This is a genomic window from Roseococcus sp. YIM B11640, assembly GCF_049727625.1.
GTDB lineage: Bacteria > Pseudomonadota > Alphaproteobacteria > Acetobacterales > Acetobacteraceae > Roseococcus.
Genome location: NZ_JBBJOZ010000001.1, coordinates 767,870 through 1,212,903, shown reverse-complemented (window position 1 = coordinate 1,212,903; position 445,034 = coordinate 767,870). Strand labels below are relative to the sequence as shown.

Genomic DNA, 445,034 nt, shown 5'->3' with positions numbered 1-445,034 from the left:
CGGCACGCCTCGCGCGCTGGGCTTCGGCTGGCAGAAGTCGCGCGGCGTGAAGGCCGGCTCCATCGTCGACATGGAGGAGGCCGAGCGCAGTATCCGCGCCGCCGTCGCCTCGGCGGAGGAAATGGCGGATACGCTGCTCAAGGGCGTGATCGTCAACCTCTCCTGCGGGCAGCCGGAGAGCCGGATCCACAATATTCTCTGGCAGGTGGGCGGCCGCGCCGTCACCGAGGCCGATCTGCGCGGCGTCATGGGCGAGGGCGTTCGCCGCACCGAGGCCGAGGGCCGGGAGTCCGTGCACAGCTTCCCGCTCGGCTTCCAGGTCGACGCGACGGGCGGCGTGGACGATCCGCGCGGCATGGTTTGCGACACGCTGAGCGCGCGCCTGCATGTGCTCGACGCCTCCAGCCACGCGCTGTTCAACCTCGGCCAATGCCTGCACCGCTGCGAGCTGGAGCCGGAGGAGGTCGTCTCCTCGCCCTTCGCCGCCGGCCTCGCGACGCTGGTGGAGGACGAGCGCGAACTGGGCGCCGTGGTGGTGGACATGGGCGGCGGCACAACCAGCCTCGCCGCCTTCGCCGAAGGGCGGCTGATGCACACCGCGCAGCTTCCCGTGGGCGGCTGGCAGGTGACGAACGACCTCGCGCGGGTGCTCTCCACCCCCATCACGCATGCCGAGCGCCTCAAGACCATGCATGGCAGCGTCCTGGAGGCGGCGGAGGACCGTTCGGAGATGCTGCCCGTGCCGCTGGTGGGCGAGGATGACGACCAGATCGCGCGCATCCCGCGCGAGATGATCGTCCGCATCATCCGTCCGCGCCTCGAGGAAAGCTTCGAGTTGCTGCGGGACCGGCTGGAGGGCAGCGGCCTGCCTTCCGAGATGCGGCGGCGCATCGTGCTGACGGGTGGTGCTTCGCAGCTCATCGGCGTGCGGGAACTGGCGCAGCGGGTGCTGGGGCGGGAGACGACGATCCGCCTCGGCCGGCCGCGCCTGGTGCGTGGCCTGCCCGAGACCGCGTCCGGCCCCGGCTTCTCGGGAGCCATCGGCCTGTTGGCCTGGGCGGCCGGCGAGGGCCAGCCGCCGCTTCACTTCACACCCGGTGCCGCCCCTCCGCAGGGTTGGTTCCGGCGGGCCATGGCCTGGGTGCGGGAGAAACTGTGACGAGAAGGTTGCGTCACGCATGAAAAATATTAGTCGAGCAACCTGTGGATAACGGGGGTTATTCCATCCCACGGGGCAGACGCGACTCGCTTTGAATGCTCTAAGTTAATGTGAGGAGACCTCGCGCAATGACCCTGAACCTCACGCTGCCGGTGACCCAGCATACGGACTTCTCCCCGCGAATCGCCGTGATCGGCGTTGGCGGCGGTGGCACCAATGCCGTCAACAACATGATCAACCTCGGCCTGGACGGCGTCGAATTCATCGTCGCCAACACGGATGCCCAGGCGCTGGTCAACAGCCGCGCGGAACGCCGCGTGCAGCTGGGCCCGCACCTGACGCAGGGCCTCGGTGCCGGCGCCAAGCCCGAGATCGGCCGCGCGGCCGCCGAGGAGGCGACCGACGAGCTCGCCCGCCACCTCGAGGGCTGCCACATGGTCTTCGTCACCGCCGGCATGGGCGGCGGCACGGGCACGGGCGCAGCCCCTGTGATCGCCCGCATGGCGCGCGAGCGCGGCATCCTCACCGTGGGCGTCGTCACCAAGCCGTTCGATTTCGAGGGCCCGAAGCGCCGCCGCAGCGCGGATCTCGGCCTTGAGGACCTGCAGCAGTTCGTGGACACGCTGATCGTGATCCCGAACCAGAACCTCTTCCGCATGGCGAATGAGCGCACGACCTTCGCCGAGGCTTTCAAGATGGCCGACAACGTCCTCTACATGGGCGTACGCGGCGTGACGGACCTGATGGTCAACCCCGGCCTCGTGAACCTCGACTTCGCGGATATCCGCACGGTCATGGCCGAGATGGGCAAGGCCATGATGGGCACGGGCGAGGCCGAGGGCGACGACCGCGCCGTGAAGGCCGCCGAATCCGCCATCAGCAACCCGCTGCTGGAGGACACCTCCATGCGCGGCGCCAAGGGCGTGCTGATCAACATCACCGGCGGCCTCGACATGACGCTGTTCGAGGTGGACGAGGCCGCGATGCGCATCCGCCGCGAGGTGGACGAGGATGCGAACATCATCTTCGGCTCCTCGGTCGACGAGAGCATGAACGGCCGCGTGCGCGTCTCCGTCGTCGCGACCGGCATCGACCTCGCCGCCATGGCCGCGGCGCAGCCCGTTGCGGGCGTGGCCGCGGCAGGGCCCCGCCTCGCGGTGGTGAACCAGCCCGCGGTCGGCGCGCCGGCCCCGGCGCCCGCCGCCGCGGCCCCGATGCGCCCGGCCGCCGGTCCGCTTGGCGCCCCCGTGGCGCCGCCGGCCCGCCGCCCTGTTCAGGTCGGCGCCGCCGGCCTGCTGCGCCAGCCGGCCGCGACGGCCCTGGCCCAGGCACCCCAGCAGGCCCCGATCCAGCCTGCTCCCGTCTATGCGGAGGAAATGCCGCAGCCCCAGCCGGTGATGATGCAGCCCGCGCCGCAGCAGCCAGCCATGGCGCCCGCCGCGCCTCCGCCCCAGCAGCCCGCGCTGCCCGAGGCGGGCGGCCAGGGCGCCGGTTGGCGCGGCCTCTTCCGCAACGCGACCGGCCTGATGCGCCGGAACGTGGAGCCCGAGGGCCCGGTGGCAGCGCCGCGCGCCGAGCCCTCCATGGGTCATCCGGCGCAGCCCCGGCCGCCGCGGCCGGCGCAGCCTCAGCCGGACGAAATGGGCCTCGATATCCCGACCTTCCTCCGTCGCCAGAGCAACTGAAGGGTTCGACGCTAGGGGGCGGTCTTTCGGCCGCCTCGCCGATTGCGGTATTTTCTGGGCAATGATTCGGCAAAAATCGTCCGCTGAATCAATGCCTTAACCCGAAACATCAGGAAACATCGCTTGAGTGGCAGCACGGTCTCCGTGCTGCCATTTTGCATTGCACCGGAGGGAGGGGAGCCCCCCGGTGGCAACTGCCTGGGGGCTTTCTTTTAATGGATGGTTTTGTTCCTCTGACGCTTGGCCGCCGTCGCCGCTTGGCTTCGAGCATCGGCTGCAAGGGTGTCGGACTCCACACTGGTCAGATGATTTCCTTGACGATGCACCCGGCCGAATCGGGCTCGGGAATCGTTTTTCATCGAACCGATCTGGGTATCTCGATCCCCGCCCGCTTCGACAACGTCTTCGAGACGCGCCTCTGCACGGGCCTTTCCCTGCCGGAAGACCGCTCGGTCCGCGTCGGCACCATCGAGCATCTGATGGCCGCCCTGGCCGCCACGGGCATCGATGACGCGTTCATCGAGCTCGACGGCCCCGAGGTACCGATTCTCGATGGCTCGGCCGACCCCTTCCTGTTCCTGATCGACTGCGCCGGCATCTCCGAGAACATCGGTTCGCGTCGCACGATCGAGGTCCTGAAGACCGTCCGCGCCGAGGACGGCCACGGCGGCTGGGTCGAGCTTTCGCCCTCCGACGACATGGCCTTCGAGGCCGAGCTCACCATCGATTTCGCGGATACGGCGATCGGCGAGCAGAGCCTGTCGCTGCGCGTCACCTCCGACAGCTTCCGCACGGAACTGGCGAATGCGCGCACCTTCACGCTCGCCGAGGAAATCTCCCGCCTCCGGGCCGCCGGCCTGGCGCGTGGCGGCAGCCTTTCCAACGCCATCGTCGTGGACGGCATGATGATCGTGAATCCCGGCGGCCTGCGCCGCCCGGACGAGTTCGTGCGCCACAAGATGCTCGATGTGGTGGGCGATCTCGCGCTGGCCGGCAGCCCGATCGCGGGTCAGTTCCGCGGCTATCGCTCGGGCCACGCGCTGAACAACGCCCTGCTCCGCCAGCTCTTCGCGGACCGTAGCGCCTGGCGCTTCGCGGGCGGCCATGCCCTCGTCGATGCGGGGCCGGTGCGTCAGGCTGTCGCGGCCTGACCCCCACCCCTTGCCGTTGGTCCGGGCGAGCATGGTATAGATCGGCCCGATCGGAGCCGCAGTTTCCCATGCAGAGAATGTCTCGCCTTCCCCTGGTCCTTGCGCTTGCCCTGCCGGTAGCCGGCTGCGGCCTGTCCTCCTGGGACGGTTCGATGGGTTCGCTCTTCCGCGCGCCCTCCGCGACCAGCGGCCTCATCGACCGCTCGCCCGAGAGCCTCTACGCCGCCGGCATCGAGGCGCTGCAGGAGCGCCGCTATGCCCAGGCGGTGGAGCTGTTCGACACGCTGGAGCGTGAGCATCCCTATTCGACCTTCGCGGTGAACGCGAAGATCATGGCCGCCTACGGCGACTACATGCGCAACCGGTACACCGAAGCCATCGGCTCGCTCGATCGCTTCATCCAGCTGCACCCCGCGCATCGCGACATCGCCTACGCCTATTATCTTCGCGCCCTCAGCTACTACGAGCAGATTTCCGACAGCCAGCGTGACCAGCGCGGCACGGAGCTCGCCATGGCGGCGCTGCAGGATGTGGCGAATCGGTTCCCCGACACGGCCTATGCCCGGGACGCCCGGCTCAAGATGGACCTCGCGCGCGATCACCTCGCGGGCAAGGAGATGAACATCGGACGGTTCTACCAGCGCCAGGGCCTCTATGTCGCGGCCATCGGGCGTTTCCGGCGCGTGGTCGAGGACTACCAGACCACCAACCACGTGCCCGAGGCGCTCCATCGCCTGACCGAGATCTACCTGGCGCTCGGCCTGCGGGACGAGGCCGCGCGCTCGGCCTCCGTGCTCGGCCACAACTTCCCGGGCAGCCCCTGGTACCAGGACAGCTATGCCATGCTGACGCCCGGCGCCGAGCGCGCGCCCGGCGACCGTCCCGGCATCTTCCGCCGGGCCTGGGGCACCATCTTCTAAGAGGGCAGGCGCATGCTCGCCTCCCTCTCCATCCGCGACGTGGTGCTGATCGAGCGCCTGGACCTGAACTTCGGCCCGGGCCTCTCGGTGCTGACGGGCGAGACGGGCGCGGGCAAGTCGATCCTGCTCGATTCGCTGGGGCTCGCGCTCGGCATGCGGGCCGAAGCGGGGCTGGTGCGGGCCGGGCAGGCCCAGGCGAGCGTCGCCGCGATGTTCCAGCCGCCCGAAGGCCATCCCGCCTATGCGGTCCTGACGGAGCAGGGGCTGGACGCCGAGGAGGCGCTGGTACTGCGACGTGTGGTGCAGGCTGATGGGCGCTCCCGCGCCTTCGTGAACGACCAGCCGGTCGGCGTGGCCCTGCTTCGGCGCCTCGCCGCCACGCTCGTCGAGGTGCAGGGCCAGCACGACCAGGTCGGCCTGGCCGACCCGGCCACCCATGCCTCCCTGGTGGATGCCTTCGGGGCGCTGGAGCCTGCGCGCAGCAAGGTCGCGGCGCGGTTCAGGTCGTGGCGGGATGCCGAGGCCGCGCTGGAGGCCGCCGAGCAGGCCGTGGCAGCCGCGCTGCGCGACGAGGAATGGCTGCGCCACTCGGTACAGGAGCTGGACGAGCTGGCCCCGGAGGATGGGGAGGAAGAGCGCCTGGCCCAGGAGCGCCAGACCCTCCAGCAATCCGAGCGGCGCAACGAGGCCATCGCGGCGGCGCTCTCGGAACTACAGCCCCGGGATCGGCGCAGCGCCAACCCCGCCGCGGCCCTGCGCGCCGCCTCCCGCGCGCTGGAGCGGCTGCCCGCGCCCAACGAATCGGCTCAGCCGGCGCTGGCCGCGCTCGGCGCCGCTCAGGATGCGCTGGCGGAGGCCGAGCAGCTCCTCGAACGCCTCGCCGTCGACGCGATGCCCGATCCGCGCCGGCTGGAGGTGCTGGAGGACCGGCTCTTCGGCCTGCGCTCGGCCGCGCGCAAGCACGGCATTGCGGTAGTGGAGCTGCCGCAGCACCTCGCCGATCTGCGCGAGAGGCTCGCCGCGCTGGATGCCGGCACCGGCCGCGTCATGGCCCTCCAGGCCGCAAGGCAGGAGGCGCGCGAGGCCTATCTCGCCGCCGCCATGGCGCTCACCGAGGCGCGTCGCGTCTCCGCGTCGAAACTGGAAAAGGCGCTCGCCAAGGAATTGCCGCCGCTGAAGCTGGACCGCGCGCGCGTCACCGTGGAGATCGTGCCGCGCGACGAGAATGGCTGGAACGCGGATGGCATGGACCGCGTGACGCTGCTGGTCGCCACCAATCCCGGTCAGGCGCCGGGGCAGCTCGTGAAGATTGCCTCGGGCGGCGAGCTCTCGCGCCTCATGCTGGCGCTGAAGGTGGTGCTCGCGCGCGGCTCGCCGGTGCCCACGCTGGTCTTCGACGAGGTCGATGCCGGCATCGGCGGCGCCACGGCGGCGGCTGTGGGCGAGCGCCTGGCCCGCGTCGCCGAGCGGCTGCAGGTGCTGGTGGTGACGCATTCGCCCCAGGTGGCGGCGCGCGGGGCGCAGCACCTCCAGGTGTCGAAATCCGTGAAGGGCGCCAGTGCCGAAACGCGCGTGATGCCGCTCGGCGCCGCGGAGCGCCGCGAGGAGATCGCGCGCATGCTGGCCGGCGAGACCGTCACCGAAGCGGCGCGCGCGGCCGCCGCGAGCCTGCTGGAAGGCACCTCATGACTGCGAGCCTGCGCCCCCTCGCCCCGGAGGCGCTGACGGAGGCGCAAGCCGCCGAGGAACTCGCGGCGCTGGCCGCCGAAATCGCGCATCACGACCGCCTCTATCACGAGAAGGACGCGCCCGAGGTCAGCGACGCGGAGTACGACCTGCTGGTCCGCCGCAACCGGGCGATCGAGGTGCTGTTCCCGGACCTGATTCGCCCTGACAGCCCTTCCACGCGTGTGGGATCGGCGGTGGCGGAGGGCTTCGCGAAGTCGCGCCACCTGGCACCGATGCTGAGCCTCGACAATGCCTTCGACGAGGCCGATTTCGCGGAGTTCGCCGCCCGCATCCGCCGCTTCCTCTCCCTGGCCGAGGACGCGCCGCTCGACTTCATCGCGGAACCGAAGATCGACGGGCTCAGCGTCAACCTGCTCTACGAGCGCGGCCGCTTCGTGAAAGGCGCCACGCGCGGCGACGGCATCGAGGGCGAAGACATCACGCCCAATCTGCTCACGCTGAAGGACCTGCCACGGGAGCTCGAGGCCCCCTTCCCCGATCTGATCGAGATCAGGGGCGAGGTCTTCATGGACCGCGCCGATTTCCTGGCCTTCCGCGCGGAGCAGGAGCACGCGCTGGCCGAGCGCGAAGCCCGCAAGGAACGGGGGGAGAAGCTCGGCCCCGCCGTCACCGTGCCGGTGAACCCGCGCAATGCGGCCGCCGGATCGCTGCGGCAGCTGGATTCCTCCATCACGGCCTCACGCCCGCTGAAGCTCTTCGCCTATGCGATGGGTCAGGCGAGCGAGGTGCCCGCCGATACGCATGAGCATTGGCTGGATCTGCTGCGGCGCTGGAAGTTCACCGTGAACCCGCTTTCCACGCCCATCACAGACGCCGCGGAATTCCAGCGGAAGATGGCGAGCGAGCGAGCGGCGCTGGCCTATGACATCGACGGCGTCGTCTACAAGCTGAACAGGCTCGACTGGCAGGCGCGGCTGGGCTTCGTCGGCCGGGCACCGCGCTGGGCCATCGCGTGGAAGTTCCCCGCCGAGCAGGCGCGCACCCGGCTGCTGGACATCGAGGTCCAGGTCGGCCGCACCGGCGCGCTCACGCCGCGCGCGGTGATGGCGCCGGTCTTCGTGGGCGGCGTCACCGTCACCCACGCCACACTGCACAACGAGGACGAGATCGCGCGGAAGGATATCCGCATCGGGGACACCATTACCCTCCAGCGCGCGGGCGACGTGATCCCGCAGGTGGTGGGCGTCGTGGATGCGGACCGGCCGGATCGCGGCCCGCCGTACGTTTTCCCAACCGTCTGCCCCGCCTGCGGCAGCCATGCCGTGCGTGAGAACGACGATGTGGTGCGCCGCTGCACCGGCGGCCTCATCTGCCCGGCGCAGACAGTCGAACGGCTGAAGCATTTCTGCAGCCGCGGCGCGATGGATATCGAAGGGATGGGCGAGGAGAACGTCATCCTCTTCCACGAGCAGGGGCTGGTGAAGAGCCCGGCCGATATCTTCCGGCTTCAGGAGCACGCCGAGCGGATCCGGCAATGGGAAGGCTGGGGCAAGGGCGCGAAGACGGAGTCCAAGCGCGTCACGAACCTGCTCGCCGCCATCGAGGCGCGGCGCCGGGTGCCGCTGGAGCGTTTCCTCTTCGCGCTCGGCATACGGCGCATCGGCGCGCAGAACGCGAAGCTGCTGGCCCGGCACTACCATTCCATCGCCCAGCTGCGCGCGCGCATGATCGACGCGCGCGTTATCGGCAGCGACGCGCGCGAGGAGCTGGGCAGCATCCAGGGCATCGGCCCCGCCATCGCGACCGAGCTCGTGGAGTTCTTCGCCGAGCAGCACAATCTCGACGCGCTGGATGACCTGCTGCGCTACGTGACGCCGGAGGACGTGCCCGAGGCCGGGGAGACGGACAGCCCCTTCTCCGGCCGCACGCTGGTCTTCACCGGCACGCTGGAAACGCTCTCGCGCGCCGAGGCCGAGGCGAAGGCGGAAGCCCTCCGCGCCAAGGTCACCAAGAGCGTGTCCAAGAAGACGGATTTCGTGGTGGTGGGCGCCGATGCGGGTTCCAAAGCCGCGAAGGCCGCCGAGCTCGGCGTGCGCGTGCTGAGCGAGGCGGAGTTCCGCGAGATGGCCGGCTTCCCTCCCGCCTGATTCGCTTGCCCGCGCGCGGCGCGCCAGCCTAGCGTCCTCCCAACGACAAGCAGGGAGGATCACGCATGTTGCAGCGGCGGCTGTTGCTGGCGGCTGGGGGCACGCTTCTCGCGGCGCCGGCCATCGCCCAGGCACCCTTTCCCAACAAGCCGATCCGCATGGTGGTCCCGTTGCCTCCGGGAGGCGCCACCGACATTTGGGCGCGTCTGATGGCCGAGCCCATGTCGCAGTTCCTCGGCCAGCCCGTGGTGATCGAGAACCGGCCCGGCGCGGGCGGCATGGTGGGCTCCGAGCAGGTCGCGCGCGGCGCGGCGGATGGCTATTCGATCCTCTTCCATATCGCGAGCTTCATCCAGACGCCCGTCGTGCTGAAGCGCTTCCCCTACCAGCCGCTCGAGGATTTCGTGCCGGTCGGTAAGATGGGCACCACGCCCCTCCCCTTCTGCGTGCGCGAGGACATTCCGGCCCGCACCTTGGCCGAGTTCATCGCCTATGCGCGCGGCAAGAACCTCGTCTACGGCACCTATTCGCCGGGCTCGAGCGGACATGCCTTCGCGCAGCTTCTCTCGAACATCGAGGGGCTGGACATGACGCCGCTGCATTATCGCGGCGAGGCCCCGATGCTGCTCGACGTACTGGGCGGCAGAGTGCCCTGCGCCTTCCACAGCATGACGGGCTCGGGCGATCCCATCCGCAGCGGCAGGGTGCGCCCGCTGGCCACGCTGGGGCGCGACGGCATTCCTTCGCAGCGGCAAGTGCCGACTTTCGTCTCGCTCGGCTACCCGGGCGACTTCGCCAATAGCGGCTCGGTCGGCGTCTTCGCGCCCGTCCGCACACCGCAGGAGGTGCATGCCCGGCTCGTGGAGGCATTCCACCACGCGATGACGCGCCCCGCGGTGCTGGCGCGCCTGGCCGAGCTCGACACCATCGCGGCTTATTTGCCGCCGGCGGCTTATCGAGCCGAACTTGCCGAATATATGCAGTTCTGGTCAGGCCTGGTCGAGCGCATCGGCCTGACCGTCGAAGGTTAAAACCGACCGAAAGGGACTCCCGCCGAATGGACAAGATCAACCCACTCTACACGGCGCATGCCTCGGCCAAGGGCGGCCGCAACGGCCACACCGAGTCCGATGACGGCATCGTCTCCATCGACCTCTCGGTGCCCAAGGCGATGGGCGGGCCCGGCAAGGAGGGTACCGGCACGCCGGAGCACCTCTTCGCAGCCGGCTATGCGGCCTGCTTCGGCGGCGCGCTCGACTTCATCGGCAAGCAGCACAAGAAGAACGCGGCGGGCGCCAAGGTCTCAGCCGCCGTTTCCATCGGCCCGCGCGAGGGCGGCGGCTTCGGCCTCGCGGTCGAACTGACCGTCGAGGATCCGTCGATTCCGCAGGCGGAGCTCGCGGCCCTTGCCCAGGAAGCGCATGAGAAGATCTGCCCCTACAGCCACGCCACGCGCGGCAACGTGGATGTGAAGCTCACCGTCAAGGGTGGATGACGATCGCCTTCCCGGCCCGGGCATCCGCCGCGGGCCGGGAATTCGAACTCAGCCCGGCGTGATGTTCGCCGTGCGCACGACCTCGGCGTAGGTGGCGGTATCGCGCTGAATGCGGGCGGCGAGTTCGGCCGGCCCCTGGGCGATCACGTCGAGGCCCATATCGGCCATGCGCGCCCGCGTCACCGGGCGGCCGATGGCTTCGATCAGCGCGGCGGTCAGGGCCGCCTTCACTTCCGGCCGCCCGCCCGTCGGCATCACCACGCCATACCAAGTGTCGGAGACGAGCTGCGGGAAGCCGAGCTCCGCCAGCGTCGGGACGTTCGGCAGCAGACGGTGCCGCGAGGACGACACGATGCCCAGCGCCACCAGATTGCCGTCACGCACGCCCGGCAGCACATCCGATAGATTCCCCAGCGTGTAGTCCACGCGTCCTGCCAGGAGGTCCGTCAGCATGGGCGGTACGCCGCGATAGGGCACGTGCTCGGCGTTCAGGCGCGCCAGGATCTTCAGCTGCTCCATGCCCATGTGCTGGCTGGTGCCGTTGCCGTTGCTGCCGAAGGAAAGGCCGCGCCCGGCCTGCCGCGCCTTGGCCAGGAAGCCGGCGAAGTCGGAGGCGACGGAAGGGTGGCAGACCAGCACGTGCGGCGTCTCCACCAGCAGAGCCAGCGGATCGAAATCGGTCTGCGCGTCATAGGGCTTGGGCTGGTGCAGCGAGGGGTTCACGGTGAAGCTGTTCGCCACCATCAGGATCGACTGGCCATCCGGCGGCAGCACCTTCACGGCCTGCACCGCGACGAGCGTGCCGGCACCGGGCCGGTTCTCCACCACCACCGTCTGCCCGAGGATCGGCGAAGCGCCCTCGGCCACCACGCGGCCTACCAGATCGAAGCTGGAGCCCGGGGGGAAGGGCACGACGTAGCGAAGCGGCGCATTGGGCTTCCAGGACTGGGCCAGGGCGGGCGTGGCGAGCAGCCCAGGCAAGGTCAAAACGGTACGGCGAAGCATCAGCGGCAACCTCCAGTCGATGTCCAGCGGGACAGAGCCCTTCCGAGCAAGCCCCGCGCCGTCCGTAAAGCCTTGACCTTGCCGGAAAATGCACAGATCCGCCGAAATTGTCCGGCGGGCAGGCAAAGCGCCTCATTCTTGGCCAATGGCCCGCCCTGCCCACATGATCGAGATCAACACAGCAAGGACACCCCATGGACATCCAGCGCCCGGGCTCAGTGCCGTCGGCACGCGGACCCGCCGAATGGTTCACCGGTACGGTAAGGCTCGACCCGCTCTTCAGCCCGCCGGAGCCCGCACGGGTGGCCGGCGCGCTGGTGACCTTCGAGCCTGGCGCCCGTACCGCCTGGCACACCCATCCGCTGGGCCAGACGATCATCGTGACGGCGGGCTGCGGCTGGGCCCAGCGCGATGGCGGGCCGGTCGAGGAAATCCGCCCCGGCGACGTCGTCTGGTTCCCGCCCGGCGAGAAGCACTGGCACGGCGCCAGCGCCTCCACAGCCATGAGCCACATCGCCATCCAGGAGAAGCTGGACGGCAGCAATGTCACCTGGCTGGAACATGTGACGGACGCCCAGTACCGCCGGTGACGCGCCGGAGGGGAGCTTGGGCCAGGTCGCGATCTCCCCGCCCCGGCAACGCGTCCGATGCGGGGACGTTCATTCCGCGAGGAGGATCCGATGAGCTCGACGAACGACCTGAAGGACGAACTCGTGGTGCTTCGCAGCCGCATCGAGGCGGTGGAGCAGCAGGTTCCGAATGTCTTGTGGCAGATGGCCGATTGCGCGTCGGAAGCGGTGCGCGACACGGCGGATGCGGTGCATGCGAAGAGCCGCGAGTTCTACGACTATGTAGACCGCCACCCGTTGAAGTCGCTCGGCTTCGCCGCAGCCGCCGGCTTCGTGCTGGCACAATGCATGCGGCGCTGACCGCCTTCATGTAGATCCAAGGCGCACGGAGACCACCGGCAGCAGAATCCGGCTGCCGCGGGGCGGCCGGTCATGGCAAGGTCGGGCCGTCCCAGGCGAGCGAGGATCGTCCCATGGCCCATCCCGACACGGCACCGGCGGCTCCTACCGAGATCCTGCAGCTTGGCATGGCGTTCTGGGGTTCGAAGGCGCTGCTCAGCGCCGTCGAGCTCGGCGTCTTCACCCTTCTCGGCGCCGAGGGCCCGGCCCGTCTTCCCATGCTGGCCGCACGGCTCGGCCTGCACGAGCGGGGCGCGCGGGATTTCCTGGATGCGTTGGTCGCGCTCGGCATGCTGACGCGCGACGAGGAGGGCCGCTATGCCAACACGCCGCAGACCGCGACCTTCCTCGATCGAGCCCGACCCGAATACATCGGCGGCCTGTTGGAAATGGCGAACCGTCGGCTCTACCCTTTTTGGGGTCGCCTCACCGACGCGCTGCGCAGCGGCGAACCACAGAACGAGGCGCGCGACGGCGAGGAGGACCTCTTCGGCGCGATCTACCGGGATCCCGCGACACTGGAGATCTTCCTCCAGGCCATGACGGGCGTCAGCCTGCCCACGGCGCATTCCGTCGCGCAGGCCTTTCCCTGGACCGGCCGCCGCAGCTTCGCCGATATCGGCTGCGCGCAGGGCGGGCTGGCCGTCACGGTGGCACGCGCGCATCCGCATCTGCGGGGCATCGGCTTCGACCTGCCGGCGGTGGGCCCCGTCTTCGAGGCCTACGTGGCGAAGGCCGGCCTCTCCGGCCGCATCCGCTTCGAGCCCGGTGACTTCTTCTCCGGCGCGCTGCCCAATGCGGAGGTGCTGGTGATGGGCCACATCCTCCATGACTGGCCGCTCGACGACAAACGCATGCTGCTGCGCAAGGCGCACGCCGCGCTGCCGCCGGGCGGGGCGCTGATCGTCTACGACGCCATGATCGACGACGAACGCCGGACCAATGCCTTCGGCCTGCTCATGAGCCTGAACATGCTGATCGAGACGCGCGGCGGCTTCGATTACACCGGCGCCGATTGCATCGGCTGGGCGCGCGAGGCCGGCTTTGCCGAGGCCGCCATCCAGCCCTTGCAGGGACCATATTCGATGATGGTGGCCCAGAAAGCCGGCTAGACTCTATGTCTTGTCGGAGCCGAGCATTCCGCCGGTCGCCCAATCCGACTTCTCGACGTCGCGCAGCACCACCTGCACGCTTTGCGGCGAGCCACCGGCCGTGGTGACGAAGGCGTCGGTCAGGGCCTTCACCAGCGCGCGCTTCTGATCGGCCGTGCGGCCCGCATACATCTCGACATGAATGATCGGCATCGCCGAAGCTCCTAACCCCTGAGCCGCGCACCCGCGGCGCTGACGATGGCACCATAGCTCGCGGCCTCGCGCGCGAGATAGCCCGCCGCATCCGCCGGGGAGGAAGGCTCGGCGGGGTCGAGGCCGGATTGCGTCAGGCGTTCCGCCGTCGGCCCGTCCTTCAGCGTCGCGGCCATGGCGGCGGACCAGGCGGCCTGCACGTCGGGAGACATGCCGGGCGGGCCCAGGAGCATGTACCAGGTGATGAGGTTGAAGTCGGGGAAGCCCGCCTCGGCCATGGTCGGCACGTCCGGCAGCGCGGGCGAGCGGCGCGGGCCGCTCACCGCCAACGCGCGCATCGTGCCGCCACGCAGATGGCCCGCCGCGCTGCTCAGCACCGAGAAGCCGAAGCCGCATTCATTCTTCATCACGGCCTCCAGCATCTGGCCGCCGCTGCGATAGGGAACATGGGTCACCGCAAGGTCGCCGCCTGCGGCCTGCGCGCGCTGCAGCAGAAGTTCCGCCGCGAGCTGCGGCGTCGACCCGATGCCGGAGGAGGCATAGGAGGCCCGCCCCTGCTGGGCGCGCAGCCAGGCCATCAGCTCCGCGACCGTCCGCGCCGGATGCTCGGGCGCCACCACCAGCACCATGGGTGTCGTGCCCCAGATGGAGAGCGGCGTGAAATCCTGTGTCGAGCGGTAGGTGACGGTATCGGGGGAGACCAGCGGCGCGATCACCAGCGAGGATGGGTCGGCGATGATCACCGTATGTCCGTCGGGCGCCTGGCGCCGGATCCAGGCCAGCGCCAGCGCGCCGCCCGCCCCCGGCCGGTTCTCCACCACCACGGTCTGGCCGAGCGCCGCCGAAATGCGCGGCGCCGCGATGCGCGCCGCGATGTCCGAGGAACCGCCGGCCGAGAAGCCGTTCACCAGCGTGATCACGCGATCCGGAAAGGCGGCGCGCGCCACGCCGGGCAGCAGCAGGGCGGGTGCGGCCAGAAGGGCCCGGCGGGGGAGAGCTGTCATCGGCAAACCTCCTTCAGAGGCCCATCTCGGGCAGGGTCTTGAGCTCGACGCCGGCGGCGAGCAGCGCCTCGCGCGTCGCGCGGCCCACCGCCTCGGCTGTCGGCTCGTCGGCGTGCAGACAGAGGGAGTGGACCTCCACGGGGATGCGCTTGCCCTCGCGGGTCAGGATCACCTTGTCCACGACCATCGCCACCGCCTGCGCGGCGGCACGGGCTGGATCCTTGTGGACGGCATCCGCGTTGAAGCGCGAGGTGATGTTGCCGTCCTCGTCGTACATGCGGTCGATATAGCCCTCGACCGCGAAGCGCAGCCCGTGGTGGTGTGCCGCCTTCTCGATCTCCGAATGCGCGAGGCCGACATAGATGAGGTCGCGGTCCACGCCCTTCACGCCGCGCGCCATGGCCTCCGCGACGTCCGGGTCCACAATGCCGACATTGTGCAGCGCGCCGTGCGGCTTCACATGCGTCACCTTCGCGCCATGCATCGCCGCGATGCCCATGAGCGCGCCGATCTGGTAGGCGACCATGTATTCGATGTCCCGCGGGTTCATCTTCATGGCGCGGCGGCCGAAGCCCCAGATGTCGTTGTAGCCGGGATGCGCGCCGATCGAGACGCCGTTCTTCAGCGCCAGCGCCACCGTCTCATGCATCACCGTCGGGTCGCCTGCGCTCATGCCGCAGGCGATGTTGGCGCTGTTGATGAGCGGCATCACGGCCGGGTCGTTACCCTTGTGCCAGGTGCCGAAGCTTTCGCCGATATCGGCGTTGATGTTGACAACAGGCATATGCGCCATTTCCCCCTTGAGGATGCGCGCGACGCCGGAGAGCGCCGGCACACCCGGGGATGATCATCGCCTCACGGTGGTCTGGAAAGCCTTCCGGAGAAGACTATCGAAGCCAGGCGAACCGGCCGGCGGCGCCCAGGCGGCCAGTTTGCCCAAATCCTGGGCTGGCGGTTCAGGGCTGCCGCGCGGGCGCGGGTGCGGGCGCGGCCGGCGGGCTCGTGACCCGTTCGACGCCCATCGTGACCGCGCTCGCGCGGCCATTCAGGTCGCGCAGCCGGACGACATACTCGCCAGGAACGACGGCGCGCTCGATGAGCGAGTCGCGGCCGCCGCCGGAATCATCGTCGGAGGCCTCCTCCGTTCCCTCATTGCCCTCGAGGCGCCAGAGCTCCAGGATCGGGTCGGCCTCGGTTCCGGTGCTGATGGTCCGGAATCTGAGCGTCATCGGCTCCCGGACCTGGACCCTGCGCGACACCATCCCGTCGGCCGGAATCGTCAGCTGCGCCGAAAAAGGAAGCGCCGCGAGGTCGATATTCTCCGCGCCCGAGAGCAGCGTATCCCTCGGCGTGAGCCAGGAGCGCGTCTCGCGGTCACGCTGGCTCGGCTCCCGGATCGCGGCGCGCGCGCCGCCCGAGGTCGAGCCGAACCCCACGAATTGCACGAGATAGGTCCCCGCCGGAAAGGGGCGCAGCATCCGGGCGTCGACGGAATTCCCCCAATCATCCACCTCGGCCACCAACGTTCGGGGCTGGCCATCGACCAGGTCCCACAAGCGGATCATCGGGTCGAACCGGCCATCGGTGGCGCGCGCCTCGATGACGAGTTCGGTGTCGCGCTCCACCGTCAGGCGCACGCCATGGCCGAGCCCCTGGGTGATCTCCAGGCGTTGCGACCAGGGAAGACCGCTCGGGATCCGGAGCTCCACGGCGCTGCGCGTCAGGCCGGTCGGCGGTGTCACGGGTGCGGCCGCGCGCACGACGGCGGCCTGCTGCGCCACGCCCTCGGCCGGGGAGAAGAGCTGGGTACGCCGCGCCTCCGCGAGGCTTCGGACGCCGGGATTTTCTGGGTAGAGCCGATGCAGCACGCGCAAGCCGAGCTCGCTGATCTCCAGCTGCGCCATGCTGCCATAGAGATGGCTGACGACCCCGAGGTCCCGCAGCAGCGCGATATCCTCCCGCGCCTGCCGGCTCGTGCTGGGCGAGAGAAGCAGGTTGGTGCGGGATTCCGGCACCGTCAGCTCCAGCAGCAGCCGGTCGAGGTTCCGCTGGCGGATGGTGTTGGCGATGTTGCCGATCTCCACACGGTAAAGCGCGACCCCCAGCGAGTCGCGAAAACGGCGCGCATCGGGCGCGACGAGGCGGTCGGGCTGCCCTTCGCGGCTATCCGTCACGATCAGCTGTTCGAACTGCAGGTCCTGGATGACGCGCTGGGCGATGAGCACGCTGGCATCCGGGCTCGCGATAGTGACGGCGGAGGAGCGCGGCATGTCGCGCCCCTGGTCGTTGCCGCCCCGGGCGCTTTCGGTCAGGCGGATCAACTCGTTCGTCGGCACGATCAGGGCGGCGATGACGATCAGGCCCAGCAACGTCATCAGCGCGTCGCCCTGCCGGGCCCGGATGATGAGAAAGACCATGAGGGCCGCCGTGATGGTGGACAGCACTTCCGCGCCGCGCACCAGATTGGTGATGTACCAGCCGACCGACGCCGTATCCCGCGCGATCAGCGCCAGCAGGTAGCGCTGAAGGCCGGTGTTGATCGCGGATGAGGCCAGCGGCCCGGCCTGGTTCAACTGCTGCCCCGGCGCCGCGAGGTTCGCCGCGACCGCCGCCAGCAGCAGGAAGGCGCAGGCGCAGCCGACAACCGCGAGCAAGGCCCAGGCGACAAGGCGATCCACGCCGGTCTCGACGAGGATGGTCGGCTGGACCGCCGCGGCCGTCGAACCGGGAGGAACGGCCACTACACTGCCGGGGGGACCGGATATGAGGGGCGTGTTGGATCCGCTCATGACGACCTCGCCTTGCCCATCGTGCCGGGCGCATGCCTGTGCGGGCACACTCAGCGCCCTGGGCCGTTTCTCGCCCGTTACCATCGCCGCCGTGGCCGGCCTGGACGCCCCCTGGGAGCCAGCCCAGTATCGGCCGCCGGAGGAACACGCATGCCCATGCTCACGCGGCCGGACGGCCGGATTCACTACAAGGTCTCGGGCTCCGGCTTTCCCGTGCTGCTCTTCGCGCCCGGCGGCCTGCGCTCTCGCATGGAGATGTGGGAATCACCTGAGGGCGGCCCCGCCCGCCCCTGGGCCGACTGGACCCGCGTGCTGCCCGAAGCCGGCTTCACCGCGATCGCCATGGACCAGCGCAACGCCGGGCTATCGGTCGCGAATATCGAGGCGGATCATGGCTGGCACACCTACGCGGCCGACCACCTGGCGCTGATAGACCACCTGGGATTCGACCGCTTCCTGGTGCTGGGCGGCTGCATCGGCGGCAGCTTCTGCCTCAAGGCCATCGAGACCGCACCGGACCGCGTCGCTGGGGCCGTGCTGCAGAACCCCATCGGCCTGAACCCCGAGCACCCGGAATACTTCCCCGATAGCCACGCGGAGTGGAGCCGGGAGCAGCAAGCCGCGCGGCCGGAACTGTCGGCGGAGGCGCTGGCCGGCTTCGGCCGCCAGATGTGGAGCCGCGACTTCGCCTTCTGCGTGGACCGCGAGTTCGCGCGCAATTGCCCCGTGCCGACCTTCCTGCTGCCCGGCACCGACATCCCCCACCCCGCCGCGACCAGCGCCGAGCTCGCCGAGCTCCTTCCCGGGGTGGAAGTGCTCGTCGACTGGCGCGCCCCCGACCATCTGGAAGCGCAGAAAGCAGGGGTGATCGGCTTCCTGAAGCGTCAGGCCGCGCGCTGAAGCAGCCGGCCCGCGGGCGTGTCGCTCGCGCCAGCGGCATGGGTGTAGACGGACTGGCCGTTCACCCAGGTCTCGACGATGCCGTCCGCGGGCTGCTTGGGCTCCGTGAAGGTCGCCCGGTCGCGCACCGTGCCGGCGTCAAAGAGCACAAGGTCCGCGAAGGCGCCTTCCTTGAGCACGCCGCGATCCTCGATGCCGAAGACCTGGGCCGTGCGGCCCGTCATCTTATGGACCGCCGTCTCCAGGTCGAAGAGGCCGAGTTCGCGCGAATAGAGACCGAGCACGCGCGGGAAGGTGCCCCAGAGGCGCGGATGCGGGTGCTTGGCGAGCGGCCCGCCATCGCTGCCGATCATGGAGAGGCGGTGCGACATGATGCGCCGCACATCCTCCTCCGACATGTTGTGGAAGACGGCGCCGGCGGGCAGCAGGCGCTGCGCCGCCTCCTCCAGCCCCACGCCCCATTCGGCCGCGATGTCCTTCAGCTCGCGCCCCGCCATCTCGGGGTGCGGCACCGAGGTCGCGACGGTCACCGGCACATCGGGCCGCGGCTTGCGCGCGGCGAGCGAGGTGGAGGAAGCCGTATAGGGATACATGTCGAAGGCCACCGGGTACTTCGCGGCGTATTCCTCGATCAGCGGCAGCGTCTGGACCGAGCGGCCATGGTTCTCCGGCTGCGCGCATTTGTGGTGGCTGATGATGACGGGCGCGCCCACGGCCTCGCCGATCTTCAGCGTCTCCTCGATGCTGTCGAGGACGTGGTCCGCCTCGTCGCGCATATGCGTGACGTAGAGGCCCTTGTGCTCGCGCAGCGCCTCGGCCACCGCGATCACCTCGTCGGTCGGCGCGTGCTTGCTAGGCGGGTAGAAGAGGCCCGTGGAAAGACCGGCGGCGCCTTCGGCAAGGGATTGGGCGAGCTGCTTGCGCATGCGCTCCGCCTCCTTGTCCGTCGCGGGGCGGTCCAGCTCACGGCCCATCGCGCCGACGCGCAGCGACATGTGGCCGATGAGCGCGAGGGTGTTGACGGCCGAAGGCTCGGTGCGCAAGCGCTCGGCATAGGCCGCGAAGCTGTCGAAGTTCCAGAAGGAGAGCTCGGCAACGCTGTCGAGCGGCGCGGGCGGGCGCTCGGCCATCGGCACGGGAGAGAGGCTGATGCCGCAATTGCCCACGACCACCGTGGTCACGCCCTGCGAGGTCTTGCACAGCATGCAGGCGGGACCGCAGAGCACGGCCTGGTCGTCATGCGTATGCGCGTCGATGAAGCCGGGCGCCACGACATGGCCCTCGGCCATCACCTCGCGATCCGCGCTCATGCCCGAGAGGTCGCCGATGGCGGCGATGCGGTCGCCCTTCACGCCGATATCGCCTCGGCGGCGCGGCGCGCCCGTTCCGTCGATGAGGGTGGCGTCGCGGATGATGAGGTCGCAGCGAAGGGCCATGCACGTGTCTCCAGCAGGGCGCGGATACTGCGCCCGGCCCGGAAGAGCCGCCAGCCCCCGCCGCTGCGTGACGACCGCCGTGGCGCCCGTTCCGCCACACAGGCCGGTTGACAGGCTCCGGTTCGCACGAAACCTTTCTGCCATCATCAAAAGGAACTGAGGATGCACGACCGCCGAAGGTTCATGGCAGGCGCCGGTGCCGCGCTGGGCACCGCCCTGGCCCCGCATGTGGTGGGGGCGCAGGGCGCGGCCTCGCGCACGCTGCGCTTCGTGCCGCAGGCGGACCTCACCGTGCTGGACCCGGTCTTCAACACGGCGACCGTGACGCTCGCCCATGGGTTCATGGTGTTCGACACGCTCTATGGCCTCGACGCCGAGTACCGCGTTCACCCACAGATGGCCGCCGGCCATGTCGTGGAAGACAATGCCCGGCGCTGGACCATCACGCTCCGCGAAGGCTTGCGCTTCCATGACGGCGAGCCGGTCCGCGCGCGTGACTGCGTGGCGAGCATCCGCCGCTGGGGCGCGCGCGACATGTTCGGCCTGGAGCTGCTCGCCGGTCTCGACGAGCTCAGCGCGCCGGACGACCGCACTCTCCTCTTTCGCTTCAAGCGCCCCTTCCCGTTGCTGCCGCAGGCGCTGGGCAAGGTGACGGCGGCGATGCCCGCCATCATGCCGGAGCGACTGGCGCTGACCGATCCCTCCCGCGCCGTGACGGAGATGATCGGCAGCGGCCCCTTCCGCTTCGTGGCCGAGGAGCGCGTCTCGGGCTCGCGCGTCGTCTACCGGAAGAACGAGGCCTATGTGCCACGCCCGGATGGCGTGGCGAGCCGTTCGGCCGGGCCCAAGATCGCGCATATGGAGCGCATCGAGTGGCACATCCTCCCTGACCCCGCGACGCAGGCCGCCGCCCTGCAGCAGGGCGAGGTGGACTGGCTGGAATACGCGCCCAACGACCTGCTTCCGCTGCTGCGCCGCGCGCGCAACGTGAAGGTCCAGGTGACGGACGACAGCAGCATCAGCGTGCTGCGCTTCAATCACCTGACGCCGCCGTTCAACAACCCCGCCATCCGCCGCGCGGTGCTGGGCGCGCTCGACCAGTCGGAGTTCCTGACGGCGGCCTTCACCGCGGACCGCAACCTCTGGCGCACGGATGTCGGCGTCTTCCTGCCGAACACGCCCATGGCGAACGATGCAGGCCTCGACGTGCTCCGCGGCCCGCGCGACCTGGACCGCGTGAAGCGCGATCTCGCCGCCGCCGGCTACAATGGCGAGAAGGTCGTGGTCCTGCAGCCCATGGACCTCGCCTACCTCAAGACCATGGCCGACGTGGCGGTGGACATGTTCCGCCGTGCCGGCATGAACGCCGAGGCCTTCTCGGCCGACTGGGGCACCATCGTGCAGCGCCGCGCCTCGCGCGAGCCGGTGGAACGCGGCGGGTGGAGCGCCTTCGTCACGGGCTTCAGCGCCGCCGGGCTGCTGGACCCTGTGGCCAATCTGGGCCTCCGCGCCACCGGCAACGCCGCCTGGTTCGGCTGGCCGACCAGCGAGCCGCTGGAGCGCCTGCGTCGCGAATGGATGGAGGCGCCCGACGTGCCGGCGCAGCAGGCCATCGCGCGCCAGATCCAGACGCAGTTCTTCCACGACGTGCCCTACATGCCGCTGGGCGAATACTTCCGGATCATCGCCCACCAGCGAAACCTGGTGGACATCCCCGTGGGCCTCTCGACCTTCACGGGCGTGCGCCGGGCCTGAGAACGACGAAGCCGCCCTGGCCCACAAGGGCCGGGCGGCTTCCAGGGTGCAGCCGGTATGCCGGCTGCGTCTTATCCGTTGCGGTTTCCGCACTGCACCGCGGCGATGCGGCAGGTCGCCTGCGGGTCCTTCGAGCGGCACTCCGCCAGCGCGTCGCCCTCAGCGAGCGCCCGCGTCTCGGCCGAGCCGCCGCTGATCGAGGTCACGACGAAGGTGTTGGGGTCGGAGGTCATGACGATGGCGCCCTGGCTGCGCCGGACGCCGTGGGCCACGGCAGCGCAACTGCGGCTGAATTCGGCGATGATCCGGCAGCCGGGCCCGCCGCGCGAGCACTGGCTCTCGGCGATGCGATGCGCGGCCAGTCGATCCACTTCGCCCACCACCATGCCATAGCTGGCCGAGGGCGTGCGGGCGGCGAAGATCACGCCATAGCCCTGCGGCGGCACCTGCAGCGCGAGCTGGCGCGGCGCCTGGACGCCCCGGCCCTGCTGGGCCGCAGCGGAGACGGGCTGGATCGGGGAGAAGGCCGGAACGCCACAGCGGATGAAGCAGGCCTGAACGCCGGTCCGGCTGGCGCCGGGCTGCGCCGCTTGGCCCTGGCAAGTGGCGCGGCAGGCGTTGATGTCCTGTGGCGCCCGGGCGCGCACCGGCTGGGAGGCCAGCGCGGGTGCGGCAGCGAGGATCAGGGTCGCGGCGAGGATGAGGCGTCGCACTGGTTCGTCTCCGGCAAGAATGTCGCGGCGCCTTGTGCCCGCTGGGCAGTCACCCCTTCATCTCGCCGGAAGCGAAACTCTGTCGCGCGTGTCGCGTTGCTTCACCCACTGGAAATGTTGTTGGTCCGCGCCACGGCGCCGAAGCGGCGATGATCCTCGCGAACGCGCGCGTCGAAAGCCGCGGCCGTGCCGCCGCCGACGACGGCGCCCTGCGCCATGATCCGCTCTCGGACATTCTCGTCGCGCAGTGCCTCGTTCATCGCGGCGTTCAGTCGCGCCAGGATCTCCGGCGGCGTGCCGGCCGGTGCGGACAGGCCCGTCCAGGCGCCCACCACGAAATCCTCGATGCCCTGCTCGCCCGCCGTCGGAACATCGACGAAGGCCGGGACGCGCGCCGCACTCGACATCATCACGCCGCGCGCCTGCCCGCCGGAGAGCGCCGGCGCCATCACGGAGAGCGAGTCGGCCATGATCGGGAAGCGCCCGGCCACGAAGTCCTGCAGCGCAGGGCCGCTGCCGCGATAGGGAATGCGCTGCATCTCCGGCAGGCTCAGGCGGGCGCGGAACATCTCCATCGCCAAATGCGGCAGGCTGCCGGCGGCGGGGATGCCATAATCCACCATGCCGGGCCGCGAACGGATCCATTCCGCTACCTCGCGGACATTGCGGGCGGGGATGGCGGGATGGACGCAGAAGGCCAGCGGCGCGTCCAGGATCATGCAGACGTTCAGCAGATCCATCGGGTCGAAGCCCGCTGCCGGAAAGGTGTGCGGATTGATGACCATGGGGCTCGAGTTGGAGGCGAGCAGCGTGTAGCCATCCGGCCGTGCCCGGACGACGTGCTCGGTACCGAGGTTGCCGCCGGCGCCGCCCCGGTTCTCGATGACGATGGTCTGGCCCAGCGCGCGGGCAAGCCCTGGCTGCACGATGCGCGCCGCGAAATCGGTCTGCCCGCCCGGCGGATAGCCGACCACCAGCGTGACGGGGCGGGCGGGCCAGGCCTGCGCTAAGGCGGGCGTCGCCAGCACGGCGGTGCCGAGTCCCATGACGGTGCGGCGCTGAATGGCGATCATGTCCGGGCTCCCAGGAAGGCGGTTACGACGGCGTCCGCCGAATTCCACTCGAACTCCGGTGCCTGGGCGCCTGCCTCCCTCGCGAGGCGGCGCCGGTCGGCGTCGAGGCTCAACAGGATCGTCCGAGCCGGCGCCACGCCGAAAAGCTCTGCCAGGCGTTCGACGAGATCAGCTTCGGTCGTGATGCGCTCGGCCGGCAGCTTGCGGCCGCCGGCGCCGGTGGCGGGCAGGTAGATGCAGAGCGCATCGGCCTGGTCGCCACTGCCCAGCGCCGCGAAGAACTCGTCGTGCCGGTACTGCACGCCGCGCCAGGTGGCATCGCTCGTCTCCGCCGCATGCCAGGGCGAGGCGATGGCGACATGCGCCTGCCGCGACAACCGCGCCAGCAGCGCCGCCGCCTCCGCGCGCGGCACGAGGCCCTCCTCCGTCAGCAGGCCCGGCCGGTCCAGGATGACGAGCGGCCGGTCCGGCGCGAAGGAACGGCCGAGGGATTCCTCCCGCATCGTGATGGGCGCGCCGGGCTCCATCTCAAAGACGCGATAGGGGTGCGGCGGCTCGCAGAAGCCCGGGCAGGCCCCCATGGTTGCATGACCTTGCCGCACCATCTCGGTGCCGCCGTGCCAATGGCCGGAAATCAGCAGGCGCCGGCCGGGTGCTTCGGCCGCACGCTGCGCGATGTCGTCGGCGTCGCCGTAGAGCAGCGGGTAGTTATAGTCGACCCAGGGCTGCACGACGAAGTGCTGCAAATGCAGTTCCTCGCTTGCCTCTGTCGCGGCGGCCAGGACCGCCTCGAAGCGCCGGCGCTCCTCGCCGACGCGCAGCGCCTGATTGCCCGCGAGCTCCCAGTCGTGGAAGGCGTGGACCTCCAGACCGCCCAGCCTCATCCAGCGTGGCGCGCCGCCGAAGATCACATCGAAAGCGGGGGCGTAATCGTGGTTACCTGGAAGCACCATCCAGGGCCGGCCGAGCGATTGCAGCCAGTCGCGCACCAGCCGGTAGTCGGCCAGCGACTGCCTCACCAGCGTCTTGAGGTCGTAGGCCTTGTCGAGGTCGAGCAGCGCGTGCGGAACGTCCAGCAGGTCTCCGGTCACGGCGACGAGGTCAGGCGCCTCCTCGTCGATACGGAGGGCCAGGGCCTCCAGCAGCTGCGGCAGATGCCGGGACAAGCGATGGACATGGCCATTATGCCCGGGCAGCGCCCGGCGCAGATGGAAGTCCGTGACCTGAAGGATGCGTGCCATCGTTCTCTTGTCGTCTCCCCAGCACGGCGCGCGCCAAGGCAGCGGCCGCATATCGCCCTTTCCGGGCCAAAGCTATTTCAGGCGCATGACATTCCCCGCCGCCCCGATCACCGCCGTGGCGGCCAGAGCGCGGTGACGGCCAGCAGCACCGCGACCACCGCATAGGGCAGCACGGTCGCGATCGAGATCAGGGCTCCGCCCAGTACCGGCCCGACCATCATGCCGAGCCCCTGCACCGCGCCGATCACGCCCGCCGCGGCACCCTGCTCCCGCGGCGTCACCGCATTGGCGGCCATCGCCGCGAAGGCGGGGAAGATCCAGCCCATCCCCGCGGCGGCGGTGAAGTAGCAGAGGCAGAGCAGCGGGATGTTCACCGCCAGCGTCGCGAAGGCGAAGCCCAGTGCCGCCACCAGCCCGCCGACGCGCACCAGCCGCCCCAGCGGCCAGCGCAGTCGCGCCACGAGCAGCTGCGACAGGATCAGCGCCACGCCCACCGTCGCCAGCGCGAAGCCCGCGGCGCGGGCGGCCTCGGCCGGCGCGAGGCCGAGCCGGTCGAGCGCGAGGAAGCCCACGCCGATCTGCGCGACCGAGACGCTCAGCATCGCCACAAAGGCCAGGGCGATCGGCCGCCGCAGCCGTGCATCCGTCATCCGCAGCGGCTCCTGTTGTTCGCGTCCAAGGGCCGCGTCGCGCGGCAGGCCGATCCAGAGCGCGGCGAGGCCGACGAAGGGCAGCAGCGCGCTGCCATAGAGCGGCAGATAGAGCCCCATCGGCACCAGCAGCGCGGCCAGCGCCGGCCCCATCGTCATGCCCACCGCCCCCGCCGCCCCCAGCAGGGCCATGGCTCCGGCGCGCTGCACCGGCGGGGTGCGGTCGGCGATCAGGGCTTGCCCCGTCGCGGGGATGGCGGCGTAGAAGGATCCGATCACGCCCCGCCCGAGCAGCATGCCCGCGAAGGCGGCCCAGGCCGGCATGGCGCCCGACAGCGCGCGATCCAGAAAGGCCATGAGGGCCAGGAAGGCCAGCGCAAAGCCCGCCGCGCCCAGCAGCAGTACGGGCCGCCGTCCATGGCGGTCGCTGGCGCCGCCCCAAGGGCGCGCGAAGAGCATCCAAGCCAGGCCAGCCGCCGTCACCGCCGCGCCCGCGTGCCAGGGCTGCAGGCCCAGGATCCGCACTATGGGCCCGACCAACGCGACGAAGGACATCATCGCCATGGTGCAGGCGAGATTGACCGCCAGCAGGGGCCAGAGCCCGGGCACGTTCATGCGCGGCTCCCTCTCCCCGCGTGGCTATTGCGGACATGCCAGCATGGATCCCTTGCCCTGCCTATGGGCGATCCATCCGGCGTGTCTGGGCGGCGCCGAAGTTTTTCCGGCATCGCTTGTCGGATCGGGCGGCGCTGCTTCGTTCCTTGGGATGGAGCCCCACAAGGAGACGTCCATGAGCCAGATGATTTTCCTGAACCTGCCGGTCAACGACCTCGCGCGCAGCATCGCCTTCTACGAGGCCATCGGCGCGACCAGGGACGCACGCTTCTGCGACGAGTCCACCACGGCCTGCATGGTCTTTTCAGACAACATCTTCGTGATGCTGCTGACCCACGAGCGCTTCGCGGGGTTTACGCCGAGGAAGATCGCCGACGCGCATGCGACGACGGAAGTGCTGATCTTCCTCTCGCGCGAAAGCCGCGAGGCGGTGGACGCCATGGTCGATGCGGCCGTGCGCGCGGGCGGCGTCGCCGATCCCGGCCCGAGACAGGAGCATGGCTTCATGTACGGCCGAAGCTTCGAAGACCCGGACGGCCATATCTGGGAGGCCGGATGGATGGATGTCGCGGCCTGCGCGCAGGCGCAGGCGGCCGCGTGAGGGGATGACCCACATGGACAAGATCGCCCCCTGCCTCTGGTTCGACGGCCAGGCGGAAGAAGCCGCGCAACTCTACACCTCGGTCATTCCCGGCTCCTCCATCACCAAGGTGCAGAAGAACCTCGCCGACGGCCCCGCAGGTCCGGCAGGCATGGTGCTCCTCGTCGAGTTCCGGCTGGCCGGGCAGCGCTTCCTGGCGCTCAACGGCGGGATGAAGATGGAATACACGCATGCCCTCTCGCTGACCGTGAACGTGGACGACCAGGCCGAACTGGACCGCGTCTGGGATGGCCTGATGGCCGGCGGCGGCCATCCGGAGCAATGCGGGTGGCTGAAGGACCGCTATGGCGTTTCCTGGCAGGTCGTTCCGACCGCCATAGGCCGCTGGATGGAGGACCCGGCTCGCGGCGCCCGCGTCATGCAGGCGCTGCTGGGGATGGTGAAGCTCGATATTGCGACCCTGGAAGCGGCATGGCAGGGATGAGAGAAGGCATGCGTCATCCGCATCGAGACCGGGGCGCCCCCGCCGTATGCACATGAGTCGATCACGCCGCGGGTCGGTTCCGAGGCAGAACCGGGATTGCGGGGACACTCGGTCAAGCTCAGACGGCTTGCACCCTTCGCGCAGCGGGGCATTCTTCGTCGAAGTTAACTTTCGGACGAAGGAGTATCCGGCCCATGTATCGACGCAGCCTCCTGGCCGGCGCCGGAGCCGCCATCGCGGCCCCGGCCGCCGTGCGCGCGCAATCCGCCACCACCCTCCGCTTCACGCCGCAGCAGGATCTGGTGACGCTCGATCCCGTCACGACCACGGCCTATATCAGCCGCAACCACGGCTACATGGTCTTCGACACTCTCTATGGCATGGACGCCAACTTCCAGGCGGTGCCGCAGATGGTAGACGGGCACACCGTCGAGAATGACGGCAAGCTCTGGAACCTGACGCTTCGCGACGGGCTGATGTGGCACAATGGCGAGAAGGTGACGGCGCGCGATTGCGTCGCCAGCATCAAGCGCTGGGCCAAGCGCGATCCGTTCGGCGAGACGCTGATGGCCACGACGGACGAGCTCTCCGCGCCCGACGACAAGACTATCCGCTTCCGCCTGAAGCGCCCCTTCCCGATGCTGCCCATCGCGCTCGGCAAGGCCTCGGTGCCCGTCTGCGCCATGATGCCCGAGCACCTGGCCAATACCGATCCCTTCCGCCAGGTGCCGGAGCTGATCGGCAGCGGCCCGTTCCGCTTCAAGGCGGATGAGCGGGTGCCCGGTTCGCGGATCGTCTACACCAAGTTCGAGGGCTACGTGCCCCGCAAGGATGGCCCGCGCGAATGGACCGCCGGTCCCAAGGTGGTGCATTTCGACCGCGTCGAATGGACCGTGATGCCGGACAGCGCGACAGCGACCAACGCGCTGATCGCCGGCGAGGCCGACTGGCAGGAATACGCCTACCACAACCTGCTGCCGCTCATGCGCCGCAACCGTAACGTCCGCGTGCGCGTGCTCGACAACACGGGCTTCGTCGGCATGGTCCGCGTGAACCATATTCAACCGCCCTTCAACAACCCCGCGATCCGCCGCGCGCTCTGGAGCGCGATCGACCAAGTCTCATGCATGCAGGCGCTTGTGGGCCCGTCGGAAACCAGCCTCTACAACACGCCCCTCGGCTTCTTCGGCCACGGGACGCCGATGGCCTCCGATGTCGGGCTCGAGCCGCTGCGTGGCCCGCGTAACTACGCCAAAGCCCGCGCCGATCTCCGCGCCGCCGGGTACAATGGCGAGCCGGTGCTGCTCATGATTCCGTCCACCTCCGAGCCCAATTCGCTGATGGGCGCGGTGGTGACGGACATGTTCAAGCAGGCCGGGCTGAACGTCGAAGTCTACTCCGTCGAATTCAACGCCATGCTCCAACGCCGCAACCGGCGCGGCACCATCGCCGAAGGCGGCTGGAGCGCCTTCGTCACCAACTGGGTCGGCACGGATTGGCTGAACCCGGCGGGCCACATCGCCCTGCGCGGCAACGGCGATGCGGGCTATGGCGGCTGGGCCACCATGCCCCGCATTGAGGAGCTGCGGGACGCGTGGTTCGATGCGCCCGACCTTGCGGCCCAGCAGGCCATCTGCCGCGAGATCCAGCTCGAGGCGATGAAGGAGGTGCCGTATTACCCGCTTGGCCAGTACCTCCAGCCGACGGCCCATCGGTCCAACATCCAGGACATGAACCCCGGCTTCGCCACCTTCTGGAACGTGCGGCGCGGCTAAGAAGAAACGCCAGTCAGGAAAACGGAAACATGAACAACGAAGCGGCGCGCGCCAGCGCGCTCGACTACATCGCCGCGAACGAAAAGCGGCTGTCCGCCTTCAATGAGAAGATCTGGTCCTACGCCGAGCCAGCCTGGCGCGAATACAAGTCCGCCGCCGAATACGTCGCGCTGCTGCGGGCCGAGGGCTTCGAGGTGGAGGCGGGCTCGGGCGGCATGCCCACCGCCTTCGCCGCGACGTGGCGCCAGGGCAATGGCGGGCCCGTGCTCGCGAGCTTCTCTGAATACGACGCCGTTCCGGGCAACTCGCAGCAGGTCGTGCCCTATGAAGCACCGCGCGAGGGCCTTCACCCCTACGCGGCCGGCCATACCGACCCGCACTCGATGCTGGGCACCGCGGCGCTGACCGCGATCCTCGGCGCCAAGGCGGCGATGCAAGCCCAGGGTATTCCGGGCACGCTGAAGCTCTTCGGCGAGCCGGCGGAGAAGGTCTGCGGCTCCAAGCCTATCCACGCGGCGAAGGGGTATTACGACGGGCTCGACGCCGCCGTCGTCTGGCACCCCTGGCCCTACAACACGGTGACGAGCGAGACGCATTTCGGCGCCTATTGGAGCGCCGTCATCAGCTTCGAATCGCCCGAGCCAGAGAAGTGGATCGACCCCACGCTGGTGCCGATCGAGGGCGCGCATGCGCAGGCCCGCTGCCCCGGCGCGCTCGACGCCATGTGCCTGATGTACACGACGACGAAGTACACCAAGGAGGCGATGTTCCCGCACGCCGGCTCCTGGACGCTGAATGAGTTCGTCCTGGGCGATGGCGGCGCCACCTCCGACAACCTGCCGCCGCGTTTCTCCCAGATCCAGTATTCCTGGCGCTCCTCGTCGCTCGGCATCCAGGAGCAGATCTGGCGTGTGCTGGCGAACAACGCGAAGCACGTGGCATCCATGACGGGCTGCAAGGCCTATGTGCGCTGGGTGACCAAGACGCGCGTGGGCGTGCCGAACCAGGCCATGACGGACCTCACCTGGAAGAACCTCCAGGCCGTGGGCGCGCCGGTCTACGGCGAGGACGCTAAGGAATTCGGGCGCGAGATGCAGCGCAACCTCGGCGTCGAGCCGATGCCCGATCCGTTCATCGCGACGGTCAGCGAGCTCATGCCGCCGGAGGTCTTCGAATCCCGCCTGCGCGCGGGCCTGCCCTCCTGGCAGAAGCATCTCAGCGCGGACGACTACGTGGAGTTCTGCTGGCACGCGCCGACGGTGCGCCTGCTGGCGGGCCGCCCTCGCCTGCGCCCGCCGAGCTCGGGCCACACTTATCCGAACTGGGCCTATACGGCGCTGAGCGGCCTGCCCTCGGCGATCGACCCGGGCATGTTCGTAGCCGCAAAGACCATGGCGCTGACGCTGGTGGACCTGGCGACGCAGCCCGAGACGCTGGCGAAGGCACAGGCGGAGTTCCGCGAGCGCACGGGCGGCGGCGTGGGCGGGCCCGGCTGGGTCGGCCCGCTGCTGCCGGCGGATTTCGACGCGCCGGTGGACCTGCGCTGGCCGGAATACGTGACGACCGCGCGCGGCGAGGAATGGTGCATCCCGACGCCGCACTGCGGCACGGGCGCCGGGGAAGCGCTCTGAAACTGAGAGGGGCGGCTTGCGCAGCCGCCCCGCTACTCCAGCTTCACGCTGGCGATTCGCGTCACCTCGCGCCAGCGCGCCACTTCCGCGGCGACGAAGGCCGCGTACTCGGCCGGCGGCATCTGCCCCTCGGCGCGCAGGCCCAGCGTCTCGAACTGGCGCTGCGCCTCAGGCTGCGCGGCCATGCCGCGCAGCGCGGCGTTGAGCTTGTCCACGATCGGCGCTGGCATCCCGGCAGGGGCGCAAAGGCCGAACCAGGCCGCGGCGATCAGGTCCGGATAGCCCTGCTCGGCAAAGGTCGGCACATCCGGGAAATTCGCAGAGCGCTGCGGCGCCGCGATGGCCAGGGCCCGCAGGTTACCCGCGCGGATCAGCGCGGCATGCGCGGCGAGGTTGTCCGACACGGCCTCGATATTGCGGGCCATGAGGTCCGCCTGCGCGGGCGCGCTGCCGCGATAGGGCACGTGCGTCATCTCGATGCCCAGGCGCCGATAGACGAGCTCGCCCGTCAGGTGACCGAGGCTGCCCGTGCCGCCGGAGCCGAAAGGCATCGGCGTGCCCCGCGCCTTCGCCGCCGCCACGAAATCGGCCAGCGTGCGATACGGCGACTGCGCACTGACCAGGAAAGCGATGGGCCCGCCCGCGATCAGGCCGATATGCGTGAAGTCGCGCACCGCGTCATAGGGTTGGCTGGGATAGAGGCCCGGCCCCACGCCATGCGCCGCCGAGGACGTGACCAGCAGTGTGTAGCCATCCGGCGCCGCCTTTGCGACGTAATCCGTGCCGATCTGCCCGCCCGCGCCCGCGCGGTTGTCCACCGGGAAGGGCTGGCCGAACTCGCGCTCCAGGTTCGAGGCGACGATGCGGGCCACGATATCGGCCGGGCCGCCGGCGGCGAAGGCGACCACGGTGCGCACCGGGCGCGCCGGCCAGGCGGCCTGGGCATGCGCCGCGGCCGGGAGCGCGGCGGCAAGTGCGAGGCCCGCGCGGCGGGTGAATTTCGGCGACGACATCAACTCTTTCCAACTCCCCAGAAGCAAGGAAACGGCGCCTTCACGATCCCGGATACGTTACGCCGCCACGCTGTGTAGTTGAGGAAGAAGCCCGTGGGAACGAACATCACATGCTCCATGGCCGCACGGTTCGCGGCTTCCACCGCCGCGCGCTCGGCGGCCGGGTCGGTGGCATCGAACCAGGCGTCGATCTGCGCCTGCACGGCATCGGACTTCGCCCAGCCATTGGTGGCGCTGTCGCCCGTCCCGTCCAGCGACTTATGGCCGGCCGGGCTCGCGCATTCCGCGCCCGCAACCCAGGTGTGAGTGATGTGCCAACCGCCGCTCTGGGGCGGCTGCTTGCTGGCACTGCGCGTCGAATGCGCGCCCCAGTCCATGGCGAGGAAATCGACCTTCATGCCCATCTGCTGCATCAGGTCGGCGGTGATCTCCGCCTGCGCCTTCACCACGGGCACGTCGCTGGCGGCGGGCAGCACCATGGCCTCCCCGGAGTAGCCGGCCTCGGCGAGCAGCCGCTTGGCGGCATCCATGCTGCGCGGGCGCAGCATCGGCTCGCTGCCGGCTTCGGTGTAGAGCGGCGTACCGGGCGTGATGAAGCTGGGCATCGGCTTCCAAAGGGCCGGGTCGCCACCGACGACGGCGCCCATGTAGTCCGCCTGGTTGGCCGCGGCCTGGAAGGCCCGGCGCATCCGCACATCCGTGAAGGGCGCGAAGAGGTTGTTGAAGCGCAGCAGCGCCACATTGCCCAGGGGATCGGCGATGTCGATCCGCACATCGCGCGCGGAGCGCAGCGAATTCGCGAGATCGGGGATCGGTTGTTCCCACCAGTCGATCTCACCCCGGCGCAGCGCGGCAGCGGCGGTGCTGGGATCCGGCATGGTGATCCATTCGACGCGGTCCACCAGCATGCGCTTGCCGCCCGCGAGCCAGTCGGCGGCCTCCTCCCGCGGAGCGTAGCCCGCGAAGCGCTCGAAGGCCGCGCTTGCGCCCGGCACCCACTCGTCGCGGCGGAAGCGCATGGGGCCCGAGCCGATATACTCCGTGATGTTGCGTGAGGGATCGGTGCGCGCGATCCGCTCCGGCATGATGAGCAGCGTGTTGGTCGTGACCTTGCCGAAGGCCTGCAGCATCTTCGGGAACGGCCGGTTCAGACGCAGGCGGAACCTGCGGTCGTCCACGGTCTCGATCGCGGCGAGCACGGCGGCGATCTTCCGGCCCATGACGTCCTGCCGCGTCCAGCGCTGAATGCTCGCCACCGCATCCTTGGCGAGCACCGCCTCGTTGTCGTGGAAGCGCAGGCCCTCCCGCAGGGTGAAGGTCCAGGTCTTGTTGTCCTGGCTGAGCTCGTGGCCCTCGCACATCTGAGGGCGCGGCGCGAAGTCGGCGCCGACGCCGTAGAGCATGTCCCAGACCAGCAGCGCGCCGTTGCGCACCACCTGCCTCGTGGTGATGACGGGGTCCATGCCCGAGAGATCGGCCTGCGGCACGAAGCGCAGCACGCGCGCGGATTGCGCCTGCGTCACGGAGGGCGCGGACAGCAGTGCGGCGGTGCCGCCCAGCATCTGACGACGATTCATGGTGACGGTCCTTCTTCCGGAACCGCATGCCGGCGTTATGAAAAGCTTATGAGCATAGCTTGTTGACCACAACCCACACGATTTTTAGGCGACCGATTTGCCGCGGCGGCTATTCGCCCTCGCCGATCGGACGCTAGTCTCATTCCACATGAGCACGAACATCCGCCCCGACATCGCCCTCGCATCCCGCCTCTTCGACGCGCTGCGGGAGAAGACCTTCGACGGCCTCGGCGTGACGCGCGAGGCCTATGGGCCGGGGGAGGAAGTCGCCCATGCGCTGGTCCGCGCTGAGGCCGAAAAGCTCGGCCTCGAGGTCACCGTGGATTTCGCCGGCAATATGTACATGACGCTGCCGGGTACGGACCGCTCGCTGCCGCAGATCATCCTCGGCAGCCATCTGGATTCCGTCCCGCAGGGCGGCAATTTCGACGGAGCGGCTGGCGTGCTCTGCGGCATGGCGGTGATAGCCGGCATGAAGCAGGCCGGTTTCCAGCCGAAGCGCGACGTGACCGCCATGGCCATCCGCGCCGAGGAGGGCGGCGCCTGGTTCAACGGCTTCCCCGGGAGCCGCGGCGCGCTCGGCAGCTTCAAGCCCGAGAACCTCGCCCTCCTGCGCCGCGACACCGGCAAGTCGCTGGAGCATCACATGCGGGAGCTCGGCTTCGACCCGGATGCGCTGCGCGAAGGCCGCAAGGTGCTGAGCAAGGAGAATGTCCACGCTTATGTGGAGCTGCATATCGAGCAGGGCCCGGTGCTGGACGCCGAGCAGATTCCGGTCGGCCTCGTCACCGCCCTGCCCGGCAACCGGCGCGTGCGGGCGGGCCGCATCGTCGGCGAGTGGAACCATTCCGGCGCAACGCCCCGCGCCTATCGCCATGACGCCGCCATGGCCCTGGCCGAGTTCACCCACCGCCTCGATCTCTTCTGGGGCGAGCTGGACGCAGACGGCACCCCGATGGTCTGCACCTTCTGCACGGTGGAGACGCCCGAGCAGGCCGGTTTCGGCAAGGTGCCCGGCGAGATTTCGTTCAGCCTCGACATCCGCGCGCCCGAGCCCGAAACGCTCGACCGCACCTATGCCGAGATCGACCGGCTGGTCGCGGAGATCTCCCAGTCGCGCGGCGTGAGCTTCCAGCTGGAGTCGCGCCAGGAATCGGCGCCCACGCCGATGGATGCCGGCATCCGCGAGGCACTGCGCCAATCCGCCGAGGCCCTGGGCATTTCCTACAAGGTCATGCCCTCTGGCGGCGGCCACGATGCGGCGGCCTTCGCCCAGGCGGGCATTCCCTCCTGCATGGTGTTCGTGCGGAACCAGAACGGGAGCCACACGCCGCTCGAGCAGATGCGGATCGAGGATTTCGCCGAGGCCAGCGCGGTTATCGCCGGCTGGGCGATGAAGGCCGCTTCCTAGCTTCTTTCCTTCGTCGCCAGGAAGCGCGCAAAAGCCTCGAGCGTCGCCTCGCTGACATGGTGCTCGACGCCCTCGGCATCCTGTTCCGCCGTGACGCGGTCGAGTCCGAGGGCGAGAAGGAAGCGCACCACCAGCTCGTGCCTCTCGCGTGCCGCCTCGGCCATGGCCTGGCCGGCCTCGGTCAGGAAGATGCCCCGATAGGGCTTGGTCGCGACCAGCCCGTCCCGCTGCAGCCGCGTCACCGTCGCGTTCACGGTGGCCTGGGCCACGCCCATGCGGCGGGCGATGTCCACCGAGCGCGCCTCACCCTCCTCGCGCAGCAGATCCGCCACCAGTTCCACGTAATCCTCCGCGACAGCCATGCGGTCACCCTCGCGCTGGCGGGCGAAGCGGGCCGCCTGGTCCTCGGCGGAGGGAAGCGAGCGGGAGGGGATCGGGCGCTTGGCCATGGGGTGCAAGATACCGGGTTGATAGTGTCAGTTCCAGATATTAGCTTAGGCTAAGTTTTGGAGCTACCATGGACGTCAAGCCCACCGTCGCCCATAGCCTGCCTGAGGTGCATCGCAGCGTGAGCGTGCCCAATGCGGGCGGCTTTATGCGCAAGCTCTTCGCCTTCCTCGGCCCCGGCTACCTGGTCGCGGTCGGCTACATGGACCCGGGCAACTGGGCCACCTCCCTCGCGGGCGGCTCGGCCTTCGGCTACACGCTGCTGTCCGTCGCGCTCGTCTCCTCCCTCATGGCGATCCTGCTGCAGGCGCTCTGCGTGCGCATCGGCGTCGCGTCGGGCCGGGACCTCGCGCAGCTCTGCCGCGAACGCTTTCCGAAGGCAGTCGCCTATCCGCTCTGGCTGCTGGCTGAGATCGCGATCTGCGCGACCGACCTCGCGGAGCTCATCGGCACCGCCATCGCGCTGGAGCTGCTCTTCGGCATCCCCCTGCTCTACGGCGTGCTGCTCACGGCGCTGGACGCGTTCCTGATCCTATGGCTGCAGAACAAGGGCGTGCGCTGGCTGGAAGCGCTGGTCTTCGGCCTGATCGCGCTCATCGTCGCCTGCTTCGGCGTGCAGATCGCGCTCTCCCAGCCCAATTGGGCCGAGGTGCTGAACGGCTACATCCCCGCCGTCTCCATCGTGACGAACGAGACGCAGCTCTACATCGCCATGGGCATCATCGGCGCGACCGTGATGCCGCATAACCTCTACCTCCACACCGCCGTCGTGCAGTCCCGCGCCTGGCAGGCGGACGAGGCGAGCAAGCGCGAGGCCATCCGCTACGCCACCATCGACAGCAGCGTGGCGCTGACCCTGGCGCTCTTCATCAACTCCGCGATCCTCATCCTGGCAGCCTCCACCTTCCACACTTCCGGCAACACGGAGGTCGCGGAGATCGGCGAGGCCTATCACCTCATGGCGCCGCTGCTAGGCAGCGGGCTGGCGGCGACGCTCTTTGCCGTCGCCCTGCTCTTCTGCGGCATCAACGCGACCGTGACGGCGACACTCGCCGGACAGGTGGTGATGGAGGGCTTCCTGCGCTTCCGCCTGCCGCCTGTGGCGCGGCGCATGCTGACGCGCCTCGTCGCGATCGTGCCCGCGGTACTCGTCACCTGGCACTATGGATCGAGCGGCACGGCGCAGCTGCTGGTGTTGTCGCAGGTTATATTGTCACTCCAGCTGCCCTTCGCCGTGATCCCGCTGATGCTCTTCGCGCAGGACAAGGGACGGCTGGGCGCGCTGGTTGCCCCGCGCTGGCAGATCATCATCGGCTGGGCCTGCGCGGCGCTGATCGTGGCGCTCAATATCAAGCTCCTGGCGGATGTCCTCCTGGGTGACTAAGTGAAGGGAGGCCGCGGCCTCCTGGAGTTGATGTTGCCGATGTCGGAGAAGCTGATCTGGCGTGTCGAGGGCATGGACTGCGCGAGCTGCGTGGCCAGCCTGACCGGCGCCCTTCAGAAACTGCCCGGCGTTTCCGATATCGAGGTCAACCTCATGGCGGAGCGCCTGACGGCGTCGCTCTCCACCGCGACGCCGGCCGAGGTGGAGCGACGGGTCGCCTCGCTGGGGTTCAAGGCGACGCCTCTTGGCGTCGCGGCGGTCGACGCCCCGGTCCACGACCACTCCCACCACGATCACGATGACCCCGCCGATGCGGCAAAGCCCTGGTGGGCGACCGGGAAGGCGAAGCTCACTTGGCTGCTCGGCGGGCTCGTGGGCTCGGCTTACCTGCTCTCGCTGGTCCTGCCTGAGCGGCTGACCTATCCGCTCTTCCTCCTCGCCACGGCGGTCGCTCTCGTGCCCTTCGGCCGGCGCGCGATCGCGCTGGCGCGCTCCGGAAATCCTTTCTCCATCGAGACGCTGATGTGCACAGCGGCCATTGGCGCCGCCATCATCGGCGCGGCCGAAGAGGCCGCGGTCGTGGTGCTGCTCTTCGCGCTCGGCGAAATGCTGGAGAATGTCGCCGCCGGACGCGCCCGGGCGGGCATCCGCGCGCTCGCCGATCTCATGCCGCGCACGGCACTGCGCATGACGGCGGCGGGCGCGATCGAGGAAATCCCCGCCGCACGCCTGCAGATCGGCGATCTCGTGCTTGTTCGCCCAGGCGACCGCCTCCCCTGCGACGGGACCATCGAGGAAGGCCGCTCCGCGCTCGACGAAAGTCCCGTCACCGGCGAGAGCGTGCCGGTCGCGCGCGGTCCGGGCGACACGGTGCGCGCAGGCAGCATCAATGCCGAGGCCGCGCTGAAGATCCGCGTGACGCACGCGGCCTCCGACAACACCGTGGCGCGCATCATCCGCATGGTGGAGGAAGCCACCGCCTCCCGCGCGCCGACCCAGCGGTTCATCGAGCGCTTTTCCTCCTGGTGGACGCCAGGCGCGATGATCGTGGCGCTCCTGGTCATCCTGGGCGCGCCGGTCCTGCTCGGCTGGGATTGGTCCACGAGCCTCTATCGCGGCCTCGCCGTGCTGCTGATCGCCTGTCCCTGCGCCCTGGTGATCTCGGTGCCGGCCGCCATGGCCTCAGGCCTCTCGGCGGGCGCGCGCAGGGGCCTGCTGGTGAAGGGCGGCGCCGCGCTGGAGACCATCGGCTCAGCCCACGCCATCGCCTTCGACAAGACCGGCACGCTGACCGAGGGCCGGCCGAGCGTGACCGACCTCATACCCGCCGAGGGCCGCTCCGAGCACGAGCTGCTGGCGCTCGCCGGCGCTGTCGAGCAGGGGAGCGGCCACCCGCTGGCCAAGGCCATCCTGGCCGAGGCCAGCCAGCGCGGCCTGAGCCTGCCCTTGGCACGCGGCTTCTCCGCCGTGCCGGGCAAGGAGGTGCGGGCTGTAGTCGCGGGCAAGGTCGTCGCCATCGGCAGCCCGCGGCACGCCCCCGTCGCCGGCACCCTCGCCGAAGCACTGGACCGGCTGGAAAGCGCGGGCAAGACGGTCTCCGTCGTGCTGAGCGGCCCCGCGCCCCTCGGCCTCATCGCCTTCCGCGACGAGCCACGGGCGGATGCGCGCACGGGGCTCGCCACGCTCTCCGCGCTCGGTGTGCGACCCTTGATGCTGACCGGCGACAATGCCCGCACGGGCGCCGCCATCGGTGCCAGCCTGGGGCTGGACGTGAAGGCGGAGCTGCTGCCCGAGGACAAGCTGCGCGAGATCGCGGCGCTCAAGGCACAAGGCGCGGTCGCCATGGTCGGCGACGGCATCAACGACGCGCCCGCGCTGGCCGCGGCATCCGTCGGCATCGCCATGGGCGGCGGTACCGATGTAGCGCTGGAGACGGCCGATGCCGCCGTGCTGAAGGACCGCGTGACGGGGGTGGCCGAGCTGGTCGCGCTCTCGCGCGCGACCATGGCCAATGTGAAGCAGAACGTGGCCGTGGCCGTCGGGCTGAAGGGCGTCTTCCTGGTGACGACGCTCGCCGGCATCACGGGCCTCTGGCCCGCGATCATGGCGGACACCGGCGCCACCGTGCTGGTGACGCTGAACGCCCTTCGCCTGCTGCGCTGGAAGCCTAGCTGACGGCGAGATTCGCGCTGCGAACCACCTCGCGCCACCGCGTCAGGTCCGTCTCCACGAGCGACTGAAGGGCGGCCCCATCCGTCGCCTCCACGGCGAAGCCCGTGGCCGCGAGGCGCGGCGCGATCTCCGGATGGCGCAGCGCGGTCCGCAGCGCCTCCTGCACGCGGGTCTGCAGCGCAGGCGCCATGCCGCGCGGGCCGACGATCCCGTGCCAGCTTCCGGTGGTGTAGTTGGCGAGCCCGGCCTCGGCGAAGGTCGGCACCTCGGGCAGCAGGGGATGGCGTTGCGTCCCGCCGACCGCAATGGCGCGCAGCCGCCCGCCCGTGACATGGGGCGCGACCGTCGCGATGTTGAGCAGCGAGAGTTGCAAGGTGCCCGAGACAAGATCCGTCACCGCCGCGCCACCGCCAGGATAGGGCACGTGCGTCGCCTGCGTCGCCGTCAGCAGCTTGAACAGCTCCATGCCCAACTGCTCGGAGGAACCGATGCCGGACGATCCAAAGGAGGCCGTGTTGGGATGGGCCTTCAGCCAGGCGATGAGCTCCGCGAGGTTCGTGGCCGGCACGCCGGGATTCACCACCATCAGGTTCGGCGCGCTGATCGCGACCGTCAGCGGCGTGAAGTCCTGCACGGGGTCATAGGGCAGGCGCGTGTTGATCGCGGGTGTGACGGTCATGATGCCGCTTGCCGCGATGAAGAGCGTGTGGCCGTCGGCCGGCTGGCGCATCACATGCTGCACGGCCACGACGCCATTGCCGCCGGTGCGGTTCTCCACCACGACGGGCTGACCGATGGCCGCCTGCAGCGGCACCGCCACCGCGCGAGCGAGCAGGTCGGACGGCCCGCCCGGGACGTAAGGCACCACGATGGAAACGGGACGCGAGGGCCAGGCCGTTTGCGCCAGTGCGGGTTTCGCCAGAAGGGCACCGAGGGAAGCCGCGAGAAGTGGACGCCGAGCCGTCATGCGTGGAAGTCCTTCGATTGCGATCTCGAAGGCGCATGCAAGGCACGTGCCGGGCTACTTCCCGGCGGCGTCGATCCCTTCCTCGAGCAGCGCCATGGCCGCTGCGGCGAAATCCAGCATGTTGCGCCAGCGATCCGAGGCGCCGGTCTCGAGCGTGCGAACCATCGCGACGGGTCCGGAGATAGCGAGGCAGGTATGGCCGGCCGCATCGCCGTAGCGGTTGCCTGTGGGCCCCGCCGCGCCGGTTTCCGCGAGGCCCCAGGTCGCGCCCAGCCGCTCGCGCATCTTCTGCGAGAGAAGCGCGGCATAGGGCTCGCTGGAGGAGCGCATCCCCACCATCTCGGACGACTTGATGCCCGCGAGCACGAGGCGCGCCGGCTGCGTGTAGGTTACGGCACCGCCCAGGAAATAGGCCGATGCCCCAGATTGCGCGAGCAGCGCGGCCGCGACGAGCCCGCCCGCCGAGGATTCCGAGACGGCGACCGTCTCCTTCCTCTCGCGCAGCTTGGCGCCGAGCCGCGCGGCCTGGGCCAGCAATTCATCCATGCCTCTTACTCCGCCGCCAGGGCGGGCGGCGCGACTTCCGCCTCCGCCGCGATCGCCCGCATCCAGACCGCCGTGTCGTGGAAGACCGCGCCACCGGAAGGCGGTGCCGGGTCGTCGCTGGTCAGCGCGTTGATGCCGATGCCGCCCTCGAAATCCTTATTGGGCCAGACGCTCTCCACGATGATCACGCCCGGCTGCAGCCCGTCGAAGAGCTTGGCGTGCACGATCACCTGGCCGCGCGAATTGCCCAGCCGCACGCGCCCGCCCTCCTCGATGCCGAGGCGGCCGGCATCCTGCGGATGCACTAAGGCGGTGGGCCGCCCCTCGCGCTTACGTGCCGTCGGCGTCTCGGTGAAGCTCGTGTTGAGGAACTGCCGCGCGGGCGCGGTGACGAGGCGGAAGGGATGCGCGTCGGTCGCCGCGTCGATCGTCGCCATGTGATCGGGCAGCTTGGGCATCACGGCGTGATCGGGACCGATCGCCGCCCAGTCGGGGCGGAAATGAAACCGGCCGTCCTTGTGGCCGAATCCCTCCAGGAAATGGCTCGCCGCGAAATCGGGCTGGGCATCCACCCAGCGTCCTTCCATCACCTCGGCCGCACTGGGCCAGCCTGAAGCGCGCAGCGTGGCGTCCACCACTTCCATTGCCGTCATGCCGAAGCCTGGATGCTCGGCGCCCAGGCGCTTCGCCAACTCGGCCAGCACGTCGTGGTTGGACATGCACTCGCCCGGCGCCTCGATCAACTTGGGGCCGATCTGGATGTGGCTGTGGCCGCCGGATTGGTAGAGGTCGTCATGCTCCATGAACATCGTCGCCGGCAGCACGATGTCGGCGACCTGCGCCGTCTCGGTCATGAACTGCTCGTGCACGCAGGTAAAGAGATCATCCCGCAGGAAGCCCCGGCGGACGAGGTTGCTGTCGGGCGCCACGGTCACCGGATTCACGTTCTGAATGAAGAGTGCATGGACCTGCGGCCCGTCGCCGAGCTCCTTGCGGTCACCCGTCAGCACTGCGCCGATGCGCGACATGTCCATCTCGCGTACGCTCATGTCCTTGGCGTCGAGCCCTTCGATGAGCGTCTTGTTCCAATGGTAGATGCCGCGATTGTTCCAGAAGGCGCCCGCGCCCTCGTGCCGCCACTTGCCGGTGACAGTAGGGAGACAGGTCACCGCATGCAGTCCCGCTGCACCGTTGCGGGAGCGTGAGAAGCCGTAGCCGCAGCGGATATAGGCGCGATCCGTCGTGCAGTATTCCCGCGCGAAGGCCTCGATCATCTCGACGGAAAGACCCGTGATGGCGGAAGCCCATTCCGGCCCGCGCTCGGCCAGATGCCCCTCGAGCCCCGCATCGGCATCCGAGAACCTCGCCATGTACTCGCGGTCCGCGAAGCCGTCGCGGAAGGCGACATGCATCACGGCGCAAGCCAGCGCGCCATCCGTGCCCGGCCGCACGGGCAGGTGCAGGTCGGCCGCCTGGGCCGTGCCGGTGCGGTAGGGATCGACGACGATGAGGCGCGCGCCACGATCCTTCCGCGCGCGGGTGATGTGCGTCATCACATTCACCTGGGTCGCCACAGGGTTGCCGCCCCACATGATGATGAGATCGGACTTCGCCATCTCGCGCGGGTCGGGGCCAGTGAACTTGCCGACGCCGGCCATCCAACCGGCCTCGCAGATGGTGCTGCAGATGGTGCTGCGCTGGCGCGAATAGCCCATGACGTGGCGCAGGCGGTTGATGCCGTCCCGCTGCACCAGGCCCATGGTGCCTGCGAAGTAGTAGGGCCAGATCGCCTCGGGCCCGTGCTTCGCCGCGATGTCGACGAAGCGCTCGGCCACGCGGTCCAGCGCCTCCTGCATGGCGATCTCGCGATACTGGCCGGAGCCCCTGGGACCTGTGCGCAGCAAGGGCCGCATCAGGCGGTCGGGATGATGCACGCGTTCGGCGTAGCGTGCGACCTTCGCGCAGATGACGCCAGCGGTGTAGCTGTTGGCCGCCGCGCCACGCACCGCGCCGATGCGCTTGGCGCCTGGCATCACCTCGATCTCTAGCGCGCAGGTCGAGGGGCAATCGTGCGGGCAGGTGGAGCTTTGGAAGCTCCCCCGCCCTTCCGCGGAAAGGCTCATGCGCCGAGTTTGCCGCCTCAGCCGGTCTTGATCCAGACCGCTTTCACGTTGAGATACTCGTTCACGTGGTCCTTGCCGCCTTCGCGGCCATATCCGCTGAGCTTATAGCCGCCGAACGGCATGGCGGGATCCATCGCCTGGTAGCAGTTGATCCAGACCGATCCCGCCCGGATCGCCCGCGCTAGCTTATGGGCCTTGGTCACGTCGCGCGTCCAGACGCCACTGCCGAGGCCGAAGCTCGTGGCATTGGCGCGCCTGGCGACTTCCTCGATGTCGTCGAAGGGAATGGCCGAGATGACGGGGCCGAAGATCTCCTCCTGCGCGATCCGCATCTCGTCATTCACATTGGCGAAGACCGTGGGCGGCACAAAGAAGCCCTTGGAAAGCGCGCCCTCCGTCAGCCGCTCGCCGCCCGCCAGCGGCTTGGCGCCCTCCTGTCGGCCGATCGCGAGATAACCCGTCACGCGCTCGAGCTGCTCGGAAGACACCAGCGGCCCCACCTGCGTCATGTCGTCGCGGCCATCACCCACTCGCAGCGACTTGCCATAGGCGGCGACGCGGGCGGTGAACTCCTCATAGACCTTGCGCTCGACGAAGAGCCGCGTGCCGGCCGAGCAGATCTGGCCGGAATTGGCGAAGACCGCCATGGCCGCGCCGGGCACGGCCGCTTCCAGATCCGCATCGGCGAAGACGATGTCCGGGCTCTTGCCGCCGAGCTCCAGCGAGACGCGCTTCAGGTTGCCCGAGGAAGCCTGGACGATCTTCTGCCCCGTGAAGTGCGATCCGGTGAAGGCCACCTTGTCCACGCCGTGATGCGCCGCCAGCGCCGCCCCCGCCGTCTCGCCGAACCCTGGCACCACGTTCACCACGCCGGGCGGCACGCCGGCCTCCAGGCAGAGCTCGCCCAGGCGCAGCGGCGTCAGCGGCGCTTCCTCGGCCGGCTTCAGCACCACGGTGCAGCCCGTCGCCAGCGCCGGCCCGATCTTCCAGATGGAGGAGGAGAGCGGCGCGTTCCACGGTATGATGGCGCCGATCACGCCCACCGGCTCCTTCAGCGTGTAGGAGACGAATTCGCCGGGCAGCGAATTGTCCACCGTCTCGCCATGGATGGAGACCGCCTGGCCCGCATAATAGCGCAGCATGCCCACCGCGCGCTGCTGGTTGCCGCGCGTGCGGGTGATCGGCGCGCCCATGTCGATGGTGTCGAGGGCTGCGAACTCCTCGAAGTTCTTCTCCAGCAGGTCGGCCAGGCGCAGCAGGATCTTCTGGCGCTCATAAGGCTTGGTGCGGCCCCAGGCGCCCTCGAAGGCACGGCGCGCGGCGGCGACGGCGAGGTCGATATCCTCCGCTCCGCCCTCCGCGACCTGGGCCAGAAGCTCGCCCGTGGCGGGGTTGATCGTCTCGAAGGTCTTTCCGGAAGCGGCTTCCAGCCACTTCCCGTCGATCAGCAGGCGCTTGGGCTTGCCGTCCAGATAGGGGTGGCGGGTCTTTGCGACGTCGACGGTCATGCCTCGTCCTCCATCGTTATATCCATTTGTTTATAACGTATCCGCTTGTTTTCGTCCATCGGATGGCTGACAGCGGACGCGTGCCGCGCTTCAATGTGCCCGTGGTACACCCCTCAGACCAGCCCGCCCGGGTCAGCATCCGTCTCGATTTCGCCTCCGGTGCCCGCGTCGGCCCCGGCAAGATCGAGCTACTCGAGGCCATCGCCAGGAAAGGCTCCATAGCCGCCGCCGCGCGCGATCTCGGCATGTCCTACCCCCGTGCCTGGGGATTGGTCGAAGCCTTGGATACGGCGATGGGCGAGCCCGTCGTCACGCGCGCACCTGGCGGGCAGAAGGGCGGCGGCGCGGCGCTGACGCCGCTCGGCAGGGCCCTCATCGAGCGCTACCGGCAGGTGGAAGCGGCGGCGCAGCGCAAGGCAGGCGCGCCGCCGAAGGCTTGATCGTTATTCGCCATTAGATATAACGAAGCGATCCCTGCGGGAGCGCATGCGCATGACTCGAGAGATCCATCGCGATAACGGCGTGTGCCTTCGCCTGGACGTGGATCGCGCACGCTCGCGGATCCGTCTTGTCTCCGGGCCGCCCATGCGTCGCCGCGTGCTCGCACCGCTCCTGGCCCTCGGGTTGCTCCTCCCGCCAGCCGCTTCACGCGCGCAGGAAGCGCCGCTCACTATCTTCGCGGCCGCGAGCCTCACGGATGCGATGCGCGCCATGGCCCGGGAATGGCAGGCCCGTGGCCATCCGGCGCCGCGCATGTCCTTCGCCGCCTCCTCCGCGCTGGCGCGGCAGATTGAACAGGGCGCCCCGGCCGATCTCTTCATCAGCGCCGACGAGCCCTGGATGGACTACCTGCAGGAGCGCAACCTGATCGTGAACGCGACACGCGTGAGCCCGATCGGCAACTCGCTGGTCCTGGTCGCTCCCGCCCAGGCCGCCCAGCCCGTGACGCTGGGGCGCGACACCAACCTGCTCGCCCTGCTCGGCCCCCATGGCCGCATCGCGACCGGCGACCCGGCGCATGTGCCAGTCGGCCGCTATGCCCAGGCCGCGCTGACCTGGATGGGCCAGTGGGACACGATCAACCCGCGCCTGGCGCGCGCCGACAACGTCCGTTCCGCCCTGTTGCTGGTGGAGCGCGGCGAGGCGCCCTTCGGCATCGTCTACGCCACGGATGCGGCGGCCAGCGGCGCCGTCCGCGTGGTCGGCACCTTCCCGGCCGAAAGCCATACGCCCGTGACCTATCCCTTCGCGCTGATGCGGCGGGCCGAGGGCGATGCCCAGGCCCGCGCGATGCTGACGCTGCTGACGGGCCCCGAGGCAGCGCCGATCTGGCAGCGATTCGGCTTTCGCCTGGCGCGGTAGCCGGTCTCAGATCACGGCGGCGATGATCAAGCCGATGACGAGCTGGACGATGATCGCGACGATGAAGACGGCGATGGTGAAAGGCACCATCCGCTCCGGCGGCACGCGGGCGACGATGGGGCCCCCGACGTAGAAGAGGTAGATGCTGTAAAGCGCGCCAGCCAGCGCAATGAGCCAGCCGATAAAGGGAATCAGCAACCCGATGCCTGCGACCCAGGACGCGGTCGGCGCATATGCCGCAAGCTTGAAGGCCGCCCCACCATCCTGCGGCGCGCCGAACTTGGGCGCCAGGAACTCCACGATCTTCGCCAGCACGAAGACCCCGACCAGCCCAAGGATATAGCTGAGGATCGAGCTGACCAGCAGCGAGCCCATGGTGACCACGCCGGCGCCGATGATCGCGACGGCAATGAAGCCGGTGACCGCGGGAATGGCGGAAAGGGGAATGATGTAGCTCGTATAGAGACTCGCCGTATCGGCGGGTTCAGCCGCCACCGCGCGCCATTCATCCTTGGGCTGGACCAGCAGCCCCTTGGCGCGCGCCACAAGATTCATTTTTCGAGTCCCTTTTCACCTGCCCCCCGTGGGCGCCGCGATACTGGGCGGCGGCCCGGAGCCGGGGCAAGGAAATCTGTGTCACATGGGTGTCGCAGAAGGATCCCACCGGCTCCAGAAACCGTCGGTGGCCGGGCGCTTGGCCTCGGCGCGCTCGGCGGGTGGCGTTCCCACATGGATCCAGCCGAGCAGCGCATCGCCTTCGGCGAAGCCCAGCGCCTTCTTGACCTTGGGATCCTGCAGCGCGCCGGAGGACGCCCAGAACACGCCGAAACCCTGAGCCTCCAGCGCGGTCAGGAAGTTCATGATGCCGGCGGCCGCAGATGCCCGCTGCTCCCAGGGCGGCACGCCCGGGCGGTCATGGTTGATCGCTGCCCCAGCGGCGACGACCAGGGGCGCACGCTGTGGCTTCGCACGCTCCGTCTCTAGACGTTCCGCCGGCGTATCCGGTGCGCGGGCGAGCAGGGATTCGGCGAAAAGCGCGCCCAACGCCGCCCGGGCCTCGCCCTCGATGAAAACAAAGCGCCAAGGCCGCAGGCCCCCATGGTCGGGTGCGCGAAGCGCGGCCTGCACCGCCAGATCCAGCGCGGCCGCATTCGGCGCGGGTGCCGCGAGCTGGCGCGGATGAACGGAGGCACGCCCGAGCAGCCGCGTCAGGGTTGATGGCAAGGGCGGAACGGTATCGGGCATCACATACTCCTTCGGGGCACACCCTAGCTGATCGGGAGAGCGCAGCTGAAACGGGATAGTAATTGCGAATCATTCTCACTCGCAATATCATACTGGCAGCCAGGAGACATCCCATGCGCTGCGCCCCGCTTTCTCCATTCCTGCTTTCTGCACCCGAAGCACGGCTGCCACCTCCCCCACGGCCCGCCGAGCCGCCGTGCGAAGCTCCCCTGCCCGATTCCGGACGACCGGATGAGCGGAACTGACGTATGGAACCCTGCAATCCGCACCATCTCCCCGCCCCCGGCGAAAGGGCCACGGGTGACCTCTCGGCCGAGGAGCTTTTCGTGGTCGGCAGCCTCCGCGCCTGGGTGTCGCCGCTGATGCGCCCCGGCACGCCCTGTCCGGATTGGAAGGAAATCTTCAGACTGGCGGCCGTCGGTGGCGAAGCCTCCGCCGGCTTCGACCGGCTCATGTCCATCATCGGCACCTCGGCGCAGCGGATCATCGAGGTTCGCTGCTGCAGCTGTCCTTCCCTCGGCGCGGACGAGGTGAACATGCTCCACCTGGTAGCCGCGCTGCAGATGGCCGACCGCACGGGCGCCATCGACATCATCGCCGATTGGGTGGCGCCGGCCTTCGTCGCCGCCGCCCTGCGCGGCGCGGAGCAATTCGCGGCCGGGACGATGGAAGCGGCCCTATGGCTCCCGCCGCAAACGGCGCTACCGGCTCCGGCGCGGCGCCCGGAGGGCGCGCTGCTGCACTGACCTAGGCATAGTTCGCCACGCGCCTGCCGTCCTCCGCCTGTGGAGAACCGCCGCGGACGGCACCGGCCGCCGTGTCCCCCCAGAGCACGCCGAACTTCTCCGGCAGCTTCCGGCTGTCGGGCGTCGCGAGCCAGACGCGCATCATGAAGCGGCTCTGGCCCGTTCCTGCCTCGTTCACGAAGGCGGTGCGGCCATGGCTCACGATATGGTTGTTGAGGAATTGCGCGTCCCCCGGCTCGAAGGGCGAGAGGATGCTGTGGCGCTCCTTCACGCGCAGCAGCATGTCCAGCGCCTCCTTCTGCTTCTCGGTCAGTGGCGCCGTTCCCGGAAATTCCTGGGCCTTGCGCAGATTGGCGGGCGAGAAGGTGCTGGTCAGCTTGCCCTCCTCGATGCCGAAGAGCGGCAGGGCGAAGGTGGTGGGCACCTGTTCCGGGCGCAGGTGCCACCAATCCTCGAAGAGCACCTCCAGCAGGTCCGGCCGTTCGGCCAGCATCTCGTTATACGCCCTGGTCGTGCTGGCGACCTTGGTCAGCCCGCCCGAGGCCGCGTTGCGCACGCAGAGCAGCCCGATCACGTCCGAGGTATCGGTGTGGAAGTTCAGCGCATCCTGGGAGAGCGCCTTGGCCGTCGCGGATTTCGCGCCCGTCTCGTCGGCGAAATGCCGGTTGGGGTCGGAGCTGCGGTCCTGGATCACGCTGAGTAGCTCGCCGCGGAGGTTCTGGTAGACCGGCGTGCCCAGGTGCTGCGAGATGCCCCAGAACATGCGCTGGATGTCCTCGGACTCGTAGCGGTCCACTGGCAGGCCGCGCAGGCGGGCGATGCCTCTGCCCTCCTCCAGCTCCTCGTTGATGTCGGCCAGCAGCGGCGCCATGAGCGGGAGTCTGAAATCCGCACGCGTGATGGCTTCCGGGGCCTTGTGGCGATTGGCAGCGATCGCGGCGTCCAGTTCGGCGAGGTAGGGCGCCTCCATGCGCCAGATCCAGTCGCTCTCGGCCAGCAGTTCGGCACCGGACCATACGGAGCGTCCGGTCAGGGGAAGGCGTTCGGTCATCGGCAACTCCTTCGCTCGGTTCAAGATCCTATTCGGCGGCGTGCCCCCTTGCCGCGAGGCTCGCGGGGTGGGGCGGGCGCGCGAAGCCCAGCGCGTCGCGCAGCGTCACGCCATCCTGCTCCGTCCGCATCAGGCCACGGCGCTGAAGCTCCGGCACGACCTTCTCGACGAAGAGGCCGAGCCCGTCCGCCATCAGGGGGAACATCATCATGAAGCCGTCGCAAGCGCCGGCGGCCTGCCACTCCTGCAGCGCATCCGCGATCTGGATCGGGTTGCCGCGGATGGTGCGGCGGCCGCGCTCGTAGCGCAGGTACATCTGGCGCAGCGTCAGCTTCTCGACGCGGATCATGTTGACGATGTTGTCGTAGAACTTCTTGTGGAAGTTGGCCGAGGCAGGGATCAACTCCTCCGGCACCGGTTCGTCCAGCGGCAGGCCGGAGAGATCCGCCTCCAGATCCATGCTGAGGCGCGCGCGGCCGACATCGGGGTGAATCAGCTCCTGGAGGGTCTGGTACTTGTCCTCGGCTTCCTGCTCGCTCTCCCCAATGATGACCGGCATGCCGGCGAGCAGTCGGACATCCTCCGCCGAGCGGCCGAACTTGGGCAGGCGGGATTTGAGCTGGTCGTAGAAGGCGCGGGATTCAGCAGGCGTCTCGTTGGCGCCGAAGATCAGCTCCGCGACGCTGGCCGCGAAATCCATCCCGGCATCGGACGCGCCGGCCTGGATGATCACCGGCCGCCCCTGCGGCGAGCGCTGCACGTTCAACGCACCGTGGATCCTGAAATACGGTCCCTCATGATGGACCGCATGCTGCTTCGTGACATCGAAGGAGTAGCCGGACGCCTTGTCTCGGATGAAGGCGTCGTCCTCCCAGCTGTCCCAGAGCTTGAGGACGATGTCGGTGAACTCGGCCGCGCGCTTGTAGCGGTCGCCATGGGGCGGAAGCTTGTCGAGACCGAAATTTTGCGCGGCGAAGTCGTTGGCCGAGGTCACGATGTTCCAGGCCGAGCGCCCGCCGCTGATCTGGTCCAGCGAGGCGAATTGCCGGGCGAGGTTGTAGGGCTCGTAGAAGCTCGCGCTCACCGTGCCGCCGAGGCCGATATGCTTCGTCGTCATCGCCAGCGCGGAGAGCAGGGTCAGCGGCTCCAGCTGGTTCATGAAGATGGGCATGCGGCTGTACATGTCGAGCTTGCTCGTGCGCGCGGCAGGCGTATCGGCCACGAAATACATGTGGAACAGCCCGCGCTCGGCCAGCTGGGCCATGGCGCAGTGGTTCGCGGCGCTAACGCCTGCGCCGGCATCCGTTTCCGGATGGCGCCACGCCGCGATGTGCGAGCCCGCGCCGCTCGCCATCACCGCCAGCAGCATCTTTCGGCGGTCAGTCATCCTCATCCTCCTATTCGGCGGCCAGCGCGCCGCGGCCCGGTCCCGGCGGACGCGCCAAGCCCAGGTGATCGCGCAGCGTGCGCCCGGTGTATTCCTTGCGGAACAGCCCCCGGCGCTGCAGCTCGGGCACGACGTGGCGCACCACATCCTCGAGCCCCGCCGGCTGCAGCGGCAGGGTGAACATGAAGCCGTCCGCCGCGCCGCCGTGGAACCATTCCTCCAGCTGGTCGCAGACCTGCTTCGGCGTGCCCCGGACGCCTGCCGAGCCCCGAGCGTAGCGCTGGGCGATCTGCCGGAGGGTCAGCTTCTCCTCGCGGATCATGCGGACGATCTCGGCGAAGTAGGCCGTGTGCAGGTTGGCTGATTTCGGGATGCGATCCTCGGGGATCGGCTCGTCATAGGGCAGGTCGCCGAGGTTGGCCTCCAAATCCATGCCCAGGCGCTGCACGGCGACCGCCGGGTGCAGCAGGGCCTTCAGCGTCTCGACCTTGTCGACCGCCTCCTGCTCGCTCTCGCCCACCGTGACGGAGACACCGGCCAGGACCTTGAGCGCATCCGCCGGACGGCCGTACTTCGCCATGCGCGACTTGAGATCCGCGTAGTAGCCCCGCGCCTTCTCGAGGTTGGTGCCGGAGCCGAAGACGAGGTCTGCCGTTTCGGCCGCCAGCTCCTTGCCGGCGTCGGAGGCACCCGCCTGGATGATGACCGGCCTTCCCTGCGGCGTGCGCTCGATATTCAGCCCGCCGTCCAGCTTGAAGTGCGGACCCTCGTGCTTGATGGGATGGAGCTTGTCGGGGTCGTAGAAGCGCACGGCCTCGCGGTCGTAGACGAAAGCATCGTCCTCCCAGGTGTCCCAGAGCTTGAGGACGAGCTGCACGAATTCCTGCGCGCGGGCATAGCGCTCGGCATGCGGCGGCAGCGCGGCGTGGCCGAAGTTGCGCGCTGCGTAGTTGTTCGCGCTCGTCACCACGTTCCAGGCGGCACGGCCGTCGCTGATATGGTCGAGCGAGGCGAATTGCCGAGCGACGTTGTAGGGCTCGTTGAAGCTGGTCGAGGCCGTGCCGCCGAGGCCGATGAATTCCGTCGAGCCCGCGAGGGCCGAGAGGCAGGTCAGCGGCTCCAGCACATTGGTGAAGAGCGGGTAGCGCGACCAGACGTCGAGATTCTCGACACGCAGCGCCGGCGTGTCGGCGATGAAGAAGAGATCGAAGAGCCCGTGCTCCGCCAGCTTCGCCAGCCGGCGGTAGGAGCGGATGTTCACGTCCGATCCGTCCTCGGTGCTGGGATGCAGCCAGCCCGCCGGATGCGATCCTGTCAGGTGGACCGAGAAGGACAGATGGATCTGGCGGGCGGGGACGGTCATCGCCTTGCGCTCCTGCTCGTGGCCAGTCTGCCGGGAAGGGCGTGGATCATCAATCCTCCTCGCGGAAGGCCTTCTCGCGCTTGCGCCGCAGGGCGGGCGAGGCGAGCACGATCAGCAGCAGCACGGCGAGGCCGAGGAAGACGCAGGCCAGTGGAGTCGAGACGAAGATCCCGAAATCGCCACGCGAGAGGACCAGGGCGCGGCGAAAGTTCTCCTCCATCATGGGCCCCAGGATCAAGCCGAGCAGCATGGGCGCGGGCTCCAGCCGCAGCTTCAGGAAGGCGAAGCCGACGACGCCCCAGAACGCCGCCTGGTAGATGTCGAACACCATGTTGTTCACGGAGAACACGCCGATGCAGCAGAAGACGATGATCGCCGGGTAGAGGAACCGGTACGGGATGGTGAGGAACTTCACCCAGATCCCCACCAACGGCAGGTTCAGCACCAGCAGCATCACGTTGCCGATCCACATGGAGGCGATGAGCCCCCAGAAGAGATCGGGGTTGCGGGTCATCACCTGCGGCCCGGGTTGGATACTGTGCATCATCATCGCACCCGCCATCATCGCCATGACGATGTTCGACGGAATGCCCAGCGTCAGCATCGGGATGAAGCTGATCTGCGCCGCCGCGTTGTTGGCCGATTCCGGACCGGCCACGCCTTCGATGGCGCCCTTGCCGAACTCCTCCGGGTTCTTCGAGATGCGCCGTTCCACGAGGTAGGAAGTCAGCGAGGAGATCACCGGCCCGCCGCCTGGAAAGATGCCGAGCGAGCTGCCGATCCCCGTGCCGCGCAGGATCGCCGGGCACATGCGCCGCCAATCCTCCCGGGACGGGAAGAGGGTGGAGACGCGCGTCACCTCGCTCGCCGCCGGGCCGCGCTTCTCCAGATTGGCGATGATCTCCGCCAGGCCGAAGACACCCATGGTGATGGCCACGAAGTTCAGCCCGTCCACCAGCTCATCGGTTTCGAAGGTGAAGCGCTCCACGCCGCTCTGCGTATCCGTGCCCACCAGGCCGAGGCAGAGGCCCAGCACCACCATGGCGATGGCCTTGAGGACCGAGCCCGAAGCCAGGACAATGGAGCCGATCAGCCCCAGCACCATCAGCGAGAAATACTCCGGCGGCCCGAACTTCAGCGCGACGGAAGATAGCGGTACCGCGAAAGCCGCGATCACCAGCGTGCCCACGGTGCCGGCGAAGAAGGAGCCGACGGCCGCCGTGGTGAGCGCGATTCCCGCCCGCCCCCGCCGCGCCATCTCATGCCCGTCCAGTACCGTGACGACCGAGGAGGACTCGCCCGGCAGCTTCACCAGGATCGCGGTGGTCGAGCCGCCATACTGCGCCCCGTAGTAGATGCCCGCGAGCATGATGAGCGCCGAGGTCGGCTGCAGCGTGAAGGTCGCCGGCAGCAGCATGGACATGGTGGCGACCGGCCCCAGGCCGGGCAGCACGCCGATCAGCGTGCCCAGCAGGCAGCCCACGAAGGCATAGCCCAGGTTCTGCAGTGACAGCGCGGTGGAGAAGCCCAGCGCCAGGTGATCCAGGAGGTCCATGCGTCAGCCCGGCCGGAGGAACCAGGGCCAGACCGGGATCTGGATCTTCAAGACGACCGCGAAGCCCAGGAACACGATCACCGCCAGGATGGCGGAGTTCATCAGGGCTCCGCGCCAGGTCACCTCCCGGCTCGCGAAGCTCGACAGCAGCACGGTGACGAAGGCGGCCAGAACGAAGCCCAGCGGCATGAGCATCAGCCCGAAGAGCACAACCGGCAGCAGCACCCCGAAGAAGGTGCGAGGCTGGAACTGGAAGCGCTCCTCCGCCGGGTCGTGCCGGAAGCAGGCAACGGCCGTGATCACCACGCCAAGCCCTGCCAGCAGCAACCCCAGGTAGAAAGGGAAGAAGCCCGGCCCCGAATTGGAAGGCACGCCCACGTTATAGGACTGCGCCTTCCACGCGATCGCCGAGCCCACGGCGACGAAGGCGAGGCCCGCGATCTGGTCCCGGCGGCTTCCGCCGCGCCTGTCCTGGCCGGAGGACATCACTGGACACGGATGTTCTGTTCCTCGATGACCACGCGCCAGCGCTCCCGCCACTCGCGGATGTATTGCGCGAGCTCGGGCGGGGAGAGGTGCACGTTGGTCAGCGCCATCTCGCGCAGCCAGCTCTCGACCTCCGGCGCGCGCGCGGCCTGGGCGTAGGCGGCGACGAGGCGCGCCGTGATGGGCGCGGGCACGGCGGCCGGGGCGGCCGCGGCGTAGAAGGTCTCGAGGTTGATCTCGGGGTGGCCCAGCTCGGCGAATGTGGGCACGTCGGGCATCTGGGGCATGCGCTCGCGGGATGTCACGGCCAGCACGCGGTAGCGGCCGTCCTGCTGGTAGATGTTCTGCTGGTAGACGGTGTCGAAATTGGCATCGAGCGCGCCGTTGAGCATCGCGGCCATGATCTCGCCGCCGCCCCCCCGGTAGTGCACGGGCACGCCCGTGACGCCCGTCTTGCGCAGGAGCTCGACGGCCAGGTGGTGCGGCCCGGCGATGCCCGCCGTGCCGAAGTTCAGCGAGCGCCGCTGGGACAGCGCCCGGAGGTCCTCCACCGAGCGGACGGGCGAATTCACGGGCACGGCCAGCGCCATGGGCGACATGCCCATCATGCCCAGGATGACGAAGCTCTTGTCCGGATCGTAGGGCAGGCGCGGATAGAGGTTGGGATGGATGGTGAGCTGGCCGGCATTCACCATGCCGATGGTGTAGCCGTCCGGCGCCGCGCGGCCGAGCTCGCCCGTGCCGATCCGGCCCGCGGCGCCGGGGCGGTACTCGTGGACGATCGGCTGGCCGAGGATGGCGGCCACGCGCTCATTGTACAGCCGGGAGATCGTGTCGGTGATGCCGCCCGCGGCCCAGGGCACCAGGAAGCGGATCGGGCGGTTGGGCCAGTCCTGGGCCCGGGCCGGCGCGGTCAGGAAGAGCAGGCAGAAAAGCCCGGCGAGGAATTTCGTCACGTCAACAGCTCCCGACGGTGATCCGTCATGGCCGCGATGCCGTTCTTCCCCTGGGCCGAGACTATGGCTGCCGCCCGGAAGGGGTCAATGCGGAGACCGGGCCTTCCGGCGGAACGCCGTGGCCCCGGGTGGCTGACCTGCAAATTTCTTCCTCCCCCATTTCCGCTTCGGTAACTATATGCGCGCCATGCACGCTGCTCGCGATTTGGAGAACACCGGTTCGCCCGACGGCCTGGAGGCGCTGGCCGCCGTAGCCTCGCAATCGGGGGCGCATTCGTTCGATTCGCGTACACCTCGCCGCGTTGCCCGAGCCTGGGGCGATCTGGTCGAGGGCTTCTCGTCCCGCCGGCTCGCCACCGCCCTGGCCATGCTGGACCTCAAGAACCGCTATCGCGGCTCAGTGCTCGGGCCCTTCTGGGTCACGCTGTCGACGGCGGCCATGCTGCTGGGCGTCGGTCTGCTCTATGGCCATCTGCTGGCCATGCCGCTCGCGGAATACCTACCGCACCTCGCCGTGAGCCTTGTGGTCTGGAACGTCATGGCGGGCGCCGTGAACGACAGCTGCACCACCATGATCGGCTCCGAGGGAATCATCCGGCAGCTCCGTGTTCCCTATACGGTCCATGCGTTGAGATGCATGTCGCGCAACGCCATCCTCGCGCTGCACAACCTGCCGCTGGTCATCCTTATCTTCCTCTTTTTCGGCCATATCCCGGGATGGGAGGCGCTGATGGCCCTGCCCGGCCTGGCGCTGCTGGCCATCAATATCCTCTCGGCCTGCTTCCTCCTCGGCATGATCTGCGCGCGTTTCCGCGATATCGGCCCCATCGTCTCGAGCGTCATGCAGCTTGCGTTCTTCATGACGCCGGTGATCTGGAAGCCAGACCAGCTCAGCCACCAGTGGCTGCTGCTGATCAACCCGTTCTATGCCATGCTTGAGGTGATCCGGGGCCCGCTGGTGGCGGGCGGCGCTTCGGCCATCGTCTGGACGATCGCCATCGCCCTGACGGCGGTGCACGCGGCGGTCGCTTTCGCGTTCTTCGCCCGCTTCCGCGGTCGCATCGCCTTCTGGGTCTAACCGACATGTCGAGCATCAAGGCCGAAGGTCTGGCCATCGAGTTCCCCCTGTATCACCACGGGGCCCGCAGCCTGAAGAAGCGCCTGCTGAGCGGCGTCAATTCCCGGGTGAAGACAGATGCGGCCAACCGCGTGGTGGTTTCCGCCCTTCGCGGCCTGAATTTCGAGATCCGCAGCGGGGAGCGCGTGGCCCTGGTCGGCCACAATGGCGCGGGCAAGTCCACACTGCTGCGGACCATTGCCGGCATCTACGAGCCTGCCGCCGGACGTCTTGAGGTGGAGGGTACCCTCGGCACCCTGATAGACCCCTCCGCCGGGATGGATGGGGAGAGCACGGGCCGGGAGAATATTCGCCTCCGCGCGCTGTATCGCGGCATGAGCGACGCGCAGATCGACCGGCTGGAGGAGAGCGTCACGGCCTTCTCCGGCCTCGCCGAGTTCATCGATGTGCCGATCAAGAGCTACTCCGCTGGCATGCAGATCCGCCTCGCCTTCGCGCTCGCGACGGCGATGCAGCCCGAGATCCTGCTGATGGACGAGTGGTTCTCCGCCGGCGATGCCGAGTTCATGCAGCGTGCCGAGAACCGGCTCGCCGAACTGGTGCGCGGCGCGGAAATCCTGGTGATCGCGACGCATGACATGCCCACGGCTCGCCAATGGTGCACCCGGGCCATCCGATTGGAGGCCGGGCGCATCGTCGCTGATGGCCCGGTGGAAGAGGTGCTGGGCCCCGCGGCGGCCTAAGGCGCGGCGATCGAAGGCGCTTCCGCCGGGGGAACCGTCCCGGGCCGCGGATCGATGGGCACCTTACGGTCCAGCCCGCTCGCCCGCTCGAAGAGCGCCGCCGCCTGGAGCGCGCGCTCGTCCCGGCGCGGAGGCGCCACCACCTGCAGCCCGACCGGCCGGCCGTACCGATCGAAGCCGCAAGGCACCGCGACCGCCGGGCAGCCCGCCAAGGTGATGGCGGCGTTGATCATCGACCCCGCCATATAATTCTCGAGCTTCACGCCCGCGATCGTCTCGGGGTTGCGAAGCATCACGTCGAAGGCAGGCGTGGCCGCGCCCGGCGTGACGAAAACGTCGTAGCGCGCAAAGAGCGCCGCCATGCGCCGGAAGAAGGCCGCGCGTTCGCGATCCGCCCAGGCGAGCCGGCTTGGCGTGGCCTTCAGTCCGCGCTCCGTGTTCCAGATGATATCGGGCTTGATGAGGTCGCGATGCGTCTGCAGCTGGAGCTCGCGGTCCACCACGAAGGCCTGGCTCCGCAGGATGAGGAACGCCTCGCCGAGCTCCGCGAGATCGGGCGCGAATTCCTCGACCACGCAGCCCGCCGCCTCGAAGGCGCGGACGGCCTTGGTGCATATCTCGCGGGTCTCACGATCCACGGGCAGCTGGCCGTTGAAGTCGGCTGTGAAGGCGATGCGCTTCGGCCGCTCGGCCTCCGCGGCCGCCACGGCGTCGGCATAGCTGCGCGCGGGCGCATCGTAGGTCAGCGGATCAAGGGCGCACCAGCCGGCCATGGCATCGAGGAACAGCGCCAGGTCGGGTACGTTGCGCGCCATGGGCCCCTGCACGGAGAGCGGCGAGAAGAGGTTGTTCACCGTCCCCCGCGTCACGCGCCCCGGCGAGGGACGCAGTCCCACCACGCTGCAATAGGTGCCGGGCCGACGCAGGCTGCCGCCATGGTCCGTGCCCTGGGCCAGCCAAACTTCGCCGGTGGCCAGAGAAACCGCGCCGCCGCCCGTGCTGCCACCGCAGGTCAGCGAGGTGTTCCACGGGTTGCGCGTGCGGCCGAAGACCTCGTTGAAGGTGGAGCCGCCCGCGCCAAATTCCGGCGTGTTCGACTTGCCGACGACGATGCCCCCATGCGCCTCGATCCGCTTCACGACCGGATGCGAATCCTGCGGCACGTGTTCCTTGAAGATGGGCGAGCCATAGGTCGTCCGCACGCCCGCGACGTCCGTCAGATCCTTGATGCTGACCGGCAGCCCGCCGAGCCAGCCGGCCTGGCCTTCCAGCTCCCTCCCCTCGCCCGCCATCAGACGCTTCGCATGGTCGCGCGCGCGGTCGAGGCACAGGGTGGGCAGCGCGTTCACCTCGGGCTCCACCGCCGCGATGCGCGCGGCGGCCGCGTCGATGAGCTCCAGCGGCGAGACCTCGCGGCGCTGGAGGCGGGCCACGGCTTCGGTGGCGGTGAGACGGATAAGCTCGTTCATGCGCGAAGTCTGGCACCCGCTGGCGACGGTGCCCAGCCGGGCTCGAATCTCATGTCACGATGTTCATGGCGCGCACGATGGGCACCCAGCGGTCGTTCTCCTCGCTGAAGAAGCGCGCCGCCTGCTCCGGCGATCCACCCATGGGCGTGAGGTCGATGGCGGCGAAGCGCTCCCGTGTCTCCGGCCGCGCCAGGACGCTGTTGATCGCGGCATTGAGGCGGGCCACCACATCCGCCGGCGTGCTGCGCGGTGCGAGCACCGCCTGCCAGGGCTCGAGATTCTTTACGCCTGGGAGGCCGGCCTCGCTCATGGTCGGCACATCGGGCAGCGTCGGGATCCGGCTGTCGGAGAGCACGCCCATGGCGACAACGGCGCCCGAGCGAATGTGCTCGCCCACGACCGAAGGCGTATCGACGAGGAAGGAGACACGCCCTGCCAGCAGATCCGCGAGGCCTGCCGCGCTACCGCGATAGGGAATATGTGTCGCCTCGATCTGCGCGACGTCCACGAAGTGTTGCGCAGCGATGTGACCCGAGGTGCCGTTGCCGGCCGAGCTGAAATTGTGACGGCCCGGCTCCGCCTTCAGCTTGCGCACCAGCTCCTGCGCATTGCTCACGCCGAGGCGCTTTGCCGCCACGAGGATCAGCGGCACCTTTGCCACGAGAGCCACGGGGATGAAATCCTCCATCGGCTTGAACGGCAGGCTGGCATTCACGCCCTGCACGAGGATTTGTGCCGTCAGCCCGCCCAGCACCAGCGTGTAGCCATCCCCCTGCGACCGGGCGACGCTGAGCGAGCCCACGACGCCGCCCGCGCCAGGCCGGTTCTCCAGCACCACGGGCTGGCCGAGCTGCGGCGAGATGCCTTCCGATATCAGCCGCCCCGTCGTGTCGTAGCTGCCCCCCGGCGCGAAGGGCACGACCAGGCGGATGGGCCGGTCCGGATAAGCCGCGAGGGCCGGTCGCGCGGCGAGGAGGGCGGCACCGGCCAGGAGGAGGCTGCGTCGGTTGGCTTGGAGCATCGGTCTCTCTCTTCGGAACATCACCAACGCGGCGGCGCCGGCAGGCCCAGCGCCGCGCGGATCGCGGCGCACATGGTCTGGAACTCATCCTCGGCGACGGCGCTCAGGCGCCGGGCGCGGACGTAGCTATGCGCCAACCCGGGGCCGACACGCGCTTCCGTGGGCACACCCGCCTCGCGCAACCGCGCCGCATAGCGCAACCCGTCGTCGCGCAGCGGATCGACGCCCGCGATGCTGAGATAGGCCGGCGGCAGATCCGCCAGGCTCGCCGCGCGCAAGGGCAGCGCGTAATCGTCGCCGTTGGGAGCGCCGTTCGGCAGGAAGGCCTCCAGCGCCTCGCGCATCGCCGCGCGGGTGAGGATGGGGTCGGTGCCTGCGAGGTAGCTCGGCGTGTCGAGATCGGCGTCGAGCGTCGGATAGATCAGCGTCTGGTGGCAGATGGCCGGCCCGCCGCGATCGCGCGCCATCAGCGTGCAGGCCGCCGCGAGATTGCCGCCCGCGCTGTCACCCGCCACCGCGAGGCGCGTGGCGTCGATGCCCAGCGTCTCGGCCCGGGACGCGGCCCACCGCAGCGCCTCGAAGCAATCCTCGGTCGGCGCCGGATAGGGGTTCTCGGGCGCGCGACGGTAATGGACGCTGAGCAGCAGCGCGCCCGTATTGGCCGCGAGGCTCGCGGTGACGAAATCATGCGATTCCGGACTGCCCGCGATCCAGCTGCCGCCATGGAAGTACAGGATGGCAGGGCGCGGACCCGGCGGCCCGGCCGGGCGATAGATGCGGATGGGAATCTCGCGTCCAGGCAGCGTGACATAGGTCGTTTCGACCTCCAGCCCCGGCGGATGCGGCTCGGCCGTCATGCGGGCGAAGAGCTCAGCGCGGATGCGGCGCTGCTCCGGCGAGAGGTCGACCAAGCCGGCTAGGCGGCCATTCTGTTCCCTCGCCTTCTGCACATAGGCGGCCATGCCGGGATCGAGCGTGTCTGACATGCGGGGAGTGAGCCACCAACCGGATGCCTCCGCAAGATAGCTTCCTTTTGAGCGGTTGCGATGCTGGACCGGGCGTGCTGCACTGCAACAGATCCGCCGGAGACGCCTCATGCCGAAGCCCGCCATCCTCTTCGCCATGCCCATCTCTCCCAGGCTGCGGGACCGCCTGGCGGACCGCTACGAGCTTTTCGGCCCGCTCGACCGCCAGAACCCGCTGCCCCTCCCTCCAGGCGCCGAGAAGGCGCAGGCGCTGGTCACGCTGGGCAGCCTCAGAACCGACGCGGCGCTGATGGATGCGCTGCCGCAGCTCGGCTTCATCGCCTGCTACGGCACCGGCTTCGAGGGCGTGGACCGCGCCGAGGCGATCCGGCGCGGCATCAGGCTGACGCATGCGGGCGAGGCCAATGCGACCGCGGTCGCCGAGTTCGCAATGGGCCTCGTCATCGCCGCCGGGCGCAACCTTGCGCGGGGAGACAGGCTGGTGCGCGCGGGTAAATGGGCGAACCTCGCCATCGACCGCGTGCCGCTGACGCCGGGCCTTGCGGGCCAGCGCATGGGAATCTACGGCATGGGCTCCATCGGGATGAAGATCGCGCAGCGCGCCGCCGCCTTCGAGATGGAAATCGGCTACCACAACCGCTCCCGCCGCGGCGACGTGGATCACGCCTATTTCGGCAGCCTGAAGGAACTGGCTACCTGGGCGGACGTGCTGGTCGTGGCGGTACGCGCGAGCGCGGAGAACCGGCACGCGGTGAATGCCGAAATCCTGGAAGCGCTCGGGCCGGAGGGCGTGCTCGTCAACATCTCGCGAGGGATTGCCGTCGACGAGACCGCGTTGTGCGAAGCCTTGGAGACGGGCCGGATCCTGGGCGCCGGCCTCGATGTCTATCAGAATGAGCCGCACGTGCCCGAGCGCCTGATGGCGCTCGAGAACGCGGTGCTCACGCCGCACATGGCGGCGTTGTCGCTTGGCGCACAGCGTGCCCAGCAGAAGGTTCTCGTGGACAATCTGGACGCCTTCTTTAGCGGCCGGCCGCTCAGCTCGCTGATGCCGGCCGCCTGAAGCGCGTCAGGCGGTCAGCTTGATCGCCGTCTTGGCCACCAACTCGCCCTGGTGGCGCGCGCCGGCGAGCTCGATCTCGCTCGGCTGGCGCGAGCCGTCGCCGGCGGCGATGGTCGTGGCGCCATAGGGCGCGCCGCCCACGATCTCGTTCATCGTCATCTGGCCCTGGTGGCTGTAGGGCAGGCCCACGATCACCATGCCGAAATGCAGCAGGTTGGTGATGATGGAGAAGAGCGTCGTCTCCTGCCCGCCATGCTGCGAAGCGGTCGAGGTGAAGGCCGCGCCGACCTTGCCGTTCAGCGCGCCGCGCGCCCAGAGGCCGCCGGCCTGGTCGAGGAAGGCAGCCATTTGCGAGCTCATGCGGCCGAAGCGCGTGCCGGTGCCCACGATGATCGCGTCGTAATCGGCCAGCTCCGCCACCGTCGCGATAGGGGCCGCCTGGTCGAGCTTGAAGTGCGCGGCCTTCGCGACTTCCAGCGGCGCCGTCTCGGGCACGCGCTTGATATCGACCTGCGCGCCGGCAGCGCGGGCGCCTTCGGCGACGGCCTGCGCCATCGTCTCGATGTGGCCGTAGCTGGAATAGTAGAGGACGAGAACCTTGGCCATCGCGGGCTCCTATGCTGATCGACCGGGCGGGGACGCCCTCGGTGCGGCGGGTGTAGCCCTGGATGCATACACGGAAAACAGGTATAATACTGTCAAATCTGTTCTAATATTTCGGCATGTCCGAGATCGGCACCCCCAGCTTCGAGCAGCTTCGTGTCTTCCGCACCGTAGCGGAAGCCGGGAGCTTCGCCGCCGCCGCCCGGACCTTGGGCCGCGCCACTTCCGCTGTTGCCTATGCCGTCGGCAACCTGGAACAGCAGCTCGGCGTCGCGCTCTTCGCGCGGGAGGGCACGCGCCGGCCCGTGCTGACCGAGGCAGGCAGGATGGTGCTGGCGGAAGCCCGGATCCTCACCCAGGACATGGACACGCTGCGCGCGCGCGTCCTTGGCCTGCGGCGCGGATTGGAGCGAGAGGTCCAGGTCGCACTCGATGTCATGTTGCCGACGGAACGCGTGGCGGACGCGCTCACGGCCTTCGCCGCAGAGTTCCCCTCGGTCACGCTGCGGCTGCATGTGGAAGCGCTGGGTGCCGTGCCCGAAATGGTGCTGGCAGGGCGCGCGGATCTCGGCGTCATGGGTCCGCAGGAGATTGGCGGCGACGCGCTCGCCCGCATCGGGGTGGGTCAGGTGGAACTCGTGCCCGTCGCCGCGCCAGGGCATCCGCTCGCGCTCGCCAGGCGCAACCCGCCCGGCGCGGGTCGTGCTCATGTGCAGCTTGTCCTCACGGACCGCTCGCGCCTCACCGAGGGCTGGGACTTCGCCGTGATGGCGACGCGCACATGGCGCCTGGCCGATCTCGGCGCCAAGCACCTTCTGCTCCGCGAAGGCATCGGCTGGGGAAACATGCCGCTGCCCATGGTGCGCGAGGACCTAGAGGCCGGGCGGCTGGTGCGGCTGGACATGCCCGAGCTTCGCGGCGGGACCTATCACCTCAATGCCATCCACCGCATGGACCGCCCGCCGGGCCCTGCCGCCGCCTGGCTCGTCGCGCGGTTCGAGCAGCAGGCCGCGGCCCTTGCCGCGCCACCGCCAGGCCCTACGCTCCCTAGACCGAAGAAGAACCGTGGAGGAAGCAATGGACGAAGCCGCCGCACATGAAACGCTCCGCGCCAAAGGCCGCGCCGAGATGCGCGAGATCCTGGGCGCCGCCTATACCGAGGCCCGCGACCGCACCACCAATCCGTTCAACTCTGCCATCCGGGCGCTGTCGGAGGAAATGGCCTATGCCACGCTCTGGACCCGGCCGGGCCTCGACCGCAGGCAGCGCAGCCTGATCACGCTCGGGATGCTCTGCGCGCTCAACCACCCGCACGAGCTTCGCATTCACCTCGTCGCCGCGCTGAACAACGGCTGCACGGCGGCCGAAATCAGCGAGGTCTTCACGCACGCGGTGGCCTATTGCGGCTTCCCCGCGGCTATCGACGCGCTTCGCATGGCGGAACAGGTGCTGAAGGAGGAAGGCGCGCTCTGAGCGCGCCGAGCCTCTATTCCGCTAAGCGTTCGCCTCGATCAGCGCGATCAGCCCTTCCAGGATCTGCGCAGGCCCGGGCGGGCAGCCGGGGATGACCAGGTCCACTGGCAGCGCCGCATCCACGCCACCCAGCACGGCGTAGCTGCCCTTGAAGACGCCGCCATCCACCGCGCAATCGCCCAATGCCACGACCCAGACGGGGTCGGGGGTCGCGGCGCGAGCACGCAGCAGGGCCTCCGCCATGTTGTGGGTGAGGGGCCCGGTCACGAGCAGCACGTCGGCGTGGCGCGGGCTGGCCACGAAGCGCAGCCCGAAACGCTCGAGATCGTGCAGCACGTTCTGCAGGGCGTTGATCTCCAGCTCGCAGGCGTTGCAGCTGCCCGCATCCACCTGCCGGATGGCAAGCGAGCGGCCGAGCCGCTTCTGCGCGGCTTCGTCGATCCTCGCGCGCAGCTCGGCGACGATCTCGGGCGCGACGGCGGGCGCCGGGTCCGTGACCGGCCGGGAGAAGAGGCAGCGGGCGAGCTTCGGCAGCAGCATCACGCGCCCCCCTCGTCCGGGGTGAAGAAGATCAGCCGGTTATGGAACGGGTCCTGGATGCGGACCTGCCGTTCGCCCCAGGGAACGGTCTCCAGGCCAGGGCGGGCGTATCGATAATTCTTGGCGGAGATCTCCGCATGCAGCGCGGCCACATCCGCAAGCTGGATGCGGACCGCCGCGCCCGGACAGCAATCGCCATGATGCTCGGACAGATGCAGCACCACGCCTTCGCGCGAGACCTGGGCGTAGAGCGGCGCATGGTCGTCGAAGCGATGCTCCCAGTCCCAGGCAAAGCCCAGGTAGTGAAGATAGAACTCGCGGGTCTTCGCCACGTCGAAGATGCGCAGGATGGGTGTGACGTTCTGCATCACAGGTCCACCCCGCTGTAGCTGCCGTTGATGCTTTTGTTGATGAGGGGGAAGTCGGCCACGATGTCGCCGATCACCGCGCCCTCCAGCACGGGCCAGTGCAGCCAGGACGGGTCCCGCAGGAAACAGGCCTCGATGAGCCCACCATCGTCGAACCGCATCCAGGCGAGACATTCGCCGCGGAAGCCCTCGACCAGCGCCATCCCCTCGCCTGCCGCATGCGGCAGCGACACGTGCAGGGCGCCTTCCGGCAGGCCAGCAAGCTGCGCCCGCAGCATGGCAATGGATTGATGCGCCTCGGCATAGCGCTGCCGCCAGCGAGCATCGACGTCGCCCGCCGCCTGGCGGATCAGCGTCTCCGGCGAAAGCTCGCCCGTCAGGAGGCGCGCGTCGAAGCCGCGCCCGGCCGCGCGGCCCACGACGCCGCCGGGCGCGAAGGCGCGCAGCAGCTCGGCGCCCGTGGTGCCGGTGCCGAGCACACGGTCCTGCAGGCTGGCATGATTCTCGTAGTGGCTGAGCAGGACCGGCAGCTCGGCCGCGATCGTCTCCAGCGCGTCGAGCAGCGCCGCGATCCCCTCCGCCTCCAGATCCTGCGCCACGCCGCCCGGCTGTACGCGGTCCATCATCAGCCGGCTGCCGAAGGCCAGGAGCTGCGCGCGCAGAAGCCCCTCGCGCAGCACGCCCATGCGCGCGTGGATCACGACGAAGGCGGCGTCATTGGCGATGAAGCCCATGTCGTTGAGATGGTTGTGCAGCCGCTCCAGCTCCAGCATCGCGGCGCGGATGGCGAGAGCGCGGGAAGGCACCTCCACGCCCAGCGCGGCCTCGGCGGCACGGGCGAAGGCGGTGGCGTGCGCGACGGTGCTGTCGCCCGAAAGCCGGGCGGCGAAGCGCGCCGCGGCGCGCGGGGATTTTCCGTGGATGAGGCTCAGCACGCCCTTGTGCAGGTAGCCCAGCCTGGCCTCCAGCCGCACGATGATCTCGCCCTGGACGTGGAAACGGAAATGACCGGGCTCGATGATGCCGGCATGGATGGGGCCGACCGGGATGGCATGGATGCCCTCCCCCTCCACCGGCAGGAACTCCATCGCCGGCGGCTCCACGGCAGCGCGGACGGGGCGGGCGGAAAGCGGCCGCTGCAGCGGCCAGCGCCCGTGATCCAGCCAGGGGCGTGCGTCCAGCCCGCCCTCGGCCTCCAGCCCCGTCAGGTCGCGGGCCGCGCGCTCGAACCAGGCAGCAGCGGGACGCAGGGGCGACAGCGCGGGGTAGCGGCCCTCGGGGGCCGGCACCGACACGAGCACGACATCCAGCGCCCCCTCGTCCAGGAAGGCGGCATGCACCATCTCCGCCTCTGCCCAGAGGCCGAGCAGCGCCACGCCCGGCTCCAGCGCCTGGAGCATGCGCGACCAGCGGATCGGGTCCAGCACGAAGCGCGGCCAGGGACGCGCCTCCACATGCCGCCCGCCGCCCAGGATTTCGCGCCAGGGGCTCATGCCGGGGCCGCTCATGCCAGCACCCTCGCGGCTTCGCGCAGCATGGCGGCAAGCGGGGCGGGCATGGCGACGGCCAGCATCGCCGCGAGGGCGAGGTTGATCCAGAGCGGCAGCAGCGTGGGCAGGCCGGCGGCGGCGGGCATCTCGTCGGGCGTGGGGTTGCCGAAGCACAGGCGCTGCATGTTCCGCAGCAGCGCCGTCCCGGCCACCAGCCAGCCCAGCAACAGGATGGGCAGCAGCAGCGGGAAGCCCTGCCCCATCTCGAAGGCCAGCAGCAGCTCCGCCGCGAAAATCGCGAAGGGCGGCAGCCCCGCCAGCCCTGCCATGGCCAGCACCAGCCCCCAGCCCAGCGCCGGATGCGTCGCGACAAGGCCCCCGATGGCCTCGATGCTCTGCGCCCCCTTGATGCGGGCCGCACGGCCCACGGCGAAGAAGGCCGCCGACTTCACCAGGGAATGGCCCCAGAGGTGCAGCAGCCCCGCCATGTGCCCCGCCGTGCCGCCGACGCCGAAGGCGATGGCGACGATGCCCATATGCTCGATGCTGCTCCAGCCGAAGAGTCGCTTCGCATCCCGCCGCCGCCAGAGCGAGAAGGCCGCGACCAGCAGCGTCGCGAAGCCCAGCGCGAGCAGGAAGCCGCCCGGGGGCAGGATCTGCGCGTGCATGGAGACGATGGTCTTGCCGCGCAGGATGCCGAGCATGGCCGCGTTCAGCAGCAGGCCCGAGAGCACGGCGGCGATCGAGGTCGGCCCCTCCGCATGCGCATCCGGCAGCCAGGAATGCAGCGGCACCAACCCGGCCTTGGTCCCGAAGCCCACCAGCATCAGCACGAAGGCGAGGTTGAGCAGCCCCGCATCCGCCCGCGCCGCGACGGAGCGAAGCGCGATGTAGGAAAGCTGCTCGCCATGCCCCAGCAGCGCCTGGGCCGAGAAGGCCAGCACGATGATGCCGAAGAGCGCGAGCGCGATGCCCACGCCACAGAGGATAAAGAACTTCCAGGCGGCTTCCAGCGCGGCGGGTGTGCGGTGCAGCGCCACCATCAGCACGCAGGCGAGCGTCCCGGCCTCGATGGCCACCCACATCACGCCGAGATTGTCGGAAAGCAGCGCCAGGAAATGCGCCGCCATGAAGCCCTGGAAGGCCGCGTGAAAATAGCGCGTGCGGCGGATGTCGAAGCCCTCGTGCTCGACGTCCTGCAACGAGAAGACGGCGGTGCCGAGGCCCACCACCGCGCCGATCAGCACGAAGGGGAAGCTCAACGCATCTACGCGCAGCAGTGCGGCCGCCTCCGCCTCGCCCACCGGCAGGTTCAGCGCCAGCAGCAGCGTGGCGGCCGAGGCCAGGATGTTCAGCCGGGGTGCCCAGCGCGGCATCGCGGCCAGCACCAGCGCCGAGAGGCAGGGCAGGACGATCAGAAGCCCGGCGGCGCTCACGGCGCCTCGCCCCGGTGCGGGTGCAGGACGTCGGTGTCCTGGCTTTCGAAGCTCTCATGCAGCAGGCGCCCGAAGAGCCCCGCGATCATGCCCACGACCAGGACGAGCCCGGCGGTCGAAAGCTCGATCACCAGCGGCATGCCGGCCACGCCGACGGCGCCGAGGATCAGCCCGTTCTCCATGATCATGAGCCCCGCCGCCTGCGCCAGCACGCCGCGCCGCAGCAGCATCATGAGGAGCCCCAGAAGCAGGATGGAGAGCGCGATGGCCAGATCCTCGCGCGCCAGGGCCTGCACGCCGGCCGTCACCGGCAGCACGACCAGGATGGCCAGCGCCACCAGCAGCCCGCCGGCGAGCATGGCGCGGGTGCTGTCCAGGCCGCCCTCCGGCTCGCGATGCAGGAGGGCGCCCCCCAGCATCCGCCGCAGCACGAGAGGAATGGCGATGCCCTTGGCCAGCAGGGCGATCAGGCCGGTGACGTAGAGCTGCGGCGCCCCCTGGACATAGCCCTGCCAGATCGCGGCCGCCGCCAGCAGCACGCCCTGCAGCGCCAGCGCATTGATCAGCGAGGCGGCGCTGCGGCGCTGCAGCAGCATAAAGGAGACGAGCAGCATGATCCCGCCCAGGACATGCGCCACATCATAAGGGAGCTGCCCGAAGCTCATCGCATCACGCCAGCCCCGTGGAGACGAAGATGAGCGCCGCGGCCAGCATGGCCAGCAGCAGCGCGCCGCCGAGGAATTCGGGCACACGGAAGACACGCATCTTCGCAATCGCGCTTTCGAACACCGCGAGCGCCACGGCCAGCAGTCCCATCTTGAGCACCCAGGCCACCAGGCCCATCGCCCAGAGCAACGGGCCGCTGCGCGCGGGCGCCGTGCCGTAGGGCAGGAAGATGGCCGAAAGCAGCGCGAACCACAGCGCCAGCTTCAGTGCCGCCTGCATCTCCCATAGCGCGAGATGGCGGCCCGATGCCTCCAGCAGCATCGCCTCATGCACCATGGTGAGCTCGAGATGCGTGGCGGGGTTGTCCACCGGCACGCGCGCATTCTCGGCCAGCGCCACGGCCAGCAGCGCCAGCGCGGCGAAGAGCAGCGAGATCCGCAGGCCCAGCGCGCCCTCACGGAAGACGGAGGCAATGGCGTCGAGGTTGGAGCCGCCGGCGAGCACGGCGAAGACCATGACGCAGACGAGCAGCACCGGCTCGGCAAAGACGGCGAAGGTCATCTCGCGCGCCGCGCCCAGCCCTCCGAAGGCCGTGCCCGCATCATGCCCGTTGAGGGCCAGCGCCACGCGCGCCAGCGCCAGCAGCCCGCCGATGAGCAGCAGGTCCGCATAGGGGGCGAGCGTCATGCCCTGGGCGAAGCTCGGCACCAGGGCGGCGGCCAGGAAGGTGGCGCCGAGCGCGGCATAGGGCGCGACCTCCGAGACCGGGCTCGCGCCTTCCGCCAGGACCGGCCGCTTGCGGAGCAGCTTCAGCGTGTCCCGCCAGGGCTGCAGCGGGTGCGGCCCGCGCCGCCCCACGAGCCGCGCCTTGAGCCACCGCACGACACCCACCAGCACCGGCGCGGTCGCCAGCATCAGCAGCAGATGAAGGATCTGCGAAATGAGCCCGCCAAAGGAGGCCATCACCCGCGCTCCAGCCAGGCGACGAAGACCAGCAGAACGACCAGCGTGCCGAGCGCGAGCCCCAGATGGGGGCGGAGCGGGAGGTCGCGCAGCCGCTCCACCCGCGCCGCCAGCGCGCCGCGCCACCGCGCCAGGGGCGCCAGCAATTGGGCCTCGGCGCGATCCTCCATCGCGACCGAGAGGCGCGCGGGGCTAGGCGAGCCGGGCAAGGCGGCCTCGTGCCGCTCCTCCAGAATCAGCAAGCGGGAGCCGAGCGCACGGCGGACAGGCTGGCCGAGCCCGTCGGCCGAGGCCTGGGTCAGCGGGTCGCCGAAAGGCAGATGCGCGGGCGGCGGCATGAAGCCGCAATCCCAGGCCGGGCCACGGATCGACGCGTAGCCCGAGCGTCGCCGCACTGCCGCGACGGCCAGCGCCACGGCGGCGGCCAGCAGCAGCGCCACCATGATGGGCGCATAGCGGGCGCCCACCTCGCCCAAAGCGAGGTCCAGCCCCAGCACCGGCGCACGCGCATTGGCGCCGAGCAGGGCGCGGATGGCCCCGTCGCCGAGCGCCAGCATGGGGGCCGCGAGCACCGCCAGCAGCAGGCTCGCCCCCGCCGGCAGCAGCAGCGCGGCGCGCGTCGCGCCCGTGGCATCCGAAGCCCCCGCCGCGCGCGGCGTACGCGGCCGGCCGAGGAAGACCAGGCCGTAGAGCCGCACCATGGCGGCGGCGCCGAGCCCGATCGACATGCCCACCACCGCCAGCGCCACGGCGGCGATGAGCTGCATGGAGATGTCCGCCACCCGCCATCCCTGCACGAGGGATTGCAGCAGCAGCCATTCGCTCGCAAAGCCCGAGAGCGGCGGCAGCGCGGCCGCCGACAGCGCGCCCACCGCCCCACAGGCGGCCACCAGCGGCATGCTGTGGATCAGTCCGCCGAGCCGGTCGGCGTCGCGGCTGCCGCCGAGCTCGGCCACCGCGCCGGCGGTCAGGAAGAGCTGCGTCTTGTACAATGCGTGCGCGAGGGCATGCAGCAGCGCCGCGCCTAGTGCCAGCGCGGCCAGCGGCAGCGTGTCCGAGCCCCGGAAGACCAGCGCGAAGCCGGTCGCCACCGCGATCAGCCCCATGTTCTCGAGCGTCGAGCAGGCCAGGATGGCCTTGATGTCGCGCTCCAGATTGGCGCGCAGGCCGCCGATCAGCGCTGTCGCGGCCCCCGCCGCGATCAGCGGCACGCCCCACCAAGCGGGCTGCGCAGGGCCTGCCAGATCTAAGACGCCGCGCAGCAGCACGTAGAGCGCCACCTTGACCATCGCCCCCGACATGAGCGCCGAGACGGGCGTGGCCGCCGCCGGATGCGCGAGCGGCAGCCAGAGATGGAAGGGCACCAGCCCGAACTTGGAGCCCGCCCCGAGCAGCAGCAGGACCAGCACTGCCGTGGCGCGCCAGCCCTCGGGCGGCAGCGCGCGGATGCGGTCGAAGCCCGGCCCGCCGGTGGCCAGCAGCGCCAGCCCGCCGATCAGGCAGAGGCCGGAGAAGACGGCGAAGGCCAAGTAGAGGCCTGCGGCGCGCTGGTTCGGCCCGGCCGCGTGCCGTGCCGCGATCAGCGCCCAGGAGGCGAGCGACATCGCCTCGAAGGCCAGGGCCAGCGTGAAGACGTCGCCGGCCAGGAGCACGGCCGACATCCCGGCCAGGAACAGCGGCAGGCAGGCGGCCTCGGTCCGCGACATCGCGGTCTGCGTGGCCATCAGGCAGGCGGGCACCCCCGCCAACCCGATCAAGAGCAGGAACCACGCCGAAAGCCCGTCCACGGCCAGGATCGAAGGCCCCCAGGGCGGACCGAAGGGCAGCGGCATGGGCGGCAGGACCACCCCCATGAGACCCATGGCGCCCACAGCGCCGAGCCCCAGGGCCGCCAGGGCCGAGCCCCAGGCCAGGATGCGGGGCGCCACCCCGGCGGCGCCCAACGCCGCTAGGCCGAGCAGGCCCAGCCATGAGGCGGAGAGCAGCATCAGCACAAGGCCATCCTGCCCCCGCCCCACCCGATTCGTCCCCCCCATGACTGGGCCCTCATCCGGGCGGCTCGAACTAGGTCCGGGCTGGACAATTGGGAAATCATCTGTAGGGAACGCGCACGGGCGCGGGGACAAAGCGCAAGAAACTGGGGAGTCCCGCGCAATTTTCGGAGGTTGGGATGGGGTTGCTGCTGGCGTTCAGCCGGGGCGTGGACTGGGTCAATGAGAAGTTCGGCCGCGTGGCCGACTGGTGCGTGTTCCTGGCCTGCGCCATCAGCGCCGGCAACGCTCTCAGCCGCTACGGCCTCAACATCTCATCCAACGCCTGGCTCGAGGTGCAGTGGTACTTCTTCGCGGCCGTCGTGATGCTGGGCGCGAGCTACACCCTCTTCCGCAACGAGCACGTCCGGGTGGACCTGGTCTATGGCGCGCTCGGCGATAGGGGCCGCCTCTACGTCGATATCTTCGGCCTCATCGTCTTCCTGCTACCCTCCATGGCCCTGCTGGGCTGGATGACCTGGCCCTATTTCCTCGACGCGCTGCAGCGGCAGGAGATGTCGCCGGCGCCCGGGGGGCTCATCCGCTGGCCGGCCAAGCTGCTGATGCCGCTCGGCTTCTTCTTGCTGATCCTCCAGGGCCTGTCCGAGCTCATCAAGCGCATCGCCCTGCTGCGCGGCAGCATGGACGGAGCCGAAGTCGTCACCGAATACCACCGGCCCGAGCAATAGAATGAGCATCGATATCATGCCGCCGCTGATGTTCGGCGGCCTCGTGGTCTTCCTTCTGCTGGGCTTCCCGGTCGCCTTCAGCCTCTCGGCCGTGGGGCTGTTCTTTGGCTTCCTGTCGATCGAACTCGGCTTCTTCACCGCGGGCTACCTCGGCAACCTGCCGCTGCGCGTCTTCGGCATCCTTTCCAACGACCTGCTTCTGGCCATCCCCTTCTTCACGCTGATGGGCGCGATCCTGGAGCGCTGCGGCCTCGCTGAGGATCTGTTGGAAGGCACCGGTCAGCTCTTCGGCAAGATCCCGGGCGGACTGGCCTATGCCGTCATCCTGGTCGGCGCCGTGCTGGGTGCCATCACGGGCACCGTCGCGGCCTCCGTCATCGCCATGGGCATGATCTCGCTGCCCATCATGATCAAGTACGGTTATGACACGCGCATCGCGACGGGCGTCATCGCGGCCTCGGGCACCATCACTCAGGTCATTCCCCCCTCGCTGGTGCTGATCGTGCTGGGCGATCAGCTCGGCCGTTCCGTGGGCGACATGTATGCGGGCGCCATCGGCGTCTCGGTGCTGCAGATCCTGATCTTCATGGGGTTCATCGCGATCGTCAGCGTCGTGGCGCCCCATAAGGTGCCGCCGCTGCCGCCCGAGGCGCTGGTGGCGCGCGGATGGCCCCTCTATTGGCGCGTGCTGAAGGGCATGGTGCCCTCCATCGCGCTCATCCTCATCGTGCTGGGCACCATCTTCATGGGCCTTGCCACGCCGACGGAAGCGGGCGCGATGGGCACGGTGGGCGCCGTCGTGCTCGCGATGATCAACGGCCGCTTCACCTGGCGTCTGATGCGCGAGGCGATGGGCAACACGATGCGGATCACCTCCATGGTGATCTTCATCCTGATCGGCGCCACGGTATTCAGCCTGGTCTTCCAGGGCGTGGATGGCTCGCACTGGGTGGAATACCTGCTGAGCCACCTGCCGGGCGGGCAGGTCGGCTTCCTGGTCTTCGTTAATATCTTCGTCTTCTTCCTGGCCTTCTTCCTCGATTTCTTCGAGATCGCCTTCATCATCATCCCGCTGCTGGCGCCGGTGGCGGCGAAGCTGGACATCGACCTCGTCTGGTTCGGCGTGCTGCTCTGCATCAACCTGCAGACCAGCTTCATGCACCCGCCCTTCGGCTTCGCGCTCTTCTACCTGCGCAGCATCGCGCCGAAATCGGTGCCGACGCGGGACATCTACCTGGGCGCGATTCCCTGGCTGATCATGCAGCTGCTGCTGGTGGCCATCGTGATCTTCTGGCCTGCCTCGGTGACCTACTTCGTGCATTCCGGCCCGACGGTAGACCCCGCCAGCGTGCACATTGAACTGCCGCCCGCGCCCCAGAATGACGACGACGCGGTGCCGGTATTTAGATAGCCGTCTTTCCCTCAGCCGCCGGAGGCGCGCTCCGCACCCTTGGCTTCCCCGCCCCGGCGACCCTGCGGCCGGACCGTCACAGCATGGCGAGCGAGCGCTTGCGCTTCGGCGGCGGGAAGGCAGCGTCCAATGCCGCGTGCTCCTCGGCGGTCAGCACGATCCCGCCGGCCGCCGCGTTCTCCCGGACATGCTCTGGCCGGACAGCCTTGGGAATGCTGATGACGCCAGGTCGGGATAGCGTCCAGGCGATCGCGACCTGGGCCGGCGTCGCGCCGCGCGCCTGCGCCAGTTCCGCCAACACGGGGTTTCGCAGCAAGGCGCCTCCCTGCCCCACCGGCGAATAGGCCATCACGGGCATGCGGTGGTCCGCGCAGAAGGGCAACAGGTCGTATTCCGGGCCGCGATGCTCCAGGTTCAGCAGCACCTGGTCCGTCGCGCAGTCCGCCAGGGCGGCGCCGAGCTCCTCGAGATCGTCCACATCGAGGTTGGAGACGCCCCAATGGCGGATTTTTCCCTCGGCCCGCATCCGCTCCATCGCCTCCACCGTATCGGCGAGAGGAACGGAGCCACGCCAATGCAGCAGGTACAGATCGATCGTCTCGACGCCGAGACGCTTCAGGCTGCGCTCGCAGGCCTGCGGCAGCCCGCGGCGCGAGGCATTGTGCGGATAGACCTTGGAGACGAGGAACACCTCTCCGCGCCGTCCCGCGATGGCCTCGCCCACCACCTCCTCGGACCCGCCATCGCCGTACATTTCCGCCGTGTCGATCAGCGTCATGCCGAGATCAAGGCCAAGCCGCAGGGCTGCGACTTCCGCTTTCCGCTGGCCGCCGCGCTCGCCCATGTGCCAGGTGCCCTGCCCGAGCGCCGGAACCTTCGTACCGTCCGGAAGTGTCACGCTCAGCATTTGCATTCCTCCTGGCCGTGCTAGGCTCCGCCCATGCGTCGTGGCATTGCCATCCTGATCCTGCTGCCGCTCGCCGCTTATGGCCAGCCCGCGCCCGAGGAGATCGGGAGCTGGCGCCTGAACTGCGTCACCGACCGCATGACCGACCGCACCGAATGCATCCTGCGCCACCAGGACTGGGTGGAGCGGCCGAGCGTGGGAGCGGGCATCGGGCTGGAGATCCAGGATCGCGGCGGCAAGCTCGTCCCCGTCGTGACGGCGCGCGACCTCTCCTTCGACAGCCCGTCCCGCGCCGTCCTTGCCTTCACCGGCACGGCGCAGCTTCGTTTCGACCGCAACAACATGCTGGAGCTGCCCTGCGGGCTGGAAGGCCGCAGCCTGGTCTGCGCGCCCCGCCGCGGCGATGCGGACCGCGCCTCGCAGGAGCTGTCGGCCGCGGCGCGCGCCCTGGTCCGCATGTCGGGCCTGGGCAGCAACACCACCGCGACGACCGAGCCGACGGAGCTCCGCCTCGCCGGGACCCCGGCCGCCATGGAGCGCTACCGCCGCGCCGTGCCGCTAGGTACGGCGCCGCCGCCGCCGGAGCCCGGGCTGGATCTCCAGGGCGTGCTGGGCCGGCTGAGGCAGCTCGTCCCATGAGCGATGCCTCGGTTCTGCTCGCACGTGTCGCGGGGGGCGACCGCGCCGCGCTGCAATCCCTCTACAAGCTGCAATCCGTGCGGCTCTTCGGCATCGCCATGGCGGTGCTGCGCGACCGCGACGCGGCGGCCGACGCGGTGCATGACGGCTTCATCAACATCAGCCGCCGCGCCGGGCTCTATGATCCCGAACGCGGGCCCGCCGAGGCCTGGATCGGCGCCGTCATCCGCCACGCCGCGCTGGACATCGCCCGCCGCCGCGGCCGCGAGATCCCGACCGACGACGCCACGCTCGGCGACACGCCCGTCGAGCCCGCGCAGCTCGACAGCATCTCGGCCGGCGAGGACGGGACGCGGCTGCGGGCCTGCCTCGAGGCACTGCCGGAAAAGAACCGCCAGGGCATCCTGCTGGCCTTCGTCCATGGCCTCTCGCATCCGCAAATCGCGGCGCGGCTGGAACTGCCCATCGGCACCGTGAAGTCCTGGATCCGCCGCGGCCTGCTGAGCCTGCGCGAGTGCCTCACATGACCCCCGAGGAACGCGACGCCCTGGCCGCGGAATACGTGCTCGGCACGCTCGAGGCGCGCGAAGCCGCGCGCGTGCGCGCCCTGATCGAGACGGATGCCGAGTTGGCCGAGGCCGTGGCCGCCTGGGAGAACCGGCTCGCGCCCCTGCATGCGCTGGCCCCGCCTGAGGCGCCTCCGCCCGGGCTCTGGGCCCGGATCGAAGGCAGCCTGGGCCTCGCGGCCGCCCCGGCGCAGCGCGGCTGGCGCTTCCCCTGGCCGGCCTTCGGCCTTGGTGCCAGCGCGGTGGCGGCCGGCCTCGCCGCCGTGCTCCTGCTGCGCCCCACGCCCGAGCCCGCGCTGATGACCGTGCTCCTGACCAGCCGCGACCAGCCCGCCTGGCTCGTGGAGGCGCAGGGCGGCACGATCAACCTCGCCGCGCTGAACCGGCGCGAGATCGAGCCGGGCCGCGTCGCGCAGCTCTGGGCGTTGCCGCAGGGCGCGACGGCGCCGACCTCGCTCGGACTTGTGCCGGAGACCGGCCGCTTCAGCGTGACGCCGCAGACCATCCGCCCGGAGCCCGGCATGCTCATCGAGATCACGCTCGAACCGCCCGGCGGCTCGCCCACCGGGCGGCCGACAGGGCCCATTCTGTTCATCGGCCGCCTCGCTCCCGCACGCGGAATTTAGCGGCGGCTGCATCTGCCGCGCATCGCGCTCCGTAACGTCAGCAGCGAGGCGATCCAGCCGAGCGAAGACGGAGCCAGAAACGCCATGAAGCACGCTCTTGCCCTGATGGGCGGCATCGCCCTTCTCGCCACCGCGCAGGCCGAGGCCGCGACGCTCGTCGGCCTCACCGGCGACAATCAGCTCATCCGCATCGACAGCGAGACGCGGCGCGCGATGCCGGCCACGCGCATCACCGGCGCGGACGGCACGGTCGTCGGCATCGACCAGCGCCCGCAGGATGGCCGCCTCTATGGCATCACCAGCACGGGACAGATCGTCACCATCGATCCCGCCAATGGACGTGCGACGCAGGTCAGCCGGCTCAACGTTCCCTTCCAGGCCGCAGGCCATGCGATCTTCGACTTCAATCCCGTCGCCAACCGCGTGCGCGTGATGGGCATGGACGGGCAGAACCTGCGCGTGAACGTCGAGACCGGCGAGGCCGCGACCGATGGCCGGCTGAAGAACGGCGACGGCCCGCTGGCCAGCACCATGCCGCGCGTGGTCGCCGGCGCCTACACGAATAGCATGCAGGGCGCGACCGCGACCCAGCTGCTGACCATCGACACCTCGCAGAACGCGCTGAACGTGCAGAACCCGCCCAATGACGGCGTGCAGGCGCCGCGCGCGCGGCTCTCGGCGCAGGTGCCGGCCTCGGTCGCCTTCGACATCCTGAGCGACGGCACGAACAACTGGGGCTTCGTGATGGCGGGCAGCACGCTCCACTCGCTCGATCTCACGACCGGCGCGCTGACCCCGCGCGGCACGGTGACGCTGCCGCGCGGCGCGAATGTGATCGACCTCGCCGCCATGCGGTGAAGCCAGCGCGCCCCCGCGCGCGACTTCCGTGCCGTGCCCTTCCCCAGCCCTCCGGGGCACGGCCGCCGCGCGGGGGAAAGCGCCGCCGCCTTCCGGGACCTCCGGGGGGCGGCGTGCGCCGTCAGGGGGCCGGCATGTCGCGCAGCACGGCGGCCGAGCCCGCGATCTGCGCGGACATCACCCGGTCCTCCCGCATCGCCGGCACCGCCTCGCGCAGCGCCGCATAGGCCGGGCGCAGCGCCGGGGCCGGAGCATGGCCGCGGATGTCCAACGCCTGGGCCGCCAGCAGCAGCTCGATCGCCAGGATGTGCCGCAGCGTCTCGGCCGCGAAGGCGCAGCGCCGCGCGGCCAAGGGTGCCATGGGGACGTGGTCCTCCGTATTGGCGCAGGTCGGCACGGACTGGATCGCGGCCGGAATGCTCCGCATGCGGAGTTCCGCCACCAGCGAGGCGGCGGTGTACTGCGCGATCATGAAGCCGCTGTTGCGGCCGGGCGTGGCATCGGGATGAATCAGGAAGGCCGGAAGCCCGTTGTTCGTCGCCGGATCGACCAGGCGCGCGCAGCGCCGCTCGCTGATGACGGCGAGGCTTGTCAGCGCATTCGCGAAGAAGTCCAGCGCCTCGGCCGCTGCCTGGCCATGGAAGTTGCCGCTGTTGGAGGTGACGAAGCCATCTGCCAGGCCGAAGAGCGGGTTGTCGTTGGCCGCGTTGATCTCGATTTCCAGCACGCGCCGGCAGAAGGCGCCCGCATCGCGCGCCGCGCCGACGACCTGCGGGATGTTGCGCAGCGTGAGCGCATCGCGCAGCCGTGAGGCGCGAGGCGCCAGCACGGACACGCTGCCCTGAGTGAGCTCGCGCAGCCGGCGGCTCGCCTCGATCTGGCCGGGATGCGGCTTGGCCAGCGCCACACGTTCGTCGAAGGCATCGTTGAGGCCGCCCAGCGCCTCCAGGCTCAGCGCGGCGATGGCCTCCGCCCAGCGGATCAGCCCATCCCCCTCCAGCCAGGCGAGGCAGCCGATGGCGGTGGTCTGCTCCGTGCCGTTGATGAGCGCGATGCCGTCGCGGCCGGTCATGGGAATCTGCGCGAGGCCCGCGCGCGCCATCGCCTCCGCGCCCGTCATCCGCTCGCCGCCAAGCATGGCATGCCCCTCGCCGATGAGCGGCAGCACGAGATGCGCGAGGGGCGCGAGGTCGCCGCAGGCACCGACGCTGCCCTGCACGGGAATTTCCGGCACGATCCCCGCGTTGAGCATGGCCAGCAGCGCCTCCGCCGCTTCGAGCGAAGCGCCCGTGATGCCCGTCGCCAACACATTCGCGCGCAGCGCCAGCATGGCCCGCACCTCGCCTTCCGGCATGGGGGCGCCGACGCCCGCGGCATGGGAACGCAGCAGGTTGCGCTGCAAGGCCTGGTTCGCTTCGGGCGGCACCTTTGCGCCGTCCAGCGCGCCGAAGCCCGTGGTGACGCCGTAGATGGGCGTGCCGTCCGCGATCAGCGCCGCGAGCCGAGCCTCGCCTTCCGCGATGCGCGCGCGGGCGGCGGGCGTGAAGGCCGCAGATGCCCCGCCGGCGATGCGGCCCAGCGTTGCACAATCCAGACCTTCGCCGGCAATCGGCTCCATCGCGCATCTCCTCGAGGTAAGGCAGGATGCTGCGGCGATTTGCCGGGGTCGTGAAGCGGTGCGGCCCCTGAATGGAGGAATGCCATGCGGGTTCTGGTGCTGGGCGCGGGTGCGCTGGGCGGCTACTATGGCGGGCGCCTGGCGGAAGCGGGCGGCGACGTGACCTTCCTGGTCCGCCCCGGCCGCGCGGCGGCCCTGGCCCGCGACGGGCTCGTCATCGAAAGCCCCTTCGGCCACGCGAAGCTGGCCGCGAAGACCGTGCTGGCGGCGGATCTCCAACCCGGCTGGGACGTGATCCTCCTCACCTGCAAGGCCTTCGACCTGGAGGACGCGATCGCCACGATCCGCCCCGGCGTGGACGGCCGCACCGCGATCCTGCCTGTGCTGAACGGGCTTTCGCATATCGCGACGTTGCAGAACGCCTTCGGCAAGGATCGCGTGCTCGGGGGCCTCTGCAAGATCCAGGCGACGTTGGCGGATGGCGTGGTGCGGCAGCTCAACGACTGGCGCTGGCTCACCTTCGGCGAGGTGGACGGGACCATGAGTCCGCGTGTGCAGGCGCTGGAAGCGGCCTATTCGAAGGCCATCGGTGTCGAGGCCAAGGCCGTGCCGAATGTGGCCCAGCGGCTTTGGGAGAAGCTCGTGCATCTGGGCACCAGCGCCGTCGGCACCGTGCTGATGCGCGCGCGCGTGGGCGAGATCGTGCGCGCCGGCGGCTCCCCCATGCTCATCGAGGTGCTGGAGCGCAACGCCGCCATCGCGGCGCACCACGGCCACCCGATGCCCGACGCCTTCATGGCGGAATACCGGGCGCTGTTCAGCGACGCGACGAGCGCCTACGCCACCTCCATGCTGCGCGACATCGAGGCCGGCAACCGTATCGAGGGCGAGCATATCCTGGGCTTCCTGCACCAGGCCGCGCTTCGAGCGGGCGTGGAACCGGCGATCCATGAGATGGCGGCGCTGCACGCGCGCGCCTATGAGGAACGCCGCGCGGCTAACCGCCCGAAGTAAGCTCGCGCAGCTTCTCGATCTGCACCTTGCCGAGCGCCGTGCGCGGCAGGCTCGGCATATGGATCACGGCGCGCGGGTGCTTGAAGCGGGCGAGGCCACGCTCCAGCCGCGCCGCTGTCTCGGCTTCATCGAAGCCGGGACCCGCCACGATCACGGCCACCGGCACCTCCCCCCAGCGCGGGTCGGGGCGGCCGATCACCGCGCATTCGGTCACGCCTGGCACGGATTGCAACACGCGCTCCACCTCGGCCGGGTATATGTTCTCACCGCCGGAGATGATCACCCGCGTCAGCCGGTCAGTGAACCAGAAGCGCCCCGCGGCATCGCGATGTCCCACGTCGCCGGTGCGGAACCAGCCCCCGCGCAACGCCTCGGCGGTCGCGTCCGGGCGGCGCCAGTAGCCGGTCATGACATTGGCACCGCGGATCTCGATCTCGCCTGCCTCGCCGACCGGCGCTTCCTGGCCGTCGCGCATGACCCGCGCCCCGCAGAGAGGCGCGGCAAGGCCGATGGAGCCCGGGGCCGCCATAGCCTCGGCGGCAGTCTGCGCGATGGCGATGGGCCCGGTCTCCGTCATGCCGTAGACCTGCTGCACGGGAATGCCGCGCGCGTGGAACGCCTCGATCAGCGGCATGGGCACCTCGGAGGAGCCTGCGCCTATCGCCCGCAGCGAAGCCAGATCAGCCGTCGCCCAGCGCGGGTGCCGGACGAGCGCCGTCATCACGGCCGGCACCAGCAGCGACAGGGTCGGACGCAGCGCCTCCACCGCGTCGAAGAAGCCATCAGGCTCGAATTTCGGCATGAGGGTGACACGGGCGCCCGCCAGCAGCGCGGGAACCGTCTGGATGTTCAGCCCGCCCACATGGAAGAGCGGCAGCACCGTCAACACGTGATCCGCCGCCGTCAGGCCGAAGAGCCGTCTCGCATTCTCTGCATTGGCGTGCAGCGCCGCGCGGCTCAGCATGGCGCCCTTCGGCCGCCCCGTCGTGCCGGAGGTATAGCCGATGAGCAGGGCCTCGCAGCCCGGCTCCCCACGCGCGGGGAGCGGCGTCACGGCACCACTCGCGGGCCCCTCGCGCAGCAGCGCGAGCCCCGCATCTTCGGCGATCCATTGCAGCTCCTCGGCCGCGAGGCGCCAGTTGAGCGGCACCAGCACCGCGCCCATCCGCTCGCAGGCGAAGAGCGTCGCGAGCATCGCGGGATCGTTGAGCCCGATCCATCCCACGCGGTCGCCTGCCACAATGCCGGCCGCGCGCAAAGCGGCCTCCTCCGCCGCGATCAGCGGCTCCAGCGCGGCGAGATCGAAGGGCGTCACGAGTCGGTTTCGCCCTTCTCGTAAAGCGTGTCGCGGCCCAGCCGGTCGATGCAGAGCTCTGCCGTCCAGGGCAGCATCAACGAGCCGCAGCGGCTATCGCGATAGATGCGCTCCAGCGGCAGCGATTTCAGCATGGCCTGGCCCCCGCAGGTCCGCACCGCCTTGGCGGCCAGCGCGTTGGCGTTCTCCATGACGGTGTTCTGCGCGGCCAGCGCGCGCATCACCTGTTCCTTGGAGGGATCGGGCCCCGCCTCGGTGATGGCCTGGAACCAGAGCGCCTTGGTCTGCTCCAGCATCACGCGCATCTCGGCCACCGCGATCTGCTTCGTGGGGTACATGCGCCGCTTCACCGGCGGCGTGCCCGGCTGCTCGCCGCGCAGGTAGCGCACGGTGAAGTCGTAGGCCGCCTGGGCGAGGCCCATATAGGTCGGCGTCAAGGTCATGAACATGTGCGGCCAGCGGCTTGCGGCCTGGAAGTAGAGGCCCGGCGGCATGAGCTCCGCGCTCTCCGGCACGAAGACGTCGCGGAAGATCAAGTTGCGGCTCACGGTGCCGCGCATGCCGAGCGGGTCCCAGCCGCCCTCCACGGTCACGCCATCCGCATCCTTCGGGATAGCGAGGTAGAGCGTGTCGCGGCGCGAGAGCTTCTCGCCTTCATGCGCCTCGGTGCAGAGGATGCCGTAGTAATCCGCATGGCCGGAGAGCGAGGCGAAGATCTTCTTGCCGTTGATGCGGAAGCCGCCCTCGACCGGCGTCGCCGTGGTGCCGAAGGCGATGGTCCCCGCCGCCGCGGCACCGCCCTCCGAGAAGGGCTGCGAGAAGACGGCGCCGCGCTCCAGGATATTCGCGTAGTGCTCGCCGCGCCGCGCCAGATGCTGCGCGCGCAGCGCCGGATCCATCTCGAGGTCGTCGATCAACAACCCGGTCCAGAGCGTGCTGCAGACATGCATGTTCCAGGTCAGCGCCGTCGCGCCGCAATAGCGGCCGAACTCGGCGGCGGCGAGGCAATAGGCGCGGAAATCGGCGCCCATCCCGCCTTCCCCGATGGGGATGCAGATGCCGAGCCAGCCTTCCTTGCGCATGTCGTCGTAATTGTCGGTCGGGAAGCTTGCCTCGCGGTCCCATCTGGCGGCGCGGGGCGCCAGCACGCGGGCGCCGAACTCGCGCGCGCGCGCCGTCAGCTCCGCCTCGAAGGGCGAGAGGCGGAAGCCGCGCGGGTCGAAGATGGGCGCGTCCTGCAGGGCGTTCTGCGGCAGGTCCATGGCTCAGGCCTCGTCCAGGAAGTCTTGCAGGGCGGCGTGGAAGGCGGCGGGCGCCTCCACCGGAAGCAGGTGGCCCACGCCCGGAATGACCAGGAGACGCGCGTCCGGCATGGCGTCGGCCATGCGCTGCATGCCGCGCGGCGGCGCCGTCGCATCCGCCTCGCCCGCGATGAGCAGGCTCTCTTGCGTGACATTCGGCAGGTCGGCCCGGCGGTCGAAGCCCGTCAGCACGGCCAGCGTCGCGCGATAGGCCGCCTCGTTCACGCTTGCCATGGCCGCCTTGGCGGCAGGCCTCGCGGCGGGGTCGGCGGCGGGGCCGAGCATGCTGGGCACCAACGCCTCGGCGACGCCGGCCATGCCGATCCCCTCATCCAGCGGCTTCTGCCGCGCGGCGAGAAACGCCTCGCGGAAGGCCGGATCGCGGCTTCCGAAAGCGGGAGAGCTCGCGACGATCACCAGCCGGCGCACGCGCGACGGATGCCGCAGCGCCATCTCCAGCGCGATCATGCCGCCCAGCGAATGACCCACCACATCGGCCTGCGCAATGCCCCGCGCATCAAGCAGCGCGACAGCCGCATCGGCGAGCTCGGCGAAGCTTCCGAGAATGCGGGAGCTTCCGTCATAGCCTGGCATGTCCATGGCGATGACCCGGCGCCGGGCGCTCATCGCCTCCAGCGTGGACCGCCACAAATTCGCGCGTCCGCCGATGCCGTGCAGCAGCAGCAGCGCCGGGCCTTCGCCCATCTCCATCGTCACAGCAGCATCCCCTCGCGCACCACTTCCTCGCCGTCGAGCGTGATGGTGGTGTTGAAGACCGGAATGTCGAAATGACCTTCGGTGAAGCGGTTCGCGAATTCGTTGGCGCCCGTGGAGAAAAGGAAGTTTCCGGCCACCGCGCGCAGCTCCGTGCCGTTCGTGTCCTCGCGGTCGTAGAAGGCTAGCGCTTCGTAACGAGCGCGGCGATTCAGGCCCCATCCGACATGGCTCACCGCATAGGCGCCGCGATCGCCCCAGGCCTCAAGATAGCGGCGCATCATCTCCGCATCCGCGCCGCTGCCCTCGACGCGCGTGATGTGATCGTCCTCGATGGTCAGCGCGATGGGGCGCTCGATGTAGCGCTTGAAGGTGAGGTTGACGTCGCCCGCGTCGAGCACGAGCCGCCCCTGCACGCTTCCCGCGCGAGGAAAGCTCACGACGATGCCGCCAGGCCAATGCGCCATGGTGCCCGGGCGGTCCGTCCACCCCCAGACGCCGACGGTGGGCGCGCCTTCCATCACAACGTGCAGATCCGTGCCGGCGGCGGAAGCGACATGCATGCGCTTGGCCGCGCGCGCACGCTTCACGGCGGCCTTCGCGATCGGCTCGTCCTCGTCGCGCGGGACGAGGCGTTCCAGCGCGTCGGGATGCTCGTTGCTCACCATCAGGACGCGGCTGCCGGCACCGAGGATCTGCTTCGTTTCGGGTGCGTGCAGAAGCCCTTCGACCGTCAGATCCACGATGAAGGGCGAGGCCGCCAGCGCCGCCAGCGCGGCGGGATGCTGCCCGATGGCGCGCGATGCGCCCGTGGAGCGCACCGGCACGGGCGCCGATTGGGGCGGGGTTGGAAGCGTGAGCCGGAAATGCCGCGCGCCGATGCGCGAGAGCGCAGCCTCGGCCAGGGCGATGTTCAAATTCCGCGACCGGCTCTCCGTCAGAAGGCAGACGGCTTCCCCTGGCAAAGCCTTGCAACGGCGGAAAACAGCCTCGAACGCGCCGATCCAGGACGGCTCCAGATTAGGTAAGGACACGCTACATTCCTCAAATCCCAGAATGTTATCGAATGAAAATTCATATGAAGGCGATCCGTAATTCCCCTTAATTGCATGCCGATGAACGTGAAGCCCAAAATTCCGTCACATTCAATTTTGGGTTGAGGATTGAAAAATGGACGGTTCGGTCATCCGGCAGGAGCGCTTCGTCGACGACTACCTTCTCTATCTGATGGCACGAGCCTCCCATGCGGTGTCGTCCGAGTTCCATTCCACCCTGCGCAAGGCCGGCATCTCCGTGCCGGTGTGGCGCGTGCTCGCCACCCTCTCCGGCAGCCCCGGCGAGACGGTGACCGGCCTGGCCGAGGCTTGCCTGCTGCAGCAGCCCACCATGACCAAGCTCCTCGACCGCATGGTGCGTGACGGCATGGTCAAGCGCCTGCCCGACCAGCGCGACCGCCGCGTGGTCCGCATCCAGATGATGCCGCGCGGCGAGCAGCTGGTCCGCGACCTGCTGGTCCACGCCAAGGCGCATGAGGCCGAGGTGCTGGCCCGGTTCCCCGGCATCGACCGCGCCCAGTTCAAGCAGCAGCTCCGCGCCATGCTGGCCCGCCCAGCCCGCAGCCGCCGCAACGCCTCGCTGGTGGCGGCCTGAAACTTCCGACCCCCGATCGCCTAGGCAGGATCGCGCTGATCCTGCTGGCGATTGCCGCCGTGGTGCAGATTCTCGCCTTGGTTCTGCGGTGAGGCAGGCTTTCCTGGCCTGTCTTTCCCGTGATGGCAGCCATGCCTCGCATCCGGGGCGCGGCTGCCCTATCTCTGGGCCGTGAACGCCTCGACCCCTCCCTTCCTCGACCATGACCGCCCGCCGGTGCCCGACATCGTGGTGCCGCGCGGCGTCAGCCCCTTCCACCTGGACGGCCGCCCCGTGCGCGGGCGGCTGATACGCCTCGGCGCCCTGGCCGACGCGCTCGTCACCCGCCACGACATGCCCGAGCCGGTGACCCGCCTGCTGGGCGAGGCACTGGCCCTGACGGCCGGACTCGCCTCGGCGCTCAAGTTCCAGGGCAGCTTCTCGCTCCAGGCCAAGGGCGACGGGCCGGTCTCCATGCTGTTGGCCGATTGCACCAACCAGGGCGAGGTCCGCGGCTATGCCCGGGTGGATTCGGACAAGCTCGCCATGTACGGCCGCAACCCCTCGCCTCGCGCGCTGCTCGGCCGCGGCTACCTGGCCTTCACCTGCGACCAGGGTCCGGAGATGGAGCGCTACCAGGGCATCGTCGCCATCGAGGGCCAGGACCTCACGGAGATGACGGGCACCTATTTCGCCACCTCCGAGCAGCTTCGCACCTTCGTCCGCCTCGCCTGCGCGAAGACGGAGAATGGCTGGCGCGCGGCCGCCTTCATCATGGAGCGCGTCGCGGGCGCCGGCGGCATCGCGGGCCTCGACGAGGAGGAGCAGGAGGATGCCTGGAACACCGCCCTCGCACTCGCCGGCACGTTGAAGGACGAGGAGCTGCTGGACGACGATCTCTCCTCCGAACAGCTGCTGTACCGCCTGTTCCACCAGGAGGGGCTGATGCTCGACCAGCCGCGCGCCCTGGCTTATGGATGCCGTTGCTCGCGCTCGCGACTCGCCAATGTGCTGGAGGGATTTGCCGTGGAGGATCTGGACCACATGGCCGAGGCCGGAACCATCACGATGACCTGCGAATTTTGCAACTGCGACTTCCGCTTCGAGCGCGACGCCGTCCGCGGCACCGCGGCAGGCCACGCCTGAGCATGCTTCGCCGCGCGCTGCTCCCCGCCTTGGCCATCTGCGGCCCACTCCTCCTCGGCGCCTGCGGCGGGGCGCCGCCGCCCCGGCTCGAAGGCCCGGCCATCAGCTACCGGCACCTGACGCAGATCCGGCTCAACGTCGCCTCGATCGACTTCGAGGAGCGTGAGCCCAATCCCGGCCCTTCCGATATCGGCCGCACGCTCCAACCCACCGCCGCCCAGGCCGTGATGATCATGGGGCGCGACCGGCTGGCCAGCTTCGGCACCGAGAACAAGGCCCGGTTCTCCGTCACCCGCGCGCAGATCCTGCGCACGCGCAACCAGGGAAGCGGCGGCACCTTCGCCTCCGACCCCGGCGAGCGGCTGGAGGTCCAGCTCTCCGCGCGGCTCGACATCCAGGATCCGAACGGGCGGCGGCTCGGCTTCGCCGAAGCCTCCGCCCAGCGGACGCAGAGCACCGACAGCAACCCGCGCGACCGGAATGTGGTGGCTGAATCCCTGCTGCGGCAGGCCATGTTCGACCTGAACACGGAGTTCGAATACCAGATCCGCCGCGCGCTCCGCCCCTACATCGTCGAGGGCATTGCGGCGGAGCCGGCCGGCTCCGTCAGCCGCGAGGAGCTTCCCCGCTCATGATCACCTTCTCCAACCCGCCCGGCGCGCCGCAGCCGGCCTCGCGATACTCGCAGGCCGCCCTGGTGGAGGGGCCGGGCAAGCGGTTGGTGATATCGGGCCAGGTGGGCGTGGCGCTCGATGGGACCGTGCCGCCCGGCGGCAAGGCGCAGATCGCCCAGGCGCTGGCCAACCTCAAGGCCGTGCTCGCCGCTCATGGCGCGACGACGGCCGACATCGTGAAAATCACGGTCTTCCTGACCGAGACCGCCCTCGTCGGCGCCTGGCGCGCGGCGCGGGACGCGGCGATGGAGGGCGCGGCGCCCACCAGCACCCTGCTCATCGTAGCGGGGCTGGCCGATCCGCGCTTCGTGGTCGAGGTCGAGGCGGAGGCCTTCCTGCCCGCCTGAAGCTTCCAAGAAACAACACCGGAAACGTCCCCCACAATGAACATCGATCGACGCGGCCTCCTGGCCGCTGCTGGCCTCGCGGCGCCCTCGCTGGCGCTCGCGCAGGGTGCGTGGCAGCCCACGCGCCCCATCCGCATGATCGTGCCCTTCGCGCCCGGCGGCAGCACCGATGTCGGCGGCCGTCTCATCGCCGAGCGCATGGGCGAGACGCTGGGCCAGTCCGTCGTCGTCGAGAACCGCACCGGCGCGGGCGGCGCGGTGGGCGTCGAGGCTGCGGCCCGCAGCGCGCCGGACGGCTATACCATCCTCGTCGCCACCAACGGCGCCTTCACGCTGGCGCCGCATCTGGGGCTCATGCGCAGCGTGGACGTGCGGCGAGAGCTCTCAATGGTCTCGCTCATCTTCACCTCGGACGTGATCGTCGTGGTGAATCCGCGCCTCGGCGTGAACAGCATCGGCGAGTTCCTGACGCTGGCCCGCGCGCAACCCGGCAGGCTCTCCTTCGCGACCTCCGGCGTCGGCTCGGGCACGCATATCTTCACCGAGCTCTTCATGGCGGTCGCGGGCATCCAGATGGTGCACGTGCCCTATCGCGGCTCGGGCCAGGCCATGGCGGACCTCGTGAACGGCACCGTGCAGGTGATGCTGGACCAGCCCGCGAGCTCCATCGCGCAGGTCCGCCAGGGCGCCATCAAGGCGCTGGCCACCAGCGGGATGCAGCGGCTGCCGCTGCTGCCAGAGCTGCCGACCTTCACCGAGGCCGGGCTGGGCGAGGCGACCTCGCAGAGCTGGGGCTCCATCGCCGTGCCCGCCGGCACGCCGCCGGCGGCAATCGAGCGCCTGGGCGTGGCGGTGCGCGAAGCTGTGTCCCATCCGCCGGTCGTGGCGCGCATGGCCGCGGCCGGCCTGGACGCCGCCGGCAACACCCCGGCCGAGATGGAGCAGGTGATCGCGCGCGACTACGAACGCTGGGGCAAGCTCATCCGCGAGCGCAACATCCGGGTGGATTGAGGGCATGCCCTCCTCCCCGCAGGCGGTGATCGAGAGCTTCGCCGCGAATTTCCTGAGCCGGGACGCGGCGAAACAGGCGGCCCTGTTCCACGAGGATGCGAGCTTCTTCGGCTCCAGTGTCCCCGGCCTGCTGCGGGGGCCGGAGGGCGCGCTGGGCTATTTCCGCAAGGCCTGGGCCGAGGCGGCCCCGGGCGTCATGACCTGCGAGGAGCTGGTGTTGCAGCCCATCGCGCCGGACCTGTCTCTCTTCGCCGCCACCTGCCGCCTTGCCCGGCCCGGGCGCATCTCCGTGCTCCGCGCCAGCGGCGCCATCCGGCGCGCCGACCATGGCTGGCGCTTCGCGAGCCTGCATGTCTCGGCGGCACCGCCCGAAAGCTGAATGGAACCTGAACGAAAGCTCAGATCCAAGAAAGCTGAATGCAAGCCGAACGAACTTAGATGCTGAACGGAAGCTGAACGGCCTCCCGGCCACCGACAGGCATCACGACATGCGTCACGTCATCGCCTTCTCCTTGCAGAAGCGCGCGCTCATCCTGCTGCTTTTCATGGGGTTCGTGGGTGCCGGCTTCTACGGGTTCCTGCATCTCAACATCGAGGCCTATCCCGACCCGGTGCCGCCGACCGTGGTCGTCATCACTCAGAATGCCGGGCAGAGCGCCGAGGAGATGGAGCGCTACGTGACCAGCCCGCTCGAGATCGGGCTGGCGGGCATGCCGAGTCTTCAGCGGATCCGCTCCACCTCGCTGGTCGGGCTTTCCGTGGTCCAGGCGCAGTTCACCTACGCCATCAGCTACGACCAGGCGCAGCAGCAGGTGCTGAACCGGCTCGCAGCGGTGAACCTGCCGGCGGGCGTCCAGCCACAGCTTAGCCCATGGTCCCCGATTGGCGAGATCCTGCGCTACCGCGTGGATGGCCCGCCCGGCTTCTCCCCCACCGACCTCCGCGTCCTGCAGGACTGGGTGCTGCAGCGCCGCTTCAAGCGCGTCCCGGGCGTGATCGACGTCACCGCCTATGGCGGGCCGAGCAAGTCCTACAACGTGGTGATCGACCTGCCGCGCCTGACGGCCTTCGGCCTCGGCATCCGCCAGGTGATGGATGCGCTCGGCCAGGGCGATGCGACGGTCGGCGCCGGTATCATCGACATCGGCCCGCAATCGGCCGTGGTGCAGGGCGTAGGCCTCATCCGCTCGGTCGAGGATATCGAGGACGTGGTGCTCGGCGCGCAGAACGGCGTGCCGGTGCTGCTGCGCGACGTGGCGCGGGTGGAAACCGGCAACCTTCCCCGCCTGGGCATCGCCGGGCAGGATGACGCGGACGACGTGGTCATGGGCGTTGTGCTGATGCGGCGCGGCGAGCAGACCCTGCCCACCATCCACGCCGTCGAGCGGCAGGTGCAGGAGATCAACGCGGGCGGCGTGCTGCCCCCCGGAGTCCGCATCGTGCCGATCTACGACCGGCGGGAGCTGGTGGACCAGACCACGCATCATGTGGTGCACAACATCATCATCGGCATCTGCCTTGTCGTCTTCATCCAGTGGATCTTCCTGGGCGACCTGCGCGGCGCCTTCGTCGTCGGCGCCACCATCCCCTTCGCCTTCTTCTTCGCCGTCATCGTCATGCTCCTCAGGGGCGAGAGCGCGAACCTGCTCAGCCTCGGCAGCCTCGATTTCGGGCTGCTGGTGGATGCGACCGTCATCATGGTCGAGAACATCTACCGCCACCTCCACCTCGCCCGGCACAGTCCCGAGCAGGCGCGGCTGCGCCGCGGCAGGCCGCCGCACGGCATGAGCTGGCTGCAGGTGACGATCCTGGGCGCGGGCGCAGAGGTCGCGACGCCGATCTTCTTCTCGGCGCTCATCATCGTGGCCGCCTTCCTGCCCCTCTTCACCATGGGCGGGATCGAGGGGCGCATCTTCGGGCCCATGGCCAAGACCTACGCCTATGCCATCGGCGGCGCGATGATCGCGACCTTCACCGTGGCTCCGGCGCTCGCCGCGCTGCTCTTCTCCGACGACACGGAGGAGAAGACGATGCCGATCGTCCGCTGGCTCTCCGTGGCCCACCAGGCGCTCTACCGCCGCGCCACGGCCCATCGCGCCGAGACCCTGGCCATCGCGGCGATCCTGATGCTGGGCGCGGGCGCGCAGTTCACGCGCCTGGGCGGCGAGTTCCTGCCGACACTGGAGGAGGGCAGCATCTGGATGCGCGCCACCATGCCGCCCACCATCTCGCTCGAGGAAGGCGCCGCGAGCGTCAACCGCCTGCGCCGCGTGGTGATGGAGTTCCCCGAGGTCATCACCGTCACGTCCCAGCAGGGCCGCCCCGATGACGGCACCGATTCCGCCGGCTTCTTCAACGCGGAGTTCTTCATCCCGCTCCGCCCCATGGACACATGGCGCACCGCGCGCACCAAGAACGGGCTCGTCGCCGCCATCGAGCGGCGGCTGGCGCAGGAATTCGTGGGCGTGGAGTTCAACTTCAGCCAGTACATCAGCGACAACGTCCAGGAGGCCGCCTCCGGCGTGAAGGGCGCCAATGCGCTCAAGGTCATCGGCCCCGAGCTCGACGTGCTGACGCGCCTCGCCGAGCAGATCCGGCGCGAGATGGCGGAGGTCTCGGGCATCGCGGATCTCGCGGCCTTCCGCACGCTCGGCCAGCCCACCGTCGCCATCCGCGTGAGCCGCCAGCGGGCGGCACGCTTCGGCCTTTCCGTGAACGACGTGAACGCGGCCATCCAGGCCGCCATCGGCGGGCAGGAGGCAGCGCGGCTCTACGAGGAAGGCGGCGACCGCAACTTCCCCATCATGGTCCGGCTCGACACCCCCTATCGCCGCGACATCGAGACCATCGCACGCATCCCGGTCAACGCGTCCTCCGGGGCGACGCTGGGCGATGTCGCGGATATCCGCCTCGTCTCCGGTGCCAGCTACATCTATCGGGAGGACGCGACGCGCTATGTGCCCGTCCGCTTCTCCGTCCGCGGCCGCGACCCGCAGAGCGCGGTGACCGAGGCAGCGGAGCGCGTGACGCGCAACGTGCAGCTGCCGCCGGGCTACCGCCTCGAATGGGTGGGCGAGTTCCGCAACCTGCAGGAGGCCATCGCGCGGCTTCAGGTGGTGGTGCCGATCGCCCTGCTGCTCATCGCGGTGCTGCTCTACATTCAGTTCGGCACCGTTCGGGACATGCTGCTGGTCATGGCCATCCTGCCGCTCTCCTGCATCGGGGGCGTGACGGCGCTCTCCCTGACAGGGCTTCCCTTCAGCGTGCCGGCCGCCATCGGCTTCCTGGCGCTCTTCGGGATCACGGTGATGGAGGGCATCATCCTGCTCTCCCATTTCCGCCTGCTGCGCGACCAGGGGCTGGAATGGACCCTCGCGCTGCACCAGTGCGGCGTGGACCGGATGCGCCCCGTGATGATGACCTGCATGGCCGCGATGGTGGGCCTCCTGCCCATGGCGCTGGCCAGCGGCATCGGCAGCGACCTGCAGCGCCCCCTCGCCGTGGTGGTGGTGGGGGGCACGATCCTGCTGCCCTTCTTCATCCTGATCGTGCAGCCGTTGGTCATCGGCCTCCTGGGCCGCAGCCGGAAGGAAGCGCGGATGCCGGCCCATGCGCGGCCCATCGCCGCGGGTGATGACTAGGCGAGGGAAGCTCGTTACACCTCCCGGCATAACCGGGAGAGAAACTCATGAATCGCCTGTCCCGCCGCGCCGTGCTCGCGGCCCCGTTGCTGGCCGCGCCCGCCATCGTCCAGGCCCAGGCCCCCGTCGTCAGCCGCACCGCGCGCATCCTGGCGGGCTTCCCGGCGGGCGGCACGGTGGACGTGGCCTGCCGCCTCTTCGCCGAGCGCCTGCGCGGCGTCTGGGCGCCGCAGGTGGTGGTGGAGAACAAGGTCGGCGCCGCCGGGCGCCTCGCCATCGAGGAGCTGCTGCGCAGCGATCCGGACGGCACCAGCATCCTCATCACGCCCGCCAGCATGGTGACGATCTACCCGCACCTCTACGGCAACCGCCTGCGCTACAGCCCGATGACGGACATGCAGGCGGTGACGCCGGTGGTGATCTATCCCTTCGCGCTGGCCGTCGGGCCGGGCGCGCCCAACGTCAACAACCTCGCGCAGTTCGTGGACTTCGTGAAAAGCCGCAACGGCATCTCCTACGCCTCGCCGGCCGCGGGCTCGGTGCCGCATTTCACGGGCGTGATGCTGGCCCGCGCGGCGGGGATCGAGCTGACCCACCTGCCCTATCGCGGGGCGGCGCCGGCCATCACGGACGCCATCGCGGGCCAGATCCCGGCCACCATCAACGTGATCGGCGACCAGGTGGAGCACCACCGTGCCGGGCGCCTCAAGATGATCGCGGTGACGAGCGCCCAGCGCGTGCCCCGCTTCCCCGAGGTCGCGACCTTCGCCGAGCAGGGGTATCCGGACCTGACCGCCGACGAGTGGTTCGGCGCCTTCCTGCCCGCCCGCGCGCCGACCGCGCTGGTGCAGCAGCTCAACACCGCGCTGGTCGCGGCCGCCAACAATGCCGAGCTGCGCCAGAACCTCGCGGGCCGCGAGTTCGAGGCCTATACGAGCACGCCCGCCGACTTCGCGGCGCGCATCGGGCGCGAGACGACCAAGTGGGGCCCGATCGTCCAGGAATCCGGCTTCCGTCCGGAAGACTAAGGGGCGGCGCCTCCGAAGGCGGCGCCGACGCGCCGCCTTACTATCTTAGTATCTTACCAACGCACCGTGCGCAGCGCGGCGATGGGGGAGACCTTCTCCTCCGCCGCTACCTCGGCCAGGTATTCCTGCGAGGGGTCGCTGCCATGGGCATGGGCCGCGAGGCCCGTCAGCGCCCAGAGGCAGTCCATCCCCGCCGCCTGCGCGCCCGCGAGGTCCGTGTGCGGCGTGTCGCCGACGGCCACCACGCGCGAGCGGTCCTCGAGGCCCAGCATCTCCATCACGGGGCCGTAGACGGCCGGGTCCGGCTTGCCGACCTCGAAGATGTCGCCGCCCCATTCCGAATAGATGTCGGCAAAGGCGCCGGCGCAGAGCAGCCGGTCGCCGCCCACCATCACCGCGCGGTCCGGATTGACGCAGACCATGGGCAGCCCGGCCTGGAAGCACTCCTCCAGCACGGGGCGATAGGGCTCGACGGATTTGGGCCCGCGCTCGGGGTCGGGGCCGGTGTTCAGCAGGAAGTCGGCCTCCTGGGGCGTCGCCACCAGCTCGGCCGCGCCGTCCTCCACGACCGAGAGGTCGCGCTCGGGGCCGAGGTGGAAGGCCTTGCGGCCCAGCTTCGCGAACCAGGGAAGCTCGCGGTCCTTGAGCCAGCGCCAGGTCACCTCGCCCGAGGACATGATGCCGTCGTAGTGGCTGCGGGGGATCTCCATGCGGTCCAGCATGCCCTGGATGAACCAGGAACGGCGGGGCGCATTGGTCAGGAAGACGATGCGCTTGCCGCGGGCCTTCAGCTCGCCCAGGGCGTCCACCACGCCCGGATAGGGCTCCTTCCCGTCGTGGATGACCCCCCAGAGATCGAAGACGAAACCGTCATAGCGGTCGGCGATGGGCGCGAGGCCCTCAAGGATCGGCAGGCTCATGCATCAGCCCCTACCGCGTCCGCGACCCGGGCGAAACCGTCCCGGGCGAGAAGCGCGGCGAGCTCCTTCTTGATGCGGGGGATCAGGGCGGGCCCGGCCAGGGCGAATCCGGAATAGATCTGCACCAGCGAAGCGCCCGCGCGGATCTTGCGATAGGCCTGCTCGCCGCTCGCCACCCCGCCCGCGCCGATGAGCCAGAGCCGGCCGTCGGCGATGCGGAAGGCCCGCGCCAGCATCTCGGTCGACGGCCCGAAGAGCGGCTGCCCGGAAAGCCCCCCCACCTGATCCTTCAGCGGCGAGCGCAGGCTGGCCGGCCGGGCCACGGTGGTGTTGCTGATGATGAGCCCCGCGATGCCGTGCTTCACGCAGACCTCGATGATCGGCGCCAGCGCATCCTCGGCGAGGTCGGGCGCCAGCTTCACCAGGATGGGCTTGCCGATGGTGCGGGGGGCCACGGCCTCCAGGATGGAGTCCAGCCGCGCCTCGCCCTGCAGGTCGCGCAGGCCGGGGGTGTTGGGGGAGGAGACGTTGATCGTGACGTAGTCCGCCAGGCGCGCGGCGCTCTGGCAGAGCGAGGGGTAGTCGCGCTCGGGGTCCGCGCCCTCCTTGTTCACGCCGACATTGGCGCCGAGGACGCCGGGCAGCGGGCGGGGCAGCGCCTCCAGCCGCAGCAGGTAGTCGTGCAGCCCGCCATTGTTGAAGCCCATGCGGTTGATGACCGCCTGGTCCTCCATGAGCCGGAACAGCCGGGGCTTCGGATTGCCGGCCTGGGGCTGGGGCGTGACGGTGCCCGCCTCCACGAAGCCGAAGCCGAGATGCATCAGCGGCAGCACCGCCTCGGCATCCTTGTCGAAGCCGGCCGCCAGGCCGATCGGGTTGGTGAAGTTCAGCCCCAGCGCATGGGTGCCTAGGGCCACCGGGTCTCGCGACTCGTCCCTTCCGGCAAGGCCCGCGCGAAGGGCACGGAGCGCGAGCCGATGCGCCTTTTCGGCATCGAGTCCACGGACCAGGGGCATGAGGGCGGAGGCGAGGCGGGCGAGCATGGCCGCGCCTGGATAGGCCATAACCGCCCGCGTTGACAGGCCGTCATTCTCCGGCAAGACGGGGTTTGCTTCGGAGGGAATGAATCAGTTGCGCGGCCCCCTGCTGCTCATGGCGGGCATAGGCCTGTTCGGCCTCTTGGATGCCAACAGCAAATTGCTTGCCGGCGGGTTCTCCGCCTCGCAGACGATCTTCCTCCGCTATGCGGTGCTGCTGGTCCTGCTCTTCGGGACGCGCACCCTCATCCCGGGCGCGGGCGGGCCCTACGCGACCTCGCATCCGGCGCTGCACCTGCTGCGCGCGGTCTCGATGCTGGGCGCGGGGACGCTGTTCTTCCTGGCCTTCCGGCATCTTCCGCTGGCCGATGGCTACCTGATCTTCTTCACCGCGCCCTTCCTGACACTGATCTTCGCCGCGGTTTTCCTGCGCGAGCCGATTCCGGCGGCAGCCTGGCTCTGGTCGGCGGTCGGCTTCGGGGGCGTGCTGATGGCCTTGGCGCCGCATCTCTCGCGCGGCGGCAGCGGCTTCGGCTTCCTCTGCGCGGCGCTGGGCACGCTTTGCTACGCCACCAACATCACGGTGAACCGGCGGCTGAAGGCGGAATCGGGCGTGGCGCGGCTGGTGCTGTGGCCGGCGCTCCTGGGCGGGGCAGCCACCCTGCCGCTGGCCATCTGGCACTGGGTTCCGCCCAGCACGGTCGAATGGGTACAGCTGGTCCTGAACGGCATCATCGCGGGCGGGGCCACCATCGTGCTGGCGCTGGCCTTCCGCTTCTCCTCGCCCGCGCGGCTCGCGCCCTTCGAGTTCATCGCCCTGCCGTGGTCGGTGGTGCTCGACTTCGCGATCTTCGGGAACACGCCAAGCGTGGAGGTGATCGCCGGCGGCGCGGTCGTGGTGCTGGCTTGCCTGATGAGCGAGCGCGCCGTCTCCCGCGCGCATGCCGCCGATCAGGGGATATCGCCGGGAAAGTCGTGAAGCCCGTCGGGGCCCAGCGGCACATGAACGGCACGGCGCACGGCTGGGATCGGCAGCGCCGCATAGAGGTGGGGAAACAGCCCGGGGCGCGAGCCGCCGGAAGCAGGCTCCCATTTCAGCGCCTCGCCGAGCGCGGCGGCCTCGGCCTCCACCATCCAGAGATCGGGCTCGCCCTTGCGGTGCTTGGCCGCGCTGGCGCGGAGCTGGGCGGCGGTGGAGAAATGCAGGAAGCCGTCGCGGCGGTCGTCCGCGCTGCCGCGATAGGCGCCTTCCGCCTGCGCGCGGCGCCAGTCGTCGCCGCGCACGAGGGTGTAGATCATGGGTTCCATGGGGGAAGGCTTAGCCTTCACATCCGATAGAAGGCGAGGCCCCCGCATTCCGCCACGGGGATGAGGCCCGTCGCCCAGGGCGGCGCCCGCCCGTCATCATGCCAATGCGTGGCGCCTCCCAGCGTATCGCGCATCGCGCCCGAAAGGGCGCGGTGCGCGACCCGGCGGCAGATCGCCAGCGCCGCATCGTCCTCGGCGGGGGCAACGAAGCGCCCGTGGCGGGGGTGGCGCGGGTGCAGCACCGGAAACTGGAAGGGCGCGCGCAGCACGGCGATGACGGCGCGCGGCAGGCTGGGAGACGCCTTCCCGGCCGAGAAGCGCAGCCGCGCCTCCTCCGAGGCCATGGTCTCGCGCGCCCGGTTCATGGCGAGCGCGGCCAGGGCCTCGATGGCGCGGACGGGCCGCGTGCCGGCCTCGGCATAGAGGATGCGGGCCAGGAGCTCCCGCGCGGCGTCGCCCACGGGCATGGGGGCGGCGCTCATTCCCCGTCCTCCTGGCGCTGGCGCAGCTCGATCTTGTTCTCGATCCGGCGCAGTTGCTCGGAAAGGCGGCGGTCCACGTCGCGGATGAGGGAGAGCGGCACGTAAGTCCGTGCCACCTCCAGCTTGAAGGCCGCGAGCTCGTCGCGGGTGCGGTCCAGGCCCTGGATCTGCCGCTGCTCGCCGCGGTCGATGCGCTCCAGGTCGCGCTTGATGCCGTGAACCAGCCAGAACAGGGCGGCCACGACGGGCGCCTGCGCGGCGTGGAGCCACGCGGTGGGGTCGGTGGGATCCATGGGGAGCCTCCTTGGGCGGGGCCACGCATCCCCAAGCCGGGGCATGCGTGTTAGAAGGGGGGAATGTGGAACGAGCCCTATCTCGAGACCTGCTGCCGCTCGGCCCTGCACCGGCTGACGCTGGTGCGCGGGCACGGCCGGCCGACGGGCCTGGCGGACGAGCCTTGCCTGAGGCGGCTCGCCAGCATGGGCTTCGCGCGGCAGCGGCCGGACGGAAGGTTCGAGATCACGGCGGAAGGCCGGGGCCGGCACTCGATCGAAATCCTGCGGCGGCCGGCGGCCTAGCCTCCGATCCGCACAGGCGGAACGCCAGGGCAGTGAATCAGCCGCCCGGCCAAATTCAGCCGTAGCCGCGCCAGGAGGGCGCGGCCCGTGGCGGCAGGGCCGGCATGCGCACCGGCTCGGCCAGGATGCAGCCGGAGGCCGCGTCCAGCGCATCGTCCCGGGCGCCGCGCGCATCCGGCCGCCATTCGGCCATTTCCCGCGGGAAGGCGCCGGCCAGCACGCTCTCATGCGCGTAGAGGCGCCGCGCGGCGAGCAACGGGTCGAAGGCGGCCAGGATGCGCTCGGCCTTGGGGCGCCGGCTGACATGCTCCACCACCGCGCAGGCCGCGCCCGCCCGTGCCATCTCGCGCTTCAGCAGCGCGGGAAGGAAGCGGCCGAGCCCGTTGGTCTCGACGCGCAGCACCGGCAGGTTCAGCACCTGCGCGATCAGCGCGACGGCGCGGCATTGCTGCGTCGCCGGATCCTCCGGGCGGTCAGGGCGCTGCGTGATCCAGGAGAGGTGGTGCAGGTAGTGCGCCCCCTCCCCGTCCGTGTAGGTGGCGGCGAGCACCGAGCCGTCGCCGCCCTGCTCCCGGCCGAAGGACGGATCCCAGAAGCCGCCGCCCGAGACCATGCGCCGGCCCAGCAGCCAGAGCTGCGCGCGGCCATTGGCCTCGCGATACTCCGTCTCCTCGCCGTAGCGCAGCAGCAGCGCGGGATCGAGCCGCGCGGCGCCGGCCGCGACGGGCTGCAGCAGCATCTGCCGCGCGAAGTGCAGCGGGCCGACACGGCGTTGCAGGGCCTCGATCTCCGCCTCGCCGAAGCGATCGGGCCAGGCGCTGGCGCCCGTCGCATCGCGCACCGGGACCTCGAGGCGCCGGTAGCCCGCGAGGAAGGCGTCGCCCGCGCGGTAGAGGCTCTCCTCCGTGTGGGGCGTGCCTACATAGAGGATGGTGCCGCCCGGCGTCAGGACGAACTCCGTCTCGGCCAGGCGCTCGCGCAGTTCCTCGCGCTTGCCGGGCGTGTCGCAATTGCCCGCGACCTCGACGTCGTCGCAGATGATGAGCTCCGCCCGCGCGCCGGTGATGTTGCCCTGCAGCCCCTGCGAGATCATCGAGGGGTCGCGCAGCGCGCCGCGCCGCCGGACGGTGAAGCGGTCCGAAGCCCAGGCCTCGTCGCCCTCCGGCCGCAAGGGCGCGCAGAGCGGATGGCGCTCGATGATCCGGCGCACATGCCCGACCATGCGCCCCGCCAGCGACTGCTCGGCCGCGAGGACAAGGATGCGCAGGGCCGGGTTCCGGTAGAGCGACCAGGCGCAGAACAGCCCGACCAGGGTGGACTTGCCGCAGCCGCGGAAGGCCATGAGCAGCATGCGCCTCGTCTCCGCCGCGCCGAGGAAGCGCAGGATGCGGCGATGGACGCGGGGAGTCTCCTGGCCCTGGAGCCGGTTCCAGATCCAGACGAACTCCAGCAGGTCAGCCGATGCCGTCATCGTCGCTCTCATCCGGCGGCATGCCTTGGCGCAGCTGCTCCAGCAGCGATGTCTCCGGCTCGGATGCGGAATCGGTGTCCCCGCGGGACAGGCGCATCAGCTCGCCGAGATGCGTGAGAGCGGCCTTCGCGGCCGCGTGGCGCGCGCCGAAGGCCTTGGGGTCCGCGCCATCCTCCGGGCGGGAGTCGCGCAGGAAGGCGACGTATTCGTCGATCACGGCGGGCACGTTCTCGGCCAGCTTCGGTTCCGGCGCCGGGCCCTTGGGCCTGCGCCGCTTCACGACTTCACCGCCCGCACGCGCACCGTCCCCGCGCCCAGCGACAGGTCGCCATTGCTGCGGTTCCAGACAGTCACGCTCACCGTGTCTTGCGCGCCGACCTGGGCCAGGAAGACGGCGCCCGAGGTCGAGAGGCTGTAGGCCGCCTGCACGAAGTCGCCGGGCCGCGCGCCGGGCAGGTTCACCTGCAGCTGCACGGTGGCGTTGGCGGAGATCACGGGCGGCGTCCAGCTCACCTCCGTCTTGAGCTCACGCGCGCCGTGGTGCAGATCGGGCAGGCCGTAGAGCAGCGACGGAGACACGGATGGATCGCAGGACAGGCGCATGGCGCGCACCTCGTAATCCTGGCCGATGCGGGCCACGCCGATGATGGCATAGGCCACCCCCGCCTCGACGCGGACGACCTGCAGCCGCGTCAGATCGGCGTCGGTCATGTCGGCCGAGCCCTGCCACCAGCGGGCCGCGCCGTTGTATTGCATGGACATGCCCGAGGCGCGCACCAGCGTCCCGTAGGCATCCGTCATCAGGTTCATGGCCGCATCGAAGCACTGCACGATGAGGCGTGGGCTATCGGCATCCACGGCGAGCGAGAATTCGCGCGCCTGGCGCGTATCCACCACGAAGCCAAGTCCGCGGCCGCCCGGCAACACGGTCCCGCGCGAGGTGAGGGTGTAGTTCTCGAGCCCCGGGAAGGCGAAATCCGCCAGAGTCGCTGTACCGCCCGCGACGTTGGTGGAAAGGCAGGCCAGCTTGTCGAAGCCGGTCTGCGTGGCGGACCAGCGGAAGGCCGCGGCGCGGAGATTGGGCACGCTCGCGACCTCACGCGAGAACTCGCGATGCGCCGCCGCCTGGTGCAAGGCCCGCACCACGCCGCCAACGCGGGTGGAGGTGCCGCCATAGCTGATGCCGACCAGATAGCCCTGGCTCGCCCAGGCGACCTCGTAGACATGGTCCTGCGCATTGCCCTCATGCCGCGCCGCATAGGGCGAGCAGCCTTCCATCCGCATGGCATAGACGACGACCGCGCGGCTGCTCACCTCCGACAGGAAAGGGACGCCGAGGATGGCCGGGCGGTCGCGCGCCTGCAGCTCGAAGGCAGGGCCGAAGAAGACATGCCGGTTGTGGGCGATATAGGCGCCCGGCGCGGCGGAAAAGCGGACGCCGAAACGGCTCTGCCCTGGGAAGAGCGCGCTCGCCACCGCGAAATGCCCGCCGTGATAACGAATGGAGGTGTTCCAGGCCGCGGCCGTCATGCAGTGGATGTCGAGGCCGATCCGGTTGTTGAGGATCCGCCCGAGATAGAGGTTGCTGTCCTCGAAGCCGCGCTCCACACCCTGGGTGCGGACGCCGATGGTGAAGCCTTCGACGTGGTGGATCTCGGCTAAGCTCGAATCGAAGTTCCGCAGCAGCAGGCCGATATCGTCGTCACGGCTCCAGTCGCTCTGGATGGCGCGGACCACGCGCAGGCCGCGATAGGCCTTGGTCGCGGTCCGCACGGCACCGCCGTCGCCGATGGTCAACGCCGCCTGGCCCGAGGGGCCGGCGTACAGCAGGCTGCCATGCATGGTCAGCCCTGCGGCATTACTGGAGAGCAGCAGCGGCATGGTGGTGCGGAAGGTGCCCTCGCCGATCACGAGATGCCGGCCTGACGCGCCTGCCGCATTCATCGCGGCCTGAAGCGCCGGACCGTCATCGGTGATGCCGTCGCCCCGCGCGCCGAAATCGCGCGCCGTCAACGCCTCGCCGAGCTTGTCCTCCACGCTGCGCGGGATCGCGCCCGGATAGACGGCGGCCAGCACGCCCGTGCGGTCATGCACCGTGACATTGCCGATGGCGTCGAAGCCCAGCAGCTTCTCGGCCCGCGCCTCGCGCAGCGGCAGCACCATGCCCGACGGCGCCTCGGAGAGGTCGAGCCGGAGCGCGCCCGAGACGTCGTCGCGGATTTCCTGCAGGGCCGCGACCTGCTGGTCCAGCTCATCGTTCAGCGTGGCCGCACGCAGGACGCCGTTCGCCTGGAAATCCGTGACGCGCTCATAGGTGAGGCGGCGGAGGATGGTGACGCGCGTGCCGGCCACGGGGGGCGTGGCGAAATGCAGCTCGCCGCCATCGGACTGGCCGACGCCTTCGACGGTGTAGCCGTAGGAGGCGGGGACGCCGTCGCGCAACACCGCGATGTCGCCCGCGGCGAAGACGGGAAAGGGAAAAGTGAAACCCGACTGTGCGCCGTCGGCCACGTAGTGAACGCGCGGCGCGATGTCGCCGATGCGGATGTGCTCTGACATCAGAAGCTCCGGAGATCGAGGTGAGGAAGCGCAGCGCGCGATGCTTCGCCGCGCGCCGTCATTCCAGAAGGTTCCGCAGCGCATTGCCGAAGCTCGGCACCGCGCGGAGCACGTTGGTGAGGGAGCCGTCAGAGTTGAGCAGGGATGACCGGCCCGAACTGATGCGCGCGTTGAACACGGAATCGCTGTCCGCCTCGCCCGCCGCGGCATCGGCTCGCAACCCGCTGGTCACGGCCGCCGCCGAGCCATCGTCGGCCGCGGCGCCCGAAGCCCCCATGCGCGCCCGCGCCGAAGCGACCGTGCGCTGCACCTGTTCCGATCGGGCGCGGCTTTCGGCCTGGCGCTGGAGGGCCAGCTGTTCCTGCCGCACCTCCTCCTGCTCGTTCGAGATTGCGACCTGGGCGCGCTGCGCCTTGGCCTGCTGTTGCGCCTGGGCGTTCTGCGCGTAGAGGCTCACGCCCGTCGAGGCGATCGTCGCCAGGGAACCCAATGCGGCCATCAGTCGGTCGTCCTCATGTCGGTGGTGACGGAGAGAAGGGTGAGCGGCAGCGGGCTCGCGCCAGTCACCCGCCAGAGCGGCAGCATGGCGTTGCGCCGCCAGCCGAGCGCGGAGAGCCGCACATCGCCGCTGTAGATCGGCGGCGGCGCATCCAGCAGCGGCGTGTCGAAGCGCCGGAAGGGAACGGGCCCGGCGCCGCGGCCGAGATCGACCTCCAGCGCCTGGGTATCGAGCACCCGGAAGCTGACGGAGACGAGGCGCAGCGGTGCCGCGCGCGCCCCGGCAGCCGAGACCATCTCGGGCGGCAACGGCTCGATCTCGTGCGCGAAGGGCAGGCCGAGCTGCACCGCGCGCGCTGGCGGATCGATGGTGATGGCGCCGGAAGCCACCACCGCCTCCTCGCGCGGGGCACCGTCGGCCAGCACGCCGACGACCCAGCCCTCGAGATGCGTCTGGCCGCTCCAGCGGTCCTGCGGGGCGGGGTTCATGCCGTCCATGGCGGCGTCGAAGCCGAAGCCGGGCTCGAAGCGCTCCAGCCGGAAGGTCGCGCCGCGTTCCACCACCGCGAAGACCTGGCCCTCGGTTTCGGCGATGCTGCGGAAGGCGCCCGGCGTCTCCTGCAGCGTCCAGGCAGTCACCTGCTCCTCGCGGAAGAGGGTCAGCGTGGCCAGCGTGCCGTCCTCCATCACCACATGCAGCAGGCGCCGGGTCTGGTCATAGGCCATGGAGACCGGCCCGCGCATGAGATGCGAGGCGATCATGCCGAGGTCGTTCGACTGATACGCCTGCTGCACGTCGGTGTAGGAGAACTCGTGCACCGCACGGCCGCTGCGGGCCGCGTAGATGGTGCTGCCGTCCACGTCCACCGGCTGGATCATGCGCGCGGGGCTGCTGCCGATGCGCGTCTGCCGCGTGAGCTGGATGGAGGAGGGCGTCAGCGGATCACCCGAGACCATCCATTCGCCGCCCGTGGTGAAGACCTGCAGGTGCCGCCCGGAGAAGACGGCGCGGATGGCGTTCACCTGGTCGGAGAAGAGGCCGAACTCGATCGCCTCGTCATCCAGGCCCTTACCCTTGTCGAAGTCGAAGAGCGAGCCGGATCGCGACAGCCAAAGCCGGTTCGGCAGGTCGCGCGAGCCGCCGATGACGAGGCGGTCCTGGTGGAAGCAGACCGACACCGGCCAGCCGCGCATGTCGCTGATGGCCGATTCCTCCCAATCCGCGCTCGCGGCGGTATCGGGCAGGCTTTCCTGCAGCGCGAGCGTCGCCTGGGTGGCGGAGGCCACGGCCGTCACCGTCGCGCGCACGCCGCGGAAGACGAAGCTCGTCTGGACATGGCCGGCGCTGAACACGCCGGCCGAGGCCGTGACATTGATGCTGCCGGAGGTCCCGCTCGGCGTCAGGGTCACGCCCGGGGGCGCGAAGCGGTAGGTCGGCGGCCGCCCCCAGGCCCAGATGTCGAGCTGCCAGGCCGTGTGGCTGGTGCGCGTCAGGCGGCGCGGATGAAAGTCGGGGTGGCAGATGAGCAGCGTATCTGCGCTCTGCGTGAAGGCGATCTGCGCCAGCTGAGCGCTGGTCCAGGGCCCGGCGCCCTGGGCCACCAGCGTGTCGCCCAGATAGACCTGGAAAACGCCGTGGCAGAAGGCCAGCAGATAAGTCTGCTCGGTATTGAACTCGAACGGCACGAGGCGCGCCGGGCCGGGCAGCATCGCCACGTGCCGCAGTCCCGGGCGCCGGGTGACGCCGCCGGTGGGCTGGATGAACACGTTCCGCAGCCGGCGCGCGCCATTGGCATAGGCGCGCAGATCGCCGCGGCCCAGCAGCTCGGGCGCGAGCTCACCCGCGGCGAAGCTCGTCTTGATCTGGCGGGAGGCGGCCATGCTCAGCCCCTCGCCTGGATCAGGGGGAAGTTGTCGATGGCACGCACGGTCGCCTGCTGGCTGTCGGTTCGGCGCGCGGCGCGGAATTCGCTCTCGGCCTGGCCGATGAGGAGCTGCGCGCGAGAGGTGCTCTCGGTCAGCGGGATGCAGAATTCCGCGGAAAGCCGCGCGACGAGCGCCGCGGCGAAGAAGGCGGGAAAGCTGCTTTCGTCGGGGCGGAAGATGTAGGTGAGCGTCACCTGATCCGCGTCGCAATGCAGCCGGTCCTCGAGGATCCGGTAGGCCAGGCCCCGGCCCAGGCTGGGACCGCCGGCGGAGAGCGCGCGCAGGAAGCCCGCCGGCAGCTGGAAGGCATTCTGGAAATCGGCCGTAGGGCGCGCGGCGAGGCGCGGCAGCGTGGCCTGGCCCGTGGCGAAGCTCCAGGGATGGGCGGAGAGCAGCGCGTCACGCGTGCCGGCGTAGAGACCGGAGGCGATCTCGGCCTCGGCCGTGCCTTCGTCCATCGAGGCGATGGCCTGCGCGCCGATGCGCAGCAGGGCCCGCGTGCAGAGCTCGAGCGCGGTGAGCGCCATGGAAAACCTCCGAGGGGGAAATGAAAAGGGCGGCACGGAAAGCCGTGCCGCCCGCCAGAAGCAATGAGGACGAGTGCGCGCTGGGAGAATGCGGCCGCACAGCCGCAGCGCCGCGCTACCTCACTCCTTGCAGCGCATCCGCACCACGCCGGCGTCGTCGATCAGACAAGCTCCCTGGCTCATCATGCTGTTCACGAAATGCGCCGCACGGTCGCCGTGCCAGCTCACATCCGTGCTGATCTCGGCGCCCGCCGCATGGCCGATCGCGGTCTTGTGGTAGAAGTAGCAGGAGCGGATCGTGCCGGTGAGCGTGAGGCCGGTATGCGGGATCCAGGTCGCGCCCAGCCAGCGCTTGGCCTGCGTGCCCTTCCAGGGAAGATCCTCCGGTCCGACATATTCGGCGTTGGAGAATTCCTGCAGGGTCAGCAGGTCGCTCCACTGCTTCCAGCCGACGACGGCGAAGCGGTTGCCATCGTCCGGCACGTCCATGGCGCCCAGCATCTCGAAGGCCAGCAGCACCTTGGCGCGGGTCAGCCCGTCATTGTCGGTCTGGCCGGACTGCGTGCCCACCGCCTCGCGCGTGGCGAGGTCGAGGCCCGCGATGATGAGCTCGTCCGTCTTGCGGCCCAGCGCATGCGCGCCCGAGGCCGCGAGCACCGCGATCTCGTCGATATTGGTCTTCAGCTCGTCGAGCTTGTCGATCCAATCGCCCGCGTAGTGGTCCTGCAGGAAGCACTCCACGGCGGAGTAGTTGAGGTTCATGACGGGCACGACGCCGTTGCGCGACTTCTGCGTCGCGGTGCCCTTGCCGACGCGCTGGAACACGGTGCTCGCGCCCTTCACGTCGGACTTGCTGCGCACCGTCGGGCGCAGCTTGCTGCCCTGGCGCTGGTAGGCGAGGTGAACCTCGGCCTCGAACTGCTTGATGAAGGCGTGGTCGATCGAACCGGACATGCGGTGACTCCAGGGTGGATTGTCGGGGATGGGCGTGGCGCGGTTGGCCATGGACGGGNTGAAGGCGTGGTCGATCGAACCGGACATGCGGTGACTCCAGGGTGGATTGTCGGGGATGGGCGTGGCGCGGTTGGCCATGGACGGGCCGCGCCGCGGCCCGGCATCCGGGCGCCCGGAAGGACCGGGTTCTGCCTGGATGAAGAGGGGCGCCCGCCGCGGGCATGGAGCCTCGGCGGCGGGCGCGGCCGCCGGATCGGGCCGGGGGAGGCCTCGCGATCCGGCGGCGATGGGGCGGGCGCGGCGAAACCGCGCGCTCGCCCCGGTGCGTCAGCCGCCGACGAGCTTGCGGAAGCCGTCGGTGACCCGGCGGACGAATTCCGGCTCGCGCTGACGCCAGTAGCGCGGGTCGCGCATCATGCGGCGCAGCTCGGCCTCGCCGGTGACCTCGGGCTGCGCGGCCTCGCGCTCCATGCGCGGCTCCTCGCCGCGCATCATGCGCTCCAGCGCCAGCACGCCCTCATGCGTGGTGACCAGCGCCTCGAAGACCGGCGGCGGCAGGTTCGCGCGGCCCCAGGCGGTGATCTGCGCGGCGATGCGGCGGAAGCGCTCCTCGCCGCCGAAATGCTCGCGCAGCTTCTCGGCCTGGCGGTCGGCCTCGAACTGCTGCGCGGCCTCGGCGATCAGCGGCATCAACCGCTCGGCCGCGAGATCGTAGACAAGCTGCACCTGCCGGCAGGTGAACCCCGCCTCGTGCAACCGCGCGTTGATCTCGGCATCGGGGCCGCAGAGCTCGTGCCTGGCCTCGATCTCGTAGCCGTCCGGCGTCTCGGGAATGTCCATCATCTCGCGCCAGCGGCGGCGGTCCTCCTCGCCGGCATCGGCGGCGGGCGGCGCCGCGCGCTGCGACAGGCGGCGTTCCAGCTCGCGATAGCTCTTGAGCAGTGCGTCCAGGCGGAGCTCGCCGGTGCCGGGGTCGCGGAACTTCTCCGGCACCTCCTCGGCGGGGGTGGGGGATTCGGTCTGCAGCAGGTTTTCGGGCATGCGGGGGATCACTCCGGGTTGGCGACGGGAACGAGGATCTCGGCAGGCGCGCCGAGGGTGCGGGCGAGCCAGCGCGCGGAGGCCGGCACATCGACCACCTCCTGCGCCGCAGCGCCCATGCGCGCGACGGCATCGAGGAAGAGCAGCGTGTTCGCCGCATCGGCGCGGCCCTGCACGCGCGCCAGTGGACTCTCGTAGCGCAGCGCGACGGCGCCATGGTCGAGCAGCACGGGCGGGATCTCGCCGCGCCGGGCGAGGATTCCGAGGCAGCGCGAGACAAGCGGCGTCAGCAGCTCCGACTGCAGCCGGCCATAGGTGGCGCCGAGCAGCCGCGCGGTTTCGGCGCTGCGCTCCAGCACCTCGGTCGCCGTCATGCGGGCATCGCGCGGCGTGGCCAGGCGGTCCGCCAGCAGGGCGCCGCGGATGCGCGCCCGCAGGTCGTTCAGCACGAGCTGCGAGACGTCGAAGCTGCCCGGCGCCGCGAGCGGCGTGAGGCCCGCGCTGCCCGGCGCCTTGGGGATGATCGCCCCGGGCGTGAGCTGCACGGTGGCAGGGTTGAGCACCCCGTCATCCTCGGCCTGCCAGATGCCGGTCGCGGCGATGGAGGCGTTCTTCAGCACCAGCTCAACCACGCGGTTGGCGGTACGGATATCGGGCAGCGCCTTGATGACGGGGCCGCGGCCGTAGATCTCGCCGGGCGCCTTCAGCCAGCGGAACGCGATGAAGGGTGCGTCGGCGAAGCGGCCCTGGGCCAGCAACGCCGGCTCCGGCAGATCCAGCACGGCGGCGTAGCGGTGGCCGCCAGCGTCGGGCCATACCGCCTCGATCACGCGGTGGCGTGGCGGATTGCCCTCGGTCTGCGCCGCCTCCCGCTCGATCTCGCGGGGCAGCTCGGCGAAGGGGAAGCGGCGCAGCAGCTCGGCGACGGTGAGGCGCATCTCACGGAACACGGTGTCGAGCCGCCCGGAAGCGCCCTCCTCCAGGATGGCCGTGCGGACCGGCACGCCGCTGAACCGCAGGGCAGAGGTCTCACCAGGGGGTGCTTCCTCCACCAGCATCACGCCCGTGCCGGTGATGACCAGGTCGAGGAAGGCCTGGTGCATCTCGACGGCGAAGTTCGAGCGGTCGAGATGGGACTGCAGGATGCCCGCCACATCCTCGAGCGCGGCTGCCTGCTCGGGCGAGGCATCGGCGGCGGCACGCGCGGGCGCCAGGCCGAACCAGCGCGACCAGGGCGGCGTCAGCTCGGCCAGCAGCGAGGCGGCGAGCTGTTCCGCCGCATCGGCCGCCGTCGCGTCGAAGAGGCTCGCGGCCTCGCCCGGCGAAGGCAGCACATGGGAATAGGCATCGGCCCAGCCGGCCTCATGCGGGCGGCGCCGGGCCAGCGCGCCGTCGTGGCGCGCGAGGATCTGCTTCGGGGTCATGGGCCTCACTCGCCGAGGAGCGACTTGCGGGTGGTCAGGATGGCCGGGTCGCTCAGCACGCCGCGCGCGGAGGTCGCGATGGTGCCCACGATGCCGGAGCGGGCACGGTTGCGGGACTCGACCCGGGCCTCTTCGGCGGCCGACTTCTCGGCGGCGTCGGTATTGGCCGCGGCCACCTGCTGCGTGACGGCCGTCTGGGCCTTCGGGGGCGCGACGACCACGGGCTTGGGGGCGCGGAAGAGGGATGCCATGCGCGGGCGACTCCTTGGGCGGGCCGGAAGAAAAAACGGCCCGCCGGAGGGGTTCCGGCAGGCCGATCGAGTTGGGGAGGGGAGGAGAAGCTCAAGGCGCAAATCGCCCCTTGATGAAGGTGTTTGTAGCGGAACCTCCGGCGCACGTCAAGAATAAATTCCTAGTTTCTCGATTTTCCGGAGACCCCGGAAAAGCCCGTGCGGAGTCCATGCCATCGGCGCGGAACGGCCGAGTACCGCCCGGCATACGGATACGCAGTTGAGCGGCAGGACGCCGAACCCCCAGCCGCCCACGCTCTCGGGAACCACGAACGGCCCCACCGGGAGAAGCCCGGCGCGGCGATAGAAGCCCGGCAGGTCATAGCCCGCCGGAACATCGAGCCGGGCCAGCAGCAGTCGGCCCGTCATCGGGTCCAGCACCGACCAGCCCCGCGAGTCCTCCAGGGCCGCGAAGCAGTGCCGGAATCCAGGCCGCAACAGCCGCTGCCAAAGGTGGTCGGCGCGGCCCACGAAGACGATCCAGGCCCGCTGCCCGCTCGCGGGCCGGCGGTGACCCGGCCGGGCCACCGGCGTCGCGGATGTCATGCGAGGGAGCCGGGGAACGGCACGATTTCGGCGCCTTCCTCCGGCACGGCCGGGACGCCGGCGACGATTCCCTTCACCCGCAAAGGCCATTCCAGCCGGTTCATCGCTTCCCGCCAGAGGCGGTAATCCCCCCGCTCGCGCGGGTAGCGCGGCGAGGGCGCGGAGCCCCGCTCGCCCCAGATCCGCATGACCCGCGCATGCGCGAGTTCGATGCGACGCTGGCGGTACAGGCGGTCGAGGCATTTCACCACATCGTCTGGCTCGCAGGGGCGGACGACGCTGCCCTTGCCGGCCGCGAAACGCGCGCCGTCGCGCCGCGCGACCAACGCGGACATGGTCCAGAACCAGGCCTCGTCGGCCGAGGCGAAAGGCTCCGCCTTGGTCATGGCGGCGAGGATGGGGGCGGCGGAGGAACGGGGAGAGGCATGCATTCCGGTTAGGCTCCTGGGGGGAACAGAAATGAGAACATAACGAGAACATAACCGGAGGTTGCAGGAGCGACAAGCAGATAAAGCAACTTTTTCCTATTGCACTCGGACGGAACACCTATGATCTTGTATGCATGCGTCACGATGACATCTGGCGGGCGATCGACTCGCTCGCGGCCGAGAACGGGCTTTCGGCCAGTGGCCTCGCCAGGCGCGCGGGGCTAGACCCCACGGCCTTCAACCCCTCGAAACGCATCGGTCCGGATGGGCGCGCGCGCTGGCCTTCCACGGAAAGTGTGGCGAAGGTGCTGCAGGCAACGGGTGCGGGTATCGAGGGCTTCGCGGCCCTGGTTTCGGGCCAGGCAGCACTGCCGAGCGGCCGCGGCACGCGGCCCTCGCGGCGCATTCCCCTCATCGGCCTCGCACAGGCCGGGGGTGAGGGCTTCTTCGACGATGGCGGCTTCCCGGTGGGCGGCAGCTGGGACGAGATCAGCCTGCCCGACATCAGCGACCCGAACGCCTATGCGCTCGAGATCTCGGGCGAATCCATGGAACCGGTGTTCCGCGACGGCGATCTCGTGATCGTCTCGCCGGCCGCGCCCGTGCGCCGCGGCGACCGCGTGGTAGTCCGCACGCGCCTGGGCGAGGTGATGGCCAAGGAGCTCAAGCGGCAGAGCGCCAAGCGGATCGAACTCTCAAGCCTGAATCCGGCCCATCCGGACTACAGCTTCGAGCTCCCGGACGTCGCCTGGGTGCATCGGATCTTGTGGGCAAGCCAATAATTCTGGCGCCCTCAGGCACCGGGCGCGCGTTCGGCACGCTCGCCTTCGCGCGGAGGCGGCGCCAACCCGAAGGTCGGCCGCGTCCGCGCCGTCCGGTATTCGCCGTCAGCTTCGGCGCCGTTATGACCTAGGAATCTTGCGTTTAGGCCGGGTCGCCGTGGTCCGCGACGAGGCCCGCCGCTTCGATGCCCGCGATGCAAGCTTCTTCATCCTTCACCGAGGCGTCGCCCGAGATGCCCACCGCGCCCAGCAGCACGTTGTTCGCATCGCGCACCAGCACGCCGCCCGGAACCGGCACGGCGCGGCCGCCCGTCAGGTCCGACAACGCATTCGTGAAACCCGGCATGGCCTGGGCGCGGCGCGCCAGCTCGCGCGTGCCGAAGCCCATGGCCAGCGCGCCGTAGGCCTTGCCCATCGCGACCTCGGGCCGGCCGAGGCTCGCCCCGTCCTCGCGCTTGGTCACCTTCACATGCCCACCCGCGTCCAGCACCTGCACGCAAAGCGGCAGCAGCCCGAGTTCGCGCCCCTTGGCCAGCGCCGCATCGGCGATCTTCTCGGCCTGCGCGAGGGTGAGGCCGTTCACGGCGGCGGGGTGTGCGGGCTGCGGCATGGACTGTTCCTTGTACTGAGCCACCCGCGATGGCCCGCCCCTGCCCTCACGTCAAGCGCCCGCCCGCAACCAGGGGCGCGGATCCACCGCCTCGCCGCGCCGCCGGAGCTCGACATAGAGCGTGGGGCGGTTCGTGCCGGGCAGCACGCCCACCGGTTCGCCCGCGCGCACGCGCTGGCCGCCACTGACGTCCAGCCGGTCCATCCCGGCGAGGACGAGGTGCTGCCCGCCGCCGCAATCCAGGATCACCATGCGACCATAGCTGCGGAAGGGCGCGGCGAAGGCCACGCTGCCGCCGCAGGGCGCCGTCACGCGCGCGCCCGGCTGCGCCGCGAAGGTGAGCCCGCGCGCCGGCCCGCCCTCGCCCGGCGCGTTGAATTCGCGGATGAGCTGGCCGGCAACCGGCATTCCGCTCGCGGGCTCCGCGGTGGCTCGCGGCGCGGGCTGGGGAACCGGGCGCGACGTTGCGGCGGCGGTTGCCGTGGCGGCGGCGCGCTGGCGAGCCCGCTCGGCCTCGCGCTTCGCTTCCTCGGCCTCGCGGCGGGCCTCTTCCGCCTGTTCGCGCTCCAGCCGGGCCAGTGCCTCCTCGAGGCTGCGCGCGCGGCGCACGGCGGCCTCCGCACGGCTGGCCGCCTGGCGTTCGGCGGCGTTGCGCTCGGCCAGCACCTGCCGCGCGGCGATGAGCTGGGCATCCAGCGCCACGGAAGCCTGCTCGGCCTGCGCGCGGGCCTGGGCCAACCGCCGCTGCTCGCGCATGAGCACGACCGCCTCCCGCGTCGCGCGCGCCTCGCTCTCGCGCAGCAGCGCCGCCTTTTCGCGCGCCTCGCGCAGAGTCATGCGGATCGCGCCGAGGCTGAGCATCACCTCCTCGGGCGAGAGTGGCGCGGCCAGCAGCAGCGGCGCCGGCTGCGTCGCGATACGCATAAGCATGGGAATGAGCGGCGCGATCTCGGCGGCGAGGCGCTGCTGTTCCGCCCGCGCTTCCTCGGCGCCGCGGCGGGCCGCTTCCACGCGCTCGGTCGCGTCCTCGGCCTCGCGCTCGGCCTGCTGCACGCGGGCGGCGCCGGCCACGCGCTCGGCGGCCAGGCGTGCTTCCTGCGTGGCCGCTTCCTGCGCCTGCTCTGCAGCGCGGATCGCGGCCGCGCGCTCGGCCTCCGCCGCACGGCGGGCCGCGGCGGGATCCTGCGCCGAGGCCGGCCCCATGACGGGCACCGCCACGGCGACGAGCAGGGCGAGAGCGCGAATCACAGCACGAGGTAATCCGAGCCCCGGGGGTGCCGCCACCCTTTCCGGTGATTTCGCGATCCGCCGCGCCATGGCAAATTGCGCGAGTCGCTTCAGGGATACGCCCACATGGCCGAAGGCCGCCTCGTCATCGGCAATCGCCGCTATTCGTCCTGGTCGCTGCGCGGCTGGCTGCCCGTCACGCTCGCGAAGCTCGATGTCGAGGTCACGGTCATTCCGCTCGCGGGCGGAAGCACGCCCGCGATCAAGGCGGCGACGCCCGCCGGCTTCGTGCCCTATCTCGAGCATCGCGGCGCCCGCGTGTGGGAGAGCCTGTCCATTTGCGAATACTGCGCCGAGATCGCGCCGAAGCTGTGGCCATCCGATACCGCCGCACGCGCCCATGCGCGCAGCGTGGCGTCGGAGATGCATGCGGGCTTTCGCGAGCTGCGCATGGCCATGCCCATGAATGTGGGCCGCGAGTTCCCCGGCCGGGGCCGCACCGAGGGGGCGCTGGCCGATATCTCGCGCATCGAAAGCCTGTGGGCCGAATGCCTCGGCCAATATGGCGGCCCCTTCCTCTTCGGCGCCGAATTCACCAATGCCGATGTGATGTTCGCGCCGGTCTGCGCACGCTTCCTCACCTGGCAACCCGAGCTCTCCGCGGCGAGCCGACGCTATATCGACGCCGTACGCGCGCATCCGCTCGTCACGCAATGGTACGACGAGGCGCGCGGCGAGCCCGCCGAATGGCTGCTGCCCAAATACGAGGATATCGCCTGAGCATGGCCAGCACCGCTCTCGCCCTGGACCATGTCGGCATCTGCGCGCGCGCGCTGACGCCGATGACGGACGCCTTCGAGGCGCTGGGCTTCGCGCTCTCGCCCATCGCGCAGCAATCGGGCCGCCGCACGCCCGGGGGCCCCGTGGAGCTCTACGGCAGCGGCAATCGCTGCGCCTTCCTGCGCCACGGCTATATCGAACTGCTGGGCATCCTGGAGCCGGGACTGTTCGACAATGATGTCGGCAAGTTCTCGGACCGCTACGAGGGGCTGCACATCCTCGCGCTCGGCATGGACGATGCGGAGGCGAACCTCGCGCGCATGCGGCGCGGCGGCATCGAGATCGCCGGCGTCGCGCATCTTCAGCGCCCAGTGGAGGCTGGCGGACCCATCGCGAAATTCTCCCGCCTGCCCTACCCGGACGCACCCGAGGGACGCCTGCAGCTCATCCAGCACGTGACGCCCGAGCTGGTCTGGCAGCCGCGCTGGATGGGGCATGCGAACAAGGCCGATGCGCTGACGGAAATGGTGCTGGTGAGCGCCGATGCCGCCTCCAGCGCCGCGCGCCTCTCCAAGCTGACGGGACTGGTGCTGGAGCCGCGCCAGGAAGGCGGCTTCCTGCTGCGCTTCCCAGGCGGCGCACGCGTCGCGGGGCCGGAGGCGCCGGCGATGGAGACGCGCGTCGCCATCCTCTCGCCCGGGGACCTGCCCGGCACCTTCCCCGGCGTCGCCATCCCCGCCCTGCCCTTCATGGCGGGCATCTACGTGCAGACCTCGGACGGGAATGCCGCCGTGCGCGCTCTGCTCGGCAAGCTGCCGCTCCAGGAGCTCGCGGACGGCGCGCTGATGGTCCCGCCCTCGCATGCGGCGGGGGCCGCGCTGGTCTTCCACCCTTGAGCTCGGCGATCGGGCGCAGCCTCCGGCTCTACCACGCGCCGGAGCGGCGCCCGGCGCTCGATGAATTCCACCGCCGCTTCCTCGCGGGCGGCGAGCTGGGCTTCGATATCGGCAGCCACGTCGGCGACCGCGCGGCAAGCTTCCTGCGCCTGGGCGCACGCGTCGTCGCGGTCGAGCCGCAGCCCCGCCTGGCCCGCGCGCTGCGCCTGCTGTTCCGGGGCGCGCCGGGCTTCACGCTGGAGTCCACGCTCATCGGCGCCAGCGAGGGCAAGGCGACGCTGCGCCTCAACAGCGCCAATCCCACGGTAGCTACCGCGAGCGATGCCTTCATCGCCGCCGCCGAGGGCGCGGTCGGCTGGGAGGGCCAGCGCTGGGACCGCGAGATCACTCTGCCTCGCACCACGCTGGATGCGCTGATCGCGCGGCACGGCATGCCGCATTTCGTGAAAATCGACGTGGAGGGATGGGAGGCGGAAGTGCTGGCCGGGCTCTCCACCGCACCGCGCGCGCTCTCCTTCGAGTTCACCACCATCCAGCGCGACGTCGCCTGCGCGGCGCTCGACCGCATGACAGCACTCGGCCACCCCGGCTTCAACGCCTGCCTGGGCGAGAGCATGCGCTGGATCTTCCCCGCCGCTGTCCCGGCTCGAGAGATGCGGGACTGGCTGCTCGCGCTGCCGGCCGAGGCGAATAGCGGCGATGTTTACGGCAGCACCGAACCCTCGCGGCTCGCCGCCTGAACCTCTTCTGGCGTCGCGGCGATTCCGCGCGCCGCCAGCCATTGCCCGAAGCGTGGTGAGGCGGTGAGGACGCAGAAGGGGATCGCGACCACCAGCCCGCCCGCCCAGGGGATCGCGAAGCCGATGGCCCAGGGCGCCGTCACGCCCAGAAACAGGAACGCCGCGACCCCCGCCAGCGTATGCGGCCAGAGCAGCCGCGCCGCATCGCGCCAGGAGACGCCATGCCCATCGCGATTCTGCGGCTGCCAGCCGCGGCTCGCGCCGAAGGGAAGCGCCAGCAGGAACCGCGCCTTGTTGAAGTTGCTGATGGGTGAGAACAAGGTGGTGAAGGTGATCTCCGCTGCGGCCCCGGCCAGCACCGCACGGCGCCCGCCATATCGCGCGGCCTCTCGCCCCTGGACGAGCAGCTGTGCATAGCCCCCCAGCTTCGGCGCGTGCTGCGCCAACCACAGCGCCAGCATCGCCGCCGCCAGCATGGCGCCGGGGATCATCGCGAACCCGCCGGTGGCCGCGATCGCAGCCGCCAACACGAAGGCCAGCACCCAGACCGGCGCGCAGGTGAAGAGCAACATGGCCTGCAGCAGCTGTGCGCGCGCCATCGCACTCAGCCCCGGCAGGCCGATGAGCGCCGCGTATTGCATGTTGCCCTCGGCCCAGCGGAGGTCGCGCGCCATGAATTCCGGCAGGGCGGGCGGATTGCCCTCGAGGCTCCCCTGCTCCTCCGGCACGCACCAGACTTCCCAGCCCGCGCTGTGCAGCCGTGCAGCCTCGACCTGGTCATGACTCAGGATGGTCGAGCCATCAGGCAACGCTTCCAACCGCCCGTGCTCGCGGAACGGTGCGATGCGGATCAGGGCGTTGTGGCCCCAGAAGGGTCCCTGCGGCCCCTGCCACCAGCCCTGCCCCGTGGCCCAGGCCCGCATCCCGGCCCGCATGCCGAACTGGAACAGGCGCGGGAAAGCCGCGACGACCGGCCGTCCGGCGATAAGCTGCTGCATGATCGCGACGCGGGGCGAGCCCTCCATGGCGCGGAGCAGGCGCCAAACCGCGTCCGCGCTCATCTCCGAATCCGCATCCAGGCAGAGGAGATAGGTGTAGTCCTTCCCCTCGCCGTCCAGGAAATCCATGACATTGCCGGCCTTGAAGCCGGCACGGCTGGTCCGGCGGCGCAGGCGGATACGCTGCGTGGGGTGCTCGGCGGACAGACCCTCTGCCGCCGCTGCTTCCTCGGCCTGGAAAGCGGCGTCCTGCGAGTCGGACAGGAGCCAGAAGTCGAAGAGGCCAGGCGGCAAGCCGGCCAGCAAGGGCGCGAGATTGCGGCGGACGGAGCCCATAGGCTCGTGCCGCAGGCAGACCGCCACCGCGGTGCGCCCCCGGGGAATGCCGCGCGCCGGGCTTCGCAGAGGCGGCGCTACATGGGCCGCCGGATCCGGCACGCAGAACAGGATGGCGAGGCCCAGCCACGCATTGACGGAGGCCAGCGCCATCCAGGGCGCCAACAAGGCGATCGCCGCGAGAAAGGCCAGGTCCAGCGCGGTCACGCCATCCGCCGCCAGCAAATGCCAGAGGCCGGAAAGCAGGGTCGCGCAACCCAGGATGCCAAGGAGGAGGGCCGCTGTTCGTCGGGCGAGCATGCCACCCTGCATAGGGGGAAACGCCTTGCCGCACACGGCCGGTCCACGAGCGTGGGCGGGAAATTCCCGCCCGCGCCGGAAATCAGCCGGAAATCACTTTCCAGGCCACATGGGCAAGCACGCCGACCAAGCCCGCCGACACGGCGAGCAGGACAAAACGGAGGGCCGCGAGAGCGAAGTCACCACCACGCATCGGCTCATAACGCTGAGACATTCTCAATTTCCTTACGCCAGCAGGTTGTGCTGGGGCGCATCTAGCCGCACCTCGGCCAGAAATGAAACCTATAATTGTGAAGATTCGACGTTTTGTATATTTTTAAGAATAAGTATCCAAAATAAGACGAAGTCCCGGTTTCTTACGTGGCGCTCATCTCGGCCCGGAAACTATCCAGCAACCTGAGCGTGCCGTCCGCTTGGACCAGATGCCAGAAGGTCCAGCCGTTGCAGGAAGGGGCTTCCTGTACCGCAGCCCCCACGGCGTGAATGGATCCGCGGGCGGACCCGCAAGTCAGGGAGCCATCCGCCATAACGGTCGCGGCCCAGCGCCGATGCCGGTCCGACAAGGTGGCGCCCGCAGCGACCATTCCGCGCTCCACCAGGCTGCCGAACGGAACGCGTGGCTGCTCGCGCTTGATGGGCGTCGCGGAAGCGACCTCGTCCGAGACGGGCTCGATGGTCTCGAGGCGCCGGCGCGCGGCCGCGGCATAGGTCGGGTCACGCTCGATACCGATGAAGCGCCGGCCCAGGCGCTTGGCCACCGCTGCCGTGGTGCCCGAACCGAGGAAGGGGTCCAGCACGACATCGCCCCGCTGCGTGCACGACAGCAGCACGCGATGCAGAAGCGCCTCGGGCTTCTGGGTCGGGTGAACCTTGTTGCCGGCCTCGTCGCGCAGGCGCTCGTTGCCGGTGCAAAGCGGGATGAACCAGTCGCTGCGCATCTGCAGGTCGTCGTTCAGCGCCTTCATCTGCGCGTAGTTGAAACGGTACTTCGCCTCCTGCCCGCGCGCCGCCCAGATCAGCGTCTCATGAGCGTTGGTGAAGCGGCGGCCACGGAAATTCGGCATCGGATTGGCCTTGCGCCAGATCACGTCGTTCAGGATCCAGAAGCCCAGATCCTGCAGGGCGGTGCCGAGCCGGAAAATATTGTGATAGCTGCCGATGAGCCAGAGCGTTCCGTCCTTGCGGAGCACGCGGCGGCATTCCGTCAGCCATTCGCGCGTGAAGGCGTCATAGGTCGCGAAATCCGCGAAACGGTCCCACTCGTCGTCCACGGCATCCACGAGGCTATGGTCCGGCCGGTGAAGATTGCCGCGGAGTTGCAGGTTGTAGGGCGGGTCAGCAAAGACCGCATGCACGGATGCCGGCGGCAGGGCGCGCAGCGTCTCGATGCAGTCCCCCACCAGAATCTTGTCGAGAGGAACGTCGAGGCCAGCGCCCAAGGGTCGGTTTTCCTTCGCGAATCGGAGGGCGACAATGCGTGGCGGCGAGTCGAGCCGTCAACCACATCAGCCACGGACGGGCGGCTTTCCCCGCCGGCGTGGCACCGGCGACTCAGGAGGCGAGAAGCACTCCCTGGAGCAGATCGTCCACCGGCCGGAAGCCACGCCTGTGATGCGGGCAGGGCCCGTGACGCAGCAAGGCGGCCCGATGGGCCGGCGTGGCGTAGCCCGCATGCTGGCCGAAGCCGTATTGAGGCCAGCGGAGGCAGAGCTTCCCCATGCCCGCGTCCCGGACCGTCTTGGCCATGATCGAGGCCGCGGCGATGGAGAGGCTCAACCCATCGCCTCCGACCACGCATTCCACCCGGCAGGGCAACTTCGGAGCGCGATTGCCGTCCACCAGCGCGACCCGCGGCGCGACGCCCAGCCGCAGGACGGCGCGCCGCATAGCGAGCATGGTGGCGTGCAGAATATTGAGCTCACCGATCTCCCGGGCGGAAGCGGCGCCGAGCGCGATGGCGACCGCCCCTTCGGCGGCGGCAGCGCGCAGTGCGGCCGCCGCGCGCAGACGCGCCGCCTCCACCAGGCGCTTGGAATCGTCCAGTAGCTCCGCCAGTTCCGGCGGGCAGGGCCGAAGGAAGACCACGGCCGCGGCCATGACCGGCCCAGCGAGCGGACCGCGCCCAGCCTCGTCCACCCCGGCCACAAGGCCGCCCATTGAGGCTTCGAGGGTGAAATCGGGCATTCCCGGCTTATGCCGCAGCGCCGGGACGGAGGCGAGAGATTCGCCCGCCCGGATCCGTCAACGAAATACAGCCATAAGTTGCTGGAAGGTTAACGGCCCCGTGCCAGATGCTTTCGGCCATGCTGATGAACCAGATCCTGGCGCAGGCCTTTCCGTCGTCTCGCCGCTTCGGGCGGCCGGCCTTTACGCCTTCTTCACGCCTTGGCTGGAAGGTGCTGCGCATGATCAGCACCGCATCCGTCTCACAGCTTGAGATCGCCCGCTCGCGGCCGCCCGGTGACGTCGCGGCCGCTCGCGCCACGTCGTCCGGCACTATGCAAGCGGAACAGGTGGCGCTGCGCCGGCTGGAGGCCGTTCCGGCCGCCCCCACTAAGCCGCTCCCGCGCGGCTCGCTCCTCGATCTTCGGGTCTAATCGCCTATTTTTTGACCAGTTTGAATTGATCCGGCCAATCATGTGGCGATTTCGTCACATTATGCCTTCTTTATAGTCGATGGGGCTGGATGCCGCGCGACGGCCGTCGTTAAATTGTTTCAGCGACGTCCATCCTCAGCAAAAGGTCCGAACGTTCCATGCGCAAACTTCTCCTTGCCCTCACGGCGGCCGCCGGCCTCTCGCTCGGCGCCCCGGCCCAGGCCCAGGTCGCCATCGGGGAGACGGGATTAACCGCGACCATCACCGGCACGGTGGCGTCGGACTACCTGTTCCGCGGCATCAGCCAGACCCGTTCGCGCATTGCCTACCAGAGTTCGGTTGAGCTGGCGCACGCCAGTGGCTTCTACGTCGGCGGCTTCATCTCGAACGTCCGCTTCGCCTACACCGACGCGCGGCAGGAGGTGGACGTCTTCGGCGGCTTCCGTTTCAGCCTCGCCGACTTCAACTTCGACGTCGGCGTCCAGGGCTACCTGTATCCCGGCTACAGCCGCGCCCCTGGCACCTACAATCTCGATTTCTTCGAGGGCTACCTCAAGGCGACGCGTGAGATCGGCCCGGTCAACCTGCTCGGCGCCATCAACGTCTCGCCCAACTACTTCGGCCAGTCCGGCACCGGCGTGTATCTGGAAGGCGGCGCGGACTGGAAGACGGGCATCTGGGACGTGACCCTCGGCGGCCGCATCGGTTACCAGTGGATCGAGCGCAACGTGCGCTTCGGCACGCCCGACTACGCCTGGTGGTCGATCGCCGTGTCCCGCGACTTCGCGATCCCCAACATCGGCACCATCACCGCGAGCGTCGGCTACTACGACACCTCGATCAGCCGCAGCGACTGCATCTATGGCACCGCGCAGGACATCTGCAACGCGCGCGCCATGGGCTACCTGACCTTCAAGTTCTGATCACGGGGTCCGGCCGCCTTCGGGCGGTCGCCTCAAACGGCGCGCTCCCTCCCCGGGGGCGCGCCGTTTCATTTCGGAGCATGAGCATTGACCGTGCCCCGGCATCCGTCCGAGGTTGGCACCCGCGCCAAATAAGGATGCCAAGTCATGCGTCATACGATCTACGCCGCCCTGCTTGCCGGGCTCACCGCGACACCCGCGCTGGCGCAGGATCGCCCCGCCATCACCCCCACGCGCGATGTCGCCGTCACCTACCGCATGGCCGGCGGGCCCGCCGGCACGCAGGGGCATGAGATGCGCATGTCCTGGCAGGCCTCCAGCGGCCTCATGCGCATGGACATGCCGGGCGGCCAGGGCTGGGCCGTCGTGAACCCGCGGGACGGCGGCGGCTCCGGCTTCATGGTGATGGAGGCCCAGCGCATGGTGATGGACCTGCCGCGTGGGCAGCTTCCCACGGGCAACATGATGCCGGGCGCCTCCGCGCGCTTCACCCGTGAGGGCACGGCACGCATCGCCAATACGGACTGCACCCTCTGGCGGGTGGAGGACCAGGGCCGCAGCTCGCGCGCCTGCATCACCTCGGACGGCGTGATGCTGCGTGCCGAATCGCTCTCGGGTGACGCCCAGGGCGCGCAGATCGAGGCCACCGCCGTGACCTTCGGCCCGCAGGACGCCGCGCGCTTCCAGCGCCCGGCCGGCTACCAGGCCTTCCAGATGCCAGCCGGCGTGCCCGGCATGCCGGGTGCGCCCGCCGGCGCCTTGCCGCGCGGCACGGCTATCCCGCCGCCGGGCGTGGCGAAGCCCTGATGCGCCAGCCCGGTCCGGGGCACCACCCCGGGCCGGGCGGCACAAAAAACGTCCATGCCCTTTCCTTGGCCATGTCGCGGGACCACAACAAGGGAATGGATCGCCGAAGCCTTCTTGCCGCCCCTGCCCTGCTCCTGCCGGGCAGCCTCTCCGCCCAAAGTCAGTCCGAGGTGATCGGCCGGGTCGAGGCCTATTTCAACCAGCTCACCACCCTGCGCGCCCGCTTCCTGCAGATCGCACAGGGCGGCGGCTCGGCTGAGGGAACGGCCTGGATCTGGCGCCCTTCGCGCATGCGGTTCGAATACGATTCGCCCGAACCGACCCTGCTCATCGCCGCCGACGGCCAGTTTTTCCATTTCGACCGCGAGTTGCGGCAGCCCTCCATCGTGCCGCTGAACTCCACGCCCCTCGGCGTGCTGCTGCGAAGCCCGCTGCGCCTTTCGGGTGATGTGACTGTCGCCAATGTCCAGCGCCAGGGCGGGCTTGTCAGCGTGACCGTCCACCGCACCGGCCGCGCCGCCGAGGGTCAGATCCAGCTCATCCTGGACGACCAGCCGATGGCGCTGCGCCAGTGGGTGGTGGTGGACGCGCAGGGCCGCTCGACCCGCGTCACGCTCACCCAGGTCGAGGTCGGCGGCCGCTTCGATCCGATGCTGTTTGCCTTCAACGATCCGCGCTTTCTGGAGCAGCTCGAGCAGGGCCGCCGATAATTTGTCGTAACTCGATGTTTCTCGCCTTGAATCCGCCGCAACGGCTTGGTTTGTTGCCTTTATGAGACCGCTGATCGGTATCTCCTGCTGCGTGAAGCCATTCGGCATCTTCAACACGCCCAACCATGCTGCTTCCGACAGCTATGTGCGCGTCGTGCTGGGACCGGTGGGAGGTGTTCCCGTCCTGCTTCCCGCCGCCGGGGAAGCGCTTGTTCCCGAAATCCTGCCGCGACTCGACGGGCTGATCCTCACGGGCAGCCGCAGCAATGTCTGGCCCGGCCATTATGCCGGACCGGCCCATGCCGACGGCACGCCCGAGGACCAGCAGCGCGACGCGACGACGCTGCCGCTGATCCGCGCGGCCATCCAGCTGGGCGTCCCGCTGCTCGCGATCTGCCGTGGCATGCAGGAGTTGAACGTCGCTCTCGGCGGGAGCCTGGACCAGCGCATCCAGGACCTGCCGAGCCGCATGGATCATTCCACGCCCTCCGACCAGCCGATCCCGGCCGTCCGCACGGGCAAGGCCCATGGCGTGCGCCTCGCCGAGGAAGGCATGCTGCATGAACTGGCCGGCGCGAGCCTCGTGCCCGTGAACTCGCTGCACAACCAGGGCGTCCAGCGCTTGGCGCCGCGGCTCCAGGCGATGGGCTGGGCGCCGGACGGGACAGTGGAGGCAGTACGCGTCAAGGACGCCCGCGGCTTCGCCTGGGGCGTGCAATGGCACCCGGAATACGATTGGGAGCGCGACCGCTTCAGCCGCAGCATCTTCGAGCGATTCGGGGAGGCCTGCATCGCGTGGTCGCAGGAGAGGTATGCGCCACGCGCGGCTGAATAGGCCCACGAATACGCTTTGCGTCGAGATTAAGGCCGCGCTATAATAATCGTGCCGGAGGAGGCTTCTCCCCCGGTGGACGCGTCGGTTCCCCCTAATCGGCTCGCCCGACCATTTCCGATCGGAAATATGAATGGGCGCCCGACCACCCCCCTGGTCGGGCGCTTTTCATTTTGGCCCGCTGCGGACGGAAAGCTGTCACCCGTCGCGAAGCCGGGTCAAGCCGGAAAAGCGCCCCGATTTCCCTTTCGCCGCTTCTGGATTAGACGGGATCGCGACCAATCAGGAGCGTCCCGTGCCCGATTACGTGATCACCCCGCCTGCCACCTCCTCCGTGCCGGTCCAAGGCAGCGGCCAGTTGTTCCCCGTGCGCCGCATCTTCTGCGTCGGCCGCAACTACGCCGAGCACGCGATCGAGATGGGCAGCGACCCGACGCGCGAGCCGCCCTTCTACTTCACCAAGCCCTTCGACGCGCTGGTGATCAACGGCGCCGACATGCCGTACCCGAGCATGACCAAATCCCTCCACCACGAAATGGAGCTGGTGGTCGCCATCGGCAAAGGCGGCAAGAACATCGCCATCGCCGATGCGCTGAGCCATGTCTGGGGCTATTGCGCCGGCCTCGACATGACCCGCCGCGACCTCCAGAACGAGGCGAAGAAGACCGGCCGCCCCTGGGACATGGGCAAGGGCTTCGACCTCTCCGCCCCTATGGGCGCCATCAAGCCCGCCGCCGGCGTCGACCCCTCCAAGGGCAAGATCGAGCTGAAGGTGAACGGCAAGGTCGTGCAGACCTCCGACCTCTCCAAGCTGATCTGGTCGGTTCCCGAGGTGATCGCGAACCTCTCCGAGCTGGTCGAGCTCGCCCCGGGCGACCTCATCATGACCGGCACGCCCGAGGGCGTGGCCGCCGTGGTGAAGGGTGACGTGCTCGAAGGCTTCGTCGAGGGCGTCGGCGAGGTGAAGACCAAGATCGTATGAGTCGTTCGCTCCGGGTCGCGACCTGGAACATCAACTCCGTCCGCCTCCGGCTTCCGCTGCTGCGGGAGCTGGATGCAGTGTTGCGGCCGGACGTGCTCTGCCTGCAGGAGACGAAGTGCCCGGACGAGCTCTTTCCGCATGAGGGCATCCGGGAGCTCGGCTTCGAGCACGTCGCCGCGCGTGGGATGAAGGGCTACAACGGGGTCGCGATCCTCTCGCGCATCCCGTTCACCCACCGCGCGAACGATCCCGACTGGTGCATGAAGGGCGACTGCCGGCATGTCGGCGTGACGCTCGACGCGCCGGGCGGGCCCATCGACCTGCACGATTTCTACGTCCCCGCCGGCGGCGACATTCCCGACCGCGAGCTGAACGTGAAGTTCGGCCACAAGCTCGATTTCGTGGCCGAAGCCACGGCCTGGTTCCAGGCGCAGGGGACGGCGAAGCGTTCCATCCTGGTGGGCGACCTCAATATCGCGCCGCTGGAGCACGACGTCTGGTCGCACAAGCAGCTGCTCACCGTCGTCTCGCACACGCCCATCGAGGTCGAGGCGCTGACGAAATGGCAGAACGCGGCCGAATGGGTCGATGCGCTGCGCCATTTCGTGCCGGCGGACCAGAAGCTCTACACGTGGTGGTCCTACCGCGCGAAGGACTGGGAGGCCGCGGATCGCGGCCGCCGGCTGGACCACATCTGGGTGAGCCCGGACCTCAAGGACAAGCTGGTGCGTCACCAGATCCTCAAGCCCGCGCGCGGCTGGGAGCGGGCGAGCGACCACGTGCCGGTGCTGGTCGAGCTCGCGCTATGACGCCGCGGCGGCCGAGCCATGCGAAGGCGGTCGGCGCGCGGCGCTGATCGTCTGGCTAGGCTGGCCGCCATGAGCCGAACCTTCCGCTACGTCACCCTCGACGTCTTCACCAACCAGCGCTTCGGCGGCAACCAGCTCGCCGTCTTCCCCGACGCGCGCGGCATGCGCGACGACGAGATGCAGTCGCTCGCTGCCGAGATGAACTATAGCGAGACGACCTTCGTCCTGCCCGCCGCCGATGCGGCGAACACGGCGCGTGTCCGCATCTTCCATCGCACGGCCGAGATGCCCTTCGCCGGCCACCCCAATGTCGGCACCGCCTTCGTGCTGGCCGACCGCGCGAAGGACAACATCCTGCGCTTCGAGGAGATCGCGGGCCTCGTGGAGATCCGCCTGGAGCGCGATGCCGCGGGTGCGGTGACCCGCGCCACCGTCGCGGCGCCGCAGGCGCTGAAGCTCGGCTCCACCATGCCCGTCGAGGTCGCGGCCGCCTGCGCAGGAATTTCGCCCTCAGGCGTGGTGACGGCGCGCCACATGCCGCAGCTCGCCAGCGACGGCGGCAACCCGCGCCTGATCTTCGAGGTGACGCCCGAGGCGATGGCCGCCGCCACGCCGGACCTTCCGGCCTTCCGCCGCGCGGTGGAGACCACGCCGGAGCTCGGCGGCAAGCTCTCGCTCTATCTCTACCGGACCGACGGCGCGGGGCTGCGCACGCGCATGTTCTCGCCGCTCGCAGGCACCTGGGAGGACCCGGCGACGGGCAGCGCCGCCACGCCGCTTGCGGGATTCCTGCTGCATCTGAGCGGCGCGGAAAGCGGCGCCTGGGAGATCACGCAGGGCGTCGAGATGGGCCGGCCGAGCTTCCTCCATGCGACGGCGCGCCGCACGGCAGCGGGCATCCGCGCCACCGTAGGCGGCGGCTGCGTGCCGATGTTCGAGGGTTCCGTCACCCTTCCTTGAGGGCAAGCGGGGGCGCGTGCTTCCCTTCCCGGAACGAAACCGGAGGAACGACATGCGCCGCCGCACCCTGACCGCGCTCGGGCTATGCGCCAGCTTGCCCGCACCGGCATTGGCCACCCCGCAGGATCGTCAATTCGACAGCGCGGGCGTGCCGATTCGCTTCCTGGAGGAAGGCAGCGGCGAGCCTGTCATCCTCATCCACGGCTACACGGTGAACACCGAGCGCCAATGGGTGCAGACGGGCGTGTTCCCCGCCTTGGCCGCCAAGTACCGCACCATGGCCCTCGATGCCCGGGGCCATGGGCAGAGCGGCAAGCCGCATGACCGCGCGCAATACGGCCCCGAGATGGGGCGCGACATCTCTCGCCTCATGGAGCATCTCGGCATCGCGAAGGCGCATATCGTCGGCTACTCGATGGGCGCGCATATCGTGGCGCAGCTCGCCACCACCGAGCCTCAGCGCTTCCTGACGCTGACCCTGGGCGGCGCCGCCGGACGGCTGGGATGGACGCCCGAGGACCAGCAGCGCGTCGATGTCGAATCCGCCGAGATGGATCAGGGCCTGCTGCGCTCGCAGTTCATGCGCCTGTGGCCGCGCGACCGGCCGCCACCGAGCGAGGCCGAGATCCGCGCCGATTCCGAACGACGCCTCGCCGGGCAGGATCCGCGCGCTTTGGCGGCCGTGCGGCGTTCCAACCCCGACCAGGTGGTGCCGCTCGAACGCCTGGCCGCGGTACCGGTGCCCGTGCTCGGCATCGTCGGCACGGCCGACCCTTACCTGCGTGATTTCGAGCGGCTGAAGGCGGCCATGCCGTCCCTGCGGCTGGTCACCATCCCCGGCGCCAGCCATGGCAGCGCGCCCGGCACGCCCGAGTTCCGCGAGGCCCTGCTCGCCTTCCTGCAGGCGAATCCGGCGCGCGCCTGATCAGGCGCCCTTCTTTTCCTCGATGGCGTCCCAGATCGCCTTTTCGAGATGAACGCCGTCGAAGCGCGCCAGCTCCTGCAGGCCGGTCGGCGATGTCACGTTGATCTCGGTCAGGTGGCCGCCGATCACGTCGATGCCCACGAAGATCAGGCCGCGCGCCTTCAGCTCCGGCCCGATCCGCTCGCAGATCTCGCGCTCGCGGTCGGTCAGGACGGTCTTCTCCGGCCGGCCGCCGACATGCATATTGCTGCGCGCCTCGCCCTCGGCCGGGACCCGGTTGATGCCGCCCATGGCCACGCCGTCCACCAGGATCACGCGCTTGTCGCCCTGGCGCACGCTGGGCAGGTACTTCTGCACCATTAGCGGCTCACGCGAGCGTTCGGTGAACATCTCCAGCAGCGAGTTCAGGTTGCTGTCGTCCGGACGCAGGTGGAACACGCCCGCGCCGCCATTGCCGAAGAGCGGCTTCACGATGATGTCGCCGTGCTTCTGCCGGAACTTCGAGATCTCCCGCAGGTCGGAGGAGACGAGCGTCTCGGGCATCAGGTCCTGGAACTTCAGGACGAAGAGCTTCTCGGGCGCGTTGCGCACGCTGGCCGGGTCATTCACCACCAGCGTCTTCGGGTGGATGTGCTCGAGGATGTGCGTGGCCGTGATATAGGCCATGTCGAAGGGCGGGTCCTGGCGCATCAGCACCACGTCCACATCCTTCGAGAGGTCGAGCTCGACGGGCGGCCCGAAGGTGAAGTGGTTGCCCCGCTCCCGCCGCACCTCGACCGGATGGGCGTGCGCCAGCACGCGCCCGGCATTCATGGAGAGATGCTTCACGTGATAGTGCCAGAGCGCGTGCCCGCGGGCCTGCGCCTCCAGCATCAGGGCGAAGGTGCTGTCGCCATCGATGCCGATGCTCTCCATCGGGTCCATCTGGACCGCCACGCGCAACGCCATGCTCTTCCTCCGAAACGGTCCCGGAGATGTGGCATGGCCTCCCGCGAACGCCAACTGTCGCTCAGTCGATCAGGGATTTCCCCGTCATCGCCGCCGGCTGCGCGAGCCCCATGAGCTGCAGCAGGGTCGGCGCCAGGTCCGCGAGCCGCCCGTCATGCAGCGTGGCACCCGCCGGCCCGCCCATCAGCACCACCGGCACCGGGTTGGTCGTGTGGGCGGTGTGCGGCCCGCCCGTGACCGGGTCCTTCATCAGCTCGGCATTGCCGTGGTCGGCCGTGAAGAGCAGCGCGCCGCCGGCCGCCTGGATGGCATCGGCGATCGCGCCGAGGCCCTGGTCCACCGCCTCGCACGCCTTGATGGCGGCGGCCAGGATGCCCGAATGCCCCACCATGTCGGCATTGGCGAAGTTCAGCACGATCAGGTCCTGCTCGCCGGACCTGATGGCCGCGACGGCGTTCTCGGTCAGTTCCGGCGCGCTCATCTCGGGCTGGAGGTCGTAGGTCGCGACCTTGGGCGAGGCGACCATGATGCGCGACTCGCCTGGGAAGGGAGTCTCCTCGCCGCCGTTCAGGAAGTAGGTGACGTGGGGGTACTTCTCGGTCTCCGCCATGCGCAGCTGCTTCTTTCCGGCTTGGCTGACGACCGAGCCCAGAATGTCCGCCATGGATTGCGGCGGGAAGATCGTGCCCAGCAGCAGGTCGAGCTCGCGCGAGTACTGCGTCATGCCGAGCGCGGCGGCGAGCTTCACGACCTTCGGCCGGGTGAAGCCCTGGAAGCCGGGGTCTAGCAGCGCGTCCAGGATCTCGCGCACGCGGTCGGCGCGGAAATTGAAGCAGAGCAGGCCGTCGCCGTCGTTCATGCCGGCATAGCCGCCAATGACAGTGGCGGGGATGAACTCGTCGGTCACATCCTTCGCATGGGCAGCGGCGATGGCGGCCTGTGCGTCCGGCGCCGTCGCCTCCCCCTGGCCCAGTGCGATGGCGGCCCAGGCCTTGGAGACGCGCTCCCAGCGGTTGTCGCGGTCCATCGCGAAGTAGCGGCCGATGACGGTGGCGATGCGCGCGCCGGCGGGCAGCTCCGCCTCCAGCTTCGCCACGAAATCCGGCGCCGAGCGGGGCGGCGTGTCGCGCCCGTCGGTCAGCGCGTGCACGGCCACGGGAATGCCGGCGCCAGCCAGGATCTTCGCCAGGGCCGCCGCGTGGCGCTGGTGGCTGTGCACCCCGCCGCCGGAGACGAGGCCCAGCAGATGCGCCGTGCCGCCGCTGGCCTTCATCTTCGCGATGAAGTCCCGGAGCGGAGCGGCCTGGGCCATCGAGCCGTCCTCGATCGCGGTGTCGATGCGCGGCAGGTCCTGCATCACCACGCGGCCGGCGCCGATGTTCAGGTGGCCGACCTCGCTATTGCCCATCTGGCCGTCCGGCAGGCCCACATCATGGCCCGAGGGCTTCAGGAAGGCATGCGGGCACGAAGCCCAGAGCCGGTCGAAATTTGGGGTTCTCGCCTGCAGGACCGCGTTGTCCGCCCTTTCCTCCCGCCAGCCCCAGCCATCGAGAATCACGAGCATGACGGGGCGCGGTGCGGGCATGATGGTCCTGTAATTCCAGTGAGCCGGACCGGTTTAATCCCGCAATTGCGGATTGTCGAAAACCGGCTCGCGGTAGCGGCGCAGCACTTGTTCGAGGCAGCTGGCGAAATCCTGCCGCTCCTCGGCCGAGAGGAAGCGGCCGATCTCCACCAGATCCCGCCGCTGGCCGATGAAAAGCTTCTCCCCCTGCCAGTGGAGCCGGGCCCAGAAGGGATCGAAGGACTTCTCCACCCGCTCCTTCCCGTCGCGCCGGCGAATGGTGAGGCGGCCTTCCATGAGCGTCACCGTCTCGCGGCTGCCCTGGGCCCGCCAGCGGTAGAAGGCGAGCAGCGCGATGACCAACCCCGTCTCGACGGCGCCGAAGGCCATCACGGGCCAGGCGCCCATCAGCGTCACCACCGTCCCGCTGAAGGTGAAGGCCAGCAGCATGAGCCCAGCCAGCAATCGGAAGCCCCGCGCGTCCAGGCTGGCGAGCGGCGCCGAGCGGGCCTCGAAGAGCGTGGGGGTTTCGGCCATGCCCCCATCAGATAGGATGTCGGGCAGCGTGAAAACACCCAAGTCCCCGACCCCTCGGCCCCTCCACGGTTCCGCCACCGAGCCGCGGCGCGCGCGCCTCATGTCCCGCGAGCAGGCGGGCAACTTCATCCGCGCCATCGCCGCCGAGAATCCGGAGCCGGAGACGGAGCTCCTCTACACCGACGCCTTCACCCTTCTCGTCGCCGTCGTGATGTCGGCCCAGGCGACGGATGCCATGGTGAACAAGGTGACGCCCGCCCTCTTCGCCGCGGCGCCCAACCCGGCCGCCATGGCGGCGCTGGGCGCCGAGGGGATCGGCCAGCTCATCCGCCGCATCGGGCTCTGGCAGGGCAAGGCGCGGAACGTCGCGGCGCTCTCGGCGATGCTGGTGGAGAAGCATGGCGGCGAAGTCCCGCGCGACCGTGCCTCGCTGGAGGCCCTGCCGGGCGTCGGCCGCAAGACGGCCAATGTCGTGCTCAACGTGATGTTCGGCGAGGCCACCATGGCGGTGGACACGCATATCTTCCGCCTGGGCAACCGAACCGGGCTCGCGCCCGGCAAGAATGTGCGCGAGGTCGAGGACGGGCTGGTGAAGCGCATCCCGCCCGAGTTGCTTCGCGACGCGCATCACTGGCTGATCCTGCACGGGCGCTACATCTGCAAGGCGCGGATGCCCGAATGCTGGCGCTGCAACGCGCGCGCCTTCTGCAACTACCGCGACAAGGTAATGCATCCCCCGGTCCGGTAGCCGCGAGGCGGTTTCGGCGTTATTTTCATGAATTGGAATGAATGAGACGGAGACCTCCGTGACACCGATCCATGCCGCCGCGCTTCTGGCCCTGGGCCTTTCGCTTCCCTTCGGAACCGCGCTCGCGCAGGACAAGTCCGGCCCCGTGACGCGGACGGAGGTAGCGGATGCCAGGGCGCTGCAGCGGCTCCGCCACAATAGCGGCCTCTCGCTGCAATGGATCTCCTGGGACTATCGCGGCCAGCTCCGCATGGAGGAGACGGGAGAACTGCTCCGCCTCCGCGGCTCGCAGCAGGAGCGCGGCGGGCCTGGGCGGCTCGAGATTGACGGTGCCGTCACGCATATCGACCAGACCGGCTTCACCTTCCAGGGCCGCGTCGTCATCCGCCAGGCGCCGCCGGACCGCGCCGAATGCGTGCGCGACGGCACGCTGCATTTCCGCATCACCGGCAACCGCCGCTACTGGCGCATGCAGGAGATGGAAGCCTGCGCGGGGCTGACGGACTACGTGGACATCTACTTCTAGAATTCCCGCAGCCTGACGAGCGTCACCGAGCATGGCGCGTCGCGCGCCACCTCGGCCGGCACGCTGCCGAGCACGCGCTGCGTCAGGCCGCCCGCCTTGGCGCCCAGGATGATGTGGTCCACGAGGTTCTGCCGAGCGTAGTCCAGGATGGCGCCGCCCGCGCTCACCGCCTCCAGCACGTGATGCGTCAGCCGGTGCTCGGGCAGGCCGAGCGGCGCGGACCAGTGGCGCAGTTCCATCAGGCGCTGCACGTGCTTGTTGCGGCCCTCGGCATCCAGCGTGGTGTCCGGGCGCAGCACGTTCGTCCGCAGCACGTTCACGCAGGCCACGCGCGCGTCGGGCCGCATGGACAGAAGGCGCGCCAGCGTGTCGCGCAGTGCGCCCGCCATGCGCGGATTGCCGTCCTCCAGGTCGATGGCGATCACCACGATGGGCGCGTCGCGCTGCGGCAGCGCCGCCGCCTTGCGCCGCAGTTGCGGCTGGAAGTCGGGGTTGAAGCGGCGCTGGAGGCGCGCGGTCCACTTGTCCCGCTTCAGCTTCTCGGCGCGCCTTGTCAGCTGGATGGTGCCGGGGTTCCGAAGCTCGAAGGCCAGCTGCGCGGCACTTGGCGGGCGCTTGCCGGGATCGGGCTCCAGGCATCGCAGGATCACCTCTTGCAGCCAGGGCGGGCAGTCGGGCTCGATTGCGCGGGGCGGCGGCGGGTCCCACCAGAGGCGGCGCTTGAGCTCCACCAGGCGCTGGGGGTCGCCGAAGGGCCGGCGGCCCGTGACGAAGAAGTACATCAGCACGCCCAGCGCGAAGAGGTCCGAGGCCGGGTCGCCGCGCACGCCCATCACCTGCTCCGGCGCCATGTAGGGCGCCGTGCCATAGGGGAGGCGGAACTCCTCCTCCATGAGGTCCGGCAGAAGCGCGGCGCGCGAGAGGCCGAAATCGATCATCACGACCGCCCCCTCGCCGCCCCGGCGCAGGATGTTCGAGGGCTTAACGTCGAGATGCACCACACCCTGCCGGTGCAGGCTGTCCAATGCGTCGGCGGCCGAGGCGGCGATGGCCGCCACCTCCTCGGGCGCGCGCGGCAGGCGCTTGAGCAGCGGCAGGAGGGAGCCGCCGTCGATCCGCTCCATCACCAGCCAGGGCGTCGGCTCGTGGCCGAAGCCGTGGCACCTGGGTACATGCGGGCCGGAGAGGCGGGGCAGGATCATCTGCTCCATCTCGAAGCTCACGATGGCCGCCGGGTCCTCACCCTCCGCCAGCAGGGGCGATTTCATCAGCAGCGGGCCGGGGATGTCGGGGTGCGTGACCTCGCGCAGCACGGCCATGCCGCCCCGGTGCACCACCGGGCCCAAGGTGAAGCCGCCGATGACCTCGCCCTGCTTCATTCGCCGGTGAAGAGCCGTTCGGCCAGCATCTCGGGCAGGCCGGCCGCGCGGATCTTGGCCGCGGCGGCGCCGATGTCGTAGGGCACGCGCATCCAGGCCAGCTCGCTGGAGGCGGTGTCGAGCATCCCGTAGCAGGCCGCCGGATTGCCATCGCGCGGCTGTCCGACCGCGCCCATGACGGCGAGCCAGCGGCGCGGCTGCAGCAGCGGCAGCATCACGCCCGGCGTTGGCCGGTGCGCCACCAGCTTCTCGGTCGCGGTCAGGCCGAAGAGCGCGGGACGGTGGGTATGCCCGCAGAAGGTGAGGCGCGCCTCCGTCGCCTCCAGGCTCACCCGGGCGTCCCCAGCATCCAGCACGTATTTCCAGGCCTGGGGGTCCGAGCCCTCGGAATGGGTGTAGAGCCGGTCCTCCTCCTCATGCGTGAAGGGAAGCTGGCCGAGCCAGCCGAGTTCGTCCTCGTCGAGCCGCGTGGAGGTCCACCGGATGGCGATGGCGGCGAGGCGCGAGAAGTTGTGCGGCCCGATGACGGCCGCCTCGTCGTGATTGCCGCGCAGGACCACGGCGCCTTCTATGGCCAGCCGCTGCACCCGCGTCACCACCGCGCTGGGGTCCGCGCCATAGCCCACCAGGTCCCCGAGGATGACGTAGCGCTCCGCCCCCTGGGCGGCTGCATGCGCGAGGCAGGCGTCCAGCGCCTCCAGATTCCCATGGATGTCCGACAGCAGCGCGATCCGCATTCCTACCTCCAGAAGCCCCGATCATGCGCCAGGACGGCGCGGGACGGCAGCCCCGGGTCGACAGCCGGGGGGTGCGAGGCCAGAATCGTTCCACTCCCACGCCCTGGATCCCCGATGCCGATTCCGCTGCTCGTCCTCATGCCCATCGATCCCGAGCGCCTGGAGCGCATCGCCGCGGCCGGATACGCGCCTCACCTGGCCGTGGGGCCGGAGGCCCGGGCCGAGGCCATCGCCCGGATGAAGGACGAGGTCCGCGCCGTGCTGACCAATGGCGCGACCGGGCTGACCGCCGCCGAGATGGACGCGCTGCCCAATCTCTCCATCATCACCTGCATGGCGGCGGGGCACGAGAACGTGGACCTGCGGGCCGCCCGCGCGCGCGGCATTCCGGTGACGCACGGGCCCAGCACCAACGATATCTCGGTGGCCGACCACACCTTGGCGCTGCTGCTCTCGACGGTCCGGCGCATCCCGCAGGCGGATGGCGCCGTGCGGCGGGGCGCCTGGATGGCCTCGCGCGAGCCGCGTCCCATCGTCTTCGGCAAGAAGCTCGGCATCCTCGGCCTTGGCAATATAGGGCGGCAGATCGCCGAGCGCGCGAACCGCGGCTTCGACATGGAGATCGCCTATCACAACCGCGCGCCGCGGCCGGAAATCCCCTATGCCTACATGCCCTCCGTCACGGAGCTGGCCGAATGGGCCGATTTCCTGGTGATCGCGGCCCCCGGCGGCGCGGGCACGCGCCACCTGGTGGATGCCTCCGTGCTGCACGCCCTGGGGCGCGGCGGCTACCTCGTGAACATCGGCCGCGGCAGCATCGTGGACAGCGAGGCTCTGGCGGCTGCGCTGAAGGGCGGCACCATCGCCGGCGCGGCATTGGACGTGGTGGATGGCGAGCCCGAGGTCCCGGCCTCCCTGCTGGAAGCCCCCAACCTCGTCATCACGCCGCATATCGCCGGGCGCTCGCCGGAGGCGATGATGGCGACGGCCAACCTGCTCATCGCCAATCTCGACGCCCATTTCGCTGGCGAGCCGCTCAAGACGCCGGTCGCCATGCCGGCCTAGCGGAGGCGGCGACGCGTCCCCAAGTGAACGGAAAATTCCAGGAGACCTCGTCCATGATCCCGCTGACCCGACGCGCCACGCTTCCCCTCGGCCTGCTGGCCTTCGCCGCCACCGGTGCCATGGCGCAGCCCGCCAATATCCGCGTTCGCGGCACCATCACGGCGCTGGAGGGCGACATGCTCGCCGTCACGACGCGCGAGGGCGACCGCGTGCTCATCCGGCTGGTGGAGAACGCCACCATCGTCTCCCTGCGGCGCGTGGCGCTGACGGAGATCGCGCAGGGCACCTCGCTCGGCGTCGTGGCGGAGCCGGGGCCGAATGGTGGGCTGCAGGCCGTGGCCATCACCGTGCTGCCGCCGGGCGTCCGCATCACCGAACGGCAGTTCGACTGGGACCTGCGGCCCGGCACCTCGATGAATGACGGGCCCGTCGCCGCCATTATGGAGCAGGGCACGGGCCGCGACGTCACGCTCAGCATCATGGGGCGGAGCGTGCCGGTCCACGTGCCGGCCGAGACGCCGCTGCTGATGCCCGTGCCCGCCTCGCGCGCCGATCTCGTGCCGAATGCGACCGTCTTCCTCAATGCGCTGCGCGCCGAGGACGGGCGGCTTTCGGCCAACCGCATCACCGTCAGCAAGGACGGCGTCGCACCGGTGATCTGACGGCCACTGCCGCCTTTTCAGATACCGGCACCGCCAGGACGCGTCCCGGCGGTGCCGGTATCATCCCCGGTTCGTGAAGCGCGCGTTCCCGAGCCCGGTGCCAATCGTCAGCACGCCCCAGCGCTTCACATCCTGCATGTTGGGAATCTCGCTCAGCCCTTGCAGCACGGCATCATTGTGCATGAGGATCGCGGTTGCATGGCCGCCGATCTCGGGCATGCGCTCCATCAGCTCGCGCGGGAGATTGAAGCGGCTGCTTTCCCAATTGCCCGGGAGGTTCTGCCCGCCGCGCGCGATGGAGCCGTCCTCCTCGATGATGCCCGGACAGCCGATGCCGATGAAGGGGGCCAGCGCACGCTTTTCCATCTTCGCCTGCTTCACCATGGCTTCCAGCATTCGCGCCATGCGCTCCACAGCCTCCTCGCGGCTCGGCTTGTCCTCGGCGTGGCACCACACCTCGAGCCCGGCTACCTTGGCCTGCGAGAGGTCCTTCTTCTTCTTCAGATTGAGCTCAACCAGCCCCACGCGGATGTTGGTGCCGCCGATATCCACCGCCAGCAGGCTGTCATGCCCCGCGAAGATCCAGCTCGGCGCCAGATGGGCCGCGCCGATCAGCGCGGCCTCGTCCGGCTCATGGGTGATGGGCAGGATCTCGACGCCCAGCCCCTCGGCCTTCAGCAGCAGCGAGGCGCGGCCGATGGCGAGATGGCCGATGCGGCTGCCGCTCATGCCGCCCCCGGCGACGATGCGCTGCGTGTCCTTCCAGCCCTTCAGCCGCAGGAAGCGCCGCACCACGCCCGCGAGCTCCTGCGCGAATTCCTCGATGACGCCGTGCACCAGCGCAGCAGCCTCCGGCCGCTCGTCCTGCATCATCTTCTCGAGCCGGCGTTTGGTGATCTCGTCGGTCGGCGCCTCGCCCAGCGGGTCTTCCTCGCCCAGCTCGCGCAGGCGCTCGCGCCATTCGTCGAGGATGTTCCAGAAGGCGCGCTTGCTGGCCCGGTCGCCCAGGAACCCATCCTTGTCGCGTGCCTCGGCGTTGTAGGCGTCGATCGTGACGCTGGTGAGGGTGGCGGCGCCGTGCCCGGCGACGGGTGGGGCGACGGACTGGTCGGACATGCAGGTGAGCTTTCCCCTTTAGGTGAGGGAAGAACGCCGCGCGCGCCTGCCGGTTGGCCCCGCGCGGGGCCGCTACCCGAACTGCGCGGGCCGCGGGGCGTAGACGTATCCCTCGCCGTCCTTCACCACCCGGCCGAAGCCCGGCCAGGGCACGTGAACGCCGCCGATCAGGATCTTCTCCTGCGAAACCATGTCGAGCGTGCGCAGCCGGCTCTGCACGCCCATGGCGCTGTCCACGTCCACGCCCACCCGCCAGCGCGGCCGCGCGAGCTGGATGAGCATCTGGTGGGCGATGTCGCCCCAGATCAGGATGGTCTGGTTCTGGCTGGTCAGGCGGAAGCTGACATGGCCGGGCGTGTGGCCGGGCGCGGGGTCCATGAAGACACCGGGGATGACCTCCAGCCCCTCGCGCATCTCGGTCGTGCGGATGCGCCCGCCATAGGGGCGGATGGCGCGGCGCGCGGCCTCGATGAAGCGCTGGCCCTGCGGCACGCGGCTTTCCATCGCCGGGTCCGTCCAGAACTGGTGGTCGATCTGCGTTACCACGATCTCGGCGTTGGGGAAGTTGCGCGTGGTGCCGTCGTAGCTGAGGCCCAGCGCGTGCTCGGGATGGATATGGGTCAGCAGCACGGTGTCCACCTGCTCGGGCGAGTAGCCGCTGGCGCGCAGCGCTTCGAGCGTGCCGCCCGTGGTGGGAATGAAGCTCGAATGTCCGCCGCAATCGATCATGGCCAGGTTGCGGCCCGTGTTGATCACATAGGCGCCGACCGGCTGATGCAGCCCCTGGGGGATGGCGAAGGCCTGGTCGCGCAGCGGCGCGATCTCTTCCGGGCGGGCGTCGGGGAAAAAGTTGCGGATACCTTCATTGGTACCGCCCATCCCGCCGTCCAGCAGCGTCGTGACCTCGACATCGCCGACCTTGATCCGGTGGAAGCGCGGCGGGTTGGGACCCCGCTGGGCCGGTACGCCGGCCGTCTGCGCCACCGCGCCGGCCAGAGGAACGGTCGCCGCGGCAGCCCACAGCGCCGCACGCCGCGCAAAAGCGAGCGATTTCCCGGACATGATCTTCTCCCATGACAAGGTGTTCACATTTAAGGCTTGTGCCCGGAACTGTCAGCCATTCCATTCTGTCCGGGTTTCCCATGGGAGCCAGTCATGAAAGCCGTCGCCTACAACCATTGCCACCCGGTGACGCATGAGGACGCGCTGCTGGACGTTGTCCTGCGCGAGCCCTCCGAGCCGCGGGGGCACGATCTGCTCGTCCAGGTGAAGGCCGTCTCCGTGAACCCGGTGGATGCCAAGCAGCGCGCCGGGGCGGACCCGGCTGGCGAGCCGCGCGTGCTGGGCTTCGACGCGGCCGGCATCATCGTCGCGCGCGGGCCGGACGCGCATATCTTCGGCAATGGCGAGGAGGTCTACTACGCCGGCACCATCACGCGCCCCGGCAGCAATGCCGAGTTCCAGCTGGTGGACGAGCGCATCGTCGGCCGCAAGCCGAAGAACCTCGGCTGGGGCGAGGCGGCGTCCCTGCCGCTGACCACCATCACGGCCTATGAGGCGATGTTCGACCGCCTCCGCATCTCCAAGAGCCCGAGCGGCGTGAGCGGCGTGGGCAACACCGCCGCGCCGATCCTCGTCATCGGCGGCGCGGGCGGCGTGGGCTCCATGGCCATCCAGCTGGCGCGTCAACTCACGGGGCATACCGTCGTGGCTACGGCCTCGCGTCCGGAAACGCGGGCATGGTGCGAGAAGCTCGGCGCACACCACGTGCTGGACCATTCGGGGGACCTCGTGGCCCAGGCCAAGGAGCTCCGCCTGTCCTTCCCCTACATCTTCTCCACGACGCAGACCGTCCGCCACTGGCGCGCGATCTGCGAGCTGGTCGCCCCCCAGGGCGCGGTGGTGGCGATCGACGACTTCATGGAGATCGAGATCGGCCGGCTGAAGTCGAAGTCGGCGAGCTTCCATTGGGAGGGCATGTTCGCGCGCTCCATCTACAAGACGCCTGACATGGCCGCCCAGCACATGCTGCTGAACGAGGTGGCAAGCCTGGTGGAGGCTGGGAAGATCCACCACACCGCGACGAGGAAGCTCGGGAAAATCGACGCGGCCAACCTGCTGGAGGGCCATGCGCTGGTCGAGAAGGGCGCCATGATCGGCAAGGCGGTGGCCGAGGGCTGGGACTGACGGCGCGGACAGGCTATCCGCCGGGGCGTGACCGAGCCCCTGCCCTCCCTTCCCGTCGAGGAAGCGCTGCCCGCGCTGCGCGAAACCCTCAGCGCCGGCAGCAATGCTGTCCTCGTCGCCCCGCCGGGCGCGGGCAAGACCACGCTCGTGCCGCTCGCCCTGCGGGACGAGGCCTGGGCACGGGGCGGCAAGCTGCTGGTGCTGGAGCCGCGCCGCGTCGCCGCCCGCGCCGCCGCGCGCCGCATGGCCTCGCTGCTGGGCGAGCAGCCAGGCGGCACCATCGGCCTCGCCACGCGGCTGGACCGCGCGGTGTCGAAGGACACGCGCGTCGAGGTGATCACCGAAGGCCTGTTGGTGCGGCGCCTGCAATCCGATCCGGGCCTGGACGGCGTCGCCGGCGTGCTCTTCGACGAGGCGCATGAGCGGCACCTGGATACCGATCTCGGCCTCGCCCTCTGCCTCAATCTGCAGCGCGGTCTGCGGCCGGAACTGCGGCTGCTGGCCATGTCCGCGACGCTGGATGGCGGCCTCTTCACGAAGCTTCTCGATGCGCCGCTGATCGAGAGCCTGGGCCGCGCGCATCCCGTCCGCATCGAGCATGTGAAGCGCGACGTGACCGAGCTGCGCGACCTGCCGGACGCCATGGCGACGGCGATCCGCGGCGTCATCTCGCGCGAGGCGGGCGACGTGCTGGCCTTCCTGCCCGGCTGGGGCGAGATACGCCGCACGGCGGAGCGCCTGGCGGGCGTCGACGCCGACGTGCTGCCGCTCCATGGCGAGCTCTCGCCCACCGAGCAGGACAAGGCGCTGAGCCTCGGCGCGCGCCGCCGCATCGTGCTGGCCACCAGCATCGCCGAGACCTCGCTCACCGTGCCCGGCGTGCGCATCGTCGTGGATGGCGGCTTCCGCCGCACGCCGCGGCTGGACGGCGCCACGGGCCTCACGCGCCTCGTCACCGTGCGCATCAGCCGCGCAGCCGCCGAGCAGCGCGCCGGCCGCGCCGGCCGCACCGAGCCGGGCGTCGCCATCCGCCTCTGGAGCGAGGCCATCCATCGCGGCCTGCCCCTGCAGGATCGCCCGGAGATGCTGGAGGCCGAGCTGTCCGGCCTGGTGCTCGACTGCGCCTCCTGGGGCGCGGACCCGGCCAGCCTCCCCTTCCTCGACCCGCCGCCCGAGGGGCAGCTCGCGGCCGCGCGCGCCGTGCTGACGAACCTCGACGCGCTGGACGAGCAGGGGCGCATCACCGTGATGGGCAAGCGCATGGCGCGCATGGGCACGCATCCGCGCCTCGCCCGCATGATGTGCGCCGTGGAGAACGAGGGCGAGGCCGCGCTGGCTGCCGACCTCGCCGCCCTGCTGGAGGAGCGCGACCCGCTGCGCGGCCGCGAGCCGCCCGCCGACATCACGCTGCGGCTCGACGTGCTGCACGGCCACGCGCATGCGGAGAGCGACGGCATCGCGATCCGTGCCATCCGCCGGGCCGCCGCCATGCACCGGCGGCGCCTGGGCGTGCACGGCAACGAACTGCCGGAGGGCGATGCGGGCGCGCTGCTGGCCGCTGGCTTCCCCGACCGCATCGCGCTGAAGCGCGGCACCATGGACGGCGCCTTCCGCATGGCCTCGGGCCAGGGCGCCCGCATCTCGGTCGCCGATCCGCTGGCGAAGCAGACGCTGCTGGCGGTCGCGGACCTTGAGCTGAAGGGCACGGAGGCGCGCATCCGCATGGCCGCTCCGCTCTCCCGCGCCACGCTGGAGGCCCGCTTTCCGGAGCGCTTCCACACCGTCGAGGGCGCCTCCTTCGACGCGCGCGCCGGCGCCGTGCAGGCGCGCCGCCGCGTCATGTTCGGCCCGCTGGTGCTGGAGGAGGCGCCGCTTGCCGGCGTCGATCCGTCCCTCATGGCCGAGGCTCTCGCCGAGGCCGCCGCCGGCCGCGCCTTCCGCGACCTGGACTGGAGCGAGCACGCGAAGCAGCTCCGCGCCCGCGCCGCACGCATGCACGCGCTGGAAGGCGTGCCCTGGCCGGATCTGTCCGACGCCGCGCTGGCCGCGACGGCGAAGCAGTGGCTGGCGCCCTATGCTTCCGGCCTCACCAAGCTCTCGGAGCTGAAGTCGCTCGACGTTGCGCAGATGCTGCTGCCTCACGATCTGCGCCGGCGGCTGGATGCCGCGCTGCCCACGCGCGTCGCGCTGCCGCAGGGCCGCAGCGCCGCGATCGACTACAGTGCCGAGATCCCGACGCTGGAGGCCCGCGCGCAGCACCTCTACGGCATGGGCGCGATGCCGCCCCTCGCCGAGGGGCGCATCCCGCTGCAGGTCGCGCTGCTCTCGCCCGCCGGGCGGCCGATCGCCATCACGGCCGACCTCGCCTCCTTCTGGAAGACCGGCTGGGCGGATGCGCGCAAGGACATGCGCGGCCGCTACCCCAAGCACGACTGGCCGGAGAACCCCGCCGAGGTGGGATGAGTTCACGACCCGAGGCGCGCCTGCCAAGCCAAGGCCTGGCGGGAGGTCAGCTCTCCACGCGCAGGTCGAGCTCCTGCGTGATCTCTGTCCATTCGCGCAACTTGGTCGCGATGAAGCTGCCGAAATCCTCCGGCCCCAGATAGGCGGGCACGGTATCGATGCGCAGCAGGCGCTCATGCGTCGCGGGCGACTGGGACGCCTGGCGAAAGGAGGCAGCCAGCCGCTCGATGATGGGGCGCGGCGTGCGTGCCGGCGCCATGAGCCCCGAGAAGCCGTCGAAGATGAAGCGCCGCGAGTAGCCGAGCTCCACGAGCGTCGGGACATCCGGGAGCGAGGGCGACCGCTGCGCGCCGCTCGCCGCCAGCGGCCTCACGCGGCGCGCCCGCACCATCTCGCCGGCCGCGGCCATGCTGTGGAAGCCGCCATCCACCGTGCCGGCCAGGATGTCCTGCAACATGGGCGCCTCGCCGCGATAGGCGACCTGCGTGGCATTCAGCTGGAGCTCCCGCGCCAGGATCAGGCCGAAGGCGTGGCCGGTGGAGCCGGGCGCATAGTTGGCGATCGAGACCTCGCGCCCCCGCGACCAGGCCGCGAACTCCGCAAGCGTCGTGACCGAAGCCGGCACCTTCGGCCCCACCACGAAGTTCACCGCCGTGGTGCCGAGCCTCCCGATCGGTGCGAAATCGGCCACGGGGTCATAGGGGAAGCGGCCCATCACCACCGGGCTCTGGATATGCGTCGTGATGGTGAAGAGGAGCTGGTAGCCGTCCGGCGGCACCTTGGCCGCGTATTCCGTGCCCACCATGCCTCCTGCGCCGCCGCGATTGTCGATGATGATGGGCTGGCCGAGATCGGTCTGCATGGGCTCGGCCGCCATGCGCGCCCAGGTGTCGGTGCCGCCGCCCGCTGGGAAGGGCACGATGAAGCGGACAGGGCGGTCGGGATAGGCCGCGCCCTGTGCGTGCAACAGGCCCGGCGCGGCGAGAATCGTAGACGCGCCCCAGGCGAGCGCATGGCGTCGTTGCATGTCGTTTCCCCAGTTCTTTCACGCATCCTCCCACCCGGGGGAGGCACGCGTCCAGGGTCACATCAGGGCGGCGGCGTCGCCGCCAGCCATTCCCGCCCTGCCTCTTCCGCCGGCAGGCGTTGGGCAGGGTTCGCCATGAAGGCCAGGACGTCACGCGCCACTTGCTCGCGGTTTCGGTCGCGCAGCAGCAGGTGCCAGCCCTCAGGGTAGAAGGCGACGCGCGGCACGGCGGCGTCATGCAGCGCCCGGCGGGCATAGCGGATGGGCACTACCTGGTCCCTGCCGCCGATCATGACCAGCGTGGGAACCTCGCGGCAGCAGGCCGGGAGCGCGGCGACCGCCTGGTCCATCAGATCCACGATGCCCTTCACCATGTCGAAGCGGACCTCGTGCAGGGTCAGCGGGTCGCGCGCGAAGCGGCGCAGCGCCTCGGGATTGTCGCTCGCGGTGATGCCGGCGGCTCCGGCGGGCATGGCCAGCGGCCCCAGCGCGCGCGAGGCGCCCCAGAGCAGCCCGCGCAGGAAGTCCGACAAATAGGGGCCGCCCCAGATGGCGGGGGATGAGAGGATGACGCCCGAGACGTCGCGCGGGTCCAGCACCAGCGCCACGGCAGCGCCCATGCTTTCGCCCAGCACATAGACCGGCAGGCCGGGGTGACGACGGCGCAGCAGGCGGATGGCCTCACGCGCGTCGCCCACCAGCGTGTCCGTGCCCGCCCAGTAGCCGCGCGCGGGATTCCAGCCGAAGCCCCGCTGGTCGTAAGCGTAGACGATGGCCCCGCCGGCGGTGAGCAGCGGGCCGCCATCGGCCATGAAATTCCCGCCATGGTCCGTCAGCCCGTGAAGCGCCACCACGAGGAAGCGCGGCTCGCCCTCGGGCCGCCAGATGCGCAGCGGTAACCGGGCGCCGTCCGGCATCACCAGCATCTCCTCCGGCCGGGGGCCCGAGGGCTGTGCCTCGGGCGGCGAGGGCGCGAAGGCATAGGCGGGGCGGTAGGTCCAGGGCAGCGGCGGCGGCACGAAGGGCACAATGGAGGCTTCGCCGATCACCGGCCCGGCAGGGATCATGACGGGCGCACAGGCGCCGAGCGAGAGCGCGGCCAGGAAGAGGGCGGCGAGGAGCTTCATGCGCCCCGGATATGGGCACGGCTGCGGCTGGTCCATCAACCCATGAGGGTTTATGTTGGCGGCCAACCAGCAGTCACCACGAAGGCCCCCCTGATGCGCGACCCGGAGCTGACCGGCTACACCCCCAACCTCACCCCCGGCGTCACGCCCGATGACGTGGTGATGGTGGACACCCGCAAGGTCGGCTGCGATGGCGGCCATGAAGGCCCGCTGGGCCATCCGCTCGTCTATCTCCGTATCGAGGGCGAGCAGGTGACCTGCCCCTATTGCTCCAAGACCTACCGCCTCAGGGAAGGCGCGGGAGACGATGGACATCACTGACGGCTCGGTGATCCCCTCGGCCGAGCCGAGGGATCCTCCGCCGGGCGACCCGCATCTGATCCTGATCGACGGCAGCGGGTACATCTTCCGCGCCTTCCACGCGCTGCCGCCCATGACGCGGCCTGACGGCACGCCGGTCAACGCCGTCTTCGGCTTCTCGCAGATGCTGGAGAAATTCCTCAATCAGAACAGCTCCAGCCACATCGCGGTCGTTCACGACAGCGCGCGCCAGACCTTCCGCAGCGACATCTACCCCGACTACAAGGCCCACCGCCCGGAGCCGCCTGAAGACCTGATCCCGCAATTCGCGCTGATCCGCGAGGCGACAGAGGCCTTCGGCGTCGCGCAGGTGGAGCTCCCCGGCTACGAGGCGGACGACCTGATCGCCTGCTACGCCAAGGCCTTCGAGGCCGAGGGCGGGCGCGTCACCATCGTCTCCTCCGACAAGGACCTCATGCAGCTCGTGCGCGAGAAGGTCTGCATGCTGGACCCGATCAAGCAGAAGCCCATCCGCGAGCCCGAGGTCTTCGAGAAGTTCGGCGTGGCGCCGAACAAGGTGGCCGAGGTCCAGGCGCTGGCCGGCGACGCGACGGACAACGTGCCCGGCGTCCCCGGCATCGGCATCAAGACGGCCGCCCAGCTGCTCAACGAATACGGTGACCTGGAGACGCTGCTCGCCCGCGCGGGCGAGATCAAGCAGCCCAAGCGGCGCGAACTGCTGCAGACCCATGCCGAGATGGCGCGCATCTCGCTGAAGCTCGTCACGCTGGATTGCGATGCGCCGCTACCGCTCCCCGTGGAGGCACTGGTCGCCCGCTCGCCCGAGCCGGTGCGGCTCGGCGCCTTCCTGGCGGAGAACAATTTCCGTTCGCTGATGGCGCGGCTCGGCCTCGGCCTCGCCGATGGCGGCGCGCCCAATCGCCCGCGCCCGGCCCTGCCGCAGCCAGCGCGCGAGGAACCGGCTAACCCGCTGGAGATTCCCTTCGCCGGCTACACCTGCGTCACCACGCTGCCCGAGCTGGAAAACTGGGTGGCGCGCGGCCGCGCCGCGGGCGTGATCGCGCTCGACACCGAAACCGACAGCCTGGATGCACTGGCGGCGAACCTCGTCGGCGTCTGCCTCGCGGTCGCGCCCGGCCAGGCCTGCTACATCCCGCTGCGCCACGCAACGCCGGACCTGCTGGCCGAGACGCCGGTGCAGGTCACGCATGACGAGGCGTTGGCCGTGTTGCGCCCGCTGCTGGAGGACGCCTCCGTCCTCAAGGTGCTGCACAACGCGAAGTACGACATCGAGGTGCTGGCCAATCCGAAGAATGGCGGCATCGCGGTCTCACCCATCGACGACACCATGCTCATCTCCTACGCGCTGGAGGCCGGCGCGCATGGGCATGGCATGGACGAGCTTTCGCAGCTGCACCTCCAGCACAAGCCGATCAGCTTCGACGAGGTGACGGGTACGGGGCGCAACCGCATCCTGTTCCAGCACGTCCCGCTGGACCGCGCGACCTGCTACGCGGCCGAAGACGCGGATGTGACGCTGCGCCTCTGGCACACGCTGAGGCCCCGTCTGCGCGAGGTGCGCGCCCTCAGCCTCTACGAGCAGGTGGAGCGCCGCATGGTCTCCGTGCTCGCCACGATGGAGCAGGCGGGCGTCAAGGTAGATGGCGAGGAGCTGAAGCGCATCGGCACCGATTTCGCCGAGCGCCTGGTGGTGCTGGAGGCCGAGTGCCACCGCCTCGCCGGCCGTGCCTTCAACGTCGGCAGCCCGAAGCAGCTCGGCGAGATCCTCTTCGACGAGATGGGGCTGAAGGGCGGCAAGAAGGGCAAGACCGGCGCCTATTCCACCGATGCCTCAGTGCTCGAGGATCTCGCCGCGCAGGGCAACGAGCTGCCCCGCGTGGTGCTGCAGCACCGCCAGCTGGCCAAGCTGAAATCCACCTATGTCGAAGGGCTCACGGCGCAGATCGCGGCCGATGGGCGCGTGCATACGGACTACTCGCTGGCTTCCACCAGCACGGGCCGCCTCGCCTCCACCGAGCCGAACCTTCAGAACATCCCCATCCGCAACGAGGAGGGGATGAAGATCCGCCGCGCCTTCGTGGCGGAGCCGGGCCATGTGCTGATGAGCGCGGACTACTCGCAGATCGAGCTCCGCCTGCTCGCGCACCTCGCCGAGGTGCCCACCCTTCGCGAGGCCTTCGAGAAGGGCGAGGACATCCACAGCCGGACAGCGGCGGAAATCTTCCACCTCGACCCGAAGAACGTCGACAAGGAAGCGCGGCGCCGCGCCAAGACAATCAATTTCGGCATCATCTACGGCATGAGCGCCTTCGGCCTTGGCGCGCGGCTCGGCATCCCGGCCGGCGAGGCCCGTGGCATCATCGACGCCTATTTCGCGCAGTACCCCGGCATCCGCGCCGAGATGGAGCGGCTAAAGGAGGAGGCGCGCATGAAGGGCTACGTCCTCTCGCCCTTCGGCCGGCGTCTCTGGATCCAGGATATCGCGTCGAAGGACCCCGTCCGCCGCGGCGGGGCCGAGCGCCAGGCGATCAACGCCCCCTTCCAGGGAGGCGGCGCCGAGATCATCAAGCGCGCCATGGTGCGCGTTCCCCGCGCGCTGCGCGAGGCAGGGCTCAGGACCCGCATGCTCCTGCAGGTGCATGACGAGCTGGTCTTCGAGGTGCCGGAAGCGGAAATCGAACCCGCCGGCCAAATCATCAGAAGAATCATGGAGGGCGTGGCCGAGCTGCGGGTTCCGCTGCTGGTCGAAGTGGGACACGGCGCCTCCTGGGCGGAGGCACATTGATCGCATGTCTTCCACATTCTCGCGGGAGGAGAGGAAGATCCTCGTCTCCGTCTCCGGCGCGCATTTCGTCAGCCATGTCCACATCCTGGCGCTGCCGCCCCTCTTCCCCCTGATGCGCGACGCCATGGGCGTCGGCTTCCTGGAACTCGGCCTGGCGCTCACGGTACTGAACGTCGTGACCTTCTTCACCCAGGCCCCGATGGGCCTCCTGGTGGACCGCCTGGGCGCTCGGCGCATGCTGGTGGCGGGGCTGCTGCTCGGTGGGCTCGGCTATGTGCTGGCAGGATTGGGGGGCGGGTATTCCTGGCTGCTGGTCGGCGCCTTCCTCGCGGGGCTGGCCAATAGCGTCTATCACCCGGCGGACTATGCCATTCTCGGCAGCTCCATCGAGGATGCGCATGTGGGCCGCGCCTTCTCGCTGCACACCTTTGCGGGATATCTCGGCAGCGCCGCGGCGCCCTTCCTGATGCTGGGCGTGTCCTATGTCGCCGGGCTGGGCACGGCGCTCGTGGTCGCCGGCCTGCTCGGGCCGCTCGCCGCCATTCCGCTGCTGCGCGGCGCGCGGCAGGAAAAGCCCGCGCCGCGCCGCGCGAAGGCCGAGGCCGGCGGGCCGCGCCTGCTGAACGCGGCGGTGCTCTCGCTGACCGTCTTCTTCACGCTCATCGCGCTGGGCAATGGCGGCATCCAGAGCTTCGCGGTCTCGGCCTGGAACGCGGCCTCCGGCATCTCGCTGGCGGCGGCGAATGTCGCGCTTACCGCCTGGCTCGCGGCCAGCGCCATGGGCGTGCTGGCGGGCGGCTATGTCGCCGACCGCACCAAGCGCCACGGGCTGGTGGCGGCCTTCGGCCTGGGGGCGGCGGCGGTGCTGCTGCTGGTGGCCGGGCTCGGCGACCTTCCGGCGCTGCCGCTGACGCTGGTCATGACCCTTTCGGGCTTCCTCTCGGGCATGATCATGCCCTCACGCGACATGATGGTGCGGGCCGCAGCCCCGCCGGGCCAAGCAGGCGCGGCCTTCGGGCTGGTGAGCACGGGCTTCAGCATCGGCGGTATCGCGGGGCCTGTGCTGTTCGGCTGGCTGCTGGACCATGGGCAGCCGCATGCGATGTTCGCCATCGCCTCGGCCCTGCTGATCGGCGCGGTGCTGATGTCGCTGGTGCAGGAGCTGCGGCGCGGCCGGCGCCTGGTGATGGCACCGGCCGAGTAGCGGCCGGCGCCTGGGTTGCTGAAGCGGAACGCTTCAGCCGGCCTTTTCCAGCTTGTCCTGCGTCTTCGTCTCGAAGTCGCTGGCGTCGTGGCGCTCGCGCAGCTGGGTCGCGGGCTCCCCGGCAAGGCGGTTGACCATCCGGCCGCGCTTCACCGCCGGCCGCGCCCAGAGCTGTTCCGTCCAACGCAGCACGTTCTTGTATTCATGCGCGGCGAGGAACTCGGAGCCGCCATAGCTGTCGAACTTCACCAGCCCGCCATACCAGGGCCAGATGGCCATGTCGGCGATGGTGTAGTCCGGACCCGCCACATATTCGCTCTCGCCCAGACGCCGGTCGAGCACGTCGAGCAGGCGCTTGGTCTCCATGGTGAAGCGATCGATCGGGTATTCCCACTTCTCCGGAGCATAGGCGTAGAAGTGGCCGAATCCGCCGCCGACATAGGGCGTGCTGCCCATCTGCCAGAACAGCCAGGAGAAGGCCTCCGCCCGCGCCGCGGGCGCCGTCGGCAGGAAGGCGCCGAACTTCTCGGCAAGGTGCACGAGGATGGCGCCGGATTCGAAGACGCGGATCGGCTCGGGGCCGCTGCGGTCCACCAGCGTGGGGATCTTGGAGTTCGGATTGGCCGCGACGAAGCCGCTGCCGAACTGATCCCCCTCGCCGATGCGGATGAGCCAGGCGTCGTATTCCGCGCCCTGGTGACCGAGGGCCAGCAGCTCCTCCAGCATGATGGTGACCTTCACCCCGTTCGGCGTGCCCTGAGAGTAGAGCTGCAGCGGGTGCTTGCCGACCGGCAGCTCCTTCTCATGCGTGGCGCCGGCGATGGGGCGGTTGATATTGGCGAAGCGGCCGCCGCTCGCCTTGGTCCAGGTCCAGACCTTGGGGGGGACGTATTCGGTGCTCATTGTCTCGGAGGCTCCGGTGGTGGTCGAGAAAGCATGTGGACGCATTCCGGCGGTTGCCAACGGGCCGCCTCCGGCCCTCGGTACGTTAACCATTTAGAAAGGATTTCACCGCATAGGATAAACGATCGCGATCAATCGGGAGGAAGCGAGAGTGCCGCTGGCCGCCGGAGACACCGCTGGCTTCGCGCCGGCCCGCTATCTCGGGAACGAGATCCCGGAGAAAGGACTGGCCTCAAAGCCCCTGAGCGGTATCGACTGCCATTTCGGCCTCAATGGCGACGTGGCTTCGATCGTCACCGACACCAAGGTCAGCGGCTACGGCCCGCGCGCCATCGACATGGCCGCCCGGGGCGGCATCGTCGCGGAGACGCTGTGGGAGGAATACCAGCATAGCTCCACGGCGTCTTCCGCGCTGAAGGGCTTCCTCTTGACCTTCGACGATATCGGGTCAGCGAAAGCGCTGAAGAAGTGGGCCTATCCGACCGGCGCCAAGATCAGCAAGGAAGATGTCGGCGGCCAGGAAAAGTACATACCCACCGCCACCAACAAGACCATGGCCACCATCACCGAGGAATATGGCGAAGGCTCCCTGCACCAGCTTGGCGCGCGCTGGTCCAAGGTCGCGATCGAGCAGACGGTTCGGAACAAGGGCACCGTCCATTTCCATCTGGATGGCATGGGCGAAATCGCGGACATCGTGGGCGGCCATGGCGACTTCAGCCACAACGTGACCTCCCGCGAGCTGCGCTACGTCTACCGCAACCGCGGGCGGAAGGAGCTGATGGGCTCCGTGATCTTCTATAACGGGTTCCAGAAGACCGGCCTCGGCTACCAGGCCGTCATCGTTGACTGCCCCTGGAACTGAAGCCCCGCTACCCCCGCCGCAGCAGCGGGCACTCGCTCTCCGCCGCCGGGCGATAGGCCTGATCGCCCGGGATGGTTTGCACCACGTCCAGCAGGTCCCACTCGCCGCGGGATTCCGATGGCCGCTTGGCGCGCATCAGATACATGTCGCGGATGATGCGCCCATCTTCGCGGATGCGGCCGTTCTTCGTCATGAAGTCGTTGATCGGGGTTGCGCGCATCTTCTCCATGACGGGCCCCGTGGCATCCGTGCCCGCCGCCTTGATGGCGTTGAGGTAGTGCGTGACGGCCCCCCACATGCTGGCCTGGAACATGGTGGGCGGGCGGCCGTGAATGCGCGCGAAGCGGGTGGAGAAGGCGCGCGTCTCGTCGTTCTGATCCCAGTAATAGGCTTCCGTGAAGACCAGGCCCTGCGCCGTCTCCAGCCCGATGGCGCGGACATTCGTCAGCAGGCAGAGCAACGCGGCTGGCTGCAGCCCGCGCCGTAGCAGGCCGAACTCGCCCATCTGCTTCACCGCGTTGATGAGGTCGTTGCCCGCGACCGCGAGCGCAACGACCTGCGCGCCCGAGCCCGCAGCACGCAGCAGGTGCGCCGAGAAGTCGCTCTCGTTCAGTGGCGCGCGGGTGCTGCCCACCACCTCGCCCCCCAGCGCGCGCACCACCGCCATGCCGTTGGCCTCCAGCGAATGGCCAAAGGCGTAGTCGGAGGTGAGGAAGAACCACTTTCGCTTGCCCTCGCCCAGCATGGCCGTGACCGTGCCGCGCGCGAGCGCGTAGTTGTCGTAGGTCCAGTGCAGCCCCGTGGGCGTACAGCCCGCGCCCGTAAGCTCCGTCGTGCCGGCCGCGATGGAGACGTTGATCTTGTTCTTCTCGCGCGTCAGCTGCTGCACCGCGAGCGCGACCGCCGAATTGCCGAGGCCGAAGATGGCGTCCACGCGCTCCTGGTCGTACCAGCGGCGCGCGATGCTCATGCCCACATCGGGGCGGTTCTGCATGTCGGCGTAGACGAGCTCGATGGGCATGTTGTTCACCCGCCCGCCGAAATCCTCGATGGCCATGCGGGCAGAGACCACGTCGCCCATGCCCTGCTGGTCGGCGAAGACGCCGGACATGTCGTCCATCACGCCGATCTTCACGATATTGTCCGACGTCTGTGCCGTCGCCCGGCCCGCGGGCCAGATCGCTGCGCTCGCCAGCATCAGACTGCGGCGCGGCGTCAGGAGATGCGTCTTCGGCGCGGTGTCGCGTTCCATGCGTTCATTCCTCCCCGGCTGGCCCTCATCGATGGGGCCCGGCTCATCCGGGGATCATGAACATCATGCGTACGGCCGCAAGGGCCTTGTTCAGAGGCCCATGGCCTTGCGCGCCATGGCCACCGCGCCCTCGCGCGAGCGCGCGGCGCCCACGAAGCGCCGCAGATGCACGAAGACCGCGTCCGGGACGCCGCTTGTCGCCGCCAGCGCCGCCGTCTCCAGCCCGGCCCAGGCCTCTGGCAGCGGCAGGCGCTGCGCGAAGGAGCCGGGCTCCGGCGGCACGGCATCCAGCATCCAGTTGCCGTTGGAGGCGGGGGAGACGGTGAAAAGCACCGGCAGGTCGTGGGTGAAGACCACATTCTTCCACGGCATGCCGCGCTCCAGCACCAGGACGCGCGGGTCCTCGCCGGCCGCATGGGCGGCGAGGACCGTCGCCTCGGCCGCGTGCCGCGCGCGCAGACCATCCACGCGGCGGATGAGCATGCCGAGCACGAAATCGGCGGCCTCCAGGAAGGCCTCGTCGCCGGCCGTGGGGCCATTGGCCTCGGGCTCGTCCCAGCTCGGGTTGAAATCGCCCACCAGGGTCGCGAGGCCGAGGGAATCGGGGCGGTCGGTGGTGGTGCCGTTGTCGATCTCGTCGATGCGGCGGACCACGGCCTCGTCGAGCTCGGCGGCGATGGCGGCGGCGAAGCGCTCGCTGCCACTCGGCCTCAGCAGCGCGGCCATCGCGGCCTCTCCATAGACGCGCCAGACCAGCCCCGCGGAGGAGAAGGGGGTGCCGTCCGCGCGCAGCGGCGCGCCGCGCTGGTGGTGGTCGAAGCGTTTCGCCGCCTCGTCGAAGACGAAGCCGACATCCCAGACGATCCCGGCGCTCTCGATCAGCTCCGGCTTGCGGGTGCGGCGCAGGATGTGGTCCCGGCCGGCCTCGCGCAGGCCGAGCGCGAGCCGCAGCACCGCATAGGCGAAGACCTCGTCGCAGTGGAACTTTCCGCTATGGGTCGCGAGGACGGGAAGCGACGGGTCGTGAGGCAAGGGCATGGTCCGGAAACTGGGGCGAAGGCGCGTGCCTAGCCGCGCCGGCGCCTCCCGTCCATGCCGGGCGGCGCGGGCTAGACCGTCGGCTCCAGCAGATCCTGCAGATTCTCGACCACCGCGCGCACCACGTCGGCGCGGCTCACGATGCCGACCAGGACGCCATCGCGGACGATCAGCACGTGCTTGATCTTCTCCCGGATCATTAGGTCGCTGAGCTCGGCGAGCGACGCCTCCTCCGAGGCGACGATGGCCGGGCTGTGCATCAGCCCGCTGGCCTTGCCGTGCTCCAGCCCGATCTCGGCGAGGAATGCCGACGACATGGCCTCGCCCTCGGCCAGCTTGTGCAGCCATTGCGCGCGCTTCGACTGGAAGCCGGCGCTGAAATGCCGCAGCACGTCGCCCTCGCTGACCACGCCGAGCGGCCGGTTCTGCGCATCCACCACGGGCAGCGCCGAAACGCCGCGCTTCAGCATCCGCCGGGCCAGCTCGGCGATCGTCGTCTCGGGCGAGGCGGTGACGACATCTTTCGTCATGACGGATTTGGCCGGGATGGTCATGGCTGCGCTCCTGCCGGTACTGGGATGGCACGGGTGCCCCGTTCGTGGCGCGGGGCGGCCCGTCCGGCCTGGATATTCGCATGCCGGATCATGCGCGGGAAAGGTCCGCGTTCCGCTTCGTCACGGGCCCGCAACAGGGCTGAAAGGCGCCCCCTAGGCCGGTGGTAGGATGCCCGCAGCGCGGTAGGCGGCGATCTGTCCGGCGAACATTCCCCAGGAATTCACGAAGCCCGTGAAGCCCGCCTCGCGCGCCGCCGTCATGGAGCAGAGCACGTCGTAGTCCATGCCCATGAAGAAATCGAAGAAGGGCCAGCTCGCGACCTGATCCAGCGGCAGCGCGAGGGTGTGGCGCGCGCGGATGCGCTCCCACACATCCTCCTTGCCCGCCATCCAATGCGCCATGGACATGCTCCGCACCACGCCCGGCCTGCAGCCGAACTGCTCGGCGAGGAAGGACCACAGGTCGCACCAGCGGAAGGCGTCGCCATTGGTCATGTTGAAGGCACGGTTGGCGCAGCGGGGCTCGCCCAACATCCAGAGCACGCCCTCGGCCAGCAGCCTCGCGTCGGTTACCTCGTGCAGCGCCTTCCAGGTGCCGGGCTTGCCCGGAAAGTCGAAGGGCACGTCCAGCTCGCGGCAGATCGCGGCATAGGCGCCGAGCGTGGAGACCATGTTGCGCGCGCGGCCGGGCGCGACATCCAGCACGAAGTTCGGGCGGCTCGTGGACCAGCTCCAAGCCTTGCCGCGCTGGCGTTCCGCGATGAAATCCTGCTGGTCGTAGTAGAAGTTGGGCGGCATGTGACGCGGATCGTCCTCGCGCGCCGGGGTGCGGTAGCGCCCGATATGCATGCCGTACCACTTCGCGCCATGGATCAGGTGGATATGCGCGAGGCGCGGCAGGCTCGCCTCCGCCGCGTCCACCAAGTTGCGCAGCATGCGCAGGTTCCAGGGCACGTCCTCCACGCCCGTCTCGCCATGCGGCGCGCGCGAGGCATAGACGATGCGTGAGATATCGGGGCGCAAGGCCAGCGCGCCGGTCAGGCCGGCCACATCGTCCAGATCCGCCGAGAGCCACAGCTCGTCGCCGGCCGGCCGGTTGCGCGAGAGGCCCAGCAGCGTCTCGCCGGGCCGCGCCCTGCCCTGCTCCAGGATGCGGCTCGCCGCCGCACCCGTCGCCCCCACGATCAGCGTGACCTGCGTATTGTCCATCCGGGGATCATGCCCCGGCGAGCGTCATCCCGTCGATGCGCAGCGTCGGCGCGTCGTTGCCGCGCTTGTAGACGAGGTCGTCCGCCGCGGTCATGGCCAGGAACATCTCCGGCAGCTTACCCGCGATGGTGATTTCGCTCACCGCCTCGGCAAGCTTTCCGTCGCGGATCATGAACCCGGCGGCGCCCCGCGAGTAGTCGCCCGTGATGCCGTTCACACCCATGCCGATGAGCTCGGTGACGTAGAGACCTTCCTTGATGTCGGCCATCAGCGCCTCGGGCGAGACGCTGCCCGGCTCCAGCCAGAGGTTGGTCGGTGCCGGGCCCGGCGGGCCGCCGGTGCCGCGCGCCGCATGGCCCGTGCTGGCGAGGCCGAGCTGCTTGGCACTCCGGCCATCCAGCAGCCAGGTGGTCAGCACGCCGTTCTCTACCAGCGCGCGGCGCTGGCCGCGCTGGCCCTCGCCGTCGAAGGGGCGCGAGCGCATGCCGCGCGGGCGCAGCGGGTCATCCATCACGGACATGCTGGCAGGCAGGATCTGCTTGCCCAGCGCATCCTTCAGGAAGGAGGTGCCGCGCGCGATGGCAGCGCCGTTGATCGCGCCCACCAGATGGCCCAGCAGCGAGTTGGACACGCGCGGGTGATAGATCACCGGGATGCGCCCGCTCTTCGGCCGTACGGGGTTGAGCCGCGCCACCGCCTGCTCGCCCGCGCGGCGGCCGATGGCGGCCGCGTCCTCGAGGTCCGTGAGGAAGGTCGCGCTGGAATAATCGTAGTCGCGCTGCATGCCGGTGCCCTCGCCCGCCAGCGCGGTGGCTGAGACGGAATGGGAGGAGCGCGTGTAGCTGCCGAAGAAGCCGCGCGAGGTGGCCAGCGAACGTGTGCCGCGCGACCAGCCGGCCGAGGCGCCCTCGCTATTCGTGATGCCCTTCACGCCCATGGCCGCGTCCTCGGCGATGGCGGCGCGGGCCAGCAGAGCCTCGGCATCGGGCTCGGCCGCGTCGCAGAGGTCGAGCGGGCCCCCATCGGCCGGCTCCGGCGCGTCGAGCAGCACGGCATAGGCGTCTTCCGGCACCACCCGCGCCATGGCCACCGCGCGCTCGGCCAGCGCCGCGAAGCCGGCGGGCGAAGTGTCGGTGCCGCTCACCACCGCGTTGCGGTTGCCGATGAAGACGCGCAGCCCGATGTCGCTGCTCTCGGAGCGCTCGAGCTGCTCGATCTCGCCGAGGCGCCGCTGCACGGCCAGCGAGGCGGAATGGACGAGCAGCGCATCCGCCTGCTCGGCGCCCGCCGCGCGCGCCGCGTCCAGCAGCGCGTTCAGAACCTCTTGATCGTTCACGCTACGAGCTTCTCGGCGATATCGGCGATCCCCGGCACGCGCGAGACGGGGCCCAGCGTCGCCAGCGTCGGCTTGCCGTGGAAGAGCCGCGCGGCGGCGCGTTGCACATCCTCCACCGTCACGGCGGCGATGCGCGCCTTGGTCTCCTCGACGGGGATGATGCGGCCATGCACCTGGAGCTGCCGCGCGATCTGCTCGCAGCGGCTGCCCGTGGATTCCATGGACATGAGCAGCGAGGCGCGAAGCTGCGCCTTGGCACGGTTCAGCTCTTCCAGCGTCACGTCATGCTGCACGCGGCGCAGCTCCTCCACCGCGACGGGCACCAGCTCGGCCGCCTGCTCCTCGCCCGTGCCGGCGTAGAGGGTGAAGATGCCGCTGTCGTGATAGGGGCTTGCGAAGGAGTAGATGGAATAGACCAGCCCGCGCTTCTCGCGGATCTCCTGGAAGAGGCGCGAGGACATGCCGCCCCCCAGCAGCGTGGAGAGCAGCTGCACCGGGTAGTGGTCTGCATCGGTATAGGTGGCCGAGGGGAAGCCCATCACAATGTGCACCTGGTCGAGGTCGCGCTCCTCTCGGTACTCGCCGCCGGTGTAGCGCGCGGGCTCGGCCTCGTGCGGGGTCACTGTCGGCAGGTCGGCGAAGTGCTCGTTGACGAGGGAGAGAAGCTGCTCGTGCTCCAGCGCGCCGGCGGCGGCGACCACCATGCGCGAGGGGCCGTAGTGCCGCGCCATGTAGTTGGACAGCACCTCCCGCGGCATCTTCTCGATGATCTCCTCGGTGCCGAGGGTGGGCCGGCCCATCGCCTGGTCCGGGAAGCAGGCGAGCTGGAAATGGTCGAAGACGATGTCGTCCGGCGTGTCGTTGGCCTGCCCGATTTCCTGCAGGATCACGCCGCGCTCCCGCTCCAGCTCCTCGGGGATGAGGGTGGAGTGGCAGAGGATGTCGCCGATGATGTCGGCGGCCAGCGCCGTGTCCTCCTTCAGCACCTTGCAATAGTAGGCGGTCTGCTCGCGCGCCGTGTAGGCGTTGATGTGCCCGCCCACATTCTCGATCTCGCGCGCGATGGAGGCCGCGTCACGGCGCGTGGTGCCCTTGAAGGCCATGTGCTCGAGGAAATGGGAGGCCCCGTTCTCCGCCGCCGTCTCGTTGCGGGTGCCGGCATGGACATAGGCGCCGATGGACACGGTCTCCACGCGCGACATGGTGTCGCTGGCGACGAGGAGGCCGCTGGGCAGGCGCGTGACGCGGACGGAATCGGTCATTTTCGGCAGGGGGGCTTTCTGAGAGGGGATTTCCAGGCTGGTGGGGGCATTCCTAGCCCGCTTCGGCCGGGCCGTCACATATCGGGTCCCCATCCCCATTGTTTCAACCTCTTGCGCGCAACCCACCCCCTCCTTCGCGGTTGCAGCAAGGCGCCCTTCCGGGCCGCGCCCCATTGAGGCCGCAAAGCCATCACCCTCCCGCCTTGGGCCGGACCGATCAGGGAGCCCCATGACGACGACATCTCCACGCCGGCTGGTCGAGCTCGATTCCCTGCGCGGCATCGCCGCGCTGATCGTGGTGCTGCATCATGCCTATCTCTCCATCCCCGACCTTCCCGCCTGGGTGGATTGGCTGCTGGACGCGACGCCCCTCCGCCTTGTCGGCGCCGGGCGGCCGGCGGTGATCTTCTTCTTCGTCCTCAGCGGCTATGTGCTGACCCGCGCGCTCGCGGCGCAGGAGGCGCGCCAGCCCGGCAGCGTCATGAACGGCCCTGCCTGGGCCAGCTATGCGGCGCAGCGATCCGTTCGGCTCGGCCTGCCGGTCCTGGCATCATTGGTGCTGTCCGCGGTGCTGCAGCTCCTGATCTGGGAGGCGCCGCTGCCGGCGGAGACGCCCGGCCTCGTCGGCGTCGCAACCTGGGCGAAGATGTGGAGCTGGAAGGGCTTCACCGAGCAGGCACTGCTTTTGAGCTCAGGCAATGGCTTTCAGCTCAACCCCGTGCTCTGGAGCCTGGTCCACGAATGGCGCATCGCGCTGCTGCTGCCCTTCGTGCTGCTGTTCCGGGGCCGGCTCGCGCCGCTCATGGCGGTGGCGCTGGTGGGGGCGGCCGTCGCGCGGCTCGCGGGCATGCCGGAAGGTGACGTGGCGCTGGGCAGCAGCCTGCTCAAGACTTTCGCCGCCACCGCCGGCTTCCTGCCCGCCTTCGCGGTGGGCGCGGCGCTTGCGCTCGGCCGCGTGCGGCGGCTGGACGACAGTCAGGCGCTGGCGGCGGGGATCGCGGTGCTGGTCATGGCCATGGCAGCGCATGATTACGGCGTGATCCTGGCCTCGGCGCTACTGATCCTGCTGGCGCAGCGGGACGGACGCTTCGCCTATGCCATGCGGCGCCCGGCCCTGCTCTGGCTGGGGCGGATCTCCTTCAGCCTCTATCTGGTCCACATGCCGCTGCTGGCGGCCGCCAACCACCTGCTGCGCGACCAGCGCGTGCCGGAGGTGGCGGCACTGATCGCGGTCGCGCTCTCCTTCCCCGTGGCGGCGCTCATGTGCCGCTGGGTGGAGATGCCGGCGCACCGGCTGGCCCGGCGTATCAAGCCCTCCGCGGCGAGGGTGCCGGCGGGCGCGGAAGCCTAGGCCGGCACGGCGTTGCGCCGTGCATGCGCGCGCACCATGGCCTCGACCTCGCCGAGGTCGTTGGGCAGCACGGTGAAGCGCTCCGGCCGCTCGTAGAGGTCGGCCAGGGCGGGGGGCAGCGCGGGGCGGATGCCGGTGGCGCGCTGGACGGCATCGGGGAACTTCGCCGGATGCGCGGTCGCCGCGATGATCAGCGGCATCTTCCTGTCGGACCAGAGCGCATGCGCCGCCGCCGTGCCGACGGCGGTGTGCGGGTCCGCCAGGTAGCCCGCGTCGCGGTGCAGGCGCTGGATCTCGGCCAGCGTGCCTGCATCGTCCAGCGTGAACCCGGTGAACAGCTCCCGCGCTTTCTTCCAGGCCGCATCGGGCACCGGCATGCGGCCCTCGGCGCGGAAATCGCGCATCAGCCCGGCCGTCGCCGCGCCGTCGCGGCCCATCAGCTCGAACAGCAGCCGCTCGAAATTGCTGCTGACCTGGATGTCCATGGAGGGCGAGAGCGAGGGCTCGACATCGCGGGCCGTCATGTCGTTGGCGGCCAGGAAGCGCGCCAGGATGTCGTTGCGGTTGGAGCCGATGATGAAATGCGCGATGGGCAGCCCCATCTGCCGCGCCGCCCAGGCCGCCAGCACATTGCCGAAATTGCCGGTGGGCACCGCGACCGCCACCTCGCGCTCCGGCGCACCGAGGTTCAGCGCGGCATAGGCGTAGTAGACGATCTGCGCCGCGATGCGCGCCCAGTTGATGGAATTCACGGCCGCGAGCCGCATTTCCTTCCGGAAGGGCGCGTCCAGGAACATGGTCTTCACCAGATCCTGGCAATCGTCGAAGCTGCCCTTGAGCGCGATGTTCGCGACGTTCGGGGAGAGCACCGTCGTCATCTGCCGCCGCTGCACCTCGCTGGTGCGGTTCTCCGGGTGGAGGATGACGATGTCCACCGCTTCGCGGTCGCGGCAAGCCTCGATGGCCGCGCTGCCGGTGTCGCCGCTGGTGGCGCCCACGATGGTGATTCGCTCGCCGCGCTTCGTCAGCACATGGTCGAAGAGGCGGCCGAGCAGCTGCAAGGCCACGTCCTTGAAGGCGAGCGTCGGGCCGTGGAACAGCTCCAGCACGAACTGATTGGGCGCGATCTGCACCAGCGGCGTCACGGCCGGGTGGCGGAAGCCGGCATAGGCATCCGTCGTGAGCGCGCGCATCTCGTCGAGCGTCATCGCCTCTCCGGCGAAACGGTGCAGCAGGCGGGCCGCGAGCTCAGCATAGGGCAGGCCGCGCAGAGCGCGCCATTCGGCCACCGTCAGGACGGGCCAGGATTCGGGCAGGAACAGGCCGCCATCCTCGGCGAGGCCGGCGAGCAGGACATCATCGAAGCCGCGCGGGGCGGCCTCTCCACGGGTGGAAACGTAGCGCATGGGGGCTGTTTAGGCCGTTGCGGGCCCATCGGGTAGGCCCGGTGATTCCGCTTCCCCAACCTTCCCATCGGGGCGTAGGATTTTCATGCGATTTGAACCAATAAGGGAGAGAGCAGTCACATGGGCAGCGACCTCGGGCGCCGGCTGACGGCGGAGTTCATCGGTACCTTCTGGCTCGTCTTCGGCGGCGTGGGCAGCGCCGTCTTCGCGGCGACCTTTCCGCAGCTGGGCATCGGCTTTGCCGGCGTGGCCCTGGCCTTCGGCCTCACCGTGCTCACCATGGCCTACGCGGTCGGCCATATCTCGGGCGGGCATTTCAACCCGGCGGTGACGCTGGGCCTTTGGGCAGCCGGGCGCTGCGCCAACCACCATGTCATCCCCTACATCATTATCCAGCTGGCAGGCGGCATCATCGCGGCGGGCGCGATCTACGTCATCGCCTCCGGCCGGCCGGACTGGGTCATTCAGAGCTTTGCCTCCAACGGCTACGGTCCGCACAGCCCGGGCGGCTACTCCATGGCCGCCTGCTTCCTGGCTGAGGCGATCCTGACCTTCATTTTCCTGGTCGTGATCATCGGTACCACGTCCAAGGGCGCGGCGACGGGGTTCGCGGGCATCCCGATCGGCTTCGCGCTGACGCTGATCCACCTGATCTCCATCCCCATCACCAACACCTCGGTGAACCCAGCACGCAGCACGGCGCCCGCGCTCTTCGCCGGTGGCGAGTACATCGGGCAGCTCTGGCTCTTCTGGGCGGCGCCGATCCTGGGCGCGCTGATCGCGGGCTTCTTCGCGCGCAGCCTCTTCGCCCCCTCCTCGATCGCGGACACGGTGGTCGTGGAGGAACGACGCGTCTCGTGATGGACGGCGGCGTCAGCGCCGCCTAGCTTCGTTCCTGGCCGGGAACCTTCCGGCCAGGGAGGAACCAGATGAAGATCAACCGTCGCCACATGGCGGTGGCCGCCGCCGTCACGGTCGCCGCCGCCGCCTTGCCCGCCGCTGCGCAATCCGCCGACGAGCGCGCCGTCGCCCAGGCCGTCGAGGCGCTGACCCGCGCCATGCTGAACCCCGACCGCGCCGCGCTGGAAGCACTGTCCCACGACGCGCTGAGCTACGGCCATTCGGCCGGACGCATCGAGAACAAGGCGCAGTTCATCGGCAACCTCGTCGAGCGCAGCAATCCCTTCGGCGAGATCAACATCACCGATCAGACCATCGCCGTGGTCGGCGACGACGCGATCGTGCGCCACAACTTCACTGGCAACACGACGGGCGGCGGGCGCGTGACACCGGTCCGGATCGGAATCCTGCAGGTCTGGAAGAAGCAGGGTACGAATTGGAAGCTCTTTGCGCGGCAGGCTTTCGTGAGGCCGCCGGCCTGAGGCGGCTTCGCCGCCGGGCCGCGAGGTCCGGCGGCACGAGGGCCGATCTCCCCAGCAGGAAGGGGCCGCAATGCGCGAGCACGAGATCGAGAACCCTTCCCGAAATCGTGCTCCATGTAGACCGGGAGGGGCACCGCCCTCCCGGGTCAATTATTCAGCAGCCTGAAGCTGCATCTCCTCCGCATAGGCTTCCAGCGGCGCGCAGGTGCAGACCAGGTTCCGGTCGCCATAGACATTGTCCACGCGCTTCACCGGCGGCCAGTATTTGTGCGCCTTCACATAGGGCAGCGGAAAGGCCGCTTCTTCGCGCGTGTAGCCGTGCGTCCACTCGGTCGCCATGACTTCGGCGGCCGTGTGCGGCGCGTTCTTCAGCGGGTTGTCGGCGCGGTCCATGCGGCCCTGCTCCACCGCGCGGATCTCGCCGCGGATGGCGATCATGGCGTCGCAGAAGCGATCCAGCTCCGCCTTGGTCTCGCTCTCGGTCGGCTCAACCATCAGCGTGCCCGTGACCGGCCAGCTCATGGTCGGCGCATGGAAGCCGTAGTCCTGCAGGCGCTTGGCGATGTCCTCGACCATCACGCCGCCGCCCTGCTGGAAGCCGCGGCAATCCAGGATGCACTCATGCGCCACCATGCCCTGCCCGCCCCGGTAGAGGATGGGGAAGTGGTCGCGCAGCCGTGCCGCCATGTAGTTGGCGTTGAGGATCGCGACCTGCGTGGCGCGCGTCAGCCCCTCGGCGCCCATCATGCGGATATAGGCGTAGCTGATGGGCAGGATCGCCGCCGAACCGAAGGGCGCGGCCGAAACCGGCCCGAAGCCCGTGGCCGGCCCGGCCTCCGCCACCAGCGGATGGTTGGGCAGGTGCGGCGCGAGATGCGCGGCCACGCCGATCGGCCCCACGCCCGGCCCGCCGCCGCCATGCGGGATGCAGAAGGTCTTGTGCAGGTTGAGATGGCAGACGTCGGCGCCGATGGAGGCCGGCGAAGTCAGCCCCACCTGCGCGTTCATGTTGGCGCCGTCCATATAGACCTGCCCGCCCGCCGAATGGATCAGCGCGCAGATCTCGCGGATGCTTTCCTCGAAGACGCCATGCGTCGACGGGTAGGTGATCATCAGCGCGGAGAGCTTGTCCGCGTGCTGCGCCACCTTCGCCTTGAGGTCGGCGACATCGACGCTGCCGTCGCGGTCGCTCGCCACGACCACCACCTTAAGCCCCACCATTGCCGCCGAAGCGGGGTTGGTGCCGTGCGCCGAGGCCGGGATCAGGCAGATGTCGCGATGCGCCTCGCCACGCGCATGGTGGTAGGCGCGGATGGCGAGCAGGCCCGCATACTCGCCCTGGCTGCCGGCATTGGGCTGCAGCGAGACGGCCGCGAAGCCAGTGACCCCGCAGAGCCACGCCTCCAGCTGGCGGATCATCGCGAGGTAGCCCTGCGCCTGGTCGATGGGCGCGAAGGGATGGATGTCCGCGAAGCCAGGGAAGGTGACGGGGATCATCTCCGCCGTCGCGTTCAGCTTCATAGTGCAGGAGCCGAGCGGGATCATCGAGCGGTTGAGCGCGACGTCCTTGTCTTCCAGCCGCTTCATGTAGCGCAGCATGGCGTGCTCGGCGTGGTGCGAGTTGAACACCTCCGCTTCCAGGAAGGGCGTGGTGCGGACCAGCGCGACAGGCTCGCCGCCCGCGGGCTCCAGCGTGGCGAGATCGTCGCTGTGGAAAAGCGCGACCAGCGCCGCGAGTTCCGTGCGATTCACCGTCTCGTCGAGCGCGACGGCGACGGCGCCGTCATCGACGCGGCGCAGGTTGAAGCCGGCATCCAGCGCCGCCTTCATGATCGCGTCGGTCTTCGCACCGGTCTCGATGCAGACCGTGTCGAAGAAGGCCGCGTGGCGCAGCTTGAAGCCGCCTTCCTCCGCCGCACCCGCGAGGAGGCGCGCCTGCAGCGCGACGCGGCGCGCGATCTTCTTCAGCCCCTCCGGCCCGTGCCAGACGGCGTACATGCTGGCCATGACCGCCAGCAGCACCTGCGCGGTGCAGATGTTCGACGTCGCCTTCTCGCGGCGGATGTGCTGCTCGCGCGTTTGCAGCGCGAGGCGCATGGCCGGCGCGCCGGCCGCGTCCACGGAGACGCCGACGAGGCGCCCCGGCAGCGAGCGCTTCAGCGCGTCCTTCACCGCCATGTAGCCGGCATGCGGCCCGCCATAGCCCAGCGGCACGCCGAAGCGCTGCGAGGAACCGACGACGATGTCGGCGCCCATCTCGCCCGGCGGCTTCAGAATGGTCAGCGCCAGCAGGTCGGCGGCGACGATGGCGAGCGCGCCGGCCGCATGCGCGGCCTCGATCTCGGAGGTGATGTCGCGGACCTCGCCGGTCGTGCCGGGATACTGCGTCAGCACGGCGAAGGGCTTCTCGGCCGCGATGGTCGCGGCGATGTCGGCGGGCTTGCACAGCACCACCTTGATGCCCACCGGCTCCGCGCGCACGCGCACCACGGCGATGGTCTGCGGATGGCAGTCGTCGGCCACGACCAGCGTGCTGCCCTTCCCCTTCACGGAGGAGTGCGCCAGCGTCACGGCCTCGGCCGCAGCGGTGCCCTCGTCCAGCAGCGAGGCGCCGGCCATGGGCAGGCCCGTCAGCTCGCCGATCATGGTCTGGAAGTTCACCAGCGCCTCGAGGCGCCCCTGCGCGATCTCGGCCTGGTAGGGCGTGTAGGCCGTGTACCAGCCCGGATTCTCCAGGATGTTGCGCAGGATCACCGGCGGCGTGTGCGTGCCGGAATAGCCCATGCCGAGCAGGCTGCGCTTGCGGATGTTGCGCTCGGCCAGCGCGCGCAGCTCGGCCAGGGCGCCCGCCTCGTTCACCGGGCTCGGCAGTCCCTTCAGCGTCATGCCCCGGATGTCAGCGGGGATGGTGCGCGCCGTCATCTGCTCCAGGTCGGCGCAGCCGACCACCTTGAGCATCTCCGCTACCTCGGCCTCGGTCGGGCCGATGTGGCGGCGGATGAATTCGCCCTGGTCCTCGAGGGCGGCGAGCTCCTGCAGCGCGCTCACGCAAGCGTGTCCACATAGGCCGCGTAGGCGTCGGCATCGAGCAGGTCGTCCGGCAGCTCGCCGTCCAGCTCGATCTTGAAGAACCAGCCCTCGCCGGTCGGCTCGACATTGATCTTCGCCGGGTCGTCGATCAGGGCTGAGTTCACCTCGACCACCTTGCCCGAAATCGGCGCATAGACGTCGGAGGCGGCCTTCACGCTCTCGACCACCGCCACGGCCTCGCCGGCCGTCACGATGCGGCCGGGCTCGGGCAGGTCGACGAAGACCACGTCGCCCAGCGCGTTCTGCGCGTGGTCAGTGATGCCGACGGTGGCGACGCCGCCCTCCATCCGGATCCATTCGTGGTCCTTGGAGAATTTCAGCTCGGACATGATGCGCTCCTCAGCGGGCGTAGCGATGGGGTTGGAAAGGCATGGGCGCGATACGGCCGGGCAGTGGCCTGTCGCGCACGATGAGGTCGAGGGCGGTGCCGTCGGCGGCGGCATCGCGGGCCACGTAGCCCATGGCCACCGGCGCGCCGACCGAAGGGCCGAAGCCGCCGGAGGTGACTTCGCCGATCGCGACGCCGTCCTTCTGGATGGCGCTGTGCGCGCGCACGGGCTGGCGTCCCTCGGGCCGGATGCCCACGCGCAGTCGCTTCACGCCGTTGTCGAGATGGTCGCGCACCACATCGGCGCCGACGAAGTCCCAATCCATCCGGCGGCGCTTACCCATGGACCAGGTGAGCGCGGCTTCGACCGGGCTCGTGGTCTCGTCGAGGTCATTGCCGTAGAGGCAGAGGCCAGCCTCCAGCCTCAGGCTGTCGCGCGCGCCGAGGCCGGCGGGCATCACGCCCGGCATGGCCAGCAGCGCCTTCGCCAGCGCCTCGGCCTGCCCGTCGGGCACGGAGATCTCCAGCCCGTCCTCGCCCGTGTAGCCGCTGCGGCTGGCGAGCACCTTGATACCCGCGATCTCGATCTCGCCGATGCCCATGAAGGTGAGGGAGGTCGGCACCAGCGCGGCCACGCCGGGACCTTGCAGCGCGATGAGCGCGCGGTCAGGCAGCGGCTTCAGCTTGACGCCGGTGGGCAGCACGCTCTCGATCAGCGGGAGGTCGACGTGTTTGCGGCTGGCGTTCACGACGAGGAACAGCCGGTCGCCCAGGTTGGCGACCATGAAGTCGTCCACGATGCCGCCGGCGGGGTTCATCAGCAGGCCGTAGCGCTGGCGGCCGGGCTTCAACGCCTGGACATCGGCGGGCGTGAGCTTTTCGAGGGCCGCCGCGGCGCCCTCGCCGACCAGCTCCGCCTGGCCCATGTGACTCACGTCGAATAGGGCCGCGCTGGCGCGGCAGTGCAGGTGCTCGGTCATGATGCCGGCGGGGTACTGCACGGGCATGGAATAGCCCGCGAAGGGCACCATGCGCCCGCCCAGCTCCTTATGGAGCGCATCGAGCGGTGTGGTGAGAAGCGATTCGGAGTCGGTCACAGAGCCCCCTGCCGCATCGCGCGGCGGTTGAGTTCGTGACCCCCCTCTGTCCATGGAACCTGAGAGATTCAGGAAGGGGAAACCTTCCCTTACTCCGTCGGTGTCAACCTTTCGGCTGAGCTTTCCAGAGCGCCCAATCCCCCGCGGCCCTTTTGCCTGAGCGTTTCCGGGGGCCGGTTGCGCCTTCGGCGGCCCGGCTCGAAACCGGGCTCTCTCCCGCGCGGGATGCACAGGCGGGAGTCTCTTGCCCCGCCGGGCGAGTCCGCGCAAGCGTCATCTCGGCTTCATGACGTGCCATGAAACGGCCCTGCCCGCGAAACCGGCTCCACGCGCCGGATTCGCCCAGGGCATGGGCGGCTCATACCGGCGGGTACAAGCTTTGACTCGGGTCGAGGCGGCGTAGGTAGTCCGGCGAAGCCAAGCAAACCTGAGGTTTGCGCCCCGGCGAATCAAGCGGTGGCGAAGCTCTCGGCGAGGCTCTGGAACATCGGCAGCCCGTCCGTGCCGCCGACCAGCGGGTCCACGCAATTCTCCGGGTGCGGCATCAGGCCCAGCACGCGCAGGTTGGGCGAGAGGATGCCCGCGATGCGGTTGATGCTGCCGTTGAGGTTCTCGCCCTCGTAGCGCAGGGCAACCAAGCCCTCGCCCTCCAGCCGCTCCAGCGCCGCGTCGTCGCAGAAGTAGTTGCCGTCGCCATGGGCCATGGTCGCCGTAAAGGTCTGGCCGCGCTGGAACTGGTGGGTGAAGGCGGTGTCCGCGCGCTCGACCCGCATCCGGCAATCCATGGCGAGGAAGCGCAGCGAGGCGTTGCGCAGCAGCGCGCCGGGCAACAGCCCCGCCTCGGTCAGCATCTGGAAGCCGTTGCAGACCCCCAGCACATGGCCCCCGCGCTCGGCATGCCGCTTCACCGCGGCCATGATGGGCGACTGCGCGGCCATGGCGCCGCAGCGCAGGTAGTCGCCGTAGGAGAAGCCGCCGGGCAGCACCACGAGGTCGAGGCCCTGGGGCAGTTCCGTGTCGCGGTGCCAGAGCATCTCGGGCTTGCGCCCGCTCACGCGCTCCAGCGCCAGCGCCATGTCGCGCTCGCGGTTGGTGCCGGGGAAGACGATGATGGCGGCTTTCATGGGGTCATGACCTCGCGGGGCATTTCGGTGCTGGATATCGGCCGCGGCGCGGCGCGGCACAAGTTGAAAGCGCGGGGGTCACCCCTGCCAGACGCGCAGCCAATGGAGCAGGCCCAGGATCACGGTGGTGCCGATGGCCGCGATGGCCGCCGCCGTCACCCAGCGGTCCGCCAGGGCCCGCTGGCGGGCGATCCATCCCTGGCGCGGCGCCGCGGGACGAGCAGCGGAAAGCCGTGTCTCACGCCAGCGCAGCGCCATGAAGACCAGCACCGTCATCACCCCCATGATGAGGAGCGATGCCTTCACCATGGATAGAAGAGCCAGCCCAGCGGGTTGAAGATGCCCTCGATCAGCAGGCTGATCGGCCAGAAGAGACCGCCCAGGAAGGCCTTGGACAGGTAGAAGAACACCTGCGTCAGCGGAAAGGGCGTCTCCAGCGGCGGGCCCAGCAGCAGGTAGGCGGCCGTCGTCAACAACCGCCAGCCGGCCAGGATGACCGACGAGGCGATGAACCAGCGGAGCGTGGTTTCTCGCGCTGTCACACGATCTCCACGGTGAAGCTCTCGATGACCGTGTTGGCGAGCAGCTTGCGCGCCATGTCCTCGCCGGCGGCCTTGGCCTTCGCGGCATCACTCTCGGCGGTCTCCACGATCATGACCTTGCCGACGCGCACCTCGCCCACGCCTTCGAAGCCCAGCCCGCCAAGCGCACGCTCGATGGCCTTGCCCTGCGGGTCGAGCACCCCTGCCTTCGGAAACACCGTCACCTTCAGCTTAGTCATCCGCAATCCCTTCCAATCCCTTCCACTCGCCGCAATCCGGGCGAAGCTGGGCTTCGCCCAGCCACTCCGACCCCGCCAGGGATCAGTGCCCATCCGCCCCCGCGCAAACTCCGCCAGGAGGTTTTGCGGGGAGCTACTGCATCTGTTCCGGGCCCTTCATGTCCCGGATCCCGGCCTCGGGCAGGATGCCGAGGCGCCGGGCGACCTCCTGGTAGCCCTCCTCGACCTTGCCCAGGTCCCGACGGAAGCGGTCCTTATCCATCTTCTCACCGGTCTTGCTGTCCCAAAGGCGGCAATTGTCGGGGCTGATCTCGTCCGCCAGCACGATCCGCATCTCGTCATTCTCGTAGAGGCGGCCGAATTCCAGCTTGAAGTCGACCAGCGAGATGCCGACGCCCAGGAACAGCCCGGTCAGGAAATCGTTCACGCGCAGCGTAAGCTGGACCATGTCGTCCAGGTCGTGCGTCGAGGCCCAGCCGAACGCGGTGATGTGCTCCTCGCTCACCATCGGGTCCTGCAGGGCATCGTTCTTATAGTAGTACTCGATAATGGAGCGCGGCAGGCGCGTGCCCTCCGCGATGCCCAGGCGCGTGGACATGGAGCCCGCGGCGACGTTACGCACCACGATCTCGAGCGGAATGATCTCGACCTCGCGCACTAGCTGCTCGCGCATGTTCAGGCGGCGGATGAAATGCGTAGGGATGCCGATCTCGGCGAGGCGCTGCATCAGGTACTCGCTGATGCGGTTGTTCAGCACACCCTTGCCGGTGATCGTGCCCTTCTTCTGCGCGTTGAAGGCGGTGGCGTCGTCCTTGAAGTATTGGACAAGCGTACCCGGCTCGGGGCCTTCGAACAGAATCTTGGCCTTGCCCTCATAGATCTGACGGCGGCGAGCCATGGCATTAAGTCCTTTGTATCCTAGCGGGGCATATAGCAGGCTTGTCCATGCGTGCCACGCGCATCAGGGAAGCGCGAGCGCCTCGAAGGGCGTGCGGTCCGGGGGGCCGGCTGCGAATCGCCATTCGCGCTGCCCCTCGGCGCCCAGCGCCAGCAGCGAGGAGCAAACGGTGCCGAAGCCACCCAGCGGCGGCACGTTCAGCGCCTCGGCCGTCGAGCCGCTCGAATCGGCGAGCAGCGTGGGCCATTCGCCCCAATCCGGCGGCTCGGGCGCCTTCGCGGCGCGGAAGCGCGGGAGGTGACGGGCGGTGCGTGCGCTGGTGAGGTCATTTGGCGGATGGGCGGTGACCATGGTCACGCCCTCGGACAGCGCGGTGACCTCGGGCGCGCCCTCGCCCAGCCCGGCCAGGAACCAGGCGCTCCGCGCATCGGCAATCACGAGGTTGAAGGAGCGCCAAAGCCCGGCATCGAGCCCGCCCATGCGGTGCGCGGCCTCGGCGGCACTGGTGGCTTCCGCTGCCATCAGCGGCAGCTCGCCACGGGAGCGCTTGCCGGCCGCGGGGCCGAGACTGCCGGGGCGGTTCAGCACGGCGGCCACCACGCCCTGGCGGCCCAGGGCCATCCAGGTCCCGCCGGCGAGAGTGTCGCGGCCGCCCAGGATGCCCGGCCAGAATTCGGCGGGTGGCTCCCATTCCCGGTCCAGCCTCTCGTCGCGATTGGCGGCAAGCAGGAGCGGCCAGGCATGGCCTGGCCGGCGGAGCAGGATGACCGTGCACATCCCCGCCGGCTTATCCCGGCGGGAAGGCGCTGGCTACCAGCGGCGGTAATAAGGCCGGTAGTACGGCCGGTAATACGGGCGCGGCGCGTAATAGCGCGGCGGCGGCACGTAGACCGGGACGCGCGGCACGAAGACCGGCGGGGGCGGGGCGTAATATACCGGCGGCGGCGGCGGCGCGTAGTACACCGGCGGGGGCGCCGGGGGATACGGGTACCACTGGGCCTGGGCCGCGCCGGTGAAGCCAAGGGCGGCCACGCCGGCGATCATCGCAGTCTGGAACATCCGCATGGGAACGTCTCCTTCAGTCCCTGCTGTTCAACGTACAACTCATGGCAGAACCGTGGCGAAAATCAGCCACGATGCCGGCCGCCGCCACCGCCCCGGCCGCCACCCCCGCCGGAATAGCGAGGACCACCGCCGCCGCCGTGGCCGCCCCAGCTGGGCCTGGGGCCACCGCCACCACCGCCCCAGCCGGGACGCGGGCCGCCACCGCCATGCCCGCCCCAACCGGGGCGCGGGCCGGGAGGCGGGCCACCCCATCCGGGGCGCGGCCCACCCCACCCGCCGCCGTAATAGCGCGGAGGGGGCGCCACGTAGCGGGGACCGCCGCCCCAATAGCCGCCGGCATAGACCGGCCGGGCGTAGCCGCCGGCGTAGTAGCCGCCACCATAGGCGGGGTATGTGTCGTAGCCCGTCGCGTAATAGCCCGGGGCACAGGCGGCCACCGATGCCATGAGGCCGAGGGCCGCCAGGATGCGAAGCCCGCGCATGACGTTCTTCTCCTCCTGAGGGGCCTTCTCGCCAGGTCGGGGGTGCCTGGGCTCAGGGCCCTGCAGGATCAACCCGGGAATACGGCCCTCGTTGCGGAGAGAGGCATCCCGGTATTGTCATATGGGTCGCGCGGCATGGCCGAACCATGGCGGGATTTCAGCATTTTCGGGGTATCTGGCCGCCCCGCTTCCGAGCGGGCCAGGAACTCAAAACCCACCGGGCGGAATCCGGAAGGCCGCGCCCTTGGGCCGCTGCGCCGCCCGCAGCATCGAATCCAGCTCCGAGAGGAAGCGCGAGCGGTCGGCCTGCGTCATCGCCGCCGGCCCGCCCGTGCGGTCGCCGGTCGAGCGCAGGTGCTCGGCCACCGCGCGGCCGGCGAGCGCGCCGCCGATATTGTCGTTCGTCCAGGGACGGCCCTTGGAGTTGATGGCCGAGGCGCCCTTCTCCAGGCAGCGCGCGGCCAGCGGGATGTCCTGCGTCACGCAGACGTCCGCCGCCGTGATGCGCTCGGCGATCCAGTCGTCCGCCACATCCGCGCCCTCGGTGACGATGACGCGGTGGATCAGCGGATGTTCCGGCAGGCGGATGCCGCGCGCGCCGTTGGAGACGACATGCGTGGCGATGTTGAGCCGCAGCGCCACGCGGAACGCCTCCTCCCTCACGGGGCAGGCGTCCGCGTCGATGTAGAGCTCGGTCAGCTGCCGAAGACCCGCGCGAAGATCGTCTCCACATGGCGGAAGTCGCGCTGCGGATCCATGGCCGCGTCCAGCGCCGGGCCGTCCATGAACTTCGCGACCTCGGGCTGGGAGAGCAGGTTCTCGCGGAAGCGCTGCATGTCGGGCTTGCCGAGCTTCAGCCAGGTGGCCATCGCCGCCTGCTGGACCGCCGCATAGGCGCCCTCGCGCGACATGCCGGCCTGGGTCAGCGCCAGCAGCACCTTCTGGCTGTGCACCACGCCGCCGAGGCCCTCGAGGTTCTCGGTCATGCGCTCGGGGTAGATGGTCAGCTTTTCCATCATCCCCGCCACGCGCATCAGGGCGAAATCCAGCGCGATGGTGGCGTCGGGGCCGATCACGCGCTCCACGCTCGAATGGCTGATGTCGCGCTCGTGCCAGAGGGTGATGTTCTCCAGCGCGGGCATGGCATAGCCGCGCACCAGGCGGGCCAGGCCCGTGATGTTCTCCGACAGCACCGGATTGCGCTTGTGGGGCATGGCCGAGCTGCCCTTCTGCCCCGGGTGGAAGAACTCCTCCGCCTCGCGCACCTCGGAACGCTGCAGGTGGCGGACCTCGGTGGCCAGCCGCTCCACCGCCCCGGCCACGACGGCGAGCGTCGCGAAGAAAGCGGCGTGGCGGTCGCGCGGGATCACCTGCGTCGAGACCGGTTCGACCGCGAGGCCGAGCTTCTCCGCCACGAAGGCCTCCACGCGCGGATCGACCGAGGCGAAGCTGCCGATGGGGCCCGAGATGGCGCAGGTCGCGACCTCGGCCCGCGCCGCGATCAAACGCTGACGGTTGCGGGCGAATTCGGCATAATGGTTGGCGAGCTTGAGACCGAAGGTGGTGGGTTCGGCATGAATCCCGTGGCTGCGGCCGATCGTGGGGGTGAACTTGTGCTCCTCGGCCCGCGCCTTGAGCGCGTTCATGACAGCCTCGACATCCGCGATGAGCAAATCTGCCGCCCGTGTCATCTGGACGGAGAGGCAGGTGTCCAGAACGTCACTGCTGGTCATGCCCTGGTGCATGTAGCGCGCGTCCTCGCCGATCCCCTCGCCCAGCCAGGTGAGGAAGGCGATGACGTCGTGGCGCGTGACGCGCTCGATCTCATCGATCCGCTCGACATCGGCCGCACCCATCTTCGCGACCTTGGGGCCGCCCCCGGCGCGGATCGCGGCAGCGGCGGAAGCCGGGATCGTGCCAAGCTCCGCCATCTTCTCGGCCGCCAGAGCCTCGATCTCGAACCAGATCCGATACCTGGACTCGGGGGACCAGATTTCAGCCATGGCCGGGCGGGTATAGCGGGGTACCATCAGTGCCTCTCCTCGAACTCGGGGCGCCTCGAATTTGGGAGTGGTGTCGCGCTTTGCATGCCGCGGGGCAAGCGGGCTTGGCCGCGGCGGGCATTTCTGTCAGACGTGCAATAATTGAGGCCCTGCCTCCTCGTTACAAATTTAAAATGTGAAGGATCGCGCGCATGCCGGATTGGTTTGTACCCCTCCTCCAGGTTCTGATGATCGACATCGTCCTGGCGGGGGACAACGCTATCGTCGTCGGCATGGCGGCCGCCGGGCTTCCGGCCGAACAGCGGCGCAAGGCGATCCTGTGGGGTATTGGCGCGGCGACCCTGATGCGCATCGGCTTCGCCAGCATCACCGTGCAGCTTCTCTCCATCGTCGGCATCACGCTGGCGGGCGGCGTCCTGCTGCTCTGGGTCTGCTGGAAGATGTACCGCGAACTGCGCGACGGCGGCGACCACGCGCATGAGGTCGAGAACGCCGAGGCCGCCGCCAATGCCGACGGCGCGCCGCGCAAGACGCTGCGGCAGGCCATCATCCAGATCCTGGTCGCCGACGTGTCCATGAGCCTCGACAACGTACTGGCCGTGGCCGGCGCAGCGAAGGACCACCCCTATGTGCTGATCGTGGGCCTCGCCATCTCTGTCGTGCTGATGGGCGTGGCCGCGACGCTGATCGCGAACCTGCTGAACAAGCACCGCTGGATCGCCTGGGTCGGCCTGCTGATCATCCTCTACGTGGCCGGCGACATGATCTTCTCCGGCACGCACGAGGTCGCCGAGAGGGTGCCGGAGGCTTATTCCTTCCTGCTGCTGCCGCTCGGCTATCTGGCGCTTCCGGGGGTCTTCCCGGCCTGGCTCTGGGCGGTCGTGACGCTGGCGCAGATCATGATCGTGGCCTTCGTCGTCACCCTCATGGTCGACGCCACGAAGAAGATGCTGAACCGCAACTGACGACCCATGAGGGCGCCGGGTTCACCTCCGGCGCCCTTCATGGCCGAAACGTTACCTCACTGCAAAGACAGGCGAAGGCGACAAGTCTAGGGTCTTGAGACAGGGCCTGCCGTCCGGCATGGCTCCCTCATCCCAACCTGGATGGGCCCGCGCCCTCGCCGCTCCCGCGGCGAGCCATACTCGGATGCGACGCCCTCCCACCGCCTCCGAGGAATCTCCGCGCCATGGATCTCGCATCGTTCGCCGCCAGCTGGAACTGGGTGACACTTTCCGAAATCCTGGGCGTGAACCTCATCCTCTCGGGCGACAATGCGGTCCTGATCGCGCTGGCCGCCGCCGGCCTCCCGGCGGCGCAGCGCGGCAAGGCCATTCTCTTCGGCATGGTCATGGCGGTGGTGCTGCGGGTGATCCTCAGCCTCGCGGCAGTCTATCTGCTCGCCATCCCGGGCATCATGCTGATCGGCGGCCTCGTGCTGCTCTGGATCGCCTACACCTTCTTCAAGGAGCTGCGCGAGAAGGACAAGGACGAGGCCGACGGCCATGTGGACAACGCGCCCAAGACCATGGCCGTGGCGCTGCGCCAGATCGTGATCGCCGACGTGTCCATGAGCCTCGACAACGTGCTGGCCGTGGCTGGCGCGGCCAAGGGCAACATGGAGATGCTGATCATCGGCCTCGTCATCTCCATCCTGCTGATGGGCGTCGCGGCCACCCTGATCGCGAAGCTCCTGGAGCGCTTCCCCGTCATCGCGTATATCGGCGTTGCTCTCATTGTTTATATCGGTATCGAGATGATCTATCACGACGTCCAGCATTTCATGAGCGGCGCGCATGCCGCTTCCCTGACCCCGGCGCTGATGCTGCCGGACGGGAACTCCGCGGTTTGATGCGGCGCCTGCTGCCGGCCGCTCTGGCTCTCCTGTCCCTCGGCGCTTGCGCCATGGACGGAGCGTCGGACGCCACGCCCGCCGCGCCGCCCATCCCGCCCGTCTCGGCGCCCGAGCTTCTGGCTCGGCGCCTGCCGGCAGAGGCCGCCGGTTTTACCCGGGGCGCGCTGGTGCCCATCCGCCAGCCGCAGGTAGGCGTCGAGCAGGCCTATGCCACGCCGGGCCGCACCGCGGCCGCCTTCGTGCAGGTGCTGCGTCCGGCGGGCGGCGAGCAGCTGCCCCAGGGCACGTCCTCCCCGGCCGTGCAGCAGGAATACCAGCGCTCCGTCACGGAAGCCGAGCGCGGCACCGGCCCGCACCGCCGCCTGCGCGTCGCCAATGAATTCAATGAGCCCGAGGCCGACCCGATCTTCCGCTGCGCGGAGCTCGAGGGCACCTATGGCCGCCAGCCGGTGCAGAGCATGATCTGCGTGGGCGCGGCCGGTGGGCAGCTCCTGCGCGTGCGGGCCTCGATGCCCCGGCGCACCCCCGCGCTGGCCGATTCCCGCGCCTTCCTGCGGGAGATTGTGAGCTCCATGAGGAACGTTCCCACCCCGCCGGAAGGCGGGTGAGGGATATCCGGCGCCGGCCGCTATGCGGCCGGATGGTCCTGGAGGGTGGCTCGCTCAGGCCGCCCTGCCCCAGCTTCCTGCCCTGATCCGCTCGTAGAGCGGTTTCAGGAGGAAGGGGCTCAGGAAGAGCGGGAACTGGCACAGTACGAAGAACAGCACGATCCCCGGATCCGTCGCAGCGGGCATCACGGCGATGTAGAGCGCCATGTTGCGGTTGCCCGCCATCAGCCCCGAGGACAGCGACACCCGCTGCCCGAACCCCGCGAAGACCCCCGCCGTCATGGCGTTCATCGCCAGCGTGCCGCCGAAGGCCATGGCGATACCGCCCAGGATCAGGCCCGGCGCCGCCAGAAGCCGCGCCAGCACCCCGTCCATCACGCCGAAGCCGTAGAGCACCACCAGCAGGACCACCGCGCCGTCCACCGCCCTGCCCCAGCGGTCCAGCAGCGCGGGCGGGATGATCCGGCGCAGGACCATCGAGATCACCAGCGGCAGCCCCACCAGCAGCAACAGCCGGAGCATCAGCCCCTGGATGGAAATCGCGAGGTCGATCCCCAGCAGCCCCAGCGCCAGCGGCGGCGCCGTAAAGGGCAGGATCAGCGTGGAGAGGATGGCGACCACGAAGGCCAGCTCCCCATCCAGCCCCACCAGCCGTGCAAAGGCGGGGGAGGAAGTGGCCGCGCAGCCCGTCGCCACGATCACCAGCGCCGCCGCGAAGGGCCCCTCCAGCCCCGCGAGCCAGACCAGCGCCCAGACCACGATCGGGCTCAGGATCAGCAGCCAGAAGAGCAGCGCCGCCACCAGCACCGGCCGGCGCAGATAGGCGATGACCTGCGAGAGATCCACGCGCAGCAGAACCAGCACCATCAGCAGGAAGACGATGGGCGTGATGGCCCCGCGCGTCACGGCGGCCAGGGGCGGCACGAAGAGCCCCACGAAGATGGCCCCCGCCAGCAGCGACGCCCCACGCAAGGCAGACCATTCGAGGAAGCTTCGGAGCAGGTGCAAAGGACCAGGTCGCGATTGGTGGAGCCGTCACGATGTTCTATAGGCGGGCGGGTGTCCGCACCACCTGCCCCCCCGCCCGATTACCTCACGCGCCTGAATACCGAGCAGCGCGAGGCCGTGGAAACGCTGGACGGCCCGCTGCTGGTCCTGGCCGGCGCCGGGACGGGCAAGACGCGCGTGCTGACCACGCGCTTTGCCCACCTGCTCATGACCGGCCGCGCCGCGCCCCACCAGGTGCTCGCCGTCACCTTCACCAACAAGGCCGCCCGCGAGATGCGGGATCGAGTGAGCGCGATCCTGCAGCGCCCCGCCGAGGGCCTGTGGCTCGGCACCTTCCACGCGCTGGCGGCCCGCATGCTGCGCCGCCATGCGGAGCTGGTGGGGCTCAACTCCTCCTTCACCATCCTCGACACGGATGACCAGACGCGGCTGCTGAAGCAGGTGATGGAGGCCAATGGCGTCGACCTCAAGCGCTGGCCGCCCAACGGGCTCATGGGCATCATCCAGCGCTGGAAGGACCGCGGCCTCACGCCCGAGCGCATCCCCGCCGCCGAAAGCTCCGACTACGCGAACAACCGCGCGGAAATGCTCTATGCCGCCTACCAGGCGCGGCTCGTGGCGCTCAACGCCTGCGACTTCGGCGACCTGCTGCTGCACGTCACCGAGATCCTGCGCACCCACCCCGACGTGCTGGAGCGCTATCACCGCCTCTTCCGCTACATCCTGGTGGACGAGTACCAGGACACGAACCTGGTGCAGTACCTCTGGCTGCGGCTGCTCGCGCAGGGGCACAAGAACATCTGCTGCGTGGGCGACGACGACCAGTCGATCTACTCGTGGCGCGGCGCCGAGATCGAGAACATCCTGCGCTTCGAGCGCGACTTCCCGGGCGCCGTCATCGTGCGGCTGGAAAGCAACTACCGCTCCACCCAGCCCATCCTCGCCGCCGCCTCCGGTCTCATCGCGCGCAACGAGGGGCGGCTCGGCAAGACCTTGCGGCCGGGGCGCAAGGATTCATCCGGCGAACGCGTCCGCGTCGTCTCGCTCTGGGACAGCGAGGAGGAGGCGCGCATGGTCGGCGCCCGCATCGAGGAAGCGCGGCGCGAGGGCACGAGCCTCGGCGAGATCGCGGTGCTGGTGCGCGCGGGCTTCCAGACCCGCGCCTTCGAGGAACGGCTGATCACCCTCGCCATCCCCTATCGCGTCTATGGGGGCGCCAAGTTCTACGAGCGGCTGGAGATCCGCGACGCCATCGCCTATTTCCGCGCCCTGTCGCAGCCCGCGGACGACTTGGCCTTCGAGCGCATCGTGAACACGCCCAAGCGCGGCCTGGGCGATACGGCCATCGCCGCCCTGCACCGCCTGGCGCGCGAGCACGAGATGCCGCTGCGCTTCGCCGCCCAGCGCCTCATCGAGGGCGACGCGCTGCGCCCCCGCCCCCGCGCCGCGCTGCGCGAGCTGCTGGAGGGCCTTGCGCGCTGGGGCGCGGGGCTGGAGAAGGAGGGCCATGTCGTCGTCGCCGCCCAGGTGCTGGAGGAGAGCGGCTACATCGACATGTGGAAGGCCGACCGCAGCCTGGAGGCGCCGGGCCGGCTGGACAACCTCAAGGAGCTGCTGCGCGCCATGTCGGAATTCCCGAACATGGGCGCCTTCCTGGAGCACATCGCCCTCGTCATGGACGCCGACGACGCGGCGGAGGGCGAGAAGGTGAGCCTCATGACGCTGCACGCGGCCAAGGGGCTGGAGTTCGACATGGTCTTCCTGCCGGGCTGGGAGGAAGGCCTCTTCCCGAGCCAGCGCAGCCTGGACGAGGGCGGCGCCAAGAGCCTAGAGGAGGAGCGGCGCCTCGCCTATGTGGGCATCACACGCGCGCGGAAGCACTGCATCATCAGCCACGCCGCCAACCGCCGAATCTACGGCAATTGGACGAGCAGCATCCCCTCGCGTTTCCTGGATGAGCTCCCGGAATCGGAGATCCTGCGCGAGGGCGGCGTGAAGCAGGCGCCGCGCATGCCCTCCTCCGTCTTCTCGGCGGGCGCGCTTGCGAGCCGCCCCCGGCCACGGGTCATCGAGGCGGGGGCCTGGGAGGTGGACCAGCGGCCCGAGCGCGAGAAGGCCTTCGCCGTCGGCGCTCGCGTCTTCCACTCCAAATTCGGCTATGGCCGCGTGACGGCGGTAGATGACGACAAGCTGGAAATCGAATTCGAAAAGGCGGGACAGAAGCGTGTGCTCGACCGCTTTGTGGAGCCTGCCTGACGATGAAGAAGCACCCCGCCCAGCTCGAGACGCTGGTCCTCGACGCCCTGCCCGAGGCCGCCGTGCCCAGCTACGAGGCCGCGCTGCTCTCGGTCAGCGCCACCGTCGCGCTGTTCCGCGACGAGGCAACGGATACTTGGCGCATCGAGGCAGTGCGCGAGGCACTGGCCGACCAGGACTCGCTGGCCGCGGCACTCGCGCTCGCCGCCGGGCTCTCGGGCCATGACGCCGCGCTGGAGCGCGCGCCCGTGGAATCCGACGGCTGGCTGGCCCGCACCGTCGAGGCCTTCCCGGAGCAGGAGATCGGGACGCGCTTCCTGATCCGCCCCACCCATGTGCCCCAGCGCGTGACCTATGGCCGGCACGTGCTGGTGCTGGATGCAGGCATCGCCTTCGGCTCGGGCGAGCATTCCTCGACCCAGGGGTGCCTTATGGCGCTGGAGGGGCTTTCCGATGCGCCCCGCAACGTGCTGGACGTAGGCTCGGGCAGCGGGATCCTGGCCATGGCAGCCTGCAAGATGCACCCCGCGGCCAGAGCGCTGGCGACGGATATCGAGCCATGGTCGGTGCGCGTCGCGGAGGAGAATGCCGCGATGAACGGGCTGAAGAAGCGGATGCGGGTGATACTGGCGGATGGCTACCGGCACGCGGCGATCCGCGAGCGGGCGCCGTTCGATTTGATCTTCGCGAATATCCTGGCGCGGCCTTTGTGCGCGATGGCGGCCGATCTGGGCGCGCATCTGGCGCCCGGTGGCCGCGCCATCCTGGCGGGTCTGCTGGGCGTGCAGGCGAGGATGGTGCTGGCAGCGCATCGGCGGGCCGGGCTGGTGCTGGAGCGGCGGATCGATTTGGCCCCCTGGTGCACGCTGGTGTTGAGAAAGGGATAGGACCCTCACTCGGGCGGGAGTTAGGCCTGCGTTTCCTCGTAGGCCCTCCACACGCGCTCGGCGGCCCGCCTTTCCGACTCCGGGCGACCGGCGAGCCGGCGGCTGAGCTCCGACCAGCTTTCGACGCCGTGAAGGTCGCTATTCGCCTCCGCCTCCCGCACGAAATCCGCCTCGGGCGAGGCCTCGAAGCGGCAAGTCTCGAGATATTCCTTGAATGAGATCATGGCGCGGTCCTCCAACGGAAATGTTCCGGGCTGATCCCCGGGCGGCTTCCGGTCCCTCCGGATCAGGCTGAGTGAAGAGCAGCACCGCTCCCCGAAAGTCCGGGCTAGCTCGCGGGCGGAGCAAAGCATTCCGGCCGGCGAAGCCGGAGAGTCTGCACCAGCAGCAAAAGCTTGATGTCCATCGGCTCTCCCGCATCAGCAAGCCGTGCCAGTTCGGCGAGAGGCATTTCCAGAACGGTGATCTCCTCGTGCTCCTCAGCCAGGCCGCCGCCTTCCGCCACGCAGTCGGTCTCGGAATAAGGTGCCAGGAACAGCGAGACACGTTCGGTGGACAAAGCCGGCATCGTCCAGGCACGAGCGACGGGCTCCAGCTGACCGAGCCGAACTCCGATCTCCTCCATGGCCTCGCGTCGCGCGCAGGCTTCGGCGTCCTCCCCTTCCAGCCGCCCGGCTGCAGCCTCGAGGACCATGCCGTCGCCCCCGACGAAGCACGGCGGGGTGCGGAACTGACGGATCACCAGCGCGACCCGTCGCTGAGGGTCATAGGGCAGCACCATGGCCGCCTCGCCGTGATCCTCGATGTCGCGCCTGGTCGACTGGCCATCGGGCAGGCGGATCGTGGCCAGGATCATCCTGGCCCATCGGCTGTAGACGATTTCGGTGCTCAGTATCTCGGCCATGCACCCCTCTCCCCGCCAAAACGGAATGCCACGGAACCCTCAGGCCACGAGATGATCCGAGCCGTTGCCAAGCACCCGCGGCGCTGTTTCGGCCCTCAGCTGGGAAAACCAACGCACCGTCTCGCGCAGGCCCTCGGTCAGCGTGGTATGGGGCGCCCAGCCGAGAAGCTCCCTGGCCCGGTGGATATCGGGCCGCCGGCGACGCGGATCATCTTCGGGCAGGGCCATGTGCACGACTGACGACCGCGATCCCGTCAGCGCCAGCACCTGTTCCACCAACTCCGCGACAGTCAGCTCGGCGGGATTGCCCATGTTGACCGGGCCCGGCTGCACGCCCTCGTAGCGCATAAGCCGCATGAGCCCGTCGATCAGGTCATCGACATAGCAGAAGGAGCGGGTCTGGGAGCCGTCGCCGTAGATGGTGATGTCGCTCCCGTCGAGCGCCTGGGTGATGATGTTGGACACCACGCGGCCGTCATCGGATCGCATGCGGGGACCGTAGGTATTGAAGATGCGCACGATCCGAATGTCGGCCCGCCCGGCACGGTGGAAATCGAGCGCCAGAGATTCCGCCGCGCGCTTGCCCTCGTCGTAGCAGGCGCGCGGACCGGTGCAGCTGACATTGCCACGGTAGCTTTCGGTTTGTGGATGCACTTCCGGGTCGCCATAGACCTCGCTGGTGGAGGTCAACAGGAACCGGGCGCCACGCTGCTCCGCCAGGCGCAGCAGGTTGCGGGTGCCGACAACGCTGGTGAGCAGCGTGTGTTCCGGATCAGCCTGATACTGCACGGGGGACGCCGCGCAAGCGAGGTTGAAGATCATATCGACCCGGCGCGGCAACATGGCGGCGAAGCCAGCCTCAATCACGTCGGCCTCGACGAAGGTGAAGCCGGGGTGCTGTTCCAGACGGCGCACCGTCCTGCGCTGACCGGTCTGCAGGTTGTCCACGCACCAGACCTGCACGCCATCCCCAAGCAACGCCTCGCAGAGATGGGACCCCAGGAAGCCGGCCCCACCCGCGACCACCGCCCGCTTTGTCTGACCGTTCTTCATGGAAGTTCCCTCTGGAGTTCTGGCTCGCGAAAGGAGCAGGCAGGCGTGCGTGGATGCGCCGCCTCAAGCTCGTTGATGAGCTGCGCGGCCCGGTGCTTCGATGTATGCGCCGAGAGAATGCGTGCACGCGCCGCACGGGCGATGCGGTCGCGGCGTTCGGCCGATGGATCGCAAAGAAGCGCGAGCACCGTTTCCGTATCCTCCGCGAGCACGATCTCGCTGCCGGGCCGCATCACCGCATCAATGCCGGGCCACGTATCCGAGATGACGGGAGTTCCGCAGGCGGCCGCCTCGAAGAGGCGAACACTCGGGCTGAACCCGGCCTTGACCATGTCGGCCCGCGTCACGTTCAGGGTGTATCGGCTGGCAGCGTAGAAACTGGGGTGGTCCGAAGGTGCCACGTGTTCCAGGCGTTCGACATTCGCGGGCCAAGCGATATCGGCCGGATACTGCGGCCCCGCCACGACGAAACGAAGGTGGGGTGCACGGCGCGCGGGCTCCAGCAAGAGCCGCTCCAACATGGCTTGGCGATCCGGGCTATAGGTGCCGAGGTAACTGAGGTCCCAGCGCCGATCCACGTCGCGGGGACGGTACAGCTCTGCATCCACTGAGCAATGAAGCGCGCGCGCCACGGGCGCCCCGTAGCGCCGCATCAGCAAGTCCAGCGTCGGGCCACCCGTGAAGGACAGGTAAAGGTCGTAGCCGGCAATGAGTTCGGGCGAGAGGTAGTCGTGCTCTCCCTGGGCCAGCTTCGCGAGGGTGACGGGCGTATCGATGTCGTAGAATGCGGTCGTCCCGCGTGCCACCTCCTGCACGAAATGCCCTACTCGCACGCCCTCGGGCACGTAGGAGCCGACGATCACCGCATCGGCTCCGGCGATGACCGGTGACCAGCGACGCAGCCCGGCTAGGTCCTTGTAGAACTCCAGCCGGCAGTACTCAGGCGCCGCCAGGTCCCGGTGGGCGGCGTACCAGGGCACCTCCCGCTCCAGGAACGTGATGCGATGTCCGAGCGCGGCGGTGGCACGCAGAAGCGCCCTGTAGGTCGTGGCATGTCCATTGCCCCAGGAGGAGGAGAGGCTGAGGCCGAGCACGACGATGTCCAGAGAGCCGCTCATGCAGCCCTCCCGGCAAATGCCCTTCGCACATGGGCGCGAAGAAACGCATCCACCTGAGCTCCACGGATGGCGTAGGTATGGTCGGCGAGAACGCGCCGCAGAGCCGCTCCCCCGATGGCGCGCGCACGCATGGGTGTGAGGGCGGCGAGCTGCTCCGCCACGTCCTGACCGTCGCGTGCGACCAGCACTTCCTCGCCCTCCCTCAGGAACATGTCGAGCCCGGTCCACGCGTCGGTGATGAGACAGGCGCCGACTCCACAGGCCTCGAACACGCGGGTTGCGGGTGACCACCCCGTGGTCGCCATGCTGTCCCGCGCGATATTGAGGACGGCGAGCGGCGAGCAGTTGAAGGCATTGTGGTCACGCGTACCGACATGGCCGATCTCGCGCATGTTCGGCGGCAGGTGCTTGTCGTGCCAGCCATTGCCGCCCAGCAGGAAGTCGCGCCCCGGCAGCCGCCAGCCAGCGTCGAGAAAGAAGGTCTCGACGCGCGTCTCGCGGTCCGGCAAGCGATTCCCGAGGAAAGCGAGATCGGCCGCAAAGCGCTTTTCGCGCGGCACCGGAAAATGCGTCGCAGGGTCGAGCGCGTTGTAGATCGGCACGCAGCTTCGCGCGCCATAACCCAGATAGGCGCCGATGACCGGCGGGCCGCCCCCATAGGTGAGAACGAAATCCAGATCCGGCAGCGCACGGCGCAGCGGATGATCCGGTGCGCCGGAAATCTCAGACAGCGTGGCCGGCGCGTCGACATCCCAGAAGATGCGAATGGCGTCGGCCCGGGCCGCATGCATCACGCCCGCCAGCAGTTCCTCGTCATACGCGCCGACACCGCTGGCCTTGACCACCACGTCAGCCTCGGCCGCCCGTCCGATCACGCCGCGCAGCGACAACTCGTCCGCCTCGTAGACCACGACGCGCGCCCAGTCCGGCGGGTCCATGTCGCGGTGCTGCTGCCGGTCGAAGATGTCGGGTTCGTAGAACGTGATCTCGTGGCCACGCAAGGCGAGATCACGTAGCAGACCGCGATAGTAGGTCGCCGCGCCATTCCAATAGGAGGACAGGAGGCTGGAGCCGTAGAAGGCGATTTTCACGCGGCATTCTCCATCATCGGCTGAGGGCGGAGCTCGGACAGGATGGCGAGCAGCTCGTGCATGCGATGGTTGCAGCTGTGCCGGGCGCGGATCGTGGTGAGTCCGTTCTTCACAAGCGCGGCCCGCAGCTCGGGATCGTGGCGCAGCGCGCGGAGATGCCGCGTCATTGCGTCGCCGTCGGAAGCTGTGAGAAAATCCTCGCCGGGGCGAAACAGGTTTTCGCTGTCCTGCCAGGGTGCGGAGACCAGCGGAATGCCGCAAGCCAGCGCCTCGAAGACGCGGATGGTGGGAATCCCCGGCAGCATCGTGACATAGAAGCGCCGCGGGACATGGACGGTCGCGATATGCCGCGCGAAGACCGCAGGCGCGGCGGCATTGGGAAGCCAGCCGCGGAAGCGTGCACCATATTCCTCGAGTTTCGCCAGAGCGTCGTCCGGGTAGCGCACCCCATGGATATCCAGCTCGATTCCGGCATCCCGGGCCGGCTGCAGCAGCAGTGATTCGATCTCCTCGCTGCGCTCGCCGTCGCCCCAATTGCCGATCCATGTGAGGCTCCTGCGAGGACCCTCCTGCACAGGCGGATGGAAGTGCCTGACATCCGCCGCCTCATGCCAGGTCCAGACCCGCCGCCCCCAGCCCCAGCGGCGATAGACCTCCGAAAGCGTCTCGCCGAAGGCGAGCACTCCGTCATAGCCGCTTAGGTCGAAGGCGCGGATGGCGTCTGAATCGCTGACGGCGCGATGATGCGTATCGTGGAAGAGCAAGGTGAAGCGCCCGCCCTGCCGGCGCAGCCGCCCGATGAATGCGACCAGGGCTGGCTCATTCCATTCGTGCACGACCACGACGTCGGCATCGGCCACGGTCTCCTCGCACGCAGCCCAATCCCCGTAGGGGCGCGGAGCCAGTTCAGGATAGGCTTCGCGGAAAGCCCTCAGCCCATCGGGGCCGTGATCCTGTTCGAGATTCTGCAGGCTCCACGGAGCCTCGGGCTCCATGGCGACCACGTCGTCGCCCCTGAGCGCGAATTCGCGCAGCACACCCCGCAGAAAATGCGCGTTTCCGTGATTCCAGCACGATCGCAGGGAGTGAGTGAAGTAGACCAGCTTCATGCGGCGGACTCCATCAGGGACCGATGCCGCAGGACGTCGCGATAGAGGTTCAGCATGCCCTCCACCATCGCGTCATCGGTGTAGAGGCTGGCGCGGCGATATGCGGCCCCACCACGCTGCACTCGCAGCGCTGGGTCCGCGCACAGCATCTGCAGAGCCTGGAGAAAGCCCTCGTCATCCTCCGGCGCCACGTAGATGGCCGCGTCCCCCCAGATCTCGCGAAACGAAGAGATATCGGAAAGGACCAGCGCGCATCCCGCCTGCGCGGCCTCCAGAACCGCGAGGCCAAAAGGCTCGTACCGAGCCGGCGAGACGAAGATGCCGTTGGCCGCGTAGCAGCGCGCCATCTCACCGGAATCCAGCGCTCCCAGATGCCAGAGCTTGGGAAAGGCCGCGCTTCTCCCATGAGGCGCGGCAAGCGGGCCGGCAACGAGGATGGGTGCCGCCAACCGCGGCGCGATCCGGTCGAGCAGAGCGATGTTCTTGGCTTCGTCCCACAGCCGTCCGGCCGCCAGGACCCCGTCGCGCACCCCGTTTGTCATCGTCCGCGGCGGGCGCCCATTAGGCACGACCCAGGGTTGGCGGCGGAGGCCGTAATGCGCCTCGGTCATCCGGGCAAAGCTGCGGCTAGGAGCGACCAGTGCATCGGCCACGGCATAGCCGGCGGCGACAAGCGCGCGCTGCCGCGCGAACTCCTCTGGAGGAGTCGTGTCGCGCATCGTCTCCCACCAAGTGGCGACGCAGGAGTGGCAGCCCACAACCAGGGGGATGCGCAAGTCGAGGCTTGCGGCCAGGGCTGGGCTATTGAGATGAACGATCCCCGCACCGGAGCTTTCCGCGAGGCTACCTAGAGCGGCGCCGGCCGCCTCCAGCGCCTTGTCATCCGCGCCCATCCAATCCAGCGGCAGGTCCGTGATGTGCAGCCGGCATCCCGCGGCACGCGCCGCCTCGGCCTGCGCCGGGGTCGGCCGCGGCCCGAGTACCGCGAGCGTCACCTCGACATTCCGAGCGACGAGGCCGCGCGCCAGGTCCAGCGTATGGGTCCAGACCCCGCCGACCGCGTCCGTCGTGAGAAGGATTGAGGTCACGAGCGGAGGCATGCGGCCTCCAGCTCGTGCAACGGGATTGGGCGCTCGTCCTGAATGTCGCTGAAGCTGTCGAACTGGGAGAGGTAATGCGCATGCGCCCGCTCCCAGGCCAGCTCATCCGGCGCGCCCCACAGGCGGCGGTAATCCGGCGAGCTGGGATAGGGATACAGCGGCACCGGGTCATTGGCCCAGACGCCGGCGCGCCGCAGCTTCGCGCGCCATTCGGCGATCAGCGCGGCATCGTCGCTCGCTGTCTTGATCAGGTTGGCCTGCACGAAGGGCACCGTGCGGCGCGCATGGATCAGGCGGTCCGCCAGGTCGTCGGTGGAGCTCCGGCAGTTCTTATCCAGCGCGGCCCGGCCCTCCTCGGTGAGGCTCTCCACACCGGCCTCGATCGAGACGCACCCGGCAGCGCCGAGCAGGTCCAGCATCTCCGGCTTCCACAGATCGATGCGGGTCTGGATACCGAAGATGATCTTCCGCTCCACCAGCGCCTCGAGTAGCGCGCGCTGGGGAAGGAAGATCTCATCGATGAAGTAGACGTACTCTACTCCCTGCGCGATCAGCCGGTCGATCTCCTCCAGCACGGGCGCTAGGGCACGGCGCCGGTACTTGTCGCGGAAATCGATCTTGGCGCAGAAGGTGCAAGTGTAGGGGCAGCCCCGCGATGCTTCGACTTCGGCGCCAGGCCCCCGTGGCGGGGCGTCAAAGCGGTGGTGATGGTGGGCGTGGCGACGGATCCATTCGTCGGGCCAGCGCAGCGCCGGAGCATCGACGAAGCTCGCAGCGGCCGCGCCGCCATTCACCTGAATTTCGCCTTCCTTCCACCAGGCAATGGAAGGGACACGCTCCAGGTCCTCCGCGCGGGCCAGGCGCTCGACGATTTCTTCGCATTCGCCCAGGACCACCACGTCAGCGCCGAGCTTGCGCAACGCGGTTCGCGGGGTCGCCGAGCCATGCGGACCGACGGCGACGGTACGCCCGCCGCGCCGCCCCAGCGCGACCAGGAAGGCACGCGGAATGCGAAGTTCGGGCTGCGCGCACCGCCAGAAGAGGTAGGTCGGCGCCGTCGTTACCACCGTCATATCCGGCGAGAAGCCGGCCACTAAATCGGCCAGCGCCTCGGTCGACGTGTCACAGAGGTGGCCATCGAGCATCAGGGTTTCGTGGCCGGTGGCCTCGAGGCGTGCCGCGGCGTAGCCAAGCTCCAGCGGCAGATGCGGCTCACGGGACCCGAAGTAGATGCTGTTCTCGAAGCTCCAGGGTGGGTTTACGAGGGCAATTCTCATGGCTCCGCCCCCGCCGTGCTCATGCGCAATCCGCGCTCGCGCTCCAGCCAGCCGGCCAGCGACGCCAGGCCGATGCGCCAGGGCATGGGTTCGTGCAGGCCGAGCACGGTGCGCGCCGCGCGGGTGTCCGACACGTAGTAGCGCTGATCGCCGGCACGCCATGCCGAGTACCGCGTCTCGATGCTGCGCCCGAGCAGGTTCTCGATCGCGGCGATCACCTGCCGCAGGCTCACGGCGTTGCCCGGTCCCCCGCCCAGGTTGTACGCGCGGCCGCGGGCCGTTCCGATCCGCTGCCAGGCTTTCACATAGGCTTCCACGGCGTTCTGCACGTGCAGCAGATCACGCACCTGGTAGCCATCGCCGAAGATGCTGAGGGGCTCGCCCTGCAGGGCGCGAATAAGGAAATGCGCGACCCAGCCCTGGTCCTCGGTTCCCATCTGGCGCTGGCCGTAGATGCAGCTCATGCGCAGCACGACAGCAGGGACGCCGAAGCTGCGATCGAAGTCGAGCACGTACTGATCCGCGGCGCCCTTGGAGCAGCCATAGGGAGTATGAAGGTCGAGCGGACGCGCCTCGCCGATGCCGGTTTCGCGTACTGTCGCGTCGATAGGCACATAGCGTTCTTCGACGGATTCCATGGCCAGGTCAGCGAGATCGCCATAGACCTTGTTGGTGCTGGCAAAGACCATCGGCACGCCCCCTCCCCGTCGACGCATCGCGTCCAGGATCCTGAAGGTGCCGCACAGATTGACGTCGAAATCCTCCTGAGGCTCGGCCAGGCTCGTTGTCACGGCGACCTGACCCGCCAGGTGGAACACCGCCGCCGCATCGCGGACGGCTTCCTTGACCGCGTTGGCATCGCGGATATCGGCGATCATCGTCGAGATCCGCGCCGGATGCCGGCGTCGTAGCCAATCGAGATTTGCCTCCACGCCGGGCCGTGCGAGGGCATCGAGCACGAGAACGTCGTTCCCCTCCCGAGCCAGCGCGTCGGCCAGGTTCGAGCCGATGAAGCCAGCGCCGCCCGTGACGAGAAGAGGCCTACGTGATCGGATGGGTGGCGCAGCGTTCATGCCACCAGCCCCCGGGCCTCAAGCTCCTGCCGCGCCTGTGCGACGCGGTCCTCTGCCTGCTGGCGCCCCACCCATTCCGCCAGTTCCGCCAGATCGTCCTCGAAATCGCGATCGGACGAGAAGCCGAGCTCGTCGCGGATACGTGAGATGTCGGCGATGTTGTGGCGGATATCGCCGCTGCGGGCTTTGCCGGTGATCTCGGGGCCGAGCGCCGGTTGCCCCATGGCGCGGGCCAGTGACAGCGCCACTTGCTCGACACTGCGATCCACGCCGCTGGCGACGTTGTAGACCTGGCCTGCCGCACGCGGATGCTCCAACGCCAGCAGAACGGCGCGCGCGACATCCTCGACATGAACGAAGTCGCGCCGCTGCTGGCCATCCTCGAAGACGATCGGGCGCTGGCGGTTGTGCAGCCGCGAAGCGAAGATGGCGAGCACGCCGGTGTAGGGATTGGAAAGCGCCTGACCCGGGCCGTAGGCATTCCAGAGCCGCAGCGCCACGCCTTCCATCCCGTAGGCCGGCGCCAGCGTCAGGGTCAGGCGCTCCTGCACGTATTTGGTGATGGCGTAGACGGAGGCGAGGCTCGGCCGCTTGGTTTCCGGTGTGGGTACGGGCCTCAGCGGGATCCCCCGCGAGTCCACTGGATCCCAGCTCGCGCGGCCGTCGCGGCGGGGTGGGCGGAGAACGTCCTCATGCAGCCGCCCCTCGGCGTCACGATAGAGACCCTCGCCGTAGATGCTCATCGAGGAGGCGACAACCACCCGCCGCACGGGCCGCAGGATGAGCTGCTGGAACAGTGACGCGGTGCCCAGGTCATTGACCGAAACGTAACGGTCGATCGCATACATGCTCTGGCCGACGCCGACCTCCGCAGCGAGGTGAATCACGCTGTCGACGCCCTGGAGGGCAGAGGCCAGCGCCGTCGCGTCCCTGATATCGCCCCGCAGGAATTCGACCTCCCCGTCGAGGCATGACGGGCCGCGGCCGCCATGCACCTGGTCAATGAGGCTGTCGATGACCTTCACCTTGTGGCCCTGCGCGAGCAGAAGGCGTGAGACGTGGCTGCCAATGAAGCCAGCGCCGCCGGTGATGAGGATCGTCTCGCGCATGGCAGGGCCTCTCTCTCGCGCTGGTCGGCGCAAAGGTAAGTAGAAGGATTGAGGCCCAACGTCGGCGATTAGACAGAGTTGCGAAATAAGTCTGATAAAGCCAAATAACAAATGTTACTCTAACAATAGATATACCGTTTATCTCATATATATCCTTACCGCGCTCAATCGACAAACAAATGTTAATTCTTCCATTTGTTAGGTTTTGTAGGTGTGGAAGCCGGATATTATTGGACAGGAAAACTCAACCCGAACGCGCCTACGCCGTTGTTGGCACGCACGCTCCCCACCCATCCTGGGCCACGCGTGCCTTTGTCAGGGAATGGTGCGCTGTGACGGATTCGGCATCGCTTCGCGTGGGAATCATCGGGGCGGGGAATTGCGCGTCTTCCTTCGTGCAGGGGCTGAGCTTCTACCGCGACGCGCATTCGAATGAACCGCCACCGGGGCTGATGCATGCCGACCTCGGCGGATATCATGTGCGCGACATTGAACTTGCCTCGGCCTTCGATGTGACCGCCGCCAAAGTGGGCCGCGATCTCTCCGAGGCACTGACGGCGCCGCCCAACAACACGCATATCTTCGCGCCCCTCGCTGCCCAGGGCATCGAGGTGAAGCGCGGACCGACACTCGACGGACTCGGCAAGTATCTCCGCCAGGACGTGGAGGAATCGGAGGCGCCGGTGGTCGACGTCGCGGAGGAGCTACGTCGCAGCCGTACCGATGTGCTGGTCTCCTACCTTCCCGTCGGCTCTCAGCGAGCCTCGGAATGGTATTGCGAGCAGGCGCTGGAGGCGGGCTGTGCCTTCGTGAACTGCATCCCTGTGTTCCTCGCGTCCAACCCGGCCTGGCAGCAGCGCTTCGCGGTGCGCGGCTTGCCCATCATCGGCGACGACATCAAGAGCCAGGTGGGCGCCACCATCGTCCACCGTGTGCTGGCCAACCTCTTCCGCGAGCGCGGCGTCAGGATCGACCGCACCTACCAGCTCAACTTCGGGGGCAATGCCGACTTCCGGAACATGCTGGAACGTGAGCGGCTGGAATCGAAGAAGATCTCCAAGACGCAGGCGGTGACCAGTCAGCTCGACGTACCGCTGCCGGCCGATGATGTGCATGTGGGGCCGAGCGACTTCGTGCCCTGGCTCACGGATCGCAAATGGGCACAGATCCGTATCGAGGGGACCAGCTTCGGCGGCATGCCCCTCAACCTGGAACTGAAGCTCGAGGTCTGGGATTCGCCCAACTCCGCCGGCATCGTCATCGACGCGGTGCGCTGCGCGAAGCTCGCGTTGGATCGCGGTATCGGTGGCGCGCTGGCGGGACCGTCCAGCTACTTCATGAAGTCGCCGCCGCAACAGTTCACCGACGGCGAAGCGCGCGACCGAACCCTGCGCTTCATCCAGGGGCTCGACTGAACCATGGCGCTGATGCTGCACCTGCTGCGCCACGCCCTGCATGACCACCCCCCCGACATGCTGTGCGGGCGGATGGCCGGCGTGCGTCTCGCCGCGGAGGGCGAACGGCAGGCGGCATGCCTCGGGCGCCGCTTTCCGCTGGGCTCCCTCGACGCTCTGTTGACCAGTCCGGTGCGCCGTTGCCGGGACACAGCGGCCGCCCTGGAGCGGGCCTGCGGCCTTCCCGCCATCGTCGATCCTGCCGCGGACGAAGTGGATTTCGGTGACTGGGCGGGACAACGGTTCCCTGCGCTTCAGGCAGATCCCCGCTGGACGGCCTGGAATCTCGACCGCGATCACGCCGCGGCGCCCGGAGGCGAGACGACGCACGCGCTGCGCGCGCGGGTGATCGCGCTCCTCGACGGAATTCTGGGCCTGCATCCGCAGGGCCATGTAGCCGTCATGACCCATGCCGAGATCGTGCGGACCTCGGTGCTGCACATCCTCGGCCTGCCGATGCAGGCCTACGACCGGCTGGAGGTCAGCCCCGCTTCCATCACCACCCTCTCGCTCTGGATGGGTGGCGGACGGCTGCTCGGGCTGAACGACGTGTCGCACATCATGGCGCCGGTGCCGATGAGGGAGATGGAATCCGCATGACGCCCAAGGAATTGATCCGCTCCCGGGCCCAAGCGCTCGGCGAGTGGTTCCACAATATCGACCTGAAGGGCGTGCCCACGGCGCCGAACCATCCGCTCGGCGACCATCCTGGTCAGTTCTGGCGACTTTTCCAGCATGTGCTCCCACAGGACATGAGCGGCTGGAGTGTGCTGGATATCGGCTGCAACGGCGGCTTCTACTCGCTGGAAATGAAGCGACGCGGCGCGGCACGCGTGCTGGGCATCGATCATGACGACGACTACCTCGCACAGGCGCGCTTTGCCGCACGGACGCTGGGACACGATATCGAATTCCGAAACATGGCGGTCTACGACGTGGCGCAGCTCCGCGAGCGCTTCGACCTCGTGATCTTCATGGGCGTGCTCTACCATCTCCGCCATCCGCTGCTCGCGCTGGATCTGATCCACGAGCACGTCGCGACGAAGCTGATGCTGTTCCAGTCCATGCAGCGCGGCTCGACGGAGGTCGCGCCCCTGGCGGCCGACTACCCGTTCGAGAATGCCGCGATCTTCGACCTACCCTCCGCGCCCCGAATGCAGTTCATCGAACACCGCTATGCAGGGGACAACACCAACTGGTGGGTTCCCAACCGGGCGTGCGCCGAGGCCATGCTCCGCAACACGGGTTTCAAGGTCCTGGAGAACCCTCACCCGGAGGTCTATCTCTGCCGACGCACCACACCGGCCGAGGGTGCAGGTGCCGTCTATCCGGCACGGGACGCGCGCGCATGATGCATTCGGCGATGGTGTGGAACGAACCGAACAACAAGTCGCACTGGGATCCTGAGGTCGATCCGGACTGGGTGCTCTTCGCGGAAACGGCAAAGCTCGCGGGCGAGGCCATCCGGGCGGAAGGCTCCAGCGTCACGCGGGTACTGGGCGGGATGTCGCCGATCGATCCGCTCTTCCTGCAGAAAATGGATCAGCGCGGCGTCCTGGCGCAGATGGATGCGGTGGCGGTCCATGGCTTTCCACTCGACTGGAACCTCTGGCAAATCGAGGAATGGCCGGCCAAGGTCGCCGAGATCCGAGCCGTCACCGAGCTCCCGGTCTGGGTCTCGGAGGTCGGGGCCTCATCTTTCGGCTCGGAAGAAGTACAGGCCTGGGCGGTCGGCCGCACGGCTGGTCTGCTGAGGAATGCGTCGCCCAGCATCCACTGGTACAGCCTCTACGATCTGCCGCGCGAATGGGAGGCGACGACCCGCCATCGAGAGGCTGAGGGCTCCTCCTATTACCGTCATTTCCATATGGGGCTGCTGCGACAGGACGGCTCGCCCAAGCCCGCCGTTGAGGCCTTCGCGGAACATGGCCAGGGCCTGGGCATCTGCCAGTGGTTCCATTTCGAGGATCACCGGCTGGCCGATGCTGCAGCCTGGCTGAAGCGGCTCGGTGTGCGGCGGCTGCGCACGGGGATCTCCTGGGCCGACAGCTTCCGCCCCGGCGCTCTCGGGTGGTTCGACCGGCAGATGGCCGCGCTGGAGGAATTCGATGTCACCGTCACGTTTTGCTTCACGCCTGAGCATCGCGGGCTGGCGCCGCATCACACCAGCGCGCCGCAGGTGATCGAGGAATTCGCCGCCTTCTGCGGGAGCATGACGCGCCGTTATGCCGCGTGAGCTGGGCGGGGCGCGCAACACTGGAGCATGACAAACGTTTTCGGAGGAAAGGGCCGTTCTCCGCCAACGCGCACCGGATGAACAGCCAGATCGCGGGGTGGATCGGATGACGCGGGCTCGCCAAGTGGCCGTTCTGGCATCCCTGCTCCTCACGCTCGGGGGCTGCGAGCGCGAGGAGCGCCAGACCCGCACCGATCCTCCCGTGGCGGCCGCGTTGGATGGCGTGGCGGTGATGCCGGTGGGCGTCGGGGGCCGCCCGCCGGAGGTCTATGCGGCGCTCGGCAAGCCCTATCGTACGAACGCCTATCAGCTTTCCCAGGGCAAGCAGCTCTACGAATGGTTCGGCTGCCCCAGCTGCCACCGGGATGGCCAAGGCGGCTCTGGTCCGTCGCTGATCGACGGCTGGTGGGAGTACGGCCCGGACCTTGTCTCGATCTACAGCTCGATCCGCGACGGGCGGCCCCATGGCATGCCCGCCTTCCGCAACCGGCTGACCAACGACCAGATCTGGCAGTTGGCCGGCTACATCCAGGTGCTGGGCGCTTCCAGCGCGGACACGGCAGCACCGGGGCGAAGCGACCGGCCACAAACCCGCCCGGCGGAGAACCGGGCGCCGGCGTCCATAGTGCCGCATTGACGATGGCGATGCGCCGCCGCCCTTACCTAGCCCTGTTCGCCTGCATCCCGTCGGCCGCTTGCAATGGCTGGCAATCGGCGCTCGATGCCCGCGGCAGCGGCGCGCGCGCGCTGGAGGCGTTGTTCTGGCCCGTGACGGCGGGGCTGGCGCTCATCTGGCTGGCCGTGATGGTGATGCTGGCGGCCGCGTTGCTGCGCCGACGGGATGAAGTGCCAACTCAGGCACCGCGGCGCGCCGAAATCGCGGTCTGGGCCGCGACGGTCGGAACCGTTCTGGTGATCAGCGCGCTGACACTGGCCAGCCACCTCACCACCCGGCAGATCTCTCGTGCCGAGGCGGACCCCCTCGTCATCCAGGTGCGTGGCTACCAGTGGTGGTGGCAGGTCACCTATCCCGGCGAGGTCGAGGTCGTCACCGCCAACGAGATTCACGTCCCCATCGGACGGCAGGTGCGCCTGGAGCTGAGCTCGGCAGACGTTATCCATTCCTTCTGGGTGCCGAGCTTGACGGGCAAGCAGGACATGATCCCGGGCCGCGCCAACACGCTGACTTTCACCGCGGAGAGGCCCGCCCTCCTGCGTGGGCAATGCGCGGAGTTCTGCGGGCTGCAGCACGCCCATATGGCCCTGCTGGTGATCGCGGAAACACCGGGTCAGTTCGAATCGTGGCTGGCCGCGCAGCGGCAGGACGCAGCGCCCCCGAGCGAGCCGCTGCTGCGCGAGGGCCAGCGCATCTTCGAACAGCGCCCCTGCGCAGCCTGCCACCGCGTGCGCGGCACGGAAGCTGCCGGCACGATCGGCCCGGACCTCACCCATTTCGCGTCGCGCGGCACCCTCGCTGCAGGCGTGCTGCCGATGACCCGTGGCGCCATCGCCGCCTGGATCGCCGATCCGCAGACCATCAAGCCCGGGAATAACATGCCGCTCGTCCCCCTCGCCCCGGAGGAGCTGCAGGCGGTTTCGGCCTGGCTGGCGAGCCTGCGATGAGCGTTGGGAACCTGCCACGCGGCCTCCGCGACACCGAGCTGGCCGATGACGCCATGGCCCGGGTGCTGGAGCGAACATGGCACACACCGCCAGGCTGGCGCGGCTTCTTCACCACGGTCGATCATAAGATCATCGGCCGGCGCTATATCGTGACGGCTTTCATCTTCCTCCTTCTCGGCGGAATCCTCGGCCTGGCGATGCGCTGGCAGCTCGCACGGCCGGAGGCGCGGGTCCTCGATCCCGATCTCTACAACCAAGTCTTCACCATGCACGGCTCGAACATGATGTTCCTCTTCGCCGTGCCGGTGATGGAGGCGATGGCCGTCTATCTCATCCCGCTGATGGTCGGCACGCGCAACATCGCCTTCCCGCGCCTCAATGCCTTCTCCTACTGGATCTACCTGGCCGGCGGGCTGCTGCTGTGGATCTCCTTCGCCCTGAACATGGCGCCGGATGTCGGCTGGTTCGCCTATGTGCCGCTGGCCGGCCCGCAATACGGCGCCGGGAAACGGGCCGACATCTGGGCGCAGATGATCACCTTCACCGAACTTTCGGCGCTCGCTGTCGCGGTCGAGATCGTGGTGACGGTGCTGAAGCAGCGGGCGCCGGGCATGTCGCTCGACCGCATGCCCCTCTTCGTCTGGACCATGCTGGTGACTGCCTTCGTCATCATCCTGGCGATGCCGGCCATCATGATCGCCAGCAGCACGCTGATCCTGGACCGGCTCGTCGGGACGCATTTCTTCAACCCGGCCGAGGGCGGTGACGTGCTGCTCTGGCAGCACCTCTTCTGGTTCTTCGGCCATCCGGAGGTCTACATCATCTTCCTGCCGGCGGTCGGGATGATCTCAACCATCCTCGCCACCTTCTGCCGCCGCCCAGTATTCGGCTACGCGCCGATGGTCCTCGCCCTGGTCGGCACGGCCCTGCTCGCCTTCGGGCTCTGGGTGCACCACATGTTCACAACCGGCCTGCCGCGCGTGGCGGAGGGATTCTTCACCGCTTCCAGCATGGCCATCGCCATTCCGAGCGGACTGCAGATCTTCTGCTGGCTTGCGACGCTCTGGTACGGCCGGCCGGTCTTCCGAACGCCGCTGCTCTACGTGCTCGCTTTCTTCTTCACCTTCATCATCGGCGGCATGACCGGCGTGATGGTGGCCTCGGTGCCGCTCGACACTCAGTTGCACGACACCTACTTCGTCGTCGCCCATTTCCACTACGTGCTGATCGGCGGTGCCGTCTTCCCGCTGCTGGGCGCCGTGCACTACTGGTTTCCGAAGTTCACGGGGCGCATGCCGAGCGAGCGGCTCGGGCGCTGGACCGTCGCGCTCATCGTCCTCGGCTTCAACCTCACCTTCTTCCCCATGCATATGCTGGGGATGCAGGGCATGACGCGCCGCGTCTACACCTATCAGGCGGAGATGGGCTGGGGCGGGCTGAACCTTTTCATCAGCCTCAGCTCGCTGCTGCTCGCCGCCGGCTTCCTTCTGTTCTTCGCCAACCTCCTGTGGGCCGCCCGGCGCGGCGCGCCAGCGGGCGACAATCCCTGGAATGCGCCGACCCTGGAATGGGCCACCGCCTCGCCGCCGCCGCCCTACAACTTCGCGAAGATTCCCGTAGTCCGCAGCCGGCATCCGCTCTGGGACAACGGCGACGTCCTGCCCGTCGCCGCGGGGTTGCGTGCGGACCGCCGGGAGTTGCTGGTCACCCGCGTGACCGACGCGCGGCCCGAGGCACGGGAATCCTCGCCACGCAACTCCATCTGGCCATTCTGGTCGGCTGTCGCGACCACCATCCTTCTCATCGGTTCCATCTTCACGCCCTGGGCCGTGGTCTGGGGCGCTGTTCCCGTCGCCATCGCCCTCACCCTGTGGTTCTGGCCGAAGGGCGATCCGGAGGACGAATCATGAGACAGCGCGTCGTCCTGGACCTCACGGAGCTGACGCCGAACGCGACCGGCACCGCGAGCCTGACCTGGTGGGGAACGCTCGCCTTCATGCTCATCGAGGGCACGGGCTTCCTGATGATGATCGCCGTGTATCTCTATCTGGCCAGCATCGCTCCGGCATGGCCGCCTGATACACCGCCGCCCGATCCGGCCCCCGGGCTCTGGATCACCGGAATTCTGTTGGTCAGCGTGGTGCCGAATGTCCTGGTCTCCCGCTGGGCCCAGCGCCGCGATCTGAAGCGCGTGCGAGCCGGTCTGGTGGTGATGACGCTGCTGGGCATCGCCGCGCTGCTTCCACGCATCTACGAATTCCCCGCGATGCACGCGATGTGGGACAGCAACGCCTATGGCTCGGCCGTCTGGGTGCTGCTCGGCCTGCACACCACGCATATCCTGACGGACCTGATCGATACCGTCGTGCTCTGCGCCCTGATGTTCACGCGGCATGCCGCCAATCCCCGGCGCTTCGGTGATGTGCAGGATAATGCCCTCTACTGGAACTTCGTCGTCCTGATTTGGCTCCCGATCTGGGCCATCCTCTACGGGGTGCCCCGGCTGTGAGGGCGCGCGCCAACCGCTGGCCCTTTGCCCTTTCCGGCTGGCTGGTCGGCCCGGCCTGCTGGGCCATCGCCACCCAGGCGGGAGAGATTCTGCCCTATGCCGATTGCCGGACGCATGGATCCTGGACCCTGGCTATGCCACTGGCCGGAGCCGCGCTCGCTGCCGGCTCGGCCTGGCTCGCCTGGCGCGCACTGGCGAGCTGCCACGGCGGATTACGCCGGGGCGACACGGCCTTCACCCTCGTCGCCTCGCTCGGTGTCATGCTTGGCGCGCTCCTGGCGGTTGCGATGCTGCTGCAGGCAATCGGCCCGATGGTGCTCACGGGATGCGAAAGTTAGCCGCCCGCTTGGCCGTGGCTGTCGCAGCGGCGATGCCGGCCACGGCCCGCGCCCATGGAGAGGATCCGCACGGCTTGCCGTGGACTTTCGACCCTTGGGTGATGACACCGTTGCTGGTCGCGCTGCTGCTCTACGGGGCCGGCATCGGGGCGTTGTGGCGGCATGCGGGCGCGGGCCGGGGCATCGGGTTTCGGCAAAGTGCTGCCTATCTCACCGGTTGGCTCGTGCTCGCGGGCGCGCTGACCTCGCCGCTGCATGCGCTCGGCGAGCGGCTCTTCACGGCGCATATGATCGAGCACGAGCTCGCCATGGCCGTCGCCGCGCCTCTGCTCGTGCTGGGCCGCCCGATGGCGGCCGGGCTCTGGGCTTTCCCTGGCCTGATGCGACGACGCTTGACACGCATCGCCCGAGCGCGGCCGCTACGCGCCGCCTGGCATGCGCTGACGCTTCCCCCCGTCGCCACGCTGCTGCACGGCCTCGCCATCTGGGCCTGGCATGTCCCGCCCCTCTTCGACGCCACGGTGGCCGACATCGGCCTGCATCGCCTGCAGCACCTCAGCTTCGTGCTCACGGCGCTGCTGTTCTGGTGGGCGCTGCTGCGGCGCAGCCACCCGCTCGGCGCCGCCATGCACCTCGCCGTCACCATGATCCATACCGGCATCCTCGGCGCACTGCTGACCTTCGCGCCACGCGTGCTCTATGCACGGCAGACCTTCGACGCCGTGCGATGGGGCCTGACGCCTCTGGAGGACCAGCAACTGGCCGGCGCGGTGATGTGGGCACCGGGCGGGCTGATTTACGCGGGCGCGGCGCTGGGCTTCATCGCGCTGCACCTCGCGCGCCAGGGCCGGCAGCCCGGCGATCTCAGCGCGGTGAGCACTCCATGACGCGCTGGCGCATCATCCTCACAGCCACCGTCGTCCTGATCATGGGCGCCGGGGCCATCTGGCTGTCGCGGGATTCCCGGGACGAGCGGGTCGCGCGCGCGCTGACCGGCGGCGACCCGGAGCGCGCACCGGCGCTGCTGACCCGCTATGGCTGCGGGGGCTGCCACACCATCCCCGGCGTGCCGGGCGCCGACGGACGGGTCGGCCCGCCGCTCGGCGGGCTGAAAGGGCGGGTCTATATCGCCGGCGTGTTACCGAACACGACGGAGAACCTGCTGCAATGGCTCCGGGATCCTCCGGCGCATGCGCCGGGAACCGCCATGCCGCCGACCGGGATCAACGAGGCCGAGGCACGCGATGTCGCAGCCTGGCTCTACGCGCATTAGCTAGGGGGCCGGCGTCGGACGGCGCGGCAACGAGAGGATATAGGCCGCGATCGCCTCCCGATCGCTCGGCGACAGGCCCGAGGTGTTTGCCACGACATCTGCCATGCTCGAACCAACGCGGCGCCCATCCGGCCGCCGGCCCGTCGTCAGCAGGGTCACCATGTCCGATGGCTGCCAGTCACCGATCCGCTCGGGCGTGATGTTCGGCACAAAGCCTGTCCCTTCCATGTCCGGCCCGCCAGCATAGCGTGTCGCCGGCCGGATCGCGCCGAGCAGGTTTCGCGACGAGTGGCATTCCACGCAGTGGGCGAGCGCCTCGACAAGATACTGGCCGCGATTCCAGGCGGCACCGCGCGCGGGTTCCGGCGTGAGCGGCCGCCGGTCTAAGAAGAACAGCTTCCAGAAGCCGATGCTGCGCCGGATGTTCAGGGGAAAGGGTAGCTCGTGCGGCGGCGGCCGGCCCTGTACCGGCTCCAGCGTGCGGAGATAGGCCATGAGGTCCGCGACGTCCTCCACCGTCATCCGGGCATAGGCGACATAAGGAAGCGCGGGAAAGTAGTGCCGCCCATCGGGAGACACGCCCGACATCAGGGCATTGGCGAGATCGACGCCGCGCCAGCGCCCGATCCCGTTCGCCGGGTCCGGCGAGATGTTGGGTGGACGGAAGGTCCCAAGCGGGGCAGACAGCGCCATGCCGCCACCCAGCCGCAGCCGATCGTCCTGGCCAGGCGTGGCGTGGCACGAGGCACACTCACCGGCCAGAAAGACCACACGCCCACGCGCCGCGTCGCCGCCTTCGAAGCGGCCCGCATCGGCCTCGCCGAAGGCGGGTCGCGGCGCCGACACGAACCAAGCGCCTGCCGCCAGAGCTACGGTAGCCACCAGGCCCAGCAGCGGCCAGCGGGGACGCATCAGGCCTGCCGGACGATCCGCACCGGAATGGACTTCGCGGCGGGAACATGACTTTCCTTGGCATGATGCCAGAGCGGCAGCAGCGGATTGCACTCCGGGTAGTATCCCGCGACAGCGCCTTCCGGCAGCTCGAAGGTCACCACCTGCAGGTCCCGCACCTCGCGGTGTACCCCGTCCTGCACGGCGGATACCAAGGTGACACGCTGCTGCGGCTGGAGATTCAGCCGGCGCATGTCCGCCTCGTTCATCATGACGATGTTGCGACTGCCGTGAATGCCGCGGAAGCGGTCATCGTACCCGTAGACGGTGGTGTTGAACTGGTCGTTGCTGCGTACCGTGATCAGCTCCAGCACGTCCTGGTTGCTGATTCGCTCATCGGGATCGGCGTCCAGACAGTCCGGCACCAGGAAATTCGCACGGCCGGTTTCGGTGCGCCATTCGCGTTCGCGCGCGGGGTTGGGCCGAGGGAAGCCGCCCGGCTCCCACATGCGCCTGCCGTACTCGGCGTACCATTCGGGGTGGGTCTCGGCGATCGACTGGCGGATCAACTCGTAGTCGCCCACCCATGCATCCCAATCGAGCTTGGGGTTGGGCGGCAGCGTGGCCTTGGCGATGCCGGCGATGATGGCAGGCTCCGATCGCAGATGCGGACTGGCCGGCTCGCGCAGGCCACGTGACGCGTGGATGAAGGACGTGCTGTCCTCCATCGAGACGGTCTGCGGCCCGGTGGCCTGCCGGTCGATCTCGATGCGGCTGAGGCAGGGAAGCAGATAGGCGATCTCCCCATGAACCAGATGGCTGCGGTTGAGTTTGGTGGTGACCATCACCGTCATGCGCAGCCGCCGCCAAGCCGCCTCCAGCAGCGCACGCTCGGGTAGCGAGCGGATCAGATTTCCGCCCAGCTGGACGACCGCGCGTATCTCGCCGGAAATGACCTTACCTGCGGCCTCGACGGAATCGACGCCCTTCCTTCGTGGAGGCTCGAATCCGAACATCTCGCCCAGCTTGTCCAGCGGCGCGAGTTCCGGCTTCTCCGTGATCCAGACCGCGCGCTGACCCTGCACGTTGGAATGGCCGCGCACGGGACAGATGCCCGCGCCCCCGCGCCCGATATTGCCGCGCAGAAGCAGCAGAGCGACCAGCATCTGCACGGTTTCCACGCCCATGCGATGCTGCGTGAGGCCCATGCCGTAGATGCCCAGTGTGTTCTTGGCGGCGGCATACTGCCGCGCCACGCCTTCCAGCGCACTGCGGCTGAGACCGGATCTCCGTTCGATCGAGGCCCAGTCGTGCCGGCGCACGCCTCGCGCGAAAGCCTCGAAGCCGTGAGTGTGCGCGTCGATAAAGGCGTGGTCGATCGGTGGACCCTCGCCCTTCGCGCGCGCCTCCTCGTCCCAGTCCAGGAGGAAGCGGCAGATGCCGACCATGGCCGCCATGTCGCCGCCAGGCCGGAGCCGGTGATCTTCCGAGAGAATCCGCTTCGAACCGGTCGCGACCATTTGCAGCGGATTCTGAGGGTTGATGAACCGCTCGAGCCCGCGTTCGCGCAACGGATTGAAGTTGATGATGGGCACTCCGCGCCGCGCTGCCTCGTCGAGCTGGTGCAACATGCGTGGACTGTTGGACGCGGTATTCTGGCCAAAGATCAGGATGCAGTCGGTCTTGTCGAAATCATCCAGCGTCACGGTGCCCACCGGCACCCCTATCGACTTCGGCAGCGCAACCGATGTGCTCTCGTGGCACATGTTGGAGCTGTCGGGGAGGTTGTTGGTGCCGTAAAGCCGCACGAAAAGCTGGTACATGTAGGCGGCCTCGTTCGAGGCGCGGCCCGATGCGTAGAAGACGACGGAATCCGGGGCCATCGCGCGCAGTTCCTCGCCGATATGCCGGAAGGCCTCGTCCCAGGCGACCGGCTCGTACCGGTCGGTCTGCGGGTTCCAGCGCATCGGCTCGGTCAGACGCCCGGCCTGCTCCAGCTCGTGATCGGACAGCGCTTCTAGCTCCGCCACCGTTCGGCGCGCGAGGAACTCCGGATCGATCCTCTCGCTGGTGAGATCCCAGGCGGTTGCCTTTGCGCCGTTCTCGCAGAACTCGAAAGCATGGGGCGGGTGCGGCTTCGCCCAGGCGCAGGACACGCACATGAAACCTCCGTGCTTGTTCTGCTTCCTCAAAGCCAGGGTGGTGCTGGGGGCGTGGCCTTCGCGCTTCAGGATGTGGCCGAGTGCACTGACCGATCCCCATCCACCGGAAGGCCCGCGGTAATCCTTGTGGACGACCTCATCCGACATGCTCGCCTCGATGAATCAGTACGGCTTGAAAGCCAGAGCCAATGGAGGACGGCGGCTGCGACGAATTCTATCCGTCACGACCGCGTCTAGGCTGCCTTCCGATTTACCCGAGCTTCCGCGATGCCGGTCAGCTTGGCATCCGCCAACTTCTCCTCCTCCAGGTTCTGCTCGAGCACGCCGGCACAATCGGCGCGGCCCAGCTGCTTCGCGAAGGCAACGAGCGTGCCGTATCGGGTGATCTCATAATGCTCCACCGCTTGCGCGGCGGAGAGCATCGCGGCGTCGCGCACCTCGGCGTCGTCGCAATCGCCCATAATGTCTTCGGCCTCCGCCAGTATCCCGTCGATGGCCGGGCAGTTCGCGCCCTTTACCGGCTGGCCGTGCATCGCGAAGACCTGCTCGACCCGGGCGACATGTCCTTCGGTTTCCAGCAAATGGGCGCGGAGCGCCTCGCGAAGCGAGGGGTCGGATGCCTTGCCGATCATCGTCGGCAGGTTCTTCACGATCTGGTTCTCGACATAATAGATGTCTTGGAGAGTGTGGACGAAGAGATCGTCCAGCGTGCGGATCGGGTTGGAGAACAGGCCCATCTGTCGCGTCCTTCATCTGGGAGGCAGCGCCGGCCCCGCCGGTCAGGCGGGTTCGGCCCCGGATGAACAACGCCAGGCGCGAAATAGTTTCGCAAAACTCCAATACAATAGAAATACCCAAACCTATCCAATCGTAGATAGACACTAACTCAATAACATTTGTTGATGTAAAAGCCGCGAATAGCAGCGAAACCTCCAGCCGCCGGGCATGTTGTTCAAGCGCCGGCCCGAAGGGGACGGCTCTCACCGCCCAGCCGCCGCGACGGAGGACCGCCTCTGCCGCTCCCTCCTATTCGGACGAGACGCGCATGAAGGCCCTCACCTGGCACGGAAAAAGCGATATCCGCTGCGAGACCGTTCCGGACCCCCAGATCGAGCATCCCCGCGACGCCATCATCAAGGTGACGGCCTGCGCCATTTGTGGATCGGATCTGCACATCTTCGACGGTCTCATGCCCGGCATGAAAGCCGGCGACGTCATGGGCCATGAGACCATGGGCGAAGTCGTGGAGGTCGGGTCGGAGAACAAGGCCCTGAAGGTGGGCGATCGCGTGGTGGTCCCCTTCACCATCTCCTGCGGAGAATGCTTCTTCTGCCAGCGCGGCTTTTACTCGGGCTGCGAGCGGTCGAATCCCAATGCCAGGACGGCTGCCAAGCTATGGGGGCACTCGCCCGCGGGTCTGTTCGGCTACACGCATCTCCTCGGCGGCTTTCCCGGGGGCCAGGCGGAATATCTCCGCGTGCCCTATGCGGATGTCGGGCCGATCAAGGTGCCGAGCCACCTGACGGACGAACAGGTGCTCTTCCTCTCCGACATCTTCCCGACCGGCTACATGGGCGCCGAGTTCTGCAACATCCAGCCGGGCGACACGATCGCGATCTGGGGCTGCGGCCCCGTCGGTCAAATGGCGATCCGGAGCGCCTTACTGCTCGGCGCCGGGCGCGTCATCGCCATCGACACGGTTCCCGAGCGGCTAGCGATGGCGCGCGAAGCGGGCGCGGACACGCTCGACTTCCTGGACGAGGACATCTACGACAAGATTCAGGAGATGACGAACGGCCGCGGCGCCGATGCCTGCATCGACGCCGTGGGCACCGAGCCGGAGACGCGCTCGGGCTTCGATGCGATGTGGGACCGCGTGAAGGTCGCGACCTTCATGGGGACCGATCGGCCGCACGTGCTGCGCCAGGCTATCCATTGCTGCCGCAACTTCGGCACGGTCTCGCTCATCGGGGTCTATGGCGGCTTCCTCGACAAGATCCCCATGGGCTCTGCCATCAACCGCGGACTGACGTTCCGTATGGCCCAGACGCCGGTCCAGCGATACCTGCCGACGCTGCTGGATCGCATCGAGAAGGGCGAGATCGATCCCTCTTTCGTCATCACGCACCGCGCGACGCTTGAGGACGGGCCGGAGCTCTACAAGACCTTCCGCGACAAGAAGGACGGCTGCGTGAAGGTAGTCCTGAAGCCTTGATGGGAAGCCAGCACATGAACGAGACGCGCGAACTGGCCGTCGTCACCGGCGCCTCCACCGGAATCGGCCACGAACTGGCCCTCTGCTGCGCCAGACACGGCTACGATCTCGTGGTGGCGGCGGACGGCCCGGATATCCATGCCGCGGCAGACCGCTTCCGCGCGATCGGCGTGCAGGTCGAGGCGGTGCAGGCGGACCTGTCGACGCTACATGGCGTGGACGAGCTTTATGAGGCGATCGGCGGGCGCCCGGTCGGTGCGCTGCTCGCCAATGCGGGCCGGGGCCTCGGCGATGGCTTCCTGGATCAGGATTTTACAGAGGTTCGGCAGGTCATCGACACCAACATCACCGGCACGATCTACCTCGTTCAGAAGATCGGCCGGGACATGGTGCTGGCACGGGGCGGCCGCATTCTCATCACCGGGTCCATCGCCGGCTACATGCCCGGCAGCTTCCAGGCGGTCTACAATGGGACCAAGGCGTTCATCGACAGCTTCAGCTTCGCGCTCCGCAATGAGCTGAAGGACAGTGGCGTCACCGTCACCTGCCTTATGCCAGGGCCGACCGAGACGGAGTTCTTCAAGCGCGCGGGCCTCGAGGACACGAAGGTGGGCCAGGCGGAGAAGGATGATCCGGCGCAGGTGGCGCAAACCGGCTTCGACGCCATGCTGCGCGGCGATGGAGACGTGGTGAGCGGCTGGAAGAACAAGCTGCAGACCATGATGGCGTCGGTCACGCCGTCGGGCGTGCTCGCGGAGATGCATCGCGCCCAGGCGGAACCAGGTTCCGGCAAGAATTAGCGCGATGGCGGCCGTGGGCGACGATCTGCGTTACGGGGAGCTCGGCCCCTCCTGCCGGCATCTCTGCGTCGACATGCAACGGCTCTTCGCCGAGGACACGGAATGGCGGACGCCATGGATGCAACGCGTCCTGCCGCGAGTCCAGGAGGTCGTGTCCCATAAGCCGGAGCGCACCGTCTTCACGCGTTTCATGCCTGCCCAACACGCCGGCGAAGGCGACGGGACCTGGCGGCGCTATTGGCAACGCTGGTCGTCCATGACGATCGCCGAGCTGGGCGATGAGATGGTTGAACTGATCCCGGAGCTCGCGTCCTTCGTTCCGCCTGCCGACATTCTCGACAAGCGAGCCTACTCCCCCTGGTATCAGACGGACCTCCACGACCGGCTGCGGCACCGGGCGGTGGACACCCTGGTCGTCACGGGCGGCGAGACGGATGTTTGCGTACTCGCCACCGTCCTCGGTGCCGTGGACCGCGGCTACCGGGTGGTGATCGCAACCGATGCCCTCTGCAGCTCGTCGGACGAGGCGCATGACGCGTCCCTTGAGCTCTACGCCAGGCGCTACAGCCTGCAGGTGGAGACCGTGACCGTGGCGACCATCGTCCGGAACTGGCGGTAACCCAGCCGCGCCTTTTCCTTCCTCTGGCCACGGGTCCCGACGGGGCGTCGCGGCCATCTTGGAGCAGCCCCATGCCCAACGCAGCGGATATCCTGATCGACACCCTCATCGAGTGGAAAGTCGAAGTCGTTTTCGGCCTGCCGGGAGACGGCATCAACGGCATCATGGAGGCGCTGCGAACGCGGCAGGACCGCATCCGCTTCATCCAGGTCCGGCATGAGGAATCCGCCGCCTTCATGGCCTGCGCCTATGCCAAGTGGACAGGCCGCCTGGGCGTGTGCCTCGCCACCTCCGGCCCGGGCGGCACGCATCTGCTCACAGGGCTTTATGACGCGAAGCTGGACCAGGCGCCGGTGCTCGCCATCACGGGCATGCAGTATCACGACCTGATCGAGACCTTCACCCAGCAGGATGTGGACCTCACCCGCGTCTTCGCCGACGTCGCGATATTCAACGCCCAGGTCGCCGATGCGGCGCATATGGAGAACATGGCCGGGCTCGCCTGCCGCTCGGCACTGTCAAAGCGCGGCGTCGCGCATCTTTCCATTGCCAGCGACGTGCAGGAGCAGGATCTCGGCGCGGCGGAGCGCTCCAAGCGCAACAAGCCTGGCCACGTACCCAACCGCTGGTTCGAGGGCCGCCGCCTGCCCCGCGAGGAGGAGCTCGCAAAGGCCGCGGAGATCCTCAATTCGGCACAGCGTGTGGCGATCCTCGCCGGCCGCGGCGCGCTCGGCGCACAGGCGGAGCTGGAACGCACCGCTGATCTGCTCGCCGCGCCGGTCGCGAAAGCGCTGCTGGGCAAGGCAGTGCTGCCGGACGACCATCCGCACAGCACGGGCGGCATCGGCATTCTCGGCACCCGGCCATCGCAGGAGGCGATGGAGCAGTGCGACGCGCTGCTCGTGGTCGGCTCAACCTTTCCCTACATTGAGTACTACCCGAAGCCCGGCCAGGCGCGCGGCGTGCAGATCGACCGCGATGGTCAGCGCATAGGCCTGCGCACGCCCGTTGAGGTCGGTCTCGTCGGTGACTCCGGGGAGACCTTGCGCCTGCTGAACGAGCGGCTCACGCGCAAGGCGGACCGCAGCTTCCTCGATCAGGCGCAGGCCGGCATGACGCGCTGGCGCGAGATGATGAGGGCGTCGGAGGATACCTCCGACGGCCCCCTGAAGCCCCAACTCGCCACCCGGGCCTTCGGCCGGCGTATGCCGAACGATGCCGTGCTCGTCGCCGATTCCGGCCAGAACACGGAGATGGCGGCGCGCCACATCGATGTGGGCGAGGGCAACGCCTTCAGCGTCTCCGGCACGCTGGCTTCGATGGCATGCGGGGTGCCCTACGCGATTGCGGCCGGGATCGCCTTTCCTGGACGGCCGGTATGGGCCGTGGTGGGCGATGGCGGTCTCGCGATGCAACTCGGCGAGTTCTCTACCGCCGTACGCTATGGCATCCCGCTGAAGCTGCTGGTGCTGAAGAACAACATGCTGAACCAGATCGCGTGGGAACAGATGATGTTCCTGGGCAACCCGCAATTTGGTTGCGAACTGCAGCCGATCGACTTCGCGAAGGCCGCCGAAGCAATGGGCGGGAGAGGCTTCCGCGTTTCCTCGGCCTCGGACATCGAGGCTGTGCTCGACGAGGCCATCGGCGTGGAAGGCCCGGTGATCATCGAAGCGACCGTCGACGCCTACGAACCCATGATGCCTCCGAAGATGCCGCCCGATTACGCGAAGAACTTCGCCAAGGCTCTCCCGGAGACGCCGAATCATGAGCGGATCGAGGAGAACGTCAGCGAGGAACCCGCCCGCAGCATGATGCGGCCGTGAGCTCACGCAGAGTCGCCGATATGAGCCCTAGCTGCGCTCACAAATGATGGAGTCAAATCTCCCTAACCTGGGGACTTTCTGGGCGTTCTGGAACAAACGGTCAGGAACACCCAGGACATGAAGCTCGTTGTCTTCGGCCTGACCGTCACCTCCTCCTGGGGCAATGGTCACGCCACTCTCTGGCGCTCGCTCATTCGCGGCCTGGCACGGCGCGGACATCGCGTCACTTTCTTCGAACGCGATGTCTCCTGGTATGCGGGTGCGCGCGACCTCGCCGGGATTCCAGGGCTCGATACCGTCCTCTACCCCGATTGGGAGAGCGTCCGCACGCGTGCCGCATGCGAGGTCGCGGAGGCCGACGTGGCGATGGTCACCTCCTATTGCCCGGACGGCGTCGCGGCTTCCGACCTGGTTCTCGGCGGCCAGGCCAGGCGGGTCTTCTACGATCTCGACACACCCGTGACCCTGGCCGCGCTGGCCGCCGGCGAGCGGCCAGCCTACTTGCCGCGCCATGGGCTTTCCGGCTTCGACCTCGTGCTCAGCTTCACTGGCGGCACGGTGCTCGACCGGTTGCGGCTGGAGCTCGGCGCGCGGCGCGTACTGCCGCTTTATGGCAGCGTCGATCCGCAGAGCCACCATCCCGTATCGCCGGTCGAGGAGTACCGAGGGGACTTGTCCTACCTCGGCACCTATGCCGCGGACCGCCAGCCCGCCCTGCAAGCGCTGTTCGTCGATGCGGCACGGCAAATGCCGCAGCGCCGCTTCGTTATCGGCGGAGCGCAATACCCGGCCGACTTCCCCTGGACCGAGAACATGCACTTCGTGCGCCACATGCCTCCGCCTCTGCACCCGGCCTTCTTCTCCTCGTCGCGTCTCACACTGAACGTCACGCGGCGCGCCATGGCAGAGGCGGGCTGGTGCCCCTCCGGGCGGCTGTTCGAAGCCGCCGCTTGCGGCACGGCCGTGCTGAGCGACGCGTGGCCCGGCCTTTCGGACTTCTACACGCCGGGCCAAGAGATCCTGATCGCCCACGACACTGCCGATGCAGTCGCGGCGATCAAGGGGGACGACGCGGAGCTGCGGCGGATTGCGGAGCGCGCCCGGCAGCGCACGCTCGATGAACACAGCGGCGATCGCCGCGTCCGGGAACTGGAGGCGGCGATCGACAGCATCGCCACCGCCCCTGTTGCAACGGAGGCCTGACCATGTGGGGCATCATTCCCGCCGCGGGAATCGGCAGTCGCATCCAGCCGCTCGCCTTCTCCAAGGAGCTGCTGCCCGTCGGCAGCCGGCTGGAGAATGGCGTGGAGCGGCCGCGCGCGGTGAGCGAGCATCTGATCGAGCGCATGATCGAGGCCGGGGTGGACAAGCTCTGCTTCGTGATCGCACCGGGGAAGAGCGACATCGTGAACTATTACGGCGCGCGGATAGGGCCCGCGCGCATCACCTACGTCGTGCAGGCCGAGCCGGCGGGGCTCTGCGATGCGATCTTCTCCGCCCTGCCCTGCATCGATCCCGGGGAGCAGGTCGCCATCGGATTGCCCGACACGATCTGGTTCCCCACCGACGGCTTGGCGCGGCTGCCGCCGGACAAGTTGTCTTTCCTGCTCTTCCCCGTCGACCATCCGGAATTCTTCGACGCCGTGGTCACAGACGGCGAAGGCCGGGTGCGGGAGATCCAGGTCAAACAGGCCGGCGCGGCATCGCATTGGGTGTGGGGCGCCTTCCGCATGCCCGGCCATGTCCTGCATGCCCTGCACGCGCTGTGGCGGGAGGCCGGCCGCGGTGACGAGTATGTCGGCACTCTGGTCAACGCCTGGCTTGCCCGCGGCGGGCAGGCCCGAGGGATCTGCGCGGGCGAAACCTACGTCGATGTCGGCACCATGCATGGCTGGCGAGAGGCGGTCGCCCTGCTTGGCGACCGGCCAGCTGCGGCGCAGGTGCTGGTACCGTTTCGGGCCCTTCAACAGACCGTGCTGACGCAGGCGGCCGCGCAGCGGCATGACCAACCACTGGCGTCGCGCCCGGGCGCGGATTGAGCCATGCCGGCAGCGGGGCCGTTGCTTGCGCTACTCGCCGACGGGGAGACGCCGGTCGGCGTGCCCATGCTGGTCGTCGCCGCGCATCCCGACGACGAGGTGATTGGTATCGGCGCGCAACTGCCGCGGTTCCGGGACATCACGTTGCTGCATGCTACGGATGGCGCGCCGCGCGACGGGCGCGACGCGGAGATGCATGGCTTTTCCGATACGGAATCCTACGCCCAGGCGCGCCGCCAGGAGCTGATATCCGCGCTCGCCCTCGCCGGAGTTGCGCCCGAACGCGCGCTGACCTGCGGGATACCCGACCAGCAGGCCACGATGCGGCTCGCCAGTCTCGCGCGCCAGGTGGCGATACTTGTCGGCTCGCTGCGCCCGGCGGCGATCGTGACCCAGGCTTATGAAGGAGGGCACCCAGATCACGATGCGGTCGCCTTCGCCGTTCACGCGGCGCTTCAGCTCGTGCAGGCGCCACGGCCGGCCCTGCTGGAAATGGCCGGCTATCACGCCGGACCTCAGGGAATGGCAACCGGCTGCTTCCTGCCAGGAGCCCATGACGGACGCATCCGCCTCGCCATGTCTCCCGCTGCACGGGCGCTCAAGGCGCAGATGGTGGCTTGCTTCGCCACGCAGCAACAGGTGCTGGCGGGTTTTCCGGTCGGCGTCGAGATGCTGAGGTTGGCGCCCTGCTACGACTTTGCTCGCCCCCCTCATCCGGGACGTCTGCATTACGAGAACTACCCCTGGGGCATGAGCGGTGAGACGTTCCGGGAAATGGCCGCCGAAGCCGCGCAGACGCTGGGGATCGGCCGATGAACCTCGCTGTCTTGCAGGTTGCCTATCCCTTCGCGCCGGTCGGTCCCGACGCGGTCGGCGGCGCGGAGCAGGTGCTCTCTCAACTCGACCGTGCGGTTGTTGCGGCAGGCGGACACTCGATCGTGCTCGCCGCGTCCGGCTCCACCGCCGCGGGCGAGCTGATCGCGGTTCCAGCGTCGCGGGGCTCGATCACGGAAGCGGGGCGCGAGGCCGCACACGGCGCCTACCGCGCCGCCCTTGCCCGGCTTCTGGCCGACCGGCATGTCGATCTGGTGCACATGCATGGCCTGGATTTCGACGGCTACCTTCCAGCGCCCGGCGTTCCCACCCTGGTGACGCTGCACCTGCCGCCCGGCTGGTACTCGGCCTCAGCCCTGCACCCCCAGCGCCCGGACACCTGGCTCCACCCGGTATCCCACGCTCAGTATCGAGCCTGCCCGGCTTCGCCCGCCTTGCTGTCTCCGATCACGAACGGCGTGGCGATCGACGATCTGCCGACCCGCGTCTCGCGCCGCGGCTTCGCGCTCTGCCTCGGACGCATCTGCCCGGAGAAGAACCAGCATGCGGCGATCGAGGCGGGCAGCCTTGCCGGCGTGCCGGTGCTGCTGGGCGGCCAGGTGTTTCCCTATCCGGATCATGAGCGGTACTGGCGGGATGCCGTTGCGCCGCGGCTCGCGGCGGGTTCACATCGATTCCTGGGTCCTGTCGGGCTGGCACGCAAGCGCCGGCTGCTCGGCGCCAGCCGCTGCCTGATCTCGGCGAGCCTGGCGCCGGAAACCAGCTCGCTCGTCGCGATGGAGGCGCTGGCCTGTGGAACGCCGGTGGTCGCCTTCCCGTCCGGCGCGCTGCCGGAGATCGTGGAGCACGGCGTCACCGGTTTCCTGGTGCAGGACGTCCGGGAAATGGCGGAAGCGATCCGGATCGTGGATCGGATCGATCCAGAGGCCTGCCGCGCCGCTGCACGCCGACGCTTTCGGGCCTCGGCCACCGAGACGGCCTACCTCAGCCTCTACGCGCGGTTGGCGTCAGGAGGTCATGCGCATGCTGTCCCGGCCTGATATCGCGCTGGTGACGCGCACGGAGGAGCTGGAGGCGCTGCGGCCCGAATGGGATGCGCTTTGGCGCGAAGCTCCGGCGGCAACGCCCTTCCAGTCTCCGGCCTGGCTCATCCCGTGGTGGCGTCATGTGGGCGAAGGGGAGCTGCTGACGCTGGCTCTTCGCGAGGACGGCGAGCTGGTCGGCCTATTGCCGTTCTATGTCTATTCCGGTTATGACAGGTGCCGTCGGCTCTTCCCGCTGGGCATCGGCACCACCGACTACCTCGACGCGATCCTGCGACCCGGACACGAAGGTCCCGCCATGGCGGCGGCCTTCCGTCAGCTTGCTGTCCTGGCCGATCGCTTCGACATCGCGGAATGGCCACAGCTACGTTCCCATTCGCCACTGCTCGAAGCGGCGCCGGCCAACTGGAGTTCGCGGACGGAGCCGGACACGCCGTGCCCCGCGACGGAACTACCCTCGCGCCTGGACGCGCTGGGGAGCGTTGTGTCGCGCAAGACGCTTCGCGACCTGCGGACCGCACGAAAGCGCGCGGCGGAAGCAGGCACCATGTACTGGCAGGAGGCGGACGCGGAGAGTCTCGGACCGGTCTTTGATGCCCTGCTTCGGCTACATGCGGCGCGCTGGAGCGCGCGGCAGGAGCCTGGAGTCCTGGACTCGCCGGCCGTTCAGGCCGCGCATCGCGAAGCCTTGCCGGACCTCCTCCAGAGCGGGTTGCTGCGCCTGCAGGCCCTGCATCTGAACCGCGAGATCGTGGCGGTGCTCTATGCGCTGATGGATCCGCCGCAGCGGCCGGCGCGCCGTCTCTATCTCTACATCAGCGGCTTCGAGCCGGCCCTGGACCGGCTCAGCCCAGGCATGCTGCTGGTTGGACAGGCGATGGATCAAGCGGTGGCCGAGGGCTTCTCCACGCTCGATTTCCTGCGCGGACAGGAGGCCTATAAGTATTTCTGGGGCGCGGCGGATAGACCGGCCTTCCGGCGCGTCCTGAGACCACCTGGGAGGACGGGCGCATGACGCGCTGCCTGCTGATGGTGCTCGACAGCGTGGGTGTCGGCGCAGCGCCGGACGCCGCGCAATACGGAGACGAAGCCGCCGACACGCTCGGCCACATCATCGCGCGCACTGGGCTGCGGCTGCCGGCGCTGCATTCGCTCGGCCTCGGACGCATCCTTGGCGAAGGGGATAGCGAGGCACCCCGTGCAAGCTACGGCCGCATGCGCGAGCGTTCCGCGGGCAAGGACAGCACGACCGGTCATTGGGAAATCGCCGGCGTTGTCCTGGAGGAGCCCTTCGCTGTCTTCGACCACTTTCCAGATCCTCTCATGCACGCGATCGAGGAAGAGATCGGCCTGCGCTTCCTCGGAAATCATCCGGCCAGCGGCACTGCGATCATCGAGGCGCTCGGCGAGGAGCATATGCGGAGCGGTCGGCCCATCCTCTACACCTCCGCCGATTCCGTCCTGCAGATCGCGGCACACGAGGCGGTGATACCGGTCGAGCGGCTCTACGCCATCTGCGAGGCAGCCCGCCGGCACGCCGATGCCTGGCGGATCGGCCGCGTCATCGCCCGCCCCTTCACCGGCGCGCCCGGCGCCTTCATCCGTACGGAACGACGGCACGATTTCTCGATGCGGCCGCCCCGCACGGTCCTGGACGCGATCAGAGAGGCGGGGGTCGCGGTGAGATCCGTCGGCAAGGTGGCCGACCTCTTCGCCGGGCAGGGCATGACCGAGACGCATCCGACCGGCAGCAATGCCCAGGGCATGCGGGTGACCGAAGCACTGTGGCAGCGGGACGAGCCTGGCCTCATCTTCACCAATCTGGTCGATTTCGACACGCTCCACGGCCACCGCCGCGACGTCGCCGGTTATGCCTCCGCATTGGCGGAGTTCGACACCTGGCTCACCGGCTTCCTGCCGCAATGCCGAGCCGAGGACCTCGTCATCATCACGGCCGACCACGGCAACGATCCCACGCATCACGGCACCGACCACACACGCGAGGAGGTGCCGCTGCTGGTGCTGCACGGCGGCCGTTCGGCCGCGCTCGGCACGCGTGACGGCTTCGCTGATGTCGCGGCCTCGCTAGCCTGCGCCTTCGGGCTTCCGCCATGGCCGATCGGCCGGTCGTTCCTGTGACGCCGCATCCCGCCGCCCATGAATTCCTGGCAGGGCGGATCTCGGCCCCGGTCGCGTTGATGCGGCTCTTCATGTCCGGCCTGTCCGGGGCGGCGATCCTGGCACTGCTGGAAGGAGATCGACGGCTGGCGTCGCTGCTGGCCCTCGCGCGTCAGCAGGGTGCGGGTCTTCGGCGGCTGGAGGAGATGGTTCATAGCGGCGCCGATCACGCCCCCGCGACGAGCATCGCGGCGAGTCGCGCCATGTTCGACCGGCTCGTCGAAATCAGCCCGGAGGCGAGCGTCGCCGCCTATTCGCTGGGCGATCCGGCGCTGCTGGAGGCCGCGAGTACCGAGATCACCGGCTGGCTTCTGGGCGTGGGACTGCTCGAGCACCGCCCGCGAATTCTCGATCTGGGCTGCGGCATCGGCCGCATCGCCCAGGCGCTGGCGCCGCATGCACGCAGCATCCTCGGTCTCGACGTCTCCCGCGGCATGATCGAGGCCGCACGCCGTCGCTGCAACGCGCTTCCCCACCTGGAATTCGTTCTGACATCCGGGCACGGGATGGACGAGCTGCCGGCCGGCGGCTTCGACCTGCTCCTGGCGGTCGATGTGTTCCCCTATCTCGTTCAGGCCGGGGACGGGCTGGCTGAACGCCATGTCGCCGACGCCGGCCGGTTGCTGCGGCCGGGCGGCAACCTGGTGATCCTGAACTTCAGCTATCGCGGCATCCAGCAGGATCGTATCGATCTGCGCGCCATGGCCGCGCAGCACGGCTTCACGCTGCTGCGCGAGGGCACGCGCGAGTTCAAGCTCTGGGACGCCGATGCGTTCTGGCTGAGCAAACCCGATGGCCTTGCCAGCGGCGCGGCAGATGCCGGAAGGGCGACCTACTTGGGACGGCCGCGATAGCGCAGTGCTTCGACCAGCAGCGAGAAGGCCGGCAGCGCCTGCCGGCGGCTCGGGTAGTAGAGGTGGTGCCCTGCCCAATAGGGGCACCAATCCTCCAGCACACGCCGGAGGCGACCCGCCGCGACATGTGGCGCGACAATCTCCTCGGGCATATGCGCCAGGCCGCAGCCTGCCAGCGTCGCCTCCAGGATGTCGAAGACGCTGCTGAACACCAGCTGCCCCTCGGTGCGAACCTTCAACTCCCGCCCGTCGCGCTCGAATTCCCAGGAGTAGATGCCGCCCAAGGTCGGCAGGCGGAAGTTGACGCAGGGATGCCGCAGCAGGTCCGCCGGCTCCTGCGGCACGCCGTGGCGCTGGAAATGCTCGGGCGAGCCGACAACCGCGAAGCGCACATCCGGTCCGATGCGTACGGAGACCATATCCTGCGACACCTGGTCGCCGAAGCGCACGCCCGCGTCGTAACGCTGGGCGACGATATCGGCGAGGCCGTTCTCGGTCGTGATTTCGACGCTGATATCGGGGTATTCCTTGAGGAAGGGGACCAGCCGTGGCCAGAGAACGTAGCGGGCAGCGTAATCGCTCGCCGTGAGGCGGATCGATCCGGCCGGCTTGTCGCGGAGCGCTGTCACCGCCTGCAACTCGGCGTCGATATCCTCATAACGGGGCGCGATGCCGTGGAAGAGGCGCTCCCCCGCGGCGGTGAGGGAGACACTACGCGTGGTCCGCGTCAGCAGCCGGATGCCCAGGCGCGTTTCCAGTTGGCGCATCGAATAGCTGAGCGCCGATTGCGAGACACGCAGCTTCGCGGCGGCACGAGTGAAGCTGCGCTCGCGCGCCACTTCCAGGAAAGCGCGGAGTTCGTGATCGCTCATGATAAGCTCCTGTGCCTCACGCCGCTGTGCTCATCAATCTCCTTCTGATCTGCCCGTCCCTCTGCCGGTTGATCCGCGCCGGTGCTGCCGGGCCGTATTCATGAGCCCGGCTTCTAGCCACAAACAGTCCTCGACGGGTTCACATCCGAATCGCTAGCGTCTACCGCCCGTGGTGCAGCGGCTTGCTGCCCGCGGCGCCGGCCATCCGATCCGAAGGAGCTTCCCATGCAACTGATCGTCAACGGCGAGGCGCGTCAGGTCGACGCCGAGGCCGATACGCCGCTGCTCTGGGTGCTGCGTGACGAGCTCGGTCTCACGGGCACGAAGTACGGGTGCGGCCTGGCGCAATGCGGCGCCTGCACCGTGCTGGTCGAGGGCCAGGCCATCCGCTCCTGCGTGACCCCGCTGGAAAGCGTCGAGGGCCAGTCGGTCATGACCATCGAGGCCATCGAGCAGGATGCCGAGGGTCGGCGGGTCGTGGCCGCCTGGGTGGCGAACCAGGCCCCGCAATGCGGCTATTGCCAGTCCGGCCAGGTCATGGCCGCGACTGCCCTGCTCAAGCAGACGCCACAGCCCCGTGACGAGGATATCGCGACGGCGATGACCAACCTGTGCCGCTGCGGCACCTACAACGCCATCGCCGCCGCCGTGCGGCAGGCCGCGCAAGGCTGAGGGGCGCGTCATGGACGGACATCTCACTGCCTCGCTCTCTCGCCGCTCGCTCCTGGGGGCCCTGGTGGTCAGCCTGGCTTTGCCAGCCGAAGCCCTGGCGCAGGCCCCGGCGCAAGCGATCCAGCCCGGCCGGCGGGTCCAGGCCTTCCTTGAGCTCCATGCCGACGGCACGGCGTTGCTGCGCAGCCCCTTCGCCGAAGGCGGCCAGGGCGTCTTCACCGCCCTGGCCCAGATCGTGGGCGAGGAGCTCGACCTTGACCCGGCCCGCTTCACGGTCGAATGCGCGCCGCCCGGTCCGGACTACCTGGTCATGAACGGCCGCCGCATCACGGGCGGCAGCTGGTCGGTGCGGTCCAGCTATCCGACCATGCGACGCCTCGGCGCCGCTGCGCGGCAGATGCTGCTGCAGGCTGCTGCGACGCGGCTGAGCGTGCCGTTGGACAGCCTGACGACGGAGCCTGGTCTCGTGCGCCACGCCGCTTCCGGGCGGTCCGTGGCCTATGGCGACCTTGCCGCCGAGGCCGCCACTCTCCCCGTGCCCGAGAATCCGCCCTTGCGGGCCGCCTCCGAATTTCGCTGGATCGGAAAACCCGTTCCGCGCCTCGACGTGCATGCCAAATCGACGGGCCGCGCCGTCTACGGCATCGATCTGACCGTCGAGGGGATGTTGCAGGCCGCGGTGCAGCACGCGCCGCGCCTGGGCATGGAGCCAGCCGCCATCGCCAACCAGGCGACAGTGCAGGCCATGCCGGGCGTTCATTCGATCCACCGGCTGCCCGGCGCCGTCGCGGTCGTGGCCGATCGCTGGTGGCGCGCGCGCCGCGCCGTCGAAGCGCTGGAGGTGAGCTGGAACGAGGCCGCGCCCGGTACCGAGCGCGCCATGCCGGCCGATTTCTCCTCGGCGGGCTTTCGCGCCAGCCTGGCAGCCGCGCCCGGCCCAGGCATTGCGGCGGAGACCGCCGGCGATGCCGAGGCCGCGCTCCGCGGCGCCGCCCGCGTCGTCAAAGCGGCCTATGACGCGCCCTTCCTCGCGCATGGCCAGCTGGAGCCCCCTTCCGCGCTGGCACGCTGGAACGCGGACGGCACGCTCGACGTCTGGTTGCCCAACCAGGCGCCTGAGGCGTTCCAGGCCGCGGCGGCGCGCACCGCCGGAATCGACCCCGCGCAGGTCCGCATCCACTCGCCGCTCCTGGGCGGCTTCTTCGGGCGACATTTTCTTTACGCGTCGGCCAATCCATTTCCACAGGCTATCCTTCTCTCGAAGGCCGTGGGCCGGCCGGTGAAGCTCATCTGGAGCCGGGAGGAAGAGTTCCTTCGAGACGCGCTGCGCCCGCTCGGCCACGCGCGCTTCAAGGCCGGGCTGGACGCGCAGGGATTGCCCGTCGCGCTTTCGGCGGAGGCGGTGGGCGAAGGCCCGAGCGGGCGCTGGTTCGGCCGCCGCGCCGACGCGGCCGATAATTCGGCCGTGGAGGGCATCGCCCGTAAGCCTTATGCGATCCCGAACCGTCGCGTGGCGCAGGTGCCGGTTGCCAATCCCGCGGTGATCGGCTTCTGGCGCTCGGTCGGGCATTCGATGAACGACTTCTTCTACGAGACCTTCTTCGACGAGATGGCCGATGCCGGCGGGCAGGACCCCTACGCCCTGCGGCTTCGTCTGCTCGCGGAGCGCCCGCGCCATCGGCGCCTGCTGGAAGCGGTGGGCGAGCTGTTGGGCGGCTGGCGGCGCGGTCCCTTCACGGCGGCCGACGGCAGCCGGCGTGCGCGGGGCGTCGCCATGGCCTCGCCCTTCGGCAGCGAGGTCGCGACCATCGCCGAGGTCTCGCTGCGCGACCGCGAGGTGGTGGTGCACGACGTCTGGGTGGCCATCGACCCCGGCAGCATCGTGAACCCGCAGGTGATCGACGCGCAGGTGCGCTCCGCCGTCGCGCTGGGGCTTTCCTCTGCCCTGCTGGAGCAGGTCGTCTACACGAATGGCGTGCCGGAGGCGCGCAACTTCGACGGCTATCCCATCCTGCCGCCGGACCGAATGCCGCGCGTCCATACCCGCATCATCGAGAGCGGCGAGCCGATGGGCGGCATCGGCGAGCCGGGCCTGCCCGGCGTGCCGCCAGCAGTGGCCAATGCCGTCTCCACCCTGACCGGAAAGCGGCTGCGCAGCCTGCCGCTCTCGGGCGCGAACTTGGGCGAGGTCTGAAGAAGTTTTCGCACCTGCGGTTGGTGACCGTCGCTTAAGCGGCGGTCACCGCGCCTTTTCACCCGATCCCACCGCGTTTACGCATGTTGCGGCGAATTCACGATTCCATACGGTGAAAGCGTCCCGGGACCTTGCGGCGTGCTCCTCGGCCGTCCATTGAGGTGAACGACCGCGCCGCTCACGACGGCGCCGGAATGGGACGGAAACACCATGGTGCCAGCCTGGGTCAGCGCGCTCGCTGGAACCCTGCTCGTTCAGACTGTCTGTGCCTTCGCGAGCATTTCGGTACCTGTCCTGGGACCTCCCCTGATGGAACGGGCGGGCCTGCCGCCGGAAAGCATCGGCCTGGTCTCGGCCCTTTCGGCGGGTGGTATCTGCTGGTTCCTGGCCACCGGCGGCGCGATGCTGGGGCATTTCGGGCCGATCCGGACCCTGCAGATGGGGCTGGCCTGCATGGCCCTCGGCCTGCTGGTGCTGTCGCAGCCGCTCGGCCTGCTGGGCCTTCTGGGGGCGCTGGCCATCGGCTTCGGCAATGGGCCGAACACCCCGGCCGGAAGCCAGATTCTGATCCGCACGGCGCCGCCCGCGCACCGCACCCTCATCTTCTCGATCAAACAGGCCGGCGTCCCGCTGGGCGGCGCGCTGGCAGGGCTGATCGTGGCGCCGCTCGTCTCGTCGCAGGGACTTTCGGTGACCCTCGGCATCCTGATCGGCACCCTCCTCCTGTGCTGCGTACTCGTGGAAGGCTTCCGTGCCCTGGACGGGGAGAAGGGGCCGCCGCAGCCTGGATGGGCTCTCGCCCTCTTCCAGCCGCAAGCGGTCATCGCCGGCGTACGTACGCTTCGTGCCCATCCCTCTCTGCCGATGCTCACCGCCGTCGGCGCCTCCTTCTCGCTGATGCAGGCCTGCCTGACGGCCTTCACCGCGACCTTCGTCTATAGCCGCCCCGGCACCTCGCTGGAGGAAGCGGGACGCGTGATGGCCGTCATGCTCGGGGCGAGCATGCTCGGCCGCATTCTTCTCGGCTGGGCGGCGGATCGCATGGGGAACGCGCTGCGCCACCTCGGCGTCCAAGCCCTCGTCTCGGCCGCCGCCGTCACCCTGATGGTCTTCGCCACGACGGTGCAGTCCCCGGGGCTGCTCTACGTCAGCGCGGCGCTGGTCGGCGCCACGGCGATCGGCTGGAACGGGGTCCACATCGCCGAGCTTGCCCGGGTGGCTCCGCCGCACCTGGTCAGCGGCGTCACCTCGGCCTCGAGCCTGTTTGCCTTTGCCGCATCCGTCTGCGGGCCGCTCCTGTTCATACCTCTGGTCAGGCTGGGCGGGGGCTTCGGCGCGGCCTTCCACGTCATGGCGGCGCAGCTCGCCTGCCTCGGCCTCGTCTGCCTGATCGTGAAGCCACCAGCCGCCCGGGCGTGAGGCCTCGGGCCACCGGCCTATCGGCCTATCGGTCTGACGGATGCTCCGCATATGTCACGACCGCGACCCCCAGGGTCACCAGCAGGAGAGCCGCGGCGGAGATCGCCATGGTCGTCTCGACCGGCAGCCAGGTCAGATTGGCGCTCGTCAGGATGATGCCGAGGGAATTCGCCGTCCGCGACAAGGCGAAGACCTCCGCCTTGCGAGGACCGGGCGCCAAGGCATCCAGCCGAAGGGAATTATAGGTGCCCAGCGGCGCCAGGAAGCAGCCGATGATCACGGCGCCGATGAGGCTCGCGATGACCGAGAAATTGGATGCGGTCAGAATGGCGCCCAGGCACAGGAGGGCGAGGAGGAGCGGTACCGTCCGCCGCCCCGGCGCCCGGTTCCGCGCGCTCACCCAGATACCACCGGCCACCGCCGCGATGCAGAGCGCAACGGCGAAGATGGCGCCCTCCGCCGGCGCGAGCCCGTAGTTGATGGCGATGGCGACCGCGCCGATCTCGACCGCGGAGGTGACGGCGCTTGTCGCCAACGTGCATGCGAGCCAGAGGAGGATCGCCGGCCGCAACAGGCTTTCGCCCGCGCGGAGGGGTGCGGGCGTCGTAGCTTCGGGAACGGCCGGCACCAGCACCACCGGCGCCGTGCCCAGGAGCACCAGGATCACCAGGGCGACGACAGGATCAATCGCCGTGCCGAGGAGCGAGGCCGCGATGGGGGCTGCCACGAAGGTCAGCTCGTTCAGCGTCGCCGCCATCCCGAGGGCGCGCGGCATCCCGGACGGGTGCGCGAGATGGTTCAGGATGGACCGCAGCAGCCCGAAAGCCGCGCCGTTCACCAGGCCGCCGAGGGCCGCCGCGACGACCAGGAAAAGAAAAGATGCCTCGGCCTTGGCCAACGCGGCCATGCCGACCAGCGCCAAGGCGCGGACCGATAGCAGCACCCGAAGGTAAGACACGGCATTGCGCCCTGCGCCGAGCCGCACCAGGGGAACGGCGCCCGCCACCTGCGCGACGGTGATGGCCAGGACCAACACGGCGCCGCTGCTGGAGCTGCCGGTAAGCGGCATGGCGAGGAGGGTGAAGGCAATCGGGCCCGCCGCCTGCGGAATGGCGAAGGTGCCGTAGGCGATCAGCCACTGGATCAACGGCGCGGAAAGCCCGGCCGCCGGTCTGACATGCGAATCCATGGTCCCGCCTGCTCGCGGGGCCCTCCCCAATGATTCCATGCCGGGGGAGCCGGGCATGCGGCGGTGGGACCGCCTGGACGATGAACGCACTTCTAAGGGGCCGGGACCGCCGCTCCAACCCCACCGCCCTCTGGCCAAGGCATCACCGCGCTGCATGGCTCCCAACCGCTAATTACATTCACTGTTGTGGAAAACTTTTCTCACGTTGACATGACGTTATATAGGGATAATCACCCCATAGGCTCTTCGCGCGAGCCCCCTCACCACGGAGCCGAAGTACATCGCGCTGTTTCATCTGATCCGACCCTCGCCGCCGAGCACCTCGCCCGTCGCACTCCGCCTCCCCAGGAAAGATTCGCTCATGATCATCTCCGATGTCGCCGGGCAGCGCGCCCTCCCGGTCAGCCGCCGCACCGCCCTGCTTGGATCCCTCGCCGCGGGCCTCGCGCCGTTGCCGTCGCTCGCGGCGCCCCGGCGCGGCGGCACGCTGACCATCGCGCTGTCCAGCGAACCTACTTCCCTTGTCGCGGCGACCACGGTCGTGACCCCGGCCCTCAGCGTCTCCAACAAAGTCACGGAGGGCCTCCTGCGCTACGCCTTCGACCTGACGCCGCAACCGGAACTGGCGACCGAATGGAGCGTCTCGCCCGACGGGCTGCGCTACATCTTCAAGCTTCGCCCTGGCGTGAAATGGCATGACGGGCGGGATTTCACCTCCGCGGACGTCGCCTTCTCGCTTCAGCTGCTCAAGCAGATCCACCCGCGCGGCCGCAGCACCTTCGCGAATCTCTCCGAGGTGCTCACGCCGGACCCGCTGACCGCCGAGCTGCGCCTCAGCAGGCCCGCGCCATACCTGCTGAAGGCCTTCGCAGGCGCCGAGACGCCGATCCTGCCGAAGCACATCTACGAGGGCACCGACCCGGCGACTAACCCAAACAACGCGGCGCCCGTCGGCACCGGGCCCTTCGTCTTCAAGGAATGGGTGCGCGGCAGCCACGTGATCTACGAGCGCAATCCGAACTACTGGGACCAGCCGAAGCCCTATCTCGACCAGCTCGTGATCCGCTTCATTCCCGACGCCGGCGCCCGCTCTGCGGCCTTCGAGACCGGGCAGGCGGATCTGGGTTACCGCACGCCCGTCGGCCTGGCCGATGTGGAACGGCTGCGTCGCCATGCCGATTTGCGCTTCGAGACGAACGGGAACAGCTATTCCTTCAACGTCACCAAGCTCGAGTTCAACCTGGACAACGAGTACTTCCGCCACCTGAAGGTGCGCCAGGCCGTGGCCCATGCGATCGATCGGGCGCAGATCGCGCGCATCGCCTTCTTCGGCAATGCCGAGCCCTGCGCCTCGCCCATCGCGCCGGGCCTGCGTGACTTCCACGATCCCACGCCCTCGCCCTACGGCTTCGACATCGCGCGCGCCGAGCGTCTGCTGGACGAGGCCGGCTTACCGCGCGGCGCCAACCGCATCCGCTTCCGCGTACCGCTCGATTTCAACCCCGTGCTCGACGAGGCGCGGCGCCTGTCCGACATGCTGCGTGCCTCGCTGAGCCGCATCGGCATCGCCGTCGACGTCCGCGCGCAGGACACGGGCAGCTTCGTGAAACGCGTCTATACGGATCGCGACTTCGCCTTCACGACCAACGGGCTGAGCAATCTGTTCGACCCGACGGTGGGCGTGCAGCGGACTTATTGGTCGAAGAACTTCATCCGGGGCGTCCCCTTCTCCAACTGCACGCATTACGCCAATCCCGAAGTGGACCGCCTGCTCGAGGGCGCCGCCGTCGAGAACGACGCAGCTCAGCGCGCCGGCATGTTCCGCGAGTTCCAGCGGATCGTCGCGAACGAGATCCCGGACATCAATCTGGCCTCGCCGACCTTCCTGACCATCTACAACAAGCGGGTCCACGACCATTCGCTGACCGCCAATGGGATCGAGGCGGGCCTGGCCGATTGCTATGTGGATGGCTGACGGGAGCATCGAGTGAGCATCGCCTACCGCACGGGCCATGCCCTGCGAAGGACGGCCATCCAGGCCGTCCCCACCGTCCTGGGCATCATTATTCTCTGTTTCTTGCTGCTGCAGATGATGCCGGGCGACGTGGCGGATGTGCTCGCCGGCGAGTCGGGCTCGGCGACAGCGGAATCGCTCGCGGCTATCCGCCGCCAGGCGGGGTTGGACGAGCCGGTCCTGGTCCAGCTCGGTAGCTATCTCTGGAAGGTCGCGCAGTTCGATTTCGGCCAGTCCACGCGCTTCGGCACCCCGGTATCCCAGCTGATCCTGGAGCGGCTGCCCAATACGCTCGTGCTGATGCTCACCGCGCTGGGGATTGCCCTGGGCCTCGGCATCCTCACCGGTGCCGTCATGGCCATCCAGGCCGGGCGGTGGCTGGACCGGATCCTGCAGGTCGTGGTGCTGTTCTTCTACTCCACGCCTGGCTTCTGGATCGGGCTGATGGCGATCGTCCTGTTCTCCGTGCATCTCGGCTGGCTGCCGAGCGGCGGTAGCATGACGATCGGGCTGGAGGCGAAGGGCCTGGACATGATCCGGGACCGGCTGCCCTACCTCGTGCTGCCGGCGCTCGCCATGGCCTCCTTCTTCATCGCGGTCTATGCGCGCCTGACACGCGCCGCGTTGCTGGAGGTGTTGCAGCAGGACTACATCCGCACCGCCCGTGCCAAAGGGCTTTCCTCCTTCACCATCCTGATGCGGCATGCGGTGCGGAACGCGCTGATTCCCGTGACGACGGTTGCCGGCATTCACCTCGGCAACCTCCTCGGCGGCGCGGTGGTGATCGAGACGGTGTTCAGCTGGCCCGGCATGGGGCGTCTCGCGCTCGAAGCCGTGGCGGGGCGCGACTTCAACGTGCTGCTCGGCGTCCTGCTGCTCTCCTCCTTTCTGGTGATCGTCACCAATGTCGCGGTCGATCTCCTGCAGAGCTGGATCGATCCGAGGTCGGATTCCGCCTGACATGTCCCTCGCGTTTCTTCGGCTCCGCAACCGCACCCTGCGGCTCGCGTTGCGCAACCCGCCCTTCCTGGCGGGCATGGCGATCCTGATCTTCGTAATCCTCGTCGCGCTCGCCGCGCCCTGGCTCTATCCGGGCGATCCGCTGGACATGGTCGGCATGCCGACCCTCTGGCCGGGCGAGGATCCTGCCTATCCTTTCGGGACCGACAGCCTGGGACGCGATCTGGCCGCGGGCCTCGCGCATGGCGCGCGGGTCTCGCTCCTCACCGGCATCAGCGCGACGGTGATCGGCCTATCAATCGGGACCGCCATCGGCGCCATCGCCGGCTACTTCGGCGGATGGGTGGACAATGTGCTGGTGCGCGTCACCGAGCTCTTCCAGACCGTGCCCACCTTTCTGCTGGTCGTCGTCCTCGTCTCGATCCGCGAGCCGACCGCGCTGACCATCGCCCTCTCGATCGGCGCGGCCTCCTGGCCAACGGTCGCGCGCTTGGTGCGCGCGCAGTTCCGCAGCCTGCGCGGCGCGGATTTTGTGGCCGCGGCGTTGGTCTCAGGTGCCACTTCCACGCGGATCATCCTGCGCCATATCCTGCCCAGCGCCGCGCCGCAGATCGTGGTGACGACCTCGGTCATGGTCGCCAACGCCATCCTGACGGAAGCGGCCCTCTCCTTCCTCAACCTGGGCGACCCGAACCTCGTGAGCTGGGGCAGCATCATCGGCGATGGGCGCCAATTGCTGCGGACCGCCTGGTACCTGACGGCCCTGCCCGGCACCGCGATCGCGCTGACCGTGATGAGCATCAACCTCGCGGGTGATGGGCTGAACGATATCCTCAATCCCCGCTCCGGGAATTGATCGCCGTCAGCTCAGCGGTCGAGCCAGCACCAGCAGGCTGCCAGACCGCGCCGCGTCGAACGGCCGGTCCTCGAGGACGTCCCACCATGGCCCCGGTGGCGGCGGAGGCGGGCGGAGGGCATCCAGCGCCCGCGTCGGGACGATCACCATCAGCCCTCCACCGCTGCGGGCATAGCCTAGGAAGCCACCCGGGCCTGGCGGAAGGTCGAGCGGCGCATACCCCTCAAACAGTTCGGGCCGCGACGCGCGCAGCCGCAACAGGCGCTGGATCGCCCGCTGCTTGACCACACCTTGCGAGTCTTCGTCGATCGACGGGTTGCTGCCGCCCAACGCGGCGGCGCGCGCGATGTAGTCAACGGGGCGGCGGTTGTCCGGATCGACCAGGGAGAAATCCCACCACTCCGTGCCCTGATAGGGGTCGGGGATCCCCGGCAGCGTCAGCTGCAAGACGGTCTGCGCCAAGCCGTTGATGCGCGTCGGCAGCACCAACCTCGCCGCGAAGGCCGCGAGTTCATCGCGGAACGCGGCCGCGCGAGGGTCTTCCAGCAGCGCCGTCGCGAAATCCAACGTGGCCCGCTCGTACTCCTCCTGTGGATTCTCCCAGCGGGTGTGGCGCTTCGCCTCACGCATCGCCTTCGTCAGATATTCGCGCAGCCGGTCGGCGCCTAGCGGCCAGGCGCCGAGCAGGGTCTGCAGAATGAGCCATTCATCGGCGGGATCCGGCCCTTCGGCGCGGCGCAGCGGCGCGTTCATCTCCCGCCAGCGGGTGGCCACGGCGATCCACTCGTCCGGCTCCAGCGAGAGGAGGTTCAGTCGCGCCCGGACCTCCGGCCCGCGCTTGGTATCGTGAGTGGCGAGCGGCGTCAGGTCCAGCGGCTTCGCGGCGCCACGCCGCGCGGCCCATGCGTGGAACTCAGCGATCCCGCCGCCGGCAGCCTCGATCTCGCCACCGACCTCGTTGACGGAGACCAGCGCGACGGCCCGGTAGAACTCGGTATCCTCCAGCCCCTTCGCCATCAGCGGGCCGCTCAGCTGTTGGAAGCGGCGGCGCAGTTCGGCGGCCGCAGGGCCCTCGCCGGTCAGGACGACCTCGGTCAGCCAGCGCGCGGCGGCGGCCGTCCAGGGATCGCTCTCTGCCTCCACGGCGGCCAGCATGCGCTCCCAGAGCGCGCGATCCGCCGCGGCCGGGGCCGGGCCCGTGAGATAGCTGCGATAGACAGGGCAGCTCACCAGCAGCGCGGACAGCGCGGCGCGCAGCGTGGGCAGGGCGAATTCGACCGCGGCAACCGGCGCCGCGATGGAGAGCGCAAGGTCCGCGATCTGCTCCAGCTCGGGGGCAAAGCTCTCCTCCAGCATCTGGCGCTTGGCCGCGTGGAGGCGCGCCTCAGGCTCGCCCGTTACCCAGCCTTGCGCCTCCAGATGGGCCGCGAGCGCACGATAGCCCTCCGCGGAGACGAAGAGACGGTTCAGAACGTTCAGCCGCTCGTAGCCGGTGGTGCCGTCCACCGGCCAGCCGGGGCGAAGCTCCTCGCCGTGGCCGAGGATCTTCTCCACCACGATAGGCACGTCCGGGCCTACCGCCTCGCGCAGCCGCCGTGCATAGCCCTCGGGGTCGGCGAGGCCGTCGATATGGTCGATGCGAAGCCCGTCCACGCGCCCTTCCCGCACGAGGCCGAGCGCCAGGCGATGCGTGAGGGTAAAGACCTCCTCGCGCTCCACCCGCACACCGATCAGCTCGTTGATGTTGAAGAAGCGCCGGGAGGAGAGCGCGTCACGGCCGGAGCGCCAGTGCATCGGCCGCCAATGCTGCCGTTCCAGCAGGGCGGGCAGATCCTGCGCGTCCAGCGCGTTCTGCAGCCGCGCCTGCTCGCCCGGATCCAATTCCCGCACCGCCGCGCGCGCCTCCGCGAAATCCGGCGAGTGGTCCGAGTGCCAGAGATGAGCCTGTCGCGGCAGGCTGGCCGCTTCCAGCAGCCCCGCCGCATCCTCCCCGCGCAGGGGCCAGGCATGCTCGCCATAGGCGCAGGCGACGAGCCAGCCTTCGCCCGTCAGCTCGAGCTTGATGGCGCCTTGCGTCAGTGTTTCCGCCAGTGTGTCGCCAAGGACGGGCAGCAGCACCTGCGGATGACGCTCCCAGTCGATGTCGAAGATGCCGGCGGCCGCGCCTTCGCGTCCGCCCGCGAGCGCCCCCATCCACCAGGGATTGGCACGGTCCGCCGCCATATGGTTGGGAACGATGTCGAGCAGCAGCCCCATTCCCCTCGCGCCCAGGCCATCGCTCAATCGGCGGAAGCCCGCCTCGCCGCCGAGTTCGGGATTGATACGCGTGGGATCCACGACATCGTAGCCATGCGTCGAACCAGGCCGTGCTGCGAAGAGAGGCGAGGCGTAGAGATGACTGATGCCCAGCTCCTGCAGATAGGGAAGGATCGCCAAGGCATCGTCGAAGGTGAAGCCGGCGTGGAACTGCAGCCGGTAGGTCGCGCGCCAGTCGGGACGGCTCATGCGGGCTCGACCCAGGCGCAGGCCGACCAGGCGCCGAGCCGTGTATGCGTGCCGTCGAAGACGGCCTCGCCGACCGTCACGCCGTCCTGGCGCGGCTGAAGCCGGATCTCCGAAGGCACCACATCTGGATTGGCGAGCAGGCAGAGCACCCCTGCCTCGAACCGCCAGCGCCAGAAAAGGATCGCTCCCTCCCGCCGCAACTCCGCGCCACCATAGGTGCCGGCGAGAAGCGGCCAGACCAGCCGCCGGCGCTGCGCTGCCAGCGACCGGAAGGACACCAGGGCTTCGGGCGTCATGCGGTCCCAATCGAGCCTGGCGGATTCCATCGTCTCGGGCGCGAGCGGATCGGGCAGCTCGCCGGCTGTCGCGAAGAATTCGGCGAATTCCTTCGCTCGACCCTGCCGGACGGCGTCGGCGAGGTCCCCGGAAAAATCGCAGAAGAAGGGAAAGGGCGTCTCGATCCCCGCCTCCTCGCCCTGGAAGACCATGGGAATGGCCGGCCCGAGAAGCAGCAGGAAGCGCAGGAACGCCAGCCTCTCCGGCTCCACGGCGCCGGCCAGGCGGTCCCCCAGCGGGCGATTGCCGATCTGGTCGTGGTTCTGCGCGAAGTTGACGAAAGCTGTCGGCGGCAAGTGCGCGGAGCGCTCGCCTCTTGGCTCGCCCGCGCGATGAGCGGAAGCCTCTCCCTGATAGACGAAGCCCTCGGCCATCGCGCGCCCGAGCGCCGCCACCGGATCCTCCGCATAGTCGCCGTAATAGCCGGAGACCTCGCCTGTCACGGCGACGTGCAGCGCGTGGTGTGCATCGTCGTTCCACTGCGCGGTGTAGAAACGCGGCCGCCCTTCTGCATCGCGCTCCAGCCAGCGGGCGGCGTTGTGGTCGTTCTCCAGCACGAGCCAGGCTTCCGGCTTCACGGCGCGGCAAGCCTCGGCGAGCTCGGCCAGCAGCAGGTCTCCGCCGGGCGGGGCAAAGGCGTGCACGGCATCGAAGCGCAGCCCGTCGAAATCGTACTCGCCCAGCCACATCAGGGCGTTCTCGACGAAGAAACGACGCACGAGCGGCTGTTCCAGGTCGATCGCCGCGCCCCAGGGCGTGTGATGCGCTTCAGTGAAGAATTTCTTGGCGTAGGCCGGCAGAAAATTTCCCTCCGGACCGAAGTGATTGTAGACGACGTCGAGCATCACCCCGAGGCCGCGCTCATGAGCGGCATCCACCAGCACGCGGAGCGCTGCGGGCGATCCATAGGCCTCGTCGGGCGCGAAGGGCAGGACACCGTCATAGCCCCAGTTCCGCCGGCCCGGGAAATCGGCGACGGGCATCAGCTCGATGGCCGTGATGCCGTTTTCGGCGAAGTGGTCCAGCCGCCCGATCAGGGCCTCGAAGCTACCCTTGGGCGTCGCCGTGCCGACATGCAGCTCGGCCAGCACCACCTCATGCCAGGGGCGCGGTGGCCTGGCCTGCCGCAAGGGCGGTAGTTCGGCGCGCACCACGCTCCAACCCATGACGTCGCCGTCCTGCCGGCGCGCGGCAGGGTCGGGCACCGCGCGGCGGCCTCCCACCAGGAAGCGGTAGCGTTGGCCGGCGCGGGCTTCGGGAAGCAGAACCTCGAAGAAGCCATCCTCGACCGGCTCCATCGCCACGGGACCGCCTTCCGGCAAAGCGAGCGACACGCGCTTCGCGTCGGGCGCCCAGAGGCGGAACAACGTGCCTTCCGGCCGCAGCAGCGGCCCGAACAGCGGTCTCATGCGCGCGCCTCCCAGACGACGAGCGAGCGCCCCTCCGCGATCACCGTCTCGCCCGTCGCGCGCCGCTCGCCATCGAGTTGCGTCGATGTGTCCAGGACGGCCTCCCATTGGCCAGTCCCCCCCGGCGGGATGGTGAAGTCCACACCGTGATGCGCCGCGTTGAGCATGATGAGCAGGCTCACATCCCCCTGCACGGCCGGCGCGAGCCGCACCACGAGGCATTTCGCGTGCGGCTGGTTCCACTCCTCCTCGTTCATCCGCGCGCCGTTCACGGCGAACCACGCCACGTCGGGCACGCCGCGCTCGTTGCGTGCGCCCGTAAGGAAAGCCGGGCGCGACAGGGCGCTGCGCTTCTGCCGGAGATCGATGAGGCGCGCGACGAACTCCGCCAGCCCCTCGTCCGGCTTCTCCCAGTCGACCCAGCCGATCTCGTTGTCCTGGCAATAGGCGTTGTTGTTGCCGGACTGCGAATTGCCGATCTCGTCGCCCGCCAGCAGCATCGGCACGCCCTGCGAGAGCAGCAGCGTCGCCAGCAGATTGCGTTTCTGCCGCGCGCGGCGATCCAGCACCTCGGGGTCATCCGTCTCGCCCTCGGCGCCGGAGTTCCAGCTCTTGTTGTCGTCGTGGCCGTCGCGGTTGTCCTCGCCATTCGCTTCATTGTGCTTGTGGTCGTAGGAGACGAGGTCGTGCAGCGTGAAGCCGTCATGCGCAGTCACGAAGTTCACGCTGGACCAGGGCCGCCGCCGCCCCTGCTGGAACAGGTCGGACGAGGCGGCGAAGCGCGAGGCGAATGCCGGCAGCAATCCTTCCGAGCCCGTCCAGAAGTCCCTCACCACGTCGCGATAGTCACCGTTCCACTCGGAGAAGCCGGGCGGAAAATTCCCGAGCTGATAACCGCCCGGCCCGACGTCCCAGGGCTCCATGATCAGCTTCGTCTGTCCGAGGACCGGGTCCTGGCGGATCGCGTGGAACAGCGGGTGCCCCGGATCGAAGCCGTCAGCGCGGCGCCCGAGTGTCGTCGCGAGGTCGAAGCGGAAACCATCGACGCCATAGGTGGTGGCCCAGAGGCGCAGGCTGTCCATCACCATCTGCAGTACGCGCGGATGTTCGGTGTTCAGCGCATTCCCGCAACCCGTGAGGTTGTCGTAGTAGCGCGGCTGCCCCGGCATGAGGCGGTAGTAGCTCGCATTGTCGATCCCGCGCCACGACAAGCTGGGGCCCAGATGATTTCCCTCGCAGGTGTGGTTGTAGACCACGTCGAGGATGACCTCGATGCCGGCCTGATGCAGCCGATCCACCGCGACCGCGATTTCCTCCAGCCCGCCCGAACCCACATAGCGCGGCTCCGGTGCGAAGAAGCCCAAGGTGTTGTAGCCCCAGTAGTTGGCCAGCCCCTTCTCCACCAGGTTGCGATCCTGCGTGAAGGCCTGCACCGGCAGCAGCTCCAGCGCCGTCACGCCGAGCCGCTGGAGATGCTCGACCATGGGCGCCGAGCCCAGCGCCGCGAAGGTGCCGCGTGCCTGCTCCGGGATCAGGGGATGGCGCATGGTCAGGCCGCGCACATGCCCCTCGTAGATGATGGTCTTCGGCCAGAGGTTGCGCGGCTTGGCCGTCGCGGTCAGCGGCAGCTCGGCGATCACGCGCGCCTTCGGCATGAAAGCCGCGCTATCCCGTTCGTCCAGGGCAAGATCAGCGTCCTCCCCGCCCCCGATGGGATAGGCATGCAGCGCGTCATCCCACCGGATCTCGCCTACGAGCTGGCGGGCATAGGGGTCGAGCAACAGCTTCGCGGGGTTGAAGCGGTGGCCGGCCTCCGGGGCCCAGGGCCCATGGACCCGCCAGCCATAGACCTGACCACGGCCGACGCCCGGCAGATGGCAATGCCACACGCCGTCGGTGCATTCCGTGACCGGCACGCGTTCCTGCTCATTAGCGCCGGAATCATCGAAGAGGCAGAGCTCCACGCCCTCCGCATTGTCGGAAAAGAGCGCGAAGTTGGTGCCGCGTTGCGTGACAGTGGCCCCGAAGGGGAAAGGCGCCCCCGACTCCACGCGCCTCATGCGTTCGCGCCCGGCAGGCCGGGAATCACTGGCCGCGCCGCGCGGGCGGCTTCACGGGGGCGCCGGGGTCAGGAACCACCATCTCGTCGCCACCCGCAGCAGCAGCAGCAGCTTCGCCCGTCGCGCCAGTCACGACCGAGGAGGAGGGCGGGTCGCTAGCCGGGAAGCTACCCGCGACCTCCTTGTCGAGCTGCGCCTCCTCCTGGTCGATCTCGATCCTGGCCAGGAACCAGAAGCGCTGGTCATCGCCTTCCGGCGAACCCGACTCTTCCCAAAGCCGATGCGCCCTCTCGCGGATGCGCTGCTGAAGAAGCTCGTATTCGTCCGACATGATGTCCCCTGGAATTCAAGCAGGCCTGATCGCCCATGGAGACAAAACCCCGATTCCTCCCCCTCAGTTTCCGGGCCGGACACCGAATTTAAGGTATAACAATTGTTCTGAATCAGCAGACTAACCGTTACGGAGCCGTCGGATCGGTCAGTCTCGGGAAATCCCGGCCCCCAGCCCTCCATCCACCAGCAGGCAATGCCCGTTCACATAGGACGCCTCGTGCGAGATCAGGAACAGCGCGGCATAGGCCACTTCCCAGCCCGTCCCCTGGCGTCCGAAAGGCACCTGTGCCGCGCGGCTCGCGCGGTTGCGGCTGGCGTCGCGGCCCATCGGCGTGTCCATCAGCCCCGGCGCGAGGCTGTTGCAGCGGATGCCGCGCGGTTCGCCCGCGCGGGCGATGCTGCGGGCGAGCGCGACCTGCGCCGCCTTGGACGCTTCGTAAGCCGGGTTGCGCGATGCGGCGCGCTGGCTGGCCAAAGAGGAGATCACCACGATCGCGCCGCCCGGTGCCATGACCCGCAGGGCCTGCTGGGCGAAGATCATGTTGCTGCGGACATTCACGTCGAAGGTGCGGTCCCAGTCCGGCACTGTCAGCGCGTCCATCTGCTGGCGCGGCGAGATGCCGACATTCAGCACCAGCCCATCCAGCGCGCCGAGCGCATTCTCAGCCTCCACCAGGGCGCGACCGATCGCTTCCGGGTCGATGACGTCGGCCACCAACGGGACGGCGCGGCCGCCCTCGGCCTGGATGATGGCACAGGTCGCCGCCGCCGCCGCCGGCACCACATCGAGGCAGGCGACATGCGCGCCCTCCCGCGCGAAGAGCACGGCCATGGCGCGGCCATTGCCGATGGGCGGCTCCGGCTCCGGACTGGGCCGCTGGCCAGCGCCGACGACGAGGATGCGGCGGCTGGCGAGGCGCTGGCCTGCCGGAGCACGGCCCAGCGTCTCCGGATGGACGGAGCGGCTGGCGTCGGGCGCGGTGGGTGCGAGGTTCATCAGCCGACGCTCCGGTCCTGGCCCGCCCAGAAGGGCGCGCGCAACGCCTTCTTGTCGGGCTTGCCGAGCACGGTCAGGGGCAGGGTCTCGACAAAATCCACCGTCTTGGGCGTGCAGATCGCGCCCTTGCGATCGCGCACATAGGCCGCCAGTTCCTCGGCGGAAGCCTCCATCCCCGGACGCCGGACGATGATGGCCTTCACCGCTTCGCCCCACTTGGCGTCGGGGACGCCGATGACGGCCGCGGCCGAGACCGCCGGATGTGCGGTCAGCACGTCCTCCACCTCCTTCGGATAGACGTTGAAGCCGCCGGAGACGACCATGTCCTTCTTGCGGTCGACAATGAAGAAGAACCCCCGCTGGTCCTGCCAGGCCATGTCGCCGGTGTGGAGCCAGTCGTTCCGCAGCGCCTCGGCGGTCTGTTCCGGCGATTTCAGGTAGCCCGCCATCACCAGCGGTCCGCGCACGCATATCTCGCCGACCTCGCCCTGCTTCACCGGCTGGTCCCGATCGTCGAGCAACCGGACGGTGATGCCGGGATAGGGCTTGCCCGCGGAGGACAGGATGCGCTCGTCGGCATCGAGGTGGTCCAGGCGCGACAGCGTGAGGATGGCGCTCGGCGCTTCCGTCTGGCCGTAGCCTTGCTGGAGCACGGGACCGAAGACCGAGAGCGCCTCCTTGATGCGCGCGGGCGACATCGGGGCCGCGCCGTACATCAGCGTTTCCAGCCGCGAGAAGTCGGTGCTCCGCGTGCGCGGGTGATCCAGCAGCTTGTAGACCATGGTGGGCACCAGAAAGGTGGCCGTCGCCTGATGCTGCTCCAGTGCGTCGAGGAAGCGGTCGGGCTCGAAGCCCTTCTGCAGGATGACGGTGCCGCCCCGCCACAGGGTGGGCACCAGCGTCGCGCCGGCGCCGTGGGAGATCGGAGTGGGGCAGAGCAGGCGCGGCGCATCGCTCCACGCGCGCCCCGCCATCAGCAGCAGGCACTGCGTCACCACCGCGCGGCCATGCAGCATCACGCCCTTGGGGCGGCCGGTGGTGCCGCCGGTGTAGGCGAGCCGAATCACGTCCTCGGCCGTGGCTTCGTTGACGAGCGGTTGCGGCGTGAACTGGGCGGCGGCCTCCCAGAAGCCGGGCAGGTCACGGCCGGCGTCGTGCAGATACCAGTGCGCAATGCCTGGAAGTCTTTCGCGCAGCGCCGCGACGCGCTCGGCGTAGGATGGATCGGCCAGCATCAGCCGCGTCTCGGCGTGGTCGAGGATGTAGGCGTGATCCTCGATGCCGCCCATCGCCTGCAGCGTGACCGAGCGCAGGCCGAGCAGGTAACTCGCGGCCATGATGAAGAAGACTTCCGGCCGGTTGCCGGAAAGCTGGGCCACCGTGTCGCCCTTGCGCAGCCCCTGGGCGCGCAGGAGCTGCACCGCGCGGCTGATCTGGTCTCGCGTCTCGGCGAAGGTGAAGCGTCGCTCGCCGTCGATGAAGGCGATGCGCTCCGGATAACGGTCGAGCAGGGTGACGATCATGTCCCCGATGGTGCCGCTGTCGTAGACGCTCATTTTCCTCCGCCCCGCTTGACCGCGTGATTTCGTAGATGTCTACAGTATTTCGTAATAGGGCCAAAGCCGCAACCGGGAGGATCTCCGTGAATCACAAGCTGCAGCCGCCCCTGGCAGGCCTGCGCGTGCTGGACTTCTCCGAACTGCTGCCGGGTCCGTTCCTGACCGGCTGCCTGGCTGAGATGGGCGCGGAAGTCCTGAAGGTGGAGCGCCCGCCGGGCGGCGATCCGGTGCGGCGCCTCTCGCCCGGGATGTTCGGCGCGGTGAACCGCGGCAAGTCGAGCGTGCTAATCGACCTGAAGCAGGAGGCGGGGCGCGAGCACGCGCGGTCCCTGGTGCTGGAGGCGGATGTCCTGGTCGAGAGCTTCCGGCCCGGCGTGATGACGCGGCTGGGCCTCGGCCCGGCCGAGATGGCGGAGCTGAATCCGCGGCTGATCTACGCCTCGCTGAGCGGCTATGGCCAGGACGGTCCCTATGCCGCCGTGCCGGGGCACGACCTCAACTACCTCTCGGCGGCGGGGCTGAAATCCATCTCCTCCGGCACGGCGGGGGTGCCCGTCGCGGACCTTTGCGGCTCCGTCTATGGGCTGGCGGGCGTGTTGGCCGCGCTGGTGCAGCGTGGCGTGACGGGGCGTGGCCAGCACCTCGACATCGCGCTGGCCGAATGCGCCCTGCACTGGCTGAACCCGCGCCTGGGGCGCTTCGCCGGCGCGGGGGCGGGGACGCTGGAGGCACAACGCCGCATGGCGCTCGTCCGTCCCGCCTACGGCGCCTTCGCCTGCCGCGACGGGCGCAGCATCAGCATCGCCGCGCTCGAGGATCATTTCTGGAAGCGCCTGCTCGGCGTGATGGACCTCTCGCCCTATGACGGGCCCGCGCATGCCGGGTCGGCCGGCCGTGCGGCGGCCACCGACGAGGTCAACGCCCTGATCGCCGCACGCTGTGCCGCCGAGGACAGCGAGACGCTGCTGGCCCGCCTCCTGGAAGCGGACGTCCCCGCCGCTCCGGTGCTCGCCCCGGGAGAAGTCGCGAGCTTTCCGCAATTCGCCGCCCGCGGCACGATGCACGCCTCGGAGACCGGAGCCTTGGCGCGCTTTCCGGTGCGCCTCGAAGGGATGTACCAGCCCGGCCCCGCGCCCGCCCTGGGCCAAGCCACGGAGTTCGTATCATGACCGATCTTCCCCCCCGCATCGCCCGCGAGCTCGAAGGCAAGGTGGCGATCGTCACCGGTGCCGGGTCCCAGGCGGAGGGCATCGGCAATGGCCGCGCGGCCGCGCTGCTGCTGGCCGATGCCGGCGCGCATGTGGTGCTCGTCGACCGCGAGCGCGCGCCCGCCGAACGCACGGCGGAGATGATCGCCGACGACGGGTACGAGGCGCTAGTCGTGGTCGCCGATGTCACGCGCGAGGAAGAGTGCCGGCGCATCGTCAGGGCGGCGGTGGAACGCTTCGGCGGGGTGGACGTGCTGGTGAACAATGTCGGCATCGGCGGCGCCAAGGGAACGGCGGTGGAGACCGACCTGGCCGAGTGGAATCACGGCCTGCTGGTGAATGTCACCTCGATGATGCTGATGGCGAAATTCACCATTCCGGAGATGGCGAAGCGCGGCGGCGGCGCCATCGTGAACATCGCCTCCGTGGCCGGCCTGCGCGGCGGCACGCCCAACCTGCTCTACCCCACCTCCAAGGGAGCCGTGGTGAACATGACGCGCGCGATGGCGGTGCATCACGCGCGCGACAACATCCGGGTGAACTGCGTCTGCCCCGGCATGCTTCACACGCCCATGGTCTATGCGAAGGGCATGACGGCGGAGATGCGCGAGGCGAGGCGCAATCGCTCCCTGTTGCGGCGGGAGGGCAATGGCTGGGATTGCGGCGCGGCGGTACTGTACCTGGCTTCGGGCTACGCGCGCTGGGTGACGGGGACAATCCTGACGGTGGATGCGGGGGCCACGGCAACTACCTCGCTCGATCTGCCGGATCGGCGGGAGTACTAGCTAGGAACGCAGCCTGATCACGGCATCCAGGGCCAACACGCCCTGCGTGCCGATGCGGACCGGGTTGATCTCGATCTCCTCGAAGCCGTCCGGGCGCGCCTCCACCAGCCGGGACAGCGCCGCCATCGCCCGGGCCATTGCGTCGATGTCCAGCGGCGGCGCGCCGCGCATGCCCTGCAGCAGCGGGTAGCCGCGCAGTTCCCGCAGCATGCGGTGCGCCTCGGCCAGGTCCACTGGCAGCAGGCGGCGCGCGGCATCGCGCAGCAGCTCGACATGGATGCCGCCCAGGCCGCAGGTCATGACGTGGCCCAGCACCGGATCGCGCGAGATGGCGAGGATCATCTCCACGCCGCCAGGCGGCGCCATGCGCTCGACCAGCGCGCCATCGACGCGGGCGGCGGGAGCATGGCCCGCGGCGGCCTCCGTGACCTTCGCGTAGGCCGCCTCGACCTCCGCCGCGCTACTGAGGTTCAGCGCCACCCCGCCGATATCCGACTTGTGCAGGATGTCCGCGCTCGCGATCTTCAACGCCACCGGAAAGCCCAGGCGCGCCGCGCCGGCCTCGGCGGCGGAACGCGCGAGGATGCCCTCGGGCACCGGCAGGCCGGCATCCCGCAGCAGCGCCTTGCCCTCGACTTCGGACAGGGTGCGGATGACGGCGGGCGGAAGGTTGGCGCCGAGGCCGGGCGGCATCGGACCAGGCTCGCGCGCGCCATAGTCCACGAAGCGGCGGAATGCCTTGGCGGCATTGCGCAGGCTGCGCATGGGCACCAGCCCCGCCTCGGCAAAGCAGTGATAGGCCGGGCCGAGCCGCTCGCTCATCCAGACCGGAACCAGCGGCACGGGCGAACGGGCCTGCGCGGCCACCATGCGCTGCGCGACGGTCAGCGAGACCGAACCGTAGTCCAGCGGAAGCGGCATGGTCACCAGCGACACCTGCGGGTCGTTGGCCACGGCGGCCAGGGTGGTCTCGATCACGGCCGGGTTGGTGAGTGTGACGGTGGTGGTGTCCACCGGGTTGCCCAGCGCCGCGAAGGGCGGCAGCTCGGCGGCGAGGGCGGCGGTGGTCTCGGGCGCCAGTTCGGCCAGCACCAGCCCGGCCTGGCCCAGCATATCGGCTGCCAGCGCGCAGGCGCCGCCCGAGGACCCGAAAACGGCCAGCTTGTCACCGCCGCGCGGGCGCGCGCGGGACAGCAGCGAGGCGATGTCGACCAGTTCGTCGATGTCGTCCACCTCGATGATGCCGAGCTGCCGGAAGGCGGCGCTGTTCACCTCGGCCGAGCCGGTCAGCGAGGCGGTGTGGGACGCCGCGGCCTTCATCCCGTATTCGGAGCGGCCGATCTTCAGCGCGACGACGGGCTTGCCGGCCTCCGCGGCCGCGCGAGCCGCGGCGAGGAAGCGCGGCCCGTCCTTGATGCCTTCCAGGATGGTGCCGATCACCTTCACGTCCGGCGCGCCGGCCATGTAGTGGATGAAGTCCGCGACCTGCAGGTCCACCTCGTTGCCGGTGGAGCACCACAGCGCGAAGCCGGCGCCGCGCTGCATGGTCTGCAGCAGGTTGCGCCCGAGCCCGCCGCCCTGGGTCGCGAGGCCGATGGGCCCCGGACGCAGGTCGTCCTTGAAGGCGGGCGAGAAGGTGAAGCCCAGCCGCTTGTTGATGTTGGTCACACCCGGGCAATTCGGCCCGTAGAGCCGCATGCCGCTCTCCCGCGCCAGCGCCAGCATCTCCGCCTCGACGACGCGGCCTTCGTCGCCGGTCTCGCCGAAGCCGGAAGTGAGGATGACGCAAATGCGCACGCCCAGCGCCGCGCATTCGCGAAGGGCCTCCATCACCCCGGCGGCTGGTACCGCGATCACCGCCAGGTCGGGCGTGGAGGGCAGGTCGGCCACGCGCTTGTGGCAGGCGAGGCCGCGGACCTCCGCCCGGCTCGCATTCACCAGATGCAGCGTGCCGCGGAAATCGGAGTGGTCGATGATGTTGGCGAGCGTCCGCCCGCCGACGCTCGCCGCACGTTCGGAAGCCCCCACCAGCACGACCGAGCGCGGGTCGAAGAGCTGGGTCAGGTCGGTGAAGCCGTTCATGCGAGGGCCGACATGCCGAGGATCTCGCGCCCGGCAATGAGAGTCTGGATCTCGGTCGTGCCCTCCGGGATCATGCCGCCCCGGGTATCCCGGAAAATGCGCTCGATGGGATAGTCGGTGGAGTAGCCGAGCCCGCCATGCACCTGCAGCGCCATGTTCGCCACCTCATGCGCCGCCTCGGTGGCGTAGAGCTTGGCGATGGAGCATTCGGTGCGCGCGTCGCGGCCGCGATCCAGTGCGACGGCGGCGTTGTAGGAGAGGGCGCGGGCGGCCTCGGTCCGGATGGTCATGTCCACGATATGCTTCTGGATGAGCTGGAAGCTGCCGATGGGGCGGCCGAACTGTTGGCGCGACCGGGCATATTCCACGGAGAGATCGAGCGCCGCCTGTGCCGCGCCGACGGCGCCCATGGCGATGTTCACACGCGCGGCATTCAGCCCCTTCAGGACGTTCTTGAACGCACCGCCTTCCTCGCCCAACAGGTTCTCGCGCGGGATGGTCACGTCGTGGAAGCCCAGCTCCGCCGTGCCGGTGCAGCGCAGGACCATGGTGTCCAGCGGCCGCACGTCATAGGGCGAGACATCGCGCTCCACGATGAAGGCCGAGAGCTTGCCCTCGCAATCCGGGCTGAAGGTGCGGGCTATGACGATGGCGAAATCGGCATTCGCGCCGTTGGTGATCCACATCTTGCGGCCGTTCAGGACGTAGCTGTCGCCGCGGCGGTCGCTCCGCATCTGCACGCCCGCCGCGTTGGAGCCGGTGTCGGGCTCGGTCAGGCCGAAGCAGGCGCGCCGCGTGTTGTGCAGGAGCGGGCGCAGGAAGCGCTCGTGCTGCTCGGGCGTGCCGTAGGCATGGAGGCGATTGATGGCGCCGTTGGTGATGTTCACCAGCGTGCGGAGGGACATCCAGTAGTAGCCCGTCTGCTCCAGCAGCATGCCCCAGGTGACGTAGTCCAGCCCGAAGCCGCCATCCTCCTCGGGCAGGCGGCCGCCCAGGTATCCGAACTGGCGCAGCTCGCCCAGCACCTCGAAGGGGAAGGTCTTCTGCGCCTCGTGCCGGTTGATGACAGGCGCGATCTCCCGCTCGATGAAGCGGCGGACGTTGTCGCGCAGCAATTCCTGTTCAGGCGTCAGGTCGACGGCCACGCTTCCCTCCCGAGCGATTTGTTGACCCCATGGTATCTATAGTGACTTTTGAGTCAACTCAGCTCGCACTGGAAACACGCCGCGCGCTCCGCTAACGCCGGGCCATGCCCACGACAGTCCCCGCCGCACTCCGCACGCTCGCCATCTTCGAGATCTTCGCGCGAGAGCAGCGGGAGCTCTCCAACGCCGAGGTCGCCCGGCTGATGGGGCTGCCCGAGAGCAGCACCTCGGACCTGCTGCACACGTTGCATGAGGCGGGCTACCTGCTGCGCACGCCCCGCACCCGGCGCTTCTATCCCACCCGCCGCCTGTCGGAGACGGCGCGCCGCGCCTCCGACAAGGATCCGCTGGCCAGCTTCGCGGCGGAGGCGATTTCGGTGCTGAGCGAACGCACCGGCGAGACGGCGCTCTGCGGCCGACCAGACGGCATGCGCGTGCAGGTCGTGGGGATGCAGCCGGGCCGCCATCCGCTCCGCTACATGCGCGACCCGGGCGAGCGTCTTTCCATGCACGGCTCCGCGCTCGGCAAGGCGCTGCTGGCGCTGATGCCGGCGGCCGAGATGCGCCGGCTCATCCGCTCCAGGCCGCTCCGCGCGCTCGGCCCCGCCACCATCACCGATCCCGATGCGCTGGAGGCCGACATCGACGAGACCCGCGCGCGCGGCTGGTCCTGGGTCTGCGACGAGGCGGCGGAGGGCGTGGCCGCCATCGCCATCGCCGGGCTGGTCGGCGAGGAGCCGCTGGCCATCTCGCTTGCCGGGCCCACCGGCCGGATCGAGGCCAGCAAGCCGGCCTACCTGGCCGCGCTCGAGGAAATCCGCCCCCAGCTCTTCGGCGGCTGAACGATTCGATTGCGCGTTTCCTCACCTTCGGTATTTTGTAGGTAACTCCGGTGACTCGGAGGTAACGGCGCTTCGTGCCGCTACGGGAGGAACCTCAATGCGCATCACCCGTCGGGCCCTCGGCCTGGCTCCCCTGGCCGTGCCCGCCGCCTGGGCCCAGGGCGGCTACCCCAGCCGGCCCATCAACTGGATCGTGCCTTTCACGCCGGCGGGCATCACCGACATCAACTCCCGCCTCTTCGCCCGGAAGCTCGGCGCGCGGATGGGCCAGACGGTGATGATCGAGAACCGCCCCGGCGCCGGCGGCACGCTGGGCACCGATGTGGGCGCGCGCGCTGCGCCCGACGGCTACACCATGATGTACGGAACCCAGGGCACGCTCTGCACGGCGCCGGCCCTGTTCCGGCGCCTGCCCTATGATCCCGTCCGCAGCTTCATTCCCATCCAGGGCCTGTTCGAGACGCCGGCCGTGGTCGTCTGCCACCCGTCGCGCCCCTACCGCACGATCCAGGAGCTGATTGGCTACGCGAAGGAGAACCCGGGCCGGGTGAATTTCGGCACCTCGGGCGTCGGCACCGGAACGCATCTGGCGACCGTGCTGTTCCAGACCGTCGCCGGGATCGACATGACGCATGTGCCCTATCCCGGCAGCGGCCCGGCCATCACAGACCTGATCGCCGGCACCACCGACATCATGTTCGACTACGTCGTCGCCACGCGCGACCACATCGAGAATGGCAGGCTGCGGCCGCTCGCCGTCACCGCGAACACGCGTATCCCGGCCGTGCCCGACGTGCCGACGATGGTGGAGCTCGGCCTGCCCGAGGCGGTGTCCGCCGCCTGGTCCGGCATCCTCCTGCCTGCCGGTTGCCCGGCCGAGGTGGTGGAGCGACTTTCCGCCGATGCCGCCGCCACGATGCAGGACGAGGAGATCCGCCGCACCGCCGAGACCAATGGCAGCCGCGCCATGGCCGAGCTCACCCGCGAGCGCTTCGCGGCCTTCATCCAGGCCGAGATGCCGCGCTGGGCCGAGATCGTGCGCCGCTCCGGCGCGCAGCCGAGCTGAGGGGCGGCGATCATGCGGATCGGCAGGCGTTACCTGGGCATCCTGGCGGCGGGCGCCGGCACGGCCCATGCCCAGGGCGGATTTCCGAGCCGGCCCCTCACCTGGGTCGTGCCTTTCACCGCGGCCGGGGTCACGGACACCAACTCCCGCCTCATCTCCCGCAAGCTGGGGCAACGGCTGGGTCAGCCCATCGTGATCGAGAACCGGCCCGGCGCCGGGGGCACGCTCGGCACCGAATACGTCGCCCGCGCGGCGCCGGATGGCTACACCATCCTCTACGGCACCAATGCGGCGATGGCGGCGGCGCCCACGCTGTTCCGGCGCCTTGGCTACGATCCGGTGCGGAGCTTCGTGCCCATCCAGGCGCTGTTCGAATCCTCCAACGTGCTGGTGGCCAATCCCAACCTGCCCTATCGCGACCTTCCGGGGCTCGTGGCCTATGCCAAGGCCCATCCCGCCAGGATCAACCTGGCGCATGCGGGGGTCGGGACCTCCACCCACCTGACCGCCGTGCTGCTCGAATCGGTCGCCGGCATCGAGATGACGCACATCGCCTACCAGGGTGCCGCCGCAGCCCTGACCGACGTGATGGCGGGCAATGTTGACGTGCTGTTCGACTACGTCGTCAGCTCGCGCGAGCATATCGCCAATGGACGGATGCGGGCGCTCGCGGTCACCGCGCGCCAGCGCATCCCCGCGCTCCGAGATGTGCCGACCGTGGTCGAGGCCGGCTTCCCGGAGATCGTCTCCTCCAACTGGTCGGGCCTGTTCCTGCCGGCAGCGACGCCGCGCGAGGTGGTGCTGAAGATGGTCAACGAGGCGCAGGCCGTGATGCGCGACCCGGAAGTGCTCGCCGTGGCGGAGAGCAACGGCAGCCGCGCGGCGACCGAGCTTACCGGCGAGGTCTTCGGCCAGTTCCTGGCTTCCGAGATCCAGCGCTGGGGCGACATCGTGCGCCGGTCGGGCGCGCAACCGATGTAGCTGCATCGGGCGGCTGGTTCACCCTTCGGCGATCCGCCGAAGGGGATCGGGCCTTAGCCTCGCCCCCGAAGCCCGTTCAGCACGAAGCCGGCGAAGGTCTCGCCGATCTGGCGGCCGGTCATCTTGCCGTTGGGGTCGTACCAGCGCGCGATGTGGTTGATGGCCCCCATGAAGAAGGCGACGGCGAGCTTCGGGTCGCCCTGCGGCATAGCGCCGCTGTCCATGGCCGCCTGGACCATGGCACGCAGCGCGCGGTCCGCTTCGCGCATACGGCCGCGGATCGGCTCGGCCAGCTCCGGCGGCAGCGATGTCACGGGCTCTGCCAGCACGGCGTAGGAGCCGAGCTCGCTGGTCACCAGGTCGATGTAGTGGACGATGTAGAGGCGCAGGCGCTCGAGCGGGTCGCTGCTTTCGGCGGCGGCCATGTCGCGGGCGCGGGCACCGGCATCGAAGGCGATGGTCTTCGCCTCGAACAGGATCTCGTGCTTGGTGCGGACATAGCGGTAGAGCGCCGGCTTCGTGACGCCGAGCGCCTCCGCGATCTCCTCCAGCGAGGTGTTGTGAAAGCCGCTGCGGCCGAAGGCGCGTGCGGCTTCCCGCACCAGGGCCCGGCGCTTGATCTCGAACTGTGCCTCGCGGGCCGGGACGGCATCGGCCCAGCGCGGCGGCTTCTTCGCCTGTGCGGTCATCGTGGCTCCTGCTTTGGACGCGGGATCGTTGCGGCGCAAGAGAGTGTCGCCCGCGAACACTCAAGTTGACTCAATAGTCACTTAAAATACTATAAGGTCACCGAACGGCACCGAACGCCGTCGGAGGAGGGGACAGATGCGGCTTTCGCGCCGGGGCCTGCTGGCCGGCCTGATGCCCTTGCCGGCGTGGGCGCAGGGCTATCCGGCACGCCCGATCCGCCTGCTGGTCGGCTTCGCGCCGGGCGGCGCGACGGACATCGCGGCCCGCCTGCTGCAGCCGCTCCTGGGCGAGGCCCTGGGCCAGTCCATCGTGATCGAGAATCGTTCGGGCGGCGGCGGCAATGTCGCGACCGAACTGCTGATGCGCGCCGAGCCGGATGGCTACACGCTGATGCTGGCCAGCCCCGGCCAGCTGGTCGTGAACCCCCTGCTGGACCCCCGCCCCGCCCTGGAAGCAGCGAAGGATGCGACCTCGATCGGCCAAACCACGAGCAGCCCGCTGGTTCTGGTGGTACCCGCCGCCTCCCCGTTTGGGGACGCGGCGGCGCTCATTGCCGCGGCGCGGGGCCGGCCGGGACAGCTCAACTACGCCTCGGCCGGTGTCGGCAGCTCCATGCACATCGCGGGCGAGATGCTGAAGGCCCATGGCCGGCTGGACATCACCCACATCCCCTATCGGGGCAGTGGGCCGGCCCTGACGGATCTCGTGGCCGGCAAGGTCGATTTCATGATCGACAGCGTGTCCACCACCGTGCCGCAGATCCGCAACGGCCAGCTCCGGGCCCTGGCCCAGACCGGAGACGCCCCCTTCGCCGACCTGGCCGGCGTGCCGCTGCTGAAGGACATCGTGCCCGGCGTGGTGCTGACGACCTGGCTCGGCCTCGTCGGGCCGGCGAGGGTTCCGGCGCCCATCGTACTGCGCCTCTCCGAGGCGTTGCGCGACGCGGTGCGCGGCCCGGTCTTCCCGACCCGTCTGCGGGAGCTCGGCAGCCAGGCCTATTGGGCCCGTCCTGAGGAATTCGCCGCCCATCTCACGGCCGAGCGCGAACGTGCCGCCGATGTCATCCGCCGCGCCGCCATCCGCCTGGAGTAGATCCTTGAACCTGCACGAACCCCTTCTCTACGCGCCATCGGAGGGCAGCACCGCCGTGCTGCTGGCGCTTCGCGATCCAGCGACGGGCGCGCTGGCCTTTCCGCGCACGGCCTATGGCATCGGCGCCACCGGCACGCCCGCCGACGCGGCGGAGGAAATGGAGCTCTCGGGTCGCGGCAAGGTGCTGGTCTGCATCACCGTCCACCAGCCGCTGTCGCCTGGCATGGTGACGCCGCTGTTGGTGGCGCGCCTCCAGCTCGATGAGGGCATCGTGCTCGACGGCGTGGTGGAAGGCATCGCCGAGCCCAGGCCCGGCACGCCGGTCCAAGCGGTGCTGGTGCCGGAGGAACGCGGCGGGACGACGGCGCTCGCCTGCCGTTTCCGGATCTGCGCGGCATGAGCGGCCTGGCTTCCATGCGGCCGGTGCGCGTCGTCGGCATCGGCATGCATCCCTACCAGTTCCCGACCGAGACGCCCTACGTGACGCTCGGCCTGACGGCGCTGCGCCAGGCGCTGGCGGACAGCGGAACCGCCTGGCCGGACGTGACCTTCGCCGCCATCGGCACGGGTGCGATCGGCATGGCGGCCGGGCGCGTCATGCTGCGGCATATCGGCTCCACCGGGCTCGAGGTGATGCAGGTGGAGAACGCCTCCGCCTCCGGCTCCAGCGCCTTCCGCGCCGCCTGCCTGATGGTGGCGAGCGGCCAGCACGAGATCGCGCTGGCGCTCGGTGTCGACAAGTTCGGCAGTGCCCAGCGCGCGGCGCATAAGGACGGCATTCCGCGCCTGACGCCGGCGGCGGAAATCCCAGCGGTGAAGTTCGCGCTGATGGCGCGTGCCTGGCGCGACAAGTACGGGCTCACGCGCGAGGACCTCGGTCGCGTCGCGGTGAAGAACCACGGCAATGCCGCGCGCAATCCCTACGCCCAGTTCCGGAAAGCCCGCAGCCTTGAGCAGGTGCTGAACTCGAATCCCGTGGCAGGCGACCTCACCTCCCTGCAATGCACCCCACGCGGCGAGGGAGCGGCGGCCGTGATCGTCGCCAGCGAGGAGGCCATCCGCAGGCATGGGCTGGATCGGGGACGCGCCATCCGCGTCCTTTCCTCCGTCGCATCCTCCGAGCACTCCGTGGCCGACGAGGGCTGGAGCCTGGTGGAGATGGTGCAGCGCTCGGGTCTCTCGGCACTGGCGGCGGCCGGCATCGGCATTGGCGAGCTCGATATCATCGAGCTGCACGACGCCTTCACGATCGAGGAGATCGTCTATGCCGAGGCTCTGGGCCTCTGCCCGCTCGGCGAGGGCGCGGCGCAGCTTCGGGCCGGCGCCTGGGATATCGGCGGCGGGGGCTGCGCGGTGAATCCGTCGGGCGGGCTGCTGGGAATGGGACATCCCATCGGGCCCACCGGCGTCGGCCAAGTCGCGGAGATCGTTCGCCAGCTTCGCGGCGAGGCGGAGGGCCGCCAGCATCCGAAGGCCCGCACCGCGATGGCACACATGATTGGCCTGGGCTCCGTGGCGGTCGGCCACGTGCTCCGGCGCGACTGAAGGAGGCGCCGATGCGCGAGGAACTTTCCACGCTGATCTATGACTCGGCCGATGGGGTCGCCGTCGTCACGCTGAACAGGCCCGACCGGATGAACTCCATCGGCGGCACGATGAAGGAGGATCTCGCGACGGCCTTCTTCAAGCTGGCGAAGGACGATGCCGGCCTGCGCTGCGTCATCCTGACGGGCGCCGGCGACCGGGCCTTCTGCGCCGGGGCGGACATCAAGGAGCGCGCGGGGCTGACGCGCACCGGTCCGGAATACTTCTTCGCGCAGAAGGCCACGCATGAGCTCATCCGCGGCATGCAGGAATTCGAGCGTCCGGTGATCGCGGCGATCAACGGCGTGGCGCTCGGCGGCGGGATGGAGTTGGCGCTGGCGGCGGACATCCGATACGCCGTTGCCCACGCGAAGCTGGGACTGCCGGAAGTCAAGCTCGGCGCCATCCCCGGCGCGGGCGGCACGCAGACCCTTCCGAGGCTGGTTGGCGCCAGCATCGCCAAGGAGCTGATGTTCACCGCCGAGCACCTGACGGCGGAGAAGGCCCTCGCCATCGGACTCGTCAGCAAGGTGGTGGAGAGCGACGTGCTGGGCGCCGCGATGGAAACCGCCCGCAAGATCGCGGAGATGCCGCCGCTCGCCGTCGCCTTCGCCAAGCGCGCGGTGAATGCCGGCATGCAGAGCGGCATCGACGCGGGCCTCGAATACGAGCGCTACGCCGCCGGCATGCTGACCGACAGCGAGGACCGCCGCGAAGGCTTCCGCGCCTTCGTGGAGAAACGCAAACCTGTCTACGTGGGACGCTGACAAATGGAACTGAATCTGAAAGGCAAGGTGGCGCTCGTCACCGGCGGCGGCCAGGGCGTCGGCCGCGCCATCTGCAAGGAGCTGGCGGCCGAGGGCGTGAAGGTCATCGTCAACGACCTGTTCCCCGAGCGGGCGGAAGCCGTGGCGCGGGAGATCCGGGATGCGGGCGGCGAGGCAGTGGCTTCGCCGGGCGATATCACAAAGGCGGAGAAGGTGGCGGCGCTGGTGGCCAAGGGCCGCGAGGCTTTCGGCCCGATCGGCATCCTGGTCAACAACGCCGGTGTCACGCCGGACCGCCGCGCGAAGGGCGGCATGCCGCCCACCTTCATCGAGACCCCCGATAGCGAGATGCACCAGACGGTCGAGCTCAATGTCTACGGCACCATGTATTGCTGCCGCGCCGTGCTGCCGGACATGGTGTCGCAGCGCTGGGGCCGGGTGATCTCGATCGCCTCCGAGGCCGGGCGCATCGGCGAGGCGCGGCTGGCGGCCTATTCGGGCGCCAAGGCCGCCATTATCGGGCTGACCAAGGCGCTGGCGAAGGAACATGGGCGCGACCGCATCACCGCCAACGTCGTGGTGCTGGGCGCCGTCTCGCATGAGGGCATCGCCCCCGGCCAGGCGACCAGTGCGGACGCCACGCCCGAGAACAACGAGCGGCTCGCCAAGATGCTGAATTCCTATCCATCGGCGAAGGGGCTGGGGCGTCTGTCGCGGCCCGAGGACGTCAGCGGCATCGTCACCTTCCTCGCATCGGACCGCGCGGCCTTCGTCACGGGGCAGCATGTCGGCGCGTCCGGCGGTTACGCGATGCCCTGATGCATCCGCCCGTCTTCCGCACCCGCATCACCGAGCTCTTCGGTATTCGCCATCCCATCCTGGCGGGCGGGCTGATGTGGCTTTCCGACGCGCGCTACGTCGCTTCCGTGGTGCGGGCGGGCGGCATGGCTTTCCTGACTCCGCGCTCCTTTCCCGAGCCCGGCGCCTTCGAGCGCGAGTTGGAACTGTGCCGCGAGTTGACGGGAGGCTTGCCCTTCGGCGTGAACCTGAATGTCTCGCGCGTCGAAGGCCACAACCTCAGGCTCGATGGTTGGCTGGAGGCTTCGTTGCGCGCCGGGGTGCGCCACTTCGAGACGGTGGGACGCGCGCCAGGCGACCTGATCCATCGCATCCACGCGGCCGGCGGTATCGCCATCCACAAATGCCCCCTGCTGCGCCATGCCCACAATGCCGAGCGCGCGGGCGCAGACGCCATCTGCATCATCGGCATCGAGGCGGGTGGGCATCCGGGGGCGGCGGTGCTGGGCTCCATGGTAGTGGCGCCCATGGCCGCACGGGAGCTTTCCGTGCCGCTGGTCATCGGGGGAGGCATCGGCACCGGCGAGGGGATCCTGGCCGCCCTCGCCGCCGGCGCCGAGGGCGTGCTGCTGGGCTCGCGCCTGCTCGCGGCAGAGGAGGTCTGGGCGCACGACAATTATAAGCGGCGGATCGTCGACGCGGACCAGGATTCCTCCGTCCTGACCTTCGCGGGAGCCCATCCGATGGGCTCCTGGCGGGTGCTGGCCAATGAGACCTCGCGCGAGGTGCTGCGCCGCGAGGCCGGCGGCGCCACAGCCTATGAGGACTTCTCCGACCTCGTCGGTGGAACCCTGTCGCGCGATCACGTCTACCGGAACGGCGAGGTCGAGCGGGGCATGCTCTCCTGCGGGCCGGCGGCCGCCTTCGCGCGGGCGGTGCAGCCGATGGAGGAGATCATCGACGCGCTGATGCGGGAAGCCTCGGCGGCCCGGCTTCGTCTCGGCGAACTCGCCGCGCAGTGAGGGACGAATTCGGGCCGCGCACAGGGAAGTCTAGACGTCGGCGCGGATGTTCCTCTTGCGCACGAGGTCCGTCCAGCGCCGGGCCTCGTGGCGCATAAAGGCGTCGAACTGCTCCGGCGTCGTATCGCCGGGGATATAGGCGCGCTGCGCGAGCTGCTCCCGGAAATCCGGCAGGCGGGTGATCCCCTGAACCTCGGAGGACACGTGCCGGATGATCTCCGGCGATGTCCCCTGGCGCGCCACCAGCCCGTACCAGGAACTTGCCTCGTAGCCCGTGAAGCCCTGCTCCGCGATGGTCGGCACGTCCGGCAAAATCGAGAGCCGCTGGGCGCCGGTGATGCCGAGCGCGCGCAGGCGGCCGCTTCTGATGTGTTCGATGCTGCTGCTGTCGAACATGGCCTGAACCCGCCCCGCGAGCAGGTCGCTGTGCGCCGGCGCGCTGCCGACATAGGCGACGAGGTTCGCCCGCGTGTCCGTCATGTCGTAGAGCAGTTCGCCCGCCAGATGCGTGATGGTGCCGACGCCCGTATGCGCCACCGCCACCTCGCCCGGGCGCTTGCGCAGCTCGGCCACGAATTCCGGGACATTCCGGGCCGGGAAGGACGGATGCACCACCAGGATGTTCGGTGCCGAGGACATGAGGCCGACCGCGGTGAAGTCGCTGAAGGGCTCGTAGGGCAGGTTCGCGATCAGCACCGTGTTGAGCGCGAAGTTCAGCGAGACGACCAGGTAGCTCGTCCCGTCGGCCGCGGCGCGCTGCACGGATTGGGTGGCGATCAGCGTATTTCCGCCGGGCCGGTTCTCGACCACGACTGGAACGCCGACCTTCTCCGTCAGGCGCTGCGCGACGGTGCGCGCGGTCATGTCAGCCGCGCCCCCCGCCGCATAGGCGACGACGAAGCGGATGGGCTTGTCGATCAGGCGAGGCTGCGCGCGGGCCATCAAGGGCGCTGCCGTCGCGCCGCCGATGAGCAGCCGTCGTGTCGTTTTCATTCTTGTGGTCCTCCCAGGTTATTCCTGATCAGCAGAGCTGGCGCAGCGCCACCGACGGATCGAGCAGGCGATCCCGGCCCAGCGGCTTGCCGGCAGCGATGATCCGCCGGAGGGGCGTCGCCTCGCGGCCATTGTCGATGAGCACCGCGCCCTGCACGCGGCCTTCGGCATCGAGGCCCAGGCAGGCCAGCCGGCCGCCCTCCTCGCGCTCGATCCATTCGAGCCCCTCGCCATGCGCGCCGAGGATCTGCACGTTGTGCCCGTACTGGTCCGTCCAGTGCCAGGGCAGCTCGGCATAAGGCTTGTCGGCGCCGCAGAGGGCGTTCGCCACGGCCACGGGCTGATGCTGCGCGACCTGCCAGGTCTCGAAGCGGAGATGCCGGCCGCAGGATTGCCGGATTCGCGCAACCTCGCCGGCCGCGAAGATCTCCGCTTGCGAGGTGCGGCCGCAGGCATCGGCCAGGATACCGTCCTCGACCGCGAGGCCCGCCTCGATCGCCAGCTCGGCATTCGGCACCGCGCCAATGGCGACCAGGAGCAGATCCGCCTCCACCTCGCCCCTGCTGGTGATGAGGCGAAGCGTGTCCGGCCCGGGGCGGATCGCCGTCAGCCGGCAGGCGAATTCCAGGGCGACGCCGGCCTCGCGATGCCAAGCTTCGATACGCGCCGCGATCAAAGGCGGGACGCAGCGCGCCATGGCGCGGTCACCCATTTCCAGCACGGTGACCGTGCAGCCGAGCTGCACGGCGGCCGCCGCGACCTCCAGCCCGATCAGCCCCGCGCCCGCCACGGCCAGGCGCAGGCCGGGCCGCAGCCGCGCCCGGAGGGCCCGCGCATCGGCCATGCTGCGCAGCGACAGCACACGTGGGTCGTCGGCGCCCGCCAAAGGCAGGACGCGCGCCCGCGCGCCTGTGGCGATGACCAGAGAATCATAGGGGATGCTTTCGCCGCCCGACGTCTCGACGCGCGCGGCCGGGACATCGATGCGTGCCACGCGCCGCCCCAGCCAAAGGTCGATGCGCTGCTCGCCATAGGCGGCGGCCTCGCGCTGCATCAGGCCGCGCGGCTGCTCCTCGCCGAGCAGGATCTCCTTGGAGAGCGGCGGCCGGTCGTAGGGCGGCTCGTTCTCGTCACCCAGCAGCAGGATCTCGCGCCCGGCGTCCAGCCCGCGCAGCAGCTCGGCCGTTCGCCTGCCGGCCTGCCCCGCACCGATGATGACCGTCCGCATCAGAGCTGGAACTGCACCACGCCGCCCTCGATCCGCGTCGGATAGGTGGCGACATCGATTTCCGCCGGCTCATCCAGCGCCTTGCCGGTGCGGATGTCGAAACAGGCCTGGTGCAACGGGCATTCGATCTTGCCCTGCTCGCAGAAGCCGTCCGAGAGCAGCGCGTATTCGTGCGTGCAGATGTCGCTGATGGCGTAGAACCCGTCATCGAGCCGGAAGACGGCGATGCGGTCATCGCCGATCTCCACCACCTTCGGCACGTCCGGCTCGAACTCGCCCTCCGGCGCCACGTCGTGCCAGGGCATCACTTCATCTCGACAAGGATGTACTGGTCCTCGACGGAGACCGGGAAGGTCTCGGCCACGAAGGGGCCCTCCGCCAGCTCCGCGCCATCCTTGACCGTGACGGCGTAGGACCGCGCCTTGATGCTGTCGGGGTCGCAATAGGACTTGCCGGTGCGGATATCGAATTCCCAGCCGTGCCAGGGGCACTGCAGCATCTCGAAGGGGCGGGTGCGTTCGTAGACGCCCGGCTCCTTCGAGCGGATCAGCCCGACCAGCTTGCCGTGACACAGCTCGCCACCCTCATGAGGGCAAACATTGCTGATGGCGAAATACTCGCCGCCCACGTGGAAGAGCGCGATGGGCCGGCCCTTCACCTTCACCAGCTTGCTGCCGTTCTCCGGGATCTCGCCCACCTTCGCGACGACGTGCCGCACCAGTTCCGCCGTCGCGCTCATGCCAGGCGCTCCCCGTAGATGGCCTGGGCATTGCCGGTGAAGATTCCGTGCTTCTCCTTCTCGCTCATGCGGATCTTGAAGGCGTGGCGAGGGTCGTCCGAATCCCAGTGCGGGTAGTCGGAAGCGAAGACGATCTTGTCCCAGCCCATCCAGTCGAGCATCTGGCGCAGCTGCTCGGGCTTCTCGGGCTCCTCCATGGGCTGCGTCGTCCACCAGAAGTTCCGCCGCAGATACTCGGAGGGCTTCATCTTCAGATATGGCACCTCGCCACGGAAACGGTCGAAGAGGCCGTCCATCCGCCAGCCCAGCGGCGCGGCCCAGGCGAAGCCGCCCTCGACCACGACGATCTTCAGCTCCGGCAGGCGTTCCGGCACGCCCTCGATGATGAAGCTCGTCGCCATGGCGTGCAGGCTCATCGAGACGGCCTGGTGCTCCTCGAAGTAGAAGGAGGGCGCGCCGCCGCCTGTGACCGCATGGCCGTTATTGCCCGAATTATGGAGGCCGAGAGGAAAGCCGTGATGCGCCGCGGCCTCGTAGATGCGCCAGTACCGCTTGCGGCCCAGCGGCTCGATCGGGCGCGTCACCAGCGCCACCTGGGCGAAGCCCTTCAGCTTGGCGCAACGCTCGATCTCGGCCACCGCGCCATCGGCATCCTCGGCCATGACGGTGATGGTGCCCTTGAGGCGCGGCTCGGGCTCGATCCACTCCGCGACCTGCCAATCGTTGATGGCGCGGCAGACGGCATGGGCACAGTCGATGTTCCGCTCGTCCAGCGCGCGCGGAAAGAGCGGGAAGAGCATGCCGCGGTCGATGCCGTTCGCATCCAGGTGCTGGCGCTGCATCATGGCGAGATCCGAGCCCGGCGGGCTGCCGTCCTCCGGCCAGGCGTCGCGGCGCGCGAGCTGCGGCGTGGCCTTCGGGAAGGCCGTGGAGGAGACGAAGGCCTGACGGAAGCGCTGGCCGAAACTGTCCAGATGCTCGCGCCAGCGGGCGGACATGTAGGGATGCAGGTCCTTCATGGAGCGGACGGTCGGGTGGATGTCGCAATCCACCAGCTTGATCGCGGAATCCTTGGGCTTTGCAGGCGCCTGGAGGGTCGAGCTGCTCATCACACGGTCTCCTTCAGGCGGGGATAGGTGGCGAGAGGCGTCTCGCGGAGTGCCTTGGCGAGGAGCGAAGGCGGCAGGCCGCGCGTGGGGTCGTCTCCGTCAAAGCGCCAGTGCGGGTAATCCGTCGAGAAGAGGAAGATGTCGTCGGCGTCGATCTGCTCCAGCAGCTGCGCGAGCTGCGTGGGGTCCTGCGGGAGATCCCAGGTCTGCAGGGAGAAGCGCACGCGGTCGCGCACGATGGCCGCCGGCGAGGCATCGACCCAGGGAATCTCCTTGCGCATGCCGCGCCACATCTTGGTGCCCCGCCAGAAGAAGCTGGGCAGCCAGGCGATGCCGGATTCCAGCAGCACCACGCGCAGAGCCGGGAACTTGGTGAAGACGCCTTCGGCAATGAGGCTGAGCAGCTGGCTCTGAAAGGTCAGGGTGAAGCTGCAATGCTCCTCGTAGAGGGTGGAGGGCCAGCCATTGGCCGTCGGCGCATGGCGCATCGCGCTGCCGGCGTGGATGGCGATGGGCAGCCCGTGCTTCTCGGCAGCCTTGAAGATCGGCCAGTGGTGCCGATGGCCCAGCAGCGCCTCATGCGCGCCCAGCAGCAGGATCTGCACGAAGCGACGGTCCGGCGCCCAGCGCTCGATCTCGTCCACCGCGAGTTCGACATTCTGGATGGGGATGACGATCGAGGCGCGCAGCCGGTCGTCCTTGTCGAGCCATTCGGCCGCCATCCAGGCATTGGTCGCGCGGCAGATCGCGGCGCTGAGGTCGGCGCTGTACATGGCCGGGCCGCCATAGAGGCAGTTGAGGATGCCGCGGCTGATGCCGAAGGCGTCCAACGCCTGCGCCTGCATGTCGGCCAAGGTCGAGCCCGGCTTGCGTCCCGGCACGCGCCAGTCCGGCCGCGCGCTGACGGGCGCGTTGGGCGGGTAGTAGGCGAGGTCGAGCCCGTCCACGCCACGGGCGTCGATCACCTCCTGCCAATGGGCGTCGAAATAGGGGAGCAGCGCCTTCATGCCCGGCACGGCGGGATGAATGTCGCAGTCGATCAGACCGGTGGCGGCGATATGCCCCATCCGAAACCTCCCATGAAATGCCCGGACTTCGTCCGGGCTATTTCAGGAAGGGTACCGGTCAGGAAACTTACCTGTCAATAAGTCTCTGTGGCGCATTCTCGGGTGCTACCAGGTCGTTGGTCTTCGAGCCCCAGCTCCGCTCGATCAGGTCCAACTGCGTGGCGTAGTGCTGCGTCAGGCCCCTGAAGCCGCCGCTGTCGCGCGTGATATGGACAGCGTAGAGAAAGCAGCTCGCCATGAGCCGCCCGAGCTGTGGGCAGGGCGTATCCGGCCGCAATTCGCCCGCGGCCACGGCTTGTTCCATGCCGGTGATGGCGCTCGCGTGGATGTCGCGGCGGAAGGCGACGATCCGCTCCCGCATCAGATCGTCCAACGCCTCCCCCTCCGCCGAGAGGCGGGTGATGAGGCTCCACGAATTCCCCTCGCCGCCCGTGGGATTGAGGCGGGTGAACGCTTCCCGGTTGAACGCGATGGTGGACTCGACCTTGGTGGAAAGCCTGACCCCGGGCGCGGTCCAGATGCCCCGGAATCGCCCGCCCACCTGCTCGATGTAGTCGTGCATGACGGTCGCGACGAGCCGCGCCTTAGGCCCGAAATGATAGTGGATGTTGGTCGTGGTGATCTCGAGTTCCTGGGCGATGTCGCCGTAGCTCACTCCCCGGTAGCCGCGCAGCATCAGCAATCGCGTCGCCACGCGCTTGATTTCGTCGCGCATGGGAACGCGGCCGGGGGCCTCCGTGGGCTCTTTCATCCGATATCCTCCACCCGGCACGCGGGACATAGATCTTGACGTGTAAGTAAGTCACAGGGCTTCATCGGGGCAAATCACGGGCCAGAGCCCGATAAATGTCCGGAGGAATTGTCCATGCCGCTCAGCTTATCACGTCGCGTGAGTCTCGCAGGCGCCCTTGCCGGCCTATCGGCCCCCGCACTGGCCCAGGGGCGCTTCCCCGATCGCCCCCTGCGGATCATCGTGCCGGTAGCAGCGGGCGGTATCTCCGACACCATCTCACGCTACCTCGCCGAAACCATGCGGGCCGAACTCGGCCAGCCCGTGGTGGTCGAGAACCGTCCCGGCGCGAATGGCATCCTGGCCAGCGAGGCCATCGCCCGCTCGGCATCGGATGGATACACCATCGGCTACATGCTCTACGCGGCGATGACGCTGAACCCGCTGCTCATCGCCAACCTGTCGTACAAGATGACGGACTTCCTGCCTCTCTCGCCGACCTTCAAGGCGCCAATGGTGCTGGCCGTCGGCCGCGACGTCCCGGTCCGCAACGTCCGCGAGTTCGTGGACTACGTAAAGCGCCAGGGCCAGCTGAGCTATGGCACGCTGGGCAATGCGAGCACCGGCCAGATCCTGATGGAGATGCTGCGCGGCGCCTCCGGCATCGAGCTGGAGAATGTCGGCTATCGGGGCGAAACGCTCGCCGTCACGGACATGATCGCCGGCAACTTGCCCGCGGTATGCGTCTCCACGATGAATGTGCTGGAGCAACACCGCGCAGGCACCGCGTGCATCATCGGCATCTCGACGCCCCAACGCATTTCCGCCCTGCCCGACCTGCCGACCTTCGCCGAAGCGGGCTTCCCGATCGACTACAGCTATTTCCACGGTCTCATGCTGCCGGCCGGCGTGCCGGGGCCGGTCGCCGAACGCTTGCACCGCAGCGTGGGCACGGCCTTGCTGAGCGAAGGGCTGAAGGCCCGGCTGACCCCGGACATGCAGCCCTTCGTGCTGAGCCCGGCGGCGTTTTCCGCAATGCTTAGGGAAGAGACATCCAAGCTGGGTGAGCTGGTGGCGGCGCGCGGCATCCGTCTGGAGTAATCCGCCACGCCCGTTTCCTGAATGCCGCTCCGGATGGCCCGCCGCGCATTATGCGATATAACGCGTGACGCGGCATTTCCGGAGCTACGCCTTCATGATCTCCCTGATGACGGACGAGCGGATTCCCACTCCCGATGCCATCGCGCTCGTCCTCAAGGAGGCCGGGATTGACCTGGTCTTCGGCATTTCCGGAGGCCATACGGGCACGGTCTTCGGCGCCCTCTCGCGCCAGCAGAACGCTATTCGTACCATCCTCGTCCGCGAGGAATCCCTCGCCGCCGTCATGGCGGAGGTCTATGGCCGCCTGACCCGCAGGCCGGGCGTGGTGCTGGGCCAGGGCCCCTGGGTCCTGGGCAATGGCCTGATCGGAACGATCGAGGCCTATTTCTCCAGTTCGCCCATGTTGCTGCTGACCGACTTCAGCGATACCCCAGGCTATTCGCTGCATGGCCCCTACCAGTCCGGCACTGGCGACTACGGCAGCTGGGATGCCCGCCGCAGCTTCGGCGGCATCACCAAACAAGTCTTTTCCGCGCTCGACCCGGGCATGGCGGTGCAGGCGACGCAGCTCGCCATCAAGCATGCCATGGCGGGCGAGCCCGGGCCCGTCGCCGTGTTGCTGTCGCTTTCGGCGCTGGCCGGCGAGGTGGGGCCGGAGACGCGCCCGCGCCTCTACCCCACGGCCCACTACCTGCCGCCCGCGCCCACGGCTGCCGAACCCGCGCGCGTCGCCTCGGCCGCCACGGCCATCGCCGCGGCCGCACGGCCCGTCATCATCGCCGGCAACGGCGTCCGCATGTCGCAGGCCTTCGACGCCCTGCGGCGCCTTGCGGAGCGGATGGGCGCGCCCGTCGTGACCACACCGTCCGGAAAAGGCGTGCTGGAGGAGGTCCATCCCCTCGCCCTCGGGGTCTTCGGCACCTTCGGCACTGCTGCGGCCAATGCGGCGGTCGCGGAGGCGGACCTCGTGCTTGTCGCCGGCTCCAAGCTCACCGCCTCCGACACGGCGCGCGAGAACACCGCACTGCTGGACCCCACGCGCCAGGTCTTCGTCCAGATCGACGTGGAGCCGAAGAACGCCGCATGGACCTACCCGGCCGAGCACCAGCTGCTGGGCGATGCCGGGGCGGTGATGGCCCAGCTGCTGCTCCTGCTGCCCGAGGGCCGCCGCGAGGCCGGCGAAGCGCGCGTCGCGGCATACCGCCAGGCGCACGGCCATTTCGACATCGCCGAATACGACGCCCCAGGCGCGCCGGTCCTGCCGCAGCGGATCATCGGGGAGCTGCATCGCCATCTTCCCGAGGATGCGATGGTCTGCTGCGACGCCGGGGAGAACCGCATCTTCATGATGCATCTCTACCAGACGCGGCGGCCGGGCCATTTCATCATGGCCGCCGGCGCCGGGCCGATGGGCTTCGCCATACCCGCGGCGCTCTCGGCCAAGCTGATCCATCCGGACCGGCCGGTGGTCGCGATCTGCGGCGACGGCGGCTTCTCCATGACCATGAACGGCTTGCTGACCGCGATCGAGAACGACATCCCGGTCATCGTCGTAGTCTTCAACAACAGCGCGCTCGGCTGGTCGCTGCATTCCCGGGGCCCCTTCGCCGCCGAGTTCCAGGATTTCAACTTCGCCGCCATCGCTGCCGCCATGGGCTGCGCGGGCCATCGCGTGGAGACGCCGGAGGAGCTGGCGCCGGCCCTGCAGGCCGCGCTGACCGCCCGCGTTCCCACCGTCATCGACGTGCGGACCTCGCTCGGAACGTCCTACATCGACATGACCTCGCCGCTTGCGAAAGGCTGAGCCAGGTGCCAACTGGTTCCCTCTCCCAAACGAATCGAGGCAAAAGCGCGCGCATGGGCGCCACGAAGGCAAAGGCGGCGAAGGAAGGCGTGCTCGACCCCATCGGCCGGCAGAGCCTGAGCGCCATCGCCTATGACAAGCTCCGCAAGGCGTTGATGACCGGCCACCTCCAGCCCGGCGAGCGGCTGAACGGCCGGACCCTGGCCACGCGCCTCGGCACGAGCCTCACGCCCGTGCGCGAGGCGCTGCTGCAGCTCGTCACCGAGGGCACGCTGGAGATGCAGGCGGGCCGCTCCATCTCAGTCCCGGTACTGACCCGCTCCGCTTATCTGGAGCTGCGGGATCTTCGCATGGTCGTCGAGGGGCTCGGCGCGGAGCGCGCGGCCGCCGCGATCTCCGCCGCTGGCATCGCCAAGCTGGCGCAGGTCCATGAGAAGCTGACCGCCGCCAAGGCGAAGAACGACTTTGCGGCCGCGCTGCGGTGGAACGAGGCGTTCCACATCGGCCTCGCTACCGCCGCCGACATGCCGCGCCTTCTGAAAGTGGTGGAAAGCCTCTGGTCCCAGAGCGGGCCGTTCCTCAATTACCTCTTCGCGCACAGCAACCTCACAGTCTCCGAGCCGCATCCGCACACGCTGGTGCTGGAGGCGCTTCGGAAGCGCGACGGCGCCGCCGCCGCGGCCGCCATCCGGGAGGATATCCTGAAGGGCGGCGCGAACCTGCTGGAGCACCTGTCGGGCTGACAGGCTCAGAAGCCGGCGATGGCCGCATAGCGGTCACGATGGAAACGGCTGTCGCCCAGCGTCGCCTCCGCCAAGCGGGCGCGCTTGAGGAAGAAGCCGATCTCGTGCTCGTCGGTCATGCCGATGCCGCCATGCATCTGGATGGCCTCGTTTCCGATCAGGTGCAGCGCATCACCTGCCCGGGCCTTCGCGAGGCTCGCCAGCCGTGGCACCGCCGGCGAATCCGCATCCAGCGCCTCGAGCGCACCCAGCACCGCCGCGCGGGCGAGTTCCAGTGAGCAGAACATCTCCGCCGCCCGGTGCTTCAGCGCCTGGAAGGAGCCGATGGGCACACCGAACTGGCGCCGGTCCTTGAGGTACTGCACCGTCCGCGCAAAAGCTTCCTCGGCGGTGCCCAGCATCTCCGCCGCGAGGCCGATCCGCGCACGGTCCAGCAGCATCTCCAAGAGGCCCGGGCCTCCCTGGGCCAGCAGCGCGGAAGGCTCCAGACGCACGCCATCGAAGGTCAGCGCGGCGGCATTGCGGCTGTCCACCATCCAGCGCCGCTGCCGGACAAGGCCGGGCGCATCGGCGGGCACCAGGACAAGCGCGATGTTCCCGTCCTCTCGCCGCGCCGCGACGATCAGCACATCCGCAACCCCTCCATCCGGCACGAAGCGCTTGGCGCCATCCAGCACGAAGCCGGGACCGTCCCGCCGCAGCCTGGTTTCGATGCGGTCCGGCTCGTGATGCGCGCCTTCATCCACCGCCAGCGCGAAAAGGCTTCGGCCTGCCGCCAGTGCCGGCAGGTGCGCCGCCTGCTGCGCCTGATCGCCGCCCAGGAGAAGTGCGCTCGCCCCGATCATCGCGGTCGAGAGCAGGGGCGTCGCGGCCAGGGTCCGCCCCGCGGCGGCCAGAACGAGGCCCAGTCCCAGATGGCCGAAGCCGCTGCCGCCATGAGCTTCCGGCACGAGAAAGCCCGGCCATCCGAGATCCGCCATCTCCTGCCAGAGCGGGCGCGAGATGGCCTCGGCATCGCGTGCATCCCGCAGCTGGCGGAGCGAGCGCACGGGGCTGCGCTCGGCGAAGAAATCGATGGCCTGGTCCTGGATCATCCGCGCATCGGCGGAGAGAGCGATGGTCATGGCGGTTCCTCAATCCGGCAGGCCAAGCACGCGCTTGGCGATGATGTTCTTCTGGATCTCCGACGTGCCGCCCTCGATCGAGTTCGCCTTCGAGCGCAGCCAGTCGCGCGCCAGCTGGATGTCCTGCGGATCGTTGTCGCCACCCTCCCAGCCGAAGCCCTCGGTACCGGCGCCCGCGACCGCAAGCTCCAGACGCCGCTTGTTGAGTTCCGTCGCGACGAGCTTGACCATGGCCGACGCGGGTCCCGGCGGTTGCCCCGCTTCCGCTTCCTCGGCGATCCGGCGGCGAACGAGCTGGAAGGCCTCGTCCTCCATCATGTAGGCCGCGATCTGATCGCGCAGGACGGGATCGGCAATGCGCCCGCCGCGCTCGCCCACGCCCTCCTTGGCAATGTCGATGAGCGTCCGCTCCGTGCGCGAATGATGCCGGTCGCTGAAATGCGCCAGGTACTTCCGCTCATGCTCCAGCAGCCGCTTGGCGATGGTCCAGCCCTTGTTCATTTCCCCCATCAAGTTCCCGGCGGGAACGCGGACATTCTCGAGAAAGGTCTCGCAGAACTGCGACAGCCCGCTGATGAGGCGAATGGGGGAGACGCGGACACCGGGCGAAGTCAGGTCGATCAGCAGGAAGCTGATGCCCTGGTGCTTCGGCGCGTCGAAATCGGTGCGGACCAGGCAGAAAGCCCAGTCCGCATAATGCGCGTAGGAGGTCCAGATCTTGTGGCCGTTGACGAGGAAGTCATCCCCATCCCGCACCGCGCGCGTCCGCAGCCCGGCCAGATCCGAGCCCGCCTCGGGTTCGCTGTAGCCTTGGCACCAGCGGATCTCGCCGCGCACGATCGGCGGCAAGTGCTGCTCGCGCTGGGCTTCGGTGCCGTACTCCAGCAAGGTGGGCCCGAGCATGGTGAGACCGAAGCTGTTGAGCGCAGCGCGGCAACCCAACGCCTTCATCTCCTCGCGCAAGATCTCCGCCTGCTCCTCGGTGAGGCCGCCGCCGCCGTATTTCCTGGGCCAGGTGGGCGCGGTCCAGCCCTTCGCCGCCATCCTGTCGAGCCACAGCTTGCTCTCCGGGTTCTTGTACTTGGCGTTGCGGCCGCCCCAGACGATCTCGTCGTCGGGCACCGGCGTTCGCATGGAGGGAGGGCAGTTCGCCTCCAACCAGGCGCGCGTCTCGGCGCGGAAGCTTTGCAGCTCGGGCATGTGGGTGCTCCTCAGATCACGATGATGTCGGCATCGGGGGTCGTCGCGTGCAGGCGCTCGACAAGCCCCGCGCGGCGCTCGCGCACCGCTCGCTGGTTGATGTAACCCTTGTCCGTCAGCTCATTGCCGTCGATCGAGGCCGGTTCCTCCATCAGCAGAACGCGGCTGACACGGCCGCTGGAGCCGGCGTTGCGCCCATGCTCGCGCAGGCCCTCGCGGATGCGGGCGATAATCGCCGGATGGCGGATCAAGGCCGCCACATCGGCCTCCGGCAGGCCCGCAAGCTCGCGCGCGCCGGGCAGGTTGATCCAGGCGAGCAGCCCCACGAAGCTCCGGTCGTGGCCCGTGACCACCGCGTCCTGCAGCACGGGCGAAGCCGCGGCGATGGCTGCGACGCGCAAGGGCCCCGCATGGACGAAGGTGCCCGTGTCCAGCTTGAAGTCCTCGACGATGCGGCCCGCGAATTCGAGACCCTCCAAAACGTCATCCGGGTCGACAAAGCGGCCTGCGTCGCCGGTGATGTAGAAGCCTTCGTCGTCGAAGGCGGCGCGCGTCAGATCCGGCTCGTTCCAGTAGCCGGGCGTCACGCCGTGGCCGCGCACGCGCATCTCGTACTTGTCGCCATTGGGCAGCAGCTTGATCTCCAAGCCCGGCAGCGGCAGGCCGATAATGCCGGAACGCCGCGTCACCCAGGAAACGGTCACGGCATTGGGGCCCAGCTCCGTCGCGCCCCAAGCGGTGGTGAAGAAGATCTGCTGGCCCGAGTGGCGCATCGAAAGACGCTGCAGCCGCTCATAGAGGTCGTTGGAAAGGGTGGAGCCGCCATACCCCATGGTTTCGAGCCGGCTGAAGAAGACGCGCGCCAGTTCCTCGTCGGCCTCCAGCGCGTTGGTCAGCATGGCGTAGCCGGCCGGCACGTTGGAGAAGTAGGTGATAGGGATTTCCTTGAGGTTCCGTACCGTCTCCTCGAATTGCCCGGGGACCGGGCGGCCATCGTCGATGTGGATGGACCCGCCTTCCGCCGTGAACCGCAGCAGCGTGGAGGAGCTTCCCATCGTGTGGTTCCAGGGCAGCCAGGCCAGCACGCCCGGAGGGGGCGACCCCGGCATCCGGCCGCGAAGCTGCTCGTTCGCGGTGATGTTCGAGCAGTTCATCGCATGCGTGTTGATCGCGCCCTTCGGCCGGCCCGTGGAGCCCGAAGTGAAGAGGATACGCGCCGGATCCTCGGGCCGGATAGCGGCGATGGAGCGCGCGACAGCTTCGGTTGCCACCGTTTCGGCAAGCTCCCCGTAACGCAGGCTGGAACGGCCCGGCACCGGCCGCTCCACATGGACCAGCGTCACGCCGTCGAGGTCCAGGGCATCCAGCGCCGCCGCAAAGGGCGGCCCGTCCTGCACGAAGACGACGGCCGGCTTCACGATGCCGAAGATGTAGCGAAGCTTCGCATGGTCACGGCTGACCAGCGAATAGGCGGGAGAGACGGGCGCCACCGGCATGCGGGCCTGCATCGCGGCGAACATCATCGCCGCATGTTCCAGCGAATTGCCGCTCAGGATCATGAGCGGGCGTCCCTGGGCCCCGGGAATGTCCAGCAGAGCCTGGGTCAGGCGATCCACCAACGGAAGCGCCTCGCCATAGGTCAGGCGGGACCAGGCGCGCTCCGGCCCGCGCCTTTGGCCGAGCCACACCTGCTCCGGGCGTTCGCCGGCCCAATGCCGCAAATAGGCGGGGATATGCGGCGCGTACTCGCCGATGGGCGTCGGGCAGCGCATGATGATCGTGCCGTCCGCGCGCCGGTCCAGATCGACCGCCCGGGGCGGCAGGATCACCTTGGGGTTCATGATCAGTCGTCTGCCGCGGTCTTGCCGGTTTCGCGGTAGTCGCCGAAGGGCGCATCGCGCTGGCTCAACAGGCCCGAGACGCTCTTGCCGTCGCGCTTGAACTGCTTTCGGTATTCCAGGCTCGATTCGGTGCAGAAGGCGAGCGCCTGCAGCTCCGTCCCGGCGCGCAGCCCGTCACGCATGCCCATCGCCTCCATGGCGCGGTGCACGGATCGCTTGTTGATCTGCTGGAGGTCCGACGGCGTCATCGCCACGCGAATGGCGACCTTCACCACCTCCTCGTCGAGCCGGTCGGCAGGGAAGGCGCGGTTGGCGAAACCGTCCTGAGCCGCCTCGATGCCCGTGATCGCATCGCCGGTCAGGTACATCTCCATGGCCCGGCGCATGCCCATCATCCAGGGATGGAACTGCATGTCCGGCGGGCTCATGAGGCGCGTCGGCGGATAGCCGATCTTCGCGTCCTCGGCGACGTAGACGAGGTCGCAGGCCGTCGCGAGCTCGCTGCCGCCGGCCAGGCAGTAGCCGTGCACCTGCGCGATCACGGGCTTCGCGAGATCCCACATGCGGAACCAGCCCTCGACGACCTGGCGCGACCACGGCCAGATGCCCTGGGCCGTGTAGTAGGGCTGGTCCACGGCGTTGTTGGCCGAAAGGTCGTAGCCGGCGCAGAAGCTCGGCCCCGCGCCGCGCAGGATCGTGACGCGCACCTCCGGGTCACGGTCGGAATCGGTCACGGCATCAAAGATCGCCTTGCGGAGCGGATTGTTGAGCGCGTTGCGCTTTTCGGGGCGGTTCATCGTCAGGCGCCGTACGCCGGGCGCGGGATTGTCGATCAGCAGGACGTCCTGGTCGGACATGGTGGCCTCCTTGTTGGGAAAGGGATCAGCGGCGGGCCAGCCCGGCCTCGCGGAGCGACTGGCCGGCGGTGACGAAGAGCTCGCGCGCCCGCCGTTCGAATTCCGCGCCGTCGATCGGCTCGGGGAGCATGCCCATGCGATCCAGTGCGGCGTGGTAGGCGGGCGAGCGCGCGACTTGGAGGAAGGTCTCGCCGAGCAGCCGCGCCCGGTCCTCCGGAATGCCGGCGGGGCCAACGAGGCCCGCGGTCGCCTGGACCACCACGTCGAAGCCGAGCTCACGGAAGGTCGGAACCTCGGGCTGCTCGGGCCAGCGCTCGGCGGAGCCAGATGCCAGAAGCCGGGCGCGGCCGGACTGCACGGCAGGCAGGATCTCGGGCGGCGCCTGCAGCACGAAGTCGACATGGCCGCCGAGTGCAGCCGTCACGGCCTCGGCGCCCGATGGGAATGGCACGAACTGGAAGCGCGCGCCGGACAGGCGTGCCAGCGCGAAGGCGCCCAGATTGTTGGGCGCCCCGGTCGCGCTGAAGGTCGTCCGCCGAGTCTTGGCGTGCTGGATGAGGTCCGCAAGGCTGCGGAACGGGCTGTCCGCACGCACCGCAAGCCCGTAGCGATAGCCCGCGAAGGCGGCCAGGTAGGTGAAGCTGTCGCGGTTGTACGGGACTTCCAGCAGATGCGGCACGACGGAAATGCTGGTGAGCCCGGCAACGCCGATCGTGTAGCCATCCGGCCGCGCCGAGGCGACGGTCTGCGGGCCTACGGTCCCCTGCCCGCCCGGCCGGTTCACCACCTGGATGGGCACGCCGAGGACCTTCTCGGCCTCCGCGGTCAGAGCGCGCACGGCGATGTCCGTCGAGCCACCTGCCGCGTACTGGACATAGGCCACGATCTCGCGCTCGGGGAACTGCGCGGCCCGCGCGGCGGGTGCGGCCACGGCGAGGCCGCCGCCCGCGGCCATCAGTTTGCGTCGACTGAGCATGTCATCCTCCCTCGGAAGCGGCCGGTTTTCCGGTCCGCATTGGTCTTCTAGGAACCTCCGTCCTGCACGACCGCCGGCCGCTTGCGCAGCACGAGGCCGCTCAGCAGCACCAGCGCCGCGACGATGAGGAAGCCGAGCGCGATCGGGTGGCCCACGACCTCCGTCAGATCGCCATCGGAGATCAGCAGCGCCTGGCGCAGGGACCGCTCCAGCGTGGGCCCGAGCACATAGGCCAGCACCAGCGGCCCGAGATCGAAGCCGGCGCGACGCAACAGGAACCCCACGATGCCGAAGACGGCTGCGAGCAGCACGTCGAAGTGGTTGAGCCCCGTGCTCCAGGTCCCGATGACGCAGACGAGCAGGATCGTCGTCGCCATGTAGCGCCGCGGCACCTCGAGCGCCTTCACGAAGAAGCCGACAAAAGGCAGGTTCAGGATCAGCAGGATCAGGTTGCCGAGATACATCGAGGCGATGACGCCCCAGTAGAGCTCCGGCTGCCGCTCCAGGATCATCGGCCCGGGCTGCACGCCGTGCACCAGCAGCGCACCGAGCAGCAGCGCCGTCACGGCATTGGACGGAATGCCGAGGGTGAGCAGCGGGATGAAGGCGCCGGCCGTGCCGGAATTGTTGGCGGCCTCCGGCCCCGCCACGCCCTCGATGGCGCCCTTGCCGAACTCGTCGGGATATTTGGTGATCCGCTTCTCCACGGCATAGGAGAGGAAGGAGGCCAGCACCGCGCCGCCGCCAGGCAGCAGGCCGACGAAGAAGCCCAGGACGGAACCGCGCGCGATCGGCCCTGCACTGCGCTGCCATTCCCGCTTGTTCGGCATGAAGCCCAGGACGCGCGAGGGCGCACGGATGATCTCCGGCTTCTTGTCGCCACCCAGTGCCAGGAAGAGCAGCTCCGACAGCCCGAAGAGGCCCAGCGCCAGCGGCGCGATGTTGATCCCGTCCACCAGCGCCGGCAGGCCGAAGGTGAAGCGTGGCGTACCCGTGATCGGGTCCAGCCCGACCGAGCCGAGGAACAGGCCCACCAGGGCCATAAGCCCCGCCTTCGCCACGCCCGACGCGGCGAAGAAGGCGATGAGCGACAGGCCGGCCAGCATCAGCGCCGCGTATTCCCAAGGCCCGAAGGCGATGACGATCTCGGCGAGCGGCGGCGAGAGTAGCATCACGCCCAGCACGCCGAAGGTGCCCGCGATGAAGCTGCCGATCGCGGCGATGCCGAGCGCCGCGCCGGCGCGGCCCTTCTGGGCCATGGCATAGCCGTCGATGCAGGTGACGACGGACGACGCCTCGCCCGGGATCCGCATCAGCACCGAGGTGATGGTGCCGCCATAGGCGACACCGTAGTAGATGCCGGCGAGCAGGATGATAGCGCCCGTTGGGTCGAGCTTGAGGCTGATCGGCAGCAGCAGCGCGATGGTCGTCGCCGGGCCCAGGCCCGGCAGCACGCCGACCAGCGTCCCCAGCACAGCGCCGAGAAGGCACAGGCTGAGGTTCTGGAAGGTCATCAGAACCGAAAAACCCTGGAGAAGGCCGTCCATCATAGCAGCGCCCTCCCTCAACCGAGCCGCAGCAGCCCGAGGGAGGCGAGGACGCGCTCCATCGGGCCGGTCGGGAAGGGAACGCCGAGCGCCGTGCCGAAGAGCAGCACGATCGAGGCGACCAGAAGCAGGGCCCAGAGCAAGGCCTCGCCCCAGCTCCTGTTCTCGCCGAAGCGGCCGACGAGCAGCGTGGCGACGAAGCCGGTGATGGTGAAGCCCGCATAAGGCAAGGCGATGGCGACGCCCAGCATGGCCGCGCCATAGGCCAGGAAGCAGCGCGAGCGCAGCGGCGATTCCGTACCGCCCTCCAACTCGCCATCCCCCGGCGCCGCGATCACGCCGAGCGCCGCGATGCCGATGAGCGCCGCGAGGATCTGCGGCACCAGGCCCGGCCCCGGGCCGTCGAACTGCGACCAGGCCTGGAGGCGCGAGGCCTCCCAACCCGCCAGGGCCGCGAAGATCAGCCCGGCGATGCCGACGGCGCGGACATGGGCTCTCATGTCCGTCGCGCCAGCCCGGCTTCGCGAAGTTGCTCGCCGTATCGCGTGAAGCCCGTGCGGATCGCGGCCTCGAAATCCTGCGCGGAGAGGATGGCGGGCACCATGCCGAAGCGGCCCAGCGCCTCTTCCACCACCGGCGCGGCCGCGGCGCGGCGAATGGCCTCGCCGATCGTGGCCAGGCGCTCGGGCGGGACACCCTTCGGGGCCACGAAGCCGAGCAGGCTTTCGATCACGACATCGAAACCGGACTCGCGCAGCGTCGGCACGTCCGGGAACTCCTTCCAGCGCGCAGGGCTGGCGGAAGCCAGCATCCGCAGGCGCCCGGACTGGATGGCGGGGATCATCTCGGGCGGTGTCTGCGACGTCGCCTCGACATGGCCGCCGATCGCTGCCGTCACCGCCTCCGCGCCCGACTGGAAGGGCACGAAGCCGAAGCGCGTGCCGACCTTCCGGTTCAGCTCGAAAAGGCCAAGGTTGTTGGGCGGGCCGGTCGCGCTGAAGGTGATGCGCCGTGCCTTCGCCGCGTTGATCAGATCCTGGATGGTGCCGTAGGGGCTATCGGCCCGAACGCCGATTCCATAGAGGAAACGCGCCGTCCCAGGCAGGTAGGAAAAGCTGTCGAGATTGTAGCCGACCTCCAGCATATGCGGCGCGATGGCGAGGCCGGACATGGCCGCGCTGCCGATCGTGTGGCCGTCCGGCCGCGACTGCGCGACCTGCTGCGGCGCCGCCGTGCCCTGCCCGCCCGTGCGATTCACGATCTGCATCGGCACGTTGAGGATCTTCTCCGCCTCGGCGCAGATGGCGCGAACGGACACATCCGTGGAACCGCCGGCGCCGAAGGGAACCAGCACCTGGATCTCGCGATCGGGCCAACGCGGTTGCGCCAGGGCTGGTGCCGCCAGCAAGGATGGGGCGAGGATCAGGCCTCTGCGCTTCATCGCGATCTCCATGTCAGCGCCGCGCCAGTCCGGCGGCGCGCAGATGCGGTCCGAACTCCGCGAAGGCCGCGCGCTGCATGCGCTCGAAATCGGCGGAAGGAACCGGCGCGGGGATCATGCCGAAGCGGCTCAGCGTATCCGCCACCGCCCGCACCTGCGCGGCGCGCAGGAAAGCGCCGGACAGCACCTCGAGCCGGTCCCCCGGAATGTCCTTCGGGCCGACCAGGCCCAGCACGCTGTCGACCGCGAGGTCGATGCCCTGCTCGCGCAGGGTCGGGACGTCGGGGAATTCCTTCCAGCGCACATCGCTGGCCGACGCGAGGAGGCGCAGCCGGCCGGATTGCAGCGCCGGGAGCATCTCCGGCGGGTTCTGCACGACGAAGTCCACATGCTTGCCGAGGGCCGCCGTGACAGCTTCCGCGCCGCCCGGGAAGGGCACGAAGCCGAACCGGGTGCGGAGCTTCGCATTCAGCTCGAACATGCCGATGTTCTGCGGCGCTCCCGCGGCAGCGAAGGTCAGCCGCCGCTGCTTCCCGGCCTCGATCAGCTGCCGGGCATCCTGGAAAGGGCTGTCCGCCGGCACGGCGATTCCGTAGAGGTAGCGGGCATAGCCGGTCAGATAGCTGAAGCTGTCCAGCGTGTAGGGCACCTCCAGCACGTGGGGCATGATGGCGAGCGCCGCCATGCCCGCCGTGGCGAGCGTGTGCCCATCGGCACGCGAGGTCGCGGCCTGCGCGGGCGCGCTCGTGCCCTGCCCGCCCGTGCGGTTCACGATCTGGATCGGGACGTTGAGGATCTTCTCGGCCTCCGCCGCGACGGCACGTGTGCAGACATCGGTCGAGCCGCCGGCCCCGTAGGCGACGAGGATGGTGATCTCACGGTCCGGCCATGCGGCGCGCGCGAGGGAAGGCGCCATCAGCACGCCTCCGCCGGCCATGATCAGGTGCCTTCTGTTCATTGTTTCCTCCGCGATTTCTATTGGGAGTCAGGGCATGAAGCTGCCGCCCCCGACATCGATGGTGGTCCCGTTGAGATAGCTGGCGGCGTCGGAAGCCAGGAATGCGGCGACCTCCCCGACATCGAGCGGCGTGCCCACGCGCCCGACCGGCACGTTGGCCAGGAAGGCCTCGTTGGCGCCCGACGCGGCGCCCATCGCCATGGGGGTCTCGATGCGGCCCGGCGCGATGCTGTTCACGGTGATGCCGTAGGGGCCGAGCTCGCCCGCCAGGCTGCGGGCGAAGCCCATCAGCCCCGTCTTGGACGCCGCGTAATGCGCGCCCGCGATCATGCTCTTGGTCCGCGCGGCCTGGCTCGTGATCATCACGATGCGCCCCCAGCCGCGGGCGCGCAGCGGAACGATGCAGGCCTGGCTCACCAGGAAGGCGCCCGTCAGGTTCACCTCCAGCACGCGCCGCCATTCCGCAATCGGCATCTCCGCGACGGGCCGGCGCCGCCCCTCGTGCTTGGGCGAGATTCCCGCATTGTTGACGACGACGCCGAGGCGCGCCCAGTCCGCGCCCACCATCTCGGGCAGCCGCGCGACTTCGGTCTCGTCCGACACATCGAGATGCAGGCCGCGTGCGTCATGACCAGCCGCGCGCAGAGCAGCCGCGGTCGCCTCCACCTCCGGCAGCACATCCGTCAGAAGCACGGGATGTCCCGCCTCGGCGAGGCGGCGGGCGATGCCCTCTCCGATGCCGCGGGCGGCCCCAGTGACCAGCGCGATGCGATCCCGGTTGCTCATGGCCGCAGCATCACCTTGCTGGCCGCGCGCTGCCGCGCGAGCTCGAATCCCTCGATCCCACGCTCCAGCGGCAGGCGGTGCGTGATCATGGGCCGGAAGCCCTCCGGATCGCGAGCGAGCAGACGCAGTACGCGATCCCAGGTGGAACGCGAGCCGCCATGCGATGCACGAAGCTGGTGCCGCATCCGCACGAAATCCGTGATCGGAATGCTCAGCGGTTCCGCATGGATGCCGGCGGCCACGATAACGCCGCCCTTGCGCAGGACGGAGAGGCCATCGTTGATCGAGGACGGGAACCCCGTCGCCTCCAGCACGACGTCGATGGGCGAACCGCCCGTCAGGCGCATCACTTGTTCCGCCAGCGGCGCCTCGGCCACATCGATGAGGTCGCTGAAGCCGAGCGCGCGCAGCACCTCGAAGCGTGGCTCGTCGCCACGGCCCGCAACCAGGACGCGCGCCGCACCCGCCGCACGCGCCATAAGCGCGATCCCCTGGCCGATGGTGCCCGGCCCCAGCACCAGCACGACGTCGCCGAGCCCGACGCCGCCGGTGATCACGGCCTCGCAGGCGACCACCAGCGGCTCGGCGAGAGCGCCGACCTCGGTGTCCACGCCATCGGGCAGCGCGACGCAGTTGGCGGCGGGCAAGCGGACATGGCTCGCGAAGCCGCCATCGACCGTGAGGCCGATGGTGTCGCGCCGGGTGCAGTTGCGCGCATCGCCGCGTCGGCAGCTCGGGCAGGCGCCACAGGCGATGCCGGGCATGGCGGCCACTCGCTCGCCCGGCTTCCACGGCGTGCCGGGCCCGGCCGCGGCGATGCGCCCGGCGAATTCATGCCCCATGGTCACCGGCAGCCGGCGGGCCATGAAGTCGTAGCCATCGGTCCACTCATAGGCGTGGACGTCGCTGCCGCAGATCCCGGCGTTCTCGACGCGCATCACCACCTCGCCGGGGGCCGGATCGAGCGAGGGCGCGGGGCCGTCATCCAGCTGCAACCCAGGACTTGGCGCGGTCTTCCGGAGCGCCTGCATGCTAGTAGGGCTCGTCGAAATGGCCGGCGTAGTAGTTGATCGGAGGCCGCGCTTCCGGGTCGGAGAGCACGTCGATCAGCATGGGCCGCTTCTCGGCGAAGGCCGCGTCCAGCGCGGGCCCGACCTCGGCCGCTTCGCTCACGCTCCGGCTCGCCACGCGGCAGGCCTGCGCGACCAGGGTGTGGTCCACATCGGCGAAATCCACGCCATTCGTGTGCTCGCCGAACTTCACCAGCTCGGCGTGCTTCTGATAGCCGAGGATGCTGTTGTTCAGGACGATCACCGTTACCGGCAGATTCATCCGGCGGAGCATCTCGAGCTCCGACCAGGAATGGCCGAAGCCGCCGTCGCCGACCAGGCAGACCACGCGCCGGTCCGGCGCCGCCACCTGCGCGCCGATGGCCAGCGGCAGACCCCACCCCAGCCCCGCGATGCCCCGCGGCGTCAGGAAGCGCTGGCCCGCGCGGCGCGCCGTCAGATACTGGCCCACCCACATGGAGGAATAGCTGGCGTCGCCCACCACGATGGCGTCGCCGTCGATGCGCCGATCGAGCTCGGCCATGATCCGCTCGGGGCGGACTAGGCGGCCCTCGCGGGACAGGACGTCGCCCAGGCGCCGCTTCCAGTCCGCGACGCCCTCGGCGATCCGCGCCTCGATCCCGGCGCGCGCGGCCTGCCGCTTGCCGAGATCCCGCCTCGCCATCGCCGCGCCAAGCGCTTCGAGCGTGAGCCTCGCATCGCCCAGCAGGCGAAGCGCCTCGTAGTTGCGGCCGATTTCCAGCGGATCGGGGTCGATATGGATGAAGCGCGTGCCGGGCTTGAACATCGACCAATTGTCGGTGCCGTTTGCATTGGTTCGCGCGCCCACCAGCAGGACGACGTCAGCCCCCTCCACCATGTCGCGCATGCGGTGCGTCCGCGCACCCGGCGCCATGACATAGCCCACGATGCCGAGGGTGAGCGGGTGCTGCTCATCGACGGCGCCCTTGCCCATGACGGTGGTGCCCACGGGCAGATGCGCGCCCTCCTGCAGCGCCGCCAATGCCGCGCTGGCATCCGAGGAGTGGATGCCGCCGCCCGCCACGATGAGCGGCCGCTCGGCCCGCGCCAGGAGATCGGCCGCCTTCTCGATGAGGTCCAGGCCCGGCACGGGCCGGTCCAGCGGATAGGTGCCGAGGGAAGCGGCGCGCGGGCTCGGCTTCGCCGCGCTCTCGGTCAGCAGATCGGCCGGGAGGAGAAGCACGGCCGGGCCCGGGCGGCCTGACGCGGCGGCGACGAAGGCCATGTCGACGTAGTCCTCGAGGCGATCCGCCCGGTCGATGCGCCGCACCCACTTCGCCACCGCATCGAACATGCGGATGTGGTCGAGCTCCTGGAAGGCATTGCGGTCGACTTGATCGCGGTTCACCTCCTGCACCAGGGCCACGACGGGGATCGACGCCTTGTAGGCCTCGGCCAGCGGCGCGACGAGGAGCGCGGCAGCGGGCCCGTTCTGCGCGGTCACGACGCCGACGCGGCCGCTGATGCGCGCATACCCGTCGGCCATGATGCCGCCCATGTTCTCGGTCCGGTACATCGCCTGCCGGATGCCGGCGGCGGGTGCCGCGAGATGAAAGGCGGAGGGGAGGCTCTGGCCGAAGGCCACGGTGACGCCATGCCGGGCGAAGGCCTCGGCCAGCCGCATGGCGACCGTGGCGTTGCGGACGACAGCCTGCGGCGTCGATGCATCGGGCATCCGGACTTCCTCCATCGCCCCGTCGCGCAGGGCTTATTTTATGTGTGATATATCAGCGGTGCTCGCGGGCCGGTGTCAACCCACGCCGGCGGATCATTCGGCGAAGCGTGGCAACGCGGCGGGCCCGCCCCAGATTTCCCGCCATCCGAAACGGAGGTAATCCTCGAAGGACGCCAACGCGGCGCGTTCATCCGCTGCCGGGATCCGTGCCCGGCCGACACAAGGAACTGGCACTTGGCTGACATCACGCAAGACGCGATCCAGCAGGGCGTCGACAGCTTCATGGCGACCTTCGGCCGCCTGCCGCCGAACTTCGCCCTGATGGCGGAGCATGCCCCCGGCCTCTTCGCGGGCTACGGGCTGATGCGGTCCTTCGTCATGCGGGACCAGGCGGAAGGCGGCGCGCTCGATCTCAAGACAAAGGAACTGATCTTCGCGCTGCTGGATGCGCTCGTGGGGCAGACGACGGGTGCCAAGAACCATGCGGCGGCGGCGATGCGGCTCGGCCTGACGCTGCCGGAACTGGCGGAGGGCCTCGCGCAAGTGATGATGGTGGGCGGCATCACGACCTGGAACCTGACGGGCGCGGAGGTGATGCGCCACTGCGCCGAGATCTCGAAGGCGGATCAGGCCTAGGCGCGCGGCACCCCCCCCTTCCGCCGGCGCGCCGGGCGCGACTAGTCTCGCCCCTCACGGCGGCAGCCGAAGGGATCCGGGGAAGCGAAGATGGCGCTTGAACGCATGGTGCTCGAAATCGGCATGGGCACCGATATCCGCGGCACGGACTACACCAAGGCCGCCGTTCGCGCGCTGCGCGACGCGCTCTGGCACAACTCCCTCACCATCGGCGCGGCCGTCGGCCAGCCCGTGGACGCCATGCAGGTCGAGGTGATGATCGGCGTCCCGAAGCCGGAGCAGGTCGACAAGGACCAGGTCCTCGCCATCCTGCCGCACGGGACGGGCACGGTGACCCTCGTCGAGGGCGGGCTGGAAATCCCCAACGACGAGGGCACGGCGACCACGGTCATGGCCAATTGCTGCGCCATCGTGCGGCTCGATATCTGAGGTCCGGGACATGGCATTGAAGCGCATCATCCTGGAGATGGGTACCGGCAACGACCTGCACGGTGGCGACTACACCAAGGCGGCCCTGCGCGCGGTGCAGGATGCCCTGCACCATTCGTCGCTCTCCTTCGTCCGGACGCTGGGCCTCGACATCAGGACCATGCAGGTCGAGGTCACGATCGGGGTGCAGCGTCCCGATCAGGTCGATATCGAGGCGGTGCGGAAATCCCTGCCGTACGGCGTCGTCACGGCCAGGGCCGTGAAGGGCGGCCTCGACGTGCCGGCCGAAGGCAAGCACGACATGGCGGTCATCGCCTCCGCCGCGATCGCGGTGCGCTTCGACCTGCCCTGACCGGCACCTCGCGCCCGATCTCCGGGCGGCTCAATCCTCGTAGATCATCTTCCGCGTCATGCCGCCGTCGATGACGAACTCGGCGCCCGTGACGAAGCCGCTTTCGGGGCCGAGCAGCCAGGCGATGAGGGCGGCGGTGTCTTCGGGCCTGCCCACGCGCCCCGCCGGATGCTGGGCATGATCCTCGGGCCGCAGCTTCTCGGCATGGGTGTCGATCCAGCCGGGGCTGACGGCATTCACGCGGATCGCGGGGCCGAGGCTGATGGCCAGCGCATGGGTCAGCGCCACCAGCCCGCCCTTGCTCGCCGCATAGCTCTCCGTATCCGGCTCAGACTGGTGGGCACGCGTGGAGGCCACCGTCACCACGCTGCCCCCTGCCTTTCGCAACAGCTCCTCGGCCGCCCTCACCAGCAGGAAAGTGCTCGTGAGATTGGTCGCCAGAACCGATGACCATTCGGCGAGGCTCAGTTCGCCGATCGGCTTGCGGATCATGAAGCCCGCGTTGCAAACCAATCCGTCGAGCCGGCCCTCCGTCTCGCGAATTCCCGCGACCAGGGACGCGACGGCGGCCTCGTCGGAGACATCCGCCCGCACGTAGCGCGCGGCGAGGGGCGGCGCTTCGGCGGCCCGGTCCGCGATGACGACATGACAGCCGTCGCGCAGCAGACGCTCCGCGGCGGCGAGGCCGATGCCATGGGCCGCGCCCGTGATCAGCACCACGCGTTGTTCCGGCATATCGCTCCTGACCGGCCGGGGCCGTTTCCCGAGGACTCGAAGTATCGCCCCACGCGCCAACATGGGTCGAGAAGATGTGTTATCGGCGATGAACTGAGAGAGGACACCATGGAAACACAGCAGCTCCATCGCGGGCGCCTGATCGACCACATTCAGCTCGTGGTCGAGGATCTGCCGGCCAACCGTCGCTTCTACGAAGCGATCTGGAAAGTGCTGGGCATTCCCGTCGGCGGGAGCGGTCCGGACTATTTCTGGGCCGACGAGATCTTCATCTCCTCGGTCGACAGCGCGGCAGCGCTGGGACGGCCGACCGGCCGCCATCACCTGGCCTTCCAGGCTCAGGACCGCGCCATGGTCGAGGCCTTCTACAAGGCAGCCCTGGAAAATGGCGGGACAGACAACGGCGCGCCGGGCGAACGTCCCTATCACCCCGGCTACTTCGCGGCCTTCGTGCTCGACCCGCAGGGCAACAATATCGAGGCGGTTTTCCACGGTCCGGCCAAGCGCTCGGCACCGAGCGTGGTGATCGATTTCTAGCTTCGGCAGAGGGTCGGGAACGCCGGAGTATCACGCAGAAATCTCTTGAAGTTTCATGAGGCCATCGGGACGATGCGCCGCCGGATCGGCCCCGGTGCCCTTCCGGCACGTCCTGGATCCAGACGCGGCGCCCATGGACTTGGGCGTGATCCAGCGCGCGCGTGGGGATCGAGGCACGACGGCAAACTTTCCCCGCCGCGGATCGCGGCTCCTTCAGGAGGCCTCTTATGCAAGGCAGTTTCGTCACGACCACCGATGGGGTTTCGATCTTCTACAAGGATTGGGGCCCGAAGGACGCCCAGCCGATCATGTTCCATCACGGCTGGCCGCTCTCGTCCGACGACTGGGACGGCCAGATGCTGTTCTTCCTGCAGCAGGGCTATCGCGTGATCGCGCATGACCGCCGTGGCCATGGGCGCTCGTCCCAGGTGGGTTCGGGCCACGATATGGACCACTACGCGGCGGATGCCTCGGCGGTCGCGGAGAAGCTCGACCTGCGGAACGCCGTTCATATCGGCCATTCCACCGGCGGCGGCGAGGTGGCGCGCTATGTCGCGAAACATGGGCAGCCGAACGGGCGCGTGGCGAAGGCCGTGCTCGTCAGCGCCGTGCCGCCGCTGATGGTTAAGACCCAGAGCAATCCGGGCGGCCTGCCCATCGAGGTGTTCGACGGCTTCCGCGCGGCGCTGGCGGCCAACCGCGCGCAGTTCTTCCTCGATGTGCCGTCGGGCCCGTTCTATGGCTTCAACCGCCCGGGCGCCACGCCCTCGCAGGGCGTGATCGAGAACTGGTGGCGCCAGGGCATGATGGGCGGCACCAATGCCCATTACGACGGCATCAAGGCCTTCTCGGAAACCGACCAGACCGAGGACCTGAAGGCCATCACCGTGCCGACGCTGGTGCTGCATGGCGATGACGATCAGATCGTGCCGATCGACGCCGCCGCTCGCCTCTCGATCAAGCTGCTGAAGAACGGCACGCTGAAGGTCTATCCCGGCTACTCGCACGGGATGCTGACGCTCAATCCCGATGTGCTGAACCCCGACCTTCTGGCCTTCGTCAAGGGCTGACGTCCCGGTCGCGGCGGCCGCCTCGGCTTCAGAGCGAGGCGCCGCCGCAGATCACGATCTGCTGGCCCGTGATGGCGCCGCCGTGCGGGCCCAGCAGAAAGGCGACGAGACCGGCGACCTCGGCCGGATCGATCAGGCGGCCGATGGGGGGCAGCTTGGGCCGGTTCCCGGCGCGGGCCGGGTCGCGCAGCATCGGCGTGTCGGTGGCGGCCGGCGCGACCACGTTCACCGTGATCTGCCGCGAGGTGAGCTCCGCCGCCCAGGAGCGCGCCATCCCCACCAAGGCCGCCTTTCCCGCCGCATATTGGCTGCGCCCCGCCGCGCCCCCGGCCGCCCGGCTGCCCAGCAGCACGATCCGCCCGCCCTGCGGCATGCGGGGCGCGAGACGATCGGCCAGGCGGAAGGCGGCATCCACATGCAGGCGCCAAAGCGTCTCCGTCACCTCCGGCTGCAATGTGCCCAGCGGTGCCGCGCGCATCAGCCCCGCCGCATGCACCAGCGCAAAAGGCGCGAGGCCTTCCAACGCCGCCTCCGTGGCCGCGCCGTCCAACAAATCCACCGCGCGGTGTTCGTAGCCTTCGGGCACGGCCGCCGGGGTGGTCCGGCCCAGGCCGGTCACGCGCCACCCCTGCCCGAGCAGATGCGCCGCGATGGCGGCACCGATGCCGGAGGTCGCCCCGGTCACCACGGCGTGAAGCTGTTCGGTCATGACGTCTCCTCCGCCGCATTTGACAGGCGGCATCTCCACCGACTACCAAAGCATCACCAGGCGGACAAGTGTTCGCATTCCGAACAAGAGGCAGAAGGGTGGACGGGGAAGCAGCAACGGGGCGGGGCGACCGCGCGGCGGAGAATCCGAAGAACCAGGTGCAGTCGGTGGCCAAGGCCTTCGCGGTGCTGCACGCCTTCGGCAGCGGCGGCAGCGAGCTGACGGTCGCCGAGGTCGCGCGGCTCGCCGGGCTCGACCGCGGCACCGCCTTCCGCCTGATCCATACGCTGCTCGGCCTCGGCTATCTGCGCCCGTCCGCGGATGGGCGCCGCTTCGGCCTGGCGCTCAAATGCCTGGAGCTGGGCCATGCCGCCCTTTCGGCTCACAACCTCGCCGACCACGCCGCGCCGCTGCTGCGCGATCTGGTGCCCGAATGCGCCGATGCGGGCTCGCTCGGCATGCTGGAGGGCGGCGAGGTCATCTACCTCGCGCGCGTCGATACGGGGCTGGACCGCCACGGCGTCGTCCGCCGCCCCGGCACGCGCATCGGCGCCTATGCCACCGCCCTCGGCCAATCCATCCTCGCCTGGCTGCCTCGGGAGCGGCAGGTGGAGGAGCTGGAGCGTATCCCGCGCGTGAAGCTCTCCGAGCGGACCCTGACCGGGCTCGACGAGCTGCTCGCGCGGCTCGCGGTGGTCCGCGCCCGTGGCTTCGCGCTTTCGGATGGGGAGAACGCCTATGGGCTCTGCACCGTCGCCGCGCCGGTATTGGGGGTGGACGGGCTGCCGCTGGCCGGCGTCAGCCTGACCATCGGCGGCAACCGCCTGCCCGCCGCGGAATTCGCGGCCGTGGCCGGACCGCAGGCGCAGGCCCTCGCCGCCGAGCTCTCGCGGGCGGTCCGGCTCTCGCGCGGCGCCATCGGGCTGGGTGCCGCGCCCAGATGATCAGGGAAGGAAACGCCACCATGGATGGCATCATCGAGAAGCCGGCCGGGCTCGCACCCGCGCCCGGGGATTCCGCGCGGATGGAGTGCTTCATCCCCACGCCCTGCGTGCAGAACCATGCGGGCTTCATCGCCCCCCTGCCCGGGGGCGATCTCGGCTGCGTCTGGTTCGGCGGAACGCAGGAAGGCATCCCCGACATCTCCATCTACTTCTCGCGCCTTGCCTCCGGCGCCACGCGCTGGACGGAGGCGGAGAAGCTTTCCGACGACCCCACGCGCTCCGAGCAGAACCCGCTGCTCTTCCCCGCGCCCGACGGCGCGCTCTGGGTGCTCTGGACGGCGCAGCGCGGGGGCAACCAGGACACGGCGCTGGTGCGGCGGCGGGTCTCGCGCGATGGCGGCCGGAGCTGGGGCCCGATCGAGACGCTGATCGACGAGAAGCCCGGCTTCGGAACCTTCATCCGCAGCCGCATCGTCGTGAACGCCGAGGGCGAGTGGCTGCTGCCCATCTGGCGATGCGCCAAGCCGCCTGCCGGCGCCTGGACGGGCGACCTCGATACCTCCTCCGTCCTGATCTCGCGCGACCAGGGCGCGAGCTGGGAGGAGAGCCCCGTGCCGGAGAGCACGGGCTGCTGCCACATGTCCATCGTGCCGCAGCGCGACGGCACCATGCTCGCCTTCTACCGCAGCCGCTGGGCGGACCATGTCTATCGCAGCGTCTCGACCGATGGCGGCCGCCACTGGAGCGCGCCGCAGCCCACGGTGCTGCCCAACAACAACAGCTCCGTCATGGCGCTGACGCTCGACAGCGGCGCCGTCGCGCTCTGCTACAACGAGAGCAGCGCGGCGGATGCGACCGGGCGCCGCGCCTCGCTCTACGACGATATCGGCGGCGAGGAGGAACCGGCGGAAGCGCCCGCCACCGGCCGCGCGGCCTTCTGGGGCGCGCCCCGCGCGCCGCTGACCCTCGCGATCTCGGAGGATGGCGGGCTGACCTGGCCCCATCGCCGCAACCTCGAGACCGGCGACGGCTACTGCATGACGAACAACTCGAAGGACAGGCTGAACCGCGAGTTCTCCTACCCCTCGCTGTGCCAGACCCCGGACGGCGCGATCCATCTCGCCTACACCTACTGGCGGCAGGCCATCAAATACGTGCGCGTGGACGAGGCGTGGATCCGGGCATGAGCGCGCCCCTCCATCCGCGAGGCGTCTTCTGCGCGGCGCTCACGCCCGTCGATGCCGACCTGATGCCCGACCACGCGCGCTTCGTCGCGCATGGCCAGAGGCTGCTCGCCGAAGGCTGCGACGGCATCGCCATGCTCGGCACCACGGGCGAGGCGAACAGCTTCTCCTCCGATGAGCGGAAGGCGCTGCTGGAAGCCGCGATCGCGGGCGGCATCGCGGCGCATCGCCTGCTGCCCGGCACCGGCGTGAACGCGCTTACGGAGACCGTGGCGCTGACGAGGCACGCTCTCTCCTGCGGCGTGACCACGGTCGTGATGCTGCCGCCCTCCTACTACAAGGGCGTGACCGACGAGGGGCTCTTCGCAAGCTATGCCCGCATCGTGGAGCGCGTGGGCGATGCACGCCTGCGCGTGGTGCTCTACCACATCCCGCAGATGTCGGCGGTGCCCCTGCCCTTCCCCGTGATCGCGCGGCTGCGCGAGACCTTCCCGGGCGTCTTCACCGGCATCAAGGATTCCGCGGGCGACTTCGCGCATATGCAGGCGCTGGTGAAGGAGTTCCCCGGCCTCTCGGTGCTGGCGGGCGCCGACCCGCTGATGCTGCCCCTGCTGCGCGAGGGCGGCGCGGGCTGCATCACCGCGACCTCCAACCTCGTCGCGGCCGATCTCGCCTTCATCTTCCGCCATCACGCCGACGCCGCGCGCGCCGCCGAGGTGGAGGCCGCGCAGGCCCGCGTCGTGGCCGCGCGCAACAGGGCATCCCGCTTCGCGCAGATGGCCTCGCTGAAGGTCATGCTCGGCGCCAAAACCGGCGATGAGGGCTGGCGCCGCATGCGCCCGCCCCTGGTTCCATTGACGGCGGAGGAAACCGCCGCGCTGCTGAACGGGTGAGGGAGACGTGACATGAACCGACGCCATGTGATCGCCGCTGGGCTGGGGCTGCTCGCGTCGCCCGCCCTGCTGCATGCGCAGGAGGCCTGGCCGGCACCCGGCCGCACGCTCCGCGTCATCTGCCCCTGGCCGCCGGGCGCGGCGAATGACGCGCTCGCCCGGCTCACGGCGCAGAGGCTCAGCGAGAAGCTGGGCGCGCAGGCGGTGGTGGAGAACCGCACGGGTGGCGCGGGGCTGATCGGCACGAATGCCGTGCTGCAGGCGCCGGCGGACGGCTACACGCTGCTCGCCTCAGCCTTCAACACCGCCGTCATGCCGCTGGTGCTGCGCAACGCCAATTTCGACCCGCAGCGCGACCTGGAAGTCATGGCCCGCACGGCCCAGGCGCCGCTCGTCATGGTCATCGCGGGCAACCGGCCGGAGCGCACGCTGCAGGAGGTGATCGCCTCCGCGCGCGCCAGGCCGCGCGAGTGGAGCATCGCGGTGTCGTCGCTGGGCGCGGCGAGCCACCTGGCCACGATCGAGTTCAACCGGCGCACCGGCGTGAACTTCGACATGGTGACCTATCGCGGCACGCAGCCCGCGCTGACGGACCTGATGGGCGGCAACGTGCCGCTGCTGATCGACAACAGCTTCGCCCTGCTGCCCGCGGCCGCCGACGGGCGCGTCCGCGTCCTCGGCATCGCGACCCGCGAGCGCTCGGCGCTTGCGCCCCAGGTGCCGACCATGGCCGAGGCCGGGCTGCCCGGCTTCGAGTTCCAGTCCTGGTATGGCGTCTGGGCGCCCAAGGGCACGCCGGCCGCGATCTGCGAGCGTGTGAATGCGCTGATGCAGGAGACGATGCGCGACCCGGCCATCGTCCAGCGCCTCACCTCCCAGGTGCTGGAGCCGGTGACCGAGAGCATCGCAGAGACGCGCCGCTTCATCGCGGCCGAGATCACGCGGGCGTCGGAGTTGCTCCGCAGCGTGAACTACCAGCCCGAGTAACGTGCCGTTAGGCGTCCAGGCTCCAGCGGCCGCGCTCGACGGTCGAGAAGAAGCTCTGCACCTCGCGGTTGAAGGCGGCCGGTTCCTCCAGGTTGATGGCGTGGCCGGTGCGCGGCTGCATCCAAAGCCCGCAATTCGGTAAGGTGCGCTTGAGGAAGATGTTGGGCTCGATACAGGGCCCGTCCTCGTCGCCGAGGGCGAGCAGCGTCGGCACCATCATCGTCTTCAGCTCGACCTCCCAGGCATAGACCGGGTCGCGCGCGCCCTGGTACCAGCGCTGCGTGAGCGCGGAGCCGAGGGGCGAATGCTCGCGCAGATGCGCCACGAAGTCGTTCCAGCCGCGCGGATCCTTCTTCTGGAGCTGGATCCGCGTGGGGCTGAGCCCGGCTTCCAGCGCGAGATCCTGCCAGCCCTGCTTCATGATCTGCTCCGCGCGCTCGGCCGAGGCGGCGCGCCAGGCGTCGAGCTCCGCGAGGTTGGAGCCCGAACCCACCCCCGCCACCACCAGCGCCGAGGCCATCTGCGGATAGCGGATGCCGAAGAGCAGGGTCGCGAAGGCCCCCATCGAGAGCCCGACGATATGCGCCTTCGGGATTCCCAGATGCCGCATCACCGCCGCGATATCGGCCGCCGCGAAATCCTGGCCGTAGAGCCTCGGATCCTCCGGCACGTCGGAGGGGGTGTAGCCGCGCGCATCGAAGGTGATGCAGCGATATTCGCGGGAGAAGAAGCGCACCTGCTGCTCCCACTCGCGGTGGTCGGCGCCGTATTCGTGCACGAAGACGATGGGGTAGCCCTTCCCCGTCTCCTCATAGTGCAGGCGGGCACCTTCGGCCTGGGCGTAGGGTATGGCGCTTCCTCCCGTCAGATCACGTGGCGCTCGCGCAGCGAGGCGATGCGCGCCTCATCGTAGCCGAGCTCCTTCAGGATCGCCCCGCTATCCTCGCCCTTGTCGCGCGCAGCGGTGCGGATCTGGCTTGGCGTACGGGAGAGAGTGACGGGCTGGCCCACGATGCGGATATCGCCCACGACCGGGTGCTTCACGGGCTTGGCGATGCCGAGGTGCTGCACCTGCTCGTCCGCGAAGACCTCCTCGATATTGTTGATCGGGCCGGAGGGGACGCCGGCCGCGTTCAGCAGCTTGATCCATTCCGCCGTCGTCTTGGTCGCCAGCACCTCGCCGATCTCGCGGTTGAGCGCCACGCGGTTGGCCGAGCGAAGTGGCCCCGTCGCATAATCGGGATTGTCGAGGATATGCTGCGCGCCCGTCGCCTCGCAGAAACGGGTGAAGATGGCCTTGCCCGTGGCGGCGAGGTTCATCAACCCGTCCTTGGTCTTGAAGACGCCGGTCGGAATGCCCGTGGGATGGTCGTTGCCCGCCTGCTTCGGGACCTCCTGCGAGACGAGCCAGCGCGCGGCCTGGAAGTCGAGCATGGAGATCTGCGCCTCCAGCAGCGAGGACTGTACCCATTGCCCCTTGCCGCTCTCCTCGCGCTCCAGCAGCGCGATCAGGATGCCCATGGCGCAGAAGATGCCGGCCGTGAGGTCCGCCACCGGAATGCCGACGCGCACCGGCCCCTGGCCCGGAAGGCCGGTGATGGACATGAGCCCGCCCATGCCCTGCGCGATCTGGTCGAAGCCCGGCCGCCGCGCATAGGGGCCATCCTGCCCGAAGCCGGAGATGGAGCCGTAGACCAGGCGCGGATTGATGGCGCTCAGCGCCTCGTAGTCGATGCCCAGGCGCTTCTTCACGTCGGGGCGGAAGTTCTCCACCACCACATCCGCGTCGGCCACGAGCTTCTTCAGGATCTCGATCCCCTCGGCCGACTTGAGGTCGAGCGTCAGGCTGCGCTTGTTGCGGTGCAGGTTCTGGAAGTCCGGCCCATGCCGCGCGCCGCCGAAGCCGCCATCGGAGCCCTCCATTCCCTCCGGCGCCTCGATCTGGATGACATCGGCGCCCCAGTCGGCGAGCTGGCGCACGCAGGTGGGGCCGGAACGCACGCGGGTGAGATCGATCACCTTGAACCGGGACAACGGGCCGTTGCTCATGACGTATTCCTCCAGGACCTTTCGATGAGAGTGGCAGCGGCCCGCCAGATTGCCAACAATTTTATTCTGGCGCCGATGCAATCGCCCGGGATATACGGATTTTAGTCGAGAAATTGCGGAGGAAGCCCAACTGGAATTGTCGGCAAAGAAGGCGGAGTCCGATGGACAGGCGCTCTCCCGTTCGGTCGAGGACGCGCTGGAGGAGATGATTGCCCGTGGCGAGCTCGGCCCCGGCCAGCACATCAACGAGCTGGCGCTGGCCCGCCGCCTCGGCGTCAGCCGCGGCCCCGTGCGCGAGGCCGCGCGCGCGCTGGAGCGCATGGGCCTCGTCACCGTCATCCTCAACCGCGGCGCCTTCGTGCGCGAGCTGCCGATCGACGAGGCGCTGGCGATCTACGAGCTCACCTCGCTCTTGAACGGCTTCGCCGCCGCGCGCCTCGCCGCCGCGATCACCGCTGCCCAGGCGCAGGAGCTGCAGACCTTCGTGACGGAGATGGACGAGGCGGCGCGCGAGGGCCGGCACGACGCGTTCTTCGATCTCAACGTGCGCTTCCACAAGCGCCAGTTCGCCTTCGCGGGCAATGCGCCGATCGAGGCCGTCTACCTCGCGCACACGCGCAAGCTGCTGCTGCTGCGCCGCCGATCCTTCGACGAATCGCCGCACATGCTCCAGGCCAATGCGGAGCATCGCGGCATGCTGGACGCGATCCTCGCCGGCGACGCCGAGCAGGCGCGCCAGCTCGCCGAACAACACGGCCGCTCCGGCCGCGCGCGCTTCCTGCGCGCCATCGCCTATCGAGAAACCTGAAGGAAACGCTTCATGTCCGTCGTCGAAACCGAACGCCACGGCCAGATCCTGGTCGTCCGCATGAACCGTCCCGAGCGCCTGAATGCGCTCAACCACGAAATGCGCGTGGAGCTCGCGCGCATCTGGACGGAGTTCCGCCACGATCCGGAGCTGGAGGTGGCCATCCTCACCGGTACCGGCCGCGGCTTCTGCGCGGGCGAGGACATGAAGGAATCGCTCGCCGAAAAGAATCCCGGCGGCCGCCGCGCCGAACAGGCCGATCCCTTCAACGAGGGCACGCTGGAAAAGCCCATCATCGCCGCGGTGAACGGCTTCGCCATGGGCGGCGGCTTCATGATGGTGGAGCGCACGGATCTGCGCGTCGCCGCCAGCACCGCGATCTTCGAGGTCTCGGAGGCCAAGCGCTGGCTGCTGGGCGGCTACAATCACGGGCACATGGCGAACCTGGCCTTTCCCGTCGCCATGGAGATGGCGCTCGGCTTCCGCTTCACCGCCGAGCGCTTCCACCAGATCGGCTTCATCAACCGCGTCGTGGAGCCCGAGAAGGTGATGGAGGAGGCGATGGGCATGGCCCGCCACCTGCTGACCCTGCCGCCCGCCGCGCGGGTGAACACGGTGCACATGATGCGCCGCATGCGTCCCATGCCGAGCGCCGCGCAGCAGAAGCTCGCCGCCGCCCTGCATGAGCATGGCGCGAAGAGCGACCTCATCGAGAGCCGCGCCGCCTTCGCCGAGAAGCGCGCCCCGAACTTCAAGGGCTGGAACGACCCGCAGGACCGCTACCGCCTGCCCGATCTGGAGTAACCCCCTTCACGCGGCGCGCTTTTGCCTCTCAACTCCCCTCCACAATCCTGGAGGAATGCCGATGCCCATCCACGTGAAGGACCTGCTCGAGGCCGCCAACGCCGCCGTGCCCCGCATCAGCGGCGCGGAGGCGGTAGCGCTCGCCAAGCAGCCCAACGTCGTCATCGTCGATGTCCGCGACGCCGCCGAGGTGAAGGCCTCGGGCAAGGCGAAGGGCGCGGTCGCCGTCTCGCGCGGGCTCATCGAGTTCAAGGCGGATCCCGAGGCGCCGACGCATGACCCGGCGCTCGATCCGTCCAAGACCATCATCATCCATTGCGCCTCCGGCGGCCGCGCGGCGCTCGCCGGCAAGACGCTGAAGGACATGGGCTACACCGACGTGCGCAACCTCGGCGGCTTCAAGGACTGGCTGGCCGCCGGCGGCGAGACCGAAGAGGTCTAGAGCTTTCGCGACGGCTCCGCGCTGCCGACGATGTCGCGATGGACATCGTCGGCGGGCAGCACGTCGCGGATGTAGTCGCGTGCCTTCCAGGCCGGCGGCGGCGGCGCGTGGCCGGGCGCGGGTGGATGCGGGCTCGGCGTGACCAGCCGCATCTCGGGGATGTAGCGCGGGCAGTTGGGATAGACGTAGTCCGCCTCGAACCGCACGACCGCCTTGGCACCGGGATGCCGCGCGATCGCCCCGGCATCGCGCAGCAGCGCGGCGTTGCCGGTCAGCCGGGTGCGGTTCGCCGTCGCGTCGAAGCGGATGAAGAGCAGGCCCACGCGCGGGTTGCGGATGATGTTGCCGAGCGTGCGGTACATCGAGTTGCCGTCGTATTCCGGCCATTCCAGCACCGACGGCGCCACCACCTTCACGAATCCCGGCGCGCCGCCCCGAAAGCTGCAATCCACCGCCTCGCCATAGGTGGTCGCGATGAAGAAGAAGGGCACCGTGGTGAAGAGCTCGATCTCCTCAGGCCAGAATTCGCGGTGCTTGCGCTTCGCTTCCAGGGCATCGGCCACGCCGCGGCCGTCGAAATCGTCCTGCAGCTCCCGCATGCCGTCGTGGAACATGCTGTTCATGGCCGTCACTCCACCAGGATGGCGGGCCAACTCTCCACGCGCGGCGCCAGGCGTGTCCAGCCCCGGCCGCCGCCGCGAAAGATTCCGGATCCGGGGTTTGCAGGATCGGCGATATCGGTCTGACTATATCCCCGGCAACCGGGGACTCCTGAATGAACTCCACCGAGATCGGCTATCTGGGGGTTCGCGACCTCCACGCGCTCTACCGGGCGCGCAAGCTCTCACCGGTGGAGGTCGCCGAAGCGGTGCTCGCCCGGATCGAGCAGGTCGATCCTGAAGTCAACGCGATGATGCGCGTCACGCCCGAGCATGCTCTGGAGGCCGCGCGCGCCTCCGAGAAGGTCTTCTCTCAGCGCGACACGCCGCGCCTCCTGGAAGGCATCCCCGTCACCATCAAGGACCTGCAGCACACCAAGGGCGTGCAGACGGATTTCGCCACCGCGATCTTCCAGGGCCACGTGCCGGATGTGGACGCGCCTTGCGTCAGCCGCCTGCTGTCGGCGGGCGGGATGATGATGGGCAAGACGACCTCCGCCTCCGAATGGGGCTGGAAGGGCGTGAGCCATGCCGTGATCTCCGGCATCACGCACAATCCCTGGGGCAAGGGGCTGAACGCCGGCGCCTCCTCGTCCGGTGCGGGCGTGGCCGCCGCCTGCGGCTATGGGCCGCTGCACCAGGGCGGGGACGGCGCGGGCTCCATCCGCATGCCCGCGCACTTCTCGGGCGTCTACGGCTTCAAGCCGACGCATGGCCGCGTGCCCAACTGGCCCATGTCGAACAACGACCTCGCCACCCATATCGGTCCGCTGACGCGCACGGTCGAGGACGCTGCGCTGATGACGCAGGCGATGGCCGGCCCCCATCCTTGGGACTACACCTCGCTGGAAGCGCCGCCGCAGGACTATGCGGGCCAGCTCAAGGCCACCAGCATGAAGGGCCGGCGCATCGCCTATTCGCGTGACCTGGGCCATGCCCGCGTGGACCCCGAGGTCGCCGAGCTCGTCGAGAAGGCGGTCAAGGAATTCGAAGCGATGGGCGCGCTGGTCGAAGAGGTGACGCCTGCCTGGGGCAAGCTCGGCCCCGAGCTCGCGCGCTTCTTCTGGCCCGCCACCTTCAGCGGCCGCATCTCCAGCCTGCCCGAATACGAGGACCGGATGGACCCCGGCTTCGTGGCGATGATCAAGTTCGCCTCGACCTTCACCACGCCGCAATTCATGCAGATGCGCCTGCGCCGCTTCGACTATGTGCAGCAGATCCATGAGTTCATGGAGGGCTACGACTTCCTGCTCACGCCCGCCGTGAGCGTGGCGGCCTTCCCGGCGGATCGCCTGCAGCCCGAGCACTGGCCGCAGCACGCCTGGGATTGGCTGATGTGGGCGGAATTCTCCTACCCCTTCAACTGGTCCGGCAGCCCCGCCGCCAGCATCCCCTGCGGCTTCACGCCGAAGGGCCTGCCGGTCGGCCTGCAGATCGTGGGCCGGCGCTTCGACGATCTCGGCGTGCTGCAGGCCAGCGCTGCCTTCGAGGAAGCCCGCCCCTGGGCGCAGAAGAGGCCGCCCCTCGCCCAATAACCCCATCGCCCGACAGCGGAGAGAGAGTGCCATGAAGCGAAGAGACTTCCTTGTCACCACCGGGGCCGCCGCCTCTCTCGCCGCGCCGGCGGCCGCGCAGCCGCGCAGCGTGGTGAAGTTCGTCCCGCAGTCGGATCTCGCCCTGCTGGATCCGGTCTTCACCACCGGCCTCGTCACGCGCAACCATGGCTTCCTCGTCTTCGACCAGCTCTACGGCCTCGACGACGACTTCATGCCGCAGCCGCAGATGGTAGAGGGGCATGTCATCGAGAATGACGGCAGGACCTGGAAGCTCACGCTGCGCGAGGGGCTGCGCTTCCATGACGGCACGCCCGTGCTGGCGCGCGACGCGGTGGCCAGCATCAACCGCTGGATGCAGGTCGATGCCTTCGGCCAGACCCTCCGCGCCGCGACGGAGGAGCTGAGCGCGCCGTCCGACAAGATCATCCAGTTCCGCCTCAAGAAGCCCTTCCCGCTGCTGCCCGCGGCGCTGGCCAAGCCCTCCGCCTTCTGCCCCGTGATGCCGGAACGGCTGGCCTCCACCGCTGCCAGCACGCAGGTCACGGAGATGGTCGGCAGCGGGCCCTTCCGCTACCTGCCGCGCGAGCGCGTGGCGGGCTCGCGCAACGTCTACGAGAAGTTCGCGGGCTACGTCCCGCGCTCCTCCGGCACGCCGAGCTTCGCGGCCGGGCCCAAGATCGCGCACATCGACCGCGTGGAGTGGCACACGCTGCCCGATGCCTCCACCGCCGCCGCCGCTCTCCAGGCCGGCGAGGTGGATTGGTGGGAGCAGCCGCAGCCCGACCTCCTGCCGCTGCTGCGCCGCCACCGCGAGATCCGCGTCGAGGCGAAGGAGCGCGGCGGACTCATGGGCATGATCCGCTTCAACTGCCTGCAGCCGCCCTTCGACAATGCGGCGATCCGCCGCGCCTTCCTCGCGGGCGTCAGCCAGACCGAGAACATGCAGGCCGTGATGGGCGACCAGCGCGACCTCTGGAACGACCGCTGCGGCTTCTTCCTGCCCGGCAGCTCCTCCGCCACCGATGCGGGGATCGAGGTGATGACCGGCCCGCGCAGCCTCGAGAAGGTGAAGCGCGACCTGGATGCGGCCGGCTACAAGGGCGAGCGCGTGGTCTTCGTCGTGCCGACGGACCTGCCCTCGCTGAACGCGATGAGCCAGATCGCCGCCGAGATGTTCCGCAAGGTGGGCATCAACCTCGACTACCAGGCGTCCGACTGGGGCACCGTGCTGCCGCGCCTCAACAACCGCGAAGGGCTGGATCGCGGCGGCTGGAGCGTCTGGTGCAACTACATTCCCGGCATCATCGCGACCTCGCCCGCCACGCAATCCTACGTGCGCGGGCTCGGCCGCAACGGGCCCTTCGGCTGGCCGACCTCGTCGCGCATCGAGGCGCTGCGCGACGAGTACATGGATGCCGCGACGCTGCCCGAGCAGCAGCGCATCTGCCGCGACATCCAGATGCAGGCGTGGGAAGACGTGCCCTACATCCCCACCGGCGCCTGGATGCAGCCCTTCGCCTTCCGGCGGAACATCACGGGCATGCTCAACGGCTTCCCGCTGTTCCACAACATCCGGAAGGGCTAGGCCGCAGGACGCAACCGCCCCAGCGCCGCCACCGCCTCGCGCGTCGCGGGCAGCAACGAGCGGCCGTACTCCACCGCATCCTCCAGCGGATCGAAGCCGCGGATGAGGAAGGTGGAGACGCCGAGCGCTGCGTATTCCGCCAGCGACTCCGCCACCTGCTCCGGCGTGCCGACCAGCGCGGTGGTATTGGCGCCGGCGCCCACCGCCGCCGCCACCTCGGTCCAGAGGCGCTTGTCGCGCACCGCGCCCCCGGCGGCCGCATCGAGCAGGCGCTTGCTCCCGATGCTCTCCGGCTTCGGGCTGCCCTTGCCGAAGTTCTCGCCGCGCAGCTCGCGGATGCGGTCCAGGATGGCGCGGGCACGGGCCCAGGCGCCTTCCTCCGTGCCGGCCAGGACCGGACGCACCGAGAGGCTGAAGCGGATGGAGGCCGGGTCGCGCCCCGCCTTGGCCGCGCTGGCGCGCACACGCGCGATGGTCTCGCGCGCCTGGTCCAGCGTCTCGCCCCAGAAGGCGTAGACATCGGCGTGGCGTCCGGCCGTCTCGATCGCGACATCGGAGGAGCCGCCGAAGAAGACCGGGATATGCGGCTTCTGCGCCGGCTTGATCTCGGAGAAGGCGCGCTCGAACTTGTAGTAGGTGCCCTCGTGGTCGAAGGGCTGCTCGCTGGTCCAGACGCGGCGCAGGAGGCCGACGTATTCGTCGCTGCGCGCATAGCGCTGCGCGTGGTCGAGGAAGTCGCCGTCCTGCTTCTGCTCGGCCGGGTTGCCGCCCGTGATGATGTGGATCGCCGCGCGGCCGCCGCTCAGCTGGTCGAAGGTCGCGAACTGCCGCGCCGCCAGCGTGGGCGCGATGAAGCCCGGCCGGTGCGCGACCATGAAGCCGATGCGCTTCGTATGCGCGGCCGCATGGCTCGCGATCAGCAGCGCGTCGGGGCTGGTGGAATGCCAGGCGACCAGGATGCGGTCGAAGCCCGCCTCCTCATGCGCGCGGGCGAAACGGACGACGTAGTCCGGATCCAGGATCGGGCCGCTGGGCGGATGGATCTCCGAGGAAGCCCGGTGCGAGATCATCCCGATGAATTGCAGGGGGTGCGTCATGGCGTTTCTCCTTCAGGCGATATGGAGGCGGTGCAGCGCCTGGCCGGTCGCGGCATGGTCGCGGGCCAGGCGCGTACCGAGTTCCTCGGGCGTGAGCTTCTCCGGGCTCAGGCCGAAGCGGCGCAGCGCCGCGTTGACCTCCGGGTCGTCGAGGCTGGCGTTGAACTCGCGGTTCAGCAGCGCGACGGCGGCCGCGGGCGTACGCGCCGGGGCGAAGAGGCCGAACCAGCCGCCGGAGGGCCAGTTCGCGCCGATGCCGAGCTCCGTGATGTTCGGCACGCCCTGGAAGGCGGGCCAGCGGCCGCTTCCGAGGGTGGCGAGCGCGCGGGCGCGCTCAGCCTCCACATGCGGCGCCATGATCGGGTCGATCATGAAATGCGCGTCGCCGGCGGCCACGGCATTCGCGGCCGGCGCGCTGCCCGGATAGGGCACGTGCACCGCCTCGAAGCCACCCGCATCGGCCAGCAGCGCGCCGCGCAGATGCCCCGCCGAGCCGATGCCGGCCGAGCTGTAGTTGAGCACGCCCGGGTTGCGGCGGCCGTATTCGATCAGCTCCGGCAGCGTGCGCACCGGCAGGCGCGGGTTCACTGCGATGATGCTGAAGGCCTCGCCCGCGATGGCGATGGGCGCGAAGTCGCGCAGCGGGTCGTAGCCCACATTCCCGAGATGCGGCGCGATGGTGAGGTTGCCGGCCGAGGCGTTGAGCAGCGTCAGCCCGTCCGGCCGGCTCTCGGCGACGAGGCGCGCGCCCACGGCGCCGCCCGCGCCCGCCCGGTTCTCCACCACCACCGGCACGCCGAGGCGCTGCGACAGCGCGCGCGACATGGCGCGGGAGACGTTGTCGTTGGTGGCGCCCGGCGGGAAGGGGCAGATGTATCGGATGGGCCGCGTGAAGACGAACTCGCTGGCGCGCGCGACGGCGGGCGCGGCGAGAAGGGCCGCGAGCAGCGTGCGGCGCGCGATCATGCCGCCGCTCCCTCGGCCAGCGCGGCGCGGCCGGCATTCTGGTGCGCGGCATCCTCCGTCGGCACGTGGACGCGGGCGCATTGCACGTCGCGCCAATGGCGCTCCAGCGGATTGGCACGGTCCAGCGCGTGATTGCCCGCGAGCGAGACGGCAATCTCGACGGCGCGGATCGCGTGGTTGGAGAGCAGCGCCTTCACCGCGCCCGTCTCCGAGGCGGGCGGCACGTTACCGGCCTCGATATCCGCGACCAGCGAGGCCGAGAGCCGCCGGCTCGCGATGAGCTGCGCCTCCAGCGCACCCACGGCCTGCTGCACGGTCGGCAGCGCGGCTAAGGGCTGCGCGAGGCCGGAGGGCTTCCGGTGGCGCAGGAAGTCCAGGATCCACTCGCGCGCGGCCAGCGCCACGCCGGTGTAGACGGCCGGCACCAGCAGCGCGTTCCAGGCGGACTGGATCGGATCGTTGCCCACCCAGGCGGCGGCGGGCGCGAGGCCGATCGCATGGCTCTCGGGCACCGCGACATCCGTCAGGATCAGGTCGTGGCTGCCGGAGGCGCGCAGGCCGAGGTGGTTCCACGCCTCGCGCTCCTCCAGCCCCGGCGTGCCGGCGGTGACGAGGAAATTGCCGACGCGCGGCTCATCCTCGTCGGTGCGGGCCAGCACCTCGATGAAGCGCAGGCCGGGCAGGCCCGTGACGTAGCGCTTGTGGCCCGTCAACGCCCAGCCGGTGCCGGTGCGGCGCGCGATGGTTCCGGGCAGGCCGCCCCGCGTGGGCGAGCCGAGCTCGGGCTCCACGCGCGCGGCATTGATCAGCGCGCCTTCGGTGACGGCGAGGCGGCCGAGGCGCTCGCGCAGCACCGCCGGCCAGGCCGGGCTGCGCGCGATGGCGGCCTGCTTGGCAAGCTGCATGGCCAGGATGAGCGCGGTCGCCGGGCAGCCGGAGCCCACCTGCCGCACGGCTTCCACGGCCAGGCGGATGCCGCCGCCCGCGCCGCCGAGCGCCACGGGGACGGTGAGCGCGAGTGCGCCGGCCTCGCGCAGGAGCTGGAGGCTCTCGAACGGAAAGCTCGCCTCGCGGTCGTCGCGGGCGCCGTGAAGCGCGATGGCGCGGATCGTGTCGGGGTCGATGGGCGGCGCGGCGGCGCGCGGCACGGCCAGGGCGGTGGAGGACATTCGGGGTGTTGCTTCCGGGAAGGGGGAGATCGGTCGAGGGCGGGCGCGCTCAGGCGCGCCGACAACGCGGCGTGCGGAACCCGGCATGCGGAAGGGTGTTCTGAGCCATCGCGGAATCCTCGCCGATGTGCCGCATGCGCGGCGGTCGAGGCACGATATTTACCGATACCTCTAAGTGGATATCGGTATTATACGGCACGATCCCGAGATATCAACAGCAAATGGTGTGGATTAGGAATTCAACGACCTTTGTGCCGCATCCCGCTCGGCCGCTGACCGTTCTGGCTTAAAGGCGGAAATCCGCCACCAGCGGCGCGCACCCCTGTCGCCGCCACACCAAAATAGCGCCTTCGATCGTGGAATATCGATCACCCGGTCTCAATGGGCAGGGATTCGTCCTTCGCCCATTCGGTCATCGAGGCGTCGTAGACTGCCAGGTTCGTATAGCCGAGCTGATGCAGCAGGAAGGCATCCAGCGTGGCCGCGATTCCCCCGCCGCAATAGAGCAGGATGCGCTTCGATCGATCGGCACCCACGGCCGCGAAGCTCGCCGCGACGTCCTCCGCCGGGCGGAAGGCGAAACTCGCGGAATCCACCAGCGTCGCCACGGGCACGTTCACGCTGCCCGGCACGCGCCCCGGCCTGCCGTAGCGCGGGTTCTCGCCACGATGCAGATCGGGCGCGAGCGCGTTGATGGTGCAGGTCCCCTCATCGCCGATGGCGGCCTTCACCTCCGCCTTGCCGACGAAGAGACCCGCGCGCGGACGCGCCGTCAGCCGCATGGCGGGATAGCGCGCCTCGCCCGCTTCCACGGGCCGGCCCTCCGCCTCCCACTTGTCGAAACCGCCATCGAGAATGGCGGCATTGTCGAAGCCGATGGCGCGCAGCATCCACCAGACGCGCGTCGCCCACTGCATGTTCTTGCGCGCGTAGAGCACGACCCGCACGCCTTCGCCGATACCCTTGGCCGCCACGCGCGCGGCGAGATCTTCGGGCGCGGGCATGGTGAAGTTGAACGGGCTCGACGTGTCCGACAGCTCTCCCTGGAGGTCGAGGAAGGCGGAGCCCGGGATATGCGCTGCCTCGTAGTCGGGCCTGCCGCTGCCGACGCGGTACGGACGGCCCGTGCCGGTCTCGTAGAGCAGGTAGGTGGTGCAGTCGAAGACGCGCAGGGCGGGATCGTGCAGATGCTGCGCCAGCCATTCCGTGCTGACGATGGCGTCGGGATGCGCATAGGTCGCGGGCATCGGGTTCCTCCTGCTCGTTGCCGCGAGCCTACAGCAAAACAGATGCTGCATCCGCGCACGACATCGGAAATATTCGTTGCATGTCCTCAGACACCCCGCTCGACCGGCTGCGGCGCGCGCTGCCCGGCCTGCCGCCCCGCCTGCAGGAGGCGGCGCGCTTCGTCGCCCGGCATGATTTCGACGCGGCGACACGCTCGATGCGCGACCTGGCCGCCGCGTCAGGCGCCAATCCCGCGACCTTCACCCGGCTGGCCCAGGCGCTGGGCTATGCGGGCTGGGACCAGCTGCGCGAGGCGCTGATCGAGACGCGCCGCCCGGGCAGCCCCTTCTCGAGCCGCGCGGGGAGACAGGGCCCCTCCAGCCTGCCCGCCGAGATGCTGGCGACGGATGCCGCGGTGCTCGGCCGGCTCGATCCGGCGCCGATCGGTGCGGCCGCGCAAGCGCTGCACGCCGCCCCGCGCATCTGGGCGGCGGGCTTCCGGTCCTGCCGCGCCGTCGCCGAGCTGCTGCACTACGAGCTGCGCCTCTTCCGCCCGGACGAGGCGCGCCTGGTCGGCGGCTCGGGGCCCGAGGATCTCGACCTCGGCGCCATGCGCGCAGGCGACGCGGTGGTCGTGGTCGGCTTCGCGCCCTATTCGCGTTCCAGCGTGCTGACGACGCGAACGGCACGCGCCGCCGGATGCGTCGTGATCGCGCTGGCCGATTCCCCCACGGCGCCGATGGCGGAGGGCGCGGATCATCTGCTCCTCTTCGACGCGGCGACAGGTCCAGGCTTCTTCCCGAGCCTCACCGGCGCGCTCGCCATCGCGCAGGCCCTGGCCGCCTGCTGCTTCGCGCTCGGCGGCGAATCGGCCCTGATGCGGCTGAGAGAAAGCGAGGCGCGGCTAGAAGCCCTGACTCAATACGTTTCAGCAATAAATTGCTAACAGGCCCGCGCCGGGGAAGCGTATCAATCCGTCGACAAAATCCAGCGGATGTCACAGGCCTCCCAAATTAGGCAGGAAGTACTCGACGCGAAGTCAGATGCATGCAAATCAAGTGATTTGTCCCTATGATGACTTCCGCCCCCTTAGGCGCGAAGCAAAAGAAGGAACGCGGCATGTCGCAGTCTCAGCCCAGCTCCCGCACGACCGAATCGATGCTCGCGGAGCTGGTCCATCACATGGCTGAAATGGTGAAGGCGCAGAAGGAGACGAATCAACTCCTGCAGCAGCTGAGCAGCAGCGGGGCCGTCAAGCGGAAGTAGGCTTCGCGGCGCCCGTCAGCGGCAGCTCAGGATCCGAAGATCGTAAACCGGATGTTCGAACATGTGCACGGCGGGTGCATCGGCGAACATCCAACCCCGGAAGACCGGACCTGACCCTTGCGGGCTCCGCGAGTCCGTCACTTCCATGAAGGCGGCCGCGTCCGGCACCTCGTCCGCGGGGCGCGAATGGCACGCCCGCAGCAGGATCGTGAGCGAGCCGAAACGCGCAGGCTCCCCCACCACGGCGCGCAACGTCATGACGCGCGCGTTCACCTTGTCGAGCGCCTGGATCTCGCCAGTGCGGCGGGCCACCCATTCCTGGGCGGAAGCCATCGACGGCAGGCCGAGCATGGCGGCCATCATCAGGATCCGGATCATCGGCGGCGCGGGCTCGGAAGGCCGGCGACCAGCTCGGTCAGGATGCGGCGCATCGCTGTCTCGTCCACACCCATCAGCACAGCATCCTCGAAGGCATCGCGCAGCACCTGCTCGGCCTCCGCATGGTTTTCCTCGAGCACCTTCACCTTTTCGCGGCAGGAGATGGGCTCGCCATCCTGGCCCGGCCACAAGGCGGGGGCGCTCATCTCAGCGCGTTCCCGGGGGCGGGCGCGGAGCCTGACGCCGGGCTGTTCATCTGCGTCACCGAGAAGATGAAGCGGCCCAGCAGGCTCTCCAGGCTCACCGAGCCCTGGGTCTCCGTGATCCGGCCGCCATCCGTGAGCTGGCGGTCGCTGCCGCCCGGCACGATGGAGACGTACTTGCCGCCCAGCAGCCCTTCGGACGTCACCTCGGCGGAGCTGTCCGACGGCAGGCCCAGATCGGGGCGCACGCGCATCGTGACCTGCGCCTGGTAGGTACGCGTATCGATCCGCAGATCCGTCACGCTGCCCACCTTCACGCCGCCGATGCGCACGTCCGAACCAAGGTTCAGCCCGTCGATCCGGTCGAACTGAGCGGTGAGCGCGATGCCGTCCGTCTGCGGCGCGCGGCCGGCATGGCTGACGGCGTAGAACAGGAAGCCACCCGTCGCGATCAGGATCGCGGCGCCCGTCGCCACCTCGGCGAAGCTGCGGCTCTTCATGCGGAACGGCCCGATGTCATGCGCCGAGACATGGCGGCTCAGGCGCCGGGCGTCCAGGCCTCGTAGTCGCCCCCGGTCACGCGGCGCTGGCCACCGGAATAGTCATGGCCCTTCGGACGCCAGGCGCCCGGCGTTCCGGTCAGGTTCGGCTGGTGCGGCTTCTGCCAGGGATAGGCCGGCCCCGCGAGCGGCGCGTCCGTCGTGTGGTGCAGCCAGGCATGCCATTGCGGCGGCACGACCGAGCTGTCGAGCCCGCCCTTGGCGAGCGCGACCGTGCGGCGCGTGCGCCCATAGACGGGGTCGACCCGGCGGCTCTCGTAATAGGTGTTGCCGAACTCGTCCGTCCCGATCTTGCGGGCGGTCATCCGGGTGGCGAGGAGCTGCAGGTAGGACATGCCCAGAATATCCCACAATTTCGCACTCGCGGCAAAGCCTCGCGGCCCGGAAGTTTTCCACAAGATGTTGTGGTCGTTGCCGCTCCGTTCCACAGGATGCGCTTCACCGCCCGGCGCGGCGGAGCTAGGCTCCCGGCTATGGCACGTCTCGACGGAACCTTGTGGGAAGGGGTCGCGCTCCGGCGCACCCGTATCGGAGCGGATCCGGACGCGCCCCCGCGCGCCCTGGCCTTGCCGGCCGAATGGGAGCCCGAGGCCGCGGCCGCGCTGGCCGCGCTCGCGCCCGGATCCGGGCCCGTCACCCTGCCCCGCGCCGCCGAGGCCTGGATCTCCACCGCACTCGCGCGCGGCACCAAGGCCGGCAGCATCTCCCAGCGCGAGGCGCTGCGGCTCGGCGAGGCCTGGCGGGCCCTTCTCCTCGCCCGCCGCGGGGCGCCCGGCGCCGAGGTCTGGCGCGGCGAAACCAAGGCGGAGCCCCGCTTCGTCCTCAACCTCCCGGCCTTCCTGGAGCCCGAGGGCGGCTTCGACCTCGAGGGCTATGCCGAGGCCTGCCGCCTGGGCATAGCCTTCCTGGACGCCATGGGCTCGGGCAAGGCCACCCGCCTGCGACTCGGCTTCGCCGACCTCGCGGGCCTGCTGGCCGGCATCGGCTACGCCTACGACAGCGACGAGGGCCGCGCGGTCGCGGCCGGCATCGCGGCGCTGACGCGCGGCGCCGCCGAGTCGCAGAGCGGCCGCCTGGCCGAGCGACTCGGGGCGCGCGAGCCCGTGGCGCTGATCTGGCCGGAGCCCCCGGCGTCCACCCCCCTGCCCGGCCTCGCCGCCGCCGCCCGCGCCGCGCTGGACGAGGCCGCGGCCTCGCCGGGCCTGCGCCATGTCTGCCTCGTGGCGCTCGCGCCCGCCGATGCGGCCGAGGCGCTGCTGGGCGCCGAGTCGGCCGGCATCGCCCCCGCCCCCGGCGCCACCCGCGCGGTGGAGACCGTGACCGGCATCATGGACGTGCCCACCCGTGCCGCCCTACGCGCCCCCCAGGGCCGCGTGGCGGCGCTGCTGGGCCCCGTCTCGGACCGCGCCCGCCGCGCCATGACCGAGACGGTGACGCCCTTCCTGCACATTGCGCCGCCCGCTCCCGTGGCCATCCCCGCGCCGCCGCGCCCGGCCCCCGCGCCGCGCGCGCCCATGCGCCGCCAGTCGGGCCAGACGCTGCATGTCTCCATCGGCGGCCACCGCGTCGCGCTCCGCACCGCGGAGGAGGATGGCGTGCTGCGCGACATCGCCTTTACCCTCGCCAAGGAGAGCGCCAACTACCGCAGCCTGATGGAGGGCTTCGCGCAGTCGGTCTCCATCGGCCTCGCGCGCGGCGTGCCGCTGGCGGATTACGTGGAGGCCTTCGCCTATACCCGCTTCGGCCCCGCCGGCACGGTGGAAGGCGACCCCGACATCCCCCGGGCGACCTCCGTGCTGGACTGGGCCTTCCGGCGCCTCGCGCTCGACTATCTGGGCAGCGCCCTGCCGCATCCGGATGCCGAGGATGTGACGCCCGACAGCACCGCCCGCGCGGCCGAGCAGGCGCCACTGCTGCCGCTCGACCTTCCCACGACCGCCGCGCCCGACAAGCGGCGGAACTTCCGCATCGTCGCCTGAAGGTTTTCAGACATGTCCAAGATCGCTGACCGCCTGGCCCAGCTCGGCCTGACGCTTCCCGACCCCACGGCCCCCATCGCGAACTACGTGCCGTTCACCGTGATCGGGAAGACGGTCTACGTCTCCGGCCAGGTGCCGCGGGTGAACGGGGCCCTCTGGCCCATCGGCCAGCTCGGCGGCGGGGTCTCCTTGGAGGACGGCAAGGAGGCGGCGAAGCTCTGCATGCTCGCCATCATCGCCCATGCGAAGACGGCGGCCGGCGGCGACCTCGACAAGATCGCCCGCGTGCTGCGCGTGACGGGCTATGTGAACTCCGCGCCGGGCTTCGGCGACCAGCCGGCTGTGATCAACGGCGCCTCCGACTGCGCGGTGGACGTGTTCGGCGAGGCCGGGCGCCATGCGCGCAGCGCCGTCGGCGTCGCGGCCCTGCCGGGCAATGTGGCGGTCGAGGTCGAGGCGATCCTCGAACTCGCCTGATTCTACGAGCGGGTGCATGATCGGGGGCGCATGGACTCCCCCGAGCTGACTCTCTCACTCCATCGCGAGATCGCCGGCATCCCGGCCGCCGAATGGGATGCCTGCGCGGGCGACAATCCCTTCGTCTCCCACGCCTTCCTCTCGGCGCTGGAGGAAAGCGGCAGCGTCGGCCCCAAGACGGGCTGGCTGCCGCAGCACGCCGCGCTGCGCGATGCCACGGGCCGGCTGGTGGCCTGTGCGCCCACCTATGCCAAGGGCCATTCGCAGGGCGAATACGTCTTCGACCATGGCTGGGCCCAGGCCTACGAGCAGGCCGGCGGGCGATACTATCCCAAGCTGCAGGTCGCGGTGCCCTTCAGCCCCGTGCCCGGGCCGCGCCTGCTGCGGCTGCCGGGCATTCCCGTGGCCGCGATGGCCGAGGGGCTGGCGCAGGCGATGCAGGCGCTCTCCTGCTCCTCCGTCCACGTCACCTTCTGCACGGAGGAGGAGTGGACCGCGCTGGGCGATGCCGGGTGGCTGCAGCGCATCGGGCTGCAGTTCCACTGGCAGAACCAGGCCTACCGGGATTTCGAGGAGTTCCTGGGCGCGCTCAGCAGCCGCAAGCGCAAGGCGCTGCGCCGCGAGCGGCGATCGGTGCAGGAATCGGGGCTGACGCTGCGCACGCTGCGCGGGAGCGAGATCACGCCCGCGCATTGGAAGGCCTTCTACCGCTTCTACCGCAACACCGTGGACGGCCGCTGGGGCGGCGCCTACCTGACGCGCGAGTTCTGGCCGCTGCTCGGCGAGAAGCTGGGCGAACGCGTGGTGCTCATGTGGGCCGAGCGCGATGGGGTGCCCGTGGCCGGCGCGTTGAACCTGCTGGGCCGCGAGGCGCTCTACGGCCGCAACTGGGGTTGCGTGGAGGAAGTGCCCTTTCTGCATTTCGAGCTCTGCTACCTGCGCGCCATCGACTTCGCGATCGAGCACGGGCTCTCCCGCGTCGAGGCCGGCGCGCAGGGCGAGCACAAGATCCAGCGCGGCTACCTGCCGGTGCCGACCTATTCGGCGCACCTCATCGCACATGGCGGCCTGTCGCGCGCCGTGGACGAGTTCCTGAAGCAGGAACGCCCGGCGATGATCGAGCGCATGATGGAGCTCTCGGAGCTATCGCCCTTCCGGCGCGACGGCGAGGCCTGAATGCCCCTGGCCTATTCGCAGCTGGCGCTGGCCATGGCGCTGGTCGGCGCCAATGTCGCGGTCGCGAAGCTGCTGGCCGAGGCGCTGCCGATCGCGCTCATCGCCTTCCTGCGCTGCGCCATCGCGGTGGCGGTGCTGCTGCCGCTGGCGCGGATGCTGGAAGGCGCGGCGCGGCCGGCGGGATGGGCGCTGCGGAACCTGGCCCTGCAGGCCGTCTTCGGCACGGCGATCTACAATGCGGGCCTGCTGGCGGGGCTGCGCTTCACCACGGCGCTTGAAGGTGGCCTCGTCCTGGCGACGCTGCCGGCCGTCGTCGCCATCGGCAGCTTCCTCTGGCTGCGCGACAAGCTGAGCGCGCGGCAATGGGTCGCGGCCGCGCTCGCGGGGCTCGGCATGGCGGCGATCACGCTCGCGCGCGTGGATGGCGGCGGCCATGGCTCGATGATCGGCAACGGCCTCATCTTCCTCGGCGTCTGCGGCGAGGCGATCTACGTGCTGCTGGCCAAGCGCGTGGCGGGGGTGGTGCCGGTCTTCACCGCCTCGCTCTGGATGCAGGTCTTCTCGGCCGCGGTGACGCTGCCCTTCGCGGTGCCGGGAATGGGCGCGATGGCGGCGCTGGCCGAGCCGCGGCTGCTGGCGCTGCTGCTGTTCCACTCGGTGACGGCGAGCGTGCTGTGCCTGGTGCTCTGGTATGCCGGGCTGCGCCGCGTGCCGGCGGGCATCGCAGGCGTCTTCACCGCCTTCCTGCCGGCGAGCGCGGCGATCACGGCGGTACTGTTCCTCGGCGAGCATTTCGGCGCGACCCATGTCGCGGGCTTCGCGCTGATGATGGCGAGCGTGGTGCTCGCGACTTGGCCCCCGCGGACATGAGGGCCTGGCTGGAATTGAGCGTGCCGGAGTTCTTCGCGCTGAGCGCGGAGGATGTCGCGGCACGGCTGGCCTATTCCCAGGCGGGCCGCCACGCGACGCTGGAGCTGACGCAGCGCAACGCCTGGGTCGCGATGGCGCAGGGGCTGCGCGAGGCGCTGGCCATGCCGGAGGCGGAAGCCTGGACCCTGCTGCTGGAATACGACCTGCTGCGTCTGGAGAAGCGCATCGATGCGATCCTGCTGACGGATCGCGCGACGCTGGTGCTGGAATGGAAGGACCGCGCGGCGCGCTTCCTGCCCGGAGATCTGCGACAGGTCGAGGACTATGCGCTCGATCTCCATGACTTCCATGGCGGCTGCCGGGCGCATCCCGTCGTGCCGCTGCTGGTGGCGACAGATGGGCCGGCAACACCGTTCGAGCCTCCGTTGATCTGGCAGGGTGTTCCGCCGCCGATGAAGGTCAACCGGCGGCAGCTCGGTGAAAGACTGCGCGAGGTGATGGCGGCGATCGGTACGCCGGCGCGCCCGATGATCGCGGCGGAGTGGGTCGCCGCACCCTATCGGCCCGTGCCCAATGTGCTGGAAGCGGCCTCGATGCTCTTCGACCGCCATCGCAGCGCCGCGATGGTGGAAGCCCGCGCGGATGCCTCGAATCTCACGCGTACGACTGATGCGATCCTGCGCGCGATCGCCGACGCGCGGGCATCCGGTGAGCGGGTCGTCATCTTCGTGACCGGCATCCCGGGCGCCGGAAAAACGCTCTGCGGCCTCAACATCGTCTTCGGCGCGCTGCGCGATTCCGGCGCGGCCTTCCTGACCGGTAACGCGCCGCTCGTCGCCGTGCTGCGGGAGGATCTGCGGCGGCGGAGCGGTGAGCGGAAGGACAGGGCGCGCACCGTCCTGCAGAACGTGCATCGTTTCCTGGAGCACCACGTGCTGCGCCCCGCCGAGATTCCGGAAGCGCGCGTCATCGTCTTCGACGAGGCTCAGCGCGCCTGGGACCAGGACCAGGCCAGCCGCGACACGCAGCGCCGCGTGAGTCGCCTGTCCCTCAGCGAGCCCGCGCATACGCTGGACATCATGGGGCGGCACGGGGGCTGGTGCGCCATCGTCGCGCTGATCGGCCAAGGGCAGGAGATCAACACCGGCGAGGCCGGGTTGGAAGAATGGGCGAGCGTGATCGCGCAGCGCCCGGAATGGCGCGCCGTCGCGGCGCCCGGGCGCCTCCTCGCGCAGCCTTGGCTGACCGAGGATCCGGCCCTCGACCTCACCGTGCCCATGCGCTCCGTGCGTCATCCCCAGGGCGCGCCCTGGGTGGATGCGGTCCTCAGGGCGATGCCGGGGCGGCGCGGCGGATCGCGCAGGAGCATGGCGGCGTTCCCTTCTTCGTGACGCGGGATCTCGACGCCCTGCGTGCTGCCCTGCGAAGCCTGGCGCGGGGCGAGCGTCGCGCGGGCCTGGTGGCATCCTCGGGCGCGCGCCGCCTGCGCGCCGAGGGCCTGGGCGTTCAGCTGCCGGCCGTGGAAAACTGGTTCCTGGACCGCTGGCCTGATGTGCGCGCGAGCGACGCGCTGGAGACGACGGCCACGGAGTACGACTGCCAGGGATTGGAGCTCGACGTCGTCGGCCTGTGTTGGGGCGGCGATCTGCTGTGGCGGGGCGATCGCTGGTCCGTTCAGCGATTCTCCGGCACGCGCTGGAACAGCGTGCACCATGTTCAGCAGCGCGAATTCTTCGTGAACAAGTATCGCGTCCTGCTGACCCGGGCGCGCTACGAGACGGTGATCTGGATCCCGCGCGGATCGGATGCCGCGGACGAGTTTCACGACCCCACGCGCCCACGTTCCGCCTATGACGCAGTCGCGGAGTTCCTGGGCCAGTGCGGCGCCGGGGAATGGCGTGCCACCGTTCCTGTCCAGCGGGCCGTCGGATTTTTGTAGAAATTTGGCTGGCACTCACGATGCGTTAACCCGCGCCGCTACTTCATCCGCTCCGACGGATCAGGATCGGGAAAAGCCCATGCCTCATGACCAGGCCAGGATGGCGGCGGCCGAGCTCCCGCGGCCTGAGCAACCACCGCATGCCGCCTCGATCCCGGAGGTGGCGCAACCGGTTCCCGCGCTGCAGCCGCTGGTGCACCGAACCTGCCTCGCACTCCGCGCCATGGCCACCAGCGTGGAGGCCATGGAGCAGGTTCTTTCGCGCATCGATGCCCTCGTCCCGCGGGAAGGCGCGCATGGCGAGTTGCTGGCGGCTTCGCAAGAGACCGTCACCCATACCGTGAGCCTGCTGCATGCCGAGGGTCCGCCCCTGATGCGCCGGGTGGAAACCTTGCGCGCCAAACTGCATGACGAGGGTCACTCGCCGCGCCGCAGCGCCGACCGCGCGCTCCGCGCCATCGAGGCGGACCTGGCGGCCCTGCCAGGACCCGCCGCCGGCCTGAGGCGGCTGCGGGCGAACATCCTGATCGTGCTGGCGGAGTTCGACCGCCATCATCGTACGCTCAGTCTCGGCTAGCCGCGCGCAAGGCTCTCGAAGACCAGCATGCGGTGGCCGCGATGCTGGAACTCGTCCACCTCGCGCATGCCGCAATCCGTCAGTACCGCGCGGGAGGATAGGTTGGTGTCGCGCGCGACGCCGATGATGCGGTCGAGCCCGGCCGCATGGCCGAATTCCAGCGCGGCGCGCGCGGCCTCGCGCGCATAGCCCTTGCCCCGGCAGGACGGCCACAGCGCGAAGCGCAGCGCGACGCCCCGCCCATCCGGCCGCTCCATCAGCCCCGTGATGCCCAGGAAATCCCCGGTCTCTCGCAGGAAGACGCTCCAGGTGCCGTAGCCGCGCACCTGCCAGAAGTCGATATCGTCCTCCAACTCCTCCCGCGTGCGCTCGGGTGAACGCACGCCGTGCAGCATGAGGCCGAAGGCGTTCTCGTCACCCTTGAGCGCGATGAGGTCGGGCAGGTGCTCGACCCCCGGCGGAAGCAGCGAGAGCCGCTCGGTGGTGACGATACGCGGCGCGTTCAGAATGGCGCGCATAGGAACATCTCCAGGCTACCTGACGAGGGGGCGATACTTGATGCGGTGCGGCTGGTCCGCACTCGCGCCAAGTCGTCGCTTCTTGTCCGCCTCGTAAGCCTGGAAGTTGCCCTCGAACCACTCGACATGGCTGTCGCCCTCGAAGGCGAGGATATGCGTCGCCAGACGGTCGAGGAACCAGCGGTCGTGGCTGATCACCACCACGCAGCCCGCGAACTCCATCAGCGCCTCTTCGAGCGCGCGCAGCGTATCCACGTCGAGGTCGTTGGTCGGCTCGTCGAGCAGCAGCACGTTGTGCGGCTCGCGCAGCATCTTCGCGAGGTGCACGCGGTTGCGCTCGCCGCCCGAGAGCACGCCGACGCGCTTCTGCTGGTCGGCGCCTTTGAAGTTGAAGGCGGCGGTGTAGGCGCGCGAGGCGATGCTGCGCTTGCCGATGTTGATCGTGTCGTCGCCACCCGAGATCTCCTGCCAGACAGACTTGTTGTCGTCGAGGCTGTCGCGCGACTGGTCCACGTAGCCGAGGTTCACGGAATCGCCGACCGTGAGCGTGCCGGCATCCGGCGTCTCGTTGCCGGTGATCATGCGGAACAGCGTGGTCTTGCCCGCGCCGTTCGGGCCGATGACGCCGACGATGCCGCCCGGCGGCAGCTTGAAGGAAAGGTCGTCGATCAGCAGGCGGTTGCCATAGGCCTTCCGCAGGCCCTCTGCCTCGATGACCTTGCTCCCCAGGCGCGGGGGCGGCGCGATCATGATCTCGATCTCGCCCGGACCACGCTCCTGGCTCTTCTCCAGCAGCTCCTCGTAGCGCGAGATACGCGCCTTGCTCTTGGCCTGGCGGGCAGAGGGGCTGCGCCCGATCCACTCCTGCTCGGCGGCCAGGGTGCGGATGCGGGCCGTGTCCTCGCGGTTCTCCTGCTCCAGGCGCTTGCGCTTGGCTTCCAGGTACGACGAGTAGTTGCCCTGGTAGGGGAAGCCGCGGCCGCGATCGACCTCGAGGATCCAGTTCGTCACGTTGTCGAGGAAGTAGCGGTCGTGGGTGACGACGAGCACGGCGCCCGGATAGTCGCGCAGCGTGTGCTCCAGCCAGGAGACGCTCTCGGCGTCCAGGTGGTTGGTCGGCTCGTCGAGCAGCAGCAGGTCGGGCTTCTCCAGCAGCAGGCGGCACAACGCCACGCGGCGGCGCTCACCGCCCGAAAGGTTGGTCACCGCGCTCTCGGCGGGCGGGCAGCGCAGCGCGTCGAGCGCGATGTCCACGCGGCGGTCGAGCTCCCAGCCGTCGGCGGCGTCGATCGCCTCCTGCAGCGTGCCCTGCTCGGCGAGGAGATCGTTCATCTCGTCCTCGCTCATCTCCTCCATGAAGCGCTCGGAGATCTCGTTGAAGCGCTTGAGCTGCGCCTCCAGCGTGGCGAAGGCCGCGCGCACGTTCTCGCCGACCGTCTTGGTCGGGTCGAGCTGCGGCTCCTGCGGCAGGTAGCCGACGCGCGCGCCTTCCGCGGCCCAGGCCTCGCCGCCGAAATCCGTGTCCATGCCCGCCATGATCTTCATGAGGGTGGACTTGCCCGCGCCGTTCGGACCCAGCACGCCGATCTTGGCGTCGGGCAGGAAGGAGAGGGTGATGCCTTTGAAGACCTCGCGGCCGCCGGGGTAGGACTTGGTGAGGTCCTTCATGACGTAGACGTATTGGTAGGCGGGCATGCGGGGACCTCGGGGAGCTGGAAGGATTGCCGCTTCTAACCCCTGCGGGCGGCAGCGAAAAGCATGGGCAAAGCGTCATGTGGCCCTGGGCTTGCCGCAGCGCAACATGCGCACACCTGTCCGGCATGCCGCCCCGCTCCGTCCTGCTCAGCCTCGCCAGCGCCTATTTCGTGCTGGGTGTCTCCTCGCTCGCCGTGGTCGGGCTCGTGCCGCCCATCGCGAACGACCTGCACGTCGCCCCGGCCTCGGTCGCGCTGCTGGTGACGGCCTTCGCGCTGACCTATGCCGTGGTCTCGCCGCTCAGCCAGATGGTGATCGGCCATTGGGAGCGCCGGAGCCTCATCCTGACCGGCCTCGGCCTCATGGCGGCCGGCCTGCTCGGCAGCGGCCTGGCGCCCGACTACCCCACGCTCTTCGTCGCGCGGATGGTGATGGCGGCCGGCGCCGTGCTCATCGGCCCCATGGCCTCCGCGACGGCAGCCAGCCTCTCCCGGCCGGAGGAGCGGGGGGCCGCGCTCGGCGCCGTCTTCGGCGGCATGACGCTCGCCACCGTCATCGGCGTCCCGGCCTCGGGCTGGATGGGCTCCTTCGTGGGCTGGCGCGAGACGATGGGCGTACTGGCGGTGGTGGCCGTGGCGGCGGCCGTCTGGGTGCGGCTGGCGGTGCCCGGCGCCTCGCGCGGCCAGCGCAGCTCGCTGGCCGACATGCGCGAGATCCTGGGCGACCGCATCGTCGCCTCGGCCATCGGCGTCGCGATGTTCCAGATGGCCGCGCAATTCGCGACCTACGCGCTGATCGGCGCCTATCTGACCGAGGTCTTCCGCATGCCCGCCTCCTGGGTGCCGCTCGGGCTGGCCATCTTCGGCATCGGCGGCGTGGTGGGGAACGCGATGGCCTCGCGGCTGATGCTGAAGGTCGCGCCCGTGCGGATGGTGGGGATCGGCCTCGTCGCGCTCGGCGCCTGCATGGCCGCCTTCCTGGTGGCGCCGCCCTGGGCCTGGCTGGCGCTGCTGCTGATGCTTCTCTGGGCCATCTCGGGCATGTCGCCCATCGCGGCGGGGCAGGCCTGGCTCTTGCAGCTGGCGCCGGGGAACCTCGTCCTCGCGCTCAACGCGGCGGCCATGTACGTGGGCATCGCGGGCGGCTCGGCGCTCTCGGGCCTCACCTACACCCTGGCGGGCGCGGCGGCGCTGCCGCTGGCCTCCCTGCTGACGGTGGGGATCGCCGGGCTCTGCTACCGCATCGCCCGGCGCGGTTGAACTCAGCGGCCTGAGGCCGGGCCGCGAGGCCTAGGCCGCGGGTGGGGCCGCCCGGCATCTAAGGGCATGGGTCGTTTCCGCGACGCGGGAAGGATCAGGCATCCACGTACTTGATGACGCAGCCATAGGCCGGCGTCACCGCGCGCTCGATCTGGCGGCCTTCCTGCACCGCGATCATGGCATCGCGCAGGAAGGGCTCGGCGCGGGCCACGTCCTCGACGCGGGTGGAGCGGATGCTGTCGATGGCGCCCATGTAGCGCAGGCGCCCCTCGGCATCGATCACGTACATGCCGGGCGTGGTCGTCGCGGCATAGGCGCGGGCCGCCTGGCTGCGGTGGTCGAGCAGCACGGCCGCCGGCGCGGCGTTGCGGCTGCGCGTCAGCTCCTGCGCCTGCGGGCCGGTCACATAGCCCTGCTCGCCCTGCGGCGAGGACGCCATGGAGAGCCACACGATGTTGCGGCTCGCCGCCTCGCGCTGGAGGTTCTGCATGTTGCTGCTGTTGTAGTGCTTCCGCACATAGGGGCAGTCATGGTTGGTCCATTCCAGGACCACCACGCGCCCGCGGAACTCCGCGAGGCTGCGCGTGTTGCCGGACTGGTCCGGCAGCGAGAAGGCCGGCGCGGGCGCGCCGATGGCGGGCGCGGCGGAGGCCAGGGCGGGCAGCAGGGGCAGGGTGGCGGCGCCCAGCATGGCGCCACGGCGGGTCAGCGTGACCATCTTCGCGAGCTCCTTCATGATTGGGTGGATGCGCGACGCTATCGCGCTGCGGCATGCCCGACAATGAAATTATGAACTTCCTGAAATGTCAGGCCGGGCCGCCTCGGCGCCGAGTCACGCGCGGGGCGTCGCTCCCGCAATCGCTTGCAGGACCATCCCCTCGGTGAGGATCTGCGGCAGGATCACGGGCTCGCCGCCGCGCGCCGGATACAGCAGGTAGAGCGGTACGCCGTCCCGGCCATGGGCGCGCAGCAGGGCGGTGATGGCCGCGTCGCCATTGGTCCAGTCGCCCGTCAACACGGTGATATCGTTGGCGGCAAAGGCTGCGCGCACCGCCGCCGTGTCCAGCGCCACGCGCTCATTCACCTTGCAGGAGATGCACCAGGCGGCGGTCAGGTTCACGAAGACCGGCCGCCCCTCCCCGCGCAGCTCCTCGACGCGCGCGGCACTCCAGGGCTGGCCGAGCTGCGCGGCGGCAGTCGCGGCACCCGGCCCGCCGGAGCGCAGCAGGGGCAGCAGCGCCAGCGCGCCGATCAGCGCGAGGCTGGCGCCGCCCAGGAACCAGCGCCGAGCGGCCCCGCCCTGCGCGAGGCCGAAGGCCCAGGCCGCCATGCCCACCAGCACCCCGCCGATCAGCACCATCAGCGTGCCGTCCGGCCCCGCCTGCTGCGCCACCACCCAGACGAGCCAGGCCGCAGCGGCATACATCGGAAAGGCCAGGAACTGCTTCAGCCGGTCCATCCAGGCGCCGGGCCGCGGCAGCACCCGCGCGAAGCCCGGGAAGACGCCCAGCAACGCATAGGGCAGCGCCAGGCCCAGCCCCATCGCCGCGAAGACCGCGAGGGTCGCGGAAGGCGGCATGCTCAGCGCCGCGCCGATCGCCGCCGCCATGAAGGGCGCGGTACAGGGCGTGGCCACCAGCACCGCCAGCACGCCGGCGAAAAAGCTGCCCGCCTTGCCGCCCTTGGCCGCGAGGCCCGAGCCCGCCGAGACCGGCCCGCCGATGGCATAGACGCCCGAGAGGTTGAGCCCGACCGCCAGCATCAGCCAGGCCATGCCGGCCACGAAGACCGGGGAGGTGAACTGGAAGCCCCAGCCCGCCACCGCGCCCGCCGCCCGCACGCCCAGCAGCGCGCCCCCGATCGCCAGGAAGGAGAGGACGACGCCCGCCGTGTAGCTGGCGGCATGCGCCCGCACGACGCTCTGCGCCGCACCCGCGAGCCGTGCCACCGCGATGGCCTTCATCGCCAGGATGGGGAAGACGCAGGGCATGAGGTTGAGGATCAGCCCGCCCAGCGCGGCGAAGAGCAGCGCCTGCCACAGCGGCAGGCCGGGCGCATCGGCCGGGACCGGCCCGTTCGGGGCGCTGACCCAATAGGCGCTGCGGACGCCGGCCGCATCCGTGATGGCGATGACGCCCTCGACCTCCCGCGGAATGCCCCCCTGGCCCCGCTCCAGCGCCAGCCGCAGCCCGCCTTCGCGCACGGAGAGCCGCTGCGGGGCGGCGTTGTTGATGACCAGCTCCTCCAGCGGGAAGAAGAAGGCCTCGCGGAGTGAGCCGGGCTCGATGCCCAGCCCCTCCAGGCTCAGGGCCCCGCGAGGGCCGTCGAAGCCGATCCGGGCCGTGAAGGGCGAGGGCCGCGGGATGGCGGCCTCGGCGGCGGCGAAGATCACGGGAGAGGACGGGCGGGCCTGCGCCTCGACCGGCAGGTCGAGGGTGAAGCGGCCTTCCTCGGGGATGCAAACGCGCTCGCAGATCAGCCAGTCGGCGGCCGCCTCGATCCGCTGGATCCGGCCGGGCACGAGATCGGCTGGCGGGCGGATCTCCATGAGGAAGACCGCCTCGTTCTCGTAGCCGAAATTCACCAGCGGCCCGAAGGGGATGCGGTGCGGCGCGGGGAACTGAAGCTCGCCCGCCACCCAGCCTTCCGGCAGCTCGGGCGTCAGCGCCGGCGGCTGGCCGGCGTCGCCGGGGTTGCGCCAGTAGGTGTGCCAGCCCGGGGCCATCTTCTGGCGCAGCGCGATGCGGAAAGGCTGGCCGGGCGCGATGGCCGCCGCGTCGGAAAGAAGCGTGACGGTCGCCCGCGGCGAGGTTACCGCCGCGGATTCCAGGGCCATTCCCGGCCCGGCAAGACCGAGCCAGAGGGCGAAGGCGGCGATCAGGGCGCGCATGGCTCCTGCTAACGGCAGGGGGCGCCCAGCGGCAAGAAGCAATTCGTCACACCCGCCCCGCAACATTCCCCGGCACGATGACCCTTGTGGCCAAAAGATCACGTTTCATATGAGTTGCGGCAAGCTGGAAACTGCGAGGTTGCCACCTTGTTGGACGCTCAGCCTACCCAGTCCGGAGAATCGACATGACCCCCTTCAAAACAAGCCTTCTCGCGGGCGCCGCCGCGCTCCTCGGCCTTCCCGCCGTGGCCTCGGCCCAGTCCACGGGCTTCATGGATAACTTCCGCCTCGCGCCCCAGCAGACGGTGTCCGGTTTCTATATCGGCGCCGGCGCGGGCGGGAACTTCATGGAGAACTCCACGCTCCGCAGCGATTCCGCGCTGGCTGGCGGGCTTGCCGCCCGCGGCATCCGCGGCCGTGGCGATGCCATCTACGAGCCGGGCTTTGCCGGCGTGCTCTCCGTGGGCTGGGGCTTCGGCAACGGCCTCCGCGCCGAGATCGAGGGCAATTTCCGCCAGAACGACTTCCGCAAGGTCGGTGGCTTCGCGGGTGCCGGGCTGAACAACCGTGCCGGCGGTATCGAGCGCAGCTACGGCGTCATGGGCAACCTGCTCTATGACTTCCGTATCCCGGGCGCGCCCTGGGTGGTGCCCTATATCGGCGCCGGCGTCGGCTATGCCTGGCGCGACTGGACCCGCATGCGGGCCAACAGCCCGAGCGGCGCCATGGTGTCGAGCGGCGTCGAGGGCGGCCTGGCCTACCAGGCCATCGGCGGCTTGGCCTTCCCGATCGCCCAGGTTCCCGGCCTCGCCGTGACGGCGGAGTACCGCTACTTCGCGATGGAGCCGATGAACTACGGCACGCGCGTGGTGAACACCGCGAACCAGGGCGTGGCCGGTGGCCGCCTGCGCAGCGAGAGCGCCAACCACTCGGTCCTGGTCGGCCTGCGCTACGCCTTCAACCAGCCGGCTCCGCCGCCGGCGCCGGTCGTTGCCCCGGCTGTGGCGCCCGCCCCGGCCCGTACCTTCCTGGTCTTCTTCGACTGGGATCGCTACGACCTGACGGACCGCGCCCGCCAGATCATCTCCGAGGCGGCGAACAACTACCGCACCGTCGGCTCGACGCGGATCGAGGTCTCGGGCCATGCGGACCGCACCGGCACGCATGCCTACAACCAGCGCCTGTCCGAGCGCCGCGCTTCCGCCGTCGCGGCGGAGCTCGTGCGCCAGGGCGTGCCGCAGGGCGCGATCACCACGCAGGGCTTCAGCTTCGACCGCCCGCTGGTGCCGACGGCCCAGGGCGTGCGCGAGCCGCAGAACCGCCGCGTGGAAATCGTCCTGCGGTAAATCGCTGGATCGAAACGGAAAGGGGCCGCCGGAGAGATCCGGCGGCCCTTTTTCATGGGCGCATGCGCGCTTGAATTTAGAGGATCATTTTCCTAGAATGCCGCCCGCCAACGCCCGACCCGCGCCCGGAAGACGCGCGGGCAACGGGTAAGATAGTAAGATGGTAAGATAGTAAGATAGTAAGGCACCCCTCCGGTCGCACGGCGACCGCGCCGCCCCATAAGCCAACGCCGCCGGGCGAACCCGGCGGCGCGGCGAAGCCAGGCGGCGTATGCCGCCGCCCGGCGTTGGAGGGCGCAAAAACTAGTGCGCCAGGATGGCCAGCAGCAGCAGCGCCACGATGTTCGTGATCTTGATCATCGGGTTCACGGCGGGCCCGGAGGTGTCCTTGTAGGGATCGCCCACGGTATCGCCGGTGACCGCCGCCTTGTGGGCGTCGCTCCCCTTCCCGCCGAAATGGCCTTCCTCGATGTACTTCTTGGCATTGTCCCAGGCGCCGCCGCCGGTGGTCATCGAGATGGCGACGAAGAGGCCCGTCACGATCACGCCCAACAGCATGGCGCCCAGCGCCGCGAAGGCCGAGGCCTTGCCCGCGATGGCATAGATCAGGAAGTACCAGACGATCGGGCTCAGCACCGGCAGCAGCGAGGGCACGATCATCTCGCGGATCGCGGCCTTGGTGAGCATGTCCACGGCCCGGCCGTAATCCGGCTTGTCCGTGCCCTCCATGATGCCCGGCTTCTCGCGGAACTGGCGGCGGACTTCCTCCACCACCGCCTGCGCCGCACGGCCCACCGCCGTCATGCTCATGCCGCCGAAGAGATAGGGCAGCAGCCCGCCGAAAAGCAGGCCGACCACGACGTAGGGATTGGCCAGCGAGAAGTCGATCGCGCCCAGGCCCGCGAAGTAGGGATAGGCCGTGGGATTGCTGATGAAGTAGGCGAGGTCCTGCGTATAGGCCGCGAAGAGCACCAGGGCGCCGAGGCCCGCCGAGCCGATGGCATAGCCCTTGGTGACCGCCTTGGTCGTATTGCCCACGGCGTCCAGTGCGTCGGTCGTCACGCGCGTTTCCGGCGGCAGGCCTGCCATCTCCGCGATGCCGCCGGCATTGTCCGTGACGGGGCCGAACGCGTCGAGCGCCACGATCATGCCCGCCAGCGCCAGCATGGTCGTGGTCGCGATGGCGATGCCGTAGAGGCCCGCCAGCGCGTGGGCGCCGATGACGCCCGCGATGATGACGAGCGCGGGCAGCGCCGTGCTCTCCATGCTGACCGCGAGGCCACGGATGACGTTCGTGCCGTGGCCGGTCTGCGAGGCCTCGGCGATGCTCTTGACCGGGCGGTAGTCGGTGCCCGTGTAGTACTCGGTGATGATGACGATGGCCGCCGTCACCACGAGGCCGACGGCGCCGCAGAGGAACAGGCTGAAGGCGCCGAAGCTGTGGCCGCCTGCCGTGACGGTGCCAGTCCCGAAGAAGATGAAGGAGAGCGGCAGCAGCGCGATCAGGCTCAGGATGCCCGTGACCGTGAGGCCCCGGTACATCGCCCCCATGATCGACTGGTTCGCCGGCAGCTTCACGAAGTAGGTGCCGACGATGGAGGTGATGACGCAGACCGCGCCGATCGCCAGCGGGAAGAGCATGCCGGAGGCCCGGCCCGCCTCGGTGAAGCTGATGGCCGCGAGCACCATGGTGGCCACGGCCGTCACGGCATAGGTCTCGAAGAGGTCGGCCGCCATGCCGGCGCAGTCGCCGACATTGTCGCCCACATTGTCGGCGATGGTGGCGGGGTTGCGGGGGTCGTCCTCGGGAATTCCGGCCTCGACCTTGCCCACCATGTCACCGCCGACATCGGCGCCCTTGGTGAAGATGCCGCCGCCGAGACGGGCGAAGATGGAGATCAGGGAAGCGCCGAAGCCCAGCGCGACCAGGCTGTCGATCACGACGCGGGAATTCGGGGCATAGCCGCCCAAGACGACCAGCACGAAGAAGTAGATGGCGACGCCGAGCAGGGCCAGGCCCGCCACCAGCATTCCGGTGATGGCCCCCGACTTGAAGGCGAGGTCGAGACCCGCGGCCAGACCATGGGTGCTGGCCTGGGCGGTGCGGACATTGGCCCGGACCGAGACGTTCATGCCGATGAAGCCCGCGACGCCCGAAAGCACCGCGCCGATCAGGAAGCCCACCGCCACGGTGCCGCCGAGCAGGGCAAATACCAGGATGAACAGCACGACGCCCACGGCGCCGATGGTCATGTACTGGCGCTTCAGATAGGCCGAGGCGCCCTCCTGAATGGCTTGCGCGATCTCCTGCATCCGGGCGTCGCCGGCCGGTTTCGCCATGATTTCCTTGGTGGTGATCCAGCCATAGGCCAATGAAGCGGCCCCTAGGAGGATGACCAGCAGTAGCGTCACTGTGATCACTTAGACACCCTTCCCTGTTTTCTTCGCAGCTTTGGCGCCGCGATTCTCAACAGGTTAGGCTGCGGCCATGCGGCGGCGCAATGGAGCTTGGGGGCCCTCGCGCAGTGGCCGTTTTTATGGTTGAAGCCGCGCTGTTCGAAATACGCCCCGACCTGGAGCTCCTGATGAACCTCAATGCGATTCCCATCGGCAAGAACCCGCCGGAAGACCTCAATGTCATCATCGAGGTCGGGATCGGCGGTGAGCCCATCAAATACGAGATGAACAAGGAGGCCGGGACGCTCTTCGTCGACCGCTTCCTGCACACGCCCATGCGCTACCCGGGCAATTACGGCTTCGTCCCGCATACGCTCAGCGACGATGGCGACCCGATCGACGTGCTGGTGGCGAATACCCGCCCCATCGCGCCCGGCGCGGTCATCAATGTCCGCCCCGTGGGCGTGCTGAAGATGGAGGATGACGGCGGCCAGGACGAGAAGATCATCGCCGTCCCCTCGCCCAAGCTCACCAAGCGCTACATCAACGTCCACACGATCACGGACCTGCCGCAGATCACGCTGGACCAGATCCGGCACTTCTTCGAGCACTACAAGGATCTGGAGCCCGGCAAGTGGGTGAAGGTCATCGGCTGGGGCGGCGCCGAAGAGGCCAAGACCCTGATCCTCGAGGCGATCGAGCGCGCCAAGAAGGCGGGCTGAGTTCCCGGGCGGGACGGGGCGCTTGCCGTCCCGCCCGGAATCGCCGCACAAGGGCGGTCCCTTCGCGCCTGTAGCTCAACTGGTTAGAGCGGGCCGCTCATAACGGCTTGGTTGCGGGTTCAAGTCCTGCCGGGCGCAAGGGCCCGACGAATGGCGGCACCGAAATGGCTTTCGCGCCCCCGCCCCTTCGCCTTTAATGGCCGCCCGATCACCAACCATGTGTTCGTCCGCGCGTTCGCCCGGTGAGTCGGCGCCCGCGTGGGCCCGCCGTGAGGAGCGACGCCATGTCCGATGGGGAGCCTTCCGCGCCGAAACCCCTCCGGATGAGCCATCCGGAGGAAGGGTCCAGCAAGGGAGAAGGTTGGGCCGTGATGCGGGGCGCCGCCCTGATCATCGGCAGCATCGCCGTGGTGAGCTTCGTGCTCTACTTCCTCGCCAATCTCTGATCAGACCCGCAGGCGGTCCGGGATCGGCAGGCCCAGCCTGTCGGGGACCGGCCACTCCTCGCGCACGGTCCGCAACTTGCGGAAGCCGGCCTTGTAGTAGTTGGGCAGGGCGCGCGGGTGGTCAGCGGTGCAGGTGTTGACCGTAAGGGCCGAGCATCCCTCACCCCAGGCCGTGGCGACGGCATGCATCAGGAAGGGCATGCCGACGCCGAGGCCGATGGCCGGCTTCATCAGGCCGAAATAGGCGAGGTTCGTGACCGAGCCCCCGCGCCGGTCGAGCTCGTAGAAGCCCAGTTCGCGCTCGGCGTCGCGCAGCACGTGGATACTGATGGCGCGATCCGCCAGCAGGGCGTCGAGCTCCGCATCGGTCAGGGTGTGCCGCAGCCACCAGACATATTCGTGCCCGACATCGGAGTAGAGCTGGCGGTAATGCGCGACCGTGCAGCGCGGGAAGAGTGTCTGCACGGAAAGGCCTTCCGGCAGCGCCGGAAGGGGCCCCTTGGGGGGCCCATCCATCCGCAGGAAGGTCACATCCACCGCGATCCGGGTGGTAGGCTCGACGAGGCGGATCATGTTTCCAGGAAGCTGCGAAGCTTACGGGAACGGCTGGGGTGCTTGAGCTTGCGCAGCGCCTTCGCCTCGATCTGGCGAATACGCTCGCGCGTCACGTTGAACTGCTGGCCGACCTCTTCCAGCGTGTGGTCGGTGTTCATGCCGATGCCGAAGCGCATGCGCAGCACGCGCTCCTCACGCGGCGTGAGCGAGCCGAGCACCCGGGTCGTGGCCTCGCGCAGGTTGGACTGGATCGCGGCATCCAGCGGGATGATCGCGTTCTTGTCCTCGATGAAGTCGCCGAGATGGCTGTCCTCCTCGTCGCCGATCGGCGTTTCGAGGGAGATCGGCTCCTTGGCGATCTTCAGGACCTTGCGGACCTTCTCCAAGGGCATGCCGAGCTTCTCGGCCAGTTCCTCCGGCTGCGGCTCGCGGCCGATCTCGTGCAGCATCTGGCGCGAGGTGCGGACCAGCTTGTTGATCGTCTCGATCATGTGGACCGGGATGCGGATGGTCCGCGCCTGGTCGGCGATGGAGCGCGTGATGGCCTGCCGGATCCACCAGGTCGCGTAGGTCGAGAACTTGTAGCCGCGGCGGTACTCGAACTTATCGACCGCCTTCATCAGGCCGATATTGCCCTCCTGGATCAGGTCCAGGAACTGCAGGCCGCGGTTGGTGTACTTCTTGGCGATGGAGATCACGAGGCGGAGGTTCGCCTCGATCATCTCCTTCTTCGCCTGGTTCATGTCGCGCTCGCCGGCGGAGACCGTCTTGTAGACACGGCGAAACTCGCCGACCGGCAAGCCGGTGGCCGAGGCGATGGCGCTGATCTCGACGCGGACGTGCTCCAGATCCTCGCGGGCCTTCAGCGCGAAGGCCGGCCAGGCCTTGCCCTTCAGCTTGGCCACGCGGTCGAGGAAGGTCGGGTCCAGCTCCGAGCCGATCCAGTGCTCCAGGAACTCCTCGCGGCGGACCTTCTGGGCCAGCGCCATGCGCAGCACCTGGCCGTCCAGCGTGTTGAGCTTGCGGTTGAGTCCCTTGAGCTGCTCGACCAGCTCCTCGATGCGGTTGTTGTGGAGATGAACCTTCTCCACGAGCGTCACCAGCTCCTGCCGGGACTTCTCGTAGGTCTTCTCCGAGCGGCCAGCCAGCTCCTCGCCCGAGGTGTAGGCGTCCATCCGCTTCGAGGAGAGCTTGTTCAGCTTGGTGAAGATGGTCTGGATGGCTTCGAAATTCGCGAGGACTTCCGGCTTCAGCTTCTCTTCCAGCGCGGAGAGCGACAGGCCGACACCCTCGCCTTCCTCGCCTTCCTCGAACTCCTCGGGCTCTGGCGGCGTGCCCTCGGGATTGTCGGCGTTGTTCGTGGCCTCGAGGTCGATGACGTCGCGCAGCAGCATGCGGCCCTCGCGGACCGCGTCATGCCAGGCGACGATGGCCTTGAAGGTCAGCGGGCTCTCGCAGAGGCCGCCGATCATCATGTCGCGGCCGGCCTCGATACGCTTGGCGATGGCGATCTCGCCCTCGCGCGAGAGCAGCTCCACGCTGCCCATCTCGCGCAGGTACATACGGACGGGGTCGTCGGTGCGGCCGAGGCTTTCCTCGTCGACGTTGCCGCCGGACTCCTCCTCCTCCTTCTCCTCGTCCTCGGACTTGGCGGCCTTGGGCCCCTCGCCCTCCTCGCTCTCCTCGGCCTCGACGACGTTGATACCGGCCTCGGACAGGGAGGACAGCGTGTCCTCGATGAATTCCGAGCTGACCTGCTCCTGCGGCATCGCGGCGTTCACCTCGTCATAGGTGACGTAGCCGCGCTCCTTGCCGCGGGCGATCAGCTTCTTGACGGCAGCGGAGGTGATATCGAGCAACACGCCCTCGACCGCTTCCTCGCGGGCCTCGGCCGTATCGCTGCCATTCGCCGTCTTGCTCGCCATCCGCTGCTCCATCCACTCCGGGGGAATACCCCCAAGTCGTTACTAACCGGCTTCCCCTGGCTCGGCTTCGGCTTCGCCGCGCCGGAGAGCCTCCAATGCTTCCCGCAGCCTGATCAGCCGCGTCTGGGCACCGGGGTCGTTCGTCGCCGCAAATGCCGACTGAGCTGCCCGAGCATCCTCGGCCAGCTCCGCCTCACCTCGCAGGAAGCCAAATATCTGCCAGAACGCATCCAGCGCCTCTTTGGGCTGCGCCTCCGGCCGGGCCTCCATAGGCAGTCCCGCGGCACGCAACACCCATTGACTAGCCGAAGCGGCCCCACTCTGGCCGAGTTGGGCGATCAAATCCCCGGAGTCAAGGCGCTCACCCTCTTGGACCCAAGCCAAAAGCACATCCCTCACCTGCTGGGCCGGTCCCGGGGGCAGTTCCAGGAGCGACAAAGGCTCCTCCACGTCGTGCAAAAGATCCGGGTGGTGGATGCAGATGGCCAGCAGGATCCGGGCTCGCTCCGCCTTCACGGCCTCGGCATCCGGAGCCGGGCGAGGGTGCCGGGGGGCCGTCCGCAATCCCGGCCGCTTGGTCAGGGAGAAGAACCGGTCCAGCAGGGAACGGCGGAATTCGGCGGCCAGCGCCTTGTCGGGGATGGCCTGGGCGGCGGCACCGAGCCGGTTCCGCAGGGCGGCCCGCGCCTCCGGCCCCTCCGGAACCTTGGCGCCGACGATGAGGGTGAACAGCGCCTCCGACAGCGGCTGCGCCGCATCCAGCGCGGCCTGGAAGGCGCGGGGACCGGATTTGCGGATCAGCGTGTCCGGGTCCTCGCCGGAGGGCAGGGTCACGAAGTGGAGAGTGTGCTCGGGCGAGAGCAGCGGCAGGGCGACCTCGGCGGCACGGGCGGCGGCGCGAACGCCCGCGGCATCGCCGTCGAAGCACAGGACGGGTTCGGGGCTCACCTGCCACAGCGCCTTCAGCTGATCCTCGGTCAGCGCGGTGCCCAGCGGCGCGACGGCGCCCATGAAGCCCGCCTGATGCAGGGCGATCACATCCATGTAGCCCTCGGTCACGATCAGGCGAGCGCCGCGAAACACCCCTTCCCGCGCGAGGTCCAGGGCGTAGAGGTTGCGGCGCTTGGAGAAGAGCGCGGTCTCCGGTCCATTGACGTATTTCGGCTGGCCATCGCCCAGGATGCGGCCGCCGAAGCTCACGCTCCGTCCGCGCCGGTCCCGGATGGGGAACATGACGCGATTGAAGAAAAGATCGACGAGGCGGCCTTCGTCGCGCTCTTGCATCAGCCCGGCCTCGACGAGCTGCGCGGGCTGGATGCCGAATTCCCGGAGCTCGGCCGCCAGCACCCCGCGCCCGGCGCCGGACCAGCCGATGCCGAACTTCGCGATGGTCTCGTCGCTCAGGCCGCGCTTGCGGAGATAGGCCAAGGCCTCCGCGCCTTCCGGGGTGTGGAGACGCCGGACATAGCTGGCCTCGGCGGCCTGAAGCACGTCGTGAAGATCGCGCGCGCGCCGGTCCCGGGCGGCAGCCTCCGGCGAAGGCTTGGGGACGTCCATCCCCGCCTCGGCCGCCAAGCGCTCCACGGCATCCATGAAGCCGCCGCCTTCGGCCCGCATGACATAGGCGAAGGCGTCGCCATGGGCGCCGCAGCCGAAGCAGTGGAAGCTGTCGTCATAGACGTAGAAGGAGGGCGATTTCTCGCCGTGGAAGGGACAAAGGCCCTTCCAGTTGCGGCCCGAGCGCGTGAGCTTGACGCGGCGTCCCACCAGGCCGGGCATGGGCGTCCTGGCGCGAAGCTCGTCTAGGAAACTGGGGGGAAGTGCCATGGGGGCGGGCAGACTACCGCGACCAGCCTCGCGCAGCCACATCTCTGGCGCTAGACCGCCATGATGGGATTTGCGACGCGACGAGGCTTATTGGTTGGCACCGCCGGGCTCGCGGGATGTACGGCCATCCCGGCTTCGCCGGCCTGCGCGACGGCGGGGCCAGACGCCATCCGCGTGGTCGCGCGCTCCTGGCACACGGAGATCGCGGTCCCGGCCTCGCTGCTCCCGGCACTGGCTCCCTCCTATCCTGGGGCCCGGGTGCTGATGCTGGGCTTCGGCAAGCGCAACTTCATGCTGGCGCCCGCACGCGGGCTCAGCGAGTGGCTGGCCGGCCCCTTCCCGGGGCCCGCCGTCATTCAGGTGACCGCGCTGACGGCCCCGCCCGAGCAAGCCATGAACGCGGATATCCTGGCCATCGGGACAGGCGAGGATTCGCTGCGGCGTCTCGGCACCGCTCTCATGGCCAGTTTCCGGGCTGACGGCGACGGCAAGCCGGTCTTCGTCAGCCAGGTCGAGCGCACCGACTTCTTCGACGCTGCGAGGGGTTACAGCCTCGACTACACCTGCAATTCCTGGACGGCGGATATGCTGCTCGCGGCTGGGATGCCGCTGCGCGTGGAGGATGCCACGCTCGCCAGCGGCGTCCTGCGACAGGTCGCCGCGCTGCCGGGCGCCTGCCGCCCGCCCCGGATCAGCGCGCCGTCGCTGGCCGGTAGGAGCTGACGACGTAATCGTTGGAGGGCGCGCTGCCGACGCTGAAGCTCGGGCTGCAGGCGGAGGCGAGGAGCATTCCGCCCAGCAGCGTCAGGCTGGTGGCGAGGACACGGATGCGGCTCATGCGAAGGCTCCCATAATGGCGATGAGGAGGGAATTCGCGGACGCGGTCTGGGTTGCATCCCGTGGGAAGGCGGATGCTTCTTCCGATTGCCAATGGCCCGCCAGAGGGCTAATCCGCGGCGCATGAAACCCGCCGAAATCCAGGCCGTGCAGGCCCATCTCCGCAAGCTGCTGGGCAGCCCGAACCTCATGATCCGCGCCGCGCAGACGCGCAACGGCCCGGTCGAGGTGCTGGCCGGGGCCGAGACCATCGGCACGGTCGATCGCGACGCCGAGGATGGCGAGGTGGCCTACCACGTCACCATCACCGTCCTGGCGGAAGACCTGCCGCTGAACTGAGGCGCCTCGGTCTTTATGGGACGACGGGCGCACTGGGCGCCCGGGCCGTCTGCTTCGGTCAGCCGCCCAGCGCGGCCTTCACCGCCGGGCCGGCCTTGGCCATGTCGAGGCTGGCCGCATGCTTCGCCTTCAGCGCGGCCATCACCTTGCCCATCTCCTTGATGGTCGTGGCGCCGGTCTCCGCGACCGCGGCGGCGACGGCCGCGGCGAGCGCCGCGTCATCCATCTGGGCAGGGAGGAAGCTCTCGATCACGGCGATCTCGGCCTCTTCCTTCGCGGCCAGCTCCTCGCGGCCACCCTGGCGGTAGAGCTCGACCGACTCGCGGCGGGACTTCGCCATGCCACGGAGCATCGCGATGATCCCGGCCTCGTCCACGGGCGGGCCGGGGCGCGCCGCGATGTCCACGTCCTTCAGCTTGGCCTGGATCATCCGCAGCGTGCCGGTGGTCGCGGCGTCGCGGGCAAGCATGGCGGTCTTGAGGTCGGCGGTGAATCGGCTCCGCAGGTCCATTTCTTCAGTTCCTTGATTCGACATCATAAAGTATCAGATTTCCCAGATTTCCGCGCCATCGCTTGAACTGGGAAAAGATTTCCCACATAGTCTAGCCTATGCGCAGCGTGGAAGACATCCTCGCCCTTCTGGGCGGGCCCGAGGCCGCGGCCGCCCGGTTCCAGGTCGGAACCGAGGCCATCCGCAAGTGGCGCCAGTCCAAGGCCATTCCGGCCAAACACTGGCCTGCTATTCTCTCCGCCACCGGCCTGACCCTCGCCGACCTTACCGGCGCTGCGCCCCATCACGAGGAAAACCTCATGCCGAATACGCCGCCCGAAGGTGCCAACGCCTGCCTCGTGCTGGACGATGGCAGCGTCTTCTGGGGCCGCGGCTTCGGTGCCCATGGCACGAAGGTCGCCGAGATCTGCTTCAACACCGGGCTAACGGGCTATCAGGAAACCCTGACCGACCCCTCCTATGCCGGGCAGATCATCAACTTCACCTTCCCGCACATCGGCAATGTGGGGACGAATGCCGAGGATATGGAGACCGCGACGCCCGCGGCCCGTGGCCTCATCGTCAAGCAGGACGTCACTGAGCCTGCCAACTACCGGGCGACCCTGCATCTACAGGAGTGGTTGAAGCGCCATGACATGCCGGGCCTCGCCGGCGTGGACACGCGCGCGCTGACCGCCCGCATCCGCGACGGCGGCGCCCCCAACGGCGTGCTGAGCTTCCCCGCCGACGGCCGCTTCGACATCGAGGCCCTGGTGGCACAGGCCAAGGCCTGGCCGGGCCTCGAGGGCATGGACCTCGCCAAGGAAGTGACCGCGCGCCAATCCTACAAGTGGGACGAGACCTGCTGGTCCTGGGGCAAGGGCTACGGCAAGCAGGCCGAGCCGAAGCACCGCGTCGTCGCCATCGACTACGGCGCCAAGCGCAACATCCTGCGCTGCCTCGCCGATGCCGGCTGCGCCGTGACGGTGCTGCCCGCCACCGCGACGGCCGAGGACATCCTGCGCGAGAAGCCGGACGGCGTCTTCCTCTCCAACGGCCCCGGCGACCCCGCAGCGACCGGCGCCTATGCCGTGCCCGCGATCCGCGCCGTGCTGGAGGCGAAGGTGCCGGTCTTCGGTATCTGCCTTGGCCACCAGCTGCTGGCCCTGGCGCTGGGCGCCAAGACCTACAAGCTCGAGCGCGGCCATCGCGGCGCGAACCAGCCGGTTCAGGACCTGATGACCGGCAAGGTCGAGATCACCAGCCAGAACCACGGCTTCGCGGTGGACCCGAAGACGCTGCCCGAGGGGGTGGAGGTGACGCATGTCAGCCTCTTCGACGGCTCGAACGAGGGCATCGCGGCCCCGTCGCGCAACGCCTTCTCCGTCCAGTACCACCCCGAGGCGAGCCCCGGTCCGAGCGATAGCCACTACCTCTTCCACCGTTTCGTGGGGATGATGGACAAGGCCCAGGGAAAGAATCCCGCGGCCTGACACCAGGGAGGTAACGGGATGTTCGATCTCAGCGGGCGCGTCGCGCTCGTCACCGGCGGGAATGGCGGCATCGGTCTCGGGCTGGCCAAGGGCCTCGCGGCCTGCGGCGCGCGAGTGGTCGTGACCGGCCGCGACAAGGACAAGAACGACGCGGCGCTCGCCGAACTCGGCGGCGATTCCCACGCCATCGTGGCGGACCTGTCGCAGCCCGGCGAGACCGATCGCGTCCTGGCCGAGACGCTGGCGCTGGGCGGCGGCCTCGCGATCCTGGTAAACAATGCCGGCACGAACCTTCGCGCCCCGCCGCACGAGGTGACGGACGAGCAGTGGAACACCGTGCTCGAGATCAACCTCAACGCCATGATGCGCCTGACCCGCGCCGCCTATCCGGCGCTGAAGGCGAGCGGCCATGGCCGCGTGATCAACACGGGCTCGATGCTGTCCATCTTCGGTGTGCTCTTCTCGCCGGCCTATGGCGCGAGCAAGGGTGCGGTGGTGCAGTACACCAAGTCGCTGGCCGTGGCCTGGGCGAAGGATGGCATCACCGCCAATTCCATCCTGCCCGGCTGGATCGACACGGACCTCACGCGACGCGCGCGGCAGTACTCCAGCACGCTGCACGACAGCGTGCTGAACCGCACGCCTATGGGCCGCTGGGGCGACCCGAAGGATTTCATCGGCATCGCGGCCTTCCTGGCCAGCGACGAGGCCGCCTTCATCACCGGAACCGCCATCCCGATCGATGGCGGGTTCTCGACCCAGGGCTGAGCCATGCCCTCCCTCGAAACGCTGCTGGTCTTCGCTGCCATCTCGCTCGGCATGGTGCTCACGCCCGGACCGAACATGGTCTACCTGGTGAGCCGCAGCATTTCGCAGGGGCGCGCCGCCGGGCTGCTCTCGCTGCTCGGCGTGGCGCTGGGCTTCGTCTTCTACATGCTCTGCGCGGCGCTCGGCATCACGGCCTTCCTGGCCACCGTGCCGCTCGCCTATGACGCGGTGCGCTTCGCGGGCGCGATCTATCTCGGCTGGCTCGCTTGGCAGGCCTTCACCGGCCGCTCCTCGCCCTTCGCGCCGCGTAACCTGCCGCGGCACGACGCGCGGCGGCTGGTGGCGATGGGCTTCCTGACCAACCTGCTCAATCCCAAGATCGCGGTGATGTACCTGTCGCTGCTGCCGCAGTTCATCGACCCGGCGCGCGGCGATGTCTTCGGGCAGGCGGTGGCGCTCGGCTTCACGCAGATCTGCGTCAGCATCGCGGTCAACGCGGCGATCGTGTTCGCGGCGGCGCATGTGGCCGCCTTCCTGGCCGGGCGCCCGCTCTTCGCGCGTATCCAGCGCTGGGTCATGGGCACGGTGCTCGCCGGGCTGGCGGCGCGCATGGCGACGGAGGCACGGACCTGATGCCCACGCTCCAGTCCTTGCTGATCTTCGCCGCGCTTTCCCTCGGCCTCGCGGTCACGCCGGGGCCGAACATGCTCTACCTCGTCAGCCGCGCGCTGGCGCAGGGGACGCGGGCCGGCATGATTTCGCTGGCCGGCTGCGCCATGGGCTCGGCGGCCATCATGATCTGCGCGGCGGCGGGCATCACGGCGGCGCTGCTGGCCATACCCTATGCCTGGGACGCGATGCGCCTCGGCGGCGCTGCGTACCTCGCCTGGCTCGCCTGGCAATGCCTCAAGCCCGGCGCCGAGCCGCTCTTCGCCCCGCGCGACCTGCCGCGCGAGCCGGATGGCAAGCTCTTCGCGGTCGGCTTCGCGACAGCCGCGCTCAACCCGAAGGTGGCGCTGTTCTACATCGCCGTGCTGCCGCCCTTCATCGACACCTCGGCCGGCCACGTGCTGCTGCAGGGCGCGGTGCTCGGCCTGCTGCAGATCGTCATCTGCGCGGTCTTCGACGCGCTGCTGGTCTATGGCGCGGCCGGCGCGGCGCGCTTCCTGGCGACGCGGCCGGTCTGGCTGGCGGCGCAGCGCTATGTGCTCGGCGTCGCGCTGGCGCTGATCGCGGCCAAGCTCGCCCTGGGCGAGAGCTTCCGGGGGGCGCGTGGCTGATGGCCCCCGCCTTCGCCTGGATCGGTGGAATGATCGTCGCGGTGCTCGCGGCCATCGTCATGACCATCGCCATCCGCCGGGTTCTGCCGATGCTGGAGGCCGCGCTCGGCCTCTCGATGTTCGCCATGGGCTTCGCGCTGCATGCCTCCGGCTTCTTCGCCGGGCAGGGCCCCTGGCCTGTATTCTTCATCGTGGCCGTGAGCCACACCATCGCCGGCTGGGCGATCTGGCAGCGCCAGCGTCGCCTCGGCCAGCCCTGAACCCGCCCCCTTTCCTCCCCCCAAAGGCCCTGACCATGCCCAAGCGCACAGACATCCAGTCCATCCTCATCATCGGCGCCGGGCCCATCGTGATCGGCCAGGCCTGCGAGTTCGACTATTCCGGTGCCCAGGCCTGTAAAGCGCTGCGTGCGGAGGGCTACCGCGTCATCCTCGTGAACTCGAACCCCGCGACGATCATGACCGACCCCGGTCTGGCGGATGCGACCTATATCGAGCCGATCACGACCGAGATCGTCGAGAAGATCATCGCGAAGGAGCGCCCGGACGCGCTGCTGCCGACGATGGGCGGCCAGACCGCGCTGAACACCGCGCTGAAACTGGCCGAGGCCGGCGTGCTAGAGAAGTACGGCTGCGAGCTCATCGGCGCGAAGGCGGAGGTGATCGACAAGGCCGAGGATCGCCAGAAGTTCCGCGATGCCATGAGCAAGATCGGCATCGAGAGCCCGCGCTCCACCATCGCGCACACCATGGAGGAGGCCTGGGCCGGCCTCGCCGAGGTGGGCCTGCCCAGCGTCATCCGCCCGAGCTTCACGCTCGGCGGCACGGGCGGCGGAATCGCCTACAACCGGGAGGAGTTCGAGCAGATCGTCTCCGCCGGCCTCGCCGCCTCCATGACCTCCGAGGTGCTGATCGAGGAGAGCGTCCTCGGCTGGAAAGAGTTCGAGATGGAAGTGGTCCGCGACCAGGCGGACAACTGCATCATCATCTGCTCCATCGAGAACCTGGACCCGATGGGCGTGCACACGGGCGATTCCGTGACCATGGCGCCGGCGCTGACGCTGACCGACAAGGAATACCAGCGGATGCGCGACGCCTCGATCGCGTGCCTGCGCGAGATCGGCGTCGATACCGGCGGCTCCAACGTGCAGTTCGGCATCAACCCGAAGGATGGCCGCATGGTCATCATCGAGATGAACCCGCGCGTGTCGCGTTCCTCCGCGCTCGCCTCGAAGGCGACCGGCTTCCCCATCGCGAAGATCGCGGCGAAGCTTGCCGTCGGCTACACTCTGGACGAGCTGAAGAACGACATCACGCGCGTCACGCCCGCGAGCTTCGAGCCGACCATCGACTACGTGGTCGTGAAGATCCCCCGCTTCACCTTCGAGAAGTTCCCTGGCACGCCCGCCTACCTCACCACCAGCATGAAGTCGGTGGGCGAGGCGATGTCGATCGGCCGCTCCTTCGCCGAAGCCCTGCAGAAGGGCCTGCGGAGCCTGGAGACCGGCCTTTCCGGCCTGGATGCCGAGGCACCTCCGGGCGATGGCAGCGCGGAGGCCTTCTTCGCCTCCCTCGCCTCGCCGCGGCCGGATCGCATCCTGACCGTCGCGCAGGCGCTGCGCGCCGGCCTCTCGGTCGAGGATATTTACGCCGCCTGCAAGTTCGATCCCTGGTTCATCCGTGAGATCGAGCGCGTGGTGCTGGCGGAGAAGGAGATCGTGTCGCAGGGCCTGCCCGCCACCGCGCAGAAGCTGCGGCAGGTGAAGGCGCTCGGCTTCTCCGACAAGCAGCTGGGCAAGCTGACCGGCAAGACGGAAGCCGATGTCGCGGCGCTTCGCGAGAAGCTGAACGTGCGCCCGGTCTTCAAGCGCATCGACACCTGCGCGGCCGAGTTCGCCTCGGACACGCCCTACATGTACTCGACCTATGAGGGCGGCTTCGGCGAGCCCGTCTGCGAATCCCGCCCGACGGATCGCCAGAAGGTCGTGATCCTGGGCGGCGGCCCGAACCGCATCGGCCAGGGCATCGAGTTCGACTATTGCTGCGTCCATGCCTGCTATGCGCTGAAGGAAGCGGGCTTCGAGACCATCATGGTCAACTGCAACCCGGAGACGGTCTCGACCGACCCGGAAACGGCCGACCGCCTCTATTTCGAGCCGCTGACCAATGAGGATGTGATCTCCCTCATCCGCAAGGAGCAGCAGAACGGCACGCTGCTGGGCTGCATCGTGCAGTATGGCGGCCAGACGCCGCTGAAGCTCAGCCAGGCGCTGGACAAGGCGGGCATCCCCATCTTGGGCACGAGCGCCGAGGCCATCGACATCGCCGAGGATCGCGAGCGGTTTCAGCTTCTGCTGAAGGGCCTGGGCCTGCAGCAGCCCCGCAACGGCATCGCCCGCACGCTGGACGAGGCCGAGGCCGAGGCCTCGCGCATCGGCTATCCGGTCGTCGTCCGCCCCAGCTACGTGCTGGGCGGCCGCGCCATGGAGATCGCCTACAATGCCGAGCAGCTGCGCCGCTTCGGCGCGGAGGCGGTGCGCGTCTCCGGCGAGAACCCCATCCTGATCGACCAGTATCTGCAGGACGCGATCGAGGTGGACGTGGATTGCGTCGCCGATATCGACGGCACGGTCTACGTGGCCGGCGTGATGGAGCATATCGAGGAGGCCGGGATCCATTCCGGCGACAGCGCCTGCTCCCTTCCGCCCTATTCGCTGCCTCCCGCCATCGTGACGGAGCTCAAGGCTCAGACAGAGGCGATGGCCCGCGCGCTCAAGGTGCGCGGCCTGATGAACACGCAGTACGCGGTCAAGGACGGTGAGATCTTCGTGCTCGAGGTGAACCCGCGCGCCAGCCGCACGGTGCCCTTCGTGGCCAAGGCGACGGGCGTGCCGGTGGCCAAGATCGGGGCCCGCGTCATGGCGGGAGCCAGGCTCGCCGAGTTCAACCTCGACGACGACGCGGTGGCCACGCATGTCGCGGTGAAGGAGGCGGTCTTCCCCTTCAACCGCTTCCCCGGCGTGGACGTGCTGCTCGGACCCGAGATGAAGTCCACGGGCGAAGTCATGGGTCTCGACACCAGCTTCGAGCGCGCCTTCCTGAAGTCGCAGCTCGGCGCCGGCGTGAAGCTGCCGGAGGCCGGCACGGCCTTCATCAGCGTGCGCGAGGGCGACAAGGCCGCCGCCGTCACCATTGCCCGGCGCCTGGCCTCCATGGGCTTCGGGATCATGGCCACCCGCGGCACCGCCGCCCGGCTGCGCGAAGCCGGGCTGGAGGTCGCGGTGGTCAACAAGGTGCTGGAAGGGCGGCCACATTGCGTGGATGCCATCAAGTCCGGTGAGATCCAGCTGGTGATCAACACCTCCGGCGGCGGGCGAAGCGTTTCGGACAGCTTCGACATCCGTCGCTCGGCCCTGACGCAAGGCGTTCCGCACTATACGACCATCGCCGGAGCCCGGGCCGCGGCCGGGGCGATTGCCGCGCTTCGTGCGGGAACACTTGATGTGGCGCCCCTCCAATCCTACTCTAAGGCGTCATTCTGACATCGGGTCGGGGCGATCAGGCCCCTACCCTCCCCCTCTCTCGCGGCTTTCGTTGCGACGGTCCTGCCGGCGAGAGAGGCGTTGCTGTGAAGGAAGACGCTGCCGTGCAGAAGTTCCCCATGACCGCCGAGGGGCTGGCCAAACTGGAAGAGGAACTGAAGCAACTGAAGTCCGTCGAACGCCCCGCGATCATCGTGGCGATCGCGGAAGCGCGGGCGCATGGCGATCTCTCGGAGAACGCCGAATATCATGCGGCGCGTGAGCGGCAGTCCTTCATTGAAGGCCGCATCGGTGAGCTTGAGTCCATTGTCCCGTCCGTCGAGGTCATCGACGTCAGCAAGATGAGCGGCACGCAGGTGCGCTTCGGCGCGCGCGTCACGATCGTCGACGAGGAGACGGAGAAGGAGCAGACCTACCGCATCGTTGGCCAATATGAGGCCGACATGAAGACCGGATCGATCTCGCTCACCTCCCCGCTCGCCAAGGCCCTGATGGGCAAGAAAGTGGGAGACAGCGTCGAGGTTCCCGCTCCCGGCGGCGCACGCGCCATCGAGATCACGGGCGTCGCCTTCGTCTGATCCCATGAGCCTGTCCCTTGCCGAAGTGCGTGCAGCCGCTGCACGCATTGACTCGCGCGTGGTTCGCACGCCGATCATTGAGAACCCGGCTGTGAACGCCGCCTGTGGCGCGCGCGTTTTTTTGAAGCTGGATAACCTTCAGGCCAGCGGCGCGTTCAAGGAACGCGGTGCGGCGAACAGGCTTTCCCTTCTTTCGGAGCGTGAGCGGGAGGGAGGCGTGATCGCCATGTCCGCCGGCAACCACGCGCAGGCGGTGGCACGTCATGCGACGCTCCTAGGTGTCGCCTCAACCATCGTGATGCCCCGCTTCACGCCAGCCACGAAGGTGGTGCGGACGGAACGGTTCGGCGCGCACGTGGTATTGCATGGCGAAACCCTCGCCGAAGCGGCGGCGCATGCGCATCACTTGGCGCGCGAGCAGGGTCTGACTTTCATCCATCCCTATGACGACCCGGCTGTCATCGCCGGACAGGGCACCATGGCGCTCGAGATGCTGGAGGACGCGCCAGAGCTCGACGCGCTGATCCTGCCTGTGGGTGGCGGCGGCCTGGTTTCGGGCTGCGCCACCGTGGCCGCAGAGATGCGGCCCGGCGTGAAAGTCTATGGTGTCGAGGTCGAGGGTTACCAGGCCATGCGCCAGCGCCTCGCGGGGCAGCCGGTACAGGTGGGCGGGCCGACCATCGCCGAAGGCATCGCGGTCCGCGATGTCGGAGAGCTGCCCGTCGAGATTCTCCGCCGCCTGGGAGTCGAGGTGCTGGTGGTGAGTGAGCGCGCGGTGGAACAGGGCATCGCCCTGCTGGCCGAGGGCGCCAAGACGGTCGCCGAGGGCGCCGGCGCGGCCGGCGTCGCCGCGATACTGACCTATCCGGATCGCTTTGCGGGGCTTCGCGTGGCCACCCCGGTATGCGGCGGCAATATCGATCCGCGCATCCTCTCGAACGTCCTGCTCCGGAACCTGTTGCGGGACGGACGCCTGCTGCGCCTTCACCTCGACATTCCTGACCGTCCGGGCGTGCTGGCGGATATCGCCACGCGTGTCGCCGATGCCGGCGGTAATGTCATCGAGGTGAGCCACCAGCGCCTCTTCGCCGCGCCCTCGGTGCAGACGGCGGAACTGGAGCTCATGATCGAGGTGCGCGACCGGACCCAGGCGGACGAGATCGTCGCCGCGCTCGAGGCCGGGGATTACGTCGTGCGGCGGGGCTGAAGGCCCGTTCGCCGCACGGGAGCATTACTTCAGGAAGTCCGGTTCCAGCAGGCGCGGTAGCAGGAGCGCCATGTCCGGCCAGACGATCAGCAGAGCCAGCACCGCCAGCATCGGGATCAGCATGATGCAGGTGTCCTTGAGCGCATCGATCACACGCATCTCGGCTACCGCGCAGCTGATGAGCAGGCAAAGCCCGTAGGGCGGCGTGACGAGGCCGAAGGCCAGGCTCACGATCCCGATCATCGCGAAATGCACCGGATGCAGCCCCGCCTGTATGGCGATGGGCTGCAGGATGGCGCCGACGATGATGATGGCCGGAATGGCGTCCAGGAAGCAGCCCACGACCAGGAAGACGCCGGCGATGAAGAAGCCCGTGGCGATGGGGCCCATCTCCCAGCCGATCACGCCCTGCATCAGCGCTTGTGGGATGTTGTAGAAGGCGAGAAGCCAGCCGAAGGCGCTCGCCGTGCCCACGCAGAACAGCGCGACGGCCGCGAGCTTCCCCGTGTCGCTGAAGGCGAGCCAGAGCGTGCGCCCGTTCATCTCCCGATACACGATGATGGAGAGGAAGGCCGCGTAGAGCACCGCGATGCAGGCGCTCTCGGTCGCCGTGAACCAGCCGAAGATCTTGCCGCCGATAATGATGATCGGCGTCATGAGTGCCGGGATCGAGACCAGCAACGACTGCCAGACCTCGCAGAGGGTGGCGCGTGGATAGGTCGGGTAATTCCGCCGCTTCGCATAGACGTGCACCGTTCCCATCTGCGCCAGCCCGATCAGCAGCCCGGGCAGGATGCCGGCCAGGAAGAGGGCGCCGATGGAGACAGTCAGAACGCCGCCCCAGACGATCATCAGGATCGAGGGCGGGATGATGACCGCCAGCACCGCTGAGACCGCCGTGATGGCGACGGAGAAGCTGTCGTCGTAGCCCTCCTTCCGCTGCGCCTCGATGAAGATCTTCGACTGGCTCGCCGCATCGGCCGTGGAACTGCCCGAGATGCCGGCAAAGAAGATGGAGAGGACCACGTTCACCTGCGCGAGCCCGCCAGGGAAATGCCCGACCAGCGCACGCGAGAACCGTACGAGGCGGTCAGTGATGCCACCCACGTTCATCAGGTTCGCCGTCAGCAGGAAGAAGGGCACGGCGAGCAGGATGAAGCTGTTATAGGCGTTGAAGGTTTCCTGCAGCAGGACCATCGGCCAGAGGCGGGGCTCGATCAGCAGGATGGGCAGGCAGGCCAGGCCGAGCGAAACCGCCACGGGCACGCGCAACGCCAGCATAGCGAAGAAGCCGCCGAAAAGGATCCAGGCCGCCTGGCCCGCCGAGAGGACCGTGCCGCCCATCACACGCCCTCCCGCCCGCGCAGGACGGCGATGTCGTCCCACATGCGCTCACCCGCGAAGACGAGCCAGGTGAAACCCGCGATGGGCCAAGCGATATGGATGGTCCAGAGCGGCATCTCGGCCAGCTCGCTGATGCGGTACCAGGCGAATTCGGTGAACTCGATCCCCCACCACAGGAAGACTAGAGCGAAGATCATCACGAAAACGTTGGAGATGATGTCGAGAGCGGCCTTCCGGCGGCCTTCGAGCGAGGGGAAGAGATCCACGACAAAATGCGTGCCCTCCCGCACCCCGATCATGCCGCCAATCATGATCATCCAGACCAGGAGGAAGCGCGCGGCCTCCTCGGTCCAGATGTAGCGCGGGAGCCATTCGGTGAAGCGGGCGAAGATCTGCAGGGTGACCGGCACGATCAGGATCGCGACGGTGGCGACAAGCAGGATGTCCAGGAAGCGCGCATAGGCGCGGATGGCCCGGCGAAGCACGCCGGAGTGCGGCTCTGGTGGCATGGCATTCCGTTTCGGGAGGGAGGCGTAAGCCCCGCGCGCCGGACGGCGCGCGGGCGGATCGGTCAGCCGGTCACGGCATTGATGCGGTTGAAGATATTCTCCGCCTCGATCTCGCGGGCGTAGGCGGCCATGACCGGGGCCACGGCGGTCTGCATCGCCTGGCGGTCGGAGAAGGGTATGCGGCGCAGGCGCCCCTCGCCCTCCAGCCGCACGAGAGTCGCTTCATCCTCGCGGCTTTCCGCCTCTCGGCCGAAGGCGCCGGCCTCCCGGCCGGCGCGCCGCACTGCCTCCTGAACCTCGCGCGGCAGTCTCGCGAAGGTCTGGGCCGAGAAGCAGATGGGCCGAACGGTGATGGCGTGCTGCGTGATGGCCAGCTGCGGCGCCACCTCGAAGAAGCGCATATGCAGTACGCCCGCCGCCTCATTCTCCCCGGCTTCCAGCACGTTGTTCTGGATGGCGTTGTAGATCTCATTATAGGCGATCACCTGCGGGGCCATGCCCGCGGCCTGGAAGGTACGGTTCCAGATGGGCGCCCCCTGCACTCGCACGCGGAGCCCGCGCATTTCCGCCATGTTGGAGACTGGCTTGTTGGCGAAGATGTTGCGGACGCCGCCGCCAGCATAGCCGATGAGCATGACCCGCGCCCGGCGCTCGACCTCGCTGGCGACCGGCGCCAGGAGGTCCTGGTCGATCACCTGGTTCCAATGGTTGAGGTTCCGGAACAGGAAGGGCGCATCGATAAACGGGGCGGCGCGGCTGAAGGTGGACATGTGCGCCGGCGACACGATGCCGTAGTCCACGGCACGCCCGGCCGACATGTACTCGAAATACTGCTTTTCCAGGCCCAGGCTGGAATTGCGGTGCAGCACGAAGTTGATCGGCTGGTTCGAATACTGCTTCACCAGCTCCTCGAAGCGGAGCAGGGCGCGGTTGAAGACGTGATCGTCGTTGAACTGAACCGCGCCATTAAGGGTGATGGCCTGCTGCGCGCGCAGGACTGTGGGCGCAGACAGAAAGCCGGCCGCTATCGCGGCCGTGAACACTCGGCGTTCCATGTTGTCCTCCCAGTCTCCCGGGCGGTTGGTCCACCCTTGGCCGGGAAGCCTATGACGCTTGTGTCACGAAATGAAAGGAATTCTAGAAGGGAACGCCCGTGGCGCTCTTGCCGGTCCGGATGGTCTGCAGGGTCTGCACGCGGAGCACGTTGGCCGCGCCGGTCAGACGGCTGGTGAGCTCATTCTCGTGCGGGGTGTCGCGCGCCACCAGGCGCAGCAGGAAATCCCCGCCGCCCCGGATCATGTGGCACTCGCGCACCTCCGGCCAGCCGATGACCTCGGCCTCGAAGGCGTCCAGCACCGCCTGCTTCTGGCTCTCCAGGCCCACGATGGCGAAGAAGGTCACCTCGAAGCCCAGCGCGGCCGGATCAAGATCCGCATGGTAGCCGCGGATGACCGCGCTCTCTTCGAGTCGCCGGACGCGGCGAAGGCAGGGCGGAGCCGAGAGGCCCACCCGACTCGCCAGCTCCACATTGGTGATTCGACCGTCCGCCTGGAGTTCCGCGAGAATCCGCAGGTCGATCGCGTCCAGCTCTGACATGTTCCTCCGAGTCGAATCGTTGCCTGTAGCCGCCATATCGCGCAATATCATTGCGGAAGCTGCGATATGCAAGTCGCGGCCTTGTTCCGCATCGCAAGATGGGCAGATATGCGTCCAACACACGCCATGAGCCGGACTTAACAGGTGCCTGCAACCCACCCCACCCGCCTTCTCATTATCGGCGCCGGCCCGGCCGGTTACACTGCCGCCATCTATGCCGCCCGTGCCGGGCTGAAGCCAGTGCTCGTCGCCGGCATGCAGCCTGGCGGCCAGCTCACCATCACGACAGATGTGGAGAATTACCCGGGCTTCGCGCACGGCATCCAGGGCCCCGAGCTCATGGACCAGATGCGTGCCCAGGCAGAGAATGTCGGCACCGAGCTCAAGTACGACCTCGTCACCAAGGTCGACCTCTCGCGCCGGCCCTTCCGTGCCGAATGCGACAGCGGCGACGTGTACCTGGCCGAAGCCGTCATCATCGCGACCGGCGCCCAGGCCCGCTGGCTCGGCATTCCCGGCGAGCAAGAGCTTTCAGGCTTCGGCGTCTCCGCCTGCGCCACCTGCGATGGCTTCTTCTTCCGCGGCAAGAATGTCGCGGTCATCGGCGGCGGTAATTCCGCGGTGGAGGAGGCCCTCTACCTTTCCAACCTCGCGAAGCACGTCACGCTGGTGCACCGGCGGGATTCCCTGCGTGCCGAGCGCATCCTGCAGCAGCGGCTTTTCGCCAAGGAGAACATCACGGTGCTCTGGGACATGTTGACGGAGGAGATGCTGGGCAGCGATGCCCCACGCCCCGTCGCACGCGCGCTCAAGCTTCGCCACGCGCGGACCGGCGAGCCGAGGGAGCTGCCGGTCGACGGCATCTTCGTCGCCATCGGCCACGACCCTGCGACCCGCCTCTTCCGCGACCAGCTTGCCATGGATGATGGCGGCTACCTGGTGGTGGAGCCGGGCGGCACGCGTACCAACATCCCCGGCGTCTTCGCGGCCGGCGACGTCGCTGACCGCGTCTATCGCCAGGCGGTGACCGCCGCCGGCACGGGCTGCATGGCTGCCCTGGATGCCGAGAAGTTCCTCGCCGAGATCGAACACGCCCAAGAGAAGGCGGCCGCCTGATGCCATTGGACTGGGACAAGCTCCGCGTCTTCCACGCGGTCGCAGAGGCCGGAAGCTTCACCCATGCGGGTGAGACGCTGGCCCTTTCGCAATCCGCCGTGTCGCGCCAGATCCAGGCGCTGGAGGAGGCCCTCTCGGTGCCGCTCTTCCACCGGCACGCGCGCGGGCTGATCCTCACCGAGGCCGGTGAGACGCTGAACCGGACGGTTCGCGAGGTTTTCGCCAAGCTCGCCATGACCGAGGCGCTGCTCACCGAGGGCCGCGAGCGACCAGCCGGCCGGCTCAAGGTCACGACGACGACCGGCTTCGGTGGTTCCTGGCTCGGACCGCGGCTGCATCGCTTCATGGAGATGTACCCGGAGATCAACGTCTCCGTGGTGCTGGACGATGCGGATCTCGACCTCGCCATGCGAGAAGCCGACGTGGCGATTCGCATGCACCCGCCGCGGCAGCCGGACCTGATTCAGCGGCATGTAGCGACCTTCGGCTGGAGGATCGTGGGCAGTCCGGACTACCTGAAGCGCCACGGCATTCCGCAGCGTCCGGAGGAGTTGGACGCCCACCGCCTCATCATCTGGGGCGACTACCGGCCCCCGGTCGAGGACATCAACTGGCTCGCCGAGGTCGGGCGCCGTCCGGGCCAGGGCCGGCGCGGCACGGTCGAGATGAACAGCCTAACGGGCATGCTCCGCGCGGTGCAGTCGGGCCTCGGCCTGGCCGCCATGCCGGACTACATGGGCCCGGAGCTGGAAGGCCTTCTGACCGTCCTGCCTGACCTGAAGGCGCCGAAGATCAACGCCTATTTCGTCTACCCGGAGGAAATGCGGGCTTCGAAGCGCGTCTCGGTCTTCCGCGACTTCCTGGTGACGGAGCTAGCCGGCAATTCCCACTGAATTGCAGATTTAGGGACCTTACGGGTTGTCCATGCAATTTCTGCATTGCTGATGCATGGAAACCCGTCTTTCGCAGGGCAGCAAAATCCCTAGATTCATAGGTATCGACGGTTTTGACGTCGATAGGGTCTCCCGATCCTGCGTCTTCCAGACGTGAAGTCTCCCTGTATGACTGCCCCGCTTGGCGAAAGCCTCGCGGGGCTTCTTTTTTTGTCCGGTCAGGCAGACCTTTGATTTGAATGCGGAAAAATCTATTCCGTATAAGCAATCAGATCGTCCGCGGACGCGTCAGCTCCGGCACCACCAGCTTCTGAACCGCCACCTCGCCGGCTGCCGCCACGCGCTCCGCTCCGATGGCGGCCACCGGGTCGGGCGCGTTGCGCCAAGCCTTGTATTCGTCCTCATAGGGTAGCCCCATGCCTTCCGCGAGGAGGTGGACCCAGTTCACCACCCGGATCCCATGGTCCCGTTCCAGCCCGATCATCTCGCGATGGCAGGAATGGAAGATGGTGACGAGGGTGTCGGCGCCCGTCTCCCGCATCGCGGCGAGCGTCGCCCGCTGGGCATCGGCCAAGGCGCCAGGGATCGGGGCCAGGCCAAAGCACATGTAGCTGGGGGCGCGGTAGGGGTGGTCAGCGACGCTGACGCCCGGGATCATACCCAGCAGTTCCGGGATGATCTCGTTCACCGGAACGCGCCCGTTGAAGCCCACATGCCGGTCCACGAAGACCCGCGCGTTGACCGTCTGGGTCAGCAGCGGCACCAGGGCGTCGCGTCGCTCGTGCAGCGCCTCGCAGAGATGACGGCTGTCGAAGTTCTGGTCGTTCGTCTGCCCCATGAAGTCGTCGAGGTTCATGTGGCAGGAAGGGCACCAGGTGATGACCCGCGGCGTGCCGCTGTCGTTGAAAGTCTTCATGGTGCGGTCGCCCATGGCTTCGGCGATCTTGGGCGTGCTCTCCTTGGGGCTGCCGCAGCAGGCCGAAGGTCCGCCCAGCGGCGCGGCCTCGACGCCCACGGCGCGGAGGATACGCTCGCTCAGGCGAATGATCTCGCCATGGCGCGTCATGTTGCAGCCGTACCAGAAGGTGGTCTTCGTCATAGCCAGTCCCTCTGCTCCTCCTCGGTGAAGCTCAGGCGCGCGAAGACCTTCACGCGCGACATGACCTCCGCCGAATCCCGCTTAGGCAAGGCGCCCGTCTCGCTTGCCCGCCACTTGGCCAGGCGCAGCATCAGCATGGGGTTCACGGCCTCGGGGCAGGCCTCGTTGCAGCTGCCGCTGCGGGTGCAGGCCGCGATCCAGCCGCGGGCCGCCGCATTGCCCTGCCCGCCCGTCAGCACATCCAGCACGCCACGCACCGCCTCGGACTTCTCGGCGCCCCGCGCATCCGGCGCGTAGGGCACCATCGGGCAGGCGTCGAAGCAGGCGCCGCATTCCGAGCAGGCGGCGAGCATGCGCGCCGTCTCGCTCTCCCTCAGTTCCGACAGATTGGCGTGGCCGGTCGTCACCAATGATTCACCCTGTCCCAAACGCCGATCACCTCCTGCCCGCCATCCACCACATGGTATTTCGTATGGGCGGCCACGGTCATGCAGGTGTGGTTCGGCGCGACGCGCACCTTGTCGCCGATCCGGAAGGACGCGCCGGCAGGCACCAGCACCTCGCCATGCTCCTGATAGGCGCGGCGCATGATGGCATCCCCGAAGCTGGGTTGGCCATCGATATCGAGCATGAGGCCGAAGCCATAGTCCTTCGGCGCGGCCTCGGTGCTGCGATCCTTGCTCATGGCGAGGCCGCCGGCATCCAGCAGCACCGTGCCTCGGTCCGGGCGCTTGCCGATCACGCTGGAGAGCACCGTCACCGCGATGTCCTGCATCGCATGCGTGCCGATCTGGCCCTGGAAGAGATCGCCAAACATGTATACGCCGGCGCGCACCTCGGTGACGCCCTCCAGGCTCTTGGCGTAGAGCGCGGTCGGCGATGAACCCATCGAGGTGATCTTCACCTTGAGGCCCGCATCGCGCATGGCCTGGGCGGTGTCGGCCACAGCCTTGCGCTCGGCCTCCGCGACTTCCTCCATCTGCGCGACGCTGCGGCCGGCATAGGAATGGCCGCCATGGGTGAAGGTGCCCAGCATCTTCCTGCCCAGGGCGCGTGCCACTTCCATGGCGCCTTCCGGAACCGTGCCGCCGCGGTGCTCGCCGCTATCAACCTCGACCAGCGCCGCGAGCTGACCGGGATGCGCGGCGATCTTCCCTGCCATCTCGACATCGTCGGTGATGATCTTGATGCGGGCACCAGACTCGTTGAGCGCAGCGACGCGCTCCAGCTTCTGCGGCGTGATGCCGACGGCGTAGATCTGGTCGATCCAGCCGGCCTTGGCGAAGTACTCGGCCTCCGCAAGCGTCGAGACGGTGATCGGGCCGAAACCCGGCGCCGCAAGCTTGGCGACCTCGACGGACTTCGCCGTCTTCATATGCGGGCGCAGCACCACGCCAGGATGGCGCGCCAGCGCATCCGTCATGAGCTTGAGGTTGCGCTTCAGCACACCGAGGTCGAGCACCAGGGCGGGGGTTTGGATATCGTCGAGAGTGGTCATCGGGAAGCGTCCTGATCGATCGGCAGTACGGGCCGGGGCAGCTTGGTCCAGGCGAAGCGGGTGAGGATGGGCGAGGTCAGGCCGGGTACATCCACCTCGACGATCTGCTCGTGCTGGAAGAACTCGTCGAAGCCGCCGCGGAAATGACCACGGGACTTCACGACCACGGCACGCGCCTTGGCGACATCGATACCGAGATGCTCCAGGAAGGCCGGATCGGCGCATTGGGTGCGCTGGCTGATGACGACCACGGAGATGCCGCCCAGCTGGATCCAGGCCGTGGCGCCGAGCTGCATGGCCGTGCCCGCAAAGATGCCGCGCCGGCCGGTCACATGCCCATCCGACAGCGCCATCACCTTGGCCTCCGCCGCGAAAGGACGGCGGAACGGGTCTTGCGCGGCGGAACGGTTGAAGCGGGCCTCGAAGACGGCCCCCTGGCCAAGCGCATGCGCTTCCGCCGCCAGCTCCGGGTCGTGGATCACGCCGAAGACCGCGCCCTGCACCCCCGCGCGATGGAAGGATTCCAGCAGCCACATCGTGTTGCCGCTTCCCCCACCGCCGGGATTGTCGGCGACATCGGCGAAGGCCAAGGGAACCTCGCTGGTCAGCGCCCGTTCGGTCGCTTCGTCCAGGCTGGTGAGCTTTGCCACGAAACGGTCGCGCCGCGCCCACGCAGCCTCAGCCAGCTCATCGGCCAGACGGTCCACGGCACCCTGATGCGTCCCGGTGACGACGGCGCACATGCCATTGAAGGGCGTGTCGCCATAGGCGAAGCCCGCCATCACGGACACATTGACGATACGCGGATCAGCTGCCCGCCGCTCTTGCCCGAGGTTGATCACCTCGGCATAGGGCCCCTGCGCCGTCAGCAACGAAACGGTCGGCGCCACGATAGGCAGGCGGCGATGCGCGCGCACGAAGCGTTCACCCGCCAGCAGCCGGCGCAGGAGCTGTGCGCTTTCTGCGCCCCGCTCGCGCATGTCCATGTGCGGGTTGGTGAGGTAGCCGACATAGGCATCGTTCAGCGCGACATTGGCATCGGAAACATTGGCGTGCAGGTCGTAGCTGCAGATAAACGGGATCTCGCCAAGCTCTGCGCGGACCAGCGCCTGCACCGCGCCCTCCGGATCATCCAGGACCGTGGTGAGCCCCGCCCCGTGCATCACGCAGAAGGCGCCATCCACCTGGCCGCGCAGCGCACGCAGCCCGGTGCGCCATTCCTCCATGAGGGATTCGAAGAAGGCGTGGTCCACCGGGCCGTTGGGCTCCGCCATGGCCAGGACGATCGGGCGCGGCTGCCAGGGCCCGGCAGCGTCCATGTCGGTGACGAAGCCCGGCATCTCGCCCAGCGCCTGGGGCGCGTTGCTGCGCGCGTCGCTGACGATCGCCTCGCCGCGCAGCAGGCAGCGATAGGCGAAATCCGCCTCGGTCGCGACCGGCGCGAAGCGGTTGCACTCGATGGAGAAGCCCAGAAGCGCGACGCGGGGGTTTTTCATATCGCGACGCCCACCATCTCCGCATATCGCTGCGTGGCCTTAATGCCAGTACCCGTCAGCACCGCCACCGTCGTCTCGCGCGCTGCGATCTTGCCCGAGGCGATGAGCTTGGGCACCGCCGCCGCCGCCTGGGCCGAGGTCGGCTCCACATAGACACCGCGCCCGGCCAGCATCAGCGCCGCCGCCGCAATTTCCTCCTCGCTCAGCATCACCGCGCCGCCGCCGCTTTCGCGCATGGCCTTGAGACACTCCGCGGTCCGCAGCGGCTTGGCGATGGAGGTGCCTTCCGCGATGGTCGGCTTGGCCTCCACCGGGTCGATCCCCAGCGCCGCGCGAGCGATGGGAGCGCAATTGGCCGGCTGGGCGGCGAAGATGCGCGGCAGCTTTGCGATCTGCCCCGCCCGCAGCAGCTCCGAGAAGCCGATATAGGCGCCCAGCACGTTGGAGCCCGCGCCGCAGGGCACGATCACATTGTCCGGCGCCTGGAAGCCGAGATCCTCCCACAGCTCATAGGCGAGGGTCTTGGTACCCTGGAGGAAGAAGGCCTGCCAGTTGTGGCTGGCGTAGAAGATCTCCTTCGCCTTGGCCTCGGCGGCGTCCGCGCAATCCTGGCGAGAGCCGGGGACCAGCGTGATGGCGGCGCCCACCGCGCGGCTCTGCACCGTCTTGGCGGGGCTCGTGCTCGCCGGCACGTAGATCGTGGCCGCCATGCCGCCCGCCGCGGCGTAGGCGGAGATGGCCGCGCCGCCATTGCCGGAGCTGTCCTCCAGCACTGCGTCCACCCCCTGCGCGCGCAGCAGCGAGAGCATCACGGAGGCGCCGCGGTCCTTGAAGCTGCCGGTGGGCATGAACCATTCGCATTTCAGCAACGCCGTCGCGCCGCCGATCTCCTGCTCCACCAGCGGCGTGCAGCCCTCGCCCATGCTGATGGGCCGGGCGGGCAGGAAGGGGAGTGCGGCGGCATAGCGCCAGATGCTGCGGACGCGCCGCGCCACGTCATCCCGGCCGATCCCCGGAAGGTCGGTCAGCAACAGGGGCGCGCCGTCGTCGCCGCACCACCGAGGTTTCTCAAGGGAATAGGTCTGGCCGGAGCGCGGGTCGAGGTAGCTGGTCATGGCTGCCAGGGTTGCGCGGGGCCCGGCTTCGGGCAAGCCTCGCCCCCATGGAAAATGACCTCTCCCGCCTGGCGCAGTCGCTGGTGCGGATCGATAGCCGCAGCCGCCTGAGCAATATCCCCGTCGCCGACCGCATCGAGGCCGAGCTCGACGGCTTCGAGATCGAGCAGCTGGACTACACCGATGCCGGCGGCGCCGCGAAGCGTGTGCTGGTGGCACATCGCGGCGGCCCGGGCGGCCTGGCTCTCTCCGGCCACATGGACACGGTTCCCGACACCGGCTGGGCGGACGATCCCTGGAGCGGCCGCATCGCGGACGGCATTCTCCACGGCCTCGGCTCGGTGGACATGAAGGGGCCCGTGGCCGCCTGCATCATGGCCGCCAAGGCGAGCGCACGGGCCACGCTCATCCTCACCACCGATGAGGAGACGACCAAGGAAGGCGCCCGCGCCATCGCAGCGCGCTCGCAGCTCGCCCGCCGCGCGGAGCTGAAAGGCATCGTGGTCGCCGAGCCCACGCACCTGCACCCGGTGCGCGGCCATCGCGCCCATATCGCCTTCACGGCAACAGCGGAGGGCGTGCAAGCCCATTCCTCGACCGGCCTGGGCACCAACGCCAATTGGGCGCTGATCCCTTTCCTGGCCGAGGCCAAGGCGATGTTCGAGCGCCTGCGGAACGACCCCTCGCTGCAGGACACCGCCTATGAGCCACCCTTCAGCGACTTCAACCTCGTCATCGACAACCACGGCACGGCTGTGAACGTCACCGTCGCCAAGGCCACGGCGCGGATCAAGTTCCGCTACAGCCGCCGCATCGATCCCACGCCAGTCGTGGAAGCCATGCGCGCGGCGGCGCGCGCCAATGGCGTGCATCTGGAAGAGGCTTATGAAGGCACGCCGCCGGAACTGCCGGAAGACCATCCGCTGATCCGCCGGGCCGCCGAGATATCCGGGAAGGCCCCGCGGACGGCCCCCTACGGCACCGATGCCTCCGAGCTCCAGGCCATCGCGCCCTGCGTCGTCTTGGGGCCGGGCGGGATCGAGACGGCGCATACGCCGCATGAGCACGTCGCCCTGGGTGATCTTGCGCAAGCCGTCGCAATCTTCCAAAGGATGCTGAGCGCCTGACCGACCGAACGGTCGGCTACCCGAGGAAACGCATCTGATGGATTTCTCTTCGCTCGACCCGGTGATCAGCCCCCGCTCCATCGCGATCATCGGCGCCTCGGACGAGCCCACGCGCATCGGCGGCCGGCCCATCTCCTACATGAAGGAGCGCGGCTTCAAGGGTGCCATCTATCCCGTCAATCCGAAGCGGGCGACGGTGCAGGGCCTCACCGCCTATCCGGATGTCGCGAGCCTGCCGGCCGTGCCCGATGTCGGCATCGTCGCCGTTCCGGGCGCGGCCGCGCTAGAGGCCATCGAGGCGCTGGGCGCCAAGGGCTGCAAGGCCGTCATCGTCTTCACCGCTGGCTATGCCGAAGTTGACGAGGCCGGCGCCGCCGAGCAGGACAAGCTGGTCGCCGCCGCCAAGAAGCACGGTATGCGGCTGCTCGGCCCCAATTGCCTCGGCCTGTTCAACGACGCCATCGGCTTCTACGCGACCTTCACCGCCTCCTTCGACAGCGGCTGGCCAGTGAAGGGTGGGCGCATCGGCATCGCCAGCCAGTCGGGCGCCTACGGCACGCATCTCTTCTCATTGGCGCGCGACCGCAACATCGGCGCAGGCATCGTCGTCACCACAGGCAATGAGGCGGAGGTCGCGCTCGGCGACGTGCTGGGCTGGATGGCGCAATCGCCGGATATCGACGTGATCTGCGCCTATGCCGAGGGCATTCGCGAGAGCGAGAAGTTCCTCGCCGCGCTCGACCTCGCGCGCAAGAACCGCAAGCCCATCGTGATGATGAAGGTCGGCCGCAGCGAACTCGGCGGCGCGGCCGCGCAGTCGCACACCGCCTCCATCGCCGGCGACGACACCATCACCGACGCGGTGCTGCAGGAATACGGTGTGGTCCGCGCCCGCAACACGGAAGAGCTGCTGGACATCGCCTATGCGGCGACCAAGCGCATTTATCCGGCGAGCAACACGCTGGGCGTGATGACCGTCTCGGGCGGCGCGGGCGTGCTGATTTCCGATGCGGCCGATGCCGTGGGCTTCCCCATGCCGGCCATGCCGCAGGCAGCGCAGGAAAAGCTGCGCGGCCTCATCTCCTTCTGCGCGCCGCGGAACCCGGTGGACTGCACCGCCCAGGCCATCAACCAGATTGAGATGGTGGGCGAGTTCACGCGCAGCATGGCGGTGGATGGGCAGTACAAGTCCTGCCTGATCTTCTTCTCGCAGGTCGGCGGCTCGCGCACCGTGGCGCCGAAGATCCGCGGCCAGCTCAAGGCCGTGATGGACGAGCATCCGGACCGAGTCTGGGCGCTCTCCATCATCGCCCCGCCCGACATGGTGCGCGAATGGGAAGCCGAGGGCTTCCTGGTCTTCGAGGATCCGACGCGCGCCGTGACGGCGCTGCATGCGCTCGGCCGCTTTGGCGATGCCTTCGCCAAGGGCGCGGCCCCCTCGCCCACCCTGCCCAAGGTCTCGCTGCCCGCGCAGACACCCACCGAGGCCGAGGGCAAGCGGATCCTTTCCGAAGCCGGCATCCCCGCCGTGCCTGAGCGCGGCTGTGCCGATGCCGATGCCGCGGTGAAGGCCGCGCGCGAATTCGGCTTCCCGGTGGTGCTGAAGATCCTCAGCCCCGACATCCTGCACAAGAGCGAGATCGGCGGCGTGCTGCTCGACATCGCCAGCGAGGATGCGGTGCGCGAGGGCTTCGCCACGCTCATCGCCCGCGCGAAGGAGCGCGCGCCGGGCGCGCGGCTCGAGGGCGTCCTGGTGGCCAAGCAGATCAAGGGCGCCGTCGAGATGGCGCTCGGCATGGTGCGCGACCCGGTCTTCGGGCCCGTGGCCATGGTGGGCCTGGGCGGCATCTTCATCGAGGTGCTGAAGGACGTGGCCTTCCGCCGCTGCCCCTTCGACGCGGTGGAGGCCGAGGCGATGATCCGCAGCCTCAAGGGCTTCCCGCTGCTGGATGGCGTGCGTGGCCGCAAGAAGGCGGATGTGAAGGCGCTGGCCAAGGCGCTGTCCAACCTCTCCGCCTTCTCGGCGGCGGCGGGGTCGCGCCTGCTCTCCATCGACATCAACCCGATGCTGGTGCTGCCCGAGGGCGAGGGCGCCTACGCCGCCGACGCCGTCCTGGAGATCGGCGAGTAGGTCACCCCACCGCGCGCAGGTCGGCCAGGAGCGGCTCCACCAGGGGCGACTGGCCGGCCGCGTCGCCGAAGATGCACATCTCCGCCGTGCCCAGCGGCGGGAGGCCCTCCAGCTCCACCAACCCATCCGGCAGGCCGGTGCGGCCCAGCACGCTGATGGCGAAGCCTGCCTGAGCCGCGGCCGCGATGCCCATGAGGCTCGGCGAGGTGTAGACCACCTCGAAGGCGATGCCGGCCCGCGCCAGCACGGTCAGCGCGCGGTCGCGGAACATGCAGCCCTGCGGGAGCATCGCGAGCGGCAGGGGGCGGTCGCGCGGGATCACGAAATCCGGGCTCGCCACCCAGACCACGGCCTCAGTGAAGATCACGCGGCCTTCCGTCTCGCCGTCGCGCCGCTTGCCCAGTACGAGATCCAGCTCCTCCCGCGCCAGCGCGGCACGCAGCTCGTGGCTGCGGCCCACCTCCACTTCGATGCGGACCTCCGGCCAGGTGCGGGCGAAGCGCGCGAGCACCGGCGCCAGGTGGCGCGGCACGAAATGGTCGGCGACGCCCAGCCGCAGCCGGCCGGAGACGGGCGGCGCCACGAATTGGCGCACCGCCTCCTCGTTCAACGCCAGCATCCGCCGCGCATAAGCCAGCAGGGATTCGCCCTCGCGCGTCAGGGAGACCTGCTTGGCGCCGCGCAGGAAGACGGGCTTGCCCAGCATCTCCTCCAGCCGCTTCACCTTGAGGCTGATGGCCGATTGCGTGAGGCCGAGGGCCTGGCCGGCCAGGGTGAAGCCGCCGCGCTCGGCGACGGTCACGAAGCCGCGCAGCAGGTCGAGGTCGAGATCAGGGACGCGCATCGGCCCTTTATCGGCCCGGGCGTGCCCAAAAAAAAGGGCGGCCGGAGCCGCCCTTTTCGTCAGATCTCGTCGTCGTAGCCGCCGCCATCGTCGTAGCCGCCCGAGGCATCGTTGCTGTAGCCGGCGCCGGGATCGTCGTAGCCGCCGCCGGAGGCATCATTGCCACCCCAGCCCTGCGCGGCCGCCGCCCCGCCCGGATCGGTCCAGGCCGAGGAGGTCGGAACCGCCTCGTTCGCGAAGCCGCCGGAAGTGGCGCTCGCGGCCGAGGCCGCGCCGTGGCTGCCGGAGAAGGCGTTCATCAGCATGTTGCCGAGGAACATGCCGCCCGCGACGCCGGCCGCCGTGGTCAGCGCCGTGCCGAGGAAGCCCGGGCCCTGTCGGCCCTGGAACGCCTGCGGGTTGTAATTGGGCGGATACTGAGGCTCGGGCCGCGGGGGCATCGGCGCCGGGCGGCTGCCGCCCAGGCCGAAGAGGCCGCGGCTCTGCGAGGCCTGCGCCTGGCGCGTCGCGTTCTCCAGCTCCCATTCGAGCTGCTGGATCCGGTTCTGCGCCTCGACCAGCGCGTGCTCCTGCACGAAGGCCGTCTGAGTGATGCGGTAGCGCGCCTCGGGGTAGCGGGTGAAAAGGTCCGAGATCAGCCGGTCTGCCTCCGGGTCCACCGGCGGCAGCGGGGCGGCCTGCGGCCCGGTCTGCGGGATACGGCCTCCCCAGGGGCTGCTGGATGGCGCCACGGCGGGCTGCTGGGCACCGGAAACACGGGCCACGTAGTCCGAGATGATGCGGCGTTCTTCGTCAGTCATGGGGTCCTTCCCTCCGAGAGCGGCTCGCGCCGTTCGAGACCGGAAGGTGGCCCGGCCGCCGCCCGCTTTCAAGAAGTGAACGATCTGTCATAATTTGTCGATATGGCGCTCATCCGATCCGGCTCGGCAGGCGATGCCGGGCCCAGGCGATCTTGGGGCAGTCGTCCATCACCACCTCAACGCCCTTGGCCTTCGCGCGACCGGCGGCGGGCTCGTTGACGATGCCGAGCTGCAGCCAGACGGACCGGGCGCCGAGCGACACAGCCTCATCCATGACCTCCCCGGCCTGCTCGCTGCGGCGGAAAACATCCACCATGTCGAGCGGCTTCGCCTTCTCCAGGCTCGCCACGACCTGACGGCCGTGGATTTCCTTCCCGGCCAGGGTCGGGTTCACCGGCGTCACGTCGTAGCCCCGGTCCAGCAGGAACTTCATGACGTCGTTCGAGGCGCGGTCCGGGCGGTCCGAGGCGCCCACCAGGGCAATGCGACGGGTGGTGAGCAGCAACTCGCGAATATCCATCGTCTTCTCCAGGCGCGGCTTGCATCGAAGGGTGCCGCGCGCATCTTCACAACCCATGTGGTACCCGTTCCGTCGCCGCCCACCCCTCGTCGCGCTTCTCCGCCTGGAGGGGCTGATCGCAGCGCGCAGTGGACCCTTCGGGGGTCTGAACATCGCGGGCGCCCATCCGTTGCTGGAGCGTGCCTTCGGAATGAAGGGGCTTTCGGCCGTCTTCCTGGCCATCAACTCGCCGGGTGGGTCGCCCGTGCAGTCCGCGCTGATCGCCAGGCGCATCCGCCAGCTCGCGGAAGAGAAGAAGGTGCCGGTCGTGGCTGTGACAGAGGATGCCGCCGCCTCGGGCGGGTACTGGATCGCCTGCGCGGCCGACGACATCATCGCCGACCCGGCCTCCATCCTCGGTTCGATCGGGGTCATCTCCTCGGGCTTCGGCTTCCAGGACACCATGGCCCGGCTCGGCGTGGAGCGGCGCGTCCGGACGGCCGGCACCGAGAAATCCCTCGGCGATCCCTTCCGTCCTCAGAAGGACGAGGATGTCGTGAGGTTGGACGCGTTGCTGGCGGAATTGCACACCGAATTCAAGGACTGGGTCCGCGAGCGCCGGGGGGATCGGCTCAAGGCGCCCGAAGAGCAGCTTTTCACCGGCCGTTTCTGGATCGGCCGGCGCGCGCTCGAGCTCGGCCTTTGCGACGGGTTGGGGGACGTCCGCTCGGAGGCGAAGCGCCGCTTCGGCGACAAAGTGCGCGTCGTCCCGATCGGCCCGCGCCGCCGGCGTTTCCCGCTGAACTTGCTGCCCGGCGCGGCGGCAAGCGTGCTGACCGCCGCGGAAGAGCGCGCCGCCTGGGCGCGGCTAGGCCTCTAGCCGCCGCCGCACCTGCGAGAGCCAGTTCTCGAGGTTGTAGTAGTTGGTGACCCTCGAGATCTTGCCGTCGCGGATGGCGAAGAAGGCACCTACCGGGAGCACATAGGGCTGCCCGGACGCCGGCGGCAGCCCCTCATCCGCCACCAGATAGGCACCGTTGATGGTGAACTCGGCCGAGGCGTTGAGCCCGTCCGCGCTCGTCATCACCACGAGATCCTCGACCCGCTCGCGATAGCTGCGCTCCATCCGGGCCAGGAAGGCGCGGAAGGCTTCGCGGCCGTGCTCTCGTGGGCCCTGGTTGATGTCGTGGATCACGTCGGGTGTCAGGCAATCCAGCATGCCTGCCCAATCGCCGGCGTTGAAAGCGGCGTAATACCGCTGAATCAAGGCTTCGCTCATGTGGCGAGGCTCGGGATCCGGGCGCCGATTACGGCCAGCAAGGCTGCCGCGGCGGCGGCCTGGCAGGGCTCGATGACCGGCAGGCCGCTGGCCTCGGCCGTCACCGCCACATGGCCGGCCATACCGGCACAGCCCAGGACGACGACTTCCGCGCCCTGCTCGCGCAATTCGCGGGCGGCGGCGGCGATGCGGGCCTGCGGGGCCACCGGATCGGTCAGGACCTCCATGGGCAGGTCCAGCGGAATCCAACCCGCCATCCGATCCTCGACGCCCATGGCCTGGAGCGCACGGCGCTGACGCGGGAGGGATTTCTGGGTGAACCCGATGATGCCGAAGCGCTCGGCCCTCGCGATGGCGGCCGCGACGGCACTCCGGAACATGCCGAAGACGGGCCGGTCGGTGACCGTGCGGACCGCCTCCAGGCCCGGATCGCTGACGCATCCGATGACATAGGCATCGGCAGCTTCACGCTCCACTTCGCGGCAAAGGGGCTCGGCCACGCCGTACCAGTCCCGCCAGGTGACGATAGCCGGCGGCCCATTGGCCAAGCGTGTTACGTCGATACGCGGCAGGCCGGGCGCCGCAAAGGGCGCCACGGCCTCGGCGATCCCATCGGTGCAGGATCGAGATGAATTCGGATTGATGATCAGGATACGGCCATGCATTTCCGGAGCATCGCAGGAACACTCAATCCTTGCCATCTTAGTTGTCAGAACCCATTTTGTGCAGCGCACCATGCCAGACATCGCACCGCCTTCATATTGGGAACCCGATCGCCGCTCGCCGGCCTCGCCCTATGTCATCCCGCCGCTGAAGACGGCGTTGTGGCGCGGTGTGCGGAACCGATGCCCGATCTGCGGCGAGGGCAAGGTCTTCAAGGGCTTTCTTCGCGTCGTGGACGAGTGCGAGAATTGCCACGCGCCGCTCGGCAAGCTGCGCGCGGACGATGCGCCCCCCTATTTCACCATCTTCATCGTCGGCCATCTGCTCGTGCCCCCTGTCTTCTGGGTTGAGCGACATTTCGAGCCGCCCATGTGGCTTCACATGGTAGTCTGGCTACCGCTCTTCGCGGTCGCGACCACGCTGCTCCTGCGCCCGATCAAGGGTGCGACCGTGGGTTTGATGTGCCGGCTCGGCTTCAACGGTGCCGACGACCCTCGAAGCTGAGGCGGGGTCGGAGCAGCGGCTGGTCCGGATCGAACTTCCGGACGCGCCCCCTCCCCCGTCGGCCTATGCGGAGGCCGATCGGCGCCAGGCGATCGAGGATCTTCTGCGCGGCAATCACTTCGACCCGCACGGCCTCGGCCCGGGCCCCTTCATCCTGCATCTGATGGTGCGGGAGGGACGCTTGATCCTGGATATCCGGGACGCGGCCGATGAGCCGTTGCACGCCATCATCCTCGTGCTCGGCCCCTTCCGGCGGCTCATCAAGGACTATCTCATGCTGGTCGAAAAGCATGAGGAGGCCGTGACCGAGGGCGCCATGGATGCGCGCGTGCAGGCCATCGATATGGGTCGCCGCGGGCTGCACAACGAGGCAGCGGAACTTCTCACCCACCGGCTGGAAGGCCGTATCGGCGTGGATTTCGAAACGGCCCGGCGCCTCTTCACCCTGATCGCGGCGCTGCACCAGCGCGTTTGACTTTCACGCGCCGGACGCTTGACGCCGGTGCTGCCGCGCGACAACTCCCGCATACCCTGTAAGGATCCGAGCGCACCATGAAGATCGACGGCGTGTCCTACCGCAGCGTCTGGCTGGATTCCGACGGCTGGTCGGTGAACATCTTCGATCAAACCAAGCTGCCCTGGCAGGTCGAGGTGATCCGCCTCACGAGTTGGAAGCAGGCCGCCCACGCCATCCGCTCCATGCAGGTGCGCGGCGCGCCGCTGATCGGCGCCGTCGCGGCCTATGGCGTCGCACTCGCCATGCGCGAGGATCCCGCGAAGCTGGACGAGGTGCTGGAGGTGCTGAACGAGACGCGCCCCACCGCCATCAACCTGCGCTGGGCGCTCGACCGGCAGCGGGCCAAGCTGCACAACCTGCCGCTGGAGGCCCGCGCCGCCGAAGCCTATGCCGAGGCGGCCGCCATCGCTGACGACGATGCCGAGACCTGCCGCCGTATCGGCGAGAACGGCCTGCCTCTGCTGCGCGAGATCGCGGAGAAGAAGGGCCGCGTGAATGTGCTGACGCATTGCAACGCCGGTTGGCTCGCGACCGTGGATTGGGGCACGGCGCTGGCGCCCATCTACATGGCGCATGATGCCGGCCTCGACGTGAAGGTTTGGGTGGACGAGACGCGCCCGCGCAACCAGGGAGCCGCGCTGACCGCCTTCGAGCTCGGCGCGCATGGCGTGAAGCACACCGTCATCGCCGACAATGCCGGCGGTCACTACATGCAGCACGGCGAAGTGGACATCGTGATCGTCGGCACGGATCGTGTGACCCGCACGGGTGACGTGGCCAATAAGATCGGGACCTATCTCAAGGCGCTGGCCGCAAAGGACAATGGCGTGCCCTTCTGGGTGGCGTTGCCGCATTCGACGCTGGACATGCGGGTTCGCGACGGCGTCTCGGAAATTCCGATCGAAGAACGTTCGGGCGCCGAGGTGACGGACATGACGGGCCGCACCGCCGATGGCCGGATCGAGACGGTGCGCGTGGTTTCGGCGGGGAGTGCCGCCGCCAATCCGGCCTTCGACGTCACGCCGGCGCGGCTCGTCACCGGCCTCATCACCGAGCGCGGCCGCTGCGCCGCGACTGAGGACGGGCTGTCCGGCCTCTACCCCGAAAAGGTGTGAGGACCGAAGCGCGACGCATGCGGCCGTCCGCGCTCGAGCATATGCAGGCCGATGACCAGCAGGACGCCGCCCGCGCCCGCCGCGATCGCGGCGAAGCCCGGCGCGACGCGACCGGGCGTCAGCCCGTCGGTCAGCAGCATGCCGACCACGCTCAGCACGAGGGTCAGGCCAAAGAGGACAAGGGCAAAGCCGAAGCGCTGCATGATGTGTTGATCTCCTGAGCCTGTTTTTCTCAGCGCGCCCAGGCGGCAAGAGGGAGAAGGCAGGGCATTTTCGTGGCACCCCTGCCCATGGCGAAGGCAAGTTGCGTCCAGGCGAAAAGCCATGGAAGCTCGGCGCGAGATTCAGCCCGAAGGTGTTCCCATGCGACGTTCCCTGATCGCCGCCGCGCTTGCCGCATTCCTTGCCGGACCTGCCCTGGCGCAGTCCCAGCCGCCCCTGCGTTGCGGCGTGGACGGCACCTTCGCGCCACATGCTTTCCCCTCGCTGCAAGGCGGCGTGCAGGGCTTCCAGATCGACCTGTTCCGCGAGGTCGCGCGCCGCATGGGCCGTGAGTTGGTCATCGACAGTGCCAGCTTCTCCGGCCTGATTCCCGCGATGAATGCCGGCCGATACGATTTCCTCTGCGCGCCGACGACCGTGACACGGGAGCGCGCCGAGAACCTCCTGTTCACCGAAGGCTATCTTTGGACGGAGCTCCAGTTCGGAATCCGCCGCGGCTCGGCGCCGATCCGTTCGGAAGAGGATCTTCGCGGCCAGACGATCAGCGTGAACAAGGGCACGCCTTATGAGCAATGGGTCCGAAACAATGCGGAGCGCCTGAACCTTACTCTGCTCGCATTCGACACCCAGCCCGATGCGGTGCAGGCGGTGATCCAGGGGCGCGCACGGGCCAATCTCTCGGGCAACACGGTGGTCCGCTATAGCGCCAGCCGTACGCCGCAATTCGTCGCGGATTTCGTGCTGCCTGGCACGCGCTTCCACTGGGGCACGCCCTTCCGCCGTGATTCCGGCGCGCTCCGCAACCAGGTGGAGGACGTGCTGGTGTGCATGAAGCGCGATGGCACCGTCGCCCGGATCAGCGAACGCTGGTTCGGAAACCGCCCCGGCCCGGATCAGGCAGAGGTGATGGAATTCCCAGGATACGGTCCGCCCGACATGCCCGGCTGGGACGCGACGCCGCAGAACCCGACCTGCGGTTGACGTGACCGGCTGGGAAAAGTTCGCAGACAGCTTCTTCAACGCCCGCGTCGCCGCCGAGTACACCCCGAAGATCATTGAGGGGCTTTGGCTGACGCTCGCGCTGGCGGGGCTGGTGATCGTGGCGGGGCTCGCGACGGGGCTGTTCCTCGCCGTGTTGCGCGCCATGGGCTTCCGGCCGCTGAACTGGCTGATCATCTTCGTGATAGATCTGTTCCGCGCCTTGCCGCCCCTGGTCATCATCGTGCTGCTGTATTTCGGATTGCCGGCGGCCGGGCTTTCGCTGTCGGGCTTCGTGGCGGCCTGGCTCGCGCTCTCGCTGGTTCTGATGGCCTTCTCCGAGGAGATCTTCTGGGCCGGCATCACCGCGGTGCCCAAGGGCCAGTGGGAGGCGTCACGAAGCCTCGGCCTGTCCTTTCTCGTGACCTTCTTCCGCGTAATCCTGCCGCAAGCGCTGCGCGTGGTGATCCCGCCGCTGGTGAACCGTACCATCGCCATCACCAAGGGCACGGCACTCGCCTCAGTAGTGGCGGTGCCGGAGATCCTGGGCGCAGCGCAGGCGGGCGTGTCCTTCTCCTTCAATCCGACACCGCTGACCCTTGGCGCGGCCGCCTATCTGGCACTGTTCCTCCCCGTCGTCGTTCTCGGCCGCTGGGTCGAGACGCGCTTCGCCTGGAAGCGCTAGGCCGATGCAGGATTTCCTCGACGCCTTCTTCAACTTCGAGATTCTCGCAGAAGCCTGGCCCATCCTCCTGGATGGGCTGCTGCAGACCGTCCTGCTTTCCTGCGTGGTCGTCCCTCTGGGCCTGTTCGGCGGTGTGATCCTCGCGCTGCTGTCGACATCGCGCCGCCGTTGGCTACGCATGGTCCTAATCGCCTGGGTGGATGTTTTCCGGTCCCTACCGCCGCTGGTGCTGCTGGTCTTCGTCTATGCAGGGCTCCCTTTCGCAGGGCTCGAGGTTAGTGCCTTCACCGCTGTGGCTATCGGCTTCTTCCTCAACACCGGCGCCTATTATGGCGAGATCCTGCGGGCCGGGATCGAAAGCGTACCGGCCGGCCAGATGGAGGCCGCGCGCTCCCTCGGCCTCTCGCGCGCCCGCGCCATGCGCCTCGTGGTCCTGCCGCAAGCGGTGCGAAACGTCTTGCCGGACCTCATCTCCAACACGCTGGAGGTGGTGAAGCTCACATCGATCGCAGCCGTCGTCGCCCTGCCGGAATTGCTCTTCCAGGCGCGACAGGCACAGAGCGTGACCTACAATGCCACGCCGATCATGGCCGCGGCGGTTGCCTATTTCATCCTGCTCTGGCCGGTGGTGCGTCTGCTGTCCCGCCTCGAGAACCGGCAGATCGCTCGCCGCGGTTGATTCAGGGCCGCGCCGCGATCGCGTAGACGCCACGCTCGTCCGGGTGCGGCACGAGCGCGTCCGTCACGCCGATCGCCGTCTCGGCGGAGCCGAGATAAACGGCCCCGTCGGGTGCCACCTGCCGCGCGAGGGCGTTCAGCACCCGCGCCTTGGTCGGCACGTCGAAATAGATCAGGACATTACGGCAGAAAACGACGTCGAACCGCCCCAGCGCGCGCGCGTCATGGAGGAGGTTGAATCGCTCGAACCGGCATGGGTTCGCCACCGCCGGCAGGATACGCCAGCGGCCGGGTTCGAACTGGGTGAAGCGCGTCATCAATGTCCGTATGGGAAGGCCGCGTTGCACCTCGAACTGCGTGAACACGCCGGACCGCGCGCGGTCCAGGACATGGCCGGTGATGTCGGTACCCAGGATTTCGAAGCGGCGCGCCGCGAAACTCCGGTCAGCCTCACCGAGCTCCGCCAGCAAGATCGCGATGGAATAGGCTTCCTGGCCTGTCGAGCAGGCTGCCGACCAGATCCGGATGACATGGCCTGCCGGCCGCGCCGCGTGCAGCTGCCGCAGCAAGCGGCGTAGGTGCTCGAATGGCCAACCATCCCGGAAGAAGCTGCTCTCATTGGTCGTGAGAAGTTCAGTGACCTCTTGCGCCAGGCTCTCGCCGAGCGGTGACCGGAGCCGCGTGGCCAAGGCGTCGAGGTCGCGCAGAGCCTCACGCTTCAGCAGCGGCCCCAGGCGTGTCCGCAGCATGTAGTCCTGCTCGCGGGCGATGACGCCGCCCGAGCGGGTTTTGGCGATGCTCGCCAGAAATTCGAATGTCGCGGGCGTCATGAATGCACTCCGGCCACATCGGCCAGGGTGTCGCCCAGCACCATCGGCGGTGCCTGCTCGGAAACCAAACCTGCGCGTGAAACCGCACCTGGCATACCCCAAACCACCGACGAAGCTTCGTCCTGCGCCCAGACAGCCCCCCCCGCCTCCGAAACGCCTCGGCAACCAGCCAGCCCGTCGTGACCCATCCCTGTCAGGATCACGGCCAGGACGCCGCCCCCGTAAACAGCGACGAGGCTGCGAAGCGTGGGGTCGACGGCCGGCCGGCAATAATTCTCAGGCGGCCCTTCGGAGAGATGCAGGATCACCCGATCCTCCACCTGACGTGCGACGAGGTGGCGATCGCCGCGCGCGAGGAAGAGAACCCCCGGTTCAAGCACATCGCCCTCCCTGGCCTCAATCACCTTCGGCCCACCCAGGCCGGACAGGTGTTCGGCCAGCATGCTCGTGAATCCCGCTGGCATGTGCTGGACCAGCAGCATGGGAACGGACGGCTTGCGCGGCAGCCGGCGAACCAGCGTGGCGAGGGCCTGGGGCCCGCCCGTAGAGCTTCCGATGCACACGACCTTGGGCCTGCTGCGCACCACCGCCGGCCTCGGACGGGTGATCCTGGCGGTGCCGTCGCGCAGACGCGCCCACCCCTTGACCTTCGCCAGCAGGTCCGCTCGAAAGACCGGATCGTTCAACCCTCCGGCTGCAGCAGACGGTTTCGATATATAATCCGAAGCGCCGGCGCTGAGGGCGGCCATCGTGGCCGCAGCACCCTTTTGCGTCAGCGCGCTCGCAACGATCACGACGGGCCGCGGTTTCCGCTCGAGGATGCGCGGCAGCACGGTCATGCCATCCATGACCGGCATTTCGAGATCCAGCAGCACGACCTCCGCGCGATGCATCGCCGCCGCCGAGTCGAGTGCCCTCAGCGCCTGAGAGCCGTCAGCCACGCGGGCGACGATCTCGATGGCCGCGTCGCTTTCCAGGATGCGGGCGAGAGCGGCGCGAACGGTGCCGCTGTCGTCGCACAGCATGACGCGCAGCTTGGACAGCATGTTCACGCCGGAAGGAGCCCTGCCTGAGCCAATTTGCTCGCCAAGACCTCCCGGTCGAATGGCTTCATCACGTACTCCTGCGCCCCGGCTTCCAGTCCTTCGAGAATCTGCTCCGTTCCTGCCTCGGTAGTGCACATGATCACCACGGGTTGGTCCGGGCCGAATTCCTCTCGCAGGGCCCGGAGGAAAACCAGGCCGTCCATCACCGGCATATTGCGGTCCAGCAGCACGGCCCGCGGCAGGTCGGCGCGGCAGGCGTTGAGCGCCTCTTGCCCATCCCCGGCCTCGCGCACGTTGAAGCCGAGTTGCTCCAGCATCCGCCGCGCTGCCTTTCGGACGGTGCTGCTGTCATCGACGACCAGGCAGGCCCCCTTGAGCATGGCGATCATATGCCGATGTGCAGCAGTCGATCGACATCGAGCAGCAAAAGCAGCCGGTCGTCCCGACGATACACGCCCTGGACGACATCCTTCCATGACGCCTCCAGGGTCGGCGGATTTCCCGAACGGCCTTCCGCGCCGAGCACCAGCACGTCACCCACCTCATCCGCCAGCAGGCTGTAGAGCTCCCCGGATTGCTCCACCACGACACTCATGGGCTGCTCGTCCCTCGCGCGGGGCGGAAGGCCGAGGCGAAGGCGCAGATCCACGGCGGTAACGATCCGGCCCCGCAAATTCAGGCTACCCGCGACCTCTGCAGGAGAGAGCGGGATGCGCGTGATGGCTTGCGGGCCCAGAACATCCCGGACCGCCAGGACCGGCACCGCGCAAAGCTGGTCGGCAACGGTCAGTGTGAGCATCATGGTTTGTCCATCGGCCTTCACGCCGCGGGCATCCGTATCCGCTTCCATCGTCAGCATCGTGCAGCTCCTTCAGTTCGCCAGGATCGGCTGCAGGCATTGCTGCAGGCTGGCGAGAAGCGCTTCGTGGTCGAATTTCGGGATGTAGTCGCTGAACCCGGCCGCCCGCCCGCGCTCCACATCCGCCGGATCCGACTGGCCAGACAGCGCGATCATCGGCAACTCCGACCAGATGCCTCCTTGCCGCACAGCCCTCGCCAGACCAAAGCCATCCAGCTCAGGCATGTTGATGTCAGACACGATGGCATCGAAGACCTCGCCGGCGTCGCGAAGGCGCAAGGCATCGCGGCCGTTGGCAACGGTGGTCGGTTCGTATCCTGCAGCCATGAGCGCAGGGACAATGAGGTTCCGGAAGAAGTCGCTATCCTCGACAATCAGCAAACGCGGCCGGCTCGAACGCGCAGACCCACGCTGGAACCAATCGCGGCAACCGAGCTTCAGCCAGTACGCCGGATCGAGAATGTCGGTGACACGGCCATCGACCACGCAGCTGCCCAAGAAGCCGGGACGCGCACCGGTGGCGTCCACTTCCAGCATTACCTCAACCACGTCCAGGATCTCATCGACCATCAGGCCCATGGCGCGGTCATCGTCGCCAAAGACGAGCACAGCCTGGGTGCGCGCCTCGGGTGCCGGAACCCAGTGGTCGAAGCTTACCAGGGGCATGAGCTTGCCGCGATACTGGACGACGAGGTTACCGCCGGCGCGCTCCATGCGCGCGACCTCCAGATTCTCCAGCCGCGCGACCACAGCAAGCGGCACCGCCATCGGGGCCGCATCGCCGGCCTTGAACAGCAGCAGCGAAACCACGCGGGAGCTGGCGGTGGTCACGAGGTCCCGCTGCTGGAGCGCCGCCCCATCGCCCGCCTCGGCACCCAGGCCGCTGGCGCGGGCAATGCCGCTCGGGTCCAGGATCATGATGACGCTGCCATCGCCCAGGATGGTATTTCCCGAGAACATCGTGACATGCCGGAGAATAGGAGCGACCGGCTTCACCACGATTTCCTCGGTATCGAACACTCGGTCCACGGTGATGCCGAAGAGTTGGGTGCCCACCTGCGCGACCACGACGAAGCCCTCCTGACCCTCGGCTTCACCCATAGGATTCAGTCGCAGCAGCCTGCTCAGCGGAACGAGCGGCAGGAGCTCGTCGCGCAGCCGCATGACGGGCGCGTCCTTCACATGCTCCACCCGCGGGCCGCCGGCTGAGCCGACACGCACCAGCTCCAACACGCTCGACTGCGGAATGGCGAAGCGCTCGCCACCGGCCTCCACGATCAGCGCCGCCGCGATAGCCAGGGTCAGCGGAATCTTGATAGTGAAGGTGGTTCCCCGGTGTTCCTGCGAAAGGAGGTCCACCGTGCCGCCGATGCGCTCGATGTTGGTCTTCACCACATCCATACCGACGCCCCGGCCAGAGACCGACGTGACCTCGGCCGCCGTGGAAAAGCCTGCGCGGAAGATGTAGCGATGAATCTCCCGCTCGCTCATGCCCGCCAGCTCGGCCTCGGTCGCGAGCCCGTTCGCCAGGGCTTTGGCCTTGATGCGCTCGGTATTCAGGCCCCGGCCATCATCCCCGATCTCGAGGACAATATGCCCACCCTCGTGATAAGCGTTGAGAATCACGCGACCAGTCTCTGGCTTGCCTGCCGAGCGACGTTGTTCAGGCATCTCCAGCCCATGATCTGCGCTGTTGCGGACCATGTGGGTGAGAGGGTCCTTGATGAGCTCCAGCACCTGCCGGTCAAGCTCCGTCTCCGCACCGCGCATGTCGAGCTCGATGCGCTTCCCCAGTTCCCGCGACAGGTCGCGCACGAGGCGCGGGAGCTTCGACCACGCATTGCCGATCGGCTGCATGCGCGTCTTCATCACGCCATCCTGCAGATCAGAAGTGATCTGCGAGAGGCGCTGCAGCGGGACCGCGAACGCCGCATTCTCCTCGGAGCGCGCGAGCTGGAGAAGCTGGTTTCGGGTGAGCACCAGCTCGCTCACCAGCACCATGAGATCCTCCAGGACGTCCACGGCGACGCGGATGGTCTGAGGGGCATTGCCGCCGGCCCCGGACGTCTCCATGGCCGTATCCGCCACAGCCTCCGCCACGACGGGTTCCGCCTGAACCGGTTCGGAGGCCGCCTCTCCGGACGCCAGGGCATCGAGGGCCCGGCGCAGGCCGCTGTCATCGCCCGCCGGCTCCTCGCCCGCATTCTCCAGCCCGGCCACGATCTGTTTGATCCGATCCGTTACCGAAAGGATCAGCGTGATGCCGTCCTGCGTGACGCGGAGCGACCCATCGCGCCAGAGACCCAGCACGTTTTCGGCCGAATGCGCGACGCCCTCCAGGCGCGGCAGGCCGAGGAAGCCGCATGTCCCTTTAATGGTATGAACCGTCCGGAAGACCTCGGAGAGAATGGCCGCGTTCGCGGGATTCCGTTCGAGCTGCAACAAGGCCGCGTCGAGATTTGTCAGGCCTTCATTCGTCTCGGTCAGAAAATCCGCGAGCAAATCGTCCATCGGCCATCCCCTCGGCTCTCGCGCGCCGGGGGCATTCCGGCCATGTCGCGATGGCGCCCCAGTGAAGCGCGGGGCCAATCTGCCGAGGGCATCCGAAGAAAACGTAAAGACGTTGCCCGCGCATTTAGCGCCGCAATTTGCAACGCACCCGGCGAATCAGGCCCCTAGTCCGAGGAGAAGCGGCGGCACCTGCACGCCCACCGGAACCGCGAGACTGATCTCCGCACCCGCCGCCCCGGCCTGCGCGAAAAGCCAGGGCGCGAGGACATGCCGAGGACCTTCCTCGATCGCCGCAGCGATGCTCCCGCCGGACAGGAGGCGGATCAGCGCGGGCGACCATTCGGCATCCCGCCCCTCCATGGCGACAGCGATGATGCCGCCTTCCTCGCGGGCGATCCGAACGGCGCCGCCGCGCGGAAGTCCCTCGGCCGCCAGCAGCGCGGCCGCCAGAAGGATCCGGGTCTCGGCGGCGGAAATCCTGGCATTCGAGGGCACGACATCAAAGCGCACGCGGTGCGCCATGGGGGCGCCGGCCAATAGCCTGGGGAGATCGTTCCACGCGCGGTCGTCGCCCTGGCCGAAGGCAGCCGCGAAGAGGGTGAGGCGGAAGCGGAGCTCCTCGGCGGTTTCCTTCAGGAGGAGCTGGGCATCGGTCTGCGCCGCCTGCGGCACGAGAGCCCCGATGCCGGAAACGGGCGCTCCCAGGTCGTGGCAGATCCTGGATGCGAGCAGCTCGGCCAGGCGCGGATCGGACGTCATGCTGATCATGTCTTACCTCGGAGACCGGCCTCGGGGGAGTGGAGGCCTTCGTGCGGCATGGCACCGCAAGTTCCAGGCCAGCACTACGCCAGCGAGGATTGCCGAAACCCCAATGAACCGACCACCTTCCCTTTCTCTGCCGATTGCGTTTCAACCGTGATCCGGAGGAAGCCAGAAGTGATCGAAATCGAGCCCGGCATGCGTGTCCGCCATCCGAGCATGCCGGAATGGGGTATCGGCCAGGTGCAGTCCGTCATCGGGCTGCGCGTCACCGTGAATTTCGAGAATGCCGGCAAGATCCTCGTCAATGCGGCCGTGGTCGAACTGGAGCCCCTCGAGGATTGAGCGACTTCCTTTCCGCGGTCCTGGCGCTGCCGGGCACCTGGCAGCTCTGGGCCGCCGTCTTCGCCACCGCCATCGCCGGGCTCATGCGCGGCTATGCCGGCTTCGGCACCGCCATCATCCTGGCGCCCGTCTATTCCGCCCTCTGGGAGCCGAGGGCCGGCGTGCCCGTGGTCCTGCTGCTCGAGCTTGTCGTCTCCATGCAGCTCCTCCCCCGCGCTCTCAAGGAAGCGGACCGGCGCGTGATCATGCCCATTGGGGGCGCCGCCTGCCTCGCCACGCCGATCGGCACGATCGTCCTGCTCTCGGCCGATCCGGACCTGCTGAGGCGGTTCATCGGCGGCTTCGTGCTGCTCTTCGGCGCGCTGCTGATGTCCGGTTGGCGCTATCACGGCAGCCGCCCGCTGGGGCTCAACCTGGCGGTCGGAACGACCTCGGGCCTGCTGAAGGGCGCGACCGGGATGAGCGGGCCGCCGGTCATCCTCTACCTCCTCGCCGGCCCCGAGGATGTACGACAGCACCGCGCCAACCTGATCCTCTTCTTCGGGCTGATCGCGATCGTCTCCGTCCTCGGCCCGCTCTGGGGCGGGATCATCACCGCGGCGGTCTTCGCGAAGCTGGTCTGGATCCTGCCCGTCCTCGTGATCTGCGTGCGGATCGGCACGAGGCTTTTCCACGTGGTTCCGCTCCGGCTGTACAAGCCCTTCGCCCTCGCGGTCCTCATCGCGAGCGGAAGCTTTGCGCTCCTGATTTGAGCGTCTTGCGTTCGATATTTCCGACCGATTATAACGACTGACCCATGCAGCTCAGCCCCGAAGAATGGCAAGCCGTGCGCCTGAGTCTGGATGTCGCCTCCCGCTCGGTGCTCGCCTCGTTGCTGCCGGCCATCGGCATTGCCTGGCTGCTGACGCGCGGGCGGTTCCCGGGTCGCATGTTGCTCGATGCGCTGGTCCATCTTCCACTTGTGGTGCCGCCCGTGGTGGTGGGCTGGGGTCTGCTCATGCTCTTCGGCGTGCGCGGCCCCATCGGCGCGCCGCTCATGGAGTGGTTCGGCATACGCCTGGTCTTCACCACGGACGGTGCCGCGCTTGCCACGGCCGTGATGTCCTTTCCGCTCATCGTACGCTCGATCCGGCTCGGGCTCGAGCAGGTGGATCCCGGACTGGAGCAGGCCGCCTCCACCCTGGGAGCTGGCCGCCTGGACCGCTTCCTGACGGTGACGCTGCCCCTGATGTCGCCCGGCATCCTGGCCGGCGCCGTCACCGCCTTCGCCGCCGGGCTCGGTGAGTTCGGCGCCGTCATCACCTTCGCCTCCAATATCCCCGGCGCCACGCAGACCCTCCCCCTCGCCATCTACAGCGCGACCCAGACCCCGGGCGGCGAGGCGACGGCCGCGCGGCTCGCGCTCGTCTCCTTCTCGCTCGCCATGGCCGGGCTGCTGCTGGCCGAGCTCATCGCCCGCCGGATGCATCGCCTACTGGGCCGCGCCTGATGCTGGAGCTGGCACTGCGGCACGGTTTCGGCGGCTTCTCGCTCGACGTCGAGATCGCGGCGCCGGCCGCCGGCGTCACGGCGCTCTTCGGCCCCTCCGGCTGCGGAAAGAGCACGATTCTCAAGGCCGTCGCAGGGCTGCTGCGCCCCCGAGAGGGCCGCATCGCCTTCGCCGGCGAGACGCTGCTCGATACCGCTCGTGGCGTCTTCACACCACCCGAGCGGCGCCGCTTCGGGCTGGTCTTCCAGGAAGCGCGGCTCTTTCCGCATCTGAGCGTGGGGTCCAACCTGCGCTACGGCCTCCGCCGCGCATCGGCCTCAGACACGGGCCCGGGCTTCGAGGAGGTGCTGGCGCTGCTAGGCATCGAGCACCTCCTGGCACGGCGCCCCGGCAGCCTTTCCGGCGGCGAGCGTCAGCGCGTGGCCCTCGGACGCGCCCTTCTCATGCGCCCGCGCTTGCTGCTGATGGACGAGCCCCTGGCTGCGCTCGATGCCGCCCGCCGGGCCGAGATCCTTCCCTTCCTCGCCAAACTTCGCGACGTAGCCGGGCTACCAATCCTCTACGTCACCCACGCGCTCGACGAGGCGGACGCGCTGGCCGACCGGCTGGTGCTGCTGGATTCCGGCCGGGTCCTGGCTGAAGGCAGCGTGGAGGAACTCACGGCACGCACCGACCTGCCCCTGGCCGCCCGGCGCGACGCGGGGGTGGTGATCTCCTGCCGGCTGCTCGACCACGATCCCGGGCGCGGCCTCAGCCGCATCGGCTTCGCGGGCGGCGAACTCGTCGTGCCGCTGCGGCCCGAGATGCCGGGCGCGCGGATGCGCCTGCGGCTCCGGGCTCGCGACATCGCGGTCGCGCTGGTGCCAGTCACGGGCATCTCGGTCCAGAACCAGCTCCTCGCCCGGCTGACCGAGATATTGCCCGGCCCCTCGCCGGCCGAGTTCTTCCTGCGCCTGGCCGTGGGCGAGACCATCCTCCTGGCCCGCGTCACGCGCGATGCGGTGGAGCGGCTCGGACTTGTGCCTGGGATGGAGCTGCGGGCGTTGCTGAAGTCGGTGAGCTTCGACCACCGCGACGGCTGACCTTTACGCCGCCCTTACGCGACGGGCGATCATTCCACATCGAGAAGTGACGGGCTCTGGAAGCAGGTTGGACTCCTGAACCCATGGGGACAGTCATGCTCGATTTCATACTCCTCCTCGCCGGGCTCGGCGTCTTCGCCGGGCTCGCTCTCTACGTCCACGCCTGCGCTCGTGTGTGACCATGAGCTTCGAACTCGCATGGGGCGGCGCTGCGGCGCTCGGCCTCCTCGTCTACCTCCTCCGGGCGCTCTTGCGGCCTGAAAGCCTCTGACATGACTCTCATCGGCTGGGCGCAGATCGCGCTCGTCCTCGGCATCGCGGTCCTGGCCGCGGTGCCTCTCGGCCGTTGGATGGCTGCCATCGCGGAAGGGCGGCTCGGCTGGCTCAGCAGCGCTGATCGGGGCCTGATGCGCGTGGCCGGAATCAACCCGGCAGGCCAGAGCTGGCAGGGCTACCTGCTGGCTATGCTGGCCTTCAACGCCGCCGGCTTCCTCCTGCTCTACGCCATCCTGCGCCTGCAGGGCGTGCTGCCCTTCAACCCGCAGGGCTTCGATGGCGTTCCGCCCTTCCTGGCGCTGAACACCGCCATCTCCTTCGTTACCAACACGAACTGGCAGGCCTATTCCGGCGAAGCGGCAATGTCCCACCTCAGCCAGATGACGGGGCTGGCGGTCCAAAACTTCCTCTCGGCCGCGACCGGCATCGCCCTGGCTCTGGCAATGGCGCGGGCCTTCGCGCGCGGTGGGCTGCAGCAGCTCGGCAATTTCTGGGCGGACACGCTGCGCATGACGGCCTACGTGCTGCTGCCGATCTCGGTCATCGCGGGCCTCGCCTTCATCGCGATGGGCGTGCCGCAGACCTTCGAGGCCAGCGTGACCGCGCACACCGTCACGGGCGCGGAGCAGACGATTCCCCTCGGACCGGTCGCCTTCCAGCTGGCCATCAAGCATCTGGGCACGAATGGCGGCGGCTATTTCGGCGTGAACTCGCTGCATCCATTCGAGGGGCCGTCCGCTCTCGCCACCAGCCTGCAGATCATTCTCCAGTCGGTGATCCCCTTCGCGCTCTGCCTCACCTTCGGCCGCATCGTGGGTGACCGGCGCCAGGGACGCGCCCTGCTCTGGGTCATGCTCGGTTTCGTGCTGGTCTCGACGCTCGCGGTCTACGCGGCCGAAACCTCAGGCAACCCGCTGCACCTCGCGGCTGGCGTGGCGCCGGAACTCGGAAACATGGAAGGCAAGGACGTCCGCTTCGGCCAGGCCCTCGTCGCGCTCTTCACCGCGACGACCACCGGCGCCTCCTGCGGTGCCGTGAACGCGATGTTCGACAGCTTCACGCCGCTCGGCGGCGCCATCCCGCTTTTCCTCATCCAGCTGGGTGAGGTCCTGCCCGGAGGCGTGGGATCGGGCCTCTACGGCATGATCATCTTCGCGCTGCTTTCTGTCTTCGTCGCCGGACTGATGGTGGGGCGCACGCCGGAGTATCTCGGCAAGAAGGTGCAGGCGCGCGAGATCAAGCTCGCCATGCTGGCGGTGCTGGTCCTGCCGGCCGCGATTCTCGGCCTTGCGTCCATCGCGCTGGTCGTGCCCTTCGGCGTGTCTTCGCTGCAGGATGCGGGCCCGCATGGCCTCACCGAGATGCTCTATGCCTATACCTCGGCGGCGGGCAACAACGGGTCGGCCTTCGGCCTGACGGCGGACACGCCCTGGCTGAACAGTACGCTCGGCCTCGCCATGCTGCTCGGCCGGTTCGCCTTCGCGGTACCGGTCCTGGCCATCGCGGGCAGCCTGGCAGCCAAGCCCCGCGCGCCGGAAGGGCCGGGCACCTTGCCGACGCACGGCCCGCTCTTCGCCGGTCTCCTCGCCGGCGTGATCCTGATCCTCGGCGGGCTGCAGTACCTGCCCTCCATCGCCCTTGGTCCCCTCGCAGAGCACTTCTCGATGCTCGCGGGCGCGACCTTCTGAAAGCGAACATCATGCCCAACACCATTGCCCTCATGGACGGGCCCATCATCCGGCGCGCGGCGCTGGACGCGGTGCGGAAGCTCGATCCGCGCCAGCTCGTCCGCAACCCGGTGATCTTCGTGACGGAGGTCGTCTCCATCGTCGTCACTGTCCTCGCGATCCGCGACGCGCTCTCCGGCCAGAGCTGGGGCTTCCAGGCCGGGGTGGCCGCGTGGCTCTGGATGACCGTGCTCTTCGCGACCTTCGCCGAAGCCGTCGCGGAAGGACGGGGCAAAGCTCGCGCGGCCTCCCTGCGCGCCTCACGCGGCGAGACCGTCGCGCGCTGGGTACCAAACCCGGATGACCTGGCGATCACCGCGCCGCGCGACGCCTCGGAGCTCCGCCGCGGCGACCACGTCCTGGTCGAGGCAGGTGAGATCATCCCCTCGGATGGCGAGGTGGTGCGCGGCATCGCCAGCGTGAACGAGAGTGCCGTGACGGGTGAGAGCGCGCCCGTCATCCGGGAGGCCGGCGGCGACCGCAGCGCCGTGACTGGCGGCACTCTGGTGGTCAGCGACAGCATCCTCGTCCGCATCACCTCCGAGCCCGGCAGCACCTTCCTCGATCGCATGATCGCGATGGTGGAAGGGGCCTCCCGGCAGAAGACGCCGAACGAGATCGCGCTCGATATCCTGCTGGCCGGCATGACGATCATCTTCCTGATCGCCGTGGTCACGCTGGTCGGCTTCGCGAGCTACAGCGGCACCGCGCCCTCGGTCATCGTTCTTTCGGCCCTGCTGGTGACGCTGATCCCGACCACCATCGGTGGCCTGCTCTCGGCCATCGGCATCGCGGGCATGGACCGCCTGGTGCGCTTCAATGTGCTGGCCACCTCCGGCCGCGCGGTTGAGGCGGCGGGCGACGTGGACGTCCTGCTGCTGGACAAGACGGGCACCATCACCTTCGGCAACCGCCAGGCCGCCGCCATCATCGCGGCGCCGGGCGTGTCGGTGCAGGAGGTCGCGGAGGCTGCTGTCTATGCGAGTCTCGCGGACGAAACGCCGGAAGGTCGCAGCATCCTGGCCTATGCGAAGGAGCGCCATGGCTTCACGGCGCCTGCCCTGCCGGAGGCCGCGCGCGCCGTTCCCTTCACGGCCCAGACGCGCATCTCAGGCCTCGACCTCGCTCCGGACTGCTATCGCAAGGGCGCGGTGGACAGCCTTGTCGCGGCGCTCAAGCAGCCGCTTCCGGAACCGCTGGCCGAAGGCATCGACCGCATCGCGCGCGCCGGCGCGACGCCTCTGGCTGTAGCACGCAACAACCGCATCCTGGGCGCCATCGAGCTCAAGGACATCGTGAAGCCCGGTATCCGCGAGCGCTTCGCCGAGCTGCGCCGCATGGGCATCCGGACGGTGATGGTGACAGGCGACAATCGCCTGACTGCCGCCGCCATCGCGGCCGAGGCCGGCGTCGACGACTTCCTCGCCGAGGCAAAGCCGCAGGACAAGCTGGATTACATCCGCGCCCAGCAATCCGAAGGGCGGCTCGTCGCCATGGCGGGCGACGGAACCAACGACGCGCCGGCGCTGGCACAGGCCGATGTCGGCCTCGCCATGCAGACGGGTACGCAGGCGGCGCGCGAGGCGGGCAACATGGTGGATCTCGATAGCGATCCGACCAAGCTCATCGAGGTGGTGGAGATCGGCAAGCAACTGCTCATCACCCGCGGCGCGCTGACGACCTTCTCCATCGCCAATGACGTCGCGAAGTACTTCGCGATCCTGCCGGCGATCTTCGTCGCGCAGTATCCCGGCCTGATGGCGCTGAACGTGATGGGCCTGGCCAGCCCCCAGAGCGCGATTCTCTCCGCAGTGATCTTCAACGCCCTGATCATCGTGAGCCTGGTGCCGCTGGCGCTGCGCGGCGTCACCTACGCGCCCGTCGGGGCCGCGCCCCTGCTGCGTCGCAACCTCCTGATCTACGGCGTCGGTGGGCTGATCTCGCCCTTCATCGGAATCAAGATCATCGACGTCGTCCTCACCTTCCTTGGAGTAGCCTGAGATGCTGCGCCCCCTTCTTTCCATCCTTCTCGGCTCGACGGCCGTTCTCGGCGTCGCGGTGCCCATGGCCATGACGGCGGTCGCCGGCCGCGTCATGCCGGAACGTGCCGGCGGCAGCGTCATCCAGCGCGAGGGCCAGGCGATCGGCTCCGCGCTGATCGGCCAGAACTTCGAGGGTGACGAATGGTTCCACCCGCGCCCCTCGGCGACCTCGGCCGCGCCATATGACGCTTCCTCCTCCGCAGCGTCGCAGCTCGGCCCGACCAGCGCCGCCCTGCTGGATGCGGTGAAGGAGCGCGTGGGTGAAACCCGGGACGTGCCGGCCGATGCCGTCACCTCCAGCGGTTCTGGCCTCGACCCGCATATCAGCCCGGCCAATGCACGCGCGCAGATCGCCCGCGTGGCAGCCGCCCGCAACATTCCACCGGCCCAGCTGGCGGCGCTGGTGGAGCGCTTCGTGGAGGGGCGGGAGCTCGGCCTGCTCGGCGAGCCGAGGGTCAATGTGCTGCGGCTGAACCTGGCGCTGCGGGATCTCCGCTGAGCCCAGACGCGCTATAGTCGGGGCATGGCCGAAGCTGAACCCGCCCGTCCCGACCCCGACGCCCTGGCGGAATTGGCCGCCCGCGAAGGGCGTGGGCGGCTCAAGGTCTTCCTGGGCGCGGCGCCCGGCGTCGGCAAGACCGTCGAGATGCTGGCGGAGGGCAAGAGAGTGCTCGCCACCGGCCGGGACGTCGTGATCGGCCTGGTCGAAACCCATGACCGTGCCGAAACCGAGGCCGCCATCGGCCCCCTGCCCCTGCTTCCGCGTCGCGCCATCGCCTATCGCGGACAGGTCCTCCAGGAATTCGACCTCGATGCCGCGCTGGCCCGCCGGCCGGCGATCCTCCTCCTCGATGAGCTGGCGCACAGCAACGCGCCCAGCAGCCGGCACCTCAAGCGCTGGCAGGATGTCGAGGAGCTGCGCGACGCGGGCATCGAGGTCTGGACGACGCTCAACGTCCAGCACCTCGAGAGCAGCGCCGATGCCGTCGCGCGCGTCACCGGCGTGCGCGTCACGGAGACGATCCCGGACAGCGTCCTCGCGGATGCCGACGCGGTGGAGTTGGTTGATATCCCGCCCGCCGAATTGCTCGACCGCATGCGGGCGGGAAAGATCTACCGGCCCGAGCAGGCGCAGCGGGCAATGCGCGGCTTCTTCAAGGAGGGCGCTCTCGCCGCGCTTCGCGAGCTTGCGCTGCGCCGCACGGCCGACCGCGTGGACGCGGATGTCACCGGCTGGATGCGCCGCAATGCCGTGGCGGGTCCGTGGCCCGTCGGGGATCGCGTGCTGGCGCTGGTGCCGGGCCATGGCTCCGCGGACACCATGCTGCACCAGGCCAAGCGCATCGCCGTCGCGCTGCGTGCGCCCCTGATCGCGCTCCATGTGGAACAGCCGGGCCACCCCAGCGATCCGAGCCCCGGCCTCGCTCTCGCACAGCAGCTCGGCGCCAAGACGGAGATCGTGACCGCGAGCGACGTGCCTGCGGCCGTCATGGCGCATGCCCGCAGCCGTAACGCGACCCACATCATCGTGGGCCGTGGCGCCCCACCCCTTTGGCGGCGGGTGATCGGCCGCACGCTCATCGCAGTCCTGGCGCGGCGCGCGACCGACTTCACGCTGCACGTCGTGCCGCATGATTCCACGCCACGAGCGTCGGGCCCTGAGCGCGGCTGGCCGGCCTGGTCCAGCTGGCTCGTCATTCCCGCGCTGGTCGCCCTGGCCACCCTCATCTGCGATGCGCTGGACGGCGCGGTTCCGGACGCCGCGCTCGGCATGGTCTACCTGGCGGCCATCGTGGCGATCACGGCCATCACCGGCCCCCTGCAGGCTGGCATCGGATCGGTGCTGTCCTTTCTGGCGTGGAACTTCCTCTATCTGCCCCCCCGCTACACGCTGACCATCATCTCCGCGCAGGATGTGCTGGGCGCCGTCGTCTTCGGCGCCGTCGCGGCGCTGCTCACCGGAACCACCGGGCGCCTCGGCCGCAACATGCGCGTGGCGGCGGCGCGGCTCGCGGCCCTTCGCCGCCTCGCGGCGCTCACAGGGCGGCTGAACGCGCAGACCAGCATCGGCGACCTTCAGCTCGCCATCGTAGAGGAAGCGTCGCGCGTGGTCGGCGGCCCCGCCTGCCTGCTGCTACCGCTCAGTGACGCGCTAGCCGCAAGCCTCCCTGGCCAGTTCCCCGCCGACGGGGAAGTGTCGTTCGAGCCCGTGCTGCGTGCCGCCGTTCCGCCCTCGACGCGGCTGGACGAGAGCGCCATGGCGGCCGCCCGATGGGCCATGGCCAACCGGCGGGAAGCGGGGCGAGGCACCGCGACCCTGCCGCAGAACTCCTGGCGCTTCCTGCCGCTGACCGCGCAGCGCGACGGCGTGACCCGCATGATCGGCCTGCTCGGCCTCAACCCCGGCGAGAGGCGCCCCTTCCCCGAGGCCGAAAGCGCCGTGGAAGCGCTGGTCGGCCAGGCGGCCCTGGCGCTCGAACGAGCCGATCTCGCCGAGGCCACCGCGAATGCCCGCGCGCGCAGCGAAAGCGAGGCGCTCCGGACCGCATTGCTGACGAGCCTGGGGCACGATCTCCGCACACCCCTCACGGTCATTCGCGGCGCCGCGGAAACGCTCCGCATCTCCGACCTCCCGGCCCACACGCGCACCGACCTTCTGACGACGATCGAGGAGGAGGTGGCGCGACTGGCCCGCTGGATGTCCGCGATCCTCGACGTGGTGCGGCTAGAGACCGGGCAGCTCACGCCGCGCCAGGAGCCCATCGACCTCGCGCCCGTCGTCGAAGCCGCGACGGGACGCGCCCGCAAGCTCTACCCCAATCGCCGCATCACGCTGGAGATTTCTCAGGACCTCCCGCGACCGCGCCTCGATCCTTCGCTGCTCGACCGCATCCTGGAGAACCTGCTCGACAACGCCCTGAAGTTCTCCGGCCCGGACAATCTGGTGCGCGTCATGGGATGGCAGGACGGCGCGCAGCTGGTCCTCAGCGTGGAGGATGATGGCCCCGGCATTCCGCCTGAAGACTTGCCACGGATCTTCGATGCCTTCTTCCGCGCGGAGCGCACCGACCGCGTTGCAGCCGGCTCCGGCCTTGGCCTTGCAATCTGCCGGGGTCTCGCGGCGGCCATGGGCGGAAGGATTTCCGCGGAGAGCCCGGCCGCGAATCAGCGCGGCACCCGCATCACCCTCCGCTTCCCGATATGAGCCCCTCGCCCCTCACCATCCTCGTCATCGACGACGAACCACAGATCCACCGCTTCCTCGGCCCCGCGCTGGAGGCGGCGGGCTACGCGCCACTACGTGCCGATGATGCCAGGGAAGGACTTCGCCTCGCTGCCACGCGCGGCCCGGCCTGCGTGCTGCTCGATCTCGGCCTGCCGGATATGGACGGGAAGGAGGTGCTGGCACGGCTGCGGGCCTTCAGCCAGGTCCCTGTCATCGTCGTCAGCGCGCGCGACCGGGAAACCGAGAAGGTCGCGGCCCTGGATGCCGGCGCCGACGACTATGTGGAGAAGCCCTTTGGACTCGCGGAGCTTCTGGCCCGGCTGCGTGCCGCCACGCGCCGCGCCCTGGTGACGGACATGCCATCCCCGCGCATCGCCACCGGTCCCCTCGAAATCGATCTGGAACGCCGCACGCTGCGTGTCGCCGGCGCGCCCGTTTCTGTCACGCCGCGCGAATGGGACCTGCTGGTGGCCCTCGCCCGCGACATCGGCAAGGTGGTGACCCAACGCCGCCTGCTGACCGAGGTGTGGGGGCCCGCGCATACAGAGGACAGCCAGTATCTGCGCGTCTACGTCGGGCAGCTGCGCCACAAGCTCGGCGATGCCGCAAGATTGATCAGAACGGAGCCCGGCATCGGATATCGCTTGCTCGAGGAGACTTGAAGCGCTGGGCGGTTGTCCTGACACTTCCGCGCGAACAAAGCTGACGGGGTCCCATGCGATACGAGGTTCAACGCGATTTCATCGGCTACGGCGCCAACCCGCCGGATCCGCAGTGGCCGGGCGGCGCGAAGATCGCGGTCAACTTCGTCATGAACTACGAGGAAGGATCCGAGCCCTCAGTTCAGGACGGAGAGGGCTTCACGGAGACGGGGCTCACCGAATCCTCCGGCCTCAATCAGCTGAAGAGCGGCCGCGACCTGGCGGGCGAAGGCATGTTCGAATACGGCAGCCGCGTGGGCTTCTGGCGTCTCATGCGCCTGTTCCAGGAGCGCAACCTGCCCATGACCGTCTTCGGTTGCGCGCTGGCCTTGGAGCGCAATCCGGAAGCGGCCGCCGCAATCCGCGCCAGCGGCTTCGACGTGTGTTCGCATGGCTGGCGCTGGATCAAGCATTTCGAGCTCAGCGAAGAGGAAGAGCGCGAGCACATCCGCCGCGCTGTCGCGAGCCTGGAAAAGTCCATCGGACACCGGCCGGATGGCTGGTACTGCCGCTATGGACCCTCGGTAAACACCCGCCGCCTCGTCGCCGAGGAAGGCGGCTTCCTTTACGACAGCGACTATTACGGCGACGAGCTTCCGATCTGGATGACCGTCGACGGCAAGCCGCATCTGGTCGTGCCCTATTCGCTGACGAATAACGACGGGAAGTATTCAGGTTGGATGGGAACCTCCGACCAATGGTTCTCTTTCATCCGTGACGCTTTCGACATGCTCTATGAGGAAGGCGCGAAAGGGCAGCCGAAGATGATGTCGGTGGGGCTGCACATGCGGCTCATCGGTCATCCGGCGCGCGCGGTCGGATTGCAGCGCCTGCTGGACTACATGATGTCAAAGCCCGACGTATGGATCACTCGCCGCGTGGACATCGCCAAGCACTGGGTCGCGACGCACCCCTACAAGGCGCCGTGAGCTGAGAAAGCCTCGGCGATCCTGTCACGCCGAGCGACCCAGATCCGGTCGCCGAGCGTGGCCAAGCGTGCCAGAACACGCTCGAAGGCCGGGAAGCGCGCCGGCCTTCCGACGATACGAAGGTGATACCCAATGTTGAGGAGGCGCGGCTTTCCAGCCTCAGCCTCGCTCAGCAGGGTTTCCAGCGCGTCTTCGACATACTCCACCATCTCGGCGGAGCGGACGAAGCCGTTGGGGTGGAAGAACTTCATGTCGTTGGTGTCGAGCGCATAGGGCAGCACGAGCATCCCCTCCACGTCGCGATAGGGAAGATCGTCGTCGAAGGCGTTGGAGGCATAGAGGAAGCCGCGCTCGGCCAGAAGCGAGCGTGTCCAGATGCTCTCCGATCCCCGGCAGAAGAAGCCGCGCGGCGGCTCGCCACAGGCCTTGGCGATGGCGGCGATGTTGCGGTCCAGGTCGCGCGCTTCCTCGGCCCGCGTGGCGTAATCCGAATGGGGGCGCCAGAGCCAGCCATGCGCGGCGCACTCATGACCCCGCCGCGCAATCTCGGCCGCCTGCGCCTCGGCGCGCTCCACGGCTCGGCCACACATCAGAAAGGTCGCGGGGAGGCAATGGCGGTCCAATGCATCCAGCATGCGCCACAGCCCCGCGCGCATGCCGTAGGCGAAGATCTGCTCCTGCCCCATGTCCCGCGTGCCTGGCGCCACGACGCTCAGCACCTCGCCCATGCGTTCCGATTGCGTATCGCCGTCACCGACCTGCTGCTCGGCGCCCTCCTCGAAATTCACCACCACGGAAACGGCTAGCCGGGCGCCATTGGGCCAGCGGAAATCGGGCCAGGCGCCGCCATAGCCAGTGAGGTCGCGTGTCATGGTGCGCAACGAAGCATGGCGGCACGCTTGATGCTATGCCCTGGCCATGACACCCGCTCTCCGCACCGGGCTCGCCATCGCCGAGCGCCTTTTCACCGACCTCGCCACCACCACATCCGACCCGCCCGGCGTCACCCGCGCCTCCTTCGGCGAGGGCGAGCAGCAGGCCCATCGCCTGATCGCCAAGGCCGCACGCGAGATCGGGATGGAGGTCGAATGGGACGCCATCGGCACGCTGCGCGCCGTGCTTCCCGGCCGTGATCGCAGTCTCCCCGCCGTGGTCATCGGCTCGCATCTCGACAGCGTCCCGCACGGTGGCAATTTCGACGGGGCTGCCGGCGTCATCATGGGAATAGCTGCGACCGCTGCCCTCGCCGCCCAGGGCTACGCGCCTCAGCGCGACCTCCTCGTTCTCGGGATTCGCGCCGAGGAGATGTGCTGGTTCCCCGCTCATTACCTGGGCAGCCGCGCGCTCTTTGGGCAGTTGCCGGCAGAGGCCCCGGATGCGCTGCGCCGCGCCGACACCGGCCAGTCGCTGGCTGAGCACATGAACGCCCTCGGCCTTGACCCCTCCTCCATTCGCGAGCGCCGTGCGCTGCTCGATCCAGCACGCATCGCCTGCTTCATCGAGCCGCATATCGAGCAGGGACCGGTGCTTGTCGAAACCGGAATGCCCATAGCGATCGTCACCGGCATCCGGGGCAGCCTGCGATATCCACGTGCCTCCGTCGCAGGCGAGCATGCCCATGCCGGGGCCGTGCCGCGCAGCCACCGGCGCGACGCGGCGCTGGCCGGCGTGGCGCTCCTGGCCGCCCTCGATGAAAGGTGGGCGGCCCTGGAGGGCAACGGTGCCGACCTCGTCTGCACCGCGGGAATCCTCTCCACGGACCCCGTACATCACACACCCACCAAAGTCCCAGGCCTCCTGCGTTTCAGCCTCGACATCCGCAGCGAGGATGCGGCGCTGCTGGCTGAACTCGATCGCTGGCTCCATGCGGAAGCGGCGCGGATCGGCGCGAATCGGGGAGTAAGCTTCGACTTCGGCCCTCCCACTCATGCCGCGCCGGCCCTGATGGACGCAGACCTCCGCCTCCGGCTCCATGCCGCGGCAAGGCACCTGGGCATTCCGGCCATGGAGATGGCTTCGGGTGCGGGACATGACTGCGCGACCTTCGCCGGCCTCGGCATTCCTTCCGCGATGCTCTTTCTCCGTAACCGCAACGGCAGCCATAACCCCGATGAGGCGATGGAGATCGAGGATTTCGCCGCCGGTTTGGCGGTGCTGACCACGACACTGGAGGAGCTGCTGGCCTGAAGCGGCCCGGCTCTTGCTTGTATACCAGCCGGACGAGAGAGGATCCGGCGCATGGCGACGGCAGAGGAGATCGGGGACCGGATCGTGCGAGCCGTATTGTCTCGCCGCCTGTTTCCCGGAGAGCGTCTGGGCGAGAGCGACCTAGCCTCCCTCTGCGGTTGCAGCCGTACCATCGTCCGTGAGGCTCTGAACCGGCTCGCCGCGCGCGGAATCGTGCATGTGCGTCCACGCCGCGGCTGGTTCCTCGCCGACCCGGGGCCCGACGAGCTCCGGAAGGCCTTCCAGGCCCGATTGGTGATCGAGACAGGATTGATCCGGCTGGCGGCATCGCTGCAGTCACGCGAGATCGCGCGCCTCCGCTCGCATCTCGACCGTCAGCGGGCAGCGCTCGATGGCAGCGATGCCGGCCGGCGGAGCCTGCTCTTGGGGGACTTCCACATCTGCCTCGCCGAGTGCTTTGGCAACCCCTTCCTGACCGCGACCCTGCGCGACCTCACCGTCCGCAGCACGCTATCGGCCCTCCAGCACCAGAGCCGTGCGGAGGCCGCTCAATCATTCGCAGAGCATCTCGGAATCTTCCAGGCGCTGGAACTCGGCGACATGCCTGAAGCGGAGGCACGGATGGCCGCTCACCTGGGCAGCTGGGAGGCGAAGCTGCAACCGCCGATCCCCGCGAACGGCCTTCAACGCCTGCGCGACGCGCTGGATATCGCCCGCGCCGAGGCTTGAGGCCCAATGGCACGCGCATTGCATCGAGCTTGCATACAAGACGGAAGGAATTCGATGCATCGCGGACTCGCTCATGGCTGACAGCACGGCGTCCGAACCGCGGCTGGGCCACCGGCTCGACATGGACGGGCTGCGGATTCGCTATGGCCAGACGCTGGCGGTGCGCGATGTCGCCCTGAGCGTCGCGCCTGGCGAAATCCTCGCGCTGCTCGGCCCCTCCGGCTGCGGGAAGACCACGCTGCTGCGGACCGTCGCCGGCTTTATCAGGCCGGAGGCCGGGCGTGTTCTGGTGGATGGCTCGCCCATCGATCATCTCCCGCCGGGCAAGCGCGGCGTCGGCATCGTGTTCCAGTCCTACGCGCTGTTCCCGCATATGACAGCGGCGCAGAACGTCGCCTACGGGCTGGAGGCACGCGGGCGCCCGAAGGCGGAGATCGTGCGCCGCGTGGAGGCCTCGCTGGCCGCCGTGCGAATGGAGAGCTTCGGTGAGCGCAAGCCCGGCGCGCTGTCGGGCGGCCAGCAGCAACGCATCGCGCTCGCAAGGGCTCTCGCCATCGAGCCGTCGATCCTCCTTCTCGACGAGCCCTTTGCCGCTCTGGATCGTTCGCTCAGGCTGGACCTGCAACTCGAGATCAAGCGCATCCAGCGCCGCTTCGGCGTCACCTGCGTCCTCGTCACCCATGACCAGGACGAGGCGATGAGCATGGCCGACCGGATGGCCGTGATGAATGCGGGGCGTGTGGAACAGGTCGCCGCGCCAGCGGAGGTTTACGACACGCCCGCGAGCGCCTTCGTAGCGGGCTTCGTGGGCACGACCAACCGCCTGCACGGCCGTGTCGAAGCACGCAGCGGCAGCGACTTCATCGTGCGGCTGGATGCAGGCGCCACGGTCACGGTCGAGAGTCCGCGCGGCTTCGCGGTGGGCGACAGGGTTGTTCTGTGCGCACGGCCGGAACAGCTCCTGCTTCGTCCGGCCGGCGATACCGATCCGGCGGCCTGGCCCGGCCGCCTCCGGCTATCGCTGCCGCTGGGGCCTGCCACGATCCACGACGTGGAGGCCGGCAGCACGGAGCTCAAGCTCCACGAATCCCGCCACGGCGCGCCACCGCCGCCCGGCCCTGTCCGCATCGCCCTGATGCCCGGCTCGCGCCCGAGCCTCTTCCCCGAAGGAGATACCGCATGAGCCCGATCCATCGCCGCAGCCTGCTTGCCGCAGGCGTCGGTGGCGCCGCGCTGCCGTTGGTCGACGCCCGCGCGCAGGCCGCCATGACCGCTGCCGTCTATCCGGGCGGCTGGGATGAGGCGCTACGCGCCGTTCTCGCGACCCGCCTGCGCGAGCAGCACAACATCGCGGTTTCCTTCGATCCGCTCTTCGCGGTGGACCAGATCGCCAAGGCGCGCGCAGCTCGCGGCACGCCGCCCTTCGATGTCTTCGTCCTCGACCCGGGCCCGCGCGTGAGCGGCCTCGACCTCAATCTTTTCGAGCCTTTCGACCCTTCGAAGCTGACGAGCCTCGGAGTGCTGCCGCAGGGCTACGCCGATGCGCACGGCGCGGCCGTCGCGGCGCAGGTGGTCGGCATCGCCTATAACCCGCAGAAGGTGCCCAAGCCCAAGGGTTGGAGGGACCTGTTCCAGGCGCCCTACGCCTCCCGCCTCGGCCTGACCGGCTTCGGGACCACTTTCGGCACCATCTCGCTGATCGAGATGGCCAAGGCGCTCGGTGGCTCCGAGCAGAACATGGATCCGCTCTTCACCGAGCTTCGCCGGATCCGGCCGAACGTCGCGGCAGTGGCGCAGCCGGCAGCCATGCCCGGCCTGTTCCAGCAGGGCCAGATCGACGTGATGTACACCAACACCTACACCGTGACGCTCCTGCGGTCCCGCGGCGTGCCCATCGAGTTCGCCGTCCCCGAAACCGGCGCCGCCGCCTTTGTGACGACGATGCACATTGCGAAGGGCAGCCGGAACATCCAGCAGGCCTACACCTACATCGACACGATGATCAGCACGCCGGTGCAAACCGCCCTTTCGGCCGAGCCCTACTTCTTCGTCCCGGTCAACAAGGAGGTGACGCCCGGCGCGGACGTGCCGATGCGTTCCATCGCCGACCTCACGAACTTCGTCACGCATGACTGGGCGGTGATCAATCCACTCCGCAACGCCTGGATCCAGCGTTTCAACCGCGAGATGGCGGGCTGAGACGAAGATGATGGGGAACGGCGTCTGGCGGCTCGCGCTCCCGCTCGCCATCGCGCAGGCGCTGTTCTTCGTTGCCCCCCTGCTGTTGCTCGTGGGCACGTCGGTGGCGACCGACGAGAATCTCACCCAGTTCACCTTGCGCGCCTGGCGCGAGGTGCTGGGCGATAGCTTCAACATTCAATCCCTGGTCAATACACTGCGCCTCGGCGCGCTCGCCGTGATCGCGACTTCCCTTCTCGCGGTGCCCCTGGCCCTGGTCCATATGGCGGCCGGGCCCCGGCTGAAGCGGGCCATCCTGATCGCGGCGGTGCTGCCGCTTCTGACCTCGGTCGTGGTGCGGACCTTCGCCTGGATCGTGATCCTCGGCCGCGAAGGCGTGATCAATTCGGTGCTGCTTTCCATGGGCCTCATCTCGTCACCCGTCGCCCTGCTGCAGACGGAACCAGGTCTCATCATCGCCCTGACGCAGATCGAGATGCCGCTGATGCTGCTGCCGCTCATCGCCGCGACGGCGCGCATCGATCCGGCGCTGCTGGACGCATCGGTTTCGCTGGGAGGCTCGCTGTTCCGGACGCTTCGCCGCGTGATCCTGCCGTTGGCGCTGCCGGGGCTGATCGCCGGCGCAACGCTGGTCTTCGCCAGCGCAGCCACGGCCTTCATCTCGCAATCGGTGATCGGTGGCGGACGGCTCAACTACCTTCCGGCGCAGGTCTGGCAACAGGCCATGGTGGTCTTCGACTGGCCGATGGCGGCAGCAATGGCGCTGACCCTAATGGCCTCGGTACTGACGGTGGCAGGCGCGCTGTCGCTGCTCGGGCGGGGGGCGCAGCATGCATAAGCTCACGGGTTCGGACCGGATCGTCGCGCTTGTCATTCTGGCGCTGGCGGCGCTGGGATTCCTGATCCTGGTGGGGCCCGTGCTGATCGTGGTCATCACCTCCTTCACCAGTTCGCGTGCCCTCCGCTTCCCTCCGCCGGGCCTCACGCTGCAATGGTATCAGGAGCTCTTCGATCCCGTCCGCTCCGCGCAGATCCATGTCGCCGCGCTGAACAGCCTCACGGTCGCGGCCCTCACGGCGTTGGCGGCGACGGCACTGGCCACCGGCGCCGCCCTGGCCGTGGCACGCACCCGTGCCGCATGGGCCCGCTTCGCGGAAGGGGCCTTCCTCTCGCCACTGGTCCTGCCGGGGATCGCATTCGGCCTGGCGTCACTGATGTTCTTTTCCTGGCTGCGGCAGCCGCCCTCGCTGTTCCTCCTGGTCGCCGGCCACACCATGATCGCGGCTCCCTTCGCATTGCGGACCGTCGGCGCGAGCGCAGCGGGGCTCAATCCAGCCCTGCTGGAGAGCAGCGCGGTACTGGGTGCGTCCCCGTGGCGAACCTTCCGCAAGGTCGTCCTTCCGCTGATCCTGCCCGGTGTCGCGGCTGGGGCGTTTCTGTCCTTCGTCTCGTCGCTCGACAACGTCCCCGTCTCGCTGTTTCTCTCCTCGGCGCAGACGGACATGCTCCCCATCCGCCTCTGGGGCATGATGGAGACGGCGCTGGACGTGCGCGTGGCCGCGGCTTCAGGCGTGCTGGTCGCCGCGGCCTTCGTGCTGCTGCTGGTGATGGACCGGGCGGTAGGACTCACCCGGCGGATGTCGGGCTAGCGCTTAGCCGGGTGTAATGCCGGCATCGCGGATCACCTGCGGCCAGACCCGCAGTTCGTCCGCAAGCCGCTGGCGCAGGGCGGCCGCATCGCCGTCCATCAGCACCACCCCCTGGCTTTCGACCCGCTGCCGCAAATCGGCATCGGCCAGAGCCTTGCGGAGCGCGCTGAAAAGGCGGTCCTTGATGGGCTGCGGCGTGCCCGGCGGCGTGAAGAGGCCCTGCCAGAGCACCCCCGCGCAGCCCGGATAGAACTCTTCGACCGAAGGCAGGTCGGGCAGGCTCGGGATTCGCACCGGCGAGGAGATCGCGAGCAGCTTCGCCTTGCCCTCGGCCACCAGATTCCGGATATCGAGGGGGGTGGCGTAGAAACCATCGATGCGCCCGGCCTGGAGCTCCAGCAGGGCGGGACCGCCGCCGCGGAACGGGATGTGCACCATCTTGGCGCCGGACTTCTGCAGGAGAAGCTCCGTCAGCAGATGATTCACGGAACCGCTGCCCGAGCTGCCGTAATTGATGGTGTCGGGCGCGCGCTTCGCCTTCTCGATGAGTTCGGGAAACTTGTTCACGCCGAGGCCGGGACGCACGGCCATGGCGAAGGGGCTGTAGTAGACCTCGCCCACAGGCTCCAGCGCCCTCAACGGGTCGGCCGGCGTCGCGCCGGGCGTCAAAGCCACGTTGATGGCCAAGCTGTTGGTGCCGATCAGCAGCGTGTGCCCGTCCGGTCGCGCCTGCGCGACAGCGGTATTGGCGATAGCCGTCGCTGCGCCAGAGCGATTCTCCACCACCACCGGCTGTCCGAGTTCCCGCGACAGGTGCTGCGCGATAAGGCGCACCATCACGTCCGTCAGACCGCCGGGTGCGTAGCCGATGATGATGGTGATGGCACGGTCGGGATACTGCGCCCGGGCGATGCCGGGCAGGGCCAGGACGCCCGCGGCGGCAGGCAGCAATTGGCGACGGAGCATAGACTTAACCTCGGAACGAATTCGTCCGGGTGTTAGACCAAGGTGCCGCAGCGGGAAAGAGCACCGCCGGGCTGCGCCCAGGCTACAGGGAAACGTCGCGATTGACGTCCTTGTAGAGCAGATAGGCCGTCTCGCCCCAACCCGTCGCATAGAATTGCTGCGGCACATACGGACCCATCCAGATGAAGTCGCCCGTCCAGCATTCGTGCCACTCTCGACCCAGCAGATAGAGACCCTGCCCTTCGAGCATATAGAGCCCGTGCTCCATGATATGCGTCTCGACAAAGGGGAAATGCGTGCCTGGCGCGAAGGACAGGATGTTGACCTCCATATCCATCTCCATCCGCGCCTCGCCCAGCAGGTATTGCCACGCACGGCCGTCGGTGTGCTTGGTGACGCGCGGCGTATCCTGCCGATGGCCGAACAGGGCCTGGGGCAGGGCCATGCCCTCCGCGGTCTCGTAGCGGCGCTTGATCCAGATGAGGCGCGTCGCGTCCTTCGCGGCGATGCCGAGCGGCGCTCCCGCGGGGACGAAGGCATAGCCGCCGGCTGAGAGCAGCTTCTCCTGCTCACCAGCGGAGATGGATACCTCGCCGTCAACGACGAAGAAGAAGTGCTCCAGCCCGTCCTCGCGCGGATGGTTCGTCCCGCCTCCGGCTTCGATGACCAGAAGCGCCTGCGCGAAGCGGGCGCCCATTTGCGGGCTGGTGTGGAAATGCACCTTGGTTCCCCGAAAGCCCGGCAGGCGGCTTTCGAGGATCCCCTCAGGCGGCATCACCGCATAATGCGGCGTCACCATGGTGCGGTTGTGCCCGTAGATTCCGGGCGGAATGGTGCCAGGCTTGATGCTCATTCCAGTCTTTCATCCGGTGGCGCGATCTGGGTCGCGAGGTCGCGGAGAAGCGGCTTGTTGGCCAGTGGATCCAACCGCATCTCCCTAGGTTCCAGCCGCGCTGTGCAGGCGTAGATGACCTTGCCGTCCAGCAGCATCATGCATTCTTTGCACGCGTTCGCGTTGATGCAGGCGTAGCGGAAGGCCAGCGTCGCATCCTGCGTGGCGCGCAGGCGCCGGAGCGCGTCCAGAACGGATTCGCCTGGCTCGAAGCCGATCTCGAAGACATCGCGATGCGGCTCCTCGGCCACGCCACCACGCCGGATGGAGAGCTTCGCGACTGGCATCACGCGGCCACCGGCACGCGCGAGAGAACCGCTCGCCCACCATCGAGCGTCACAAGCTGGTTCACGAGCCAGGCCTCGTCCTGTTCCAGGAAGTCCTCGCGTTGATGGGCGCCGCGGCTCTCGGTCCGCGCCATGGCCGCCTCGATCACCGTCTCCGCGACAAGAAGCATCTGCCGCAGGTCGAACCAATCCAGCCGTGCCAGATCATGCGGCATGCCGGGCGATCCTGGCGGTGCCTCGCCCAGCCCGGCGCGAAGGGCGGCGATGCCATCGCGCGCGCGCTGCAGGCCTGTCGCCGTGCGGAAGGGGCCCGCATCGGCCGACATCAGGCTTTGCAGCTGGTCCACCAGTGCCGCTGTGTTCACCGAGGGACCGTCCGCACCCAGCAGATCCAGCGCAGGCAGTGCCGCGGATCGCCGGAAGGCACGGCCGCTGCCCGACGATGCGATCCGCTTGGCCTCCGTACCCGCAATACGGCCGAAGGCCAGCGCCTCCGTGATGGCGTTCCCGGAAAGCCGGTTCGCGCCATTCGCCCCGCCCACGGCCTCCCCGGCCGCGAGGAGACCAGGCAGGTTGGTGCGCATCCGCGTGTCCACCCGGATGCCCCCCATGTGATAATGCGCGATGGGCGAGACCTCGATGGCATCGCGCGTCAGGTCGATGCCATTTCCCGCCAGCCGATCGATGACGGGCCCGAACGCCGCGCGAAGCTCCGCGGCCGGGACGTGCGAGAAGCTCAGCCATGCCCCGCCGGCCGGCGAGCCGCGTCCTGCCTCGGCCTCCTTCACGATAGCGTAGGTCGCGAGGTCACGCGTCGTGCTGTACTTCCCGTTCTCTGCCGCACCGCCCCAGCGCGGCAGGAACTCCTCCATCGCGCCGTTCAGCAGCCTTCCGCCCAGCTTGTAGCGAAACGGGTCCCACATGATCGGGTCCATGCCGATCATGCGCGGGGCCAGATGGCCGATGGGGAAGAACTGCACGAACTCCATGTCCTGCAGCACCGCGCCCGCCCGAAGGGCTAGCGCATAGCCGTCGCCCGACATGTTGAGGCTGGCACTGTTCCGCTTGTAGAGCCGCGTCAGCCCGCCGGTGGCGATGATCGTCGCGGCGGCAGCGATGGTGAGCGCCTCGCCGGTCGCGATGTGCAGTCCCACTGCGCCTGTCACCGCGCCGTCCTGCACAACGAGGTCGGTGATCGCGACCTCGCCAATGCGCTGGATCGCATCGCCCACGCGCTGCACCTGAGCGCGCAAGGTTCGGGAGACGGCAGGGCCCGTGGAGAGAAAATCCACATAGACGCACCGCGGCCGGTCATGGCCGGGTGCCTGCACCTGGGCGAGCCTGTTGCCGTTGCGCGCCCAGCCGACCTTCCACGCATCCATTTCCCGGATGCATTCGGCGCCGACTTCGCAGAGCAGAGCCGAAAGGGACGGATCGCAAAGCCCCCGCCCCGCTACCAGCGTATCCGCCAGATGGTGTTCCCAATGGTCCTCACCCTCGGGCGCGACCGCCGCCGCGACAGTCATCTGCGCCATCACGGTGGCCCCGCCGCGGCCGATCAGGCTGCGATCGACGAGCAGGACGCGCTTCGCCCCTTGCCTCGCGGCCTCGATCGCGGCGTACATCCCGGCACCGCCAGCGCCGATGATGAGCACATCCGCTTCGAGATGCCGCACGTCGGGAACGCTTCGTGTCGTAACCATATGACGTAGCTTAGCGTCGCTTCGCGCTCTGCCTAGTCGAGCCGGATGCCTGCGCTGCGCACGATGCGACCCCAGGCCTGCTGCTCCTCCGTCACGAGCTCCGCAAGCTGAGGTGTCGTCATGGGCTCGGCTTTCGACGCCTGGCCCCGCAGAATCTCGAGCATCGCCGGATCCTGCAGCCCACGCGCGACGGATTGGTTGAGCCGCGCCACCACAGCCTCGGGCGTGCGTGCCGGCGCGAAGATTCCCTGAAAGATACTGATAGAGAGATCCAGCCCCTCCTCCTTCAAGGTCGGCACTTGCGGGAGCAGCGGCAGACGCTCGGACGAGAGGACCGCCAGCACACGCACCGTGCCGTCTCGCGCCAGCGCCTCGGCCGCGCCGGCCGGCATCACCATCGCGTCCACCTGACCGGCCGCCAGCGCCTGCGCGGCGGGCGCCGCGCCCGTGAAGGGAACATGGAGCAATTCGATACCGGCCGCCTCGCCGATCCGCAGCATCGCGATCTGGGAGACGCTACCCACGCCCCAGCTGGAATGCGTCAACGCCGACGGACGCGCTTTGGCAGCCGCGACAAAGGCCTTCAAGTCCACGATCTGCCGCTGCGTCGGGCCGACGGCGAGCGCGAGCGGTACGCGCGTGATCAGGTTCACCGGGACGAAGTCACGCTCCGGGACATAGGGAAGGTTCCGCATCGCGGCCGGGTTGACGGCATGCGTATCCGTCACGCCGACGAGAAGCGTCAGCCCATCGGCCGGCGAACGCGCGACCAGCGTCGCACCGATGCTGCCATTCGCGCCGGGCCGGTTCTCCACAACGACCGTGTGGCCGAGGTTCGCCGTCATCGGTTGCATCAGCCCGCGCGCAAGGACGTCCGTAATGCCGCCTGGGTTGTAAGGCACGACCAGCCGTACGGTTCCTGACGGCAAGGCGTTCTGTGCTGCGGCCGGAGAGGCCGCAAGGCCAGCCGCCATCGCGGCCAGGGAACGTCGGGACAACACGGGCAAACCCTCCGATCGGATGAGGCGCCAGCGTTTCTTCCCGCGAAAACAATGGCAGGGCCTTCAGGGCTCCGCAAGCGCCGCCCGGAGAAGGGCCATCAGCTGATCCGCGTCACGCGACGAGAGGCGCGCGAGAGTCCGCCGGTGCGCCTCTCGCGCCGCCGGCTCGATGCGCGGCAGCAGGGCGCGCCCGGCCCGGGAGAGCGTGCAGAGCATCACCCGGCCATCCCCCGCATCGCGCCGGCGGCGGATCAGGCCCCGCGCCTCCAGCCGCGCCAGGGTTCCGGCGGCCGTGCTTTTGTCGAGGCCCACATCGGCCGCGAGGGTGCTCTGGTCCGCGGCACCGCGCGAGGCGATGGCGCTCATGAGGCTGTACTGCACGGGCGTCACGCCGAATTCGGCGGCCAACTCGGCGAAGAGCGCGACGTGAAGCTGATGCATCCGCCGGATGAGGAAGCCCGGACGGTCCGCCAACGGCCAGACCTCCGATGCTTCGGAATCGGGCGCCGACGACGCGGCAATGCCGAGATTCCGGGCAGGCTCTCCGTCACGCTCCAAAGCCAATCTCCAACACCGATTGCGGGCCGCGTCATGCCGCGCGCATATCTTCAGTACACGTAACATCTGCCGGAGATCGTCGCCATGCCCCTGCTCTCGCGCCGTCAGGTCCTCGCCGCCGGCACCGCATTGCTGGCCGCCCCGCATGTCGCGCTGGCCCAGGCTCCGATCAAGCTGACGCTCCCTTGGCTCGCCCAGGGCTCGACCGCCTATTGCTACATCGCGAAGGAGATGGGCGCCTTCTCCCGCCGTGGCCTGAATGTGGAGACCTCTCGCGGCTTCGGCTCGGTGGCCGCCGCCCAGGCGCTGGCGCAGGGGCAGTTCGACTATGCCGTTGTAGGCGCGGGCCCGATGATCCTGGCCGCGGCCCGCGAACTCCCGATCACCGGCCTCGCCACCGTCAACTACGACATGACCATGGGGATCATGGTCCGAGCGGACAGCCCGATCCGCACCGCGAAGGACCTGGAGGGCAAGCGCCTCGGCGCCGTACCGACGAGCGCGGAATACCCCTTCTGGCCGGCCTTCGCACGGCGCGCGGGCATCGACCTGTCGAAGGTCACCATCCAGCAGCTCGACAACCGTGTCCTGGAGCGCACGCTGATCGACCGCCAGGTGGACGCGATCACGGCCATCGCCTCGTCCTCCATCCCGGTGATGCAGGCCCAGAATGCGCAGAGCCGCTTTATCCCCTATTCCTCGGCGAACCTGAACTTCTACGCCAACGTCATCTGCACGCGGCCTGACGTCTTGCGCGACCGAGCAGCTCAGGCCGAGGCGATAACGGATGCGCTGCTGGAGGCCGCCGCCTTCCAGCTGCGCGAGCCCGAGCGCGCCCTCGACATGTTCGTGAAGCAGGTCCCCGAGATCGGCATCACCTCGGGCGGACGCGAGAATGCCCGCCTGTCCCAAGGCATCATGCAGGTGACCATGGTGAAGCCGGAGGCCATTCAGAACGGCCTCGGCTACACCGACATGGCCGCCTGGAACGCAATGACCGACCTGGTGATGGAATTCGGCGCGCCGGCCGACGCGAAGCGTCCCGCGACGGATGCCATCATCAGCAACCGCTTCGCCGGCAAGACCAAGCTGACGCCGGCCGAATGGGATGCGCTCCGCGCCCGCCTCGCGCCGTTCGGGGCGATGATCGGGTGATCAGGCTTCGCGGAGTCCGTAAGACCTACGCCTCGCCGGCCGGTCCGGTCGAGGCGGTGGCCGGCGTGTCGTGCGACATCGCCGAGGGCGAGTTCGTCTCGATCCTCGGCCCCTCGGGCTGCGGCAAGTCCACGCTGCTCATGATGATGGCCGGGCTGGAGAGCGTCTCCGCAGGCTCCATCGAGATCGGCGGCAAGCCCCTGGAAGGTCCGCGGCGCGATGCCGGGCTGGTCTTCCAGGATGCGACACTGTTGCCCTGGCTCTCGGCCCGCGACAACGTTCTGTTCCCCATCAAGATGATGCGCCTGCCGCGCGACGAGTACGTGGCGCGCGCCGAGGAGCTGCTGCGCTCCGTCGGGCTCGCGGACTTCATGGACAAGCGCCCGCGCGAGCTTTCGGGCGGCATGCGCCAGCGCGTGGCACTCTGCCGCTCCCTGATCCACCAACCTTCCATCATGCTGATGGACGAGCCTTTCTCCGCGCTCGACGCCATCACGCGCGACGAGATGGCGCTGGTGCTGCTGGATCTCTGGTCGCGCCATCGCAAGACCGGGATCTTCATCACCCACAGCATCCGCGAAGCCGTCCTGCTCTCCGACCGGGTGCTCGTCATGACGCGCCGGCCGGCAGTGGTCGTGGCCGATATCCGCATCCCCTTCGAGCGACCGCGCGACGAGACCGTGCAGGACAGTGCCGAATTCATCGCCATCGTGGCGCGCCTGCGCGGCATGATCGAGCACAGCATCCGGGAGGCCGCATGAGCGCCACCGACAGCATCATCGCGCCGGCAGCGGAGCCCATGGCTTCCGCTCCGGTCGTGGTAGAGCGCAGTAGCCTCACCGATCATCCAGCGGCGCGCATTCTGCTGCCGGCCCTCTTCGCGGTGGTGATGATCGGGCTCTGGGAAGGCCTGGTGATCTGGTATGCCGTGCCGGAGGTGATCCTGCCGACGCCGAGCCGTGTCTACCAGCGCATCCTGCAGACCTGGCCCTTCCTGCTGCAGCACGCCGTGCCCACCGGGCTGGATTCCCTCTTCGGGTTTATCATCGCGACGATCCTCGGCATGGGGATCGCGCTGGTGCTGACCTACTCGAAATGGGCTTATGTCACCCTCTATCCGAACGTCGTCCTCCTGCAGCTGATCCCGAAGATCGCCCTCGCGCCTCTCTTCATCGTGTGGCTCGGCATCGGGACGTCGTCGCGTCTCGCCTTCTCGGTGTTCATTGCCTTCTTCCCCGTGGTGATCGCGACCCAGACCGGCCTCAACTCCACGCCGCCCGACATGATCCGCCTGTGCAAGGCACTGACGGCGCGGTCCTGGCAGGTCTTCCTTTCGGTGCGGTTCCCCTACGCGCTCCCGCACATCTTCTCGGGGCTGAAGATTGCCGTCACCTTCGCGATCATCGGCGTCATCGTGGGCGAGTTCATCACGGCGCAGGCCGGGCTCGGCTACCTCGTGCTCTTCGCCTCCAGCCAGGCCGAGACGGCGCTGGTCCTGGCCTCGATCGCCATGCTCTGCGTCGTTGGCCTGGTGCTCTACGGAATCGTCGCCGGACTCGAACGGATCGTCCTGCGCAAATACGGCCACTAGGCCGAAAGGAGGAAATCACCATGCAGTACGACAAGCTGCTGAAGGGCGGACGAGTGGTCTGCCCGGCCACCGGCATCGACGGCGTCATGGATGTCGCGGTGAAGGATGGCAGGATCGCGGCCATCGAGGCCGAGATCCTGCCGAACTCGGCCAGGGAAGTCATCACGGTGAAGGACAAGATCGTCCTGCCGGGGATGATCGACACGCACGCGCACATCTACACCTACGTTTCCGGCCGCTTCGGCCTGCCGGCCGACATGGCGGGCGTGGACAGTGGCGTGACCGCACTGGTGGATCAGGGCGGCGCCTCCTGCATGACCATGCCGGGCTTCCGCGAGTTCATCGCCAAGCCCGCCAGGTCCCGCGTGTTCAGCTTCATCAGCGCCTATGTCGTAGGCGGGCTGGAGGGCCACTACTACCCGAACCTCTATGGGCCCGAGAACGTCGATGTCGGCGCCACGGTGAAGATGGCCCATGCCAATCCCGGCCTGGTGCGCGGCGTGAAGGCGCATGCGGAACTCGGCGGGATGGCGCGCTTCGGTCTGGAAGTGCTGAAGCAGGCGGCGGAGATCGGCCGCGAGGCGGACCTGCCGGTCTATTGTCATTTCGGACAGCTCTGGCCCACGCCGGAGACCGGGCCCAATGGCGTGGACCCCGACGAGATCCTGCCGCTGGTCGTGCCCCTGCTGCGGCCGGGCGACATCCTGGCCCATCCCTTCACGCGCCATCCGGGCGGCTTCGTGGACCGGCGCACGGGCAAGGTCCACGCCATCGTCGATGCCGCGCTCAAGGCCGGGCTGAAGGTCGATGTGGGCCATGGCTCGCACTTCTCCTTCAACATGGCGCGCATCAGCCTCGATGCCGGCATCATGCCGGACACCCTGGGCGCCGACATGCACGGCTACAACACGCGCGTCCCGCCGCCCGCCGGCACGCCCTCGAGCCACCCGGATCCGGAGGAAAGCCATCCGTTCGCCGGCAAGGCCCGCTTCTCGCTGACGCTGGCGATGAGCGAGATGCTCGCGCTCGGCGTGCCGTTCGAGAAGGTGGTCCGCATGGTCACCACCGGCCCCGCCGCCATGCTGCGCATGGATGACGGCATCGGCACGCTGCGCATCGGCGCGGTGGCGGATGTGTCCGTGCTCAGCGACCTGCGCGGCAAGTTCCGCATGGAGGACAACGAGGGCACGCAGGTGATTGCCGACCGCCTTCTCCAGCCGGAGTTCTGCCTGCGCGAGGGCGTGCGCTACGACGCTACCGCACCCATCCTTCCGGCGGCCATCGCGGCCTGAGATGAAACCGCAAGGTGTTGGGGCGGCCATCCCCCGCAAGGAGGATGACCGCTTCCTCCGTGGCCGCGGCCGCTTCGTCGGCGACATCGCCATGGCGGGAATGCGGGAGGTTGCCTTTCTCCGCAGCCCCGTCGCGCATGGGCTGGTCCGGCATATCGGGAAGCCGGCCGGCTTCGAGCGTCAGGTCTTTACGATGGCGGATCTGGAAGGCGTGCTGCCGATCCGTGCGCCCTCCTCCCTGCCCGGCTTCCGCAAGACGGATCAGTGGCCGCTGGCCCATGGCCGCGTGCGCCAGGTCGGCGAGCCTGTCGCCATGGTCATGGCCGCGTCGCGAGCCGAAGCGGAGGATATCTGCGAAGCCATCGAGCTCGACATCGAGGAGCTTCCGGCGGCGACAGACATGCTCGCCCACCGCGCCGGACCGCCGATCCATGAAGGCTGGGCCGACAATGTCGTGCTCCATACGCTGGTGGAGGATGATCTTTCCGGTATCGCGCCAGCGATCACCGTCCGCCGGCGCCTACGCACCGCGCGCCAGCACATGGCGCCGTTGGAGGGGCGTGGCGTGGTCGCGCGATGGGAGCCGCGGATTGGCCAGCTCGAAATGCACACATCCTCGCAGATGGTGCATGTGACCAAGACGGGGCTCGCCGAATGCCTGGGCCTGGCAGAATCCGCCGTTCGGATCATCAGCCCCGACGTCGGCGGGGGCTTCGGCTACAAGGGCATCCTCCTGCAGGAAGAGGTCGCGATCGGCTGGCTCGCGCGGCGCCTCGGCGGCACGCCGCTGCGCTGGCTCGAGGACCGGCGCGAGGGCCTTTCCGGCCAGGCCAATTGCCGCGAGCACCACTACGACATCGACGTGCATGCCGATTCCGAGGGACGCATCCTCGCCATCGATTGCGAGGCGCATGTCGATAGCGGCGCCTATTCCGCCTATCCGTTCAGCGCCTGTCTGGAGGCGGCGCAGATCGCTTCTATCCTGCCTGGCCCCTATGTCGTGCCGCGTTTCCGCTGCCGCACCTGGAGCGTGGCGACCAACAAGCCGCCGATACTGCCCTACCGCGGGGTCGCGCGAACCGGCGTATGCTACGCGCTGGAGACCACGCTCGACGCCGTCGCGCGGAAGGCCGGGATCGACCCCGTCGCGCTCCGCCTGCGGAACCTGCCGTCGGCCGAGGCGATGCCCTATGTGAACGTCACGAAGAAGATCTTCGACAGCGGCGACTACCCCGAGGCCCTGCGCCGGGCGGCCGAAGCCATAGACGCCGACGGCTTCAAGGCCCGGCAGGACAGCGCCCGCGCGAAGGGCCGCCTGATCGGCCAGGGATTCGCCGTCTTCAACGAGCAGGGCGCGCACGGCACCAGCGTCTACCACGGCTGGGGCATCCCCTTCGTCCCGGGCGCCGAGGCCTGCCAGGCGCGGCTGACGCCTGATGGCGCGCTGGAGCTTCGCGTCGGCGTTCACAGCCATGGACAGGGCATGGAAACCACCCTCGCCCAGGTGGCGCATGAGGTGCTGGGTCTTCCGGTCGAACGCGTGCAGCTCGTCCACGGCGACACCGCGCTCACGCCCTATTCCACCGGCACCTGGGGCAGCCGCAGCGCAGTGATGGCCGGCGGCGCGGTGGGCGATGCCTGCGCCGAGCTGCGGCGGCGCCTCATTCCGATGGGCGCGCATCTGCTCCAGGCCGATCCCGCTGAAGCCGTCTTCGAGAATGGTGCCGTGCATGCGGGCGGCGGCAGCGTCAGCGTCGCCGAGATCGCTCGCACCCTCTACCGCGCGCCCCAGAACCTCACCGAAGCCATGCAGGCGCAGGGGCTGGAATGCACGGTCGGGCACAAGACAGCACGAGACACCGGCACCTTCAGCTATGCGGCGCATGCCGTGGAGATCGAGCTCGACGCGGCCACGGGCCATGTGGCGCTGACGCGCTACATCATCGTCGAGGACGGCGGGGTTCTGCTCAACCCGCTGGTCGCGGACGGGCAGGTGCTGGGCGGAACCGCCCAGGGCATCGGCACCGCCCTGCTGGAGGAAATGCCCTACGACGCTTCCGGCCAGCCGCTCGCCTCGACCTTCGTGGACTACATGCTGCCCGGCGCGGCGGAGGTGCCGGACATCGAGATCCATCACATGGAGACGCCGAGCCCCATCAGCCGCTTCGGCCAGAAGGGCATCGGCGAGAGCGGCGCCATCGGCCCGCCGGCCGCCATCGTGAACGCGATCAACAATGCCATCGCGCATCTGGGTCGTGAGGTCACGGATCTTCCCGCCAGCCCGGACCGCATCCTGGCGGCCCTCGCATGAAGCCCGCGCCTTTCGAGCACGCCAAGGTGAACCTGGCCTCCGAGGCCTTCGAGCTCCTGGCACGGCCCGGCGCCAAGCCTCTTTCCGGTGGGCAGTCGCTGGCGCCGACGATGAACTTGCGCCTGGTGCGTCCCGCTTTGCTGGTGGATGTGAAGCGCATCCCCGGCCTGCGGGGTTTCACCGAGCATGCGGACCACCTCCGCCTCGGTGCCGCTACGACGCATGCGGAGATCGAGGACGGCGCGGTGCCCGACGTCACCAACGGCCTCATGCCGCATGTGGCCCATGGCATCGCCTATCGCGCCGTGCGCCATCGCGGGACCATCGGCGGCAGCCTCGCCCATGCCGATCCGGCCGGCGACTGGCCCAATCTCATGCCCGCGCTGGGCGCCACCATCATCGCGATGGGCGCGCAAGGCGAGCGGCGCATCCCGGCGGAAGGCTTCATGCTCGCCCCCTTCACCACCGCCCTGCAGCCGGGCGAGATCATCCTCGCCGTCGAGATCCCCCGCATCACCGGGCGCTGGGGCTACTGCAAGATCAACCGCAAGATCGGCGAGTTCGCGAAGGCCATCGGCATCGCGATCGAGGCACCACGAAGCCTGTTCGCCGGGGCGGTGGACGGGCCGCCGACACGGCTGGACGCGCCCGGCGATATCCCAGCACGCCTCACCTGGCTCGATGCCGCCGCGCAGCGGCTGGCCGCGGTGGCCGTGCAGCGCGCGGTCGCGATGATGGAACAGGCGTGATGCAGATCAGCGTCAATGGCGAACAACGACGCATCGTCGCCTCGGCACGCACACATCTCGCCGATGTGCTGCGCGAAGAATGCGGCCTGACCGGCACGCATATTGGCTGCGAGCAGGGCGTCTGCGGCGCCTGCACCGTCATCGTGAATGGCGCGCCCACCCGGTCCTGCCTGCTCTACGCTCACGAGGCGGCGGGCATGGAGGTCATCACCATCGAAGGACTCGACGAGGACCCGGTGGCCGAGGCGCTTCGCGCCGCCTTCAGCAAGCACCACGCCCTCCAGTGCGGCTATTGCACGCCGGGCATGATGGTGACCGCGCGCGACATCGTGACGCGCCTGGGGGCCGTGGACGAGGCCCGGATCCGGGACGAGCTCGCGGGCAATCTCTGCCGCTGCACGGGCTATCGCGGCATCGTGCGCGCCATCGCGGAGGTCGCGGCCAGCCGTCCGGTCCTGACGCGCGCCGCGGTGACGGCCGCGCCGATCCTGCCCGCGCCCGCCCCTGCCCCCGTGGCCGGCTCGGCCGCAATGGCTGCGCCCGAATTCGCGAACCAGCTGACGCATCGGGTGGAACTCGCGATTCCGTTGGAAACGGCCTGGGCCATCCTCTCCAACCCCGCGCGGGTGGCCGCCTGCCTCCCCGGCGCGCGGCTGCTGCATCAGCAAGGGGAGGCCGTGGACGGCGAGGTCAGCCTGGCGCTGGGCCCCTTCACGGCGCGGTTCGCCGGCAGCGGCACGTTGACCTTCGACCATGCCCACCATCGCGGCCTGCTTCGCGGAAAGGGCCGGGATGGCGGCAATGGCGCGGAAGGCCAGGTCGGCTGGCTGCTCACGCCCACGCCGTCCGGATGCGTGCTGGAGTTGGAACTGGGCTGGCGCCTCACCGGCCCGCTCGCGCAATTCTCGCGACCAGGGCTGGTGCGCGGCCTCGTGGCTGGCATGGCCGGGGAATTCGCCCGCAACCTGGAAAGCGCGGCACGCGGCGAGGCCCCGGCGCCCACCCCCTCGCTCTGGTCGCTTCTCCTGCGTATGCTGCGCGGCTGGTTCCGCGGCTGACGTCTTGCCAAGCGCGCGTGGGGAGGCTTGAAGGCCTCCCCCATGTCTCCCGTCATCGGCATCGACTTCGGCACCACGAACAGCGTGGTCACCGCCCTGCGGCCAGATGGCACCGCGCGCGTGCTGACGCACGACACGGGCGAGATCTTCCGCACCGTGCTGTGCTTCTGGCTGGACCCTGACGGCCGCCAGCGCCAGGCGGCCGGACCGCGCGCCATCGACGCCTATCTCGACGATCCCTTCGACAGCCGGCTCATCATGTCGATGAAGAGCCATCTGGCGCAGCGCAGCTTTACCGAAACCCGCATCCTCGGCCGGGCCTGGACGCTGGAGCAGCTGGTCGCGGCCTTCCTGCGGCACCTCCTTGCGCCATTCGCGGGAGAGCTGGACGGCGCCCGCGTGGTCGTGGGGCGCCCCGTCCACTTCGTCGGCGAGACCGCGGATGACGTGCTGGGGGCCGAACGGCTCCGCGCGGGCTTCGCGGCCGCTGGCCTCAGCGATGTGCACCTGGCACTCGAGCCTGCGGCCGCCGGGCATCGCTTCGCCCAGACCCTGGATGCGCCCGCCACCGTGCTGGTCGCGGATTTCGGCGGCGGCACGAGCGACTTCTCGCTGCTGCGCTTCGAGCCGGGGCCGCCCCGCCGCGTCACGGCACTGGGACATTCCGGCCTCGGCATCGCGGGGGACGCCTTCGATTTCCGGATCATGGACCACGTCGTCTCGCCCCTGCTCGGCAAGGGCGGCACCTACCGGCCGTTCGACACCGACCTGCCGATCCCGCCCGCCTGGTACGCTCAATTCGCCCGCTGGCACCTCCTGTCGCTCATGCGGGCGCCGAAGACGCTGCGCGACATCGCCGATGTCATGCGCTACGCGGCCGCGCCGGAGCGCCTCGGGCATCTGCTGCATCTGATCGAGGACGAGGCGGGCTACGCGCTTTCCCGCGCCGTGTCGGGGGCCAAGGCGGCCCTCTCCTCGAGAAGCAGCACGTCGCTTTCCTTCCGGCACGGCGATTTCGAGATCGAGGCGGAAATCACGCGCGCGGAGTTCGAGTCCTGGATCGCGCCCGAGCTTCGCGGCATCACCGCGGCGGTCGATGCCGCCCTTTCAGATGCGGCCCTGCGGCCGGACGAAGTGGACCGGGTGTTCCTGACCGGCGGCACCTCCCTGGTGCCAGCGGTCCGGCGTCTTTTCGAGCAGCGTTTCGGTGCGGCGAAGGTCGTCGCGGGCGGGGAGTTCGTCTCCGTGGCGGAGGGGCTGGCCCTGATCGGGCGGGACTGAGGCCCGCCTTCGGGCTGAACAGCAAAGGAAAGCTTGCAATCCGGCCGCCGCCGGGCATCCTTCGGCCCATGTCGAGGAACGGATTCGCAGGGAAGCGCCAGGGCCGAGCCCCAGCCATGCGCGCGCGCGCGGCATGAGCGGGCCCATCAGGCTGGCCCTGGTCGAGGACGATCCCCTCCAGCGCCGTATCGTGTCCGAGTACCTGGCGCAGCACGGCTTGCGGCCCCAGGCCTATGGCTCAGGCGCCGAGTTCAAGCGCGCGCACAGTCAGAGCCTGCCCGACCTCGCGCTTTTCGACGTGCATCTGAACGAGGTCGAGGACGGCTTCGCCCTGGCCCGCTGGGCCCGCTCGCGCTCGAGCCGGCTCGGCATCATCATGCTGACGGCGGCCGGGGATACCGTGGATCGTGTGGTCGGCCTGGAATCCGGCGCGGACGATTACATCACCAAGCCCTTCGAGCCGCGTGAGCTCCTGGCCCGCATCAAGGCCCTGCTCCGCCGCTCCTCCGAGGCGCCGCCCCCACCGCCGCTGCTCACCGAGATCCGGATCGGCGTGGCGCGCCTCAACCTCGAGCGGCGCGTGCTGATCCTGGCCGACGGATCCGAGGACCAACTTTCGGCCAGCGAGTTCGACCTGCTGCACATCATGGTGAAGCATCCGAACCGGCCGCTGACCCGGGAATGGCTGCTGGAAACGGCGGCGCACCGGGAGGCCGAGGTTTTCGACCGCGCCATCGACAATCGCATCATGCGCCTGCGCCGGAAGGTGGAGGCCGATCCGGCCAAGCCGGAAGCCATCCGCTCCGTGCGGGGCGTGGGCTACATCTTCGTTCCCTCGAAGGACTGAATCAGGAGCTGGCGCCGAGCGCCGGCCGCGCGACCCGCAGCGTCTCGGCCAGGAGCGACGGAAGCTGCGACGCCGCGGCCTGCGCCGCTCCGAGGCCGCCCGCCCGTGCCGCCAGCTCGACGCCCTGGGCCTGCTCGGCCAGGAGTCGCGCACCCACCATGCGCGCGGAGCCCTTCAGCCGATGCGCGAGCTCGACCACGACGTCCGCCTGCTGGGCCGCCTGCAGCTTGGTCAGCTCCTGCTCCGCATTCCGGGCGAAGTTCTCCAGGATCGCGGAGAGGCGGTCGGGATCCTGGCCGAAGAGGCTGCGCAGCGCCTCCGGATCGAACAGGGTACCTCCATGCCCGGCACCCGAAAGTCCGGGCAGCCACCGCCCGAGCGCCCGTGAAAGGCTTTCCAGCGTCACCGGCTTCGTCACGAAAGCGTCCATGCCAGCTGCATAGCAGCGCTCCGCCTCGCCCTTCAGGGCATTGGCCGTCACGGCGATGAGCGTGGTGCGTGGCAGGGCCCTCGCCTGTTCCTCCTGCCGGATGGCGCGGGCCAGTTCGAAGCCATCCATGCCGGGCATGTGGATGTCGAGAAACATGATGGAGCGCGAACCCGCTCGCCACACCCGCAAGGCCTCGGCGCCGCCCTCCGCCATCTCCGCGCGGAGGCCGAGGAGTTCGAGCTGCCGGCCGATGACCTCCCGGTTCACCGGATGGTCGTCCACCACCAGCACGTCGCCGGCGCCCTCCTGGGCCGTCGCGCCCGGAAACATCGCGGCGGAAGGCAGCGAAGTCCGCGGCCCCTGCGCCGCGTTCGACGCAAGTCCCAGCCGGAGAGTCACCGTAAACCGGCTGCCCCGGCCGAGCCTGCTCTCCGCCCGCGCCTCGCCTCCCATGAGCTCGGCCAGCCTCCGCACGATGGAGAGGCCGAGGCCTGTTCCGCCGAAGCGCCTGGTCGTAGACGTGTCGGCCTGGCTGAAGGGCTGGAAGAGCCGCGTGAGCGTCTCTGCGTCCATGCCGATGCCGCTGTCCTCCACCACGATGGTGAGCAGGGCGGCATCGCCCTCCTGCCGCGTGCGCGCCGAGACGCGGACATAGCCGCGCTCGGTGAATTTCAGCGCATTGCCGATCAGGTTGAAGAGGATCTGCCGCACGCGCGTGGGGTCGCCGGCCAGCCAGTCCGGCCCTGGTTCCGGCGGATCGGCGAAGAGGGCAAGGCCGCGCGTGGTGGCGGCTGGCGAGAGGGTCTCCAGCGTGCCCTCGACCAGCCCGCGCAGGCTGAACGGCAGCTCCTCGATCTCGAGGCGTCCGGCCTCGATCTTGGAGAAGTCGAGCAAGTCGTCGACAATGCGGAGCAGGCCTTCCGCGCTCTCGCGCATCACCTGCACATGGCGCGCCTGATCCGCGTTCAGCTCGCCATGGGACAGGATCTCCAGCATGCCGAGCACGCCGTTCATGGGCGTGCGGATCTCGTGACTCATGGCCGCGAGGAAATTCGCCTTGGCGCGCGAGGCTGCCTCCGCCGCGTCGCGCGCGGCGAGCGCCGCCTGTTCCTCTGCCTTCAGGGCCGTCACGTCGCGGCCGACCGTGACAACGCGACCGCCCGAGATCGGCGTGTAATTGAACTCCAGCCACTTGCCGGTGGCGGTGCGCCGCGTGAGATGGACGGGGCCCGACAGCACGGCGTTCACGCGGCCATCGACGACCTCCTCTTCCGTGACGTCGAAGCCGAAATCGCCGCGCCGGTACATGTGGCGCATCGCGTCGGCCATATACGCGCCGGGCCGCACCATCTCGTCCGGCAGCTCCAGCAGGTTTCGGCCGCCGCCATTGGAGAGGATGATCCTCGCCTCCGGGTCGAGCAGCACAACCATGGAGTCCATGCTCTCCAGCACCTCGCGCAGCAGCGTCCGCTCGGCGGCCAGACGCTCCTCGCGCTCCTTGATGGGCGTCACGTCGCGATAGAAGGCGAGGTGCCCACCGCCGGGCAGCGGCTGCATCTGGACATCGAGCCAGAAGCCCGCATGCGTCTTGCGGAAGTAGTGCGTGCCCCCCTGGCGGCGAAGGTTGGCGATGCGGCCATCCAGCGCGCGCTCGAATTCCGGCCCGTCGGGAGGCGGCGGCCCGAAATCGCCGCGCCGCATCTGCCAGCCGATCACGTCCCGCGCGCTGGTGCCGAGCTTGTAGAATTGCTCCGGCAGGTCGAGGAACTTCATGAGCGGCCGGCTCAGCATCCGCCAGCGCATCTCCGAATCGAAGAGCATCACGCCGTCGGACATGTTCTCGACCACGAGGCGAAGCTTCTCCTCCTCCTCCTCGAGCGCGGCTTGGGCCTGCTTGAGCTCCGTCACGTCGCGCAGGCTGATGACGAGAAGCCCGTCGTCACGCGTGGTGCAGGTGATCTCGGCCCAATGTCCATCCGGCATGCGGCGGGTGCGCTGCAGCCGGCCCGGTACGGCGAGGCGCGCCACCGTGCCGTCCAGGAACTCCTCCTCCGTCAGTTCGGTCTCGAAGCCGCCGTGCCGGTAGAGGAGGCGCAGGATATCGCGATGGTTCCGCCCGCGCTCGAAAAGCTCCCCGGGCAGTCCGAAGACGAGATCACCGCGGCTGGAGCTTTCCAGGATGGTACCGGCGGTATCGGCCAGAACCACGATGTCCTGGGTGCTCTCGAGGAGGGCATTCGCGCGCCGGCGGTCCTCCTCGCGCTCCGCGCGCTCGGCCTCCAGCCTGGACAGTGCCTCCCGCAGTTCCGTCACGTCGCGCACCAGCACCAGAAGCTGGCCCTTCGGCAGCGTGCGGAAGTTGTATTCCGCCCAGCGCCCATTGGGCATCCGCTGCGCGTAGGTGAGGTTGCCGGCCGCGATAATGCGGGCCCGGCGTTCGGCGACGAAGCTGTCCTCGTCTTGCTCGAAGCCGAAATCGCCGCGCCGGTAGAAGTAGCGCAGGATGTCGTCATGCCGTGCACCCGGCCGGGCAAACTCGTCGGGCAGGTCGAGCAGCGCGCCGCTGGATTTGGAATTCTGCAGGATCACGCCGTCGGCATCCATCAGCACCACGCTATCCGTGATGCTGGCGAGCATCTGGCGCAGGCTGGTCCGCTCCTCAGCCAGCTCGGTCTCGATCAGGGTCTCGGTCCAGAGGCAGAGGCGGTCGCCATCGGGCAGGGCGTGGACCGCGAGCGCGAGCGACCGGCCATCGGCCAGGCGCCAGGTGCTCCTTCCGCCTGAACCGATGAAAGGCCGCTCCAGATCTGCCTCGCTGAGCCGACCCGCCATCGCGACGCCACGCAGCCAGGCCGCGAGCGGTGTGCCTGGAAGAGGCGGCGTCAGGCCGAAGATGGCGCCGAGTCGATCATTGGTGCGCCGGACCTTGCCGTCGCGATCCATCAGCAACATTGCGGATGGCATACTTGCCAGGAGGCCTGCCAGCAGCTTGGCGTCGTCGTTCACGGATTCTCGCGCATCGAGTTTGAGCTGATGCATGGCACGGAAGAGCGAGCAGGGTCTGTCTCGTCTGTCGCGCTCACCATCGAGTTACATGCCAATGCAATGGGCTTACTTCCAGCCGCCTGATGGATCGGGCAGATTCGCCTCCTTCGGAGGAAACTAACCATGAAATCCACGCGTCGGCATGCACTCATCCTGGCAGGCGGCACCACCCTTTCCATCGCGGGCAGCGCTCGCGGCCAGGCCCAGCCGGTCATACGCCTCGGCATCCTCGGTGACCTGAGCGGGCCTTATCGCGACCTCTCGGGCCTCGGTACCGCGACCTGCGTGCGCCAGGCCATCCAGGACTTCGCGGCCGCCCAGGGCAATCCGATCCGGGTCGAGTTCCTGCACGCCGACCACCAGCACAAGCCGGATGTCGGGATGGCCATCGCCCGGCAGTGGTACGACCGGCAGGATGTGGACGCGATCCTGGAGGTCAACAACTCCGCCATCGCTCTCGCCATCGCGGACTTGGCGCGGGAGAAGGACAAGGTGTTCCTCGCCACCGGCCCCGCGACGGCCGAGCTCTACGGACCGCGCTGCGGCCCCAACCATGTCCACTGGACCTACGACACGTGGATGCTCGCCAATGGCGCCGGCCGCGCCATGGTCCGCGCCGGCGGGGACACCTGGTTCTTCCTGACGGCCGATTATGCCTTCGGCCACGCCCTGCAGCGCGACACCCAGCGCGCCGTGGAAGGCGCGGGCGGCCGGGTCCTCGGCAATGCGCGCTACCCTTTCCCGAGCACGACGGATTTCTCCTCCTTCCTGGTCCAGGCGCAGGCGAGCCGAGCCAAGGTGCTCGGCCTCGCCAATGCGGGCACGGATTTCGTGAACAGCGTGAAGCAGGCCCATGAGTTCGGCCTGTCCCAGCGCGGGATGAAGATGGTCGGTCTGCTTGGCCTGCTGGGCGACGTGCGGGCCATCGGCGCGGACCAGGCGCAGGGCCTGTTGCTCACTGAGCCCTTCTACTGGGATTTCGACGACCGGACCCGCGCGTTCACCCGTCGCGTGCTGCCGGGCATGCCCACGGGCATCTATCCCTCCACCAACCACGCTGGCGCCTATTCGGCGGTACTGCATTACCAGAAGGCCGTGGCCGCGCTCGGCGCGTCGGCCGCCAAGGCCTCCGGCCGGGCTGTTGTGGCGCAGATGAAGGCGATGCCGACCGAAGACGACTGCTTCGGCCCCGGCCGCGTGCGGGAGGATGGGCGCAAGATCCACGCGGCGCATCTCTTCGAGGTGAAGCCGGTGGCGCAGGTCCGGCACGAATGGGACCTCTACCGACTCGTGGGCACCATCGCGCCGGAGGAGGCGATGCGGCCGGTGGCCGAGGGCGGCTGCCCGATGGTGCGTGGCTGACCCCCTCCGGTTCAACAGCGGGGCTAGCTGGTCTAGCCTCGCGGCCAGGGCATCAGGGGCGGAACCGCGCATGGCGGAGAGGAAGTTGCGGCGGCGGGAATTCGACGCCGAAGCCAAGGGCGCACTCGACGGGTTGCGGGTGCTGGACCTCTCGCGCCTCGTCGCGGGCAATGTGCTGACCAAGGTGCTCGGCGACCATGGCGCCGAGGTCCTGAAGGTGGAGCCGCCGGCCGGTGATTCCCTCCGCGCCTGGAAGACCAGTGGCATCGAGACCTCCTGGAAGACGCTCTGCCGCAACAAGCGCAGCCTTTGCCTGGACCTCCGCAATCCTGGGGCCATCCAGGTGGTGCGCCGTCTCGCCGCCACCTCCTCCATCTTCGTCGAGAGTTTCCGGCCGGGCGTGCTGGAGGAAATGGGGCTTTCGCCCGAATCCCTGCTGGCGCTGAACCCGGCGCTGGTGATCGTGCGCGTCTCTGGCTGGGGGCAGACCGGCCCCTTCTCGCACAAGCCGGGCTTCGGCACGCTGGTGGAAGGCTATTCGGGCTTCGCGGCCATCAACGGCTTCGCCGATCGCGAGCCCGTGCTGCCTCCCATGTTCATGGCCGATGCCTATGCCGGGCTCTACGGCGCCTCGGCCGCCATGATCGCGCTGCGCCACGCGGAGGCAACCGGCCAGGGCCAGGTGCTCGACGTCTCGCTCTTCGAGCCGATCTTCGCGATGCTCGAGCCGCAGATGGCGAACTACCGCATTTCCGGGAAGAAGAAGCCGCGCACCGGCAGCCGCAGCACCAGCACCGCGCCGCGCAACGCCTATCAGACCAAGGATGGGGGCTGGGTCGGGCTGTCCAGCTCCACCCAGGGTGTCTTCGTCAAGCTGATGAAGAGCCTCGGCCGGCCGGAGCTGCTCGATGATCCGCGCTTCCGCACCAATTCCGACCGGATCAGGCACATCGAGGAAATCGACGGCGTGGTGCGCGACTACGTGGCGAAGATGACCATGACGGAAGCGCTGGCTCAGTTCGACCGGGACGGCGTGACCATCGGCCCCATCCTGGATGTCGCGGGCCTTGACCAGGACCATTACATCGCCGAGCGCGAGGCCCTGATCGAGGTGCCGGACGAGGAGATGCCCGGCGGCTGGCTGCCCATGCATGGGGAGATCCCGCGCATGTCCGCCACGCCGGGAATCCTGCGCAACGCCGCGCCCAGGCTGGGCCAGGACAATGATGCGATCCTCCGGCCGCTGCTGGGCGAGGCGGAACTCGCACGGCTGCGCCAGGCGGGCGTCGTGCTGCACGGAGAATCGCGATGAGCCGCATCTGGCGTTCCATGCTCTACGTCCCGGCCAACGTGCCGCGCTTCGTCGCGAAGGCGCCGACCGCGGGCGCCGATGCCGTGTTGCTCGACCTCGAAGACAGCGTACCTCACGATCGCAAGCTGGAGGCCCGTGCGGCGCTGACCGAAGCCGTGCCGACGGCGCGAGCGGGCGGCGCCGACGTGCTGGTGCGGGTGAACCGGCCGCTGAAGCTCGCCGTGCCGGATATCGAAGCGGCCATCGAGGCCGGCGCGGACGGCATCCTGCTCACCAAGGTGGTCGGCCCCGACCATGTGCAGCTCGCCGCCGAGATGCTGGCCGGGGCGAAGCGGCCCATGCGCATCGTTCCCATGATCGAGACAGCCGCCGCGCTGCAGCGCATGGACGAGATCGCCCGCGCCTCGCCGCTGGTGGCAGGGCTCGTCATCGGCGCCGAAGACCTGGCCGCCGAATGCGGCGCGACGCCGGATGACGAGCTGATCGTGCTGGCCAAGCGGCAGATGGTGCTGGCCGCCGTCGCTGCCGGGGTGGCGCCGCTGGGCACGCTCGGCACCGTCGCGGACTATCGCGATGCGGAGCGCGTGCGCGCGCTGGTTGCGCGATCCCGGCGTTCGGGCCTGGTGGGTGCGAGCTGCATCCATCCGGCCCTCGTGCCCGTGCTGAATGAAGGCTTCTCCCCCAGCGAGGCGGAGATCGATCTCGCGCGCCGCCAGATCGCCGAGGCCGAGAAAGCCGCGCGCGAGGGTCGCGGCTCCTTCACGGTGGACGGCATGATGGTGGACGAGCCCGTGCTGATCCGCGCGCGCCGCACACTGGCCTTGGCCGGCAGCGGGTAGCGCTTGCGCAACGGGCTCCCGCTGGCCACGCTGAGCCTCTCCCCCGCGAAGGACCCAGCGCATGGATCAGGCTCCGCTCGTCATCGTCCCGCCTGAGGGCGGGCGCTCCTTCTGGCAGCCGGTGCCGGCCAACGGCTTCGTGCGCTGCCTGCTGTCCTCGCAGGAGATCGGCTCGGAAAGCGCCTTCGCGATGGGCACGCAGACCGTCGATGCCGGCTGCTTCGTGCGCGAGCACATGCACCCGGATAACGAGGAGGTGATCTTCGTACTGGAAGGCCGCGGCGAAGCGCTGCTCGATGGTAAGAACCGCCACCCCATGGAGAAGGGAAGCTGCTTCTTCCTGGGCAAGGGCCGCCCCCATCGCTTCGAGGCTTCGGCCGATGGGCCCCTGGTGTTCATGTGGCTGATGATGCCGGGCGGTTTGGAGACCTTTTTCGAGCGCATCGGACGCGAGAAGCAGCTGGGCGACCCGAAGCCCGATCCCTTCCCGCGCCCGGCCGACGTGTTGCAGATCGAGGCGGCAACAGTGTTCGGCACCCTGCCCGCCCCGCGTTGAATCAGGCGCTCGCCAGGGCGGCCGCGAGCCGACCGCGACCAAGCCTTGCCCTTCCAGCTCTTTCATCTCGTGGTGATGAATCGCTAGGCCCCTGCCGCCTTTCGACGGCGTGCCGCTTGGACATGGCGGGGCGCTAGTTTAACAAACTTAGATATTGCAATGAGGTTTTTTCGAGCGGCTATCGTCTGGACCGTTTCCCCTTCCTCCAACGCGGGACGGACAGCAACGGAACAGGCAACCGCCCACATCTCAGGAGGCACCGGTGGCCATCAACAAAGCGCATCTTGAATTCCATGCGCCAAATCTCGAGGAAGGGTGGGAGACGCCGCCCGGCTATCCCGCCGGTATCCAGCAGAAGATCCTCGCGGGCTCTCTGGACGAAGTGAACAAGACGGGCTGCCGAACGCGTCTCCTGCGCTTCGCGCCCGGCGCTTTCACCACGGCGCCCTTCGTCCACGACTATTGGGAAGAGGTCTTCCTGGTTCGCGGCGATCTCTGGGTCGGTAACGACGCCGAAGGCAAGGGTGGGGAGCGCTTCGAGCCGCTCACCTACGCCTCACGTCCCCCCGGCGCGTGGCATGGCCCCTTCCGCAGCGAGGGCGGCTGCATCCTGTATGAAAGCCACACCTACGACCCGGCCTGAGTGGACGGCTCCCGGGGCCCTGGCCCCGGGTTGAGCCGCATGATCTCGAAGTTCAGCGCCGCCGCGAAGGTCACCCAGGCGAGATAGGGCAGCATCAGCCCCGCGCCCCATGGGCTCGACGGCGCGAACAGCAGCACGCAGGCCAGGATCGCCAGCCACAGGACCACGATCTCGTAGAAGGCGAGGTCCGGCCGCTTCGCGCCGAAGAAGATCGCCGTCCAGAGGAAGTTCAGCACAAGCTGGATTCCAAAGACGGCCAGAGGCAGGCCGAAGCCCATCTGGCGCCAGGCCAGCCAGCCCGCCACGCCCATCAGGATGTAGAGCAGCGTCCACGCGGGAGCGAAGACCCATTTGGGCGGGTTCCACCGCGGCTTTCGCACGCGCTCGTACCAGGGGCCGGGCGGGAAGAAGGCGCCCGCCAGGGCCGCGGCGAAGCAGGTGACGATGAAGCCGACCAGGATGAGCCACTCGTTCATGCCGGACTGAACCCGGCTGCGCGCATCAGGTTTCGCGGTAGCCCACGGCCAGCGCCTCGGCGAGCTTCAGCGCCTGCACGGTTTCCGCGACATCATGCACGCGCAGGATATGCGCGCCGTTCGCGGCACCCGCCAGCGCGACAGCCAGATTGCCCGCCAGCCGCGCCTTCGGCTCCCGCACCTCCGTCACGCGGCCGATGAAGCCCTTGCGCGACGCTCCGAGCAGGATCGTGCATCCCGTATTCGCCAGAAGCGACAGGCGCGCCACGAGGGCCAGGTTGTCCTCCACGCGCTTCCCGAAGCCCAGTCCCGGATCGACCGCGATGCGCGAGCGCGGGATGCCCAGCTTCTCCAGCGTCTGCACCCGCGCCTCCAGGAAGCGCGCGATCTGCAGGGGCGCGTCGTCGTACTGCACGTCGCGCTGCATGGTGCGCGGATCGAGCGTCAGCGCATGCATGATCACGACCGGGCAGCGCGCCTCGGAGATCACCTGCAGCGCGCCCACATCGTGCCGCAACGCGCTCACGTCGTTGATGATCTCGGCGCCCGCCTCCAGCGCCGCGGCCATGGTGCGCGCGTGGCGCGTGTCCACGCTCACGGGGGCCGAGGTCGCGAGTGCACGGATCACCGGCAGCACGCGCTCGATCTCCTCATCCGGCGTGATCGGCGCCGCGTCCGGCCGCGTGCTCTCCCCCCCGATATCGAGGATGTCGGCACCCGCCTCGAGCATCGCGTGGCCTTGCGCGATCGCGGCCTGTTGCGCGCCCGCAAGCCCGTCGCCCGAGAAGCTGTCGGGCGTGCAATTCACGATGCCCATGACCAGCGGCCGGCCGCGATGCCGCGCGATGCCCGCGAACTCCACCGGCGCGCGCGTCAGCCTGTCCAGCGCCGGGTGATCCTGCGGCGGCGGCATGATGGAGCCCTCGGGCCCACGCACCAGCGAAAAGGCGATGGGCCCGCCCTGCAGCGGCAGGGCGAGCCCATCACGTATCGCGGAAAACGCCGCCGGGCCTGTCAGCAGACCCAGCGGCTCGAGCCATTCGGGAAGCACGGCGCCCCGGGGCGTCAGCCCGCCGGCTGCGGGTTGAGCCCGCCGCCGGTGTCCGGCCGCGGCGTACGGCCGGAGGTCGGAACGCTGCCACGCCCGGCGGAGACGGGCTCGTCGGGGCGGTTGCGCACCACCGGTTCGCCGCGCAGCACGGTGCGGATTTCGTCGCCGGACAGCGTCTCGTACTCCAGCAGACCCTTGGCCAGCCGCTCCAGTTCCTCGCGGTTCTCCGTGAGGATGTGCGTGGCCCGGGCATAGGCCGTATCGATGATCTTGCGGATCTCGCTGTCGATGATCCGCGCCGTCTCCTCGGAAAGGTTCTTCGACTGCGTCACGCTATGGCCCAGGAAGACCTCCTGGCTGTTCTCGCCATAGGCCACCATGCCGAGGCGGTCGCTCATGCCCCATTCGGTGACCATCATGCGCGCCTGGTTGGTCGCCATCTTGATGTCGCCCGAGGCGCCGTTGCTGACCTTGTCGCGCCCGAAGATGATCTCTTCCGCGACGCGGCCGCCCATCGCCATGGCGAGTTCGGCCTCCATCTTGGACTTGTGCTTGGAGTAGCGATCGCCGGCCGGCAGGCTCATCACCAGGCCGAGGGCACGGCCACGGGGAATGATCGTCGCCTTGTGGACGGGATCGCATTCCGGCTCGTGCATCGCGACCAGCGCGTGGCCCGCCTCGTGATAGGCGGTCATCTTCTTCTCGTCGTCGGACATGACGAGGCTGCGGCGCTCCGCACCCATCATCACCTTGTCCTTCGCCGCCTCGAACTCCGCCATGCCGACGGTGCGGCGGCTGGTTCGCGCGGCCAGCAGAGCGGCCTCGTTCACGAGGTTGGCGAGGTCGGCGCCGGAGAAGCCCGGCGTGCCGCGCGCGATCGTCTTCGGATCGACGTCGGAGGCCAGCGGAACCTTGCGCATATGCACGCGCAGGATCTTCTCGCGGCCGTTCACGTCGGGGTTCGGCACCACGACCTGGCGGTCGAAGCGGCCGGGACGCAGCAGCGCGGGGTCCAGCACGTCCGGACGGTTCGTCGCGGCAATGATGATGACGCCCTCGTTGGACTCGAAGCCGTCCATCTCCACGAGCATCTGGTTCAGCGTCTGCTCGCGCTCGTCATTGCCGCCGCCGAGGCCGGCGCCGCGATGGCGGCCGACCGCGTCGATCTCATCGATGAAGATCAGGCAGGGCGCGTTCTTCTTGCCCTGCTCGAACATGTCGCGCACGCGGCTCGCGCCGACGCCCACGAACATCTCGACGAAGTCGGAGCCCGAGATGGTGAAGAAGGGCACGTTCGCCTCGCCCGCGATGGAGCGCGCGAGCAGCGTCTTACCCGTGCCCGGGGGGCCGACCAGCAGCACGCCCTTGGGGATCTTGCCGCCCAGCTTCTGGAACTTCGCGGGATCGCGCAGGAAGTCCACGATCTCCTCGAGCTCGGCCTTGGCTTCGTCGATGCCGGCCACGTCTTCGAAGGTCACGCGGCCGTGCTTCTCGGTCAGCAGCTTGGCCTTGGACTTGCCGAAGCCCATGGCGCGCCCGCCGCCGCCCTGCATCTGGCGCATGAAGAAGATCCAGACGCCGATGAGCAGCAGCATCGGGAACCAGGAGATGAGGATCTGGAAGAGCGGGTTCACCTCGCTCTCCTCCGGGCGCGCGACGACGCGGACGCCCTTCTCCGTCAGGCGCGAGACGAGGGCCGGATCTTCCGGCGTGTAGGTGCTGAAGCTACGGCCATCGGCCAGCTGCCCCGTGACGGTGCGGCCCTGGATGACGACGTCCCGCACATGGCCGGAGTTCACCTCGCTCAGGAAGTCACTGTAGGCGACCTGCATCTGCGCCCGGCTGCTGGAGCTCGAAGGCTGGAAGAGGTTGAACAGCGCCACCAGCAGCAGCGCCACGATCACCCACAAGGCCAGGTTCCGGCCGAAATTGCTCACGCGCTTTTCCCCTCGCCGTGCCAATGGGGCCGGCATCTGGTGAATATGGTGCCTCGCCGCCCTGACGAAATGCCTAGCGCCGGGAGAATTCGCCGAGAGCGGCGAAATCCGTCACCGCCCCGGCACGGGGCGAGAACATCATGGGGCAGCTTACGGCCCATTCAGGTTGAAGATAGGCCAAGTGCGGGACCAGGACCAGCTTTCCATCTGTTGCCCTACGTACAGCCGGCAGCCTCGCCAGGGCGGCGGCCGGTAGATGCCGGGCCCGGCTGCGAAAACTAGCGGCGGCCGAGCCCAACGGGCCGATCTCCATGCCTTCGGCGAGAGCGCCCATGGGGCGGAAGCGCCCGTCCCAGACGGCGCCGGCATGCGTCGGCCCCGCCTCGCGGACCAGCCACCGCCCGCCCCTCAGCCAGCAGGCCCCGCCGAGGGATCCCTCACCCCTGGCCAGCAGCCTCGCGACTGCGGCATGGCTCGGCGCATGCTCGCCGCCGCCCACCGCACGGATCAGCGCCGCCATCAGCCGGCGCGCGGCCTCGTCGCGGCCCAGGCGCTCACGGTCGATCTCCGCGCAGCCTTCGGGCAGGAGGCGAACGGCCTCGGCAAGCCGGCCCGCGACCTGCCAGGCCGCCCGCGCCCGGCGCCGCGTATAGGCCTTGGCCGCGCGCGCCGCCGCCGAAACCTCCCCGGCCGCACGGAGCCGGGCGCGGGCGAAGCGCGGGTCGGCGTTGGAGGGGTCGAGCACGGGACGCATGGTCCAGCCCTCCAGGGTGGCAGCGAGGCGGGCGCGGGGCACGCCGAGCAGCGGCCGAAGGATCAGCGCCTCCTCCGCCACGGAAACGGGAGCCATGCCCGCGAGGCCGTCGCCCGCGCTGCCGCGCAGGGCGCGGAAGAGCACGGTTTCCGCCTGGTCCTCGAGGTGATGCGCCAGCAGAAGGTGCGGGGCGCCGACCTGCCGGCAGGCATCGAGCAATGCGCTGCGGCGCGCCGCGCGCGCCCGCTCCTGCAATCCGGGGCCGCCCGGCATGCCCAGCGTCAGGACGCGCGCCTGAATGCCCTGCTCGGCGAGCCCGGCCGCGACGCCAGCCGCTTCGCCGGCACTCTCTGCGCGGAGCCCGTGATCGACAATGAGCGCGATGACCCGCGCGCCACCCCATTCATGCGCCAGACGCGTCAAGGCCAGGGAATCCGGCCCGCCCGAGCATCCCACGGCGATCAGATCGGCAAAAGGCCCCAAGGGAGCCATGAGCGCCGCGAACTCGGCGCCGGAAAGACGCCCGGCGCCGCTCACATCACCGGCACTGGGAGCGCTGGCGGGCCGCGGTGGCCCGCGCCGCCATGGGCGCCGGCAGGTTCGGGAACTGGCTGCGAAGGTCGTTCAGCGTGTCGCAGGCCTCACGCTTGTTGCCGAGGCTCTGGAAGGAATTGGCGAGGCCGATCAGCGCCTCGGGCGCACGCGGCCCGGTGCGGGCGCGCGTGAAAGCCTCGTTGTAGGCGATCGCGGCGTTGCCGAAGTCGCGCTTACCGGTCAGCGCATCGGCCAGCAGCATCTGGCCCGCCACGGCGTTGGCGCCGCGGCCCGCCAGCGCTTCGCGTGCCGCGGCTTCGGCGGCGGCATAGTCGCGGCGGCCCAGCGCGGCCTGGCCCTCGGCCAGCGCGCGGTCCGGCGTGCGCGGCGCGGGCGCGCCCGTGCTGGTGGTGGGGGGCGCGAGCGGCGGGGCCTGCGGCGCCGGGCGGCTGGGTGCGGGCGCCGCGGCGCCACCGCCCCCACCAGCTCCGCCCTGGCCGAGGCGGAACTCCATGTCCCCCTGGTATTTCTCGAAATCCTGGCGGAGGCGCTGGTTTTGGTTCTCCAGCACGTCCACGCGGCCACGCAGCCGGCGGACCTCCTCCTCCAGATTGCTCACCCGGTCGAGCAGCGAACCGACGAGCTCCCCGCTGCCGGCGGAACCGCGCGAGGAAGAGGGCGGGGGCGAACTGCGTCCGCCGCCGCCCATTCGCAGCTGCTCCATCTCCTGCCGCAATTGCAGGATCTGGTTCTGCAGCGCGATCCCCTCGCGGCTGTCCATCTGCGCCGCGGCCGGCGTGGCCAGCAGCGTCAGACCCAGCAGAAGAGCTGCCCGCCGCATGGCCGCTTAGCGGACGACCGTGACGGCCCGGCGGTTGCGCGCCCAGGCGTCCTCGTTCGAGCCCAGCGCGTCCGGACGGTCCTTGCCGTAGCTGATCGTCTGAATGCGGGTGCCCGCCACGCCGTTCGCCACCAGCACGTCACGCGCGGAGTTCGCGCGGCGCTGGCCGAGGGCGAGGTTGTACTCGCGCGTGCCGCGCTCGTCGGTGTGGCCTTCGACCATCACCTGGTTCTGCGCGTACTGGGCGAGCCAGCGGGCCTGGCGCTCGAGCACCGGGCGCTGATCGGCGCGGACGGAGCTGGCGTCGAAATCGAAGAAGACGCGGTCGCCGACATTGGCGACTAGGTCTTCCTGGCTGCCCGGGCGGGCCGTGCCGGAACCAGCGCCCGCGCCGCCCGTATTGGCATTCGGGTCAGGGTCGTTGGAGCAGGCGGCGAGCAGACCCGCGGCCGCGATAGCGGTCATAAGCTTCGACATGGCGGCCATGGTGATCTCCTTGCTGCCTTACTATCTTACTATCTTACTTACTTGCGGCACGGACCGGCACAGTGGTGCCCGGTTGCGTTGCAGCACGGAAAGGATGCCTAGACCCGCCCCATGGCGCAATCAAGGCAGAAGGCCCCGCGCGCGGCGCAATCCGCCTATTCTGCGCGGTCTTTCTCCTGACTATTATGCCAGGGCATACACTCGCCAACCGGAACGTTTCGACATCCTTCCGTCAATGTCAGCTGATCAACGGCGACCAGCTCGGGTCGGTTGCATCGGTCGGCGTCACGACCTGCCGCTCGTTGAAGCCCGCGATGTCGATCGAGGACAACCGCGCCGAGTAGCCCCCGCCGCGGTTATCGCGCGCGGGCGACTCCCGGTAGAACATCAGCACGCGGCCATTGGGCGCGAAGGTCGGCCCTTCCATCCCCCAGCCCTCGGACAGGATACGCTCGCCCGAGCCGTCGGGGCGCATCACGCCGATGGCGAACTGGCCGCGACCGATGCGCGTGAAGGCGATCAGGTCCCCGCGCGGCGACCAGACCGGCGTCGCATAGCGGCCATTGCCGAAGCTGATGCGCCGCGCCCCGCCGCCGCCGGCGCTCATGACATAGAGCTGCTGGTCGCCGCCCCGGTCCGAGTTGAAGACGATCTGCGTGCCGTCCGGAGAGAAGCTGGGCGAGACGTCCAGCCCGCCGCCGCTGGTGAGCTGCCGCTCCCGCCGCGAGGCCAGGTCCACCACGAAGATATTGGCGTCGCCGCCCCGGATGGCCGAGAGCACCACCGAGCGCCCATCGGGCGAGAAGCGCGGCGAGAGCGTCATACCGTTGAAATTGCCCAGGACTTCCTGCCGCCCGCTCTCCAGGTTGAAGAGATACACGCGCGGCTCGTTGCGCTGGTAGGACATGAAGGCGATGCGGGTGGCATCCGGGTGCCAGCGCGGCGTCAGCGCCTGGAACTGGCCGTCGGTCAGGAAGCGGTTGTTCTCGCCGTCCTGGTCCATGATGGCCAGGCGCCGGACGCGCCGGTCGCGCGGGCCGCTCTCGGCGATATAGGCGATGCGGGTGTTGAAGTAGCCTTCCTCGCCCAGCATGCGCTTGTAGATGTCGTCCGAGATGATGTGCGCGATCTGCCGCCAGTTGGATGCCGTGGCGTTGTAGGCCGTGCCCAGCGCCTGCTGCTCGGGCAGGATGTCCCAGAGGCGGAACTCCACGCGCAGGCGATCGCCGCTGCCATCCACCCGCCCGGTCACCAGCGCCACCGCGCCGATCACGCGCCAGTCCTGGAAGCGGGGCGTCTGGGCCGCCGCTTCCGGCGTCTGGATGAAGGCCGCGCGGTCCACGGGCCGGAACAGGCCGGAGCTGCGCAGGTTATTGGTGATGACGCGCGAGATCTGCTGGCCGATCCGGGCGCCATCGCCGCTCGTCCCCGCCATGTCGGGAATGGCGATCGGGATCGGCTCGGTCCGCGCGCGGGTGATGTCGACGATGGTCGGCTGGTTGCCGCTCTGGGCAGCCGCCGGCAGCGGGGTCGTCCAGATCCCTGGGGCGACCATGGCGGCCGCGCCCCCGGTGAGGAGCATGCGGCGGTTCAAGCTGGGCATCGTCACGATGGCAAATCTCCGGTGACTGGGACGATCTCGCGATTCTGGCCCATGGGGGCACGCAGGTGAATCGCCGTCCTCCGATACATTCGTTTTGGGGCGAAACTTGGCCGCCCCTCCCCTCGGGTCAAGGCCTCATCGCAAGCCCAGGTCCCGCGGGTTGAAGCGGAAGACGGTGTTGCGAAGCGCCTCCAACCTATCGCGCGAGAGGGGCAGCGGGTTGCAGCGCGGGTCAAGAAGTGCGCGGCGTGCGGCTTCGTAGACCATGCGAGCACGCGGCTCGGTCGGCGGCGAGCCGTTGGGCAGCACTTGGCGGACCACGCCGCCGGCATCCACCTGCACCCGCATCTCCACGATGATGTTCTGGATGTTGGGCGCGCCGGCGTCCACGGCCCAGCACTCGCCGATCTTGTCGGCGAGGCCGGCGCGCTCGGCGGCCGTCAGGTTGGCGGTGCCGGTCGGCACGCCACCGCCCTGCTGCGGCGCGCTCGGGCGTGGATTGGCGCGGGCGGTCGGCGCTTCCTGCTGGCGCTGCGCCTGGCGCAGCCGCTCCAGCGTGTTCAGCACGGACTGGCTGCGCTCCTGCGGGCGCTGGACGGGCGGCGTCTGGCCGGTGCCGGGCGTGGTCGCCGGCTCGGGCGGCGGCGGCACCGGGGGCGGCGGCAGCGGCAGGGGCGGCGTCGGGCGCGGCGGGGCGGGCGTCGGCGCGGCGGGCGTGGGCGGCGTCGGCGCCTGGGCCTGCTGCTGCGGGCGCGGCGGCATGGGCACGGGCGAAGGCGCGGGCTCCGGCGGCGGGGGCGCGGGCGTGGGCCGCGCCGCCTGGGCCGGCGGGCTGGGCGTGGGCGCCGGGGCGGGCGGCGGAGGCGGCGGGGGCGGCGGGGGCGCGGGCGGGGCGTCGCGCGGCGTCTCGACGTCCGGCGGCTCGGGCGTCGGCGGGGCGGGCACGGGGGTCGGCGGCGCCGGGTGCGGCGCGGGCGTCTCGCCCTGCGCCATCTCGGCCGGGGCGATCAGTTCCACCTCGATGGCCTGCTCGCGCGGCTCCTCGATCCGACGGCGGTCGAAGTCGAGCAGGATCGCGACCAGCAGCACGATGTGCAGACCGACCGAAATCCCAAGCCAGAGGCGGAAACGCCGCTCCTCCATGGTCAGCGCGGCGCCGAACCTCGCGCCGGGGGGTTCGCGGGTGTTGCGGAAGGCCGTGCCGCGGCGGGGGGAGCGGCGGGCGTGGCGGGCGTTGCCGGGCGGGCGGCAGGGCCGGCCTGCTCGGCCAGCAGCGCGACGCGGGTGAAGCCGCCGGCGCTGATCGTGCCCATGACCTCCATGACGCGGCCGTAGGAGATGCCGCGGTCACCGCGCACGAAGATGCGGCGCTCCGGCTGGCCGGCGGGCTGGTTGCGGGCGATGGCCTGCAGCTGCTCCACCAGGCCCTCCAGCGGAACCTCGGTCTCCTGCAGGAAGATCCTGCCCTCGGTGTTCACGCTGATGGTCAGGGGCTCCTGCTCCTGGTTCAGCGGCTGGGCGGTGGTCTTGGGCAGGTCCACCGGCACGCCCGAGGTCATCATGGGCGCGGCCACCATGAAGATGATGAGCAGCACGAGCATGACGTCCACGAAGGGCGTCACGTTGATCTCGGCCATCGGGCGGTATCGTCCGCCCGCGCCGCGCTTCATGAGGGGGCCGGCCATGGCGCCTTACTCCGCGGCGGCGCGGCTGGAGGCGTTGGCCGCCGCCTCGGTCTGGCGCGCGAGGATGGCGCCGAACTCGGAGGCGAAGCCCTCGAGCCGCGCGGCGAACTTGCCGAACTTGGAGGCCAGCATGTTGTAGATGAGCACCGCCGGGATGGCCGCCACGAGGCCGATGGCCGTGGCGAAGAGCGCCTCCGCGATGCCCGGGGCCACGACCGCGAGGTTCGTGTTCTGCATGCCCGCGATGGCGGTGAAGCTGTTCATGATGCCCCAGACCGTGCCGAAGAGGCCCACGAACGGCGCGGCCGAGCCGGTGGAGGCCAGGAAGGTCATGCGCTTCTCCATCCGCTCCATCTCGCGCTGGATGGTGACGGCCATGGCGCGCTCCACGCGCTCTCGTGTGCCGGCGACCATCATGGCCCCAGCTCCCGCGGCCGTGCTGGCGCGCCATTCGCGCATGCCGACCACGAAGACGGCGGCCATGGGGTGAGAGGGGTGCTCGCCCTGGGCGCGCTCCAGGTCGTCCAGGCTGCCGCCGCGCCAGAACCGGTCCTCGAACTCGTCCGATTCCTGCCGCACGCGGCGCAGCATGGAGAACTTCTCGAAGGCGATCGCCCAGACGACGACGCTGGCGGTCAACAGGCCGATCATGACCAGCTTCACCACCCAGTCGGCCTGCATGAACAGGGCGAGGATGGAGAGGTCGTGAGCCGCCGCGAGCGGCGTGGAAGTCACGGGATTCAAGGGGCTGTGCCTCCAAGAGAACTCGTTTCGGGCGGGACGATCCGGGCGCGAAGTTCACCCAGCCATGGTTCGGGCAGGCGGCGCGGGGCCAGGCTCGCCACGTCCACGCAGGCGAGCGTGACCTCCAGCAGGGCCAACCCTTCCTCCCCCCGCATCACCTCCTGGCTGAGCAGAAGGCTCGCGGATGCGCGCCGGATGCGGGTTACCACGGTCACCTCATCGTCGAGTCGCGCCGGGCGTGCATACTCCACCGTGACGCGCCGCACCACCATGAAGCAGCCATGTAACCGCTGCATGTCGGAATGCGGGACGCCCATGTCGCGCAGCGCCTCGGTCCGCGCGCGCTCGGCCCAGCGGAGATAATTGGCGTGGTAGACGACGCCGCCCGCGTCCGTGTCCTCGAAATACACCCGGATTTTCAGGCGGTGGGCATGATCCGCGCTCATTTCGGGCCCAGCAGGTCGGGTTGGATGGCGCTTCCGGCCGGCGGGGTCATGCCGAGGTGCCGCCAACCCGCATCGCCCAGCACGCGGCCGCGCGGGGTGCGGAGGACCAGCCCCTCCTGGATGAGGAAGGGCTCGATCACGTCCTCCAGCGTGTCGCGGCTCTCGGAGAGCGCGGCGGCCAGGGTCTCGATGCCCACGGGCCCGCCATGATGGTGCTCGGCGATGCGGCGGAGGTAGCGGCGGTCCATGGCGTCCAGGCCCTTGGCGTCCACCTCGAGCCGGGCGAGCGCGGCATCCGCCATGGCGCGGTCGGCCACCCGGCCCTCGACCAGGGCGAAGTCGCGGACCCGGCGCAGCAGGCGCCCGGCGATGCGTGGCGTGCCGCGGCTGCGGTTCGCGATCTCGCGCGCGCCGTCCTCGGCCAGGGCGAAGCCGAGCTTCTCCGCGCCGCGCCGCACGATCCGCAGCAATTCCTCGGGCGTGTAGAGGTTGAGGCGCAGCGGAATGCCGAAGCGGTCCCGCAACGGCGTGGAGAGCAGCCCCGCCCGCGTGGTGGCGCCGACCAGGGTGAAGGGCGGCAGGTCGATGCGGACGGTGCGCGCGGCCGGCCCCTCGCCGATGATGAGGTCGAGCTGGAAATCCTCCATCGCGGGATAGAGGGTCTCCTCGATGGTCGGCTGCAGGCGGTGGATCTCGTCCACGAAGAGCACGTCACGCGGCTGCAGGTTGGTCAGGATGGCCGCGAGGTCGCCCGCGCGCTGCAACACGGGGCCGGAGGTGGCGCGGAAGCCGACGCCGAGCTCGCGCGCCACGATCTGGGCCAGCGTCGTCTTGCCGAGGCCCGGCGGGCCGTGCAGCAGAACGTGATCCAGCGCCTCGCCGCGCGCGCCGGCGGCCTGGATGAAGATCGAGAGGTTCTCGCGCAGCAGCTTCTGGCCGGTGAACTCGGAGAGGAGCTGCGGGCGCAGGCTGGCCTCGCCCGCATCCTCCTCCTGGCGGTCGCCGCTGCTCAGGCGCTCGCTCATCGGGCCGACTCACGCAGGGCCGCGGTGATGAGGGCGTTGAGCTCCCTGCCCTCGCCCAGCTGCGCCGCGGCCCGCGCCACCGCGCGCTCCGCCTCGGGCCGCTTGAGGCCGAGGTTGAGCAAGGCGCTGACGGCATCGGCCTCCGGCGTCTCGGGCAGCGGCGTGGGGATGGCGGCGGCGCCGCCGTCGGCCTCGGGCGTCGCGCGGCCGACCGCCCATTTCTGCATCGCGGGCTCGTCGATGATGCGGTTGGCGGTGGCGGCGCCCAGCCCCTTCACCTCCGCAAGACGCTTGCGCTCCTTGCCCGCGATGGCGCTCGCGAGCTGGTCCGGGGCGAGGCCCGAGAGCACCAGCAGCGCCTTCTGCGGGCCGACCGTCTTCACCTCGATCAGCGCGCGGAAGGCCTCGCGCTCGGAGGCGTCGAGGAAGCCGTAGAGGGTGATCGCGTCCTGGCTGACGCGCGTCTCGACGAGCAGCTTCTGCTGGCCGTCGCGCGCCGTCAGCCGGTCCAGCGTCTTGCGGCTGCAGGAGACGAGATAGCCGACGCCGTTGACGTCCAGCACGCAGGCGCCATCCTGGGTGGATTCCACGATACCGCGCAGGCTGCCGATCATGCCGGCCCCCGATGGCCTGGGGCGCGCGGGCGCCGGAGGGCTGGATCGGCCGCCATCAAACCTGCACCAGCCGGGCCAGGAGGTTCTTCGTGCCGCGGTGATGCGCGTGGCAGATGGCGATGGCCAGCGCATCCGCCGCGTCCGCGCGCTTCAGCACGGCACCCGGCAGCAGCCGCTTCACCATGTCCTGCACCTGGACCTTGTCCGCATGGCCGGTGCCGACGACGGCGCGCTTGACCTCCATCGCCTGGTATTCCGCGACGGGCAGGCCCGCCAGCGCCGGCACCAGCAGCGCCACGCCGCGCGCCTGGCCGAGCTTGAGCGCGGCGGCCGGGTTCTTGTTCACATAGGTGTGCTCGACGGCCGCCTCGTCCGGCGTCCATTCGCCGATGAGGTGCGAGAGCCCGTTGTGGATCTCGACCAGCCGGCGCGAGAGCTCCTCGCCGGAGGAGGTGCTGATGGCGCCCGCCGCGACGAAGCGCAGATGCGAGCCCGCGCTCTCGATCAGCCCCCAGCCGGTATGCGTCAGGCCAGGATCGAGCCCGAGGATGCGGGTCGGGGAATTGCCGGCCGGCCGACTCACGCGCCGCTCCTCGGCGCTGCGCGCCAGCGGGGCTCCACGATCGGACGGCATCGCAACTCAGCCGGAAAGCTTCGCCAGGACGGCGTCGCTCACCTCGAAATTGGCATAGACCTGCTGCACGTCGTCATGGTCGTCCAGCGCGTCGATGAACTTCAGCACCGAGCCGGCCGAATCCTCGTCCAGCGGAACGGTGAGGTTGGGCTTCCATTCCAGCCGCGCCGCCTCGGGGTCTCCGAAGCGGGCCTCCAGGGCTTCGCGCACCGCGCCCAGATCCTCGGGCGCGGTCAGGATCTCGTGCCCCTCCTCGGAGCTGGTGACATCCTGCGCGCCAGCCTCGATGGCCGCCTCCAGCACGGTATCGGCATCGCCGATCGAGACGGGGAAGCGGATGGCGCCCACGCGGTCGAACTGGAAGGCCACCGTCTCGCCCATCGCGCCGCCATGCTTGCTGAACATGGAGCGCAGGTCGCTGGCCGTGCGGTTGCGGTTGTCGGTCAGGGCCTCGACGATCAGGGCCACGCCAGCCGGGCCGCGGCCCTCGTAGCGGACCTCGGCATAGTCTTCGCCAGCCCCGGCGCCGGAGGCCTTCTTGATGGCCCGTTCCACCGCGTCCTTGCTCATGTTCGCGAGGCGAGCGGCCACCAGGGCGGCACGAAGCCGCGGATTGTGGGCCGGGTCCGGCATGCCGGACTTGGCGGCGACGGTGATCTCGCGCCCGATCTTGGCAAAGGCCCGAGCGCGCTTGGCGTCCTGCCCGCCCTTGCGGTGCATGATGTTCTTGAACTGGGAATGGCCGGCCATGATGTCTTCAGAAATCGGTTGAAGTCGCGGTTGCATATAGCGTCCGGTCGCGAGTTTCGCCACCATGGGGGCATGGACACGCACCTGCCCGTCGCCGATCCCCACGCGATTACCACGGCCGAGGCGCTGGAGGCCCTCTACGGGCGCCCTTCGGAGCTCGCGGCCAACAAGTCCACGGACCGGCTGGACCCCGTGACCCTGGCCTTCATCGCGGCGAGCCCTTTCTGCCTGCTGGGAACCCAGGGCTCGCGCGGCAACCACATCACCCCGCGCGGCGACGCCCCGGGCTTCGTCCTGGCGCTGGACGAGAAGCACCTGATGCTGCCGGACCGGAAGGGCAACAACCGGCTGGACGGCTATCGCGACATCATCGAGGACAACCGCGTCTCGCTGCTCTTCCTCGTCCCCGGCATGGGGGAGACGATGCGCGTCCACGGCCGCGCGACCATCTCGACCGACCCGGCGCTGCGCGAGCGCTGCATCGCGCAGGAGAAGGTGCCGACCTCCGTGCTGATCGTGGAGGTCCAGGAGATCTTCATGCAATGCGCCAAGGCCATCATGCGCTCCGACCTCTGGGACGGGCGTAAGAAGGCGGCGGGCGTGCCGAGCATGGGCGCGCTGCTGCTGGCCCACAAGAAGAACGGGATGGATCCCGCGGCCTATGACGCGGTGGCCGAGGAGCGGCTCCGCGCCAACATGTATTAGGCGACGCGCCCCGTCGCCATCCGCGCCGTCGCGACGAAGCTGCGCGGGCCATCGGCGCCCCAGGCGCGGCGCAGCGCGCCTTCCAGCCTCCCGCGCGCCGGCGCCTCCAGCCCCGCGACGAAGGCGCCCACGATCCCCTGCCCCGTGAGCCAGGGCGACCACCAATCGTCGAAGCCCTGGAAGTCCTGCCGGATGGCGATGTCCCGCTCCCGCACGTCATGCAGGCCCGAGGCCTCGAAGAGGCTGCGCAGGCGCCCGGGCGTGCCGATCGGGTGGGTCCAGTAGCGGTCCCGCCACTCCGCGCCCTCGCGCAACACCACGGCCGCCGTATCGGCCAGCAGGCGCAGGAAGGGAAAGCCGCCCCAGAAATCCCACATCGCCGTGGCGACCACCCCGCCCGGCACCGTCACGCGCGCCATCTCCTTCACGGCGGCAGGAGGGTCCGGCAGGAAGGCCATCACCAGCAGCCCCAGCGCCGCGTCCTGCGAGCCGGAGGGGATGCGCATGGACGCGATATCGCCCACCTCGAACCGCGCCTCGGGAATGGCGGCGCGGGCGGCCTCCACATAGGCCTCGCCGACATCCACGCCCGTGGCCTGCGCGGTCGGGTCCCGCGCCAGGATCGCGGCGGTCAGCGCCCCGGTGCCGCAGCCGGCATCGAGAACCTTCGCCCCCGGCCGCAGGTCCAGCACATCCAGGAAGGGCTCGGCGAGCGCACGGCTCCAGCGGCCCATGCTGTGCTCATAGGCCACCGCATCGGTGGCGATGTAGGCGCTCATTCCCGTCAGGCTTCGCGCGTGTAGCGGAAGTTGCAATGCGTCGCGCCGGACATGATGGTCTGCGTGCGTTCGAGCTTCATGCGCGGATCATAGCCCTCGCAGAACGCGCCGTCTCGGTTGCAGGAGAGCACGGCGCCCAGCTTGCCCAGCCCCATCTCGCGATAGCTCTCGGCATAGCGGCAGCGCGTCACGTTGAAGTCGAAATGCGTCTCGTCCTCGCGCAGCACGTCGATCCGCAGCGCATCGTCCAGCTTCCAGCGCTCCATCGACGCGGCGAAATGCGCGATGCTCGGCTCCGGCGCCTCCTTCGCGATCGTCGCCCCCGCCTGCCGGGCGAGCTTCACGACGGCGCGCGTCAGGATCTCCGTCGCCTTCTCCTCACCGATCTCCGCGCTCATCTCCTCGTACAAGCCCTTGGCGAAGGCGGCCTCGATACGGCGCTGCTCGAGGATGGAGACGGTCATGGTGAAGCTCCTGAAGTCGGTGCGTCAGGGTAGACCCGACCAGAACCTCAACTCCAGCCCTTCACCGGCGAAACCGGCACCGACCTCCCATCGCGACGGCCAGTCGATGCGCTCCGCGCCCCAGGACGCGGCGGAACGCAGGCTGTTCCACGGCGCGCCCGGCCCTTCGCGCCACATCACGCCGCCAGGCCCCATGCCGCCATGCAGGAGGAGTTCCAGCGAGAATTCCCGCCCGGCGCCGAGGGCCGGACCGAACCAGTAGCTCGGGCTGCGTCCCGGCGCGGCGGCGAGGATCACGCAGAGCCGCTGCTCCGGTCCGCGCAGCCCCATCCAGACAGCCGGCATCCGGTCCTCGGCCTGCGCGGCAAAGAGCGTCTGCGCGGCCGTATTCACGGATGAGGTGCGCCCCCGCAGGCCCAGCGCGCAGATTCGCGGCGCCGGATGCGCGGCGCGGATCCCCGTGAAGGCGGCGTCGCTCACGCCATGCGGGAGAATCTTCCATGTTTCGGCCGGAGGCAGGCGCAACGGCCAGCTCAGCCCCTCCCGCGCGCTCCCGCTGTCGTCGAGCACCTCGTAGCGCAGCCCTTCGGCGTCGAGGGCGGCGTGCAGCGCGTGCAGATACTCCACGCCCTCCGGCATGCGATGCGCCGTGCCCGCGCCGCCGGTCGTGACCTGGAGCACGCCCCGGTGCACCTGCACGTCGAAGGCCAGGATATGGCTGCACAGGTAGGCGAGCACATCGCCTTCCACGAGCGCATCCCAGAACGCCTCGCGGCAGCCGGGACCGATCTCGCGCTGCCAGTCGCCCTGGAAGCCGTTCACGGTAAAGGCCGGATGATGGCCGAGGACGAGCCGGTGGCGGGCATCGCGATGGCGATGAAGCTCCTCGCGCAGCCATTCCGTCTCGACCTGGCCCTCGCCGCCCAGCCCGGTCCAGAGCGTGTGCACGAAGATCATCGCGAGGTCGCCGCGCCGGACGGAATAGCTCAGCCCCTCCTGGCCCGGCGGTCCGTTGCGCGGCAGATGCGGCAGGGCGGCACGGAAGACGTCCTCGCTCATCCTGTCGTAGGCAGTGTGATTGCCGGTGGTGTGGTAGACCGGGATGCCGCGCGACCATTCCATCTCGACGCCGAGGAAGTGGCGCCACTGGGCGGCCAGCACGTCGGCGGACGGTGTCAGGCCGATCACCTCATCGCCCGGGAAAAGGATGAATTCCGGCGGCGGCGAGAGCCGCGCCAGCACCGCGTTCACCCGGGCCAGATTCGCCTCGTGAGGCGCGCCGGGAACGCCGGAGCACGCGTCCGCGTAAAGCACGAAACGATGGCCCTCGCCCCGGGGCCGCAACGCCGCAATGGTCATCGATGAACCTTCGCTATCCTCGCGGGAACCAGCGATAACCCGCGATGCCCAACACCAGCGAGAGGCCAAGCAACAGGAACCCTGCGCGGTAGCCCGCCTCGCCCACGCCGACCAGCGCCACGACCCAGCCGACCGCGATGGGCAGCGCCGCCGAGCCCAGCACCTGCGCCAGGTTCACCGTGGTCACGCCGCGCCCGACCAGATGCTCCGGGAAGAGCCCCCGCCCCTGCGCCACCAGCAGGATGGAATAGGCCGAGAAGAAGCAGGACAGCATCAGCAGCAACACCGCCGCCGCCAGCGGAATGCCGGGCCAGAACGCCAGCCCCGCCATCGCCAGGATGACGATGACGGCGGAGGTCACCACCGCCGGCTCCCTCCCCAGACGCCGCTCCATGAAGGGCAAGGCGAGCTGCCCCGCCGGCACGGCGAGGCCCATCGCCAGCAGCACCGCTCCGCGGCCGCCCGCGTCGAGCCCATGCACGTCGTGAAGGTAGGGACCCGCCCAGAGCGCCAGCAGCGTCGCCATCACGGCATAGGCGAAGCAGTGCATCGAGAGAATGCGCGCCAGCCCCGGCGTGGCCCAGACGGTGAACTGCCCGGCCAGGACCTCGCCCAGGGTTTCGCGCGCGCGGACGCGCGTTGCGAAGCCCGGCGGCGCGTCCTCCGCCCAACGCCACCACAGCACGCCGAGCACGATGGTCGCGACCGCGCTCAACCCGTAGGCGCCGCGCCAGCCCACCAGCCCGGACATCACCGCCAGCGGCGCGCCCGCGATCAGGATTCCGGCCTGGCTCCAGGCGAAGATCGCGCTCATGGCCTTCGTCATCGCGGGGCCCGCATGCCAGCGCCCGGCCAGCACCACGGCCGACATGAAGCTGGCCGAGCAGCCGAGCCCCAGCACGAAGCGCGCGGCGAGGAACTGCGTGCCGTCCTGCGCCAGGGCCTGCGCGGCGGCGCCGATCACGGCCAGCGCCGTCAGCGCTGTGACGAGCCGGCGCGGCCCGATGCGGTCGAGCCCCACGCCCACCGGGATCTGCGCCACCAGCAGCGCGAAGAAGAAGGCGGTATTGGCCGCGCCCAGCGCCGCGGGACCGAGCCCGAGATCCAGCGCAAGCTCCGGCGCCACGACGCCGACGGCGCCGCGATGGAATTGCGAAGCCGCCGTCATGGAGGCCAGCGCCACGCCGACGCGCGTCACGGGCGTCATGGTGCCAACAGCGAATGCATCAGCACCATCCGTCGCAGATCCGGCCGCGATTCGGCCGGAGGCCGCGCCTGGCGCCTGAGGGCGCAGAAAGTCTCATGCGGTGATGCCGAACTCCGAGGAGAGGGCTCGCTTCCCTTCGGGGGTGCAGGCCAGCCGCCGCCGCTGGACCAGATCCGTCGCCGCGGGCTCGATCCGGTTGAGCCAGCGCCGGGCGATCAGCATGGAGGTGATCTCCCGCCCCAGCCCGCCGGAGAGATGCGGCCGCCGTTCCGACCAGTCCATGCAGTCGCAGGCAAAGCGCGGCGCCTTGCGCGCGGCGGCGAGATCGACGCCGAGCCTGCCGAGACGCTCCTCGCCGCGCGCGGTCAGATCCCATCCGCCGGGCGCCGCCGCGATCCATCCGTCGCCGCTCAGCCGCTCATGCAGCGCCACGCCGAGGCGCCCGGCCACGTGATGCCAGCAGAGCCGCGCCTGGCGGAAGGCGTCGCCATGCGGCCAGGATTTGCGCGGGCTTGTCTGCGGCAGCGCGATCAGCGTCTCGAGCGCCGCCGCGACCTCCTCGCCCGCCAGGCGGTGGTAGCGGTGGCGCCCCTGGGCGTGGACCGAGACGAGGCCCGATTCCACCAGCGTCTTCATCTGCCCGCTCGCCGCCGCCGCGCCGATGCCCGCGACGCGCGCCAGTTCCCCGGCCGTCAGCGCCTCGCCCGGCAGCAGGGCCTGGAGCATGGCGGAGCGCGAGGGGTCGCCGATGACGCTGGCGATGGTGGCGAGACTGGACATGACAGCCTTCTACACCCGGGCGCCGGAAATTGCTTCGGGGGGTACCGAAGCGAGCCCCACCCTCCCGGCGCGGGCCGATCGGCGGCAGGATGGCCCGATGCGCCTGTCCCTCATCGCCCTTGCCCTTCTTCTCGCCGCGCCTCTCCAGGCGGCCGAGATCAAGCTGGCCAGCTGGAACATCGCCTGGCTGACGCTGCGCCACGCCGGCGACCCCGCCCTTCCGCGCGACCTCGCGACCCGCCGCCCCGCCGATTTCGAGCGCCTGGCCGCCTATGCCCGGCGCCTCGACGCCGACGTGGTGGCGCTGCAGGAGGTGGACGGCACGGACGCCGCGGCCCGCGTCTTCGACCCCGCGCAATACGCGTTCCACTTCACCGAGGAGCACGACGTCCAGCGCCCCGGCTTCGCCATCCGCCGCGGCATCCCCTTCACCCGCAATCCGGACCTGGAGGAGCTCGACCTCATCCCCCGCGCGCGGTTCTCGCTGCGGCGGGGCGCGGATGTGACGCTGCATCTCGGCGAGCAGCGCCTGCGGCTGCTCTCCGTGCATCTCAAGGCCGGCTGCCGCGAGGGCCCGCTGGACGGAAGCCGCGACTGCGAGAGCCTCGGCCAGCAATCCGCCGTGCTGGCGCGCTGGATCGCCGAGCGCCGCGAGGAGCGCGCCGCCTTCATCGTGCTGGGCGATTTCAACCGCCGCATGCAGGGCAGCCGCGACGCCTTCCTGGAGGAGCTTCGCGCCGCCGCTCCGCTGACGCGCGCCAATGAGGGCGTGTCGGATCCCTGCTGGTCGGATGCGCGGGGCGGGCGGCCCTTCATCACGCACATGCTGCTGGGCGGGCGCGCGCGCGAATGGATGGTGCCGGGCAGCCTGCGCGTCATGGTCTATGCCGAACGCGACTGGTCGCTGCGCGAGCGCATCTCCGACCACTGCCCGCTCAGCATCCGGCTCCGGGCCGGTTGAGGTGCTGACCTTCCTGCGCATCACGCTGCCGCTCGCGGCCGTGAACTTCCTGAACCAGGCGAGCCGCGCGGTGATGGCCGTGATCGGCCCGCTGCTGGCGGTGGAGTTCGCGCTCTCGGCCTCCGATCTCGGCCTGCTCGCGGCAGTGCTCTTCGCGGCGTACGGGCTGTCGCAACTGCCCGTCGGCGTGGCGCTGGACATGTTCGGCGCGCGGCGGGTGCAAACGGTGCTGGCGCTGACGGCGGGGCTCGGCTTCCTGATCTGCGCGATGGCGGGGAATGTCTGGCTGCTCGGCCTCGGGCGCTTCGTCACGGGCGTGGGCATCTCGGCCGGGCTGATGGCGATGCTCAAGGCCAATACGCAGTGGTTCCCGCGCGAGCGGATCGCGGCCATGACGGGCTCCGGCGTCTTCGTCGGCGCGCTGGGCGGCATGGTCGCGACGCTGCCGGTGCAGGCGCTGCTGCCCGTCATGGGCTGGCGCGGCGGCTTCCTCATCTTCGCGGTGCTGAGCTGCGTCATCGCCACCTGGATCTGGTTCTCGGTGGACGACGCGCCGCCGGGCGCGAAGAAGGCGCCCAAGCGCGGGCTCGCGGCGGAGATCGCCGCCTACGGGCCCATCTTCCGCCATCCCTACTTCCTGCGCTTCGTGCCCTCCATGGCCATGCTGACGGCGATGAACTTTGTCTACCAGGGCCTCTGGGCCGGCCCCTGGCTGCGCGACGTCGCCGGGCTGAACGATACCGACCGCAGCCTCGTCCTCTTCGTCTATGCCTGCGGCGCCGCCACCGGCAGCCTGGTGAGCGGCCAGGCGGCAAGCCATTTCCAGGCGCGCGGCCATTCGCCCATGCTGGTGCCCTTCGCCTGCATCGGCGTGCTGATCGCGATCCAGGCCGTACTGATCCTGGCCCCGCCCATGGGCCTCACCGCCCTGGGCGCGATCTGGTTCACCTTCGCCATGATGGCGACGGCGGGGCCGACCGGATATGCCGCCGTGGGCCAGCGCTTCGGCCCCGAGCTCGCGGGCCGCGTCGGCACCGCGATCAACTCGACGATGCTCGCCATCGTCTTCGCGCTGCAATACGTGCTGGGCGCGATCATCGACCTCTGGCCGCGCAATGCCACGGGCGGATGGAGCGCGGAGGGCTATGTCTGGGCCGTCGGGCTCACCTTCGTGCTGCAGGCGGGCGCGCTACTTTGGTCTTGGCGCGGGCATAGGCTGCTGCCACGATCCCTCCCATGAAGAAGATCGACCTCAAGAAGATCGACATCGACAAGATCCTGGCGAAGTTCCGGGTCGAGACTGGGAAGGGCTTCCGCCTCAAGCGCTACGATCCGGCCGACACGGCAGGCCTCGCCCTCCCGAAGGGCGAGGCGGCCGAGCTGCTGCAATACGGCGTCTCGCGCCTCGCCGAGCAGCAGGACAAGCTCTACGCGCAGGACCGCTGGTCGGTGCTCTGCCTCTTCCAGGCGATGGACGCGGCGGGCAAGGACGGGACGATCAAGCACGTCTTCTCCGGGCTGAACCCGCAGGGCTGCAGCGTGATGGCGTTCAAGCAGCCTTCGTCGCGGGAGCTGGATCACGATTTCCTCTGGCGCCACATCGCCGACCTCCCGGCGCGCGGCCAGATCGGCATCCACAATCGCAGCTGGTACGAGGAGGTGCTGGTGGTGCGCGTGCACCCCAACGTGCTGGTGAAGGAGAAGCTGCCGCGCCAGGTCGTCACCAAGAACATCTGGAAGGAGCGGCTGGAGGACATCGCCGCCTTCGAACGCTATCTCAGCCGCCAGGGCACGCTGGTGCTGAAGTTCTTCCTCAACGTCTCGAAGGAGGAGCAGAAGAAGCGCTTCCTCGCTCGGCTCGACGAGCCGGAGAAGAACTGGAAATTCAGCGCCGCCGACGTGGCTGAGCGCCGCCACTGGGACGACTACATGCACGCCTACGAGCAGGCGATCTCGGCGACCGCGACGAAGAGTTCGCCCTGGTACGTGGTGCCGGCGGACCAGAAGTGGTTCACGCGCCTGGTCGTGGTCGCCGCCATCAACCGGGCGCTGAAGGGGCTGGACCTCGCCTATCCGCAGGTGACGGAAGCCGAGCGCGCGGAGCTGGCCGAAGCCAGGGCCGCGCTGGAGTGAGCGGCGGCGCAGATTGACAAGCGGCGGGCCCGGGATTGTTCTCCGGGCAACCGCGCCGGGCCTCACCGGCGCCTGAAAGGTGGCCCTCCATGCGGATTCTCTTCCTCGGCGCCGGCGCGCTCGGCGGCTATTACGGCGCCCGCCTCATCCAGGGCGGCGCGGCCGAAGTGGCCTTCCTGGTCCGCCCCCGCCGCCAGGCGCAGCTCGAGAAGGACGGGCTGGTCGTGAAGAGCGTGCTGGGCGACTTCGCCCTCCCGGTGAAGACCGTGAGCGCCGAGGCGCCCGGGAAGGACTGGGACGCGATCTTCCTGAGCTGCAAGGCCTATGACCTCGCCTCGGCGATCGACGCCATCCGCCCCGCCATGGGTCCCGGGACCGCCATCCTGCCGGTCCTGAACGGCTTCTCCCACCTCGACACGCTGCGCGAGGCCTTCGGCGAGAAGGCGGTGCTCGGCGGCCTCGCCAAGATCGCAGCGACGATGACGCCCGAGGGCCATATCCGCCACATGGCGCCCCCGGCCGACCTTATCTTCGGCGAGATCGCGGGCGGCATGTCGCCGCGCGTGGAGGCCCTGGCCGCCGCCTGGCAGCCCGCGCCGCACATCAAGACGACCGCGAGCGACAACATCATCGGCGAGATGTGGGCCAAGATCGTGATGCTCGGCTCCCTGGCCGCGCTGACGGTCATGATGCGCGCCAATATCGGCCAGATGATCCGCGCCGGCGGGCAGGAGATCGTGCTGCGCATGTTCCGCCTCTCGGCCGCCATCGCCGCGGCGAACGGCCACCCCGTCTCCGACGAGGCCCTGGCGGGGATGGAGCGCAACTTCACCAACCCGAAATCCACCTCCACCGCGTCCATGTTCCGCGACCTGCAGGCGGGCGGCGCGATCGAGGCCGACCACATCATCGGCTACCTCGCCGAAGCGGGCCGCAAGGCCGGGCTCGACGTCACGCTGCTCGATGCCGCGCTGGTGAACGCGAAATCCTACGAGGTGCAGCGCACGGAAGCCGCCGCATGATCACCGCCGCCGACCTCCGCCCCTATGCCGGATACGTGCTGCGCGACGCGCATGTGCCCGAACTGCCCAACCGCTACGCCGGCAAGGTGCGCGAGAACTACGACCTCGCCGACGGCAGCCGCATCCTCATCACCACGGACCGGCTGAGCGCCTTCGACCGCATCCTCTGCTCCATCCCCTTCAAGGGCGAGGTGCTGACGCAGACCGCGCGCTTCTGGTTCGAGCGCACGAAGGACATCTGCCCAAACCACGTCATCTCCTACCCCGATCCCAACGTCGTGGTGGGCCGCAGGCTCGACATCCTGCCGGTGGAGATCGTGGTGCGCGGCTACCTGGCGGGCACGACCGGCACCTCGGTGCTGACGATGTACAAGGCCGGCCAGCGGACGATGTACGGCCACACGCTGCCCGACGGCATGCGCGACAACCAGCGCCTGCCCGAGCCCATCATCACGCCCACCAGCAAGGAATTCGACGGCGGCCACGACGCGCCGCTGACGCCCGCCGAGATCCTGGAGAAGAAGCTGCTCACCCCCGGCCAGTGGGAGGAGCTGAGCGCGCTGGCGCTCTCCCTCTTCGCCCGCGGGCAGGAGATGGCTGAGGCGCGCGGCCTCATCATGGCCGACACCAAGTACGAATTCGGCACCGATCCCGAGGGTCGCATCGTGCTGGCCGACGAGATCCACACGCCCGACAGCAGCCGCTACTGGCGCGCCGGCACCTACATGTCGCGCTTCGAGGCGGGCGAGCGGCCGGAGAGCTTCGACAAGGACTTCGTCCGCAGCTGGGTGGCGGCGCGCTGCGACCCCTATCGCGACGAGATCCCGTCCATCCCGGAGGAACTGATCCTCGGCACGGCGGCCGTCTACATCGAGGCCTTCGAGACCATCACCGGCCAGAGCTTCCAGCTTCCCCCCGCCGATGCGGAGCCGGTGCTGCAGCGCGTGCGCCGGAACCTGCGGCCCTACTTCCCGGCCTGATTCACCGGGCCCGGCCATGGGGTCGGCCCGCCTTACTATCTTACCATCTTACTATCTTACCGCTCACCCACGAAAAACGCCCGGGGCATGGACCCCGGGCGTTGACGGCGGCGATCATAGCCGAAAAATCCGCGAAAACTCAACGGCGGCTTTACGCGGGCGCATGCTTCTTCAGCCGGAAGGAGAAGGCGATCAGCAGCAGCCCGTACAGGATGGCGTAGGCCCCGATCACGAAGACCAGCGCCAGCGCGCCCGCCGCCGGCTGGATCATCATGAAGATGCCCAAGGCCACCGAAAGCGCGCCGGCCGCGATCAGCGCCCATTCGTTGTCGATCTGCTTGCGCAGCGAGATGGCGCCCATGATCTGGAAGATGCCGGTCACGATCGCCCAGGCCGCGATGCACCACAGCAGCAGGATCGCGGTCATGCCCGGCAGGAAGATCGCGATCAGGCCGGCCAGCAGTCCCATCACGCCCACCAGCGCCAGCCACCAGCGCGAGGTCTGCCCGCCGCCCCCCACGGCCGCCCAGAGGGAGAACACCCCGTCCACCAGGGCGTAAATGCCGTAGAGCATCACCAGCGTGATGATCGTGACGCCGGGCCAGGCGAAGGTCAGCACGCCGAAAATGACGGCGCAGATGCCCTTCAGCAGGATCAGCCACCAATTTTGCGCGAGCGCGCCGAGAAGAGGCATCGGGACCGGCATGGCATCCTCCGGGGCGCGGCGGCGCCCTTGCATTCGTATTCATGGTAAGCTTCGGCCAAGCGCCTTGTCAGCCGATTCGGCGCCGACATGACCCGGAGATCTCCACGATGCTGCGTTGTACGGCCGAGAACGAACCCCTCGCCCCGCATGCCGGGTGCCTTTGCCACCGCCCCGAGATCCGGGCGGTGTCGGAACGGCTCGCGCGCGGCCTGTCGCGCCGCGGCTTCATGGCCGCGGCGCTGGCCAGTGCCGGCGCGGCACCGGCGCTGGCGCAATCCGCGGCGGCGCGCCCCATCGCCTTCACCAACTTCCGCCTCTTCGACGGCTCCGGCGGCGCGTTGCGCGATGGGCTGACCCTGCTGGTGGAGGGCGAGGCGATCCGCGCGCTGGCCACGGGCAACCCCGCCCCGCCGGAAGGCGCGCAGGTCATCGACTGCGGCGGCCGCACGCTGATGCCCGGGCTGATCGACGCGCATTGGCACACGCTCTTCGCGGCCGTGCCCCTGGCCGTGCTGCTGACCGCCGACATGGGCTACGTCCATCTCGCCGCCGCCGCCGAGGCCGAGCGCACGCTGATGCGCGGCTTCACCACGCTTCGCGACGCGGGCGGCCCCGTCTTCGCGCTGAAGCAGGCGATCGACGAGGGGCTGGCCACCGGCCCGCGCATCTACCCATCGGGCGCCATGGTCACCGGCACGGGCGGGCATGGGGATTTCCGCCAGCTCCATGAACTGCCGAGCCCCGGCAGCGGCGCCAGCGCCTCCGAGCGGACGGGCGGCAGCGCCATCATCGACGGGCCCAGCGACATGCGCCGCCGCGTGCGCGAGCAGCTGCTGCAGGGCGCCTCGCAGATCAAGCTCACGGGCAGCGGCGGGGTCTCCACCCCGCGCAGCCCGCTCGACGCGCTGACGCTGAGCCCCGCCGAGATCCGCGCGGCGGTGGAATCGGCGGAGGACTGGGGCACCTACGTGCTGGTCCATGCCTATACGCCCGCCTCGATCCTTCGCGCCCTCGATGCGGGCGTGCGCTGCATCGAGCATGGCCACCTGATGGACGAGGCGACGGCCGCCCGCATCGCCGAGAAGGGCGCTTGGCTCAGCACCCAGCCCTTCGCCGCCGACGATGCCCCCCGGCAATCGGGCCCGAGCGAGCGCGACCGCCAGCAGGTGGTGGCCGGCACCGACCGCACCTACGAGCTGGCGAAGCGCCACGGCATCAAGACGGGCTTCGGCACGGACATCCTGTTCTCCACCCAGCTGACGCCGCGGCAGGGCCTGCTGCTCGCCCGCATGGCCCGCTGGTACAGCCCGGCCGAGGCGCTGCGCCAGGCGACCTCGACCAATGCCGAGCTGCTGACGCTCTCGGGCCCGCGCAATCCCTATCCGCGCAAGCTCGGCGTCATCGAGCCGGAGGCCTATGCGGACCTGCTGGTGGTGGACGGGAATCCGCTGGAGAACATCTCCCTGCTGGCGGAGCCGGAGCGGAGCCTGGCGCTGATCATGAAGAACGGCCAGCTCTTCCGGAACCGGCTGGGCTGACGGCGCCCGCTCAGGCCAGTTTTCTGGGCCCGGCCGGCGTCTCGATCAGCGCGCGATAGCGCAGCGCCCCTCCGGCCCGCACGGAGGGGGGCCGGTCGATCCCGAGCGCCTGGTAGAGCGCCTGCACCTCGGCCGCGTCCGGATGCTCGAGCGTGAAGGACAGGAGGCGCGCCCCGAGATCCGCGATCGTGGCCATCGACCGCGGCTTGCCGCGCCGGTCGATGAGGGAGGGCGCGGCACCTCCCCAGGGCAGGGAGCCGTCATCGGGAATGGCGAAGTCGAAGGACGGATCTTCCCAGGGCAGCGAGACCTTCCGGCCGAAGATCCCCTCCCGGCCGCGCAGGACCGCATCGATCGGATCGGCCCGCGCGACCCAGCCCCGCAGGCGGCGGCCCGCATCCCAGTCGGCCCGGACCCGCCGGCCGTCGTCGACCCCGAACCAGCGCGGACGTCCCGGCCAGACGCCATCGGGGTCGAGCGCGACGATCTCCAGATAGATGCCGTCGCCGAGCTGAAGAAGGTGGTTGTGCGTGCCCATGTAGGCGTGGCGCTGCCCGAAGGGGACATCCAGGTCGAGGCAGGCGCGGACATGTGCCACGCCCTCGGCCAGGTCCGGCGCGATGACGGTGAGATGATCGAGTCGGAGCATGGCTTGGGTGACGCGTCCTCTCCGGCGCGAATCGGGGCGAGAGGATTCGAACCTCCGACCTCCTGCTCCCAAAGCAGGCGCACTACCAGGCTGTGCTACGCCCCGTCGTCCAGCGCTGTTTACGTGCAGGTTTCGAGTGCATCAAGCGGCTGGGGTTAGCTTGTTCTTCACTGCACGCCCTGTAGATGGGAAGGGGGCACGGCAGCCGCCGGCCCGTGGACAACAATCGGGAACTCCATATGCATTCGTTGAAACGCGCCGCCGGCGTGGCCGCGCTCTCCCTGGCCGTTCTTTCGCTGGGTGCCAGCGACGGCCAGGCGGTCGATCCCAACAACCCGCACCTGCAGTATTACGGGCAGTCGCAGTGCCGCGGCCGTGTCGAGATCACCAACGTCTACAAGGCCAGCAACGGCGCCAACAGCTACGAATACTACGTGAACCTGCGGGAGCGCTCGGGCAAGAACCTGACCGTGACCGTCGTCGTCGCGGGCTTCCCGAACACGGTGCATGCGGCGCAGCATCAGATCTTCAGCATCTATCGCAACGCCGGCTACGGCCACAAGTTCGGCACCGGCACCTTCGCCAATGTGGGGCCCGGCCAGGTGCAGATGCTCTACGACGCGGAGATGGGCAATGGCTCGCCCAGCATCCGCCTGGTGAACTGCTACTGACTTCGCGCGCTCGGCCTGAGGTGCTGCCTCAGGCCATCGGCTAGCCCGGCAGGACCTTGCCGGGATTCATCCGCCCCGCCGGGTCCAGCGTCGCCTTGATCGCGCGCATCAGCTCCAGCGCCACCGGCGATTTCAGCGCCGCCATGGAGGCGCGCTTGGACTGGCCGATGCCATGCTCGGCCGAGAAGCTGCCGCCCAGCTCCACCGCCAGTTCGCTGATCCGCTCCTCGAAATCCGGCGCGCGGACGAGCCATTCGGCATGGGTCATGCCCTGTGGCGCCTTCATCGAGAGATGGATGTTCCCGTCGCCCATATGGCCGAGCGCCGCCATCTGCCCCTCTGGCCAATGCGCCGCGATCAGAGCCTCGCTGCGTTCCAGGAATTCCGGCACGGCGGAGACGGGGACGCAGGTATCGGTCGGCAGGCCCGGCGCGTCGATGCGCGAGGCCTCGGGGAAGGTCTCGCGGATGTTCCAGAGGTTCTGGCGCTGCGCCTCGCTCTCGCAGATCACGACATCCTCCGCCTCGCCCGCTTCGAGGCCCGCCATCAGCGCGGCCTCCAGCGCCTCGCGCACCGGGATGGAAGGGTGGGTGCTGCCGGCCTCGACCAGCACGTACCAGGGCGTGGTGAGCGCCATGGGCTCGCGCACGTTGGTGCCGTGGCGCAGCGTGATCTCGATGCAGTTGCGCTGGATCAGCTCATAGGCCACGAGCTCGGCGCCGCTCTCCTGGCAGCGCGCATAGAGCTTCAGCGCCTCGCGCGGCGAGCGCACCGCGACCAGCGCCGTCTCCCGCTTCGCGAGTGGCGGGAAGAGGCGCAGGGAGGCCGCGGTGATGACGCCGAGCGTGCCCTCGCCCCCGATGAAGAGGTGACGCAGCGCGTAACCGGAATTGTCCTTCCGCACGCGGCGCAGGTCATCCAGCACGCGGCCGTCGGGCAGCACGACCTCCAGCCCCAGCACCAGCTCGCGCGCATTGCCGTAGCGGATGGTGCGGATGCCGCCGGCATTGGTGGAAAGCGCACCGCCCACCATGGCGCTGCCCTGCGCGCCGAAATGCAGCGGGAAGAGGCGGCCGACATTCGTCGCCGCGTTCTGCACGGATTCGATGATGCAACCGGCCTCGGCGACGAGCGAGTTGTCGAGGGGATCGACGTCGCGGATGCGGTTCATGCGCTCCAGGCTCAGCACCACGCTGGCCGGCCCCTGGGCCTGCGGCACCACGCCGCCGCAGAGCGAGGTGCGCCCCCCCGCCGGCACGATGGCCAGTCCGAGCCCGGCGCAGGCGCGCATGGCGGCGGAGACCTGCGCCGTGTCGGCGGGGCGCAGCACGGCCTGGGGCTGGCCGCGATAGACGCCGCGCCAATCCACCGAATAGGGAGCGATCTCGGCCTCGTCGCGGAGGCAGCCGGCGGGGCCAAGCAGGTCGGCCAGGGTATCGAGCTGAGGCATGCGCCGAGGCAAACCCGGCGGCCCCTCGGCGTCAAGCTGTTGACCCCGAAAGGATCGGGAGGGACCATCACGCCAAAGCAATGGGGGAGTCCGATGGAAGAGACCGATGTGGTCGTTGTTGGCAGCGGCTCGGCCGGCAGCGCGCTGGCGGGGCGGCTCAGCGAGGATCCCCGGATCCGCGTGACGGTGCTGGAGGCCGGCAGCCGCGACCGCAATCCCTGGCTGCACGTGCCCATCGGCTACGCCAAGACGATGTACCACCCCACCATCAGCTGGAACTTCGCCACCCAGGCGGAGGCGGAGTTGGGCGGGCGCTCGGTGCCCTGGCCGCGCGGCCGCGTGCTGGGCGGTTCCTCGGCCATCAACGGCCTCATCTACATCCGCGGCCAGGCGGAGGATTACGACCACTGGCGGCAGCTCGGCTGCACCGGCTGGGGCTTCGACGACTGCCTGCCCTACTTCAAGAAGGCCGAGCGGCAGGAGCGCGGCGCGGATGCGCTGCACGGCGCCGACGGCCCCCTCTCCGTCACCGACCTGCGCGAGAAGGGCGTGCTGGAGCGCGCCTTCATCGACGCGGCGAAGGAGCTCGGCTTCCCCGAGAATCCCGACTTCAACGGCCCGACGCAGGAGGGCGCTGGCTGGTACCAGGTGACGGTCCGCGACGGCTTCCGCTGCTCGGCCGCGACGGCCTATCTCAAGCCCGCGATGAAGCGGCCCAATCTGCGCGTCGTCACCGACGCGCATGTGGAGCGCATCCTCATCGAGGATGGCCGCGCGACGGGCGTGGTCTACCGCGTCGGCAACCAGACCCGCACGCTGAAGGCGGCGCGGGAGGTGGTGCTGAGCTCGGGCGCCATCGGCAGCCCGCAGCTGATGATGCTCTCCGGCCTCGGCCCGGCGGCGCATCTGGCCGAGATGGGGATCGAGGTGAAGCGCGACATCCCGGGCGTCGGCCAGAACCTGCAGGACCATCTGCAGGCCCGGCTGATGTACCGCGCGAGCCAGCGCGTCACGGTGAACGAGCGCATGGGCCTCTTCGGCATGGGCATGATGGGCGCGAAATTCGCGCTGACGCGGCGCGGTCCATTGAGCTTCGCCGCCGCCACCTCCGGCCTCTTCGCACGCGTGCTGCCGCAAAGCGCCACGCCCGACGTGCAGTTCCACTTCATTCCCTGGAGCGCGGACAGCGTGAAGGAGGGGCTGCACAAATTCCCCGGCTTCACGGTCAGCGTCTGCCAGCTCCGCCCCGAAAGCCGCGGGGAGATCCGGCTGGCCAGCACCGACCCGCTGGCCAAGCCCCATATCCACGCCCGCTACCTGACGAGCGAGACGGACAAGCAATGCATGGTGGAGGGCGTGAAGCTGGCGAAGCGCCTGGCCGATACGAAGGCGCTGGGCCGCTTCATCACCGATCGCTACGCCCCGCCCGAGGGCGCGCCCGAGGATGACGCGGCCTGGCTGGACTTCGTGCGCCAGACCAGCGGCACCATCTACCACCCCACCGGCACCTGCCGCATGGGCGAGGACGACGCGGCGGTGGTCGATACGCAGCTGCGCGTGAACGGCGTCGGCAACCTGCGCGTGGCCGACGGCAGCATCATGCCCACGGTGGTGAGCGGGAACACGAATGCCGGCTGCATCATGATCGGCGAGCGCTGCGCGGATTTCATGAGGAAGGCCGCCTAGCCCGCGCGGATCATCTCCGCGGCAGCGGGCGCCGGGGCCTCAGTACCAGCCGGCGCGCTCGGAGCACTCCCGCCGCTCGCGCGGATGGGAGCGCTCCCACTGGCTGATCGAGCGCGTCTCGTTGTTGCTCATGCGGTTGTTCATGCAGGTGCAGTAGGCGGTCACGACCCGGCGCGTCTGCCCCTCACGGGAATTGTCGCTGATGCACTGGTTGATCCAGCGGCGGTCGTCGGAGCTCGATCCGTAGCTGGAATTATAGCCGGAGGAGCCGCCGCAACTCGCGGCGCCGATGGCGAACAGGATCACGGCGGTCAGCTTCTTCATGGCGTTCTCCCCGGCCGGAGCATGCCGATACGGCGGGCCGCCGTGAAGCCGGTTTATCAACCGGCCGGCTTCGGGAAACGGCCGCGGAAGTCCTTCACCATCTCCTCCAGCGTCAGGAAACGCACGCCCGGCTGGCGCATCATGTGTCCGATCAGCCGCTCCAGCATCAGCAGCACCTGCGGCCGGCCGGAGACATCCGGGTGGATGGTCATGGGCACCACTGCGTAGTCGTACTCGCGGTAGATGAAGTCGAAATGGTCGCGCCAGATCTGCTCCAGCGCGTGCGGGCTGACATAGCCGTGGCTGTTCGGGAACTTCTTCACGAACATCATGGGCGGCAGGTCGTCGAGGTACCAGGAGGCGGGGACCTCCACGAGATCGGTCAGCTTCCCCTTGGTGAAGGGCTTCATCCAGCTCTCGGCCGGCTGGCTGTAGTCGATGGGCGTCCAGGCATCGCCCGTCCGCACGTAATAGGGGATGGCGTCGTGATGCATCAGCGAGTGGTCGTACTGGATGCCGCGCTCCACCAGGATCTCGATGCTCGTCGCGCTCACCTCCCACCAGGGCGCGACGTAGCCGACCGGCTGGCGGCCCCAGTGTTTCTCGATGAGGCCGATGCATTTGTGGAAGATCGCCTCCTCCTGCATGCGGCTCAGGGCCAGCGGGTTCTCGTGGCTGTAGCCGTGCAGGCCGATCTCATGGCCCGCCTGGGCCACCATGTCCGTCTGGGCGGGAAAGCTCTCGATGGTGTGGCCGGGGATGAACCAGGACTGCCGGATCCCGAAGCGCTCGAAGAGCTTGAGGATGCGCGGCATGCCGACCTCGGCCGCGAAGACGCCGCGGCTGATGTCGCCCGGGCTGTCCTCGCCGCCATAGCTGCCGAGCCAGCCGGCCACCGCGTCGCAATGCACGCTGAAGGCGCAGATGATGTCCTTGGGCATGTTTCCCCCTTTTCCGGTCGCGTTTCCAAAAGATGAACTTGCCGCAATATTCGATACAAGCTTAGTCTACACGGCATGTCCCGAAAGGCTTCCTGTCTCTGTGGCGCGCATGCCGGGCGCCGTGCCTTTCTCGGCCTTGCCGCCGGCGTGCCGATGGCATCCGTGGCCCGCGCGGGGGACGGCACAGCCTATGACGCGATGCTGCTGACCTGCATCGATCCGCGCCTGGTCTCGCCGGTCTATGCCTGGATGGGGCAGCGCGGGCTGAGCGGAAGGTTCAGCCGCTTCGCCATCGCCGGCGCGGCGCTGGGCGTCGTGTCGCCCGCCTTCGCGACGTGGCAGCCGGCCTTCTGGGACAACCTCGCCACCTCGGTGCAGCTGCACAAGGTTCCGCGCGTGATCGCGGTGGGGCATCGCGATTGCGGGGCGGCGAAGATCGCCTATGGCGCCGAAGCCGTCGCGACGCCCGAGGCCGAGAGCGCGCTCCACCGCCGCGTCTTCGCGGCCTTCCGCGCCGAGCTGGCGCAGCGCCACCCGGCGCTGCGGGCGGAGGGCGTGCTGATGGCCCTCGACGGAACCGTCGAGAGCTTTGCGTAGTCTGGTGCCCTCCGGGCGCCCTCAGCCGGGGAGCGGTCGCGCTTCGCGCTCACGCGCAAGGCGATGCCCCGCGCCGTAGCTCTCAGCTCTCCGAGAGGCTGTGCTGCTCGCGCAGCGCGTGGAAGCTGAGCGTCTTCCACTCGTCCTCCGCCCGCTTGCGCCGCCAGTCGGAGGCGAAGAGCGCCACCAGCTCTCCATCGTGATCCTCGGCGAGGTCACCGCGGTTGAACTGCTTGAAGCGCTCCAGCGCGGCCTGGTCCTCCGTGCTCACCCAGCGGAGGTATTCCCACTGCGTGTGCTCGAAGCCGGCGGGCACGCCGTATTCCACCTTGAGCCGGCTCTGCAGCACGTCCACCTGCAGCAGGCCGACCACGCCGACCACGGGGGGCGAGCCGTCGAGCGGGCGGAAGATCTGCACCACGCCCTCGTCCGCCAGCTGCTCCAGCGCCTTGTTGAGCTTCTTCGCCAGCATCGGGTCGTCCAGCCGCACGCGGCGGAGGTGCTCCGGCGCGAAGGACGGGACGCCGCGGAAGTTGATGGGCTCGCCCTCGGTCAGCGTGTCGCCGATGCGCAGGATGCCGTGGTTGGCGATGCCCACCACGTCGCCCGGCCAGGCCTCCTCGGCCACCTGGCGATCCTTGGCGAAGAAGAAGAGCGGCGCGTTCACCGGCACCTGCTTGCCGGTGCGGACCTGCAGCAGGCGCGCGCCCTTCTCCAGCCGGCCCGAGCAGACGCGCAGGAAGGCCACGCGGTCGCGGTGGTTGGGGTCCATATTGGCCTGGACCTTGAAGACGAAGCCCGTGAGCTTGCCTTCGCCCGGCTCCACCACGCGCGCATCGGACTGGCGCGGGCGCGGCGGCGGCGCGAGGCGCCCGAGCCCGTCCAGCAGGTGCCCCACGCCGAAATCGCGCAGCGCGCTGCCGAAGAAGACCGGCGTCATGGTGCCCTGGAGGAAGGCTTCCTCGTCGAACTCGGGATAGCCGCCCTGCACGAGATCCGCCTGCTCGCGCAGCTCGGCCAGCCGCTCGCGCGGGACCAGCTTGTCCAGCGCCGGGTCGTCCAGGCCGCTGACGGGGATGTGGCTCCCCTCCTCGGTGTCCAGCATGCGCACGGCGGGGTTCAGCAGGTCGTAGACGCCCAGCAGGTCGCGCCCCGCGCCGATCGGCCAGGCGGCGGGCGAGACGTCGAGCGCGAGCGTCTTCTCGATCTCGTCCAGCAGCTCCAGCGGGTCGCGCCCCTCGCGGTCCATCTTGTTGATGAAGGTGATGATGGGGATGTCGCGCAGGCGGCAGACCTCGAAGAGCTTGAGCGTCTGCGCCTCGATGCCCTTGGCCGCGTCCAGCACCATGACCGCCGCGTCCACGGCGGTCAGCGTGCGGTAGGTATCCTCCGAGAAGTCCTCGTGGCCCGGCGTGTCGAGCAGGTTGAAGATCAGCCCGTCGCGCTCGAAGGTCATGACCGAGGTCGCGACCGAGATGCCGCGGTCCTGCTCGATGCTCATCCAGTCTGAGCGCGTGGCCCGGCGGTTGCCCTTGGCGCGCACCTGGCCGGCGAGCTGGATGGCGCCGCCCTTGAGCAGCAGCTTCTCCGTCAGCGTGGTCTTGCCGGCGTCCGGGTGCGCGATGATCGCGAAGCTGCGGCGGCGCGCGGCCTGCTGGCCCGCTTCGGTCCGTTGGGTGGTGAGGCTGTCCATGTCGGCGGGGGAGATGGCACGTCCGCACCGCCGGGTCGAGGCATGACTGTCCTGCGGCCAGCGATGGCCTTCAGCCGGGGCCGAAATAGGCGCAGGCGTCGCCCTCGGAATCGCGGAAGACCGTGACCTTGGACAGCGCCGCGCATTGGGGCGAGAGGCGCCGCCAGATCCAGGCCGCCAGGCTTTCCAGCGTGGGCGGGCCGAGGTCCGGCACCTCGTCCAGGAAGCGGTGGTCGAGCCCGTCGCGCACCCCCTCCAGCGCCCGGCGGAAGAGGCCGAGATCCATGAGCATGCCCGTCTCGGGGTCCGCCTCGCCGCGCAAGGTGACCTCGGCGCGGTAGGAATGGCCATGGATGCGGCGGCTCGGCTCGGCGTCGATGGCGCGGTGGAGGGTATGCGCCGCCTCGAAGCGGAACTGCTTGCTGAGCTCGAACATCAGGGAATTCCCAGCAGCTTGTGCGTCTGGAGGCTGAGGCGCCATTTCGGATGCGCCAGGCAATAGGCGATGGCGGCCTTGGTATGGGCCGCGCGGTCCGGGCCGTCCATGGGCTGCAGCAGATGGGTACCGAAGGCGAGGCCCGCGAAATCCGCCGGATCCAGCCCTTTCTGGGGAAAGACGAATTTCAACTCGTCGCCCTGGGTCAGGACCAGCGGCGCGCCGGATTTGGGGCTGACGCAGACCCAGTCGATCCCCTCGGGCGGGGCGATGGTGCCGTTGGTCTCGATGGCGATCTCGAAGCCCTCTTCGTGCAGGGCGGCAACCAGGGCAGGGTCGACCTGGAGCAGTGGCTCGCCGCCGGTCAGCACCACGAAGCGCGCCCCGCGGCCCGGGCCCCAGCAGGCGGCGATGGCCTGGGCGAGCGCCGCCGCATCGGCGAAGCGCCCACCGCCCGGCCCGTCCATTCCCACGAAATCCGTGTCGCAGAAGGTGCAGGTCGCGGTCGCGCGATCCTCCTCGCGCCCGGTCCAGAGGTTGCAGCCGGCGAAGCGGCAGAACACGGCCGGGCGGCCGGCCTGACGGCCCTCGCCCTGAAGCGTGTAGAAGATTTCCTTGACGGCGTAGCTCATGGTCCGGCGCGGCGGCCGCCCCTCGGGATGCAGAAAAATGGGAGACGCCCGCGCGTGCCGCGGCCGATCCGGCCCTTTCTGCATGGGCCACGCCCCGAGGGCAAGGGCAGCCCCCTGAATCCGTTGAAAAGGATTGGAACGATGGGAATGTTCATGCAACGCTCGCCACAGTTGAGAGAGGAAATAGCGGTCATGAGATTCCTTGCTGTCGCCGGGGCGCTGGTGGCGCTCGCCGGCCCGGCCCTCGCCCAATCGGCGAACCCGTCCGTGGATCCGAGCGCCTTCCAGGGCCGGACGGCCGGCGATCTCGCGGCCCTCTGCGGCGCGACGCAGGACGACCCGCGCTATGTCGCGGCCGTGCATTTCTGCCACGGCTTCCTGCAGGGCGCCGCGCAATACCACAACGCGACCCGCCGCGCCGGCACCCGCACGCCCCCCCTCTTCTGCCCGCCCGAGCAGCGGCCCTCGGTGGAGCAGGTGGCCAGCTCCTACGTCACGTGGCTGCGCGGGTCCCCGCAATATGCCGGCGAGGCCGCGGTGGACGGGCTCACGCGCTGGGCGCAGGCGACCTATCCCTGCCCGGCTACGCCCCCCCGGCGCCGGCGATAGGAGGCTGAGATGCAAATCTCGCGGAAGATCTCGATCCCGGCCCTGGCCGCCGTGGCCGCCCTGACCCTGGGCGGCTGCGAAAGCATGGACGACACCACCCGCCGCACCCTGACCGGCACCGGCGTGGGTGCCGCGGCCGGCGGCATCATCGGCTCCTTCTCCGGCAATGCCGGCTGGGGCGCGCTGATCGGCGCCGGGGCCGGCGCGGCGGGCGGCTACCTCTTCGACCGGAGCCGCCAGAACGAGCAGCGCGCCTTCGAGAGCGGCTACGAACAGGGCCGGTCCTCGCGCTGAACCGGCGGGCGCCGGGCCGCCGCGCCCGGCGCCGCTTGCTTGACAAGCGCCTGGACTGGCCTGCATCCCGTGTCGGATGCGTCGTTTGCCTGCCCATCTGCCCTGGTTCCTGGAATCCTGCCTTTCACACCGTGAGCTGATCGTGCGGCTGGCGGGTCGGGAGATCTCGCAGCGCTTCCGGGGCAGCATACTGGGCCTGGGCTGGGCGCTGCTGCTGCCGCTCATGACCGCGGCGGTCTACACCTTCGTCTTCAGCGCCATCTTCCAGTCCCGCTGGGGCGGCTCGCAGGATCATGCGCATTTCGCGCTCATGCTGCTCATCGGCATGGGGGTCCACAGCGTCTTCGCCGAGGCCGTCAACCGCGGGCCCATGCTGGTCGTCGGCAATCCCAGCTACGTCACCAAGGTCATCTTTCCCATCGAGGTGCTGCCCGTCGTCGCCGTCCTCTCGGCGCTGACCAATGCCGCGATCATGCTGGGCATCGTCATTCTCGGGCAGCTCCTCCTGAAGGGCGTGCTGCACTGGACCGTGATCTTCGTGCCGCTGATCGCGCTGCCCTACCTGGTCTTCGTCACGGCCACGGTCATGCTCTGCGCCGCGATCGGCGTCTTCATGCGTGACCTCTCGCAGATCGTCGGCCTCGTCGTGACCGTCACCTTCTTCCTGACCCCGATCTTCTATCCGCTGGAGGCTGTGCCCGAGCGCTTCCGCCTCGTCATGCGGCTCAACCCGCTCACCTCCATCATCGAGCAGACGCGCACCGTCGTCATCCATGGCGGCATGCCGGACTTCGTCAGCCTCGGCCTCTACTTCCTCTGCGCGGTAGCGAGCCTCGCGATCGCCGTCTGGGTCTTCCAGCGCCTGCGTCCGGGATATGCCGATGTCCTCTGATATCGCGATCCGCGCGGCCGGGCTGCGAAAGGCCTACCGCATCTATCCCGCGCCGGCCGACCGGCTGCGGCAGTCGGTCTACCCCCGCATCAAGCGCCTGTTGCGCCGCCTGCTGCCGCCGCTCGGCCGCCGGCTGCGCGACCGCGACTACTTCACCGACTTCTGGGCGTTGAAGGACATCTCCTTCGAGATCGCGCGCGGCGAGACGGTGGGCATCGTCGGCCGCAACGGATCGGGCAAGTCCACCCTGCTGCAGCTGGTCTGCGGCACCCTCTCGCCCAGCGCGGGCGAGGTGCAGGTGAATGGCCGCGTGGCCGCGCTGCTGGAGCTCGGCTCGGGCTTCAACCCCGAATATACGGGGCGCGAGAACATCATCCTCAACGCCAATGTCCTCGGCCTGAGCCGCGAGGAGACGCTGGCGCGGATGGATTCCATCCTGGACTTCGCCGAGATCGGCGACTTCATCGACCAGCCGACCAAGACCTATTCCTCGGGCATGGCGATGCGCCTGGCCTTCGCCGTGATCGCGCATGTGGATGCCGACGTCCTGATCATCGACGAGGCGCTGGCGGTCGGCGACGCCATGTTCCAGCAGAAATGCTTCCGCTGGCTGCGCGACTTCCAGGCGCGGGGCACGCTGCTTTACTGCGGGCACGATACCGGGGCGATCCTGGGCCTCTGCACCCGCGCGATCTGGCTGAACAAGGGCGATACCCTCCTCATCGGCCCGGCGCGCGAGGTGGTCGAGGCCTATACCGCCTTCACGCAGACCGGCCGGCTGTCCGCGCCGGCCGCTGCGCCGGCGGCCGAGGCCGGCGCAGCCCCGGCCGCGCCCGTATCGATGCCGGCGGAGGCGCAAGCCCAGGCGCGCCTCTCCATGGAGGGCGAGCGCGAATCCTACGGCAGCGGCCTCGCCGAGATCACCCGCGTGAGCCTCGGCTGGGACGATCCCAGCCCGCGCAACTGGCTTGAGGGCGGCGAGGAGGTGGAACTGCGGCTGGAGGTGACGGCGCGGGCCGATCTTCACCAGCTGGTCGCCGGCTTCACCATCAAGGACCGGCTCGGGCAGCCGGTCCTTGGCGACAATACCGTCGATCTGAACCAGAGCATGGACCTGCGCGCGGGCGAGACGGCGGAGCTCGTCTTCCGCTTCACGATGCCGCACCTGAATTCGGGCAGCTATGCCCTCAGCCCGGCCGTCGCCTCAGGCACGCAGATGACGCACATCACCCACCACTGGGTGCATGACGCCATCGTCCTGGAATTCCACGCGCCGCGCGACATCGGCGCCATCGTGGCCATCAAGTCCCATGAAAAGAAGTGGCTGCGGAGGCCGGATCACCGCTAGCGGCCGAACGATCCCATTATGGAACCCCGCGCGGCCCGTCCGCGCGGCGAGGTCCCGGGGTGGCGGTGGCTCGCAAGGCTCGCCCTCCTCCTCTAATAGTCGAGAGCGTCATCATAGGAATCCCAAATGCGTAAGGCCCTCATCACCGGCGTCACGGGACAGGACGGTGCGTATCTTTCCCAGCTCCTGCTCGACAAAGGCTACGAGGTCTATGGCCTGCTGCGTCGCTCCGCCTCGGCCGAGGTCATCGACGAGCGCCTGCGCTGGCTGGGCATCGCCGGGCGCATCCGGATGGTCGACGGCAACCTCACGGACTTGTCAAACCTGATCCGCACCATGCAGGAGGTTCAGCCGGACGAGGTCTATAACCTCGCCGCCCAGTCCTTCGTGAAGACCTCCTGGAGCCAGCCGCTGCTGACCGGCAACGTCACCGGCGGCGGCGCGCACAACATGCTGGAGGCCGTGCGCATCGCGGCACCGGGCGCCCGCTTCTACCAGGCGTCCTCCTCGGAGATGTACGGCCGCATCCAGGAAGCTCGGCAGAGCGAGACCACGCCCTTCTATCCGCGCAGCCCCTATGCCGTCGCCAAGCTCTACGCGCATTGGATGACGGTGAACTACCGCGAGAGCTTCGGCCTCCACGCGTCGAGCGGCATCCTCTTCAACCATGAGAGCCCGCTGCGCGGCATCGAGTTCGTCACGCGCAAGGTCACGGACGGCGCGGCCCGCATCAAGCTCGGCCTCGCGAGCGAGCTGCCGATGGGCAATCTCGACGCCACGCGCGACTGGGGCCACGCGCGCGACTACGTGCGCGCGATGTGGATGATGCTGCAGCAGGACACGCCGGACGACTACGTGGTCGCGACCGGGCGCACGGTGAGCGTGCGCGACATGTGCCGCATCGCCTTCGCCCATGTGGGCCTGAACTACGAGGACTTCGTGAAGGTCGACCCGCAGTTCCTGCGCCCGGCCGAGGTGGACGTGCTGCTGGGCGACCCCACCAAGGCGCGCGAGAAGCTGGGCTGGGAGGCGAGCGTGAGCCTCGAGGAAATGATCGTCGAGATGGTGGACGCGGACCTCGCCCGCCATCGCGCGCGCATGCGCTGACCCGCGTGCGCCGCATCCTGGTCACCGGCGCGTCGGGCTTCGTCGGCGGCCATCTGCGCGGCGCGCTGCGGGCCGCCTTCCCCGAGGCGCGGCTGATCGCGGCCACGCGCGGGGAAGAAGTGACGGGCTGGGACGAGATCGTCCCGCTCGACCTGCTGGATCCAGGTTCCTGCGCCGCCGCCATCGACATCGCGGCGCCGGACGCGGTGGTGCATCTGGCCGCGCTGGCGGCGGTGGCCCAGAGCTTCAGCAACCCGGTCCCCACCTGGCAGGCCAACCTGCTCGGCACGATCTCGCTGGCCGAGGCCGTGCGGATACGGGCCGGCGGCGCCGTCTTCCTCCTGGCCTCCTCGGCCGAGGTCTATGGCCTCTCCTTCCAGTCGGACCGGGCCCTGGCCGAGGACGCGGCCATGCGGCCCGCCAACCCCTATGCGGCCTCCAAGGCGGCGGCCGATCTCGCGGTGGGGGAGATGGCGCTGCGGGGCCTGCGCGCCATCCGCATGCGGCCGTTCAACCACACGGGCCCCGGGCAGGCGGATGCCTTCGTGGTGCCCGCCTTCGCGCGCCAGGCAGCCCTGATCGCCGCCGGCCGGCAGGAGCCGGTGATGCGCGTGGGCGCGCTCGACCGCTGGCGGGACTTCCTGGACGTGGCGGATGTCTGCGCGGGCTATGTTGCCGCCCTTCAGGCCGCGGAGCGGCTGGAGCCGGGCGCCGTGTTCAACCTTGCCTCGGGCCAGCCGAAGCGTGTCGGGGATATCCTGGCGGACCTGCTGCGCCTCGCGGGCGTGTCGCCGCGGATCGAGGCCGACGAGGCGCGGCTGCGGCCCACCGATGTCCGGCAGACACTGGGGGATCCCTCGGCGGCCGCCCAGGCGCTGGGCTGGCGGCCGGTCGTGCCGTGGGAGCAGACGCTCGCCAGCGTGCTGGCCGACTGGACGCGGCGAATCTGAGCTACCGGGCGGGACGATCCCGCCCGACGCGCGATCGCCGGCGCAGGCCGCGCTCCGCGTGCCTCATCCGGCCGCCGGGGCCTCCCGCAGCGCCACCAGCGCGTCGAGCGCGTAGGCGCCGTCCTGCCTCACCAGGAAGGGATTGATCTCGACGCTCTCGATGGTGTCCTGCTGCGCCACGGCCAGCTCGGAAACCGCGATCAGCGCCTTCACGAGAGCCGGTTTGTCCATCGGCGGGCGGCCGCGGAAGCTGTCGAGCAGCTTCGCGCCCTTCACGGAGGCGATGAGCTTCCCGGCGCGCTCGGGGGTCAGCGGCGCCGTGGCGAAGGCCACGTCGCCGAAGAGCTCCACCGAGACGCCGCCCAGGCCGAACATCACCATGGGGCCGAAGACCGGGTCGCGCTGCACGCCGATGATGGTCTCGACACCGCCGGAAACCATGGGCGCGACCAGCACGCCGTCCAGCTTCGCCCCCGGCTTCTTCTCCTTCGCGCGGCGAAACAGCTCGTCGAAGCCGGCAGCGACGGCAGCGGCGTCGGCGACGTTCAGCAGCACGCCGCCGACCTCCGTCTTGTGGGGAATGTCGTCGGACAGGATCTTCATCACCACCGGGAAGCCCATGGCGGTGGCCGCCGCGGCAGCCTCGGCGGCCGTCGCGCAGGCCTGTTCCGGCAGCACCGGCACCCCGGATTTCGCGAGCAGCGCCTTGGCCGCCGCCTCGTTCCTCGAGGCAAGCGCGACCGGTGCGGCCTTCGCCATTTCCGGCGCCGCGACAGCCGCGGCCTGCAGCTCGCGCACGAAGGTCGCGCCGGCGATGGCGCGGATGGCGCGCGAGGGGTCCTCGAAGACGGGGATTCCCGCCGCCTCCAGCTTCAGGCGGATCTCGTCGATATGCGTCATCACCGCGACGACGAGGCGGTCCGGCGCCGATCTGCGCAGCTCCAGCAGCGCCTTCTCGAGCGGCGGGAAACGCTCCAGGTTGCGGCCGAGATGGGCCAGGTAGAAGACGAAGGAGCCGAGCTCCGCGCCGCCCATCATCGCCTGGCTGATCGTCTCGAAGACATGCATGCGGCCATTCAGCTGGGCCGTGGTGTCGATGGGGTTGCGGCCACCGGCGGCGGGCTGGATCTCCCTGATCCGCGCCAGCACCTCATCGGACATGGCGGGCACCTTCAGCCCGGCATTCACGCCGCCATCGGCCATCAGCACGCCGAGGCCGCCGGACACGCTCAGGATGCCCACCCCGCGCGAGGGCGGCAGCGGCGCGATGGAGCAGACATAGGCGATGTCGATCATCTCCTCGATCGACTGCGCGCGCACGGCGCCGCATTCGCGGAACACCGTGTCGATGATGCGGTCCTCGCCCGCCAGCGAGCCGGTATGCGTCGCGGCGGCGGCCGCGCCCTCCTCCGTGCTGCCGACCTTCATGATGATGACGGGCTTGCGCGCGGCAGCCGCCTTCAGCAGGGCGCGGCGCAGGCCGGCGCCGTCCTTGCAGCCTTCCAGCGACGCGCAGATGACGCTGGTGCCGGGGTCGTCGGCCAGGTAGTCGATGCAGGCGGCGACGTCGATATCGGCCTCGTTGCCCGTCGCGATCGCGCGGCTGATGCCCACGCCGCGGAAGCCCGCGACGGCGTAGATGTGAGAGCCATAGGCGCCGCTTTGCGTCGCCACGCCCACCGTGCCCGGCCCCGGCCGCGCGGTGGCAAGAAGGCTCGAGAAGGTGCCGAAGAAGTCATCCGGCGGGCTGATGCTGCCGAGCGCGTTCGGCCCGGTGATGCGCATGCCGTTGCGCTTCGCGATGTCCACGAGCTCAGCCTGCATGGCGATGCCCTCGCCGCCCTCCTCCGCGAAGCCGGAGGAGAGCACCTGCACGAGCTTGATGCCCTTCTGCGCGCATTCCTCCAGCGCCTTGGCGCAGAGCTTCGCGGGAAGCACCATGAAGGCGGCATCCGGCGTCTCGGGCAGGTCCAGCACGCTCGCATAGGCGGGCAGGCCCTGCACCTCCTTCGCCGTCACGTTGATCGGGTAGATCTTGCCCTTGTAGCCGAGCTCCTTGATGTGCCAGAGCGCGCGGCCGCCCAGCTTCTCAGGGTCGGCCGAGGCGCCGATGACGGCGACCGAGCGCGGCCGGAACATCTTTTCCAACTGGTGCATGCTCAGGCCTCCTGGTCGGCCAGAAGGCGCGAGGCGTGATAGACGCGGTTGCCGTATTCGAACTCGGCCATCATGAGGCGCTTGCAAAGCCGGTTGGCCGGCAGCTCCTCCGTCATGCCCATGCCGCCATGGCACTGGATGGCGGATTCCGCGACGGCCCGCCCGGCCTCGCCGAGCCGCAGCTTGGCGAAGGCGATGGCCTGCCAGGCGCCATCACCCGACTGCGCGGCCCGCAGCGCGCGGGCGACGATGCCGCGGACGGTCTCGTACTCGACATACATGTCGGCCACGCGGTGGCGCAGCGCCTGGTAGGTGGCGAGCGGCTGGCCGAACTGAACACGGTTCAGCAGGTACTGGATGGTCTGCTCCACCAGCGCGCCCATGGCGGAGACGCATTCGATGCAGGTGAGCAGCGCGCCGATATCGCGCGCGGCATTCGCGCGCCGCAGCACCTCGGGCCCTCGTGCCACGATCCATTCGGGCTGAACCGCGACACGGCCGAAGTGGAAGTCGGCCGCGAGGCGCCAGTCGATGCGCAGATAGGTCGCGGCCTGGATACCCCGGGCATCGGCGGGGATGAGCAGCAGCGCGGGCTCCTCGCCATCCACGGCCACCGCGAGATGCGTCGGGTCGGGCGGCGTCTCGATGCCGACCGCATCGCCATCCAGCGAAGCCCCGGCGGACAGCGCCTTGCCGTCCGCGTCACGCGCCGCGCCGGGGAGGATCACGGCGACGCGCGCCGCCCCGCTCGCGACGTCCGCCAGGATGGGATGACCCGCGAGCAGCGTGGGCACGACGCCGCAGCTTCCCGCCACCGGAAGCGCCAGCGCGGCCCGTCCGGCGCCGGCCGCCAGCGCCGCGAGATCGGCAAGGTCGCCGCCCGCGCCGCCGGATTCCTCGGCGATGGCGGTCGCCATCCAGCCCAGCTCCGCGATGCCGTTCCAGTGCCGGCCGATGCAGGCCGCCTGCGCCGGCGCCTCCGCGATCGCCGCCAGCTCCGCGCCGGCATCCACCGCGAAGCGCGACGCCATCTCGTACATCTCTCCGCCGATCACCGGCTTGGTCTCGAAGCCCATGGTCAGATCCCGAACAGCTGCTTGGCGATGACGTTCTTCTGCACCTCGCTGCTGCCGCCGTAGATCGTGCGGACGCGCGCGTACATGTAGTTCTGCACCCACTCGATGCCGGGTGCCTCGGCGTTCGGGCCCTCGCCGTCGATGCGCTTGAAGCGCGGCGCGAGCCGCTGGCCCACCGCGTCCAGCGCGATCTGGCTGATGGTCTGCATGGTCACGCTGGTGCTGAGCTTGATGACGGCCGGCAGCATGCCGAGCGACTTGCCCTCGATGGCCGCCTCGATGGATTCCCGCCCCAGCTCCGACGCACCCAGCAACTCGGCTTCCGCCAGCAGCAGGCGATGGTTCAGAAGGTCGCGCTCGGCGCGGCGGGTCTCGCCGGCGAGTTCCTTGCCGACCATCTCGCGCACGCGCTCCAGCGCCATGCGATGCGGCGCGATGTTGGCGCCGCCCAGGCGCTCGCGCTCCAGCAGGAATTTTCCGTAGGTCCAGCCCTGGCCCTCCTCGCCGATCCGGTTCGCGACGGGAACGCGGACGTTGTCGAGGAAAACCTCGTTCACATGGTGCCAGCCGTCGATCGTGCGGATGGGGCGGATGGTGATGCCGGGCGAGTTCAGCGGGATCAGCAGCAGGCTAATGCCCTGCTGTTTCTTCGCCTCCTTCGAGGTGCGGACCAGCGTGTACATCCAGTCCGCTTCCTGGGCGTGCGAGGTCCAGGTCTTCTGGCCCTCCACGATGTACTCGTCGCCCTCGCGCCGCGCCGTCGTGCGCAGCGAGGCGAGGTCGGAGCCCGCGCCCGGCTCGGAATAGCCCTGGCACCACCAGTCCTGGCCGTTGAGGATGCCTGGCAGGAAGCGCTCCTGCTGCTCCTTCGTGCCGAACTCGATGATGACGGGGCCGAGGTGCCGCAGCCCATGATGGTATTGCGGCGGGCAGTCGCACTCGGCCATCACCTCGTCGAAGATGACGCGCTGTCGCGTGTCCCAGCCGGTGCCGCCGAATTCCTTCGGCCAGTTGGGCGCGCCCCAGCCGTGCTCGAAGAGGATCTTCTGCCAGGGGTACCAGATCTTTCGCGACAGCTTGCGGTAGCTCGCCACCACCGCGCGAATCTCCGGCGGGCAGTTCTTCAGCGCGAACTCCCGCAACTCCTCGCGGAAGGCTTCGTAGTCGATGGTGGCGGACATGCTCAGCGGCCCTTGAAGTTCGGCTTGCGCTTCTCGAGCTGGGCCGTGCGGGCTTCCTTCGCGTCCTCGGTCTTGGAGAGTTCGTAGGTGAAGTTCTGCTCGAAGCGATAGGCGTCCTTGGGGGACATCAGCTCGACGAAGTTGCAGCTGTTCTTCGCGTACTTGATGCCGAGCGGGCTCTTCTCCGCGATGCGCGCGGCCATCTTCAGCGCCTCGGGCAGCAGCTGCTCCTGCGGCCAGATGCTGTCGATGATGCCCTGGCGATACAGCTCGGAGGAGGGGATGCGGTCGCCGGTGAACATCAGCCGCCGCGTCCAGGACTTGCCGAACATCTCGCGGATCATCGCCGCGCCGCCGGCCAGGCCCACATCGATCTCGGGCATGCCGAAGCTCGCATCCTCGGCGGCCATCATGATGTCGCAGGCGGCCATGAGGCCGAAGCCCGCGCCCAGCGCCGTGCCGTTGATCGCGGCGATGACGGGCTTTGTGCATTCCTTGATGGAATTGCCCAGCTCGCGCGTCGTGCGGTTGTGATGCCAGTACTGGCCCGGCACCTTCGGGTCCGGCCGCTGCTTGAGGTCGGCGCCCGCGCAGAAGATCTTGCCGTGCGCGGTGAGGACGAGGACGCGCACGTCGTCGCGGTCCGTCGCCGCGTCGAAGATCTCGATAAGGCGGTCCTTCATCTCCGCGTTCACCGCGTTCACCGGCGGGCGGTTCAGCGTCACCACGCCGATGTAGTCGGATACCTCGAACTTCACGATGTCGGATGACATGATTTTCGCTTCCTCCGCCAATTCATGGCACTCTGGCCGGCTATCTACCGACCGTTCGGTAGGCTACGCTAGTTGCATCCCGTCCGCCGCACAAGCCGCCTCGCGATCAACGTTTCGTTGTTCGCGCGCCGATGCCGTCGACGATCATGTCGCAGAAGCGCTCCGCCACCTGCGCGGCCGTGAGCGGCCCTTCCGGCGCGTACCAGCGCGGCATCCAGTTGATGCTGCCCAGGATGAATCTTCCCGTGACGGCGACGTCGGCTGCCTGGATCTCCCCGGCATCCACACCGGCCTGCAGGATCTCGCGCAGCAGCTGCTCGTAGCGGTCGCGCCAGGCGATGCGCTCCTTGCGCGCGCGGGCCTTGGGATCGCTCCAGAAGACGGTGGAGCTGGCGATCCAGGCCCAGCGGAATTTCTCGAAGAACTTCGCGGTCTGCGTCAGGAAGATGCGCAACCGCTGCAGCGCCGGCCGCGACGGATCGTCATGCCGTGCGACATGCAGGTAGATCGATTTCGTCGTCCCCAGCGCCAGCGGGCGCAGGATCGAATCCTTGTCCGGGAAGTAGTGGTAGAGCGTGGCCTTGGAGACGCCGCACTCGGCCGCGATGTCGCGCATCGAAGCGCCGTCGAAGCCGTGCTGCGCGAAGAGCCTGCAAGCCACCTGGAAGATCTGCACGATCCTCCCCTGCAGGGGGTTCCCCGCGCTGTCGAGCTCGAGGATCTCGGCGAGATCCTCCAGCCCCTCTGCGGCATCCGGCACTCTCTCCATGCGTCAGCCCGCGGAAAGGCCGGCCTGGCGGATGACCGGTCCCCATTTCTCCACCTCGGCGCGGAGGATGTCCGCGAGCCCTTCCGGAGAGCTGGACAGCGGAGGGCTGCTTCCCGCCTCCCTCATTCGCCGCGCCAGGCCCGGATCGGCGAGGACCTTCACGAGCGCCGCGTTCAGCCTCTCGATCATCGGGCGCGGCGTGCCGGAGCGGACGCAGATGTAGTTCACGACCCCGACCTCGAAGCCCGGGATCGTCTCGGCGATCGTCGGCACGTCGGGCAGTTCCGGGTAGCGCTCCAGGCTCGTCACCGCGACGGGGCGCAGGTTGCCCGCCTGGATCTGCGGGATCATGACGCCATAGGTGTCGATCGACATCGTGACGCGGCCGGAGGCGACGTCCTGCACCGCCTGCGCCGTCCCGCGATAGGGCACATGCGTCATGCGGATGCCGGTCTTCATCGAGAGCAGCTCGCCGGAAAGATGGCTGCCGGCGCCGTTGCCCGCGCTGGCATAGGTCAGCTCGCCGGGCCGCGCGCGGGCGAGCGCGATGAGCTCCGGCATGGTCCTCGCCGGCACGTCCTTGTGCACGGCGAGAAGGTAGGAGCCGCGCGTCAGGAGGCTGACCGGCGCGAAGTCGCGGTCGGAATCATAGGGCAGGTTCGCCATCAGGAACCGGTTGGTGATCAGCGGCCCCGGCGTGCCGTAGAGCAGCGTGTAGCCATCCGCCGGCGCGCTCGCGACCGCGGCCGTCCCGATGGTGCCGCCCGCGCCGCCCCGGTTCTCGATGATGATGGGCTGGCCGAGCTCGGCGCCCAGGGGCTCGGCGACGAACCGCGCGGTGACGTCCGCGCCGCCGCCCGGCACGAAGGGCACGATCATGCGGATCGGCCGGCTCGGATAATCCGCCTGGGCGCGGGCGCGGGCGGCCAGGAATGGCAGGGCGAGCGCACCCCCTATCGCGGCGCGGCGCGGCAGGCCGTCACCCTCCAAGGATGCCTCTGGGCGCGGGCGATCAGCGCCGGACCGTAGCTTCATGAGCCGTTTCCCTCGTTTTCCGCCGCCTCTGCGGGCGATGGCGGAGCCCTTTGCTAACCGAACGGTCGGTCGGGCTCCGGGGCGGAGCTTATGGCCCTGTCGCCACCGCTGCAATCCCAGCTTCCGCACTTGCCGCAGAAACCGGCCGAGCCTAGCCTTGGTTATCTACCGATCGGTCGGTCGGTACAAGGTTCGGAAATGGTCGCCAGAATGGCGGCGCGGGAGGATATCGCATGCGGCAATTCGTTGGCCGCCGGGCTTGGCTCGGCATGGTCGTGGGCCTCGGTTGCGCGGCGGGCGCCTCGGCCCAGACGCTCACCATGGGCGTCGGCTCGCCCGTTTCGTCGCTGGATCCGCACTATCATCAGCTTCGCTCGAACGGCGAGATCGCGCAGAGCATCTTCGACACGCTGGTCTCGACCGACGCCCAGGCCCGCATCCATCCCGCCATGGCCGAGAGCTGGCGCGCGCTGGGCACCGAAGGATGGGAGTTCCGCCTGCGGGAGGGCATCCGCTTCCACGACGGCACGCCCTTCACCGCGGACGACGTGGCCTTCACGCTCGAGCGCATCCCGACCGTCACGGGGCCCGGCGCCTCCTATTCGGGCCTGATCCGCCCGGTGAACCGCGTCGAGGTGGTGGATGACCGCACGATCCGCCTCTACACCAGCGGGCCCTCGCCGCTGCTGCCGACCTATCTGAGCCAGGTCGTCATGCTGAGCCGGAAGATCCACGCGGGCGCCGCGACGGCGGATTTCAACAATGGCCGCGTCGCGATCGGCACCGGCCCGTTCCGCCTCGTCTCCTACACCAACAACGACCGCATCGTGCTGGCCCGCAACGACCAGTACTGGGGCGACAAGGCGCATTGGGCGGAGGTGAACTACCGCATCATCACCAACGACACCGCGCGCACGGCGGCGCTGCTGGCCGGCGACGTGGACTTCATCGACCAGGTGCCCACCAGCGACCTCGCTCGCATGCGCCGCGACAGCCGCCTCCGCGTCGCGGAGACCACCAGCCTGCGCGTGATGTACCTGACGCTGGACGGCACGCGTGAGACGCCCGGGCCGGGCATGGCCGCCACCGGGGGCGGCGCGCTGGACCGCAACCCGCTTGCGGATGCGCGGGTGCGGCGGGCGCTTTCGATGGCGCTCGACCGGCGGCTGATCCAGGAGCGGGTGATGGAGAACGCCGCGCTCGCCAGCGCGCAATTGATGCCGCCGGGCAGCTACAGCAGCCTGCCCGACCTGCCGGTGCCCGCCGCCGATCCGGAGGGCGCGCGCCGGCTCCTGGCCGAGGCCGGCTGGCCGCAGGGCTTCCAGATCACGCTGGCCGGCTCCAACGACCGCTACATCAACGACGCGCGCGTCGTGCAGGCGGTGGGCCAGATGTGGACGCGCATCGGCGTGCGCACGACCATCGAGGCGCAGCCCTATGCGAGCTTCATCGGCCGCGCGACGCGGCGCGAGGCGCCGGTCAACCTGCTGAGCTGGGGCAACTCGACCGGCGAGGTCTCGGTGCTGCTGAACTCGGTGCTGCGGACGGTGAACCGCGAGCGCGGCCACGGCTCCTCGAACCGGATCCAATACTCGGCCCCCGCCCTGGATAGCCTGATCGGCCAGGCCGAGATCGAACTGGACGAAGCACGCCGCGAGGTCCTGCTGCAGCAGGCCACCCGGCTGGTGCTGGAGGATCATCCCGTCGTCCCGCTCTATCTGCAGAACGCCGTCTGGGCGATGCGCTCGAACCTCACCTACGAGGCGCGGTCGGACGAGCGGAACGACCCGTCATCCATCCGCCCCGCCAGGTAGGCCGGCGGCGCCAGGCGAGATCCGGCCCGCGGGAGCGGCGCCGGGTCAGCTGAATTTTCCGGGGAACCGGCCGAGCCGGCAAATCCTGGTAGCGGCGAGCGGACTTGAACCGCTGACCCCGGCATTATGAGTGCCGTGCTCTAACCAGCTGAGCTACGCCGCCATCCAGTGAGGCGGGGAGGTAATCGGCGCGCCCCCGCCTGTCAATGCAAGGACGGACCCGGCCCTTCACTTCATGCGCCCCCGACGCGAAGATGTGGCATGCCCTGCGCGCGCGCCGAGGCCGCGTGACGGCCGCCGACTTCATCCCGCCCCGCCCGGCGCTGGCCAGCGGCTATCCCAGCCTGGGCCGGGCCCTGCACGCCTCGGTGCGGGATATCCTCAGCCTCTTTCCCGAATCGGGGTTCGATCGCCGGCTCATCCCCTTCCGCACCCTGGCCCGCCGCGTCCTGGTGGTGAACGAGCCGGAGCTGATCCGGCAGGTCTTCATCGGCGGCCACGCCCAGTACGGCGCCAAGAGCCAGCATTTCCAGCAGGCCCTGGTACCGGTCATCGGCGACAGCATGTTCCTCAATTCCGGCGCCGTCTGGGCCACCCGGCGGGAGGTGATGGCGCGCATGCTCCACCCCTCGCGCACTGGGCAGTTCCACCCCCTCTTCACCCGGGGGGCGGAGGAGCTGGCCGAAAGCTGGTCGGGCGAGGTGGACGTGGCCCCGGGCTTCGCGGCGGCCACCGCGCTCGCCGTCATGCGCGCCCTCTTCGGCCCGGACGAGCCGCCCGAGGCCGCCGCGCGCCTCGCCCGGGCCTTCGCCACCTATGAAAGCTCGGTCCTGGCAGTGGATTTCGCCCATGTGATCGGCCTGCCGCGCGCCATCTCCGGCTGGCAGCGCCGCGCCGCGCACCGGGCGGCGAGCGAGGTGCGGGCCATCTGCGCCGAGCGGATCGCGGCGGCCGGCGACACGCCCGGCGGCCTCTTCGCCGAGCTCCGCGCGGCCTGCGCCGCCGACGGCGCCCCCCTGCTGGACGCGACGCAGCTGGTGAACGAGGTCGCGACCCTGCTGCTCGCGGGCAGCGAGACCTCGGCCAACGCGCTCACCTGGGCCTTCTACCTCGTGGCCCGGCACCCCCCGACCCTGGCGCGGCTGCGCCAGGAGCACGCACAGGTGCTCGGCGGCCGCACGCCCGAGGCAGAGGACCTGCCCGCTCTCCCCTTCACCCGCGCCGTGATCCAGGAGGCGATGCGCCTCTTCCCGCCCGTGCCCTACCTCTCGCGCCAGGCGGCGGAGCCCGGGCAGGTCGCCCATGCCGCCGTGGGCCGGGGCGACACGGTGATGGCCATCACCTGGCTCCTGCACCGCAAGGGCGAGTTGTGGGACGCGCCGCATGCCTTCCGGCCCGAACGCTTCCTGCCCGACGCGCCGCGCAAGCCGCCGCGCTTCGGCTACCTGCCCTTCAGCCTGGGCCCGCGCGTCTGCGCCGGCGCCGCCTTCGCCATGGCGGAGATGACGGTCTTCCTCGCGACGCTGCTGCAGCGCCTGGATGTCTCGGTGGATCCGGGCTTCGTGCCCGTCCCCGGCGCGCGCCTGACGCTGCGGCCGCAGAACGGCATGCGGCTGAAGTTTACCAGAAGGGGCTGATGGCCTTCGGGTAAAATGTATGGTGCAAATATATTCGCACCTGCCCGGAGACGATGCATGCGTCGAATCGCCCTCGCCACCCTGCTCGCTATCACGGCAATTGCCGGCAGTGCGGGCGCGCAGAACACGCCCGTCACCCTCGTCGTGCCCTATGCCCCCGGCGGCACGATCGACGTGCTGGCCCGCGTGCTGGGCCCCGCCCTCTCGGCCGAGCTGGGGCAGACGGTCGTCATCGACACGCGGCCGGGCGCGGGCGGCAATGTGGGCGCGGCCTATGTGGCGCAGCAGTCGCGGCCGGATGCGCAGACCGTCCTCTTCACCGGCGCCGCGCTTTCCAGCAGCGTCTCGCTCTCCAGCCTCAGCTTCGATCCGGTGCGCGACCTCACGCCCGTGCTGGGGATGGGCGCCATCCCTTCGCTGATGGTGGTCTCCCCCAACTCGCCCTACCGCACGGCCGCGCAATTCCTGGCGGCGGCGAGCGCACGGCCGGGGACGGTCAGCTACGGCTCCTCGGGCCCGAATACCGGAAGCCACCTCGCCGGCGTGCTGCTGGCCGCCGCCACGGGGACGGAGCTGCTGCACGTGCCCTATCGGGGCTCGGGCGCCGTCTATCCTGACCTGATCGCGCAGCGCATCGACACGCTGCTCGACATCATGGCCTCCAGCATCGGCCAGGTGCAGCAGGGCGCGGTGCGGGCCATCGGCATCACCTCGCGCGAGCGTTCCGCCGTGCTGCCCGACGTGCCCACCATCGCCGAGACGGTGCCCGGCTACGCCTTCGAGACCTGGGTCGGCCTCTTCGTGCGCAGCGGCGCGCCGGAGGAGTCGCTGCGCCGACTGGAAGCCGCGGCGCTGCGCGCCATGCAGGCCCCCGCGGTGCAGGAGCGCCTGCGCCTTTCCGCCGCGCAGCCCATCCCGGCCGACCGCGCGGGCTTCGCCGGATACTTCCGGGAGGATGTGGACCGCTGGGCCGCCATGGTGCAGCAAGGGCGCCTGCAGAAGGGAGAGTGAGCGTGAGTGTGCACGAACCGGCCGACCTGATCCTGAGCGGCGGCAAGATCATCACCGCCGACGCGAAGTTCAGCATCGCCGAATCCGTCGCCATCCGCGCCGGGCGCTTCATCGCCGTGGGCGAGGACGCCATGGTCCAGCGCCACCGCGCCTCCCATACGCAGGAGATTGCGCTCGGCGGCCGCCCGGTGATGCCGGGCCTCATCGACGGCCACGCGCATATGGACCGCGAAGGGCTGAAATCCGTCTTCCCCTCGCTCGCCGGCTGCCGCTCCATCGCCGAGATCCAGAAGCGCATCGCCGAGCTCGCGAAGGACAAGGCGCCGGGCGAGTGGATCGTCACCATGCCGATCGGCGAGCCGCCCTTCTATTTCGACCTGCCGCAATCGCTCGCCGAGGGCCGCTGGCCCACGCGGCAGGAGCTGGACGACGCGGCGCCGAACAACCCCGTCTATATCCGCTCCATCTGGGGCTATTGGCGGCACAGCCTGCCGCTGGTCTCCATCGCCAATACGCGGGCGCTGAAGCTCGCGGGCATCACGGGCGAGACGGCGCCGCCGCATGCCTCCGTCACCATCGAGAAGGATGCTTCGGGCCAGCCCAGCGGCGTCTTCGTCGAGCAGGGTTTCGTGCCGCTGGTGGAGCTCGCCTTCTTCCACATGGCGCCGGGCTTCACCATCGCGCAGCGCGTCGCGGCGCTGCCGCGCTCCACGGCTTATTACCACGCCTTCGGCACCACCTCGGTCTACGAGGAGCATGGCGTGGCGGCCGAGCTGCTGGCCGCCTACAGGCAGGTGCATGCGGCGGGCAAGCTGACCATGCGCTCGCACCTCGCCTTCAGCCCGGACTGGCGCGGGATGGAGGATGTCTCGATGGAGCGGCTGATCGGCGGCTGGGCGCATCAGCTCGCCGGCGACGGCATGGGCGACGACATGCTGCGCCTTTCCGGCATCATCACCGAGATCGGCAAGACGCCCGACAATGCCGTGCGCGCGCAGGCCGCGCCCTATACCGGCTGGGCCGGCTTCAACTACGACATGGGGCTGGAGCGCGAGCGCGCGAAGGAGATGCTGATCGCCTGCGCGCGGCACGGCATCCGCGCCATCGGCATCTGGCCCAACATGCTCGACCTCTATGAGGAGGTGAACGCGGT

General features: G+C 69.2%; 442 protein-coding genes, 3 tRNA genes and 2 riboswitches (2 of these 447 running past the window's edge). Of the genes, 218 read left to right on the top strand and 227 right to left on the bottom strand.

Going from position 1 to position 445,034, the window contains the following annotated elements; translation table 11 throughout:
- The 8 genes from ftsA to WJM96_RS06115 all read left to right on the top strand — a co-directional run.
- Positions 1–1,159 carry the 3' portion of a cell division protein FtsA gene (gene ftsA / locus WJM96_RS06150; protein ID WP_424811554.1) on the top strand. 146 nt of this gene lie to the left of the window's left edge, so only the last 1,159 of its 1,305 coding nucleotides appear in the window; the start codon falls outside the window, past its left edge; the stop codon is at positions 1,157–1,159.
- 128 nt (positions 1,160–1,287) lie between these two features.
- Positions 1,288–2,844: a cell division protein FtsZ gene (gene ftsZ / locus WJM96_RS06145; protein WP_424811553.1), complete on the top strand. Its 1,557-nt coding sequence runs from the start codon at positions 1,288–1,290 to the stop codon at positions 2,842–2,844.
- Positions 2,845–3,059: 215 nt separating this feature from the next.
- Entirely contained in the window at positions 3,060–3,995 is a 936-nt protein-coding gene (gene lpxC, locus WJM96_RS06140; protein ID WP_424811552.1) for a UDP-3-O-acyl-N-acetylglucosamine deacetylase, read from the top strand.
- Between the two features lie 77 nt (positions 3,996–4,072).
- Complete coding sequence (locus WJM96_RS06135) at positions 4,073–4,915, top strand: outer membrane protein assembly factor BamD (RefSeq protein WP_424811551.1); 843 nt, start codon at positions 4,073–4,075, stop codon at positions 4,913–4,915.
- A 12-nt stretch (positions 4,916–4,927) separates the two neighbouring features.
- The gene (gene recN, locus WJM96_RS06130) at positions 4,928–6,604 is read left to right on the top strand and encodes a DNA repair protein RecN (protein WP_424811550.1); all 1,677 of its coding nucleotides are present in this window, start codon (positions 4,928–4,930) and stop codon (positions 6,602–6,604) included.
- Positions 6,601–8,751, top strand: a complete 2,151-nt coding sequence (gene ligA / locus WJM96_RS06125; RefSeq protein ID WP_424811549.1) for an NAD-dependent DNA ligase LigA — start codon at positions 6,601–6,603, stop codon at positions 8,749–8,751. Before recN ends, ligA begins: the two co-directional genes overlap by 4 nt.
- 65 nt (positions 8,752–8,816) lie before the next feature.
- Complete coding sequence (locus WJM96_RS06120; RefSeq protein WP_424811548.1) at positions 8,817–9,782, top strand: Bug family tripartite tricarboxylate transporter substrate binding protein; 966 nt, start codon at positions 8,817–8,819, stop codon at positions 9,780–9,782.
- A gap of 26 nt (positions 9,783–9,808) precedes the next feature.
- A complete protein-coding gene (locus WJM96_RS06115) occupies positions 9,809–10,246 on the top strand; it encodes an organic hydroperoxide resistance protein (protein ID WP_424811547.1) in 438 nt (145 codons plus the stop codon).
- Between the two features lie 48 nt (positions 10,247–10,294).
- Here WJM96_RS06115 and WJM96_RS06110 read toward each other — a convergent pair whose 3' ends face one another.
- Positions 10,295–11,251, bottom strand: coding sequence for a Bug family tripartite tricarboxylate transporter substrate binding protein (locus WJM96_RS06110; RefSeq protein ID WP_424811546.1), 957 nt, complete (start codon positions 11,249–11,251; stop codon positions 10,295–10,297).
- A 194-nt stretch (positions 11,252–11,445) separates the two neighbouring features.
- Here WJM96_RS06110 and WJM96_RS06105 point away from each other — a divergent pair, with 194 nt between their 5' ends.
- The 3 genes from WJM96_RS06105 to WJM96_RS06095 all read left to right on the top strand — a co-directional run bounded on the left by WJM96_RS06105 (position 11,446) and on the right by WJM96_RS06095 (position 13,331).
- The gene (locus tag WJM96_RS06105) at positions 11,446–11,841 is read left to right on the top strand and encodes a (R)-mandelonitrile lyase (RefSeq protein ID WP_424811545.1); all 396 of its coding nucleotides are present in this window, start codon (positions 11,446–11,448) and stop codon (positions 11,839–11,841) included.
- A gap of 90 nt (positions 11,842–11,931) precedes the next feature.
- The gene (locus WJM96_RS06100) at positions 11,932–12,180 is read left to right on the top strand and encodes a hypothetical protein (RefSeq protein ID WP_424811544.1); all 249 of its coding nucleotides are present in this window, start codon (positions 11,932–11,934) and stop codon (positions 12,178–12,180) included.
- A gap of 113 nt (positions 12,181–12,293) precedes the next feature.
- Positions 12,294–13,331 carry a methyltransferase gene (locus WJM96_RS06095; protein WP_424811543.1) on the top strand — a complete coding sequence of 346 codons (1,038 nt, stop codon included), beginning with the start codon at positions 12,294–12,296 and terminating at the stop codon, positions 13,329–13,331.
- Between the two features lie 3 nt (positions 13,332–13,334).
- Here the strand turns inward: WJM96_RS06095 and WJM96_RS06090 are convergent, their stop codons facing one another.
- From WJM96_RS06090 to WJM96_RS06075, 4 genes are all read right to left on the bottom strand, one after another.
- Entirely contained in the window at positions 13,335–13,523 is a 189-nt protein-coding gene (locus WJM96_RS06090) for a 4-oxalocrotonate tautomerase (RefSeq protein ID WP_424811542.1), read from the bottom strand.
- An 11-nt stretch (positions 13,524–13,534) separates the two neighbouring features.
- Positions 13,535–14,527, bottom strand: a complete 993-nt coding sequence (locus WJM96_RS06085) for a Bug family tripartite tricarboxylate transporter substrate binding protein (protein ID WP_424811541.1) — start codon at positions 14,525–14,527, stop codon at positions 13,535–13,537.
- Between the two features lie 13 nt (positions 14,528–14,540).
- Entirely contained in the window at positions 14,541–15,311 is a 771-nt protein-coding gene (locus WJM96_RS06080; protein WP_424811540.1) for a LamB/YcsF family protein, read from the bottom strand.
- A gap of 172 nt (positions 15,312–15,483) precedes the next feature.
- Entirely contained in the window at positions 15,484–17,316 is a 1,833-nt protein-coding gene (locus WJM96_RS06075; protein WP_424811539.1) for a hypothetical protein, read from the bottom strand.
- 150 nt (positions 17,317–17,466) lie between these two features.
- On the opposite strand from WJM96_RS06075, the gene WJM96_RS06070 reads away from it, so the two are divergent.
- On the top strand, positions 17,467–18,216 hold the full coding sequence (locus tag WJM96_RS06070; RefSeq protein ID WP_424811538.1) for an alpha/beta fold hydrolase: 750 nt from the start codon (positions 17,467–17,469) through the stop codon (positions 18,214–18,216).
- On the opposite strand, the gene WJM96_RS06065 is transcribed toward WJM96_RS06070, so the two are convergent.
- Complete coding sequence (locus WJM96_RS06065) at positions 18,201–19,652, bottom strand: N-acyl-D-amino-acid deacylase family protein (protein WP_424811537.1); 1,452 nt, start codon at positions 19,650–19,652, stop codon at positions 18,201–18,203. The two genes, WJM96_RS06070 and WJM96_RS06065, sit on opposite strands and share 16 nt — an antisense overlap.
- A 162-nt stretch (positions 19,653–19,814) precedes the next feature.
- On the opposite strand from WJM96_RS06065, the gene WJM96_RS06060 reads away from it, so the two are divergent.
- Positions 19,815–21,407 (top strand): ABC transporter substrate-binding protein, encoded by a 1,593-nt coding sequence (locus tag WJM96_RS06060; protein ID WP_424811536.1) that lies wholly within the window; start codon positions 19,815–19,817, stop codon positions 21,405–21,407.
- 71 nt (positions 21,408–21,478) lie between these two features.
- Here WJM96_RS06060 and WJM96_RS06055 read toward each other — a convergent pair whose 3' ends face one another.
- The 4 genes from WJM96_RS06055 to WJM96_RS06040 all read right to left on the bottom strand — a co-directional run bounded on the left by WJM96_RS06055 (position 21,479) and on the right by WJM96_RS06040 (position 25,699).
- Positions 21,479–22,120 (bottom strand): DUF4189 domain-containing protein, encoded by a 642-nt coding sequence (locus tag WJM96_RS06055; protein ID WP_424811535.1) that lies wholly within the window; start codon positions 22,118–22,120, stop codon positions 21,479–21,481.
- Between the two features lie 101 nt (positions 22,121–22,221).
- Positions 22,222–23,193: a Bug family tripartite tricarboxylate transporter substrate binding protein gene (locus tag WJM96_RS06050; RefSeq protein WP_424811534.1), complete on the bottom strand. Its 972-nt coding sequence runs from the start codon at positions 23,191–23,193 to the stop codon at positions 22,222–22,224.
- Positions 23,190–24,434, bottom strand: a complete 1,245-nt coding sequence (locus tag WJM96_RS06045) for a metallophosphoesterase family protein (RefSeq protein ID WP_424811533.1) — start codon at positions 24,432–24,434, stop codon at positions 23,190–23,192. The genes WJM96_RS06050 and WJM96_RS06045 overlap by 4 nt, the downstream gene beginning before the upstream one ends.
- Before the next feature lie 107 nt (positions 24,435–24,541).
- Entirely contained in the window at positions 24,542–25,699 is a 1,158-nt protein-coding gene (locus tag WJM96_RS06040; RefSeq protein WP_424811532.1) for an MFS transporter, read from the bottom strand.
- Positions 25,700–25,874: 175 nt separating this feature from the next.
- Here WJM96_RS06040 and WJM96_RS06035 point away from each other — a divergent pair, with 175 nt between their 5' ends.
- The 4 genes from WJM96_RS06035 to WJM96_RS06020 all read left to right on the top strand — a co-directional run bounded on the left by WJM96_RS06035 (position 25,875) and on the right by WJM96_RS06020 (position 30,190).
- The gene (locus WJM96_RS06035) at positions 25,875–26,300 is read left to right on the top strand and encodes a VOC family protein (RefSeq protein ID WP_424811531.1); all 426 of its coding nucleotides are present in this window, start codon (positions 25,875–25,877) and stop codon (positions 26,298–26,300) included.
- A 13-nt stretch (positions 26,301–26,313) separates the two neighbouring features.
- On the top strand, positions 26,314–26,784 hold the full coding sequence (locus tag WJM96_RS06030; protein WP_424811530.1) for a VOC family protein: 471 nt from the start codon (positions 26,314–26,316) through the stop codon (positions 26,782–26,784).
- A gap of 194 nt (positions 26,785–26,978) precedes the next feature.
- Entirely contained in the window at positions 26,979–28,559 is a 1,581-nt protein-coding gene (locus tag WJM96_RS06025) for an ABC transporter substrate-binding protein (RefSeq protein WP_424811529.1), read from the top strand.
- Between the two features lie 29 nt (positions 28,560–28,588).
- The gene (locus tag WJM96_RS06020; protein WP_424811528.1) at positions 28,589–30,190 is read left to right on the top strand and encodes a M20/M25/M40 family metallo-hydrolase; all 1,602 of its coding nucleotides are present in this window, start codon (positions 28,589–28,591) and stop codon (positions 30,188–30,190) included.
- A gap of 32 nt (positions 30,191–30,222) precedes the next feature.
- Here the strand turns inward: WJM96_RS06020 and WJM96_RS06015 are convergent, their stop codons facing one another.
- Together WJM96_RS06015 and WJM96_RS06010 are read right to left on the bottom strand one after the other, a co-directional pair.
- A complete protein-coding gene (locus WJM96_RS06015; protein WP_424811527.1) occupies positions 30,223–31,203 on the bottom strand; it encodes a Bug family tripartite tricarboxylate transporter substrate binding protein in 981 nt (326 codons plus the stop codon).
- Positions 31,203–32,780, bottom strand: a complete 1,578-nt coding sequence (locus WJM96_RS06010; protein ID WP_424811526.1) for an ABC transporter substrate-binding protein — start codon at positions 32,778–32,780, stop codon at positions 31,203–31,205. The genes WJM96_RS06015 and WJM96_RS06010 overlap by 1 nt, the downstream gene beginning before the upstream one ends.
- A 148-nt stretch (positions 32,781–32,928) precedes the next feature.
- On the opposite strand from WJM96_RS06010, the gene WJM96_RS06005 reads away from it, so the two are divergent.
- Positions 32,929–34,191 (top strand): Zn-dependent hydrolase, encoded by a 1,263-nt coding sequence (locus tag WJM96_RS06005; RefSeq protein ID WP_424811525.1) that lies wholly within the window; start codon positions 32,929–32,931, stop codon positions 34,189–34,191.
- Here the strand turns inward: WJM96_RS06005 and mntR are convergent.
- Positions 34,188–34,640: a manganese-binding transcriptional regulator MntR gene (gene mntR, locus WJM96_RS06000; RefSeq protein WP_424811524.1), complete on the bottom strand. Its 453-nt coding sequence runs from the start codon at positions 34,638–34,640 to the stop codon at positions 34,188–34,190. The genes WJM96_RS06005 and mntR overlap by 4 nt on opposite strands.
- A 68-nt stretch (positions 34,641–34,708) precedes the next feature.
- Here mntR and WJM96_RS05995 point away from each other — a divergent pair, with 68 nt between their 5' ends.
- Positions 34,709–36,022 (top strand): Nramp family divalent metal transporter, encoded by a 1,314-nt coding sequence (locus tag WJM96_RS05995; protein WP_424811523.1) that lies wholly within the window; start codon positions 34,709–34,711, stop codon positions 36,020–36,022.
- Positions 36,023–36,052: 30 nt separating this feature from the next.
- Positions 36,053–38,197: a heavy metal translocating P-type ATPase gene (locus WJM96_RS05990; RefSeq protein ID WP_424811522.1), complete on the top strand. Its 2,145-nt coding sequence runs from the start codon at positions 36,053–36,055 to the stop codon at positions 38,195–38,197.
- On the opposite strand, the gene WJM96_RS05985 is transcribed toward WJM96_RS05990, so the two are convergent.
- The 4 genes from WJM96_RS05985 to WJM96_RS05970 are packed head-to-tail and all read right to left on the bottom strand — an operon-like array spanning position 38,190 to position 43,338.
- Positions 38,190–39,161, bottom strand: a complete 972-nt coding sequence (locus WJM96_RS05985; RefSeq protein ID WP_424811521.1) for a Bug family tripartite tricarboxylate transporter substrate binding protein — start codon at positions 39,159–39,161, stop codon at positions 38,190–38,192. The genes WJM96_RS05990 and WJM96_RS05985 overlap by 8 nt on opposite strands.
- Before the next feature lie 54 nt (positions 39,162–39,215).
- On the bottom strand, positions 39,216–39,707 hold the full coding sequence (locus tag WJM96_RS05980; RefSeq protein WP_424811520.1) for a CinA family protein: 492 nt from the start codon (positions 39,705–39,707) through the stop codon (positions 39,216–39,218).
- 5 nt (positions 39,708–39,712) lie between these two features.
- A complete protein-coding gene (locus tag WJM96_RS05975; RefSeq protein WP_424811519.1) occupies positions 39,713–41,830 on the bottom strand; it encodes a molybdopterin-containing oxidoreductase family protein in 2,118 nt (705 codons plus the stop codon).
- A 17-nt stretch (positions 41,831–41,847) separates the two neighbouring features.
- Entirely contained in the window at positions 41,848–43,338 is a 1,491-nt protein-coding gene (locus WJM96_RS05970) for an aldehyde dehydrogenase family protein (RefSeq protein ID WP_424811518.1), read from the bottom strand.
- A 62-nt stretch (positions 43,339–43,400) separates the two neighbouring features.
- Between WJM96_RS05970 and WJM96_RS05965 the strand changes: the two genes are divergently transcribed.
- Together WJM96_RS05965 and modA are read left to right on the top strand one after the other, a co-directional pair.
- A complete protein-coding gene (locus WJM96_RS05965; protein WP_424811517.1) occupies positions 43,401–43,778 on the top strand; it encodes a winged helix-turn-helix domain-containing protein in 378 nt (125 codons plus the stop codon).
- Positions 43,779–43,923: 145 nt separating this feature from the next.
- Entirely contained in the window at positions 43,924–44,700 is a 777-nt protein-coding gene (gene modA / locus WJM96_RS05960) for a molybdate ABC transporter substrate-binding protein (protein ID WP_424811516.1), read from the top strand.
- Positions 44,701–44,706: 6 nt separating this feature from the next.
- Here the strand turns inward: modA and WJM96_RS05955 are convergent, their stop codons facing one another.
- Together WJM96_RS05955 and WJM96_RS05950 are read right to left on the bottom strand one after the other, a co-directional pair.
- Positions 44,707–45,255 carry a Yip1 family protein gene (locus WJM96_RS05955; RefSeq protein WP_424811515.1) on the bottom strand — a complete coding sequence of 183 codons (549 nt, stop codon included), beginning with the start codon at positions 45,253–45,255 and terminating at the stop codon, positions 44,707–44,709.
- Between the two features lie 81 nt (positions 45,256–45,336).
- A complete protein-coding gene (locus tag WJM96_RS05950; RefSeq protein ID WP_424811514.1) occupies positions 45,337–45,945 on the bottom strand; it encodes a nitroreductase family protein in 609 nt (202 codons plus the stop codon).
- Between the two features lie 248 nt (positions 45,946–46,193).
- On the opposite strand from WJM96_RS05950, the gene WJM96_RS05945 reads away from it, so the two are divergent.
- A complete protein-coding gene (locus tag WJM96_RS05945) occupies positions 46,194–46,691 on the top strand; it encodes a hypothetical protein (protein WP_424811513.1) in 498 nt (165 codons plus the stop codon).
- 1 nt (position 46,692) lies between these two features.
- Here the strand turns inward: WJM96_RS05945 and WJM96_RS05940 are convergent, their stop codons facing one another.
- The 6 genes from WJM96_RS05940 to WJM96_RS05915 are packed head-to-tail and all read right to left on the bottom strand — an operon-like array spanning position 46,693 to position 53,489.
- A complete protein-coding gene (locus tag WJM96_RS05940) occupies positions 46,693–47,742 on the bottom strand; it encodes a TauD/TfdA family dioxygenase (protein ID WP_424811512.1) in 1,050 nt (349 codons plus the stop codon).
- Positions 47,743–47,770: 28 nt separating this feature from the next.
- A complete protein-coding gene (locus WJM96_RS05935; RefSeq protein WP_424811511.1) occupies positions 47,771–49,129 on the bottom strand; it encodes an LLM class flavin-dependent oxidoreductase in 1,359 nt (452 codons plus the stop codon).
- 10 nt (positions 49,130–49,139) lie between these two features.
- Positions 49,140–50,492 carry an LLM class flavin-dependent oxidoreductase gene (locus tag WJM96_RS05930; protein ID WP_424811510.1) on the bottom strand — a complete coding sequence of 451 codons (1,353 nt, stop codon included), beginning with the start codon at positions 50,490–50,492 and terminating at the stop codon, positions 49,140–49,142.
- A 49-nt stretch (positions 50,493–50,541) separates the two neighbouring features.
- Positions 50,542–52,047, bottom strand: a complete 1,506-nt coding sequence (locus WJM96_RS05925; protein ID WP_424811509.1) for a tripartite tricarboxylate transporter permease — start codon at positions 52,045–52,047, stop codon at positions 50,542–50,544.
- Positions 52,048–52,050: 3 nt separating this feature from the next.
- Entirely contained in the window at positions 52,051–52,533 is a 483-nt protein-coding gene (locus WJM96_RS05920) for a tripartite tricarboxylate transporter TctB family protein (protein WP_424811508.1), read from the bottom strand.
- Positions 52,533–53,489, bottom strand: coding sequence for a Bug family tripartite tricarboxylate transporter substrate binding protein (locus WJM96_RS05915; RefSeq protein ID WP_424811507.1), 957 nt, complete (start codon positions 53,487–53,489; stop codon positions 52,533–52,535). Before WJM96_RS05915 ends, WJM96_RS05920 begins: the two co-directional genes overlap by 1 nt.
- A 187-nt stretch (positions 53,490–53,676) precedes the next feature.
- Between WJM96_RS05915 and WJM96_RS05910 the strand changes: the two genes are divergently transcribed.
- Both WJM96_RS05910 and WJM96_RS05905 read left to right on the top strand, forming a co-directional pair.
- The gene (locus tag WJM96_RS05910) at positions 53,677–54,567 is read left to right on the top strand and encodes an ABC transporter permease (RefSeq protein WP_424811506.1); all 891 of its coding nucleotides are present in this window, start codon (positions 53,677–53,679) and stop codon (positions 54,565–54,567) included.
- A 5-nt stretch (positions 54,568–54,572) separates the two neighbouring features.
- Positions 54,573–55,310 carry an ABC transporter ATP-binding protein gene (locus WJM96_RS05905; RefSeq protein ID WP_424811505.1) on the top strand — a complete coding sequence of 246 codons (738 nt, stop codon included), beginning with the start codon at positions 54,573–54,575 and terminating at the stop codon, positions 55,308–55,310.
- On the opposite strand, the gene WJM96_RS05900 is transcribed toward WJM96_RS05905, so the two are convergent.
- From WJM96_RS05900 to WJM96_RS05890, 3 genes are read right to left on the bottom strand one after another with little or no spacing between them, the layout of a single operon-like run.
- Positions 55,307–56,779 carry an amidase gene (locus WJM96_RS05900; protein WP_424811504.1) on the bottom strand — a complete coding sequence of 491 codons (1,473 nt, stop codon included), beginning with the start codon at positions 56,777–56,779 and terminating at the stop codon, positions 55,307–55,309. The two genes, WJM96_RS05905 and WJM96_RS05900, sit on opposite strands and share 4 nt — an antisense overlap.
- Positions 56,780–56,828: 49 nt before the next feature.
- Positions 56,829–57,800: a Bug family tripartite tricarboxylate transporter substrate binding protein gene (locus WJM96_RS05895; protein WP_424811503.1), complete on the bottom strand. Its 972-nt coding sequence runs from the start codon at positions 57,798–57,800 to the stop codon at positions 56,829–56,831.
- A gap of 20 nt (positions 57,801–57,820) precedes the next feature.
- On the bottom strand, positions 57,821–58,786 hold the full coding sequence (locus WJM96_RS05890) for an alpha/beta hydrolase (protein ID WP_424811502.1): 966 nt from the start codon (positions 58,784–58,786) through the stop codon (positions 57,821–57,823).
- 109 nt (positions 58,787–58,895) lie between these two features.
- Here WJM96_RS05890 and WJM96_RS05885 point away from each other — a divergent pair, with 109 nt between their 5' ends.
- Entirely contained in the window at positions 58,896–59,849 is a 954-nt protein-coding gene (locus WJM96_RS05885) for a 2-hydroxyacid dehydrogenase (protein WP_424811501.1), read from the top strand.
- A gap of 6 nt (positions 59,850–59,855) precedes the next feature.
- Here the strand turns inward: WJM96_RS05885 and wrbA are convergent, their stop codons facing one another.
- Positions 59,856–60,455, bottom strand: coding sequence for an NAD(P)H:quinone oxidoreductase (gene wrbA / locus WJM96_RS05880; protein WP_424811500.1), 600 nt, complete (start codon positions 60,453–60,455; stop codon positions 59,856–59,858).
- A gap of 116 nt (positions 60,456–60,571) precedes the next feature.
- Between wrbA and WJM96_RS05875 the strand changes: the two genes are divergently transcribed.
- Positions 60,572–61,552 carry a LysR family transcriptional regulator gene (locus WJM96_RS05875; RefSeq protein ID WP_424811499.1) on the top strand — a complete coding sequence of 327 codons (981 nt, stop codon included), beginning with the start codon at positions 60,572–60,574 and terminating at the stop codon, positions 61,550–61,552.
- On the top strand, positions 61,530–61,925 hold the full coding sequence (locus WJM96_RS05870; RefSeq protein WP_424811498.1) for a carboxymuconolactone decarboxylase family protein: 396 nt from the start codon (positions 61,530–61,532) through the stop codon (positions 61,923–61,925). The genes WJM96_RS05875 and WJM96_RS05870 overlap by 23 nt, the downstream gene beginning before the upstream one ends.
- Before the next feature lie 21 nt (positions 61,926–61,946).
- On the opposite strand, the gene WJM96_RS05865 is transcribed toward WJM96_RS05870, so the two are convergent.
- The 7 genes from WJM96_RS05865 to WJM96_RS05835 are packed head-to-tail and all read right to left on the bottom strand — an operon-like array spanning position 61,947 to position 69,424.
- A complete protein-coding gene (locus WJM96_RS05865) occupies positions 61,947–62,465 on the bottom strand; it encodes an NADH-quinone oxidoreductase subunit B family protein (RefSeq protein WP_424811497.1) in 519 nt (172 codons plus the stop codon).
- Positions 62,465–62,833 (bottom strand): glyoxalase superfamily protein, encoded by a 369-nt coding sequence (locus WJM96_RS05860; protein WP_424811496.1) that lies wholly within the window; start codon positions 62,831–62,833, stop codon positions 62,465–62,467. Before WJM96_RS05860 ends, WJM96_RS05865 begins: the two co-directional genes overlap by 1 nt.
- Positions 62,833–64,341, bottom strand: a complete 1,509-nt coding sequence (locus tag WJM96_RS05855) for a nickel-dependent hydrogenase large subunit (RefSeq protein ID WP_424811495.1) — start codon at positions 64,339–64,341, stop codon at positions 62,833–62,835. Before WJM96_RS05855 ends, WJM96_RS05860 begins: the two co-directional genes overlap by 1 nt.
- Complete coding sequence (locus WJM96_RS05850) at positions 64,338–65,759, bottom strand: proton-conducting transporter membrane subunit (protein WP_424811494.1); 1,422 nt, start codon at positions 65,757–65,759, stop codon at positions 64,338–64,340. Before WJM96_RS05850 ends, WJM96_RS05855 begins: the two co-directional genes overlap by 4 nt.
- On the bottom strand, positions 65,756–66,424 hold the full coding sequence (locus WJM96_RS05845; protein ID WP_424811493.1) for a hydrogenase-4 component E: 669 nt from the start codon (positions 66,422–66,424) through the stop codon (positions 65,756–65,758). Before WJM96_RS05845 ends, WJM96_RS05850 begins: the two co-directional genes overlap by 4 nt.
- 4 nt (positions 66,425–66,428) lie before the next feature.
- On the bottom strand, positions 66,429–67,388 hold the full coding sequence (locus WJM96_RS05840) for a respiratory chain complex I subunit 1 family protein (protein WP_424811492.1): 960 nt from the start codon (positions 67,386–67,388) through the stop codon (positions 66,429–66,431).
- Positions 67,388–69,424: a proton-conducting transporter membrane subunit gene (locus WJM96_RS05835; protein ID WP_424811491.1), complete on the bottom strand. Its 2,037-nt coding sequence runs from the start codon at positions 69,422–69,424 to the stop codon at positions 67,388–67,390. Before WJM96_RS05835 ends, WJM96_RS05840 begins: the two co-directional genes overlap by 1 nt.
- Positions 69,425–69,558: 134 nt before the next feature.
- On the opposite strand from WJM96_RS05835, the gene WJM96_RS05830 reads away from it, so the two are divergent.
- A complete protein-coding gene (locus WJM96_RS05830) occupies positions 69,559–70,107 on the top strand; it encodes a TRAP transporter small permease subunit (RefSeq protein WP_424811490.1) in 549 nt (182 codons plus the stop codon).
- A 1-nt stretch (position 70,108) separates the two neighbouring features.
- Positions 70,109–71,518, top strand: a complete 1,410-nt coding sequence (locus WJM96_RS05825; RefSeq protein ID WP_424811489.1) for a TRAP transporter large permease — start codon at positions 70,109–70,111, stop codon at positions 71,516–71,518.
- Between the two features lie 76 nt (positions 71,519–71,594).
- Here WJM96_RS05825 and WJM96_RS05820 read toward each other — a convergent pair whose 3' ends face one another.
- Positions 71,595–72,425, bottom strand: a complete 831-nt coding sequence (locus tag WJM96_RS05820) for an aldo/keto reductase (protein ID WP_424811488.1) — start codon at positions 72,423–72,425, stop codon at positions 71,595–71,597.
- A gap of 33 nt (positions 72,426–72,458) precedes the next feature.
- Here WJM96_RS05820 and WJM96_RS05815 point away from each other — a divergent pair, with 33 nt between their 5' ends.
- The 4 genes from WJM96_RS05815 (at position 72,459) to WJM96_RS05800 (ending at position 75,114) form a co-directional block, all read left to right on the top strand.
- Entirely contained in the window at positions 72,459–73,064 is a 606-nt protein-coding gene (locus tag WJM96_RS05815) for a hypothetical protein (protein WP_424811487.1), read from the top strand.
- Positions 73,061–73,591, top strand: coding sequence for a sigma-70 family RNA polymerase sigma factor (locus WJM96_RS05810; RefSeq protein ID WP_424811486.1), 531 nt, complete (start codon positions 73,061–73,063; stop codon positions 73,589–73,591). The genes WJM96_RS05815 and WJM96_RS05810 overlap by 4 nt, the downstream gene beginning before the upstream one ends.
- The gene (locus tag WJM96_RS05805; protein WP_424811485.1) at positions 73,588–74,256 is read left to right on the top strand and encodes an anti-sigma factor; all 669 of its coding nucleotides are present in this window, start codon (positions 73,588–73,590) and stop codon (positions 74,254–74,256) included. Before WJM96_RS05810 ends, WJM96_RS05805 begins: the two co-directional genes overlap by 4 nt.
- A gap of 84 nt (positions 74,257–74,340) precedes the next feature.
- Positions 74,341–75,114: a DUF4394 domain-containing protein gene (locus tag WJM96_RS05800; protein ID WP_424811484.1), complete on the top strand. Its 774-nt coding sequence runs from the start codon at positions 74,341–74,343 to the stop codon at positions 75,112–75,114.
- A 121-nt stretch (positions 75,115–75,235) separates the two neighbouring features.
- Here WJM96_RS05800 and WJM96_RS05795 read toward each other — a convergent pair whose 3' ends face one another.
- The gene (locus WJM96_RS05795) at positions 75,236–76,732 is read right to left on the bottom strand and encodes an HAL/PAL/TAL family ammonia-lyase (protein ID WP_424811483.1); all 1,497 of its coding nucleotides are present in this window, start codon (positions 76,730–76,732) and stop codon (positions 75,236–75,238) included.
- 84 nt (positions 76,733–76,816) lie between these two features.
- On the opposite strand from WJM96_RS05795, the gene WJM96_RS05790 reads away from it, so the two are divergent.
- The gene (locus tag WJM96_RS05790) at positions 76,817–77,746 is read left to right on the top strand and encodes a 2-dehydropantoate 2-reductase (protein WP_424811482.1); all 930 of its coding nucleotides are present in this window, start codon (positions 76,817–76,819) and stop codon (positions 77,744–77,746) included.
- Here the strand turns inward: WJM96_RS05790 and WJM96_RS05785 are convergent.
- Genes WJM96_RS05785 through WJM96_RS05770 form a run of 4 tightly spaced genes read right to left on the bottom strand, consistent with a single transcriptional unit; the run spans position 77,730 to position 81,993 of the window.
- Positions 77,730–79,061, bottom strand: a complete 1,332-nt coding sequence (locus WJM96_RS05785; protein ID WP_424811481.1) for a class I adenylate-forming enzyme family protein — start codon at positions 79,059–79,061, stop codon at positions 77,730–77,732. The genes WJM96_RS05790 and WJM96_RS05785 overlap by 17 nt on opposite strands.
- Positions 79,058–80,323 (bottom strand): acyl-CoA dehydrogenase family protein, encoded by a 1,266-nt coding sequence (locus WJM96_RS05780; RefSeq protein ID WP_424811480.1) that lies wholly within the window; start codon positions 80,321–80,323, stop codon positions 79,058–79,060. Before WJM96_RS05780 ends, WJM96_RS05785 begins: the two co-directional genes overlap by 4 nt.
- Positions 80,324–80,326: 3 nt before the next feature.
- Positions 80,327–81,073, bottom strand: a complete 747-nt coding sequence (locus tag WJM96_RS05775) for an alpha/beta fold hydrolase (protein ID WP_424811828.1) — start codon at positions 81,071–81,073, stop codon at positions 80,327–80,329.
- A 2-nt stretch (positions 81,074–81,075) separates the two neighbouring features.
- The gene (locus tag WJM96_RS05770) at positions 81,076–81,993 is read right to left on the bottom strand and encodes a 2,5-dihydroxypyridine 5,6-dioxygenase (RefSeq protein WP_424811479.1); all 918 of its coding nucleotides are present in this window, start codon (positions 81,991–81,993) and stop codon (positions 81,076–81,078) included.
- A 253-nt stretch (positions 81,994–82,246) separates the two neighbouring features.
- On the opposite strand from WJM96_RS05770, the gene WJM96_RS05765 reads away from it, so the two are divergent.
- From WJM96_RS05765 to WJM96_RS05730, 8 genes are all read left to right on the top strand, one after another.
- Positions 82,247–82,726 carry a MarR family winged helix-turn-helix transcriptional regulator gene (locus tag WJM96_RS05765; protein WP_424811478.1) on the top strand — a complete coding sequence of 160 codons (480 nt, stop codon included), beginning with the start codon at positions 82,247–82,249 and terminating at the stop codon, positions 82,724–82,726.
- A 171-nt stretch (positions 82,727–82,897) separates the two neighbouring features.
- Positions 82,898–83,851 (top strand): Hsp33 family molecular chaperone HslO, encoded by a 954-nt coding sequence (locus tag WJM96_RS05760; RefSeq protein WP_424811477.1) that lies wholly within the window; start codon positions 82,898–82,900, stop codon positions 83,849–83,851.
- Between the two features lie 2 nt (positions 83,852–83,853).
- Positions 83,854–84,486 (top strand): hypothetical protein, encoded by a 633-nt coding sequence (locus tag WJM96_RS05755; RefSeq protein WP_424811476.1) that lies wholly within the window; start codon positions 83,854–83,856, stop codon positions 84,484–84,486.
- Positions 84,483–84,872, top strand: coding sequence for a RidA family protein (locus WJM96_RS05750; protein WP_424811475.1), 390 nt, complete (start codon positions 84,483–84,485; stop codon positions 84,870–84,872). The genes WJM96_RS05755 and WJM96_RS05750 overlap by 4 nt, the downstream gene beginning before the upstream one ends.
- A 36-nt stretch (positions 84,873–84,908) precedes the next feature.
- The gene (locus WJM96_RS05745; RefSeq protein WP_424811474.1) at positions 84,909–85,883 is read left to right on the top strand and encodes a Bug family tripartite tricarboxylate transporter substrate binding protein; all 975 of its coding nucleotides are present in this window, start codon (positions 84,909–84,911) and stop codon (positions 85,881–85,883) included.
- 4 nt (positions 85,884–85,887) lie between these two features.
- Positions 85,888–86,262, top strand: a complete 375-nt coding sequence (locus tag WJM96_RS05740; RefSeq protein WP_424811473.1) for a nuclear transport factor 2 family protein — start codon at positions 85,888–85,890, stop codon at positions 86,260–86,262.
- A 109-nt stretch (positions 86,263–86,371) separates the two neighbouring features.
- Entirely contained in the window at positions 86,372–89,524 is a 3,153-nt protein-coding gene (locus WJM96_RS05735) for an efflux RND transporter permease subunit (protein ID WP_424811472.1), read from the top strand.
- Between the two features lie 47 nt (positions 89,525–89,571).
- A complete protein-coding gene (locus WJM96_RS05730) occupies positions 89,572–90,552 on the top strand; it encodes a tripartite tricarboxylate transporter substrate-binding protein (RefSeq protein ID WP_424811471.1) in 981 nt (326 codons plus the stop codon).
- A 53-nt stretch (positions 90,553–90,605) separates the two neighbouring features.
- On the opposite strand, the gene WJM96_RS05725 is transcribed toward WJM96_RS05730, so the two are convergent.
- Positions 90,606–91,472 carry a TIGR01459 family HAD-type hydrolase gene (locus WJM96_RS05725; RefSeq protein WP_424811470.1) on the bottom strand — a complete coding sequence of 289 codons (867 nt, stop codon included), beginning with the start codon at positions 91,470–91,472 and terminating at the stop codon, positions 90,606–90,608.
- Positions 91,469–92,536, bottom strand: coding sequence for a quinone-dependent dihydroorotate dehydrogenase (locus tag WJM96_RS05720; RefSeq protein ID WP_424811469.1), 1,068 nt, complete (start codon positions 92,534–92,536; stop codon positions 91,469–91,471). Before WJM96_RS05720 ends, WJM96_RS05725 begins: the two co-directional genes overlap by 4 nt.
- Before the next feature lie 58 nt (positions 92,537–92,594).
- Here WJM96_RS05720 and WJM96_RS05715 point away from each other — a divergent pair, with 58 nt between their 5' ends.
- Entirely contained in the window at positions 92,595–93,488 is an 894-nt protein-coding gene (locus tag WJM96_RS05715) for a DMT family transporter (RefSeq protein WP_424811468.1), read from the top strand.
- On the opposite strand, the gene WJM96_RS05710 is transcribed toward WJM96_RS05715, so the two are convergent.
- Genes WJM96_RS05710 through WJM96_RS05700 form a run of 3 tightly spaced genes read right to left on the bottom strand, consistent with a single transcriptional unit; the run spans position 93,461 to position 94,592 of the window.
- Entirely contained in the window at positions 93,461–93,808 is a 348-nt protein-coding gene (locus WJM96_RS05710; RefSeq protein ID WP_424811467.1) for a DUF952 domain-containing protein, read from the bottom strand. The two genes, WJM96_RS05715 and WJM96_RS05710, sit on opposite strands and share 28 nt — an antisense overlap.
- 26 nt (positions 93,809–93,834) lie before the next feature.
- Positions 93,835–94,299, bottom strand: coding sequence for a cell wall hydrolase (locus WJM96_RS05705; RefSeq protein ID WP_424811466.1), 465 nt, complete (start codon positions 94,297–94,299; stop codon positions 93,835–93,837).
- The gene (locus WJM96_RS05700) at positions 94,296–94,592 is read right to left on the bottom strand and encodes a hypothetical protein (RefSeq protein WP_424811465.1); all 297 of its coding nucleotides are present in this window, start codon (positions 94,590–94,592) and stop codon (positions 94,296–94,298) included. Before WJM96_RS05700 ends, WJM96_RS05705 begins: the two co-directional genes overlap by 4 nt.
- Before the next feature lie 63 nt (positions 94,593–94,655).
- Between WJM96_RS05700 and WJM96_RS05695 the strand changes: the two genes are divergently transcribed.
- A complete protein-coding gene (locus WJM96_RS05695) occupies positions 94,656–94,877 on the top strand; it encodes a hypothetical protein (RefSeq protein ID WP_424811464.1) in 222 nt (73 codons plus the stop codon).
- Positions 94,878–94,932: 55 nt separating this feature from the next.
- Here the strand turns inward: WJM96_RS05695 and terL are convergent, their stop codons facing one another.
- The 12 genes from terL to WJM96_RS05635 all read right to left on the bottom strand — a co-directional run bounded on the left by terL (position 94,933) and on the right by WJM96_RS05635 (position 106,544).
- A complete protein-coding gene (gene terL, locus WJM96_RS05690; RefSeq protein WP_424811463.1) occupies positions 94,933–96,348 on the bottom strand; it encodes a phage terminase large subunit in 1,416 nt (471 codons plus the stop codon).
- On the bottom strand, positions 96,332–96,628 hold the full coding sequence (locus WJM96_RS05685) for a hypothetical protein (RefSeq protein WP_424811462.1): 297 nt from the start codon (positions 96,626–96,628) through the stop codon (positions 96,332–96,334). The genes terL and WJM96_RS05685 overlap by 17 nt, the downstream gene beginning before the upstream one ends.
- Entirely contained in the window at positions 96,625–98,907 is a 2,283-nt protein-coding gene (locus WJM96_RS05680; RefSeq protein WP_424811461.1) for a glycosyl hydrolase family 28-related protein, read from the bottom strand. The genes WJM96_RS05685 and WJM96_RS05680 overlap by 4 nt, the downstream gene beginning before the upstream one ends.
- A 58-nt stretch (positions 98,908–98,965) precedes the next feature.
- A complete protein-coding gene (locus tag WJM96_RS05675) occupies positions 98,966–99,406 on the bottom strand; it encodes a hypothetical protein (protein ID WP_424811460.1) in 441 nt (146 codons plus the stop codon).
- The gene (locus WJM96_RS05670; protein WP_424811459.1) at positions 99,406–101,286 is read right to left on the bottom strand and encodes a hypothetical protein; all 1,881 of its coding nucleotides are present in this window, start codon (positions 101,284–101,286) and stop codon (positions 99,406–99,408) included. The genes WJM96_RS05675 and WJM96_RS05670 overlap by 1 nt, the downstream gene beginning before the upstream one ends.
- Positions 101,287–101,288: 2 nt before the next feature.
- Complete coding sequence (locus tag WJM96_RS05665) at positions 101,289–101,858, bottom strand: hypothetical protein (RefSeq protein WP_424811458.1); 570 nt, start codon at positions 101,856–101,858, stop codon at positions 101,289–101,291.
- A gap of 120 nt (positions 101,859–101,978) precedes the next feature.
- Positions 101,979–102,812: a phage capsid protein gene (locus WJM96_RS05660; protein WP_424811827.1), complete on the bottom strand. Its 834-nt coding sequence runs from the start codon at positions 102,810–102,812 to the stop codon at positions 101,979–101,981.
- Between the two features lie 327 nt (positions 102,813–103,139).
- The gene (locus WJM96_RS05655) at positions 103,140–103,853 is read right to left on the bottom strand and encodes a capsid assembly protein (protein ID WP_424811457.1); all 714 of its coding nucleotides are present in this window, start codon (positions 103,851–103,853) and stop codon (positions 103,140–103,142) included.
- A gap of 8 nt (positions 103,854–103,861) precedes the next feature.
- Positions 103,862–105,277, bottom strand: coding sequence for a portal protein (locus WJM96_RS05650; RefSeq protein ID WP_424811456.1), 1,416 nt, complete (start codon positions 105,275–105,277; stop codon positions 103,862–103,864).
- Positions 105,278–105,282: 5 nt separating this feature from the next.
- Positions 105,283–105,528, bottom strand: a complete 246-nt coding sequence (locus tag WJM96_RS05645) for a hypothetical protein (RefSeq protein ID WP_424811455.1) — start codon at positions 105,526–105,528, stop codon at positions 105,283–105,285.
- Positions 105,529–105,675: 147 nt separating this feature from the next.
- Positions 105,676–106,113, bottom strand: a complete 438-nt coding sequence (locus WJM96_RS05640) for a hypothetical protein (RefSeq protein ID WP_424811454.1) — start codon at positions 106,111–106,113, stop codon at positions 105,676–105,678.
- Positions 106,110–106,544 (bottom strand): hypothetical protein, encoded by a 435-nt coding sequence (locus WJM96_RS05635; RefSeq protein ID WP_424811453.1) that lies wholly within the window; start codon positions 106,542–106,544, stop codon positions 106,110–106,112. Before WJM96_RS05635 ends, WJM96_RS05640 begins: the two co-directional genes overlap by 4 nt.
- Before the next feature lie 131 nt (positions 106,545–106,675).
- Here WJM96_RS05635 and WJM96_RS05630 point away from each other — a divergent pair, with 131 nt between their 5' ends.
- Positions 106,676–107,323, top strand: a complete 648-nt coding sequence (locus WJM96_RS05630) for a S24 family peptidase (RefSeq protein ID WP_424811452.1) — start codon at positions 106,676–106,678, stop codon at positions 107,321–107,323.
- 142 nt (positions 107,324–107,465) lie between these two features.
- Here WJM96_RS05630 and WJM96_RS05625 read toward each other — a convergent pair whose 3' ends face one another.
- The gene (locus tag WJM96_RS05625) at positions 107,466–107,933 is read right to left on the bottom strand and encodes a GlcG/HbpS family heme-binding protein (RefSeq protein WP_424811451.1); all 468 of its coding nucleotides are present in this window, start codon (positions 107,931–107,933) and stop codon (positions 107,466–107,468) included.
- A gap of 51 nt (positions 107,934–107,984) precedes the next feature.
- Positions 107,985–109,181 carry a murein hydrolase activator EnvC family protein gene (locus tag WJM96_RS05620; protein WP_424811450.1) on the bottom strand — a complete coding sequence of 399 codons (1,197 nt, stop codon included), beginning with the start codon at positions 109,179–109,181 and terminating at the stop codon, positions 107,985–107,987.
- 105 nt (positions 109,182–109,286) lie between these two features.
- Here WJM96_RS05620 and WJM96_RS05615 point away from each other — a divergent pair, with 105 nt between their 5' ends.
- The 3 genes from WJM96_RS05615 to WJM96_RS05605 are packed head-to-tail and all read left to right on the top strand — an operon-like array spanning position 109,287 to position 111,576.
- A complete protein-coding gene (locus WJM96_RS05615; protein ID WP_424811449.1) occupies positions 109,287–109,940 on the top strand; it encodes a glutathione S-transferase in 654 nt (217 codons plus the stop codon).
- A 2-nt stretch (positions 109,941–109,942) separates the two neighbouring features.
- On the top strand, positions 109,943–110,836 hold the full coding sequence (locus WJM96_RS05610; protein WP_424811448.1) for a VOC family protein: 894 nt from the start codon (positions 109,943–109,945) through the stop codon (positions 110,834–110,836).
- Positions 110,833–111,576, top strand: a complete 744-nt coding sequence (locus WJM96_RS05605; protein WP_424811447.1) for an FkbM family methyltransferase — start codon at positions 110,833–110,835, stop codon at positions 111,574–111,576. Before WJM96_RS05610 ends, WJM96_RS05605 begins: the two co-directional genes overlap by 4 nt.
- On the opposite strand, the gene mdoH is transcribed toward WJM96_RS05605, so the two are convergent.
- The 4 genes from mdoH to WJM96_RS05585 all read right to left on the bottom strand — a co-directional run bounded on the left by mdoH (position 111,540) and on the right by WJM96_RS05585 (position 115,394).
- Positions 111,540–113,210, bottom strand: a complete 1,671-nt coding sequence (mdoH, locus tag WJM96_RS05600; protein ID WP_424811446.1) for a glucans biosynthesis glucosyltransferase MdoH — start codon at positions 113,208–113,210, stop codon at positions 111,540–111,542. The genes WJM96_RS05605 and mdoH overlap by 37 nt on opposite strands.
- 82 nt (positions 113,211–113,292) lie before the next feature.
- Positions 113,293–113,424, bottom strand: a complete 132-nt coding sequence (locus tag WJM96_RS05595; protein ID WP_424811445.1) for a hypothetical protein — start codon at positions 113,422–113,424, stop codon at positions 113,293–113,295.
- A gap of 142 nt (positions 113,425–113,566) precedes the next feature.
- Complete coding sequence (locus tag WJM96_RS05590; RefSeq protein ID WP_424811444.1) at positions 113,567–114,649, bottom strand: site-specific DNA-methyltransferase; 1,083 nt, start codon at positions 114,647–114,649, stop codon at positions 113,567–113,569.
- 112 nt (positions 114,650–114,761) lie between these two features.
- Complete coding sequence (locus WJM96_RS05585; protein ID WP_424811443.1) at positions 114,762–115,394, bottom strand: ribonuclease HII; 633 nt, start codon at positions 115,392–115,394, stop codon at positions 114,762–114,764.
- 119 nt (positions 115,395–115,513) lie between these two features.
- Here WJM96_RS05585 and WJM96_RS05580 point away from each other — a divergent pair, with 119 nt between their 5' ends.
- From WJM96_RS05580 to WJM96_RS05540, 9 genes are all read left to right on the top strand, one after another.
- A complete protein-coding gene (locus tag WJM96_RS05580) occupies positions 115,514–115,807 on the top strand; it encodes a hypothetical protein (RefSeq protein WP_424811442.1) in 294 nt (97 codons plus the stop codon).
- 158 nt (positions 115,808–115,965) lie between these two features.
- Complete coding sequence (locus WJM96_RS05575; protein WP_424811441.1) at positions 115,966–116,730, top strand: TorF family putative porin; 765 nt, start codon at positions 115,966–115,968, stop codon at positions 116,728–116,730.
- Positions 116,731–116,877: 147 nt separating this feature from the next.
- Positions 116,878–117,537, top strand: a complete 660-nt coding sequence (locus tag WJM96_RS05570; RefSeq protein ID WP_424811440.1) for a hypothetical protein — start codon at positions 116,878–116,880, stop codon at positions 117,535–117,537.
- Positions 117,538–117,632: 95 nt separating this feature from the next.
- Entirely contained in the window at positions 117,633–118,247 is a 615-nt protein-coding gene (locus WJM96_RS05565; protein WP_424811439.1) for a LolA family protein, read from the top strand.
- A 61-nt stretch (positions 118,248–118,308) separates the two neighbouring features.
- The gene (locus WJM96_RS05560; RefSeq protein WP_424811438.1) at positions 118,309–119,082 is read left to right on the top strand and encodes a gamma-glutamyl-gamma-aminobutyrate hydrolase family protein; all 774 of its coding nucleotides are present in this window, start codon (positions 118,309–118,311) and stop codon (positions 119,080–119,082) included.
- 292 nt (positions 119,083–119,374) lie between these two features.
- Positions 119,375–120,061 (top strand): fumarylacetoacetate hydrolase family protein, encoded by a 687-nt coding sequence (locus WJM96_RS05555; protein WP_424811437.1) that lies wholly within the window; start codon positions 119,375–119,377, stop codon positions 120,059–120,061.
- Positions 120,058–120,870, top strand: coding sequence for an exodeoxyribonuclease III (locus tag WJM96_RS05550; protein ID WP_424811436.1), 813 nt, complete (start codon positions 120,058–120,060; stop codon positions 120,868–120,870). Before WJM96_RS05555 ends, WJM96_RS05550 begins: the two co-directional genes overlap by 4 nt.
- 69 nt (positions 120,871–120,939) lie before the next feature.
- The gene (locus WJM96_RS05545; RefSeq protein ID WP_424811435.1) at positions 120,940–121,830 is read left to right on the top strand and encodes a PhzF family phenazine biosynthesis protein; all 891 of its coding nucleotides are present in this window, start codon (positions 120,940–120,942) and stop codon (positions 121,828–121,830) included.
- A gap of 52 nt (positions 121,831–121,882) precedes the next feature.
- The gene (locus tag WJM96_RS05540; RefSeq protein WP_424811434.1) at positions 121,883–122,755 is read left to right on the top strand and encodes an alpha/beta fold hydrolase; all 873 of its coding nucleotides are present in this window, start codon (positions 121,883–121,885) and stop codon (positions 122,753–122,755) included.
- Here the strand turns inward: WJM96_RS05540 and gshB are convergent, their stop codons facing one another.
- From gshB to WJM96_RS05525, 3 genes are all read right to left on the bottom strand, one after another.
- Positions 122,756–123,703: a glutathione synthase gene (gshB, locus tag WJM96_RS05535; protein WP_424811433.1), complete on the bottom strand. Its 948-nt coding sequence runs from the start codon at positions 123,701–123,703 to the stop codon at positions 122,756–122,758. It lies immediately after the preceding gene.
- Positions 123,704–123,764: 61 nt separating this feature from the next.
- Positions 123,765–125,288 carry a 2,3-bisphosphoglycerate-independent phosphoglycerate mutase gene (gpmI, locus tag WJM96_RS05530; RefSeq protein ID WP_424811432.1) on the bottom strand — a complete coding sequence of 508 codons (1,524 nt, stop codon included), beginning with the start codon at positions 125,286–125,288 and terminating at the stop codon, positions 123,765–123,767.
- A 33-nt stretch (positions 125,289–125,321) separates the two neighbouring features.
- On the bottom strand, positions 125,322–125,804 hold the full coding sequence (locus WJM96_RS05525) for a DUF2244 domain-containing protein (RefSeq protein WP_424811431.1): 483 nt from the start codon (positions 125,802–125,804) through the stop codon (positions 125,322–125,324).
- A 100-nt stretch (positions 125,805–125,904) separates the two neighbouring features.
- Here WJM96_RS05525 and nth point away from each other — a divergent pair, with 100 nt between their 5' ends.
- Both nth and WJM96_RS05515 read left to right on the top strand, forming a co-directional pair.
- Entirely contained in the window at positions 125,905–126,552 is a 648-nt protein-coding gene (gene nth, locus WJM96_RS05520; protein ID WP_424811430.1) for an endonuclease III, read from the top strand.
- A 58-nt stretch (positions 126,553–126,610) separates the two neighbouring features.
- Complete coding sequence (locus WJM96_RS05515; RefSeq protein ID WP_424811429.1) at positions 126,611–127,078, top strand: hypothetical protein; 468 nt, start codon at positions 126,611–126,613, stop codon at positions 127,076–127,078.
- Here WJM96_RS05515 and WJM96_RS05510 read toward each other — a convergent pair.
- Complete coding sequence (locus WJM96_RS05510; RefSeq protein ID WP_424811428.1) at positions 127,075–128,457, bottom strand: serine/threonine protein kinase; 1,383 nt, start codon at positions 128,455–128,457, stop codon at positions 127,075–127,077. The two genes, WJM96_RS05515 and WJM96_RS05510, sit on opposite strands and share 4 nt — an antisense overlap.
- Positions 128,454–129,194 carry a metallophosphoesterase family protein gene (locus WJM96_RS05505; protein WP_424811427.1) on the bottom strand — a complete coding sequence of 247 codons (741 nt, stop codon included), beginning with the start codon at positions 129,192–129,194 and terminating at the stop codon, positions 128,454–128,456. The genes WJM96_RS05510 and WJM96_RS05505 overlap by 4 nt, the downstream gene beginning before the upstream one ends.
- A gap of 114 nt (positions 129,195–129,308) precedes the next feature.
- On the opposite strand from WJM96_RS05505, the gene WJM96_RS05500 reads away from it, so the two are divergent.
- Both WJM96_RS05500 and WJM96_RS05495 read left to right on the top strand, forming a co-directional pair.
- Positions 129,309–130,259, top strand: coding sequence for a 2-hydroxyacid dehydrogenase (locus WJM96_RS05500; protein ID WP_424811426.1), 951 nt, complete (start codon positions 129,309–129,311; stop codon positions 130,257–130,259).
- A gap of 53 nt (positions 130,260–130,312) precedes the next feature.
- A complete protein-coding gene (locus WJM96_RS05495) occupies positions 130,313–130,921 on the top strand; it encodes a hypothetical protein (RefSeq protein WP_424811425.1) in 609 nt (202 codons plus the stop codon).
- 60 nt (positions 130,922–130,981) lie between these two features.
- On the opposite strand, the gene WJM96_RS05490 is transcribed toward WJM96_RS05495, so the two are convergent.
- The gene (locus WJM96_RS05490) at positions 130,982–132,037 is read right to left on the bottom strand and encodes an ROK family protein (RefSeq protein ID WP_424811424.1); all 1,056 of its coding nucleotides are present in this window, start codon (positions 132,035–132,037) and stop codon (positions 130,982–130,984) included.
- A 72-nt stretch (positions 132,038–132,109) separates the two neighbouring features.
- Positions 132,110–133,099 (bottom strand): MBL fold metallo-hydrolase, encoded by a 990-nt coding sequence (locus tag WJM96_RS05485; RefSeq protein ID WP_424811423.1) that lies wholly within the window; start codon positions 133,097–133,099, stop codon positions 132,110–132,112.
- Between the two features lie 93 nt (positions 133,100–133,192).
- Here WJM96_RS05485 and WJM96_RS05480 point away from each other — a divergent pair, with 93 nt between their 5' ends.
- The gene (locus tag WJM96_RS05480) at positions 133,193–134,224 is read left to right on the top strand and encodes a zinc-binding alcohol dehydrogenase family protein (protein WP_424811422.1); all 1,032 of its coding nucleotides are present in this window, start codon (positions 133,193–133,195) and stop codon (positions 134,222–134,224) included.
- A 27-nt stretch (positions 134,225–134,251) separates the two neighbouring features.
- On the top strand, positions 134,252–136,687 hold the full coding sequence (hrpB, locus tag WJM96_RS05475) for an ATP-dependent helicase HrpB (protein WP_424811421.1): 2,436 nt from the start codon (positions 134,252–134,254) through the stop codon (positions 136,685–136,687).
- A 46-nt stretch (positions 136,688–136,733) separates the two neighbouring features.
- On the opposite strand, the gene WJM96_RS05470 is transcribed toward hrpB, so the two are convergent.
- Together WJM96_RS05470 and WJM96_RS05465 are read right to left on the bottom strand one after the other, a co-directional pair.
- Positions 136,734–137,714, bottom strand: a complete 981-nt coding sequence (locus tag WJM96_RS05470; RefSeq protein ID WP_424811420.1) for a Bug family tripartite tricarboxylate transporter substrate binding protein — start codon at positions 137,712–137,714, stop codon at positions 136,734–136,736.
- 62 nt (positions 137,715–137,776) lie between these two features.
- Positions 137,777–138,841 carry a lysophospholipase gene (locus tag WJM96_RS05465; protein ID WP_424811419.1) on the bottom strand — a complete coding sequence of 355 codons (1,065 nt, stop codon included), beginning with the start codon at positions 138,839–138,841 and terminating at the stop codon, positions 137,777–137,779.
- Positions 138,842–138,934: 93 nt separating this feature from the next.
- Here WJM96_RS05465 and WJM96_RS05460 point away from each other — a divergent pair, with 93 nt between their 5' ends.
- The 3 genes from WJM96_RS05460 to WJM96_RS05450 are packed head-to-tail and all read left to right on the top strand — an operon-like array spanning position 138,935 to position 143,172.
- Positions 138,935–139,162 (top strand): zinc-finger domain-containing protein, encoded by a 228-nt coding sequence (locus WJM96_RS05460; RefSeq protein ID WP_424811418.1) that lies wholly within the window; start codon positions 138,935–138,937, stop codon positions 139,160–139,162.
- Positions 139,149–141,968, top strand: coding sequence for a DNA polymerase I (gene polA / locus WJM96_RS05455; protein ID WP_424811417.1), 2,820 nt, complete (start codon positions 139,149–139,151; stop codon positions 141,966–141,968). Before WJM96_RS05460 ends, polA begins: the two co-directional genes overlap by 14 nt.
- Positions 141,969–141,972: 4 nt before the next feature.
- Positions 141,973–143,172: an MFS transporter gene (locus WJM96_RS05450; RefSeq protein WP_424811416.1), complete on the top strand. Its 1,200-nt coding sequence runs from the start codon at positions 141,973–141,975 to the stop codon at positions 143,170–143,172.
- A 33-nt stretch (positions 143,173–143,205) separates the two neighbouring features.
- Here the strand turns inward: WJM96_RS05450 and yghU are convergent, their stop codons facing one another.
- Complete coding sequence (yghU, locus tag WJM96_RS05445; protein WP_424811415.1) at positions 143,206–144,075, bottom strand: glutathione-dependent disulfide-bond oxidoreductase; 870 nt, start codon at positions 144,073–144,075, stop codon at positions 143,206–143,208.
- A 151-nt stretch (positions 144,076–144,226) separates the two neighbouring features.
- Between yghU and WJM96_RS05440 the strand changes: the two genes are divergently transcribed.
- Positions 144,227–144,940, top strand: coding sequence for a hypothetical protein (locus WJM96_RS05440; RefSeq protein ID WP_424811414.1), 714 nt, complete (start codon positions 144,227–144,229; stop codon positions 144,938–144,940).
- Between the two features lie 7 nt (positions 144,941–144,947).
- Here WJM96_RS05440 and WJM96_RS05435 read toward each other — a convergent pair whose 3' ends face one another.
- The 6 genes from WJM96_RS05435 to WJM96_RS05410 form a co-directional block, all read right to left on the bottom strand.
- Entirely contained in the window at positions 144,948–146,192 is a 1,245-nt protein-coding gene (locus WJM96_RS05435) for an ABC transporter substrate-binding protein (protein WP_424811413.1), read from the bottom strand.
- A gap of 90 nt (positions 146,193–146,282) precedes the next feature.
- Entirely contained in the window at positions 146,283–147,230 is a 948-nt protein-coding gene (locus WJM96_RS05430) for an MYG1 family protein (RefSeq protein WP_424811412.1), read from the bottom strand.
- A gap of 71 nt (positions 147,231–147,301) precedes the next feature.
- Positions 147,302–147,784 carry a CBS domain-containing protein gene (locus WJM96_RS05425; RefSeq protein ID WP_424811411.1) on the bottom strand — a complete coding sequence of 161 codons (483 nt, stop codon included), beginning with the start codon at positions 147,782–147,784 and terminating at the stop codon, positions 147,302–147,304.
- 153 nt (positions 147,785–147,937) lie between these two features.
- Entirely contained in the window at positions 147,938–148,993 is a 1,056-nt protein-coding gene (locus WJM96_RS05420) for a hypothetical protein (RefSeq protein ID WP_424811410.1), read from the bottom strand.
- Positions 148,994–149,000: 7 nt separating this feature from the next.
- Positions 149,001–150,329, bottom strand: coding sequence for a TldD/PmbA family protein (locus tag WJM96_RS05415; protein ID WP_424811409.1), 1,329 nt, complete (start codon positions 150,327–150,329; stop codon positions 149,001–149,003).
- The gene (locus WJM96_RS05410; protein ID WP_424811408.1) at positions 150,326–151,591 is read right to left on the bottom strand and encodes a M16 family metallopeptidase; all 1,266 of its coding nucleotides are present in this window, start codon (positions 151,589–151,591) and stop codon (positions 150,326–150,328) included. The genes WJM96_RS05415 and WJM96_RS05410 overlap by 4 nt, the downstream gene beginning before the upstream one ends.
- A 229-nt stretch (positions 151,592–151,820) precedes the next feature.
- Between WJM96_RS05410 and WJM96_RS05405 the strand changes: the two genes are divergently transcribed.
- Complete coding sequence (locus WJM96_RS05405; protein WP_424811407.1) at positions 151,821–152,942, top strand: acyltransferase family protein; 1,122 nt, start codon at positions 151,821–151,823, stop codon at positions 152,940–152,942.
- On the opposite strand, the gene thrC is transcribed toward WJM96_RS05405, so the two are convergent.
- The gene (thrC, locus tag WJM96_RS05400; RefSeq protein WP_424811406.1) at positions 152,939–154,348 is read right to left on the bottom strand and encodes a threonine synthase; all 1,410 of its coding nucleotides are present in this window, start codon (positions 154,346–154,348) and stop codon (positions 152,939–152,941) included. The two genes, WJM96_RS05405 and thrC, sit on opposite strands and share 4 nt — an antisense overlap.
- Positions 154,349–154,468: 120 nt before the next feature.
- Between thrC and aqpZ the strand changes: the two genes are divergently transcribed.
- Entirely contained in the window at positions 154,469–155,209 is a 741-nt protein-coding gene (gene aqpZ, locus WJM96_RS05395; RefSeq protein ID WP_424811405.1) for an aquaporin Z, read from the top strand.
- A gap of 68 nt (positions 155,210–155,277) precedes the next feature.
- Positions 155,278–155,730, top strand: coding sequence for a nuclear transport factor 2 family protein (locus tag WJM96_RS05390; RefSeq protein WP_424811404.1), 453 nt, complete (start codon positions 155,278–155,280; stop codon positions 155,728–155,730).
- A gap of 150 nt (positions 155,731–155,880) precedes the next feature.
- On the opposite strand, the gene gcvP is transcribed toward WJM96_RS05390, so the two are convergent.
- From gcvP to purB, 13 genes are all read right to left on the bottom strand, one after another.
- Positions 155,881–158,778: an aminomethyl-transferring glycine dehydrogenase gene (gene gcvP, locus WJM96_RS05385; protein WP_424811403.1), complete on the bottom strand. Its 2,898-nt coding sequence runs from the start codon at positions 158,776–158,778 to the stop codon at positions 155,881–155,883.
- Complete coding sequence (gene gcvH, locus WJM96_RS05380) at positions 158,775–159,149, bottom strand: glycine cleavage system protein GcvH (protein WP_424811402.1); 375 nt, start codon at positions 159,147–159,149, stop codon at positions 158,775–158,777. The genes gcvP and gcvH overlap by 4 nt, the downstream gene beginning before the upstream one ends.
- A gap of 10 nt (positions 159,150–159,159) precedes the next feature.
- Complete coding sequence (gene gcvT, locus WJM96_RS05375; RefSeq protein WP_424811401.1) at positions 159,160–160,299, bottom strand: glycine cleavage system aminomethyltransferase GcvT; 1,140 nt, start codon at positions 160,297–160,299, stop codon at positions 159,160–159,162.
- Positions 160,282–160,379, bottom strand: a riboswitch (glycine riboswitch). Its footprint overlaps the gene before it by 18 nt.
- A riboswitch (glycine riboswitch) is annotated at positions 160,380–160,474 on the bottom strand.
- A gap of 220 nt (positions 160,475–160,694) precedes the next feature.
- The gene (gene purQ, locus WJM96_RS05370) at positions 160,695–161,369 is read right to left on the bottom strand and encodes a phosphoribosylformylglycinamidine synthase subunit PurQ (protein ID WP_424811400.1); all 675 of its coding nucleotides are present in this window, start codon (positions 161,367–161,369) and stop codon (positions 160,695–160,697) included.
- Between the two features lie 78 nt (positions 161,370–161,447).
- Positions 161,448–161,678, bottom strand: coding sequence for a hypothetical protein (locus WJM96_RS05365; RefSeq protein WP_424811399.1), 231 nt, complete (start codon positions 161,676–161,678; stop codon positions 161,448–161,450).
- Entirely contained in the window at positions 161,672–161,911 is a 240-nt protein-coding gene (locus WJM96_RS05360) for a hypothetical protein (RefSeq protein WP_424811398.1), read from the bottom strand. Before WJM96_RS05360 ends, WJM96_RS05365 begins: the two co-directional genes overlap by 7 nt.
- Positions 161,908–162,150 carry a phosphoribosylformylglycinamidine synthase subunit PurS gene (purS, locus tag WJM96_RS05355; RefSeq protein ID WP_424811397.1) on the bottom strand — a complete coding sequence of 81 codons (243 nt, stop codon included), beginning with the start codon at positions 162,148–162,150 and terminating at the stop codon, positions 161,908–161,910. The genes WJM96_RS05360 and purS overlap by 4 nt, the downstream gene beginning before the upstream one ends.
- Before the next feature lie 133 nt (positions 162,151–162,283).
- On the bottom strand, positions 162,284–163,048 hold the full coding sequence (purC, locus tag WJM96_RS05350; protein ID WP_424811396.1) for a phosphoribosylaminoimidazolesuccinocarboxamide synthase: 765 nt from the start codon (positions 163,046–163,048) through the stop codon (positions 162,284–162,286).
- A gap of 63 nt (positions 163,049–163,111) precedes the next feature.
- Positions 163,112–163,825 carry an NRDE family protein gene (locus WJM96_RS05345; protein WP_424811395.1) on the bottom strand — a complete coding sequence of 238 codons (714 nt, stop codon included), beginning with the start codon at positions 163,823–163,825 and terminating at the stop codon, positions 163,112–163,114.
- Between the two features lie 33 nt (positions 163,826–163,858).
- A complete protein-coding gene (locus tag WJM96_RS05340; RefSeq protein WP_424811394.1) occupies positions 163,859–164,113 on the bottom strand; it encodes a hypothetical protein in 255 nt (84 codons plus the stop codon).
- 62 nt (positions 164,114–164,175) lie between these two features.
- The gene (locus WJM96_RS05335; RefSeq protein WP_424811393.1) at positions 164,176–164,595 is read right to left on the bottom strand and encodes a hypothetical protein; all 420 of its coding nucleotides are present in this window, start codon (positions 164,593–164,595) and stop codon (positions 164,176–164,178) included.
- A gap of 207 nt (positions 164,596–164,802) precedes the next feature.
- Positions 164,803–165,294, bottom strand: a complete 492-nt coding sequence (locus tag WJM96_RS05330) for a YaiI/YqxD family protein (protein WP_424811826.1) — start codon at positions 165,292–165,294, stop codon at positions 164,803–164,805.
- Positions 165,291–166,625, bottom strand: coding sequence for an adenylosuccinate lyase (purB, locus tag WJM96_RS05325; RefSeq protein WP_424811392.1), 1,335 nt, complete (start codon positions 166,623–166,625; stop codon positions 165,291–165,293). Before purB ends, WJM96_RS05330 begins: the two co-directional genes overlap by 4 nt.
- A gap of 164 nt (positions 166,626–166,789) precedes the next feature.
- Here purB and WJM96_RS05320 point away from each other — a divergent pair, with 164 nt between their 5' ends.
- The 3 genes from WJM96_RS05320 (at position 166,790) to WJM96_RS05310 (ending at position 169,061) form a co-directional block, all read left to right on the top strand.
- A complete protein-coding gene (locus WJM96_RS05320) occupies positions 166,790–167,563 on the top strand; it encodes a TerC family protein (RefSeq protein ID WP_424811391.1) in 774 nt (257 codons plus the stop codon).
- Positions 167,564–167,787: 224 nt separating this feature from the next.
- Positions 167,788–168,450, top strand: coding sequence for a YjbE family putative metal transport protein (locus WJM96_RS05315; protein WP_424811390.1), 663 nt, complete (start codon positions 167,788–167,790; stop codon positions 168,448–168,450).
- Between the two features lie 53 nt (positions 168,451–168,503).
- A complete protein-coding gene (locus WJM96_RS05310; RefSeq protein WP_424811389.1) occupies positions 168,504–169,061 on the top strand; it encodes a hypothetical protein in 558 nt (185 codons plus the stop codon).
- 54 nt (positions 169,062–169,115) lie between these two features.
- Here WJM96_RS05310 and WJM96_RS05305 read toward each other — a convergent pair whose 3' ends face one another.
- On the bottom strand, positions 169,116–170,033 hold the full coding sequence (locus WJM96_RS05305) for a hypothetical protein (RefSeq protein ID WP_424811388.1): 918 nt from the start codon (positions 170,031–170,033) through the stop codon (positions 169,116–169,118).
- An 87-nt stretch (positions 170,034–170,120) separates the two neighbouring features.
- Between WJM96_RS05305 and WJM96_RS05300 the strand changes: the two genes are divergently transcribed.
- Positions 170,121–172,325 (top strand): ATP-dependent helicase, encoded by a 2,205-nt coding sequence (locus tag WJM96_RS05300; RefSeq protein ID WP_424811387.1) that lies wholly within the window; start codon positions 170,121–170,123, stop codon positions 172,323–172,325.
- A 2-nt stretch (positions 172,326–172,327) separates the two neighbouring features.
- Positions 172,328–173,212, top strand: a complete 885-nt coding sequence (locus tag WJM96_RS05295; protein WP_424811386.1) for a 50S ribosomal protein L11 methyltransferase — start codon at positions 172,328–172,330, stop codon at positions 173,210–173,212.
- A gap of 20 nt (positions 173,213–173,232) precedes the next feature.
- On the opposite strand, the gene WJM96_RS05290 is transcribed toward WJM96_RS05295, so the two are convergent.
- The 10 genes from WJM96_RS05290 to WJM96_RS05245 form a co-directional block, all read right to left on the bottom strand.
- Positions 173,233–173,436 carry a hypothetical protein gene (locus tag WJM96_RS05290; protein WP_424811385.1) on the bottom strand — a complete coding sequence of 68 codons (204 nt, stop codon included), beginning with the start codon at positions 173,434–173,436 and terminating at the stop codon, positions 173,233–173,235.
- A 104-nt stretch (positions 173,437–173,540) separates the two neighbouring features.
- The gene (locus tag WJM96_RS05285) at positions 173,541–174,116 is read right to left on the bottom strand and encodes an NUDIX domain-containing protein (protein WP_424811384.1); all 576 of its coding nucleotides are present in this window, start codon (positions 174,114–174,116) and stop codon (positions 173,541–173,543) included.
- 39 nt (positions 174,117–174,155) lie between these two features.
- On the bottom strand, positions 174,156–175,169 hold the full coding sequence (locus WJM96_RS05280; RefSeq protein ID WP_424811383.1) for a UDP-glucuronic acid decarboxylase family protein: 1,014 nt from the start codon (positions 175,167–175,169) through the stop codon (positions 174,156–174,158).
- Positions 175,166–176,287 carry a CgeB family protein gene (locus WJM96_RS05275; RefSeq protein ID WP_424811382.1) on the bottom strand — a complete coding sequence of 374 codons (1,122 nt, stop codon included), beginning with the start codon at positions 176,285–176,287 and terminating at the stop codon, positions 175,166–175,168. Before WJM96_RS05275 ends, WJM96_RS05280 begins: the two co-directional genes overlap by 4 nt.
- Entirely contained in the window at positions 176,284–177,378 is a 1,095-nt protein-coding gene (locus WJM96_RS05270) for a CgeB family protein (RefSeq protein ID WP_424811381.1), read from the bottom strand. The genes WJM96_RS05275 and WJM96_RS05270 overlap by 4 nt, the downstream gene beginning before the upstream one ends.
- Positions 177,375–178,487, bottom strand: a complete 1,113-nt coding sequence (locus tag WJM96_RS05265) for a CgeB family protein (RefSeq protein WP_424811379.1) — start codon at positions 178,485–178,487, stop codon at positions 177,375–177,377. The genes WJM96_RS05270 and WJM96_RS05265 overlap by 4 nt, the downstream gene beginning before the upstream one ends.
- Positions 178,484–179,587, bottom strand: coding sequence for a glycosyltransferase family 4 protein (locus WJM96_RS05260; RefSeq protein WP_424811378.1), 1,104 nt, complete (start codon positions 179,585–179,587; stop codon positions 178,484–178,486). Before WJM96_RS05260 ends, WJM96_RS05265 begins: the two co-directional genes overlap by 4 nt.
- Positions 179,572–180,864: a TIGR04295 family B12-binding domain-containing radical SAM protein gene (locus WJM96_RS05255; RefSeq protein WP_424811377.1), complete on the bottom strand. Its 1,293-nt coding sequence runs from the start codon at positions 180,862–180,864 to the stop codon at positions 179,572–179,574. The genes WJM96_RS05260 and WJM96_RS05255 overlap by 16 nt, the downstream gene beginning before the upstream one ends.
- Positions 180,861–181,937, bottom strand: a complete 1,077-nt coding sequence (locus WJM96_RS05250; protein WP_424811376.1) for an SDR family NAD(P)-dependent oxidoreductase — start codon at positions 181,935–181,937, stop codon at positions 180,861–180,863. The genes WJM96_RS05255 and WJM96_RS05250 overlap by 4 nt, the downstream gene beginning before the upstream one ends.
- A complete protein-coding gene (locus WJM96_RS05245) occupies positions 181,934–183,046 on the bottom strand; it encodes an NAD-dependent epimerase/dehydratase family protein (RefSeq protein ID WP_424811375.1) in 1,113 nt (370 codons plus the stop codon). Before WJM96_RS05245 ends, WJM96_RS05250 begins: the two co-directional genes overlap by 4 nt.
- A 332-nt stretch (positions 183,047–183,378) precedes the next feature.
- Between WJM96_RS05245 and WJM96_RS05240 the strand changes: the two genes are divergently transcribed.
- The 11 genes from WJM96_RS05240 (at position 183,379) to WJM96_RS05190 (ending at position 192,479) form a co-directional block, all read left to right on the top strand.
- A complete protein-coding gene (locus tag WJM96_RS05240) occupies positions 183,379–184,461 on the top strand; it encodes an inositol-3-phosphate synthase (RefSeq protein WP_424811374.1) in 1,083 nt (360 codons plus the stop codon).
- Positions 184,462–184,464: 3 nt separating this feature from the next.
- Complete coding sequence (locus WJM96_RS05235) at positions 184,465–185,100, top strand: histidine phosphatase family protein (protein ID WP_424811373.1); 636 nt, start codon at positions 184,465–184,467, stop codon at positions 185,098–185,100.
- Positions 185,097–185,852 (top strand): TIGR04290 family methyltransferase, encoded by a 756-nt coding sequence (locus WJM96_RS05230; protein ID WP_424811372.1) that lies wholly within the window; start codon positions 185,097–185,099, stop codon positions 185,850–185,852. The genes WJM96_RS05235 and WJM96_RS05230 overlap by 4 nt, the downstream gene beginning before the upstream one ends.
- Positions 185,849–186,736: a beta-xylosidase gene (locus WJM96_RS05225; protein WP_424811371.1), complete on the top strand. Its 888-nt coding sequence runs from the start codon at positions 185,849–185,851 to the stop codon at positions 186,734–186,736. The genes WJM96_RS05230 and WJM96_RS05225 overlap by 4 nt, the downstream gene beginning before the upstream one ends.
- Before the next feature lie 124 nt (positions 186,737–186,860).
- Entirely contained in the window at positions 186,861–187,373 is a 513-nt protein-coding gene (locus WJM96_RS05220) for a c-type cytochrome (RefSeq protein ID WP_424811370.1), read from the top strand.
- Positions 187,374–187,381: 8 nt separating this feature from the next.
- Positions 187,382–188,359, top strand: a complete 978-nt coding sequence (gene coxB, locus WJM96_RS05215) for a cytochrome c oxidase subunit II (RefSeq protein WP_424811369.1) — start codon at positions 187,382–187,384, stop codon at positions 188,357–188,359.
- Positions 188,356–190,269 (top strand): cytochrome c oxidase subunit I, encoded by a 1,914-nt coding sequence (gene ctaD / locus WJM96_RS05210; protein ID WP_424811368.1) that lies wholly within the window; start codon positions 188,356–188,358, stop codon positions 190,267–190,269. The genes coxB and ctaD overlap by 4 nt, the downstream gene beginning before the upstream one ends.
- Complete coding sequence (locus tag WJM96_RS05205) at positions 190,266–190,868, top strand: cytochrome c oxidase subunit 3 (RefSeq protein WP_424811367.1); 603 nt, start codon at positions 190,266–190,268, stop codon at positions 190,866–190,868. The genes ctaD and WJM96_RS05205 overlap by 4 nt, the downstream gene beginning before the upstream one ends.
- A complete protein-coding gene (locus WJM96_RS05200; RefSeq protein ID WP_424811366.1) occupies positions 190,865–191,206 on the top strand; it encodes a hypothetical protein in 342 nt (113 codons plus the stop codon). The genes WJM96_RS05205 and WJM96_RS05200 overlap by 4 nt, the downstream gene beginning before the upstream one ends.
- Before the next feature lie 101 nt (positions 191,207–191,307).
- Positions 191,308–192,093: a cytochrome c oxidase assembly protein gene (locus WJM96_RS05195; protein WP_424811365.1), complete on the top strand. Its 786-nt coding sequence runs from the start codon at positions 191,308–191,310 to the stop codon at positions 192,091–192,093.
- A complete protein-coding gene (locus WJM96_RS05190) occupies positions 192,090–192,479 on the top strand; it encodes a c-type cytochrome (protein WP_424811364.1) in 390 nt (129 codons plus the stop codon). Before WJM96_RS05195 ends, WJM96_RS05190 begins: the two co-directional genes overlap by 4 nt.
- Here the strand turns inward: WJM96_RS05190 and WJM96_RS05185 are convergent, their stop codons facing one another.
- The 3 genes from WJM96_RS05185 to WJM96_RS05175 all read right to left on the bottom strand — a co-directional run bounded on the left by WJM96_RS05185 (position 192,480) and on the right by WJM96_RS05175 (position 196,269).
- Positions 192,480–193,391: a c-type cytochrome gene (locus tag WJM96_RS05185; RefSeq protein ID WP_424811363.1), complete on the bottom strand. Its 912-nt coding sequence runs from the start codon at positions 193,389–193,391 to the stop codon at positions 192,480–192,482.
- Positions 193,391–195,679 (bottom strand): FdhF/YdeP family oxidoreductase, encoded by a 2,289-nt coding sequence (locus tag WJM96_RS05180; protein ID WP_424811362.1) that lies wholly within the window; start codon positions 195,677–195,679, stop codon positions 193,391–193,393. The genes WJM96_RS05185 and WJM96_RS05180 overlap by 1 nt, the downstream gene beginning before the upstream one ends.
- Positions 195,680–195,765: 86 nt before the next feature.
- A complete protein-coding gene (locus tag WJM96_RS05175; protein ID WP_424811361.1) occupies positions 195,766–196,269 on the bottom strand; it encodes a ferritin-like domain-containing protein in 504 nt (167 codons plus the stop codon).
- A 308-nt stretch (positions 196,270–196,577) separates the two neighbouring features.
- On the opposite strand from WJM96_RS05175, the gene WJM96_RS05170 reads away from it, so the two are divergent.
- The 11 genes from WJM96_RS05170 (at position 196,578) to WJM96_RS05120 (ending at position 207,940) form a co-directional block, all read left to right on the top strand.
- Positions 196,578–197,747 (top strand): zinc-dependent alcohol dehydrogenase, encoded by a 1,170-nt coding sequence (locus WJM96_RS05170; RefSeq protein WP_424811360.1) that lies wholly within the window; start codon positions 196,578–196,580, stop codon positions 197,745–197,747.
- A 14-nt stretch (positions 197,748–197,761) separates the two neighbouring features.
- A complete protein-coding gene (locus WJM96_RS05165; RefSeq protein WP_424811359.1) occupies positions 197,762–198,547 on the top strand; it encodes an SDR family NAD(P)-dependent oxidoreductase in 786 nt (261 codons plus the stop codon).
- Between the two features lie 4 nt (positions 198,548–198,551).
- Entirely contained in the window at positions 198,552–199,166 is a 615-nt protein-coding gene (locus WJM96_RS05160) for a cysteine hydrolase family protein (protein ID WP_424811358.1), read from the top strand.
- A 71-nt stretch (positions 199,167–199,237) separates the two neighbouring features.
- Positions 199,238–200,992 carry a thiamine pyrophosphate-dependent enzyme gene (locus tag WJM96_RS05155; protein ID WP_424811357.1) on the top strand — a complete coding sequence of 585 codons (1,755 nt, stop codon included), beginning with the start codon at positions 199,238–199,240 and terminating at the stop codon, positions 200,990–200,992.
- Between the two features lie 117 nt (positions 200,993–201,109).
- Complete coding sequence (locus WJM96_RS05150) at positions 201,110–202,195, top strand: CgeB family protein (RefSeq protein ID WP_424811356.1); 1,086 nt, start codon at positions 201,110–201,112, stop codon at positions 202,193–202,195.
- A 2-nt stretch (positions 202,196–202,197) separates the two neighbouring features.
- Positions 202,198–203,031, top strand: a complete 834-nt coding sequence (locus WJM96_RS05145; protein WP_424811355.1) for a sugar phosphate nucleotidyltransferase — start codon at positions 202,198–202,200, stop codon at positions 203,029–203,031.
- 66 nt (positions 203,032–203,097) lie between these two features.
- Entirely contained in the window at positions 203,098–203,847 is a 750-nt protein-coding gene (locus tag WJM96_RS05140) for a PIG-L deacetylase family protein (protein ID WP_424811825.1), read from the top strand.
- Complete coding sequence (locus WJM96_RS05135) at positions 203,844–204,905, top strand: glycosyltransferase (RefSeq protein WP_424811354.1); 1,062 nt, start codon at positions 203,844–203,846, stop codon at positions 204,903–204,905. The genes WJM96_RS05140 and WJM96_RS05135 overlap by 4 nt, the downstream gene beginning before the upstream one ends.
- Positions 204,889–205,923, top strand: a complete 1,035-nt coding sequence (locus WJM96_RS05130; protein WP_424811353.1) for a GNAT family N-acetyltransferase — start codon at positions 204,889–204,891, stop codon at positions 205,921–205,923. The genes WJM96_RS05135 and WJM96_RS05130 overlap by 17 nt, the downstream gene beginning before the upstream one ends.
- Entirely contained in the window at positions 205,920–207,047 is a 1,128-nt protein-coding gene (locus tag WJM96_RS05125) for a phosphopentomutase (protein WP_424811352.1), read from the top strand. Before WJM96_RS05130 ends, WJM96_RS05125 begins: the two co-directional genes overlap by 4 nt.
- Before the next feature lie 59 nt (positions 207,048–207,106).
- Positions 207,107–207,940 carry a methyltransferase domain-containing protein gene (locus WJM96_RS05120; protein WP_424811351.1) on the top strand — a complete coding sequence of 278 codons (834 nt, stop codon included), beginning with the start codon at positions 207,107–207,109 and terminating at the stop codon, positions 207,938–207,940.
- Here WJM96_RS05120 and WJM96_RS05115 read toward each other — a convergent pair.
- On the bottom strand, positions 207,919–208,812 hold the full coding sequence (locus WJM96_RS05115) for a LysR family transcriptional regulator (protein WP_424811350.1): 894 nt from the start codon (positions 208,810–208,812) through the stop codon (positions 207,919–207,921). The two genes, WJM96_RS05120 and WJM96_RS05115, sit on opposite strands and share 22 nt — an antisense overlap.
- Positions 208,813–209,037: 225 nt before the next feature.
- Between WJM96_RS05115 and WJM96_RS05110 the strand changes: the two genes are divergently transcribed.
- The 3 genes from WJM96_RS05110 to WJM96_RS05100 all read left to right on the top strand — a co-directional run bounded on the left by WJM96_RS05110 (position 209,038) and on the right by WJM96_RS05100 (position 213,097).
- Positions 209,038–209,484: a (2Fe-2S)-binding protein gene (locus tag WJM96_RS05110; protein WP_424811349.1), complete on the top strand. Its 447-nt coding sequence runs from the start codon at positions 209,038–209,040 to the stop codon at positions 209,482–209,484.
- Between the two features lie 10 nt (positions 209,485–209,494).
- Positions 209,495–211,678 carry a molybdopterin cofactor-binding domain-containing protein gene (locus WJM96_RS05105; protein WP_424811348.1) on the top strand — a complete coding sequence of 728 codons (2,184 nt, stop codon included), beginning with the start codon at positions 209,495–209,497 and terminating at the stop codon, positions 211,676–211,678.
- Positions 211,679–211,888: 210 nt separating this feature from the next.
- Positions 211,889–213,097: an MFS transporter gene (locus tag WJM96_RS05100; protein WP_424811347.1), complete on the top strand. Its 1,209-nt coding sequence runs from the start codon at positions 211,889–211,891 to the stop codon at positions 213,095–213,097.
- Between the two features lie 25 nt (positions 213,098–213,122).
- Here WJM96_RS05100 and WJM96_RS05095 read toward each other — a convergent pair whose 3' ends face one another.
- Complete coding sequence (locus WJM96_RS05095) at positions 213,123–214,286, bottom strand: MFS transporter (protein WP_424811346.1); 1,164 nt, start codon at positions 214,284–214,286, stop codon at positions 213,123–213,125.
- 361 nt (positions 214,287–214,647) lie between these two features.
- On the opposite strand from WJM96_RS05095, the gene WJM96_RS05090 reads away from it, so the two are divergent.
- From WJM96_RS05090 to WJM96_RS05080, 3 genes are read left to right on the top strand one after another with little or no spacing between them, the layout of a single operon-like run.
- The gene (locus WJM96_RS05090) at positions 214,648–216,261 is read left to right on the top strand and encodes an ABC transporter substrate-binding protein (RefSeq protein ID WP_424811345.1); all 1,614 of its coding nucleotides are present in this window, start codon (positions 214,648–214,650) and stop codon (positions 216,259–216,261) included.
- Positions 216,262–216,273: 12 nt separating this feature from the next.
- The gene (locus WJM96_RS05085; RefSeq protein ID WP_424811344.1) at positions 216,274–217,260 is read left to right on the top strand and encodes an ABC transporter permease; all 987 of its coding nucleotides are present in this window, start codon (positions 216,274–216,276) and stop codon (positions 217,258–217,260) included.
- Position 217,261: 1 nt separating this feature from the next.
- Positions 217,262–218,116 carry an ABC transporter permease gene (locus tag WJM96_RS05080; RefSeq protein WP_424811343.1) on the top strand — a complete coding sequence of 285 codons (855 nt, stop codon included), beginning with the start codon at positions 217,262–217,264 and terminating at the stop codon, positions 218,114–218,116.
- A 6-nt stretch (positions 218,117–218,122) separates the two neighbouring features.
- Here the strand turns inward: WJM96_RS05080 and treY are convergent, their stop codons facing one another.
- The 6 genes from treY to WJM96_RS05050 all read right to left on the bottom strand — a co-directional run bounded on the left by treY (position 218,123) and on the right by WJM96_RS05050 (position 227,312).
- Positions 218,123–220,621 (bottom strand): malto-oligosyltrehalose synthase, encoded by a 2,499-nt coding sequence (gene treY, locus WJM96_RS05075; protein WP_424811342.1) that lies wholly within the window; start codon positions 220,619–220,621, stop codon positions 218,123–218,125.
- On the bottom strand, positions 220,618–222,366 hold the full coding sequence (treZ, locus tag WJM96_RS05070) for a malto-oligosyltrehalose trehalohydrolase (protein ID WP_424811340.1): 1,749 nt from the start codon (positions 222,364–222,366) through the stop codon (positions 220,618–220,620). The genes treY and treZ overlap by 4 nt, the downstream gene beginning before the upstream one ends.
- Entirely contained in the window at positions 222,363–224,426 is a 2,064-nt protein-coding gene (glgX, locus tag WJM96_RS05065) for a glycogen debranching protein GlgX (protein WP_424811339.1), read from the bottom strand. The genes treZ and glgX overlap by 4 nt, the downstream gene beginning before the upstream one ends.
- A gap of 25 nt (positions 224,427–224,451) precedes the next feature.
- On the bottom strand, positions 224,452–224,757 hold the full coding sequence (locus WJM96_RS05060; RefSeq protein ID WP_424811338.1) for a DUF2934 domain-containing protein: 306 nt from the start codon (positions 224,755–224,757) through the stop codon (positions 224,452–224,454).
- A gap of 147 nt (positions 224,758–224,904) precedes the next feature.
- A complete protein-coding gene (locus WJM96_RS05055; RefSeq protein WP_424811336.1) occupies positions 224,905–225,756 on the bottom strand; it encodes an SDR family NAD(P)-dependent oxidoreductase in 852 nt (283 codons plus the stop codon).
- Positions 225,756–227,312, bottom strand: a complete 1,557-nt coding sequence (locus tag WJM96_RS05050; protein ID WP_424811335.1) for an AMP-binding protein — start codon at positions 227,310–227,312, stop codon at positions 225,756–225,758. Before WJM96_RS05050 ends, WJM96_RS05055 begins: the two co-directional genes overlap by 1 nt.
- A gap of 86 nt (positions 227,313–227,398) precedes the next feature.
- On the opposite strand from WJM96_RS05050, the gene WJM96_RS05045 reads away from it, so the two are divergent.
- Both WJM96_RS05045 and WJM96_RS05040 read left to right on the top strand, forming a co-directional pair.
- Complete coding sequence (locus WJM96_RS05045) at positions 227,399–228,484, top strand: CaiB/BaiF CoA transferase family protein (protein WP_424811334.1); 1,086 nt, start codon at positions 227,399–227,401, stop codon at positions 228,482–228,484.
- Complete coding sequence (locus WJM96_RS05040) at positions 228,481–229,308, top strand: SDR family NAD(P)-dependent oxidoreductase (protein ID WP_424811333.1); 828 nt, start codon at positions 228,481–228,483, stop codon at positions 229,306–229,308. The genes WJM96_RS05045 and WJM96_RS05040 overlap by 4 nt, the downstream gene beginning before the upstream one ends.
- Here WJM96_RS05040 and WJM96_RS05035 read toward each other — a convergent pair whose 3' ends face one another.
- Both WJM96_RS05035 and WJM96_RS05030 read right to left on the bottom strand, forming a co-directional pair.
- A complete protein-coding gene (locus tag WJM96_RS05035) occupies positions 229,309–231,390 on the bottom strand; it encodes an acetate--CoA ligase family protein (protein WP_424811332.1) in 2,082 nt (693 codons plus the stop codon).
- Complete coding sequence (locus tag WJM96_RS05030; RefSeq protein WP_424811331.1) at positions 231,387–232,535, bottom strand: acyl-CoA dehydrogenase family protein; 1,149 nt, start codon at positions 232,533–232,535, stop codon at positions 231,387–231,389. The genes WJM96_RS05035 and WJM96_RS05030 overlap by 4 nt, the downstream gene beginning before the upstream one ends.
- Positions 232,536–232,639: 104 nt before the next feature.
- On the opposite strand from WJM96_RS05030, the gene WJM96_RS05025 reads away from it, so the two are divergent.
- From WJM96_RS05025 to WJM96_RS05015, 3 genes are all read left to right on the top strand, one after another.
- Positions 232,640–233,377, top strand: a complete 738-nt coding sequence (locus WJM96_RS05025; protein ID WP_424811330.1) for an IclR family transcriptional regulator — start codon at positions 232,640–232,642, stop codon at positions 233,375–233,377.
- A 97-nt stretch (positions 233,378–233,474) separates the two neighbouring features.
- Entirely contained in the window at positions 233,475–234,443 is a 969-nt protein-coding gene (locus WJM96_RS05020; RefSeq protein ID WP_424811329.1) for a Bug family tripartite tricarboxylate transporter substrate binding protein, read from the top strand.
- Positions 234,444–234,455: 12 nt separating this feature from the next.
- On the top strand, positions 234,456–235,424 hold the full coding sequence (locus tag WJM96_RS05015) for a Bug family tripartite tricarboxylate transporter substrate binding protein (RefSeq protein ID WP_424811328.1): 969 nt from the start codon (positions 234,456–234,458) through the stop codon (positions 235,422–235,424).
- Between the two features lie 53 nt (positions 235,425–235,477).
- On the opposite strand, the gene WJM96_RS05010 is transcribed toward WJM96_RS05015, so the two are convergent.
- Positions 235,478–236,113 (bottom strand): TetR/AcrR family transcriptional regulator, encoded by a 636-nt coding sequence (locus tag WJM96_RS05010; protein ID WP_424811327.1) that lies wholly within the window; start codon positions 236,111–236,113, stop codon positions 235,478–235,480.
- Between the two features lie 136 nt (positions 236,114–236,249).
- On the opposite strand from WJM96_RS05010, the gene WJM96_RS05005 reads away from it, so the two are divergent.
- From WJM96_RS05005 to WJM96_RS04980, 6 genes are read left to right on the top strand one after another with little or no spacing between them, the layout of a single operon-like run.
- Entirely contained in the window at positions 236,250–237,206 is a 957-nt protein-coding gene (locus WJM96_RS05005; RefSeq protein ID WP_424811326.1) for a Bug family tripartite tricarboxylate transporter substrate binding protein, read from the top strand.
- A gap of 4 nt (positions 237,207–237,210) precedes the next feature.
- Positions 237,211–237,606: an OB-fold domain-containing protein gene (locus WJM96_RS05000; RefSeq protein WP_424811325.1), complete on the top strand. Its 396-nt coding sequence runs from the start codon at positions 237,211–237,213 to the stop codon at positions 237,604–237,606.
- Positions 237,603–238,751: a thiolase family protein gene (locus tag WJM96_RS04995; RefSeq protein ID WP_424811324.1), complete on the top strand. Its 1,149-nt coding sequence runs from the start codon at positions 237,603–237,605 to the stop codon at positions 238,749–238,751. Before WJM96_RS05000 ends, WJM96_RS04995 begins: the two co-directional genes overlap by 4 nt.
- Positions 238,752–238,762: 11 nt before the next feature.
- Positions 238,763–239,557, top strand: coding sequence for an enoyl-CoA hydratase/isomerase family protein (locus WJM96_RS04990; protein WP_424811323.1), 795 nt, complete (start codon positions 238,763–238,765; stop codon positions 239,555–239,557).
- Positions 239,558–239,560: 3 nt separating this feature from the next.
- Positions 239,561–240,376 carry an SDR family NAD(P)-dependent oxidoreductase gene (locus WJM96_RS04985; protein ID WP_424811322.1) on the top strand — a complete coding sequence of 272 codons (816 nt, stop codon included), beginning with the start codon at positions 239,561–239,563 and terminating at the stop codon, positions 240,374–240,376.
- A complete protein-coding gene (locus WJM96_RS04980; protein ID WP_424811321.1) occupies positions 240,376–241,377 on the top strand; it encodes an NAD(P)H-dependent flavin oxidoreductase in 1,002 nt (333 codons plus the stop codon). The genes WJM96_RS04985 and WJM96_RS04980 overlap by 1 nt, the downstream gene beginning before the upstream one ends.
- A gap of 30 nt (positions 241,378–241,407) precedes the next feature.
- Here the strand turns inward: WJM96_RS04980 and WJM96_RS04975 are convergent, their stop codons facing one another.
- From WJM96_RS04975 to WJM96_RS04945, 7 genes are all read right to left on the bottom strand, one after another.
- Positions 241,408–242,370, bottom strand: coding sequence for a Bug family tripartite tricarboxylate transporter substrate binding protein (locus tag WJM96_RS04975; RefSeq protein ID WP_424811320.1), 963 nt, complete (start codon positions 242,368–242,370; stop codon positions 241,408–241,410).
- Between the two features lie 28 nt (positions 242,371–242,398).
- Positions 242,399–243,598 carry an NAD(P)/FAD-dependent oxidoreductase gene (locus WJM96_RS04970; protein ID WP_424811318.1) on the bottom strand — a complete coding sequence of 400 codons (1,200 nt, stop codon included), beginning with the start codon at positions 243,596–243,598 and terminating at the stop codon, positions 242,399–242,401.
- Positions 243,598–243,903, bottom strand: coding sequence for a non-heme iron oxygenase ferredoxin subunit (locus WJM96_RS04965; protein WP_424811317.1), 306 nt, complete (start codon positions 243,901–243,903; stop codon positions 243,598–243,600). The genes WJM96_RS04970 and WJM96_RS04965 overlap by 1 nt, the downstream gene beginning before the upstream one ends.
- The gene (locus WJM96_RS04960) at positions 243,903–244,337 is read right to left on the bottom strand and encodes a Rieske (2Fe-2S) protein (RefSeq protein WP_424811316.1); all 435 of its coding nucleotides are present in this window, start codon (positions 244,335–244,337) and stop codon (positions 243,903–243,905) included. The genes WJM96_RS04965 and WJM96_RS04960 overlap by 1 nt, the downstream gene beginning before the upstream one ends.
- Complete coding sequence (locus tag WJM96_RS04955; protein WP_424811315.1) at positions 244,334–245,446, bottom strand: amidohydrolase family protein; 1,113 nt, start codon at positions 245,444–245,446, stop codon at positions 244,334–244,336. Before WJM96_RS04955 ends, WJM96_RS04960 begins: the two co-directional genes overlap by 4 nt.
- On the bottom strand, positions 245,446–246,513 hold the full coding sequence (locus WJM96_RS04950) for an amidohydrolase family protein (protein ID WP_424811314.1): 1,068 nt from the start codon (positions 246,511–246,513) through the stop codon (positions 245,446–245,448). Before WJM96_RS04950 ends, WJM96_RS04955 begins: the two co-directional genes overlap by 1 nt.
- A 67-nt stretch (positions 246,514–246,580) precedes the next feature.
- Positions 246,581–247,228 carry a TetR/AcrR family transcriptional regulator gene (locus WJM96_RS04945; protein WP_424811313.1) on the bottom strand — a complete coding sequence of 216 codons (648 nt, stop codon included), beginning with the start codon at positions 247,226–247,228 and terminating at the stop codon, positions 246,581–246,583.
- A gap of 174 nt (positions 247,229–247,402) precedes the next feature.
- On the opposite strand from WJM96_RS04945, the gene WJM96_RS04940 reads away from it, so the two are divergent.
- From WJM96_RS04940 to WJM96_RS04930, 3 genes are all read left to right on the top strand, one after another.
- Positions 247,403–248,344 carry a Bug family tripartite tricarboxylate transporter substrate binding protein gene (locus WJM96_RS04940; RefSeq protein ID WP_424811312.1) on the top strand — a complete coding sequence of 314 codons (942 nt, stop codon included), beginning with the start codon at positions 247,403–247,405 and terminating at the stop codon, positions 248,342–248,344.
- 64 nt (positions 248,345–248,408) lie between these two features.
- Complete coding sequence (locus tag WJM96_RS04935) at positions 248,409–250,148, top strand: thiamine pyrophosphate-binding protein (RefSeq protein WP_424811311.1); 1,740 nt, start codon at positions 248,409–248,411, stop codon at positions 250,146–250,148.
- Positions 250,149–250,201: 53 nt separating this feature from the next.
- Positions 250,202–250,891, top strand: a complete 690-nt coding sequence (locus WJM96_RS04930) for a GntR family transcriptional regulator (RefSeq protein ID WP_424811310.1) — start codon at positions 250,202–250,204, stop codon at positions 250,889–250,891.
- A gap of 5 nt (positions 250,892–250,896) precedes the next feature.
- On the opposite strand, the gene WJM96_RS04925 is transcribed toward WJM96_RS04930, so the two are convergent.
- From WJM96_RS04925 to WJM96_RS04870, 12 genes are read right to left on the bottom strand one after another with little or no spacing between them, the layout of a single operon-like run.
- The gene (locus WJM96_RS04925) at positions 250,897–252,015 is read right to left on the bottom strand and encodes an acyl-CoA dehydrogenase family protein (protein WP_424811309.1); all 1,119 of its coding nucleotides are present in this window, start codon (positions 252,013–252,015) and stop codon (positions 250,897–250,899) included.
- A gap of 9 nt (positions 252,016–252,024) precedes the next feature.
- Positions 252,025–253,215 (bottom strand): acyl-CoA dehydrogenase family protein, encoded by a 1,191-nt coding sequence (locus WJM96_RS04920; RefSeq protein WP_424811308.1) that lies wholly within the window; start codon positions 253,213–253,215, stop codon positions 252,025–252,027.
- An 11-nt stretch (positions 253,216–253,226) separates the two neighbouring features.
- Positions 253,227–255,056: an AMP-binding protein gene (locus WJM96_RS04915; RefSeq protein ID WP_424811307.1), complete on the bottom strand. Its 1,830-nt coding sequence runs from the start codon at positions 255,054–255,056 to the stop codon at positions 253,227–253,229.
- A gap of 2 nt (positions 255,057–255,058) precedes the next feature.
- Positions 255,059–255,913, bottom strand: a complete 855-nt coding sequence (locus WJM96_RS04910) for an enoyl-CoA hydratase-related protein (protein WP_424811306.1) — start codon at positions 255,911–255,913, stop codon at positions 255,059–255,061.
- A 25-nt stretch (positions 255,914–255,938) separates the two neighbouring features.
- Positions 255,939–256,889 (bottom strand): tripartite tricarboxylate transporter substrate binding protein, encoded by a 951-nt coding sequence (locus tag WJM96_RS04905; RefSeq protein WP_424811305.1) that lies wholly within the window; start codon positions 256,887–256,889, stop codon positions 255,939–255,941.
- A 47-nt stretch (positions 256,890–256,936) separates the two neighbouring features.
- Complete coding sequence (locus WJM96_RS04900; RefSeq protein ID WP_424811304.1) at positions 256,937–258,403, bottom strand: tripartite tricarboxylate transporter permease; 1,467 nt, start codon at positions 258,401–258,403, stop codon at positions 256,937–256,939.
- A gap of 50 nt (positions 258,404–258,453) precedes the next feature.
- Positions 258,454–258,936, bottom strand: a complete 483-nt coding sequence (locus WJM96_RS04895) for a tripartite tricarboxylate transporter TctB family protein (protein WP_424811303.1) — start codon at positions 258,934–258,936, stop codon at positions 258,454–258,456.
- Complete coding sequence (locus WJM96_RS04890) at positions 258,933–259,877, bottom strand: Bug family tripartite tricarboxylate transporter substrate binding protein (RefSeq protein ID WP_424811302.1); 945 nt, start codon at positions 259,875–259,877, stop codon at positions 258,933–258,935. The genes WJM96_RS04895 and WJM96_RS04890 overlap by 4 nt, the downstream gene beginning before the upstream one ends.
- Positions 259,878–259,890: 13 nt before the next feature.
- Positions 259,891–260,835: a Bug family tripartite tricarboxylate transporter substrate binding protein gene (locus tag WJM96_RS04885; protein ID WP_424811301.1), complete on the bottom strand. Its 945-nt coding sequence runs from the start codon at positions 260,833–260,835 to the stop codon at positions 259,891–259,893.
- A gap of 27 nt (positions 260,836–260,862) precedes the next feature.
- Entirely contained in the window at positions 260,863–261,621 is a 759-nt protein-coding gene (locus WJM96_RS04880; protein WP_424811300.1) for an SDR family oxidoreductase, read from the bottom strand.
- The gene (locus tag WJM96_RS04875) at positions 261,618–262,616 is read right to left on the bottom strand and encodes a zinc-dependent alcohol dehydrogenase (protein WP_424811299.1); all 999 of its coding nucleotides are present in this window, start codon (positions 262,614–262,616) and stop codon (positions 261,618–261,620) included. Before WJM96_RS04875 ends, WJM96_RS04880 begins: the two co-directional genes overlap by 4 nt.
- Positions 262,617–262,653: 37 nt before the next feature.
- A complete protein-coding gene (locus tag WJM96_RS04870) occupies positions 262,654–264,387 on the bottom strand; it encodes an acetolactate synthase catalytic subunit (protein WP_424811298.1) in 1,734 nt (577 codons plus the stop codon).
- Between the two features lie 234 nt (positions 264,388–264,621).
- Between WJM96_RS04870 and WJM96_RS04865 the strand changes: the two genes are divergently transcribed.
- From WJM96_RS04865 to WJM96_RS04855, 3 genes are all read left to right on the top strand, one after another.
- On the top strand, positions 264,622–265,023 hold the full coding sequence (locus tag WJM96_RS04865; RefSeq protein ID WP_424811297.1) for a carboxymuconolactone decarboxylase family protein: 402 nt from the start codon (positions 264,622–264,624) through the stop codon (positions 265,021–265,023).
- A 90-nt stretch (positions 265,024–265,113) separates the two neighbouring features.
- Positions 265,114–265,452 carry a Lin0512 family protein gene (locus tag WJM96_RS04860; protein WP_424811296.1) on the top strand — a complete coding sequence of 113 codons (339 nt, stop codon included), beginning with the start codon at positions 265,114–265,116 and terminating at the stop codon, positions 265,450–265,452.
- 16 nt (positions 265,453–265,468) lie between these two features.
- Positions 265,469–265,804 carry a Lin0512 family protein gene (locus WJM96_RS04855; protein ID WP_424811295.1) on the top strand — a complete coding sequence of 112 codons (336 nt, stop codon included), beginning with the start codon at positions 265,469–265,471 and terminating at the stop codon, positions 265,802–265,804.
- A 30-nt stretch (positions 265,805–265,834) separates the two neighbouring features.
- Here the strand turns inward: WJM96_RS04855 and WJM96_RS04850 are convergent, their stop codons facing one another.
- Complete coding sequence (locus tag WJM96_RS04850) at positions 265,835–266,539, bottom strand: SDR family oxidoreductase (protein ID WP_424811294.1); 705 nt, start codon at positions 266,537–266,539, stop codon at positions 265,835–265,837.
- 108 nt (positions 266,540–266,647) lie between these two features.
- Here WJM96_RS04850 and WJM96_RS04845 point away from each other — a divergent pair, with 108 nt between their 5' ends.
- Complete coding sequence (locus WJM96_RS04845) at positions 266,648–267,076, top strand: VOC family protein (protein WP_424811293.1); 429 nt, start codon at positions 266,648–266,650, stop codon at positions 267,074–267,076.
- 227 nt (positions 267,077–267,303) lie between these two features.
- On the top strand, positions 267,304–268,146 hold the full coding sequence (locus WJM96_RS04840) for an alpha/beta fold hydrolase (RefSeq protein ID WP_424811292.1): 843 nt from the start codon (positions 267,304–267,306) through the stop codon (positions 268,144–268,146).
- Between the two features lie 28 nt (positions 268,147–268,174).
- Here the strand turns inward: WJM96_RS04840 and WJM96_RS04835 are convergent, their stop codons facing one another.
- Complete coding sequence (locus tag WJM96_RS04835) at positions 268,175–268,855, bottom strand: SDR family NAD(P)-dependent oxidoreductase (RefSeq protein ID WP_424811291.1); 681 nt, start codon at positions 268,853–268,855, stop codon at positions 268,175–268,177.
- 98 nt (positions 268,856–268,953) lie between these two features.
- On the opposite strand from WJM96_RS04835, the gene WJM96_RS04830 reads away from it, so the two are divergent.
- From WJM96_RS04830 to WJM96_RS04815, 4 genes are read left to right on the top strand one after another with little or no spacing between them, the layout of a single operon-like run.
- Complete coding sequence (locus WJM96_RS04830) at positions 268,954–269,799, top strand: IclR family transcriptional regulator (protein WP_424811290.1); 846 nt, start codon at positions 268,954–268,956, stop codon at positions 269,797–269,799.
- Positions 269,800–269,819: 20 nt separating this feature from the next.
- A complete protein-coding gene (locus WJM96_RS04825; RefSeq protein ID WP_424811289.1) occupies positions 269,820–270,986 on the top strand; it encodes a sialidase family protein in 1,167 nt (388 codons plus the stop codon).
- Complete coding sequence (locus WJM96_RS04820; RefSeq protein ID WP_424811288.1) at positions 270,983–271,876, top strand: dihydrodipicolinate synthase family protein; 894 nt, start codon at positions 270,983–270,985, stop codon at positions 271,874–271,876. Before WJM96_RS04825 ends, WJM96_RS04820 begins: the two co-directional genes overlap by 4 nt.
- 12 nt (positions 271,877–271,888) lie before the next feature.
- Positions 271,889–272,863 (top strand): Bug family tripartite tricarboxylate transporter substrate binding protein, encoded by a 975-nt coding sequence (locus tag WJM96_RS04815; RefSeq protein WP_424811287.1) that lies wholly within the window; start codon positions 271,889–271,891, stop codon positions 272,861–272,863.
- 7 nt (positions 272,864–272,870) lie between these two features.
- Here the strand turns inward: WJM96_RS04815 and WJM96_RS04810 are convergent, their stop codons facing one another.
- Complete coding sequence (locus WJM96_RS04810) at positions 272,871–273,683, bottom strand: alpha/beta fold hydrolase (RefSeq protein WP_424811824.1); 813 nt, start codon at positions 273,681–273,683, stop codon at positions 272,871–272,873.
- Positions 273,684–273,727: 44 nt separating this feature from the next.
- Positions 273,728–274,912 carry a CaiB/BaiF CoA transferase family protein gene (locus tag WJM96_RS04805; RefSeq protein WP_424811286.1) on the bottom strand — a complete coding sequence of 395 codons (1,185 nt, stop codon included), beginning with the start codon at positions 274,910–274,912 and terminating at the stop codon, positions 273,728–273,730.
- A 136-nt stretch (positions 274,913–275,048) separates the two neighbouring features.
- Here WJM96_RS04805 and WJM96_RS04800 point away from each other — a divergent pair, with 136 nt between their 5' ends.
- The 3 genes from WJM96_RS04800 to WJM96_RS04790 all read left to right on the top strand — a co-directional run bounded on the left by WJM96_RS04800 (position 275,049) and on the right by WJM96_RS04790 (position 276,966).
- Positions 275,049–275,720 (top strand): GntR family transcriptional regulator, encoded by a 672-nt coding sequence (locus WJM96_RS04800; RefSeq protein WP_424811285.1) that lies wholly within the window; start codon positions 275,049–275,051, stop codon positions 275,718–275,720.
- A 12-nt stretch (positions 275,721–275,732) separates the two neighbouring features.
- Entirely contained in the window at positions 275,733–276,524 is a 792-nt protein-coding gene (locus WJM96_RS04795; RefSeq protein ID WP_424811284.1) for an enoyl-CoA hydratase/isomerase family protein, read from the top strand.
- A gap of 61 nt (positions 276,525–276,585) precedes the next feature.
- Positions 276,586–276,966, top strand: a complete 381-nt coding sequence (locus WJM96_RS04790) for a rhodanese-like domain-containing protein (RefSeq protein WP_424811283.1) — start codon at positions 276,586–276,588, stop codon at positions 276,964–276,966.
- Here the strand turns inward: WJM96_RS04790 and WJM96_RS04785 are convergent.
- Positions 276,963–277,589 (bottom strand): pyridoxamine 5'-phosphate oxidase family protein, encoded by a 627-nt coding sequence (locus WJM96_RS04785; protein ID WP_424811282.1) that lies wholly within the window; start codon positions 277,587–277,589, stop codon positions 276,963–276,965. The two genes, WJM96_RS04790 and WJM96_RS04785, sit on opposite strands and share 4 nt — an antisense overlap.
- Before the next feature lie 152 nt (positions 277,590–277,741).
- Between WJM96_RS04785 and WJM96_RS04780 the strand changes: the two genes are divergently transcribed.
- Positions 277,742–279,160, top strand: coding sequence for an amidase (locus WJM96_RS04780; protein WP_424811281.1), 1,419 nt, complete (start codon positions 277,742–277,744; stop codon positions 279,158–279,160).
- 31 nt (positions 279,161–279,191) lie between these two features.
- The gene (locus WJM96_RS04775; RefSeq protein WP_424811280.1) at positions 279,192–280,766 is read left to right on the top strand and encodes an ABC transporter substrate-binding protein; all 1,575 of its coding nucleotides are present in this window, start codon (positions 279,192–279,194) and stop codon (positions 280,764–280,766) included.
- On the opposite strand, the gene WJM96_RS04770 is transcribed toward WJM96_RS04775, so the two are convergent.
- From WJM96_RS04770 to WJM96_RS04755, 4 genes are all read right to left on the bottom strand, one after another.
- A complete protein-coding gene (locus WJM96_RS04770) occupies positions 280,763–281,863 on the bottom strand; it encodes an LLM class flavin-dependent oxidoreductase (protein WP_424811279.1) in 1,101 nt (366 codons plus the stop codon). The two genes, WJM96_RS04775 and WJM96_RS04770, sit on opposite strands and share 4 nt — an antisense overlap.
- 12 nt (positions 281,864–281,875) lie before the next feature.
- Positions 281,876–282,829: a Bug family tripartite tricarboxylate transporter substrate binding protein gene (locus WJM96_RS04765; RefSeq protein ID WP_424811278.1), complete on the bottom strand. Its 954-nt coding sequence runs from the start codon at positions 282,827–282,829 to the stop codon at positions 281,876–281,878.
- The gene (locus WJM96_RS04760) at positions 282,826–283,998 is read right to left on the bottom strand and encodes an acyl-CoA dehydrogenase family protein (RefSeq protein WP_424811277.1); all 1,173 of its coding nucleotides are present in this window, start codon (positions 283,996–283,998) and stop codon (positions 282,826–282,828) included. The genes WJM96_RS04765 and WJM96_RS04760 overlap by 4 nt, the downstream gene beginning before the upstream one ends.
- Before the next feature lie 368 nt (positions 283,999–284,366).
- A complete protein-coding gene (locus tag WJM96_RS04755) occupies positions 284,367–285,245 on the bottom strand; it encodes a sulfurtransferase (protein ID WP_424811276.1) in 879 nt (292 codons plus the stop codon).
- A gap of 80 nt (positions 285,246–285,325) precedes the next feature.
- Between WJM96_RS04755 and WJM96_RS04750 the strand changes: the two genes are divergently transcribed.
- On the top strand, positions 285,326–286,171 hold the full coding sequence (locus tag WJM96_RS04750) for a MurR/RpiR family transcriptional regulator (protein WP_424811275.1): 846 nt from the start codon (positions 285,326–285,328) through the stop codon (positions 286,169–286,171).
- 173 nt (positions 286,172–286,344) lie between these two features.
- Positions 286,345–286,491: a hypothetical protein gene (locus WJM96_RS04745; RefSeq protein ID WP_424811274.1), complete on the top strand. Its 147-nt coding sequence runs from the start codon at positions 286,345–286,347 to the stop codon at positions 286,489–286,491.
- 15 nt (positions 286,492–286,506) lie between these two features.
- Here WJM96_RS04745 and WJM96_RS04740 read toward each other — a convergent pair whose 3' ends face one another.
- Genes WJM96_RS04740 through WJM96_RS04725 form a run of 4 tightly spaced genes read right to left on the bottom strand, consistent with a single transcriptional unit; the run spans position 286,507 to position 287,967 of the window.
- Complete coding sequence (locus tag WJM96_RS04740; protein ID WP_424811273.1) at positions 286,507–286,854, bottom strand: DUF2155 domain-containing protein; 348 nt, start codon at positions 286,852–286,854, stop codon at positions 286,507–286,509.
- 11 nt (positions 286,855–286,865) lie between these two features.
- Positions 286,866–287,075 (bottom strand): hypothetical protein, encoded by a 210-nt coding sequence (locus tag WJM96_RS04735; RefSeq protein WP_424811272.1) that lies wholly within the window; start codon positions 287,073–287,075, stop codon positions 286,866–286,868.
- Positions 287,072–287,572 (bottom strand): outer membrane lipid asymmetry maintenance protein MlaD, encoded by a 501-nt coding sequence (mlaD, locus tag WJM96_RS04730; protein ID WP_424811271.1) that lies wholly within the window; start codon positions 287,570–287,572, stop codon positions 287,072–287,074. Before mlaD ends, WJM96_RS04735 begins: the two co-directional genes overlap by 4 nt.
- A gap of 38 nt (positions 287,573–287,610) precedes the next feature.
- Positions 287,611–287,967 (bottom strand): NADH-ubiquinone oxidoreductase subunit NDUFA12 family protein, encoded by a 357-nt coding sequence (locus WJM96_RS04725; protein WP_424811270.1) that lies wholly within the window; start codon positions 287,965–287,967, stop codon positions 287,611–287,613.
- 138 nt (positions 287,968–288,105) lie between these two features.
- On the opposite strand from WJM96_RS04725, the gene WJM96_RS04720 reads away from it, so the two are divergent.
- The 7 genes from WJM96_RS04720 to WJM96_RS04690 all read left to right on the top strand — a co-directional run bounded on the left by WJM96_RS04720 (position 288,106) and on the right by WJM96_RS04690 (position 294,650).
- Complete coding sequence (locus tag WJM96_RS04720; RefSeq protein ID WP_424811269.1) at positions 288,106–289,611, top strand: hypothetical protein; 1,506 nt, start codon at positions 288,106–288,108, stop codon at positions 289,609–289,611.
- Positions 289,612–289,623: 12 nt separating this feature from the next.
- On the top strand, positions 289,624–290,088 hold the full coding sequence (locus WJM96_RS04715) for a RidA family protein (protein WP_424811268.1): 465 nt from the start codon (positions 289,624–289,626) through the stop codon (positions 290,086–290,088).
- Between the two features lie 30 nt (positions 290,089–290,118).
- Positions 290,119–291,264 (top strand): GNAT family N-acetyltransferase, encoded by a 1,146-nt coding sequence (locus tag WJM96_RS04710; RefSeq protein ID WP_424811267.1) that lies wholly within the window; start codon positions 290,119–290,121, stop codon positions 291,262–291,264.
- Positions 291,265–292,134 carry a DMT family transporter gene (locus WJM96_RS04705; RefSeq protein WP_424811266.1) on the top strand — a complete coding sequence of 290 codons (870 nt, stop codon included), beginning with the start codon at positions 291,265–291,267 and terminating at the stop codon, positions 292,132–292,134.
- Positions 292,131–293,525 (top strand): DNA/RNA helicase domain-containing protein, encoded by a 1,395-nt coding sequence (locus tag WJM96_RS04700; RefSeq protein ID WP_424811265.1) that lies wholly within the window; start codon positions 292,131–292,133, stop codon positions 293,523–293,525. The genes WJM96_RS04705 and WJM96_RS04700 overlap by 4 nt, the downstream gene beginning before the upstream one ends.
- Entirely contained in the window at positions 293,522–294,073 is a 552-nt protein-coding gene (locus WJM96_RS04695) for a DNA/RNA helicase domain-containing protein (RefSeq protein WP_424811264.1), read from the top strand. The genes WJM96_RS04700 and WJM96_RS04695 overlap by 4 nt, the downstream gene beginning before the upstream one ends.
- Positions 294,074–294,152: 79 nt before the next feature.
- The gene (locus tag WJM96_RS04690; protein WP_424811263.1) at positions 294,153–294,650 is read left to right on the top strand and encodes a hypothetical protein; all 498 of its coding nucleotides are present in this window, start codon (positions 294,153–294,155) and stop codon (positions 294,648–294,650) included.
- On the opposite strand, the gene WJM96_RS04685 is transcribed toward WJM96_RS04690, so the two are convergent.
- On the bottom strand, positions 294,647–295,168 hold the full coding sequence (locus tag WJM96_RS04685; RefSeq protein WP_424811262.1) for a GNAT family N-acetyltransferase: 522 nt from the start codon (positions 295,166–295,168) through the stop codon (positions 294,647–294,649). The two genes, WJM96_RS04690 and WJM96_RS04685, sit on opposite strands and share 4 nt — an antisense overlap.
- Positions 295,169–295,183: 15 nt before the next feature.
- On the bottom strand, positions 295,184–296,863 hold the full coding sequence (gene ettA, locus WJM96_RS04680) for an energy-dependent translational throttle protein EttA (protein ID WP_424811261.1): 1,680 nt from the start codon (positions 296,861–296,863) through the stop codon (positions 295,184–295,186).
- A 125-nt stretch (positions 296,864–296,988) separates the two neighbouring features.
- On the opposite strand from ettA, the gene WJM96_RS04675 reads away from it, so the two are divergent.
- Complete coding sequence (locus WJM96_RS04675) at positions 296,989–298,122, top strand: MFS transporter (RefSeq protein WP_424811260.1); 1,134 nt, start codon at positions 296,989–296,991, stop codon at positions 298,120–298,122.
- Between the two features lie 94 nt (positions 298,123–298,216).
- On the opposite strand, the gene WJM96_RS04670 is transcribed toward WJM96_RS04675, so the two are convergent.
- On the bottom strand, positions 298,217–298,858 hold the full coding sequence (locus WJM96_RS04670; protein WP_424811259.1) for a redoxin domain-containing protein: 642 nt from the start codon (positions 298,856–298,858) through the stop codon (positions 298,217–298,219).
- Positions 298,859–298,954: 96 nt separating this feature from the next.
- A complete protein-coding gene (locus tag WJM96_RS04665) occupies positions 298,955–301,012 on the bottom strand; it encodes a protein-disulfide reductase DsbD family protein (RefSeq protein ID WP_424811258.1) in 2,058 nt (685 codons plus the stop codon).
- 185 nt (positions 301,013–301,197) lie between these two features.
- Here WJM96_RS04665 and WJM96_RS04660 point away from each other — a divergent pair, with 185 nt between their 5' ends.
- A complete protein-coding gene (locus WJM96_RS04660; RefSeq protein WP_424811257.1) occupies positions 301,198–302,358 on the top strand; it encodes an OmpA family protein in 1,161 nt (386 codons plus the stop codon).
- Positions 302,359–302,661: 303 nt separating this feature from the next.
- Here the strand turns inward: WJM96_RS04660 and WJM96_RS04655 are convergent, their stop codons facing one another.
- Complete coding sequence (locus WJM96_RS04655; RefSeq protein ID WP_424811256.1) at positions 302,662–304,779, bottom strand: sodium-translocating pyrophosphatase; 2,118 nt, start codon at positions 304,777–304,779, stop codon at positions 302,662–302,664.
- A 164-nt stretch (positions 304,780–304,943) separates the two neighbouring features.
- Between WJM96_RS04655 and ppa the strand changes: the two genes are divergently transcribed.
- From ppa to WJM96_RS04640, 3 genes are all read left to right on the top strand, one after another.
- On the top strand, positions 304,944–305,477 hold the full coding sequence (gene ppa, locus WJM96_RS04650; RefSeq protein WP_424811255.1) for an inorganic diphosphatase: 534 nt from the start codon (positions 304,944–304,946) through the stop codon (positions 305,475–305,477).
- A 64-nt stretch (positions 305,478–305,541) separates the two neighbouring features.
- Positions 305,542–305,615, top strand: a tRNA-Ile gene (locus tag WJM96_RS04645).
- Positions 305,616–305,761: 146 nt separating this feature from the next.
- Positions 305,762–305,923, top strand: a complete 162-nt coding sequence (locus WJM96_RS04640) for a hypothetical protein (RefSeq protein WP_424811254.1) — start codon at positions 305,762–305,764, stop codon at positions 305,921–305,923.
- Here WJM96_RS04640 and WJM96_RS04635 read toward each other — a convergent pair whose 3' ends face one another.
- Genes WJM96_RS04635 through dnaG form a run of 3 tightly spaced genes read right to left on the bottom strand, consistent with a single transcriptional unit; the run spans position 305,924 to position 310,230 of the window.
- A complete protein-coding gene (locus WJM96_RS04635; RefSeq protein WP_424811253.1) occupies positions 305,924–306,496 on the bottom strand; it encodes a GNAT family N-acetyltransferase in 573 nt (190 codons plus the stop codon). It abuts the gene before it with no gap.
- Complete coding sequence (gene rpoD / locus WJM96_RS04630; protein WP_424811252.1) at positions 306,493–308,403, bottom strand: RNA polymerase sigma factor RpoD; 1,911 nt, start codon at positions 308,401–308,403, stop codon at positions 306,493–306,495. The genes WJM96_RS04635 and rpoD overlap by 4 nt, the downstream gene beginning before the upstream one ends.
- A 42-nt stretch (positions 308,404–308,445) precedes the next feature.
- Entirely contained in the window at positions 308,446–310,230 is a 1,785-nt protein-coding gene (gene dnaG, locus WJM96_RS04625) for a DNA primase (protein ID WP_424811251.1), read from the bottom strand.
- Positions 310,231–310,320: 90 nt separating this feature from the next.
- On the opposite strand from dnaG, the gene WJM96_RS04620 reads away from it, so the two are divergent.
- Positions 310,321–310,953, top strand: coding sequence for a DUF2459 domain-containing protein (locus tag WJM96_RS04620; protein WP_424811250.1), 633 nt, complete (start codon positions 310,321–310,323; stop codon positions 310,951–310,953).
- On the opposite strand, the gene WJM96_RS04615 is transcribed toward WJM96_RS04620, so the two are convergent.
- Positions 310,922–311,068, bottom strand: a complete 147-nt coding sequence (locus WJM96_RS04615) for a hypothetical protein (protein WP_424811249.1) — start codon at positions 311,066–311,068, stop codon at positions 310,922–310,924. The two genes, WJM96_RS04620 and WJM96_RS04615, sit on opposite strands and share 32 nt — an antisense overlap.
- 122 nt (positions 311,069–311,190) lie before the next feature.
- Here WJM96_RS04615 and WJM96_RS04610 point away from each other — a divergent pair, with 122 nt between their 5' ends.
- Positions 311,191–311,406, top strand: a complete 216-nt coding sequence (locus WJM96_RS04610) for a DUF3126 family protein (protein ID WP_424811248.1) — start codon at positions 311,191–311,193, stop codon at positions 311,404–311,406.
- A gap of 58 nt (positions 311,407–311,464) precedes the next feature.
- Here WJM96_RS04610 and WJM96_RS04605 read toward each other — a convergent pair whose 3' ends face one another.
- On the bottom strand, positions 311,465–311,917 hold the full coding sequence (locus WJM96_RS04605) for a GatB/YqeY domain-containing protein (protein WP_424811247.1): 453 nt from the start codon (positions 311,915–311,917) through the stop codon (positions 311,465–311,467).
- 98 nt (positions 311,918–312,015) lie between these two features.
- On the opposite strand from WJM96_RS04605, the gene carA reads away from it, so the two are divergent.
- The 8 genes from carA to WJM96_RS04565 all read left to right on the top strand — a co-directional run bounded on the left by carA (position 312,016) and on the right by WJM96_RS04565 (position 320,763).
- Positions 312,016–313,389, top strand: coding sequence for a glutamine-hydrolyzing carbamoyl-phosphate synthase small subunit (gene carA, locus WJM96_RS04600; protein ID WP_424811246.1), 1,374 nt, complete (start codon positions 312,016–312,018; stop codon positions 313,387–313,389).
- A gap of 18 nt (positions 313,390–313,407) precedes the next feature.
- Positions 313,408–314,157: an SDR family NAD(P)-dependent oxidoreductase gene (locus WJM96_RS04595; RefSeq protein WP_424811245.1), complete on the top strand. Its 750-nt coding sequence runs from the start codon at positions 313,408–313,410 to the stop codon at positions 314,155–314,157.
- Positions 314,158–314,160: 3 nt separating this feature from the next.
- A complete protein-coding gene (locus tag WJM96_RS04590; protein ID WP_424811244.1) occupies positions 314,161–314,790 on the top strand; it encodes a LysE family translocator in 630 nt (209 codons plus the stop codon).
- Positions 314,790–315,437 (top strand): LysE family translocator, encoded by a 648-nt coding sequence (locus WJM96_RS04585; RefSeq protein WP_424811243.1) that lies wholly within the window; start codon positions 314,790–314,792, stop codon positions 315,435–315,437. The genes WJM96_RS04590 and WJM96_RS04585 overlap by 1 nt, the downstream gene beginning before the upstream one ends.
- On the top strand, positions 315,437–315,697 hold the full coding sequence (locus WJM96_RS04580; RefSeq protein ID WP_424811242.1) for a hypothetical protein: 261 nt from the start codon (positions 315,437–315,439) through the stop codon (positions 315,695–315,697). Before WJM96_RS04585 ends, WJM96_RS04580 begins: the two co-directional genes overlap by 1 nt.
- A 35-nt stretch (positions 315,698–315,732) precedes the next feature.
- Positions 315,733–318,978, top strand: coding sequence for a carbamoyl-phosphate synthase large subunit (carB, locus tag WJM96_RS04575; RefSeq protein WP_424811241.1), 3,246 nt, complete (start codon positions 315,733–315,735; stop codon positions 318,976–318,978).
- Positions 318,979–319,082: 104 nt separating this feature from the next.
- On the top strand, positions 319,083–319,556 hold the full coding sequence (gene greA / locus WJM96_RS04570; protein ID WP_424811240.1) for a transcription elongation factor GreA: 474 nt from the start codon (positions 319,083–319,085) through the stop codon (positions 319,554–319,556).
- A 4-nt stretch (positions 319,557–319,560) separates the two neighbouring features.
- A complete protein-coding gene (locus tag WJM96_RS04565) occupies positions 319,561–320,763 on the top strand; it encodes a threonine ammonia-lyase (protein ID WP_424811239.1) in 1,203 nt (400 codons plus the stop codon).
- A 24-nt stretch (positions 320,764–320,787) separates the two neighbouring features.
- Here the strand turns inward: WJM96_RS04565 and WJM96_RS04560 are convergent, their stop codons facing one another.
- From WJM96_RS04560 to WJM96_RS04545, 4 genes are all read right to left on the bottom strand, one after another.
- On the bottom strand, positions 320,788–322,107 hold the full coding sequence (locus tag WJM96_RS04560) for a TRAP transporter large permease (protein ID WP_424811238.1): 1,320 nt from the start codon (positions 322,105–322,107) through the stop codon (positions 320,788–320,790).
- Positions 322,107–322,616 carry a TRAP transporter small permease gene (locus WJM96_RS04555; RefSeq protein ID WP_424811237.1) on the bottom strand — a complete coding sequence of 170 codons (510 nt, stop codon included), beginning with the start codon at positions 322,614–322,616 and terminating at the stop codon, positions 322,107–322,109. The genes WJM96_RS04560 and WJM96_RS04555 overlap by 1 nt, the downstream gene beginning before the upstream one ends.
- A 62-nt stretch (positions 322,617–322,678) precedes the next feature.
- Positions 322,679–323,671: a TRAP transporter substrate-binding protein gene (locus WJM96_RS04550; protein WP_424811236.1), complete on the bottom strand. Its 993-nt coding sequence runs from the start codon at positions 323,669–323,671 to the stop codon at positions 322,679–322,681.
- A gap of 82 nt (positions 323,672–323,753) precedes the next feature.
- Entirely contained in the window at positions 323,754–324,212 is a 459-nt protein-coding gene (locus WJM96_RS04545; RefSeq protein WP_424811235.1) for an Lrp/AsnC family transcriptional regulator, read from the bottom strand.
- Between the two features lie 144 nt (positions 324,213–324,356).
- Between WJM96_RS04545 and trxB the strand changes: the two genes are divergently transcribed.
- A complete protein-coding gene (trxB, locus tag WJM96_RS04540; RefSeq protein ID WP_424811234.1) occupies positions 324,357–325,328 on the top strand; it encodes a thioredoxin-disulfide reductase in 972 nt (323 codons plus the stop codon).
- The gene (locus WJM96_RS04535) at positions 325,328–326,221 is read left to right on the top strand and encodes a LysR family transcriptional regulator (protein ID WP_424811233.1); all 894 of its coding nucleotides are present in this window, start codon (positions 325,328–325,330) and stop codon (positions 326,219–326,221) included. Before trxB ends, WJM96_RS04535 begins: the two co-directional genes overlap by 1 nt.
- 268 nt (positions 326,222–326,489) lie before the next feature.
- On the opposite strand, the gene WJM96_RS04530 is transcribed toward WJM96_RS04535, so the two are convergent.
- Genes WJM96_RS04530 through WJM96_RS04510 form a run of 5 tightly spaced genes read right to left on the bottom strand, consistent with a single transcriptional unit; the run spans position 326,490 to position 331,429 of the window.
- A complete protein-coding gene (locus tag WJM96_RS04530) occupies positions 326,490–327,320 on the bottom strand; it encodes a heterodisulfide reductase-related iron-sulfur binding cluster (protein ID WP_424811232.1) in 831 nt (276 codons plus the stop codon).
- Positions 327,317–327,727, bottom strand: a complete 411-nt coding sequence (locus tag WJM96_RS04525; RefSeq protein ID WP_424811231.1) for a 4Fe-4S dicluster domain-containing protein — start codon at positions 327,725–327,727, stop codon at positions 327,317–327,319. The genes WJM96_RS04530 and WJM96_RS04525 overlap by 4 nt, the downstream gene beginning before the upstream one ends.
- A complete protein-coding gene (locus tag WJM96_RS04520; RefSeq protein WP_424811230.1) occupies positions 327,724–328,818 on the bottom strand; it encodes an alanine racemase in 1,095 nt (364 codons plus the stop codon). Before WJM96_RS04520 ends, WJM96_RS04525 begins: the two co-directional genes overlap by 4 nt.
- Positions 328,815–330,314 (bottom strand): M81 family metallopeptidase, encoded by a 1,500-nt coding sequence (locus tag WJM96_RS04515; RefSeq protein ID WP_424811229.1) that lies wholly within the window; start codon positions 330,312–330,314, stop codon positions 328,815–328,817. Before WJM96_RS04515 ends, WJM96_RS04520 begins: the two co-directional genes overlap by 4 nt.
- A complete protein-coding gene (locus WJM96_RS04510) occupies positions 330,311–331,429 on the bottom strand; it encodes a pyridoxal-phosphate dependent enzyme (RefSeq protein WP_424811228.1) in 1,119 nt (372 codons plus the stop codon). The genes WJM96_RS04515 and WJM96_RS04510 overlap by 4 nt, the downstream gene beginning before the upstream one ends.
- 47 nt (positions 331,430–331,476) lie before the next feature.
- Between WJM96_RS04510 and WJM96_RS04505 the strand changes: the two genes are divergently transcribed.
- Entirely contained in the window at positions 331,477–332,556 is a 1,080-nt protein-coding gene (locus WJM96_RS04505) for a M20/M25/M40 family metallo-hydrolase (RefSeq protein WP_424811227.1), read from the top strand.
- A gap of 37 nt (positions 332,557–332,593) precedes the next feature.
- Positions 332,594–334,687, top strand: coding sequence for an acetate--CoA ligase family protein (locus tag WJM96_RS04500; protein WP_424811226.1), 2,094 nt, complete (start codon positions 332,594–332,596; stop codon positions 334,685–334,687).
- 1 nt (position 334,688) lies between these two features.
- On the opposite strand, the gene WJM96_RS04495 is transcribed toward WJM96_RS04500, so the two are convergent.
- From WJM96_RS04495 to WJM96_RS04485, 3 genes are all read right to left on the bottom strand, one after another.
- Entirely contained in the window at positions 334,689–335,531 is an 843-nt protein-coding gene (locus tag WJM96_RS04495; protein ID WP_424811225.1) for a LysR family transcriptional regulator, read from the bottom strand.
- 59 nt (positions 335,532–335,590) lie between these two features.
- Positions 335,591–336,331, bottom strand: coding sequence for a DUF2076 domain-containing protein (locus tag WJM96_RS04490; protein ID WP_424811224.1), 741 nt, complete (start codon positions 336,329–336,331; stop codon positions 335,591–335,593).
- Between the two features lie 109 nt (positions 336,332–336,440).
- The gene (locus WJM96_RS04485; RefSeq protein WP_424811223.1) at positions 336,441–336,851 is read right to left on the bottom strand and encodes a CoA-binding protein; all 411 of its coding nucleotides are present in this window, start codon (positions 336,849–336,851) and stop codon (positions 336,441–336,443) included.
- 55 nt (positions 336,852–336,906) lie between these two features.
- Between WJM96_RS04485 and WJM96_RS04480 the strand changes: the two genes are divergently transcribed.
- Positions 336,907–337,710, top strand: a complete 804-nt coding sequence (locus WJM96_RS04480) for a S49 family peptidase (RefSeq protein WP_424811222.1) — start codon at positions 336,907–336,909, stop codon at positions 337,708–337,710.
- Here the strand turns inward: WJM96_RS04480 and WJM96_RS04475 are convergent.
- Together WJM96_RS04475 and WJM96_RS04470 are read right to left on the bottom strand one after the other, a co-directional pair.
- Positions 337,699–338,109, bottom strand: a complete 411-nt coding sequence (locus WJM96_RS04475; protein ID WP_424811221.1) for a ketosteroid isomerase-related protein — start codon at positions 338,107–338,109, stop codon at positions 337,699–337,701. The two genes, WJM96_RS04480 and WJM96_RS04475, sit on opposite strands and share 12 nt — an antisense overlap.
- On the bottom strand, positions 338,106–338,774 hold the full coding sequence (locus WJM96_RS04470) for an aspartate/glutamate racemase family protein (protein WP_424811220.1): 669 nt from the start codon (positions 338,772–338,774) through the stop codon (positions 338,106–338,108). Before WJM96_RS04470 ends, WJM96_RS04475 begins: the two co-directional genes overlap by 4 nt.
- 70 nt (positions 338,775–338,844) lie before the next feature.
- On the opposite strand from WJM96_RS04470, the gene WJM96_RS04465 reads away from it, so the two are divergent.
- The 3 genes from WJM96_RS04465 (at position 338,845) to mtnA (ending at position 340,908) form a co-directional block, all read left to right on the top strand.
- Complete coding sequence (locus WJM96_RS04465) at positions 338,845–339,276, top strand: DUF983 domain-containing protein (RefSeq protein ID WP_424811219.1); 432 nt, start codon at positions 338,845–338,847, stop codon at positions 339,274–339,276.
- Entirely contained in the window at positions 339,254–339,751 is a 498-nt protein-coding gene (locus WJM96_RS04460) for a UPF0262 family protein (protein ID WP_424811218.1), read from the top strand. The genes WJM96_RS04465 and WJM96_RS04460 overlap by 23 nt, the downstream gene beginning before the upstream one ends.
- A 77-nt stretch (positions 339,752–339,828) precedes the next feature.
- Positions 339,829–340,908 carry an S-methyl-5-thioribose-1-phosphate isomerase gene (gene mtnA / locus WJM96_RS04455; protein ID WP_424811217.1) on the top strand — a complete coding sequence of 360 codons (1,080 nt, stop codon included), beginning with the start codon at positions 339,829–339,831 and terminating at the stop codon, positions 340,906–340,908.
- Here the strand turns inward: mtnA and WJM96_RS04450 are convergent.
- Positions 340,890–341,111: a hypothetical protein gene (locus WJM96_RS04450; protein WP_424811216.1), complete on the bottom strand. Its 222-nt coding sequence runs from the start codon at positions 341,109–341,111 to the stop codon at positions 340,890–340,892. The genes mtnA and WJM96_RS04450 overlap by 19 nt on opposite strands.
- Positions 341,112–341,271: 160 nt before the next feature.
- On the opposite strand from WJM96_RS04450, the gene WJM96_RS04445 reads away from it, so the two are divergent.
- Genes WJM96_RS04445 through WJM96_RS04435 form a run of 3 tightly spaced genes read left to right on the top strand, consistent with a single transcriptional unit; the run spans position 341,272 to position 343,472 of the window.
- Complete coding sequence (locus tag WJM96_RS04445; protein WP_424811215.1) at positions 341,272–342,111, top strand: transporter substrate-binding domain-containing protein; 840 nt, start codon at positions 341,272–341,274, stop codon at positions 342,109–342,111.
- A 1-nt stretch (position 342,112) separates the two neighbouring features.
- Positions 342,113–342,793: an amino acid ABC transporter permease gene (locus WJM96_RS04440; protein WP_424811214.1), complete on the top strand. Its 681-nt coding sequence runs from the start codon at positions 342,113–342,115 to the stop codon at positions 342,791–342,793.
- A 4-nt stretch (positions 342,794–342,797) separates the two neighbouring features.
- On the top strand, positions 342,798–343,472 hold the full coding sequence (locus WJM96_RS04435; RefSeq protein ID WP_424811213.1) for an amino acid ABC transporter permease: 675 nt from the start codon (positions 342,798–342,800) through the stop codon (positions 343,470–343,472).
- Position 343,473: 1 nt separating this feature from the next.
- On the opposite strand, the gene WJM96_RS04430 is transcribed toward WJM96_RS04435, so the two are convergent.
- The 6 genes from WJM96_RS04430 to WJM96_RS04405 form a co-directional block, all read right to left on the bottom strand.
- Positions 343,474–344,301 carry a CheR family methyltransferase gene (locus WJM96_RS04430; protein WP_424811212.1) on the bottom strand — a complete coding sequence of 276 codons (828 nt, stop codon included), beginning with the start codon at positions 344,299–344,301 and terminating at the stop codon, positions 343,474–343,476.
- Positions 344,298–345,347 carry a chemotaxis-specific protein-glutamate methyltransferase CheB gene (cheB, locus tag WJM96_RS04425; protein WP_424811211.1) on the bottom strand — a complete coding sequence of 350 codons (1,050 nt, stop codon included), beginning with the start codon at positions 345,345–345,347 and terminating at the stop codon, positions 344,298–344,300. Before cheB ends, WJM96_RS04430 begins: the two co-directional genes overlap by 4 nt.
- 2 nt (positions 345,348–345,349) lie before the next feature.
- Positions 345,350–345,736: a response regulator gene (locus tag WJM96_RS04420; RefSeq protein ID WP_424811210.1), complete on the bottom strand. Its 387-nt coding sequence runs from the start codon at positions 345,734–345,736 to the stop codon at positions 345,350–345,352.
- Entirely contained in the window at positions 345,733–346,206 is a 474-nt protein-coding gene (locus WJM96_RS04415; protein WP_424811209.1) for a chemotaxis protein CheW, read from the bottom strand. Before WJM96_RS04415 ends, WJM96_RS04420 begins: the two co-directional genes overlap by 4 nt.
- A gap of 12 nt (positions 346,207–346,218) precedes the next feature.
- Positions 346,219–348,717, bottom strand: coding sequence for a chemotaxis protein CheW (locus WJM96_RS04410; RefSeq protein WP_424811208.1), 2,499 nt, complete (start codon positions 348,715–348,717; stop codon positions 346,219–346,221).
- Positions 348,718–348,873: 156 nt separating this feature from the next.
- A complete protein-coding gene (locus WJM96_RS04405; RefSeq protein ID WP_424811207.1) occupies positions 348,874–349,485 on the bottom strand; it encodes a histidine phosphotransferase family protein in 612 nt (203 codons plus the stop codon).
- A 189-nt stretch (positions 349,486–349,674) separates the two neighbouring features.
- Between WJM96_RS04405 and WJM96_RS04400 the strand changes: the two genes are divergently transcribed.
- The 11 genes from WJM96_RS04400 (at position 349,675) to WJM96_RS04350 (ending at position 361,293) form a co-directional block, all read left to right on the top strand.
- A complete protein-coding gene (locus WJM96_RS04400; RefSeq protein WP_424811823.1) occupies positions 349,675–349,821 on the top strand; it encodes a DUF3553 domain-containing protein in 147 nt (48 codons plus the stop codon).
- Entirely contained in the window at positions 349,818–350,573 is a 756-nt protein-coding gene (locus WJM96_RS04395) for a TSUP family transporter (RefSeq protein ID WP_424811206.1), read from the top strand. Before WJM96_RS04400 ends, WJM96_RS04395 begins: the two co-directional genes overlap by 4 nt.
- A 74-nt stretch (positions 350,574–350,647) precedes the next feature.
- Entirely contained in the window at positions 350,648–351,310 is a 663-nt protein-coding gene (modB, locus tag WJM96_RS04390; protein ID WP_424811205.1) for a molybdate ABC transporter permease subunit, read from the top strand.
- Positions 351,310–352,392, top strand: a complete 1,083-nt coding sequence (gene modC, locus WJM96_RS04385; protein WP_424811204.1) for a molybdenum ABC transporter ATP-binding protein — start codon at positions 351,310–351,312, stop codon at positions 352,390–352,392. The genes modB and modC overlap by 1 nt, the downstream gene beginning before the upstream one ends.
- Positions 352,393–352,573: 181 nt before the next feature.
- Positions 352,574–352,663, top strand: coding sequence for a potassium-transporting ATPase subunit F (locus WJM96_RS04380; protein ID WP_424811203.1), 90 nt, complete (start codon positions 352,574–352,576; stop codon positions 352,661–352,663).
- Between the two features lies 1 nt (position 352,664).
- Positions 352,665–354,356: a potassium-transporting ATPase subunit KdpA gene (gene kdpA / locus WJM96_RS04375; protein ID WP_424811202.1), complete on the top strand. Its 1,692-nt coding sequence runs from the start codon at positions 352,665–352,667 to the stop codon at positions 354,354–354,356.
- A gap of 11 nt (positions 354,357–354,367) precedes the next feature.
- Entirely contained in the window at positions 354,368–356,395 is a 2,028-nt protein-coding gene (gene kdpB, locus WJM96_RS04370; protein WP_424811201.1) for a potassium-transporting ATPase subunit KdpB, read from the top strand.
- 1 nt (position 356,396) lies between these two features.
- Entirely contained in the window at positions 356,397–356,936 is a 540-nt protein-coding gene (kdpC, locus tag WJM96_RS04365; protein ID WP_424811200.1) for a potassium-transporting ATPase subunit KdpC, read from the top strand.
- A gap of 24 nt (positions 356,937–356,960) precedes the next feature.
- Entirely contained in the window at positions 356,961–359,642 is a 2,682-nt protein-coding gene (locus WJM96_RS04360; protein WP_424811199.1) for an ATP-binding protein, read from the top strand.
- Complete coding sequence (locus tag WJM96_RS04355; protein ID WP_424811198.1) at positions 359,639–360,325, top strand: response regulator; 687 nt, start codon at positions 359,639–359,641, stop codon at positions 360,323–360,325. Before WJM96_RS04360 ends, WJM96_RS04355 begins: the two co-directional genes overlap by 4 nt.
- A 53-nt stretch (positions 360,326–360,378) precedes the next feature.
- On the top strand, positions 360,379–361,293 hold the full coding sequence (locus WJM96_RS04350) for a polysaccharide deacetylase family protein (RefSeq protein WP_424811197.1): 915 nt from the start codon (positions 360,379–360,381) through the stop codon (positions 361,291–361,293).
- Here WJM96_RS04350 and WJM96_RS04345 read toward each other — a convergent pair.
- Entirely contained in the window at positions 361,278–362,165 is an 888-nt protein-coding gene (locus tag WJM96_RS04345) for a polysaccharide deacetylase family protein (RefSeq protein ID WP_424811196.1), read from the bottom strand. The two genes, WJM96_RS04350 and WJM96_RS04345, sit on opposite strands and share 16 nt — an antisense overlap.
- Before the next feature lie 46 nt (positions 362,166–362,211).
- Between WJM96_RS04345 and WJM96_RS04340 the strand changes: the two genes are divergently transcribed.
- The 6 genes from WJM96_RS04340 to WJM96_RS04315 all read left to right on the top strand — a co-directional run bounded on the left by WJM96_RS04340 (position 362,212) and on the right by WJM96_RS04315 (position 368,057).
- A complete protein-coding gene (locus WJM96_RS04340) occupies positions 362,212–363,480 on the top strand; it encodes a Zn-dependent hydrolase (RefSeq protein WP_424811195.1) in 1,269 nt (422 codons plus the stop codon).
- Positions 363,481–363,531: 51 nt separating this feature from the next.
- Complete coding sequence (locus WJM96_RS04335) at positions 363,532–364,209, top strand: GntR family transcriptional regulator (protein WP_424811194.1); 678 nt, start codon at positions 363,532–363,534, stop codon at positions 364,207–364,209.
- A 73-nt stretch (positions 364,210–364,282) separates the two neighbouring features.
- Positions 364,283–365,392 carry an ABC transporter ATP-binding protein gene (locus tag WJM96_RS04330; RefSeq protein ID WP_424811193.1) on the top strand — a complete coding sequence of 370 codons (1,110 nt, stop codon included), beginning with the start codon at positions 364,283–364,285 and terminating at the stop codon, positions 365,390–365,392.
- The gene (locus WJM96_RS04325; RefSeq protein WP_424811192.1) at positions 365,389–366,408 is read left to right on the top strand and encodes an extracellular solute-binding protein; all 1,020 of its coding nucleotides are present in this window, start codon (positions 365,389–365,391) and stop codon (positions 366,406–366,408) included. The genes WJM96_RS04330 and WJM96_RS04325 overlap by 4 nt, the downstream gene beginning before the upstream one ends.
- Positions 366,409–366,415: 7 nt before the next feature.
- Positions 366,416–367,246: an ABC transporter permease gene (locus tag WJM96_RS04320; protein ID WP_424811191.1), complete on the top strand. Its 831-nt coding sequence runs from the start codon at positions 366,416–366,418 to the stop codon at positions 367,244–367,246.
- A complete protein-coding gene (locus WJM96_RS04315) occupies positions 367,239–368,057 on the top strand; it encodes an ABC transporter permease (RefSeq protein ID WP_424811190.1) in 819 nt (272 codons plus the stop codon). Before WJM96_RS04320 ends, WJM96_RS04315 begins: the two co-directional genes overlap by 8 nt.
- Positions 368,058–368,060: 3 nt before the next feature.
- Here WJM96_RS04315 and WJM96_RS04310 read toward each other — a convergent pair whose 3' ends face one another.
- From WJM96_RS04310 to WJM96_RS04285, 6 genes are all read right to left on the bottom strand, one after another.
- Complete coding sequence (locus tag WJM96_RS04310) at positions 368,061–369,023, bottom strand: Bug family tripartite tricarboxylate transporter substrate binding protein (RefSeq protein ID WP_424811189.1); 963 nt, start codon at positions 369,021–369,023, stop codon at positions 368,061–368,063.
- 82 nt (positions 369,024–369,105) lie between these two features.
- A complete protein-coding gene (allE, locus tag WJM96_RS04305; protein ID WP_424811188.1) occupies positions 369,106–369,876 on the bottom strand; it encodes a (S)-ureidoglycine aminohydrolase in 771 nt (256 codons plus the stop codon).
- A complete protein-coding gene (locus WJM96_RS04300; RefSeq protein WP_424811187.1) occupies positions 369,873–370,202 on the bottom strand; it encodes a 2Fe-2S iron-sulfur cluster-binding protein in 330 nt (109 codons plus the stop codon). Before WJM96_RS04300 ends, allE begins: the two co-directional genes overlap by 4 nt.
- A complete protein-coding gene (locus tag WJM96_RS04295) occupies positions 370,202–371,878 on the bottom strand; it encodes an FAD-binding protein (RefSeq protein ID WP_424811186.1) in 1,677 nt (558 codons plus the stop codon). Before WJM96_RS04295 ends, WJM96_RS04300 begins: the two co-directional genes overlap by 1 nt.
- A gap of 59 nt (positions 371,879–371,937) precedes the next feature.
- Complete coding sequence (locus tag WJM96_RS04290; protein ID WP_424811185.1) at positions 371,938–372,759, bottom strand: Bug family tripartite tricarboxylate transporter substrate binding protein; 822 nt, start codon at positions 372,757–372,759, stop codon at positions 371,938–371,940.
- 210 nt (positions 372,760–372,969) lie between these two features.
- Positions 372,970–373,380 (bottom strand): MarR family winged helix-turn-helix transcriptional regulator, encoded by a 411-nt coding sequence (locus WJM96_RS04285; protein ID WP_424811184.1) that lies wholly within the window; start codon positions 373,378–373,380, stop codon positions 372,970–372,972.
- A gap of 168 nt (positions 373,381–373,548) precedes the next feature.
- Between WJM96_RS04285 and WJM96_RS04280 the strand changes: the two genes are divergently transcribed.
- From WJM96_RS04280 to WJM96_RS04240, 9 genes are all read left to right on the top strand, one after another.
- On the top strand, positions 373,549–374,619 hold the full coding sequence (locus WJM96_RS04280; RefSeq protein ID WP_424811183.1) for an ABC transporter substrate-binding protein: 1,071 nt from the start codon (positions 373,549–373,551) through the stop codon (positions 374,617–374,619).
- The gene (locus WJM96_RS04275) at positions 374,616–375,380 is read left to right on the top strand and encodes an ABC transporter ATP-binding protein (protein WP_424811182.1); all 765 of its coding nucleotides are present in this window, start codon (positions 374,616–374,618) and stop codon (positions 375,378–375,380) included. Before WJM96_RS04280 ends, WJM96_RS04275 begins: the two co-directional genes overlap by 4 nt.
- Positions 375,377–376,210 carry an ABC transporter permease gene (locus tag WJM96_RS04270; protein ID WP_424811181.1) on the top strand — a complete coding sequence of 278 codons (834 nt, stop codon included), beginning with the start codon at positions 375,377–375,379 and terminating at the stop codon, positions 376,208–376,210. The genes WJM96_RS04275 and WJM96_RS04270 overlap by 4 nt, the downstream gene beginning before the upstream one ends.
- Before the next feature lie 20 nt (positions 376,211–376,230).
- Entirely contained in the window at positions 376,231–377,502 is a 1,272-nt protein-coding gene (locus WJM96_RS04265) for an amidohydrolase/deacetylase family metallohydrolase (protein WP_424811180.1), read from the top strand.
- A 1-nt stretch (position 377,503) separates the two neighbouring features.
- Positions 377,504–379,813, top strand: coding sequence for a xanthine dehydrogenase family protein molybdopterin-binding subunit (locus WJM96_RS04260; protein ID WP_424811179.1), 2,310 nt, complete (start codon positions 377,504–377,506; stop codon positions 379,811–379,813).
- Positions 379,810–380,562, top strand: coding sequence for an FAD binding domain-containing protein (locus tag WJM96_RS04255; RefSeq protein ID WP_424811178.1), 753 nt, complete (start codon positions 379,810–379,812; stop codon positions 380,560–380,562). Before WJM96_RS04260 ends, WJM96_RS04255 begins: the two co-directional genes overlap by 4 nt.
- The gene (locus tag WJM96_RS04250; RefSeq protein ID WP_424811177.1) at positions 380,562–381,620 is read left to right on the top strand and encodes a 2Fe-2S iron-sulfur cluster-binding protein; all 1,059 of its coding nucleotides are present in this window, start codon (positions 380,562–380,564) and stop codon (positions 381,618–381,620) included. The genes WJM96_RS04255 and WJM96_RS04250 overlap by 1 nt, the downstream gene beginning before the upstream one ends.
- 42 nt (positions 381,621–381,662) lie before the next feature.
- Positions 381,663–382,901: an Hsp70 family protein gene (locus WJM96_RS04245; protein ID WP_424811176.1), complete on the top strand. Its 1,239-nt coding sequence runs from the start codon at positions 381,663–381,665 to the stop codon at positions 382,899–382,901.
- A 133-nt stretch (positions 382,902–383,034) separates the two neighbouring features.
- Complete coding sequence (locus WJM96_RS04240) at positions 383,035–383,748, top strand: response regulator (protein WP_424811175.1); 714 nt, start codon at positions 383,035–383,037, stop codon at positions 383,746–383,748.
- 1 nt (position 383,749) lies between these two features.
- Here WJM96_RS04240 and WJM96_RS04235 read toward each other — a convergent pair whose 3' ends face one another.
- A complete protein-coding gene (locus tag WJM96_RS04235; RefSeq protein ID WP_424811174.1) occupies positions 383,750–387,217 on the bottom strand; it encodes a PAS-domain containing protein in 3,468 nt (1,155 codons plus the stop codon).
- A 129-nt stretch (positions 387,218–387,346) separates the two neighbouring features.
- Here WJM96_RS04235 and WJM96_RS04230 point away from each other — a divergent pair, with 129 nt between their 5' ends.
- From WJM96_RS04230 to WJM96_RS04210, 5 genes are all read left to right on the top strand, one after another.
- A complete protein-coding gene (locus tag WJM96_RS04230) occupies positions 387,347–388,585 on the top strand; it encodes an ABC transporter substrate-binding protein (protein ID WP_424811173.1) in 1,239 nt (412 codons plus the stop codon).
- A 70-nt stretch (positions 388,586–388,655) separates the two neighbouring features.
- Positions 388,656–389,897 carry a CaiB/BaiF CoA transferase family protein gene (locus tag WJM96_RS04225; RefSeq protein ID WP_424811172.1) on the top strand — a complete coding sequence of 414 codons (1,242 nt, stop codon included), beginning with the start codon at positions 388,656–388,658 and terminating at the stop codon, positions 389,895–389,897.
- Positions 389,894–390,736: an HpcH/HpaI aldolase/citrate lyase family protein gene (locus WJM96_RS04220; protein ID WP_424811171.1), complete on the top strand. Its 843-nt coding sequence runs from the start codon at positions 389,894–389,896 to the stop codon at positions 390,734–390,736. The genes WJM96_RS04225 and WJM96_RS04220 overlap by 4 nt, the downstream gene beginning before the upstream one ends.
- Before the next feature lie 61 nt (positions 390,737–390,797).
- A complete protein-coding gene (locus WJM96_RS04215; RefSeq protein ID WP_424811170.1) occupies positions 390,798–391,292 on the top strand; it encodes a cupin domain-containing protein in 495 nt (164 codons plus the stop codon).
- A gap of 262 nt (positions 391,293–391,554) precedes the next feature.
- Positions 391,555–391,935 (top strand): cupin domain-containing protein, encoded by a 381-nt coding sequence (locus WJM96_RS04210; RefSeq protein ID WP_424811169.1) that lies wholly within the window; start codon positions 391,555–391,557, stop codon positions 391,933–391,935.
- Here WJM96_RS04210 and WJM96_RS04205 read toward each other — a convergent pair.
- The 15 genes from WJM96_RS04205 to WJM96_RS04135 all read right to left on the bottom strand — a co-directional run bounded on the left by WJM96_RS04205 (position 391,920) and on the right by WJM96_RS04135 (position 405,515).
- Positions 391,920–392,411 (bottom strand): TspO/MBR family protein, encoded by a 492-nt coding sequence (locus WJM96_RS04205; protein ID WP_424811168.1) that lies wholly within the window; start codon positions 392,409–392,411, stop codon positions 391,920–391,922. The genes WJM96_RS04210 and WJM96_RS04205 overlap by 16 nt on opposite strands.
- Positions 392,412–392,436: 25 nt before the next feature.
- Entirely contained in the window at positions 392,437–393,462 is a 1,026-nt protein-coding gene (gene folP / locus WJM96_RS04200) for a dihydropteroate synthase (RefSeq protein ID WP_424811167.1), read from the bottom strand.
- 14 nt (positions 393,463–393,476) lie between these two features.
- Positions 393,477–395,399, bottom strand: a complete 1,923-nt coding sequence (ftsH, locus tag WJM96_RS04195) for an ATP-dependent zinc metalloprotease FtsH (protein WP_424811166.1) — start codon at positions 395,397–395,399, stop codon at positions 393,477–393,479.
- A 73-nt stretch (positions 395,400–395,472) separates the two neighbouring features.
- Positions 395,473–396,645, bottom strand: coding sequence for a tRNA lysidine(34) synthetase TilS (tilS, locus tag WJM96_RS04190; protein WP_424811165.1), 1,173 nt, complete (start codon positions 396,643–396,645; stop codon positions 395,473–395,475).
- A gap of 46 nt (positions 396,646–396,691) precedes the next feature.
- A complete protein-coding gene (locus tag WJM96_RS04185; RefSeq protein ID WP_424811164.1) occupies positions 396,692–397,528 on the bottom strand; it encodes a hypothetical protein in 837 nt (278 codons plus the stop codon).
- A 6-nt stretch (positions 397,529–397,534) separates the two neighbouring features.
- Positions 397,535–398,014, bottom strand: coding sequence for a peptidoglycan-associated lipoprotein Pal (gene pal, locus WJM96_RS04180; RefSeq protein ID WP_424811163.1), 480 nt, complete (start codon positions 398,012–398,014; stop codon positions 397,535–397,537).
- A gap of 238 nt (positions 398,015–398,252) precedes the next feature.
- Positions 398,253–399,596 carry a Tol-Pal system beta propeller repeat protein TolB gene (gene tolB, locus WJM96_RS04175; RefSeq protein WP_424811162.1) on the bottom strand — a complete coding sequence of 448 codons (1,344 nt, stop codon included), beginning with the start codon at positions 399,594–399,596 and terminating at the stop codon, positions 398,253–398,255.
- A 156-nt stretch (positions 399,597–399,752) separates the two neighbouring features.
- Entirely contained in the window at positions 399,753–400,760 is a 1,008-nt protein-coding gene (locus WJM96_RS04170; protein ID WP_424811161.1) for a hypothetical protein, read from the bottom strand.
- A 2-nt stretch (positions 400,761–400,762) separates the two neighbouring features.
- On the bottom strand, positions 400,763–401,302 hold the full coding sequence (tolR, locus tag WJM96_RS04165; RefSeq protein WP_424811160.1) for a protein TolR: 540 nt from the start codon (positions 401,300–401,302) through the stop codon (positions 400,763–400,765).
- Positions 401,303–401,308: 6 nt separating this feature from the next.
- On the bottom strand, positions 401,309–401,983 hold the full coding sequence (gene tolQ / locus WJM96_RS04160) for a protein TolQ (protein ID WP_424811822.1): 675 nt from the start codon (positions 401,981–401,983) through the stop codon (positions 401,309–401,311).
- A 59-nt stretch (positions 401,984–402,042) separates the two neighbouring features.
- Complete coding sequence (gene ybgC, locus WJM96_RS04155) at positions 402,043–402,492, bottom strand: tol-pal system-associated acyl-CoA thioesterase (RefSeq protein ID WP_424811159.1); 450 nt, start codon at positions 402,490–402,492, stop codon at positions 402,043–402,045.
- The gene (gene ruvB / locus WJM96_RS04150) at positions 402,489–403,517 is read right to left on the bottom strand and encodes a Holliday junction branch migration DNA helicase RuvB (protein ID WP_424811158.1); all 1,029 of its coding nucleotides are present in this window, start codon (positions 403,515–403,517) and stop codon (positions 402,489–402,491) included. Before ruvB ends, ybgC begins: the two co-directional genes overlap by 4 nt.
- Positions 403,514–404,131 carry a Holliday junction branch migration protein RuvA gene (gene ruvA, locus WJM96_RS04145; RefSeq protein ID WP_424811157.1) on the bottom strand — a complete coding sequence of 206 codons (618 nt, stop codon included), beginning with the start codon at positions 404,129–404,131 and terminating at the stop codon, positions 403,514–403,516. The genes ruvB and ruvA overlap by 4 nt, the downstream gene beginning before the upstream one ends.
- Positions 404,132–404,186: 55 nt before the next feature.
- Entirely contained in the window at positions 404,187–404,714 is a 528-nt protein-coding gene (ruvC, locus tag WJM96_RS04140; protein WP_424811156.1) for a crossover junction endodeoxyribonuclease RuvC, read from the bottom strand.
- A gap of 57 nt (positions 404,715–404,771) precedes the next feature.
- A complete protein-coding gene (locus WJM96_RS04135) occupies positions 404,772–405,515 on the bottom strand; it encodes a YebC/PmpR family DNA-binding transcriptional regulator (RefSeq protein WP_424811155.1) in 744 nt (247 codons plus the stop codon).
- Between the two features lie 72 nt (positions 405,516–405,587).
- Here WJM96_RS04135 and WJM96_RS04130 point away from each other — a divergent pair, with 72 nt between their 5' ends.
- Positions 405,588–406,220 carry a pyridoxamine 5'-phosphate oxidase family protein gene (locus WJM96_RS04130; protein ID WP_424811154.1) on the top strand — a complete coding sequence of 211 codons (633 nt, stop codon included), beginning with the start codon at positions 405,588–405,590 and terminating at the stop codon, positions 406,218–406,220.
- On the opposite strand, the gene WJM96_RS04125 is transcribed toward WJM96_RS04130, so the two are convergent.
- From WJM96_RS04125 to WJM96_RS04105, 5 genes are all read right to left on the bottom strand, one after another.
- On the bottom strand, positions 406,217–406,999 hold the full coding sequence (locus WJM96_RS04125) for a class I SAM-dependent methyltransferase (RefSeq protein ID WP_424811153.1): 783 nt from the start codon (positions 406,997–406,999) through the stop codon (positions 406,217–406,219). The genes WJM96_RS04130 and WJM96_RS04125 overlap by 4 nt on opposite strands.
- A gap of 5 nt (positions 407,000–407,004) precedes the next feature.
- Positions 407,005–407,463 (bottom strand): L-2-amino-thiazoline-4-carboxylic acid hydrolase, encoded by a 459-nt coding sequence (locus tag WJM96_RS04120; protein ID WP_424811152.1) that lies wholly within the window; start codon positions 407,461–407,463, stop codon positions 407,005–407,007.
- A gap of 24 nt (positions 407,464–407,487) precedes the next feature.
- Positions 407,488–408,822, bottom strand: coding sequence for a metallophosphoesterase family protein (locus tag WJM96_RS04115; protein ID WP_424811151.1), 1,335 nt, complete (start codon positions 408,820–408,822; stop codon positions 407,488–407,490).
- 13 nt (positions 408,823–408,835) lie between these two features.
- Complete coding sequence (locus WJM96_RS04110; RefSeq protein WP_424811150.1) at positions 408,836–410,029, bottom strand: MFS transporter; 1,194 nt, start codon at positions 410,027–410,029, stop codon at positions 408,836–408,838.
- A 93-nt stretch (positions 410,030–410,122) separates the two neighbouring features.
- On the bottom strand, positions 410,123–410,809 hold the full coding sequence (locus WJM96_RS04105; RefSeq protein ID WP_424811149.1) for an ArsR/SmtB family transcription factor: 687 nt from the start codon (positions 410,807–410,809) through the stop codon (positions 410,123–410,125).
- A 97-nt stretch (positions 410,810–410,906) separates the two neighbouring features.
- Here WJM96_RS04105 and WJM96_RS04100 point away from each other — a divergent pair, with 97 nt between their 5' ends.
- From WJM96_RS04100 to WJM96_RS04080, 5 genes are all read left to right on the top strand, one after another.
- Complete coding sequence (locus WJM96_RS04100) at positions 410,907–411,770, top strand: endonuclease/exonuclease/phosphatase family protein (RefSeq protein WP_424811148.1); 864 nt, start codon at positions 410,907–410,909, stop codon at positions 411,768–411,770.
- A gap of 1 nt (position 411,771) precedes the next feature.
- Positions 411,772–413,010 carry an MFS transporter gene (locus WJM96_RS04095; protein ID WP_424811147.1) on the top strand — a complete coding sequence of 413 codons (1,239 nt, stop codon included), beginning with the start codon at positions 411,772–411,774 and terminating at the stop codon, positions 413,008–413,010.
- Positions 413,007–413,903, top strand: coding sequence for a polyphosphate kinase 2 family protein (locus tag WJM96_RS04090; protein WP_424811146.1), 897 nt, complete (start codon positions 413,007–413,009; stop codon positions 413,901–413,903). The genes WJM96_RS04095 and WJM96_RS04090 overlap by 4 nt, the downstream gene beginning before the upstream one ends.
- A gap of 89 nt (positions 413,904–413,992) precedes the next feature.
- Positions 413,993–414,925 (top strand): 2-dehydropantoate 2-reductase, encoded by a 933-nt coding sequence (locus WJM96_RS04085; protein ID WP_424811145.1) that lies wholly within the window; start codon positions 413,993–413,995, stop codon positions 414,923–414,925.
- Entirely contained in the window at positions 414,922–415,905 is a 984-nt protein-coding gene (locus WJM96_RS04080; RefSeq protein WP_424811144.1) for a phosphoribosylaminoimidazolesuccinocarboxamide synthase, read from the top strand. The genes WJM96_RS04085 and WJM96_RS04080 overlap by 4 nt, the downstream gene beginning before the upstream one ends.
- 151 nt (positions 415,906–416,056) lie before the next feature.
- Here the strand turns inward: WJM96_RS04080 and WJM96_RS04075 are convergent, their stop codons facing one another.
- Complete coding sequence (locus WJM96_RS04075; protein WP_424811143.1) at positions 416,057–416,611, bottom strand: HdeD family acid-resistance protein; 555 nt, start codon at positions 416,609–416,611, stop codon at positions 416,057–416,059.
- 107 nt (positions 416,612–416,718) lie between these two features.
- Between WJM96_RS04075 and WJM96_RS04070 the strand changes: the two genes are divergently transcribed.
- Complete coding sequence (locus WJM96_RS04070) at positions 416,719–418,149, top strand: amidohydrolase family protein (protein ID WP_424811142.1); 1,431 nt, start codon at positions 416,719–416,721, stop codon at positions 418,147–418,149.
- 10 nt (positions 418,150–418,159) lie between these two features.
- On the opposite strand, the gene WJM96_RS04065 is transcribed toward WJM96_RS04070, so the two are convergent.
- Positions 418,160–418,798, bottom strand: a complete 639-nt coding sequence (locus tag WJM96_RS04065; protein WP_424811141.1) for a VOC family protein — start codon at positions 418,796–418,798, stop codon at positions 418,160–418,162.
- A gap of 31 nt (positions 418,799–418,829) precedes the next feature.
- Positions 418,830–418,903 (bottom strand) — tRNA-Pro (locus tag WJM96_RS04060).
- A gap of 134 nt (positions 418,904–419,037) precedes the next feature.
- Between WJM96_RS04060 and WJM96_RS04055 the strand changes: the two genes are divergently transcribed.
- The gene (locus tag WJM96_RS04055; protein WP_424811140.1) at positions 419,038–419,469 is read left to right on the top strand and encodes a hypothetical protein; all 432 of its coding nucleotides are present in this window, start codon (positions 419,038–419,040) and stop codon (positions 419,467–419,469) included.
- 40 nt (positions 419,470–419,509) lie between these two features.
- On the opposite strand, the gene WJM96_RS04050 is transcribed toward WJM96_RS04055, so the two are convergent.
- Positions 419,510–420,919, bottom strand: a complete 1,410-nt coding sequence (locus WJM96_RS04050) for an FAD-binding oxidoreductase (protein ID WP_424811139.1) — start codon at positions 420,917–420,919, stop codon at positions 419,510–419,512.
- A 93-nt stretch (positions 420,920–421,012) separates the two neighbouring features.
- On the opposite strand from WJM96_RS04050, the gene WJM96_RS04045 reads away from it, so the two are divergent.
- A complete protein-coding gene (locus tag WJM96_RS04045) occupies positions 421,013–422,605 on the top strand; it encodes a GMC family oxidoreductase (RefSeq protein ID WP_424811138.1) in 1,593 nt (530 codons plus the stop codon).
- Between the two features lie 39 nt (positions 422,606–422,644).
- Here WJM96_RS04045 and WJM96_RS04040 read toward each other — a convergent pair whose 3' ends face one another.
- Both WJM96_RS04040 and WJM96_RS04035 read right to left on the bottom strand, forming a co-directional pair.
- The gene (locus WJM96_RS04040; RefSeq protein WP_424811137.1) at positions 422,645–422,929 is read right to left on the bottom strand and encodes a hypothetical protein; all 285 of its coding nucleotides are present in this window, start codon (positions 422,927–422,929) and stop codon (positions 422,645–422,647) included.
- 56 nt (positions 422,930–422,985) lie between these two features.
- Entirely contained in the window at positions 422,986–423,870 is an 885-nt protein-coding gene (locus WJM96_RS04035) for a polysaccharide deacetylase family protein (protein ID WP_424811136.1), read from the bottom strand.
- Positions 423,871–423,945: 75 nt separating this feature from the next.
- Between WJM96_RS04035 and WJM96_RS04030 the strand changes: the two genes are divergently transcribed.
- Positions 423,946–424,467, top strand: coding sequence for a hypothetical protein (locus WJM96_RS04030; protein WP_424811135.1), 522 nt, complete (start codon positions 423,946–423,948; stop codon positions 424,465–424,467).
- 82 nt (positions 424,468–424,549) lie between these two features.
- Here the strand turns inward: WJM96_RS04030 and WJM96_RS04025 are convergent, their stop codons facing one another.
- From WJM96_RS04025 to queE, 3 genes are all read right to left on the bottom strand, one after another.
- Positions 424,550–426,160, bottom strand: a complete 1,611-nt coding sequence (locus WJM96_RS04025; protein WP_424811134.1) for a peptide chain release factor 3 — start codon at positions 426,158–426,160, stop codon at positions 424,550–424,552.
- A 70-nt stretch (positions 426,161–426,230) separates the two neighbouring features.
- On the bottom strand, positions 426,231–426,596 hold the full coding sequence (locus WJM96_RS04020; protein ID WP_424811133.1) for a 6-pyruvoyl trahydropterin synthase family protein: 366 nt from the start codon (positions 426,594–426,596) through the stop codon (positions 426,231–426,233).
- Positions 426,596–427,228 (bottom strand): 7-carboxy-7-deazaguanine synthase, encoded by a 633-nt coding sequence (queE, locus tag WJM96_RS04015; RefSeq protein ID WP_424811132.1) that lies wholly within the window; start codon positions 427,226–427,228, stop codon positions 426,596–426,598. The genes WJM96_RS04020 and queE overlap by 1 nt, the downstream gene beginning before the upstream one ends.
- A gap of 192 nt (positions 427,229–427,420) precedes the next feature.
- On the opposite strand from queE, the gene WJM96_RS04010 reads away from it, so the two are divergent.
- From WJM96_RS04010 to WJM96_RS03985, 6 genes are all read left to right on the top strand, one after another.
- Complete coding sequence (locus WJM96_RS04010) at positions 427,421–427,837, top strand: Rap1a/Tai family immunity protein (protein ID WP_424811131.1); 417 nt, start codon at positions 427,421–427,423, stop codon at positions 427,835–427,837.
- Positions 427,838–427,846: 9 nt separating this feature from the next.
- A complete protein-coding gene (locus WJM96_RS04005; RefSeq protein ID WP_424811130.1) occupies positions 427,847–428,131 on the top strand; it encodes a YMGG-like glycine zipper-containing protein in 285 nt (94 codons plus the stop codon).
- Between the two features lie 76 nt (positions 428,132–428,207).
- A complete protein-coding gene (locus WJM96_RS04000; RefSeq protein ID WP_424811129.1) occupies positions 428,208–429,023 on the top strand; it encodes an ABC transporter permease in 816 nt (271 codons plus the stop codon).
- Positions 429,013–430,371: an ABC transporter ATP-binding protein gene (locus tag WJM96_RS03995; protein ID WP_424811128.1), complete on the top strand. Its 1,359-nt coding sequence runs from the start codon at positions 429,013–429,015 to the stop codon at positions 430,369–430,371. Before WJM96_RS04000 ends, WJM96_RS03995 begins: the two co-directional genes overlap by 11 nt.
- 126 nt (positions 430,372–430,497) lie before the next feature.
- Positions 430,498–431,478 carry a GDP-mannose 4,6-dehydratase gene (gene gmd, locus WJM96_RS03990; protein WP_424811127.1) on the top strand — a complete coding sequence of 327 codons (981 nt, stop codon included), beginning with the start codon at positions 430,498–430,500 and terminating at the stop codon, positions 431,476–431,478.
- Positions 431,479–431,483: 5 nt separating this feature from the next.
- Positions 431,484–432,428, top strand: coding sequence for a GDP-mannose 4,6-dehydratase (locus WJM96_RS03985; RefSeq protein WP_424811126.1), 945 nt, complete (start codon positions 431,484–431,486; stop codon positions 432,426–432,428).
- A 63-nt stretch (positions 432,429–432,491) separates the two neighbouring features.
- Here WJM96_RS03985 and WJM96_RS03980 read toward each other — a convergent pair whose 3' ends face one another.
- From WJM96_RS03980 to WJM96_RS03955, 6 genes are all read right to left on the bottom strand, one after another.
- On the bottom strand, positions 432,492–434,585 hold the full coding sequence (locus tag WJM96_RS03980; protein ID WP_424811125.1) for an acetate--CoA ligase family protein: 2,094 nt from the start codon (positions 434,583–434,585) through the stop codon (positions 432,492–432,494).
- A 2-nt stretch (positions 434,586–434,587) separates the two neighbouring features.
- A complete protein-coding gene (locus tag WJM96_RS03975) occupies positions 434,588–435,661 on the bottom strand; it encodes an acyl-CoA dehydrogenase family protein (protein WP_424811124.1) in 1,074 nt (357 codons plus the stop codon).
- Between the two features lie 2 nt (positions 435,662–435,663).
- Positions 435,664–436,842, bottom strand: a complete 1,179-nt coding sequence (locus WJM96_RS03970) for an acyl-CoA dehydrogenase family protein (RefSeq protein ID WP_424811123.1) — start codon at positions 436,840–436,842, stop codon at positions 435,664–435,666.
- A gap of 2 nt (positions 436,843–436,844) precedes the next feature.
- On the bottom strand, positions 436,845–437,615 hold the full coding sequence (locus WJM96_RS03965) for an enoyl-CoA hydratase/isomerase family protein (RefSeq protein ID WP_424811122.1): 771 nt from the start codon (positions 437,613–437,615) through the stop codon (positions 436,845–436,847).
- 106 nt (positions 437,616–437,721) lie between these two features.
- The gene (locus WJM96_RS03960) at positions 437,722–438,384 is read right to left on the bottom strand and encodes a TetR/AcrR family transcriptional regulator (protein WP_424811121.1); all 663 of its coding nucleotides are present in this window, start codon (positions 438,382–438,384) and stop codon (positions 437,722–437,724) included.
- A 3-nt stretch (positions 438,385–438,387) separates the two neighbouring features.
- Complete coding sequence (locus WJM96_RS03955; RefSeq protein WP_424811120.1) at positions 438,388–439,374, bottom strand: Bug family tripartite tricarboxylate transporter substrate binding protein; 987 nt, start codon at positions 439,372–439,374, stop codon at positions 438,388–438,390.
- 278 nt (positions 439,375–439,652) lie between these two features.
- On the opposite strand from WJM96_RS03955, the gene WJM96_RS03950 reads away from it, so the two are divergent.
- Entirely contained in the window at positions 439,653–441,233 is a 1,581-nt protein-coding gene (locus WJM96_RS03950; protein ID WP_424811119.1) for an ABC transporter substrate-binding protein, read from the top strand.
- An 86-nt stretch (positions 441,234–441,319) separates the two neighbouring features.
- On the opposite strand, the gene WJM96_RS03945 is transcribed toward WJM96_RS03950, so the two are convergent.
- Positions 441,320–441,396: transfer RNA gene (locus WJM96_RS03945), tRNA-Met, on the bottom strand.
- A gap of 91 nt (positions 441,397–441,487) precedes the next feature.
- Here WJM96_RS03945 and WJM96_RS03940 point away from each other — a divergent pair.
- The 3 genes in view from WJM96_RS03940 to WJM96_RS03930 are tightly spaced (at most 57 nt apart) and all read left to right on the top strand, a layout consistent with a single transcriptional unit that may run on beyond the window.
- Complete coding sequence (locus WJM96_RS03940; RefSeq protein ID WP_424811118.1) at positions 441,488–442,870, top strand: cytochrome P450; 1,383 nt, start codon at positions 441,488–441,490, stop codon at positions 442,868–442,870.
- A 57-nt stretch (positions 442,871–442,927) separates the two neighbouring features.
- Positions 442,928–443,881, top strand: a complete 954-nt coding sequence (locus WJM96_RS03935; RefSeq protein WP_424811117.1) for a Bug family tripartite tricarboxylate transporter substrate binding protein — start codon at positions 442,928–442,930, stop codon at positions 443,879–443,881.
- Between the two features lie 2 nt (positions 443,882–443,883).
- Positions 443,884–445,034 carry the 5' portion of an amidohydrolase gene (locus WJM96_RS03930; protein WP_424811116.1) on the top strand. The gene runs 529 nt beyond the window's last position, so only the first 1,151 of its 1,680 coding nucleotides appear in the window; it begins with the start codon at positions 443,884–443,886; the stop codon falls past the right edge of the window.

Bases quoted from the DNA above. Each gene is read 5' to 3' on its own strand.
- ftsZ (WP_424811553.1), top strand. From the start codon at position 1,288: ATGACCCTGAACCTCACGCTGCCGGTGACCCAGCATACGGACTTCTCC.
- lpxC (WP_424811552.1), top strand. From the start codon at position 3,060: ATGGATGGTTTTGTTCCTCTGACGCTTGGCCGCCGTCGCCGCTTGGCT.
- WJM96_RS06135 (WP_424811551.1), top strand. From the start codon at position 4,073: ATGTCTCGCCTTCCCCTGGTCCTTGCGCTTGCCCTGCCGGTAGCCGGC.
- recN (WP_424811550.1), top strand. From the start codon at position 4,928: ATGCTCGCCTCCCTCTCCATCCGCGACGTGGTGCTGATCGAGCGCCTG.
- ligA (WP_424811549.1), top strand. From the start codon at position 6,601: ATGACTGCGAGCCTGCGCCCCCTCGCCCCGGAGGCGCTGACGGAGGCG.
- WJM96_RS06120 (WP_424811548.1), top strand. From the start codon at position 8,817: ATGTTGCAGCGGCGGCTGTTGCTGGCGGCTGGGGGCACGCTTCTCGCG.
- WJM96_RS06115 (WP_424811547.1), top strand. From the start codon at position 9,809: ATGGACAAGATCAACCCACTCTACACGGCGCATGCCTCGGCCAAGGGC.
- WJM96_RS06110 (WP_424811546.1), bottom strand. From the start codon at position 11,251: ATGCTTCGCCGTACCGTTTTGACCTTGCCTGGGCTGCTCGCCACGCCC.
- WJM96_RS06105 (WP_424811545.1), top strand. From the start codon at position 11,446: ATGGACATCCAGCGCCCGGGCTCAGTGCCGTCGGCACGCGGACCCGCC.
- WJM96_RS06100 (WP_424811544.1), top strand. From the start codon at position 11,932: ATGAGCTCGACGAACGACCTGAAGGACGAACTCGTGGTGCTTCGCAGC.
- WJM96_RS06095 (WP_424811543.1), top strand. From the start codon at position 12,294: ATGGCCCATCCCGACACGGCACCGGCGGCTCCTACCGAGATCCTGCAG.
- WJM96_RS06090 (WP_424811542.1), bottom strand. From the start codon at position 13,523: ATGCCGATCATTCATGTCGAGATGTATGCGGGCCGCACGGCCGATCAG.
- WJM96_RS06085 (WP_424811541.1), bottom strand. From the start codon at position 14,527: ATGACAGCTCTCCCCCGCCGGGCCCTTCTGGCCGCACCCGCCCTGCTG.
- WJM96_RS06080 (WP_424811540.1), bottom strand. From the start codon at position 15,311: ATGCCTGTTGTCAACATCAACGCCGATATCGGCGAAAGCTTCGGCACC.
- WJM96_RS06075 (WP_424811539.1), bottom strand. From the start codon at position 17,316: ATGAGCGGATCCAACACGCCCCTCATATCCGGTCCCCCCGGCAGTGTA.
- WJM96_RS06070 (WP_424811538.1), top strand. From the start codon at position 17,467: ATGCCCATGCTCACGCGGCCGGACGGCCGGATTCACTACAAGGTCTCG.
- WJM96_RS06065 (WP_424811537.1), bottom strand. From the start codon at position 19,652: ATGGCCCTTCGCTGCGACCTCATCATCCGCGACGCCACCCTCATCGAC.
- WJM96_RS06060 (WP_424811536.1), top strand. From the start codon at position 19,815: ATGCACGACCGCCGAAGGTTCATGGCAGGCGCCGGTGCCGCGCTGGGC.
- WJM96_RS06050 (WP_424811534.1), bottom strand. From the start codon at position 23,193: ATGATCGCCATTCAGCGCCGCACCGTCATGGGACTCGGCACCGCCGTG.
- WJM96_RS06045 (WP_424811533.1), bottom strand. From the start codon at position 24,434: ATGGCACGCATCCTTCAGGTCACGGACTTCCATCTGCGCCGGGCGCTG.
- WJM96_RS06040 (WP_424811532.1), bottom strand. From the start codon at position 25,699: ATGAACGTGCCCGGGCTCTGGCCCCTGCTGGCGGTCAATCTCGCCTGC.
- WJM96_RS06035 (WP_424811531.1), top strand. From the start codon at position 25,875: ATGAGCCAGATGATTTTCCTGAACCTGCCGGTCAACGACCTCGCGCGC.
- WJM96_RS06030 (WP_424811530.1), top strand. From the start codon at position 26,314: ATGGACAAGATCGCCCCCTGCCTCTGGTTCGACGGCCAGGCGGAAGAA.
- WJM96_RS06025 (WP_424811529.1), top strand. From the start codon at position 26,979: ATGTATCGACGCAGCCTCCTGGCCGGCGCCGGAGCCGCCATCGCGGCC.
- WJM96_RS06020 (WP_424811528.1), top strand. From the start codon at position 28,589: ATGAACAACGAAGCGGCGCGCGCCAGCGCGCTCGACTACATCGCCGCG.
- WJM96_RS06015 (WP_424811527.1), bottom strand. From the start codon at position 31,203: ATGTCGTCGCCGAAATTCACCCGCCGCGCGGGCCTCGCACTTGCCGCC.
- WJM96_RS06010 (WP_424811526.1), bottom strand. From the start codon at position 32,780: ATGAATCGTCGTCAGATGCTGGGCGGCACCGCCGCACTGCTGTCCGCG.
- WJM96_RS06005 (WP_424811525.1), top strand. From the start codon at position 32,929: ATGAGCACGAACATCCGCCCCGACATCGCCCTCGCATCCCGCCTCTTC.
- mntR (WP_424811524.1), bottom strand. From the start codon at position 34,640: ATGGCCAAGCGCCCGATCCCCTCCCGCTCGCTTCCCTCCGCCGAGGAC.
- WJM96_RS05995 (WP_424811523.1), top strand. From the start codon at position 34,709: ATGGACGTCAAGCCCACCGTCGCCCATAGCCTGCCTGAGGTGCATCGC.
- WJM96_RS05990 (WP_424811522.1), top strand. From the start codon at position 36,053: ATGTTGCCGATGTCGGAGAAGCTGATCTGGCGTGTCGAGGGCATGGAC.
- WJM96_RS05985 (WP_424811521.1), bottom strand. From the start codon at position 39,161: ATGACGGCTCGGCGTCCACTTCTCGCGGCTTCCCTCGGTGCCCTTCTG.
- WJM96_RS05980 (WP_424811520.1), bottom strand. From the start codon at position 39,707: ATGGATGAATTGCTGGCCCAGGCCGCGCGGCTCGGCGCCAAGCTGCGC.
- WJM96_RS05975 (WP_424811519.1), bottom strand. From the start codon at position 41,830: ATGAGCCTTTCCGCGGAAGGGCGGGGGAGCTTCCAAAGCTCCACCTGC.
- WJM96_RS05970 (WP_424811518.1), bottom strand. From the start codon at position 43,338: ATGACCGTCGACGTCGCAAAGACCCGCCACCCCTATCTGGACGGCAAG.
- WJM96_RS05965 (WP_424811517.1), top strand. From the start codon at position 43,401: ATGGCTGACAGCGGACGCGTGCCGCGCTTCAATGTGCCCGTGGTACAC.
- modA (WP_424811516.1), top strand. From the start codon at position 43,924: ATGCGTCGCCGCGTGCTCGCACCGCTCCTGGCCCTCGGGTTGCTCCTC.
- WJM96_RS05955 (WP_424811515.1), bottom strand. From the start codon at position 45,255: ATGAATCTTGTGGCGCGCGCCAAGGGGCTGCTGGTCCAGCCCAAGGAT.
- WJM96_RS05950 (WP_424811514.1), bottom strand. From the start codon at position 45,945: ATGCCCGATACCGTTCCGCCCTTGCCATCAACCCTGACGCGGCTGCTC.
- WJM96_RS05945 (WP_424811513.1), top strand. From the start codon at position 46,194: ATGGAACCCTGCAATCCGCACCATCTCCCCGCCCCCGGCGAAAGGGCC.
- WJM96_RS05940 (WP_424811512.1), bottom strand. From the start codon at position 47,742: ATGACCGAACGCCTTCCCCTGACCGGACGCTCCGTATGGTCCGGTGCC.
- WJM96_RS05935 (WP_424811511.1), bottom strand. From the start codon at position 49,129: ATGACTGACCGCCGAAAGATGCTGCTGGCGGTGATGGCGAGCGGCGCG.
- WJM96_RS05930 (WP_424811510.1), bottom strand. From the start codon at position 50,492: ATGACCGTCCCCGCCCGCCAGATCCATCTGTCCTTCTCGGTCCACCTG.
- WJM96_RS05925 (WP_424811509.1), bottom strand. From the start codon at position 52,047: ATGGACCTCCTGGATCACCTGGCGCTGGGCTTCTCCACCGCGCTGTCA.
- WJM96_RS05920 (WP_424811508.1), bottom strand. From the start codon at position 52,533: ATGTCCTCCGGCCAGGACAGGCGCGGCGGAAGCCGCCGGGACCAGATC.
- WJM96_RS05910 (WP_424811506.1), top strand. From the start codon at position 53,677: ATGCACGCTGCTCGCGATTTGGAGAACACCGGTTCGCCCGACGGCCTG.
- WJM96_RS05905 (WP_424811505.1), top strand. From the start codon at position 54,573: ATGTCGAGCATCAAGGCCGAAGGTCTGGCCATCGAGTTCCCCCTGTAT.
- WJM96_RS05900 (WP_424811504.1), bottom strand. From the start codon at position 56,779: ATGAACGAGCTTATCCGTCTCACCGCCACCGAAGCCGTGGCCCGCCTC.
- WJM96_RS05895 (WP_424811503.1), bottom strand. From the start codon at position 57,800: ATGCTCCAAGCCAACCGACGCAGCCTCCTCCTGGCCGGTGCCGCCCTC.
- WJM96_RS05890 (WP_424811502.1), bottom strand. From the start codon at position 58,786: ATGTCAGACACGCTCGATCCCGGCATGGCCGCCTATGTGCAGAAGGCG.
- WJM96_RS05885 (WP_424811501.1), top strand. From the start codon at position 58,896: ATGCCGAAGCCCGCCATCCTCTTCGCCATGCCCATCTCTCCCAGGCTG.
- wrbA (WP_424811500.1), bottom strand. From the start codon at position 60,455: ATGGCCAAGGTTCTCGTCCTCTACTATTCCAGCTACGGCCACATCGAG.
- WJM96_RS05875 (WP_424811499.1), top strand. From the start codon at position 60,572: ATGTCCGAGATCGGCACCCCCAGCTTCGAGCAGCTTCGTGTCTTCCGC.
- WJM96_RS05870 (WP_424811498.1), top strand. From the start codon at position 61,530: ATGGACGAAGCCGCCGCACATGAAACGCTCCGCGCCAAAGGCCGCGCC.
- WJM96_RS05865 (WP_424811497.1), bottom strand. From the start codon at position 62,465: ATGCTGCTGCCGAAGCTCGCCCGCTGCCTCTTCTCCCGGCCGGTCACG.
- WJM96_RS05860 (WP_424811496.1), bottom strand. From the start codon at position 62,833: ATGCAGAACGTCACACCCATCCTGCGCATCTTCGACGTGGCGAAGACC.
- WJM96_RS05855 (WP_424811495.1), bottom strand. From the start codon at position 64,341: ATGAGCGGCCCCGGCATGAGCCCCTGGCGCGAAATCCTGGGCGGCGGG.
- WJM96_RS05845 (WP_424811493.1), bottom strand. From the start codon at position 66,424: ATGAGCTTCGGGCAGCTCCCTTATGATGTGGCGCATGTCCTGGGCGGG.
- WJM96_RS05840 (WP_424811492.1), bottom strand. From the start codon at position 67,388: ATGGCCTCCTTTGGCGGGCTCATTTCGCAGATCCTTCATCTGCTGCTG.
- WJM96_RS05835 (WP_424811491.1), bottom strand. From the start codon at position 69,424: ATGGGGGGGACGAATCGGGTGGGGCGGGGGCAGGATGGCCTTGTGCTG.
- WJM96_RS05830 (WP_424811490.1), top strand. From the start codon at position 69,559: ATGGGGTTGCTGCTGGCGTTCAGCCGGGGCGTGGACTGGGTCAATGAG.
- WJM96_RS05825 (WP_424811489.1), top strand. From the start codon at position 70,109: ATGAGCATCGATATCATGCCGCCGCTGATGTTCGGCGGCCTCGTGGTC.
- WJM96_RS05820 (WP_424811488.1), bottom strand. From the start codon at position 72,425: ATGCTGAGCGTGACACTTCCGGACGGTACGAAGGTTCCGGCGCTCGGG.
- WJM96_RS05815 (WP_424811487.1), top strand. From the start codon at position 72,459: ATGCGTCGTGGCATTGCCATCCTGATCCTGCTGCCGCTCGCCGCTTAT.
- WJM96_RS05810 (WP_424811486.1), top strand. From the start codon at position 73,061: ATGAGCGATGCCTCGGTTCTGCTCGCACGTGTCGCGGGGGGCGACCGC.
- WJM96_RS05805 (WP_424811485.1), top strand. From the start codon at position 73,588: ATGACCCCCGAGGAACGCGACGCCCTGGCCGCGGAATACGTGCTCGGC.
- WJM96_RS05800 (WP_424811484.1), top strand. From the start codon at position 74,341: ATGAAGCACGCTCTTGCCCTGATGGGCGGCATCGCCCTTCTCGCCACC.
- WJM96_RS05795 (WP_424811483.1), bottom strand. From the start codon at position 76,732: ATGGAGCCGATTGCCGGCGAAGGTCTGGATTGTGCAACGCTGGGCCGC.
- WJM96_RS05790 (WP_424811482.1), top strand. From the start codon at position 76,817: ATGCGGGTTCTGGTGCTGGGCGCGGGTGCGCTGGGCGGCTACTATGGC.
- WJM96_RS05780 (WP_424811480.1), bottom strand. From the start codon at position 80,323: ATGGACCTGCCGCAGAACGCCCTGCAGGACGCGCCCATCTTCGACCCG.
- WJM96_RS05775 (WP_424811828.1), bottom strand. From the start codon at position 81,073: ATGGAGATGGGCGAAGGCCCGGCGCTGCTGCTGCTGCACGGCATCGGC.
- WJM96_RS05765 (WP_424811478.1), top strand. From the start codon at position 82,247: ATGGACGGTTCGGTCATCCGGCAGGAGCGCTTCGTCGACGACTACCTT.
- WJM96_RS05755 (WP_424811476.1), top strand. From the start codon at position 83,854: ATGCTTCGCCGCGCGCTGCTCCCCGCCTTGGCCATCTGCGGCCCACTC.
- WJM96_RS05750 (WP_424811475.1), top strand. From the start codon at position 84,483: ATGATCACCTTCTCCAACCCGCCCGGCGCGCCGCAGCCGGCCTCGCGA.
- WJM96_RS05745 (WP_424811474.1), top strand. From the start codon at position 84,909: ATGAACATCGATCGACGCGGCCTCCTGGCCGCTGCTGGCCTCGCGGCG.
- WJM96_RS05740 (WP_424811473.1), top strand. From the start codon at position 85,888: ATGCCCTCCTCCCCGCAGGCGGTGATCGAGAGCTTCGCCGCGAATTTC.
- WJM96_RS05735 (WP_424811472.1), top strand. From the start codon at position 86,372: ATGCGTCACGTCATCGCCTTCTCCTTGCAGAAGCGCGCGCTCATCCTG.
- WJM96_RS05730 (WP_424811471.1), top strand. From the start codon at position 89,572: ATGAATCGCCTGTCCCGCCGCGCCGTGCTCGCGGCCCCGTTGCTGGCC.
- WJM96_RS05725 (WP_424811470.1), bottom strand. From the start codon at position 91,472: ATGAGCCTGCCGATCCTTGAGGGCCTCGCGCCCATCGCCGACCGCTAT.
- WJM96_RS05720 (WP_424811469.1), bottom strand. From the start codon at position 92,536: ATGGCCTATCCAGGCGCGGCCATGCTCGCCCGCCTCGCCTCCGCCCTC.
- WJM96_RS05715 (WP_424811468.1), top strand. From the start codon at position 92,595: ATGAATCAGTTGCGCGGCCCCCTGCTGCTCATGGCGGGCATAGGCCTG.
- WJM96_RS05710 (WP_424811467.1), bottom strand. From the start codon at position 93,808: ATGATCTACACCCTCGTGCGCGGCGACGACTGGCGCCGCGCGCAGGCG.
- WJM96_RS05705 (WP_424811466.1), bottom strand. From the start codon at position 94,299: ATGAGCGCCGCCCCCATGCCCGTGGGCGACGCCGCGCGGGAGCTCCTG.
- WJM96_RS05700 (WP_424811465.1), bottom strand. From the start codon at position 94,592: ATGGATCCCACCGACCCCACCGCGTGGCTCCACGCCGCGCAGGCGCCC.
- WJM96_RS05695 (WP_424811464.1), top strand. From the start codon at position 94,656: ATGTGGAACGAGCCCTATCTCGAGACCTGCTGCCGCTCGGCCCTGCAC.
- terL (WP_424811463.1), bottom strand. From the start codon at position 96,348: ATGACGGCATCGGCTGACCTGCTGGAGTTCGTCTGGATCTGGAACCGG.
- WJM96_RS05680 (WP_424811461.1), bottom strand. From the start codon at position 98,907: ATGTCAGAGCACATCCGCATCGGCGACATCGCGCCGCGCGTTCACTAC.
- WJM96_RS05675 (WP_424811460.1), bottom strand. From the start codon at position 99,406: ATGGCCGCATTGGGTTCCCTGGCGACGATCGCCTCGACGGGCGTGAGC.
- WJM96_RS05670 (WP_424811459.1), bottom strand. From the start codon at position 101,286: ATGGCCGCCTCCCGCCAGATCAAGACGAGCTTCGCCGCGGGTGAGCTC.
- WJM96_RS05665 (WP_424811458.1), bottom strand. From the start codon at position 101,858: ATGGCGCTCACCGCGCTCGAGCTCTGCACGCGGGCCCTGCTGCGCATC.
- WJM96_RS05660 (WP_424811827.1), bottom strand. From the start codon at position 102,812: ATGTCCGGTTCGATCGACCACGCCTTCATCAAGCAGTTCGAGGCCGAG.
- WJM96_RS05655 (WP_424811457.1), bottom strand. From the start codon at position 103,853: ATGCCCGAAAACCTGCTGCAGACCGAATCCCCCACCCCCGCCGAGGAG.
- WJM96_RS05650 (WP_424811456.1), bottom strand. From the start codon at position 105,277: ATGACCCCGAAGCAGATCCTCGCGCGCCACGACGGCGCGCTGGCCCGG.
- WJM96_RS05645 (WP_424811455.1), bottom strand. From the start codon at position 105,528: ATGGCATCCCTCTTCCGCGCCCCCAAGCCCGTGGTCGTCGCGCCCCCG.
- WJM96_RS05640 (WP_424811454.1), bottom strand. From the start codon at position 106,113: ATGACATCCGCGACGCCGGTGGCCCGGCCGGGTCACCGCCGGCCCGCG.
- WJM96_RS05635 (WP_424811453.1), bottom strand. From the start codon at position 106,544: ATGCATGCCTCTCCCCGTTCCTCCGCCGCCCCCATCCTCGCCGCCATG.
- WJM96_RS05630 (WP_424811452.1), top strand. From the start codon at position 106,676: ATGCGTCACGATGACATCTGGCGGGCGATCGACTCGCTCGCGGCCGAG.
- WJM96_RS05625 (WP_424811451.1), bottom strand. From the start codon at position 107,933: ATGCCGCAGCCCGCACACCCCGCCGCCGTGAACGGCCTCACCCTCGCG.
- WJM96_RS05615 (WP_424811449.1), top strand. From the start codon at position 109,287: ATGGCCGAAGGCCGCCTCGTCATCGGCAATCGCCGCTATTCGTCCTGG.
- WJM96_RS05610 (WP_424811448.1), top strand. From the start codon at position 109,943: ATGGCCAGCACCGCTCTCGCCCTGGACCATGTCGGCATCTGCGCGCGC.
- mdoH (WP_424811446.1), bottom strand. From the start codon at position 113,210: ATGCTCGCCCGACGAACAGCGGCCCTCCTCCTTGGCATCCTGGGTTGC.
- WJM96_RS05595 (WP_424811445.1), bottom strand. From the start codon at position 113,424: ATGTCTCAGCGTTATGAGCCGATGCGTGGTGGTGACTTCGCTCTCGCG.
- WJM96_RS05585 (WP_424811443.1), bottom strand. From the start codon at position 115,394: ATGCCCGATTTCACCCTCGAAGCCTCAATGGGCGGCCTTGTGGCCGGG.
- WJM96_RS05580 (WP_424811442.1), top strand. From the start codon at position 115,514: ATGCTGATGAACCAGATCCTGGCGCAGGCCTTTCCGTCGTCTCGCCGC.
- WJM96_RS05575 (WP_424811441.1), top strand. From the start codon at position 115,966: ATGCGCAAACTTCTCCTTGCCCTCACGGCGGCCGCCGGCCTCTCGCTC.
- WJM96_RS05570 (WP_424811440.1), top strand. From the start codon at position 116,878: ATGCGTCATACGATCTACGCCGCCCTGCTTGCCGGGCTCACCGCGACA.
- WJM96_RS05565 (WP_424811439.1), top strand. From the start codon at position 117,633: ATGGATCGCCGAAGCCTTCTTGCCGCCCCTGCCCTGCTCCTGCCGGGC.
- WJM96_RS05560 (WP_424811438.1), top strand. From the start codon at position 118,309: ATGAGACCGCTGATCGGTATCTCCTGCTGCGTGAAGCCATTCGGCATC.
- WJM96_RS05550 (WP_424811436.1), top strand. From the start codon at position 120,058: ATGAGTCGTTCGCTCCGGGTCGCGACCTGGAACATCAACTCCGTCCGC.
- WJM96_RS05545 (WP_424811435.1), top strand. From the start codon at position 120,940: ATGAGCCGAACCTTCCGCTACGTCACCCTCGACGTCTTCACCAACCAG.
- WJM96_RS05540 (WP_424811434.1), top strand. From the start codon at position 121,883: ATGCGCCGCCGCACCCTGACCGCGCTCGGGCTATGCGCCAGCTTGCCC.
- gshB (WP_424811433.1), bottom strand. From the start codon at position 123,703: ATGGCGTTGCGCGTGGCGGTCCAGATGGACCCGATGGAGAGCATCGGC.
- gpmI (WP_424811432.1), bottom strand. From the start codon at position 125,288: ATGCCCGCACCGCGCCCCGTCATGCTCGTGATTCTCGATGGCTGGGGC.
- WJM96_RS05525 (WP_424811431.1), bottom strand. From the start codon at position 125,804: ATGGCCGAAACCCCCACGCTCTTCGAGGCCCGCTCGGCGCCGCTCGCC.
- nth (WP_424811430.1), top strand. From the start codon at position 125,905: ATGTCCCGCGAGCAGGCGGGCAACTTCATCCGCGCCATCGCCGCCGAG.
- WJM96_RS05510 (WP_424811428.1), bottom strand. From the start codon at position 128,457: ATGAAGCAGGGCGAGGTCATCGGCGGCTTCACCTTGGGCCCGGTGGTG.
- WJM96_RS05505 (WP_424811427.1), bottom strand. From the start codon at position 129,194: ATGCGGATCGCGCTGCTGTCGGACATCCATGGGAATCTGGAGGCGCTG.
- WJM96_RS05500 (WP_424811426.1), top strand. From the start codon at position 129,309: ATGCCGATTCCGCTGCTCGTCCTCATGCCCATCGATCCCGAGCGCCTG.
- WJM96_RS05495 (WP_424811425.1), top strand. From the start codon at position 130,313: ATGATCCCGCTGACCCGACGCGCCACGCTTCCCCTCGGCCTGCTGGCC.
- WJM96_RS05490 (WP_424811424.1), bottom strand. From the start codon at position 132,037: ATGTCCGACCAGTCCGTCGCCCCACCCGTCGCCGGGCACGGCGCCGCC.
- WJM96_RS05485 (WP_424811423.1), bottom strand. From the start codon at position 133,099: ATGTCCGGGAAATCGCTCGCTTTTGCGCGGCGTGCGGCGCTGTGGGCT.
- WJM96_RS05480 (WP_424811422.1), top strand. From the start codon at position 133,193: ATGAAAGCCGTCGCCTACAACCATTGCCACCCGGTGACGCATGAGGAC.
- WJM96_RS05470 (WP_424811420.1), bottom strand. From the start codon at position 137,714: ATGCAACGACGCCATGCGCTCGCCTGGGGCGCGTCTACGATTCTCGCC.
- WJM96_RS05465 (WP_424811419.1), bottom strand. From the start codon at position 138,841: ATGAAGCTCCTCGCCGCCCTCTTCCTGGCCGCGCTCTCGCTCGGCGCC.
- WJM96_RS05460 (WP_424811418.1), top strand. From the start codon at position 138,935: ATGCGCGACCCGGAGCTGACCGGCTACACCCCCAACCTCACCCCCGGC.
- polA (WP_424811417.1), top strand. From the start codon at position 139,149: ATGGACATCACTGACGGCTCGGTGATCCCCTCGGCCGAGCCGAGGGAT.
- WJM96_RS05450 (WP_424811416.1), top strand. From the start codon at position 141,973: ATGTCTTCCACATTCTCGCGGGAGGAGAGGAAGATCCTCGTCTCCGTC.
- yghU (WP_424811415.1), bottom strand. From the start codon at position 144,075: ATGAGCACCGAATACGTCCCCCCCAAGGTCTGGACCTGGACCAAGGCG.
- WJM96_RS05435 (WP_424811413.1), bottom strand. From the start codon at position 146,192: ATGGAACGCGACACCGCGCCGAAGACGCATCTCCTGACGCCGCGCCGC.
- WJM96_RS05430 (WP_424811412.1), bottom strand. From the start codon at position 147,230: ATGCCCTTGCCTCACGACCCGTCGCTTCCCGTCCTCGCGACCCATAGC.
- WJM96_RS05425 (WP_424811411.1), bottom strand. From the start codon at position 147,784: ATGACCATCCCGGCCAAATCCGTCATGACGAAAGATGTCGTCACCGCC.
- WJM96_RS05420 (WP_424811410.1), bottom strand. From the start codon at position 148,993: ATGGACAATACGCAGGTCACGCTGATCGTGGGGGCGACGGGTGCGGCG.
- WJM96_RS05410 (WP_424811408.1), bottom strand. From the start codon at position 151,591: ATGACCGATTCCGTCCGCGTCACGCGCCTGCCCAGCGGCCTCCTCGTC.
- WJM96_RS05405 (WP_424811407.1), top strand. From the start codon at position 151,821: ATGACGACGACATCTCCACGCCGGCTGGTCGAGCTCGATTCCCTGCGC.
- thrC (WP_424811406.1), bottom strand. From the start codon at position 154,348: ATGCGCTACGTTTCCACCCGTGGAGAGGCCGCCCCGCGCGGCTTCGAT.
- aqpZ (WP_424811405.1), top strand. From the start codon at position 154,469: ATGGGCAGCGACCTCGGGCGCCGGCTGACGGCGGAGTTCATCGGTACC.
- WJM96_RS05390 (WP_424811404.1), top strand. From the start codon at position 155,278: ATGAAGATCAACCGTCGCCACATGGCGGTGGCCGCCGCCGTCACGGTC.
- gcvH (WP_424811402.1), bottom strand. From the start codon at position 159,149: ATGTCCGAGCTGAAATTCTCCAAGGACCACGAATGGATCCGGATGGAG.
- gcvT (WP_424811401.1), bottom strand. From the start codon at position 160,299: ATGGACAGAGGGGGGTCACGAACTCAACCGCCGCGCGATGCGGCAGGG.
- purQ (WP_424811400.1), bottom strand. From the start codon at position 161,369: ATGAAAGCCGCCATCATCGTCTTCCCCGGCACCAACCGCGAGCGCGAC.
- WJM96_RS05365 (WP_424811399.1), bottom strand. From the start codon at position 161,678: ATGGTGAAGGCATCGCTCCTCATCATGGGGGTGATGACGGTGCTGGTC.
- purS (WP_424811397.1), bottom strand. From the start codon at position 162,150: ATGACTAAGCTGAAGGTGACGGTGTTTCCGAAGGCAGGGGTGCTCGAC.
- purC (WP_424811396.1), bottom strand. From the start codon at position 163,048: ATGGCTCGCCGCCGTCAGATCTATGAGGGCAAGGCCAAGATTCTGTTC.
- WJM96_RS05345 (WP_424811395.1), bottom strand. From the start codon at position 163,825: ATGTGCACGGTCATCCTGCTCCGCCGGCCAGGCCATGCCTGGCCGCTC.
- WJM96_RS05340 (WP_424811394.1), bottom strand. From the start codon at position 164,113: ATGCGGATGTTCCAGACTGCGATGATCGCCGGCGTGGCCGCCCTTGGC.
- WJM96_RS05335 (WP_424811393.1), bottom strand. From the start codon at position 164,595: ATGCGCGGGCTTCGCATCCTGGCGGCCCTCGGCCTCATGGCATCGGTG.
- purB (WP_424811392.1), bottom strand. From the start codon at position 166,625: ATGGTACCCCGCTATACCCGCCCGGCCATGGCTGAAATCTGGTCCCCC.
- WJM96_RS05320 (WP_424811391.1), top strand. From the start codon at position 166,790: ATGCCGGATTGGTTTGTACCCCTCCTCCAGGTTCTGATGATCGACATC.
- WJM96_RS05315 (WP_424811390.1), top strand. From the start codon at position 167,788: ATGGATCTCGCATCGTTCGCCGCCAGCTGGAACTGGGTGACACTTTCC.
- WJM96_RS05310 (WP_424811389.1), top strand. From the start codon at position 168,504: ATGGACGGAGCGTCGGACGCCACGCCCGCCGCGCCGCCCATCCCGCCC.
- WJM96_RS05295 (WP_424811386.1), top strand. From the start codon at position 172,328: ATGAAGAAGCACCCCGCCCAGCTCGAGACGCTGGTCCTCGACGCCCTG.
- WJM96_RS05290 (WP_424811385.1), bottom strand. From the start codon at position 173,436: ATGATCTCATTCAAGGAATATCTCGAGACTTGCCGCTTCGAGGCCTCG.
- WJM96_RS05285 (WP_424811384.1), bottom strand. From the start codon at position 174,116: ATGGCCGAGATACTGAGCACCGAAATCGTCTACAGCCGATGGGCCAGG.
- WJM96_RS05280 (WP_424811383.1), bottom strand. From the start codon at position 175,169: ATGAAGAACGGTCAGACAAAGCGGGCGGTGGTCGCGGGTGGGGCCGGC.
- WJM96_RS05275 (WP_424811382.1), bottom strand. From the start codon at position 176,287: ATGAGCGGCTCTCTGGACATCGTCGTGCTCGGCCTCAGCCTCTCCTCC.
- WJM96_RS05265 (WP_424811379.1), bottom strand. From the start codon at position 178,487: ATGAAGCTGGTCTACTTCACTCACTCCCTGCGATCGTGCTGGAATCAC.
- WJM96_RS05260 (WP_424811378.1), bottom strand. From the start codon at position 179,587: ATGCCTCCGCTCGTGACCTCAATCCTTCTCACGACGGACGCGGTCGGC.
- WJM96_RS05255 (WP_424811377.1), bottom strand. From the start codon at position 180,864: ATGAGAATTGCCCTCGTAAACCCACCCTGGAGCTTCGAGAACAGCATC.
- WJM96_RS05250 (WP_424811376.1), bottom strand. From the start codon at position 181,937: ATGAACGCTGCGCCACCCATCCGATCACGTAGGCCTCTTCTCGTCACG.
- WJM96_RS05245 (WP_424811375.1), bottom strand. From the start codon at position 183,046: ATGCGCGAGACGATCCTCATCACCGGCGGCGCTGGCTTCATTGGCAGC.
- WJM96_RS05235 (WP_424811373.1), top strand. From the start codon at position 184,465: ATGGCGCTGATGCTGCACCTGCTGCGCCACGCCCTGCATGACCACCCC.
- WJM96_RS05230 (WP_424811372.1), top strand. From the start codon at position 185,097: ATGACGCCCAAGGAATTGATCCGCTCCCGGGCCCAAGCGCTCGGCGAG.
- WJM96_RS05225 (WP_424811371.1), top strand. From the start codon at position 185,849: ATGATGCATTCGGCGATGGTGTGGAACGAACCGAACAACAAGTCGCAC.
- coxB (WP_424811369.1), top strand. From the start codon at position 187,382: ATGCGCCGCCGCCCTTACCTAGCCCTGTTCGCCTGCATCCCGTCGGCC.
- ctaD (WP_424811368.1), top strand. From the start codon at position 188,356: ATGAGCGTTGGGAACCTGCCACGCGGCCTCCGCGACACCGAGCTGGCC.
- WJM96_RS05205 (WP_424811367.1), top strand. From the start codon at position 190,266: ATGAGACAGCGCGTCGTCCTGGACCTCACGGAGCTGACGCCGAACGCG.
- WJM96_RS05195 (WP_424811365.1), top strand. From the start codon at position 191,308: ATGACACCGTTGCTGGTCGCGCTGCTGCTCTACGGGGCCGGCATCGGG.
- WJM96_RS05190 (WP_424811364.1), top strand. From the start codon at position 192,090: ATGACGCGCTGGCGCATCATCCTCACAGCCACCGTCGTCCTGATCATG.
- WJM96_RS05185 (WP_424811363.1), bottom strand. From the start codon at position 193,391: ATGCGTCCCCGCTGGCCGCTGCTGGGCCTGGTGGCTACCGTAGCTCTG.
- WJM96_RS05180 (WP_424811362.1), bottom strand. From the start codon at position 195,679: ATGTCGGATGAGGTCGTCCACAAGGATTACCGCGGGCCTTCCGGTGGA.
- WJM96_RS05175 (WP_424811361.1), bottom strand. From the start codon at position 196,269: ATGGGCCTGTTCTCCAACCCGATCCGCACGCTGGACGATCTCTTCGTC.
- WJM96_RS05170 (WP_424811360.1), top strand. From the start codon at position 196,578: ATGAAGGCCCTCACCTGGCACGGAAAAAGCGATATCCGCTGCGAGACC.
- WJM96_RS05165 (WP_424811359.1), top strand. From the start codon at position 197,762: ATGAACGAGACGCGCGAACTGGCCGTCGTCACCGGCGCCTCCACCGGA.
- WJM96_RS05160 (WP_424811358.1), top strand. From the start codon at position 198,552: ATGGCGGCCGTGGGCGACGATCTGCGTTACGGGGAGCTCGGCCCCTCC.
- WJM96_RS05155 (WP_424811357.1), top strand. From the start codon at position 199,238: ATGCCCAACGCAGCGGATATCCTGATCGACACCCTCATCGAGTGGAAA.
- WJM96_RS05150 (WP_424811356.1), top strand. From the start codon at position 201,110: ATGAAGCTCGTTGTCTTCGGCCTGACCGTCACCTCCTCCTGGGGCAAT.
- WJM96_RS05145 (WP_424811355.1), top strand. From the start codon at position 202,198: ATGTGGGGCATCATTCCCGCCGCGGGAATCGGCAGTCGCATCCAGCCG.
- WJM96_RS05140 (WP_424811825.1), top strand. From the start codon at position 203,098: ATGCTGGTCGTCGCCGCGCATCCCGACGACGAGGTGATTGGTATCGGC.
- WJM96_RS05135 (WP_424811354.1), top strand. From the start codon at position 203,844: ATGAACCTCGCTGTCTTGCAGGTTGCCTATCCCTTCGCGCCGGTCGGT.
- WJM96_RS05130 (WP_424811353.1), top strand. From the start codon at position 204,889: ATGCTGTCCCGGCCTGATATCGCGCTGGTGACGCGCACGGAGGAGCTG.
- WJM96_RS05125 (WP_424811352.1), top strand. From the start codon at position 205,920: ATGACGCGCTGCCTGCTGATGGTGCTCGACAGCGTGGGTGTCGGCGCA.
- WJM96_RS05120 (WP_424811351.1), top strand. From the start codon at position 207,107: ATGCGGCTCTTCATGTCCGGCCTGTCCGGGGCGGCGATCCTGGCACTG.
- WJM96_RS05115 (WP_424811350.1), bottom strand. From the start codon at position 208,812: ATGAGCGATCACGAACTCCGCGCTTTCCTGGAAGTGGCGCGCGAGCGC.
- WJM96_RS05110 (WP_424811349.1), top strand. From the start codon at position 209,038: ATGCAACTGATCGTCAACGGCGAGGCGCGTCAGGTCGACGCCGAGGCC.
- WJM96_RS05105 (WP_424811348.1), top strand. From the start codon at position 209,495: ATGGACGGACATCTCACTGCCTCGCTCTCTCGCCGCTCGCTCCTGGGG.
- WJM96_RS05100 (WP_424811347.1), top strand. From the start codon at position 211,889: ATGGTGCCAGCCTGGGTCAGCGCGCTCGCTGGAACCCTGCTCGTTCAG.
- WJM96_RS05095 (WP_424811346.1), bottom strand. From the start codon at position 214,286: ATGGATTCGCATGTCAGACCGGCGGCCGGGCTTTCCGCGCCGTTGATC.
- WJM96_RS05090 (WP_424811345.1), top strand. From the start codon at position 214,648: ATGATCATCTCCGATGTCGCCGGGCAGCGCGCCCTCCCGGTCAGCCGC.
- WJM96_RS05080 (WP_424811343.1), top strand. From the start codon at position 217,262: ATGTCCCTCGCGTTTCTTCGGCTCCGCAACCGCACCCTGCGGCTCGCG.
- treY (WP_424811342.1), bottom strand. From the start codon at position 220,621: ATGAGCCGTCCCGACTGGCGCGCGACCTACCGGCTGCAGTTCCACGCC.
- treZ (WP_424811340.1), bottom strand. From the start codon at position 222,366: ATGAGACCGCTGTTCGGGCCGCTGCTGCGGCCGGAAGGCACGTTGTTC.
- glgX (WP_424811339.1), bottom strand. From the start codon at position 224,426: ATGAGGCGCGTGGAGTCGGGGGCGCCTTTCCCCTTCGGGGCCACTGTC.
- WJM96_RS05060 (WP_424811338.1), bottom strand. From the start codon at position 224,757: ATGTCGGACGAATACGAGCTTCTTCAGCAGCGCATCCGCGAGAGGGCG.
- WJM96_RS05055 (WP_424811336.1), bottom strand. From the start codon at position 225,756: ATGAACCTCGCACCCACCGCGCCCGACGCCAGCCGCTCCGTCCATCCG.
- WJM96_RS05050 (WP_424811335.1), bottom strand. From the start codon at position 227,312: ATGAGCGTCTACGACAGCGGCACCATCGGGGACATGATCGTCACCCTG.
- WJM96_RS05040 (WP_424811333.1), top strand. From the start codon at position 228,481: ATGACCGATCTTCCCCCCCGCATCGCCCGCGAGCTCGAAGGCAAGGTG.
- WJM96_RS05035 (WP_424811332.1), bottom strand. From the start codon at position 231,390: ATGAACGGCTTCACCGACCTGACCCAGCTCTTCGACCCGCGCTCGGTC.
- WJM96_RS05025 (WP_424811330.1), top strand. From the start codon at position 232,640: ATGCCCACGACAGTCCCCGCCGCACTCCGCACGCTCGCCATCTTCGAG.
- WJM96_RS05020 (WP_424811329.1), top strand. From the start codon at position 233,475: ATGCGCATCACCCGTCGGGCCCTCGGCCTGGCTCCCCTGGCCGTGCCC.
- WJM96_RS05015 (WP_424811328.1), top strand. From the start codon at position 234,456: ATGCGGATCGGCAGGCGTTACCTGGGCATCCTGGCGGCGGGCGCCGGC.
- WJM96_RS05010 (WP_424811327.1), bottom strand. From the start codon at position 236,113: ATGACCGCACAGGCGAAGAAGCCGCCGCGCTGGGCCGATGCCGTCCCG.
- WJM96_RS05005 (WP_424811326.1), top strand. From the start codon at position 236,250: ATGCGGCTTTCGCGCCGGGGCCTGCTGGCCGGCCTGATGCCCTTGCCG.
- WJM96_RS04995 (WP_424811324.1), top strand. From the start codon at position 237,603: ATGAGCGGCCTGGCTTCCATGCGGCCGGTGCGCGTCGTCGGCATCGGC.
- WJM96_RS04990 (WP_424811323.1), top strand. From the start codon at position 238,763: ATGCGCGAGGAACTTTCCACGCTGATCTATGACTCGGCCGATGGGGTC.
- WJM96_RS04985 (WP_424811322.1), top strand. From the start codon at position 239,561: ATGGAACTGAATCTGAAAGGCAAGGTGGCGCTCGTCACCGGCGGCGGC.
- WJM96_RS04980 (WP_424811321.1), top strand. From the start codon at position 240,376: ATGCATCCGCCCGTCTTCCGCACCCGCATCACCGAGCTCTTCGGTATT.
- WJM96_RS04975 (WP_424811320.1), bottom strand. From the start codon at position 242,370: ATGAAAACGACACGACGGCTGCTCATCGGCGGCGCGACGGCAGCGCCC.
- WJM96_RS04970 (WP_424811318.1), bottom strand. From the start codon at position 243,598: ATGCGGACGGTCATCATCGGTGCGGGGCAGGCCGGCAGGCGAACGGCC.
- WJM96_RS04965 (WP_424811317.1), bottom strand. From the start codon at position 243,903: ATGCCCTGGCACGACGTGGCGCCGGAGGGCGAGTTCGAGCCGGACGTG.
- WJM96_RS04960 (WP_424811316.1), bottom strand. From the start codon at position 244,337: ATGAGCGCGACGGCGGAACTGGTGCGGCACGTCGTCGCGAAGGTGGGC.
- WJM96_RS04955 (WP_424811315.1), bottom strand. From the start codon at position 245,446: ATGAGCAGCTCGACCCTCCAGGCGCCTGCAAAGCCCAAGGATTCCGCG.
- WJM96_RS04950 (WP_424811314.1), bottom strand. From the start codon at position 246,513: ATGGGGCATATCGCCGCCACCGGTCTGATCGACTGCGACATTCATCCC.
- WJM96_RS04945 (WP_424811313.1), bottom strand. From the start codon at position 247,228: ATGCGCGACGAAATCAAGCGCGTGGCGACGCGATTGCTGATGCTGCGC.
- WJM96_RS04930 (WP_424811310.1), top strand. From the start codon at position 250,202: ATGGGCGCCACGAAGGCAAAGGCGGCGAAGGAAGGCGTGCTCGACCCC.
- WJM96_RS04925 (WP_424811309.1), bottom strand. From the start codon at position 252,015: ATGACCATCGCTCTCTCCGCCGATGCGCGGATGATCCAGGACCAGGCC.
- WJM96_RS04920 (WP_424811308.1), bottom strand. From the start codon at position 253,215: ATGCCCGAGCTGCAAAGCTTCCGCGCCGAGACGCGCGCCTGGTTGGAG.
- WJM96_RS04915 (WP_424811307.1), bottom strand. From the start codon at position 255,056: ATGAACCCCAAGGTGATCCTGCCGCCCCGGGCGGTCGATCTGGACCGG.
- WJM96_RS04910 (WP_424811306.1), bottom strand. From the start codon at position 255,913: ATGTCCGACCAGGACGTCCTGCTGATCGACAATCCCGCGCCCGGCGTA.
- WJM96_RS04905 (WP_424811305.1), bottom strand. From the start codon at position 256,889: ATGCTCAGTCGACGCAAACTGATGGCCGCGGGCGGCGGCCTCGCCGTG.
- WJM96_RS04900 (WP_424811304.1), bottom strand. From the start codon at position 258,403: ATGACCTTCCAGAACCTCAGCCTGTGCCTTCTCGGCGCTGTGCTGGGG.
- WJM96_RS04895 (WP_424811303.1), bottom strand. From the start codon at position 258,936: ATGAGAGCCCATGTCCGCGCCGTCGGCATCGCCGGGCTGATCTTCGCG.
- WJM96_RS04890 (WP_424811302.1), bottom strand. From the start codon at position 259,877: ATGAAGCGCAGAGGCCTGATCCTCGCCCCATCCTTGCTGGCGGCACCA.
- WJM96_RS04885 (WP_424811301.1), bottom strand. From the start codon at position 260,835: ATGAACAGAAGGCACCTGATCATGGCCGGCGGAGGCGTGCTGATGGCG.
- WJM96_RS04880 (WP_424811300.1), bottom strand. From the start codon at position 261,621: ATGAGCAACCGGGATCGCATCGCGCTGGTCACTGGGGCCGCCCGCGGC.
- WJM96_RS04870 (WP_424811298.1), bottom strand. From the start codon at position 264,387: ATGCCCGATGCATCGACGCCGCAGGCTGTCGTCCGCAACGCCACGGTC.
- WJM96_RS04860 (WP_424811296.1), top strand. From the start codon at position 265,114: ATGGCGCTTGAACGCATGGTGCTCGAAATCGGCATGGGCACCGATATC.
- WJM96_RS04850 (WP_424811294.1), bottom strand. From the start codon at position 266,539: ATGCCGGAACAACGCGTGGTGCTGATCACGGGCGCGGCCCATGGCATC.
- WJM96_RS04845 (WP_424811293.1), top strand. From the start codon at position 266,648: ATGGAAACACAGCAGCTCCATCGCGGGCGCCTGATCGACCACATTCAG.
- WJM96_RS04840 (WP_424811292.1), top strand. From the start codon at position 267,304: ATGCAAGGCAGTTTCGTCACGACCACCGATGGGGTTTCGATCTTCTAC.
- WJM96_RS04835 (WP_424811291.1), bottom strand. From the start codon at position 268,855: ATGACCGAACAGCTTCACGCCGTGGTGACCGGGGCGACCTCCGGCATC.
- WJM96_RS04825 (WP_424811289.1), top strand. From the start codon at position 269,820: ATGGATGGCATCATCGAGAAGCCGGCCGGGCTCGCACCCGCGCCCGGG.
- WJM96_RS04820 (WP_424811288.1), top strand. From the start codon at position 270,983: ATGAGCGCGCCCCTCCATCCGCGAGGCGTCTTCTGCGCGGCGCTCACG.
- WJM96_RS04815 (WP_424811287.1), top strand. From the start codon at position 271,889: ATGAACCGACGCCATGTGATCGCCGCTGGGCTGGGGCTGCTCGCGTCG.
- WJM96_RS04805 (WP_424811286.1), bottom strand. From the start codon at position 274,912: ATGAGCAACGGCCCGTTGTCCCGGTTCAAGGTGATCGATCTCACCCGC.
- WJM96_RS04795 (WP_424811284.1), top strand. From the start codon at position 275,733: ATGTCCGTCGTCGAAACCGAACGCCACGGCCAGATCCTGGTCGTCCGC.
- WJM96_RS04790 (WP_424811283.1), top strand. From the start codon at position 276,586: ATGCCCATCCACGTGAAGGACCTGCTCGAGGCCGCCAACGCCGCCGTG.
- WJM96_RS04785 (WP_424811282.1), bottom strand. From the start codon at position 277,589: ATGAACAGCATGTTCCACGACGGCATGCGGGAGCTGCAGGACGATTTC.
- WJM96_RS04780 (WP_424811281.1), top strand. From the start codon at position 277,742: ATGAACTCCACCGAGATCGGCTATCTGGGGGTTCGCGACCTCCACGCG.
- WJM96_RS04775 (WP_424811280.1), top strand. From the start codon at position 279,192: ATGAAGCGAAGAGACTTCCTTGTCACCACCGGGGCCGCCGCCTCTCTC.
- WJM96_RS04770 (WP_424811279.1), bottom strand. From the start codon at position 281,863: ATGACGCACCCCCTGCAATTCATCGGGATGATCTCGCACCGGGCTTCC.
- WJM96_RS04765 (WP_424811278.1), bottom strand. From the start codon at position 282,829: ATGATCGCGCGCCGCACGCTGCTCGCGGCCCTTCTCGCCGCGCCCGCC.
- WJM96_RS04760 (WP_424811277.1), bottom strand. From the start codon at position 283,998: ATGTCCTCCACCGCCCTGGCCGTGCCGCGCGCCGCCGCGCCGCCCATC.
- WJM96_RS04755 (WP_424811276.1), bottom strand. From the start codon at position 285,245: ATGCCCGCGACCTATGCGCATCCCGACGCCATCGTCAGCACGGAATGG.
- WJM96_RS04750 (WP_424811275.1), top strand. From the start codon at position 285,326: ATGTCCTCAGACACCCCGCTCGACCGGCTGCGGCGCGCGCTGCCCGGC.
- WJM96_RS04745 (WP_424811274.1), top strand. From the start codon at position 286,345: ATGTCGCAGTCTCAGCCCAGCTCCCGCACGACCGAATCGATGCTCGCG.
- WJM96_RS04740 (WP_424811273.1), bottom strand. From the start codon at position 286,854: ATGATGGCCGCCATGCTCGGCCTGCCGTCGATGGCTTCCGCCCAGGAA.
- WJM96_RS04735 (WP_424811272.1), bottom strand. From the start codon at position 287,075: ATGAGCGCCCCCGCCTTGTGGCCGGGCCAGGATGGCGAGCCCATCTCC.
- mlaD (WP_424811271.1), bottom strand. From the start codon at position 287,572: ATGAAGAGCCGCAGCTTCGCCGAGGTGGCGACGGGCGCCGCGATCCTG.
- WJM96_RS04725 (WP_424811270.1), bottom strand. From the start codon at position 287,967: ATGTCCTACCTGCAGCTCCTCGCCACCCGGATGACCGCCCGCAAGATC.
- WJM96_RS04720 (WP_424811269.1), top strand. From the start codon at position 288,106: ATGGCACGTCTCGACGGAACCTTGTGGGAAGGGGTCGCGCTCCGGCGC.
- WJM96_RS04715 (WP_424811268.1), top strand. From the start codon at position 289,624: ATGTCCAAGATCGCTGACCGCCTGGCCCAGCTCGGCCTGACGCTTCCC.
- WJM96_RS04710 (WP_424811267.1), top strand. From the start codon at position 290,119: ATGGACTCCCCCGAGCTGACTCTCTCACTCCATCGCGAGATCGCCGGC.
- WJM96_RS04705 (WP_424811266.1), top strand. From the start codon at position 291,265: ATGCCCCTGGCCTATTCGCAGCTGGCGCTGGCCATGGCGCTGGTCGGC.
- WJM96_RS04700 (WP_424811265.1), top strand. From the start codon at position 292,131: ATGAGGGCCTGGCTGGAATTGAGCGTGCCGGAGTTCTTCGCGCTGAGC.
- WJM96_RS04690 (WP_424811263.1), top strand. From the start codon at position 294,153: ATGCCTCATGACCAGGCCAGGATGGCGGCGGCCGAGCTCCCGCGGCCT.
- WJM96_RS04685 (WP_424811262.1), bottom strand. From the start codon at position 295,168: ATGCGCGCCATTCTGAACGCGCCGCGTATCGTCACCACCGAGCGGCTC.
- ettA (WP_424811261.1), bottom strand. From the start codon at position 296,863: ATGCCCGCCTACCAATACGTCTACGTCATGAAGGACCTCACCAAGTCC.
- WJM96_RS04675 (WP_424811260.1), top strand. From the start codon at position 296,989: ATGCCGCCCCGCTCCGTCCTGCTCAGCCTCGCCAGCGCCTATTTCGTG.
- WJM96_RS04670 (WP_424811259.1), bottom strand. From the start codon at position 298,858: ATGAAGGAGCTCGCGAAGATGGTCACGCTGACCCGCCGTGGCGCCATG.
- WJM96_RS04665 (WP_424811258.1), bottom strand. From the start codon at position 301,012: ATGCGCGCCCTGATCGCCGCCTTCGCCCTCTGGCTCGGTCTTGCCGGG.
- WJM96_RS04660 (WP_424811257.1), top strand. From the start codon at position 301,198: ATGACCCCCTTCAAAACAAGCCTTCTCGCGGGCGCCGCCGCGCTCCTC.
- ppa (WP_424811255.1), top strand. From the start codon at position 304,944: ATGAACCTCAATGCGATTCCCATCGGCAAGAACCCGCCGGAAGACCTC.
- WJM96_RS04640 (WP_424811254.1), top strand. From the start codon at position 305,762: ATGTCCGATGGGGAGCCTTCCGCGCCGAAACCCCTCCGGATGAGCCAT.
- WJM96_RS04635 (WP_424811253.1), bottom strand. From the start codon at position 306,496: ATGATCCGCCTCGTCGAGCCTACCACCCGGATCGCGGTGGATGTGACC.
- rpoD (WP_424811252.1), bottom strand. From the start codon at position 308,403: ATGGCGAGCAAGACGGCGAATGGCAGCGATACGGCCGAGGCCCGCGAG.
- dnaG (WP_424811251.1), bottom strand. From the start codon at position 310,230: ATGGCACTTCCCCCCAGTTTCCTAGACGAGCTTCGCGCCAGGACGCCC.
- WJM96_RS04615 (WP_424811249.1), bottom strand. From the start codon at position 311,068: ATGAGCCGCATCCGTGTCCTCGCCACCAGCCTGACGCTGCTGGGCGGA.
- WJM96_RS04610 (WP_424811248.1), top strand. From the start codon at position 311,191: ATGAAACCCGCCGAAATCCAGGCCGTGCAGGCCCATCTCCGCAAGCTG.
- WJM96_RS04605 (WP_424811247.1), bottom strand. From the start codon at position 311,917: ATGGACCTGCGGAGCCGATTCACCGCCGACCTCAAGACCGCCATGCTT.
- carA (WP_424811246.1), top strand. From the start codon at position 312,016: ATGCGCAGCGTGGAAGACATCCTCGCCCTTCTGGGCGGGCCCGAGGCC.
- WJM96_RS04595 (WP_424811245.1), top strand. From the start codon at position 313,408: ATGTTCGATCTCAGCGGGCGCGTCGCGCTCGTCACCGGCGGGAATGGC.
- WJM96_RS04590 (WP_424811244.1), top strand. From the start codon at position 314,161: ATGCCCTCCCTCGAAACGCTGCTGGTCTTCGCTGCCATCTCGCTCGGC.
- WJM96_RS04585 (WP_424811243.1), top strand. From the start codon at position 314,790: ATGCCCACGCTCCAGTCCTTGCTGATCTTCGCCGCGCTTTCCCTCGGC.
- WJM96_RS04580 (WP_424811242.1), top strand. From the start codon at position 315,437: ATGGCCCCCGCCTTCGCCTGGATCGGTGGAATGATCGTCGCGGTGCTC.
- carB (WP_424811241.1), top strand. From the start codon at position 315,733: ATGCCCAAGCGCACAGACATCCAGTCCATCCTCATCATCGGCGCCGGG.
- WJM96_RS04565 (WP_424811239.1), top strand. From the start codon at position 319,561: ATGAGCCTGTCCCTTGCCGAAGTGCGTGCAGCCGCTGCACGCATTGAC.
- WJM96_RS04560 (WP_424811238.1), bottom strand. From the start codon at position 322,107: ATGGGCGGCACGGTCCTCTCGGCGGGCCAGGCGGCCTGGATCCTTTTC.
- WJM96_RS04555 (WP_424811237.1), bottom strand. From the start codon at position 322,616: ATGCCACCAGAGCCGCACTCCGGCGTGCTTCGCCGGGCCATCCGCGCC.
- WJM96_RS04550 (WP_424811236.1), bottom strand. From the start codon at position 323,671: ATGGAACGCCGAGTGTTCACGGCCGCGATAGCGGCCGGCTTTCTGTCT.
- WJM96_RS04545 (WP_424811235.1), bottom strand. From the start codon at position 324,212: ATGTCAGAGCTGGACGCGATCGACCTGCGGATTCTCGCGGAACTCCAG.
- WJM96_RS04535 (WP_424811233.1), top strand. From the start codon at position 325,328: ATGCCATTGGACTGGGACAAGCTCCGCGTCTTCCACGCGGTCGCAGAG.
- WJM96_RS04530 (WP_424811232.1), bottom strand. From the start codon at position 327,320: ATGACGAAGACCACCTTCTGGTACGGCTGCAACATGACGCGCCATGGC.
- WJM96_RS04520 (WP_424811230.1), bottom strand. From the start codon at position 328,818: ATGACCACTCTCGACGATATCCAAACCCCCGCCCTGGTGCTCGACCTC.
- WJM96_RS04515 (WP_424811229.1), bottom strand. From the start codon at position 330,314: ATGAAAAACCCCCGCGTCGCGCTTCTGGGCTTCTCCATCGAGTGCAAC.
- WJM96_RS04510 (WP_424811228.1), bottom strand. From the start codon at position 331,429: ATGACCAGCTACCTCGACCCGCGCTCCGGCCAGACCTATTCCCTTGAG.
- WJM96_RS04505 (WP_424811227.1), top strand. From the start codon at position 331,477: ATGGAAAATGACCTCTCCCGCCTGGCGCAGTCGCTGGTGCGGATCGAT.
- WJM96_RS04500 (WP_424811226.1), top strand. From the start codon at position 332,594: ATGGATTTCTCTTCGCTCGACCCGGTGATCAGCCCCCGCTCCATCGCG.
- WJM96_RS04495 (WP_424811225.1), bottom strand. From the start codon at position 335,531: ATGCGCGTCCCTGATCTCGACCTCGACCTGCTGCGCGGCTTCGTGACC.
- WJM96_RS04490 (WP_424811224.1), bottom strand. From the start codon at position 336,331: ATGACTGACGAAGAACGCCGCATCATCTCGGACTACGTGGCCCGTGTT.
- WJM96_RS04485 (WP_424811223.1), bottom strand. From the start codon at position 336,851: ATGGATATTCGCGAGTTGCTGCTCACCACCCGTCGCATTGCCCTGGTG.
- WJM96_RS04480 (WP_424811222.1), top strand. From the start codon at position 336,907: ATGTGGTACCCGTTCCGTCGCCGCCCACCCCTCGTCGCGCTTCTCCGC.
- WJM96_RS04475 (WP_424811221.1), bottom strand. From the start codon at position 338,109: ATGAGCGAAGCCTTGATTCAGCGGTATTACGCCGCTTTCAACGCCGGC.
- WJM96_RS04470 (WP_424811220.1), bottom strand. From the start codon at position 338,774: ATGCATGGCCGTATCCTGATCATCAATCCGAATTCATCTCGATCCTGC.
- WJM96_RS04465 (WP_424811219.1), top strand. From the start codon at position 338,845: ATGCCAGACATCGCACCGCCTTCATATTGGGAACCCGATCGCCGCTCG.
- mtnA (WP_424811217.1), top strand. From the start codon at position 339,829: ATGAAGATCGACGGCGTGTCCTACCGCAGCGTCTGGCTGGATTCCGAC.
- WJM96_RS04450 (WP_424811216.1), bottom strand. From the start codon at position 341,111: ATGCAGCGCTTCGGCTTTGCCCTTGTCCTCTTTGGCCTGACCCTCGTG.
- WJM96_RS04445 (WP_424811215.1), top strand. From the start codon at position 341,272: ATGCGACGTTCCCTGATCGCCGCCGCGCTTGCCGCATTCCTTGCCGGA.
- WJM96_RS04435 (WP_424811213.1), top strand. From the start codon at position 342,798: ATGCAGGATTTCCTCGACGCCTTCTTCAACTTCGAGATTCTCGCAGAA.
- WJM96_RS04430 (WP_424811212.1), bottom strand. From the start codon at position 344,301: ATGACGCCCGCGACATTCGAATTTCTGGCGAGCATCGCCAAAACCCGC.
- cheB (WP_424811211.1), bottom strand. From the start codon at position 345,347: ATGCTGTCCAAGCTGCGCGTCATGCTGTGCGACGACAGCGGCACCGTT.
- WJM96_RS04420 (WP_424811210.1), bottom strand. From the start codon at position 345,736: ATGATCGCCATGCTCAAGGGGGCCTGCCTGGTCGTCGATGACAGCAGC.
- WJM96_RS04415 (WP_424811209.1), bottom strand. From the start codon at position 346,206: ATGCTGACGATGGAAGCGGATACGGATGCCCGCGGCGTGAAGGCCGAT.
- WJM96_RS04410 (WP_424811208.1), bottom strand. From the start codon at position 348,717: ATGGACGATTTGCTCGCGGATTTTCTGACCGAGACGAATGAAGGCCTG.
- WJM96_RS04405 (WP_424811207.1), bottom strand. From the start codon at position 349,485: ATGATCAGCATGACGTCCGATCCGCGCCTGGCCGAGCTGCTCGCATCC.
- WJM96_RS04400 (WP_424811823.1), top strand. From the start codon at position 349,675: ATGCGTGTCCGCCATCCGAGCATGCCGGAATGGGGTATCGGCCAGGTG.
- modC (WP_424811204.1), top strand. From the start codon at position 351,310: ATGCTGGAGCTGGCACTGCGGCACGGTTTCGGCGGCTTCTCGCTCGAC.
- WJM96_RS04380 (WP_424811203.1), top strand. From the start codon at position 352,574: ATGAGCTTCGAACTCGCATGGGGCGGCGCTGCGGCGCTCGGCCTCCTC.
- kdpA (WP_424811202.1), top strand. From the start codon at position 352,665: ATGACTCTCATCGGCTGGGCGCAGATCGCGCTCGTCCTCGGCATCGCG.
- kdpB (WP_424811201.1), top strand. From the start codon at position 354,368: ATGCCCAACACCATTGCCCTCATGGACGGGCCCATCATCCGGCGCGCG.
- kdpC (WP_424811200.1), top strand. From the start codon at position 356,397: ATGCTGCGCCCCCTTCTTTCCATCCTTCTCGGCTCGACGGCCGTTCTC.
- WJM96_RS04360 (WP_424811199.1), top strand. From the start codon at position 356,961: ATGGCCGAAGCTGAACCCGCCCGTCCCGACCCCGACGCCCTGGCGGAA.
- WJM96_RS04355 (WP_424811198.1), top strand. From the start codon at position 359,639: ATGAGCCCCTCGCCCCTCACCATCCTCGTCATCGACGACGAACCACAG.
- WJM96_RS04350 (WP_424811197.1), top strand. From the start codon at position 360,379: ATGCGATACGAGGTTCAACGCGATTTCATCGGCTACGGCGCCAACCCG.
- WJM96_RS04345 (WP_424811196.1), bottom strand. From the start codon at position 362,165: ATGACACGCGACCTCACTGGCTATGGCGGCGCCTGGCCCGATTTCCGC.
- WJM96_RS04340 (WP_424811195.1), top strand. From the start codon at position 362,212: ATGACACCCGCTCTCCGCACCGGGCTCGCCATCGCCGAGCGCCTTTTC.
- WJM96_RS04335 (WP_424811194.1), top strand. From the start codon at position 363,532: ATGGCGACGGCAGAGGAGATCGGGGACCGGATCGTGCGAGCCGTATTG.
- WJM96_RS04330 (WP_424811193.1), top strand. From the start codon at position 364,283: ATGGCTGACAGCACGGCGTCCGAACCGCGGCTGGGCCACCGGCTCGAC.
- WJM96_RS04325 (WP_424811192.1), top strand. From the start codon at position 365,389: ATGAGCCCGATCCATCGCCGCAGCCTGCTTGCCGCAGGCGTCGGTGGC.
- WJM96_RS04320 (WP_424811191.1), top strand. From the start codon at position 366,416: ATGATGGGGAACGGCGTCTGGCGGCTCGCGCTCCCGCTCGCCATCGCG.
- WJM96_RS04315 (WP_424811190.1), top strand. From the start codon at position 367,239: ATGCATAAGCTCACGGGTTCGGACCGGATCGTCGCGCTTGTCATTCTG.
- WJM96_RS04310 (WP_424811189.1), bottom strand. From the start codon at position 369,023: ATGCTCCGTCGCCAATTGCTGCCTGCCGCCGCGGGCGTCCTGGCCCTG.
- allE (WP_424811188.1), bottom strand. From the start codon at position 369,876: ATGAGCATCAAGCCTGGCACCATTCCGCCCGGAATCTACGGGCACAAC.
- WJM96_RS04300 (WP_424811187.1), bottom strand. From the start codon at position 370,202: ATGCCAGTCGCGAAGCTCTCCATCCGGCGTGGTGGCGTGGCCGAGGAG.
- WJM96_RS04290 (WP_424811185.1), bottom strand. From the start codon at position 372,759: ATGCAACCGATGACGGCGAACCTCGGCCACACGGTCGTTGTGGAGAAC.
- WJM96_RS04280 (WP_424811183.1), top strand. From the start codon at position 373,549: ATGCCCCTGCTCTCGCGCCGTCAGGTCCTCGCCGCCGGCACCGCATTG.
- WJM96_RS04270 (WP_424811181.1), top strand. From the start codon at position 375,377: ATGAGCGCCACCGACAGCATCATCGCGCCGGCAGCGGAGCCCATGGCT.
- WJM96_RS04265 (WP_424811180.1), top strand. From the start codon at position 376,231: ATGCAGTACGACAAGCTGCTGAAGGGCGGACGAGTGGTCTGCCCGGCC.
- WJM96_RS04260 (WP_424811179.1), top strand. From the start codon at position 377,504: ATGAAACCGCAAGGTGTTGGGGCGGCCATCCCCCGCAAGGAGGATGAC.
- WJM96_RS04255 (WP_424811178.1), top strand. From the start codon at position 379,810: ATGAAGCCCGCGCCTTTCGAGCACGCCAAGGTGAACCTGGCCTCCGAG.
- WJM96_RS04250 (WP_424811177.1), top strand. From the start codon at position 380,562: ATGCAGATCAGCGTCAATGGCGAACAACGACGCATCGTCGCCTCGGCA.
- WJM96_RS04245 (WP_424811176.1), top strand. From the start codon at position 381,663: ATGTCTCCCGTCATCGGCATCGACTTCGGCACCACGAACAGCGTGGTC.
- WJM96_RS04240 (WP_424811175.1), top strand. From the start codon at position 383,035: ATGAGCGGGCCCATCAGGCTGGCCCTGGTCGAGGACGATCCCCTCCAG.
- WJM96_RS04235 (WP_424811174.1), bottom strand. From the start codon at position 387,217: ATGCATCAGCTCAAACTCGATGCGCGAGAATCCGTGAACGACGACGCC.
- WJM96_RS04230 (WP_424811173.1), top strand. From the start codon at position 387,347: ATGAAATCCACGCGTCGGCATGCACTCATCCTGGCAGGCGGCACCACC.
- WJM96_RS04225 (WP_424811172.1), top strand. From the start codon at position 388,656: ATGGCGGAGAGGAAGTTGCGGCGGCGGGAATTCGACGCCGAAGCCAAG.
- WJM96_RS04220 (WP_424811171.1), top strand. From the start codon at position 389,894: ATGAGCCGCATCTGGCGTTCCATGCTCTACGTCCCGGCCAACGTGCCG.
- WJM96_RS04215 (WP_424811170.1), top strand. From the start codon at position 390,798: ATGGATCAGGCTCCGCTCGTCATCGTCCCGCCTGAGGGCGGGCGCTCC.
- WJM96_RS04205 (WP_424811168.1), bottom strand. From the start codon at position 392,411: ATGAACGAGTGGCTCATCCTGGTCGGCTTCATCGTCACCTGCTTCGCC.
- tilS (WP_424811165.1), bottom strand. From the start codon at position 396,645: ATGGCTCCCTTGGGGCCTTTTGCCGATCTGATCGCCGTGGGATGCTCG.
- WJM96_RS04185 (WP_424811164.1), bottom strand. From the start codon at position 397,528: ATGCGGCGGGCAGCTCTTCTGCTGGGTCTGACGCTGCTGGCCACGCCG.
- pal (WP_424811163.1), bottom strand. From the start codon at position 398,014: ATGGCCGCCATGTCGAAGCTTATGACCGCTATCGCGGCCGCGGGTCTG.
- tolB (WP_424811162.1), bottom strand. From the start codon at position 399,596: ATGCTCCTCACCGGGGGCGCGGCCGCCATGGTCGCCCCAGGGATCTGG.
- WJM96_RS04170 (WP_424811161.1), bottom strand. From the start codon at position 400,760: ATGGAGGAGCGGCGTTTCCGCCTCTGGCTTGGGATTTCGGTCGGTCTG.
- tolR (WP_424811160.1), bottom strand. From the start codon at position 401,302: ATGGCCGGCCCCCTCATGAAGCGCGGCGCGGGCGGACGATACCGCCCG.
- tolQ (WP_424811822.1), bottom strand. From the start codon at position 401,983: ATGCAGGCCGACTGGGTGGTGAAGCTGGTCATGATCGGCCTGTTGACC.
- ybgC (WP_424811159.1), bottom strand. From the start codon at position 402,492: ATGAGCGCGGATCATGCCCACCGCCTGAAAATCCGGGTGTATTTCGAG.
- ruvB (WP_424811158.1), bottom strand. From the start codon at position 403,517: ATGAGCGAGCGCCTGAGCAGCGGCGACCGCCAGGAGGAGGATGCGGGC.
- ruvA (WP_424811157.1), bottom strand. From the start codon at position 404,131: ATGATCGGCAGCCTGCGCGGTATCGTGGAATCCACCCAGGATGGCGCC.
- WJM96_RS04135 (WP_424811155.1), bottom strand. From the start codon at position 405,515: ATGGCCGGCCATTCCCAGTTCAAGAACATCATGCACCGCAAGGGCGGG.
- WJM96_RS04130 (WP_424811154.1), top strand. From the start codon at position 405,588: ATGGACACGCACCTGCCCGTCGCCGATCCCCACGCGATTACCACGGCC.
- WJM96_RS04125 (WP_424811153.1), bottom strand. From the start codon at position 406,999: ATGAGCGCCTACATCGCCACCGATGCGGTGGCCTATGAGCACAGCATG.
- WJM96_RS04120 (WP_424811152.1), bottom strand. From the start codon at position 407,463: ATGACCGTCTCCATCCTCGAGCAGCGCCGTATCGAGGCCGCCTTCGCC.
- WJM96_RS04115 (WP_424811151.1), bottom strand. From the start codon at position 408,822: ATGACCATTGCGGCGTTGCGGCCCCGGGGCGAGGGCCATCGTTTCGTG.
- WJM96_RS04110 (WP_424811150.1), bottom strand. From the start codon at position 410,029: ATGACGCCCGTGACGCGCGTCGGCGTGGCGCTGGCCTCCATGACGGCG.
- WJM96_RS04105 (WP_424811149.1), bottom strand. From the start codon at position 410,809: ATGTCCAGTCTCGCCACCATCGCCAGCGTCATCGGCGACCCCTCGCGC.
- WJM96_RS04100 (WP_424811148.1), top strand. From the start codon at position 410,907: ATGCGCCTGTCCCTCATCGCCCTTGCCCTTCTTCTCGCCGCGCCTCTC.
- WJM96_RS04090 (WP_424811146.1), top strand. From the start codon at position 413,007: ATGAAGAAGATCGACCTCAAGAAGATCGACATCGACAAGATCCTGGCG.
- WJM96_RS04085 (WP_424811145.1), top strand. From the start codon at position 413,993: ATGCGGATTCTCTTCCTCGGCGCCGGCGCGCTCGGCGGCTATTACGGC.
- WJM96_RS04080 (WP_424811144.1), top strand. From the start codon at position 414,922: ATGATCACCGCCGCCGACCTCCGCCCCTATGCCGGATACGTGCTGCGC.
- WJM96_RS04075 (WP_424811143.1), bottom strand. From the start codon at position 416,611: ATGCCGGTCCCGATGCCTCTTCTCGGCGCGCTCGCGCAAAATTGGTGG.
- WJM96_RS04070 (WP_424811142.1), top strand. From the start codon at position 416,719: ATGCTGCGTTGTACGGCCGAGAACGAACCCCTCGCCCCGCATGCCGGG.
- WJM96_RS04065 (WP_424811141.1), bottom strand. From the start codon at position 418,798: ATGCTCCGACTCGATCATCTCACCGTCATCGCGCCGGACCTGGCCGAG.
- WJM96_RS04055 (WP_424811140.1), top strand. From the start codon at position 419,038: ATGCATTCGTTGAAACGCGCCGCCGGCGTGGCCGCGCTCTCCCTGGCC.
- WJM96_RS04050 (WP_424811139.1), bottom strand. From the start codon at position 420,919: ATGCCTCAGCTCGATACCCTGGCCGACCTGCTTGGCCCCGCCGGCTGC.
- WJM96_RS04045 (WP_424811138.1), top strand. From the start codon at position 421,013: ATGGAAGAGACCGATGTGGTCGTTGTTGGCAGCGGCTCGGCCGGCAGC.
- WJM96_RS04040 (WP_424811137.1), bottom strand. From the start codon at position 422,929: ATGAAGAAGCTGACCGCCGTGATCCTGTTCGCCATCGGCGCCGCGAGT.
- WJM96_RS04035 (WP_424811136.1), bottom strand. From the start codon at position 423,870: ATGCCCAAGGACATCATCTGCGCCTTCAGCGTGCATTGCGACGCGGTG.
- WJM96_RS04030 (WP_424811135.1), top strand. From the start codon at position 423,946: ATGTCCCGAAAGGCTTCCTGTCTCTGTGGCGCGCATGCCGGGCGCCGT.
- WJM96_RS04025 (WP_424811134.1), bottom strand. From the start codon at position 426,160: ATGGACAGCCTCACCACCCAACGGACCGAAGCGGGCCAGCAGGCCGCG.
- WJM96_RS04020 (WP_424811133.1), bottom strand. From the start codon at position 426,596: ATGTTCGAGCTCAGCAAGCAGTTCCGCTTCGAGGCGGCGCATACCCTC.
- queE (WP_424811132.1), bottom strand. From the start codon at position 427,228: ATGAGCTACGCCGTCAAGGAAATCTTCTACACGCTTCAGGGCGAGGGC.
- WJM96_RS04010 (WP_424811131.1), top strand. From the start codon at position 427,421: ATGAGATTCCTTGCTGTCGCCGGGGCGCTGGTGGCGCTCGCCGGCCCG.
- WJM96_RS04005 (WP_424811130.1), top strand. From the start codon at position 427,847: ATGCAAATCTCGCGGAAGATCTCGATCCCGGCCCTGGCCGCCGTGGCC.
- WJM96_RS04000 (WP_424811129.1), top strand. From the start codon at position 428,208: ATGCGTCGTTTGCCTGCCCATCTGCCCTGGTTCCTGGAATCCTGCCTT.
- WJM96_RS03995 (WP_424811128.1), top strand. From the start codon at position 429,013: ATGTCCTCTGATATCGCGATCCGCGCGGCCGGGCTGCGAAAGGCCTAC.
- gmd (WP_424811127.1), top strand. From the start codon at position 430,498: ATGCGTAAGGCCCTCATCACCGGCGTCACGGGACAGGACGGTGCGTAT.
- WJM96_RS03980 (WP_424811125.1), bottom strand. From the start codon at position 434,585: ATGCACCAGTTGGAAAAGATGTTCCGGCCGCGCTCGGTCGCCGTCATC.
- WJM96_RS03975 (WP_424811124.1), bottom strand. From the start codon at position 435,661: ATGGGCTTCGAGACCAAGCCGGTGATCGGCGGAGAGATGTACGAGATG.
- WJM96_RS03970 (WP_424811123.1), bottom strand. From the start codon at position 436,842: ATGTCCGCCACCATCGACTACGAAGCCTTCCGCGAGGAGTTGCGGGAG.
- WJM96_RS03965 (WP_424811122.1), bottom strand. From the start codon at position 437,615: ATGTCATCCGACATCGTGAAGTTCGAGGTATCCGACTACATCGGCGTG.
- WJM96_RS03960 (WP_424811121.1), bottom strand. From the start codon at position 438,384: ATGGAGAGAGTGCCGGATGCCGCAGAGGGGCTGGAGGATCTCGCCGAG.
- WJM96_RS03950 (WP_424811119.1), top strand. From the start codon at position 439,653: ATGCGGCAATTCGTTGGCCGCCGGGCTTGGCTCGGCATGGTCGTGGGC.
- WJM96_RS03940 (WP_424811118.1), top strand. From the start codon at position 441,488: ATGTGGCATGCCCTGCGCGCGCGCCGAGGCCGCGTGACGGCCGCCGAC.
- WJM96_RS03935 (WP_424811117.1), top strand. From the start codon at position 442,928: ATGCGTCGAATCGCCCTCGCCACCCTGCTCGCTATCACGGCAATTGCC.